This is a genomic window from Synechocystis sp. PCC 6714, from assembly GCF_000478825.2.
Classification (GTDB): domain Bacteria; phylum Cyanobacteriota; class Cyanobacteriia; order Cyanobacteriales; family Microcystaceae; genus Synechocystis.
In genome coordinates, this window is sequence record NZ_CP007542.1 from 1 (window position 1) to 461,373 (window position 461,373).

Annotated in this window: 414 protein-coding genes, 4 tRNA genes, 1 other RNA gene, 9 pseudogenes and 1 riboswitch (1 of these 429 only partly in view); of the genes and pseudogenes, 217 read left to right on the plus strand and 211 right to left on the minus strand. The window is 47.8% G+C overall.

Annotation, left to right across the window (positions count from 1 at the left end; genetic code table 11):
* The first annotated feature begins 37 nt into the window (after positions 1–37).
* From dnaA to clcA, 6 genes and pseudogenes are all read left to right on the plus strand, one after another.
* The gene (gene dnaA, locus D082_RS00005) at positions 38–1,381 is read left to right on the plus strand and encodes a chromosomal replication initiator protein DnaA (protein WP_028947521.1); all 1,344 of its coding nucleotides are present in this window, start codon (positions 38–40) and stop codon (positions 1,379–1,381) included.
* A 337-nt stretch (positions 1,382–1,718) separates the two neighbouring features.
* Positions 1,719–2,777 (plus strand): photosystem II D2 protein (photosystem q(a) protein), encoded by a 1,059-nt coding sequence (gene psbD, locus D082_RS00010; RefSeq protein WP_010872429.1) that lies wholly within the window; start codon positions 1,719–1,721, stop codon positions 2,775–2,777.
* Positions 2,761–4,143, plus strand: coding sequence for a photosystem II reaction center protein CP43 (gene psbC / locus D082_RS00015; protein WP_028946977.1), 1,383 nt, complete (start codon positions 2,761–2,763; stop codon positions 4,141–4,143). The genes psbD and psbC overlap by 17 nt, the downstream gene beginning before the upstream one ends.
* Positions 4,144–4,255: 112 nt before the next feature.
* A pseudogene (locus D082_RS00020) lies at positions 4,256–4,826 on the plus strand (phycobiliprotein lyase).
* Between the two features lie 35 nt (positions 4,827–4,861).
* Entirely contained in the window at positions 4,862–5,788 is a 927-nt protein-coding gene (locus D082_RS00025) for a serine hydrolase (protein WP_028946975.1), read from the plus strand.
* 9 nt (positions 5,789–5,797) lie between these two features.
* Positions 5,798–7,147: a H(+)/Cl(-) exchange transporter ClcA gene (clcA, locus tag D082_RS00030; RefSeq protein ID WP_028946974.1), complete on the plus strand. Its 1,350-nt coding sequence runs from the start codon at positions 5,798–5,800 to the stop codon at positions 7,145–7,147.
* Between the two features lie 165 nt (positions 7,148–7,312).
* Here clcA and D082_RS00035 read toward each other — a convergent pair.
* Both D082_RS00035 and shc read right to left on the minus strand, forming a co-directional pair.
* A tRNA-Pro gene (locus D082_RS00035) sits at positions 7,313–7,386 on the minus strand.
* Between the two features lie 80 nt (positions 7,387–7,466).
* Complete coding sequence (shc, locus tag D082_RS00040) at positions 7,467–9,410, minus strand: squalene--hopene cyclase (RefSeq protein ID WP_028946973.1); 1,944 nt, start codon at positions 9,408–9,410, stop codon at positions 7,467–7,469.
* A 184-nt stretch (positions 9,411–9,594) separates the two neighbouring features.
* Between shc and D082_RS00045 the strand changes: the two genes are divergently transcribed.
* The 7 genes from D082_RS00045 to D082_RS00075 all read left to right on the plus strand — a co-directional run bounded on the left by D082_RS00045 (position 9,595) and on the right by D082_RS00075 (position 21,498).
* The gene (locus tag D082_RS00045) at positions 9,595–11,568 is read left to right on the plus strand and encodes a bifunctional aldolase/short-chain dehydrogenase (protein WP_028946972.1); all 1,974 of its coding nucleotides are present in this window, start codon (positions 9,595–9,597) and stop codon (positions 11,566–11,568) included.
* A 13-nt stretch (positions 11,569–11,581) separates the two neighbouring features.
* Positions 11,582–12,757, plus strand: a complete 1,176-nt coding sequence (locus D082_RS00050; protein WP_028946971.1) for an MFS transporter — start codon at positions 11,582–11,584, stop codon at positions 12,755–12,757.
* Positions 12,750–16,025, plus strand: a complete 3,276-nt coding sequence (gene cobN / locus D082_RS00055) for a cobaltochelatase subunit CobN (protein ID WP_038529766.1) — start codon at positions 12,750–12,752, stop codon at positions 16,023–16,025. The genes D082_RS00050 and cobN overlap by 8 nt, the downstream gene beginning before the upstream one ends.
* 71 nt (positions 16,026–16,096) lie before the next feature.
* On the plus strand, positions 16,097–18,631 hold the full coding sequence (locus D082_RS00060; protein WP_028946969.1) for a PAS domain S-box protein: 2,535 nt from the start codon (positions 16,097–16,099) through the stop codon (positions 18,629–18,631).
* A gap of 48 nt (positions 18,632–18,679) precedes the next feature.
* The gene (locus tag D082_RS00065; RefSeq protein WP_028946968.1) at positions 18,680–19,405 is read left to right on the plus strand and encodes a response regulator transcription factor; all 726 of its coding nucleotides are present in this window, start codon (positions 18,680–18,682) and stop codon (positions 19,403–19,405) included.
* Between the two features lie 204 nt (positions 19,406–19,609).
* Positions 19,610–20,728 (plus strand): response regulator, encoded by a 1,119-nt coding sequence (locus tag D082_RS00070; protein ID WP_028946967.1) that lies wholly within the window; start codon positions 19,610–19,612, stop codon positions 20,726–20,728.
* 101 nt (positions 20,729–20,829) lie between these two features.
* The gene (locus tag D082_RS00075) at positions 20,830–21,498 is read left to right on the plus strand and encodes a hypothetical protein (RefSeq protein ID WP_028946966.1); all 669 of its coding nucleotides are present in this window, start codon (positions 20,830–20,832) and stop codon (positions 21,496–21,498) included.
* 265 nt (positions 21,499–21,763) lie between these two features.
* On the opposite strand, the gene aroQ is transcribed toward D082_RS00075, so the two are convergent.
* Positions 21,764–22,237 carry a type II 3-dehydroquinate dehydratase gene (gene aroQ / locus D082_RS00080; protein WP_028946965.1) on the minus strand — a complete coding sequence of 158 codons (474 nt, stop codon included), beginning with the start codon at positions 22,235–22,237 and terminating at the stop codon, positions 21,764–21,766.
* Between the two features lie 25 nt (positions 22,238–22,262).
* On the minus strand, positions 22,263–22,400 hold the full coding sequence (locus D082_RS18710) for a hypothetical protein (protein ID WP_193386670.1): 138 nt from the start codon (positions 22,398–22,400) through the stop codon (positions 22,263–22,265).
* Between the two features lie 351 nt (positions 22,401–22,751).
* On the opposite strand from D082_RS18710, the gene mgtE reads away from it, so the two are divergent.
* Positions 22,752–24,143 carry a magnesium transporter gene (gene mgtE, locus D082_RS00085; protein WP_028946964.1) on the plus strand — a complete coding sequence of 464 codons (1,392 nt, stop codon included), beginning with the start codon at positions 22,752–22,754 and terminating at the stop codon, positions 24,141–24,143.
* A gap of 99 nt (positions 24,144–24,242) precedes the next feature.
* On the opposite strand, the gene D082_RS00090 is transcribed toward mgtE, so the two are convergent.
* On the minus strand, positions 24,243–25,493 hold the full coding sequence (locus tag D082_RS00090) for a glycosyltransferase family 4 protein (protein ID WP_238546764.1): 1,251 nt from the start codon (positions 25,491–25,493) through the stop codon (positions 24,243–24,245).
* A 217-nt stretch (positions 25,494–25,710) separates the two neighbouring features.
* Here D082_RS00090 and D082_RS00095 point away from each other — a divergent pair, with 217 nt between their 5' ends.
* Complete coding sequence (locus D082_RS00095) at positions 25,711–26,487, plus strand: hypothetical protein (RefSeq protein ID WP_038529771.1); 777 nt, start codon at positions 25,711–25,713, stop codon at positions 26,485–26,487.
* A gap of 236 nt (positions 26,488–26,723) precedes the next feature.
* Entirely contained in the window at positions 26,724–27,005 is a 282-nt protein-coding gene (locus D082_RS00100; protein ID WP_238546765.1) for a hypothetical protein, read from the plus strand.
* A 1-nt stretch (position 27,006) separates the two neighbouring features.
* Here D082_RS00100 and D082_RS00105 read toward each other — a convergent pair whose 3' ends face one another.
* From D082_RS00105 to rlmD, 3 genes are all read right to left on the minus strand, one after another.
* Positions 27,007–27,633 (minus strand): triacylglycerol lipase, encoded by a 627-nt coding sequence (locus tag D082_RS00105; RefSeq protein WP_028946960.1) that lies wholly within the window; start codon positions 27,631–27,633, stop codon positions 27,007–27,009.
* Positions 27,634–27,642: 9 nt separating this feature from the next.
* Entirely contained in the window at positions 27,643–28,158 is a 516-nt protein-coding gene (locus D082_RS00110) for an anti-sigma regulatory factor (RefSeq protein WP_028946959.1), read from the minus strand.
* A gap of 119 nt (positions 28,159–28,277) precedes the next feature.
* Positions 28,278–29,669 carry a 23S rRNA (uracil(1939)-C(5))-methyltransferase RlmD gene (gene rlmD, locus D082_RS00115; RefSeq protein ID WP_028946958.1) on the minus strand — a complete coding sequence of 464 codons (1,392 nt, stop codon included), beginning with the start codon at positions 29,667–29,669 and terminating at the stop codon, positions 28,278–28,280.
* Between the two features lie 325 nt (positions 29,670–29,994).
* Between rlmD and D082_RS00120 the strand changes: the two genes are divergently transcribed.
* The 3 genes from D082_RS00120 to D082_RS00130 are packed head-to-tail and all read left to right on the plus strand — an operon-like array spanning position 29,995 to position 31,844.
* Positions 29,995–30,627 carry a hypothetical protein gene (locus D082_RS00120; protein ID WP_238546766.1) on the plus strand — a complete coding sequence of 211 codons (633 nt, stop codon included), beginning with the start codon at positions 29,995–29,997 and terminating at the stop codon, positions 30,625–30,627.
* On the plus strand, positions 30,608–31,087 hold the full coding sequence (locus tag D082_RS00125) for a hypothetical protein (protein ID WP_144428701.1): 480 nt from the start codon (positions 30,608–30,610) through the stop codon (positions 31,085–31,087). The genes D082_RS00120 and D082_RS00125 overlap by 20 nt, the downstream gene beginning before the upstream one ends.
* Position 31,088: 1 nt before the next feature.
* Positions 31,089–31,844 (plus strand): hypothetical protein, encoded by a 756-nt coding sequence (locus D082_RS00130; RefSeq protein ID WP_028946956.1) that lies wholly within the window; start codon positions 31,089–31,091, stop codon positions 31,842–31,844.
* A gap of 60 nt (positions 31,845–31,904) precedes the next feature.
* Here D082_RS00130 and D082_RS00135 read toward each other — a convergent pair whose 3' ends face one another.
* From D082_RS00135 to D082_RS00155, 5 genes are all read right to left on the minus strand, one after another.
* On the minus strand, positions 31,905–32,975 hold the full coding sequence (locus tag D082_RS00135) for a mannose-1-phosphate guanylyltransferase (RefSeq protein ID WP_028946955.1): 1,071 nt from the start codon (positions 32,973–32,975) through the stop codon (positions 31,905–31,907).
* 75 nt (positions 32,976–33,050) lie between these two features.
* Positions 33,051–34,346, minus strand: coding sequence for a D-alanyl-D-alanine carboxypeptidase/D-alanyl-D-alanine-endopeptidase (locus D082_RS00140; RefSeq protein ID WP_238546767.1), 1,296 nt, complete (start codon positions 34,344–34,346; stop codon positions 33,051–33,053).
* Positions 34,347–34,370: 24 nt separating this feature from the next.
* Positions 34,371–35,141 (minus strand): SDR family NAD(P)-dependent oxidoreductase, encoded by a 771-nt coding sequence (locus tag D082_RS00145; RefSeq protein ID WP_028946953.1) that lies wholly within the window; start codon positions 35,139–35,141, stop codon positions 34,371–34,373.
* Between the two features lie 116 nt (positions 35,142–35,257).
* Positions 35,258–37,102, minus strand: coding sequence for a signal peptide peptidase SppA (gene sppA / locus D082_RS00150; RefSeq protein WP_028946952.1), 1,845 nt, complete (start codon positions 37,100–37,102; stop codon positions 35,258–35,260).
* Positions 37,099–37,611 (minus strand): Ycf51 family protein, encoded by a 513-nt coding sequence (locus D082_RS00155; RefSeq protein WP_028946951.1) that lies wholly within the window; start codon positions 37,609–37,611, stop codon positions 37,099–37,101. Before D082_RS00155 ends, sppA begins: the two co-directional genes overlap by 4 nt.
* Positions 37,612–37,649: 38 nt before the next feature.
* Here D082_RS00155 and D082_RS00160 point away from each other — a divergent pair, with 38 nt between their 5' ends.
* The 3 genes from D082_RS00160 to D082_RS00170 all read left to right on the plus strand — a co-directional run bounded on the left by D082_RS00160 (position 37,650) and on the right by D082_RS00170 (position 40,876).
* Complete coding sequence (locus tag D082_RS00160; protein WP_028946950.1) at positions 37,650–38,435, plus strand: alpha/beta fold hydrolase; 786 nt, start codon at positions 37,650–37,652, stop codon at positions 38,433–38,435.
* 133 nt (positions 38,436–38,568) lie between these two features.
* A complete protein-coding gene (gene hemA / locus D082_RS00165) occupies positions 38,569–39,852 on the plus strand; it encodes a glutamyl-tRNA reductase (RefSeq protein WP_028946949.1) in 1,284 nt (427 codons plus the stop codon).
* Between the two features lie 196 nt (positions 39,853–40,048).
* A complete protein-coding gene (locus tag D082_RS00170; RefSeq protein WP_028946948.1) occupies positions 40,049–40,876 on the plus strand; it encodes a hypothetical protein in 828 nt (275 codons plus the stop codon).
* Here D082_RS00170 and D082_RS00175 read toward each other — a convergent pair.
* Both D082_RS00175 and D082_RS00180 read right to left on the minus strand, forming a co-directional pair.
* Positions 40,818–42,683 (minus strand): ABC transporter substrate-binding protein, encoded by a 1,866-nt coding sequence (locus tag D082_RS00175; RefSeq protein ID WP_028946947.1) that lies wholly within the window; start codon positions 42,681–42,683, stop codon positions 40,818–40,820. The genes D082_RS00170 and D082_RS00175 overlap by 59 nt on opposite strands.
* Positions 42,680–43,063: a hypothetical protein gene (locus D082_RS00180; RefSeq protein WP_028946946.1), complete on the minus strand. Its 384-nt coding sequence runs from the start codon at positions 43,061–43,063 to the stop codon at positions 42,680–42,682. Before D082_RS00180 ends, D082_RS00175 begins: the two co-directional genes overlap by 4 nt.
* Here D082_RS00180 and D082_RS00185 point away from each other — a divergent pair.
* Genes D082_RS00185 through D082_RS00200 form a run of 4 tightly spaced genes read left to right on the plus strand, consistent with a single transcriptional unit; the run spans position 43,062 to position 45,469 of the window.
* Positions 43,062–43,292, plus strand: a complete 231-nt coding sequence (locus D082_RS00185) for a hypothetical protein (protein ID WP_144428702.1) — start codon at positions 43,062–43,064, stop codon at positions 43,290–43,292. The two genes, D082_RS00180 and D082_RS00185, sit on opposite strands and share 2 nt — an antisense overlap.
* A gap of 15 nt (positions 43,293–43,307) precedes the next feature.
* Positions 43,308–43,949, plus strand: coding sequence for a response regulator transcription factor (locus tag D082_RS00190; RefSeq protein ID WP_028946944.1), 642 nt, complete (start codon positions 43,308–43,310; stop codon positions 43,947–43,949).
* 52 nt (positions 43,950–44,001) lie between these two features.
* Positions 44,002–45,018: an N-acetylmuramoyl-L-alanine amidase gene (locus tag D082_RS00195; RefSeq protein ID WP_028946943.1), complete on the plus strand. Its 1,017-nt coding sequence runs from the start codon at positions 44,002–44,004 to the stop codon at positions 45,016–45,018.
* Between the two features lie 22 nt (positions 45,019–45,040).
* Complete coding sequence (locus D082_RS00200) at positions 45,041–45,469, plus strand: hypothetical protein (RefSeq protein ID WP_028946942.1); 429 nt, start codon at positions 45,041–45,043, stop codon at positions 45,467–45,469.
* A gap of 18 nt (positions 45,470–45,487) precedes the next feature.
* On the opposite strand, the gene D082_RS00205 is transcribed toward D082_RS00200, so the two are convergent.
* Entirely contained in the window at positions 45,488–45,928 is a 441-nt protein-coding gene (locus tag D082_RS00205) for a DUF1036 domain-containing protein (protein ID WP_028946941.1), read from the minus strand.
* A gap of 267 nt (positions 45,929–46,195) precedes the next feature.
* On the opposite strand from D082_RS00205, the gene D082_RS00210 reads away from it, so the two are divergent.
* The 3 genes from D082_RS00210 to D082_RS00220 all read left to right on the plus strand — a co-directional run bounded on the left by D082_RS00210 (position 46,196) and on the right by D082_RS00220 (position 47,417).
* Positions 46,196–46,549 carry an STAS domain-containing protein gene (locus D082_RS00210; RefSeq protein WP_238546768.1) on the plus strand — a complete coding sequence of 118 codons (354 nt, stop codon included), beginning with the start codon at positions 46,196–46,198 and terminating at the stop codon, positions 46,547–46,549.
* 142 nt (positions 46,550–46,691) lie between these two features.
* Positions 46,692–47,045, plus strand: coding sequence for a hypothetical protein (locus D082_RS00215; protein ID WP_028946939.1), 354 nt, complete (start codon positions 46,692–46,694; stop codon positions 47,043–47,045).
* A gap of 15 nt (positions 47,046–47,060) precedes the next feature.
* Positions 47,061–47,417 (plus strand): hypothetical protein, encoded by a 357-nt coding sequence (locus D082_RS00220; RefSeq protein WP_028946938.1) that lies wholly within the window; start codon positions 47,061–47,063, stop codon positions 47,415–47,417.
* A gap of 24 nt (positions 47,418–47,441) precedes the next feature.
* Here D082_RS00220 and D082_RS00225 read toward each other — a convergent pair whose 3' ends face one another.
* On the minus strand, positions 47,442–48,146 hold the full coding sequence (locus D082_RS00225) for a CsgG/HfaB family protein (protein ID WP_238546769.1): 705 nt from the start codon (positions 48,144–48,146) through the stop codon (positions 47,442–47,444).
* Between the two features lie 214 nt (positions 48,147–48,360).
* Positions 48,361–48,762 (minus strand): membrane protein, encoded by a 402-nt coding sequence (locus D082_RS00230; protein ID WP_028946936.1) that lies wholly within the window; start codon positions 48,760–48,762, stop codon positions 48,361–48,363.
* Positions 48,763–48,776: 14 nt separating this feature from the next.
* On the opposite strand from D082_RS00230, the gene D082_RS00235 reads away from it, so the two are divergent.
* The 4 genes from D082_RS00235 to D082_RS00250 all read left to right on the plus strand — a co-directional run bounded on the left by D082_RS00235 (position 48,777) and on the right by D082_RS00250 (position 52,025).
* Positions 48,777–48,989 carry a hypothetical protein gene (locus D082_RS00235; RefSeq protein WP_028946935.1) on the plus strand — a complete coding sequence of 71 codons (213 nt, stop codon included), beginning with the start codon at positions 48,777–48,779 and terminating at the stop codon, positions 48,987–48,989.
* 308 nt (positions 48,990–49,297) lie between these two features.
* Positions 49,298–49,612, plus strand: coding sequence for a DUF1825 family protein (locus tag D082_RS00240; RefSeq protein WP_028946934.1), 315 nt, complete (start codon positions 49,298–49,300; stop codon positions 49,610–49,612).
* An 86-nt stretch (positions 49,613–49,698) separates the two neighbouring features.
* A complete protein-coding gene (locus D082_RS00245) occupies positions 49,699–50,550 on the plus strand; it encodes an alpha/beta fold hydrolase (RefSeq protein ID WP_028946933.1) in 852 nt (283 codons plus the stop codon).
* Between the two features lie 83 nt (positions 50,551–50,633).
* Positions 50,634–52,025: a TldD/PmbA family protein gene (locus tag D082_RS00250; protein ID WP_028946932.1), complete on the plus strand. Its 1,392-nt coding sequence runs from the start codon at positions 50,634–50,636 to the stop codon at positions 52,023–52,025.
* Here the strand turns inward: D082_RS00250 and mnmA are convergent.
* Entirely contained in the window at positions 52,022–53,098 is a 1,077-nt protein-coding gene (mnmA, locus tag D082_RS00255) for a tRNA 2-thiouridine(34) synthase MnmA (RefSeq protein ID WP_028946931.1), read from the minus strand. The two genes, D082_RS00250 and mnmA, sit on opposite strands and share 4 nt — an antisense overlap.
* Before the next feature lie 250 nt (positions 53,099–53,348).
* Between mnmA and D082_RS00260 the strand changes: the two genes are divergently transcribed.
* On the plus strand, positions 53,349–54,374 hold the full coding sequence (locus D082_RS00260; RefSeq protein WP_202963092.1) for a ParA family protein: 1,026 nt from the start codon (positions 53,349–53,351) through the stop codon (positions 54,372–54,374).
* Positions 54,375–54,504: 130 nt separating this feature from the next.
* Here D082_RS00260 and D082_RS00265 read toward each other — a convergent pair whose 3' ends face one another.
* Positions 54,505–55,965, minus strand: coding sequence for a glycoside hydrolase family 13 protein (locus tag D082_RS00265; RefSeq protein WP_038529781.1), 1,461 nt, complete (start codon positions 55,963–55,965; stop codon positions 54,505–54,507).
* A gap of 120 nt (positions 55,966–56,085) precedes the next feature.
* On the opposite strand from D082_RS00265, the gene D082_RS00270 reads away from it, so the two are divergent.
* The 5 genes from D082_RS00270 to D082_RS00285 all read left to right on the plus strand — a co-directional run bounded on the left by D082_RS00270 (position 56,086) and on the right by D082_RS00285 (position 61,019).
* Positions 56,086–57,810 carry an ABC-F family ATP-binding cassette domain-containing protein gene (locus tag D082_RS00270; protein WP_028946928.1) on the plus strand — a complete coding sequence of 575 codons (1,725 nt, stop codon included), beginning with the start codon at positions 56,086–56,088 and terminating at the stop codon, positions 57,808–57,810.
* A 538-nt stretch (positions 57,811–58,348) separates the two neighbouring features.
* Positions 58,349–59,143 carry a TIGR04255 family protein gene (locus tag D082_RS00275; RefSeq protein ID WP_028946927.1) on the plus strand — a complete coding sequence of 265 codons (795 nt, stop codon included), beginning with the start codon at positions 58,349–58,351 and terminating at the stop codon, positions 59,141–59,143.
* Complete coding sequence (locus tag D082_RS17465) at positions 59,127–59,498, plus strand: hypothetical protein (RefSeq protein WP_238546770.1); 372 nt, start codon at positions 59,127–59,129, stop codon at positions 59,496–59,498. The genes D082_RS00275 and D082_RS17465 overlap by 17 nt, the downstream gene beginning before the upstream one ends.
* Positions 59,499–59,518: 20 nt before the next feature.
* On the plus strand, positions 59,519–60,109 hold the full coding sequence (locus D082_RS00280) for a hypothetical protein (RefSeq protein WP_028946926.1): 591 nt from the start codon (positions 59,519–59,521) through the stop codon (positions 60,107–60,109).
* 334 nt (positions 60,110–60,443) lie between these two features.
* Positions 60,444–61,019 carry a Uma2 family endonuclease gene (locus tag D082_RS00285; protein WP_028946925.1) on the plus strand — a complete coding sequence of 192 codons (576 nt, stop codon included), beginning with the start codon at positions 60,444–60,446 and terminating at the stop codon, positions 61,017–61,019.
* 36 nt (positions 61,020–61,055) lie between these two features.
* Here the strand turns inward: D082_RS00285 and D082_RS00290 are convergent, their stop codons facing one another.
* The 7 genes and pseudogenes from D082_RS00290 to murA all read right to left on the minus strand — a co-directional run bounded on the left by D082_RS00290 (position 61,056) and on the right by murA (position 68,544).
* Complete coding sequence (locus D082_RS00290; RefSeq protein WP_028946924.1) at positions 61,056–62,708, minus strand: acetolactate synthase large subunit; 1,653 nt, start codon at positions 62,706–62,708, stop codon at positions 61,056–61,058.
* 136 nt (positions 62,709–62,844) lie between these two features.
* Positions 62,845–62,988: pseudogene (gene fumC, locus D082_RS17470) on the minus strand (class II fumarate hydratase); the annotation flags it as partial.
* 64 nt (positions 62,989–63,052) lie between these two features.
* Positions 63,053–63,238 carry a hypothetical protein gene (locus tag D082_RS00295; protein WP_202963093.1) on the minus strand — a complete coding sequence of 62 codons (186 nt, stop codon included), beginning with the start codon at positions 63,236–63,238 and terminating at the stop codon, positions 63,053–63,055.
* 434 nt (positions 63,239–63,672) lie between these two features.
* A complete protein-coding gene (locus D082_RS00305) occupies positions 63,673–64,341 on the minus strand; it encodes an NADPH-dependent F420 reductase (RefSeq protein WP_028946922.1) in 669 nt (222 codons plus the stop codon).
* Between the two features lie 454 nt (positions 64,342–64,795).
* Positions 64,796–65,623 (minus strand): Rpn family recombination-promoting nuclease/putative transposase, encoded by an 828-nt coding sequence (locus D082_RS00310; RefSeq protein ID WP_028946921.1) that lies wholly within the window; start codon positions 65,621–65,623, stop codon positions 64,796–64,798.
* Between the two features lie 96 nt (positions 65,624–65,719).
* Positions 65,720–67,120, minus strand: a complete 1,401-nt coding sequence (gene fumC, locus D082_RS00315; RefSeq protein WP_028946920.1) for a class II fumarate hydratase — start codon at positions 67,118–67,120, stop codon at positions 65,720–65,722.
* A 107-nt stretch (positions 67,121–67,227) separates the two neighbouring features.
* The gene (gene murA / locus D082_RS00320; RefSeq protein ID WP_028946919.1) at positions 67,228–68,544 is read right to left on the minus strand and encodes a UDP-N-acetylglucosamine 1-carboxyvinyltransferase; all 1,317 of its coding nucleotides are present in this window, start codon (positions 68,542–68,544) and stop codon (positions 67,228–67,230) included.
* A gap of 501 nt (positions 68,545–69,045) precedes the next feature.
* Here murA and D082_RS00325 point away from each other — a divergent pair.
* From D082_RS00325 to D082_RS00350, 6 genes are all read left to right on the plus strand, one after another.
* Positions 69,046–69,498 (plus strand): hypothetical protein, encoded by a 453-nt coding sequence (locus tag D082_RS00325; RefSeq protein ID WP_038529792.1) that lies wholly within the window; start codon positions 69,046–69,048, stop codon positions 69,496–69,498.
* Positions 69,499–69,574: 76 nt separating this feature from the next.
* Positions 69,575–70,858 carry a TldD/PmbA family protein gene (locus tag D082_RS00330; protein WP_028946917.1) on the plus strand — a complete coding sequence of 428 codons (1,284 nt, stop codon included), beginning with the start codon at positions 69,575–69,577 and terminating at the stop codon, positions 70,856–70,858.
* A 106-nt stretch (positions 70,859–70,964) separates the two neighbouring features.
* Positions 70,965–71,816: a bifunctional 2-polyprenyl-6-hydroxyphenol methylase/3-demethylubiquinol 3-O-methyltransferase UbiG gene (locus tag D082_RS00335; protein ID WP_028946916.1), complete on the plus strand. Its 852-nt coding sequence runs from the start codon at positions 70,965–70,967 to the stop codon at positions 71,814–71,816.
* A gap of 142 nt (positions 71,817–71,958) precedes the next feature.
* Positions 71,959–72,297 (plus strand): antibiotic biosynthesis monooxygenase, encoded by a 339-nt coding sequence (locus D082_RS00340; RefSeq protein ID WP_028946915.1) that lies wholly within the window; start codon positions 71,959–71,961, stop codon positions 72,295–72,297.
* 6 nt (positions 72,298–72,303) lie between these two features.
* Complete coding sequence (locus tag D082_RS00345; protein ID WP_028946914.1) at positions 72,304–73,176, plus strand: aldose epimerase; 873 nt, start codon at positions 72,304–72,306, stop codon at positions 73,174–73,176.
* Between the two features lie 113 nt (positions 73,177–73,289).
* Entirely contained in the window at positions 73,290–74,762 is a 1,473-nt protein-coding gene (locus D082_RS00350) for an apocarotenoid-15,15'-oxygenase (protein ID WP_028946913.1), read from the plus strand.
* Positions 74,763–74,806: 44 nt separating this feature from the next.
* Here the strand turns inward: D082_RS00350 and D082_RS00355 are convergent, their stop codons facing one another.
* Together D082_RS00355 and D082_RS00360 are read right to left on the minus strand one after the other, a co-directional pair.
* Positions 74,807–75,247 carry a hypothetical protein gene (locus D082_RS00355; RefSeq protein ID WP_028946912.1) on the minus strand — a complete coding sequence of 147 codons (441 nt, stop codon included), beginning with the start codon at positions 75,245–75,247 and terminating at the stop codon, positions 74,807–74,809.
* Positions 75,248–75,359: 112 nt separating this feature from the next.
* Positions 75,360–76,889, minus strand: a complete 1,530-nt coding sequence (locus D082_RS00360) for a CPBP family intramembrane glutamic endopeptidase (RefSeq protein WP_028946911.1) — start codon at positions 76,887–76,889, stop codon at positions 75,360–75,362.
* A 158-nt stretch (positions 76,890–77,047) separates the two neighbouring features.
* Here D082_RS00360 and D082_RS00365 point away from each other — a divergent pair, with 158 nt between their 5' ends.
* On the plus strand, positions 77,048–77,641 hold the full coding sequence (locus D082_RS00365) for a Maf family nucleotide pyrophosphatase (protein WP_028946910.1): 594 nt from the start codon (positions 77,048–77,050) through the stop codon (positions 77,639–77,641).
* A 76-nt stretch (positions 77,642–77,717) separates the two neighbouring features.
* Here the strand turns inward: D082_RS00365 and D082_RS00370 are convergent, their stop codons facing one another.
* The 3 genes from D082_RS00370 to D082_RS00375 form a co-directional block, all read right to left on the minus strand.
* On the minus strand, positions 77,718–78,287 hold the full coding sequence (locus D082_RS00370) for a DUF2335 domain-containing protein (protein WP_028946909.1): 570 nt from the start codon (positions 78,285–78,287) through the stop codon (positions 77,718–77,720).
* Between the two features lie 18 nt (positions 78,288–78,305).
* Positions 78,306–78,557 carry a hypothetical protein gene (locus tag D082_RS18195; RefSeq protein WP_144428704.1) on the minus strand — a complete coding sequence of 84 codons (252 nt, stop codon included), beginning with the start codon at positions 78,555–78,557 and terminating at the stop codon, positions 78,306–78,308.
* Positions 78,558–78,638: 81 nt separating this feature from the next.
* The gene (locus tag D082_RS00375) at positions 78,639–80,942 is read right to left on the minus strand and encodes a ribonucleoside-diphosphate reductase subunit alpha (RefSeq protein ID WP_028946908.1); all 2,304 of its coding nucleotides are present in this window, start codon (positions 80,940–80,942) and stop codon (positions 78,639–78,641) included.
* A gap of 301 nt (positions 80,943–81,243) precedes the next feature.
* Between D082_RS00375 and psb35 the strand changes: the two genes are divergently transcribed.
* Positions 81,244–81,552 (plus strand): photosystem II assembly protein Psb35, encoded by a 309-nt coding sequence (psb35, locus tag D082_RS00380; protein WP_238546771.1) that lies wholly within the window; start codon positions 81,244–81,246, stop codon positions 81,550–81,552.
* Positions 81,553–81,624: 72 nt separating this feature from the next.
* Here the strand turns inward: psb35 and D082_RS00385 are convergent, their stop codons facing one another.
* The 3 genes from D082_RS00385 to D082_RS00395 form a co-directional block, all read right to left on the minus strand.
* Positions 81,625–83,634: a c-type cytochrome gene (locus D082_RS00385; protein ID WP_028946907.1), complete on the minus strand. Its 2,010-nt coding sequence runs from the start codon at positions 83,632–83,634 to the stop codon at positions 81,625–81,627.
* 35 nt (positions 83,635–83,669) lie between these two features.
* Positions 83,670–84,848 carry a cupin domain-containing protein gene (locus tag D082_RS00390; protein ID WP_028946906.1) on the minus strand — a complete coding sequence of 393 codons (1,179 nt, stop codon included), beginning with the start codon at positions 84,846–84,848 and terminating at the stop codon, positions 83,670–83,672.
* 152 nt (positions 84,849–85,000) lie between these two features.
* Entirely contained in the window at positions 85,001–87,535 is a 2,535-nt protein-coding gene (locus tag D082_RS00395) for a glycogen/starch/alpha-glucan phosphorylase (RefSeq protein ID WP_028946905.1), read from the minus strand.
* 182 nt (positions 87,536–87,717) lie between these two features.
* Between D082_RS00395 and D082_RS00400 the strand changes: the two genes are divergently transcribed.
* Positions 87,718–87,978, plus strand: a complete 261-nt coding sequence (locus tag D082_RS00400) for a hypothetical protein (protein ID WP_051738618.1) — start codon at positions 87,718–87,720, stop codon at positions 87,976–87,978.
* A 129-nt stretch (positions 87,979–88,107) separates the two neighbouring features.
* Here the strand turns inward: D082_RS00400 and D082_RS18835 are convergent, their stop codons facing one another.
* The 9 genes from D082_RS18835 to D082_RS00440 all read right to left on the minus strand — a co-directional run bounded on the left by D082_RS18835 (position 88,108) and on the right by D082_RS00440 (position 94,354).
* Positions 88,108–88,515, minus strand: a complete 408-nt coding sequence (locus D082_RS18835) for a transposase (RefSeq protein WP_238546772.1) — start codon at positions 88,513–88,515, stop codon at positions 88,108–88,110.
* Between the two features lie 152 nt (positions 88,516–88,667).
* A complete protein-coding gene (locus tag D082_RS18840) occupies positions 88,668–89,027 on the minus strand; it encodes an IS630 transposase-related protein (RefSeq protein WP_038529801.1) in 360 nt (119 codons plus the stop codon).
* A gap of 290 nt (positions 89,028–89,317) precedes the next feature.
* Positions 89,318–89,707, minus strand: coding sequence for a phosphomannose isomerase type II C-terminal cupin domain (locus D082_RS00410; protein WP_028946904.1), 390 nt, complete (start codon positions 89,705–89,707; stop codon positions 89,318–89,320).
* A 193-nt stretch (positions 89,708–89,900) separates the two neighbouring features.
* Positions 89,901–90,461, minus strand: a complete 561-nt coding sequence (locus tag D082_RS00415; protein WP_028946903.1) for a cell division protein SepF — start codon at positions 90,459–90,461, stop codon at positions 89,901–89,903.
* Between the two features lie 412 nt (positions 90,462–90,873).
* A complete protein-coding gene (ilvA, locus tag D082_RS00420; protein WP_028946902.1) occupies positions 90,874–92,400 on the minus strand; it encodes a threonine ammonia-lyase, biosynthetic in 1,527 nt (508 codons plus the stop codon).
* Positions 92,401–92,489: 89 nt separating this feature from the next.
* Positions 92,490–92,993 carry a DUF177 domain-containing protein gene (locus D082_RS00425; RefSeq protein ID WP_028946901.1) on the minus strand — a complete coding sequence of 168 codons (504 nt, stop codon included), beginning with the start codon at positions 92,991–92,993 and terminating at the stop codon, positions 92,490–92,492.
* 58 nt (positions 92,994–93,051) lie between these two features.
* Positions 93,052–93,372 (minus strand): DUF3007 family protein, encoded by a 321-nt coding sequence (locus D082_RS00430; RefSeq protein ID WP_028946900.1) that lies wholly within the window; start codon positions 93,370–93,372, stop codon positions 93,052–93,054.
* A 105-nt stretch (positions 93,373–93,477) separates the two neighbouring features.
* Entirely contained in the window at positions 93,478–93,720 is a 243-nt protein-coding gene (gene ndhL, locus D082_RS00435) for an NAD(P)H-quinone oxidoreductase subunit L (RefSeq protein WP_028946899.1), read from the minus strand.
* An 85-nt stretch (positions 93,721–93,805) separates the two neighbouring features.
* Entirely contained in the window at positions 93,806–94,354 is a 549-nt protein-coding gene (locus D082_RS00440; protein ID WP_028946898.1) for an RDD family protein, read from the minus strand.
* Positions 94,355–94,868: 514 nt separating this feature from the next.
* On the opposite strand from D082_RS00440, the gene petF1 reads away from it, so the two are divergent.
* Entirely contained in the window at positions 94,869–95,162 is a 294-nt protein-coding gene (petF1, locus tag D082_RS00445; protein ID WP_028946897.1) for a ferredoxin PetF1, read from the plus strand.
* A 159-nt stretch (positions 95,163–95,321) separates the two neighbouring features.
* On the opposite strand, the gene lpxB is transcribed toward petF1, so the two are convergent.
* Both lpxB and D082_RS00455 read right to left on the minus strand, forming a co-directional pair.
* Positions 95,322–96,503 (minus strand): lipid-A-disaccharide synthase, encoded by a 1,182-nt coding sequence (gene lpxB / locus D082_RS00450; protein ID WP_028946896.1) that lies wholly within the window; start codon positions 96,501–96,503, stop codon positions 95,322–95,324.
* A gap of 14 nt (positions 96,504–96,517) precedes the next feature.
* Positions 96,518–97,045: a DUF4330 domain-containing protein gene (locus tag D082_RS00455; RefSeq protein WP_028946895.1), complete on the minus strand. Its 528-nt coding sequence runs from the start codon at positions 97,043–97,045 to the stop codon at positions 96,518–96,520.
* 190 nt (positions 97,046–97,235) lie between these two features.
* On the opposite strand from D082_RS00455, the gene D082_RS00460 reads away from it, so the two are divergent.
* Positions 97,236–98,468, plus strand: coding sequence for a bifunctional sterol desaturase/short chain dehydrogenase (locus D082_RS00460; RefSeq protein WP_028946894.1), 1,233 nt, complete (start codon positions 97,236–97,238; stop codon positions 98,466–98,468).
* 6 nt (positions 98,469–98,474) lie between these two features.
* On the opposite strand, the gene D082_RS00465 is transcribed toward D082_RS00460, so the two are convergent.
* Positions 98,475–99,428, minus strand: a complete 954-nt coding sequence (locus tag D082_RS00465) for a stage II sporulation protein M (protein WP_028946893.1) — start codon at positions 99,426–99,428, stop codon at positions 98,475–98,477.
* A 168-nt stretch (positions 99,429–99,596) separates the two neighbouring features.
* Here D082_RS00465 and D082_RS00470 point away from each other — a divergent pair, with 168 nt between their 5' ends.
* Entirely contained in the window at positions 99,597–101,036 is a 1,440-nt protein-coding gene (locus D082_RS00470; protein ID WP_028946892.1) for a glycosyltransferase family 2 protein, read from the plus strand.
* Positions 101,037–101,114: 78 nt separating this feature from the next.
* On the opposite strand, the gene D082_RS00475 is transcribed toward D082_RS00470, so the two are convergent.
* Entirely contained in the window at positions 101,115–101,630 is a 516-nt protein-coding gene (locus D082_RS00475) for a ComEA family DNA-binding protein (RefSeq protein WP_028946891.1), read from the minus strand.
* 156 nt (positions 101,631–101,786) lie between these two features.
* Here D082_RS00475 and D082_RS00480 point away from each other — a divergent pair, with 156 nt between their 5' ends.
* The 7 genes from D082_RS00480 (at position 101,787) to D082_RS00510 (ending at position 105,720) form a co-directional block, all read left to right on the plus strand.
* A complete protein-coding gene (locus tag D082_RS00480) occupies positions 101,787–102,413 on the plus strand; it encodes a precorrin-8X methylmutase (protein ID WP_028946890.1) in 627 nt (208 codons plus the stop codon).
* 56 nt (positions 102,414–102,469) lie between these two features.
* Positions 102,470–102,919, plus strand: coding sequence for an EVE domain-containing protein (locus D082_RS00485; protein ID WP_028946889.1), 450 nt, complete (start codon positions 102,470–102,472; stop codon positions 102,917–102,919).
* A 55-nt stretch (positions 102,920–102,974) separates the two neighbouring features.
* A complete protein-coding gene (gene rpmH, locus D082_RS00490) occupies positions 102,975–103,112 on the plus strand; it encodes a 50S ribosomal protein L34 (protein WP_010872863.1) in 138 nt (45 codons plus the stop codon).
* Positions 103,113–103,121: 9 nt separating this feature from the next.
* Positions 103,122–103,496 carry a ribonuclease P protein component gene (gene rnpA / locus D082_RS00495; protein WP_028946888.1) on the plus strand — a complete coding sequence of 125 codons (375 nt, stop codon included), beginning with the start codon at positions 103,122–103,124 and terminating at the stop codon, positions 103,494–103,496.
* Positions 103,468–103,863 carry a PH domain-containing protein gene (locus D082_RS00500; protein ID WP_028946887.1) on the plus strand — a complete coding sequence of 132 codons (396 nt, stop codon included), beginning with the start codon at positions 103,468–103,470 and terminating at the stop codon, positions 103,861–103,863. Before rnpA ends, D082_RS00500 begins: the two co-directional genes overlap by 29 nt.
* A 117-nt stretch (positions 103,864–103,980) precedes the next feature.
* Positions 103,981–105,135 (plus strand): membrane protein insertase YidC, encoded by a 1,155-nt coding sequence (gene yidC, locus D082_RS00505; protein WP_028946886.1) that lies wholly within the window; start codon positions 103,981–103,983, stop codon positions 105,133–105,135.
* A gap of 90 nt (positions 105,136–105,225) precedes the next feature.
* Entirely contained in the window at positions 105,226–105,720 is a 495-nt protein-coding gene (locus D082_RS00510) for a R3H domain-containing nucleic acid-binding protein (RefSeq protein ID WP_028946885.1), read from the plus strand.
* Positions 105,721–105,796: 76 nt separating this feature from the next.
* Here D082_RS00510 and D082_RS00515 read toward each other — a convergent pair whose 3' ends face one another.
* Positions 105,797–106,747 (minus strand): J domain-containing protein, encoded by a 951-nt coding sequence (locus D082_RS00515; RefSeq protein ID WP_028946884.1) that lies wholly within the window; start codon positions 106,745–106,747, stop codon positions 105,797–105,799.
* Positions 106,748–106,860: 113 nt separating this feature from the next.
* Between D082_RS00515 and D082_RS00520 the strand changes: the two genes are divergently transcribed.
* The 3 genes from D082_RS00520 to D082_RS00530 all read left to right on the plus strand — a co-directional run bounded on the left by D082_RS00520 (position 106,861) and on the right by D082_RS00530 (position 110,076).
* Positions 106,861–107,169 carry a hypothetical protein gene (locus D082_RS00520; RefSeq protein ID WP_028946883.1) on the plus strand — a complete coding sequence of 103 codons (309 nt, stop codon included), beginning with the start codon at positions 106,861–106,863 and terminating at the stop codon, positions 107,167–107,169.
* A 17-nt stretch (positions 107,170–107,186) separates the two neighbouring features.
* Complete coding sequence (locus D082_RS00525; RefSeq protein WP_038529814.1) at positions 107,187–108,176, plus strand: ABC transporter ATP-binding protein; 990 nt, start codon at positions 107,187–107,189, stop codon at positions 108,174–108,176.
* A gap of 130 nt (positions 108,177–108,306) precedes the next feature.
* Positions 108,307–110,076, plus strand: coding sequence for a hypothetical protein (locus tag D082_RS00530; RefSeq protein ID WP_028946881.1), 1,770 nt, complete (start codon positions 108,307–108,309; stop codon positions 110,074–110,076).
* A 28-nt stretch (positions 110,077–110,104) separates the two neighbouring features.
* Here the strand turns inward: D082_RS00530 and D082_RS00535 are convergent, their stop codons facing one another.
* On the minus strand, positions 110,105–110,671 hold the full coding sequence (locus D082_RS00535) for a hypothetical protein (protein ID WP_028946880.1): 567 nt from the start codon (positions 110,669–110,671) through the stop codon (positions 110,105–110,107).
* A gap of 293 nt (positions 110,672–110,964) precedes the next feature.
* Here D082_RS00535 and dnaG point away from each other — a divergent pair, with 293 nt between their 5' ends.
* A complete protein-coding gene (gene dnaG, locus D082_RS00540) occupies positions 110,965–112,869 on the plus strand; it encodes a DNA primase (protein ID WP_028946879.1) in 1,905 nt (634 codons plus the stop codon).
* A gap of 478 nt (positions 112,870–113,347) precedes the next feature.
* Here the strand turns inward: dnaG and D082_RS00545 are convergent, their stop codons facing one another.
* Entirely contained in the window at positions 113,348–114,265 is a 918-nt protein-coding gene (locus tag D082_RS00545) for a S1 RNA-binding domain-containing protein (RefSeq protein WP_028946878.1), read from the minus strand.
* Positions 114,266–114,415: 150 nt separating this feature from the next.
* Between D082_RS00545 and D082_RS00550 the strand changes: the two genes are divergently transcribed.
* Positions 114,416–115,486 carry an aromatic ring-hydroxylating dioxygenase subunit alpha gene (locus D082_RS00550; RefSeq protein WP_028946877.1) on the plus strand — a complete coding sequence of 357 codons (1,071 nt, stop codon included), beginning with the start codon at positions 114,416–114,418 and terminating at the stop codon, positions 115,484–115,486.
* Positions 115,483–116,163, plus strand: coding sequence for an ATP-binding cassette domain-containing protein (locus tag D082_RS00555; RefSeq protein ID WP_028946876.1), 681 nt, complete (start codon positions 115,483–115,485; stop codon positions 116,161–116,163). The genes D082_RS00550 and D082_RS00555 overlap by 4 nt, the downstream gene beginning before the upstream one ends.
* Here the strand turns inward: D082_RS00555 and D082_RS00560 are convergent.
* Both D082_RS00560 and D082_RS00565 read right to left on the minus strand, forming a co-directional pair.
* Positions 116,160–117,968, minus strand: coding sequence for a SpoIIE family protein phosphatase (locus D082_RS00560; RefSeq protein WP_038529819.1), 1,809 nt, complete (start codon positions 117,966–117,968; stop codon positions 116,160–116,162). The genes D082_RS00555 and D082_RS00560 overlap by 4 nt on opposite strands.
* Positions 117,969–118,250: 282 nt before the next feature.
* Complete coding sequence (locus D082_RS00565; RefSeq protein WP_028946874.1) at positions 118,251–118,634, minus strand: response regulator; 384 nt, start codon at positions 118,632–118,634, stop codon at positions 118,251–118,253.
* 199 nt (positions 118,635–118,833) lie between these two features.
* Here D082_RS00565 and D082_RS00570 point away from each other — a divergent pair, with 199 nt between their 5' ends.
* From D082_RS00570 to D082_RS00585, 3 genes are all read left to right on the plus strand, one after another.
* Positions 118,834–120,858 carry a hybrid sensor histidine kinase/response regulator gene (locus D082_RS00570; RefSeq protein ID WP_028946873.1) on the plus strand — a complete coding sequence of 675 codons (2,025 nt, stop codon included), beginning with the start codon at positions 118,834–118,836 and terminating at the stop codon, positions 120,856–120,858.
* Between the two features lie 200 nt (positions 120,859–121,058).
* The gene (locus D082_RS00580; protein WP_028946871.1) at positions 121,059–122,456 is read left to right on the plus strand and encodes an LCP family protein; all 1,398 of its coding nucleotides are present in this window, start codon (positions 121,059–121,061) and stop codon (positions 122,454–122,456) included.
* Positions 122,457–122,552: 96 nt separating this feature from the next.
* Entirely contained in the window at positions 122,553–122,918 is a 366-nt protein-coding gene (locus D082_RS00585; RefSeq protein ID WP_028946870.1) for a hypothetical protein, read from the plus strand.
* A 595-nt stretch (positions 122,919–123,513) separates the two neighbouring features.
* Here D082_RS00585 and D082_RS18200 read toward each other — a convergent pair.
* The 3 genes and pseudogenes from D082_RS18200 to D082_RS00600 form a co-directional block, all read right to left on the minus strand.
* Positions 123,514–123,670: pseudogene (locus D082_RS18200) on the minus strand (IS630 family transposase); the annotation flags it as partial.
* Positions 123,671–123,718: 48 nt separating this feature from the next.
* Positions 123,719–124,099 carry a cupin domain-containing protein gene (locus tag D082_RS00590; RefSeq protein ID WP_028946869.1) on the minus strand — a complete coding sequence of 127 codons (381 nt, stop codon included), beginning with the start codon at positions 124,097–124,099 and terminating at the stop codon, positions 123,719–123,721.
* Positions 124,100–124,491: 392 nt separating this feature from the next.
* Positions 124,492–125,403, minus strand: a complete 912-nt coding sequence (locus tag D082_RS00600) for a LysR family transcriptional regulator (RefSeq protein WP_028946867.1) — start codon at positions 125,401–125,403, stop codon at positions 124,492–124,494.
* 87 nt (positions 125,404–125,490) lie between these two features.
* Here D082_RS00600 and D082_RS00605 point away from each other — a divergent pair, with 87 nt between their 5' ends.
* Positions 125,491–126,240 (plus strand): SDR family oxidoreductase, encoded by a 750-nt coding sequence (locus D082_RS00605; RefSeq protein ID WP_028946866.1) that lies wholly within the window; start codon positions 125,491–125,493, stop codon positions 126,238–126,240.
* Between the two features lie 71 nt (positions 126,241–126,311).
* On the opposite strand, the gene D082_RS00610 is transcribed toward D082_RS00605, so the two are convergent.
* Complete coding sequence (locus D082_RS00610; protein WP_038529826.1) at positions 126,312–126,725, minus strand: heavy metal-responsive transcriptional regulator; 414 nt, start codon at positions 126,723–126,725, stop codon at positions 126,312–126,314.
* A gap of 183 nt (positions 126,726–126,908) precedes the next feature.
* Between D082_RS00610 and D082_RS00615 the strand changes: the two genes are divergently transcribed.
* Complete coding sequence (locus tag D082_RS00615; RefSeq protein WP_028946864.1) at positions 126,909–127,721, plus strand: MauE/DoxX family redox-associated membrane protein; 813 nt, start codon at positions 126,909–126,911, stop codon at positions 127,719–127,721.
* A 71-nt stretch (positions 127,722–127,792) separates the two neighbouring features.
* Here D082_RS00615 and D082_RS00620 read toward each other — a convergent pair whose 3' ends face one another.
* The 8 genes and pseudogenes from D082_RS00620 to D082_RS00655 form a co-directional block, all read right to left on the minus strand.
* Positions 127,793–128,272 (minus strand): hypothetical protein, encoded by a 480-nt coding sequence (locus D082_RS00620; protein ID WP_028946863.1) that lies wholly within the window; start codon positions 128,270–128,272, stop codon positions 127,793–127,795.
* Positions 128,273–128,287: 15 nt separating this feature from the next.
* Positions 128,288–131,431 (minus strand): CusA/CzcA family heavy metal efflux RND transporter, encoded by a 3,144-nt coding sequence (locus D082_RS00625; protein ID WP_028946862.1) that lies wholly within the window; start codon positions 131,429–131,431, stop codon positions 128,288–128,290.
* A 47-nt stretch (positions 131,432–131,478) separates the two neighbouring features.
* A complete protein-coding gene (locus D082_RS00630) occupies positions 131,479–133,116 on the minus strand; it encodes an efflux RND transporter periplasmic adaptor subunit (protein ID WP_028946861.1) in 1,638 nt (545 codons plus the stop codon).
* A gap of 427 nt (positions 133,117–133,543) precedes the next feature.
* A complete protein-coding gene (locus D082_RS18850) occupies positions 133,544–133,759 on the minus strand; it encodes a hypothetical protein (RefSeq protein WP_238546773.1) in 216 nt (71 codons plus the stop codon).
* 464 nt (positions 133,760–134,223) lie between these two features.
* Positions 134,224–134,391 (minus strand): annotated as a pseudogene (locus D082_RS17490) (Uma2 family endonuclease); the annotation flags it as partial.
* A gap of 20 nt (positions 134,392–134,411) precedes the next feature.
* Positions 134,412–135,839 carry an NADP-dependent isocitrate dehydrogenase gene (locus D082_RS00645; protein WP_028946859.1) on the minus strand — a complete coding sequence of 476 codons (1,428 nt, stop codon included), beginning with the start codon at positions 135,837–135,839 and terminating at the stop codon, positions 134,412–134,414.
* 503 nt (positions 135,840–136,342) lie between these two features.
* Entirely contained in the window at positions 136,343–136,678 is a 336-nt protein-coding gene (locus D082_RS00650) for a hypothetical protein (protein ID WP_238546774.1), read from the minus strand.
* A gap of 181 nt (positions 136,679–136,859) precedes the next feature.
* Positions 136,860–137,225: an MFS transporter gene (locus D082_RS00655; protein WP_028946857.1), complete on the minus strand. Its 366-nt coding sequence runs from the start codon at positions 137,223–137,225 to the stop codon at positions 136,860–136,862.
* A 265-nt stretch (positions 137,226–137,490) separates the two neighbouring features.
* Here D082_RS00655 and D082_RS00660 point away from each other — a divergent pair, with 265 nt between their 5' ends.
* The 4 genes and pseudogenes from D082_RS00660 to D082_RS18785 all read left to right on the plus strand — a co-directional run bounded on the left by D082_RS00660 (position 137,491) and on the right by D082_RS18785 (position 141,285).
* On the plus strand, positions 137,491–137,973 hold the full coding sequence (locus D082_RS00660; protein WP_238546775.1) for a cupin domain-containing protein: 483 nt from the start codon (positions 137,491–137,493) through the stop codon (positions 137,971–137,973).
* 204 nt (positions 137,974–138,177) lie between these two features.
* Positions 138,178–139,707, plus strand: coding sequence for a signal recognition particle-docking protein FtsY (ftsY, locus tag D082_RS00665; RefSeq protein ID WP_028946855.1), 1,530 nt, complete (start codon positions 138,178–138,180; stop codon positions 139,705–139,707).
* Between the two features lie 30 nt (positions 139,708–139,737).
* Positions 139,738–140,586: a lysophospholipid acyltransferase family protein gene (locus D082_RS00670; RefSeq protein WP_028946854.1), complete on the plus strand. Its 849-nt coding sequence runs from the start codon at positions 139,738–139,740 to the stop codon at positions 140,584–140,586.
* Positions 140,587–140,679: 93 nt separating this feature from the next.
* Positions 140,680–141,285, plus strand: a pseudogene (locus D082_RS18785) (Uma2 family endonuclease).
* A 209-nt stretch (positions 141,286–141,494) separates the two neighbouring features.
* Here D082_RS18785 and pstB read toward each other — a convergent pair.
* From pstB to acnB, 10 genes are all read right to left on the minus strand, one after another.
* Positions 141,495–142,310 carry a phosphate ABC transporter ATP-binding protein PstB gene (pstB, locus tag D082_RS00680; protein WP_051738624.1) on the minus strand — a complete coding sequence of 272 codons (816 nt, stop codon included), beginning with the start codon at positions 142,308–142,310 and terminating at the stop codon, positions 141,495–141,497.
* A gap of 39 nt (positions 142,311–142,349) precedes the next feature.
* Positions 142,350–143,216, minus strand: a complete 867-nt coding sequence (gene pstA / locus D082_RS00685) for a phosphate ABC transporter permease PstA (protein WP_028946852.1) — start codon at positions 143,214–143,216, stop codon at positions 142,350–142,352.
* 4 nt (positions 143,217–143,220) lie between these two features.
* A complete protein-coding gene (gene pstC, locus D082_RS00690; protein WP_028946851.1) occupies positions 143,221–144,207 on the minus strand; it encodes a phosphate ABC transporter permease subunit PstC in 987 nt (328 codons plus the stop codon).
* A 145-nt stretch (positions 144,208–144,352) separates the two neighbouring features.
* Complete coding sequence (pstS, locus tag D082_RS00695) at positions 144,353–145,354, minus strand: phosphate ABC transporter substrate-binding protein PstS (protein ID WP_028946850.1); 1,002 nt, start codon at positions 145,352–145,354, stop codon at positions 144,353–144,355.
* 846 nt (positions 145,355–146,200) lie between these two features.
* Positions 146,201–147,016, minus strand: coding sequence for a DNA adenine methylase (locus D082_RS00700; RefSeq protein ID WP_028946849.1), 816 nt, complete (start codon positions 147,014–147,016; stop codon positions 146,201–146,203).
* A 205-nt stretch (positions 147,017–147,221) separates the two neighbouring features.
* Complete coding sequence (locus D082_RS00705) at positions 147,222–148,196, minus strand: glutathione S-transferase family protein (protein ID WP_028946848.1); 975 nt, start codon at positions 148,194–148,196, stop codon at positions 147,222–147,224.
* 84 nt (positions 148,197–148,280) lie between these two features.
* A complete protein-coding gene (locus tag D082_RS00710; RefSeq protein ID WP_051738626.1) occupies positions 148,281–150,026 on the minus strand; it encodes an AIPR family protein in 1,746 nt (581 codons plus the stop codon).
* A 243-nt stretch (positions 150,027–150,269) separates the two neighbouring features.
* Positions 150,270–150,611, minus strand: coding sequence for a XisI protein (locus D082_RS00715; RefSeq protein ID WP_028946847.1), 342 nt, complete (start codon positions 150,609–150,611; stop codon positions 150,270–150,272).
* Positions 150,596–151,015, minus strand: a complete 420-nt coding sequence (locus D082_RS00720) for a XisH family protein (protein ID WP_028946846.1) — start codon at positions 151,013–151,015, stop codon at positions 150,596–150,598. Before D082_RS00720 ends, D082_RS00715 begins: the two co-directional genes overlap by 16 nt.
* A gap of 58 nt (positions 151,016–151,073) precedes the next feature.
* A complete protein-coding gene (gene acnB / locus D082_RS00725) occupies positions 151,074–153,680 on the minus strand; it encodes a bifunctional aconitate hydratase 2/2-methylisocitrate dehydratase (protein ID WP_028946845.1) in 2,607 nt (868 codons plus the stop codon).
* Positions 153,681–153,961: 281 nt separating this feature from the next.
* Between acnB and D082_RS00730 the strand changes: the two genes are divergently transcribed.
* From D082_RS00730 to D082_RS00740, 3 genes are all read left to right on the plus strand, one after another.
* The gene (locus D082_RS00730) at positions 153,962–154,708 is read left to right on the plus strand and encodes a cytochrome c biogenesis protein CcdA (RefSeq protein ID WP_028946844.1); all 747 of its coding nucleotides are present in this window, start codon (positions 153,962–153,964) and stop codon (positions 154,706–154,708) included.
* A gap of 98 nt (positions 154,709–154,806) precedes the next feature.
* The gene (nadA, locus tag D082_RS00735) at positions 154,807–155,763 is read left to right on the plus strand and encodes a quinolinate synthase NadA (RefSeq protein ID WP_028946843.1); all 957 of its coding nucleotides are present in this window, start codon (positions 154,807–154,809) and stop codon (positions 155,761–155,763) included.
* An 81-nt stretch (positions 155,764–155,844) separates the two neighbouring features.
* A complete protein-coding gene (locus D082_RS00740) occupies positions 155,845–156,618 on the plus strand; it encodes a hypothetical protein (RefSeq protein WP_238546776.1) in 774 nt (257 codons plus the stop codon).
* Between the two features lie 110 nt (positions 156,619–156,728).
* Here the strand turns inward: D082_RS00740 and speA are convergent, their stop codons facing one another.
* The 7 genes from speA to D082_RS00770 all read right to left on the minus strand — a co-directional run bounded on the left by speA (position 156,729) and on the right by D082_RS00770 (position 167,464).
* Positions 156,729–158,795, minus strand: coding sequence for a biosynthetic arginine decarboxylase (speA, locus tag D082_RS00745; RefSeq protein WP_369796125.1), 2,067 nt, complete (start codon positions 158,793–158,795; stop codon positions 156,729–156,731).
* Positions 158,796–159,070: 275 nt separating this feature from the next.
* Positions 159,071–159,238 carry a hypothetical protein gene (locus D082_RS18465; protein ID WP_158506478.1) on the minus strand — a complete coding sequence of 56 codons (168 nt, stop codon included), beginning with the start codon at positions 159,236–159,238 and terminating at the stop codon, positions 159,071–159,073.
* A 261-nt stretch (positions 159,239–159,499) separates the two neighbouring features.
* A complete protein-coding gene (gene gcvP, locus D082_RS00750; protein ID WP_028946840.1) occupies positions 159,500–162,454 on the minus strand; it encodes an aminomethyl-transferring glycine dehydrogenase in 2,955 nt (984 codons plus the stop codon).
* Between the two features lie 215 nt (positions 162,455–162,669).
* Positions 162,670–163,290 carry a 7-carboxy-7-deazaguanine synthase QueE gene (locus D082_RS00755; RefSeq protein WP_028946839.1) on the minus strand — a complete coding sequence of 207 codons (621 nt, stop codon included), beginning with the start codon at positions 163,288–163,290 and terminating at the stop codon, positions 162,670–162,672.
* A gap of 15 nt (positions 163,291–163,305) precedes the next feature.
* Positions 163,306–164,664 (minus strand): UDP-N-acetylmuramoyl-L-alanine--D-glutamate ligase, encoded by a 1,359-nt coding sequence (murD, locus tag D082_RS00760; RefSeq protein ID WP_028946838.1) that lies wholly within the window; start codon positions 164,662–164,664, stop codon positions 163,306–163,308.
* Positions 164,665–164,844: 180 nt separating this feature from the next.
* Positions 164,845–166,152 carry a pitrilysin family protein gene (locus D082_RS00765; protein ID WP_028946837.1) on the minus strand — a complete coding sequence of 436 codons (1,308 nt, stop codon included), beginning with the start codon at positions 166,150–166,152 and terminating at the stop codon, positions 164,845–164,847.
* Positions 166,153–166,171: 19 nt separating this feature from the next.
* Positions 166,172–167,464: a pitrilysin family protein gene (locus D082_RS00770; RefSeq protein WP_028946836.1), complete on the minus strand. Its 1,293-nt coding sequence runs from the start codon at positions 167,462–167,464 to the stop codon at positions 166,172–166,174.
* Positions 167,465–167,636: 172 nt separating this feature from the next.
* A riboswitch (cobalamin riboswitch) is annotated at positions 167,637–167,779 on the plus strand.
* Here D082_RS00770 and D082_RS00775 point away from each other — a divergent pair.
* Together D082_RS00775 and ispG are read left to right on the plus strand one after the other, a co-directional pair.
* The gene (locus tag D082_RS00775; RefSeq protein WP_038529838.1) at positions 167,753–168,406 is read left to right on the plus strand and encodes a HupE/UreJ family protein; all 654 of its coding nucleotides are present in this window, start codon (positions 167,753–167,755) and stop codon (positions 168,404–168,406) included. (Overlaps the previous riboswitch by 27 nt.)
* Before the next feature lie 56 nt (positions 168,407–168,462).
* Positions 168,463–169,674 (plus strand): (E)-4-hydroxy-3-methylbut-2-enyl-diphosphate synthase, encoded by a 1,212-nt coding sequence (gene ispG / locus D082_RS00780; RefSeq protein WP_028946834.1) that lies wholly within the window; start codon positions 168,463–168,465, stop codon positions 169,672–169,674.
* Positions 169,675–169,769: 95 nt separating this feature from the next.
* On the opposite strand, the gene gyrB is transcribed toward ispG, so the two are convergent.
* From gyrB to D082_RS00795, 3 genes are all read right to left on the minus strand, one after another.
* Positions 169,770–171,695 carry a DNA topoisomerase (ATP-hydrolyzing) subunit B gene (gene gyrB / locus D082_RS00785; protein WP_028946833.1) on the minus strand — a complete coding sequence of 642 codons (1,926 nt, stop codon included), beginning with the start codon at positions 171,693–171,695 and terminating at the stop codon, positions 169,770–169,772.
* Positions 171,696–171,829: 134 nt separating this feature from the next.
* On the minus strand, positions 171,830–172,087 hold the full coding sequence (locus D082_RS00790) for a chlororespiratory reduction protein 7 (protein ID WP_028946832.1): 258 nt from the start codon (positions 172,085–172,087) through the stop codon (positions 171,830–171,832).
* 218 nt (positions 172,088–172,305) lie between these two features.
* Complete coding sequence (locus D082_RS00795) at positions 172,306–172,425, minus strand: photosystem II protein Y (protein ID WP_010872352.1); 120 nt, start codon at positions 172,423–172,425, stop codon at positions 172,306–172,308.
* Between the two features lie 106 nt (positions 172,426–172,531).
* Between D082_RS00795 and D082_RS00800 the strand changes: the two genes are divergently transcribed.
* Entirely contained in the window at positions 172,532–173,539 is a 1,008-nt protein-coding gene (locus tag D082_RS00800; RefSeq protein ID WP_369796127.1) for a methylenetetrahydrofolate reductase, read from the plus strand.
* A gap of 17 nt (positions 173,540–173,556) precedes the next feature.
* Here the strand turns inward: D082_RS00800 and D082_RS00805 are convergent, their stop codons facing one another.
* Together D082_RS00805 and cobU are read right to left on the minus strand one after the other, a co-directional pair.
* On the minus strand, positions 173,557–173,979 hold the full coding sequence (locus D082_RS00805) for a hypothetical protein (protein ID WP_028946830.1): 423 nt from the start codon (positions 173,977–173,979) through the stop codon (positions 173,557–173,559).
* 125 nt (positions 173,980–174,104) lie between these two features.
* Positions 174,105–174,662: a bifunctional adenosylcobinamide kinase/adenosylcobinamide-phosphate guanylyltransferase gene (cobU, locus tag D082_RS00810; RefSeq protein WP_028946829.1), complete on the minus strand. Its 558-nt coding sequence runs from the start codon at positions 174,660–174,662 to the stop codon at positions 174,105–174,107.
* 107 nt (positions 174,663–174,769) lie between these two features.
* On the opposite strand from cobU, the gene D082_RS00815 reads away from it, so the two are divergent.
* Positions 174,770–175,744 carry an undecaprenyl-diphosphate phosphatase gene (locus D082_RS00815; protein ID WP_028946828.1) on the plus strand — a complete coding sequence of 325 codons (975 nt, stop codon included), beginning with the start codon at positions 174,770–174,772 and terminating at the stop codon, positions 175,742–175,744.
* 27 nt (positions 175,745–175,771) lie between these two features.
* Positions 175,772–175,895: pseudogene (locus D082_RS18205) on the plus strand (IS701 family transposase); the annotation flags it as partial.
* Positions 175,896–176,090: 195 nt separating this feature from the next.
* Here the strand turns inward: D082_RS18205 and plsY are convergent.
* Positions 176,091–176,759 carry a glycerol-3-phosphate 1-O-acyltransferase PlsY gene (gene plsY / locus D082_RS00820; RefSeq protein ID WP_028946827.1) on the minus strand — a complete coding sequence of 223 codons (669 nt, stop codon included), beginning with the start codon at positions 176,757–176,759 and terminating at the stop codon, positions 176,091–176,093.
* 174 nt (positions 176,760–176,933) lie between these two features.
* Here plsY and D082_RS00825 point away from each other — a divergent pair, with 174 nt between their 5' ends.
* Positions 176,934–178,745 (plus strand): Gldg family protein, encoded by a 1,812-nt coding sequence (locus D082_RS00825; RefSeq protein WP_028946826.1) that lies wholly within the window; start codon positions 176,934–176,936, stop codon positions 178,743–178,745.
* A 545-nt stretch (positions 178,746–179,290) separates the two neighbouring features.
* Here D082_RS00825 and D082_RS18790 read toward each other — a convergent pair.
* Together D082_RS18790 and D082_RS18795 are read right to left on the minus strand one after the other, a co-directional pair.
* Positions 179,291–179,539, minus strand: coding sequence for a hypothetical protein (locus D082_RS18790; protein ID WP_202963094.1), 249 nt, complete (start codon positions 179,537–179,539; stop codon positions 179,291–179,293).
* Positions 179,540–179,743: a hypothetical protein gene (locus D082_RS18795; protein ID WP_202963095.1), complete on the minus strand. Its 204-nt coding sequence runs from the start codon at positions 179,741–179,743 to the stop codon at positions 179,540–179,542.
* A 216-nt stretch (positions 179,744–179,959) separates the two neighbouring features.
* On the opposite strand from D082_RS18795, the gene D082_RS00835 reads away from it, so the two are divergent.
* Positions 179,960–180,415, plus strand: coding sequence for a hypothetical protein (locus D082_RS00835; protein WP_028946825.1), 456 nt, complete (start codon positions 179,960–179,962; stop codon positions 180,413–180,415).
* A gap of 1,226 nt (positions 180,416–181,641) precedes the next feature.
* Here D082_RS00835 and D082_RS00840 read toward each other — a convergent pair.
* From D082_RS00840 to D082_RS00860, 5 genes are all read right to left on the minus strand, one after another.
* A complete protein-coding gene (locus D082_RS00840) occupies positions 181,642–182,868 on the minus strand; it encodes a M23 family metallopeptidase (protein WP_238546777.1) in 1,227 nt (408 codons plus the stop codon).
* Positions 182,869–183,013: 145 nt separating this feature from the next.
* Positions 183,014–183,208, minus strand: a complete 195-nt coding sequence (locus D082_RS00845; RefSeq protein WP_028946823.1) for a heavy-metal-associated domain-containing protein — start codon at positions 183,206–183,208, stop codon at positions 183,014–183,016.
* A 31-nt stretch (positions 183,209–183,239) separates the two neighbouring features.
* Positions 183,240–184,241, minus strand: coding sequence for a hopanoid-associated sugar epimerase (hpnA, locus tag D082_RS00850; RefSeq protein WP_028946822.1), 1,002 nt, complete (start codon positions 184,239–184,241; stop codon positions 183,240–183,242).
* 77 nt (positions 184,242–184,318) lie between these two features.
* Positions 184,319–185,182, minus strand: coding sequence for an inositol monophosphatase family protein (locus D082_RS00855; RefSeq protein ID WP_028946821.1), 864 nt, complete (start codon positions 185,180–185,182; stop codon positions 184,319–184,321).
* A 79-nt stretch (positions 185,183–185,261) separates the two neighbouring features.
* Complete coding sequence (locus D082_RS00860; RefSeq protein WP_028946820.1) at positions 185,262–185,630, minus strand: 2Fe-2S iron-sulfur cluster-binding protein; 369 nt, start codon at positions 185,628–185,630, stop codon at positions 185,262–185,264.
* A gap of 71 nt (positions 185,631–185,701) precedes the next feature.
* Here D082_RS00860 and D082_RS00865 point away from each other — a divergent pair.
* From D082_RS00865 to D082_RS00870, 3 genes are all read left to right on the plus strand, one after another.
* Positions 185,702–185,788: transfer RNA gene (locus tag D082_RS00865), tRNA-Ser, on the plus strand.
* A gap of 145 nt (positions 185,789–185,933) precedes the next feature.
* An RNA gene (ffs, locus tag D082_RS17510) (signal recognition particle sRNA small type) lies at positions 185,934–186,030 on the plus strand.
* A 29-nt stretch (positions 186,031–186,059) separates the two neighbouring features.
* Positions 186,060–186,869 carry a C40 family peptidase gene (locus D082_RS00870; protein ID WP_028946819.1) on the plus strand — a complete coding sequence of 270 codons (810 nt, stop codon included), beginning with the start codon at positions 186,060–186,062 and terminating at the stop codon, positions 186,867–186,869.
* Position 186,870: 1 nt separating this feature from the next.
* Here the strand turns inward: D082_RS00870 and D082_RS00875 are convergent, their stop codons facing one another.
* The 3 genes from D082_RS00875 to D082_RS18855 form a co-directional block, all read right to left on the minus strand.
* Positions 186,871–187,284, minus strand: a complete 414-nt coding sequence (locus D082_RS00875; RefSeq protein ID WP_028946818.1) for a hypothetical protein — start codon at positions 187,282–187,284, stop codon at positions 186,871–186,873.
* Between the two features lie 91 nt (positions 187,285–187,375).
* A complete protein-coding gene (locus D082_RS00880; protein ID WP_028946817.1) occupies positions 187,376–188,020 on the minus strand; it encodes a GUN4 domain-containing protein in 645 nt (214 codons plus the stop codon).
* A 134-nt stretch (positions 188,021–188,154) separates the two neighbouring features.
* A complete protein-coding gene (locus tag D082_RS18855; protein WP_238546908.1) occupies positions 188,155–188,295 on the minus strand; it encodes a hypothetical protein in 141 nt (46 codons plus the stop codon).
* Here D082_RS18855 and D082_RS00885 point away from each other — a divergent pair.
* On the plus strand, positions 188,228–189,220 hold the full coding sequence (locus D082_RS00885) for an aspartate carbamoyltransferase catalytic subunit (RefSeq protein ID WP_028946816.1): 993 nt from the start codon (positions 188,228–188,230) through the stop codon (positions 189,218–189,220). The genes D082_RS18855 and D082_RS00885 overlap by 68 nt on opposite strands.
* Here the strand turns inward: D082_RS00885 and ylqF are convergent.
* Positions 189,217–190,056, minus strand: coding sequence for a ribosome biogenesis GTPase YlqF (gene ylqF / locus D082_RS00890; protein WP_028946815.1), 840 nt, complete (start codon positions 190,054–190,056; stop codon positions 189,217–189,219). The genes D082_RS00885 and ylqF overlap by 4 nt on opposite strands.
* Positions 190,057–190,475: 419 nt before the next feature.
* Between ylqF and D082_RS00895 the strand changes: the two genes are divergently transcribed.
* From D082_RS00895 to coaBC, 6 genes are all read left to right on the plus strand, one after another.
* Complete coding sequence (locus D082_RS00895; protein WP_028946814.1) at positions 190,476–191,504, plus strand: chlorophyll a/b binding light-harvesting protein; 1,029 nt, start codon at positions 190,476–190,478, stop codon at positions 191,502–191,504.
* 167 nt (positions 191,505–191,671) lie between these two features.
* Positions 191,672–191,851 (plus strand): hypothetical protein, encoded by a 180-nt coding sequence (locus tag D082_RS18215; protein ID WP_144428705.1) that lies wholly within the window; start codon positions 191,672–191,674, stop codon positions 191,849–191,851.
* A gap of 55 nt (positions 191,852–191,906) precedes the next feature.
* Complete coding sequence (gene fldA / locus D082_RS00900; RefSeq protein WP_028946813.1) at positions 191,907–192,419, plus strand: flavodoxin FldA; 513 nt, start codon at positions 191,907–191,909, stop codon at positions 192,417–192,419.
* A gap of 231 nt (positions 192,420–192,650) precedes the next feature.
* Positions 192,651–193,406 carry an alpha/beta fold hydrolase gene (locus D082_RS00905; protein WP_028946812.1) on the plus strand — a complete coding sequence of 252 codons (756 nt, stop codon included), beginning with the start codon at positions 192,651–192,653 and terminating at the stop codon, positions 193,404–193,406.
* Between the two features lie 66 nt (positions 193,407–193,472).
* Positions 193,473–193,724: a DUF2555 domain-containing protein gene (locus D082_RS00910; RefSeq protein WP_193386672.1), complete on the plus strand. Its 252-nt coding sequence runs from the start codon at positions 193,473–193,475 to the stop codon at positions 193,722–193,724.
* A 12-nt stretch (positions 193,725–193,736) separates the two neighbouring features.
* Entirely contained in the window at positions 193,737–194,954 is a 1,218-nt protein-coding gene (gene coaBC, locus D082_RS00915) for a bifunctional phosphopantothenoylcysteine decarboxylase/phosphopantothenate--cysteine ligase CoaBC (RefSeq protein ID WP_028946810.1), read from the plus strand.
* Positions 194,955–194,961: 7 nt separating this feature from the next.
* On the opposite strand, the gene proA is transcribed toward coaBC, so the two are convergent.
* The 5 genes from proA to D082_RS00940 form a co-directional block, all read right to left on the minus strand.
* A complete protein-coding gene (gene proA, locus D082_RS00920) occupies positions 194,962–196,263 on the minus strand; it encodes a glutamate-5-semialdehyde dehydrogenase (RefSeq protein WP_028946809.1) in 1,302 nt (433 codons plus the stop codon).
* Between the two features lie 128 nt (positions 196,264–196,391).
* Positions 196,392–196,988, minus strand: coding sequence for a DUF3177 family protein (locus D082_RS00925; RefSeq protein WP_028946808.1), 597 nt, complete (start codon positions 196,986–196,988; stop codon positions 196,392–196,394).
* 93 nt (positions 196,989–197,081) lie between these two features.
* Positions 197,082–198,275, minus strand: coding sequence for a glycosyltransferase (locus tag D082_RS00930; RefSeq protein WP_028946807.1), 1,194 nt, complete (start codon positions 198,273–198,275; stop codon positions 197,082–197,084).
* An 8-nt stretch (positions 198,276–198,283) separates the two neighbouring features.
* On the minus strand, positions 198,284–198,625 hold the full coding sequence (locus D082_RS00935; RefSeq protein WP_028946806.1) for an iron-sulfur cluster assembly accessory protein: 342 nt from the start codon (positions 198,623–198,625) through the stop codon (positions 198,284–198,286).
* Positions 198,626–198,753: 128 nt separating this feature from the next.
* Positions 198,754–201,813, minus strand: coding sequence for a CHAT domain-containing protein (locus tag D082_RS00940; RefSeq protein WP_238546778.1), 3,060 nt, complete (start codon positions 201,811–201,813; stop codon positions 198,754–198,756).
* 248 nt (positions 201,814–202,061) lie between these two features.
* On the opposite strand from D082_RS00940, the gene D082_RS00945 reads away from it, so the two are divergent.
* Positions 202,062–202,799, plus strand: a complete 738-nt coding sequence (locus tag D082_RS00945; RefSeq protein ID WP_028946804.1) for an ABC transporter ATP-binding protein — start codon at positions 202,062–202,064, stop codon at positions 202,797–202,799.
* Positions 202,800–202,933: 134 nt separating this feature from the next.
* Complete coding sequence (locus tag D082_RS00950; protein ID WP_028946803.1) at positions 202,934–203,722, plus strand: HAD family hydrolase; 789 nt, start codon at positions 202,934–202,936, stop codon at positions 203,720–203,722.
* A 136-nt stretch (positions 203,723–203,858) separates the two neighbouring features.
* Here the strand turns inward: D082_RS00950 and D082_RS00955 are convergent, their stop codons facing one another.
* The 4 genes from D082_RS00955 to D082_RS00970 form a co-directional block, all read right to left on the minus strand.
* Complete coding sequence (locus D082_RS00955; protein WP_028946802.1) at positions 203,859–204,113, minus strand: hypothetical protein; 255 nt, start codon at positions 204,111–204,113, stop codon at positions 203,859–203,861.
* A gap of 290 nt (positions 204,114–204,403) precedes the next feature.
* A complete protein-coding gene (locus D082_RS00960; protein WP_038529841.1) occupies positions 204,404–204,751 on the minus strand; it encodes a hypothetical protein in 348 nt (115 codons plus the stop codon).
* Between the two features lie 64 nt (positions 204,752–204,815).
* Entirely contained in the window at positions 204,816–205,100 is a 285-nt protein-coding gene (locus D082_RS00965) for an SH3 domain-containing protein (RefSeq protein ID WP_238546779.1), read from the minus strand.
* A 226-nt stretch (positions 205,101–205,326) separates the two neighbouring features.
* Positions 205,327–206,904 (minus strand): NAD(P)H-quinone oxidoreductase subunit 4, encoded by a 1,578-nt coding sequence (locus D082_RS00970; RefSeq protein WP_028946799.1) that lies wholly within the window; start codon positions 206,902–206,904, stop codon positions 205,327–205,329.
* Positions 206,905–207,283: 379 nt separating this feature from the next.
* Here D082_RS00970 and psaC point away from each other — a divergent pair, with 379 nt between their 5' ends.
* The 3 genes from psaC (at position 207,284) to D082_RS00985 (ending at position 208,486) form a co-directional block, all read left to right on the plus strand.
* Positions 207,284–207,529: a photosystem I iron-sulfur center protein PsaC gene (gene psaC, locus D082_RS00975; protein WP_002764973.1), complete on the plus strand. Its 246-nt coding sequence runs from the start codon at positions 207,284–207,286 to the stop codon at positions 207,527–207,529.
* Between the two features lie 266 nt (positions 207,530–207,795).
* Positions 207,796–208,065 (plus strand): helix-turn-helix transcriptional regulator, encoded by a 270-nt coding sequence (locus D082_RS00980; protein ID WP_028946798.1) that lies wholly within the window; start codon positions 207,796–207,798, stop codon positions 208,063–208,065.
* A 28-nt stretch (positions 208,066–208,093) separates the two neighbouring features.
* Positions 208,094–208,486 (plus strand): DUF1823 family protein, encoded by a 393-nt coding sequence (locus D082_RS00985; protein WP_028946797.1) that lies wholly within the window; start codon positions 208,094–208,096, stop codon positions 208,484–208,486.
* 46 nt (positions 208,487–208,532) lie between these two features.
* Here D082_RS00985 and D082_RS00990 read toward each other — a convergent pair whose 3' ends face one another.
* A complete protein-coding gene (locus tag D082_RS00990; protein WP_238546780.1) occupies positions 208,533–209,534 on the minus strand; it encodes an SGNH/GDSL hydrolase family protein in 1,002 nt (333 codons plus the stop codon).
* Positions 209,535–209,977: 443 nt separating this feature from the next.
* Between D082_RS00990 and acr3 the strand changes: the two genes are divergently transcribed.
* The 5 genes from acr3 to D082_RS01015 all read left to right on the plus strand — a co-directional run bounded on the left by acr3 (position 209,978) and on the right by D082_RS01015 (position 213,818).
* A complete protein-coding gene (acr3, locus tag D082_RS00995) occupies positions 209,978–211,132 on the plus strand; it encodes an arsenite efflux transporter Acr3 (protein WP_028946795.1) in 1,155 nt (384 codons plus the stop codon).
* A gap of 10 nt (positions 211,133–211,142) precedes the next feature.
* The gene (arsH, locus tag D082_RS01000; RefSeq protein ID WP_255356943.1) at positions 211,143–211,772 is read left to right on the plus strand and encodes an arsenical resistance protein ArsH; all 630 of its coding nucleotides are present in this window, start codon (positions 211,143–211,145) and stop codon (positions 211,770–211,772) included.
* Between the two features lie 91 nt (positions 211,773–211,863).
* Complete coding sequence (gene arsC / locus D082_RS01005; RefSeq protein ID WP_028946793.1) at positions 211,864–212,259, plus strand: arsenate reductase, glutathione/glutaredoxin type; 396 nt, start codon at positions 211,864–211,866, stop codon at positions 212,257–212,259.
* Between the two features lie 127 nt (positions 212,260–212,386).
* Positions 212,387–213,118: a response regulator transcription factor RpaB gene (rpaB, locus tag D082_RS01010; RefSeq protein WP_010873029.1), complete on the plus strand. Its 732-nt coding sequence runs from the start codon at positions 212,387–212,389 to the stop codon at positions 213,116–213,118.
* Between the two features lie 52 nt (positions 213,119–213,170).
* Complete coding sequence (locus D082_RS01015; RefSeq protein WP_028946792.1) at positions 213,171–213,818, plus strand: cofactor assembly of complex C subunit B; 648 nt, start codon at positions 213,171–213,173, stop codon at positions 213,816–213,818.
* 223 nt (positions 213,819–214,041) lie between these two features.
* Here D082_RS01015 and D082_RS01020 read toward each other — a convergent pair whose 3' ends face one another.
* Positions 214,042–215,952: an ABC-F family ATP-binding cassette domain-containing protein gene (locus tag D082_RS01020; RefSeq protein WP_028946791.1), complete on the minus strand. Its 1,911-nt coding sequence runs from the start codon at positions 215,950–215,952 to the stop codon at positions 214,042–214,044.
* Between the two features lie 685 nt (positions 215,953–216,637).
* On the opposite strand from D082_RS01020, the gene D082_RS01025 reads away from it, so the two are divergent.
* Complete coding sequence (locus tag D082_RS01025; protein WP_028946790.1) at positions 216,638–218,479, plus strand: hypothetical protein; 1,842 nt, start codon at positions 216,638–216,640, stop codon at positions 218,477–218,479.
* Positions 218,480–218,564: 85 nt separating this feature from the next.
* Here the strand turns inward: D082_RS01025 and D082_RS01030 are convergent, their stop codons facing one another.
* Entirely contained in the window at positions 218,565–220,064 is a 1,500-nt protein-coding gene (locus D082_RS01030; RefSeq protein ID WP_028946789.1) for a phospholipid carrier-dependent glycosyltransferase, read from the minus strand.
* A 266-nt stretch (positions 220,065–220,330) separates the two neighbouring features.
* On the opposite strand from D082_RS01030, the gene D082_RS18470 reads away from it, so the two are divergent.
* Entirely contained in the window at positions 220,331–220,477 is a 147-nt protein-coding gene (locus tag D082_RS18470; protein ID WP_158506479.1) for a hypothetical protein, read from the plus strand.
* A gap of 533 nt (positions 220,478–221,010) precedes the next feature.
* On the opposite strand, the gene D082_RS01035 is transcribed toward D082_RS18470, so the two are convergent.
* The 3 genes and pseudogenes from D082_RS01035 to D082_RS18860 all read right to left on the minus strand — a co-directional run.
* Entirely contained in the window at positions 221,011–221,193 is a 183-nt protein-coding gene (locus D082_RS01035; RefSeq protein WP_028946788.1) for a hypothetical protein, read from the minus strand.
* Positions 221,184–222,593, minus strand: a complete 1,410-nt coding sequence (locus D082_RS01040) for a hypothetical protein (protein ID WP_238546781.1) — start codon at positions 222,591–222,593, stop codon at positions 221,184–221,186. The genes D082_RS01035 and D082_RS01040 overlap by 10 nt, the downstream gene beginning before the upstream one ends.
* A gap of 103 nt (positions 222,594–222,696) precedes the next feature.
* Positions 222,697–223,357, minus strand: a pseudogene (locus tag D082_RS18860) (transposase); the annotation flags it as partial.
* Between the two features lie 155 nt (positions 223,358–223,512).
* Between D082_RS18860 and D082_RS01050 the strand changes: the two are divergent.
* Positions 223,513–224,097, plus strand: coding sequence for an HD domain-containing protein (locus D082_RS01050; protein WP_028946785.1), 585 nt, complete (start codon positions 223,513–223,515; stop codon positions 224,095–224,097).
* A gap of 132 nt (positions 224,098–224,229) precedes the next feature.
* On the opposite strand, the gene D082_RS01055 is transcribed toward D082_RS01050, so the two are convergent.
* From D082_RS01055 to D082_RS01060, 3 genes are all read right to left on the minus strand, one after another.
* A complete protein-coding gene (locus D082_RS01055; protein WP_028946784.1) occupies positions 224,230–225,018 on the minus strand; it encodes an ABC-2 family transporter protein in 789 nt (262 codons plus the stop codon).
* A 63-nt stretch (positions 225,019–225,081) separates the two neighbouring features.
* Complete coding sequence (locus tag D082_RS18715) at positions 225,082–225,258, minus strand: hypothetical protein (RefSeq protein WP_193386673.1); 177 nt, start codon at positions 225,256–225,258, stop codon at positions 225,082–225,084.
* A 30-nt stretch (positions 225,259–225,288) separates the two neighbouring features.
* The gene (locus D082_RS01060) at positions 225,289–226,680 is read right to left on the minus strand and encodes a DUF2330 domain-containing protein (protein ID WP_028946783.1); all 1,392 of its coding nucleotides are present in this window, start codon (positions 226,678–226,680) and stop codon (positions 225,289–225,291) included.
* A gap of 219 nt (positions 226,681–226,899) precedes the next feature.
* Between D082_RS01060 and D082_RS01065 the strand changes: the two genes are divergently transcribed.
* The 9 genes from D082_RS01065 (at position 226,900) to D082_RS01105 (ending at position 235,950) form a co-directional block, all read left to right on the plus strand.
* Positions 226,900–227,367 (plus strand): hypothetical protein, encoded by a 468-nt coding sequence (locus tag D082_RS01065; protein ID WP_028946782.1) that lies wholly within the window; start codon positions 226,900–226,902, stop codon positions 227,365–227,367.
* A gap of 147 nt (positions 227,368–227,514) precedes the next feature.
* The gene (locus tag D082_RS01070; RefSeq protein ID WP_028946781.1) at positions 227,515–229,056 is read left to right on the plus strand and encodes a sodium:solute symporter; all 1,542 of its coding nucleotides are present in this window, start codon (positions 227,515–227,517) and stop codon (positions 229,054–229,056) included.
* Between the two features lie 39 nt (positions 229,057–229,095).
* Positions 229,096–229,743, plus strand: a complete 648-nt coding sequence (locus D082_RS01075; protein WP_028946780.1) for a hypothetical protein — start codon at positions 229,096–229,098, stop codon at positions 229,741–229,743.
* A 35-nt stretch (positions 229,744–229,778) separates the two neighbouring features.
* Entirely contained in the window at positions 229,779–231,260 is a 1,482-nt protein-coding gene (gene cobQ, locus D082_RS01080; protein WP_028946779.1) for a cobyric acid synthase CobQ, read from the plus strand.
* A gap of 132 nt (positions 231,261–231,392) precedes the next feature.
* Positions 231,393–231,647, plus strand: a complete 255-nt coding sequence (locus D082_RS01085) for a 2TM domain-containing protein (protein WP_028946778.1) — start codon at positions 231,393–231,395, stop codon at positions 231,645–231,647.
* A gap of 41 nt (positions 231,648–231,688) precedes the next feature.
* Positions 231,689–233,398: an urease subunit alpha gene (gene ureC, locus D082_RS01090; protein ID WP_028946777.1), complete on the plus strand. Its 1,710-nt coding sequence runs from the start codon at positions 231,689–231,691 to the stop codon at positions 233,396–233,398.
* 113 nt (positions 233,399–233,511) lie between these two features.
* A complete protein-coding gene (locus D082_RS01095) occupies positions 233,512–233,847 on the plus strand; it encodes a hypothetical protein (RefSeq protein WP_028946776.1) in 336 nt (111 codons plus the stop codon).
* A gap of 45 nt (positions 233,848–233,892) precedes the next feature.
* Positions 233,893–234,669, plus strand: coding sequence for an HAD family hydrolase (locus tag D082_RS01100; protein ID WP_028946775.1), 777 nt, complete (start codon positions 233,893–233,895; stop codon positions 234,667–234,669).
* Between the two features lie 78 nt (positions 234,670–234,747).
* On the plus strand, positions 234,748–235,950 hold the full coding sequence (locus D082_RS01105; protein WP_028946774.1) for a class I SAM-dependent methyltransferase: 1,203 nt from the start codon (positions 234,748–234,750) through the stop codon (positions 235,948–235,950).
* A 211-nt stretch (positions 235,951–236,161) separates the two neighbouring features.
* On the opposite strand, the gene pcrA is transcribed toward D082_RS01105, so the two are convergent.
* A complete protein-coding gene (pcrA, locus tag D082_RS01110; protein WP_202963096.1) occupies positions 236,162–238,552 on the minus strand; it encodes a DNA helicase PcrA in 2,391 nt (796 codons plus the stop codon).
* A gap of 149 nt (positions 238,553–238,701) precedes the next feature.
* The gene (locus D082_RS01115; RefSeq protein ID WP_028946772.1) at positions 238,702–239,223 is read right to left on the minus strand and encodes a bifunctional nuclease family protein; all 522 of its coding nucleotides are present in this window, start codon (positions 239,221–239,223) and stop codon (positions 238,702–238,704) included.
* A gap of 168 nt (positions 239,224–239,391) precedes the next feature.
* Between D082_RS01115 and D082_RS01120 the strand changes: the two genes are divergently transcribed.
* Together D082_RS01120 and D082_RS01125 are read left to right on the plus strand one after the other, a co-directional pair.
* Entirely contained in the window at positions 239,392–240,315 is a 924-nt protein-coding gene (locus D082_RS01120; protein ID WP_028946771.1) for a TIGR01777 family oxidoreductase, read from the plus strand.
* Between the two features lie 230 nt (positions 240,316–240,545).
* A complete protein-coding gene (locus D082_RS01125; protein ID WP_028946770.1) occupies positions 240,546–241,772 on the plus strand; it encodes an ABC transporter ATP-binding protein in 1,227 nt (408 codons plus the stop codon).
* A 587-nt stretch (positions 241,773–242,359) separates the two neighbouring features.
* On the opposite strand, the gene D082_RS01130 is transcribed toward D082_RS01125, so the two are convergent.
* Positions 242,360–243,850 (minus strand): hypothetical protein, encoded by a 1,491-nt coding sequence (locus D082_RS01130; RefSeq protein WP_028946769.1) that lies wholly within the window; start codon positions 243,848–243,850, stop codon positions 242,360–242,362.
* A gap of 205 nt (positions 243,851–244,055) precedes the next feature.
* Between D082_RS01130 and D082_RS01135 the strand changes: the two genes are divergently transcribed.
* The 4 genes from D082_RS01135 (at position 244,056) to D082_RS01150 (ending at position 249,200) form a co-directional block, all read left to right on the plus strand.
* Entirely contained in the window at positions 244,056–245,174 is a 1,119-nt protein-coding gene (locus D082_RS01135) for an META domain-containing protein (RefSeq protein ID WP_238546782.1), read from the plus strand.
* Between the two features lie 381 nt (positions 245,175–245,555).
* Positions 245,556–246,770, plus strand: coding sequence for an EAL domain-containing protein (locus D082_RS01140; RefSeq protein WP_028946768.1), 1,215 nt, complete (start codon positions 245,556–245,558; stop codon positions 246,768–246,770).
* A gap of 234 nt (positions 246,771–247,004) precedes the next feature.
* Positions 247,005–248,684, plus strand: a complete 1,680-nt coding sequence (locus D082_RS01145) for an NAD(P)H-quinone oxidoreductase subunit 4 (protein WP_028946767.1) — start codon at positions 247,005–247,007, stop codon at positions 248,682–248,684.
* 258 nt (positions 248,685–248,942) lie between these two features.
* The gene (locus D082_RS01150) at positions 248,943–249,200 is read left to right on the plus strand and encodes a hypothetical protein (protein ID WP_028946766.1); all 258 of its coding nucleotides are present in this window, start codon (positions 248,943–248,945) and stop codon (positions 249,198–249,200) included.
* Here D082_RS01150 and D082_RS01155 read toward each other — a convergent pair.
* On the minus strand, positions 249,197–250,669 hold the full coding sequence (locus D082_RS01155; RefSeq protein ID WP_238546783.1) for a GAF domain-containing protein: 1,473 nt from the start codon (positions 250,667–250,669) through the stop codon (positions 249,197–249,199). The genes D082_RS01150 and D082_RS01155 overlap by 4 nt on opposite strands.
* A 254-nt stretch (positions 250,670–250,923) precedes the next feature.
* On the opposite strand from D082_RS01155, the gene D082_RS01160 reads away from it, so the two are divergent.
* Positions 250,924–251,790: an SWIM zinc finger family protein gene (locus D082_RS01160; protein WP_028946764.1), complete on the plus strand. Its 867-nt coding sequence runs from the start codon at positions 250,924–250,926 to the stop codon at positions 251,788–251,790.
* Positions 251,791–251,859: 69 nt separating this feature from the next.
* Here D082_RS01160 and D082_RS01165 read toward each other — a convergent pair.
* Together D082_RS01165 and D082_RS01170 are read right to left on the minus strand one after the other, a co-directional pair.
* Positions 251,860–251,945, minus strand: a tRNA-Leu gene (locus tag D082_RS01165).
* 91 nt (positions 251,946–252,036) lie between these two features.
* Positions 252,037–252,744 carry a hypothetical protein gene (locus tag D082_RS01170; protein ID WP_028946763.1) on the minus strand — a complete coding sequence of 236 codons (708 nt, stop codon included), beginning with the start codon at positions 252,742–252,744 and terminating at the stop codon, positions 252,037–252,039.
* A 194-nt stretch (positions 252,745–252,938) separates the two neighbouring features.
* Here D082_RS01170 and D082_RS01175 point away from each other — a divergent pair, with 194 nt between their 5' ends.
* Positions 252,939–254,366: a DUF3370 domain-containing protein gene (locus D082_RS01175; protein WP_028946762.1), complete on the plus strand. Its 1,428-nt coding sequence runs from the start codon at positions 252,939–252,941 to the stop codon at positions 254,364–254,366.
* Here D082_RS01175 and D082_RS01180 read toward each other — a convergent pair.
* On the minus strand, positions 254,359–255,111 hold the full coding sequence (locus D082_RS01180) for a response regulator transcription factor (RefSeq protein WP_028946761.1): 753 nt from the start codon (positions 255,109–255,111) through the stop codon (positions 254,359–254,361). The two genes, D082_RS01175 and D082_RS01180, sit on opposite strands and share 8 nt — an antisense overlap.
* A 1,299-nt stretch (positions 255,112–256,410) precedes the next feature.
* Here D082_RS01180 and D082_RS01185 point away from each other — a divergent pair.
* On the plus strand, positions 256,411–257,361 hold the full coding sequence (locus D082_RS01185) for a LysR family transcriptional regulator (protein ID WP_028946760.1): 951 nt from the start codon (positions 256,411–256,413) through the stop codon (positions 257,359–257,361).
* A 191-nt stretch (positions 257,362–257,552) separates the two neighbouring features.
* On the opposite strand, the gene D082_RS01190 is transcribed toward D082_RS01185, so the two are convergent.
* From D082_RS01190 to aqpZ, 5 genes are all read right to left on the minus strand, one after another.
* Positions 257,553–258,518: a DUF362 domain-containing protein gene (locus tag D082_RS01190; protein WP_028946759.1), complete on the minus strand. Its 966-nt coding sequence runs from the start codon at positions 258,516–258,518 to the stop codon at positions 257,553–257,555.
* Positions 258,519–258,694: 176 nt separating this feature from the next.
* Positions 258,695–260,086, minus strand: a complete 1,392-nt coding sequence (locus D082_RS01195) for a 1-acyl-sn-glycerol-3-phosphate acyltransferase (RefSeq protein ID WP_028946758.1) — start codon at positions 260,084–260,086, stop codon at positions 258,695–258,697.
* A 36-nt stretch (positions 260,087–260,122) separates the two neighbouring features.
* A complete protein-coding gene (locus D082_RS01200; protein WP_010872494.1) occupies positions 260,123–260,527 on the minus strand; it encodes an NIL domain-containing protein in 405 nt (134 codons plus the stop codon).
* 5 nt (positions 260,528–260,532) lie between these two features.
* Positions 260,533–263,244: a type I DNA topoisomerase gene (gene topA / locus D082_RS01205; RefSeq protein ID WP_028946757.1), complete on the minus strand. Its 2,712-nt coding sequence runs from the start codon at positions 263,242–263,244 to the stop codon at positions 260,533–260,535.
* A gap of 325 nt (positions 263,245–263,569) precedes the next feature.
* On the minus strand, positions 263,570–264,328 hold the full coding sequence (gene aqpZ / locus D082_RS01210; protein WP_028946756.1) for an aquaporin Z: 759 nt from the start codon (positions 264,326–264,328) through the stop codon (positions 263,570–263,572).
* Between the two features lie 372 nt (positions 264,329–264,700).
* Here aqpZ and D082_RS01215 point away from each other — a divergent pair, with 372 nt between their 5' ends.
* The 5 genes from D082_RS01215 to D082_RS01235 all read left to right on the plus strand — a co-directional run bounded on the left by D082_RS01215 (position 264,701) and on the right by D082_RS01235 (position 268,676).
* Positions 264,701–265,015, plus strand: coding sequence for a helix-turn-helix transcriptional regulator (locus D082_RS01215; protein ID WP_028946755.1), 315 nt, complete (start codon positions 264,701–264,703; stop codon positions 265,013–265,015).
* A gap of 110 nt (positions 265,016–265,125) precedes the next feature.
* Complete coding sequence (hisC, locus tag D082_RS01220; RefSeq protein WP_028946754.1) at positions 265,126–266,175, plus strand: histidinol-phosphate transaminase; 1,050 nt, start codon at positions 265,126–265,128, stop codon at positions 266,173–266,175.
* 2 nt (positions 266,176–266,177) lie between these two features.
* Complete coding sequence (hisN, locus tag D082_RS01225; RefSeq protein WP_038529845.1) at positions 266,178–266,984, plus strand: histidinol-phosphatase; 807 nt, start codon at positions 266,178–266,180, stop codon at positions 266,982–266,984.
* Between the two features lie 33 nt (positions 266,985–267,017).
* Positions 267,018–267,437, plus strand: a complete 420-nt coding sequence (locus tag D082_RS01230; RefSeq protein WP_028946752.1) for a hypothetical protein — start codon at positions 267,018–267,020, stop codon at positions 267,435–267,437.
* A gap of 72 nt (positions 267,438–267,509) precedes the next feature.
* Positions 267,510–268,676: a GntR family transcriptional regulator gene (locus D082_RS01235; protein WP_028946751.1), complete on the plus strand. Its 1,167-nt coding sequence runs from the start codon at positions 267,510–267,512 to the stop codon at positions 268,674–268,676.
* A gap of 27 nt (positions 268,677–268,703) precedes the next feature.
* On the opposite strand, the gene D082_RS01240 is transcribed toward D082_RS01235, so the two are convergent.
* The 7 genes from D082_RS01240 to D082_RS01270 form a co-directional block, all read right to left on the minus strand.
* Positions 268,704–270,116 carry a DUF3370 domain-containing protein gene (locus tag D082_RS01240; protein ID WP_028946750.1) on the minus strand — a complete coding sequence of 471 codons (1,413 nt, stop codon included), beginning with the start codon at positions 270,114–270,116 and terminating at the stop codon, positions 268,704–268,706.
* Positions 270,117–270,353: 237 nt separating this feature from the next.
* A complete protein-coding gene (locus D082_RS01245) occupies positions 270,354–271,826 on the minus strand; it encodes an NAD(P)/FAD-dependent oxidoreductase (RefSeq protein ID WP_028946749.1) in 1,473 nt (490 codons plus the stop codon).
* A 161-nt stretch (positions 271,827–271,987) separates the two neighbouring features.
* Positions 271,988–272,530, minus strand: a complete 543-nt coding sequence (locus D082_RS01250) for a fasciclin domain-containing protein (protein ID WP_028946748.1) — start codon at positions 272,528–272,530, stop codon at positions 271,988–271,990.
* Positions 272,531–272,638: 108 nt separating this feature from the next.
* Positions 272,639–273,790 carry an ABC transporter permease DevC gene (gene devC / locus D082_RS01255; RefSeq protein WP_028946747.1) on the minus strand — a complete coding sequence of 384 codons (1,152 nt, stop codon included), beginning with the start codon at positions 273,788–273,790 and terminating at the stop codon, positions 272,639–272,641.
* Positions 273,791–273,817: 27 nt separating this feature from the next.
* Positions 273,818–275,179, minus strand: a complete 1,362-nt coding sequence (locus D082_RS01260; RefSeq protein WP_028946746.1) for an HlyD family efflux transporter periplasmic adaptor subunit — start codon at positions 275,177–275,179, stop codon at positions 273,818–273,820.
* A 95-nt stretch (positions 275,180–275,274) separates the two neighbouring features.
* Complete coding sequence (gene pgl / locus D082_RS01265) at positions 275,275–276,039, minus strand: 6-phosphogluconolactonase (RefSeq protein WP_028946745.1); 765 nt, start codon at positions 276,037–276,039, stop codon at positions 275,275–275,277.
* A 56-nt stretch (positions 276,040–276,095) separates the two neighbouring features.
* Positions 276,096–278,582, minus strand: a complete 2,487-nt coding sequence (locus D082_RS01270) for a type II CAAX prenyl endopeptidase Rce1 family protein (protein WP_028946744.1) — start codon at positions 278,580–278,582, stop codon at positions 276,096–276,098.
* A 706-nt stretch (positions 278,583–279,288) separates the two neighbouring features.
* Between D082_RS01270 and D082_RS01280 the strand changes: the two genes are divergently transcribed.
* Positions 279,289–279,651 (plus strand): DUF1815 family protein, encoded by a 363-nt coding sequence (locus D082_RS01280; protein WP_028946742.1) that lies wholly within the window; start codon positions 279,289–279,291, stop codon positions 279,649–279,651.
* Positions 279,652–279,740: 89 nt separating this feature from the next.
* Here the strand turns inward: D082_RS01280 and D082_RS01285 are convergent, their stop codons facing one another.
* Positions 279,741–281,390 carry an ATP-dependent DNA helicase gene (locus tag D082_RS01285; RefSeq protein WP_028946741.1) on the minus strand — a complete coding sequence of 550 codons (1,650 nt, stop codon included), beginning with the start codon at positions 281,388–281,390 and terminating at the stop codon, positions 279,741–279,743.
* A 14-nt stretch (positions 281,391–281,404) separates the two neighbouring features.
* Here D082_RS01285 and psb28 point away from each other — a divergent pair, with 14 nt between their 5' ends.
* The 3 genes from psb28 to D082_RS01300 all read left to right on the plus strand — a co-directional run bounded on the left by psb28 (position 281,405) and on the right by D082_RS01300 (position 286,272).
* A complete protein-coding gene (gene psb28, locus D082_RS01290; RefSeq protein WP_028946740.1) occupies positions 281,405–281,740 on the plus strand; it encodes a photosystem II reaction center protein Psb28 in 336 nt (111 codons plus the stop codon).
* A gap of 21 nt (positions 281,741–281,761) precedes the next feature.
* A complete protein-coding gene (locus tag D082_RS01295) occupies positions 281,762–282,967 on the plus strand; it encodes a DUF4336 domain-containing protein (RefSeq protein ID WP_028946739.1) in 1,206 nt (401 codons plus the stop codon).
* Positions 282,968–283,080: 113 nt separating this feature from the next.
* Positions 283,081–286,272, plus strand: a complete 3,192-nt coding sequence (locus tag D082_RS01300) for a glycoside hydrolase family 9 protein (protein ID WP_028946738.1) — start codon at positions 283,081–283,083, stop codon at positions 286,270–286,272.
* Positions 286,273–286,711: 439 nt separating this feature from the next.
* Here D082_RS01300 and D082_RS01305 read toward each other — a convergent pair.
* From D082_RS01305 to fabG, 4 genes and pseudogenes are all read right to left on the minus strand, one after another.
* Positions 286,712–287,935, minus strand: a pseudogene (locus D082_RS01305) (ABC1 kinase family protein); the annotation flags it as partial.
* Positions 287,936–287,955: 20 nt separating this feature from the next.
* Complete coding sequence (locus D082_RS01310; protein WP_028946736.1) at positions 287,956–288,462, minus strand: hypothetical protein; 507 nt, start codon at positions 288,460–288,462, stop codon at positions 287,956–287,958.
* Between the two features lie 219 nt (positions 288,463–288,681).
* Positions 288,682–289,491 (minus strand): aminotransferase class IV, encoded by an 810-nt coding sequence (locus tag D082_RS01315; protein WP_028946735.1) that lies wholly within the window; start codon positions 289,489–289,491, stop codon positions 288,682–288,684.
* The gene (fabG, locus tag D082_RS01320; RefSeq protein WP_028946734.1) at positions 289,491–290,234 is read right to left on the minus strand and encodes a 3-oxoacyl-[acyl-carrier-protein] reductase; all 744 of its coding nucleotides are present in this window, start codon (positions 290,232–290,234) and stop codon (positions 289,491–289,493) included. The genes D082_RS01315 and fabG overlap by 1 nt, the downstream gene beginning before the upstream one ends.
* A 237-nt stretch (positions 290,235–290,471) precedes the next feature.
* Between fabG and tatC the strand changes: the two genes are divergently transcribed.
* Together tatC and D082_RS01330 are read left to right on the plus strand one after the other, a co-directional pair.
* The gene (gene tatC, locus D082_RS01325; RefSeq protein ID WP_028946733.1) at positions 290,472–291,236 is read left to right on the plus strand and encodes a twin-arginine translocase subunit TatC; all 765 of its coding nucleotides are present in this window, start codon (positions 290,472–290,474) and stop codon (positions 291,234–291,236) included.
* Between the two features lie 53 nt (positions 291,237–291,289).
* Complete coding sequence (locus D082_RS01330) at positions 291,290–291,934, plus strand: LON peptidase substrate-binding domain-containing protein (RefSeq protein WP_038529851.1); 645 nt, start codon at positions 291,290–291,292, stop codon at positions 291,932–291,934.
* Positions 291,935–292,235: 301 nt separating this feature from the next.
* On the opposite strand, the gene D082_RS01335 is transcribed toward D082_RS01330, so the two are convergent.
* Positions 292,236–292,610, minus strand: coding sequence for a hypothetical protein (locus D082_RS01335; RefSeq protein WP_028946731.1), 375 nt, complete (start codon positions 292,608–292,610; stop codon positions 292,236–292,238).
* Between the two features lie 585 nt (positions 292,611–293,195).
* Here D082_RS01335 and D082_RS01340 point away from each other — a divergent pair.
* From D082_RS01340 to D082_RS01350, 3 genes are all read left to right on the plus strand, one after another.
* On the plus strand, positions 293,196–294,488 hold the full coding sequence (locus D082_RS01340; RefSeq protein WP_028946730.1) for a type IV pilus twitching motility protein PilT: 1,293 nt from the start codon (positions 293,196–293,198) through the stop codon (positions 294,486–294,488).
* Positions 294,489–294,491: 3 nt separating this feature from the next.
* Positions 294,492–295,628: a glycosyltransferase gene (locus tag D082_RS01345; RefSeq protein ID WP_028946729.1), complete on the plus strand. Its 1,137-nt coding sequence runs from the start codon at positions 294,492–294,494 to the stop codon at positions 295,626–295,628.
* Positions 295,629–295,727: 99 nt separating this feature from the next.
* On the plus strand, positions 295,728–296,459 hold the full coding sequence (locus D082_RS01350) for a sugar transferase (protein ID WP_028946728.1): 732 nt from the start codon (positions 295,728–295,730) through the stop codon (positions 296,457–296,459).
* 106 nt (positions 296,460–296,565) lie between these two features.
* On the opposite strand, the gene D082_RS01355 is transcribed toward D082_RS01350, so the two are convergent.
* Both D082_RS01355 and D082_RS01360 read right to left on the minus strand, forming a co-directional pair.
* Positions 296,566–297,528 carry an RluA family pseudouridine synthase gene (locus D082_RS01355; RefSeq protein ID WP_028946727.1) on the minus strand — a complete coding sequence of 321 codons (963 nt, stop codon included), beginning with the start codon at positions 297,526–297,528 and terminating at the stop codon, positions 296,566–296,568.
* Complete coding sequence (locus tag D082_RS01360) at positions 297,529–297,930, minus strand: DUF2237 family protein (RefSeq protein WP_028946726.1); 402 nt, start codon at positions 297,928–297,930, stop codon at positions 297,529–297,531. It lies immediately after the preceding gene.
* 135 nt (positions 297,931–298,065) lie between these two features.
* On the opposite strand from D082_RS01360, the gene moeB reads away from it, so the two are divergent.
* The 5 genes from moeB (at position 298,066) to D082_RS18870 (ending at position 304,072) form a co-directional block, all read left to right on the plus strand.
* A complete protein-coding gene (gene moeB, locus D082_RS01365) occupies positions 298,066–299,238 on the plus strand; it encodes a molybdopterin-synthase adenylyltransferase MoeB (protein ID WP_028946725.1) in 1,173 nt (390 codons plus the stop codon).
* Positions 299,239–299,403: 165 nt separating this feature from the next.
* Positions 299,404–301,413, plus strand: a complete 2,010-nt coding sequence (locus tag D082_RS01370) for a M48 family metalloprotease (protein WP_028946724.1) — start codon at positions 299,404–299,406, stop codon at positions 301,411–301,413.
* 137 nt (positions 301,414–301,550) lie between these two features.
* Positions 301,551–302,954 (plus strand): hypothetical protein, encoded by a 1,404-nt coding sequence (locus D082_RS01375; protein ID WP_051738907.1) that lies wholly within the window; start codon positions 301,551–301,553, stop codon positions 302,952–302,954.
* 270 nt (positions 302,955–303,224) lie between these two features.
* The gene (locus D082_RS18865) at positions 303,225–303,584 is read left to right on the plus strand and encodes an IS630 transposase-related protein (RefSeq protein WP_038529857.1); all 360 of its coding nucleotides are present in this window, start codon (positions 303,225–303,227) and stop codon (positions 303,582–303,584) included.
* A gap of 77 nt (positions 303,585–303,661) precedes the next feature.
* On the plus strand, positions 303,662–304,072 hold the full coding sequence (locus D082_RS18870) for a transposase (protein WP_238546747.1): 411 nt from the start codon (positions 303,662–303,664) through the stop codon (positions 304,070–304,072).
* A 138-nt stretch (positions 304,073–304,210) separates the two neighbouring features.
* On the opposite strand, the gene cofH is transcribed toward D082_RS18870, so the two are convergent.
* On the minus strand, positions 304,211–305,392 hold the full coding sequence (gene cofH / locus D082_RS01385; RefSeq protein WP_038529862.1) for a 7,8-didemethyl-8-hydroxy-5-deazariboflavin synthase subunit CofH: 1,182 nt from the start codon (positions 305,390–305,392) through the stop codon (positions 304,211–304,213).
* A 126-nt stretch (positions 305,393–305,518) separates the two neighbouring features.
* Positions 305,519–305,890, minus strand: a complete 372-nt coding sequence (locus tag D082_RS01390) for a glyoxalase/bleomycin resistance/dioxygenase family protein (protein WP_028946714.1) — start codon at positions 305,888–305,890, stop codon at positions 305,519–305,521.
* A gap of 251 nt (positions 305,891–306,141) precedes the next feature.
* Here D082_RS01390 and D082_RS01395 point away from each other — a divergent pair, with 251 nt between their 5' ends.
* Complete coding sequence (locus tag D082_RS01395) at positions 306,142–308,055, plus strand: hypothetical protein (protein ID WP_028946713.1); 1,914 nt, start codon at positions 306,142–306,144, stop codon at positions 308,053–308,055.
* A gap of 167 nt (positions 308,056–308,222) precedes the next feature.
* Positions 308,223–309,290 (plus strand): hypothetical protein, encoded by a 1,068-nt coding sequence (locus tag D082_RS01400; protein ID WP_028946712.1) that lies wholly within the window; start codon positions 308,223–308,225, stop codon positions 309,288–309,290.
* Here D082_RS01400 and D082_RS01405 read toward each other — a convergent pair.
* The 3 genes from D082_RS01405 to D082_RS01415 form a co-directional block, all read right to left on the minus strand.
* On the minus strand, positions 309,241–309,828 hold the full coding sequence (locus D082_RS01405) for a DUF3611 family protein (protein WP_238546784.1): 588 nt from the start codon (positions 309,826–309,828) through the stop codon (positions 309,241–309,243). The two genes, D082_RS01400 and D082_RS01405, sit on opposite strands and share 50 nt — an antisense overlap.
* A 276-nt stretch (positions 309,829–310,104) precedes the next feature.
* Positions 310,105–310,638, minus strand: coding sequence for an AbfB domain-containing protein (locus tag D082_RS01410; RefSeq protein ID WP_028946710.1), 534 nt, complete (start codon positions 310,636–310,638; stop codon positions 310,105–310,107).
* 91 nt (positions 310,639–310,729) lie between these two features.
* Positions 310,730–311,272, minus strand: a complete 543-nt coding sequence (locus D082_RS01415; RefSeq protein WP_238546890.1) for an N-acetyltransferase — start codon at positions 311,270–311,272, stop codon at positions 310,730–310,732.
* 151 nt (positions 311,273–311,423) lie between these two features.
* Between D082_RS01415 and D082_RS01420 the strand changes: the two genes are divergently transcribed.
* Together D082_RS01420 and D082_RS01425 are read left to right on the plus strand one after the other, a co-directional pair.
* Positions 311,424–312,413: an ABC transporter substrate-binding protein gene (locus D082_RS01420; RefSeq protein ID WP_081857593.1), complete on the plus strand. Its 990-nt coding sequence runs from the start codon at positions 311,424–311,426 to the stop codon at positions 312,411–312,413.
* Between the two features lie 2 nt (positions 312,414–312,415).
* On the plus strand, positions 312,416–314,839 hold the full coding sequence (locus tag D082_RS01425; protein WP_028946708.1) for an ATP-binding protein: 2,424 nt from the start codon (positions 312,416–312,418) through the stop codon (positions 314,837–314,839).
* Here the strand turns inward: D082_RS01425 and D082_RS01430 are convergent.
* From D082_RS01430 to D082_RS01440, 3 genes are all read right to left on the minus strand, one after another.
* Positions 314,836–315,342, minus strand: coding sequence for a pentapeptide repeat-containing protein (locus D082_RS01430; protein WP_028946707.1), 507 nt, complete (start codon positions 315,340–315,342; stop codon positions 314,836–314,838). The genes D082_RS01425 and D082_RS01430 overlap by 4 nt on opposite strands.
* Positions 315,339–316,136, minus strand: a complete 798-nt coding sequence (locus tag D082_RS01435) for a hypothetical protein (protein ID WP_238546786.1) — start codon at positions 316,134–316,136, stop codon at positions 315,339–315,341. The genes D082_RS01430 and D082_RS01435 overlap by 4 nt, the downstream gene beginning before the upstream one ends.
* A 170-nt stretch (positions 316,137–316,306) precedes the next feature.
* Complete coding sequence (locus D082_RS01440; protein ID WP_028946706.1) at positions 316,307–317,347, minus strand: Fe(3+) ABC transporter substrate-binding protein; 1,041 nt, start codon at positions 317,345–317,347, stop codon at positions 316,307–316,309.
* Between the two features lie 220 nt (positions 317,348–317,567).
* On the opposite strand from D082_RS01440, the pseudogene D082_RS01445 reads away from it, so the two are divergent.
* The 7 genes and pseudogenes from D082_RS01445 to D082_RS01475 all read left to right on the plus strand — a co-directional run bounded on the left by D082_RS01445 (position 317,568) and on the right by D082_RS01475 (position 322,780).
* A pseudogene (locus D082_RS01445) lies at positions 317,568–318,333 on the plus strand (MotA/TolQ/ExbB proton channel family protein).
* Positions 318,334–318,336: 3 nt separating this feature from the next.
* Positions 318,337–318,780 carry a biopolymer transporter ExbD gene (locus D082_RS01450; RefSeq protein WP_028946705.1) on the plus strand — a complete coding sequence of 148 codons (444 nt, stop codon included), beginning with the start codon at positions 318,337–318,339 and terminating at the stop codon, positions 318,778–318,780.
* The gene (locus D082_RS01455) at positions 318,777–319,229 is read left to right on the plus strand and encodes a biopolymer transporter ExbD (RefSeq protein ID WP_028946704.1); all 453 of its coding nucleotides are present in this window, start codon (positions 318,777–318,779) and stop codon (positions 319,227–319,229) included. Before D082_RS01450 ends, D082_RS01455 begins: the two co-directional genes overlap by 4 nt.
* 89 nt (positions 319,230–319,318) lie before the next feature.
* Entirely contained in the window at positions 319,319–319,705 is a 387-nt protein-coding gene (locus D082_RS01460; RefSeq protein WP_028946703.1) for a RidA family protein, read from the plus strand.
* Positions 319,706–319,868: 163 nt separating this feature from the next.
* Positions 319,869–321,155, plus strand: coding sequence for an NADP-specific glutamate dehydrogenase (gdhA, locus tag D082_RS01465; RefSeq protein ID WP_028946702.1), 1,287 nt, complete (start codon positions 319,869–319,871; stop codon positions 321,153–321,155).
* A gap of 70 nt (positions 321,156–321,225) precedes the next feature.
* Positions 321,226–321,639, plus strand: coding sequence for a preQ(1) synthase (queF, locus tag D082_RS01470; protein ID WP_028946701.1), 414 nt, complete (start codon positions 321,226–321,228; stop codon positions 321,637–321,639).
* Positions 321,640–321,811: 172 nt separating this feature from the next.
* A complete protein-coding gene (locus D082_RS01475) occupies positions 321,812–322,780 on the plus strand; it encodes a lysylphosphatidylglycerol synthase domain-containing protein (RefSeq protein WP_028946700.1) in 969 nt (322 codons plus the stop codon).
* Positions 322,781–323,165: 385 nt separating this feature from the next.
* On the opposite strand, the gene D082_RS01480 is transcribed toward D082_RS01475, so the two are convergent.
* From D082_RS01480 to pdxA, 4 genes are all read right to left on the minus strand, one after another.
* A complete protein-coding gene (locus tag D082_RS01480; protein ID WP_081857594.1) occupies positions 323,166–323,567 on the minus strand; it encodes a ferredoxin in 402 nt (133 codons plus the stop codon).
* On the minus strand, positions 323,567–323,953 hold the full coding sequence (locus D082_RS01485) for a DUF1257 domain-containing protein (RefSeq protein WP_010873984.1): 387 nt from the start codon (positions 323,951–323,953) through the stop codon (positions 323,567–323,569). Before D082_RS01485 ends, D082_RS01480 begins: the two co-directional genes overlap by 1 nt.
* An 80-nt stretch (positions 323,954–324,033) precedes the next feature.
* On the minus strand, positions 324,034–324,261 hold the full coding sequence (locus tag D082_RS01490) for a DUF2997 domain-containing protein (RefSeq protein WP_028946698.1): 228 nt from the start codon (positions 324,259–324,261) through the stop codon (positions 324,034–324,036).
* A 286-nt stretch (positions 324,262–324,547) separates the two neighbouring features.
* On the minus strand, positions 324,548–325,633 hold the full coding sequence (gene pdxA / locus D082_RS01495; protein ID WP_051738631.1) for a 4-hydroxythreonine-4-phosphate dehydrogenase PdxA: 1,086 nt from the start codon (positions 325,631–325,633) through the stop codon (positions 324,548–324,550).
* Positions 325,634–325,734: 101 nt separating this feature from the next.
* Here pdxA and D082_RS01500 point away from each other — a divergent pair, with 101 nt between their 5' ends.
* From D082_RS01500 to D082_RS01520, 5 genes are all read left to right on the plus strand, one after another.
* Entirely contained in the window at positions 325,735–325,845 is a 111-nt protein-coding gene (locus D082_RS01500) for a PetM family cytochrome b6-f complex subunit 7 (protein WP_010873987.1), read from the plus strand.
* 82 nt (positions 325,846–325,927) lie between these two features.
* On the plus strand, positions 325,928–327,100 hold the full coding sequence (gene tgt / locus D082_RS01505; protein ID WP_081857595.1) for a tRNA guanosine(34) transglycosylase Tgt: 1,173 nt from the start codon (positions 325,928–325,930) through the stop codon (positions 327,098–327,100).
* A 440-nt stretch (positions 327,101–327,540) separates the two neighbouring features.
* Positions 327,541–327,795 (plus strand): hypothetical protein, encoded by a 255-nt coding sequence (locus D082_RS01510; RefSeq protein ID WP_038531201.1) that lies wholly within the window; start codon positions 327,541–327,543, stop codon positions 327,793–327,795.
* 192 nt (positions 327,796–327,987) lie between these two features.
* Complete coding sequence (locus D082_RS01515) at positions 327,988–329,880, plus strand: ABC transporter ATP-binding protein (RefSeq protein WP_028946697.1); 1,893 nt, start codon at positions 327,988–327,990, stop codon at positions 329,878–329,880.
* 80 nt (positions 329,881–329,960) lie between these two features.
* On the plus strand, positions 329,961–330,557 hold the full coding sequence (locus tag D082_RS01520) for a PAP/fibrillin family protein (protein ID WP_081857684.1): 597 nt from the start codon (positions 329,961–329,963) through the stop codon (positions 330,555–330,557).
* A 133-nt stretch (positions 330,558–330,690) separates the two neighbouring features.
* Here D082_RS01520 and D082_RS01525 read toward each other — a convergent pair whose 3' ends face one another.
* Positions 330,691–332,940 carry a PBP1A family penicillin-binding protein gene (locus tag D082_RS01525; RefSeq protein WP_028946695.1) on the minus strand — a complete coding sequence of 750 codons (2,250 nt, stop codon included), beginning with the start codon at positions 332,938–332,940 and terminating at the stop codon, positions 330,691–330,693.
* Positions 332,941–333,008: 68 nt separating this feature from the next.
* Here D082_RS01525 and D082_RS01530 point away from each other — a divergent pair, with 68 nt between their 5' ends.
* From D082_RS01530 to D082_RS01540, 3 genes are all read left to right on the plus strand, one after another.
* Entirely contained in the window at positions 333,009–333,713 is a 705-nt protein-coding gene (locus tag D082_RS01530) for a hypothetical protein (protein ID WP_238546787.1), read from the plus strand.
* Between the two features lie 100 nt (positions 333,714–333,813).
* Complete coding sequence (locus tag D082_RS01535) at positions 333,814–334,755, plus strand: hypothetical protein (protein WP_028946693.1); 942 nt, start codon at positions 333,814–333,816, stop codon at positions 334,753–334,755.
* A gap of 100 nt (positions 334,756–334,855) precedes the next feature.
* A complete protein-coding gene (locus tag D082_RS01540; protein WP_028946692.1) occupies positions 334,856–336,232 on the plus strand; it encodes an OB-fold nucleic acid binding domain-containing protein in 1,377 nt (458 codons plus the stop codon).
* A gap of 481 nt (positions 336,233–336,713) precedes the next feature.
* Here D082_RS01540 and D082_RS01545 read toward each other — a convergent pair whose 3' ends face one another.
* The 5 genes from D082_RS01545 to D082_RS01565 form a co-directional block, all read right to left on the minus strand.
* The gene (locus D082_RS01545) at positions 336,714–337,457 is read right to left on the minus strand and encodes a hypothetical protein (protein WP_028946691.1); all 744 of its coding nucleotides are present in this window, start codon (positions 337,455–337,457) and stop codon (positions 336,714–336,716) included.
* 5 nt (positions 337,458–337,462) lie between these two features.
* Positions 337,463–338,620 carry an AAA family ATPase gene (locus D082_RS01550; protein ID WP_028946690.1) on the minus strand — a complete coding sequence of 386 codons (1,158 nt, stop codon included), beginning with the start codon at positions 338,618–338,620 and terminating at the stop codon, positions 337,463–337,465.
* A gap of 177 nt (positions 338,621–338,797) precedes the next feature.
* The gene (gene pruA / locus D082_RS01555; RefSeq protein ID WP_051738633.1) at positions 338,798–341,770 is read right to left on the minus strand and encodes an L-glutamate gamma-semialdehyde dehydrogenase; all 2,973 of its coding nucleotides are present in this window, start codon (positions 341,768–341,770) and stop codon (positions 338,798–338,800) included.
* A gap of 141 nt (positions 341,771–341,911) precedes the next feature.
* A complete protein-coding gene (locus D082_RS01560) occupies positions 341,912–343,444 on the minus strand; it encodes a mechanosensitive ion channel domain-containing protein (protein ID WP_238546788.1) in 1,533 nt (510 codons plus the stop codon).
* A 51-nt stretch (positions 343,445–343,495) separates the two neighbouring features.
* Positions 343,496–344,113 carry a DedA family protein gene (locus D082_RS01565; protein ID WP_081857596.1) on the minus strand — a complete coding sequence of 206 codons (618 nt, stop codon included), beginning with the start codon at positions 344,111–344,113 and terminating at the stop codon, positions 343,496–343,498.
* Between the two features lie 142 nt (positions 344,114–344,255).
* On the opposite strand from D082_RS01565, the gene D082_RS01570 reads away from it, so the two are divergent.
* From D082_RS01570 to D082_RS01580, 3 genes are all read left to right on the plus strand, one after another.
* Entirely contained in the window at positions 344,256–345,494 is a 1,239-nt protein-coding gene (locus tag D082_RS01570) for an LL-diaminopimelate aminotransferase (RefSeq protein ID WP_028946686.1), read from the plus strand.
* Between the two features lie 67 nt (positions 345,495–345,561).
* Positions 345,562–346,029, plus strand: a complete 468-nt coding sequence (locus D082_RS01575) for a hypothetical protein (RefSeq protein WP_028946685.1) — start codon at positions 345,562–345,564, stop codon at positions 346,027–346,029.
* Positions 346,016–347,173, plus strand: coding sequence for a DUF2974 domain-containing protein (locus D082_RS01580; RefSeq protein WP_038529878.1), 1,158 nt, complete (start codon positions 346,016–346,018; stop codon positions 347,171–347,173). The genes D082_RS01575 and D082_RS01580 overlap by 14 nt, the downstream gene beginning before the upstream one ends.
* Positions 347,174–347,232: 59 nt before the next feature.
* Here D082_RS01580 and D082_RS01585 read toward each other — a convergent pair whose 3' ends face one another.
* The 5 genes from D082_RS01585 to D082_RS01605 form a co-directional block, all read right to left on the minus strand.
* Positions 347,233–348,201 carry a protochlorophyllide reductase gene (locus D082_RS01585; RefSeq protein ID WP_028946683.1) on the minus strand — a complete coding sequence of 323 codons (969 nt, stop codon included), beginning with the start codon at positions 348,199–348,201 and terminating at the stop codon, positions 347,233–347,235.
* 131 nt (positions 348,202–348,332) lie between these two features.
* Positions 348,333–348,905 (minus strand): TolB family protein, encoded by a 573-nt coding sequence (locus D082_RS01590; RefSeq protein WP_028946682.1) that lies wholly within the window; start codon positions 348,903–348,905, stop codon positions 348,333–348,335.
* A 9-nt stretch (positions 348,906–348,914) separates the two neighbouring features.
* Positions 348,915–349,931, minus strand: a complete 1,017-nt coding sequence (locus tag D082_RS01595; protein ID WP_028946681.1) for a Ycf66 family protein — start codon at positions 349,929–349,931, stop codon at positions 348,915–348,917.
* A gap of 62 nt (positions 349,932–349,993) precedes the next feature.
* The gene (gene cobW, locus D082_RS01600) at positions 349,994–351,052 is read right to left on the minus strand and encodes a cobalamin biosynthesis protein CobW (protein WP_028946680.1); all 1,059 of its coding nucleotides are present in this window, start codon (positions 351,050–351,052) and stop codon (positions 349,994–349,996) included.
* A 29-nt stretch (positions 351,053–351,081) separates the two neighbouring features.
* A complete protein-coding gene (locus tag D082_RS01605; RefSeq protein WP_028946679.1) occupies positions 351,082–352,353 on the minus strand; it encodes a lipid-A-disaccharide synthase-related protein in 1,272 nt (423 codons plus the stop codon).
* Between the two features lie 66 nt (positions 352,354–352,419).
* Here D082_RS01605 and D082_RS01610 point away from each other — a divergent pair, with 66 nt between their 5' ends.
* The 5 genes from D082_RS01610 to rsfS all read left to right on the plus strand — a co-directional run bounded on the left by D082_RS01610 (position 352,420) and on the right by rsfS (position 355,286).
* Positions 352,420–353,076: a DedA family protein gene (locus D082_RS01610; RefSeq protein ID WP_028946678.1), complete on the plus strand. Its 657-nt coding sequence runs from the start codon at positions 352,420–352,422 to the stop codon at positions 353,074–353,076.
* 40 nt (positions 353,077–353,116) lie between these two features.
* Positions 353,117–353,434 (plus strand): thioredoxin, encoded by a 318-nt coding sequence (gene trxA, locus D082_RS01615; protein WP_028946677.1) that lies wholly within the window; start codon positions 353,117–353,119, stop codon positions 353,432–353,434.
* 417 nt (positions 353,435–353,851) lie between these two features.
* Positions 353,852–354,019 (plus strand): hypothetical protein, encoded by a 168-nt coding sequence (locus D082_RS18720; protein ID WP_193386674.1) that lies wholly within the window; start codon positions 353,852–353,854, stop codon positions 354,017–354,019.
* A 135-nt stretch (positions 354,020–354,154) separates the two neighbouring features.
* Positions 354,155–354,733 carry a bis(5'-nucleosyl)-tetraphosphatase (symmetrical) YqeK gene (gene yqeK / locus D082_RS01620; RefSeq protein ID WP_028946676.1) on the plus strand — a complete coding sequence of 193 codons (579 nt, stop codon included), beginning with the start codon at positions 354,155–354,157 and terminating at the stop codon, positions 354,731–354,733.
* An 88-nt stretch (positions 354,734–354,821) separates the two neighbouring features.
* Positions 354,822–355,286 carry a ribosome silencing factor gene (gene rsfS, locus D082_RS01625; protein WP_028946675.1) on the plus strand — a complete coding sequence of 155 codons (465 nt, stop codon included), beginning with the start codon at positions 354,822–354,824 and terminating at the stop codon, positions 355,284–355,286.
* A gap of 22 nt (positions 355,287–355,308) precedes the next feature.
* Here rsfS and D082_RS01630 read toward each other — a convergent pair whose 3' ends face one another.
* The 3 genes from D082_RS01630 to D082_RS01640 form a co-directional block, all read right to left on the minus strand.
* Positions 355,309–356,094, minus strand: a complete 786-nt coding sequence (locus D082_RS01630; RefSeq protein ID WP_028946674.1) for an MBL fold metallo-hydrolase — start codon at positions 356,092–356,094, stop codon at positions 355,309–355,311.
* A 177-nt stretch (positions 356,095–356,271) separates the two neighbouring features.
* Entirely contained in the window at positions 356,272–356,610 is a 339-nt protein-coding gene (locus D082_RS01635) for a hypothetical protein (RefSeq protein ID WP_255356944.1), read from the minus strand.
* Between the two features lie 162 nt (positions 356,611–356,772).
* Positions 356,773–357,225 (minus strand): hypothetical protein, encoded by a 453-nt coding sequence (locus D082_RS01640; RefSeq protein WP_028946672.1) that lies wholly within the window; start codon positions 357,223–357,225, stop codon positions 356,773–356,775.
* A gap of 172 nt (positions 357,226–357,397) precedes the next feature.
* On the opposite strand from D082_RS01640, the gene D082_RS18725 reads away from it, so the two are divergent.
* Complete coding sequence (locus D082_RS18725) at positions 357,398–357,553, plus strand: ribbon-helix-helix protein, CopG family (protein WP_193386675.1); 156 nt, start codon at positions 357,398–357,400, stop codon at positions 357,551–357,553.
* Positions 357,554–357,634: 81 nt separating this feature from the next.
* Positions 357,635–357,871, plus strand: a complete 237-nt coding sequence (locus D082_RS01645; protein WP_028946671.1) for a DUF3134 domain-containing protein — start codon at positions 357,635–357,637, stop codon at positions 357,869–357,871.
* A gap of 61 nt (positions 357,872–357,932) precedes the next feature.
* Here D082_RS01645 and D082_RS01650 read toward each other — a convergent pair whose 3' ends face one another.
* From D082_RS01650 to D082_RS18730, 3 genes are all read right to left on the minus strand, one after another.
* Complete coding sequence (locus tag D082_RS01650; RefSeq protein ID WP_028946670.1) at positions 357,933–358,406, minus strand: low molecular weight protein-tyrosine-phosphatase; 474 nt, start codon at positions 358,404–358,406, stop codon at positions 357,933–357,935.
* 58 nt (positions 358,407–358,464) lie between these two features.
* Positions 358,465–360,084 carry an iron ABC transporter permease gene (locus tag D082_RS01655; protein ID WP_081857685.1) on the minus strand — a complete coding sequence of 540 codons (1,620 nt, stop codon included), beginning with the start codon at positions 360,082–360,084 and terminating at the stop codon, positions 358,465–358,467.
* Between the two features lie 128 nt (positions 360,085–360,212).
* Positions 360,213–360,482, minus strand: a complete 270-nt coding sequence (locus D082_RS18730; protein WP_028946668.1) for a hypothetical protein — start codon at positions 360,480–360,482, stop codon at positions 360,213–360,215.
* 198 nt (positions 360,483–360,680) lie between these two features.
* On the opposite strand from D082_RS18730, the gene ribE reads away from it, so the two are divergent.
* Both ribE and D082_RS01670 read left to right on the plus strand, forming a co-directional pair.
* On the plus strand, positions 360,681–361,361 hold the full coding sequence (gene ribE, locus D082_RS01665) for a riboflavin synthase (RefSeq protein ID WP_028946667.1): 681 nt from the start codon (positions 360,681–360,683) through the stop codon (positions 361,359–361,361).
* A gap of 121 nt (positions 361,362–361,482) precedes the next feature.
* Positions 361,483–361,992 (plus strand): pentapeptide repeat-containing protein, encoded by a 510-nt coding sequence (locus tag D082_RS01670; RefSeq protein WP_028946666.1) that lies wholly within the window; start codon positions 361,483–361,485, stop codon positions 361,990–361,992.
* Here D082_RS01670 and D082_RS01675 read toward each other — a convergent pair.
* From D082_RS01675 to D082_RS01685, 3 genes are all read right to left on the minus strand, one after another.
* A complete protein-coding gene (locus D082_RS01675) occupies positions 361,989–363,515 on the minus strand; it encodes a UDP-N-acetylmuramoyl-L-alanyl-D-glutamate--2,6-diaminopimelate ligase (protein WP_028946665.1) in 1,527 nt (508 codons plus the stop codon). The genes D082_RS01670 and D082_RS01675 overlap by 4 nt on opposite strands.
* 101 nt (positions 363,516–363,616) lie before the next feature.
* Positions 363,617–364,408 carry a 7-cyano-7-deazaguanine synthase QueC gene (gene queC, locus D082_RS01680; RefSeq protein WP_081857597.1) on the minus strand — a complete coding sequence of 264 codons (792 nt, stop codon included), beginning with the start codon at positions 364,406–364,408 and terminating at the stop codon, positions 363,617–363,619.
* A complete protein-coding gene (locus D082_RS01685; protein WP_028946663.1) occupies positions 364,356–366,200 on the minus strand; it encodes a mechanosensitive ion channel family protein in 1,845 nt (614 codons plus the stop codon). The genes queC and D082_RS01685 overlap by 53 nt, the downstream gene beginning before the upstream one ends.
* Positions 366,201–366,312: 112 nt before the next feature.
* Here D082_RS01685 and mraY point away from each other — a divergent pair, with 112 nt between their 5' ends.
* From mraY to D082_RS01705, 5 genes are read left to right on the plus strand one after another with little or no spacing between them, the layout of a single operon-like run.
* A complete protein-coding gene (mraY, locus tag D082_RS01690) occupies positions 366,313–367,416 on the plus strand; it encodes a phospho-N-acetylmuramoyl-pentapeptide-transferase (protein ID WP_028946662.1) in 1,104 nt (367 codons plus the stop codon).
* Between the two features lie 12 nt (positions 367,417–367,428).
* Positions 367,429–367,698 (plus strand): UPF0175 family protein, encoded by a 270-nt coding sequence (locus tag D082_RS01695; RefSeq protein ID WP_028946661.1) that lies wholly within the window; start codon positions 367,429–367,431, stop codon positions 367,696–367,698.
* Entirely contained in the window at positions 367,695–367,919 is a 225-nt protein-coding gene (locus tag D082_RS18875; protein WP_238546789.1) for a hypothetical protein, read from the plus strand. The genes D082_RS01695 and D082_RS18875 overlap by 4 nt, the downstream gene beginning before the upstream one ends.
* Positions 367,920–367,961: 42 nt before the next feature.
* A complete protein-coding gene (locus tag D082_RS18880) occupies positions 367,962–368,189 on the plus strand; it encodes a DUF3368 domain-containing protein (RefSeq protein WP_238546790.1) in 228 nt (75 codons plus the stop codon).
* Positions 368,190–368,204: 15 nt separating this feature from the next.
* Positions 368,205–369,776: an NAD(P)/FAD-dependent oxidoreductase gene (locus tag D082_RS01705; protein ID WP_028946660.1), complete on the plus strand. Its 1,572-nt coding sequence runs from the start codon at positions 368,205–368,207 to the stop codon at positions 369,774–369,776.
* 53 nt (positions 369,777–369,829) lie between these two features.
* On the opposite strand, the gene D082_RS01710 is transcribed toward D082_RS01705, so the two are convergent.
* On the minus strand, positions 369,830–371,530 hold the full coding sequence (locus D082_RS01710) for an MASE1 domain-containing protein (RefSeq protein ID WP_193386676.1): 1,701 nt from the start codon (positions 371,528–371,530) through the stop codon (positions 369,830–369,832).
* A 182-nt stretch (positions 371,531–371,712) separates the two neighbouring features.
* A tRNA-Thr gene (locus D082_RS01715) sits at positions 371,713–371,784 on the minus strand.
* 61 nt (positions 371,785–371,845) lie between these two features.
* On the opposite strand from D082_RS01715, the gene pheA reads away from it, so the two are divergent.
* Positions 371,846–372,745 carry a prephenate dehydratase gene (pheA, locus tag D082_RS01720; protein ID WP_028946659.1) on the plus strand — a complete coding sequence of 300 codons (900 nt, stop codon included), beginning with the start codon at positions 371,846–371,848 and terminating at the stop codon, positions 372,743–372,745.
* Positions 372,746–372,784: 39 nt separating this feature from the next.
* The gene (gene nblB, locus D082_RS01725; protein ID WP_028946658.1) at positions 372,785–373,447 is read left to right on the plus strand and encodes a phycobilisome degradation protein NblB; all 663 of its coding nucleotides are present in this window, start codon (positions 372,785–372,787) and stop codon (positions 373,445–373,447) included.
* Between the two features lie 12 nt (positions 373,448–373,459).
* Here nblB and D082_RS01730 read toward each other — a convergent pair whose 3' ends face one another.
* The 3 genes from D082_RS01730 to D082_RS01740 all read right to left on the minus strand — a co-directional run bounded on the left by D082_RS01730 (position 373,460) and on the right by D082_RS01740 (position 376,387).
* Entirely contained in the window at positions 373,460–375,130 is a 1,671-nt protein-coding gene (locus D082_RS01730; RefSeq protein WP_038529894.1) for an MBL fold metallo-hydrolase, read from the minus strand.
* Positions 375,131–375,201: 71 nt separating this feature from the next.
* Entirely contained in the window at positions 375,202–375,324 is a 123-nt protein-coding gene (locus tag D082_RS19270) for a membrane protein (protein WP_038531209.1), read from the minus strand.
* Positions 375,325–375,553: 229 nt separating this feature from the next.
* Positions 375,554–376,387, minus strand: coding sequence for a squalene/phytoene synthase family protein (locus D082_RS01740; RefSeq protein WP_202963097.1), 834 nt, complete (start codon positions 376,385–376,387; stop codon positions 375,554–375,556).
* 280 nt (positions 376,388–376,667) lie between these two features.
* Between D082_RS01740 and D082_RS01745 the strand changes: the two genes are divergently transcribed.
* Positions 376,668–377,786 carry a cell wall metabolism sensor histidine kinase WalK gene (locus D082_RS01745; RefSeq protein ID WP_028946655.1) on the plus strand — a complete coding sequence of 373 codons (1,119 nt, stop codon included), beginning with the start codon at positions 376,668–376,670 and terminating at the stop codon, positions 377,784–377,786.
* Positions 377,787–377,853: 67 nt separating this feature from the next.
* Positions 377,854–380,367: a transglycosylase SLT domain-containing protein gene (locus D082_RS01750; RefSeq protein ID WP_238546791.1), complete on the plus strand. Its 2,514-nt coding sequence runs from the start codon at positions 377,854–377,856 to the stop codon at positions 380,365–380,367.
* Between the two features lie 137 nt (positions 380,368–380,504).
* Here the strand turns inward: D082_RS01750 and D082_RS01755 are convergent, their stop codons facing one another.
* The gene (locus tag D082_RS01755) at positions 380,505–381,293 is read right to left on the minus strand and encodes a hypothetical protein (RefSeq protein WP_028946653.1); all 789 of its coding nucleotides are present in this window, start codon (positions 381,291–381,293) and stop codon (positions 380,505–380,507) included.
* A 79-nt stretch (positions 381,294–381,372) separates the two neighbouring features.
* On the opposite strand from D082_RS01755, the gene D082_RS01760 reads away from it, so the two are divergent.
* A complete protein-coding gene (locus D082_RS01760; RefSeq protein ID WP_028946652.1) occupies positions 381,373–382,179 on the plus strand; it encodes an inositol monophosphatase family protein in 807 nt (268 codons plus the stop codon).
* Between the two features lie 148 nt (positions 382,180–382,327).
* On the opposite strand, the gene D082_RS01765 is transcribed toward D082_RS01760, so the two are convergent.
* From D082_RS01765 to D082_RS19380, 6 genes are all read right to left on the minus strand, one after another.
* Positions 382,328–382,963 (minus strand): HAD family hydrolase, encoded by a 636-nt coding sequence (locus tag D082_RS01765; protein ID WP_028946651.1) that lies wholly within the window; start codon positions 382,961–382,963, stop codon positions 382,328–382,330.
* A gap of 172 nt (positions 382,964–383,135) precedes the next feature.
* Positions 383,136–384,032, minus strand: coding sequence for a tRNA pseudouridine(55) synthase TruB (gene truB, locus D082_RS01770; RefSeq protein ID WP_028946650.1), 897 nt, complete (start codon positions 384,030–384,032; stop codon positions 383,136–383,138).
* A gap of 422 nt (positions 384,033–384,454) precedes the next feature.
* Positions 384,455–385,573: a branched-chain amino acid ABC transporter permease gene (locus D082_RS01775; protein ID WP_028946649.1), complete on the minus strand. Its 1,119-nt coding sequence runs from the start codon at positions 385,571–385,573 to the stop codon at positions 384,455–384,457.
* Between the two features lie 94 nt (positions 385,574–385,667).
* A complete protein-coding gene (gene frr, locus D082_RS01780) occupies positions 385,668–386,216 on the minus strand; it encodes a ribosome recycling factor (RefSeq protein ID WP_028946648.1) in 549 nt (182 codons plus the stop codon).
* Positions 386,203–386,925, minus strand: coding sequence for a UMP kinase (pyrH, locus tag D082_RS01785; RefSeq protein ID WP_028946647.1), 723 nt, complete (start codon positions 386,923–386,925; stop codon positions 386,203–386,205). The genes frr and pyrH overlap by 14 nt, the downstream gene beginning before the upstream one ends.
* A 206-nt stretch (positions 386,926–387,131) precedes the next feature.
* On the minus strand, positions 387,132–387,329 hold the full coding sequence (locus D082_RS19380) for a type II toxin-antitoxin system PemK/MazF family toxin (protein WP_202963106.1): 198 nt from the start codon (positions 387,327–387,329) through the stop codon (positions 387,132–387,134).
* 577 nt (positions 387,330–387,906) lie between these two features.
* On the opposite strand from D082_RS19380, the gene clpB reads away from it, so the two are divergent.
* The 6 genes from clpB (at position 387,907) to mazG (ending at position 397,355) form a co-directional block, all read left to right on the plus strand.
* Positions 387,907–390,606: an ATP-dependent chaperone ClpB gene (gene clpB, locus D082_RS01790; protein WP_028946646.1), complete on the plus strand. Its 2,700-nt coding sequence runs from the start codon at positions 387,907–387,909 to the stop codon at positions 390,604–390,606.
* Between the two features lie 266 nt (positions 390,607–390,872).
* On the plus strand, positions 390,873–392,234 hold the full coding sequence (locus D082_RS01795; RefSeq protein ID WP_028946645.1) for a UDP-glucose/GDP-mannose dehydrogenase family protein: 1,362 nt from the start codon (positions 390,873–390,875) through the stop codon (positions 392,232–392,234).
* Positions 392,235–392,237: 3 nt separating this feature from the next.
* The gene (locus tag D082_RS01800; RefSeq protein WP_238546792.1) at positions 392,238–394,424 is read left to right on the plus strand and encodes an acylase; all 2,187 of its coding nucleotides are present in this window, start codon (positions 392,238–392,240) and stop codon (positions 394,422–394,424) included.
* Positions 394,425–394,441: 17 nt separating this feature from the next.
* Positions 394,442–395,080, plus strand: coding sequence for a dTMP kinase (gene tmk, locus D082_RS01805; RefSeq protein WP_028946643.1), 639 nt, complete (start codon positions 394,442–394,444; stop codon positions 395,078–395,080).
* A gap of 149 nt (positions 395,081–395,229) precedes the next feature.
* Positions 395,230–396,468 carry a CHAT domain-containing protein gene (locus D082_RS01810; protein WP_238546793.1) on the plus strand — a complete coding sequence of 413 codons (1,239 nt, stop codon included), beginning with the start codon at positions 395,230–395,232 and terminating at the stop codon, positions 396,466–396,468.
* 77 nt (positions 396,469–396,545) lie between these two features.
* Positions 396,546–397,355: a nucleoside triphosphate pyrophosphohydrolase gene (gene mazG, locus D082_RS01815; protein ID WP_028946641.1), complete on the plus strand. Its 810-nt coding sequence runs from the start codon at positions 396,546–396,548 to the stop codon at positions 397,353–397,355.
* A gap of 43 nt (positions 397,356–397,398) precedes the next feature.
* Here the strand turns inward: mazG and D082_RS18480 are convergent, their stop codons facing one another.
* A complete protein-coding gene (locus tag D082_RS18480; protein ID WP_158506483.1) occupies positions 397,399–397,539 on the minus strand; it encodes a hypothetical protein in 141 nt (46 codons plus the stop codon).
* Between D082_RS18480 and D082_RS01820 the strand changes: the two genes are divergently transcribed.
* The 4 genes from D082_RS01820 (at position 397,529) to speB (ending at position 401,449) form a co-directional block, all read left to right on the plus strand.
* Positions 397,529–398,608 carry a hypothetical protein gene (locus D082_RS01820; RefSeq protein ID WP_028946640.1) on the plus strand — a complete coding sequence of 360 codons (1,080 nt, stop codon included), beginning with the start codon at positions 397,529–397,531 and terminating at the stop codon, positions 398,606–398,608. The two genes, D082_RS18480 and D082_RS01820, sit on opposite strands and share 11 nt — an antisense overlap.
* Before the next feature lie 543 nt (positions 398,609–399,151).
* Positions 399,152–399,718 carry a photosystem I assembly protein Ycf4 gene (locus D082_RS01825; protein ID WP_028946639.1) on the plus strand — a complete coding sequence of 189 codons (567 nt, stop codon included), beginning with the start codon at positions 399,152–399,154 and terminating at the stop codon, positions 399,716–399,718.
* A gap of 60 nt (positions 399,719–399,778) precedes the next feature.
* Complete coding sequence (locus D082_RS01830) at positions 399,779–400,528, plus strand: peptidylprolyl isomerase (protein ID WP_028946638.1); 750 nt, start codon at positions 399,779–399,781, stop codon at positions 400,526–400,528.
* Entirely contained in the window at positions 400,529–401,449 is a 921-nt protein-coding gene (gene speB / locus D082_RS01835; RefSeq protein WP_028946637.1) for an agmatinase, read from the plus strand.
* 20 nt (positions 401,450–401,469) lie between these two features.
* Here speB and D082_RS01840 read toward each other — a convergent pair whose 3' ends face one another.
* Complete coding sequence (locus D082_RS01840; protein ID WP_028946636.1) at positions 401,470–402,384, minus strand: histone deacetylase; 915 nt, start codon at positions 402,382–402,384, stop codon at positions 401,470–401,472.
* 142 nt (positions 402,385–402,526) lie between these two features.
* Here D082_RS01840 and psbM point away from each other — a divergent pair, with 142 nt between their 5' ends.
* Positions 402,527–402,634, plus strand: a complete 108-nt coding sequence (psbM, locus tag D082_RS17540) for a photosystem II reaction center protein PsbM (RefSeq protein WP_010871338.1) — start codon at positions 402,527–402,529, stop codon at positions 402,632–402,634.
* A 114-nt stretch (positions 402,635–402,748) separates the two neighbouring features.
* On the opposite strand, the gene D082_RS01845 is transcribed toward psbM, so the two are convergent.
* Entirely contained in the window at positions 402,749–403,603 is an 855-nt protein-coding gene (locus D082_RS01845) for a universal stress protein (protein ID WP_028946635.1), read from the minus strand.
* Positions 403,604–403,861: 258 nt separating this feature from the next.
* Here D082_RS01845 and D082_RS01855 point away from each other — a divergent pair, with 258 nt between their 5' ends.
* The 3 genes from D082_RS01855 to D082_RS01865 all read left to right on the plus strand — a co-directional run bounded on the left by D082_RS01855 (position 403,862) and on the right by D082_RS01865 (position 405,586).
* Positions 403,862–404,167 (plus strand): MTH1187 family thiamine-binding protein, encoded by a 306-nt coding sequence (locus D082_RS01855; protein WP_028946633.1) that lies wholly within the window; start codon positions 403,862–403,864, stop codon positions 404,165–404,167.
* A 91-nt stretch (positions 404,168–404,258) separates the two neighbouring features.
* Positions 404,259–405,008, plus strand: a complete 750-nt coding sequence (locus tag D082_RS01860) for a pseudouridine synthase (RefSeq protein WP_028946632.1) — start codon at positions 404,259–404,261, stop codon at positions 405,006–405,008.
* Between the two features lie 53 nt (positions 405,009–405,061).
* Complete coding sequence (locus D082_RS01865; protein ID WP_028946631.1) at positions 405,062–405,586, plus strand: YqeG family HAD IIIA-type phosphatase; 525 nt, start codon at positions 405,062–405,064, stop codon at positions 405,584–405,586.
* A gap of 373 nt (positions 405,587–405,959) precedes the next feature.
* On the opposite strand, the gene D082_RS01870 is transcribed toward D082_RS01865, so the two are convergent.
* Both D082_RS01870 and D082_RS01875 read right to left on the minus strand, forming a co-directional pair.
* The gene (locus tag D082_RS01870; RefSeq protein WP_028946630.1) at positions 405,960–408,371 is read right to left on the minus strand and encodes a DUF3769 domain-containing protein; all 2,412 of its coding nucleotides are present in this window, start codon (positions 408,369–408,371) and stop codon (positions 405,960–405,962) included.
* A gap of 230 nt (positions 408,372–408,601) precedes the next feature.
* On the minus strand, positions 408,602–408,718 hold the full coding sequence (locus D082_RS01875; protein WP_010873313.1) for a photosystem II reaction center protein I: 117 nt from the start codon (positions 408,716–408,718) through the stop codon (positions 408,602–408,604).
* Positions 408,719–408,868: 150 nt separating this feature from the next.
* On the opposite strand from D082_RS01875, the gene D082_RS01880 reads away from it, so the two are divergent.
* The 5 genes from D082_RS01880 to D082_RS01900 all read left to right on the plus strand — a co-directional run bounded on the left by D082_RS01880 (position 408,869) and on the right by D082_RS01900 (position 431,973).
* Positions 408,869–409,444 carry a DUF721 domain-containing protein gene (locus tag D082_RS01880; RefSeq protein ID WP_238546794.1) on the plus strand — a complete coding sequence of 192 codons (576 nt, stop codon included), beginning with the start codon at positions 408,869–408,871 and terminating at the stop codon, positions 409,442–409,444.
* Positions 409,445–410,005: 561 nt separating this feature from the next.
* On the plus strand, positions 410,006–426,412 hold the full coding sequence (locus D082_RS01885) for a DUF4347 domain-containing protein (protein WP_051738641.1): 16,407 nt from the start codon (positions 410,006–410,008) through the stop codon (positions 426,410–426,412).
* 254 nt (positions 426,413–426,666) lie between these two features.
* Positions 426,667–429,918 (plus strand): efflux RND transporter permease subunit, encoded by a 3,252-nt coding sequence (locus D082_RS01890; protein WP_028948689.1) that lies wholly within the window; start codon positions 426,667–426,669, stop codon positions 429,916–429,918.
* A 100-nt stretch (positions 429,919–430,018) separates the two neighbouring features.
* Positions 430,019–431,383 (plus strand): NAD-dependent succinate-semialdehyde dehydrogenase, encoded by a 1,365-nt coding sequence (locus tag D082_RS01895; protein ID WP_028948688.1) that lies wholly within the window; start codon positions 430,019–430,021, stop codon positions 431,381–431,383.
* 233 nt (positions 431,384–431,616) lie between these two features.
* On the plus strand, positions 431,617–431,973 hold the full coding sequence (locus tag D082_RS01900) for a DUF1349 domain-containing protein (RefSeq protein WP_038529914.1): 357 nt from the start codon (positions 431,617–431,619) through the stop codon (positions 431,971–431,973).
* Here the strand turns inward: D082_RS01900 and D082_RS01905 are convergent.
* Positions 431,930–432,709: a class III extradiol ring-cleavage dioxygenase gene (locus tag D082_RS01905; protein WP_028948687.1), complete on the minus strand. Its 780-nt coding sequence runs from the start codon at positions 432,707–432,709 to the stop codon at positions 431,930–431,932. The genes D082_RS01900 and D082_RS01905 overlap by 44 nt on opposite strands.
* Positions 432,710–432,905: 196 nt before the next feature.
* On the opposite strand from D082_RS01905, the gene D082_RS01910 reads away from it, so the two are divergent.
* The 5 genes from D082_RS01910 (at position 432,906) to D082_RS18890 (ending at position 437,184) form a co-directional block, all read left to right on the plus strand.
* Positions 432,906–433,490, plus strand: a complete 585-nt coding sequence (locus tag D082_RS01910) for a GNAT family N-acetyltransferase (protein WP_028948686.1) — start codon at positions 432,906–432,908, stop codon at positions 433,488–433,490.
* Positions 433,490–433,924 (plus strand): hypothetical protein, encoded by a 435-nt coding sequence (locus tag D082_RS01915; protein WP_238546795.1) that lies wholly within the window; start codon positions 433,490–433,492, stop codon positions 433,922–433,924. Before D082_RS01910 ends, D082_RS01915 begins: the two co-directional genes overlap by 1 nt.
* Positions 433,925–434,509: 585 nt before the next feature.
* The gene (locus D082_RS01925; protein ID WP_028948683.1) at positions 434,510–436,291 is read left to right on the plus strand and encodes an iron uptake porin; all 1,782 of its coding nucleotides are present in this window, start codon (positions 434,510–434,512) and stop codon (positions 436,289–436,291) included.
* Between the two features lie 165 nt (positions 436,292–436,456).
* Positions 436,457–436,816: an IS630 transposase-related protein gene (locus D082_RS18885; protein WP_028948682.1), complete on the plus strand. Its 360-nt coding sequence runs from the start codon at positions 436,457–436,459 to the stop codon at positions 436,814–436,816.
* A gap of 77 nt (positions 436,817–436,893) precedes the next feature.
* Positions 436,894–437,184 carry a transposase gene (locus D082_RS18890; protein ID WP_238546796.1) on the plus strand — a complete coding sequence of 97 codons (291 nt, stop codon included), beginning with the start codon at positions 436,894–436,896 and terminating at the stop codon, positions 437,182–437,184.
* A 341-nt stretch (positions 437,185–437,525) separates the two neighbouring features.
* Here the strand turns inward: D082_RS18890 and apt are convergent, their stop codons facing one another.
* The 3 genes from apt to D082_RS01945 form a co-directional block, all read right to left on the minus strand.
* Positions 437,526–438,044: an adenine phosphoribosyltransferase gene (apt, locus tag D082_RS01935; RefSeq protein ID WP_028948681.1), complete on the minus strand. Its 519-nt coding sequence runs from the start codon at positions 438,042–438,044 to the stop codon at positions 437,526–437,528.
* 124 nt (positions 438,045–438,168) lie between these two features.
* A complete protein-coding gene (locus tag D082_RS01940) occupies positions 438,169–438,465 on the minus strand; it encodes a DUF2973 domain-containing protein (protein WP_028948680.1) in 297 nt (98 codons plus the stop codon).
* Between the two features lie 169 nt (positions 438,466–438,634).
* Positions 438,635–439,891: an MFS transporter gene (locus tag D082_RS01945; RefSeq protein ID WP_028948679.1), complete on the minus strand. Its 1,257-nt coding sequence runs from the start codon at positions 439,889–439,891 to the stop codon at positions 438,635–438,637.
* A 462-nt stretch (positions 439,892–440,353) separates the two neighbouring features.
* Between D082_RS01945 and D082_RS01950 the strand changes: the two genes are divergently transcribed.
* A complete protein-coding gene (locus D082_RS01950) occupies positions 440,354–441,055 on the plus strand; it encodes a GUN4 domain-containing protein (RefSeq protein ID WP_038529920.1) in 702 nt (233 codons plus the stop codon).
* A gap of 90 nt (positions 441,056–441,145) precedes the next feature.
* Here the strand turns inward: D082_RS01950 and D082_RS01955 are convergent, their stop codons facing one another.
* From D082_RS01955 to D082_RS01990, 8 genes are all read right to left on the minus strand, one after another.
* Positions 441,146–441,667, minus strand: a complete 522-nt coding sequence (locus D082_RS01955) for a hypothetical protein (protein ID WP_028948677.1) — start codon at positions 441,665–441,667, stop codon at positions 441,146–441,148.
* Positions 441,668–441,750: 83 nt separating this feature from the next.
* Positions 441,751–442,461, minus strand: a complete 711-nt coding sequence (locus D082_RS01960) for a pseudouridine synthase (protein ID WP_071880766.1) — start codon at positions 442,459–442,461, stop codon at positions 441,751–441,753.
* Between the two features lie 8 nt (positions 442,462–442,469).
* Entirely contained in the window at positions 442,470–443,441 is a 972-nt protein-coding gene (sds, locus tag D082_RS01965) for a solanesyl diphosphate synthase (protein WP_028948675.1), read from the minus strand.
* A 770-nt stretch (positions 443,442–444,211) separates the two neighbouring features.
* Positions 444,212–444,904: an ABC transporter permease gene (locus D082_RS01970; RefSeq protein WP_028948674.1), complete on the minus strand. Its 693-nt coding sequence runs from the start codon at positions 444,902–444,904 to the stop codon at positions 444,212–444,214.
* 229 nt (positions 444,905–445,133) lie between these two features.
* Positions 445,134–446,282 (minus strand): GTP-binding protein, encoded by a 1,149-nt coding sequence (locus D082_RS01975; protein WP_028948673.1) that lies wholly within the window; start codon positions 446,280–446,282, stop codon positions 445,134–445,136.
* 117 nt (positions 446,283–446,399) lie between these two features.
* Positions 446,400–447,047, minus strand: coding sequence for a bifunctional phosphoribosyl-AMP cyclohydrolase/phosphoribosyl-ATP diphosphatase HisIE (hisIE, locus tag D082_RS01980; RefSeq protein ID WP_028948672.1), 648 nt, complete (start codon positions 447,045–447,047; stop codon positions 446,400–446,402).
* Positions 447,048–447,195: 148 nt separating this feature from the next.
* Positions 447,196–447,585, minus strand: a complete 390-nt coding sequence (locus tag D082_RS01985) for a cyclic nucleotide-binding domain-containing protein (protein ID WP_028948671.1) — start codon at positions 447,583–447,585, stop codon at positions 447,196–447,198.
* A gap of 158 nt (positions 447,586–447,743) precedes the next feature.
* The gene (locus tag D082_RS01990) at positions 447,744–448,697 is read right to left on the minus strand and encodes a glycosyltransferase family 9 protein (RefSeq protein ID WP_028948670.1); all 954 of its coding nucleotides are present in this window, start codon (positions 448,695–448,697) and stop codon (positions 447,744–447,746) included.
* A 303-nt stretch (positions 448,698–449,000) separates the two neighbouring features.
* Here D082_RS01990 and D082_RS01995 point away from each other — a divergent pair, with 303 nt between their 5' ends.
* The 4 genes from D082_RS01995 (at position 449,001) to D082_RS02010 (ending at position 452,093) form a co-directional block, all read left to right on the plus strand.
* Entirely contained in the window at positions 449,001–449,540 is a 540-nt protein-coding gene (locus D082_RS01995; RefSeq protein WP_028948669.1) for a TRAP transporter small permease subunit, read from the plus strand.
* Positions 449,540–450,877, plus strand: a complete 1,338-nt coding sequence (locus D082_RS02000; protein ID WP_028948668.1) for a TRAP transporter large permease subunit — start codon at positions 449,540–449,542, stop codon at positions 450,875–450,877. Before D082_RS01995 ends, D082_RS02000 begins: the two co-directional genes overlap by 1 nt.
* Before the next feature lie 62 nt (positions 450,878–450,939).
* A complete protein-coding gene (locus D082_RS02005; RefSeq protein WP_081857600.1) occupies positions 450,940–451,758 on the plus strand; it encodes a transporter substrate-binding domain-containing protein in 819 nt (272 codons plus the stop codon).
* Between the two features lie 119 nt (positions 451,759–451,877).
* The gene (locus D082_RS02010; RefSeq protein WP_028948666.1) at positions 451,878–452,093 is read left to right on the plus strand and encodes a hypothetical protein; all 216 of its coding nucleotides are present in this window, start codon (positions 451,878–451,880) and stop codon (positions 452,091–452,093) included.
* 50 nt (positions 452,094–452,143) lie between these two features.
* Here the strand turns inward: D082_RS02010 and D082_RS02015 are convergent, their stop codons facing one another.
* On the minus strand, positions 452,144–453,133 hold the full coding sequence (locus D082_RS02015) for a pentapeptide repeat-containing protein (RefSeq protein ID WP_028948665.1): 990 nt from the start codon (positions 453,131–453,133) through the stop codon (positions 452,144–452,146).
* Between the two features lie 548 nt (positions 453,134–453,681).
* Here D082_RS02015 and D082_RS02020 point away from each other — a divergent pair.
* Entirely contained in the window at positions 453,682–454,017 is a 336-nt protein-coding gene (locus tag D082_RS02020; RefSeq protein WP_028948664.1) for a translation initiation factor, read from the plus strand.
* A 93-nt stretch (positions 454,018–454,110) separates the two neighbouring features.
* Complete coding sequence (locus D082_RS02025; protein ID WP_028948663.1) at positions 454,111–454,761, plus strand: hypothetical protein; 651 nt, start codon at positions 454,111–454,113, stop codon at positions 454,759–454,761.
* Between the two features lie 40 nt (positions 454,762–454,801).
* Here D082_RS02025 and D082_RS02030 read toward each other — a convergent pair whose 3' ends face one another.
* From D082_RS02030 to D082_RS02050, 5 genes are all read right to left on the minus strand, one after another.
* Positions 454,802–455,416, minus strand: coding sequence for a peroxiredoxin (locus D082_RS02030; protein ID WP_028948662.1), 615 nt, complete (start codon positions 455,414–455,416; stop codon positions 454,802–454,804).
* 133 nt (positions 455,417–455,549) lie between these two features.
* Complete coding sequence (gene rbfA, locus D082_RS02035; protein WP_028948661.1) at positions 455,550–455,957, minus strand: 30S ribosome-binding factor RbfA; 408 nt, start codon at positions 455,955–455,957, stop codon at positions 455,550–455,552.
* Positions 455,958–456,015: 58 nt separating this feature from the next.
* Positions 456,016–456,216, minus strand: a complete 201-nt coding sequence (locus D082_RS02040) for a DUF751 family protein (protein ID WP_028948660.1) — start codon at positions 456,214–456,216, stop codon at positions 456,016–456,018.
* A gap of 103 nt (positions 456,217–456,319) precedes the next feature.
* Positions 456,320–457,204, minus strand: coding sequence for a bifunctional methylenetetrahydrofolate dehydrogenase/methenyltetrahydrofolate cyclohydrolase FolD (gene folD / locus D082_RS02045; protein WP_028948659.1), 885 nt, complete (start codon positions 457,202–457,204; stop codon positions 456,320–456,322).
* A gap of 84 nt (positions 457,205–457,288) precedes the next feature.
* Positions 457,289–458,647 (minus strand): MlaD family protein, encoded by a 1,359-nt coding sequence (locus D082_RS02050; protein WP_028948658.1) that lies wholly within the window; start codon positions 458,645–458,647, stop codon positions 457,289–457,291.
* 176 nt (positions 458,648–458,823) lie between these two features.
* Between D082_RS02050 and D082_RS02055 the strand changes: the two genes are divergently transcribed.
* On the plus strand, positions 458,824–460,197 hold the full coding sequence (locus tag D082_RS02055; protein WP_028948657.1) for a flavin monoamine oxidase family protein: 1,374 nt from the start codon (positions 458,824–458,826) through the stop codon (positions 460,195–460,197).
* Between the two features lie 232 nt (positions 460,198–460,429).
* A protein-coding gene (gene recJ / locus D082_RS02060; protein WP_028948656.1) for a single-stranded-DNA-specific exonuclease RecJ crosses the window boundary here: on the plus strand, positions 460,430–461,373 show its 5' end (the start). It continues 1,336 nt past the right edge of the window; only the first 944 of its 2,280 coding nucleotides appear in the window; the start codon lies at positions 460,430–460,432; its stop codon lies off the right edge, out of view.

The following is a 461,373-nucleotide window of genomic DNA, read 5'->3' on the forward strand; positions in this document are numbered from 1 at the left end:
TCAGAAACGAGCTTTTCCCTATCCCTGAGCATCCCCAATGGTCCCCTGCGAAAATCTTTGGCAACAGGCCCTGGCCATCCTGGCAACCCAGTTAACGAAACCGGCCTTTGACACATGGATTAAAACATCAGTTTTAACTTCCCTGGTGGATGGGGTAGCCACCATTCAGGTAGAGAATGGCTTTGTGCTCAACCATTTACAGAAATGCTATGGGGCACTGTTAATGGAGGTACTGACGGATTTAACTGGCCAGGAGATTAGTGTTGAACTAATTACCGATGGATCGGAATCCCATAGCTTAATCCGCCGGGCTCCTTCATTGGCCATGGATACCAGTGCTAAAAACGCCACAACCCTAAATTCCAAATATACTTTTTCCCGTTTTGTGGTGGGGCCCACCAATCGCATGGCCCATGCTGCATCGTTAGCCGTAGCTGAATCCCCAGGCCGAGAATTTAACCCTCTTTTTCTCTGTGGCGGAGTCGGTTTAGGCAAAACCCACCTCATGCAGGCGATCGCCCATTACCGGCTGGAGATGTATCCCAATGCCAAAGTCTATTACGTATCCACGGAGCGGTTCACCAACGATTTAATCACCGCCATCCGCCAAGACAACATGGAGGATTTTCGTGCCCATTACCGCAGGGCAGACTTTTTACTGATTGACGATATTCAATTTATTAAAGGCAAAGAATACACCCAAGAGGAGTTTTTCCACACCTTCAACAGCCTCCACGAAGCGGGCAAACAGGTGGTAGTGGCTTCTGATCGCCCGCCCCAGCGTATTCCCGGCCTGCAAGACCGGCTCATTTCCCGTTTTTCCATGGGCTTAATTGCCGACATCCAGGTGCCGGATTTAGAGACCCGCATGGCTATTTTGCAAAAGAAGGCTGAGTATGAAAACATTCGTTTGCCCAAGGAAGTGATTGAGTACATTGCCTCCCACTACACTTCCAATATTCGGGAATTGGAGGGAGCCTTGATCCGGGCGATCGCCTACACGTCTCTATCAAGTGTGGCTATGACAGTGGAGAATATTGCCCCGGTGTTAAATCCCCCAGTGGAAAAGGTGGCGGCCGCCCCAGAAACTATTATTGGCATTGTGGCCCAACATTACCAGCTCAAAGTCGAAGAATTGTTGAGTAACTCTCGCCGCCGAGAAGTCAGCTTGGCCCGACAGGTGGGCATGTATCTGATGCGTCAACACACAGACCTAAGTCTGCCCCGCATTGGGGAAGCATTTGGAGGAAAAGACCACACCACTGTAATGTACAGCTGCGACAAAATTACCCAACTTCAGCAAAAGGATTGGGAAACTAGTCAAACTCTCACTAGCCTCAGCCATCGCATCAATATTGCTGGCCAAGCCCCTGAATCCTAGACCCCTGGCGATCGGCAATTATGAGAGTGAATATGTCAGAATGTTAAATATTTGCTAATAATATGTAGATGCGTTTCGGCAAGGAACGCTGACATCAGTGCAGGTTTGGCCCCTGCGGCCCGACTTGTCATGAATAAGAAAATGGCATCAGGAGAACAAATATTGTTCCACCGATAGGCCGCATTTGGGTTTTGCCCGACCGCTATAGTCCAGCGGTGTGGTTTCCAATCGTCTCGTCTTATTAGAGAATGGAGTCTAAATGGCATAACCCAAATTACAAAAGCCTCCTTTAGAAATTCTTGCCTTTGATGCTAGCTACGCAAGAGGATTTGCATTTATGACTATTGCAGTCGGACGCGCCCCGGTCGAAAGAGGATGGTTTGATGTCCTCGACGACTGGCTGAAGCGTGATCGTTTCGTATTTATTGGTTGGTCTGGTTTACTGCTTTTCCCCTGCGCCTTCATGGCCCTGGGGGGATGGCTAACCGGCACCACCTTCGTTACTTCCTGGTACACCCACGGTCTGGCTAGTTCCTACTTGGAAGGGGCTAACTTCCTCACCGTGGCGGTATCTTCCCCCGCCGATGCCTTCGGCCATTCCCTGCTGTTCCTCTGGGGTCCCGAAGCCCAGGGTAACCTGACCCGTTGGTTTCAAATCGGTGGTTTGTGGCCCTTTGTTGCCCTCCACGGTGCCTTTGGTCTGATCGGCTTTATGCTCCGTCAGTTTGAAATTTCCCGGCTGGTGGGTATTCGCCCCTACAACGCGATCGCCTTTTCTGGCCCCATTGCGGTGTTTGTCAGTGTCTTTTTGATGTACCCCTTGGGACAATCCAGTTGGTTCTTTGCCCCCAGCTTTGGGGTAGCGGGAATCTTCCGGTTCATTTTGTTCCTGCAAGGTTTCCACAACTGGACGTTGAACCCCTTCCACATGATGGGGGTTGCGGGGATTTTGGGCGGTGCACTGTTGTGTGCTATCCACGGTGCCACGGTGGAGAATACCCTGTTTGAAGATGGGGAAGATTCCAACACTTTCCGGGCCTTTGAACCCACCCAAGCGGAAGAAACCTACTCCATGGTGACCGCCAACCGTTTCTGGTCTCAGATTTTCGGCATTGCGTTCTCCAACAAACGGTGGTTGCACTTCTTCATGCTGTTTGTACCGGTAACGGGGTTGTGGATGAGTTCCGTGGGTATTGTTGGTTTGGCTCTGAACCTGCGGGCCTACGACTTCGTATCCCAGGAACTACGGGCCGCTGAAGACCCGGAATTTGAGACGTTTTATACGAAAAACATTTTGTTGAACGAAGGGATGCGCGCTTGGATGGCTCCCCAAGATCAACCCCATGAAAACTTTATCTTCCCTGAGGAGGTTCTCCCCCGTGGTAACGCTCTCTAATGCTTCGATGGTGGGGGGGCGTGACCTTCCCTCCACTGGTTTTGCCTGGTGGTCGGGGAATGCCCGACTGATCAATCTCTCCGGTAAATTGCTGGGAGCCCACGTGGCCCACGCCGGTTTGATCGTTTTCTGGGCTGGGGCCATGACCCTGTTTGAAGTGGCTCACTTCATCCCCGAAAAACCTATGTATGAGCAGGGTTTGATCCTTCTGCCTCACATTGCAACTTTGGGTTGGGGCGTTGGCCCTGCCGGGGAAGTGACCGACATTTTCCCATTCTTTGTGGTGGGGGTGTTGCACCTCATTTCTTCCGCCGTTCTAGGTTTGGGCGGTATTTACCACGCCCTCCGCGGACCAGAAGTCTTGGAAGAGTATTCCAGCTTCTTCGGCTATGACTGGAAAGATAAAAACCAGATGACCAATATCATTGGCTACCACTTGATCCTGTTGGGTTGTGGTGCTCTGTTACTGGTTTTCAAAGCCATGTTCTTCGGTGGTGTTTATGACACCTGGGCCCCCGGTGGTGGAGACGTACGGGTGATCACCAATCCGACCCTCAACCCGGCAATCATTTTCGGTTATCTGCTGAAGGCTCCTTTTGGGGGAGAAGGTTGGATCATCAGTGTCAACAACATGGAAGACATCATCGGTGGTCATATCTGGATCGGTTTGATCTGTATTTCCGGTGGTATCTGGCACATTCTTACCAAACCCTTTGGTTGGGCTCGCCGGGCTTTGATCTGGTCTGGGGAAGCTTATCTTTCCTACAGCCTAGGTGCTTTGTCCTTAATGGGCTTCATTGCTTCCGTTTTTGTTTGGTTCAACAACACTGCCTATCCCAGTGAATTCTATGGTCCCACTGGCATGGAAGCTTCCCAATCCCAAGCCTTCACCTTCCTGGTGCGGGACCAACGTTTGGGTGCCAACATTGCTTCTGCCCAAGGCCCCACTGGTTTGGGCAAATATCTGATGCGTTCTCCCTCTGGAGAAATCATCTTCGGTGGTGAAACCATGCGTTTCTGGGATTTCCGTGGTCCTTGGTTAGAACCTCTCCGGGGCCCCAATGGTTTAGACCTCGATAAACTCCGCAACGACATTCAGCCCTGGCAAGTACGTCGGGCCGCTGAATACATGACCCACGCTCCCCTTGGTTCTTTGAACTCTGTGGGTGGGGTTATTACCGACGTTAACTCCTTTAACTACGTATCTCCCCGGGCTTGGTTGGCCACTTCCCACTTTGTCCTTGGCTTCTTCTTCCTCGTTGGTCACCTCTGGCATGCTGGTCGTGCTCGGGCGGCGGCCGCTGGGTTTGAAAAAGGCATTGACCGGGAAACTGAACCTACGTTGTTCATGCCTGACCTCGACTAGGTTGGGACTGGTCTTTTACTAAAACGGTTTTGCTTTAGTTAAACTAAATTAATTATTGTCCTCCGCCAATTCGGTGGGGGATTTTTGTTTGGCGATCGCCTAATCGCCTAAAATGAAGCCTGTTGCCTCCGAGAAGCTTTTTCGTTATGCAGTTTTTGGAATTCATCGCCGCTTGGGAAGGAAAATGGCTTTCCCAACGCACTAACTATAATTTTGAGCAAAATGAAGCGGGCAATGACAAATCCGATGTGACGGTGCAAAGGTGGGATAGTCAAACGGAGCTAGGACGATCACTCCAGGAACGGGCTGGGTTTGAAAATCAAGGGGAGTTAATCCTATTGCAACTGAGTTGGGATAATTCCGTAGACTGGGGCAAGTCTAAACAAAAGGGCGCCATCTATTACGGCTTTCTACCAGATGCTGACCATGGTGATCGGGGCCAACTATGGCGGGGAAGTCTGGATTCGGGTATGGCTTTCCTTAAGGGGAATTACCATTTAGGTTCCGATGAATGTTTGACCCTCAATTTGGCGGATGGGGAGACTAAGTTAACGGAAAGGCATTGGTATGCTAGCCCTAATTTACGACTCCGCACCAGTTTAATTCAGCGGGGAGAAGGTTATAGTCATAGTGCGTTCTATTCAGATATCCGGCGTTTGCCTCCATCGGATAAGAACGACTAGCACTGGCTAAAACTTTTTCCTTTACTCGTTTTTCCATGGCATTTTTTAAACAAGATCCGGTCCTGGGGGAGATAGCCCAGGCCATCCTTGAAAGCACCTGGCAGACTTTCCCCACCTTGCAGCGGGACCAGATTGCTCTGACTTGGTTAGTGTACGATGCTCCAGTGGTGGTCAATACCGGAGGGGCGATCGCCGCCAATGAGTTTTGGCAATATCCGGTCCGGGGTTTTAGTTATCGGGGTATTGAGCGGATTTATCCTGCCAGTGTGGTGAAATTGTTTTACCTGGTGGCCATGGCGGAATGGCTAGAAGGGGGTATGGTAACCAACTCGCCGGAGTTGGAGCGGGCAGTGCGGGATATGATTGTGCACTCTAGCAACGATGCCACCAGTTTAGTTGTTGATCTACTCACCGGCACTAGCAGTGGCCCCCTGTTGCCGCCCGGCCCCTTTGAGACCTGGAAACAACAGCGCAATATTGTTAACCGTTACTTTCAATCCCTGGGCTGGAAGGAGTTAGAGAATATTAACGTCAATCAAAAAACCTGGGGCGATGGTTACTACGGTCGGGAAAGGGCTTTTGTAGGGGAACTGTATGAACAGCGCAATATGTTAACCACCAATGCCGTGGCCCGGTTGTTGCACAGTATTATTGGCGGTGTGGCGGTTTCCTCCAGTCGTTCCCAACAAATGATGCAATTACTCAAGCGGGATATGAACCCGTCCCTTTCATCTCCCGGGGAGGAAAATCAAATTACCGGTTTTCTCGGTGAAGCTCTGCCCAAAAACGCTCAAATTTGGTCTAAGGCGGGTTGGACCAGCCAGGTGCGCCATGATTGTGCTTACATCGAAATTCCTAACCAAAGCCCTTATCTGCTCGTAGTTTTTACTGAAAATCCCTCTCTGGCTGGCGATCGCCGCTTATTGCCATTTATTTCCCAAGCCTTTGCCAATGCCTGCTAAACCAGATCCATGGCTTCCAATTTTGAGAGCTCCCATCGACGCTGGTTAGATAAACTGCCCCAGAGTTTGACTGACAGTGCCCGTTCCCTCCATCCCCGCACCCTATTGGCGGCCATTGTGGTGGGGCTGATTACCGGGGCCGTGGGGGCTGGCTTTAAATCCGCTGTGAAAACTATCATTCTGTGGCGATCGCAATGGGCACAAATGCTTTCCCCTATACCTCCATTGGCTTGGCTGGTCACAGCTTTGATTAGTGGTGGCATGGTGGCCCTTAGCTTTTGGTTGATGAAACGCTTTGCCCCGGACACCAGCGGCAGTGGTATTCCCCAAATTGAAGGGCATTTGGAAGGGAAACTGCCTCTGATTTGGCAGAGGGTCTTGCCCATCAAACTGCTGGGGGGCTTTTTATCCCTAGGGGCTGGTATGTTGGCGGGGTTTGAAGGGCCGACGATTCAAATGGGAGGAAGCATTGGCCAGATGACCGGAGGCTGGTTCAAAGCCACTCAAGAGAATCAACGAATTTTAATTGCAGTGGGAGCAGGGGCCGGCTTAGCTACGGCTTTTAATGCCCCCTTAGCGGGGGTAGCTCTGATTGGGGAAGAAATGCATCCCCGCTTTCGTAATCAAACCCTGGCGTACCATAGTCTACTATTTGGCTGTGTGATGGCCACTATTATTCTCAGAATGATTCGGGGGCAGTCCGCCATCATCAGTTTGACTGAGTTTAAACGGGTTCCCCTAGATTCCCTCTGGATGTTCATCATTTTGGGAATTTTATTTGGCTTAATGGGCTGTGCTTTCAACCAAGGATTATTCAAATTATTGGACTGGTTTGATCGCCTCCCAGCTCTAGCAATTAAATGGAAAGGTTTTCTGCTCGGTTCCATCATTGGCATTTTATCGTTGCTACCCCTACCCCTCACCGATGGAGGGGATAATGCGGTGCTCTGGGCCTTTAACAGTCAATCCCACTTTTCTATCCTAATTTTGGTCTGTTGCGCCAGATTTTTACTCACTCTTGTCTGCTATGGTTCTGGGGCGATTGGTGGTATTTTTGCTCCTATGTTGGGTATTGCTTCCATTGCTAGCGTAGCTATGGCCCGACATTTTCATTTACTCTTTCCCAGTCAAATTCCTGAACCCGCCGTGATGGCGATCGCCGGCATGGGAGCTTTGGTGGCAGCTACGGTGCGGGCACCATTAACAGCGATTTTGCTCACCATTGAAATGACCGACAATTATTTTGTCATTTTGCCCCTCTTGGTTACGTGTCTGGTGGCCAGTGTGGTAGCGGAAGCCCTGGGGGGTAAACCCATTTATGCTGTGTTGCTGGAGAGAACTTTACAAAAACAAACATAAGCCCGATTTATCCTGTTCATTCTTTTACCTAAAAATGATTCGCTCCGCTCAGATTGAGTTGTTGGTCAAAATTCATCTCGCCGTTAAGCCCTCGGCTCTAATGGGAGTCCTCTTTTGATATTTAAATAGCCCAATATGAACAAGTTTGTAGTACTGAAAAGAGTATCGGGATGACAGGATTTGAACCTGCGACATCCTGCTCCCAAAGCAGGCGCGCTACCAAGCTGCGCTACATCCCGTGGCCTAGCCCCTCCAATCTTAGGATAGATTTCCCCCGATCGCCAGGGGTTGACCGGGCGGATATCATCACTAGGGTTTGTTAAAATGCCCGCAAATGGCTATAACGGGCGAGGGCAATGAGGGGAAAATATTGACGATAGTAATGGTAGCGGATATAAAAATGGCAGGGAAAACCGGTGCCGGTAAATTCCGCTTCCTCCCAGGTGCCCTTGGTGGTTTGTCCCGCAATTAGAAAAGCGACGCCCCGCTCGATCGCCGTCATTAGGTCGTTATCCTTTTGCAAATCCGGCAATTCTTTAGCCGCATCCAGTAATCCAATCAATGCCCAGGCTGTTTGGGAAGCAGTGCTGCTGCCTTTACCCTTTAATTGCTTATTTTTATAACTCTCACAGGTTTCCCCCCAGCCCCCGTCAGCATTTTGACAACTTAGTACCCAGGCGATCGCCATTTTAATTTGGGGAATAAAGCGTTGGGCATCGTAGATAGCTAGGGCAGACAGGGCTCCACTGGTGCCATAGAGATAATTCACCCCCCAGCGACCAAACCAACTGCCATCCTGCTCCTGCTCTTGGAGTAAATATGCTAAACCCCGTGCCACCCGTTGACGGTCCATGGTCAAGCCACAGGCCCCCAGCATTTCGATCACCCTGGCGGTAATGTCGGCGGTACTAGGGTCAATCATGGCCTTCAAATCCCCATAGGGCAATTGATTCAGCCAATCTTGATCATTGTCAATATCAAAGGCGGCCCAACCGCCAGTTTTGCATTGCATGGTGGCCACCCATTGCAAAGCTTTATCAATTGCTCCCTGTTTACGTTCTTCGTCAGGGAGGGTAATGCCCTGTAGGGCCATCATCACCACACAGGTGTCGTCAATGTCAGGGTAAAAATTATTGTCAAATTCAAACGCCCAGGCCCCCGGTTTACCCTGGGGATTTTTGATCTGCCAATCTCCATAGGTGAGAATTTGCTTATCCAGCAACCACTGCCCCGCTTTAACTAGGGCAGGATGATCCTTGCCCAGATCCGCCTCCGCCAAAGCCCGCACTACCCAGGCTGTGTCCCACACTGGGGAAACACAGGCTTGGATAGAGTAGGTATCTTCCGTTTCCACCGCAAAATTGTCGATCGCCGCTAGGCCTCTTTGCACATAGGGATCGTTAACGTCATAGCCCAACACTTTCAGCGCTAGCAGGGAATTGAGCATAGCGGGAATAATGCCGCCCCAATCGCCACTAACTTCTTGCCGTTCTAGAATCCATTTTTCCGCCAGGGCCAAACCCTGTTCCCGGAAGGGTACCACCTTGGCTTGTTCCTGTAACTTAAATAGGCTATCTAAACCGATGAAAATATCCCAAATAGTGCCACTTTCTGGCAATTTGTACTGGACATTTTCTACCCCTTCGGTATAGAGTTCATCCACCCGCAGGCCCTGGGCAATGTTGTACACCGGCTTTTGGTCACAAACAATCATCAGCGGCACCGTACTGGAGCGGGCCCAACTGGACATTTCGTAAATGTTAAAGAAAAAATTGTTGGGCAAAAGCATCACCCAGGGGGGAATGGAAGGAGTACCCCGCCAGTCGTAACAACCAATTAATGCCAGGTGCATTTTGGTGAAAATACGGGATTTGCTAATGCCGCCCCGGCCGACAATGAAGTTTTTTGCTTTGATCAGAGCTGGATCTGTGGCTGGAACGCCCAAAATTCGCAGGGCGGTGTAGGCTTCCACACTGGTGCTTAGTTCACCACCATCGCTGTAATACAATTCCCAGCCACCGTGCTCCCTTTGTTGTCGTAGGAGATAATTTTTTGCTTTCTCCAGAGGTCTTTGGCTGGCGGTGCCCCAAATTTTATGCAGTATGACCACTTCCGCTGTGATGGTGACGTTGGATTCCAACTCAGACCACCAGTAACCATCGGCGTATTGTTCCGACAGTAAAAAGTCCCTACTAGCGGCGATCGCCTGGCGCACTTCCTCAGTGCTGGGACAGGGAACGGAGGGGGAGGGGGCAATGACCATGGAGAAAGTTGTAAATTTTTCTTTACAAAGATAGCAGATGGATTGGAAAACACCGCATCTTGCCTTGGTTAGGGATCGACGACGGATGGACTAGAAAGTGGCGAAAATTGTTAGGCATAATCCCCCAGGCCCAAAGCGGGGATAATACCCTTGGCGAGACCTGAGAAATGTATCGGAGGGGTATATGCAAAGTTTATGGGATGACCGGGAAGCAAGCCAATATCAGGGGGATTTGGCCCAGCGGGTTTACTCTTCCCGTTTATTGGGTCGGGAGCCATCCTTGGTACTCCACGGGGGCGGTAATACGTCGGTAAAATGCCAGGTCACTAGTTTGGTGGGAGAAACGGAGTATATTCTTTACGTCAAAGGCAGTGGCTGGGATTTGGCCACCATCAAGGAAGCGGGGTTTGCGCCGGTGAGAATGCCCCATTTACTGAAACTGGCAAAATTACCGCAATTGTCCGATCACCAGATGGTCAATGAACTAAAAACCCAGATGACCTTAGCCAGCGCCCCTAGCCCCTCGGTGGAAACTATTCTCCATGCGATTTTGCCGTTTAAATATGTGGACCATACCCACGCCGATGCGGTGGTGACCATCACCAATACGGCCAACGGGGAAGATCGAATTCGGGAGATTTATGGCGATCGCCTAGTAATTATTCCCTATGTGATGCCGGGGTTTGACCTGGCTAGGGTCTGTGCTGAAAAATTCGCCGCCGAAGCCCATGGGGGAACAGTGGGCATGGTGTTGATGAACCATGGCATTTTTTCCTTTGGCAATACGGCCAAGGAGGCCTACGAAGCCATGATCAGCTTGGTCAATGAAGCGGAAGAATATTTAAAAACCCAGGGAGTTTGGCAGATTGACTATGATCAACCAAGAAAATCAACTACGGAAAATCGACTGACATTAGCCCAATTACGCCAGGAAGTTTGCAAAATTGCCGGTTTTCCCCTGATCATGCGGCATTACCAAGATGAAGCTAGTTTAAGCTTTGTGCAAAGGTCTGATATAGCCACCATTAGTCAGCAGGGCCCCGCGACCCCAGACCACGTTATTCGCACCAAACGTTTGCCCCAGTTAGGTCGAGACGTGGGGGATTACGCCCAAAAATATCAGCAATATTTCCAACGTAATGATGGTAAAACCGGGGAAGCGAAAACCATGCTTGACCCTGCCCCCCGCATTATCCTGGATCCGGAATTGGGCATGATGACCCTGGGAACCTCGGCTAAAAGTGCGGCGATCGCCGGCGATATCTATCGGCACACTATGGAAATTATCCAGCGGGCCGATGGCTTGGGGGGTTACCAAGCCCTGCCAGAGTCGGACATTTTTGCGGTGGAATACTGGGATTTAGAACAGGCTAAATTAAAACAGGCCGGCAACACGCCCATGTTTGCGGGGGAGGTAGCTTTGGTTACCGGCGGAGCTTCCGGCATTGGTAAAGCTTCCGTTGAGCAATTGCTAAAACAGGGGGCGGCGGTGATTGCATTGGACATTCAGCCTAGTATTGTTGATCTTTATCATCGCCCCGATTTCCTGGGAATTCAATGTGACCTCACCGATGGCAATGGGTTTAAACAAGCCCTAGAAAGGGGCATGGCCCAATTTGGTGGCCTAGATATTCTGGTGCTCAATGCGGGTATTTTTCCCGTGGCCCGGGCGATCGCCGAATTATCCACGTTGGAATGGCAAAAAGTTTTAAACATTAATTTAGATGCCAATTTAACCCTTCTGCGGGAATGCTATCCCCTATTGCAACTAGCTCCCAAGGGCGGTCGAGTGGTGGTGATTGGCTCCAAAAATGTGGCCGCTCCCGGGCCAGGCTTAGCGGCTTACTCTGCTTCTAAAGCGGCATTAAATCAATTAATGCGGGTGGCAAGTTTAGAGTGGGCTAAGGACAATATTCGCCTCAACACTATTCATCCCAATGGGGTTTTTGATACGGGCTTTTGGACAGAGGAAGTATTGGTAACTAGGGCCAAGCATTATGGTTTAACGGTGGAAGAATACAAAGCTAATAATCTGCTAAAAGTAGAAATTACTAGTCAAGATGTGGCCGCATTAGTGACAGTTATGGCCGGCCCCATATTTGGCAAAATCACTGGAGCACAGTTACCCTTGGATGGCGGTAATGATCGGGTTATCTAGGGGAAATTAACTAATGAATGAAACTTCTGCTGTTCTTTGGCGGCGAGTGTGGGCCATTGCCCTGGTACAAGGCTCCGTCACAATAATGTGGTTGATTTATCGACTTTATTTAGGAGATTTGTTTAAAAACTGGGGATTTTCAGAGGAGTTTGTGGTAGGACTATTAACCTTTGAGATGGTATTAGGTTTAATTATGGAGCCTTTGTTTGGGGCATTAAGTGACCGCCAACAACGGGCTTTAGGCACAAGATTTCCATTAATTGCCTTGGGGGTTATTTTATCAGCGGGTTCATTTCTGCTAATTCCATTGATATTTTTATTACCAATTTCCACAGCGGGAAAATTTATCTTGCCCTTAGTGGCGATCGCCTGGGCCTTGGCAATGACTTTATTTCGTAGTCCGACCATGGTGCTAATTGGGCAATGTGCCCCTGTCAATCAATTGCCTTTAGCCATGGGGGTTTTGAGCTTAGTTGGTGGAATAATTGCCGCATTTCGTAAACCCATCAGCAATTGGTTATTAAGTTTGGGAAGTTTGCCCTGTTTTTTGTTGGGTTCTTTAGTCTTAATTGGGGCTAGCTTATTTTTAAGTCGGGTTTTGCCTCCCATTCAAAAAAAGGAGAAAGTAAACGCTATTCGACCCAACTCTTTTCCTGGAATTGCCATGGTCAATATTGCCCTATTTGCCGTTACCACAACTTGGGGAATGAGGGTATTACTGCTAGTTTTAACCAAACAGTTAGAGGTCTTTAATAATGGTTTAATGGGGGTACAGATTCTACTGGCGCTAGTTGCTATTCCTGCGGGGTGGCTTATTCGTAAAACGGCTCAACCGGTGGCATTTTTAACCACAGCAATATTTCTTCTCGCCTTAACTTTATTTTGTTTACTAAATGGCTTTTGGTTACCTGCTCTGGCTCTATTTTGGGTATTGGGTTCCAGTATTTTGAACAACGGTTTAATTCCACTGTTGTTGGAAATATTAAAAGGTAATCACACCGGCGTTGGCATTGGTCTATATTTCGGCTCCGTTGGAGTTGCATCGGAAATATTTACACGGTATTGGTCAACCCAAAGCAATCAAATTCAAGGGGGCTTAGGACTAGCTATGTTAGTTATTGCTGCTTTACTTTGTGTTCAATATTTACCGAATCTGCCTCAAATGCGTATTTCTAAAATTGATGATTGACAGTAACACTAAAAATATTGCAATTATTTTCTACCGTTCCCATTATTTGGCCGGTAACACTGCCCCCATTGATGCCCTTTGTTTAGCCCTAGAAAAATTTGATTTAAAAACTATTGCTATCTATGTTTCTTCCCTCAGGGAACCCGATGTGCAAGCAGAAGTTTTATCTATTCTTAAAAATTTTAATCAACCTTTGGGAGCCATATTAAATACTACCAGTTTTTCCCTAGCTAAATCGGAGCGGCAAGTAGGCAGTGCCGAAACTATTCCCCTCTGGCAAATGCTAAATGTGCCTGTGCTTCAAGTCATTCTCAGTGGCGGCGATCGCCAACAGTGGCAGGAGGGAGTGCGGGGTTTAAGTCCCAGGGATTTGGCCATGAATGTAGCGTTACCGGAGGTAGACGGCAGAATTATTACTAGGGCAATTTCCTTTAAAGCGATGGAAGCCCGCCATCCACAACTGGAAACGGAAGTGATAATTTATGAGCCAGTACAAGATCGTATTGAGTGGGTTGCTGAGTTAACAAAGAATATTATTGATTGTGCCCAAACGGAGGTTAATAAGAGAAAAGTTGCTGTAATTCTAGCTAATTATCCCAACAAAGATGGTCGCCTAGCCAATGGAGTAGGGCTAGATACCCCTGCTAGTTGCCTGAAAGTTTTAAAAGCTTTTCAAGAAGCAGGCTATGACGTTTCAGCCATCCCCAATGATACCGAAGCTCTAATTAAGCAATTAACCCAGGGTGTAACTAATGACCAAGAATTAGCTCAATATAGAACTGTCAATCAAACCATTAGTACAAAAAAAGTTTGGAGTTTTTTTCACACTTTACCTGAATTTATACAACAGCAACTAACTCAGCGGTGGCAGATAAGGGAAGATTGGCATAATTTACCTGATTACTTTGCCATTAGCGGAATTCAGTTGGGCAATATTTTTGTCGGCATTCAACCAGCCCGGGGGTATGACCTTGACCCTAGCTTAAATTACCATGCTCCAGATTTAGAACCCACTCTCCATTACCTTGCTTTTTATCTTTGGTTGCGCCAGGAATTTTCTGCCCAAGCAATAATTCATTTAGGTAAACATGGTAATTTAGAATGGCTACCGGGCAAAAGTGTTGCTTTATCTGACCATTGTTATCCTGAAATTGCCCTAGGTTCATTACCTAACTTTTATCCTTTTATTGTCAATGATCCAGGGGAAGGAACTCAGGCAAAACGCCGTAGCCAAGCTTGTATTATTGATCATTTAACGCCTCCTTTGACTAGGGCAGAATTGTATGGCGATCTGGAAAAATTAGAAGCCTTAATTGATGAGTATTACGAAGCCCAAGCCCTTGACCCTAATCGTTTAAAAATTATTGGCGATCGCCTAAGAAAACTCTTTGAGCAAAGTCACCTCCAGAAAGATCTGGGATTACAGCCACCAGAGCTAAAGGATTTAAATCCCTTATTAATTTCAGCAGATAGTTACCTTTGTGAATTAAAAGAAGCCCAAATTCGGGATGGCCTACATATTTTAGGCCAAACTCCCACAGGGGAACAGTTACGGGATTTAATCGTTAGCATTGCCCGATCGCCAGCCTATCAAAGATTAGGTTTGACCCAGACGATTGCCCTGGATTTAGGGCTGGAATTCGATCCAATTTTGGATGATCCAAAGGAGCCGTGGCAGTTGTCATCAGCAATGGTAGATAGATTGAAAAAATGGACATTAATCCATCTGTTAGAACCTTTAAAAGCCTGTCGAATTGGCGGACAGGTAATTGAAGTCCTGGAAAAAATTGCCCAAGAATTGGTCGGAAATTTAATTGAAGAATTAATTGTCAATCAAGCAGTTAATTCATTTTTTCAAAAGCCCAGCAGCAAAACTCAATCTAATCTTGACTATATTAAGAATATCCTTCTACCATTATTACAACAAACTCCCCAGGAAATTGGTAACTTGTTGCGGGGGTTAAATGGGGAATATATTACCAGTGGCCCCGCGGGAGCTCCCAGTCGAGGCCGCCCTGATGTACTACCTACTGGGCGCAACTTTTATGCGGTGGATATTCGGGCTATTCCTACAGAAACCGCCTGGGACATTGGTCGCCGAGCCGCTCAAACCCTAATTGAACGCTACACCCAAGACCAGGGAGAATATCCCCAAACCCTTGCTATTTCTATCTGGGGCACTTCCACCATGCGTACTGGGGGAGATGACGTGGCCCAAGTACTGGCTCTGTTGGGAGTACAGCCAGTGTGGGACAGTCCTTCCCGTCGCATCATTGATTTTGAAATTTTACCCCTCACTGTACTCAATCGCCCCCGGGTAGATGTCACAGTGCGTATTTCTGGATTTTTCCGGGATAGTTTTCCCAACTTAGTGGAATTAATCTACCAGGCGATCGCCACAGTAGCAGAATTAGATGAACCAGTGGCAATGAATCCTCTGGCGGCAAAAGTTAAACAAGAAATGGCCCAATGGCAACAGCAAGGTCTAGAAAAAGAAGAAGCTAAAATTAAAGCAACTTACCGTATTTTTGGCTCTAAACCAGGGGCCTATGGGGCGGGACTACAGGGCTTAATCGAAGCACAAAATTGGCGGGATGATCAGGATTTAGCCAAAGCCTATCTCAATTGGAGTTGTTATGCTTACGATCACCAAGGCATTGGCCACAGTCAACCGGAAGTTTTTCAACAGCGATTAAAAAATTTGCAGATTGTTTTGCATAACCAGGATAATCGTGAACATGATTTGCTTGATTCCGATGATTATTATCAGTTTCAGGGCGGACTAACGGCGGCGGTGCGGTCTTTAACGGGGCAAAATCCCACCGTATATTTTGGCGATAATGCCAATCCTGCTCGACCAAAAGTAAAGTTATTAACGGAAGAAATTGCCAAAGTTTATCGTTCTCGGGTAGTCAATCCCAAATGGATTGCCGGAGTAATGCGCCATGGTTACAAAGGGGCTTTTGAAATGGCCGCTACCCTGGATTATTTATTTGCCTACGATGCCACCACCCATTGCGTTGAGGATTTTATGTACGAAGGAGTGGCCCAGGCTTATTTGCTAGATGAGAAAGTGCAAAATTTTATTCAACAGCATAATCCATGGGCCCTGCGGGATATGGCGGAAAGATTATTAGAAGCTCAACAAAGACAACTTTGGCGCAATGCTGATCCCAAACTATTGGATCAACTGCGGGCGATCGCCCATGGGGCAGAGGAAATCTTAGAAAATAGTCAAAGCTGCACGAAGAAGGAAAATATAGAATAGTGTCAATGGGCTAAATTGATTAAATATTAAATAATTCAGCCTATTCTGCCAATTTAACCAAAAGTACGCCTATGGTCATCACAGCATTTACCCTGGGGGATTTGTTTCAAGTCAATGGCTACCTACCCCACGGCCATTGTTACCTTTGGCAAACTCCCCTAGTTTGGCTCCACGTCACCTCTGATTTGCTGACGGCGATCGCCTACTATTCCATTCCCCTGACTTTGCTCTACTTTTTAAGGAAGCGGCAGGATATCCCTTTTCCTAATATTATCTTCCTTTTTAGTGCCTTTATTTTATGCTGCGGCACCAGTCATTTTTTCGACATTATTACTCTTTGGTATCCCATCTACTGGATATCTGGTGCCATTAAAGCTTCCATGGCGATCATTTCCATTATTACAGTATTTGAGTTAATTCGCATTATTCCCAACGCTCTTAATTTGAAATCTCCGACCGAATTGGCCGCCCTTAATCTCGCCCTTAACCAAGAAATTAAAGAACGGCAAACTGCGGAAGTAGCCCTCCAGGAACTGAACAACAACCTGGAAAAAAGAGTTGAGGCCAGAACTAACCAATTAGCAAAAATAAACCAGCAGCTAGAGCGAGAAATTCAAGACAAAACCCAAGCTAAGGAAGCTCTAGAAAAAAATAAAGACCAACTAGCACAATTAGCTGCCATTGTTGAATCTTCCCAGGATGCGATTATTAGTAAAACCCTTGATGGTGTAATTACCAGTTGGAATGAATCCGCTGAAAGATTGTTTGGCTATAAAGCAGAGGAAATGATTGGTGCCAACATCACCCAAATTATTCCCAAAGATTTAAGGTTGGAAGAAGATTTAATTTGTGAATGTATTCGTCAAGGCCAAAGACTGAATACCTATGAAACCCAAAGACAGCGTAAAGATGGCAGTAAACTTGATGTTGCTCTCACCATTTCCCCCATTCGAGATGAAAATGGCAATGTGGTGGGCGCTTCTAAAATTGCGCGGGATATTACCACCAGACTAGAGGTGGAAAAAGCTCTGCGGGAAAGCCAATATTTCATTGAAAAATTAGCCAATTATTCTCCTCAAATTCTCTATATTTTAGATCCCATTGCCTGGAAAAATCTTTACGTCAATCACCAATCCCTAGAAATCCTAGGTTACACCCCCGAAGAATTCAAAAATGGTGGCACCGAACTACTATTAAATATTCTCCATCCTGATGATTTGCCCAATCTCTATAGCAATAAGAATTTTTGGCAAACTGCCCAAGAAGGACAAGTTTTAACCACTGAGTATCGTATGCGCCGCAAAGATGGTGGTTGGCGCTGGCTACGTTCCCGGGAAGTGGTTTTTGCTAGGGATGATTACGGGCAAGTTACTAAGGTTTTGGGCACGGCCCAGGACATTAGTGATAGCAAAGAACAGGAACAAAGACTTTATGAACAAGGACGCCGAGAGTTATTATTAAGGGAAATCACCCAGCGTATCCGTCAGTCCTTAGATCTGCCAACTATTTTTGAAACAGTAGTGCAGGAAATTCGTCAGTTTTTGGAAGCAGATCGGGTAGTTATTTTTCAGTTTTCACCGGACTCTGACTTTTCCATTGGTAATATTGTGGCAGAGTCGGTATTAGCTCCATTCAAACCAATTCTTAATAGTACAATTGAAGAAAACTGTTTCAGTAACAACTATGCCCAAAAGTATCAGCAGGGCAGAATTCAGGTCATTGAGGATATTCACCAATCCCATCTTAAGCAATGCCACATTGACTTTCTTGCCAAGCTACAGGTCAGGGCAAACCTAGTGCTACCACTAATTAATGATGCTATTTTGTGGGGCTTATTGTGTATCCATCAATGTGACGGTTCCAGAGTTTGGGAACAGGCGGAAATTGATTTGCTCAAACAGATTACTAATCAGTTTGAAATTGCCATTCAACAGGCCACTTTGTATGAGCAGGCCCAACAGGAGTTGGCTTCTAAAAATCAACTTTTTGTTCAATTAACCAACGAATTGGAGCAAAAAAAAGTATTACTTAAGGAAATCCACCACCGAGTTAAAAACAATTTGCAAATCATGTCTAGTTTACTTTATTTGCAATTTAGTAAGGCCTCTCCAGCCATCCAGCAATTGAGTGATGAATATCAGAATCGTATTCAATCCATGGCCTTAATTCATGAGCAGTTATACCGGAGCGAGGATTTAGCAAATATTGATTTTAGTCAGTATCTACAAAATTTGACCCGCAATATCTGTCAAAGCTATGGTTTTAGCAGGGATAATATTAATATCAAACTGTTGGTGGACCAAGTTAAAGTTCCCCTCGAACAATCAATTCCTTTGGGGCTAATTATCCAAGAATTGGTTTCCAATGCTCTTAAACACGCCTTTCCCACAGCGGAAGGGGAAATTTCGATTAAATTCGCTTCAATGAACGGTCGCTATAGTTTACAGGTGCGGGACAATGGAGTCGGAATTCCCAGGGGAATAGATCTGGAAAATACAGATAGTTTGGGTATGCAACTCATCTACAGTCTCACTGAACAACTCCAGGGAGAATTGCACTATGAATATGCCGGCGGTGCTCAATTTGGTTTGGAATTTTCCCTTTAGATAGCTCCACCGGAAATTAACGGAAATCAACATTATTTGGCTGTGACTATGGCGACTAAAGTACTAATTGTAGAGGATGAGAGGCTAGTGGCCCAGCACATTGCCCAGCTACTCAAAAACAATGGTTATGAGGTTTGTGCGATCGCCAGTCAGGGGGATGGGGCCCTGAAAAAAATTGCAGAACTCTATCCTGATCTGGTGCTGTTGGATATTCGCATCAAAGGGGAAATCGATGGGGTGGAAGTGGCTGAGCGAATTAAATCCCTCTATTCGATCCCGATTGTTTACCTCACAGCTTTTTCCGATGGGGAGACCTTGGAAAGAGCCCAGAAAACCAATCCCCAGGGCTATGTGATCAAACCTTTTCGGCGAGAGCAGTTACTATCCACCGTGGCGATCGCCATAGCGAACCATCAAAAACAGGAAAAATCGGCAGCAACTTCTCTGCCCATGTCCGCCAACCATTACCGCCTGCAACCCACCCTAGACTATATCCAAAACCATTTAGACCAGGGCATCACCGTTGAGTTTCTAGCCGGGGCGATCGGCATGAGCACCGCTTACTTTTGTCGCTTTTTTCAAAAAGAAATTGGTTGTTCCCCTTACCAATTCATCATTCAACAGCGGGTAGAGCGGGCAAAAGAACTACTACTGGAAAGACATTTACCCATCAGTGAAGTAGCTTTGAGGTGTGGTTTTAGCTCCCACAGTCAACTCAATCACCATTTCCGCAATTTACTGGGTATTACCCCAAAGGAGTATCGCAGTCGTTAGATATTTTGGCATCCAATTTAGACATCCACGGAGCATAAGCAGAAAACTGAGGTCAAAAATCAACTACTTTGTCAAAAATCAGCCAGGACAAAACGGTGAATTCTCTCTAGGATGGGCTGGTGCTGGTGAATGGCCGCGCTGGGGACGGTTGCCATCGTTCCTTTGCCTTTAGCAGCTAATCCATTGCAACCCCAGGAGTTTTCCATGACCACCCTTATCACCAAGCAAGTCCCTAGTCAGTTTTTACAAACTTTAATTGCTGAGAATGCCACTGGTAGATTAATGGTGCACAACCCCATGGACGAGCTGGTCACCTGGCAGGTCTATCTTGGTAAGGGGAAAATTAACTTTGCCAACAGCGGTGTGGGCAGTATCCAAAGGGTTCAATATCTGCTGGGTAACTATCTCAACAAAAATAAAATTAGTCTGCCCCCGCAAATTACCGACGATTACAAATATATTTGTGAATTGTGGAAAAAAGAGGTGTTTTCCTTTCAGCAGACCCGTTCCATCCTTACCCAATTTACCCAGGAAGCATTAGTTCAGTTTTTAGCGCTTCCCAGCGCTGAATGCTCCTTTAATCAAGACGATAGTCTCAAGGATCTATTCCTCAACCTCGATCTCGATAAAACTATCCAATCCGTGGAGCACAAGATTCGGTACTGGGGAGAATTGCATCCCCACATCAGTTCCCCTTTCCAACGCCCCCTAGTGGAAAATTGGCAGGAAATAAAAGCAATGCTCAATTTAAGCCATCGCCGCAGTGAGCAATGGTGTGAGCAATTATTGGATGGGCTAAAAAATCTGTCTTGTTTATACGAATTGGCCCGTAAAACCAATAGCAGTGCTTTAGAACTAGCCTTATTTTTACATCCGCAAATCAAGTCGGGGGAAATTAAAATGTTGGCCTATCAGGAATTGTCTGTCGATAATTACAATCTGCCGGTGGTTATTTCCGTTAACAACCGTCCATCTGTACAAGAAGTTGTCCGGCAAACCTTAGGACAGCGGGGCTTTAAGGTGGTTTGCATTGACGATCCTTGCCATGCCCTGGCGGCGGCCATTAGCCACAATCCCCAGCTAATTTTAATTGACGCGGAAATGCCAGAAATTAGTGGTTATGAGCTTTGTCGTTTACTGCGTAAATCCTCCGCCGTGAGGGAAACACCAATTATTTTACTCAATCAAAACGATGGGGTAATGGAGCAAATCCAAGGCCGTTTAGCTAAGGCATCTGGGCAGATTAATAAACAGTTTTTGTCCCAACAGTTACTCCAGGTGCGGAAGGATTATTTAAACTCTCCCCCTGCCCTTTGTCTCTAGTTATGATTAATTCAACTGTAGTTTAAGATTCTTGGCGTAACAGTCTGGCGTGAATAAAGTCTCTTATCCAAGTTTTGCCGTTAACAGGGGGCATAAATCGCGTGGTTCTGAATCGTTTAGCCTTGGCTTGTCTGTGGCTGGCGTTAGTAGTATTTGCTTTTGGTTTTGCTCCCCCCAGCGATCCCCGGACCCTAACGTTAATCAAGGCCCTTTCCCTGGGGCAATGGCAGGACATTAATCCTGTGATTATTGCCCTATTTAATTTGATGGGCATCTGGCCCATGGCCTACGCAGCTATATTGATCGGCGATCGCCGGGGAAGAAAATTACCAGCCTGGCCCTTTGTGGCGGGCTCATTCTTTTTGGGTGCTTTTGCTCTTTTACCCTATCTAATTTTCTGGCCACCCCCGGAAGGGAATAATATCTCAATATCGAAGCTGGAACCGTCCATGGTGAATAGGTTTTGGCGTTCCCCCTGGTTGGGAAGGGTACTATTCTTCTTGGCGATCGCCTGTGTATCCGGTGCCGTGTTTATGGGGGATTGGGCTGATTACGGGCACCAGCTACAGACGAATCAATTCATTGCAGTGATGAGCAGTGATTTTCTCTGTCTAACCCTAGCTTTTCCGTTGCTATTAGCCCAGGATTTAAGGCACCGTCGAGTTTCCCATCCCTTTCTTCTCGCTCTGGGCAGTACCGTACCTTTGTTTGGTGCTTTGGCTTATTTGAGTATTCGTCCAAATTTTGACATCAAAGACCCAATATCCTAAGGCTGTGTTTGAAAAGCCCCCTGGCCCCAAATTCTGGGGATATAGTCGTTTCTAGTAAGACTGAGGCAGTCAAATTAGCCGAAAAGCTTGTCAAGAAAGACTTAAGCAGTCTCGAAATTATTTGAAATGACCATAAAAGTCCTCCAAGCCTACCGGAGCTTTAGTAAAGAGATTTAGGAATCCGATCATATGGTTGATTTAATTGAAAGTAAGACACCGACTAAAGCTAAAAGCATCTTTGGTAAAGACTTTAGTCATCTCAATCTTATTTGAATTGGCTATAACTATCAGCCTGACCGTTAAGATGGTCTACCAAGGCCCTCAACCCCAAACGATAACTGTTGAGGCCAAAACCACAGATCTGCCCGATCGCCACTGGGGCAATGTGGGAGACATGGCGGAATGATTCACGCCTATGAATGTTGCTTAGATGTACTTCTACACAGGGAAGGCTCACCGCGGCCAAAGCATCCCGCAGGGCAATGCTGGTATGGGTATAGGCCGCTGCATTGAAAACAATGCCATGGTATTTTCCTAGGGCGCTATGGATGGCACTGACCAATTCCCCTTCACCATTGGACTGGAAAGCAGTCACCTCCACTCCTAAATTGGCACCGTCTTGCCGTAGACAAGCATCAATTTCTCCTAGGGTCAGGGAGCCGTAAATACCCGGTTCTCGCTGGCCTAGCAAATTCAAATTCGGGCCATGGAGCACCAACACCTTCCACACCGTTGACATATCCGTTTAACTTGCTAAATCCCCCTCAGTGACGGGAACGGCGATCATTGACAGGAACAGGAATTAGTTCCGGCTCCGGTTCCCCCTGGGGACCAAGCAAGCCCTCAATCAACTTCTGGGCCAGCTCTCTGAGTTTATCGAGCAGTCTTTCTAAATAGTCCATTACCAAGGACGACTCCTGTGATGATGTCTAACTGAACCCCGACGGAATAACTAAAACCGAATCTGTCCAATAAAGTCACAGTCTAAAGTTCTAGCCACAACCCTTGGGGCAAAACCCCTGGTAGTGATTCAAGGTCAAACCTTATTCGACGAAGGCTCAGGATGTATGAGGGGGCTAGGGAAATTTGCTTTTAGCCCATGGGAACAGCCTAACACAATTTTTTCGGACAGAGATCCACCGGTTTTGGGTTCATCTCAAACATAAGTGCCCAATTTTTTCCCCAGCAAAAATGTTTGGAACAGCATGGAGATACCGTATATTGGGGGGTGTCGTTTCGCCCCGGGGGTTGCCATGACAGAGGTCACTACGACTGTTCGACTAAATCCTGACCGAGAGGAACTACAAGGATTAGTGCGGGCTCAGATTGAAACTCTGCTAGAAACCTCCCAATTCGATGCTGCTAAAACTATTCTTACCCCTGTGCAACCGGCGGATATTGCCGATGTGATCGAGTCTCTCCCCAGTCGTCTACAGGTGTTAGCATTTCGTTTACTTTCCAAAAATGAGGCGATCGATGTTTATGAGCATTTAGCTCCACCAGTGCAGGAATCCTTGCTGGAAGACTTCAAGCATCCTGATGTACTGGAAATTTTCAACCAGATGTCCCCCGATGACCGGGTCAGGCTATTGGATGAACTCCCTGCCAAAGTGGTGCGACAACTGTTTAAACACCTCAGCAACGAAGAACGGACCGCAACATCTCTACTGTTGGGCTATAAACCGGAAACCGCTGGCCGGATTATGACCACAGAATACGTTTCTCTCAAGGAGGATTACACTGCCAGCCAAGCCCTAGACCGCATCCGCCACATTGCCACCAGCTTTGAAACCATTTACGTTCTTTACGTCACTGATGAGTCCCGGCGCCTCACGGGAACCCTTTCCCTGCGTAACTTGGTCATGGCCAAGCCCGAGGAATATATTGGACAAATTATGGTGCCCGATGTGGTTTCCGTCCACACCAATACAGACCAGGAGGAAGTGGCCCGGACTATCCAGCACTACGATTTTTTGGCGGTGCCCGTGGTGGATTCAGAACAGAGATTGGTGGGCATTGTCACCGTGGACGATGTGATTGATATTTTGGAGGAGGAAGCCACCGAAGATATTTACACCGCCGGGGGGGTACAGTCCCAGGGGGATGACTATTTTAAAAGTAGTTTGATGACGGTGGCTCGCAAGCGGGTGGTATGGCTATTCATTCTCTTGCTCACTAATACCCTCACCAGTCAAGTAATTCATTCTCAGGAAGATGTGTTGCAAAAAACCATCGCCTTGGCTGCTTTCATTCCTTTGTTGATCGATGCAGGGGGCAATGTGGGGGCTCAGTCTTCCACCGTGGTGATCCGGGGTTTGAATACGGAGGATGTGCGACTCACCCAGGTCTTACCAGTTATTGCTAGGGAAGGAGGAGCCGGGGCTTTATTAGGATTGATGCTGGGGATTGTGGTGACGATTTGGGCTTATTTTCTCCAGGGGGATTGGTTAGTGGCCATCACTGTGGGCAGTAGCCTGTTCATCATTTCCCTTTTGGCGGCCTTTGCAGGGGGAGGTTTGCCGTTTTTGTTTAAGTCGATGAAGTTAGATCCGGCCTTGATGTCTGCTCCTTTTATCACTACGGCGGTGGATGTGTTGGGGGTAGCTATTTATCTACTCATTGCGCGGTCTTTATTAGGTATTTGATCTGGTGCTTTTATCTCTTTGCCCCAAGCTTGAGAGACCAGGAAAGCTTTTAAAAAGCTCTCTACAAATTACAATGAGCTAATATATTTAGTCTAGTTTTTACCACTCTACTGTTTGTCTTTCCCGCACCACCCGTTCGTAAATGGCAGCGGTCTCTTCTGCTAACTTAGACCAGTTAAAACGCACGCCTAAATCTTTGTAAGCGGCTTCCACTAACTGCTTGGCTAAGGAGGGATTAGAAAGAATTTCTAGGATTCCATAGGCCAGAGAATCGGGGTTATTGGTTTGGGTGACAATGCCCGTACTATGGTGACGCACTACCTCCGCCAGCCCACCGGTATTGGACACCACCACTGGCACCCGGGCGGCAAAGCTCTCTAGGGCCACAATGCCAAAGGGCTCGTACAAACTGGGAAAAACGGCGCAATCTGCAATGGTTTGGAATTTGTCTAAATCTTCGTCGGACATGAAGCCAGTGAAGAAACAGTGTTCCCAAATGCCCAGGTTCCATGCTAGTTGCTTAAGGCGATCGGTGTTGCCCCCACCGATGATAATAAATTTGACCTGATTACCCAATGCTTCCAACACCTGGGGAGCGGCGGTTAGTAAAACTGAAATGCCTTTTTCATAGGTCATACGACCGACATAGTAGACAATTTTTTCGCCATCTTCGGCAAATTTGCGGCGAAAATTACGGTAATCAAAGTCTGGACGACGATGCTTTTTTTCCGGACGGATGCCATTGTAGATCACGTCAATTTTGTCCCAAGGGGTGCCAAAGGCCCTTTCGAGTTCATGGCGCATGTAGTTGCTACAAACGATTATCCGCCAACCGTTGTAGATCAGAATTCCTTCTTTGCCGGCAATGTAGCGCTGGGTGTCGTTGTAAAGCCCATTATAGCGGCCGTATTCCGTGGCGTGGATGGTCACCACCAGGGGAATTTTGCCATGGTGCTTAAGGTTGATAGCCGCATCCCCCACCAGCCAATCGTGGGCATGGATAACATCAAATTTTTCCTGTTCCTGGAATAGGGCTTGCCCTCTATGCTCCATGGCCCGGTTCATGTTGTCTACCCAGTGGAAAAAGTCGCTACTGGGGGGCACTGACACTCGATAAATGTAGATGCCATCCACCATTTCCTGGGACGGACTTTCCTCTGTGGCCACGGTAATTAAATGAATCTCATAGCCCTGCTGAACTAATTCTGGGTAGAGTTCTGCCACATGGCGAGCAATACCACCGACAATGCGGGGCGGGAATTCCCAGGCTAGCACCAGAATTTTCATGGCTGTGACCAATTTTTGTGAGTGCATGGAGGGGAAGACGACGATCAGGGCTGCAGGTGTCATGGGCACTCCCAAACATTATCCACAATCGTGGCGTGGTCACACTGGCTAATTTTCCTTTGGAGTGGTCAACGGCTTGAGTTTTATGGGTAGATTGCTGGCCAATGCCACATTTTCAATTTCTTCAACCCGGCAAAGATTAGCGCTAAATGTCCAGAGGCTCCACCCAACCAGTAAACTTGCCATAGGAACTTTTTCAATCTGTGTCAGGGAGGCGAGTGTGGACGATACTTACCAAGGCTATATTAATCGGGTGGCGCCCCAAACCTTGGCGATCGCCTACGAGCAACAATTGGTTAATGCCCAGGGCTCGCCCAAGTTTGACCGGGGGAAGCCGGTGCCTTTTCCTGGCTTTAGTGTGGTGACTCCCATTGCTGCCGATGATCCAGTCAACCAGGGCTTTTATGGCCATTTGACCACTGTGCAGGGACAGGTGGAAGAAATTCTGGATGGGAGCTTTGTGGCAGTGCCCCCGGAAAGCTTACACCTCACCGTAGCGGATTTGATTTGGGACGGCCCCTACCAGGCTCTGCGCCGCCATAATCCTGACTTTGAAAAACAACTCTGTAGCTGCTTGCAACACTCCTTTGCAGACCACCAACATCAATCTGGGCCATACTCAGGTTGTCAATGGCAGGTGCTGGGGCTCCTGGTATTGCCCCGTTCCCTAGGGGTGGTGTTGGTACCTCGACGGGAGGCCGACTATGAGCCAGTGATTAAAATCCGACGGGCTATTTTCCAGAATCCTACTCTGATTGGTTTGGGTATTGAGCAACAGTATCGTTACACCGCCCACATTACCCTCGGGTACTTCGACCCGGCGATCGAAAAAATACCAGATCCGGTGCAAGTTGGTGAGCAGCTAGCCGCCATCAACGACCGTTGGATTGGCCACGACCCGGAGATTTTAGATATTCATAGCCTTGAACTACGCTATTTCAGCGATATGACCCAATTCAGCCGCCATGATCACTATCCTGTTTTGAGGGCTAGCTAGGTCCATGGGGCGATCGCCAAGTTACGGGTTTTCGGCCCATATCAAGATGATTCTCCCGTTAATACACAAACTCCTTTCTGTGGACATTGCAGTGTACAGGGCCGATTTGTGGCTTCTGCATAGGTTACAGCCGGGATTTCTGGGTTTAGATGGGAAAAGAGATATTTCGTTAATCTACAGAAGTATTTACCAAAATGTCCAAATTTTCTTCCAACAATTATTCAAAACCTTTTGGCTTGACTGTTCTGTTCGGGGTATTTGCCAGCTTGGCGATCGCCGTTCCAGTGGGAGCCCAGGGCCAAAATAGTTTTGAAAATTATCGTCAGCAATGTCTCCGTCGGGTGGAGCAGGTGGGCATTAAGGGGGCAGCGGCCCAGGAAATGTGTAACTGCACCATCAATAAATTCAAGCAAAAATATTCCCTGGCGGAATTCACTAAACTCGTTCAGCAATCGGAAACCAACCAGGCGATCGCCAGACAGTTGGCGGAAGTCGGCGAAGAATGTTTGTATGAATAGATTAAATTGACCGATCTTCCAGTTCAGCCAGGGGTTTAGCTAGGGCTGAGGCCACTTCCTCTAAACAACGGCTGTCCGACACCATCCAAGCATGGACCAGCACAGGCAGAATAACTTCTCTGCCTATTTCCAGACGGGAACTGCTCGGGGGCAAGATCATCAGGTCGAAGGGAGTCCAAATCACCGTTACCTGGAGCGACCCTAGTAACTGACAATAGTCCTGGTTTAAATCCTGTAAAAATTCACTCTGCCAGGCCATTTCCCTCACTCCCCGATAGGGCAAACTATAACCCAGGAGAGTACCTTGGTTTGGAGCAGAAATGGTGATGTAACGCTTGATTCGTTCTACTCCCCCCAGCCGTTGCAAATAATAACGGGTTACTAAACCACCCATGCTAAAGCCAATTAAATCCACCGGTTGCTGGGTCCCAAATTGTCCATCAATATATTGCTTCACTTGCTCTGCCAACAATGCTAGGGAAGCACTGCCATCATTGGGCACTAGATCTAAGCAGTGAACCGACCAGCCCTCCCTGGTTAAAAAATCGACCATTGGCCCAAACTTGGCCCTAGTATCGTAAATGCCATGGACTAAAACAACGGGATGACGGTTACAAACTTCTGGCACTACCGGGTTTCACAAACTCAAAAAACGATAACTTTCGCTGAAAAAACGCTTAATCACACTTTCCCCCGCTCCCCGGAGACGGCGATTAATTTTCTTGCTTAACCGTAGACGGGTACCATCTTCGTTCCAGTGGACTTGGTCAAAAATTTGCATCAAAATACCCAATCCCCGGCCATTCTCCGACTCATCGGGGGGAAACCAGGGGGTGACACAACTGGGGCAATCAAGGGGCACATGGGAACAAGGGCAAGGACGGTCAAACCCCATACCCTGGTCAGTGATAATCCAACAATAACCTTGGGGGGACTGGCGATATTCCACTGTAATTGATTTACTGGGATTGAGGGCGTTGCCGTGGGTGGCCGCATTGACCAGAGCTTCCTGTAGGCCCAACCTGACTTCGTTATGCAAGGGCTCAGGCACGGAATTAAGCAACAAGTCGAGGATGGGATAAAGGTAGAGAGTCGAAGAAAAACTAACTTTTTGCCAATGGGATTGCCTGTGGGGAAAATTAATATTCAGCAAGCGCTCCACCTCACACTGGACTAACAGCAATCTAACAGTACTGATGGGTACCATTATAGCCGATCGCCAGGGGGGGCTGAATGTGCCCAGCGCTACCATATCCCCGAGGAATTTTGAGGTTAACCATTGACTGCCTGGAGAATAACAGCGCACTCCACATGGGCAGTTTGGGGGAAAAAGTCGCAACCCTGGGCCCAGGTTAGTTGGTAGGAACCCTCAGCACAGAGAAATTTTAAGTCCCGGGCGAGGGTGGGGGGCTGACAACTGATGTAGGCAATTTTTGCTGGGCGCTGTCGAACAATTTCCCTTAGTACTTCTGGAGTACAACCTCTGCGGGGGGGGTCGAGGAGCAGAATATCGGGAACCTCTGACAGGGTGGGTAAAAGGGTTTCTACGGTACCGGCTAAAAAGTCCACGTTGGTAATCTGATTGATCTCGGCGTTGCGTTGTCCTTGGTGCACCGAATCTTGATTGACTTCAATGGCGATCGCCTGACGAACCTGGCGGGCTAGGGGTAAGGCGAAAGTGCCCACACCGGCATAGGCATCCACCAGGAATTCAGTACCTTGTAGACTTAATGCTTGCTGTAGCCGGGTTAATAGTAACTCCGCCGCCCCACTATTGACTTGGAAAAATGTATTCGCCCCCAGGCTAAAGCTCAAATCAGCAAACTTTTCCCGACAAATGCCCCGCCCTGCAATGACGATGGTCTCCTCGCCAAAAATGCGGTTGTTGGGTTCCGGTTGAATATTTAAACAAATACCGCCCAAATCGGGATAGCGCTCCAACCATTCCCCGGCCTGTTCCTCCAAATTTGGTAAACCCTTATGGGCCGAAATCAGGGTCAGCAACATTTCCCCGGTGCGTTGGCCAATGCGTAGGCTTAGATGGCGTAATTTGCCCTGTTTTTTATCTTCGTCATAGATGGACCAACCCCGATTTTCAATATCTTTCTTCACCTCTGTCAGCAATAAATTTAGGCGATCATCTTGGACAGGACATTGGTTGATATTGACTAGGCGATGGCTACCTTTGCGGTAATAGCCGGCCTGCACCTGTCCTGTTTTAGAGCGGGCCAGGGGATAGGTGGCTTTGTTGCGGTAACCCAAGCTAACGGGGGACTTTAACAAAGGTTCCAAGGGTAATGCGGTGAAACCACCGATGCGTTCCAGGGCATCAATAATTTGTTGCTGTTTATTTTCTATTTGGAATTGATAATCCAGATGTTGCCACTGACAACCGCCGCATTTATCCGCCACGATGCAAGCAGGCCGGGTGCGCTGGGGGGAGGGCTCTAAAATTTTGAGCAATTGGGCAATGGCATAATTTTTTTTCACCCGCATTAGTCTGACTTCCAGGCGATCGCCGGGGGCAGTGTCGGGCACAAACACCACCCGTCCATCAAAACGGCCAATGCCTTCTCCCCCGTGATTAAGGCCGGTAATGGTCAGTTCCACTATGGCCCCCTGTTGCCAAAGAAGACTGGTGGCGAAATTATTATCCTGGGTCATCAAAAATTAGTTCCAATACTTGCACAGCCTTAATCACAGCCATTGTATCTTGACACCAACTCTAAAACGAAATAGCAGGTTTTGTGGCTTTTAGGCACGCTAGACACCATATTAGTGACTATGTACTTTAGTTTACATAAGCTAGATTTGTTTTGAATTTGTAAAGATTTCTTGCTGATTAGCTGCTTTCAGATCCTAAAACAAAAAATAGAGTTATAGTAGCCCCATGTTACTTTTGTTTTCATTAGATCTAATTAAAAGTCTAATTGGCATCTAACTTAACCGGGCAGCTTTATGTATTTTTTTAGCAAAAAGCTAGAAGGTTATGGGTTTACTAAATATTTTCGGCAAAATTCTAGATCTAGACATAGATGGCATTTTAGAAAGGGAAAATGAATTTCCCGTTGATGCTAGTTCTATTAATAATTCTTCTCCGCAATCTCACTCTAGACTATACTCAGCAAAAAAAATGGAAATTAAACAAATTGAAGAAAGACTCAATATTTGTATTGAGAAAATCGGTCTAGATGGAAATCAAAAGCAAATACTACTTAAAAGTATCTATGATTTAATAGTTGAAATTGAAAATGACAATAAATTGTCTATTCTGTATGAATATGAAAAGCATTATCTAGAGCTTTTGCAACAGCACAAAGATGAAATAAAATTTGCTAACTCTATTCAAGAAGATCTAAGAAGAGAACGAGCCCAGTTTTTTACTTATGGATTGAGGGAAGTTTGTGAAACTTTAAAAAACTCTGGAGTTGATGATCAAATAGCATCAACCTGGATTCAAGAATTGGTTCACAGCTACACTAAAAGTCTTGACATTAGCTCAGATTTAGCCGCAAATCAAGTAATTGACAAAATTTCAGAATTGAAAGCTGATACCAAAAATGAATTAAGAAGATCAACTCAAAAAAAGATGCCTAGCCAAAATGACGATCAGCAGTTGTGAGCCAAATAACTTTCAAGTGATTTTGAACTTGCTTGAAATGATGCGCAAAAAACTCGTTGATGATTTTATCAACGAAGAGCCGAACATATATTTACCCTGCTTTAAATATGCAGAAGATCCACAATTAATGATTCTAGCTATTGAAAAATATTTCATCACTTGGCTTGATTCTTATTGGATTTTATTGGATGAATACAACTTAAATCCTGAAAACGAAGTCGATATTAGCTCATCTGTTTACCTAGAAATTTTTGTGATAGTTTTGGAGTCATGGAATCTAAGTCAAACAAGTAAAAAATCCTCTCCACTTTTGTTGGAGATATTGAAAATTAAAATAGACAGTCTATCAGAAATGCTAAAAATTGGAGATAAATCAAAAAAATCTTATAATAAATTACAATTGCAATACGAAAAAGACAAAATTTTATTTGAAAAAGAAATTCAAAAATTGAGAGGATAAAATGGGCTTTGCATCAAAAATTTTTGGAATGTTTGACAAGATTGATGACATTGTTTATGCACCTATTAAGCTAGCAACAGATTGGGCTAGTGAGCCGCTAAAGCGATGGGAGCACCAAAGAGAAATTGAAAAAATAAATATTGATTCAAACAACAAACAGAAAGAAAAAGAAAATGACCTTAATCTTGAGTTAAAAAAACAAGAAGCTGATACGAGCTTACGAATAAAGAAAGAGACAGAAATTATAAGGATAATTACTGAAATTGAAGAATGCAGAAAAGACTTTGAATTTAAAAGGATGGAAGCTGTTTCTGAGGCTATGATGAGACTACAGCGAGAGCTTACTCAGCTTAATGTTGATGCTATTAACATGATTGGTAACATTCAACTTGGCTTAAGAAAGCAAGCTCAAGATTTAGTTTATGAAAGAACGTTAAAATACAAGGAACTACAAGATTCTGCGATGCAGGAGGCAATGCGAGATTTGAAACGTATAGAAGAAGAGTTTGGGGATAACGAGTTATCAAAGACAATTTTGATCAATGCAGTCGATAAGCGATTAGCAAATATCATTAACACAGCACATAATTTTTTGTTAGAACTTAACTCTGACATCAAATTACTGAATCAAAACATAGATATTCTAACAAGTAGTGGGCAACAGTTTATTGAAAGACATTTATCACAGTTTCATTCTTTAGGATTTTCCAAAGAAGAAATCAAAAAACTGCGTAGTAGCGATACTGATAATTTTTGATTTATTGATAGGAGCTAAGTGAGATTTTTCATAAAATCAATATTTTAACGGTTTTTTGTTCTACAATAAATTTTCGTACTCCAGTTGGGATTGTAATTGTTTGAGCAAAGCTTTGATGTCTTGGGTATGATCTTTGGGTACTACCAGGGTGACATTGCCCTCCCGCACAATCACCACATCTTTTAGACCAATGGTGGCAATCACCTGGTCATCATCACTGGCGTAAACAATACAGCCTTGGCTGGCCAAACTGACATGGTTAGCCAGATCCACGTTAGTTTCTGCGTCGGGAAAAAGTCGCTCCAACGCATTCCAATCTCCCAAGTCATCCCAACCAAAATTGGCGGGCAAAACATAGGCTAATTGGGTTTTTTCCATTAACACATAGTCAATACTTTTCTTTTCCAGTTCTTGATAACCGGCTGCACCTTTGGTTTTCAACGTAGTTAGCAATTGGGGGGCATAGTTAGCGAACTCCCCTAGTACCACCCCGGCGCGGAAAATAAACATGCCACTATTCCAACTAAACTTGCCGCTCTCCAGAAAGGTTTGGGCCGTAGCTCGGTCAGGCTTTTCGGTAAAACGGGTCACTTGATACACCGGTAAACCTCCCATTTCTCCCTGTAATGCGCCCTGCTCTATGTAGCCATAGCCGGTAGCCGGGCCTTGGGGTTTAATACCGAGGGTGACAATGGCCTCCTTTTCCTGGGCAAAGGCGATCGCCGTTCTTAGGGTTTGTTCGTAGGCGGCTTGATTCCCAATCCAGTGATCTGCGGGGAAAAAACCGATGACGGCATCTTCCCCATAGCGTTGGGCAATTTCCAAGCTAGCCCAGGCCACGGCGGGGGCCGTATCTTTCCCTTCCGGTTCCACCAGGCAATTTTCCTTGGGCAATGACGGCAATTGCTCGAAAACACCCTGTGCAATGGGGGCCGCCGTGATCACCCACAAATTTTCCCAACCCCCAGCTAGGGCAAGCAATCTTTGGGCTGTGGCCTGCAATAGACTAACCCCGGAACCATCCAGAGACAAAAACTGTTTGGGCCGTTGCTTACGGCTGAGGGGCCAAAACCTTTCTCCCTTACCACCGGCAAGAATGACGGGAATGAAAACGGGGGATGATTTGGTCATAGTAAGCAAAATTAGCTAGCCGGGCATTTTCAACGCCTAGGATACAATGGCGGGTATCCCCCTAGGCTGGAATGGCTAAGATTCGGAGGATTGCGGCGTTAGGTTACGGGCCGGGTCCCCCAACAAAACTTTATCCATGGGGCCAGCATTTAAAGTTTCCGGTAACACCTGCCAGTGTTCGGCAATTTGTTGCAACAGCCGATCCTGCTCCACTCGCAAACGGTCGAAGTTAGGGCCATTGTTGATAATGGTAAACCAGACGATGCCCCGCTCTTGGGTGGGAATGATACCCGCTAGGGCACTAACTGTGTTTAAAGTGCCGGTTTTCACCGTTAATCCCTGGGGCATACTGCGCCACTCCAATGTCCCCCGGCGATCGCGCCCCATGACGGGAAAAATATCGTCAATGCCTAGGCCATGGGGTTGTAGTTGCTGCGCTAAAACTTGATACATTTTGGTAACCGCCCGGGGGGAAAGACGGTTATCTACCCCGAGACCAGATCCGTTTTGCAGTTGAATTTCCGCCGCTGGAATCACCCCCAAGCGGGAGGTGGTTTGGGCCACGATCGCCGCTCCGCCCATGGCCTGGGCTAACATCTCAGCCATATCATTATTGCTGTAGATATTCATTTGTTTGAGCAGGGCCGCCAGGGGTAGGGATTGATGCTCTAGTAGCGGTTCTAGGTTGGGGGGTAAAACGGCCTGGGCCTTGACTGCGCCGGCAATTTTTACGGCGGGTCGGGGAGTATCCGGGGGTAAATCCCTAAAGGCTTTGTCTACCATTGCCGACCATTGACTTGCATCCACCGCCTGTGTGAATAGGGCTCCGGCGATGGCGGGGTCAGCTTTAAAATTCATGGCAAAATTCCCCACCACTACTAAATCTCCGGTTACTTCCCGGATGCCCAGTCGATTGAGGGCATTACCAACGGCGATCGCCTCTTCCCAGACAAAGAGGGGATCATTATCCCCAGCGATAAATAAATTACCCTGTAAAACCCCGTTGCGGATGGGTCCATCGGTATAAAAACGGGTGATAAAACGATGGTTGGGCTCCCATTTATCTAACGCCGCCACACTGGTGGCAATTTTGGTTAGAGAAGCGGCGGGAAAAGCACTCTCTCCCTGGTTGTAGCCTAAATAGGCCCATTCCGACTGTAACCAAATACCCTGGCGCTGGCGCTCATAACCCAAAGATTCCAGGCGATCGAGGTAATTGTCAATAATTTTGTCGATGGTGGGATCCCCTTGGGTCGGCACCGCGAAAACTTTAGCTTCTTGCCAAGCCACTTCCTGACCCACTAAGGGTTCCCCAGTGCCCCCCCAGTTGAGTAGAGCTAAAATCGTAACACCAAAGATTTTTACCATCATTAGCAAGGTTAAGGATGGAATAGGTTACCAAGGCAACACGGTACCATCCCAGCTATAGAAAGTGCCAGTATCTTCCGGCTTGACCTGTAATAAAACTGCCATTAATTGTTGAACGGTGCGTTCCACTGTGAACAACTTTTCCGGAGGAACATTTTTTTGAAATGGCTGGGACAAGGGGGTATTCGTGGTACCGGGATGGAGCAAAATTACCGCACACTGGGGGGCGACCCGACGGTATTCAATGGCCGTATTTTTCATTAACATATTCAACGCTGTTTTAGAGGATCGATAACCATACCATCCCCCCAATTGATTATCACCAATGCTCCCCACTTTAGCGGAAATGGTGGCAAAAACACTGGGGGAAGAATGGCGGAAATGGGACAAAAAATGTTTAGCTAACAATACTGGACCAATGCTATTAACGGCGAAATATTGCTGTAATTGTGATGGCCGTAAATGTCGCAAACTTTTTTCCGGTGGGGTGCCATCAATGTGGAGAATGCCCACACAATTAATTAGCCAATTAACTTCGGTTTTGCCCAATTGCTGACTGAATTGCTCAATCTGACTTTCTTCGGTAATATCCAACGGCGCTAGGGTTAAACGATCTGGATTTTCCCTTGCTAAATCTTCCAACTCGGCGATCGCCTGACGGTAGGTGGCCCAAATTTTGACAGGGAAGGGTATTTGTTCTAAAAAGTAGCGGACAAAACCTAAACCAATGCCCCCCGATGCCCCGATAATCACCACCGTTTGCGGGTTATTTTTCTCCTGTAAATCACGGTTCGCCATATATTCTACCCATCAAACTTTAGTGTTGAAACTACTATTCATAATATTAAGGTTTATTCTTTGAAAGAATGAAAAACTAGCTTTATTCGAGAATATCTAACCTACTTAACCACTAATTAAGGATTGAGAGCATGGAGAAAGAATGGCAAGCGAGCATAAATTCCTTGGGGGTCATTAAACTGTGACAATTGCTCCAATTCCCGTTCTAGCTGTTGCCAATGGGTTTGCAAAAACGGAGGTAATGCTAGGGAGTTGACATCGTCTCCCTGGGCTAAACTCTGGCCTAAATTACTAAACAGAAGGGAGTTCAGTCCCCTAGGGGTGGGGTATTCTTGCACTTGCCATTGCTTGCCCAGCTCTGCCTTGGTTGCCGCCATGGTCACAGCCGTTTCTAATCCCCCCAATTGATCTACCAAGCCAACTTTTTGTGCTTCCAACCCTGTCCACACCCTTCCTTGGGCCACTGAATCCAAAGCGGCAGGGGTTAAATTACGGGCACTGCCAACCTTATCTAAAAAGACAGCGTAAACCTGGTCCACCGCCCTTTGGAAAATGGCTAACTCCAACTCCGTTTTAGGTTTCACACTGGAACCAACATTGGCCAATTGACCGGTGGTCACTTCATCCCAATTTAATCCTAGGCGATCGCCAAGATTTTCCACGTTAAAAAGAATGCTAAAAACCCCAATGGAACCGGTGATGGTGTTGGGTTGGGCAACAATTTTTTCCCCAGCGGTGGCAATCCAATAACCACCGGAGGCCGCCACATTACCCATGGAAATAATCACTGGTTTCTGGGCTTGTAAAAGTTCCACTTCCCGCCAGATAATATCCGCCGCACTGGCACTACCACCGGGACTATTAATCCTTAGCACCACAGCTTTAATATCGTCATCTTGGCGAATGGTTTGTAGGATTTCCCCATAGCGATCGCCACCAACACTTTCCCAGGTGCCCCTACCGTTGACAATGGAACCCTCTAGGTAAACAAGGGCTATTTTAGACTTGGATACTTGATACTGTTTTTTTTCTTTCTCCGTTTGTAAACGATGGTATTCAGTTAAGCTAATTTTTTTAAAATCTTTGTCATTGCCAGCCCCCATTTGATTGGCTTCATTGACCCAAACCCCCGCTTGTTTTAACTCTGCTAAAACCTGGTCCCAATAGGCCAGTTTGTCCACCAGTTTTTCTCTGAGGGCGGCATCAGCAAATAGGATACCCTGGTCATTGGCGATCGCCTGGAGTTGGGAAACAGTTAACTGACGATTTTCGGCTACGGTATCGAGATAAATTTGCCAAATTTGGTCTAACAATTGCTGTTGTTGTTGGCGGTTTTCCGGGCTGAGATTTTCCCTGGTATAGGCTTCCACTGCTCCTTTATAACTACCCACCCGGAGAACTTGCACCCCAATGCCCGCTTTGGCTAGGGCTCCGGTGAAGAAGATGGGCTGGGCTCCCAAGCCGTTAATTTCCAATCCCCCCATGGGATTAACTAAAATGGAGTCGGCGGTGGAAGCTAAATAGTAACCTGGCTCACTATAGTTGAGACCATAGGCAACAATCTTTTTGCCCGATTGCTTAAACTTGGCTAGGGCCTGTTGCACTTCGCTTAAATTACCGTAACCTTCTACTTGACTGCCACGGCGACCATCAATAAATATAGCCACAATGCGGTCATCTTCCGCTGCTTTTTCAATGGCATTAACCACCGTTCGTAGGGGAACTACTTCCTGTTGATTCCCCAGTAAACTTTGCCGCAGATTAATGGTGGGGCTAGTGTCCCGGATGGGAGTTGCTAGATCCAAAACCAGAGCCGTTTTTTCCTCCAACACCGGGTCTGCTTCCGTAGAAACTAGTATGAAGAGTAGCACCAGACCGCTGGCCCCCAGGCTTAGCAAAACCACAATGGCTACCAATGTTCCCAGGAAACTGGCCGCCATCTGTTGGAAAAACTTTTTCATGCTTGCTGGTTGCGTTCTAATTCCTGTAGAGCTTTACGGTCTAGTTTGATCTCAATTTGGTCGTTTTCCTTGGTGCCCAGGGCTCGGTAGGCAGACCCTAGATAGAGAGGTTTGGTTAGGCCTGGTTGGGGATGGATCAAAGTCCTAGCCCGTATAATCATTTGCTCGTTGCCATCGGTGGAAATGCGGCCTAGGGAAAAATAATTATTGGCGGCCTGCTTGAGGGTAGCCTCCACCGCTGTGGGGGATATGGTCACCGGGACACTAATTACGATCTGATTGGCCCCATTGTCGTACACTCGGTTGAACCGCACTGATCCCTCCACCGCTGGGCGGTCGAACATGCCCAATCCCAGGCCAAAAATGCCGACGGTCAGCACTGTCATAAAACTCGTAATCCCCACCAGGCGAAAGCGGAATCCCCAACGGAAAATAAACGCCACCACCATGAAGATGAAACTGGCGATTGTTACGTAGGCAGACCAACGGAGATAAATGGTAACGTCCATAGGTAGGGAGAGAATTACGTCAACAAATCTAACAGAAAATGCAGTTAGTTAACCTTCATCCCCCCGATCGCCGACGGCCAAGCTTGCTTTATTTGCCGGGGTTGGATGGTACGGGAAAATTATTTTATCGGCAACGGCCGGGGTTGGCCCATTACTTTAACCTGCTAGCCCTGCGTTTAACTCCGGGGCCTCTCCCTGACGATTGGTCGGCGATCGCCAGCGTCCTGCACCAATTAATTCAACAACAATGGGAATTAACCCGGCCCCTCTACCTCTGTGGGGAATCGTTTGGGGGTTGCCTAGCTTTGGTCTATAGCTGTTTATATCCCCAGGAGGTGGCCAAATTAATTCTGGTTAACCCCGCCACCGCCTTTGATCGTCGCCCTTGGTTACAGTGGGGCATTCCCTTACATCAATGGTTGCCTAACCCATTGCAAACGGTGACTACCCTCACGGGCCTACCCTTTTTAGCCGCCGTAGAACGGTTACAGCCCCAGGACCGCCGTCAATTGCTCAATGCCATGCGATCCATTCCCCCGGCGATCGTGGCCCAAAGACTGACCCTACTGCAAAATTTCAACCACCAGGGATTAGATCTCGGTACAATCAGCGCCCCCAGTTTAATTTTGGCCAGTCAACGGGATTTATTGCTCCCCTCCGTGGAAGAAGCCCATAAGTTGCAGGCCCATTTGCCCAAGGCCATGGTGAAAATATTGCCCCACAGCGGCCACGCCTGTTTGCTAGAAAAAGAGTTATCCCTGCAGAGAATTTTGCAAACGGCCCAATGGTTGCCGGAGCTAATTTTGCTTAACAAAAATTCATGAGCCCTGGTGGGATGGACCCTTGATTGTGGTCTGCCATTCGGACTACATTGCAAAGATTAGAGAAACTTGTTTAACAAAAAACGTCGTAATTTCTGCGACCACCACCCTATCAAAGAATCCTTTAGGAGAACCCATGAATATTGCCGTTGTGGGACTGAGCCATAAGACAGCCCCGGTGGAAATTCGCGAAAAACTCAGCATCCAAGAGGCTAAGTTAGAAGAGGCGCTGACCCATCTGCGGAGTTATCCCCACATCGAAGAAGTCACTGTCATTAGCACCTGTAACCGTCTAGAAATTTATGCAGTGGTGACGGACACGGAAAAGGGAGTGGTGGAAATTACCCAATTCCTTTCTGAAACTGGCAATATTCCCCTGGCAACCCTACGCCGTTATTTGTTTACCCTGCTCCATGAAGATGCCGTACGCCATTTGATGCGGGTGGCCGCTGGGCTGGAAAGCTTGGTGCTGGGGGAAGGGCAAATTCTCGCCCAGGTGCGTACCACCCATAAATTGGGACAAAAATATAAAGGGGTAGGTCGTCTGCTCGATCGCCTATTTAAACAAGCCATTACCGCCGGTCGTCGGGTGAGAACGGAAACGGATATCGGCACCGGGGCTGTGTCCATCAGTTCCGCGGCGGTGGAGTTGGTCCATCGTCAGGTGGATTTATCAAGCCAAAAAACCGTCATCATCGGGGCAGGAAAGATGGCCTGCTTACTGGTGAAACATCTGTTGGCCAAGGGAGCTACGGACATTACCATTGTTAACCGTTCCCAACGCCGTTCCCAGGACTTAGCGAATCAATTCCCCCAAGCCCAATTAACTCTCTGTCCCCTCACCGATATGTTTACGGCGATCGCCGCCGGGGATATTGTCTTTACCAGCACTGGGGCAACGGAACCGATTTTAAACTGTGAGAATTTGACTGGCTGTGTGGTCAACCGCAAAAGTTTAATGCTGGTGGATATTTCGGTACCCCGTAACGTGGCCGCCGATGTCCACGAAATGGAGCAGGTGCGGGCTTTTAACGTGGATGACCTCAAGGAAGTGGTGGCCCAGAACCAAGCCAGCCGCCGGCAAATGGCCAGGCAAGCAGAAGCATTACTCGAAGAGGAAATTGCCGCCTTTGACCTCTGGTGGCGATCGCTGGAAACGGTGCCCACCATCAGTTCCCTCCGTAATAAAGTGGAGGATATCCGGGAACAGGAGCTGGAAAAAGCCCTCTCCCGCCTGGGCAGTGAGTTTGCCGAAAAACACCAGGAAGTGATTGAAGCCCTCACCCGAGGCATTGTCAATAAAATTCTCCACGAACCCATGGTGCAACTGCGGGCCCAGCAGGACATTGAAGCCCGTAAACAATGCCTACGTTCATTGAAAATGCTGTTTGACCTGGAAGTGGAAGAACAGTTCGGCTAGAACTTATTTATTAATTCTCCCGATTCGCTGATTATGGGAGGCATCTAAGCTGAACCTTTTCCATCTTCTAGTTTTTAAGTACCAAAACATCGCCCCCCTGTTCTCCCCTGGAGTTTGGTCTCCTGTCCCAAAAGCTTAACCAAACTCCTAAGCTAGAATTGTCGAGGAAGACATTAGCGCCGAGGACAACTAGGCCATGGCATTGGTCCACAGCGGAGTAATTGAGAACTATATCCAACGGGTGACCGAGTTAAGTCAATCCACCCAACGTATTCCCACCAGTGCTGAACTCGAGGCGATCGCCGGGGAATTGGGCATTGAGCCGGAGGAGATCCAGGCGGCCCAAAAACAGGCCATTGACCACTTCACCAGGGCCCAGGGCTATATGCGTCTTGGATATTGGGACGATGCCATTGCAGAACTAGACGACGCCATTGCTTTTAACCCGGGGGAATCTAAGTTTTTGCTCTGTTCCGCTGAGGCTTACCTAGGCAAGTGGAAGGAATATCACCGTACCTCTGATGCGGACCAAATGCATTTGCGGGTGAGGCAATGTTTGTCCTTGGAGCCTAGTTGTGAAGAGGCCCTCAATTTACTGGGGGAATTTCGGCGGCGGCAGAGGCGCTATTTCCGCACTTTAATGGGGAGTCTGATTTTCGTGGGGGCTGTGCTCTGTGGGGGTGGGATTTACTATTTTCTCCAAGGGGGACTACCATTTGTCATCGAAGAAAAGGCTCGTTTGGAAGATTTACAGAACACCATCCAAAGCCAAAACGACACCATTGACCAATTGATTGGGGAGCAGAAAGCCCTACGGCGGGAATTTGAAGCTGCCCTAAACAACCAACTGCAAGAAAATCGTCAGAGTGGCGATCGCCTCAATAAACTTTATGCTCGCTTTAAATATCTAGAGGATAGGGTCAAAGAATATCAGAATCCCTCCACGGTGACACCGACCCCAGGCCCTACTCCCTCTCCGGCCCAGGGGAATTCGTCGCAGCCGGTGGATGGTCGCAAAAACTAATGGAAGGTAAATTCCAGAAAGCTCCCCCTAAGGCAGAGTATTCAATGCCACAGAAACGGTTCCGCACTGCTGAAAGGGAATAGGGACTTACCAAGTAGATAAAGGGTAAATATTCTTGCACTTCCATCTGCATTTGGTCGTACACTAGGCGCTGTTCTGGTCGCGGAATAATTTGCGAAGCTCTTAGGGCTAAATTGGCGATGTTTTGCTCCCAGGGAGCCACTATTTGTCCTTGTAAAGGCTGGGCGCCGGCCTGGGGATGCTGATTGAACATGTGTAAATTGCCCTTAACGTACCAAACATTGGGTATATGGGGATCGTTGCCGCCGGTTAGCCCCAAAACCACCGCATCCCACTCCAAACTGTTGCTTAATTTGTCCACCAACACGCCAAAACTGATGGGACTAAAATCTACCTGGATGCCCAATTTCCCTAAATCTTCTTGAATTTGGTTCCCCATGGCTTCCCGCACTTTATTGCCAGCATTGGTGTTGAGCACAAAGCGGACACGGTTACCCCGATCATCGAATAATTGCCGTTGATTGTTGTAGGTAAAGCCCCCGGCTTTCAGTAATGCTTGCGCCTTTTCTGGATCATAGTTATAAACTTTGACATCGGGATTAAAAAAGGGAGATTGCACAGGGATAAACGAATTTTGCTTTTCCCCCAGTCCCCGGTAAATGTTATTGACCATCCTTTCCCGGTCAATGCCATAGGCGATCGCCTGGCGGAAATTAAGATCATTAAACCAGCGGGATTTAATCGGATCTACTAGGGGTTTACCCTGGCGTTTACCTTGGTTGAGATTAAAGGTTAAATAGCTACTGGCGTAGGTGGGGCCGCCGTTATAGATGACAAAATTACCCCGTTCCTCTTCCTGTTTGAGTAGAGAAAAGGATTCCGGTTGCACAGCCAAGGAATCTAAACTGCCGGAACGAAATTGCAACAGAGAAGTATCGGTACTTTCCACAATGGCCCAGACTACCCGGGGAATGTAGGGTAAAGACTCACCGTTGGGGCCCTTTTCCCAGTAGTAAGGATTTTTACTAAAAATTACCCGTTGGCTGGTGACATAACTCTCTAACTTGTAAGGGCCATTGACGACAATTTGGTCGGGGGGAGTATTGGTACCCCAGGTACTCAAAAATAAAGGATTACCATTTTCATCGTTTTTCTCCACCGTTTCCCGGAGAATATGGGCTGGCAAAATAGGAAATTGGGCCGTGTCTAGAAAGGGAGCAAAGGGTTCTTGAATATTAAAGGCAACCTGGCGATCGCCAACTTTAGTAATCTTCGGTTCGGATTGACTTTCCCCTACCTTTAAACTGTCCCGATAATTGTTGGGAATTTTAGGATTTAAATAGAGATCGTTATAGGAAAATAGTACGTCATCTACGGTGAGGGGTTCTCCGTCAGACCAGCGTAAACCTTCCCTCAGGGTAAAGGTGATGGTCAAATTGTCCGGTGAAATTTGCCAACTTTCCGCCAGGGCTGGAGTTCTTTCCCCAGTCAGGGGATTTTCCCTAATCAGGCCCTCATAAATGTAGCCAAAAACATTGGGGGACTCCTGGGACAGCACCGCATTGAAGGTTTTTGGGTCACTCAACACAGAAAATACCACCTGGTTGCTCAATTCTGGCGAGAAACAGCCTCCTAGGGAAAAGGCAATGGCTAGGGAACAAAGCAATGGACTTAAGATGGTGATTAATTTTCGCCCCCAACGCCTATTCGAATCGTAATTTTGTTTCTGCTTCTGTTTTCCCTTGGCGATCGCCGATTTACCCCAGTCCATCCCAAATTTCTTCATTGTTCCTTACTGCTTTGTTTGCCCAATGCATAAACAGCCCCCGTGAACACCGTTAATACGCCCAAGCTAATGGACCAACTCCCCCCTAGCCCCCATTGGACGCCCCAATTACACAGGGTTCCCATGAAAAGAAAGGGCACAATGCTCATGACCGAAGCATAAAAGGCATTCTGGGCTTCCCGAGCTTCCCTGGTGCGCTCATATTCCTCCACGGAAGTGTAGAGGGAGCGTTCGGCAAAATTAAACCAGCGTTGCAATTGTTCGATCAACCAATTACGCCCACTGCCCCAGGTTAGATACAGTCCCAACGCCCAAAGGGTTGCACCGGCAATCATTGCCGTATTGATGGGAATATCGAAGGGAATCCAGTCTATGAGCATGGGGAGCGCTATTGAAGTTTTTAGGATTCTAACAAACTCCGAACTAATCTTTGCCCTAATGGAAACCACGGCGATCGCCCGTTGGGGTAAGGAAAATATCCATTGGCCCAAATATTGTTTGGGGCTTACCATTTGTCGGTTAGAATCGTTTAAACCATCTCCTGGCCAAAAAATTGGCAATAAAGCTCCATTTTGCCCCGATCGCCAAATTATAGGTGCGGCTGACTAACTCCAATTAATCACCATGAGCCAACCCAAGGAAAATCATCACTTACTGTTGGTGGACGACGATCCCAACCTGATCCTCTTGGTCAAAGATTATTTGGAGTATCAGGGTTACCAGGTCACCACCGCCGCCAACGGCCGCGAAGCCCTGGACATATTGGCAACAACGGTGCCCGATATGATTATTTGCGACGTTATGATGCCGGAAATGGACGGTTACGCCTTCATTGAGCAGGTGCGTCAAAATGCCAACATCAGTTGGATTCCAGTCATGTTTCTTTCCGCTAAGGGCCAAAGCCATAATCGAGTCAAAGGGCTAAACGTAGGGGCCGATGTATACATGGCCAAGCCCTTTGAGCCGGAGGAACTGGCCGCCCAAGTGCAATCTTCCCTCCGTCAAGCCGATCGCCTACTGCGGCATCAAAACCATTCCCTAGAGGACAATTCCCGGGTACAGGTGGCGAGGGATGTGGAACTAACCCCCACAGAGACTAGGGTGATTCAGTTGGTGGCCCAGGGCCTAGCCAATCGAGAAATCGCAGACCAGTTAAAAGTCAGTCAACGCACCATCGAAAGTCATGTCTCAAATATGTTAAACAAGACAGGACTCCATAACCGCACCGAGTTGGCCCGTTGGGCTATTCAAAAAAGTATTGCTTGAGATTTTGCCGCCGGTATGGCGGTGGGTTATAACAACGCAAAAAAAAATACCCATGACTGATATCCCCCCTTGCTTGAAAAAGAGTCTGGGCCTGATTTGTGCCAGCTTGCTCAGTTTACCTGGGTTGTCCGTGGCCGCCTGGGCGGGATCTTTGGAATATTGGAAATTCGATTTACGGGATAGTCGCCTAGACATTATCACCGATAAAGATGTAAGTCCCCAAGTGAACGTACTCCGGAATCCAACCCGGGTAGTGGTGGATTTACCGGGCATTGAGCACCGGGGCCCCACCGTTTATAAGCCCCTGACCCAATACGTGAGGGAAGCTAGGGTTGGTCGATGGAATAATAACTCCACCCGCATTGTCTTGGAGTTGACGGAACCCTTTACTGTCAAGCCTTGGGAAGTGCAAGTCCGGGGTCTGGCTCCCAACCGTTGGTATGCCCGCTTACCCACTATTCTCCAGCCCTCGGAGTATAGTTTGCCCCAGGATACGGTGGCGGTGAATGTGCCGGCCCCGGCTCCCCGGCCCCTACGACGTTTTACGGTGGTTTTGGATGCGGGCCATGGGGGCAGAGATCCAGGGGCGATCGGACAACGGGGCATACGGGAAAAAGATGTGGTGCTGGCCATCACTAGGGGAGTGGCCAGGGAGTTGGAAAAACAGGGCATTGGCGTGGTCATGACCCGTAACAATGATGTTTTTGTTTCTCTTCAGGGACGGGTACAAAGGGCTTCTGCGGCCCGGGGCGATATTTTTGTTAGCATCCATGCCAATTCAGTCGGCCTAGGACGGCCAGAAGTGAATGGGGTGGAAACCTATTATTTTCAAACGGGCAGGGCTTTAGCCCAGAGTATCCACCGCAGTATCCTACAACGGCTCAATGTCCGCGATCGCCGGGTGAGACAAGCTCGGTTCTATGTTTTACGCAACACTTCCATGCCCTCTACCCTAGTGGAGGTGGGTTTCGTTACGGGTAGTCAAGATAGCCAAAACCTCAGTAATCCCCGTTTTCAACAGCAAATGGCCGAGGCGATCGCCGCCGGTATCGTACAGTATTTGAAGTAAGTTTAGCTGCGATTGAAGGCGAATGTTTTCCCCCGACCCTGTGCTCCCCGACGATGGCCAGCATCCCTGGCGCTATCGACTAGACCAATTTACCAAGGAAGAACAAACTGCCTTAGCGGCCCTAGCCTGGGGCTTTTATCAGCAATGGCCAGAAAAAGAACAGTATTTAGGGTTAGACCTCCATCCCCAAGCCCATTTTATTAGCTGTGCCCCAGCGGCGATCGCCCAACTTAATGACCAGGTTAACGGCCGTATCCAAGAGATGGTGGGCATCTTAAATGGTTACGATCCCGCCACAGAAGTGGCCATTTTCGTCATTGGCCCCACCCAGTTTAAATTGCTCTTTTTCCAACCAATCCCCAGCCCTAGGGATTGTTTCTCCAAACTAGGCCTGACCATTGAAGATCTCAAAGACAAGCTGGAAAAAACTTTGCAAGAAAAACTTGTTTAATTGTTTAGTGGGAAGAAGTTAAAAACGACCAGTGGACCTAATTAGTTCCAGATTAGTACCTGGGTTGGTAAATACTTGGGTATTGCCCCCCGCATCGCGGCAAACAGAACCATTATCAGATTGAAAAACGGTAAAACGATCATTAACCTGGCACAACTTAATCGATTCACTGCCTGCCATTTCCTCCATAGCCTTGCGGTTGGGGGCGACTCCGTCCCGAATTTTAAAATAGGTAAAGGCATTGTCGGAGTAAACTACGCATTCTCCGGGTTCCAACACCCACCAGCCTTCACTCACCCAAACCCCATTCTGGTTTTCATAGCCCTGGGCCATGGACAAATTGGTATTGAGATAGTTACAGCTTTTCCCCGCCAGGGCTGGGGCCGGAGTGAAAATTGCGCCCACCAACGCCGTTCCTAAAGCCATTACCGTCGCAGACAACAATCCTTTACTAACCATAAAAACTCCTCAGACCACAAAAATTGTTAACGCCAATCTTACTAGAACTGGGTTGGCTTTGCCCACGCCAATCGTTGGGTTTCTCACACAGAAAAACAGTGTCTGTGCACTAAGCTGGGCGGGGCGTAACGGACAATACGGAAATTGTCGCCCCGAAAGTTGAAAATGGTCATGACATCGACATAATTAACGGCGATCGCCTAAATTACTAGAGTTAGGAGCGGCCTGGCCGTTGCGATTTTTTCTTTTGTGTGAGGAGTTAGGATTATGCCGTTTAACCCCCAGGTTGTGACCAGGGATGTTTTCCGTCCCCAGGGTACCTTGAGTGCCGCTGTCACCGCAGACTTTCAAGCCGATTTACAAAGCTGGTTAGCCGCCACCCCAAGTTCATTGCTGGTGATCGACTTTAGCCAAGTCGATTTCCTCGATAGTGCCATTTTGGTGGTCCTGATCAATGCCTACAAGGAACTCCAAAGCCAAAAGAGAACGCTGATGCTGAGTGGTGTTTCACCGGAACTGAAAATTATTTTTGAGTTGACCCAACTAAATCAAATTTTTTCCATCCACGGCAGTCCTGAAGCCGCCTTCACTAGTTTAGAAAATTTGTCCTTGGCTGCTTAGGTTGATCCGCACTGCATTGGTATCAATGGGAAACACTGATTCGCCAATCTCGGTCAATTCTTATCAGTTTTGATGGGGCTGAATGGACTTTGGGCACTAAAATCTAGGTAGTCTCCCTGGTTCATTGTCATTTTTTGCCATCGTGTCTTCCCCGAAAAGCAAAGCTATCACCGTTCGCCCAAATCCACCTCTGTCCCCTAGACTGGCCGCAGAGGAAAAGTTTAAGCAGGAGAAACTTCACGATACGGAGCTACTGTTGCAAAATATGTTTATCCGAGAGGAAGCCACTGTCAAATTAATTTTCGATTCCCTCTACGACATCGGCGCCATCAACATAATCAATAAAAAGTTTCCTTTCCCTCCCCTCAACCGCTTGCTCAAATCCATTGTGGGGGTACCAAAACCCATTGCCAAAATCCTGCTATTTCGTTGGTTTGTGGCCAATTGTCCTGGTCTACTCACCAATTGGCTCTACAGTAAAGTCCGTTTCAAGTAGGGAACAGGTTAAACCATGGCGGTTTCCCATAGATACCAGCGACAAAAGTTTAGACTTGGACAAAAGTATTCTGTCCTATGGCTTCTGGTTTGGGCCGCTACAGTTAATGTTTTCTCCCTGACCTCTGGTTTAGCCCAATCTCCGACCCTACCTCCCCCCGACGACATTCCCGAAGAAATCTTGCGTACGGAAATCATCCTCGAAGGGCGATCGCCTGTGGATGGGGAACCGCTAACGGCAACGGAGTATACAGAGTTAATGGAAGCCTTGGCAGAAAACCCCAATCCGCCCCAACTAAGCCCCAGAATTCGCCATCTGGTCTTTTTGCTGAAGGTAAGAAAATTTTTCCGGACTTTGCTTCCGTTCCTTTGATTTTTTGGTATCCCAAGGATAAAACTATTCCAAGAGTAGAGTGTCCTTAGTTTTTTCCCGACGCCTCTTTTCCTTATCTTGATACTCTTGGACGCAACCATCCTGCTCCACCATCACACAACTAAGGTAATCAGTAATCTCCACCAATCCAGCCCTCAAAGCCTTACCCACTGGGGCTTTTGCCTCACTTTGATTGTCTTGACCTGTATTGACGATACCTAAAATATTGACGTTGTTAGCAGAACTGGCGGCGGTGTCGGTGGCGCGACCCTCTACGGTTCTGGCATATACCACTTCCCCAGTGGTGCTATCAACTACCCGCAGATCAATGGCGACATAGGCTTCCTGTTTGGCTTGACGCTCGCTGTTGCCAATGCTGAAAAGTCCCAGGTTAAGTCCGAAGTTGTTGCCCCCAGACTCCGAACTTACGCCCTCTTGATAGGCGGTAACTCTGCCTAAGACGATGTATTGGGCCCCCGTTAATTGTCCTTTTTGGGCTGAAGTTTCTGGCCTGGTTAGTCCTAATTCTGCTAATTCTTGCTCCGACAGAACACTGCCCAAATTTTGCCTTTCTACCACTTGAAAATTACCAGTGGAGGTCAGTTCATTGCTGAGGGCATCGGCGAGTTCACGGGAAGTGTTACCAGTCCACCACCACCAACTCATGTTGGTATCATTTTTAAATTCCGGTACAGAAATAGTGGGCTTGCTCTGGGCTTGGGCAGTCAAGTTTCCGGAGCATATCCCCGTCAGTATCAACAAAAATGGTAGGGCCTTCGAGGCCAATGAAACCGCTAATCTGTCCACGTTTTGGGCTGCCATAGTATTTCTATCTGTCTTTTACCCAAGGCTACAGTAGTAGTGAGACACCAGTCAATAGGCGTTGCTGCCCTGGTTAACGCTAACTTTTGCGGGGCGATCGGACAAGTATTTCCCTGGGTATTTAGCCCAATAATTGCCGTCGTTTTTGCTCAAATTCATATTCCGTCAACAGCCCTTCTAGTCGCAACTGTTCCAACTCTCGCATTGCTTCGGCCATGGTGATTACCTGTTGGGATGGTTGTAGACTATGCCCACTCTGTTGCCAATTTCCCTCCAGTGCGTTGAATTGGCGATTAAATTCCTCCTCTCCCTGGACAAAGTACCAGACTGCATCGATGGCGCAAGCAATTCTGGGTATGGGAGTATTCCACAATAGCCAATAGACCCCCGCCCAAATCGGTTGGCCCAAGTAGAGTTTGTGTAATCCAGCGATGGGCCAGGGCAGTACCGCCGATATCACCGCCAAGGCGATCGCCCAGTAGCGACGTTTCGGCAAAGATAGGAGAGGACTTAGCAAGGACATAGTGGCAATTCTGAATGAATTCTGAAGACAGGTTAAATTTCAGTCCCAATCAATTACCCCATCGGTGGTCAGGCATCGTTAATTCCCTTTGGCTACAGGGCCAGGTGACCGATAATAGGGCTGGCGATCAGCTTAAAATTCGGAAAACCGTATTTTACCGGGGAAAAATAAACTTTTACAATGGGGATGGCGGCCGTGGTGCCAACAACGTTAGGAACAAAGAGTGAATTTACTCCCCTTTGGTTCCCCTGTAAACCAGCAATTACTCCGTTAGCCTAATTAACCTATTCGTTAGTTTTGGTTAGCTCAGACCTAACTCTAATTTAATTAAAATTTAGCTAGTCTGACTTTCCGCTTTTTATTTTGATTATTTTTAAATCTTCTTATGGATAATTTTGGATAATTTAAGTTGATTGTTGGTTGATTGCTTAGATGGGGGTTCAAACCATTGCCAAATCGATCATTTACTTACTGTCTAGCCTTTTTCTATGTCTAGCAGTAATACTCACCGATGTTTATTCCAGAGGTCACAACCATGAGTTTTTTTGATTCAGATATCATTCAACAGGAAGCCAAACAGTTGTTTGAAGACTATCAATCTTTGACCAAATTGGGCAGTGATTATGGCAAATTTGATCGGGACGGCAAAATAATTTTTATTGAGCAGATGGAAGCCCTAATGGACCGCTACAAAGTTTTTATGAAACGCTTCGAACTTTCTGACGATTTCATGGCTAAAATGACCGTGGAACAAATGAAAACCCAACTGGGGCAGTTTGGTATGTCACCCCAACAAATGTTCGACCAAATGAATTTCACCCTAGAAAGGATGAAGGCCGAAATTCGTTAGATCCTCCCCGCCCGAGTCACCTAGCCAGACGTTCCCCCCAATGTCAGAATGGTGAAAGTAGGTTCCCCGTAATAATTGCGAGAACTATGCCCACCCTGGATCTTTTGGGTTTTCCTCACCATTATCAGCAATCTGGCTTTGGCCAGCGGGGGTCTGGCCCCACCCTAGTTTTTGTCCATGGTTGGCTCCTCAGTCACCATTATTGGTTGCCCCTGATGGAACTGCTGTCTGGGCAATATTCCTGTGTAGGCTATGATCTGAGGGGCTTTGGTGCCTCCCAGAGTCCTGACCACTGCCGCCCAAACTACGATCTAGAAGCCTACGGCCGAGATTTGATCGATTTATTGGAGAAACTGAACATCGAGCAAGCCTGGTTAGTGGGCCATTCCCTTGGGGGCAGTGTGGCCATTTGGGCAGCTCACCTCTGTCCGGAGCGGGTTAAAGGAGTGATTTGTCTAAATGCAGGAGGCGGTATTTACCTCAAGGAAGAGTTTGAAAAGTTTCGCTCTGCCGGGGAAAAGTTGTTAGATTTTCGTCCCCCCTGGTTAGCCAAGTTACCCTTGCTAGATTTGGCTTTCGGCCGGTTCATGGTGCGTAAACCCCTGGGGAGGCAGTGGGGGCGGCAGAGATTATTGGATTTTCTGCGAGCTGATGATCGGGCAGCTAGAGGTTCGCTATTGGAAAGTACCACCGAAGCGGCGGTGCATTTATTGCCCAAATTGGTAGCGGAATTACCCCAGCCTATGTATTTTTTGGCGGGAAAAAATGACCGGGTAATGGAATTGCAATACGTCAAATATCTGGCCAGTTTCCATAGTTTGTTCGCTGAGCTGGGGAAAAATGTGGTGGAGATAGAAGACTGTGGTCATTTTGCCATGCTAGAACAGTTGCCATTGGTGGCAAATAAATTGCAGCAAATTGTAGGGACTACCTTGTGAATTTCAGCATTGTTAAAGGTATTGATAGCTGAACCAATGGCTGAAAAAGTATCATAGATGATCGTTACCCTAGTTTTTTGCCAATGAATTTAGCCATCATCAAAGCGACTCTGCCGGAATTAATTAGCCGTTACCAATCCCAAGCAGACTTTATCAGTATTCGCTTGGAGCAATCCGAGGGTACCCAAATTAGTCTACGGGGAGCGCAGGTGGAAACCCTTAGTGAAGGCATTGCCATGGGCGGCCAGGTGCGGGTTTGCCATCAAGGAGGTTGGGGCTTTGCTAGTTTCAATCGTTGGGAACAGTTACATCAAAGACTAGAAGAGGCGATCGCCGCCGCCAGATTAATTGGGGACGATGAAACCCTGTTGGCCCCCATTGATCCGATTCAACAAACATTCATTAATCCTTTGACAGGCAAGGATCCCCGCCAGATTGGTTTAGCTGATAAAAAAGCCCTCTGTGACCACTACAATGACCTGCTCCGGAGCACTAGCGACAAAATTACCACTACCCATGTGCGCTACAGCGATAGCCAGCAGACAGTGTTGCTAGCTACTTCGGAAGGCACTCTGTTGGAACAATGTTGGTGGGATTTGGAAATGCGTTTTGCGGCTACTGCTAAAGATGGTAACGGCGTTCAAGTGGGCAGGGAAACCACTGGCTCCCGCCGGGGCTACGGGGACTTGGAAAATTTAGACCAGGTGGTGCAGGGGGCAGCCAAACGGGCAGTGAAAGCATTAAATTTGCCCACAGTGCAGGGAAAAACTTATCCGGTGGTAATTGACCCCATTTTGACGGGGCTATTTGTCCATGAAGCCTTTGGCCATCTGTCCGAAGCGGATATGCTCTACGAAAATCCCGACTTTTTGGAAGTGATGAGTTTGGGTCGGCGCTTTGGGCCGCCGGAGTTACAGATTTTCGATGGAGCGGCTCCACCGGGGCACCGGGGCAGTTATGGTTTTGACGACGAAGGGGTGCCTGCTGGTACGACCCAGTTGATTAAAGATGGGCAATTGGTGGCCAGGCTCCATTCCAGGGAAACGGCGGGGAAATTGGGGGAACAGCCCACTGGAAACGCCCGCTGCTTGAACTACCACTATCCCCCCATTGTGCGGATGACCAATACGTGGATTGGCCGGGGAGAAACCCCGGTGGCCAATTTGTTCGATGGCATTGATGAAGGGGTGTACGCCAAAAATTGGCTGGGGGGTATGACCAATGGGGAAATGTTCACCTTTAGTGCGGGGGAAGCTTGGATGATTCGCAATGGCCGGCTAGCGGAACCGGTCAAGGATGTCACCCTCTCCGGGAATGTGTTTAAAACCCTGGCTAACATCGAGGCGATCGCCGACGACTTTTATTGGGATGAGTCCGGGGGTTGTGGCAAAGGGGGCCAAAATGGTTTAGCCGTGGGTTGTGGTGGCCCCAGTTTACGCATCCGGGACGTGGTGGTGGGGGGTGATGTCGCCTAGACCCCTGCTTTTTCCGACTTTTGGGGGCAGATGATGCCTCCCCCTAGCACCCGATCGCCATCGTAGAGCACTGCGGCCTGGCCGGGGGTGATGCCAAATTGGGGTTGATCAAATACCAGTTTCACCTGTTGATCATCCCAGGGAATAGCATTGACCGTCACCGGAGCAGAACGGTAACGCACCTGCACTTCACAACGAATGGGTGCTGTCGGCTCTGGAATGGAAACCCAATTGAGCCTTTGTACGTAGCATTCTCCACTGCCCGCACTCTGGCGATCGCCGACAATGACCCGATTCATCACCGGATCGAGCTTAACCACGTATAACGGTTCCGCGGCCGCAATGCCCAGTCCCTTCCGTTGGCCAATGGTGTAGTGATGAATGCCCTCATGGTGTCCCAACACCGCTCCGGACAGGTCAACAATTTCCCCCGCTTTGGGGGCAATGTATTTGTCCAAAAAGTCCCGCATGGAGCCATGGGCCTCAATCAGGCATAAATCCTGGCTATCTTTTTTTTCCGCCGTGCTGAGGTCAAATTCCGCCGCCAACTGTCTGGTCACAGTCTTCGTTTGCTCCCCCAGGGGGAAGAGGGTGGCCGCTAAAATTTCCTGGGACAGGTCATAGAGAAAGTAGGATTGATCCTTCTGGCGATCGACCGCCCTTAACAACTCATAGCGTTGACTTTCTTGGTTTAAGCAAATGCGGGCATAGTGCCCCGTGGCAATTTTATCGATGCCGAGGGACTGCTGAGCATATTGCAGCATGGGGCCAAATTTAACCGCCTTATTGCATTGGGAACAGGGTAATGGGGTCACTCCCTCGCCGTAGCCTTGCACCAGATAATCAATAATGTGATTTTGAAATAAATCCCTGGTGTCCACAATTTCGTGGGGTACCCCCAACTGCTCACAAATGGAAGCCGCATCCACTAGCCCTTCCGAACAGCATTGACCCTTACCCTTCATTAACCAGAGGGTCACCCCTACCACGGCATAACCCTGACGGTGCAACAGGGCCGCCGCCACCGAACTATCTACCCCACCGGATAGTCCCACCACTACTTTCTGCGTCATTGCTGATTTACTCTGCGCTCCAAATTGACAAGGGTTGCTCTAACAAATAGACCCTAACCCAGCTTAACCTAGAAAAACTACCGCTAAAAACCACAAAGACAAATAAAACTTAGGAACTTATGGCTGAAGGCGATCAATGCCACTGACAAGGTTTTTGGCGTTCTAATCATTAGGGAAAAAAGATTTTAGTCACAGCCCTTGCGACAGTATCCCATTGTAAGGTACACTGTGTACCAAATGTGACGGATATATGTCTATGCGGTCTTATGCTTTTTGGAACAATAAAGGTGGTACGGGAAAAACATCACTCATTTTCCAAACCATTCTCGCCTACGCAAAAATACACCCTGACAAACAAATACTGGTTCTTGACCTTTGTCCACAAGCAAATCTCTCTGAGCTGATGCTAGGAGGGCTTGTTGGTGGAGGGAGCCAAAGACTATTACAAATTCAAGGGCAAACACCTCGTGCAACAGTTGGTGGATACTTCCAAATGAGGCTTCCACAGCCATATTCACCACCAAATTTTAATCCGCTAGATTTTATTATTAGTCCGCAGACACTGAACTCAAATGTCGAAGTGAATGTTTCTTTACTGGCAGGAGATCCCTTACTTGAACTTCAAGCAACAGCAATTTCCACTTTAGCAAACACTCAAATTCCTGGATCAAATTCATGGCTGGCTGTAATTGATTGGCTAAGAGATTTTTTGTCACCAATTTCACAAACGTTTGATACTGTTTTTATTGATTGTAATCCTAGTTTTTCAATTTATACTCAGATTGCACTTTCGGTCGCTGATTATTTAATTTTGCCTGTTATGGCTGATGATTCATCTAGAAGAGCACTCCAAAATGCATTTTCACTAGTCTACGGTCTACGGCTCCCTTCACCCATTTATGCACAACATTCTTTTTCTGACAAACTTGAGAGAGCAGAAAGAGAATTACCCAAAATTCATACAATTGTAAAAAATAGACTCACTCAATATATGGGGCCAGCTTCAGCCTATTCTGCCGTACTTAATACAATTGATACACAAGTTAGCCAATTAATGGTTAGCAATCCCAGATTGTTTGAATTTAATTCAATCGGTGCAATGATAGAGGACATGAGAGATTTTGGAACAACCGGTGTAGTTGCATTTGCCCGTGGTCAGTCTTTCCAGGATTTAACAGCAGGACGCCACAACATTAGTGGTCGGCGTGTACAAGTCAGAGAATCATATAGGAAAGATGCCGTTGATGCGCTCCAAAAACTAGTTGTTCGAATTTGATTTGATCTTATCAATTTACTATTTATTATTGGAATTAACTTATGTTAAATAATTCCTGTAGTTGTACTTAATTAGGATTAAATAGTTGGTTAATTCTTTCACTTCCTCATCATCATTTTAAGGATAACAACTATACCGATAAACCTAAAATCATCCCCGATTGAGGGGAAAGATTTAAAAGCAAACCCGACGGATGACTTTGGAATTCTGTGGCAACGTTAATAGTAAAGACAGTTTCAATTAACTGTGAATCTAGAACTTCGAGAGGCAGAGAGATTGCCACATCCTTATCCCCTGGGTTAACTGCGACAATTAAGATTTCATCGCCATATTGTCGCTGAAAAACATAGCCCATACCTTCCATGGCGAGAATTTTGTAATCCCCCAGTTGTAAACATTGATAACGATGGCGCAGGGCAGTCAGTTGTTGATAGAATTCTCGGCAATTCAAATCCCAATCAGTTTTTGCAGGAAAAACACGGCGGCAATCGGGATCGGCTCCCCCTGCTAAGCCCACTTCGTCAGCGTAGTAAACACAGGGAGCCCCGGGAAAGGTAAACATCAACAGGAGGGCTAGGTCAACGCTCCGGCGATCACCATTGGCCAGGGTTAATAGTCGGGCCGTGTCATGGCTATTGAGCAAATTCAATTGGGTTAACTGGATTTCCCAGGGATGCCGTTGCAGCAGTTGGCTAATTTTTTCCCCATAGGCTTCGGCGGTTAAGGCCGGGTAGGGGCGGTATTCTTCCCCTCGTAGATACTCTTTTTGCAGGCGATCGCCAATGGTGAAAGCCACGGTAGGTTCGGTGAATCGATAATTCATCACGCCATCAAATTGGTCTCCACCTAACCAGGGGCTAGCATCGCGCCAAATTTCTCCGACAATGTAGGCTTCGGGATTAATGGCCTTGACCCGGCGGCGAAATTCCTGCCAAAATCCTGCCGCTTTGACACAATCGGGCACATCCAAGCGCCAACCATCAATGCCTTGGGCAATCCAATATTCCCCCACTCGCATAATATATTCCCGCACGTCGGGATTATCGTGGTTAAACTGCGGCAATGCCCGCAAATCTACCCAACCCCGGTAATTGGCCGGTAGGGAACCGTCGTAGGCTGATAGGGGCCAATCTTCGATGTAAAACCAATCTAACCAGGGAGAATGGGGACCATTTTCCAAAATATCGTTGAAAAAGAAGAAACCCCGGCTGGCATGGTTAAATACTCCATCCAGTACCACTTTCATCCCCCGGCCATGGGCGGCGGCCAGTAGGGCTTGGAGCGCTTCGTTGCCCCCCAGCAGGGGATCCACTTGGTAATAGTCATGGGTGTGGTAACGGTGGTTACAGGCGGACTGGAAAATGGGGGTCAAATACAGAGCAGTAATGCCCAAATCCTGCAGATAATCTAAATGTTCGATCACGCCCCAGAGGTTCCCCCCTTTATAGCCCTCCACCGTTGGTGGTGTATCCCATGGTTCTAGCTTTGGTTGTTGAGCGACGGCGATCGCCTGTTGTTGGCCGATGGCGAAACGATCCGGAAAAATTTGATAGAAAACAGCTTTTTTAACCCAATCCGGGGTAATAACCATGGTGATTCTAGTCCTTGTTAATAATTTGTTAATATTTCCGCTGATGTAATGGTGGGGAACAGGTTTTTAAAGTCAATTTTTCGATAAACTGGAAACTCAGTTTTCCCCCAGGCCATTCCTATGCTCCGACTCGAACACATCCGCAAAATTTATCCCACCGGCGAAGTTCTTAAAGATGTGAACTGGGAAGTTAAACCAGAGGAACGGGTAGGCCTGGTGGGGGTCAACGGGGCCGGAAAATCCACCCAACTCAAGATCATTATGGGGGAAGTGGAGGCCACTGCGGGGGAAATTATTCGCCCATCTGCCCTGAAAATTGCCCATTTAACCCAGGAATTTGACGTTACCCCCAGCCGTACTTTGCGGGAGGAAATGTGGACGGTATTCACTGAAGCGAACCAGGTTCAGGATGCCATGCACCATGTACATCAGCAAATGGAAGTGGCCGATGCGGAAACCCTTGAAGATTTAATTCACAAATTAGATAAATTACAGCGGCAATTTGAAGCCCTGGATGGTTACCGTTTAGAGTCGCAAATTGAGCGAATTTTGCCAGAAATTGGTTTTGAACCGGAGGACGGCGATCGCCTGGTGAGTTCTTTTAGTGGCGGTTGGCAGATGCGGATCAGTTTGGGCAAAATTCTACTGCAGGAGCCGGATTTATTACTGCTGGACGAACCAACAAATCATTTAGATTTGGAAACCATTGAATGGTTAGAAATTTATCTCAAGGGCTTAAAAACCCCCATGGTGATTATTTCCCATGACCGGGAATTTTTAGACCGCCTTTGTACCAAAATTGTGGAAACCGAACGGGGGATATCCACCACCTATTTGGGCAATTATTCCAGTTACCTAGTGCAAAAAGAGGAAGGTAACCTCGCCCTGGCCAGCGCCTACGAACATCAACAAAAGGCCCTGGCCAAACAACAGGCTTTTGTGGATAAATTCCGGGCCAGTGCCACCCGTAGCACCCAAGCTAAAAGCCGGGAAAAACAACTGGAAAAGATTGAACGGGTAGAAGCCCCTCTAGGTGGAGTAAAGACCCTTAAATTTCATTTTCCCTCCGCCCCCCGCAGTGGCCGGCAAGTGGCGTTAATTGAAGACATCTCCCATTCCTACAACGATAAGCTACTGTTTCTCGGTGCTAATTTAGAAATTGAACGGGGCGATCGCATTGCTTTTCTTGGCCCCAACGGTTGCGGTAAATCGACTTTATTACGGATGATTATGGGCATGGAATTGCCGGACGAAGGGCAGATTAAACTGGGGGACCATAACATTTTGCCCGGTTACTTTGAGCAAAACCAAGCGGAAGCTTTGGATTTACAAAAAACTGTTATGGAGACAATCCATGACGAAGTGCCTGATTGGAAAAATGAAGAAGTGCGGACTCTATTGGGACGATTTCTTTTTTCTGGGGAAACGGTGTTTAAAAAAGTGGCCGCCCTCAGTGGTGGAGAAAAGGCCCGTTTAGCCCTGGCAAAAATGTTGCTCACACCGGCCAACTTTTTAATCCTGGATGAGCCAACTAATCACTTAGATATTCCCGCCAAAGAAATGTTGGAGGAAGCATTACAAGAATATGAAGGCACCGTGGTGCTAGTTTCCCACGACCGTTATTTTATTTCCCGGGTGGCTAATAAAATAGTAGAAATTCGGGATGGAGAACTGGTGGTGTACAACGGTGATTATCACTACTATTTGGAAAAATTAGAAGCGGAAAAAGCGGAAGAAAAACGTCGCCTGGCCGCCGAACAAGCCGCTAAAAAACAGGCGGAAAAACGAGCTAAACAAGCCGGCAAAAAGGCAGAACAAAAAAGCAAAAAGGTCATTGCTCCTTAGCTTCTATTTGCAAAGTTTTAGTTCGCTTCTTAAATCACCCAATATTGGTAAACTTTTACTTAGCCTCCCCTCCCAAGAGAAACCCATTGGTCACTCCCAAATTGTTTAGGCTAATTCCCTGTTTTTTGGGAGAGGTTGATTCTATACAGTGCGGTAAGAGTAGTGCTTGAGGTGAATGGCTTCTCGCACTACATCCAATAGCTTTCGAGGGGGCATAGTTCATTTAAGGGTACGTTAATTGACATAACGCACCTTTCGGAATGATGTATGGAAAACTTCTGGCGATCGCTCTTTATCGCAGTGATATATGCAGATTTTCTTAAAAAAATGCGTATTTGGCCTGACATACGGAAATTTTTCGTATAATCCTTAGTTGTACCGCTTAAACTACGGACAGCAACTAAAAGTCTATTGGCAGGACAGCTATCTTTAAGATCATGATACTCAGCAAAAAGCAATTGAAGCTACTGGTAGAGAGGTAGCTTATTAATTTAAACTAGATCTATAGCAGTTATTTTAGGGCGTACAGCATATTTTGATGAACTTGCCTGAGTTTGAGCGTGTAATTTACAAGCACAACCCTCTTGTGGAGGTTGTGTGTCAATTGCGCTTTCCTACCATACTCAAAATTTCTCATCAAGAGCCAGTTGAGTTTCAAGATATGATTAGGTTTAAATACCCACTTTTTGAAACAACCAGAGCACAACTACCACCAGAGATCTCACAAGTTGTACAACAACTGGGACTACCTCTGCAAAGTGACACTGCATATAGCTTTAAATCAGAAGATCAGAGATGGAGCATTTCTATCACTAAAGATTTCATTGCTATAACTACTGTCTCATATGAGCGGTACGAGCAGTTCAAACAGCGCTTAGAGGAAGTTTTGGAGATTTTTGAAAGTATTTATAAACCATCTTTGTACACAAGAATTGGGCTCCGTTATCAAGATTTAATTATCCGCTCAAAACTTGGAATTGAAGATAAGGATTGGTCAGAATTAATTGCTAAGCATATCGCTTCGGAATTATATGAGCCAAATCTTTCCTCCTCAATTCAAACAATAGTGAAGAGTTTAGTTTTGAAAACAGAAGGTGGACAGATCAATTTAAATCATGGATTAGTTAATGTTAAAGAGCCACAAAAAAACAATGATGAGATCGCTTACTTGTTTGATTCTGATTTTTATACAGAACAAAAGATAGGGGGAAAGAGAGATGTCTGGAACGTACTCAATCAATTCAACCAGTCTGCCGGGAGGCTCTTTAGGTGGAGTATCACAGATACCCTCCACAATGCCATGCAACCTCAACCACTTGAATCAGAAGTATAGTCAAACTTCATCAGGTGCTGCCCTAAACAATGTAATTTTTGATAGAGAGAATGGTAAAGCTATTGTAATTCAGTATCCTTCTTTTGATTTGATGATGTCTGACTCATCTTTATCTTTTCGAACTGATTCATATCGTTTGTCACCAGACAAGTTAATGCTACTGCTAAAATGCTTGCTTCTTATTCAAACTCTGCCAGAAGCTGCTCTAGAAGAAGCTTCTGAGGAATTAGAAGGAATCTATCGCTTCTACAGCAATCGTCTTTCTCAAGTCAACCTACCTAAGATTCCTGCCATTAGTATCAGAGGTAAATTGAGATCTACACAAGTTAGACCACCTATTGTTTTAGAACCTTAAGTTGTTTGGTAAGTTACTGCATGGAAGAACGGGCTATCTACCAAGCATCAGATAAAGGCTCCTCTCTGAGACAGGGAGAAATTCTGACAGGCGTGATCCAATATAAACCTGTTGTTAATGAGCTGTTACAAGGGGAGCAGGAGTTATCTTTTGATGCCATTCTTCATCCTTATGCGATTGTAGTCACTCAAGACTGTGATCTTGATTGGGACTATAGAGCTAGGCAAGCTGAAAATAGTCAACCAGCTAAGCTCTTGAATTCCATCATTTTGTGTGAAATAGGAACAGCGGAATTAATTAGAACTACAGACGGAATCAATCGGAAGGAGTGGGAATTAGTTGTTGCCCATCGGCATGAAAGATTTTATTTTTTTGAAAAAATTCCCCCTGAATACGAGGTTGAGCAGGAAGGTTTGCCTGAAATTGCTGCTGATTTCAAAAGGGTTTTCGGCATAGATGCAGCAACTTTGTATCGTCAAATCGAACTTGGTATGGTCAAACGCAGAGCAATTTTAGCCAGCCCATATTTAGAACATTTTTCTAGGCGGTATTATAGCTTTCACGGTAGAGTTGCGCTGCCTTTTCAGTATGAAAGTGAACGTGAAGGGTGAGTGTGTAGACAACATGGTACAAAAGGAACGTTAGACAACCGCTAGATTTGGGTATTCTGTCACCGTAAACATCTTTTTGAGTTGCAGAGGTCAAGTATGATCATTAACTCCGGTGCTGTATGTCAAAAGTATTAAGTGCTCGGTTTAGTAGTAGGTTTTGTAAGTGTTTCTGAGGGATGTAGTAAGAGAATTGTCGTAGGCTTCTGCGTAAAAACTGCTTATTCTATCCAAATTGTTCAAAACGTTCTCTTATCTTTTTTAGGCGTTTCACCACATAGATAACACCAGCTAGAATGGAAGCCAACGTCACATCAATGCCTCTGGGGTAAAGCCAATGTCAGCCGCCCTAACCGTCAAACTTGACAGTCTATCCCTTTCCGATGAGCAGTTTTATCAACTCTGTTTAACCAATCGAGAGTTGCGATTTGAGCGTAATTCCAACGGAGATTTAGTGATCATGTCACCCACCGGAGGGGAAACTAGTAACCGTAATGGCATTTTGATACTACGGCTAGGTCTTTGGGCAGAACGGGATGGCACTGGAATTTTTTTTGATTCTTCCGGGGGCTTCAGGTTACCTAATGGCGCCGACCGATCGCCAGATGTGGCCTGGCTCAGACGGGAACGATGGGAAAGCTTAATCCCAGAACAACAACAGAGATTTGTTCCCCTCTGCCCGGATTTTGTTATTGAATTAAGATCGCCCAGTGATGACCTAAAACCCCTGCGGGAAAAAATGCAAGAGTATCAGGAAAATGGTGCTCGATTGGGTTGGTTAATTGATCGCCAAACTCGCACTGTGGAAATTTATCGTCCTAGTCAGGCTGTGGAAGTTGTGGAAAATCCTGAAAGCCTCAGTGGTGAGGCTGTATTGCCAGAATTTGTTTTAGAATTAGCGCCGATTTGGTAGATGTTTGTGGATCTTTATGATGTCGCTAAGGGTCAGTTATTCCCAAATTTCGCAGGCCAATTCCCCTGCTTTTTGGGAGAAGCGGATATTTTCCCGATAGTCCACTGGACAGTCAATGACGGTGGGTACTGGTTGGGCCAAAGCTTCCTTCAAAATGGGAATTAAATCTGCTGCCGCTTCCACCCGATAGCCTTTTAGCCCCATACTTTCGGCAAATTTCACAAAGTCCGGATTGCCAAATTTAATAAAGCTAGCTTCGCCAAACTGGTTAATTTGTTTCCACTCAATCAACCCATAGCCATTGTCGTTAAAAATTAGGGTGACAAAGGGCGTACCCACCCGCATAGCTGTTTCCAATTCTTGGCAGTTCATCATAAAACCGCCGTCCCCCGTCACCGCTACAATATTTCGGTCAGGATAGACTAACTTAGCGGCGATCGCCCCGGGAATGGCAATGCCCATGGCGGCAAAACCGTTAGAAATTAAACAGGTGTTGGGACTATCACAGTGATAATGGCGGGCCATCCACATTTTATGGGCCCCCACATCGGAAATCACCACATCATCGGGGCCCATCACCTGGCGTAGATCATAAATAATTTTCTGGGGCTTAACGGGAAAACCCGTGTCGTTGGCATAACATTCATACTCTGCCCGGATATCGGCCCGGAGAGAAGCCCCGTAGGGAGTCGGTTTACCCTGGCGATCGCACCGTTTGAGCAAATCCATCAGGGAATCGGTAATATCCCCCACCACTTCCACCTGGGGAATGTAACTGCTGTCAATTTCCGCCGGGGTACTGCCGATGTGAATAATGGGCAACTCGCCGCTGGGATTCCATTTTTTTGGGGAATACTCAATCAGGTCGTAGCCCACCGCAATCACAAGATCACTTTTTTCAAAGGCACAGGTAATGTGATCCCGTTGTTGTAGCCCCACCGTCCAGAGGGAAAGGGGATGGGTGTAGGGGATGGTGCCTTTGCCCATAAAGGTGTTGGCCACGGGAATATTTAAACTGGTGGCAAATTCCGTCAGGGCTTCACTGGCTTCGGCTCGGATAGTGCCATTGCCGGCCAGAATAATGGGGTTTTTGGCCTTAGAAATAGCGTTGGCCGCTGTGCCCAAAGTACGAAAGGCGGCATAAACTTTTTCCCGACTGTCCCGCCGTAGGGGTTTACCATCCACCGGCATAGCGGCAATATTTTCCGGTAAATCAATGTGGGTGGCTCCGGGCTTCTCACTCTGGGCCAATTTAAAGGCTTTACGGACCACTTCCGGGGTAATGCTGGGGCGGACAATTTGCCTGGTCCATTTAGTCACCGGGTCGAACATGGCCACCAGGTCTAAATATTGATGGGATTCGATGTGCATCCGGTCTGTGCCCACCTGTCCTGTGATGGCCACTAGGGGAGCACCGTCCAAATTGGCATCGGCTACCCCGGTCATCAGGTTAGTAGCTCCGGGCCCAAGGGTGGAAAGACAAACCCCTGCTTTACCAGTTAAACGACCGTAAACGTCGGCCATAAAAGCCGCTCCCTGTTCGTGGCGGGTGGTAATAAAGCGAATGGGCGAGTTTTTTAGCGCTTCGAGGATGTGGAGATTTTCTTCCCCTGGTACGCCAAAAATATATTCAACGTCTTCATTTTCCAGACATTGAACCAATAATTCTGCGGTGTTCATTTCCCCCATGGTGATGCCAATTCTCCTAGCTATTTAAGCTATTTGAAATAAAAGTACTTTTTTTGTCTCCCTCTAGCCTAACGAATCTAAGCAATTTTTGGCAGGAAACTTCTGGCTCTGCACCCATGGTTCCCTGGGCAATGGGCTAATTGGCGATCGGCGTAATCATTTGCTCAGGAACTACCCAAGCATCAAACTCGGCTGGGGTGAGCAAACCCAAATCCACAAGAGCTTGTTTAAGAGTAATACCTTTGGCAAAGGCGGTTTTTGCCACTTTGGCCACATTGTCACTCCAGAGTCAATAATGCCAAACAGATCGAGAATGCGTTGCTTATCCCATCCCTCCCTTGGCTTTAGGAGTTATGGTGTTGCTTTAAGATTTCCGCAAATTGCGCTACATCATCGCCATCATAGATTTTGGCCGCGGGCTGACTATCCAAGCGATCCATGAAAACCTCAAAGGCATCCTGATCTTCACGATGTTCCAAAACATATTGTTTTAGCTGTTTAATGGTCATTGCTTGAAACTTAGTTTTCATTGATGAACCTCCAGTTTCCATTGGAATAAATTTCGATAAGAGTCTCTTCGCCAGCAATAATGACAACATTCTCAGTTCTTTGATCAAAACGCACCAAGTCTATCGATAAATACATATTGGTTAGATTTTGGCAAAGTTGAAAACAGCGTAAAACTTGCTCTGGACTGGGCAATCAGATATCCTCATGTTGTTCATTTTTTCATCTTACCGACAAATATAGATACGGCCATAACAACAGGCGATCGCCTGCCAACCCCTAGTAAAATCCTGGTGATAGTTGGGAACTTCGTAGTTAGCCCTGCTGGTCTGTTTGATGGCGATCGGCTACGGATAAAATTTTCGTTCCTAACGTTCCGACTAAGCGGCTGCCAAGAACTTTTGCCACACCACCAACCAACTTTATTCAGTCCGCTCCAATCGGGTTGTTAGGCATTTTAGTATGTACCTTTACGACGTTCTCCAAATCTTGGTTCAGCACGAGGAGCTTCAATAAAACCTGGTGTTACCAAAGCGTTTCCAGTTGCAAACATGTATGTTCTCAGAATGTCTGCTTGTAGTTCCAGCAACCATGCATTGGACAACAAACCGAAATCGACTGGCTTAAGCCCAATATCGTTGAGTAATTCGACAACAATCTGTTTAGCCTTATCATCATCTCCAGCAATGAAGGCTTGTACACCTGCCTCTCTGAGTGCTGCGGCATCGCAGTTAAAAACCTCCATTGCTTGGTTATTTAATGCTTTCACGACTTTGGCAGAGGGAACATCTTTTTGAGTTGCTTCTGCTAGAGAATTGAGGAATTCTTCAGGCTTGTATTCACGAGGAAAATCTCGATTATTTAAATCTATGATTACTTTGCCTGCCAATGCTGAGGTTGATGTTAGGAAGCTGGAAGGCACAGCGCGTACAGAACTGACAATGACCTCACAAGATTCGGCAATCTCGTCGTTTGTTCCACCAATGGCACCTGTACCAATCTGCTCAGCTACGTCACCAGACTTTGCCGCATCGCGTGAACCAAAAACTACTTGATGCCCTGCTACTGACCAAGCACCTCCAAGTACTCGCGCCATGTTTCCACTGCCCCAAAAACCAATCTTCATTGTTGAATTTTCCAAGATACTCAGTTCTAGGTTAATCGATAACTTTGCGATGCCTAACTATTGATTATGCAGAAAATTTCCGTATAATACTCTCCACCGTGACAATATACAAAAAACTTTGGTATATCAAAACGTTTAGGCATGATCGCCAGAAAATTTCTGTCTATCATTCCCACAAATGTGTTGGCCAGATTTAGGATACGTCAAAAAGCGATAAAAACAATTATTTTTCAGTATCGATAAACGATGTTGCCAAGGATGTTAGCTTTAATTTTCTACTCCAGATCATTCCGTAACAAATATTAATGAAGCTATAGTTTAATCTGAGTGAATCCAGCGTTAAGTGATCGCCCCTACTTTATTCTGTTTTCGCCAATTCCAGGGCCGCTCTGCATTCGCACTTGACTAGACCCCGGATTTATTGGCGATCGCCTCTAAACCCATAACACAACTATTAATCTTGGGAGTCCGAGATATCTTTGAAAGCATCAGCACTTAATCCAGTTAAGCTCATAACCTCTGCAAGGGATAAACCTTTTTCCAGTAATTTTTGGGCCACCTCCAACTTCCCCTCCAATTTACCTTCCAACTTGCCTTTAATAAGCCCTTGTTGTTCCCCTTCTAGCTTTCCTTTAAGCAGTCCTCGTTGTTCTCCTTCCTGTAGGATTTCTTGATAAACGGTGGATTCCTTCATGATTTCGCTCCGTAAAATAGTTCTGATTAAGTCTGGCTTAACTAATAAGCCCCCAAACACAGCGGCGGCGGTGGTTAGGTTAGCTTTCGTGCTTTTGTCTTCAATTGTATCCAGAGCTAAGGCGACTTTCCGTAATCCTTCTGTGGCATTCTGACTCTGGGTCAGTACCGCTAGGGGTAAGAGTCCCGGATGGGTCAAAAATGGCTCTGGTGACTCTTCCCATAACCTGATTGCGCGATAACAATGGCGGGTTTCTCCTAACTGAAATGTATCCTGATAGACCAAAGATGATCCGGTTTCTTTTAAGTAAATAACCACCTGATGCATGGTTTTATGGGGAAATCGCCGATGTACCCGCACCCGGTAATTCAGCATCCGAAAGCCCATGGTTTCATCCGGTTCGGTCTGAAATTCGAGGTGCAACACTAGATCCTCGGATTGCTCCAAAATTAACGCGTCGGCCCGGATGGGTTCCAATGATAATTCCTTGGGACTGAGGGCAGTGAGGGTGACGGGTTTTCCGAGAAGCCAGGTGGCATAGTCCTGGGAAAAGGTCTCGGCGAGATATTTACAGACGTTGTCAAACATGACAGTAATTTATCATCGATCGCCAGCATGGAAATCCAGAGCCGCCCCATGACAATTTAGAACTTCAGGAAATTTTGAGTTAGATGAATGAATGGGCTAGTCGGCGATCGCCGTAATCATTTGCTCAGGAATTACCCAAGCGTCAAATTGTTCTGGGGTGAGCAAACCCAAATCCACCGCCGCTTGTTTGAGGGTAATGCCCTGGGTGAAGGCTGTTTTAGCCACTAGGGCCGCATTGTCGTAACCGATGTGGGGGTTGAGGGCAGTGACCAACATCAACGAGTTGTCCAAAAAGTCCTTAACTCTGCTTTTGTTTACCTCTAGCCCGGCCACCAAATTTTGGCGGAAACTATCACAGCCATCACTGAGTAAATGCAACGAATGGAGAAAATTATGGATGATCACCGGTTTAAACACATTCAATTCAAAATTACCTTGGCTAGCGGCAAAACCAATGGTGGCATCATTGCCCATCACCTGCACGCAAACCATGGTCAGAGCTTCGCATTGGGTGGGGTTAACTTTTCCCGGCATGATCGATGATCCCGGTTCATTGGCCGGCAGGATTAATTCCCCCAAACCACAACGGGGCCCCGAGCCCAACCAGCGCAGATCATTGGCAATTTTCATTAAAGAAGCGGCAATACTTTTCAGCACTCCACTGGTGAAGGCGATCGCCTCGTGGCCGGCTAGGGCGGCAAATTTATTGGGGGCGGAAACGAAGGGATAACCAGTTAATTGGGCAATTTCCTGGGCTACTTTTTCGGCAAATTGGGGATGACTATTTAACCCTGTACCCACAGCTGTTCCCCCTAGGGCCAACTCTAATAACCCTGGTAAACAATGCTGTAATTGGGCTAAGCCGTAGTCCAATTGGGCAACGTAGCCGGAAAATTCCTGACCCAACGTGAGGGGCACTGCGTCCATCAAATGGGTACGACCAATTTTGGTGATGCCAGCAAAATCATTGGCTTTTTCTTTGAGGCTATCCCGCAGGGCTTGGAGGCTGGGAATCAGTCTAGTGTGCAAACCCTCCACTGCGGCAATGTGCATGGCCGTGGGAAACGTATCATTGGACGACTGGGACATATTAACGTGATCATTGGGATGGATGGGGTTCTTACTACCCAACTCCCCCCCGAAAATGGCGATCGCCCGATTGGCAATCACTTCGTTGACGTTCATATTGGTTTGGGTGCCACTGCCCGTTTGCCAAATGCGTAAAGGGAAATGGTCTAGCCACTGCCCTACAATGATTTCGTCCGCCGCGGCAATAATTAACTCTGCCTTTTCCGCTGGTAATTTACCCAAATCCCGGTTAGTAATGGCCGCCGCCTTTTTGAGGATGGCAAAGGCCCGAATTAAATCCGGTGGCATCACATCAGCACCAATGTCGAAAAACATCAAAGAACGTTGGGTCTGGGCCCCCCAAAGGCGATCAATCGGTACTTCTAGGGAGCCCATACTGTCAGTTTCAAGGCGGTGAGGATTGACCATGGTGAAATTTGCAAATATTTTTCTAGCGGCAATGCTGTGACAAATCATCAACAAAAAGGACCAACAGGCGATCGCCCATTAGTCCCCCAAGCAAATCAACGGAATTTTTAAAGACTTACCGGCTGTTCAATCCTGGTCAACTTTGCTCCTAATTGACTCAGTTTGCCAACAATATCTTCATAACCCCGGTCTAAATGGTGCAAACCTTGGACAATGGTCTTACCTTCGGCTGCCAACCCGGCAATCACCAAAGCGGCCGAAGCTCGTAAATCCGTGGACATCACCGGCGCACCGGAGAGAAAAGGTACTCCTTGGATAAAGGCCGCATTGCCTTTGAGCTTGATATTGGCTCCCATCCGTTGCAACTCCGCCACGTGTTGAAGACGGTTTTCAAATACGGTTTCCGTAACCACACTGTTGCCTTCACTCACCGCCAATAGGGCCATGAATTGGGCTTGCATATCGGTGGGAAAGCCGGGGTAGGGCAAGGTTTCGATGTCTGTACCGCGCAAATCCCTGGGAATTAAACGCACCCGGTCCGGGGCATCGATCGCCACCTCAGGACCAATCTCCCGTAACTTGGCAATGGCGGAAGCCAGGTGGTCTGGCACCACAGGGAAAAGGCTAATTTCGGAATGGGTAATGGCCCCAGCACAGAGAAACGTGGCCGCTTCAATGCGGTCGGGAATAATGGGGAAGTCAGTGCTGTGGAGTTTTTCCACCCCGTTGATGACAATACGACTAGAACCATCCCCCCGGATTTGGGCCCCCATGGAACGACAGAAGTTGGCCAAGTCAACAATTTCCGGCTCTCGGGCGGCGTTATCAATAACTGTTTCTCCGTCGGCCAGGGTAGCGGCCATCAAAATAGTTTCCGTGGCTCCCACACTGGGATAGTCGAGGTAAATTTTTGCTCCGGTTAAACGACGGCGATTCCCCTTAACACTGGCGTTGACCACCCCATGTTCAATTTGCACGTCGGCGCCCATGGCCTGAAGCCCCCGCACATGGAGATCCACTGGTCGGGTGCCAATGGCACAGCCCCCGGGTAGAGGCACCTTAGTCATGCCTAAGCGGGATAGCAAGGGACCAATGACAAAAAAGCTGGCCCGCAACTGGGAAACCAATTCATAGGGGGCCGGTTCATGGCCCACACCGTTGGCATCCACCACTAGGCGATCGCCGTCCCGTTCTAACTTGACCCCGATGGCGGCTAAAATTTGGCACATTTTGTCAATATCCGCCAGGGCGGGCAGATTACTGAGGCGACAATCATCGGAGCAAAGAATGGTGCCGGCCATGATGGCCAAAGCCGAGTTCTTGGCCCCACTGATGCGAACTTCACCTTTTAGGGAGGCCCGGCCTTCGATTTCAATGACCGTCTGGGTTTCTTCGGTAGCAGTGGGAGTAGCAACTTGAAGCACTGGTTTTCACAACCTCCAACAAAAAGGGAAAAAATTAACGCAAGTCCTTTGGTTTCGCCATTGGGAGAATTGCCAACTGTTTGTTGCCCATACCCCACCAACGTCCACCTCAGGACAACCCAGACAAGATCAACAAACTTATGTTTATGAACCAATGTGTTTTTAGCATCGGATGGGGTTGTGCAGCAATAACTGTTAAAACCCATTGTCTAGGCAATTATGCTTAACATCCTATACCGGATAAGTCAATTTGTAACATTCGGTTTACAAATCGCCCAAGGGCAGGTTGCCAAGCTGGGCCTATAGATACATCAAGGGATAACAAAAGTTCCCTTCCCCCTTTTCTAATCCGACTTCTCCAACAATTAAATTCTTGGGCTCAAATTCTTAGGCTGTGTACCCCTAAACGATACTCACCCGTATAAAAGTTTTTATCATGGCGCCCCACTTAAATTGTGGTAACCTCCTACTCATAAACCATTATTCTCGCTCATTGAATCCATGAGTTGTCCAGAATTTACCGCCAATATAGCTTTTCTTTCGACCAGACAAGCTCGACACCGTAAAAGACCTAAACGCCGCCCTATCCACTGTCCTATCCATGGTTGTTACCTAGATAGCGTCAGCCAAAAATATGGGCTCTATGCTGATCAAGTGGCCCAACTGCGGAGTCGGGGCTATACTCACAAAAAAGCTAGTCTTGTGTTTGGCGATCGCCAAACCGTAAGTCTTACTGGGGAATGGTTAGAGCAGTTTTGGTGTCCGGAGTGTCAGAACAGACAATGGTACTATGTCCGCAAACAAGATAATATCTACGTTGTCATCCCTGCCCCCCATAGCCTTTGGCAGACCGCTAGTGGGGTAATTGATCCCCACGGAAACCCTTCGGTTAGTCAGTATACAAAAACTAACGCGAATCAACATCGTCTCAAATCTTCCAGGTTTAACTTTTAGAGTCAGGAGCGGCGATCGCCATCGATTTAGCAATGGGGGTTGATAATGGGGGAAGAATTGAGTTTGATTTTTTACCATGACCACCGATCTATCGGTTTACCTTGATCAAGCCCAACGAGCCGGAGCGGAAAGCGCTGAAGTTTATTACTCCCGTTCCTTTTCCCGACCAGTTTTTTTTGAAGCTAATCGGTTAAAGCAGTTGGAAAGTTCCGAATCGGAAGGGTTGGCCCTGCGATTGTGGAAAAATGGTCAATCGGGTTTAGCTGTTGCCTATGGCCCGGTAGAGCCGGATATATTGGTGGAAAAAGCCCTGGCCCTAGCGGCGTTGAATCCCCCCAATCCGCCCCGCTTCACTGCTCCCCGTCAGGATTATCGAGAAAGTTTGGGGGAAGATTTCTCCGTTGAACAACTAATCGATTGGGGTAAAACGGCGATCGCCGATATAAGGGATCAATTTCCAGAAGTGCTCTGTAACGGGGAATTGGCCTGTAGTACCGACAGCAGCCGTTTACTTAACAGTGAAGGGCTAGATTGCGCTTGGACAGAAAGAAGTTTGAGTTACTATTTCGGTGTGGAATGGATTCGGGGAGAAGATTTTTTAGCTATTTATGACGGGGAACAATGCCGGGAAAAAGCCAATATCAAACAAGTAATACAAAATTTACGGCAACGATTACTTTGGGCCGAGGAAAATCAACAAATCCAAGGGGGAAAAATGCCCATTCTCCTCACCAGTGGAGCAGCCAGTTTACTCTGGGATACGGTGGCGGAAGCCCTCAATGGTCAGCGGGTGGCGGAAGGCTCATCTCCCTGGGCGGATAAGTTAGGCCAATCAGTGGCTATTGAAGCATTGAATCTGAGTCAAGATCCCACTGCCATTCCCTTTGATTCTCCCTTTGATGATGAGGGAAGCCTAACGCAAACACTGGCTTTGATTCAAAACGGAGAAATTGCCCAATTTTATACTGACCATGAAACAGCGGAAAAATTAGGTACAACCACCACTGGCAATGGCTTTCGTCCTGGTCTGGGCAGTGCGCCCCAGCCGGGTTTGGTCAATATGTTAATTACTCCGGGAACCATTAGCTTTGACCAGTTACTTAAAGAATTGGGTAATGGTTTAATTATCGACCAGATTCTTGGGGGCGGGGCAGATATTTCCGGTGATTTTTCCATCAATGTTGATTTAGGTTACCGTGTACAAAATGGCCAAATTACCGGTCGGGTTAAAGATACCATGGTTTCCGGCAATGTTTATGAACTATTAAATCAGATCGTCACTTTGGGATCAGACCACCGTTGGCAGGGTTCCTGCTCCACCCCATCGGTCATTGTGAATGGAGCTTCGGTAACGGTTTAGGGCCAGAGGGAAAATTTTTAAGATTGGTTCTATGGCCATTGCCCAAGATTGGCCGGGGAAGTCGATAACTAGCTAGCTGTTTGGGTTCCCGTGGTAATGTATGCAAATGGATAATGTCACTCGCTATCAAAACGCCGCCCTTCAGTACTATCGAGATTTGACGGGTTCTTCCCATCTCCACTATGGTTATTGGCAACCAGTTCCAGAAACGGAAGCTGATCTAACCATGGCCCAACTGCGCCAGGCCCAGGAGCAATATACTCAGCATTTACTATCATTTTTGCCGCAGGGCATTAGCACTGTATTAGATGTAGGTTGTGGCAATGGAGATAATGCCAGCCAGCTAATTGACAAAGGCTTAGAAGTGGAAGGTTTGGCTCCGGATCCCATCCAAGAATCGAATTTTTTGCAAAAGACCCGGGGGAAAGCTCGCTTTAACAGTAATACTTTCCAGGGATTTATAGAAAATTTTCAACAAATTAAATCCACCAAAAATTACGATTTACTACTTTTTAGTGAAAGTACCCAATATATGTCTTCAGAAACCATTGCTAACGGGGCAAAATTGTTAGTGAAGCCAGAAGGATACGTATTATTGGCAGATATGTTGCGTAAAAATTCCGATTACCAGGAGGGAATGTTTTCCAATTGTTTGATTAAAAATGAATTGCAAGGGGCCATGGAAAAAGCTGGCTTTGTTCTGCTTACCAGTGATGACATTTCTCAACAAATTGTTCCTACTCTAGATCTTTGTGTACAAAATTTTCAAACCTTTGGTGTCTCAACTTTAACTTATTTGGCTAATTTGGTGAGGATTGCAGTGCCTCCCCTGTATAAAATTTTCGACTACTTTTTAGGTAAACAGGCCAAAGCCCTAGTGAAGGAGGGATTGCAGGCAGGGAATATTTTTCGAGATCATTTATGCTATGAAATTCAACTTTGGCAAAGGCTTGCTTAAATTTTCGGGGGCGATCGCCATGATTGTGATCGAAATTTACCCCGGCCAGGGCCACGTTAAGAAACGTGACTAACTTGTTGTTATCCCCAAAGCCGGGAAGTATAAGTAAGTTAAAGCCCCTTGAATGCTGGAGAAGAGCACCATGTCCGCCGAATTTTTTGACTGTCTACAACACAAGTGCGCCTACGTGGCGATCGGAGAATTTAAACCTGGTCGGTTTGCCGAAGCCCAACGGCTCTATGAGAAAGCAATTTCCACCTACAAACATGGTTTTAAAGGGGCGTTCTTACTGAGAAAACCGAACTCCGATGAGGGCATTGCTGTTATTCTTTGGAACACCATCGAGGACATGGAAGCCAATCAAACGGAAGTACACCGGAAAATTCTGGATGAAATGGGGCCCCTGTTCAATGTGCCCCCGGTCACCAATATCTATGAGGTGTGCAGTGAAGTGGAAGCCTATGGCAAAGTGCTTTGTTAATTAACTATGTACCAAATTAGTTTTAACCCCGATCGCCCGTTGACCTATCATCTGGAGGACGATCAAAGTTTGGCCCGTCTTGCTTTGGTGCCGGAGCGGGGTGGCTTGGTGACGGAATGGACAATCCAAGGTCAGCCGATTCTTTACTTTGATCGAGAAAGATTTCAGGACCCATCCCTGTCCGTGCGGGGGGGCATGCCCATTTTGTTTCCCATTTGCGGTAATTTACCCAATGACCAGTTCAATTACGAGGGTAAGACCTATCAGCTTAAGCAACATGGTTTCGCCCGGGATTTGCCCTGGGAAGTAATTGGTCAGCAAACCCAGAACAGTGCCCGACTGGACCTACGCTTGGGCCATTCTGATGCCACGCGGCAAGTTTTTCCCTTTGAGTTTGAGCTGGTCTTTAGCTATTATCTCCGGGGCCATAGCCTCCGCCTGGAACAACGCATTGCCAACCTTGGCGATCGCCCGATGCCTTTTTCCCTGGGGCTACATCCCTACTTCTTCTGCCGGGAGAAAAGTTCGATTGAATTATCTATCCCTGCCGATAGCTATCTAGACCAGAAAACTGGCCAAAGCCATATTTACAGAGGTCAACTAGACCTTACTGCCCCGGAATTGGATTTAGCTTTCACCACAATTGCCCAACCCCAAGCCCATTTTATTGACCCAGACCGCAAATTAAAAGTACAAGTCAGCTTTAGTGATTTATATCAGACCCTAGTGTTGTGGACTGTGGCGGGGAAAAATTACCTCTGTTTGGAACCCTGGAGCGGCCCCCGCAATGCCCTAAATAGCGGAGAACAATTGGCTTGGGTAGAACCCTATTCCTCCCGTTCCGCCTGGGTAAATTTTCAGGTCACCATTGAGCCGTAACACTCCGGCGGCTCGCAAACTTTGCCGTAAACTTTCTGGCTCAAGTTCAGTGGGTTCTTATGTCACAATGGAAAAAGTAAAGAAATGTAACAAACTTTTCCAGCGCATTCCCCATGGTTACTTCCTCCACCACCGGCCATCCATCTCAGCGTTCCTACAGTCCGCAGGATTGGTTAAGGGGTTACGAATCCCAACCCCAGGAGTGGGATTACTGGATTGAAGATATAGAAGGCACCGTTCCCCCAGACCTCCAAGGCACCCTCTACCGCAATGGGCCAGGGCTACTGGAAATTGGCGATCGCCCTTTGAAACATCCCTTTGACGGGGACGGATTGGTTACAGCATTTAAATTTCCGGGGGACGGTCGGGTACATTTCCAAAGTAGATTTGTCCGCACCCAAGGTTACGTGGAAGAGCAACAAGCAGGAAAAATGCTCTATCGGGGCGTGTTTGGCTCCCAACCAGGGGGCTGGCTAAAAAATATTTTTGATTTACGCCTCAAAAACATTGCCAACACCAACATTACCTACTGGGGCGATCGCCTGCTGGCCCTATGGGAAGGGGGGCAACCCCATCGGTTAGAACCCTCAAGTTTAGAAACCATTGGCTTAGATGACCTGGGGGGCATTCTTGCAGAAGGACAACCCCTATCAGCCCACCCCCGCGTTGATCCAGCCTGTGTTTTTGATGGGGAAAAACCTTGCTACGTCACTTTCTCGATTAAATCCGGCTTGAGCAGTACTCTAACTTTGTTGGAGCTAGATCCCCGGGGCAGACTGTTGCGGCAAAAAACTGAGACTTTTCCCGGTTTTGCCTTTATCCATGATTTTGCTATCACTCCCCATTACGCTATTTTTCTACAAAATAACGTTACCCTCAACCCTTTGCCCTACGTTTTCGGTTTGAAGGGAGCGGGGGAATGTGTGCAATTTCATCCGGATAAAGATTCACAAATTATTCTCGTTCCCCGAGCCGGTGGAGAAATAAAAAGAATTCCGGTGCAGGCGGGTTTTGTTTTTCACCATGCCAATGCCTTTGAAGTAGAGGGAAAAATAATTCTTGATTCCATTTGTTACAGTTCCCTACCCCAGGTGGGCCCTGATGTGGATTTTCGTAGTACGAATTTTGACGATTTAGATCCAGGTCAATTATGGCGTTTTACCATTGATCCAGAAGCAGAAACGGTGCAGAAGGATTTAATTGTTAGTCGTTGTTGTGAATTTCCTGTTATCCATCCCCAACAGGCTGGCCGTCCCTACCGTTACGTCTACATGGGGGCTGCCCACAACGATAGCGGCAACGCCCCTCTCCAGGCCATTCTTAAATTCGACCTAGGGTCCGGCGCTGAAACTCTCCGTTCCTTTGCGCCCCATGGCTTTGCGGGGGAGCCTATTTTTGTGCCCCGTCCCCAGGGCACCGCTGAAGATGATGGCTGGCTACTCTGTTTGGTTTACAACGCCGAACTGCACCGTTCCCAGTTAGTAATTCTCGACGCTCAGGACATTGTCCAACCGGCGATCGCCACTTTGAATTTAAAACACCATATCCCCTATCCTCTCCATGGCTCCTGGGCTAAGGCTGAATAATTTACTTAAAGGTTGTGGATATTGAATTCTGGCCTTGGTTCGGCTTACCAACGGTCAAATTCATAGTAGATATTGCCTAGGGTTTCGTAGGTAATGCCGGGAAGTTGACGTAATTTACCATCTAGGTAATCCATGGCTTCATCTTTAGTCATGTTAGTACGCTGCATGAAGGTCAGGACGCTTACTTTTCCCTGACTTTGCTTAACCAGCTTTTCAAAAATTACATCTACATCTTTTTTTAGATTGCGGAGATAAATATAAATGGTAAAAGCATAAATAAAGGAAAGAATTAGTCCCAAAATATGGAATACGGGCAGTCTAAATAGAGAATCAACAAAAACAAATTCAAAGATAGCAAAGAAGGCGAGGGTAGAAAAAAACACTGGCGTTGAACCAATGCGTTCCTGTTCTGTTCTCGATTTCAGACTAACTAAACGATAAACGTAAAAAATAGCTGTTAGGAATAAATAGAAAAGCCAGTCCATAAAAATTCACCAATTCACTGGCGACTAACCAAAGGTTAACGGGCTAAAGGAGAATTAACAATACAAACAATATTCTAAAATTCTACTTTCAAAATCAGACCATAATTGGGTTTCAACCGCCGCCTAAAATAAATAGACTGAGTAAAGTGCCGCTGTTCCATAGGCTATGGAGGATGATGGAAGATAAAAGGTTGCGGGAACGGGTATAAACCAAACCCAGAACTGACCCTAAGACGAATAAGGGTAAAATTTCCGAAACGTTTAAATGGGCGATGGCAAACAGTAAACTGCTGAGGATAATGGCAACGCTAACGGGAAAGTAGCGGGTTAAGGCCGGCAGAAGAAAACCCCGGAAGATAATTTCTTCAAACACTGGGGCTAGGACAGCGGCGGTGAAAAAGAAAATTGCTAGCACTAACCAATTTTGCGAGTCCAACGCTAAGGAAAGCAGAGGATTACTACCCCCTTGGCCCTGCCAAATTTCTTGATTTACCAGGGATACCACCACCACCAAGGGCAAAGCCACCAGGTAACCTCCCAAACCCCAAAGGAGCGCTTGCAGATTGGGTCGGAAGGTAAACCAATCCTGAGGCAAAGGGCGAAAATCCTTCAGGGAAAGGAACAACACCCCTAATCCCACCGTGGCGATCGCCCCATAGGTACCCAGCACATAAAAAGCCTTACCCAATAGAGATAAGTTCGCTAGGGGCAAAGGCAACACCCCCACCACTAGGGGTAAAACAATTTGGCTAGGGAAAAAGAAACCCACCACCAAGACTTGCCAAGTGGTTTCCCAATGCCAAGGCGTATTCCATTTTGTTGTGGCATTGGTGGCCAAAACGGCATTTTCCCGCCCTAAGGCCCATTGCAATAACAATCCAATCACCAACAAAACGCCCACACCACCACCCAACAGAGGCAAACTGTTGAGTAGGGCCAATTTTACCAAGGCCTGTTGACTTGCCCTTTCCACTTCTGCTTCTAAATCAACACAGGCGGGGGTTTGACAAACCTGATCGGGGGCTTGGACATTGCCTTGGCGACGATAAAGCTCGGCCAACGCTTGCCACCGAAACCATCCTTTTAACTGAGTATCAATAATCTTTTCCGCATCAGGGGAAATGGTTTCACCTTGCCCCAGGGCAATGAGCACTGCAGCGATTTTCTGCCCATTGGACTGGCCATGGGTTAATACCGATCGCCAAGTGTCTAGGGCTTGGTCCATCTGATTTTGCTGCTGCTGTAGCAGTCCTAAGTTAATTTTAATTTGGTCTAGGGTTATTTGATTTTTAGCAATAACCGTTTGCAGTGGCGACGACTGTCCATTGCTGGTGTCAGGCGATCCCAGAGTCGTGCTTTCAATTTTTAGCCGGTCTAAATAGGTGGTTAATTCCTGGGAGGCTGTTTCATACTGCTTTAACCCCGCTTGCTGGGGCTGACTTTCCAGAAGAGCCTTTTGCAATGTTTCTCCCCATGCCCCCGATGTTTCTTTCCCCTGCCAAGCAGAAGCTTGCAACAATAAATTAGTTTGGGAAAGTTGCAGTTGGGATTGTACTTGGGGTTCTTCCAAACTTCCCACCAAGGAAAGTAAAAAAGGTACGAGGGAAATAACCGTCAACAGGGCGAGGATAATTCGCTTCATTGAAAAAAATGGGTCTGAAACCCCGTCCTTGGCTGAGGGACGGCTGTGTTAATCAAGGTACCATAACCCATCGCCTCCTTTTGACTTGGTTGGCGATCGCCTTCAGTGGCCAATGGTCTTTATAGTACAGTGGAAGTCAATTTAATCATTGAACAATTATGCCCCCAACCTTTGTCCTTGCTTCCGCTTCCCCTGCCCGCAAACGTCTGCTGGAAATGGCCGGCATTTCCCCCGTGGTGGCTGTGAGCAATTTTGATGAATCTTCCCTCAACGCTGACAATACGGTGGAGTTGGTGGAAGCCCTAGCCAAAGCCAAAGCAGAAACGGTGGCTAGCAAATTTGCCGATGCCCTCATCCTCGGCTGTGATTCCCTATTATCGGTCAATGGCCAAACCTACGGTAAACCGGAGTCCCCCTCAGTGGCGATCGCCCGGTGGCAAGCAATGCGGGGTCAGGTGGGGGAACTGTACACGGGCCATGCGCTAATTGACCGCATCCAAAATCGTTGTCTTTGTCAAACGGGATTAACCAAAGTCCATTTTGCCGATGCCGATGACGCCACCATTCACGCCTATGTCCAAAGTGGGGAACCCCTGCAATGTGCCGGAGCTTTTGCCCTGGAAGGAAAGGGAGGAATGTTGGTCAACAAACTGGATGGTTGTTCCAGCAATGTCATTGGTTTGAGCTTGCCTATCCTGCGGTCATTACTACAACGGTTAGGTTACACCCTAGCGGACTTTTGGGAAAAATAAAGTCCACAGTTTTGTGAGTAATCATCATGAAAATTCTACATAAAATTCAGATGATTATTAATATTCTAACTCTAATTTAGTTGTCTTGATTTTCCTTTAAATCATTGTCTTTTGGGGACTGTTTTTTAATTATGGATTTACCACTAATAAAAACACTAACTAAGCTAACCAATGCAAATCCAGTCATACTTGCAGAAGCGACAGGCTTGTCTTTTATGCCCAAATAAATGGCACCGGACAATCCAAACATAGCAATCATAAAACCGGCAACTAAACCAAGATAGCTCAATGAAGCTTCGTTATTAATGAGCTTAGTCTCACTTTTAATGCTGTGGTCTAGCTGTTTATTTTCGGTCGCAATTCTGTGTTCGAGTTGCTTTTCCGTCATTTTTAGTATTCTATCTGCACTGCCTTGTACAACTTCTTCATATCCTCTAATTATTTCGGGCGGAGGGATAGGACCAGAATAAAATCTCCTTTCAATGCTTTTTATTTCAACTACTTCCTGTCTCAATATTTCTTTAAGTTCACTAACATCTTCAATTAGTTCCTGAATTATTTTTGAGTCTATTTGTTCAGTTATATTTGATTTATTAGATGCATTAGACACCTCTATTTGAGAAGGCATATCATTATCATCTGGCATGGTTTAAGCCTCACAAACTTAAATAGTTTGCCTATCTTTTTTATATTGATGAATGACCGACTTAAAATCATTACCAATGGCCTCAAAGTCGGAACGAATACTACGAGAATCCACTAAGTCAGGACGACGAGACAATAGGCGAGAACTCCTCAAATTTCCTGATTCTGAAATATACTTTCGACGGATAGGCGAAGTGGCAAAATAGACCCCGGAGATGTCGAGTGTCCGTGCCAGCCCATTCAAAAACGACTTGTCAATAATGTGTTTCATGGTGCTCTCCTTATAGAAGCACATGATAACACTTCGTATTTTCCCGTTCAATATTTAGATGATTGCCAGCAGATAAGCCGCTTAATTAGCACATGCTACGCAGCCATCGGAGGAATCTTTAAAATCATCCTTCTGTACTGTGCGGATATAGTAAATGGCTTTACAACCCGCTTCCCACGCCATAACTAGGGTGTCAAAAATATCCTTGGCATTAAGGCTTCTTTCCGGTTCCTCAGGAAAGTAGACCCCGGCATTGAGGTTAAATAGCAACTCCATGGAAATGCCCGTATCTGTCCATTGTTGGATGGCGGCAACGGCTTTTACTACCTTGCGCTGATCCATGGTTTTATTTTCGGGATAGAACCAGAAACAATTGCCAATGAAGGGGGGAGCAATGGGGACGGTACCCTTGGCCCATTTGTCGTAAAAGAAGCGGCTATAGACGGGCAAAATACTAGCGGTGCAACCCTGGACTAGGGAAGATGATGTGTTAGGGGCGATCGCTGTGATGTGGGAGTTGCGAATACCATGGGTTTGAATATCGTTGGCAAGCTTTTCCCACCGTTCCGGTTTAGCCGCATTGGCCTGGAACCAACTAACGGGCTTGGAGCCAATTAACAAGCCTTTTTGCCAATCACTACCGGGGAAAGCAGGATAAGCTCCCCGTTCCTTGGCTAATTCCATGGATGATTGGGTACACCAATAGCCAATTTCCTCGAACAAGCGATTAATGTCTGCTAACTGGTCGTAACTAAGGCGACGTTTAGCTAGCCAGTCAGCTAACCCCATGGCTCCCACCCCGATGGTGCGGTATTTATTGTTATGGCTTTTGGCATCGGCAAAGGGAGGGGCGGTTAACTCAATGGTGTTGTCCAGCATCCGCACTGCTATTTGGCTGACCCCAGCGATGTCCTGCAAGTCTAGGTTGGCAAGGTTGAGGGAAACAAGGTTGCAGCAATGGGCATCTTGACCGGGGGTAACGTTGGAGAATGATTCGCAACAAAGATTGGTACCGGGGATATAACCCAAATGCTTATTGGGATTAGCCTTATTGATGGTGTCTTTAAATGAAAGGTAGGGCATCCCTGTTTCCACCTGGGTACGCATTATCTGTTTAAACAATTCCCGGGCGTTAATGCGCTTGTAGAGCGTGATAGTTATATCTAGTTTGGATTCAATTTCCCGGTAAGCATTCTCAAATTGTTCACCCCAGAGTTCAGCTAATTCAATGCCCATTTTTTCCCTGACTTCGTAGGGGTCAAGCAACGTCCAATCTTCCTTGTTAATCACCCGTCGCATAAATTCATCAGGCAGGATCAACTGGGGGAAAATATCATAGGCTTTGCGCCGTTGATCGCCGTTTTCCGCCTGCATTTCCAAGAATTCCGGCACATCTAAGTGCCACACATCTAACCCCACGGTTACGGCTCCGGCCCTGCGTCCCCCCTGGTTGACGGCGATCGCCGTATCGTTAAGCAATTTCGTCCAGGGAATTACTCCCCCGGAAGCATTGGGTTTGCCCATTACCCAACTGCCGGTGGCCCGAATGCGGGAAACGTTTACCCCTACCCCGCCACCATTTTTGGAAATTCTAGCGGCATTGGTAATCTCACCAAAAATGCTTTCCAGGTTATCTTCCATGGCCACAATGAAACAGGAAGTAAGGGAACCTCCAGGAACCCGCAAATTGGCCAGGATGGGAGTAGCCAAAGAAATCCGGCGGGCGGCGATCGCCTCGTAAAATCTGCGGGCCCATTGCAAACGGCGATCGGGGGCTTCCACCGAAGCCAATAGCAACGCACAGGTCAATAGCGCTTCCTGGGGTAATTCGTTGGGTAATAGATAACGGCTAGTTAATAAAACTGCCCCCGCATAGTCATAGTCTGTGTCCCAGTCGGAATTAATCCAACAACCCGCTTCGTGTAGTTCCGCTTCACTGTAGGTCAAGATGCGGGAGTCATATTCCCCATTGGCCACTTTGGTTTGTACGGTGCGGAGATATTGACCATACTGATATCCCCGACGCACCAAGGTATCTTTCCACAGACTCCAAATGTGTAAGCGACCAGCAACATAACGCCAATCTGGTTCATTGGGGCTACACATTTCCAGGGCACAACTTATCAAATTATCCTGAATCTCCCTGGTGCTAATACCCTCCCTTAGCCGAGTCGTTAGCCCCGCTTCCAGGGCAATGGAATTTACTTCCAAGCCAAGGCAGGCCCAATCCACCACTGCCCGAATTTTGCCGATGTTGAGGGGGGTAGAGGAACCATCCCGACGGATCACTTGTATGCGATGTCCCTGGTGTGAACCCTGACTGATGGCAGTATTTGTATCGTTGGCGGCGGGGCGATCGGGAGCGCTGATGAGGGTGGGGTGCATAAAAAAAGACTGGCAGGGAGACTTCGTAGGGTAGCGGAACAAACCAGGGGGGTCAAGGGCCCAGGGTCAGAGATTCAGACAAATCCAGCCACAGATATGGTGTAGCCGACGTTAATCTTACTCCACATCTGGCACTTTATCATAGGTCACTCCCCCGGGAACCATATTGCTAAATTGGCTACCAAACGACAAAAATCTGCTATGGCAAGCTTGAAATCCCCCCAGAGTCAGCCATTACCCAGATAACAATTTTTGTTAAGATTGGGGTCGTTATCCCCCCCACGGTTATTTTCTTAAAAATATGTTTGTCCTATCCCTCCTGGCGGTTGCCGGCAAGTTTCCCACTTATTTTGTGGCAGTGTATGTTGTGGGGCTGGTAGCAGCGGTGTCCATTGGTTTGGTGGCCTGGTATAACTCCAAGCGGCCGGTGGGATGGGAACGTTCCAGAAGGCCCAGTTTTATTCCGAAAGTTAATACGGGGGATGACGGGGAACCGCCCCAGTTTACGCCGTCCGAAACTACAGTTGAGCCTGAGTCCCCATCAAAATCTGTAGAGGGAACAGAGGAGGAGGACTCTAAATCTGCCATGGCTGATGCTGCATCGGAATAATTGGGGATAGTGTCCTGGGAAACTTGGTCTTCAAGATCCTATGAGTTTGCTGTTTTTGATTTGATAGTTGTTTCAGTCTGGCCTAACCTGGGCGTCAATGTAGCTGGCTAAATCCCAAGCTTCTTGGTCAGTCAAAACCCCGTCAAATTGATAGGGCATATTGCCGTGAATGAATTCCGCCAACGTGCTAATTCTGGCCATCCCCGCCCTGCGGTTAAAAGAATGGTTCCCCCATAGGGCTGGCCGATAATAGGTGCCACTGCCATAGCGACCCTGTCCCGATGCACCATGGCAAAAGGCACATTTTTGCTCAAAGATCGCCTTGCCCTGATTTGGATTTCCCGTCAGTTTTGCAATGGGAGGATAGGGGGTTTTGGGTAAATCTATGTTCAGCACCTCCGCTTGTTCATCCAACCACTGCATATAGCTGATAAAAGCTTGGAAATTGGGACTATCAGCAGTGATGGGCAATGGTTTGCCGTTGAGGCTATGCTCGAAACAAAGATTGATCCGTTTTTGGAGATTTATGGTTTCTGGGTATTGATATTTTTTCATCATGCCAAACCAGGAAGATGCTTTTGGATTAGCTCCGGCACTGAGATGGCAACTGGCGCAATGGAGCTGGGCAGTGGGAACGAATTCTGGCATTTCCTCATAGGTTTGGGTTGCTAATTGGTAACCCCGCAGAATACTGTTCCAATGCTGATTATCCCAAGTAGTAATGGGTTGACTAGGAGGGGAAATGATTTGCGGATCAATTTGGGTTGGGAGGGCATCGGCAAAGGTAAAACTAAAATCCGCCGAGGCAAATTTTTTCACGTTGCTGCTCCGGGCAATGGAGTGACAGCCCATACAGGAGGAAGTTTCCTGAATATAGGTTTCCATGGTGGTATTACCCAGCAAAGCCGGCAGAACCTTAAACACAGTATCGGGGCTTTTATCCGTTGGCGGTTTAGGAGTGGCCCATTGGGCATTAATTAATTGGTAATGGCTCCAAACGGAATCCTCCAGTCCTCTTTGCACAAGGCGGTTGAGCTCGGCAATGTTATCCACCGCCCTAGTGGGTTGACTACAATCGGGGTCTTGGTCGGGGATGGGGATTCGGCGGGTAACTTGGTTGGGAATGCCAGGAACCGTTTGTTGGTTGGTCAAACAATTAACACACCGATCGCCATGGAAAGAAAAGACTGTATTGGGATAACCACTGTGGCTTAAACCGGGAACATTATCGACCTGCTCATAGGTGGACCAAATCCACTGGGGAGCGCTGGGGGTTTTATACATAATGTGAAAACCTACCAAACCCACCTGGCGCAGTTGATATTCCCCCGTAGTTAAATCCTGCACGTAGGCCGGTACATTGTGGAAACGACCGGATTCTTCGGGGTTAATTTCCCGCCAAGCGGCCTTGATCAAAATAGAGCCATCGGGGGCATCAATTTCAGGCAAAAGGGCCTGTTGTTCCGGGTTATAAAGTTTATTTTCCACCACATAATCAAATAAGACCTTATTCATGCGAATTTCGTAGCGCACAACATTGCCCCACTGATCGGTCAAAGTCCCTGGCAATGCCCCATCAGCTTTGGTGGGTTGAAAGTCGTCGTTGAGCACTTCGTCTACTTTGCTTTGGCGAAATAGAATTTTGGTTTTTCCATCCCCTTTTAAACTATTGGGTAACGATTCATTGTTATTCCATGGTTTTGGCACTGCACCATTGGGTAAGTAAACTTCGCTGGTTTCTTTCCAGGTTTCCCATACCCTTGGCCCGGGAGCATTGATAGTTAAATTTTTATCTGGGGCTCCCCGATCGCCGTCTAGGGCCGGCCAGTTCAGGGCAATGAATTCCTGCCAGGCAAAGCTATCCACCGCCCGTTGCACAACATTGAAATTAGTTTGTTTAAGTTCCCCTTCCACATCCTGCGGTAATTGCCAAGTCAGGGCCAGGGGAGATAATTTGGCATTGCAAACAGCGGGCAAACGAATAGTGCTAACGGTCTTAGCATTAACGGAAGTTAGAAAGGAAGAAAACACCACAAAAATAATAACAACCAGGGCATAGGCCATAATTTTTACTATTTTCACGGTGCTTTCCCTCTAGTATTGATAGGTAATTGTAGTTACTTTGACGGAGAAAAAATCACATCTTCAACCGGCAATTGCTGGGTTAATTGTGGTGAAATTTGGAAAGTATTACCCAGCACCGAATTGGGGTTACTGGTGATCCAACTATTTAAATCAATACTTTGGTAATCCCCATCATTAAAGACCACCAAAATGTCCACTGGTTTTTGAGAACCATTGCGGAGGGCGTGGCCATAACCCTTGGGCACATAACCCACATCCCCCTGTTGCAGACGACTAACGCTGGCTTTACCTTCCGAAGCAAAAACTGTTAAGTCCATTTCACCGTCGAGGACATATTGCCACTCGTCCGCATTGGGGTGCCAATGGAGTCGACGCATGGCCCCCGGTTCCAAATGAATTAAACCACCGGCCATATTAAAGCTGCCGGGGAATTCCTTGGCGCTGGCTAATCTCAATTCGTTGCCACCCACAGAAACTAGGGGTTGTTGCCCCAGTAGATTATGGGTGTGGGGCACTTCAATTTTGGCTGTTTGACCCCTGGGGGTCGCGCTGGCTAAGGGGCCAGAAGCCGGGCCGTAGGAGGAAATGTAAACCTGTTTTTTGGGCAATTGTGCCACCTGGGCCGCTGTCCAACCTAAATTTTCTTCCACCCAGGCGATCGGAGTGTGGGAAAGCCAATCGGTAACACTAAAAGTCGCCCCTTCGGAAAAAGTACCATCATTGAACACCAGCAAAAATTTGGCGGTACCGGGACCAATGCCCTCAATGCTGTGGCCCCAACCCCGGGGAAAATACCAAAGCCCTCCCTTATCCACGTCCGCAATTTCCACTTTTCCTTCGGGACTGGTGAGAGTAATGCGGGTTCTGCCTTCCATCACATAGGCCCATTCCGCAGCGTTGGCGTGCCAGTGTAGCTCCCGAATAGCCCCCGGTTCTAAACTCATATAAACCCCCGCCATACCCTTACTGACAGGAAAGTTATAGGTACCCACCTGCTTAGTGGTGCCACCGTCGTAAAGCACTAGGGGCGTTTTGCTAAAAGCATAGGTAAAAGCTGGTAAATCTTTACCCCAAACCACATTGGAAAGCGATCGCCATTGTTCACTTTGGGCGATGGTCGGAGTAAAAACTCCCAGAAAAGTTATCAGTAAAACACTCAATCCCACCAGTAAAAACCGCCGTCTCAACCATCCCATCATCGAGTTAACCATGGTGATACTGGAATGATCACAATCCAGTGATAAAAATTATCTTTATCTGAAAAATAAACGAGGATTGTGGGAGCGGTAACAACCCCTTAACAAAATGTAACTGATGGCAAGGGGAAGGGTTTTGACGATGAAATAGAGCTATGTTTAGGTAATTATTTATTAGGGGAAATTAACAAACATTGGCCATCGGGGCAGAGGTCTTCCAACTCAATTACTACTGGTTTAATGGACCAAATATCGTCTGCATATTCCCGGATGGTACGATCCGAGGAAAACTTACCCATGCGAGCCACATTTAGAATGGCCATGCGGGCCCAGTTTTCTTGGTCTTTGTAGGCTTCTCCCACTTGATTTTGGCAATCCACATAGGCTTGGAAATCGGCAAATACGAGGTAGGGATCATAACCCAACAGGGAATCCATTAAGGGGCGAAATAATGCCGTGTCGCCGTGGGAGAAAAAGCCTGAATTAATCAGATCTACCACCGCCTTTAAGTTGGCATTATTGTTATAGTATTCCCAAGGTTGATAGCCATCTGCTAAAGTTTTTTCCACTTCTGGAGTGGTGAGGCCAAAGAGAAAAAAGTTTTCTACCCCCACCTCTTCCCGAATTTCAATGTTAGCCCCGTCCAGCGTACCAATGGTTAAAGCTCCATTCATGGAAAATTTCATATTGCCGGTGCCGGAAGCTTCTTTACCAGCGGTGGAAATTTGTTCCGATAGGTCAGCGGCAGGATAGACCCGTTGGCCAAATTTAACGTTGTAGTCTGGTAGAAAGATTACTTTGAGGCGATCGCCAATGGTGGGGTCATTATTAACCACATCAGCCACGGAGTTGATCAGCTTAATGATTAACTTAGCGATGAAATAACCGGGGGCGGCTTTACCACCATAGATAAAAGTGCGGGGAGTGACATCAAGGTTGGGATTGTTTTTAATCTGCAAATAAAGATGGATAACATGAAGAATATTCAAATGTTGCCGTTTATATTCATGGATACGTTTTACTTGCACATCAAACAGGGAATCGGGATTAACAGTTAAATTATTTTTTTCCTGAATATAGCGGGCTAAATCCTGTTTTACTTCTCGTTTTACCCGCTGCCAATCCTGTCGGAATCCGGCCAAATCAGCGAAGGGTTCCAATTGTTTTAGCTCATCTAAATTTTTAATCCAGCCATCACCAATGCGGGAGGAAATTAAATTACTCAGGCGGGGATTACTGAGCACCATCCAGCGGCGGGGGGTAACTCCGTTGGTTTTATTGCTGAATTTTTCTGGCCAGAGTTCATAAAAATCCTTCAGAATGGTTTCTTTGACCAGTTCGCTGTGCAATGCCGCCACCCCGTTAATGGCATGGGAACCCACCGTGGCTAGATAGGCCATACGCACCGATTTTTCCCCGGCTTCGTCAATGATGGATAGTCGAGCTAGGCGATCGCCGTCGTTGGGATATTTCATCCGTACTTGGTCCAGGAAACGTCGGTTAATTTCGTAAATAATTTCTAAATGCCGGGGTAACATTTGCCCAAACAGGGGCAATGACCATTTTTCCAACGCCTCCGGTAGCAGAGTATGGTTAGTGAAACCAAAGGTGGCTTCGGTAATGACCCAAGCCCGTTGCCATTCATAGCGATGCTCATCCACCAACAGACGCATCAATTCCGCCACCGCAATGGAAGGATGGGTGTCATTCATCTGCATCGCAAAATGTTCATGGAAATTGTCAAGGCTGCCATTGTCCGAAAGGTGAATGCGAATCATATCCTGCAAAGAACAGGAAACAAAAAAGTATTGTTGCGCCAGCCGTAACTCTTTGCCCTGAATCTGTTCGTCGTTGGGATAGAGCACTTTGGTGAGATTTTCCGAGGACATTTTGTCCTGGACCGCTCCGTAGTAATCTCCCACGTTGAACCGTTGAAAATCAAAGGATTCCGCCGCTTCCGATTTCCACAGGCGTAAATTATTGGCGGTGCTAACTTTGTAGCCCAAAATGGGCGTGTCATAGGGAATGCCCTTGACTAAACTGCCGGCAATCCAGCGCACCCGGTAATTACCTTGGTCATCGGTGTAGGGTTCCGTATGGCCCCCCAGTTTGACTAGCACAGCGGATTCAGGGCGAGCAATTTCCCAAGGATTGCCCAGTTGTAGCCATTTATCGGTGATTTCCACCTGCCAACCGTCTTTAATTTCCTGGTCAAAAATGCCGAATTCGTAGCGGATACCGTAGCCGATCGCCGGAATTTCCAACGTAGCCAGGGAATCCATAAAGCAGGCGGCCAAACGACCTAAACCACCGTTGCCCAACCCCGGTTCTTCTTCAATGTTAATCAACTCCTCCAAGCTCAGCCCCGATTCTTCCACCGCCTGTTGCACCGGCTCCCATAGCCCTAAATTGATCAGGTTATTGCCCAAATGGGGCCCCAGCAAATATTCCGCCGACAGGTAACACACCACTCGATTGTCACAGTTGAGATAGGTTTGAAATGTATTTAGCCACCGTTGCAAGAGGCGATCGCGGATGGTGTAGGCCAGGGCCATATAAACATCGTGCTTGGTGGCAATGCCGGGAAACTTCCCCTGTAGATAAAACAGATTATCGGCCAAAGCCCGCTTGAGGGTTTCCACGCTTAGACCAGTGCGGTCGTCTTCCACCTGAATGAGGGGATTGGTGGTGTTAAAAGCCATGGGAAAGTGCTCCGTTGATGGTGTGCTTTTCCCTATAGTGTCGGGCCAGAATTAAAATTTGGTTAGCATCGTCAACTTTTGTATGACTTCTTAACAAAGCGTTAGGTTGAACAGATACACGTCCTGTCCCAAACAGTAATCTCTTAAAATTAAGGAATAGGCAGGATAAACCCTAAGTAACTATGGCGACAACAGCGGATGAAGTATGGCAATTCCTTGGTGAATTAGTCCAAGCCCAGAAGGAACAACGAGAGGAATCGGAGCGGATGCGTCAAGAAGCAGAGCGCCGTTCCCAGGAAATGGATCGCCGATTCCAGGCACAGCGGGAGGAGTCAGAGCGAAGATTTCGAGAAACAGAGCGTTTACTAAAGGAACAAAGTCAACGGGTAGATGAACAAATAGGAAAATTGGGCAACAGCCTCGGGGAATTTGTGGAATCCTAGGTGCGGCCAGCGGCGGTGCGATTATTTCGAGAACGGGGCATTGATGTCCAAGAAATTTCCTCTGATGTATAGCTAACTGAAATAAGAGTGGGGCGGACGGTATGTATAATGCTATATTATGAATAATGACTAAACTAATAAGCAACTCATGGCATACGATCTAGATTTACGACTATAGCTAGTTAAATTAAATATGGGACACCATGCTACACAGTAGTTACGAATAATTTCATCTATGCTTACATCTGGAGAGGCGTATGTTCTTGCTCTTTTCAATGCACTAAAATCATGCTCTATGTCATTAAGATCTGGCGAGTAGGTAGGTAAAAATAAAACTGTATGTCCTGCCTCTTCTACTATTTTTCTAATCCTACTCTTTCTATGAATAGGCGCATTATCCATAATTAATACCGATGGAATTGTTAATGCAGGTATCAGGTATAATTCAAGCCATCCTTCAAAACCTTCGGCATTTAAACTTCCACTAAATAGCATCGGTGCTATTAAATCTTTTTTATTCTTTCTTCTACCTGCCACAAGGTTTTCTTTCTTTCCTCTTTTTCCTTGCCTTTCCCCATATACTCTCTCTCCTCTTTTTGACTATCCGTACACTGAAGAGGCAAACTCCTCAAAACCAGCCTCATCTATGAATACAAGGCTTGCAACCCCATAAATTAGAATTAGCTCTTTCAGGATTTTTTGATATTCTGCTCTTTTTTCTTCATCTCTTTCTTTATATAGTAACTGTTTTTTTTTCTGGTAATTCCCATTTCTTTAAATCTATATGACAGTGCGCTAGCAGTTACACCGAATTTCTTTGCTCTCTCTTTCATCGGCATATCTGGATTTTCCATCACATCTTTCTCCAGCTCTTTTATATCTATCTTCCGACGCCGGTTCTTTACCTTCGTTGGTTCCAGATTTTCCCGGCTTAACCATCTATAAATTGTCTCTCTACCTACCTTAAATATTTTTGATGCCTTCGTTACACCATTCCCTTCTTCTAGAAAACTTATTACTCTTAGTCGTAAATCTAGATCGTATGCCATGAGTTGCTTATTAGTTTAGTCATTATTCATAATATAGCATTATACATACCGTCCGCCCCACTCTTATTTCAGTTGGCTATAATTTCGAAACTGCTTAAGTCTTTATTGACAAGCTTTTCAGTGAATTTGACTGCCTTAGTCTTACTAGAAATGAGTATATTTCAGACTTATTCTAACTGGCTATGTTCAATGAAACTGCTCTACGAAATATTCTTCAAGAAAAATTGTCAGCGATATGATAAAAAAGATTGGGACATTTTTCGGCAATACAAATCATCGAAAATTTTTATTTAGGACTTTGGCAGTTCTTCAGAAAAGCGGACAATATCATCATCCCCCAGATACTCGCCGTTTTGTACCTCAATCATCACCAAATCAATGACCCCTGGATTTTCCACTCGATGGGGCGTATTCATAGGCACATAGGTGGATTCCTTCTGATTTAGCAATTTTTCTTCACCGTTACAGGTAACCTTGGCCGTACCAGATACTACCACCCAATGTTCACTGCGGTGGTAATGCATTTGGGTGCTCATATGTTGTCCAGGTTTGACCACAATGCGATTAATCCGATAGCGGGGACCTTCTTCCAACATGGTAACCATGCCCCAGGGAGGAGTGCGGGTGGTTTCAGGATGGGGAGTGGGGCCTGGAGTAGGCACTTCGGGGGAGTCATTCATGGTGGGAATACTAAGCCAAACGGTGAAAAATACCAAGGACTTGCCCCAATTTTAAACTGCTGGGGAATTTGTCGAGAATTAAGGGACAAGAAAAAAGCCCCGATCGCCAAGGTCAGAGCTTTTAAATATTCAAATATCTGGCATGGCTGTTGAAACAACAATTGGCAACAGTGCAAAAATATTTGCCCAGTAATTATTGGGCCAAACGGCTAGACTCATAACCCCAGCTGGGAAAAGAATCGTTGGAATTAACGGGGGGAGCGTCATTGGTTTCCTGACTGCGGCCGGCCAAAGAACTGACCTTTACACAGTTGGGCGTAAATAGGAAAATACTCTCACCAATGCGCTCTTGGTGGCCATCCATGGCAAAAGTACCACCGGCCACAAAATCCACTGCCCGTTGGGCTTCATCGGGGTCCATCACATTTAGGTTTAAAACCACCGACTTCCGTTCCCGTAGGGTTTGAATGACCTGGGGCATTTCATCGAAGGAATGGGGTTCCACCACAACGACCTCTGCCACACTGTTGTTGATGCCGGGCATACCAATCACGTTATTTCTTACTCCTGTACCAATAGGGGTGTCATTATTTAAGCTTAGAGGCTCGCGGCTAATGCGAGGGTGGGGGGCAACTTCTTCGGTCGGCGGCGGAGAGGCCACCGATTGGGGTAACTCCATTTCTTCGTCATAATCTTCTTCGTACTCATCATGTTCACTGATGCCGACGAAGTCTTTTAACTTAGTCAAAATCATAGTTTACCGTCCGTATTTCCTGGGTAAAATGAAAGGGGTTAATGGGATGAACTATCGTTGCAGGCAAGACCAGGGCGAACATTGACCAGGGCTAGAGCAAACGGCATCACTCGCAAATATTCTTGCTAGATTGGCAAGTTCATCGGTTCAGGGAGGAAAGGAGCGGCAACTCAGTGGCGAGGAGCTACTAAGGTCAGGCCCTTTCTTTTTCAGTCAAAATGACCGAGTTTAAGTTTTCCTACCCCTGTCGTGACAATTTACCAAAATGTTCCTAACTTTTGTAGGCTTTCGCCGATATTTTACCGATAATTTCTCGCTGTTTCCCAGGCACAGGCCAGAGCCGTAACCGGAGACAGAAATTAAGGCAACTAGCAAATATACCTCCCATTACTAGCACGAATGGGGCAAAAAATTAGCGGAGAAAGAGACGATAAACGGGATTCTCACTTTCGTCCCAATAACGGTAGCCCAAATTAGCCAAAAATTGTTGCCATTGTGCCGTTTCTACTAAGGGAACTTGCATACCTACAATGATTCTGCCATAGTCGGCCCCGTGGTTACGGTAATGGAACAGACTAATATTCCAAGCGGGATCCATACAGCCTAAAAATTTCATTAATGCCCCTGGCCGTTCAGGAAATTCAAATCGGTAGAGCAATTCCCGCTGATTTTCCAATTGGGTTATCTGGGGAGGGCGCCCCCCCACCATATGGCGCAAATGAAGCTTAGTCAGTTCATCGTCGGTTAGATCTAAAGTTTTAAAACCTTGGTGGGTAAAGTTGACGGCTAGCTGGGATGCATCACTACGATTTTGGATCTGAATGCCAACAAAAATATGGGCATTAGGCCCTTCGGCAATGCGGTAGCTAAATTCAGTGATGTTATGTTTTCCTAACGCCTCACAAAAATTCTTCAAACTTCCCCGTTCTTCGGGGATAGTCACTGCGAAAATGGCTTCCCGCTGTTCTCCATACTCGGCCCGCTCCGCCACAAACCGCAACCGGTCAAAGTTCATATTGGCCCCACAGGCGATCGCCACTAGGGTTTTATTCTGGCAACCTTCCCTCTGCACATACTGTTTTAGCCCTGCAATGGCTAACGCCCCGGCCGGTTCCAAAATGGAGCGGGTGTCTTCAAAACAATCCTTAATGGCTGCACAGGTATCGTCGGTGTCCACCAGTAAAATTTCATCCACATACTGCTGACAGAGGGGAAAAGTTAAATCCCCCACTTCCCGCACCGCCACGCCATCGGCAAAGAGTCCCACTTGATCGAGCTTAATCCGCTTTCCCGCGGCCAAAGACTGACGCATGGCATCGGCATCCTTCGGTTCCACACCGATGATCTTAATTTCTGGGTAGAGCCGTTTCACATAGGCCGCTACCCCGGCAATTAGTCCGCCACCACCGATCGCCACAAAAATAGCATCAATGGGCTGTTGATACTGACGTAAAATCTCCATGCCAATGGTACCTTGCCCCGCAATTACATCGGGATCATTGAAAGGATGGATAAACGTTAGTCCTTTTTCTTGCTCCAATTGCCGTGCATGGCCGTAGGCATCGTCATAGGTTTCCCCATAGAGCACCACCACGCCCCCCCGAGCTTTGACTGCTTCCACCTTCACCTGGGGGGTAGTTTCCGGCATGACAATAATCGCTCTGGTGCCCAATTTAGAAGCCCCTAGGGCCACCCCCTGGGCATGGTTTCCCGCCGAAGCGGCAATTACGCCCCGCTGCAGCAACTCTGGTGACAACTGGGCCATTTTGTTATAGGCCCCCCGCAACTTAAACGAGAATACCGGCTGTAGGTCCTCCCGCTTAAAGTAAACCCGATTGCCCAGACGCTTCGATAAATTGGCAGCCAAATCCAACGGAGTTTCGATCGCCACATCGTAAACCCTGGCCTTAAGAATTCTTTCGAGGTAGTCGCTGGTCATGGAAAACGCAAGCAAAAACGGTAGCGGTTAAAATCAACCTTTCCAGTTTCCCACTGTTTGGCAGAGCCTTGTACCAGCTAGGCCAATGGTCAATTCAATTGTCGTTTTAAATCCGCCAACGCAGCCCAGCGGTGATCAAAGCCATTGTCGGCTCCATTGTTAGGCACTTCCGGGGCCTGGCAGTCTTTGCCGCACAAATTTTTCAGGGGCAAAGCCAAGTTAAATTGCTCATACAACCAAGTTTCCAGATCAAAGTGGCCATCGGGGGGCAACACTTCTGACAAGTCATCCCAACTTAATTCCCTTTCCGAAGCTAGGGCCGGATTTTCCCCCTGGCGGTCCAACCAAAGTATTTCCTGGGTGTCCAACTCCAGCTTTTGGTTATAGCCCTGGGCGCAACGGTCACAATGGAGGGTCACAATGGTTTCCGCTTGGGCCGTTACTTCCAAAAAAGTTCCCCCATGGCGCACCGTCACCGCTCCCCGCACCGGCGTTAAAGTGGCCAAGTCGGCGATCGCCTGGTCAACTTGAAAAACCTGGGTAGAGCGGGGTTGTTTAAGGAGATGGGGGAGATAAATGGGCTGTAGAACCATGGCAAAAATCGGCAAATATTATTTGGATCAACAACAAAATCCCGCACAGACAAAGATTCTAGGAATTAAGAGCATCCTTTTGCTTTTCTTCTGACACTTCCGCTTGGAGTTTTTCCCGTTCTTCTGGGGTCATATTTGCCCAGCGCAGTTCAATCATTTTATCTTCGTACTCCTTGATCTGTTGGTGATAGGTCATGTCATGGGTAAACACCCTGGTGACATAGGACAGCAACCAAATCAACAATCCTCCCACCAGCACCGCCTGGGTCCAAATACCCGCCTGTTGACCTTCAATGCCAAAGGCTTGCAAGCCAACATAGACCAATCCCCCCAAAAGGAAAAAACCTAGGGCAATGCCCAAAGCATCAATGCGTCGCATAGTGGAAATCTCCCTAGGTTAGCTAGTGGTGAAGGAGGGGAAAGTCGGAACTGTTAGTTATTGCTGGCCTAGAACAGACCCAAAACTTGGAGGGGAAATTGAGTCTTAAGCCGCTTGACGACGGGGCCGCAGATTCAACACTGGACTGAGGAGCAATAGCCCAGGGAAAAATAGGAAAACGAAAAAGTACATGATTAGTCGCTCCACAGAGCTAGCCACATACCAGCGCTTTTGTAAGTACAAATAAAGTAGGGCGGGAAAAACCAATAGATAAGCTAGGCTCAGGCCTAGGTAAATCATCGCCAACAAACCGGTTTCAGAAAGTAGCAAACCCAATAAGTCTTCCATAATCCTGGCGGGGGTTAAGGTTATAGGGCAATGGCCCAGTAAAACTTTAACTTAATTTCGCAAAATCAGGGTGTTCACCAAGTTCCTAACGCCTTCGTTGCCGATTATCCCATTGTTTTTTGAGGTCATACCAAAATCTTTTCAGCCTTAAATCGAGGGAAAAACCCCGCCGACTAGTCAGCACCACCGTCCCGGCAATGCGGTCATGGAAAGCTTGTCCCAAACTATCTTCGGCGATCGCCCAAATTAAATCTCCAAACAGGGGCGCCACCAGGAGCAAAAAGCTAACCCCATTGGTGAAGTTAATATCCAAACCCACCATGGCTAGGTAAGAAGCAGTGCCCAAAATTCCTTCCCGTTGGCTCAATTCCAAAATGCCCGGCAAACGCTTCATTTTCAGATGCACGACCCTGATGTCGAAGGCCCAGCCGCCCAAACTTTGCCCTTGGTTGGCAGATACAAGGACTACCCGGAGGGCAAACCAACCGATGATAAAAATTAGTAACCGCACCCAACCGGCGGCCAAACTACTAAATAACCAAATGACTACAAAGTCCAACAAGTAGCCATAGCCCCGCCGCTCCAATGGGGCCAAAGGTAAGCGGCGATCACGGGGTTGGTCGTCGTCGTACATAAATCAAGCTTTGCTGATGGGGCAAGGGGCAGTTTCATACCGGGGTCAAAACTATCAAAACCGGTACAATTGGGGACTGAGCCGTTGCAGTCCATTTTGGCATTTTGTTGAGCAAGCACCCACCCCAGCAATAATTTGGCTCTCCGGCGGGGGAAGCTCCCTGCCCCTAGTCAATGATTAGACAAGCTTATCGTCAAACCTGGGGAAGATTAATTCTTTCCATCTTTGCTTCCCTAGTCCTTAAAAGTCCCTTAACCACTAGGATTCTAGCTTTTGGTCATCGGTGCAATCCCCGGGTTAACGGGCAAAAATACTCTAGGGAAAAACATAAGTAGAGATTATCTAATTAAGGCCTAGCCATTTCATTGCTAATGCTTCCTTGTCAATTCAAGATTTTCCCGTAGTATCAGAACAGTTAAGTTTTCTGAAGTGGCTCGATCTGGATTTATAGTTGTCCCGATGGAGACTTCATGAGGCAATATCTCTACTGTTTTTTTGAGAAGAGGAAACATTTATGGCATCCTATACCGTTAAACTGATCACCCCCGATGGGGAAAATTCCATCGAATGCTCTGACGATACCTATATCCTCGACGCTGCGGAAGAAGCTGGCCTAGACCTGCCCTATTCTTGCCGTGCTGGGGCTTGCTCCACCTGTGCTGGTAAGATCACCGCCGGTAGTGTTGACCAATCTGATCAGTCTTTCTTGGATGACGACCAAATTGAAGCTGGTTATGTTCTGACCTGTGTGGCCTATCCCACTTCTGATTGCACCATTGAAACCCATAAAGAAGAAGACCTCTACTAAGGTTTAGTACGCTGGCCATGGGCTAGTGAATTTGATAGTTTCATAATTGTCCAAGGCGGGGTTTAGGCCCTGCTTTTTTTTGCCTTAGTTGATCTATTGAAAGTAAGACACTGACCAGAGCTAAAAGCCTCTTTGGTAAAGACTTTAGTCGTCTTAATCTTAATTTGATTGACTAGCCTCGGTGGCGAATTCCAATACAGCCCGGGCGGCCCGTTCACAAACCCCCGGCGCTCCTAAGGCTTCCCTCAATTCTCGATAATCCTGGGCAATTTTTGTCCGGCGATCGCCGTTTAGGAGTAATTCCAATCCAGCTTGGGCAATGTTACTGGGGATGGCCTGTTCCTGGAGTAGTTCTGGCATAATGCCCCGATTGAGCACAATATTAGTGGGGGAAACAAACGGTAAATCAAACTTAAAAATTCGCCGGGCGATCGCCATGGTCAAAGGACTAACCCGATAAAGAATGACCTGGGGCACATTTAATAAAGCAATTTCTAGGTTCACCGTTCCCGACTTCGTAATAGCCAAATCAGCGGCGGCGATCGCCGTTAGGGTTTCTTTCCCCATTAAGAGTTCAACATTGAGATTAAATTCCCCTAGGGTCTGTTCAATTTGTCCCCGGTAATCCTGCAGGGAAACGGGCAAAAGAAATTTGGCGTTCGGCAGTTTACTCTGCAATTGCTGGGCGGCCCCACAAATGGCTGGCAACAGGTAACGCAATTCCTGAATGCGGGAAGCGGGTAGGAGGGTAATCACCGTTTGAGCTTGGTCTATGCCCAACCGTTGGCGGGCCTCCTGTCGGCTGGGAGCTTCCTTGGCAATGCGGTCTAGTAGGGGATGTCCCACCCAGGTCACATCTAAACCCTGCTTTTGGAAAAATTCCGCTTCCCCTGGAAAAATAGCCAACAGGCGATCGGTTACTGCCATGATCTGGGCCGTTTCCCTTTTAGTGGGGGACCACACCCAGGCCTGGGGGGCAATATAGTACAAAATTGGCAGATTAGGATAGGTTTTCCGCAAGTAATTAGCAATGGTTAAATTAGGTCCCATGTAATCAATCAAAACCAACAAATCAATGGGATTAGTTTTTAAATAATGTTTAACCTTTTGTTGGATACGCCAAGTGGGGATAATAAACCGGAGGGACTCCGTTAAACCGACCGAACCGATCGCCGCCGTATTAGCCAGTAAGGTCAAACCTGCGGCCGCCATTTTTTCTCCCCCCAAACCCACCAGTTCTAGCTCCAAATTTTTCTCTTCGGCCTGCTGTTTTAATGCTTCAACCAACAGAGAACCCTGGAGATCCCCGGACACCTCTCCCGTACTAATAAAAATTCTCATAGGAATGACGGGTGCTAATTGGGTTGTTTGATGCCCACCACACTGGCATTAAAGTTATAGTTTTTACCTTCCAATTCCAAAACCGTGCCAATTTTCACCTTTTGTCCCCCTAACACCATACCGGTGGAGGTTAGATCCCCCCTACCTTTGAGGGTCAGGAGCATATCCCGGCTGTAGTTTGACTCCGGCCGAGGATCTGGCAATGATTTGACGGAACCATCGGGCTGGGGCACCGCCAAATTGCGAGGGAGTTCCTGCACATTAACCACTTCCACCTGGCCAGCCGGTTGATTACGGATGATGATGTTGGTTTTCTCTGCTTTAAATTCATCTAGCACCACTTGGGGATCGAGTACGTTTAAGCCCCGGACAATGGCAGTTAGCTCAATGGAGGCGGCATTGGCTTGGGCCAGAATGCTTTTCCCCGAACTACCCGGCAAAATGAAAATCCCCACGGCCACCATGAGAATGATCAAGGCGGCCCCCAGATCCAACAGGCTGACTATGCCGAAAATTCTGCCACGGGAATCAATGAGCTTCATGGGAAAATTACTAACTCTGGACTGGGACGGAAATCAATTGGAAAAAATCCCCGCAATTCTAACATGGAGCAAGGGAGCAAAATTTGCGGGAGTCTCTGAAAAAATCCGCTAGGGGAGGGAGCTACTCTGGGCCGTAAACCGTTACCATCGATAGAACAAAACTTAACACAGCAGTAAAAATTTTTAACATATGGCAATGGCTTGGTTAATGGGGTTGGGTTTAGCCTTAGCTTCGGTGGTCTGGGTCGAACTGGTGCGGGACTACTACCATGCCTTAGCCCATGTTTGGACGCCGTTGTACCGTCTCCATGGTTGGCATCATCGGGTATTTCGCTCGGATTTATCGGTGGTGAGCACAGAAATTTATCAGAAGGCCCACTGGTACAATGATGTGCCGGAAGCATTGGTGATGTTGACCTTGGGTATTTGGCCCCCACTGTTGACCTGGGTGTGGCAAGGCATTGACCATTGGCCCTTTATCCTAGCCGCCAGTGCTGGAATGATTTATACCCTAGGCTTTTTGCTGTCGGCGATCGCCAGGGGTTTAGGTATTCCCCAGGCAGATGAAATTACGGATTTGACCCACCGCCCTGGGCCATTTTTAGCGCCGCCGGCCCCTTGGAGGGTGAACCGGACTTACCATTGGCGACACCATTTTGACGATCCCAATGCCTACTTCTGTGGAACTTTAACTTTGGTAGATAAAATGTTGGGCACCGCTTTGTCCCTAAAAGGTAAAAAAATTGCAGTGACCGGGGCTTCTGGTGGTTTTGGCCAGGCCCTTTTGCAGGAACTCCATCAGCAAGGAGCTAAGGCGATCGCCATTACGTCCTGTGGCCAAGAAATCACTGTCGCCGGGGCAGGGCAAACCATTCCCATCAGAACGGAACAATGGTGCATTGGCCAGGAAGAACAACTCAAGGATTTGCTGGTGGAAATTGATATTTTAGTTATTAACCATGGGGTGAATGTTCATCAACGGCGGGACGGCCAAGCCATTCAAGAAGCCTACGAAGTTAATACTTTTTCCGCCCTGCGCCTGATGGAATTATTCCTAGCCACAGTGAAAACTAATCGGGACATTGCCACCAAGGAGATTTGGGTGAATACCTCCGAGGCGGAAGTAAATCCGGCCTTTAGCCCTTTGTATGAACTGAGTAAACGGGCGTTGGGGGATGTAATTACCCTCAAGCGCTTGGATTCTCCCTGTGTGATCCGTAAACTAATTTTGGGACCGTTCAAAAGCAAACTCAATCCGGTGGGTGTTATGGGTGCAGCGTGGGTTGCTCGCCAGGTGGTTAACGGCGTAAAACGGGATAGCCGCAATATCATCGTCACCATTAACCCCATCACATTTATCGCTTTTCCCATCAAGGAATTATTTGTCTCCCTTTATTTCCGTTGCTTCAGCAAAAAGTCTTAGTTGATGTTATGACCTTTGCCGGGATGCATAGCTGAGTAAAAGTAAAAAGAATGCGCTTCCCAAAAGGTATTTCAAGCCATCGGGAATCCAAGGGGCTGGGGAAATAAAACCTTCAATGATACCGGCGATGATTAACAGGGGCACAATTCCAAACACCAATTGAGCGGCGGCGATCGCCTGTTGTTTGATGGCGTAACTGCGGCGGTAGGGCCCAGGCCAAACGAGGCCCTTGGCAATGAGCAACCCCGCCGCCCCTGCCAGAAAAATTGCTGGTAATTCCAAGGAACCGTGGGGAAAAACAAAACCCCAAAAGGGAATTGCCAAATTGTGTTGGGCCACCAATGCCCCCACCGCCCCCAGCAGTAAACCGTTGAAAAACAGGGCGTAAATGGTCCATAGTCCCACCACAACTCCCCCGGCCACCATACCAAAGGCAACGGAAAGGTTGTTGATCATAATGCCACTGGCCGCCACTGGCTTCATGGTTAAAATTGATCCCATCCAGAGCTGACCTTCGTCCCGGACAGTCCTAATTAAATCCCCCGGTACCACCAATTCCCAAAAAGCGGGGTCGTTCCAGCTATACCACCAGGCAATGCCACTGGCCAGGCCAAAAATGCCAAAGGCCGCCATAGTGTAACTCCCCGTTTGTCGCAAAACCAACGGCAACTGCCACAGGTAAAATTCCTTGACTTTGCCCCATTCCTGTCGGCGATCGCCTTGGTAGATCTGGCTGTAGGCCCTAGTAATTAAAGCTTGTAGATTTTGCCTCAGGCGGGGATTGAGGTTATGGGTTTTGGCCCGGGCCAGGTCAGCGGAAGTGGCTCGATATAATCCGGCCAGCCGTTGGATTTCCTCGGTGGAAAGGGCCTTGATACCCTCGGTTTCCATGCGGGTCAAAATTTGGTCAAGGGTCTGCCAATCTTGGTCACGGCGGGCAATCCAGCGACGAAAGTCCATGGGAAAAAATCTAAAGAATAAACCATATTTTGCAACGACTCTGAACCCTAGATATTCAAATTGAGGACGGAAATTTTCTCCGGTTGGATACCCCTAGCCAAAAATATTGCAAGCAATGGCTAGAATGGAGGGCAATGTCTAGTTTTCCTGACCACATCCTAGGTACCTATGCCCCAATTTCCGTGGAAAGATAACGATGCCGATTTGTCCCCCCTAGAAGCCTTCCTAGCCGAATGGGATGATCCTGAAGCGGAGGAGGAGGATTTTCGTAACGATTTTTTCCGGGGAACGGAGGGGCGGCGCAAAAAAGCGGCGGTAACGCTCATGGCCATTTGGACCATTGTTATCACCCTCCACTACTGGGCCTGGGGGAGTTGGCTGGTGTGGGCCCTGACCGGTGCCCTCTCTTTGCAAGCTCTCAGGTTAATGAAAGCAATCCCAGAAGAAGCCCCCCCCATGGTCACTGGGGATGTATCGACAGCGGATTATCCCCGGGTTTGCCTAATGGTGGCCGCCAAAAATGAGGAAGCGGTAATTAGCAAAATTGTGCGGCAGTTATGCTCTTTGGACTATCCTGGCGATCGCCATGAAGTTTGGATTGTGGACGACAACAGTACCGACCGGACTCCAGCCATCTTGGAGCAACTCCGTCAGCAATATCCCCAGCTAAAAGTTTTGCGGAGGGGCGCTGGGGCCAGTGGAGGTAAATCGGGGGCCTTAAATGAAGTGTTAGCCCAAACCCAGGGGGAAATCATTGGCGTATTTGACGCCGATGCCGATGTGCCTAAAGATTTATTGCGGCGGGTGGTGCCCTATTTTGCTTCCCCCACCTTTGGGGCTCTACAGGTACGCAAGGCGATCGCCAACGAAGATGTGAATTTTTGGACCAGGGGCCAGGGGGCAGAAATGGCCTTAGATGCCTATTTTCAACAGCAGAGGATTGTCACCGGCGGCATTGGGGAGCTGCGGGGCAATGGGCAGTTTGTGGCCCGTCAAGCGTTAGATGCGGTGGGCGGTTGGAACGAACAGACTATCACCGATGATTTGGACTTAACCATTCGCCTACACCTCCATCAGTGGAAAGTGGGCATTTTGCTCAATCCCCCGGTGGAAGAAGAAGGGGTCACCACGGCGATCGCCCTTTGGCATCAACGCAATCGCTGGGCGGAGGGCGGTTACCAACGTTACCTCGATTATTGGCGCTGGATTTGTACCCAACCCATGGGCTGGAAGAAAAAGTTGGATTTGTTTTCGTTCCTATTAATGCAATACTTGTTGCCCACCGCCGCGGTACCAGATCTGCTCATGGCCCTGTGGCAACGGCGTTTCCCTCTGCTAACTCCCCTCAGTTATTTGGCGATCGGTTTTTCCTGCTGGGGCATGTACCATGGACTGCGGCGTTTAACCCCTAGTGAGGGCAAGCCTCCTTGGCAAGAAATACCGTCCCTGCTGGCCCGCACCATTGGTGGCACCATTTATATGTTCCATTGGCTGATCATTATGCCCTCGGTCACCGCCCGCATGGCCTTTCGCCCCAAACGACTCAAGTGGGTGAAAACAGTCCACGGCACAGCTACGGAAGAATCCCTAGAGTTGAAGCAAAGTTAAAAATCAAGCAAACTTTTAGTCAATTTCATCTGATTGATTTTGTCTGGCAAAGTAAAAGCTAGAACAACTGAATGCAACTTAAAACTCCAGGTAGTGGAGCAGTTGGCTGATCAATGGCACTGGTAATCCCAGACGCTTTTGCAAATCTCCGAGATTGTGGTAATTGCCCCCACTGTCTCTTTCTTGGACTAGGTCCGTGGCGATCGCCGGGGTGAGGTGCGGTATGCCGAGCAATTGTTCGACGGTAGCTTGGTTAACGGAAACTTTGGGGGGAGCTAATAGGCTATCCGGGTCCCAATAAGCAAAGGAAAGTATGGGTTCCCAGGGCTTAATTTGCTGCACAGTCACATTCAGAGCCGCGGCCAAATCCTCTAGGGCTAAAAACTGTATTCCCATGGTGCTCAACTCTTTCAATTGTCGGGCTTGGTGGATGGATAACCCTGGCAAACGTAGCCATTCGTCCACTGTGGCTTGATTCACTTCGATGCGTAGCCCCAACTCCCCGGCGATCATCAATTCCTCCCAAGATTGAAAGCGGTAATAGGGATCGCTTTGCAGACGGCGTTGGAGAGCCCGACGACGAAAATTAAGCATGGGCAAGGGAAGGAAATGGACTTTGTCTCACAATTTTAATGGCGCTCCAGGGCAAAGAATGCCCCAACTTGTAATCCCAGCGCCTTGGAGTTCTAGAAATGGGGGAAGATGGTATTGGAGAAGAGGAAATTCTTGCCCCTACAATCCCCCAGACCCATGAATTGGCATATCAGCGACGCCCAAAATCTGACTACCATCGACCGTGAAATCGGCGACCATGGCCATAGTCCAGCCCAGTATGAAATTTTGCGCCGGGTTATCTATGCCACGGGGGATTTTGAGTACCTTAACCTATTGCACTTTTCAGAACGGGTCTTGACCATTGGGGCCGCAGCTTTAGCTTCCCGCACCACAATTTTAGTCGATGTGCCCATGGTGCAAGTCGGCATTGTTCCCACTCTCCAAAAAACCTTTGCTAACCCGGTTTACTGTGCCACCCAGAGCATCACTAGGCCCCAAAGGGAGAGAACAGAGGAAGCCTGGGGTATGCTCAACCTTGCCCACCGTTACCCAGACGGGATTTTTGTTGTCGGCCAGGCTCAAACCGCCCTGGATGCCCTAATGGAATTGGCCCAAGTCCAACGCATTCAACCGGCGATGGTCATTGCCACGGCCACCAATTTTGGCGATCGCCAGGATAGGGCCCTGGATTTGCAAAAAACTAACATTCCGCACATTATTGTCCAGGACAGAAAAGGGGGGACGGAGGTGGCGGTGGCCATCATCACTGCTTTGGTAGATTTAGCTTGGCAGGCCTATGAGCAAAGGGCCCATGCCAATTAATTGCGATTCAATTCTTTGGCCTAATTTCTCTAAACTTTTCTGTGACCCCTAAAACTATGGCTTTTTGGTTAATCAAATCTGAACCCGTCACCTACGGTATCCACCATCTCAAGGAAGAAGGAGAAACCCTGTGGGATGGGGTGAGAAATTACCAAGCCCGCAACTTTTTACAAGCTATGGCCGTGGGGGATCAGGCTTTTTTTTACCATTCCAACTGCAAGCCCCCAGGCATTGTGGGGCTAATGACCGTCACCGCTGTGCAAGTAGTAGATCCGAGCCAGTTTGACCCCGGTAGCCCCTACTTTGATCCCAAAGCAACCATCACCAAGCCCCGTTGGTTCACCGTTAAAGCCCAGTTTACCGAGGAGTTTTCCCAGATGATTACCCTACCAACCCTCAAAGCCCATTTCCAACCAGACGAATTGGCAGTGCTCAAAAAGGGTAACCGTCTTTCGGTGTTGCCGGTATCAACGGCGATCGCCAAGCGGATTTTGGACTTAGCTTAATCGATGAGCAATGATACAATTGAAGACTGTGTCTTTTTTTGTGGAGTAACGGGCCATGACCCAACGAACCCTCGGCGGAACTAACCGCAAACAAAAACGTACTTCCGGTTTCCGGGCCAGAATGCGTACCCATAACGGCCGGAAAGTTATTCAGGCTCGCCGGAGCAAGGGTCGCCATCGCTTGGCCGTATAATTCATTTCTGTGGGACTACCCAAATCGCTGCGCCTAAAACACTGGCAAGATTTCCAGACCGTTTATCAACAAGGTAGGCGGTATCGCCACAGCAACTTACTAATGCGGGTCCTAGGCGATCGCCCGGGGGACCAGAGCCGCTTTGGCATCACCGTTAGCCAAAAAGTCAGTAAGAAGGCCACGGCCAGAAATCGCCTTAAACGTAAGATCCGCGCCGTCATCCACCATCTCCGGCCCCAAATTCAGCCGGGCTTCGATGTGGTGATCATCGTCTTGCCCCAAGGCATTGGGTGCAATTATGAACGTTTTTTGCGAGAATTAGAGCAGTTATTTAGCCAAGCCGGGATCATTAACCATGGGCATTCGAGAAACCACCTACTATGAGGGCGGCCCCCACATCGGGGACCTAATAGTTAACATCCTATTAGGGTTCACCGTCATCTTTCTCCCTTTGACCATCGGGGCGATCGTCCGGGCTATCTGGCTCCGCTACAAAATTACCGATCGCCGTATTTCCGTCACCGGCGGTTGGATGGGGAAAGACCGCACCGACATCGTTTACGGTGAAGTAGCCAAAATGATTAAAATGCCCAGGGGCATCGGCATTTGGGGAGACATTGTTGTTACCCTCAATGACCGTTCCCGGTTGGAACTGCGGGCTATGCCCAACTTCCGCGAGGTATACGACTATATGGCAGAACGGGTTGCCGACAAAACCGGCCGTCCCCTGGAAGCAATCACCCAGCAGTAGTACCAGAGGTACTGAAATTTATCTGGTCATCGATGGTATTGATGGCTGTCTGGGGCTGCAAAACACCCTAGTCTTCCCGCTAAACTTGGCAATATTTATCTAGAGAGCTTGTTAGCAATGGATTTTGGTATCGGTTTTATTTCGACAAATATCATGCTGCCGATCCTAGATTTTTTCTTTGGGATTGTGCACAGCTATGGTTTTGCTATTATTGCCCTCACATTGGTAATTCGTTTAGCACTTTATCCCCTCAGCGCGGGCCAAATTCGCAATATGCGGAAAATGCGAATCACCCAACCTTTGATGAAAGAGCGCCAGGAAGAAATCCAAAAACGCTACAAAGACGATCCAGCCAAACAGCAGGAAGAAATGGCCAAAGTTATGAAGGAATTTGGCAACCCCCTGGCTGGGTGTCTGCCTCTGCTCCTGCAAATGCCCATTTTGTTTGCCCTCTTTGCTACCCTACGGGGCTCACCCTTTTCCGACATTAACTACACCGTTGACCTGCAAATATTGCCCCAAGAACAGGTGGAGCGCATCGTTCCCCAAACTTTCTCCACCAAGCCCCAAAATATCTACGTCGATGAAGCCCTCCATTACCCCATTGCTGTTTTTCTCCCCGGAGGTAAAATGCTTGGGGTAGGGGAAAAAGCCCAGTTGGAAATCCAAAGCACCGAAGGCAAAACCTTTAGTCAAGTAATTCCGGAAAAAAATAGCCAAGTTTTAAATCCTACCTATAGCGTTACTAAAGGCGAAGACCGCGTTAGCGTTAACCCCGATGGCACCATTGAAGCCCTCGTACCTGGTGATGCCACCGTTCAAGTAACTATCCCCGGCATTGCTGCCCGTACCGGTTTTCTCTTCATCAAAGCCCTGGGCCAGGTAGGGGTAACGGGTGAAAACGGAGAGGTCAACTGGGATATCTTGGGCATGATTATTTTCTTTGGTTTCAGCATTTACCTGAACCAGGAATTATCCGGTGCCTCCGGGGGAGGGGCCGCCAACGCCCAGGCCCAACAGCAACAGACCATCAACAAAATTACCCCCATTTTGTTCAGTGGAATGTTTCTGTTCTTCCCCTTGCCCGCTGGAGTTTTAATGTACATTGTCATGGCCAATGTTTTCCAGACAGTGCAAACCCTCATTTTGATGCGGGAGCCGTTACCGGAAAATTTGCAAAAATTGTTGGATGAACAGCAAAAGGCTAACCAGGGTCGGGAGTCCTTACCTTTTGAGAAAAAAAGCAGCAAAAAGAAGGAAAAAACATCTTAAATTTTCCTAGGGTAGACATTGCCTAGGGGGGGAGAGACGGTACTGTTGTTGGTTATTGTGGAAACTCAATTGCGATTTGACATTTAGACGATGGAAAAGATAGTCACCCAAGCTCAGGTCTGGCTCGAACAACTACTCAATTTGATGGGCTTTCCCAGTTCCGTTGCCATAGCGGCGGGTAAGGAAAATACCTTAACCATGGGTCCTTGGTTGGTGATTGACGAAAAAGGTCTATCTCCCGAGCAGATTGAGCGATTGCTGGCAGAGAATGGCTTGGCCCTTGACGCCATCCAGTATCTACTCAATGCTTCCCTGCGCCCCGCTGTGGTGGAAAGTAGTGTGAACTTCACCCCCATTACGGTGGAGCTGGCGGAATTTAGATCCCGCCGACAGTTGGAGCTGATTTCCCTGTCAGAAACGGCCGCCCAGAGGGTGAGGGAAACCCATGAGCCAGTGGAAATGGCTGATATGACTGCGGCCGATCGCCGTCAGGTGCATAGCTTTTTCGAAGGTTCCCAGGATTTGGAAACGGAGAGTCAAGGTTACGAACCCCATCGCCGGTTAGTGATTCGTCCCCGGCGTTAATGGCTGGCTGGGGTTGAGCAAAACCCCTCCACCTGTCAACACTTGACTACCATTTAGTTCAGGTCAGTCGGTTCGATTATTTCTTCTTGCCGCCGAATAAACCACCGAATAAACCGCCTTGGCTTGACTTAGCGCCCCCTTGACTACCGCCGACACTGGTGTGCTTAGCCAATTCTTTTTTAGCCGCCATAACTTTGGGGTCATCGGGGGCTAGCTTGACCGCTGAACCAATGTGTACCTTGGCCATGGTCATCATATTATTTTTTAGATAAGCCATGCCCAGTAAACAATGGGCCTGGGCATTTTTCGGGTCGGTTTTTAGGGCCGATTTCAACTCAGCAATGGCTTTGTCATACTGACGGCGATCGAAGTTCTCCTGGGCCCGCCGTAAACTTTTTTCAAAGGGGGAGATGGCTTCCGGGGGGGAGGCTGTGGCATTTGGAGCTGAACCAATATTCTGGGCCTGGGGTGATCGTTCCAACGCCACGGGGGTCAATGTTTCTTTGGGGGAAACACTTTTTTGATAGACCGGTGGGGAAGAGCCGATTTCTCCTTTGACCATTAAAAAAATTAGATTATATTCACTCAGTTGGGCAATCTTGGGAAAAACCGTTTTGAAATCTCCGTAAAGCCCCTTGCCCAAAGGGGTAACTACTTTACGATAAACCAGCTCCAAATTTTGTTTTGCCCCCCGGAGTTGCTGGGACTCCCCACTGCTAAAAGTTGGCTCCCCTATGCCAGCAAGGTTGCTCACGGTCTGCTGAAGAACGAGTAAATGTTCTTTGCGGTCATTGTCCCTGGTCAGAACTTCGTAGGCAGGATTAACAAATTTGGAAAAAAGTTTGGCTGCCAAGGCCCGCTCTTCGTCATTGCTTGCCTTTGATGTGTCAGGATGTAATTGAAAGGCGATATTGAGGTAACTTTTACGAATTTCCTGGGGGGTCGCATCTAGAGGACAGCCCAGAATGGCGTGGTGGTCAACTACGTCATAACTAAACAGGCCTTGCTTGATGGGAAATAGACTCATAAAGGTAAAAGTTGCGGGAGGGCGGGATTTTTCTCCTCTTTTACTCCATTATTCCTCAGAAAGAAAAAAATACTTGTAAATTGTTAGAAACGTTCACCAAAGTTTGACTTGTTGTGGCAATTGCTAACCGAGACTCTCATTCCCGCAATGATAAATCAACCGGGGTTTGTCCTTGGGGGTCTATCTATCAATTTCAGCCCATTCCTATCGTTTCAGTTCAGTCATGGGACAATTTGGTGCGAAAATCTGATTTTGAGGGATGCTTGCAAGTCAAAAGATCGGCACAGCTTCTATCCAACTGCAAATATATTGGATATTTGTTGCTCGAAAAAGAAAATTTAAAACCCCATCCTCCGGGACAGTTAAACGAGGTCAAAATCGAATTAACTGTGAATATTGGCCGAATGGCTAAAATTGATTGAATTTTTCAAGTATCCCCATGGAATTAGCACCGGAAATCAAGGCCGCTGTGGTTACCCAAGGTTTGACTAAACACTTCGATCGCCAGGGGGCGGTGACCAATGTGGATTTAACCATTCCAGAGGGGGCGGTGTACGGGTTGATTGGCCCCAACGGTGCGGGTAAAACCACCCTCATTCGTATGTTAGCTACGGCGGAGGAACCCACTAGGGGAGAAATTTATTTGTTTGGCGATCGCCTGATGGCAGGGTCGGACAACCTGAGAATTAAGCAATATTTGGGTTATTTACCGGACGATTATCCCCTTTACGAAGACCTGAGCGTAGAGGATTATTTGGACTATTTTGCCCGGCTCTATCACCTCAAAAATCCTAGCCGTCGTCGCCGCATTCAGGAAGTGTTGGAGTTGGTGCAACTGACCAGCAAACGCCACAGTCGCATTGACAGCCTTTCCCGGGGCATGAAACAACGGCTGAGTTTAGCCCGCACCATCATCCATGAACCGATTTTACTGCTTCTGGATGAACCGGTTTCTGGGCTCGATCCCCTGGCTCGCCAACAATTCCGGGACATTATTCGGGTACTGCAATCGGCGGGTATGACCATTCTCATTTCTTCCCATGTGCTCAGCGATTTAGCGGAACTCTGCACGGCGATCGGAGTAATGGAACTGGGTTGTTTGGTGGAAAGCACTACCCTGGAAGACTTATACAGCCGCCTGGGACAACGTACCATCACTATTACGTTACTAGGGGGCACAGAACAATTGCAGGATTGCCTCCGCAGTCAACCCGGTGTGGAGGATTGGCAGATAAACTATGACCAGGGAGAGCAGGCAAAGTCTAGCCAAGGCATTCACTGTTCAGTTATTTTTTCCGGTTCCCCCCAAGAGAGTGCTAATCTGCTCAAAAACTTGGTTTATGCTGGTTGTCAAGTGAGCCAATTCCATTGCCAACAGGAGGATTTGGAGAGTATTTTCCTCAAACTAGGACATCAACAGGTTTCTTGACCATTACCATTGCTATCACTGGATTTTAATACTTTTCAATTTTATTACTCTTTTATTACTGTCAACGACTAATTTGCCCATGCTTTAACAGTTAATTTCGACATTGATTCCTCCCCTTTTTTACGCCGCCATGATTAACTTTTTCTCCGCCTATGTCGATCGCCTGGGGGATTGGAATCCCCAACTTTATCGGGAACTTAAAAGCCGTTTTACTGCCCCTAGGGTGCGCTGGTTACTGTTGGCAAGTTTTATTTGCCAGGCAATGGTGTTATTTTTCCGTGGGGGGGAAATTCCGGTACTGGATCCCCTTACTCCCATCGGTCAGCAGTATAATCGCTACTGCTTGGGCACCCCGCCCAATGGGGAATATAGTCGAGCCACTTTTGTTTGTACCCAGGATATGCTGGGGCAGTTGCAGATTAATTGGCGACTTTGGTGGCTGGATGGCTTTACTTTCTTGACCATCGCAGGATTAACTCTGTTGCTAGTGGTGGGTGTTTATTTGCTAGTGGCGGATTTGCAGAAGGAATGTCAACGGGGCACGTTAAATTTTATTCGCCTTAGTCCCCAAGGGGAGGGAAGTTTTATCTGGGGCAAAATGCTGGGGGTTCCTAGTTTACTCTATGGATTTTTGCTTACTCTTTTACCCCTACATGGGATGGCCGCTGGGGGGGCTGGTATTCCCCTGACCCTATTGGCAGGTTACTACGGGGTGGTACTGGCGGGGGCAATTTTCTTTTTTCACATTGCCCTTTGGATTGGTTTGAGTAGTAGTGCCAAAAGTTATTCCTTGTCTAAAAGTGCGGCGATCGCCGGTTTATTTGTGTTGGGTATATTGGTTTTAACTTCATTGACTTTGCAGAATAATAGTTGGGAGCCAGTTTTTCTGTCTTGGTTTACTCTGTTTTACCCTGCTAAAGCATTGATTTACTTGGCCCGTTCCACCTTTTTACCCACCAGCACTGTCGGCTACCTGGGCCCCAATGAGCTAGACCAATTGCGCTGGTATGGCTGGGATTTATTTCGCTCTGCGCCCCTGGGCTTGGGTTTTATGGCGGCTAACTTTGCGGTGGGCACCTATTGGATTCAACAGGTATTGTGCCGTCGTTTCCGTCGTCCCTTCAGCACTGCCTGGAGCAAAGGCCAAAGCCTGGGGGTTACCTTGTCCCTAGTGGTGATCGCCAATGGCTTTTTGTTACAGAACTATGGAGGACGGGACCACTGGGATTTTCTGCTCTTAAACTTGGGTAGCTGGCAGTTGACCCTTTGTTGCTTCTTTTTGGGGTTAACCCTTGCCCTCTGTCCTCAAATTAACTATTTACGGGACTGGAGCCGTTACCGTCACGAGTCTCCCCGGCAATACCGCACCTGGGGTTGGCAAAATCTAGTGGCTGATGATAGTCCTCCCCAAGGGACGATCGCCATTAATCTTGCTTTTACTGCCCTTTTGACTTTACCCATGGTGTTATTGATGCCCTGGGTGGCCCCAGTACCTCCAGGCATTGGTATTCCCCTAGGAAGCATAGTAACGGCTTTGGCCATGGGTCTGCTGTGGAGTTTTACCCTCACGACCCTGATGCAGTGGGGTCTTGTGCGGATGGGTTTCCCCCGCCTATTAGTGTTAATTCTGGCCCTAATGTTAATGGTGGTTCTTCCTTTGGCGATCGCCATCGGTGCTGGGATCAAAGAAAGTACGGTTATGTGGTTCACCCCCATGCCGGCCATTGCCCTGGTGGAAGCGGCCCATTGGCAAACTCCCCTCTTTTTCCTGGCGCTCATCAGTCAAACCCTGGCCATTGGATTGGCAAGCTGGCAATTTAACAGGTACATTGACCGATTAGGGCGATCGGAGAGCCAACAATATCTTGCCCAAGAATCTCTAAAATTGAAGCAAAGTTAAAAGCCCGGACTCACTAACCTAGCCCCTATCAAGGGGCATCCTGCCATTCTGGGCTTAGGGTAATAAAATCGAAAACGTTAGCTCCGGGGTGACAGGTAATGCAGGTGTTGCTAGTTACTTCCTCCGGCATTGGCACCCTGGGATGGAGAGCTCTGAAAAAGCGAGACTTCTCTGCATAAAGAGGCACTGGATTGTTGGGCGGTAAGGGGCGAGAGAAAGTGCTGACATAGTCCCAAATTAATAACTGGGTCAGACGATTGATGTTGGGAATACTAACCCCATAATGGACATCCGGGCGGCGCAGAATTTCCTGCCAAGAATCCAGGGGCAACACCTCTGGCGGCAAAGCAATGTGACAGCCTGTACAAGTTTCAATGTAGGATTCAAAGCCGGGATAATAGCGGGTGGGAATTGGGTCAACGGAACGGGAATTTTCAGGGATAGCCGGAGGCAAGTTTTGGGGAATATTTGCCTGGGCTATCAAACTAGATGTCGGTTGACCATGGGACGCCAACGTCTGGGCCATGACCCCACCGCCACTAAAGGAAAGAAAAATGATTGCTAGCCCCGTCAGAACCACTGGCAAAATTCGCATGGTCGTTTCCAATTACACCAATTCCATCACAGGATAGCTTGTCCGGGGGAATCTCCCAAAGATACCCCAGTTTTGACACTCGTTTAACAGTCCACTATCAGAGCCTGTTTGCAAAGTTTTGGCTTGCCCTCTAAATTTCCCCACTAAGGCGACCACAATACTGGGGGACCTATCTGACTTATTCTATGGTTCTCCCCAACCTTGGGGAGCTAAAACACTGTCTCAATGCCGATGGTTCTATGTAACCTTTGATTGTCTTAGAATCAATGCCCGTGCTTTCTTCTTTTGCTGCCATGGATAACCCCCGCCTCCACCCAGATACCATCCAAGAAATTAAGCAAAAAATAGATATTGTTGAAATCATCGGCGATTATGTGGTGCTCAAGAAAAGAGGGCGGGATTACATTGGTCTGTGTCCTTTCCACGACGAAAAATCCCCCAGCTTTAGTGTGAGTCCAGCCAAGCAAATGTATTACTGTTTTGGCTGCGGGGCCGGGGGCAATGCATTCAACTTTCTGATGGAATTGGGCAAACGCTCTTTTACGGATGTAGCTCTGGATTTAGCCCGCCGGTATCAAGTTCCGATTCAAACCCTGGAGCCGGAGCAAAAACAAGAACTGCAACGACAACTATCTTTGCGGGAACAACTTTACGAAATTATGGCGGTGGCCGCTGGTTTTTATCACCATACTCTTTTTCAACCCCAAGGCCAGGAAGCATTGGATTATTTACACCAAAAACGTCATTTATCGCCAGCGACAATTCAGCAATTTCAGTTGGGTTATGCCCCCGATAGCTGGGAAACCCTTTACCGTTATTTAGTCGAACAAAAACGTTACCCCGTAGCAGCGGTGGAGCAGGCGGGATTAATTAAGGTTAGGCAATCTGGCACTGGATATTATGATCAATTTCGCCACCGTTTAATGATTCCCATTCGGGACGTCCAGGGAAGAGCCATTGCTTTTGGTAGCAGAACCTTGGGCAACGATGAGCCAAAATATCTCAACTCTCCTGAAACACCCCTATTCCATAAAAGCAAAAATTTGTTTGGTTTAGACCAAGCTAAAAGTGCAATTCAGAAAGTCGATGAAGCGATTTTAGTGGAAGGTTATTTTGACGTTATTGCTCTGCACGAAAGCGGTATTAAACAAACTGTGGCGGCCCTGGGCACAGCCCTAAGTCGAGACCAGATACAAAGCCTGATGAGGTTTAGTCAATCTAAGCAAATTATTTTTAATTTTGATGCGGATAAAGCAGGAGTTAATGCTACCCAGAGGGCAATCCAGGAGATTGAACCGTTAGTGTACAGCGGCCAAGTTAATTTGCGTATCTTGAATTTGCCGGCGGGAAAAGATGCGGATGAATTTATCCATAGTAGCCCTGAAAACAGAGAAATTTACCAAACTTTAGTCAAAGAAGCTCCCCTGTGGATAGATTGGCAAATTCAACAATTGACTAAACAAAAAAAACTGAAAAATCCCCTAGACTTTGAACAAGTAGCGAGGGGGATGGTGGCCATTTTAAAGCGCTTAACTGATCAAAATAAACGGGCTTATTATCTACAGTTTTGTGGAGAAATTTTGAGCCAGGGGAACAGCCAATTGATCAGTTTACAAGTTAATAATTTGTTGAGCCAGCTAAAGTATGGTGATGCTTCTGATCAGAGCAAACCGAGAAATTGGCAAGTTAAAGATCCCGCTAGCAGTTTATTGGAAAAAGCAGAGGCTCTCCTGTTAAGAATTTATCTCCACTGTCCCCAAGAACGGGTAACTATTGATCAAATTCTGTTAGAAAATGATCTCCTGTTTAGTTTTGCTCACCACCGTCTACTCTGGCAAAAAATTGACCAGGTGCGGGAGCATTTCAATCTGGCCACTGACCCTGATAACCAATTGCCCCTGTTGGTTCAGCTAGCTTATCTGGAACAGGAGGAAAACTTTACTGGGGTTGAGTCTCTTTTTCAACTGACGGAAACCAGTGCGGAAGAATTATTTCGGGCTAACGTCCGCATCCCAGAGGCGATCGCCATTATGGAAAAGGCTCCTTGGGAAACCTACCAGCAACATTGCTTTAGCAAATTACAGCAATTGGATCCCCGCACCCAGGCGGAAGATTTTCGTTACTACCAACAACAGTGGCAAAGAGCTCGTCAAGAAATCCAACGGCTAGATAGTCAAAGGCTCAATCAACCGGATTAATGGGCCCAAAATCTAGCGAACAAAACCGGTTATTTAAGGGACTGGAGAAATTTTCACAGCACTCCAACATAAGAGATTTTCGCCAAAAAAGAAACCGTAGCTGGGTAAACCTTTATTTTTTGTTACAAAAATCGTGTTCCATGTTACAATTTTTGATATAGAAATCAAGGACTGCGCGAGTTGGGAAACCGCCACTGAGATTTCCTCAAGCAACAACAACATTTGGTGGGGTCAGGGAGTGTTTCTCTGACTCTTTTTGGTTTTTGGACCCCCAGCCCAAGTTTGGAAAATACCAGCGGATTAACCCCTCAAATGTAGTAGTGGGGAGCTTGCCTCCGCAATCTAGGTCATTGTCCAAACTTGAGAAAATTGTTTGAAATTACAGTTGATTTAATTGAAAGTAAGACACTGACCAGGGCTAAAAGCGTCTTTGGGAAAGACTTTAGTCGTCTCAATCTTACTGTGATTGACTATACCCTTAGTTTTTCTCCAACTGCTCCTGTTTATCGCTGAGATTTTGCTTAGACTGCACCAGGGGTAACCGATTGGGGGCATCGGCCATCATTTCATCAAATTTTTCCACCAATTCCCCTGGATAGGTTTCCAAAATACGGGTGGAAAGGGAAATGCGGTTTTTGTACTCATCAATTTCTTGGACATAGACACTAATGGTTTGGCCAAAGGTGAAGAGAGTGTTAAGGTAATCAACCCTGGTGCCGCTCACTTGGCTGACATGGAGTAAACCCGTTACCCCTTCGATTTCCACAAACACTCCATAGGGTTGGATTTTAGCCACTTTGCCCTCGTAGATATTGCCCGCCGCAATTTTGCCCATGGACTCCGCCTGTTGAATACGCCGCTGAGTCAGCACCAATTTATTGTTATCCTGGTTGGCCTCAAGGATGTGGGCTTTTAGCACTTGTCCCACCAAAGCTTCCATGTCATCTTTGTGTATTAGGTGCGATCGGGGAATGAAGCCCCGCAGTCCTTCCACGTCGCCGACTACGCCCCCTTTATTGGTGCCGGTGACCACCATTTCCAGGGTTTTGCCAGTGTCTTCGAGCTCCGCTATGTTTTCCCAGGATTGCTGAATTTGTAATTGACGACGGGAAAGCCGCACCTGACCTTCGTCGTTCTGATCACTGGTGACGAGAAAATCCCAGGCACTTTCGAGGGGGAAGCTTTCTTCAATTTCTGCGTGGGGCCGTAAGCCTAATTCCTGCACAGGGACAAAGCCGGGGGATTTACCGCCGAAATCCACATAAACACCTTCATTGGCATGCTGACAGACCTTGCCGTGGACGGTTTGGCCCTTTTCAGCATGGTAATCGTGTTTATCTAGGGCCTTAGCAAATTCATCGAGGGAAAAGGCCGCACTGTTGGGGGGAGAAGGCATACGAAGACAGATTGAAAAATCAGTTTGAATGCCTTATTCTAGCAGGATTGCTTAGGACTTTTGTGACCGGCTAGTTTCAGCTTTGGGCGCCCCTAGCGAGGATAGGATTAGTTTTTTCCCTTTACCTTTACCACCGTTGTTGGCTTGCCAATGAGCGTTATTTCCCCCCATAGCCAAGCATTATCTCTGCTTCGTACTATCCCGATCAATTTGAACCATTGGTATGTGGTAGCCCAGACCCAGGAATTAGGGCAGAAACCCCTCGGAATTACTTTATGGGAGCAACCGATCGCCATTTATCGGGACCAGGTAGGTAAGGTGCAGGCGGTGGAAGATCGCTGTCCCCATCGTCAGGTGAAACTGAGTGAAGGTCGGGTGTTGGGCAACAACTTGGAGTGTGCTTACCACGGTTGGCAATTTGATGCCCAGGGCTTTTGCGCGAAAATTCCCTATTTTAATGATTCGCAAAAACTTCCCCCCTGCCGTTTGCGTACTTACCCTGTGCAGGAAAAAGATGGTTTTATCTGGCTTTACCCAGGGGATTTGGATTATCTCGCTACCCACAAACCTCAACCCTTGGCTTTACCAGAATGGCATCATTTGAACTACATTGGTAGTTTTGCCCCCTTTGATTGTCCCGGACATTTTTCCTATTTAATTGAAAATTTAATGGATATGTACCATGGACATTTGCATGATAATTACCAGGCTTGGGCTTCCGCTTCCCTAAGGGAAATTGAAGTCAATGGCGATCGGGTGGTGGTGGATTATGATGCCCAAAGCTATTACAAAATTGATAAAATTTGGTCTATTTCCCAGCTATTTTTTCCTGCTCTACGGCGTTTGCATCCAGAAAACTTACGGGTGAGTTATATCTATCCCCATTGGTCTTCCAGATTGGGGGAGGATTTTAGGATTTACTGTTTATTTTGTCCCGTTTCCCCCACTAAAACCAAAGCCTACTTGGTTCATTTTACTTCCTTGGAAGCCTTTCCTAAATTGCATAAATTACCCATTGCTTTCAGAAGTTTTTTAAAAAATTGGTTATCGGGAACAGCCCGGCCTTTACTAGAAGGTTTAATTGCACAAGATGTTCGCATGATTGCCCAGGAGCAGGAAGCTTTTGAGCAAAATTCTGAGCGCCAAAATGTGGAAGTAAATCCCGCCCTAGCTAAGGTACAACAATTAATCCGTCAACAGGGGTTGAATAGTCAGCCATGACGTCTCTCATTAAATTAATCGGAGTCAGCACCACCGATATAACTGGATCCACTGTTTTATTAAATAATATTTCTCTCCACATTGACCATGGGCAAACTATTGGCCTCCAAGGGCGATCGGGGGCAGGAAAAAGCACCCTTTTACGGCTACTCAATCGGCTTCAGGAAGTTAGCGGAGGCAATATTTTCTATGACAAACAAGCCCTTAGTAAATATCCAATTCAGCAACTGCGACAGGAAATCGTGTTGGTTCCCCAAGAGCCAAAATTATTAGGTATGACGGTGGAAGAAAGCTTAGTTTATCCCTTGGAATTACAAAAAGTTGGTAAAACAGAATGTCAACGGCGGCGGATTCGGGCCTGTGACATTTGGGAAATCCCCAGTGATTGGCTAGACCGCAATGAGCTACAGCTTTCCGTCGGCCAACGGCAACTGGTCACCCTGGTGCGGGCAATGATGCTAAGTCCCCGGGTGCTGCTTTTGGATGAACCCACGTCTGCCCTCGATCCGGCCCTAGCTCAAAGGGTTTTAGCTCAGTTGAAATTAATCAATCGAGAAAATGGCACTACCATGGTGATGGTCAACCATACACCGGAATACCTAGAAGATTTTTGCCAACGTATTTTTACCCTTTGCGAAGGAGAATTGACACGGGAAATTACCCTAGAAAAAAATTAGTTTGCTTGGAACTTGACTGCTAATAAAGTGATGTCATCAAACTGCTCCGCTTCCCCCATATGTTCTGCGAGGGAAGTTTTTAGATCACCCATGAGTTGCTCAACTGAGTTGAAATTATTGCCCAAAGCTTCTAATAATTTTTCTTTGCCGAAAAATTTACCTGTGGGGGACTTGGCCTCCGTTACTCCATCGGTATAGGAGAGGAGTAAATCCCCTGGTTGTAAAATAATTTCTCCCACTTTAAAATCCAAATCCGGCAGCATTCCCACCGCTGGCCCTGTAGAGGTTAGCTTGCTTTTTAGTTGGTGGTTGCTATCAACAATAAAAACCGGCTCATGGCCACCATTAATGTAGGATAATTTTCCCGTACTAGGTTCTAAAATGCCAAAGAAAATTGTGGCAAACATACTTGCTTCGCCGTGGTTGATGGCCACATAGTTATTAATTAATTTAATGGACTCCAATGGTTCAAAATTAATCCCATTGACGAGGTCATCCAATTCAATTTCTGAATCTTGGCGATCGCCGGGTAAATTAAGGGAAGGATTAATCAGTCCATCTAATGCTGCTTGGCCAGAAAAGATACGAATTAAACTACGAAATAGTCCCATAAATAATGCCGCCCCCACCCCCTTATCACAAACATCGGCCACCACTAGCCCGAGGCGATCGCCGGGAAGTTCAAAGAGGTCATAAAAATCCCCAGCTAATTGTCGAGCGGGGCTAAAATAGGCAGAAAATTCCCAACCAGCCCTGGTTAGTAAACGGGCAGGCAAAAAGTTCTTTTGCATTTGTCTCCCCTTTTCCAACTCTTTAGCCATCATTTCTGAAAGAGCTTCCACCTGCTGGGTATATAACTTTTCTTGGTCCCGTAAACGCTTTTTTTCTAAAGAAGAACCGATGCGAGCTTTGAGCAGGACTGGATCGAAGGGTTTGGGCAAAAAGTCCTCCGCTCCGATTTCAATGCAACGAATAATACTCTCAAATTCATCCAGAGCTGAAACAATAATTACTGGAATGTGCTGAAATTCTGAACTAGTTTTTAAATATTCTAGAAACTGGTCTCCATTAGTTTCCGGCATGAGGAGATCTAATAAAATCAGATCATAGCTTTGATTTTTAAGCAGAACCAGGGCATCTTTAGCACTTAAGCTAGTGGTAACAGTATGACCTTTTCGGGTTAAATGCTGAAAGAACAAATCCAAGTTACTGGGATTATCGTCTACCACTAAAATATTGCCGGTTAACAATTCTCTTCGGTCGATGCGATTAGTCCGAATATTACTAAGAATAATTTCAGTCTGATCGGAAGAAGATTCCGGTGATGTATCCACGGATGGATCGGATTGTAAATTAAGATTCAAAGAATCTAAGAAATTAGTAAAAATTGATTCAATATTATTTACTAATCCCTGCAATCGCAGACCGGCTAGTCTGATTTTCTTAATATCCTCAATGATTTCAACCCTATCCGTACATTCTTTTGCCACAAGCAAGTCATCGCAGGCAATAATAATCTTAGTAATGGAAGGGTTAGTGGTGTGGGTAATAGCAGAAAAAAGCTTCTGAAAATCAGAGGCATCTTCTCCGTCGGAATATTTGACAAATAAATTAATAGTTTCTAATAACTTTTTGGCCTCCACCAACAGGATATCCACTTTTGTCAGCAGGGGAGAATCCTCTGCATCTAATTCTTCCTGGACCATTTCCCCGTAGCCTACGATGGCATTAATGGGAGTTCTCAGCTCATGGCGAATAAAAGCAGTGGCGTTTTCTATATCAACTGATTTGACTGAATTATTCATTGATGAATTATTAATGGTTGAATACTTTGCTAGTCGAATTTGTTGAAATTTTAAAAAAATAATCTGACGGTCAATTTTTACTGATTGTCACATCAAAATATCATTAGCTTAAACTAGATTTAAGGCATATTTAAACTATATTAAAGTAAAGTTTTGATGGCTATTAACTGTTTTTATTGTCTATTTTTTCAGCTTTTTTCTCCAGAAACGACATAACCTTTTTCTAAAAATCTTTAAAAAAGTGTGCCCCAGCAGTGGGATTAACAACCTAAGAAACTATCATCAGTTTTGGGATGAACCAGTCTGGTTGACCAATGCCTCAATTTTTTCCAATAGACGTTTAATCTCGATTGGCTTGGTATCATAATCGTCGCAACCCGCGGCGATCGCCTTTTCCCGATCACTGGCCATGGCATGGGCGGTCAAAGCAATAATAGGAATGTTAGCCCCCAGGGGATTGCTTTTAATCTCCTTAGTGGCAGTCCAGCCATCCATAACTGGCAAGCTCATATCCATGAGGATTAATTGGGGGCATTCTGAGATGGCCATTGCCACCGCTTCTTGGCCGTCCACCGCAATGGTTACCTCATACCCTTTGCGGATCAAGCGACGCGACAACATGTCACGGTTCATTTCGTTATCTTCAACTAGGAGAATCTTAGTCATCTATCTGGCGTCGGACAATTGTTAGAATTATAACAATATTACAGCATTGTTTTTATTCCCCACTAAACCGAATCTTTGCCTAAATGTGTATCTGCATCGAGAAAAATCCCTGGTTAATTTAACCGATGGAGGATAGTTAGACACCATTCTTACAAAATCTTCAATAGTAGTTAGTTATTGCAAATTAGTAAATTTAACTATGATTTCAATTGTAAAATCAGTACGAAAAAGTCTACTGCTAAAAATTGTCCTCTCCTACTTCTGTCTTTCTAGTATGGTAGTGGCATCAATTTTTTTAGTTGCAAATTATAGAGCTTCTAAGGGGATAGAAGGTCAAACATTTAATCGGTTAACCATTTCTAATAATCTCAAAGAATATCAACTAGAGCAATGGATGGAAAGTCAGAAAGACATACTTTTTTTGCTGAGTGATATCAACAGTATTCAAAGGGGAGCTGAAATGTTAAAAAAATTATCTCCCAGTGATATTGGATATAAAAATGAGCAGAGAGTATTAATTGATGAATTGCAAGAAATTGATCTTTTTCTTCCCCATATTGAAACCATCAATATTCTCAATACTGGTGGCATTGTAGTGGCTTCCACTAATCCGGAAGAAATTGGTATCTATAAGGGTATTGGCAATCAAACCACTTATTTTGCAGATGTTAAATCAGACTTAAAAATAGTGCCAAATTTTTATTTTTCTAAGATTTATAATCGGCCAAGTATGACGTTCGCCACCAGCATCAGACATGATACTACCAATGAAAGACTTGGTTATTTAAGCATAGATATTAACTTGAATGCCATTGACAACTTAATCCGCAAGCGTACGGGATTGGGCAATACAGGGGAAACATTTTTAGTGGGAAAAATAGATAGTAAAGTTTCGTTCATTTCAGCAGATGGAAATAAAAATGATTCCAACAAGAATTCTAAGGTTAATTTTAATACCTTGGGAATAAATTCAGTGATGGCTGGCAATAGTGGCCAAGGCAGCTATATTAATTATGCTGGCACACCGGTGCTGGGGGTTTATCAATGGATAGAAAAATATAATTTAGCCCTAATTACTGAAATTGGTAAAGATGAAGCCCTAGAATCTGCTCGGAGATTTACCCATATGTTAGTTTTGGTGGGGCTGTTGAGCACAGCTCTGCTTTTAATTGCAGTTTATTTATTATCCATCAAAATAACTAAGCCAATTTTGCTTATTACCCAGGCAGCCATCGATATATCTTCCGGCGATCGGGATACAAGGGCTCCAGTGTTGGGGGAAGATGAATTAGGGATTCTAGCCAAATCATTTAATATGATGACCACTGAGTTACGGGAATCCTATTCTAGTTTACAGAAAAAAAACCAAGAATTGGAGTTAACCCAAAAACAATTGGCAGAGGCTAATTCTTGTCTGGAAGAAAAAGTACAGCAGAGAACCGAAGAGTTGGAAAATACAATTAAGGCTTTGGAGTTGGCCCGGTCGGAAGCTGAAACCGCCAATGCGACCAAGAGTATATTCCTTGCCAATATGAGCCATGAACTAAGGACTCCCTTAAATGCGATTATTGGCTACAGTGAAATGTTGATTGAAGAATCGGAAGATTTAGAGTCGGAAGAATTTGTCCCAGATCTAGATAAAATTTTGCGTTCTGGCAAAGCCTTGTTGGCATTAATTAATGACTTATTAGATCTTTCCAAAATTGAAGCAGGCAAAATGGAGCTTTACTTGGAAACTTTTAATATTAATGAGTTGATTACAGGAATTTTAGATACCATCGATCCCTTAATTAAAAATAACCATAATCAATTACAGGTGGAAATTTCCTTGAAATCGGAGCAGATGCATGCAGATTTGACAAAGGTGAGACAGGGGATACTCAATCTACTCAGTAATGCTAGTAAATTCACTAAGCAAGGGACTATTAGTTTGCTGGTTAAAGAGTTTGAAGTGGAGCAAAAACCCTGGCTTTCTTTTCAAGTTAAAGATACAGGCATTGGTATGACTGAAGAACAAATGGCGAAATTATTTCAACCATTTACCCAGGCCGATTCCTCCACTACCCGCAAATATGGTGGTACTGGCTTAGGTTTGGCTATCACCCGGAAATTTTGCCAGATGATGGGGGGAGATATTCTCCTGACCAGTGAAATTGGTATGGGTTCTACTTTTACCATTAAGTTACCCAAATATGTTGAAGTGAGTTCTGCGGAAATAACTTAATATTGTTTAGCATTTTGATTAGTTTGTTTACTTATTAATGGCTGTAGTGGTAAGCAAAGAAAATTTCTCTTGCCAATATCACTGCCAATTTGCTAGTATCCAAGCCAATTACCTTATTTACCTTGGGATCCACGAAAGAGCACCAAAGGACATTCCACAAGCTGGAGAAAAATATCAATGGTTAGTTTGGGGTCAGGATGGTGACGGCAAAAAATTCTAAAAATAAGGGGATGGGCGGCCATGGCGGCAGAAAATCCCCCCGCAAAAAGAAGTTCCAAGGTGGGAAATGGCTATTAACTGGCTTTGCATTGACGGCGATCGCCGCAGTATCGGCGGGGGCAGGGTCTTTGTTAGCCATGTATTCAACCCCGTTGGGACAAAATAAGCTTACTCCAGAACAGGCGGCGGTATTTGGTCAAGAAAAGGCCATTTCCTACAAAAATCTCAATATTCCCCAACTGAGTCGGCCCATTAACGTGCTGGTGTTGGGCACGAAGGTGTTAACTTCCGAAGAGCCGGATCCCAGTCAACCGAACCCCGGCTACCATGCCCTGGTCAATTCGGTGGAAGGTCTCACCGACACGATGGTATTAATCCGCCTTGATCCCAGAGAAAAATCCCTCGTGGTGCTATCTATCCCCCGGGATACGAGGGTGGAGATTCCCGGTTACAGTGGCGCAAGAAAAATTAATCAGGCCAATGCCTTGGGGGGGCCGGCGTTGGCAGCTATGACGGTGACGGATTTGCTGGGGAATGTTCCCATTGACCGTTATATGCGCGTTAACGTGCAGGGGGTGGAAAAGTTAATTGATGCCCTGGGAGGAGTGGATGTCTATGTACCCCGGGACATGAAATATCAGGATGACAGCCAACGTTTATACATTAACCTCAAGGAAGGACAACAGCGTTTAGATGGAGAAAAAGCCCTGCAAATGTTGCGGTTCCGCCAGGATGCCCTGGGAGATATTGGTCGTATTCAACGACAACAATTGGTTATGCGGGCGGTGGTGGAGCAAGCTCTCAAACCCCAAACCATTCTTAGAATTCCTGACATTGTCAAAATTCTCCAGTCCAACATCGACACTAACCTCAATATGGAAGAGCTAGTGGCGATCGCCGGATTTTCGGCCCAAATACCGAGGGAAGACGTCAAAATGATGATGTTACCGGGAGATTTCAATGGCACCGGCCGCACCAGCATCAGTTACTGGTTGCCCCACCAACGCAAAATTCAGGAAATGACGGAGGAATATTTCGGGGCGATCGCCCGTAACTCCTGGTTATGGGACATGGAAATGGAAGAAGAAGAAGCCAGCCTGGACCCCTATGCCCTCCGCATTGCCATCCAAGACAGTACCGATCGCCCCCAGGCGGTGAAGGCCTTGGTTGAAGATTTGCAAACCGCCGGTTACAGTCGCATTAACGTAGTGAACGCCCTTTCCCAACCCTTACAAACCACCAGGGTCATTGCCCAGCAAGGCGATCGTTCCGGGGCTCGGCAGGTGCGGAATAGTATTGGTTTAGGGGAAGTTTTAGTCGACAGCAATGGCTATTTAATCTCCGACGTTACCATCCAAATTGGAGCCGATTGGCAATAGAAAATTCCCGCCCCCCATTTTTGTTAAAATTTCAGTCACAATCAGTTTGTGCAAAATTCACCATAAAATTCCCATCAATTAGGAGAACCCCATTAAATGTTAAAAAAACTGTTTGGTGCTAAAAAAGAATTTTACGTTCAGTTAGACGAAACCCAAGCCCCGGCAAAGGTGGAGGAAGTCGATGTGGCGGAGGTGCAAGCAGAAGTAGCCCCGGTGGAAACCTCTGCTCCTGCCCCTACCAAGAAAACTTCCATTAAGAAAAAATCCGTCAAAAAAGCTGAAACCCCATTGGAAAGCCCTGCTCCTGTAGCTGTGGCTCCTGCGCCCAAAGCCAAAGTTGATCCCAGCCAAGTGGCCTTCGCCAGTGGCGACCCCATTCCCCAAAACGTAGCCCGCCGCACCCCAGGCCCCAGTTTGAATCGTTTCAAAGAAATGGCCCGTCAAGTTAAGGTTAAACGCTAACAATCCTACTGATTTTCCTTGGGTATAGCCATTTTTAGCAATGGCATCCCTCTCCACTGCCTGTAACGTTAATCATAGGCAGTTTTTTTGTGTGCGTTGGTGATTGGTAATTACATATGGCAAAGACCATATATAGTCATTTCAAATAATTTCGAGACTGCTTAAGTCTTTATTGACAAGCTTTTCGGTGAATTTGACTGCCTCAGTCTTACTAGAAATGACTATATATTAGAACATGATATAGAAGTGAGGAAAAAGTTATGCCAGCTCCCTACAGTAAAGATCCCAGGGAAAAAGCGGTGAGTGCGGTAGAGAAAGGAGAGAAGAAAAGCCATGGGTGTCGGACGCTAAATATTGGTCGTAACACAACTGTAATGCCAAAGTAGTATGTAACTGGATAGAGAAAATGTTATTGCCAGGGTTAATACCAGGTCAGATATTAATCATCCATATTCACCGGACTTGAACAAAATTGAGAAATTCTGGGCAAGACTAAAACGGTATATTTATCAGTTGATTAGCAATGGAGAATCGCTTATTTCTGCATTGAATATAGCATTGAGGGAGCCGTCCTAACTTACTCACCCTCTACTATACGACGAATAGCTGCATTATCCATGATTAATACTGATTTGATTTTTAGCTCTGGCAGTAAATAGTACTTTGGTTATCTCTCAAATCTCTCTGCATTTAGGCTTCCGCTAAATAGCATTGGAGCAATTAAATCTTTTGTTTTTTCTTCTTCCTGAAACTTTAATTAATTAAATTAACTATATGTGCAGAGGAAGATACAGTTTTTGCTAGGTATTTTGTGAATTGCCTATTTTATTTGGGAAAGACACTTCAAGGACTATACATCCGTACTCTGTTTTAAAAGGACCATGAATTTCGCCAGGTGGTCTGCTTGCATAATGGCCTGTTTCTAACCACATTTCAAAAGCATAGTCATATAGGCGACCGCTCACTATAAATATCTCTTCAGGATATTCATGACTTTTGCTTCCAAAGGGTGTTGTGTCAGCTTTTGGAAAAAAGCGGGTTAAGCGGGTATATTCGCCTGATTCAGAATCAATACTAAGTGTCAGTTCTTCGGCCATTCCTTCAAGACCTTCAATTGAATGCCACTTGTCTTGATTGTTCGAATTTAATGGGTTCCAGTAAGTGACAGTTGATTTAGCCATTTTTGTAAATCTCTTATTGTCTAACTAGTAGATATACTGCAAATTCATAGTGTGATACCAAGTCTAAATTTTACATTTTGGTGTGACAATCTTGCAGAGATTATCTTTGGCGATCGCCTGTAAACCCCTAGTAATTTTTGCTTTATTATCTGTTTGTCCAAAGCATATTAGTATTAAATATAGACTCCACGGAAAGCCTGGCTTTAGCCCGGGGAGACTTTCCTACCCTAGCAAAAATTTTTGCTATAATCCGTTGGATAAATTACCCTTTGCCATTGGATAAAATCCTGTTTTTGCTGGACAAATGCCGTAAATGTCTAGTGATTTTTCTAACGCTCTTATTGTACAAATCGGACAATTGTTCCTTTGTTTTTGGATAGCACTGAATTGGACTATCGAGAAATCGCTTTGATTAAGTCGCGTAACCAACGATTGGCTTCATCTCGGTCATTCAAGGTACTCCACAGCATAGAAACCATCCAGGGTTTTGTTTTAACTGGCAGTTCAAAAACTGTCAAATTGCAGATAGTTGCTAAATGTAGGGCAATGCGTCGGGGAATTGCCGCAACTAAATCACTGGAGGCGATCGCAAAAGGTAAAACCATCATATGGGGGGTAGTGAATGCCACTCGACGCTCTAAGTTTTGCTCATTCAACACCTTGTCTATGGCACCTGTTGTATCTCGACGTAGTGTGGTGAGAGCGTGGGGAAGCTGAGCAAAGTCTTTTATACTTATCTTTCCGTGCTGGACAGCCGGATGTCCCCGACGGGCAATTCCCACAAATTGTTCTTCAAAGATAGGTTCCCATTGCGTTTGTCGGGGTGGATTAGGAAAAACCCCCAATGCCACATCAATTTCTCCTTGTTCGAGCAAATCCCCAACCCTGTCTTTCTCAAACTCAATCATTTGAATGTTGATGGCGGGAGCGTTTTGCAAACTAAACCCCAGTAATGGGGGCATTACGACAAAGCTTGTGTAGTCTGAACTACCGATTGTAAAGGTGCGGTTACTGACCGATGGTTCAAAAGTTTGGTTGACGGTAACGGCTTGGCGGATCTGTTGTAATGCGGCCAGAACACCTGGGGCGATCGCCTGGGCCTTGAGCGTCGGTTGCATCTGTCGTCCTAACCGGACAAACAATTCATCTTCAAAGAGAATCCGTAAACGTTTGAGGGCTGAACTCATGGCAGGCTGACCCATCTGCAGTTGCTGGGCCGCCTTTGTCACACTGCGTTGTTCTAACAGGGCTTCAAAAGCAACCAACAGGTTTAAATCGATCGCCGCCAAATTTATCGATTTCATTGATAGTAAGTATCTGAAATATTTTCTTTCTCAATATCTTAGGGATTGTTAATCTAGGGGGACAGCTAGTTAACTCAGAAAAACCCTATGAGCTTGACCCAGAAAATTGCCGTAATCACAGGTAGCCACAAAGGATTGGGGTATGCGATCGCCCGTCAATTGGCACGGCAAGGAACCATTCGAGTGGTGCTGACCAGTCGTAGTGAGCAGGATGGTCTTGGGGCTCAACAGCGGCTATCCCAGGAAAACCTCCAAGTAGATTTTCATCCTTTAGATGTTACCAGCGATGCCAGTGTGCAACGATTTACAGCCTGGGTACAGCAGACCTACGGCAGAGTCGATATTCTGGTCAATAATGCGGGGGTCAATCCCACCATGCACACCGAAGAATCTAGCCTGCTCACGGCTCAAATAGAAACGATGCTGGCAACTTTGACCACCAATGTTTTAGCTGTAGCTCGCATCACTCAGGCGCTCATGCCCTTGATGAAAGCGCAAAACTATGGGCGGATTGTTAACGTGTCGACTGAAATGGCTTCCCTGACTTCAATGGGTAGCGATTACTATCCCTTAGCTCCGTCCTATCGCTTGTCTAAAGTTGGATTAAATGGACTGACGGCACTCTGGGCAAAGGAACTTCAGGGCACCAATATTTTGATCAATGCCTACTCTCCGGGTTGGATGCAAACGGATATGGGGGGCTCTAATGCACCGTTCACTGCCGATGAGGGCGCCGAAACCGCTGTCTACCTGGCAACATTGCCAGAGGGGGGGGCACAGGGCAAGTTTTTTGCAGAAATGCGGAAGTTTGGGGGGGCAGTGGCACTCGCCTGGTAATTCAACGAATCCCAACAACTAATAACTAATCAACTTTATCCACACCCAAAGGGCGATCGCCAAAAATTTGACTATCTTTCAACGGATGCAATGAGGGGACAAAGGGCATCTATTTTATTATCTTCAGATATAGCTGACCATTGTTCAGAGTATCTTTCTAACTCTGATTTGAATGTCATCATATCCTTAATTTTAAGATTAAGTTCTTTTATTTTATGAGCTAATAATGTTTTTACCAAATCGCAGGGCGGTTCCCCATGATCTGTAACCTCTAAGATCTGCCTAATTTCTTCTAAGGAGAAACCTAAAGATTGAGCTTTCTTAATAAATCCAACTTGCTGAATAGTATTGTTGTCATAGTAACGATAGCGGTTATCTCCCCGTTCTTCAGGAAAGATTAGCTGGAGTGTTTCGTAATATCTTAGAGTACCTACGGAAACCCCAGTCTGTTTGGCTATATCACCAATTTTTAAGAGACTGACCATAATTTTAACTCTCCTTAAAATCCACTGATTTATCCACTATAAACTCTCTAGTTAGCTAGAGGGTCAAGTCTTTTGACCAGGAAAAAATTTGAAAAATAATGCTCGTAATGCTTGACTCTACAGTCAACTAGAGGCTCTAGAGTGAGCTTATTAACCTGCAATATGTTTTTTGAGGTGATCCCAATGACAATTACCCATGAGCACCTGACTGACACCACAGTTCTGAAACTGTATCGCATGTCTACTCCAGATCATAACTGTCCTTGGGGACTAAAAGCCATCAATTTGTTACAGGAGCAAGGCATTCCTTTCGAGGATATTAAATTAACATCTCAGGATGAAGTTGCTTCGTTTAAGATGAAATATCAGGTAGCAACCACTCCTCAAATCTTTCGAGGAGAGACGATGATCGGCGGTTATACTGACCTGGCTAAAATGTTGGCAGTTGAGCCAGAAAAAGCGGATTACTCCTATACCCCAGTAATTGCTTTATTTTCCACTGCTGGATTGATTACATTGTCAACATCCCTAGGATTAACTGGGTTAATGGGTATTTCTCTATCAATGCTTGCTTCGCTCAAGTTAATGGATATTGAGTCCTTTGCTAATAGCTTTGAAAAATATGACTTAATCACCAAAAAATGCAAAGCTTATGGTAGAGTCTATCCTTTTATTGAATTAATTCTAGGTTTGGGTTATTTGTCGGGAATAGCACCATTGGCCACTGGCATTGTTTCTTTTTTAGTTGGCATTAGTGGCACAGCGTCCGTTTTTAAGGCTGTTTACATTGATAAACTTTCTCTGAATTGCGCCTGTATTGGAGGAAATTCAAAAGCTCCCTTAGGAATTATTAGTTTTTCCGAGAATGCAATTATGGCTCTGATGGGAGTTAGTTTGCTATTCTCTTCTTTTGGTAAACCATCATTAAATACTGGAGAGATTAATGATTCACTAATGTCCTATAGGATAGAAGCAGTGACATTAAAAGCCAATTAGTTTTTGTTAATTGGATAATTTCAGAATTTTATGGGCTATGGGCAGTGATTAATTCATTGTCTATAGCTTTTTTAATATTTAAAATTAAACCTACCGTTAACTTTTTCACCGTTGATGTCACTTAAAATTGCAAGTTTATAATCCCCGGCTACTTGAGTAGAAAGAATAGCGGTATAATGCTTGTCTTGATCGCTATATTTAAAGTCAATTTCTTGTTGAGTGCCATCGGGTAACTGAATTTTACCGGTCACAGTGGCATCGGGAAGAGGATTATGTTCAACTCCCTTTTGCAGGTAAAAATCTAGATGGAAACCACCAGCTTCTTTAACGGCAAGTAGTTCCAAATGGTAATCGCCTATTTCAATTACTTGTCCACCTTTACCCCCATGGGATTCGGTTTTATTTTCCTCAACATTTTCTGTGGGGGCAATGCTAGGAGTTGGGGTTGGAGTAACGTAATTATCTGTTGAGGGGGTTTGATTGCCACAGGCATTGAGGATTAGGACGGTGGCTAAAATGGTGATGGGTTGGGCTAGGATTCGGTATTTCATAAATAAGTTAATAATTTAAACCTTAGTTAGGCTTTGGGAATGAACGGCTTTCACAGTAGATGAAGTAGCAATAGATGGGCGCAAAAATCGGCCAAATTGGGCGTATAAAGCAGGTAATACCAGTAGGGTTAAAGCGGTGGAGGTAAAGAGTCCGCCTAAAATAACGATCGCCAGGGGTTGGAGAATTTCCTTACCGGCTCCGGTTCCAATGGCCAGGGGAAGCATACCCAGGGCGGAAGTGAGGGCAGTCATCAAAATGGCGACTAATCTTTCCTTGGAACCTTCATGGATAACCTGGGCCAGAGGCAATGCTAAGGCAAACTTTTGATTGTAGTTATCTACCAGCAATAAGCCATTACGGACAGCAACGCCGAATAGGGTAATAAAACCCACCAAAGAAGCAACGGAAATAACTCCCCCCGTCACGGCGATCGCCAAAATACCTCCTGCTAGAGCTAGGGGAAGATTGACCATAATCATCAAAGTTGCGGGCAAAGATTTAACGGCGAAATACATCAAAATAGTGATGACAATTATCGCCAATAAACCAAAAACCAAAAGATTTTGACTGGCCCGTTCCTCCGATTCAAATTGGCCGCCATACTGGATGAAATAACCGGTGGGGAGAGAAACTTCTGATTTAACTTGACTTTGAATATCGTTAACAACGGAACGGAGATCTCGACCCTTAACATTGGCGGAGACGACGATCAACCGGGAAACATTTTCTCGATTGATGGTGTTGGGGCCATTACCATAACTAATTTGAGCCACTTGGGCCAGGGGAATTTTAGTGCCGCTGGGGGTGTCTACCAGTAAATTACTAATCGTTTCTAAATTATTGCGGGCATCTGCTTTCAGCCAAACCAGCAGATCAAATAATTGTTGATCCTGCAAAACTTGGGAGGCTACTCTACCATTCAATGCTGTTTCTACCAACTCAGAAAGTTGACCAACGGTTAACCCATAACGCCCGGCCGCTAGGCGATCAAACTGAATTTGTACCTGACGCACAGGGACTTGGGGTTCTAGTTGTAAATCCACCAGCCCAGGAATTTCCGCCATGGCTGTTTCCACTGATTTCCCGAGGGTGCGGAGTTGTTCTAAGTCAGGGCCAAAAATTTTAACGGCGATCGCACTTCTTACTCCCGATAACACTTCATCCATGCGGTGGGAAATAAAACCGCCAATGTTAGGAGCCACCCCAGGTATTTTGTCAAACTCAGCCCGTAGGGTTTCGATACTCCCTTCTCGGTCGGCCATCCCTGCGTCACTGAGTTCTACGTCCAAATGTCCTAAATTAACCCCACCGGCATCGGCATCCCCTGGGGCCCGGCCAGAACGTAATTGTACGGAGCTAAAGCGGGAGTCTTCTTTGAGGGCATCCTGGAGGGCAAAACCGACCCGATTGGTGGCTTCTAGGGAACTTCCGGGATAGAGAAGTAGGGCATTAACCAAAGATTGTTCTTGGAATTCCGGCAGAAAAACCCGCCCCATACTCGGTACTAGACTAAGGGAAAAGATAAAAAAGGCGATCGCCGCCCCAATAATCCAGCGGGGATGGTGGGTACTGAACTTTAATAAGGGTTGGTAGATCCTCTGGCTAATGCGAGCTAACCAAGTTTCATTACTGGGCAAACGACAGGGGGCTAATAGGAGGGCACAGAGGGCTGGGGAAAGGGTCATGGCCACTAGGGTCGAAGCCAAAATGGACAATAAATAGGCCACCCCCATGGGGGCAAAAATCCGCCCTTCTACCCCCGTCAGACTAAAAATCGGGGCAAAGACAACAACGATGATCACTGTAGAAAAAATCACACTGGTACGAACTTCCACAGAGGTGTCGTAAACCACTTGGAAAGGATGCTTGGGATTGCCCAAAGCTTGATTTTGGCGCAGACCCCGGTAGCAATTTTCCATGTCCACAATGGAGTCGTCCACCACAGAACCGATCGCCACCGCTAAGCCCCCTAGGGTCATGGCATTAATACCCTGGCCAAACCAACCCAAAATCATCATGCCAATGAGAATGGAAAGGGGAATGGCACTGAGGGTAATAATCGCAGTGCGCCAATTCATCAGAAACATCACCATCACCACAGCGACGATGATAATGCCATCCCGCAAAGAGTCCCGCACATTGGCGATCGCCGCTTCGATAAAACTTTCTTGGCGAAACGTGACTTGGAGATTAACCCCGGTGGGGAGGGCTGCTTTCACCTCTGCCATAGCTTTTTCCACCGCCTTACTCACCGTGGGGGTATCGGCTTGGGGTTGTTTATCAATCACCAGCACCACTGCCCGTTGGCCATCCACACTACCATCTCCCCTAGTCAAGGCAGGGCCAATGGTCACATCTGCCACATCTCGGAGCAGAATGGGTTTACCGTCCCTGGCCGTCACCACAGAATCCGCCAATTGGGAGATATTTTCGATGCGCCCCAAACCTCGAATCACGTCTTCTTGGTCGGCGGTCAATAAAAATCCCCCCGCCGCATTGACATTGGCTTCTTCCACCGCCTCTGTCACCTGTTGTAGGGAAATATTAAAAGCTTTGAGGCGGGCCGGATCAACCAGAACTTGATATTGCTTAACATCCCCCCCATAGGCCACCACTTGGGAAACCCCCGATACTGCCAAGATTTGATTGGTAATCTCCCGATCCACCCGTCGTCGTATTTCCATTAGGTTTACTTCAGACGGCTCAGCTGACTGATCCACCGTCAAGGCATACATTAAAATTGTACTAATAGGTGAAGAAACCGGGGAAATTTGCGGTTCCTCAGTCCCGGCAGGTAATTTACTCCGGGCGGATTGTAGCCGTTCCGTCACCAATTGTCTGGCTCGGTAAATGTCTGTGTTATCGGCAAAAATGGCCTTAACCACGGAAATGCCCACCGCTGAGGAAGACCGCACCATTTCTACTCCTGGGGTGCCATTCACCGCACTTTCGATAGGCAGAGTGATTAACGTTTCCACTTCCTCCGGCGCTAAACCGGGAGCCTCGGTTTGGATTTCCACCTGGGGCGGTGCAAAGGGGGGAAACACATCCAACGGCATCTGGGTGAGGTTGTAGGTTCCTAAAATAGCCACCAAAATGGCTCCAATAACCACTAGCCAACGTTGGGCGATCGACCATTTGAGGATGGCATTAAGCATTTTCTAGGTAAATAGGGTTGATGGATAGCTTCGATGGGACAGGAAATTTAAGAAAAGTCTTGGTGGGAGGAAGTTTCAACTAGCACCTTTTCAGCTTGTATAGATGGCTCATCCTGGTTTGGGGTCAAAGTCTGCTCTGATAATGCTTGGCTTCGTTGTCGTTTCCCCCAGAGACTACCGGCCCAAAATAGTCCAGCGGCAACTACAGTTCCCACCAGAGGTAAAAGCCACCCTGATGATGTGGGCAGAGCCAAGGTAGATTCTGTTGTTTCCAATAATTCTTCGGTCTCTTCCGTCTCTTCAGGGGGTTTTGCTCGTAGGGACTGGGCATAAAGTTGACTGGCCCGTTGGTTAACTACTAAATCCCCTGCAAATAAGCCTTCTTTTATTTCTACCCAGTCCCCAGAAACTTGTCCTAGGGTCACAGAAACAGGTTCAAAAATATTGCCATTCTGCACAAAAACCAGATTTTGTTGATCGTTGGTTTTGACAATGGCCGATTGCGGTACCGCTAACACCGGGGTAGAGGTACGGTCGGTTAGCACTTCCAATTCCACAAATAGACCGGGTTTCAATTGACCATCGGGATTATCCAATGTTGCTTTCACAGAAACGATACGATTTTCCCCTTCCACCACGGAGCCGATTTGATTAATCCGTCCCGTAAAGGTTTGTTGGGGGGAACTGCTAACCCAGCCCCGAATTGCTTGGCCCTGGCGAATTTTGTTCAGATCCTTTTCGTAAATACTGGCTGAAACTTGAACTTGCTGACTATTGATAATGGTAAAAATAGCTTCCCCTGCATCTTCTCGGGATTCTCCGACCTTGATTTCATGCTCTGGGGTACTGGCTGGGTCAATGACTATGCCAGCAATGGGGGCTGTAATGACAATAGTGCCGTCGGGGCGGGCATTGGTTCCCAGTTGTTGCAAACGGGTCTGATAGGTTTCTTCACTTAATTTGACCTGTTTTTGGGCAACATTCAAGGCGGTTTGGGCCCGCTTAATTTGGGCTTGGGCTTCACTTACGGGTAAACGGCTTTGGACTTTGACTAAATCAGCATTGGCTGTGGCTAAGGCAACTTCCGACTCCAAAAGCTGACGACGGGGTAAGGCCCCATTGGCTTCGAGTTCTTGGTCACGGTTGTAACGCTCCTGGGCAAAAGCTTTGGCAATGCGGGCTTCTTCGATTTCACTGTTAACTAACCGTTGTTGTTGCCGATAATTTTCCTGGGCTAGTTGTAGGTCTGCTTGGGCTTGTTCCACAGCGGCGATCGCCAAGCTACGACGGTCTTGGGCAGTGGTGCGGAGTTCAGCTAATTCGGCACTGGTCATAATGGCGACGGCTTGACCCGCCTTAACAGTTTCCCCTGGATTAACTAATAGTTGGAGTAATTTTCCTCCCACGGGGGTTGTGACCTCAACCCGTTGTTGCGGCAGGGTTTCAATCTGGCCCGTTGTTCTAACGCCGGTATCTAGATAACGAGGTTGTAAAGGTTCTACTTGAATATCCAAACGACGAATGGTGTCCCCATCAAGGGCAATGCCCTGGGCAGATTGAGCTGATTCACTTTGGTGAAATTCATCGCCATGGCCCGCATGCGCCAGGGTTGCCTTGGGAGACAATACCAGCACTCCCAATACCAGGGAGATAGCCCAGCCCTGGGCAATCGCTCGATTTTGCATAGGATTCTGACAGCGCAACCCTTTCAGTCTTTCATAGGAATATGAAACCAAGATGAAATGAGCTCTAAGGGACGGAGGAAAGAAGCAAATGGAGAGCAATTCCACTCTTTCTCTGAGATGGCGCCAGGGGCCAGAACCGGCTGTTTTTCTGGTGCTTACCGTTGTTCCATCTTTAAGGGCTGGGGTTTGCCTTTTTGCCCGAGGTTGCGGCCTAGGCTAAACTTAGCCTTCCGCTGCATTTGATTTGTTATGGGGCATCCTCAATTACCTTGTATCTACTTTGCACTAAGCCGTTTTCAAACTGCCGTGTTTCAAGATGATGTAATCTGACATCATGAAGAAGCGAACCAAAAAGTGGAATCCCCGTGCCGATAAGAACTGGCACTTTAGTAATAATTAATTGCTTAATTAAGCCTTCACTCAAAAACTATTGAATTGTCTTTCCGCCATCAATGTATAAATGCTGAAATCCACGCTCTGATAGACGGCAAATTATTTCCCGTGGAGCCGCGCCCATGGACTCGACTGTTTTTGCAATGTCTTCAGGGATGTCAATTTTCTGACTACTTAGAACAAATACTGGCTTTTCACCATAGGGCCATGAATCGAAGGACAATGCTAACTCATAGGTATTGCGCCCCATGACAAGCGCATCAACTGAATCAATGAATTCCTAATATCCGTAGTCTTCACTACCCTCTAAATCTCCCCCACTAGGTAGCCAATCAATATCACCATTGTTACGTGCGATGAAACCATCAATGCTTGTTGCGATGTACACAGTAGCTTTCATGTCTTTCTCAATAATGCTATTGCCCCATAACCATTAACTATAAGGAGACTTTATTCATAACACTCTCCACAGTAACTATATGTGGAAACCTTCGGCATATCACCCCTAAAAGCATATTAGGTAGATTCTGACAAGGTAAGACGTACTAATAATAATTAGCCTTTCAATCTTGACGGACGATATTGCCTTGAAAATAAAAATTTGACAATAGGAATTCTTCCAGGTATTTCCGCCGGGTCAGGTCTGCATATATATCAAGGAAATTAGAACCCTCCTGAAGGACGGGGTTTAAAACCCTTTTTGTCTTTTGTCGACAAATTTGATAGATGGACGCTAATAATACTGTGGTTTTTACTGCCGCCACCCATGGCATAGAGCCGCCCGTCCAAATATTTGTACTTCTCCCTCTGCCGTTCTTCCCATCGCAAATATTCACTGGGACTAAGTTTTGGGAATGGGGCAGGTTGGGAGTGAGCAAGCATGGCGGGTTATCTATTGGGAATTAATCATCGAAATGATTGACAATTGCCTGGGCAAATTCGGAACATTTTAGGGGTTTATCCACCTTGGGTTCCATTAGCCGGGCCAAATCGTAGGTAACTTCCCGATTGGCGATCGCCGCCCCAATACCTTTTTTAATCAGGTCAGCGGCCTCCTGCCAGCCCATAAATTCCAGCATCATCACCCCGGAAAGAATTACGGAACCAGGATTAATTCGGTCTAAACCAGCGTGTTTGGGGGCAGTGCCGTGGGTGGCTTCAAAAATGGCTGCACTATCACCAATGTTAGCTCCGGGGCCCATGCCTAACCCCCCGACCACAGCGGCGGCCGCATCGGAAAGATAGTCCCCATTCAAATTCATGGTTGCCAGGATGGAATACTCATCGGGGCGGGTTTGAATTTGTTGGAAAATACTATCGGCAATGCGGTCATTGACCATTACTTTTTCCTTCCATTGACCGTTACCATGGGATTCCCAAATGGAATTTAAAACCTGCTCCACCTCTTGTTTAATTACCGCTTGTTTTTCCTCGGTCAAGGTGTCATAACCGGGGTCAATCATGCGGGCATTGGCTTCAATGGTCAGATCGGGACTACTTTCTTTATTGCCCAAAATCCAAGATTCCCTTTCCGTGACGCATTCCGCCCGAAACTCCGTCGTAGCCAATTCGTAACCCCAATCCCGGAAAGCCCCTTCGGTGAACTTCATAATGTTGCCCTTATGGACCAACGTCACCATCTGTTTTTCCTTCGGTAAGCGCAGAGCATGGAGAATGGCCCGGCGCACTAAACGTTGGGAGCCAGTTTTACTGATTGGTTTAATGCCAATGCCGGAATCGAGGCGAATTTGTTTTTTACCCAAAGCTGGGGTAGCGGGAATTAGTTCATCGTTGAGATAGGCTATTAACCTTTTCGCCCCCTCCGTACCTTCCGCCCATTCAATGCCTAGGTAAATATCCTCCGTATTTTCCCGATAAACAATAATGTCCAATTTTTCCGGGGTTTTATGGGGGGAGGGGGTGCCGGGATAGTAACGACAGGGCCGCACACAGGTGTAAAGATCAAAAATTTGTCTCAGGGCCACGTTCAAAGAACGGATGCCACCGCCGACTGGGGTTGTTAAAGGCCCTTTAATGGCTACCCCATACTCCTTAATTGCCGTTAGGGTATCTTCTGGTAAATACTGATAGGTGCCATACAGTTCACAGGCTTCGTCCCCAGCATAAACTTTAAACCAGTTGATTTTCCTCTCGCCGCCATAGGCCTTGGCGATCGCCCCATTGATGACTAATTCGGTGGCGGGCCAAATATCAACCCCGGTGCCGTCCCCCCGGATGTAGGGAATAATGGGATCGTTGGGCACAACAGGCTTACCTTCGGAAAAGGTGATTTTTGACCCAACAGTGGGGGGCTGAAGTTTTTCGTACATAGAAAATTGTCATTGAAAAAACGGCACGGAGCAGATCATAATCCTTTCTGGAGGCTTTGATTGCATTAGCCGTTACGAAATTCCTATCGAGAAATCAGGGTTTAAAACCACGTACTTCAAGACGACTTCAATTACATTGCATACTGACGTCCTAATCTACTATTTTTCCCCGGAGCACCCCTCATGGGTGTAAGTAAAATTGGCATAGGGTTTTAACTAAAAAAAATGGGAATTTCCCTTCCTCGCAGCCAAGTTTACTGGGACGAGCAGGAAGAGCGATTTATCTAGTCGCCAAGTTAAATAAGTCACGTGAACTACAGCAAATCAGTGGAAGATCCCGCACAGCCTGCCTGCTTAATGATCCCTCGGCGATCGCCCCATAACCATAGTTGTCAATAATAAGACTGAGACACTGATAACCTCTGTAAAGTCTGTAAAAGAGGCATTTCTGTTCGCCACAGTGCCTCGTTGTTAATTGAGATAGCTAGATTTTTCAATCTTCCCTAAGCCAAGGATGGTTCAAGCTCCAACTCACAGGCTTTGACCTGCTGGCGTGACATGATTCTTATTTCGTGGGGATAGCGCGGCCGTGGATCCCCCACCAACCAAATGGGGGGTACCATACAGGCTTCGTAACAATCGATTTGATATGTCACCCCTGGTTGGGCATTGAGTTCCACCATTGTTCCGGGCAAATACTCAAACATTTCATCCCAGTCAATGGGAGATTGGGCATTGATCATAAATCCTCCGTATTGCTGACAAGGGTTTATGCCTCCCCTTACTCCAGACCAACTAGGGCTGAATTGATAATGTTGGGCCACCCAGTGGACAGGCACTTATTGACACAAAACTGATACAGTCCACGGTAACTTCCCGGTCTTGTCTTATTTCAGACAAGGTTGAGGGGGACAAAAAGAATAATTTCTGTATCGACTTTAACAAAACTTCGTAATGTCAGCATGATCTGCCCTAATAAGTTCACAAATTGTGACATTACTGCAAAAATTGCGGGTCGGATCAGGAAAGTGAATTTGCCGTTTTAGGCTTTTCATGCCCAAAAAGAGGGATAGCGGCGATCGCCACCATTGATATTTGAATTACGGGCCAGCGACCAAAGCGATCGGACAAAATGCCGTAGAACAACGCAGCCAGAGCATAGGACAACATATAGGCGGGAACAATGAAACCGATTTCCTGGGCAGACACGTCGAAAATTTCTGCCAAACGGGGAATTAAAGGCGCAATCATATATCCCTGGAGAAAGATTAGCCCTGCGGCCATGGCCAACAATAGAAATAGGCGATCGTGCTGTTGCATTCTTAGGGTACGATTGGCTTCCTCCCAGTGGGAAACACCGACTCTGTCAGGTTCAGGCTTAGACATTGCAAATACAAAAACGGTTATACGGTGGTCAGGCGGCAGGCTTCAGGCCGTGACCATGGAATGGTGAATCTTCGTAAAAGATAGCAAACTGTCTAATTGGATACAAAAATTAATCTCAGATATTGCCCTTGCTCACTATCAGGCCTTACTCAGTACCTACGCCCATCACTCCTCAACCCAAAGGTAATAGTGACTTTCTGCAACAATCATCAAAAATTCAGTGCCGAAGAATACTGCGAACGGAAAAATTTGCCCTTAAATTGTGATGAATAGCACAAAATTGGTTAATAACAGCAAAATTAAACCCTTAGTAACGATGAAATTTATTTCCGGCTTCTTTGCCCTAGCCACAGTTATCGTTTGTCAGCCCGCCGTTTTTGCTTTTGAGCCAGCGGAGGCAATTAAAGTCAAAACTATTCTTAAAACTGAAACAAGTTGGGACGGTCAACCTTTGGTTTACCCGGAAGGGCAAGCGGAAATCACGGGCATGATGATCGAAATTGCTCCCGGTGCGGAAACGGGTTGGCATTCCCATCCAGTACCCTCCTTTGGCATTTTGCTGGAAGGGGAATTGGAAGTTACCCTGGCTGATGGCCAAAAAAAGCTAATTAAAACCGGGGAAGCCATCGCAGAGGTAGTTAATACGGTGCACAATGGCCGCAACGTGGGGCAAGGCCCCGTTAAAATTCTGGTGTTCTATGCTGGAGCAACCGACGTCCCTATCACCGTGAAGGAACAGGCTCGGTGAATCCCTGTTTTAAGGTCGAATTACATACTGGAAAAGTTTAGAAAATCTGCCTTGGCTTTTTCTGATTAATCGCCGTCGGGGCGAAAAAAACCGATACACTGGGCAGAGTGGTGATTTGGCAACCGCTAGGTCTGTTAGATTTCTGTTCCAAGGCGATCGCCGAGAATCTGGACCCTGGCCCTGCTTCGTATTTTTTGCAAATGTATGTTTAATTGGTTCCGTCGTCAGTTTGGCAAAGATAACACTGCCCCCGAGTCTGCTCCCCCAGAAGGGGCGGAGGTTAGTCCTGAATTGGCATCGGAGGTAATCCAGGAAGAATCTGAACCTCCTAGCGAAGAAGATTCCCCGGAAAAGGAATTAGGTACTCCAATCTCAGAGGCCTCAGAGGAACCAAACAAAGTAACGGCGAACCCAGAGGATTATCTCCAATGGGCTAAAGCAGCGTACCAAAATATTCAGGCTCGTAAAGCGGAAACTGTCAGCCCTCCGGAATCTCCTACAGAGATAATGGTTGAGGCAGAAAAAGAAGAAACAGCAGAAGTAACATCTGTTTCCCCAGAATCCGACCAACTATCGGCAACGCCAACAAAGGAAGATCTCCCCACGGCTGCAACGGAGGCAACAACAGGTCCCGCTTGGCTGCAAAAATCCGATCGCCTAGAGGTATTAAAAGAAACGGCGGTGGAAGAAGCCACAGTGGCCGGAACCCTGACTGCTGAATCCATGGCCATGGATGATGATTTCATCTGGTCAGCGAAAGTTCTGGCAGCCCAAGGGCGATCGGCGGCGGACGTGTCAGCGGAAGAAATTGATTGGCTGAGGAAACTACGCCAGGGGTTGAGCAAAACCAGAGTTAACCTAGTTAACCAACTCAAATCCATTGTCGGCCAGGGACCCCTCAACGAGGCGGCCGTGGAGGAAATTGAAGCGATTCTGCTCCAGGCCGATGTAGGTGTTGAAGCCACCGATTACATTATCACCACCCTGCAGGAAAAGTTAAGGGAAGAAGCCCTACCCCCGGAACAAGCCATTGAATTTCTGAAAGAAATTTTACGTTCTATCCTCGATCGCCCTTTGTTATCCCTGCCCAATCCTGAGTTTGCCCCGGAAGCGGAAGGGTTGAATATCTGGCTATTGACGGGGGTTAATGGAGCCGGCAAAACCACCACCATCGGTAAATTAGCCTTTATGGCCAAGCAATCGGGCTATGAATGTGTGATTGCGGCGGCGGATACTTTTCGAGCAGCGGCGGTGGAACAGGTAAAAGTGTGGGGGGAAAGAAGTGGCGTTCCCGTCATTGCTAATCCTGGGCAAAACACTGACCCGGCGGCGGTGGTCTATGACGGCATTAGCGCAGCCCAATCCCGCAATGTTAATTTGCTTTTAGTGGATACGGCGGGACGGTTACAAAATAAGAAAAATTTGATGGATGAGCTGGCTAAAATCCGCCGCATTATTGATAAAAAAGCCCCCAACGCGACAGTGGAATCCCTGCTTGTGTTGGATGCCACCCTGGGGCAAAACGGTTTACGCCAAGCGGAAGTATTTGCGGAGGCCGCTAAATTGAGTGGGGTGGTGCTGACTAAATTGGATGGCAGTGCCAAGGGGGGGGTGGCCCTGGCGGTGGCCCAGCAGTTAAATTTGCCCATTCGTTTTATCGGTGCCGGGGAAGGCATTGAAGATTTGCGCCCCTTCTCTAGCTACGAATTTGTAGAAGCTCTATTAAACGGTTAATGTTCTTGACTCATAGTGAAAAGTAATAGTTTGCCGTTTTTTACTGCCAACCCGAGCCTCGACGGTTGGTCCTTGACGGGGCGGGATCCCCAAACCATCAAACAACTAATGCCCTTTTGGGAGTGGTTTTACAAATACTACTTCCGGGTGAAAACCAGTGGCTGGGAAAATTTACCGCAGGAACAGGTTTTGATTGTCGGTTCCCATAACGGCGGCCTTTCTTCCCCGGATATGGTGATGATGATTTACGATTGGTTTCGCCATCAGGGTTTGCAGCGACCGGTTTATGGTTTAATGCATCCCACAGTTTGGAAAATGAGCCGTCCCCTAGCGGAGTTGGCCGTTAAAGTCGGGGCTGTGCAGGCCCATCCCAAAATGGCGATCGCCGCTTTGCAATCCGGAGCCAGCGTGTTGGTCTATCCCGGTGGTGCCCAGGATGTATTTCGCCCCTTTGGGCAAAGACATCAGGTTTATTTTGCCGGCCGTAAAGGTTTTATCAAACTTGCCCTACGACAGGGTATTCCTATTGTGCCGGCGATCGCCGTCGGTTCCCACGAAACTCTTTTTGTAATGGGGGATTGCTACGACCAGGTCAAATATCTCCATGATCTTGGCATGCCCTGGTTGCTGGACGTTGATCCGGTGGTATTTCCCATTTATTTAGGTTTACCCTGGGGGCTGGCTTTGGGCCCCCTTCCCCATCTGCCCTTGCCGTTAACCATGCACACCCGCATTTGTCCGCCGATTTATTTTGAGCGCTATGGTAATGATGCGGCTAAGGACAAAGATTATATAGATGAATGCTATCAGTTGATAATCACAACAATGCAAAGGGAACTAGATGCCCTAGCGGAAACCGCTGATATTTTGCCTTGGTAAATATGGGAAGAAAACACTGTACGAAAATATTGAGTACTGCATTGCCCGGCTTTGTAATTTAAAATTAAATAGAGACAATCAGAAAATGAAACCATGTTCGTGGTTCCGAATCGCGCCCCCAAATTAACACCCATCGAATATTTTGCTTGGGAAGAGCAACAACTCCACCGCCATGAATATATCAAAGGCGAAGTCTATGCCATGGGTGGTGGCACTCAAAACCATAGCCGGATTAGCTTAAAAGTAGCCGCTTTACTTGATAGCCACTTGTCCAACGGCCCTTGTCGGGTATTTATAGTCAATCAAAGTAGAATTGAGATGGCTAAGGTCTTTACCAAAGAGGCTTTTAGCTACGTTCAGTGTCTTACTTTGAATTAAATCAACTATAACTCCGATTGCCGGATTAATCTTCTGCACACCCAAGACTATACCTATCCCGATGCTAGTATTACCTGCGATCCTAGGGATAAGAAAACGACACAGTACATTACCTATCCTTGCTTAATTGTTGAAATCTTATCCAAGAGCACCGAAGCCTATGACCGTGGGAATAAATTCTTTCGCTATCGTCAAAACCCACAATTGCAAGATTATGTATTAGTTAATTTCGAAGCCATTGCCATCGATCTCTATCGCAAAAACGAAACTGGACGGTGGGAAATCATCAATTATCGAACGGGTGACATTGTCGAATTATAGTCATTTCAAATAATTTCGAGACTGCTTAAGTCTTTATTGACAAGCTTTTTGGTGAATTTGACTGCCTCAGTCTTACTAGAAACTACTATACAATCCATCGATTTGAGTTTCTCCATCGAGCAAATCTATCTTGGAATTGACTTTTCAGGAAATACCATTGAGATTCCCCCATTCTTGCCATCTTGATTGAAAGTCCCTGAAATGGACTTTTAGCCAAAGCGACCGGCCACATAATCCCTAGTTTGCACTTCCTGGGGACTGGAAAAAATATTTTGCGTTGTGTCGAATTCCACTAACTGACCAATGCGACTTTCATCGGTATTGAAAAACGCAGTGTAATCGGACACCCTCAGGGCCTGTTGCATATTGTGGGTGACGATGGTGATGGTCACATTTTCCCGCAGACTTTTAATCAATTCCTCAATTTTCAGCGTAGAAATGGGATCGAGAGCAGAACAGGGTTCATCCATTAATAAAACTTTGGGATTAACCGCCAATGCCCGGGCAATACATAGTCGTTGTTGCTGACCCCCCGATAGGCCCAAAGCGGATTTTTTCAAACTATCTTTAACTTCATCCCATAGCACCGCCCTAGTGAGGGAACGTTCCACTATTTCGTCTAGTTCTCCACGACTGGCACGGCCACAGAGTTTGACCCCATAGACAATATTTTCGTAAACACTGGTGGGAAAAGGGTTAGGCCGCTGAAAAACCATGCCAATTTCCCGACGCAGGCTGTTGATATTTACCCTTTGATCGTAAATATCTTGCCCAAAAAATTCTATTTTCCCAGTCACTTGCACCCGTCCTTCCAATTCGGCAATGCGATTGAGGGCTTTGAGTAAAGTTGATTTGCCACAGCCAGAAGGGCCAATCATGGCGGTAACTTTACCTGTGGGAATGGCCATGGTGACCCCCTCCAACACTTTTTTGCTACCGTAATGGAATCCCAAACCATCAACTTTCAGCGCTGGCGGTAAACCTTCTTCGATGGGATTTGCCATGGGAATATGTAAATTAGCCATAGATATAAATGCAGAAATCGACTAGGGGAGAGGGGTAAGCTAGACATTCCGACGAATGAGCAAGCGCGAAAGCAAATTAATGGCCAAAACCAGCATGAGCAATACTAGGGAAGCAGTCCAAGCGATGGCATTCTGCTCTTCAAAAGGGGAACTGGCATAGTTATAAATTAGTACGGGCAGGGATGGTGTCGGCGCCATCAATCCTTCCTGCCAAAACTGACTAAACAAAGCTGTAAACATTAAGGGCGCAGTTTCCCCGGCGGCCCTCGCTACGGCCAACAATACCCCGGTGGTAATGGCGGGGATGGCACAGGGAATAACAGTTTTAACAGTGGTTTCCCACTTACTGGCCCCCAGGGCGGCGGAACCTAGACGATAATGAACCGGGACCAATTTCAATGCCTCCTCTGTGGTTAAGGCAATAATCGGCGTCATAATTACCCCCAAAGCCAGACCTCCGGCATAGGCAGAAAATTGTTTAGTGGTGATGACCAATACCCCATAGGCAAATACCCCCACAATCACCGAGGGCACACTGCTCAGGATAACGGTGGTAAACCGCACTCCATTGGCGATCGCCGAACCGGCCGCAAATTCTGCCAAAAATACTCCGGTCATCACTCCCAGGGGAATACTGAATAAAGCGCCTAAACCCACCATGGTCAGGGTTCCCACAATGGCATTGGCAAAACCGTTGGGTTCTCCCTCCATCCCCACCGGGGCCGGTAGATGGATAAACACTTCCCAGGAAAGGGTGGGCAGACCCCGTTTAATAATGGCGGCCAGAATAGCTAGCAAAGGCAAAAGGGCCAGAATGGTCAGGGTAAAAGCCAAACCGCCCATCACCCAGGTAAAACCATTGCGAAAAAGTGAAAGGGGCGATTTTAGATTGCTAGGGGGTTGCATGGCGTTAATTGCTCTCCCCTTGGCGACGAATGGTTTCCACCATCAACACCGCCAGACTATTAATGCCCAGGGTGATAACAAACAGGATCAACGCTAAATACATCAAAGCGCCGATGTGCAGTTCATCCACCGCCTCAGCAAATTGATTGGCTAGCACAGAGGGGATGGTATATCCCGGTGCCAAGAGGGAAGCAGAGATGATGTTAGAGTTACCGATGACCATAGTTACTGCCATTGTTTCTCCGAGGGCCCTACCCAGGGCCAGAATAGTGGCACCAATAATGCCAGAGCTAGCCGACGGTAAAATAATCAAACAAATGGTTTCCCAACGGGTTGCCCCCAGGGCCATGGAAGCACTACGGAGGCTTGGGGGCACAGAAAGCAAGATATCTCGGCTGATGGAAGCGATGGTGGGAATAATCATCACCGCCAGCACCAGCCCGGCCACAAGCATGCTGGGGCCAAAGGGTTCCGTGCCAAAAATAGGTAGCCAGCCAAAATATTCAAACAGTGCCACCTGGAAAGGCATAAGCACGGGAATAAAGACAAAAATTCCCCACAGTCCCACAATCACACTGGGAATCGAAGCAATTAGTTCCACTAAAAAAGCAATGGGAACCCGTACTACAGATGGCAGAAGATTTTCACTGGTCATAATCGCCACCGCTAGCCCCAATGGCAGAGCAAACACCAGGCCAATGAGGGAACTCACCACCGAACCCAAAATGTAGGGTAAGCCCCCAAACACTTGCTCGCCACTGTCCCACTCTTGGTTAATGACAAATTCCCAACCAAATTTGGCGATCGCCGGTCGGGCATCGGCAAAGACCACCCAGGCAATCCAGCCGAGAATTATCACCACTCCCAGGGAACAGAGACGGGTCAACTGTTTAAAGCCCCAGTCCAAACCAGTAGTGAGGGAATTTCCTTGGGTAATATCCCCTCCCTGAGCCAGGGTAAATTCTGAACGATGCGAAAAACCTTCCACCATAACTATAACTATCGCCTTTGTTTTAAAGCTTGTTTGCAAAGTTTTAGTTTGCCCCCTAAATCTCCCAATAGTGGGGGAATTTTATCTATCTTTCCCCGAAACTTGGGGGGCAAGGGGGCTTTTAAAACCAGAGCATTGATTTGATTTATTTGACCTTATCAACCGCCGCAATTACCCGTTGGGCCACCGCCGGAGGGATTTTGGTATATTCCAACTGGGTGTTATGGTTTTGGCCAGTGGTCAAAATCCAGCGTACTAAAGCTTTGATATCTTTAGCAACGGTGGCATTTTTATTGTTTTGATACACCAGCAACCAAGTCAAACCAACAATAGGATAACCGGAAGCGGGATCATTAATTTCAGCGACAAAGTTAGCGTCAAACTTAGCTCCACTAATGGCTTTGTTGGCCTCCGCCAAGCTGGGCTCCACATATTGGCCCGCTTTGTTTTGAATTTTGGCCGTCTGGAGATTGGGGCCTTCATTGCGACGGGCAAAGGTGTCCTGTACATAACCGATCGCCCCGGAAGTTTGCTTAACCGTGGCCGCTACCCCGTCATTTTTGGGCCCTTTGAGTACTTGAAAACCCCAGTTGGGATCTTGGCTAGCGCCAATTTTGCTTCTAAAGGTGCTACTGATGGCGCTGAGATGACTTGTGAAAATATCCGTGGTACCACTACCGTCAGCCCGCACCACAACCCGAATGGGAGTTTTGGGCAGTTTAGAATCTACTTGGTTCCAAGTTTTTAGTTCTCCAGTGAAAATTTTGCCCAGGGCCACTCGGGAAAGTTGTACTTTTTTGCCTGGTAAATTGTAAACTACCGCCACTGCGCCCCCGGCGGTGGGAACCATGACCACTCCCCGTTTCATCTGCTGACGCTGGGCAGAAGTTGGTACTGCATCGGTGGCACCAAAATCTACTGTTTCACCAATGAATTGGCGGATACCAGCGCCACTACCGACGGAGTTGTAATTAACAGTATTGCCGGTGGCTTTTTTATACTCAGCAAAATAGCGTTGGTAGAGTGGAGCCGGAAAACTAGCTCCTGCCCCATTGAGGGTACCGGCAATGGCCTGACCAATGCCACCAAAACCGACGATAACGCTGACTACGGAGAAAGTAGCAACTTTTTGAAGTGAACTAAGCATAGGACGTTGAAATAGGAATAGGTGCAGTTGAAAAAGTTAGCCCTGCTTTACTGATGGGGTTTCCATTGGCATATCTATCGACCGGGAAAACGGCAAGAATCTATGGTTAGACGGGCCGTTTGCTGTCAATAAACCCAGAAACCTTACTGGGCCGTTCTAGCTAACAATATTAGTTGCATTTTGTTAATTTACAACACCAAAAAAAATTATTTTTAATGCATAAACTCCTCAAAAAGTCGATTAACTTTTGGTTAACTATGACCGTTTTTTGACCAAATTTGACTATGACCTATCCATTGATTAAGCCTGGATTAAGGAAGTGTTAAGAATAGATTAAAACAATCAAAATTTTGTCCAGATCTAGATATTGTTAATATTCTCAGAGCTAATTCCTGCCGCAAATTCTTCATCTCAGTGGACAAGCTGAACTCAGTGAGCAATATAGTCTGAGGTGGGAAAAACTAATTCCCCTCCCCCAGACAAAAGCTTTTGTATTGAATCTAGACGTATGGGTCTGAAAAAGGTCAACTATCGCGATTTTCAGACATATAAGGTATAAGAAAACTCTTTTAAATCAAGCATTACAAGCTTTTATGACTTATCTGACTAGGGAGAAAATTACTATATCCTTCATTATTTTTCGATAAGTATACTCGTTTCTAATAAGACTGAGGCAGTCAAATTCACCAAAAAGCTTGTCAATAAAGACTTAAGCAGTCTCGAAGTCATTTGAAATGATTATAATAACTAAGCACGAAATTTTGACCTTGAAATCGAGTCTTTTTAGAAAAAATGGAATTAAAACGTTGCTCGTTATTTAAATAATCAAGATCTATTTACTATTTATTACCCAATAAAGTAGTTGCTAATAAATAGTTCTTTCCCTTTCTTCGCACTACTTTGTTTGTAATTATTCATTCCGTATTGCAATTCCCATTCATAAATATAGGCGAAAGAAAAATTATCGCGAATTTCCTGGCAATCATCGTATGTTATTAGCCATTTATGAGTACATTTTTCCATTTCTTGGGCAAATTTGACATGATCAAAATCAATATGTAAATTGCCTTTTTTTCCGTACAATCTAGATTGGGTTTTGCTTAAATAAGGTGGATCTAGAAAAATAAATACGTCTTTCCCTGCTTCATTTAATAAAAGACTATAATCTAGGTTGGAAACTTTAACATCGGCAAACGTATTTTCTAAGTCTAACAATCTCTGTATTGAAGATTTAGTAAAGCGACTATGAAATGAAGCTTCTGAGTATCCTCCACTTTCGATCGTTCCCGAAAAAGTAATTCTATTTAGCACAAAAAAACGTGTTGCCCTTTCCAAGTCCGTCATTTTTTGCGTATCTGCTTGAGCCAGTTGGTTAAAAAGTTTACGTCCATCAGTTTCAATATTTTTTATAAAAGATACAGCTTCCACTAATTCTTTGGGATTCTCTTTCAATATTTTCCAAAAAAAATATAGTTCTGGATTGAGATCGTTTATCCAGAAATTATTACACTCAAAATTACTTTTAACATAAAGAAAAACAGATCCCCCCCCTACAAACGGCTCTCTGAATTCACTGATTTTCATGGGTAGATATTTCTCTATTTTCGACAGTGCTTTTTGTTTGCCACCCGGATACCTGAGAGGACTTTTTAGCTTATTCATTATGTCGGATATTCTCAATATTTATAGTTGATTTAATTAAAAGTAAGACACTGACCAGAGCTAAAAGCGTCTTTGGTAAAGACTTTAGTTGTCTCAATCTTACTTTGATTGACTATAACTGATTGTCTTTGGCTAATCTGATCGCTAGTCCAGTAAAATAATTTAGGCAATACTAACTAATACCGTGAGATTGGCGATCGCCCCATTACAGGGGGAATATTGCTGGGGCAAATAAATCCAACACTGGCCCCATTGGTACAATTCCCGTGGGGTTAATGGTTAAATGACTTTCATAGTAATGGCCCTTGATGTGCTGAAAATTAACTGTTTCAGCAACGCCCGGTTGTTGGTATAAATCCCGCAGATAACGCCATAGGTTAGGATAATCCTGAATCCGCCGCAAATTACATTTGAAATGCCCCACGTAGACCGCATCAAAACGAATCAAAGTAGTAAATAAACGCCAATCCGCTTCCGTAATTTGATCTCCCGTTAAATATTGATGATCCTCCAAAATTCCCTCTAACCAATCTAAGCTCTCAAACAAGGGGGCGATCGCTTCTTCATAGGCCGTTTGGGTTGTGGCGAATCCACATTTGTAAACGCCATTATTAATAGTGTGATAAATTCGCTCGTTGAGGGCATCAATTTGGGGACGGAGAGCTTCAGGATAATAATCCCCAGCCTTTGCCCCCAGTCCGTCAAACGCGCTGTTAAAGATTCTAATAATTTCCGAGGATTCGTTATTAACAATGGTCTGGGTCTGTTTATCCCACAGAATCGGCACTGTCACCCGGCCACTATATTGGGAGTCTGCCTTGGTATAAATTTGGTAAGCATATTCCGCCTTAAATAACGGATCTGGCACTACCCCGGGGCCAGGGGTAAACGTCCATCCCTTTTCCCGCATTAACCAATGGACGACCGAAACATCAATCATCCCTTCTAGCCCCTTAAGCTTACGGAAAATCAGGGTGCGGTGCGCCCAAGGACAGGCCAGGGAAATGTAAAGGTGGTAACGTCCTGCTTCGGCTTTGAACCCTGCGTTACCCGTGGGCCCCGCCGATCCATCGGGGGTAATCCAATGGCGAAATTGGGCATCTTGCCGCACAAATCGCCCCCCGGTACTTTTGGTGTCGTACCACTGATCCTGCCAAATGCCGTTGACGAGTAAGCCCATAATGTCTTTTCACTAAAGATTGCCGTTGTCTAATTATGAAAGTTGCCGCCTGTTTTGGGCAATATCACTGGCGATCGAATTGGATTACATTGATTGATTATCAATTTTCTCTGCAATATTGGTGACTGGACTGTTGATAATCTCTGAAAATGTTTCAACTCGTCTACGACTCACCATTTTAAGATACGAAGACAAAATTGATTTGGATAGATCATTGATTTTTGAAATGTTTTTAAATTCCGTTTTAAAGTCATAAGAATCTCCACCTTTTTCATTAAATTCAGCATTTAAATCGATAATTAAATCTTCCAAAATTCTCCTCATTGCTTCATTTGTTTTTTTCTCCTTCCCAGTGTTTTGATAATATTTTTCGGGAGATTTACAAAAATCTTTTCCTAAATCATCCTTTTCAAGTACTTGACGTAGTAGATATAAGAGTAAAAACTTAGTAATTTGATATCGACCAAACAAAGGAGGAGTGACTTTGCTTACAAGTTCTTCAACTATCTTGTAAATATTGAATAGTGATATTATCCTGTGTCCATTAACTTCTGGCCGAGCAAAAATTTCTTGATGCCAATCATCAAATATTCGACCAGGCCTTTGAACCCGAGATGGCTCTTTCAAATCAAAAGCTAGCATGATTTGACCAACAAGGGTATTATCAAGAATGACTTTATTGGAAATACTAACTGTCTTCTTATTCTCCCCTGTTTTAATTTGGTATATATAATTGGGGTAGTTAGATTTAATTTCTTGTTGCAACCTTACTTGTGTAGCTGTATTTGAGCGAAAATCTCTTGCTTTAATTCCATTTTGATTATTACTATTGTATGTGATTTTAGGAATTAGTTCTGATTCTGAAGGTACTTGAATCAGTCGGGCCAAAATTCTTAAATCACTGGAAATATTATCTCTATTATCATAAAGACAAGAAATACTTTGGCAACCATTAACAATGGAATAGTTTTTAATTTTTATTCTGTCTCTTTCGTCTGTATTTACAGTACCGCAAATAACTGTTATTCCGTTGTGATAAAGTAAAAAATTTAGATGTTCGCTAGTATCTTTAATGCTAGCAGTAATATCTTTGTTGACTTTTGTTTTATTACTACCTAATGATTTTCGGAGATTTAATTCAAAAATTTGCTGTGTATCAATCCCTTCCATTTTCACTAAATCTGTTGCTGCCAGAGGAGCAATAACTACCTTGACTGAATTGTTTACATCAAACTCAGCATAGTCAAAACCAAATACATCAAAATAAAGCTCTTCGGTCTCGGGAATATCCTTTTCTCCTGACACATAAGCTCTTATGATGGTGTCTTTATCCCATACTATTAAGGGAGAGCTTGATAGTGTTTTAAGTAAATTGTCTGCATTAGTGTCTTTTACTGCATTCGCTACAAATACACCTCGAATTTCATAATCATCAGAAAGTAAGAACTCCTTATTTTGTTCTAATAAGCTTCTGAGTTGAATATTACCAGTAGATTGAATAAGTCCGTTTAAATCAGAATCATTGTCAAGTTGCTTTAAGCTACCAATAAATTCTTTGATTTGAGAATCTCCTAGCGTTTTAGCTGCATTTTTAACTATTTTTGACTGAAAAACATCAATTAGACCTTCGTTATGATTAATATACATTGCATCTATTCCTTTATCTCCATGTCCATCACATATGCTATCGTCTGCTTCCATTTCATCTAATCTGTAGATATTTACCAAAAACCAGTGTAAAAACGCAGTAGACTCCGTTCTATCTGAAGTTTTATAAGGAGATATTAGATCTACAAGATTAGTGTAGTTAAGATCAATAGTAGGTTTCATGAATTTTGATATTTTTTAGATTTACTGGGTTTATCAACAAAATGCTAGTCTGATTTACAATTGTTAGGCTGTAATGACAAAATGTAAACTTTTTAATAACTTAATAATACCAAATTTATACTCCAGTTGTCGATTATCCAACCAACGTTAAAAATTGACCATTAAAGCCACATCTCCCAGGGAGTTCCTTAAATATGTGACTACTATATTGCTCTTCACATAAGATATCACCTTTTTTCCCTTCTAAGCTATAGCAAATTCAGTAAATTTACGAATTTCTGGAGCTTGGAAAGCCAGAACAATATCTTTTTTCGGTACACCCTCTTTTAATAACTCATTAGCAATGCCTTCCTCTGTCCAATCTTCCTCAATGTAAATTTTTTCGTTTTTAATGCGAACATGAACATGGGTTGATTTTTTGCGTTTATCATCTTGCCAATCAACCGTTAACCAAAGATAGTGATCATGATTTTCATCAAATACTAGACAAGTTTCAGTGTTATAATCTGGGGATTGATGAACTAATTGGTCATAGTCGGTTAGAATTTTTTTAATCAATGCTTGATATTTTATGACTTTATCCATGAGGTGATTTCCTCTTTTTTATCATTGAAAGTAACAAAATTAACTTGATGATGTTTGATCACGGCCTGAATTGATTTTCTCTGAAAGAATGTATCAAATATTGAAGTTTTTACTGCTAAATAAAGCTGGTAGTCTTTATGGGAAAACTGAAGAAAATCACGATACAAAAGATATTGGCCCAAAGCATTTTGGAAATCATTCATTGGCGAAGGGCTAATAAAGCTTTTAATTTCGACAACAATGATTCGTTCTTGTCGTTTGGGTAACGAAGTCTTTTCAGCCAATAAATCAGCATAAAGATTATCACCCTCATATTCAACTGTATAAGGATCAGCGAGTATTACCCACCCGTCCTTAGTTAAGGCATTTTTAACCGTATCGTGATAAATATCTTTGGCAGGCATTCTCCCCCTTATTCGAGTTATGAGGTGAGTCAAGAAAGACCCACCCTAATTTTACGACTTACTTAGCGCCCACTGGCATGCCTAAAATGTCCTCAATTTTGGGCATTTGGTCTAGGGGAATTACCCGGCCAAAGTCTTCAAAATTGTCAATCTCATTGAAATTGAGGTAACGGTAAAGATCATCTTTAAAGGGATCGACCTTTTCAGAGACGATCGCCAGATATTCTTCCACAGTGGGGATTTTACCTAGGAGCGCGCAAACGGCGGCCAACTCAGCGGAACCGAGATAAACTTGGGCCCCTTTGCCCATACGGTTATTGAAATTGCGGGTAGAAGTGGAAAACACCGTTACCCCATCTTCCACTCGGGCTTGGTTACCCATGCAGAGGGAACAACCGGGCATTTCTGTGCGGGCTCCGGCGGCGGCAAAAATACCGTACATACCTTCATCCCGTAACTGTTGTTCATCCATGCGGGTGGGGGGACAAATCCAGACGCGACCTTTGACGGTTCCGGCTCCTTCGAGGATTTTAGCGGCGGCCCGGTAATGGCCAATGTTAGTCATACAGGAACCAATGAACACTTCATGGATGACATCTCCGGCACATTCCGACATTAATTTGACGTTATCAGGATCGTTGGGGGCGGCCACAATCGGTTCCTTGATTTCCGAGAGGTTGACCTCAATCACGTCGGCGTACTCCGCATCGGGGTCAGCACTCATCAAACTGGGATTGGCTAACCATTCCTCCATTTTGGCAATGCGACGTAACAGGGTTCGGGCATCCTGATAACCCCGGGCAATCATATTTTTCATCAGCACCACATTGGAATGGAGGTATTCCGCCACGGTTTCCTCACTGAGCTTGATGGTGGAACCGGAACAGGAACGTTCCGCTGTGGCATCGGTCAACTCAAACGCTTGTTCAACTTTGAGGTCCGGTAGCCCTTCCATCTCCATAATGCGGCCGTTGAAAACATTGATTTTGTTCTCCTTGCCTACGGTCAACTTACCCTGTTGCATGGCCACCCAGGGAATGGCATTGACGATATCCCGTAGCGTTACCCCCGGTTGCAGTTCCCCGCTAAATTTCACCAACACCGATTCCGGCATATCCAAAGGCATTGCCCCCAGAGCGGCGGCAAAAGCTACTAGACCAGAACCAGCAGGGAAGGAAATGCCCAGGGGAAAGCGGGTGTGGGAATCCCCTCCGGTGCCCACCGTATCGGGCAGTAACATGCGATTGAGCCAGGAGTGAATGATGCCATCCCCTGGCCGCAGAGCTACTCCGCCCCGGGTAGCAAAAAAGTCCGGTAAATCCTTATGGGTTTTAATGTCAACGGGTTTGGGGTAGGCGGCGGTGTGACAGAAGGTTTGCAAAGTTAGATCGGCGTTAAATCCTAAGCAGGCTAATTCTTTTAACTCATCTCTGGTCATGGGGCCCGTGGTGTCCTGGGAACCCACCGTGGTCATAATTGGCTCGCAGGAAGTGCCGGGACGAATGCCAACTACGCCACAGCCTTTACCCACCATTTTTTGCGCTAGGGTGAACCCTTTGCCCGTATCTACTGGGGCTGTGGGACGAACAAAGAGCGTGGAGGGGGATAATCCTAACGCTTCCCGGGTTTTGTCAGTCAAAGCGCGACCGATTAAGAGGGGGATTCGTCCACCGGCCCGTACCTCGTCCAAAATGGTTTCTGGTTTGAGTTGAAAAGTGCTGAGGCTTTCCCCGGCTTCGTTGGTGATTTTTCCTGCCCTAGGGTGAATGGTAATCACGTCCCCGGTGTTAAGTTGGGCCACGTCACATTCAATGGGCAGAGCACCGGAATCTTCAGCGGTGTTGAAAAAGATGGGGGCAATTTTCCCCCCCAAAATGTAACCCCCGGCCCGTTTGTTGGGTACAAAGGGAATGTCGTCGCCAATATGCCAAAGGACGGAGTTGATTGCCGATTTACGGGAAGATCCTGTTCCCACCACATCTCCCACATAGGCAACGGGATGGCCCTTTTTCTTCAACTCGGCAATGGTTGCTAACCCTTCTGGCATTTTTGATTCCAGCATGGCCAGGGCATGGAGGGGAATATCGGGCCTGGTGGTGGCGTGGGGAGCGGGGGATAAATCGTCGGTGTTGGTTTCCCCCGGCACTTTAAACACGGTCACGGTAATGCTTTCGGGTACTTCCGGTTTATTGATGAACCAGGCTCCTTCCGCCCAGGCATCAATTACTTGTTTGGCATAGGGATTACTGTCGCTGAGGTGTAGTACATCGTTAAAGGCATCGAACACCAGTAGAGTTTTACTAAGGGCAATGGCGGCGGCGCTGGCAATGTTGCTGTTTTTAGCTTTCAATAGTTCCACCAGCGACTGCACGTTATAACCACCGATCATGGTGCCAAGTAGTTCCACCGCCCCTTGGGCGCTGATCAGAGGACAGGTCACTTCCCCCTTGGCGATCGCCGTGAGAAATCCTGCTTTGACATAGGCTGCTTCATCGACTCCGGGGGGAATCCGGTCCCGCAACAACATCATCAATTCTTCCTTTTCCGCTTCCGGGGGATTTTTCAGCAGTTCACATAGCTCGGTGGTCTGCTCCGCATTGAGGGGAAGGGGGGGAATGCCTAATTTTTGGCGATCGGCGACGTGTTGGCGGTAAGCTTGCAACATAGGAAGGTTCTCTCTCCGGCAATATTTGATCATGATCAACGGTGAATATTCTATTTTATGCAGGGGGACAGGATAAGTTACCGGCAAACGGTTTGGGGCATGGCGGCAGAAGGATGATTATCTTTGGCGAGATGGCGGGGAATTGCTTAGCATTGTTGAACAAGTGCCAATTTTTCCTCGGTTTAATCTTTTCTCTGGTTAAACTCCGCCAATAAACCAGGAACCAAATGGCAACCAGCAAATTTCAAGCTTAATTTTTCGGCTTTTTGGACAATTGTGTAATGTGGCAATCTCTGCAAAATCAGCTTTATTTTCTCCAGCAATGGGCCGATCGCCTGGTGGTGGAACAACTGGGACAACTGACTCCCCTTAGTTTGCTTATCATTCTGCTGGCGGGGCTGGTCACTAGTTTGACCCCCTGTTTACTTTCCCTTTTACCTTTAACCATTGCCTACATTGGCGGTACCGCCGACGGCGATCGCCTGCAATCCTTCAAACAATCCCTCTGGTTTGCCCTGGGGTTGGCCATTACCCTAGCTAGCTTGGGGCTGGGGGCGGCGGCCCTGGGAAAAATTTATGGCCAAATCGGCCTAGGCCTACCCATTTTGGTGAGTGTCATAGCCATTTTAATGGGATTAAACCTGTTGGAATTATTGCCCCTGCGGTTTCCCAGTTTGGGGGCAACGGATTGGATCAAAGACGATTTTCCCCCAGCATTGAGGGCCCTATTGGCGGGGCTGACCTTTGGGCTAATTGCCTCTCCTTGTAGCACCCCAGTCCTTGCCAGCCTGCTGGCTTGGGTGGCCAGTCGTCAGGATCTCTTGCTAGGCAGTGGGCTACTGTTGGCTTATACCATCGGTTACGTCACCCCGCTCATTTTAGTTGGCTTGTTCACCGGCAGTTTGAAACGGCTGTTGCAACTACGGCAATGGTCCGGCTGGCTCAATCCCCTCAGCGGGACAATTTTGCTTGGCTTTGGCGTAATTACCCTACTATCCCGACTACCCCTTGGTCAGTGGTTGCCCTAGCATAGTCCAGTGGAAGCGCTAACCCATGCCCCACTGAATTTCTGTGATAAAATATTTATGGTAGTTTTAACTATAAATATCCCAGGAGCCAAAACATAGTGTTCACCGCCGTTGCCCCGCCCCAAGAAACCCTGCCCCGTGACTTAGTGGGAGCGATTCAGAGTCTGAAAAAGGAGTTGAATGCGGTAATTTTGGCCCATTATTACCAAGAGGCGGCCATCCAAGACATTGCCGATTATTTAGGGGACTCCCTGGGGCTATCCCAACAGGCGGCCAGCACCGATGCCGATGTAATCGTTTTTGCCGGGGTACATTTCATGGCGGAAACAGCTAAAATTCTCAATCCCCATAAGTTGGTACTTTTGCCCGATTTATCAGCGGGCTGTTCTTTAGCGGATAGTTGCCCTCCCCGGGAATTTGCCCGATTTAAACAACAGTATCCTGATCATTTAGTCATTAGTTACATCAACTGCACAGCGGAAATTAAAGCCCTGAGCGATATAATTTGCACCAGTTCCAATGCGGTGAAAATTGTTCAACAATTGCCGGAGGACCAAAAAATAATTTTTGCCCCAGACCGCAATTTAGGCCGTTATGTGATGGAGCAAACCGGGCGACAAATGGTGCTGTGGCAGGGCAGTTGCATTGTCCATGAAACTTTCTCGGAACGGCGTTTGCTGGAGCTAAAAGCTAAATATCCCCAGGCAGAAATCATTGCCCACCCTGAATGTGAAGAAGCCATTCTGCGCTATGCGGACTTCATCGGTTCCACCACGGCGTTACTCAATTATTCCCATCAATCTCCGGGTAAAGAATTTATTGTCGGCACCGAGCCGGGCATCATTCACCAAATGCAAAAACTTTCCCCCTCTAAGCAATTTATTCCCCTGCCTAATAACAGTAACTGCGACTGTAATGAGTGCCCCTATATGCGTTTGAACACCCTCGAAAAACTGTACTGGGCTATGAAACGGCGATCGCCGCAGATTACCTTACCGGAGGAGACCATGGTGGGGGCCCTGAAACCGATCCAAAGAATGCTGGCCATGTCTTAGTTGTGGCATAGCAACGCCCCAGGAGTATCGGCAAGATAGGCTAGTATGATGGTCGAGAAGCTAATGATTGTGAGGGCGACGATGACTGCCAAGTTATCCTGGGTGGGCCGAAAACTGTTCTTTCCCCTGTTCCTGAGCGGCTGGATGGTGAGTTGTAGCCCCCTCAATCCCTTCGGTCTGGCCCAGGAGTATTTGGACATTGCAAAACTAGAGGAAATTTCCAATCAGCGCACAGTCAACGTCCAGGGCATTGTGGTCAATGTGGCTCCGTTTTTAGAAGGGGGTGCTTACCAAATCCAAGATAAAACCGGACGGGTGTGGGTGAAAACCGATCGCCAGTTGCCCCGTAAAGGCACAGTGCTCAGTATTCGCGGAGAAGTGGCCTTTGAACCCATTTTCATCGGCCCGGAAAAGTTGGGGGAATCCTACCTAGTGGAAACCACCGCCCCCAATCCCCAAGCCACCGCTAGCAATGACGGTCCCGATACCAGTGTCCCCGCCGAGGAAACTCCCACGGCGATCGCCCCAACGGAAAACACTACGGACATTGCCGTTATTCAAGAAACAACAACAGAGCAAACGGAACCGACAGGGACAACGGAAGCAACGGAGGTAACGGCAGAAGTGGCAGAGGAAGTAACCGCTACGGAAACCCCAGTGTCTCCAGTGTCTTCTGATACTGCCGCCAATCTCATGCCTCCTACCAGTTCTAGTGATAATTCATCCACTAGAATTCCAGTGGCCAATCCCGAAGCCCCCCGCCCGATCGCCGATTCCGCCTCCCCCCAGCCCCCCAGTCAGACCAAACCAAATTTTGACAACCAGTTCCTGCCCCATAAACGCCTCAGTAAATAGGCACAAGGGCACACTTTTCCCTTAGATCGGGATGCCATTGAGATACCGGGAATTTGATGTGTAGATGTTTAGCCAGCCTTAATTCCCGCCGTCAATTTGATTAGTTGGAATTAGTTTGGTTGGATGCCAGAGGTAGGCTTGAGGTAGGTATATTGCAATAAACTGCGCTCATAATTTTCCAGCAGTAATTGGGACTCTTCCAAGCTCATGTGTTTATCTCCCATGGCCTGCTCACAGTAGCGGCGCATATTTTCTAGTAAATCCTCAGGATCGTACTGCACATAACCCAACACTTCCGCAATGGTGTCCCCTCGGACTAAATGTTCAATTTGGTAGCCTTTGGGATTCATTTGGATATGCACCACATTAATATCCCCAAATAAATTATGTAGGTTACCCATAATTTCTTGATAGGCTCCCACCAGAAACATGCCTAGATAATAGGGTTCTACCTTAGGGGGGGTATCTTCTTGTTCTACTTCGAGCAACGGGTGAAGTTCCAACACTGACTTAACATCCCGTAGATCGATAAATTGGTCTATTTTGCCGTCACTGTCGCAGGTAATGTCCGCTAAAATCCCCCTTTCTGTGGGTTCTTCGTCTAAGCGATGGATGGGCATAATGGGAAAAAGCTGGTCGATCGCCCAGGAATCGGGGGCTGATTGAAACACAGACATGTTGGCATAGTAAATGGAAGCCAAATTAACTTCTAAATTTTCCAAATCATCGGGGACATATTCCTGCTGACGACAAATTTGTAAAATCTTGCGGCAACAGGCCCAATAAAGTTCCTCTGCTTTGGCCCTTTCCTTCAGGCCTAAATAACCAAAGTTAAATAAACTAATGGCCTCGGTTTTAAATTGTTCCACATCATGGTACGCTTCCTGGTAATTATCCACCGTAATGGTTTCCCAGGTTTCCATCAAATTGCGTAAAATTGCATGGTCTTTGCCCTTTACTTTCGGCAATGGGGGATTGATATCGTTGGTGGCCACAATGTCGAAAATTAGCACCGATTGATGGCTGGCGATCGCCCGGCCACTTTCACTAATCAGCACAGGACAGGGTACTTCAGCGGCCACACAGGCATCTTGTACTGCTGAAATCACATCGTTAACATAATTCTGGATGTTGTAATTCTTGGAAGCGTAAAAATTGGTTTTGGAGCCGTCATAATCTACCCCTAAACCTCCCCCCACATCCAGATAGCGCATATTAGCCCCCAGCTTGGACAACTGGACAAAAATTTGGCTGGCTTCCGTCATCGCTTCTTTGATGACAGAAATAGAGGAAATTTGGGAGCCAATGTGGAAATGGAGTAACTGTAAACTATCCAACATATCCGCGTCCCGCAGTTGCCCGATCGCCGTCAACATTTCGGGAATGGTCAAACCAAATTTAGCCCGATCGCCGGTGGAAATGCCCCAACGGCCCATACCTTGGGTACTAAGTTTGGCCCGCACCCCCAAAATTGGTTTAATGCCAAGGTTGCGGGAAATTTCGATGGCCAAAGATACTTCCGCCACCTGTTCCACCACAATAATGGGTCGATGGCCGAGACGACGGGCTAGTAAAGCAGTTTCGATATATTCCCGGTCTTTGTAGCCATTACAAATCAGTAAAGGTTGATTTTGCTGATCCGGCTCCGGGTTTTCCTGGGGTTGCAACATAGCCAGGGCAATCATCAACTCCGGCTTAGAACCCGCTTCCAAACCAAAATTGTAAGGAGTGCCATAGCGCACCAGGGATTCGACAATGTGACGGTGTTGGTTACATTTAATTGGATATACTCCCCGGTAGGTGTTGGGGTAACGGTACCGGGCAATACCCCTAGCAAAGGCTGCATTGAGACGATTAATGCGATCAGCTAGAATATCCGAGAAGCGCAGTAGTAAAGGTAAGCCAATGTTCCTTTGTCTTAAACCATTAACTAACTCATACAAATCCAGCGCGCCCCCGTGGTCGGCCTGGGGAGAAACGGTCACATGGCCCGCTGCATTGATGGAAAAATAGGGTTCCCCCCAACCAGCAATGCGATATAAATTCTCACTATCGTCAATGGTCCAACGACGGGGCTCGGCGATCGCCTGGGGAAGAGATTGACTTTCCCCCGAAGACGCTAGGGAGACCTCAGTGCCGTCGGCTTGCTCCGCCATTGCCATGATATTCAGTTCCATTAACTCCCCTTCCATGGCCTATCCCAGCAATAAAATTAACTGCTTTGATTGTGACATTCCCACAACAAAACTGGCCAACAATCTTCGCACTGTTGGGCCGACAAAGGACGGGCATAGGAAGTCGAAAAGTTAAGTTATTCTGCTCTTAAGTGAAGACCTACAACTTGTCGGCACAGATGCCCCCCAATCAAGGAAAAATTAAAGTCAGGGGGCAGAAAAGAAAAGGGCCAACCACAGCTAGTCACGATGTCCATCCAGCTAGAGCTAGGACTAGACTATTCTTCATCAGCACCATTGACTAGAATTTCACCTTCAAAAGGTTGAACACCAACGACGGGGTATTCATCATCGGACGGGCCAAAAACCCGAGCAAATGCTTCGGTGAAATACTGCATGAGATCCTGTAGCACTTGGTTCAATTTCATCATAACCTCCGTCCCCATCGGGGAAGCTCAACAGTTGTCTTGTAGGCAAGTCTGAGAAAATCGGGAGGTTACGGGCCTCTGGTGTGATCGACCAGGACTAGGTGTTGTTTTACTTATTTCCCTGCCCCCTGGCTTTCCTCTTGCTTTAATTATCCAATTAAAAAGAGACTATATGAGGATTTCTTAACATATTTTCAAAATTGAGCATTGATTTGCGGCGCATTGACGTGTAATTTCGCCCAGCCCCATTACTTCTCAATCTTCAACATTAGAAATTAATTAGCCCTTGTAGGCCTCCATGCCTTCGCAGGAACAAACCAGATGGCGATCGCCGTAGGTGTTATTAATGCGGCCAACGGCGGGCCAGAATTTAAATTGTTTAGTCCAGGGGGCGGGGTAAGCGGCCTGTTCTTGGCCATAGGAATGATTCCATTCACCACAAATTAGGGATTGGGCCGTGTGGGGCGCATTTTTCAGGGGGTTATCGCTGGGATCAATTTTGCCATTGGCGATCATTTGGGCTTCCTGGTAAATGGCAATCATGGCCTCGCAAAAACGGTCTAATTCTGCAAGGGATTCACTTTCCGTTGGTTCCACCATCATGGTTCCCAGCACTGGCCAAGACACGGTGGGGGCATGGAAACCAAAATCCATTAACCGTTTGGCCACATCATCTACTTCGATTGCTGCTTGTTTTTTCAGGGGCCGCAAATCGAGAATACATTCATGGGCCACCAGACCTTGATTGCCCTTGAACAAGATGGGGTAATAGTTTTCCAGCCGTTTAGCGGTGTAATTGGCATTGAGAATAGCCACCGCCGTTGCTTTGGTTAGGCCCTCAGCACCCATCATGGCAATGTACATCCAAGAGATAACAAGAATGCTGGCACTGCCGTAGGGAGCAGCGGAAATCAAACCAATGGATTGATTGGTGTCGGAATTTTCAGCGGCAAAATTTAAGCTTGTGGAAGGCAAAAAGCCCCCAAGATGGGCCTTAACCCCGATGGGCCCCATACCCGGGCCACCGCCCCCGTGGGGAATACAAAAGGTTTTATGTAAATTGAGATGACAAACATCTGCCCCAAAATCCGCCGGACGGCATAACCCCACCTGGGCATTCATGTTAGCCCCGTCCATATAAACCTGGCCACCAAAACGGTGTATAATTTCGCAAATTTCGACAATGGTGGCTTCAAACACCCCATGGGTAGAAGGATAGGTCACCATCAAAGCCGCCAGGCGATCGCCGTACTTTTGCGCTTTATTTACCAAATCTGTCACGTCAATGTTGCCATCCCCATCGCATTTAACGGCAATGACTTCCATGCCGCACATCACTGCACTGGCGGGGTTAGTACCATGGGCCGATTCAGGAATTAAACAAACGGTGCGCTTTTCTTCCCCTCGACTGAGATGATATTGACGAATCACCTGTAACCCAGCATATTCCCCCTGGGAGCCGGCATTGGGTTGCAAAGAAATGGCATCAAAACCGGTGATTTCCCCTAACCAAGCTTCCAATTGCTCAAATAAAATCTGATAGCCTTCCGTTTGGCCAGCGGGGGCGAAGGGATGAATTTTGCCAAACTCTGGCCAAGTGACGGGGACCATTTCCGCTGTGGCGTTAAGTTTCATGGTGCAGGAACCCAACGGAATCATGGAAGTATTTAAAGCTAAATCTTTGCTTTCCAATTGGTGCAAGTAACGCAATAACTCAGTTTCAGAATGGTATTGGTTAAACACCGGCTCCTGTAAATACTCACTCTGGCGGGCTAAATCGGCGGCAAAACCCGTTTTAATTTCTGGCCAAAGTTCTTCTGGAGTAAAAGGCAAATCATCTTTGCCCGCAAACACTTGCCACAGATCGAGCAAATCCTGGACTGTAACCGTTTCATCTAAACTTATGCCCACTTCCCCCGGGGCCAATAAGCGCAGATTAATGCTCCGCTTTTCCGCCGCTTTCAAGATAGCTGGGGCACTCTGTTCGCCTACCCCCACCCGCAAAGTATCAAAGAAAGAATCATTATTGAGGCTGTAATTAAGCCGTTTTAAACCTGCTGCCAATAATGCTGTCAACTGATGAATCCGCAGAGCAATATTTTTCAACCCCGTGGGGCCGTGGTACACCCCATACATGGAAGCCATAACGGCAAGGAGGACTTGGGCAGTACAAATGTTACTAGTGGCCTTGTCCCGGCGGATATGTTGCTCCCTGGTCTGCAACGCTAAACGGAGGGCTGGATTGCCATGGACATCTTTGGAAATCCCGACAATGCGGCCGGGAATTTTCCTTTGATACTCCGCTTTAGTGGCAAAGTAGGCGGCGTGGGGTCCACCGTAGCCTAAAGGTATGCCAAAACGCTGGGTACTGCCCACGGCAATGTCCGCTCCCAGCTCACCAGGGGGAGTTAGCAGGGTCAAACTGAGGAGATCAGCAGCCAAGGTAACTAGGGCTTGATGTGCATGGGCCTGGTTAATGAAACTACGGTAATCGTACACTTCCCCATCGGTGGCAGGGTATTGCAACAGAGCACCAAAGATGGGAGTACTAAAATCGAAGCTTTGATGGTTGCCCACAATCACTTCAATGCCCAAGGGGTTGGCCCGGGTTTTAATCACCTCAATGGTTTGGGGATGGCAGTCCTGGGCTACAAAAAAAGCATTGGCTTTACTTTTGCTAACTCCGTAACTCAGGGCCATGGCCTCAGCGGCGGCGGTGCCTTCGTCCAACAAAGAAGCATTGGCAATTTCCAACCCGGTTAAATCCATTACCATGGTCTGGAAATTCAGTAGGGCTTCCAACCGGCCCTGGGCAATTTCCGCTTGGTAAGGAGTATAGGCAGTGTACCAACCGGGATTTTCCAAAATGTTGCGTTGAATCACCGGCGGAGTAATCGTGTCGTAATACCCCATGCCAATGTAGGAGCGGAAAACTTGATTTTTGGATGCAATGGACTTCAACTGGGCGATCGCCCCATATTCCCCCTGGGGAGACGGCAGTTTGAGGGAACCATGGAGGCGAATGGCCTGGGGCACAGCTTGATCAATTAATTCCCCTAGGGATTGAAAGCCTAACTCCTGGAGCATCTGCTGTTGTTCCCCTTCACCCGGGCCCAGATGACGATCCACAAATGCCTCTGCTGGGGCTAACTTCTCCTCCAGCTTGTTGAGATCCGCTAGGTGCTGTGGGGATTGGGACAGGGGAGCAACAACGGAAGACTCTAAGTTGGGCATAGTGGCGGAGTGGGGAAGGGGTGAACGCCTAGACTGGATCTGTGAAAAAATGTTACGGGTTAATGGGAATTAGATACAAAGCTTAACAAATTTTTGGAAAGTAGGGATCGGAAACTAACCACTGACAATCCTGACGGATGAATCCGGGGATGTTCCCGCGCCATAAATTTTGATCATTGATTTAGTTTGTGGAGTACTGAACAGGGCGAATTTGCTCAACGAACCCCCAGGTATTTATGGGTCTGGAGGCCCAAGCGCCATTGGGGATGGGTGAGGACATAGGCAAAAATCCTTGCATTCATTGCTTCTGTTTCCCATTCAGCCTGTAAATAAAGACGAGTCCCGCGGCTAACTTTAGTTGCCTCTATTTCTGCCCAGCTAAAATCTTTGTCCTGGCTGATAATCACTTTTAATTCGTTAGCCAGGGGATAAATTTCTGCTTGGGGGAGCCTATAGGGTTTAGGGGACAGAGTAATCCAGTCAAATTGACCAGTTAGTGGGTAAACCCCAGAAGTTTCCAAGTGGAGACGTAAACCCTGGTTTTTCAGGGCTTGACATAGGGGGTTGAGGTCGTGCATGAGTGGTTCTCCCCCTGTAATCACCACAAAGCCAGGTTTAGCTTGCACCGCCCGTTGCACCAGTTCTATTACCGTTTGTCGGGGATGGTGTTGGGTCGGCCAGGTTTCCTTTTGATCACACCAAGGACAATGAACATCACAACCCCCGAGGCGAATGAAAAAAGCATTACTGCCAGCCCAGGCGCCCTCCCCCTGTAGGGAATGGAAAGTTTCCGCAATTGGGTAAGTAAAAGTTAAAGGTTCAGAGATGGTGGCCATATTTCACAAAGGTTTCTAACCCAATGCTAAACAACAGGCACGGAAGTCATCTCCCCGTTCCTCAAAGCTATTATATTGGTCAAAACTGGCACAGGCCGGGGAAAGTAGGACCGCAGTGGCATTGTTTTTACTAGCTAACTCCAATCCGCGCTGAACGGCATTGGCCATAGTTTCCACTATTTCGTAATTTTCGTAGCCCACTGCCTTTAGCCTGGTCGCAAACCTGGGGGCCGCATCGCCAATTAGTAAAACCGCTACCGCCTTTTGTTGAATTTGCGCCAACCAAGCTTGATCATCTCCTTCTTTGGCTTCTCCCCCAGCGATCAAGATGGTGGGCCCTTTCATGGAGGATAGGCCTACTTCTGCCGCATCATAGTTGGTTGCCTTGCTATCGTTAATAAACTGCACTCCGTTGACCGTACAAATGGGTTCTAAACGGTGGGGCACTCCAGTAAAAGTTAATAAGGTTTCTGTGATTGCTTTTTTATCAATGCCCGCTAAACGGGCGGCGGCGATCGCCATTAATAAATTTTGCCGGTTATGTTGCCCGGGCATTTTGAACAGGTTAATGGGGGCAATTAATTCCCCAAAGGCATTAACCCAATTATCCTGGAGGTAAACCCCTTGTTTAGCCTCACAAAGGCTCTGTAGATGGTCGCTGCCTTGGGTGCTAGTCCAATGGGCTTGGGGGTAGAGGTGGGGGCCATGGCCATGGAGATGGGCGTCGTCACCGTTGAGCACCTGGATGGCAGAGCGGGAAAGCAAACTGGCTTTGATGTTGAAATAATTCTCTAGGCTTTTGTGGCGACTGAGATGATCTGGCGTGAATGTTGTCCAAAGACCAATTTGGGGAGATAGAGTTGGGGAAGATTCAATTTGATAACTGCTAATTTCCGCCACAATCCAATCATAATTTTGGTTTTGCAAGACCAGCTCACAGGCTGCATAGCCAATGTTGCCGCAGGCCGGAGCATTCAGCCCAGCCTTCTGAAAAATCGCTTGTACTAAGGATGTGGTGGTGGTTTTTCCGTTGGTGCCCGTAATGCCCACCCAAGGTACGGCATGGAGATACTGCCAAGCTAATTCCAATTCCCCCATCACGTCTACTCCCTTTTCCCGGGCCGCAACTAACAGAGGAATATCCCAGGGGACTCCCGGGCTGACCACAATGCGTTCTGGCCAAGCTTCTCTAATTGGATCTAGGCGATCGCCGAGTTTAAGGGTGATTCCTTCTTGAACCAAGGATTGTCCCATGGCCCGGAGTTGGTCGTTATCTGCCTGGTCCAACACCATTACGTCCCAGCCATCCCGATGCAACACTCGAGCCGCGGCCATGCCGGAACGTCCTAACCCAATTACACAAGCCTGGGGCATATGATTTGACTTTACTGTTAAAAACTATTGAAAGTTGGGGGCAAAAAGGGAGCCCCCCTGGCATCGATGTCGCACCATTTTAGCTTTGAGGGGGATCACCGCCAACTAACCAAAACCTCCCCAGGGATAAAGTCGGGAAATTTTGGCTCATTTTAGGATTTTTTGTCCCTTGATTGGGCCCTAGATCAAAGCAGAAGATACTTGGCCCTGTCCTTCCGCCACTAGGTCAAAATATTTCGCCAAACCTTCCTCTGGCCCGACCACGGAGAGATAGGGTTCGGCTAAATAGGTTTGGGCCACCCGTTGGGCATCGGCCTCCGTTACCTTCTGCACCTGTTCCTGAAATTCACTGTCAAAGGCTATACCCAAGCCCAAGGTTTCGTACCAGCCAAATAAATGGGCGATTTCCCCGTTGGTTTGTTTGCCCAGGGCATATTGCCCCAATAGTTTATTTTGTGCCGCTTTAATTTCCCCTTCCTCCAATCTTTCTTCACATAATCGGTCCGTTTCTGCCCGCAATCCCGCAATGGCGATCGCCGTGTTTTCGGGAGCGGTGCCCATGTAGGTGACAAACTGGGAAGAACCCAAACGGGTGGGATAAAAAGCCGACACGTCGTAGGCCAAACCGCGTTTTTCCCTCAGTTCCACAAACAGACGGCTGGAGAGGCCATTACCCAGATAGGTACTGAGCAATTTCAACGGCGCATAATCCTCATGTTTAACCCCCACCCCTAGATAACCCAAAAGCACCACTGATTGCTGCGTGGCCTGGGGGGTGAGCTGTTCCTTTGGACGGGGATTCAAGGGAGTCAGAATCGGGCAAACAATGGATTGTTCAGGGATAGCCCAGTCACCAAAACTGTTTTCCACCCAATCCCTAGCCTGGGCTAGGGTCAGCCGTCCCGCCAAGCTGATCACTAAATTATCGGGGCGAAAATAGGCCTGGTGATATTCCCAGAGATCCTGGGCGGTAAAATGGGGCACCACCTCTTCACTACCCAAAATGGAATAACCATAGGGGTGGTTGGGATACATGGATTGGCGCAGTTGGTGGAAGGCCACGTTAAAGGGCTGTTCCCGTTGGGATTGGATGGCCTGGATAATCAAACGCTTTTCCAGTTCAATTTCCCCCCCATCAAAGCTGGGGTAACGGAGAATCTCCGCTGCTAAATCGAGAATGACCGGAAAGTCCGTGGTGACGGTTTTTAAACTCAAAGCCCAGTAATCGCTGGCCGCATCCGCCCCTAGATTAGCCCCCAGACATTCCACAAATTCAGCAATATCCAAAGCCGATCGCCGTTTGGTGCCCTTGGTGATCACCGTGGCCATCAGATGGGAAAGCCCCACTTTTTGGGGAGAGTCCCAGCAAGCTCCCGCCTGTTTCAGAAAAATCCGTCCCGCCACCAGATCCGCCGCCGGATTTTCCGCACAAATGAGAGTAATGCCGTTATCGAGAACGAGACGCTGGATAGATTGATGATTACGCATAGATTGCAGATTGCCAGGGCTAGGATTCGGCCGCTTCTAGGAGTACCAGGGCATAGGCCTCGGTGGACAGGTAACGCTGGGCCAAGATTTGCAAAGCCTGGGGTTCGTATTGTCTAACAATTTGGGGATAGGCGATCGCCAACTCAGCGGTGGCCAGGGTTTGGTAGTAACCGTACAGACCCGCTAGTTGGGCCGGGGTTTCCGTGGAAAAAATAAAGTCGTTACAGAGTAGCCGTTGGGCCCGGGCCAGTTCTGCTCCACTGATGGGAATGGTTTGCAACGTTTGAATGGCGGCACAAATTTCCGCCTCTACCCTTTCTACCTGGTCTGAATTTAGGTAGGCGTTGATGGTGAACAGACTGGCTTCTTTTTGCAAAGAAAAACAACTCTGGATGTCGAATACCAACCCCAGTTCCTCCCGCAGCCGTTGCACTAACCGCGCACAGTGGCTCCCTGCCAGTACAACAGCTAGTAAATCTAAACCAATGTTGTCTTGGAGACGGTCAATGCCGGGGCCATTCCAACCCATGGTTAGCCGACTGGGGCCCAGTTCCGGTATCCGTAGGGTTTCCCGTTTGATGGTTTGGACGGGATGATTGGGCAATCTGGTGGTAGGGGGACATTCCGACCGCACACCAAAATGGTCAAAAATTTCTTCCATATAGGCGATCGCCGCTGTTTCCCGGATATCCCCCACCATAACTACGGTCATATTTTCCGGTTGGTAATGGGTGCGGTGGAAACAACGCAATTGATTGGCGGTGTAATTTTGTACGGCGGCGGCATCCCCCAACACAGAGCGGCCATAGGCATGCTGGGGATGGAGTAACTGACAGAGAGCTTGAAATCCCAACCAATCGGGGTCATCTTCACTACCGCGGATTTCCTCTAGCACCACTTCCCGTTCATAAAAAAGACATTCTTCGGGCACTTCCGCCTGCAAAAGAATTTCCGCCAAGTAGGGCAATGTGCGGGGTAAATAGTCCGCCGCTGTGGTCAGGTAAAAATGGGCATAATCATGGCTGGTGGCGGCGTTGGCCATGCCCCCGTTGTATTCAATGACCTGGTCGAATGCCCCCGGTGGTACCCGTTTGGTACCCTTAAAAATCATGTGCTCCAACAGGTGAGCTACCCCCGGCCACGCATCCGGCTCGGCGATCGCCCCGGCCCGCACCCACACATCTACCACCGCCACGGGAACCGTGGGCACATCCTGATGGATCAGGGTCAACCCCCGGTCGAAGGTAAAAATTTTGGCCGGAAAATCCGGTTTTGTCGGGCATAGTTGCACAGACACAAAGCTCATATCCATTGGGGTCTATGCCTTCTATCCTAGGCGATCGCCGCCTTAACCGCCGGTTAACCCCCCGGAGTTTATGTTTTTTTCGTGACAAGGTGGGCGGGACCCAGTTTTTGCCATTGCACAAAAATTAACTTTGTTCCATTATCCCGACAACAAAAGGGAGGAAAATCCATGCTAGGGTTGGGAACTGCGTTGAGTTGGTTCCATTGGGTAACAGCCAGTGGAGGTAACGGGGAAAAGCTGGTGCAAAGCCAATACTGTCCCGCAACTGTGATGGGCCCAGCGCCCTAAGTCAGGATGCCCGCCAACCATTACCCCATTCTTTATAATCAAATCTGCGAGGTACAGATTGTGGATATTACAGGTTTATCTAATTTACTGACTTCCCCCCCACTCCTGGCGCACCATCCTTTTGGGGGGACTACTCCGGATAATTTCTTCGAAGGTTTGCTTTCCGGGTTGGGACACCCCGTCATCGGCCTAGACCACCTTGCCTTTGTCATTGCCGTTGGCCTCATTGCCGCTAGGTTACGCCATGGTTGGCTGATGCCCCTCATTTTTATCACCATGGCGATCGCCGGCACCGGTTTGCATTTAATCGGGGCTGATCTGCCCCAGCCGGAACTGGTCATTGCCGGTTCTGTGGTTTTGTTCGGCATATTTTTAGCACTGGGACGGTCCCTACCACCAATTCTGGTCATGGTTTTGGCGGCCATTGCTGGAGTCTTCCATGGCTATGCCTACGGAGAAGCCGTCATCGGAGCCGAAATGAATCCCCTAGTGGCCTATCTGCTAGGTTTTTCCCTCATTCAACTGGCGATCGCCATGGGGGCCTACGCTTTGGCCCGGTTCTGGGAGGAAAAACAAGAAGCCTTGCTCAACCTAAGATTCGTGGGCTTTCTCGTAGCCGGGGCAGGCATTGTCTTCACCGCCAGTGCCCTGGGGGGGTAATTGGTTATGGGATAATCAGGTTGGCTACAGTTTTTTGCTAAAAACTCAACTTTCCCATGGTAACTGCTTCCTTGCCGACCCCTGTCCAGAACGAGTTCGATACCACTATCCACCGCCGCAAAACCCGCCCTGTGCCCGTGGGGCCCATCACCATTGGTGGTGGCAATCCAGTGGTAGTGCAGTCCATGATCAACGAAGATACCCTGGATGTGGACGGTTCCGTCGCTGGCATTCGTCGCCTCCATGAAATTGGTTGTGAAATTGTCCGGGTAACGGTGCCTAGCATGGCCCACGCCAAAGCCCTAGCGGATATTAAACAGAAACTGCAAAGTACTTACCAAAATGTGCCCCTGGTGGCCGATGTCCACCATAACGGCATGAAGATTGCCTTGGAAGTGGCCAAACATGTGGATAAGGTACGCATTAACCCAGGGCTATACGTGTTTGAAAAGCCTGATGCCCAACGGGAAGGCTACAGCGACCAGGAATTTGCCGAAATCGGCGACAAAATTCGTCAAACCCTAGAACCCCTGGTGGTTTCCCTACGGGATCAGGGTAAATCCATGCGGATCGGCGTTAACCATGGTTCCCTCTCTGAAAGAATGCTTTTTACCTATGGGGACACCCCCGAAGGCATGGTGCAATCGGCCTTGGAATTCATCAAAATTTGTGAATCCTTAGATTTCCGCAATCTAGTCATTTCCATGAAAGCGTCTCGGGTGCCAGTAATGTTGGCAGCCTATCGCCTGATGGTAAAACGGATGGACGAGCTGGGTATGGATTATCCTCTCCATCTAGGGGTTACTGAAGCCGGGGATGGGGAATATGGCCGCATCAAATCCACCGCTGGCATTGCTACCCTTTTGGCCGATGGCATTGGCGACACCATCCGGGTTTCCCTCACCGAGGCCCCTGAAAAGGAAATTCCCGTTTGCTACAGCATCCTCCAAGCTCTGGGTTTACGGAAAACCATGGTGGAATATGTAGCCTGTCCCTCCTGTGGCCGCACGTTGTTCAACTTGGAAGATGTGTTGCATGAAGTCCGGGAGGCGACTAAACATTTAACGGGTTTAGACATTGCTGTGATGGGCTGTATTGTTAACGGTCCTGGGGAAATGGCCGATGCCGACTATGGCTATGTGGGTAAGCAAGCTGGTTACATTGCTCTCTACCGTGGTCGAGAGGAAATTAAACGGGTTCCCGAAGCCGACGGAGTGCAGGAATTAATTAACTTGATCAAAGCCGATGGCCGTTGGGTAGACCCCTAGATCTTCCCCCAAGCTATCCCCGAAAACAGTTGAGCAAGGCCAGTAAGTACCGACCTTGCTTTTTTTTATTGCTGTTGGCCCATTGGCAAAGATGCTTAGATATCCAAGTCGGTGAGATTCAATTTTGTGCCATAGGTTTCGATGAATTCCCGCCGAGGGGCAACCCGATCGCCCATCAACACCGTAAAAATGCGATCGGCTTCAGCGGCATCTTCAATGTGGACTCTTTTCATGGTGCGGGTTTCCGGATTCATGGTGGTGTCCCACAGTTGTTGGGGCATCATTTCCCCTAACCCTTTGAAACGCTGGATGGTGTAATTAGCATTGGGGGGAAACTGACTGATTTGCTCCTGCAATTCCCGGTCGGAATAACAGTAGAAATGGTTTTTGCCCCGCTCCAATTTGTACAACGGCGGACAGGCGATATAAATGTAACCTTGGTCTACTAAATCCCGCTGATAACGGTAGAAGAAAGTTAGCAAAAGAGTACGTATGTGCGCGCCGTCCACATCAGCATCGGTCATAATTACTACTCTATGATAACGTAGAGAAGAAATATCAAAATCATCACCCTTAATTCCTAGTCCTAATGCTGTAATCAAGGCTTGAATTTCAGTGTTTTTATAAATCTTGGCATCGTCAGTTTTTTCAATATTTAAAATCTTGCCCCGCAGAGGCAAAATTGCTTGGAAACGGCGATCACGGCCTTGCTTGGCCGACCCGCCAGCAGAGTCCCCTTCCACGATGAAAATTTCCGATTCCGAGGGATCTTTGGAGCTACAATCTGCTAGTTTGCCAGGCAAAGTTGAAGATTCTAAAACTGATTTACGTCGTACTAATTCCCTGGCTCGACGGGCCGCTTCCGCCGCCTTAAAGGCCTGCACTGCTTTTTCAATAATGGAGTCAGCAACCCCAGGATTAAATTCTAAAAATTCCGTTAGGGCTTCCCCCACTAGGGTATCTACAATACCCCGGACTTCGGTGTTGCCCAATTTGGTTTTTGTTTGTCCTTCAAATTCCGGGTCAGGCACTTTAACGGAAATTACCCCGGTTAAGCCTTCACGGATATTTTCGCCGCCTAAATTACTATCTCCCTCTTTTAATTTGTTGCGTTTGCGGGCAATGGAGTTGAGAGTACGGGTTAAAACTGCTTTTAAACCTTCTAAATGGGTGCCACCATCAATAGTACGGATATTGTTGGCAAACCCCAACAGGGTATCACTGTAGGCATCCACACACCATTGCAGGGCAACTTCCACCTGCACATCGTTCTTTTCGCCGGACGTATAAATAATCTCTTCATGGAGTGGCGTTTTGTCCGTGGTCATATAGGTGACATATTCCCTAATGCCCCCTTCATAATAGAATTGTTCCTCTTTGAGGGAATTCGGACGGCGATCGCCAAAGGTAATACGTACCCCGGCATTGAGGTAGGCCAACTCCTTGAGGCGACTAGCTAGGGTATGGTAATCAAACTCGATGCCATCTTTGAAAATTTGGGTATCCGGCAAAAAAGAAACCTGAGTTCCTGTGGAGTGCTCCCCGTTGGGAGTGGCTTCCAAACTGCCGATGGGATTTCCCCGCTCAAACCTTTGGAAGTGTTCCTTGCCCTGGCGCCAAACCTTCACTTCTACCCACTCGGACAGGGCGTTAACTACGGAAACGCCAACCCCGTGTAAACCGCCGGATACCTTATAGCCACCGCCCCCAAACTTGCCCCCAGCATGGAGCACCGTTAAGACCGTTTCCAGAGCTGAGCGCCCGGTGGTAGGGTGAATATCCGTGGGAATGCCTCTGCCATTGTCCACCACGGTGACGGAACCATCGGCGTTAATATCAATTTCAATATGGGTGCAATAGCCCGCCAAAGCTTCGTCAATGGCATTGTCAACCACTTCATACACCAGGTGATGGAGGCCCTTGGGCCCCGTGGAGCCGATATACATCCCTGGGCGCTTACGGACTGGTTCCAACCCTTCCAAGACTTGAATTTGATCGGCACCGTAGTTCGTGGTCGTCATGGTCACTCCAAAATCAGGCTAGACTTAGGCATCTTTGTTGTAGGATGACAAAAGCCCTCAAAATCTTAGCACAAAAGGGTTAAAGCCTTTAATAGTGGGGAATGGGAACTGATTTGAAGTAGGGATCGATCAAGCTATTTTTCTAGGCGCACAGCATACCATTGCCAAGTACTGCCGTCCCCCCGGTCGAGATCGCAGTAGTTATCCCGTAAATGTTCCGCTTTTGCCGCCAATGTGGGGAGTTTAGCCAGGGCTTTCGGCAGAGGCAGATCGTAATCAGTCAAAATTTCCATTAATCTAGCGGTCATCTCCTCTGGGGTTAAAAACGTTTCCGCCCCCCGATCGCCCAGGAGCACAAACATTTCTTCTTGGTACATGATGGGATCGACCATGGCGATTGTTGAAGAGCTTTATTCAGAGAGATTGTTGGAATCGGTGCCAAGTCTGTTAAGACTATCTCCTTTGATCACCTTTGATTACTAACGGAGGAAGAACTGGATAAGATAACTTAACTAAAAAACAAAAGATCAACCCTCCCTGTAGAGTGTCAGGAAGGGCCGTTGCACAATACTTTATCGTTTCATCGGCGATCGCCAGGGGGAGTTATGGCCTAGGCTTCCCGACCTAAAACATCCTGTAACTGCCGGATTGCAGCGGCACCAATATTGATGGCGGCCCAGGTTGCGGCGATCAGAAGGGGGCTAACAACTACAATTACACGCCAATCCATTGCTCTACCTCGTTTTGTTAAAAGAATATAAATTTTTTGAACACCTTTAATCTTATATCCTAATCCTGACCCCTTGGGAATGGAAACCGGGCCACAGGTCTAGGCAATGGCTGAGCCGGCAAACAGGAAAAACTCTGTTAAGATCTCCTGTCAGAGCGGCAATCCCTGCTTGGAGTTGGAACCAAACTTGTCACCATTGGATGCAATGACCATTAGCCAGTTTCGTCGGGCGGCTGAGGCAAAGAAATTTTTGATCACGGCTGAAGTTACTCCCCCCAAAGGCGGCAATCCAGAGCGGATGTTGGCGGTGGCGGCCAAACTGCGGGGCCGGGTCCACGGGGTAAATGTCACCGATGGCAGTCGAGCGGTGTTGCGGATGTCTTCCATTGCAGCCTGTGTGTTGTTGCAACAGCAAGGCATTGAAGCTATTTGTCAGATGACCTGCCGCGATCGCAATTTGATTGGGCTCCAGGGGGATTTAATGGGGGCCTATGCCCTGGGTTTACGTAATGTTCTAGCCCTAACTGGCGATCCCCTCAAAGCAGGGGACCACCCCAAAGCCAGACCTGTATATGATTTGGAGTCTGTAAGGCTTTTAAGTTTGATCCGCTCCCTCAACCAAGGGCTAGATTTTAACCAAGCTCCTTTGCTGGACGGACGCTTAGATTTATTTCCTGGGGCGGCGGTGGACCCCCAGCTAAAAAGTTGGTCTGGTTTACAAAGTCGCTTTGAAAGGAAATTAACGGCGGGGGCCCAGTTTTTCCAGAGTCAATTAATTACGGATTTTGAGCGCCTGGATAAATTTATGAGCCAGGTGGCGGCGGGGTGTGGCAAACCAATTTTGGCCGGCATCTTTCTCTTCAAATCGGCTAAAAATGCTGCTTTTATCAGACGGGTGGTGCCTGGGGTCAATATTCCCGATGCTTTAATCGATCGCCTAGCCCAGGCCGAAGATCCCCTCATGGAAGGGGTGGCGATCGCCGCAGAACAGGTGAAACTAGCCAAAGAGCTATGCCAGGGTGTGCATTTAATGGCCATTAAAAAAGAAGAATTAATTCCCGAAATACTAGACCGGGCCGGTATCAAGCCCTTCGGAGAGTCCGGCAATGGGTAAGTTCAGTTAGTCGAAAGTCAGTCCAGTTCTTCTTGTAATATCAATCTTTCTTGGATTTTCCTCAGCGTACAGGCCCCATTAACTGGTAGACGAGGCAAGGGCAATTCCAAATTAGGCCAGGATTCCAATTCGACACAAGGACAAAGACAACTTGGGATTTGATGGCGAGGCAGGGGGACGGGCAAAGCGCAGCGGGCGCAGCCGACAATTTCCCAGGCGTTAGTCAAGAGGTTTTGTAAAGTTTCTTCTGTGCCTTCCAAATAACAATCATCCCGGCTGGTGAGAATGCGTTGCCAACAATCCTCAAACGCAGAGGAAAAAACCTGACCAGCAAAAATGGGATTAGGCAAGACTATTTCATTACTTTTGGGAAAAACAATGCCCCGGCCAAGCTGAAACCAATGACCTAAATAGTTTTTAACTTCGGTGGCATCTGCCATTTTCAAATTATGCTTCTGAAAAATCCAGAAGTTCTCCCTGCTGTCGGCTGGCCTCCATGTTAACGATTTCTGAGTGGGAAACGGTATTTGTTTACAGGAACTTAACGATCGCCTCGGTTGAGATATCATTGACTTGATGGGGGCAAAGGTTCTCCCCACCGGCGTAAATCCAGCGCGTAGCCCCCGGTAACCAAATAAACCTGACCACACAATCCCCCCAATTGCCTAGTCAAAGCCCCTAGACGATCTCGAAAAATACGTCCTAGGGCATAGGCCGGAATCACTCCCCAGCCCGTTTCTTCGGCAACAAAAATAATTAATCCCGGCCCCGGTTGCAGTTCTTGAACAAAGTTAATCAATGTCCGTTGCTGGGTCTGCCATTGCTCTGGGGATAATTCCAGGGTATTGGCCACCCAACCCCCCAGGGAGTCTACTAAAGCACAGGTTGCTGACGGCAAAGTTGTTAGGGTGTCAGTTAAATTCTGATCTACACATACCGTTTTCCAGTGGGACGGACGGCGGTTTCGGTGTTGTTGAATGCGGTTTTGCCAATCTGCATCAGCGGCATTTTCCTTGCCAGTGGCAATGTAGATGACTGGTTGATGGCTTTTGCTGGCAAGATGTTCAGCCCATTCGCTTTTACCTGAACGGCTTGGGCCAGTGACGAGAATGGGAAGGGGCATGGAAAGACAGGGCAAAACAGAGGAGGGATTCTAGGGCATAGCTGCCCAAAAAACGGCCCTGCCACTATAGGCTAGGATCTTTGAGTCCAGATTATCACCCACAGTGAATGTATCCCCGCCGATTAAATTTTCTCAGTGCCTTCAGTCTCAGTGTGGCGATCGCCGTTGTCTATCATCAACTCTTGGGGGTTGGAGTGGCCCAACCCATTCTTCCCGGCGAGGCAGTGGAAACAGGGGTAATATCTACCGGCATATCCATTAATCTTTTCCAAGCCTTTGTGTTGGGCTTTGTTCAGGGGGCAACGGAATTTCTGCCCATTAGTAGTACAGCTCATTTGAAAGCGGTGCCCATGGCTTTGGGCTGGGGAGATCCAGGGGTGGCGTTCACCGCCGTTATCCAATTAGGAAGCATTGGAGCAGTGTTTTGGTACTTTTGGGAGGATTTAACCGGCATTGCTAAGGGGATTATCAAAGCTCTACAAACTCGTCAATACGATTCCCTCGAATTTAAATTAGGTCTAGGCATTGGTTTGGGGACCATTCCCATTGTTTTCTTTGGACTATTAATGAAACTCTTGGTGCAGGACTTGGACAATTCCCTCTTCCGCAGTTTAAACACCATTGCGATCGCCTCTATTGTCATGGCTCTATTGTTGGCACTGGCGGAAAAATTAGGAACCCATCGCCGTCCCTTTGAAAAATTACGCTGGCAGGATGGGTTAATTATGGGCACTGCCCAAGCCCTAGCCCTCATTCCCGGAGTATCCCGCTCCGGATCCACCTTAACTGCTGGCTTATTTATCAATCTAGAGCGGGCCGCCGCTGCCCGTTTTTCTTTTTTGCTGGGCATCCCAGCCATTACCATCGCTGGTCTAGTGGAATTAAAGGGTTTACTGGACAAAAATCTCAGTAACGATGCTATTCTTCCCCTCATTGTTGGCACCATTTCCTCTGCTGTTTTTTCCTACCTGGCGATCGCCTGGCTGATTAAATTTTTGCAAAAACGCAGCACTTGGATTTTTGTTTGGTATCGCCTCATCTTTGGAGCGGTAATCTTAATTGCTTTATCGATGGGGCTGTGAACATATAACCTAAGCTCTTTCATAGAATATCAAAAACTAGGCAACTTATATGGAACAAGAAACTCGATAGAGTATGGATTAAAGCAAATCAAGAATAAATTTAGGATGGGCAGATTTTAGAATGATGGATTACTCGCGAATAAAGAAATATTGTCGTTTCTAGTAAGACTGAGGCAGTCAGCATTTCTTTATCGAGCAGATTGTTAACGGGTGCTTAAGTTGCTCCAAAGTCTTCTCGGAAATGAATGGGATAGGGGGGAAGACTGAATTAGTTCTAGGCATATATGGCTCATAGAAATAATTTTGTGCTAAATAATTATCCAGATTGTTGATCCCGGAATAATACCTAAGCAACTCCTTTTCTTTCCGGTAAAGAAGACACCTTTTCCCCCAGTTTTGGTTCTGTGCCCTGTAATATTCTTTCGATATTGCTCCGATGGCGGACAATCACATATATTCCTGCTAGTAGGGTAAAGGAAAGGTAGGGTAAGGGGAGTTGGAGGGCTAACGCAATACCATTAACGGCGATCGCCGCCACAATGGAACTAAGGGAAACGATGCGGGTAAAGGAAATTACTGCCAAAAAAGTTGCTAGGGTACCCAGGGCCAACCAAATATTGAGCATGAATAGTACTCCCAAGCTAGTGGCAACGGATTTCCCCCCGGAGAAGTTGAGAAAAATAGATTTACTGTGCCCCAGCACCACCGCCACTGCAACCCCCACGGTTAACCAACTTTGCCAGCCCAGTGGTAGGGCCGGTAGCCAACCATTGGCGTAAATGCTCTGTACCAAGGCTACCGCCATTGCTCCCTTGGCGATGTCAATGGCCAACACGGCGATCGCCGCTGGTTTTCCCAAAGTACGAAACACATTGGTGGCCCCGGTGGACTTGGAACCATGGTCTCGGATATCAATACCCAACAATAACTTGCCAGCCAGATAGCCTGTGGGAAGGGAGCCCATTAAGTAGGTGACGAGCAATAAGGAAAGACAAAGCAAAGGGGCGGTGGTCATGGCAGTGGAGCAACAATGGTCAGCATTGGCGGAGCTAACACCAATTATTTGCTGATCTGTGCCCAATGTCACCCAGTTAAAACATTTTGGTTGAACTAACAAGGGCCAAGAGAGCATTGGTGGACAACCCCTTTCGGTAAGATACGATACGGAGGATTCACCATCAGACAACCTATGGCTAGGCTTACTGCTCTATTTCGGACTTACGGGAAATACGCCTTTTTACTGGCGATCGCCTTTGGGGTAGCCGGGGCCATTGCCCTGGGGGTGACTGGGGTTATGAGTAAGCTTTACCTAAGTTTATTGGGGTTGGCCGTTATTTTTCTGCTCCTTTGGGGGGGCTGGCTCTGGCAAAGATCCCCAGGTTTTTTCGGCCGACGATCGACCCAATCCGGTGCCAATGTCATTGCTTCTACCCTGGCAGTGTTGGTGATTTTAACCCTAATTAATTACATCGCCTTTCGTTATCCGGTGTCGTGGGATTTAACGGAAAATCAACGGTTCACCCTAGCGCCCCAAAGCCAAAGTTTAGTCAGTGCCCTGGAGGAACCCCTCAAAGTTTGGATTTTTGATGACGCCCCCAGCGACCAGGACCGTAAATTATTGCAAAATTACCAGCGTTTCAGCGATCAATTCAGCTTTGAATTTGTCCATCCCGATCGCCGTCCCCAATTAGTACAAAAGTTTAATGTGCAAAATAAAGGGGATGTCTTCATTGAATATGGGGATAAAAATCAATTAGTACAGAATTTGCTTAGTTTCCAGCAACGGCAAGCCCTATCGGAAATTCAACTAACCAACGCCATTGCCAATGTCCAGCGCCAGGAAACCCCCCACATTTATCTGGTGCAGGGCCATGGGGAGTTATCCCTCAACAATGAACCGGGGGGCATCTCGGAAGGGGCAGCGGCCCTGGAAAATCTTGGCTTTGTAGTGCAACCCCTCAATTTAGTCACCGATGGAGGGATACCCACAGACGCTGATGCAGTGATTATCGCCGGCCCTACCCGTAAGTTTTTACCCCCAGAGGTGGAAACACTACAGCAATATACTGATCAAGGGGGGAACTTGCTGGTGATGATGGCTCCAGATGCAGATGCGGGTTTGGAAGATGTACTGGAGCCCTGGGGCGTGAGCTTTGACCCTCGTTTGGTAATTGATCTGTCCGGGGCGGGTAGTGTGTTTGGACTTGACCCCACCGTGCCCATTTTTAATCGTTACGGGAACCATCCCATCACGGAAAAACTCCAAGGGGCGATCGCCATTTTTCCCTTGGTGCAACCCGTAGCCACAACTGAAAAACCCCAGATTGAAGCCACAACCCTAGTGGAAGCATCAGATTTGATGTATGCCACCCAATTGATCAGTGAAGATCTCCAACCCAACCCAGAAACGGATTTGTTAGGGCCTTTCGATGTGGCGGTGGCCCTGACTAGGCAAGGAAAAGAAGCTGATTCAGTCAATGGAACAGAGACGCAAAATGAGAGTGATTCCAGTTCCGATAACCCCAGCGAAGAAATTATTCCCTCCCCTAGTCCAGCAATTTCTCCCACTCTTTCCCCTAGCCATAGTACCAATCAACCAAAGATAACGGATCAGGAAGGGGCTAATCCCAATGAAGGGAAAGAAGAATCCCCCACCGATGATGCAGCGGAAAATGGGAACAATGAAAATGACCAAGCTAAAACTGAGTCAAAGAGTTACACCCCGGAACTTCCCCCAGCCAAAATGGTAGTGGTGGGCACTACGGCTTTCGCTACCAATGCTTGGTTTAACGAAGCGGTTAATGGTGATATTTTCCTTAATAGTGTGCAATGGCTTGCGGAAAATGTGGACCAACCCCTAAGCCTAAGGGCTAAGGACCCCACAGATCGTCGTATTAACTTGGGAGTACGTCGGGCCATGGTTTTAGGCTGGCTGACCTGGGTAATTGTTCCCCTGATTGGCATCGGGCTGGCGGTGTTTACTTGGTGGCGACAAAGATAACCATGTTGTGCTCCGCTATGTTTTATAGCCAATCAAAGTAAGATTGAGACGACTAAAATCTTTACCAAAGACGCTTTTAGCTCTGGTCAGTGTCTTACTTTCAATTAAATCAACTATAACCTCCTTTTCTCACCCTTGGCCAACACAATTAACATGGAGATCATCATAATTTCGCTGTTGAGAAATTTATGGTTTTTCAGCCGTTTGCCAATGCTGGAAACTATTTTCATCAAGGATTTTGATTTGCCCTATCAACCGTTCATCTAGAGCTTTAATTTCCCCTTTTATTTCTGCCTAGGAAACCTTAAGTTCGTTGAGTTTTTTTAAATGCTAACTAAAATGTCCTCTAGCTCAATTTTAACCATGGGGTTAGGCACAGAGGGAAACCATATTGCCTAGCTAGCATACCAGTCGTTTCGGTTTGATGATTATGAGCTAAATCACCGAATGGGTAAAGTCATATTCTGGCCAAAGAAATGCCCTAAATATCTTGGCAAAGCTGACAAGTTAATCATTCCTGGGAAATTATCAGTGGCAGAGTTGGATTAAATTCCGCCCAACTGCAAACCCACTCCAAAAATAACAAATAAAACTGATAGGGTTGTGATACCAATAATGTGAAGAGCTAAATCATTAAGCCTATCAGCTTCCAGCTTAGGAATTAGCCTTAGTCTAGCATCCAGAGCGAGAATAATTGTCAATGTTAATAAACCTAATTTGATTTCAATACCCCTGGCAATGGGATTATGATAATCAAGCCATTCTGACCAGTCCGGCAAAAATAACGATGCCAATCACAAACCAGAAATAATTTGTCCAGCCAATGCGATCAGACCAAGGGTCTCAAATCTTTCTTCAAATTGTTCAACAATGGCAATGTCCTTTTTCTTTAGGGCATCGGGCAGAAATCGGAGGGCAAGGATAAGATGCCCCCCAGTCCAAATTGTTGCTCCTAAAACATGAACGATTATCAGTAGCAATAACATTAGATGGGTCATAGACTTAAGTTTACCCGGCGATCGTCTAGAAACTCCCTATTGAAGGTGAATAGTTATAGTAGTTTCTAGTAAGGCTGAGGCAGTCAAATTCATCAAAAAGCTTGTCAATAAAGACTTAAGCAGTCTAGAAATTATTTGAAGTGACTATAACATAGGTAGAAGATGATTGTTAAAATCAGCCCTGGATAATGCTAAAAAATTACGGAGATTAGCTCAGTGGATAATTGGGTTCGAGTCAAAGGAGTTGTTAAGGCTGGCTATGGAGTGGCATCAGGTTGCTCCGGCAATCAGCGCTTTCCCAAAGGCACTCTGGCAATGCAAAAACCTTTTTTTGAGAAGTGTGGTTTAAATTTAGATGATTATTATTTAGGAACAATTAATTTAAGCATTGCTCCGCATCAATATAAAATAAGGCAAGCTAGATATACCTTTAGGCAAGTTAAGTGGTCAATTAAGGACCAAGCGGAAGATTTTTCTTTTTTTGATTGTCGCATTATTACTACTAATGCAACAATTATTAATGGATTAATTTATTATCCTCATCCTGAAACCAAACCTGAACATTATCAACCGCCGGATATCCTAGAGATTATGACAAATTTTATCCCCAATTTACACTACGATGATGAATTAATCCTTGAAGTTTGTTCCCACCAAATTGAAATTAGTTAAGTGTTTTAATTCACTGAATCTGTGTGCATAATTCGATAATATACAGAAGCAAACTTTAATGGTGTACTTTCTTCTTGGGAAAATGTCTCTAAGATGGCTTATTCATAAGTGAATTAGGCTTTGCCTTCAGAAAATTACCATCTCTAGGAAAGAAAAAGGCATGGTGATTATTAGTACAAAGCAATCAATCTTAGCCCTGAATACTAAAACCTCAACTTTGGCGATCGGGGTTAGCTTTGTCCGGCTACCCTATGCTTTTTTCCCAATGCATATCCCGAGCAACTCTACATTCAAGTGTGGGCTATTCATCAAGAAATTAACAAGCAAAACTTAGATAACGGCATCGGTTTTTCGTCTTTTAATGGGTTGTCCAGCTAGCAGGAGATCTACCTAGGCGAGGTATTTTCATCAGGCCATAGCCCATAACTATAGTCAGATAACCCCTACTGACAAGATTAGGAAAGAATTATAGTCATTTCAAATAATTTCTAGACTGCTTAAGTCTTTATTGACAAGCCTTTCGGTGAATTTGACTGCCTCAGTCTTACTAGAAACGACTATATCCCTCTTCCGTCGATCTCGGAAACAAATTTAAACTTGAATCGCTGAGGCTCTTACCAGGTATGTCTCTCAGGATTATTTGAAGAGAAAAAATAGGAGATGGAATTTTTATTGGGTACGATCCCTAAAACCTATGCTATCAAAGAGTTTTGGTGATTTGGTCTGAAATTTCCTGCTCAGACTGACGAAAGAGGGATATTTGGAGATGCCACAATCCAGGAAGATTGACCGTTAGTTAATGAAGAAGTTTCTAGCCAAATTATCCAAAGTAATCACAACTGGAAAGCAGATAATTTATGATGCTACCAATGCCCAAAAATCCTGGCATAATCAATTGTTTGAGTCGTTTTACCAATCTAAATATTATTGGTTAACAACTGCAAAAACCACTAGAAGTTTGCTATGGCATTGAGGGAGCTGTCTTAACCATTTCGCTCCTTGCCATAGGGCAAAAACTGAATTTTCTGTTGGTTTGTCCGACGATGCAGTACTGGAAAAGCTTTTTTCTTTAGCAGTATTGCAAAGAAAGTATTTTGTATAACTGAACTTGTTTGATGTTGGTCAAGCAATGATCCCAAAAGAGGTTGCTGTGCCCAAAGGACCCCCAGTTAAGAGAATCTGGGGGACTCATAAAAAGTTGTCGATTGATTCTGCTTGCTTAAGATTTAACTCTGGGGCTGGGAGTTAGCTTGGGATTGGGCATACTTTTGAGCTGCCATCAAATTAGCTAAGGCTGCTTCTAAATGGGGGCCGGCATCCACGGCAACCCAGCCATCATTGGTCAGGTGTCGCCATTCAAAGTGTAAGTGCGGGCCAGTGGAGAAACCGGTGCTACCAACTCGGCCGATTACCTCTCCCCTTACTACTTCCTGCCCAGCTTGCACAAAAGTTTCGGACAAGTGAGCATAACGGGATTCCTGGGTACCATCCAGGTGACGCAGGGTAACCATCAAGCCATAGCCCCCGGACCATTGGGCCGCTGCTACTATGCCGTCGTAGGCCGCTAGCACTGGAGTTCCCATGGGAGCGCCAATATCAGTGCCGTTGTGCATACGTCCCTGGCCGCTGATGGGATGAATACGCCAACCAAAGGCGGAGGTAATGGGATTAACACCGGCAACGGGGAAAATCATATCCGTGCCCTGCCCCGGTTGCCCTTGGGGAGAGTACAATCCTGTGGCTCGGCTATACTCCGGCAACGGAGCTAAAGCAATTTCAATCCCCCGATTGGCCATGGGATCAAGGCTGAAAACTTGATTGGCTCCCACCGGTTGCCCGATCGCCAGAGAACTGACTCTGGGCTGAATATTGAGGGGATTGAGGGGAGAAACGGGACTGGTGGGGGAAGTGTTGCGGGCATTGATCCTTTGCCGACGGGGAGCGATCGCCGTGGGGGGATTGACCGGGGTAGACTGCTGACGGGCCAAGGGGGCACGGTTAATAGTACTGCGATTGGCGGCGGGATAACGGGTATTGAGGGGAGCTTGTTGGCCAGAGCGAGGAACGAATTCCACCTCTGTCCGGGTGGGTAAATTGGGGGCTGCCGCTGTGCCCTGGGGAGCCGCATCGATGTAACTATTTTTTTGCAAACCCTGGCGTATTTGGGCTGGTTGGCTAGAAACCGGAGCAATGGCAGGGGCAGATAATTTAGGCGCTGCTGGCTTGGGGGCAGAGGGAGCAGGAGCCGCTTGAACCTGGACTGGGGCTGTGGCCTTCACGGGAGCGGGGGGAGCGGCCGGGGCGATGGGAGCAGGGGCAGATTGCTCAATTTCCAAATTGCCAGTGGTGCTACCGGGTAAAGACCAAACCAAACCACCGAGAATAATCAGCCCGCCCAAAGATAGATTGTAGAGATTGGCACCTTGACCAGGCTTACGTTTCAGGTCTTTCATCTTCGATTGGGACTGCATTGTTCAGAGCCTCACACACACATACGGGTTGCAAAATACTCCCTCGATTGTAGAGGGTCGGGTTAGAAATGCAAACCAAGCAATGGCCGGAAGTAAAAATCGTCACTGTCGGGTTACCCCAAAAAGCTTATTCAACTTCGTGGCCCGCCGAGGCGATCGCCGTCCGTAGTTGTTCTTCCCCCACAGCACTGGTGATGGTGACTTTTTTGCTGGCTACATCCACTTGGACCGTTGCTTGGGCATCCTCATTTTGCACAGCTTTGGTTACTGCTTCGGCACAGGCTTCACAGGCAATGGTGGGGACAGTCAATTCAATAGTCATAGGAGTTGGGGAAACTGAAAATAAAGTCAGACTAGCTAGCATAGCCATGATCTTGGAACCAATGCACCGCATCGGCCAAAGCTTTCTCAATGGGAGACTGGGGTAAATTCAATTCCCGTACTGCCCTACCAGCATCGTAATACATTTCTTGGGCCGACATTTTAACCCCATCCATGGGCACCGAAGGCGATCGCCCCAGGGGAGCAAGAACCCTTTCTTCCACCCAGGCAACGGCCAAGGGTAACCAAAGGGGGACAGTATTTTGGGGAGCAGGGAACCCTGTAATGGCGGATAGGTGAGCCAAAATACCCTGGAGGCTGATATTTTCGTGGCCCAAAATATAACGATCGCCTCTGGTCAAAGCAGTTTTCCCTTTTTTCCATGCCAGAAGATGCCCCGCCGCCACATCCCGCACATCGATTAAATTCAAGCCTGTGTTGACGTAGGCTGGCATTTTTCGCCTCAGAAAGCGCAAAATTATTTCCCCGGTAGGGGTTGGCTTCACATCCCAAGGACCAATGGGGGTGCTGGGATTGACAATGACAATATCCTGTCCCCGCTGGGCCGCCGTTAATGCCTCCTGTTCCGCCCAATACTTTGACTGTTTATAGGCTCCAATTAACTTTTCCACTGGACTTTGGTAAGTTTCATCCGCCCTTTGTCCATTCCCCTTGACCCCGATCGCCGCCACGGAACTGGTATAAACAGTGCGTTCAATGCCCGCCTTTTGGGCACAAGCCAGAATGTTTCTCGTGCCTAAAACGTTACTTTGATAGAGGGCTTCACGGTCCTTTTGCCAGAGGGAATAGTGGGCCGCCACATGGAACAGTCCCCGACATCCCTGCATTTGTCGGTGAAGTTCCCCATCATTTAAATCCCCCATGACCCAATCTATGGGCAAATTTTGCAAATTATCGGGGCGACTGGAAGGTCGGACTAGGGCTCGCACTTGATGCCCCTGTTCCAACAGGTGTCGGATTAAATTGGCGCCGACAAAGCCCGTTCCCCCGGTGACAAAAAAACAATCAGCCATGGTAAATGTATTCTGTGATTTGAATCAATCCAATTTCCCTCAGCATTGGGAACCAGAGGCCCATTGCAAACACCCCCTCAGATTGTTTCTGCCCTGGCGGCGGCGTACTGGTGAAACCACTGGGGAGTTTCCGCTAGAGCTTGACTGAGTTCCCGGTGAATTTTGCCATTGGTGGCAAGGATGCGGCCAGTGCTTAACTCCAGGGGAGAACCGTCATAGGCGGAAACTGTTCCCCCTGCTTCTTGGACAATCACAATGCCAGCGGCCATATCCCAGGGATTGATGCCCCGTTCCCAGTAGCCGTCCAAACGGCCACAGGCCACATCAATGAGATCGATCGCCGCCGAGCCACTGCGCCGTACCCCCTGGGTGAGATGGGTGAGATGGCAAAATTCAGGGTAGTTGTTATCCAAGGTTTTAACTCGGTCGTAGGCAAAGCCGGTGACCAATAAGCTCTTAGCCAGGACCGTGGTGGTTGAGACTCTAATCGGCTGACGATTTAATGTGGCTCCCAAACCGGTGGCGGCCCGAAATAATTCTTGGCGAAAGGGATTGTAAACTACCCCCACAGTGGGAATGCCTTGGATCAGTAAACCAATGGAAACACAGGATACGGGGTAACTATGGGCAAAGTTAGTGGTGCCATCGAGGGGGTCAATGGCCCAACAAAAAGGGTTATCAACCTGGCCCAACTGTCCCGACTCTTCGGCCAAAATGGCATGGTCTGGGCAACGGCGTTTAATGATTTCCAAAATAATCGCTTCCGCTTGTCGATCAGCTTCTGTGACCAAATCTCCGGCCCGGCCTTTTTCCTGTACCTGTTGCACCTTGCCCCAGAGGGATAAAATTTCTGCCCCCGCCGCCAGCGCTGCCTCCGTTGCAATTTCTAACCAAGTTTGCAGATCCGATGGAGAAAAAACGGGGTTTGGGGCAGAAGTCATCACAAAAAGTTGCTAAATTTCTCAAAACTCTCAAAACATTGAAGGGTCAAAACTGAGCCAATGGGGTTCCCATCCAACCCTAGTCGTCATCTAGGGGCAAACCTAGGCGTACTCGCCCACCGTCAAAGTAGCGGCCAAACTGCAACTCATAAACCTCGTCCTCGTCCTGGGTTTCCACTTCCAAATCCGATTGGGCATAGCTGACACAAAGGAGGGCGTAACCTTGCCGTTGCAACTCCGGTGATAGCCCCATGGCTTCCGGTTGGTGAATTTGTCCAGAAATAACCCGCACCGCACAGGCCGTACAGGCCCCATTGCGACAGGAAAAAGGTAATTCGTACCCCTGGTCTTCCGCCTGGTGGAGAATGTAACGGTCGTCGGAGACAATTACGTTGTAGTCTTTTCTATTTTGGCGATCGTGGATTAGAACTCGGTGGGAACGGGACATTATGGGCCGGTTTGAATCGAAATTAGGTTTGTGTCTTCCGCTATTGTATAATCATTTCTTGTGACCAAATTGGAGAGGTGGCCGAGCGGTTGAAGGCGCAGCACTGGAAATGCTGTTTGGGGGTAACTTCAACGAGGGTTCGAATCCCTCCCTCTCCGTTACAGGTGATCAAGGCCAGATAGGGAAATGGGGTTAACGCACCGCTACCTTGTCTGGTTTTGTCGTTCCAGGGCTGGGGGAATCAAGCCAAGGCGGAGGTAGTCCCCGGATCAACTGCGGTGAAAAGTATGATAGTTTAGAAGTGGCTCGGACTCATGCGATTACAACGCCCAAATCTTGTCAGGACCGGAAGGTAGCAGCAATAAGGGATGCTTGTGGTAGGCGTGAACTCCGGGCTTCCGGCTTTTCTGGGGGAAAATAGGCGAGTATATGGCGAGTGGAAATAAGTTTAAATTGACATTGCCGGTATCCCCCACAGGACAATTCATTTGCCAACGGGATTTAAACCTTTACGACAGCCCCGATCGCCAAGAATTGGCCACTCAGGCCGCCCAGGGGCGTTACCTAAAATTAACCAGCAACATCGAAGCATCGGTAATTCTGGTGGAACAATCCGAAGATGGTTACCAAGGTTGGTTGGCGTGGGAGGATTTAGGCAGTTTATGCCCGGCCACTGTTCCCTATCAGGCAATAGATGTTACCAGGGAAGAAATTGAACAACGTATTCCCCAGGTAATTGAATATTTATTCAAAGCAAAAGCAACGGAAAATTATTATCTTTGGGGCGGCAACATTGGCCCCAATTATGATTGCTCTGGTTTAATGCAGGCCGCCTTTGCCAGTCAGGGTATTTGGTTACCGAGGGATTCGTACCAACAGGCCGCCTTTTGCCAGGAAATGTTTGATGCGCGGCCCCAACGGCGATCGGGAAAATTAAGCCCAGCAATGGTAGGGGAAGTCATCCAGGAATTTTTACCGGGGGATTTAATCTTTTTTGGTAATCAACGGGTGGATCACGTGGGGCTATATCTAGGGGAAGGAAAATATATCCACAGTTCCGGTAAAACCCATGGGCGCCATGGCATTGGCATTGATTCCCTGACGGATTTAACTGACCCCATTAGCCATAAATATTTTCAAAAATGGTGGTTCTGTGGACGGGTTATGAAAAGTTTCAATCCCGTTGAAGATTCGTTGGCTAACACGGATATTGCAGTTGATACCAAATCACTAAAATAGCTCACCCCGCAGGCTGTTCTGGATTTTTGATTCTCTGTTCCAGTTCATCGATGGTTTTCAGTAGCAACCTTTTAGCCTGTAATTTCCAGCCCCACTGTTGAATTTTGACCGCCACAGGTAAGGCGATCGCCGGGGCAAGAAAATCCAACGGCTGTTGCAAGGAAATACCGAATAGTAAACCTAAACCGGCAATCCCCCAAAAAGGCAGAGCCGCCGTTTGCCGATTGTCTTCCACTAAACGGGGTAAAAAGCCTTGGGGCATAATGGCCAACAATTCAGCTTTTAACTCCTGTTGTTGTTTGTAGTTGAGAGACAGAGCCATTTTACGGCGAATTTTCTCAATTTTGCGGGCTTCACTGCTATATTCCGTCAGTTCATCCTCCGCCATCCGTACATAGGTTTTAAGATTGGCCATGGGCTTAGTTACTACCTTTTTTCGTCAGTTGCTCAGAATTTGTCGATGGGGAAGTTGTTCTAACTTTATCCCGATATTTCCTAAATATTCCCTAGGAGCCAAAGGGGGTAAATTTCACTGGAGCAGTGGGTACTTGCCCTGGTTGACAGGCTTGGAAGCGACCCATTAGAGCGGTGTATTCTAAACGACCGCCATTAATCTGGTACTCATCCCTGGGGCTGGGCAGATGACCCACCGGGGCGTTGATGGTGAAGTCCAAGTTTTTCTTGAAAATGACCCACTGGTTATCCTGGCGCCATCCAATGCGATCGCCAAATTGGTCGTAGGATTCTGGGGACATCAACCGTCCAGGACGATTTCCCGTGGCGATAAAAGCTTCAAACTGGGGGGTAAAGCCAAAGCGGTTGTTGGAATTTTTTAACCACAACTGGTCAATTTTTTTAAGATCGTCGCAGGGAATTTGCTCAATGGTGTCGGTGGTCAACCAGCCCTGTCGGCTCCGATTGGCGGCGGCCAACAAAAGGCGGCGGGTAATTTCATTAGCTTGATCAAATCGCTGGGCCACCAAAGCCGTTTCCAAAGGCTGAAAATCTAGTTCCACCTTGGGTATGGGTTTTGTACTATTTCCCTGGGGAGCCGGGTTAGCAAACTGGGCCCTAACCAGTGGGGCCGTTGTCACCAAGCTTCCTAATAGAACTGTCGCAGCAAGTTTCAGCAAATGGGTTGCAGTGGTCATATTCAAGGGCAGTCAGATTAGGTTAGAGCTAAAAAACACCGTCGGCGCATTTCAGGATACCACGGGGTTTTGTTGAAACACACGGGGAGCATTACCCTGAGCTACCCCCCAGTTTAGCGGGGAAAAGACTTGCATTAACCGGCGATCGCCGCCAAGATGGATCGCTGGGGAGCACCGCCTGCCCCATCCCCATTTAAGGCAATGACCATGGTGGCCAGTTGGACTCGAAACCACATCTTAGACCTGACCGATTGGCGGGGCGAAGAATTAGACATTGTGCTACAGACCGCCACCACTTTCCAGCAGATATTGAGTGGCCAGACTAAAAAAGTGCCCGCCCTCCAGGGCCAAGTGGTTACTAATCTCTTTTTTGAGCCATCCACCCGCACCCGCAGTAGCTTCGAGTTGGCCGCTAAGCGTCTCTCGGCCGATGTGATGAATTTTGCCCCCGGTAGTTCTTCCCTCACTAAGGGGGAAACTATTTTGGACACGGCCAAAACCTACCTCGCCATGGGCTCAGACATTTTTGTGATCCGTCATCAACAGGCGGGGGTGCCCCATTTTATTGCCTCCCAAATGGACCGGCTCCAAGCCGGGGTTAAGGTGCTTAATGCCGGGGACGGCCAACATGAACATCCCTCCCAGGGATTATTAGACCTATTTACCATCTGCTCCCAATTTGCGCCGGATAACCCATCTATCCAATGCCTCCAGGGAAAAAAGATTGCTGTGGTGGGGGATATTTTGCATTCCCGCGTAGCTCGTTCTAACCTTTGGAGCTTGACCACCGCTGGGGCTGACGTCCATTTGGCCGGGCCTCCCACTTTGTTGCCCAAGGAGTTTGAACAATTAGCCCTAGCTCCCGGGGCTGGTAAACTTCATTGCCATTGGCAGTTGGAACCGGCCCTGGCCGGGGCAGATATGGTTATGACCTTGCGCTTACAAAAGGAACGGATGACAGCCCATCTTTTACCCAGTTTGCGGGAATATCACCATTACTTTGGTATTACCCACGATCGCCTGAAGGTTTGTCAGCCGGGGGTGAAGGTGTTACACCCAGGGCCGGTGAACCGGGGGGTGGAAATTAGCTCCGAATTGATGGACGACCCGGAAATTAGTTTGATCCAAGACCAGGTAACCAGTGGTGTGGCCATCCGCATGGCCCTACTTTATCTACTGGGCACAGTTCAGGAAAATTAGACCTCCGGGGGGAGTTCCAACGGCAGAGGGCCCAGTAATCCTTTGCGGAAATCGTTCAGTAATTGCACCGCCGCCCTTTCCCGATCGCCATTATGGCGGGCTTCAGCCAGGGCAATTAAATACAAATCCCCATTCATGGTTGCCGGGGCGACTTGGTAACGTTGCTCTAATGCTGACCCCAGGGATAAATCAAGTAACAAATCCACCATGGCGATCGCCACCGCCTGATTTTCATAGGCCGCCTCACCAATATCCTCACAAATGGCAAGTTTGAGGGCATTGGCCTGATTTTCCAACTTGAGGGGAATCACCCCGGGGGAGTCGAGCAATTCCAAACTGTCGGAAATGCGAATCCACCGTAACTGCCTGGTTACCCCTGCTCGCCGGGCACTTTCCACCACCTTACGCCCCAACAATCGGTTGATCAATGCCGACTTACCCACATTGGGGAAACCCATTACCACCGCCCGCACTGGCCGAGGTTGCATACCCCGCCGTTGCCTCCTTTCATTAACTGCTTTCCCTGCTTGCTGGGCCGCTTTGCTAATGGCCTTCACCCCGGTGCCCTGCTTAGCGTTGGCGTAATACACCGTTTGATTTTGCTGGCGGAACCAGGTTAACCACTGTTCCTGCAACTCCGGTGTGATCATATCCACCCGGTTGAGAATAATTAATTTGGGCTTTTCCCCCACCCAGAGGGGCACATCGGGATGCTGGGAAGCCAGGGGAATGCGGGCATCAATTACCTCCAGCACCACATCAACCTTATTTAACTGCTCCCGGAGTTGTCTTTCCGCTTTGGCAATGTGCCCTGGATACCACTGGATTAAGGCCATGAGTTGTTCACTTTTTTTACTGAGCAAGAGCTTCTTAGGACCAAGCTCCCACCCATAACAGCTTGCCACATCCCCGGTGGAAGTTACGCCGCCAAAGGCGATCGCCAGACCCCAAATCCCAGCCCAGAGCCATATTCAACCAGACTTAATATTTCTTAACACTTTTAGTTGCTATAAATTCTCATTTATGCCCCTATAATAATTCGGGAGTAAGTGCTAAAGATTCTCAACTATCTGACGATGGTTTGAGCTTAGCCCTAGGAAATTATTGGCGATCGCCAGTGTGAATGGAGGCAGAATTGTCTCGGGTGGACAGAGAACGCTTTATTGCCCACATCCATGGCGGTCTGCCAACCTAGGACTTTTGGCATTTATTGCTATTAATTATTAATTATCGTCTAAATTGAGGAGGTAATTCTGTGCAAACCTATGGCAAAGACACCGTTCAATATGAATGGTGGGCCGGCAATGCCCGTTTCGCTGATCAATCGGGGCTATTCATAGCAGCCCATGTGGCCCAGGCGGCCTTAACAGCATTTTGGGCCGGAGCCTTCACCCTGTTTGAAATTTCCCGCTTTGACCCCACCCAGGCCATGGGGGACCAGGGGTTAATCCTACTGCCCCATTTAGCTACCCTTGGTTGGGGCGTGGGCGATGGCGGACAAATTGTGGACACCTATCCCTACTTTGTCATCGGCAGTATCCACCTGATCGCCTCGGCCGTACTCGGGGCCGGAGCTTTATTTCATACCCTGCGGGCCCCCGCTGACCTAAGTACCCTCCAGGGCCAGGGCAAAAAATTCCATTTCACCTGGGAAAACCCCCAACAACTGGGGATAATTTTGGGTCATCATCTCCTGTTTCTGGGGGCCGGAGCTCTTCTGTTGGCGGGCAAAGCCATGTATTGGGGTGGCCTGTACGATGCCACCAGCCAAACTGTACGCCTAGTCAGCTCACCAACATTAGACCCTTTGGTTATCTATGGTTATCAAACCCATTTTGCCAGCATCAGTAGCCTGGAAGATCTGGTGGGGGGACATATTTTTGTTGGTTTTCTGCTCATTGGTGGAGGTATTTGGCACATTCTGGTGCCACCTCTCGGTTGGGCCAAAAAGGTTTTGCTCTTTTCTGGAGAAGCCATTTTATCCTACTCCCTGGGGGGCATTGCCCTAGCGGGATTTGTAGCGGCCTACTTCTGTGCCGTTAACACCCTGGCCTATCCGCCGGAATTTTATGGTCCGCCTTTGGCAATTAAATTGGGAATTTTTCCCTATTTTGCCGACACAGTGGAACTGCCCATGCATGCCCACACCAGCAGGGCTTGGTTAGCCAATGCTCACTTTTTCCTGGCCTTTTTCTTCCTCCAAGGTCATCTCTGGCACGCACTACGGGCTTTGGGTTTTGACTTCAAACGGGTCGAACAAGCGTTTGATTCCCTGCAAGCCTAGTTATTAGCCATTAGCTTTTCCTCTCTTAAGCAAGCATCGGGGTTTACTTTGCCTAGCCATGCCAGCTTTAAATTAAGACTCCATTGCTGGGTAATAGTAAACCTCTTTTATTCTTAATTCCCTTGCCTAAGTTAGTTAACGTATCTTTTCCCATTGCCTAAAAAATTATGGGTCATCCTCACACTTGTTTGTGCTGTTCCCACTGTCTTTTGCGGCATTTACATCAAGGAAATTTAGTTTGGTATTGCTGTCAGTGTCGCCAGATGCAGGCGATCGCCAACAATAGCACTAGCCCTCTTTCTTTCAACACCTCGGAACTGCTAAACCAAGCTCTACTTAACAGTTAACAGTTTCTCCGGATTATTTCCACAAACAATTAAGCTGACTAACTCTCCAGTAACCATGACAAAAATTGGACTTTTTTACGGTACTCAAACCGGCAACACTGAAACCATCGCTGAACTCATTCAAAAAGAAATGGGCGGTGACAGTGTAGTGGATATGATGGACATTTCCCAAGCTGATGTTGATGATTTTAAACAATATAATTGCCTCATTATTGGCTGTCCCACCTGGAATGTGGGGGAACTCCAGAGTGATTGGGAAGGCTTTTATGATCAACTAGATGAAATTGATTTTAATGGCAAAAAGGTAGCCTACTTCGGTGCGGGCGATCAGGTTGGTTATGCCGACAATTTTCAAGACGCCATGGGCATCTTAGAGAAAAAAATCAGTGGGTTAGGGGCAACTACAGTGGGATTTTGGCCTACCACTGGCTATGATTTTGATGATTCAAAAGCGATAAAAAATGGGCAATTTGTTGGCTTAGCCCTGGACGAAGACAATCAACCAGAGTTAACCGAAGGCCGGGTGAAGAAATGGGTTAGTGAAATTAAACCTATTTTGCAGTCCTAGAAACTTTAAAGTCAATTTATTATGGCCATCAATACCCCAATGTTTTACTGATTCCACCAATAATTAGTGTTGCTTGGACTTGTCTTAAAAATCTGATCGCTCGTCACAGCCATGTTGAGCTTGAGTCAATTTTAATCAACCAGTAAATAACCCTAAATCGACTAAGTTATTTTTTACTCCTCACCTCATCTAAATCATTGCCAACCTTTTATGTCTAGCCGGACTCCTACCATGACAAGCCAAAATATTCACCCCCAAAGCCCCATTATTTGGCTCAACTTTAGCCCTGCATTGAGGCGTTTTGATCGTCCTTTGTTACGTCAATTAAGCAAAAGTCAGGCTATTTTGCAATGGGATTATCATCAAACTTCTGACGAACCCAATTGTTTAACAGTGGGATTAGATTTAATCGGAGAATACCTAGAAAATTTTCACCAACCTGTCCATTTAATTGGTCATAGCACCAGTGGCTTGTTAGCTTTATTATACGCTCGACAATGTCCCGAAAAAGTCCGTTCTCTCTCCCTACTTTCTGTAGGAGTGTATCCTGCCCTCGACTGGCAAGCCCATTATTACAATCAGTTTGATGCCATGCGTTACAGCCGTCATTTGCTCCTTTGCCAAATGGCTCACCATTTATTTAATTGTCGTTCCCTACGCCAAACCCAAACCATTGTTAATATTTTGGAAAATGATCTATTGACTTCCATTTCTCCCCACAGTTTGTACAAACAATTAGTGATTTTACCTAATCATATTTCTGTCCCTCTCTTGGTGGCAGTAGGGGAAGCAGACGGCATCATCGACACCAGTTTGTTCAATGGTTGGCAACGGTGGAAAAAACCTGGCGATCGCCTTTGGCTATGTCCTGAAGGGAAATACTTTTTTCAGTTTGAGCATCCAGAAATAACGGCATTGCAACTGCAACAATTTTGGCGATCAATCCAGGGCCAAGAACTGCCGGCTTCCACCTCTTTGCTAGCCTAGATTGGAATGATTTACCCTGAGCTCCAATTATTCCCTTGGTTGCAACCAACGCAGAGAATATAAAATGTGAGGTGCCGACGGTTGTCAACTTCAGGAGTATTGTCTATGTCCGTCCAAAACCTGAGTAAACAAGATGTAGCTGCACTCACTGCCGAGGATGTGGCCCAATTGGCCCAACGGTTGGAAAATGATGATTACACCGACGCTTTTGAAGGGCTGAAGGATTGGCATCTCCTGCGGGCGATCGCCTTCCAGCGGGAAGACTTGGCTGAACCGTATCTTTACCTGCTGGACAATGAAACCTATGACGAAGCTTAGGGTTAGGAACCCATGGTGAAGGGGAAACGCATCCTAATTGGGGTGGGGGGCGGCATTGCCGCCTACAAAATTTGTGAAGTGGTGTCCCAACTATTCCAGCAAGGGGCGGAGGTGCGGGTAATCCTCACCGCTGAGGGGGAGAGATTTGTTACTCCCTTGACCTTTACCACCCTGGCTCGCCATCCCGCCTACTGCGACGCCGATTTTTGGCAACCGATACATCACCGTCCCCTCCATATTGATTTGGGGGAATGGGCAGATATTTTCCTGATTGCTCCCCTCACAGCTCACACACTGGCCAAATTGAGCCAAGGTTTTGCCGACGATTTACTCAGCAATACAGTGTTAGCTTCCCGCTGTCCGGTGCTATTGGCCCCCGCCATGAATACGGATATGTGGGAACAGGAAGCGGTGCAAAGGAATTTACGACAATTACTAGGCGATCGCCGTTATCATTTGTTGGCCCCCAATGGGGGATTGTTGGCCTGTGACCGTCGAGGGATGGGGCGTTTGGCGGAACCGGCGCAAATTATGCATCGACTGCAAGCACTTTTGTTCACCGGAGGCCAGGAAGATTTACGGGGTAAAAGGATTTTGATTACCGCCGGAGGCACCCAGGAATATCTAGATGCAGTGCGTTTTATTGGTAATCCTTCCACCGGCAAAATGGGTTTGGCCCTAGCTCAATCGGCGGTTGATCGGGGGGCAACGGTGACTCTTATCCATGGATCCATAGGGGATTTGCCCATACCCATGGGAGTAACCAGTATTGCGGTGGTTAACGCTGGGCAAATGCAAAAAGCCCTCCTCGAACAGGCTCCCTCAGCGGATTGGATTGTGATGGCCGCCGCTGTGGCCGATGTTAAACCAGCCCAAACGTTGACTGGCAAAATAGCTAAACGGGATTTACCCGAAAGCTTGCCTTTGGCTCCAGTGCCGGATTTGATCGCCCAGGTTGGTGAACAAAAACAGCCTCATCAATTACTGGTGGGTTTTGCTGCCCAAGCAGGAGATATTATTACCCCCGCCCAAGAAAAGTTGCAGAGGAAAAATCTAGATGTGATTATTGCCAATCCCATTGACCAACCCCAGGCAGGCTTTGGCACCGACAGTAATCAGGCTGTAATTATTGACCGCCACGGTTCCCAAACGGCGATCGCCCCCTGTTCTAAGCTGGCCATGGCCCATTGGATTTGGCAATATCTGTTAGAACATGGATCTGGGGTTTAAAGAACAGCTAAAGATCAAGGTGGGAAAATGGTTTTGCCCCATGCCCCGTATAGGTCGCCGCAATTTGTCCCTGGCCCCAGAGTTGGTATTTATAAGTAACTAGACCCTCTAACCCCACAGGGCCTCGGGGGGGCATTTTTTGGGTGCTGATGCCCACCTCTGCGCCAAAACCATAACGGAAACCGTCGGCAAAGCGGGTACTGCAATTGTGGTAAACCCCCGCTGAATCCACCCGCTGACAAAACTGTTCTGCAGCGCTCAAATTTTCAGTGATAATGCCATCGGTGTGCTTGGAACCATACTGGTTAATATGCTCGATCGCCGCTTCTAGGGAATCAACAATTTTGATTGAAAGGATGAGATCACTGTACTCCGTGTGCCAATCCGCTTCGGTGGCCGGTTCACAGTCAATTAATCTTTGGGTTTCACTATCCCCCCGGAGAATAACGTCTTTCTGCCTTAGGGCTTGGGCCAAGGGTGGTAAAAATTCAGCGGCGATCGCCCCGTGCACCAACAGAGTTTCAATGGCATTGCAAGCGGCGGGGTATTGGGTTTTTGCGTCCACTGTTACGGGAATGGCCTTAGCCAAATCCGCCTGGGCATCTAGGTAAAGGTGACAAATACCGTCGGCGTGGCCCAACACAGGAATGTGGGTGTTCTGCTGAATATACTGAACAAACTCGTTAGAACCCCGGGGAATAATTAAATCCACATACTGGTTCAGACCCAATAATTCCCGAATTTCCTCCCTCGTAGTGAGCAAGTTAACAGCTTCGGGACTGACAGCGGTCTTAGCCAAGGCTGTTTGGATCACTGCGGTTAAAACTTGACAGGAACGGGTAGCTTCCCGACCTCCTTTAAGAATTACGGCATTACCAGACTTGATGGCCAGGCTACTAATTTGGATCAGGGCCTCCGGGCGGGCTTCAAAAATCACCCCCAATACCCCCAGGGGACAGCCGACTCTTTTTAAAACCAAACCCTCGTCCAGTTGTCGGTGGAGGGTAACCTGCCCCAAAGGATCCGGCAAATGCTCCACATCCTTTACCCCAACAATAGTGCTTTTGAGCTTACTTTCCCCCAGTAGCAGACGATTGTAAAGGGGTTTCGCTATCCCCGCCGCTTCAGCTTCAGCACAATCTTCCCGGTTAGCAGCTAAAATTTCTGGCATCGCGGCCGTTAGACCATCCGCCATGGCGGCGATCGCCCGATTACGTTCAATGGTGGTTAGGGTGCCCAAGTGCAGGGCCGCTTGACGGGCGTTGTGGGCAAGGGTGTGGAGGGAAGAAGCACTGGTGGAAAGAACCATAGATTAGCAATGGACAATGGAGTAATGGGAATTATTCTTCAGAACGGGGCAACCCTAGGGAGCCAAGGACAAAGTGTTATGGGCTTTATTTATCCATGTTGAGACTTAGCTGAGATTTGGCCAGCCAGCTAGTGATCCAGAGCCGATCGCCCTTGACGACCCAGACGAAAAATGAGGAAAGAGAGAAAATAAATCACGTATGCCACCAAGCCAACAATGCCCAAAAAACCAAGAAAACCGGTGTTGGAGTTAGCGTGGAACCAAGCTTTGTAGTGCAGAGGCGGTTGCAACCAAACTTGACAGAAACTTTCTGCTCCCCCAGTACCGTTCAACCCACAGGAGAGGAAAGGAATATTCACCAAGATGGCAAAGCAGGAAAAAATAGTGATAGCCCAACGCCAAGTAGTAGTGGCTAGTTTTAAGGGAGAAGGGGGCAGGTCCTTGATTTCATCATTGAGGTCAACCCAGAACCATAAACTGATGGGAATTAAACAGCGGGCGGCAAAGCCAGTGAAGAAAGCCAGCGACCAACCGGGAATGAGCAAATAAACCGTCACCATTAACAAACTGGCCACCCGCCAATAGATGATCAATAAACGGTTAATGGCATCCACCCGTTTAAGGGCCGACCAAATAATCAGCACCAGGGGAATAAGCACAGAGACAATGACCGCCAAGCGATAATCTAACCAGATCAACCGTAACCAAACACCGTCTACTTCCATGGCACCATCGAAAAATTGGACGAGACAACATTAGGGGAGATACTCACAGGATTGACAATCCCCGGCTTTGCTAGGCTACCAAATTTTCAACCATTAATTTCCTGTGGGGGGCACATAAACCCGTCCTTTCCAACCGCCGCCCCGACCCCGCCAATGTTGCCAAGCGGAATCCAAGGTCATGAGGCTATACAACAGAGCAATGAATGGCAGGGCCAATCCCCACCACTGAGATCTGCCGTAAAGTTTTAGTGTTGGGCCATAGGCGATCGCCATTAAAATCCAGGTGAAGCCGGCCAAGAAAGCTAGGGTTGGATTCCCCCCAATGATCGCCAATATTAGGGCAACGGGGGCAGTGAGATAGACCAAGGCCATGCCCAATAGGGTGCCAATTAACAATAGGGGATTGTAAGAAAGCTGGGTGTAGGCAGTACGACTGACCATCTGCCAAATGGTCTCCAGGCGATCGTAGGGGCGCAGACTCCAATTTTCCCGGGTTAAACCTAGCCAAATGGGTAGTTCTGCAGCTTTTACCTTTTGAGCTAGGGTGCAGTCGTCAATTAAAGCTTCTTTAAGGGCTGAAATGCCACCAATGGTTTGCAAGGCTGATCGTTGAATGAGGATACAACCCCCAGCCGCCGCCGCTGTTTTACTTTGGGCATTGTTGACTAAAGGGAAGGGATAGAGTTTTTGGAAAAAGAAAATGAAGGCTGGAATAAGTAATTTTTCCCATACACTCTGACAGCGCAACATCACCATGAGGGATACCAGGGCCAATTTTTCCCGGTGGGCTTTTTCCACCAAGATTTTGATTGTTTGGGGGCCGTGGGCAATGTCCGCATCGGTGAGAAAAATGTAATCCGGCCGGGAATCTGAGCTGAAATTATTAGATTGTACTGTTTGCCAACCCTGTTCCACCGCCCATAATTTACCTGACCACCCAGAAGGTAACGGTTGCCCTACCACCACCTCTAGGCGATCGCCTTGGCCCAGATCAGTCGCTATACTTTGGGCCACAGCGGCAGTGCCATCATCGCTTTGGTCGTCTACCAAAATAATCCTTAATCCCCCTGGGTAATGCTGTTGCAATAGAGTGGGTAGACTTTTCCCCAACACCGTTGCTTCATCCCGGGCTGGGACAATAGCGGTCACTGGGGGGTAATCATTTAAGGACAATGAATTATTCAAATCTAGGATCTGATCGCAACGCCAGAAATTCCCCCAACCCACCAAAAGAAAGCACCAAATTAGACAAGAGATTGCCGTAGATATCAAAAAAAAGGTGACCATTTGCCAACCTACAGACTCCCTTCCAAGCTAGGGGCAAAGGATAAACTGCAACTACACACTTGGGCCGCATTGGGATTGGTGAAGCGAAACCCTCCCCCCATGAGGTCCTCGGCATAGTCCAATTTAAGGTTGTGGAGGTAGCCCGCACTCTGGCTATCTACCAGCACTGTCACCCCGCCACTTTCATACTCCAAATCATCGACGGTTATTTCCGCCACAAAGTCCAGATGGTATAACCAACCAGCGCAGCCTCCAGGTTTGACGGCCAAACGGAAATGGTGGTGGGTCAGTTGCCGACTTTGTTGTAAACGTTTAATTTCCTGGGCGGCACTGGGGGTCAGTTGCAGCATATGCTAACGGGATGGATCGAAAAATTAAAAATTTAAGTTGAAAAATTAGGCACAAAGCTCCACTTGCCATACTACCAGGGCGATCGCCGGTGGATGGTGAATTTGGGATTAATTGGATTTATTGGACGTCAATCCGCTTCGCCAATGAGGGTAAAAGCCCCCCAATAATAGGGTTCAGGATATTCCTGCTTGAGTTTGAGCATGGCCTGACGTAGGGCGGCGGCTTTGCCCAATCCCTGCTGTTGCCATTCCTGGTAAAACTGGGTCATGAGCTTTTCGGTGGAAGCATCGTCCACGCTCCAGAGGCTAACCAAAATACTGGGTACCCCCGCCGCAATGAGGGAACGGGAAAGGCCGATTACCCCATCCCCGGTAATTTCCCCTTGCCCCGTGTCGCAGGCACTAAGAATGGCAATGTTGGCATGGAGAGGATTCGTTTCAAAATGGTGAAAAATTTCCGCCGCTGTGATCCGCCCCGGGGTATTCAATAGGTCGTTGTTGTTTTGTCCTGCTTCCGCTGTGAGGTAGATGGCGCTTTCCAGACCATTTTGCTCGTCAAAGCTGGCATGGGTGGCAAAATGCAGAACCTCCGCTTGGGGCATTTGGGCTAATACTGTCTCCTCCCTCGCCTGCTTACCAATGAGGGGTTGCACCCCCAACAATTGACCGATTTGTTTGGCTTCATTGGCCGCGTTTTCCAGGTTATCAAGGTTGTCGGGATAGGGGTAGGGATTGCCCACCACCAACGCTGGGCTAAGATTAGAGGCCCTTTGCTGGAGGCGTTGCTTTTGTTGGGCTGTCTGGGCCAACACTTGTATGGAGGGGGCTGTGAGGATGGTGTGTTTGTCAATTAAATATTGACCATCACTGTCTTGGAGAGCGGGGAAGGGAATCCCAAACAGCGCTCCTTGGGGAATAAAAATAACTGGGGCATTGGCATTTTTGGGCAACAGGTCAGCAATGGGATCGATCAAAATTTGATGGAGCTGTTGTAGAGAAGCACTGACTTCCTGGGCGGTGCGGCGGGCAATGATATCGGAGGGCGATCGCCGGGTGACAGACTGTCTGGTGGTTTGGAGTAGTTCAACAAAATCCACGTCTTTGAGGTCCTGGTTAAAATCCATTTGCCGGAATTCCATGGTGCCGCTGGGGGAAATGACATAGACGTACAGCTTTAGGGGAGCCGATAAATCCTGGGTTGGAATAAGGGCGTAGGTGACTAGGGTGCTCTGGCGATCGCCAGCAATTTTCTTCAGGGCAGCAATGGTGGGTTTTTCGCTGGGGATAAAATTAGCGTCCTGGGCAAAACGTTTATTGAGTAATTCCACTAAGGCTCTGGCCCGGCCCCGTTCGGCAATTTCCAAAGCTAAGGCGGGCTGATTTTGGGCAATTAAACTTTCCTGCAGACGAAAGTAATTGTACAGATAGGTATCGAAGTAGGAAACTTTCAATTCGTCACTCAAATCTTCGCTGTTGATTGATTCGAATAAATCGATAGCTTGGGTTAAAAATAAAGTGGATTTATCATATTTTCTTTGGTCAAATTCCACATAACCAATATTGCTGAGAATGGTTGCTTCTAACCCCACATTTTTAACCGCTCGACTGAGGGCAAGGGCTTGTTCATAGTAATTCAACGCCTGGGTATAATCCTGGCGAGCATAGTAGATGGTGCCAATATTATTTAAAGTTAAACCTTCTCCATCCCGGTCTTTGATCTCCCGTCGGAGTACCAAAGCTTGCTGATAATAATCCATTGCTTGATCCATTTGTCCCAAGCCGTCGTAAACATAGCCAATGTTGCTTAAAATTGCTCCCTCCACCAGGCGATCGCCGGTTTCCCTAGTTAATTTGAGGGCTTGTTTATAGTAGTCTAAGGCTTGATCTTTTTCGCCAATGCTGTCGTAAAGTAGGGCAATGTTATTTAACCTTATTCCCTCCCCGGAACGATCCCCCACCAATCGGGCTAGGGCTAAGGCCTGTTGATAATATTCTAGGGCCTGGGCTTTTTGTCCCAGTCCGTCTAGGACCAAAGCAACATTACTGATGACAGACCCCTGGAGAGATTGATCCCCCACTGCTTCTGCAATGATTAAAGATTGAATGTAATACTCCAAAGCCTTATCCTTTTCCCCAAAACCATCGTATATCAACGCAATGTTATTTAATCGTACCGCTTCCCCCTGGCGATCGCCCACAGAACGGGATAGGATTAGGGCCTCTTGGTAATATTCCAATGCTTTGTCCCTTTCTCCCAAATTGTTATAAGCCAAGCCAATATTACTAAGGCTAGTGCCCATCATCTCCATATCATTTAAGCTTTTTCCTAGGGCAAGAGCTTCGGCGTAATATTGCAAAGCTTTTTCACTTTCTCCCAAGTTATCGTAGGCCACACCCAAATTATTAATGGTGGTCATTTCCTCGGTTTTGTCGCCAGCTTTACGGACTAAAGCCAGAGCCCGTTGGTAATAATTAATGGCAGTTTGTCTATCCCCTAAAGCATTGTAAATACTGCCAATATTATTGAAGGTAGCCCCTTCCAAGGCATTGTCTTGCAACTGTTGGGCAAGGGGGACAGCCTGTTCATAATAAGCTAAAGCTTGGGAATTTTCACCAAAGTTAGAATAGATTGTACCTAAACGATTGAGGGCAAATATCGTTTCCCGATTAATAATATTTATTTGCCCATAAAAAGCTAAACCCTGTTTAAATAATTCAATGGCCTGGAGCAAAGATTCTTTTGAACCTTCCTTCATTGTTGCTTCAGCTTGGATCAGGGATTGATGCCCCTGAATTTCAATTAATTGACTAGCATTAGGTAGAATAATTTGCAGTTTATATTCCCCCGTTACCCCTGGTTTGTTACTGGTAACTATCACCCCATAGCCCTGGGGGTCTATTTGATTAATTAAAATACTTGCATCGGTGTCGTATAAATCGTCATTTTCGTCCAGTTTATTACCTTCTGCATCCATCAAGATCAAATAGGGATCAAAATCTTGGCTTTCTAGATAAATTAACACGGGCTGATCCGCCGTTAATTCTAGGGGATAGAGGTCAAAAATTACGCCATTGTCCGAGCTCAAGTCCCCCGATTCTAATTCCCCAGTGACACTATCAATAATTTCTACTTGTTCTTCCCCGTGGGCAGGACAGGAAAGAAAAAAAAACTGAGTATTAGTAGCCAAGTGAAGCGCATGGAGTTTGCTCCCAGCAAAAATTAAAATTTACAGTGGCGGGTGGAGGACAATTACCTAGGGCTAACAACTATTCTTTATTAATTACTATTAATCAGTAATAATCGATTGTTCCTGCCATTATCTCTCCCCTCCCAAAATTCTAGAACATCACAGCCGCTATGATGATAAACACAACCGAGATACCTGGTAATTTCTGTTTGCTTTAGATAATCTACATGCTCAATCCCAACCCATTAATGACCCTTTCCCCAACCGCCAACGGCGATCGCCAGGATTCTTCCCAGACCGATGTGCTACTGCGTCTAGAGGAAGTAGCGAAAATTTATGGGGAGGGGGAAACGGAAGTCAAAGCTTTGGCCAATGTCAGTTTGGCAATCAAACGGGGGAGTTATTGCGCCATTATGGGGGCCTCCGGTTCGGGAAAATCTACCATGATGAATATCATTGGCTGCTTGGACCGTCCCAGCCTAGGCCATTATTTCCTCGACGGGGAAGACGTATCGGGTTTGAGTGCTGATCAGTTGGCCAAAATTCGTAACCGCAAAATCGGCTTTGTTTTTCAGCAGTTCTATCTGTTGCCCCAAATGACAGCCTTGGAAAATGTCATGTTGCCGATGATTTATGCAGGCATACCGCCGGAAATGAGAAAAGAAAAAGCCATCGCCGCTTTGGTAAGAGTGGGTTTAAGCCAAAGGTTACATAACCGCCCCAATCAACTATCCGGGGGGCAACAACAACGGGTGGCGATCGCCAGGGCCATTGTCAACGAACCATTGCTACTATTGGCGGACGAACCCACCGGGGCTTTAGATTCCCACACCACCGAGGAAGTATTGGCCATTTTTGAGCAGTTACATAGTAGCGGCATTACCATTGTGGTAGTAACCCACGAAGCAGATGTGGCTAGTCACAGTGAACGAATTATTTCCTTTCAGGATGGCAAAATTGTCCGGGATCATGTCATTAAAAGTTAATCAAAAATCCATTGCGGGGAAACGTTCATTACAATACCGACCAACCCATTCTGATTCGAATAATAGCGATCGCCTAATTGCTGAAAAATACCCTTACCTTGCGGAGATAAAACTATTCTCTTTCTCTTAAATCTATGGAAAAACTACCCCGTTTGCTAATCCTAGATTTTGACGGTGTTATCTGTAACGGCTTGCAGGAATATTTCCAGAGTAGTCGTCAAGTTTGTCGGCAAATTTGGCCGGATTTACCGGGGGAAAAACTAGATTGCCAAAGGGAAAATTTTTATCGCCTCAGACCGGTGATTGAAACAGGTTGGGAAATGCCCCTATTACTCAAAGCCTTGGCCACAAATGTAGATCCAGGGGCGATCATAGCAGACTGGCCGAATATTGCTCAGACTTTACAGAACCAAGAACAAATTAGCAAAGCCCAACTAGCTCCAGCGTTGGATAAAGTGCGAGACAATTACATTAATAATGATTTGGAATATTGGCTAGGACTGCACAGTTTTTATCCGGGCGTAATTGAGCAATTAAATCAGTGGCTACACTCTTCTTGTCCCCAATCGCTCTACATTGTCACCACCAAGGAAGGCCGGTTTGTGCAACATTTACTCCAAAATCAGACAGTAGATTTTCCCCTAGGACAAATTATTGGCAAGGAAATTAAGCAACCCAAATTTAAAACCCTGGAACAGTTATTAGTTAAACATCAATGCGCTGGCGATCAACTTTGGTTTGTGGAGGATATGCTAGCCACCCTAAAGACTGTTGCTAAACAACCTTCCCTAGAACAAACCAGTTTATTTCTAGCAGATTGGGGTTACAACACAACAACCGACAGAGAGCTAGCTAAACAACAAAACAATTTTCATTTACTCTCCCTAAAGCAATTTTCTAGTCCTTTTTCCCAATGGTTTTAGATAAAGCAAAGAAGACACCCCAGCATTACCTGAGCTTTACTGGGGTTAACTCAAGGGAAAAAGTAAAGTTTGGCCAACGGGCTTTTAAACAAAGGGAGAATCAGTCGCTCTTATTCTTATAAAAAGCTTTGCAACCCTACTGCTCCACTTCGATAATTTCCGTATATTCGTTGCCTTCCTCATCTTCCACAATGGTTACTTGATTGCCTTCTTCATCCGTAACACTGACGGCGGTATTACCATCATCATCAACGCAAACCGCAACCCCCATGCCATCTTCTTCATAGGCTTCACATTCCACTTCCTGGGCAATACCTGGCATAGCCCCACCAAAAAGAGCAAAAGAACTAACTATCAAGCTACCACCAACCATTGCGGGGAAGTTTTTCATAGGTTTAGGTTTGTTGTGAAGGGGTCCAAAAAATTTGGAAAACTTGCTGAAAACGCTTAACTAATCTCCGCCCAGCTTAACACAAACTTGATTGAATGAGTGCAAACGCAAAAGCGCCATAGATAAGAAAAATAAGAGTAGGCAATGCTCTTGACAGTCAGTTATATTTTCTTTGCATATGAGAATTCTCAATATAGTTCGAAGGTACGTATTGCCGAGACTGGCAAAACCTAACTGTACTAAGCTGGAAACAGTCGAGTTTTAAAATTTTTCCATACAATTAATGGATTCTAGTCTTCTTTGACAGTGCAAATACCATTGGCACCTCTTTTACCTGTATAACTAACAATTACCGTATCATCCTCATTGATAGCCACCGAAATTACAACGTCAGAATTAGCACCTTGGGCTAATTTAGCCTCATAGTATTTAGGGTTTTTAACGATTAATTGAGCTTTTTTACCATTGATAAAAATAGGTCCGCCCTGATCAGCATGAACCTCAATTTTTCCGGGGCAAGTGGCATTAAATAGGGGAATAGCGGCAAAACCTGGTAGACCCCAGGCGATCGCCCCTGATACGGATAGGATAAGTACAGAAAAAGTTTTAGAAATAAAAGTTTTAGAAAATTTTTTCATTGTTGTTTTACAACATAGAACTTTGTGAATTATGGAAAATGTTTAAGGTATATTTTCGGTGACGCTATTCGCCCCCGTCGGCAAAAATAATAAAGTCACTGCGTATCCAACCGACAGCTTTCGATTTAACGAATTTAACTTCACACCAATTCAAATCACTATTTTTAGTGTCCTTATCCTGAACACATTTGATCACCTCAACTTTGTCACCGGGTAGCCCATACTGGGGAGCACTGGACTTGATAGTGGGCTGAGTTCTTACATTAATACGAGTATTGGGATCCGCTGCTTTGAGGGTAGAAATACCCCGGGCAAAGACGGGAGTGCCCAAGCTTGCCAAAGCAGCCAAAGCAAAAGTACTTAGCAAAAAGGCTGATCTAAGCTTGTCCAAAGTCATTGGATATAGGTTGATGGTTAATGACTTTTCAAAGATAACAGTATTTATTTTTACGACGAGTTATCTTAATAAAATCTTAATTAGCCCCAATGGGAGACAAATTCAATTAGAAGAGGGTAGATAAATACCAACAATTAAGTGAGTTAACTGTGTTTAACTACCCTTTTTCCTGGTCGACCTAAAAACCAATGGTGGGAGCTCGTAAAGCGGTCACTTCTAGGGGGGAAATACCGGCTTGTTGGGCCAAACTGGGCACCGATCGCCGGGCGGTTTGTACTAGTTGATCGATGGTGGGGTCATAAATCTGGGTAATCAGCTTGGGATAGAAACCAATGCCAATAATGGGCACGAGCAGACAACCAATAATGAAAACTTCCCGAGGCTCCACATCCACCAGATTGGTATGGCTGACTAACTCTTCATTCTCGGGGCCGTAGAGCATTTCCCGGAGCATGGAGAGCAGATAAATGGGGGTCAAAATTACCCCAACTCCCATGAGAATGACCACAATGGTGCGAAAGACTAAGTTATAGGCATCGCTGGTGGCAAAACCCACAAATATCATTAATTCCGCTACAAATCCACTCATACCTGGTAGGGCTAGGGAAGCAAGGGAACAGGCTGTCCACATGGCAAAACCCTTTTTCATTTTTTGCCCAATGCCTCCCATTTCGTCCAACATCAACGTGTGGGTCCGGTCATAGGTGGCTCCCACCATGAAGAACAAACTGGCCCCGATCAAACCGTGGGAAATCATTTGCAGCATGGCCCCACTCATGCCCAGGTCCGTGAAGGAAGCCAAACCAATCAGGACAAAACCCATGTGGGAAATAGAAGAATAGGCAATTTTTCGTTTCAGATTTCGTTGGGCAAAGGAGGTAAAGGCGGCATAGATGATATTCACCACCCCCAGAATCACCAATACCGGAGCAAACACCGCATGGGCATCGGGCAACATGCCCACATTCATCCGCAGCAGAGCGTAACCTCCCATTTTCAACAGAATTCCCGCCAGCAACATGTGGGCCGGCGCAGTGGCTTCCCCGTGGGCATCGGGCAACCAAGTATGGAGGGGAAAGATGGGCAACTTAACGCCGTAGGCAATTAAAAAACCAGCGTATAGCAACAATTGCAGGTTGACGGGAATGTCTTTAGCGGCGATCGCCGACATATCAAAGGTATTGACATCGCCGTAGAAAGCTAGGGTCAGTCCTGCTAACAGAATAAATAAAGACCCCCCCGCAGTGTAGAGAATAAACTTCGTTGCGGCGTAGAGGCGTTTTTTGCCGCCCCAAATGGAAAGAATTAGGTAAACCGGCACCAACTCCAATTCCCAGACTAGGAAAAAGAGCAAAATGTCCTGGACCGCAAACACGGCAATTTGCCCACCGTACATGAGCAACATCAGGAAATAGAACAGCTTTGGCTTCAGGGTCACCGGCCAGGCGGCCATGGTGGCTAGGGTGGTGATAAAACCCGTGAGGATAATCAACGGCATGGATAGGCCATCGGCCCCCACTGACCACTTGAGATCAATCTGGGGTAGCCAGGTGTAGCTTTCCACCAATTGCAGTCCCGGTTCGCTTAGGTCAAAACCGCTGTAGAAGGCATAAACGATTAGGGCGAAATCAACCAGCCCCACCGCTAGGGAATACCATCTAACGGTTTTACCGTCCTTGTCGGGGATGATGGGAATGAATAGGGCCGCCACAATCGGCAAAAGGATAATTGTGGTCAGCCAGGGAAAAGTGCTCATACTACCCAGATAGTCTTTACAGACAATAATCTAGCAGGGATTTTTCCGGCCGGGCCCGCAGAAAAGATTAATTTTTCCTAACTTTTTCTAAGTTACTTCTAAGTTACGGGCAGGCAAATGGCGATCGCCGCCGGTCTGACTTTTGTTCACACCCAGGTTTTTTTCTATGGTTTAGATTCGATTTACTTTTGGTTTGAGCCCTGTTGGAGCGGTTTTCCCTGGTTATAGGGTCAAAGTTACTCCAAAGATGTAACAGAATTTAAAGTTATGGCGTTTTTTCCGAAAGGAAATTCAGGTCTGGGGTAAACTAGCCCATAATCCTGACAATATTATTTTTTTCGACTTTACGGAGAACCCTCGGTTAAGGAGCCGATAGTCAATGTCCCATAGTGTAAAAATTTACGATACCTGTATTGGCTGTACCCAATGCGTCCGGGCTTGCCCCCTCGATGTTCTAGAAATGGTGCCCTGGGATGGCTGTAAAGCTGCTCAGATCGCCTCTTCCCCTAGAACCGAGGATTGCGTTGGTTGCAAACGTTGTGAAACCGCCTGTCCCACGGATTTTTTAAGTATCCGAGTCTATTTGGGTGCCGAAACCACCCGCAGTATGGGTTTAGCCTACTAGATCAACTAGATCCAGTGGCTAGCCCCGCCCTTATTCCGATTTTTGATCCACTTTTGACAGCTTCTACGCTGGGAAGGCCCCTGGGGTCTTCTTTTTTATTTGTTTGTTTACCAAAATTCAATCCAAATCTGTTCACCCGCACGGAACAATCCGAAAGTTAATATTTTTACCGGAGCGGTGATTTTCGGCTAAAGCTAGGCTTGACGGAGGGATTACCATAGAATGTAGTCTACCAACTGAGTAAATATACCTGAGGATAATCACCCATGCTGGCTGGGAACTATCAACCCCCTGCGTCCCTATCGGATCGTGAACTGGAAATTTTAGATCTAGTGGCGATCGGCCTGACCAACCAGGAAGTGTCAGAGCGTTTGGAGATCAGTAAAAGAACGGTGGATAATCACGTCAGTAATATTCTGACCAAAACCAATACAGAAAATCGAGTAGAGTTGGTGCGCTGGGCCCTGCAATGGGGCAAGGTTTGTCTCAATGATGTTAACTGCTGTGTGTTGCCGAGCAACGCAACCGAGTCCTAGGTCGGAATTCTCAGCTTTTTGCCGCACTATGGCTGAAATTACAGAAAACAGTCTTCCCCCCCTGAATAAAGCTACGCTCTGGGGTATTATCCGACAGGAAATCAGTGATGAGGTGGTCAACGCCCTAATAGCTTACTATCTCGGTTATCGATGCAATGGCGATCGCCAAGGATGGGATCTGAGCTCAGTGGAGCCGAGTTGGGCCCAGGAGTATCCAGAGCCGCCCAATTTCATTGAAAACCGTCCCCCCACAGTTAAGCTGACTCGGTCCATTCCGGCAGAAAATAAACAATTACTCAAAGAACAGTTAGGCTTTACTGGTTATAGGATTGGCGAGTTTACCCCCCGTCATACCCGCAGAGCCACAGCGGTTAACTGGTTGCTCAGTTATATGGTCATCCATGGCATTCCATTGACTTAGCTTCAGCTTTGAACAGCATTGGAGCTTTAGCGGGAATCTGCCCCCATCACATTTTTGCTAAATTTTCTAAAAGACAATTGGTCAGGTTTTGATAGCCCAAATCGTTAAAGTGAGCGTCGTGCTTATGGTACATTTGCCTGCTCCAGTTGCATACCTCCAACAAAGGAACATATTCCAATCCTATTTGCTTGATATCATCCCCAATTTCCAGGGAGTACTTATTATTAAACGTTTCTCCTTTTTCAGGAATGTGGACGACACGAATAACTGCGTTGGGAAAGCTATTTTTAATCTTTCTTAAAGTAGCTAATCCATTTTGATATAGCTCATTTTTGTCATACTTATTAGCCTGATTAAATTTAAGATGAGGACAAAAATTGATGAGTGGAGCTTGATTTTTACCTAAGCTATAGAGGTCACAGAGCAAATTATATAGTCTCAGCCTTTGCAGTAAATTAAGCTTAGTTTGATCTGTGCTATTTTTTGCTTGATATAATTGATTAGCCCGGTCAATCAATTCTTTTTGACTGGCATTCTGGTCGGCAATGTAAATAACTGGGGGATAATTTTCTACACAGTCCTTAGTATTTTCTTGCTGGCAAAACCAGAGAGCTTGGTCTTGAATGAACGGATACCATAAAGAACGAAAGAAATCATTGCCAATGACCATGATGTTGATTTCATCGAAATGGGCCATGTCCTTAACACTTTCTAGTAAAAGCTGAAAATGTTGGATGCCAGTGCCCGTTACGCCAAAATTGTACAACTCTGTGTTTGATTGCCCCAACTCTTGCCGCAGTTGACTAACCCAGGGCTGTTCACCCCCATCCCCCGCAGTGAAAGAATCGCCAACGAACACAACTTTTTTTGTTGTTGCAGCACTAAAGTCATAATCTACGTTATCAACAAAGCCTAGGTTATTGGTGCCATAAACAATGTCATAATCTACTTCATCTCCATAGATGGCAATACTTCTGATCTTGGTTTTGGGCTCATATTTAACCGTTTGATTTTTCCCCTGGACCAGGGAGGGCTTGGTGAAAAACAAAATTCGATTATAGAGACTATATTTGCCTATATTTGTTAATCTTAAAGCAACTTCAGCTATCACCAAGCTAAATGTAATTGAAGCAAGAATTAGAACTGTATTTTGACCGATTTTAATAATTTTTTCTGAAGGCATTGTTTTGTTTAAACGATGGGAGTAATAGGACCTTCACAAAAATAGTTTATTTTGCTGCTTTTCCAACGGACGACATAGCAATGGCAAGAAAACAGCTTTCATTTGTATCCCCTATTCTAGTCGTTTTCGCAATGATTTAATTGTGGCAGACCACGGGACTCGGCCATTGGGTTTCGTGCCCACAGTTAATGCCTAGCAAGAAGCCGAAAATCTTCTTTGCTCCAATGGTGAAGCCGTGATCGACAGGGTTGACATATCAAGTTTTTTTGATGTACAGTCATCTCATCAAGTTTTTTTGATGGGTTACCATGGTCAATCGCATTAACCCCAAAGCCATCAAGGCCGGGGGAACGCTCAATTTATTTGAAAAATACCTCACCCTCTGGGTTGCCCTCTGTATTTTCGTCGGCATTGTCCTGGGTAAGTTATTGCCTACGGTGGCCCAAACGTTGGATTCCTGGAGTATTTACAACGTTTCCATTCCCATTGCCATCTGCCTATTTTTCATGATGTACCCCATCATGGTGAAAATTGATTTTTCCCAAGCCCAGCAAGCGTTTAAAGCTCCTAAGCCGGTGATGTTGACCCTGGTGGTGAATTGGCTCATCAAGCCCTTTACCATGGTAGTTTTTGCCCAATTCTTTTTGGGTTATCTATTTGCCCCATTGTTAACGGCAACAGAAATAATCCGAGGGCAGGAAGTCACCTTGGCCAATTCCTACATTGCCGGTTGCATTTTGCTTGGTATTGCCCCCTGTACCGCCATGGTGTTGATGTGGGGCTATCTTTCCTATAGCAATCAGGGTTTGACATTGGTAATGGTGGCAGTTAATTCCCTGGCCATGCTTTTTCTCTACGCTCCTTTGGGTAAATGGCTGTTATCGGCCAGTAATTTGACGGTGCCTTGGCAAACCATTGTTTTATCGGTGTTAATCTACGTGGGTTTGCCCCTCGCCGCCGGTATTTACAGTCGTTACTGGATTTTGAAACATAAAGGACGGCAATGGTTTGAGAGTCAGTTTTTGCAGTACCTCAGCCCGATCGCCATTGTGGCTTTGTTGTTAACGTTAATTTTGCTCTTTGCTTTTAAGGGGGAATTAATTGTTAATAATCCTCTGCACATTTTGCTGATTGCAGTACCCTTATTTATCCAAACCAATTTCATTTTTGTAATTACCTACGTTCTGGGATTAAAACTCAAACTGAGTTACGAAGATGCCGCCCCCGCCGCCCTGATTGGTGCCAGTAATCATTTTGAAGTGGCGATCGCCACCGCTGTGATGTTGTTTGGTCTTAATTCTGGTGCTGCTTTGGCCACCGTGGTGGGGGTATTAATCGAAGTGCCGGTGATGCTAATGCTGGTGGAAGTCTGTAAAAAAACCGCCTTTTGGTTCCCCAGGGATCCGGAAAAAGCCACTTTGCTAGACCCCCGTTGTATTAATTCCCAATTAGGTTGCAACTGATTATTCAAATATCCCCCCAATGACAAATTTTGACCATCCTCCCCGCATCCTCTTTCTCTATGGTTCCCTCCGGGAGCGTTCCTATAGCCGTTTACTAGCCGAGGAAGCCGCCCGCATCATTACGGCCATGGGGGCCGAAACCAAATTTTTTGACCCGAGGGAATTACCCCTACGGGGCCAAGTTCCGGACAGCCACCCCAAGGTTCAAGAATTACTGGAACTAAGCCAATGGTCCGAAGGACAGGTCTGGTCTTCCCCGGAAATGCACGGCAACATCACCGGCATCCTCAAAAACCAACTTGATTGGATTCCCCTAGAAGTTGGTTCCATCCGACCCACCCAGGGGCGAACCCTCGCCCTTATGCAGGTTAGTGGCGGCTCCCAATCCTTCAACGCCGTCAACACCATGCGGATTCTTGGTCGTTGGATGCGGATGTTTACCATTCCCAACCAGTCGTCCGTGGCCAAGGCGTATCAGGAATTCCATGAAGACGGCACCATGAAAGATTCCCCCTATCGGGACCGGGTGGTGGACGTGATGGAAGAACTGTACAAATTCACCCTACTTTTGCGGGACAAGGTGGATGATTTGACCGATCGCCATAGTGAAAGAAAAGCCCGGGCCAACGCCAATGGTTGATGGGCCCGACTCTCCACTGCCACTAACTCTGACTCACTCTAACTGTCCAACTAATTTAATCAATTACCCCATTCAAATGGAGGCCTGAACTGTGAAAAAAGTCATGTTCGTTTGTAAGCGTAATTCCTGTCGCTCCCAGATGGCAGAGGGCTTTGCTAAAACCCTAGGGGCGGGCAAAATATCCGTCACCAGTTGTGGGTTGGAATCTTCCCGAGTTCATCCCACCGCCATTGCAATGATGGAAGAAGTGGGCATAGACATCACCGATCAGACCTCCGATCCCATCGGAAACTTTAACGCTGACGATTACGACGTGGTAATTTCCCTCTGTGGCTGTGGAGTTAATCTGCCGCCGGAGTGGGTCAGCCAAGAAATTTTTGAGGACTGGCAACTGGAAGACCCCGATGGTCAATCGTTGGAAGTTTTTCGCACAGTGCGGGGGCAAGTCAAAGAACGGGTGGAAGAACTGATCGCTAAAATTGGCTGATCTGTCCGATCCCCATGGATACCAACGATACCAAACCCTCAATTTGGCTATATGCTTAGGGAAATGGCTTTTTGCCACGAAACTTCACTAATCGTTATACAAGTTAACCAAAGGAGGGTTGTGGATCTTGGAAACCAATAAAGAAAGAATATTGGTGGTCGATGACGAGGCCAGCATCCGACGCATATTAGAAACCCGTTTATCCATGATTGGCTATGAAGTGGTGACGGCGGCCGACGGTGAAGAGGCGATCGCCACTTTCCATGAGAGCGACCCCGATTTGGTGGTGTTGGATGTGATGATGCCCAAGCTGGACGGCTACGGCGTTTGTCAGGAATTACGCAAGGAATCGGATATTCCCATTATTATGCTCACGGCCCTGGGGGATGTGGCGGACCGCATTACCGGGCTGGAACTGGGGGCCGATGACTATGTGGTCAAACCCTTTTCCCCCAAGGAATTGGAAGCTAGAATTCGTTCTGTGCTGCGGCGGGTGGATAAAAACGGTATGCCCGGCATTCCCAGTTCGGGGGTGTTACAGATTGCCACCATTCGCATTGATACCAACAAGCGGCAAGTCTATAAAGGGGATGAGCGCATCCGGTTGACGGGGATGGAATTTAGCCTGTTGGAACTATTGGTGAGCCGCTCCGGTGAACCCTTTTCCCGTTCGGAAATTTTGCAGGAAGTGTGGGGTTATACCCCCGAACGCCATGTGGACACCAGGGTGGTGGATGTGCATATTTCCCGCCTGCGGGCCAAGCTGGAGGAAGACCCCAGCAATCCCGAATTAATTCTCACTGCCCGGGGCACCGGTTATCTTTTCCAACGCATTCTGGAACCGGGGGAAGAGCCGTAATTCCTAGGGGTTCACCGAGGAATTTTTAGCCCATTGCCAGTTGATTGCCGTCATGAGTGCAGATCCTAATCGTATTCTTCGTTTATTACCTCTGGGGGCAGGCAGTCTCGGGGGAATATTGTTGCTGATTAACCGCCTTTCCACCCCCGTATTAAACCCTTCCCAGGCCCGTTCCGATGTGGTGGGGGTAATTCTAGCAGGGATGCTGGTGTGTGTCTGGCTAATTTGGCAACGAATTCAGCCCAAATCACCGGAAGCGGTGGTGCTAGAAGGCAAAGAAGGCTTTGATTTATTAGAAAGTCTGCCCCAGGACTTGCAAACAGAGTTAGCCTGGGCTTCCCATTTGCTCTTGACCAATACTGTTACCCAAACCATGGTGGTCTATTACGATCGCCAGGTGTTGTTGCGGCGGGGCATTTTGAGTGGACAAAAAGAAGTGAAACCGGGGCCCATTGTAGAACGGGTGATGCAGACCCAAAAACCAGTCTATTTAGTTAATCTCCCCCTTTACCCCGGTCGGGTAGAGTTTGATTATTTACCAGCCAACACCCAGGGGTTAATTTGTCAGCCCCTCGGCGATCGGGGCGTGATGATTTTGGGAGCCAATATTCCCCGCAGTTACACCAAGCAGGATGAAAATTGGGTAACGGGCATTGCCGATAAAATTGCCCATAGTTTAGGCACAGTTATCAATGTTTAACGAAGTTTAACGGGCATTAAGCCAGGCAAAAATTTCCGCCGTGGTTAAGTTCAGATTTATAGTCAATCAAAGTAAGATTGAGACGGCTAAGCTCTTTACCAAAGACGGTTTTGGCTCTGGTCAGTGTCTTACTCTCAATTAAATCAACTATAAGTCAGTGAGCAACTGTAGAGACTTTTGATCATTGTTCATTTCTAGGGTTTGAACACTAGAAAAAATTACTTCAAATTCTCTCAGCTAGACTCAACCACCGTTCTGTTTTTTGGTCAATACTTTCACTTAAATTAGCTAGGCGTTCCGTCAGGTTTTGCAACTCGGAAAAGTTCCCATTGGGACTCTGGTAAAGTTGCGCTTCTAATTGGGCCTTTTCCGCCTCCAATTGGGGAATTTGTTGTTCTAGTTGTTCGTATTCCCGCTTTTCCTTATAGGAAAGTTTTTTCGCCCCGCTATCTTGGCTAACCTTAGTCGTAATAGAAGCAATCGGCTGAGATTTTTTTAACTCAGTTTCTTCTTGGTTAGCTCTAACCTGTTCTGCTTTTTTATACTCTAAATACAAACTATAATTACCGGGATATTGACGCAACTTTCCTTCTTCTTCAAAGGCAAAAATTGTTTCCACTGTCCGGTCAAGGAAATAGCGGTCGTGGGAAACCACAATTACACAGCCGTTAAAGTCTTCTAAATAATCTTCCAACACCGCCAAAGTTTGGACATCTAAATCGTTGGTGGGCTCATCCAAAATTAAAACGTTGGGGGCTTGCATCAATACCCGGAGCAAAAATAAACGACGTTTTTCCCCCCCAGATAATTTGGCAATCGGGGCAAACTGCTGATTAGGGGGAAACAAAAATCTTTCTAGCATTTGTCCCGCCGTAATTACTTCCCCATCGGTGGTTTTCACCAATTCTGCCACACTTTTAAGGTAATCGATCACCCGTTGGTTAGGGTTCAAACTAAGATCATCGGAATGTTGATCAAAGTAACCAAAATGAATGGTACTACCAATATCCACCTTGCCCTGATCCGGTTCCAGTCTACCCGTAATCATATTCATTAAAGTGGATTTACCTACACCATTTTTGCCCACAATGCCCACTCGATCAACGGGGGTAAAAATATAGGAAAAATCCTTAATTAATTGGCGATCGCCAAAGCCTTTGCTAACATTTTCCAGCTCTACTACTTTTTTACCAATGCGCCGCCCCGCCGTAGCAATATCCACTTTGCCAGGCCCAGTTTTAAAGCTGGTTTCCTGCATATCCCGAATACGATCAATGCGGGCTTTTTGCTTGGTGCTCCGGGCTTTAGGACCACGCTTTAACCATTCCAATTCCCGCCGCAATACCCCTTGGTGTTTTCTTTGACTGCTTTGTTCTGAGTCCTCTGCTTCCGCTTTTTTGGTCAGATAATAACCATAGTTGCCGTTGTAGCTGTACAGTTCCCCCTGATCAATTTCCAAAATACGGTTCGTCACCCGGTCCAAGAAATAACGGTCGTGGGTAATAAGTAACAATGCGCCCCGGAACCTTTGTAGGTAACTTTGTAGCCATTCCACCGAAAAAGCATCCAAATGGTTAGTGGGCTCGTCCATCAGCAACACATCCGGTTGGGACAATAATGCAGCGGCGATCGCCACCCGTTTGCGGTAACCGCCGGAGAGGTCGCCTATTTTGGCATCCAGCCGATCAACCCCCAACTGGGTCAGGATAATTTTTGCTTGGGTTTCCAGTTCCCAAGCGCCACTGGTTTCCATCTGGGCCGATAGGGCTGAGAGTTGATTGAGCAATTGCTCGTTACTACCCTGGTGGGCCAACTTGTCCGACAGCAGTTCATATTGTTTGACCAATTCCCACTGCTCCCCACTGTCCACAAATACCTGCTCCAATACGGTGCGATCGCCGTCCATCTCTGGTTGTTGGGGCAAATAAACCACTTTGGCACTGCTGTTACACCAATATTCACCACCGTCAAAGGTTTCTAACCCCGCAATCATTTTCAATAGGGTGGATTTCCCAGAACCGTTGACCCCAATCAGCCCTACTCGATCGCCCGGTTCAATGTTGAAAGTAGCGTCCCGCAGAATTTCCTTAATACCAAAATCTTTACGGAGGGACTGAACGGTGATGAGGGCCATACGGGGGAATTTATCAGGGGAAGGAAATCAGCAGGCATTGTTTGGCACCCATTTTATCTGAATACTGGTTGGGGAAGACTGACAAACTGCTTAAGAGCTATGCTCTGGCAATATGGAGTACTTTGTCTGGTCTCCAGCCAAACCTGGGAACCGATAGGTTAACCTTTTCTTAGTCTTAACTTTAAGTAATCTTTAAATATTCTTTAAAAAGTCTTTAAATTTGTCATCACAAGGGAGGCTGCACTGTCGCTGTCCGATTAATACCAGCCATTCCCTTAACTTAACTTTGGGCCAATAACGCAGTACGTTTAGGTTTAATTGTTGACCCAATCTATCCCCCATCGGGGCATCCACTATTCGGCATAATCTCCTTTCCGACAAGGGTCTCAGCTACTTACCCTGATATGTTTTTTGCCAATATGCTATTATCCCAGCTCCATTTGGGTAAGTTACATTTGTGACTTATCGTAGTGGTTATGGGGCTGTGATCCAGATCACATACATGGGTCAACTGGGACAATAAAATATATTCTAGCAAAGCAAAATTTGATGCAGGAAATTTGGCTCAACACCGGGAAAATAATCTAAATCCAGTCATTTTGATCTGATTTCCTTGTCCGTCTTCTGTCACTGATTTATTTCCTATTTAGACTGTTTTATTTTTATTTACGGCTGAAGGTTCATTATGAATACCCGTTTTTTCCTCAATTTGCTCACTGCTTCCAAACGTAACGCCGGTTTTGCTATGCCCATGGTGATTATGGGTGGTTTAGTGATTACGGTGGCAGCGGCGGCGATCGCCATGAAGGGGATGAATGATCAAAATCAGGTCACAGCTAAGGCTCAGTCCCAGCAAGCAGAAGCTCTAGCGGAAGCTGGTGCGGCCCAGTATATAGATTTTCTTAATACACATCCCAAGCTTTTAACTCCGGGTTTAGGTAATCCACACTCAGGACTTTGGACTGAGGCCAACTGGCAAACAGCTTGGAATGGCTCCTATGCTAGCAGTAGTAGCAGTAGCAGTAGTAGTGCCGGAACACCGCCTCCCCAGTCGGGAACCACCTGTCAGACCACCACGTATAACAGTGCTGGGAATCCTACCAATCCTAATGCTGGGGGAACGTCATCTATTCCATCAAATCAAGTTTCTAATTGGATTACTCCTCAAACAGAGAGACCTATTAACAATGGCAATGGTAAAGTTAAGTTGGTGGGCTACTCCTACGACAGTATTAGGAATGTGGGAGCGATCTCCGTGCAGGGTATAGTTGACGATAATCAAGCCGCATCCCAAATTCAGTATGCTTTCAGAGTTCGACCTGAAATGCCAACCTTTAATAACACCCCTATTGTGCCCCAAATAGGTAGTGGGGGCGGAGGTGCAGGACTTTGGGCAAGGAATTTTCAGGGCAGGGCTGACGAAGCTACAGTCTACGGCAATATACTAGATAGCTCTGGGTGTGAAAATGGAACAACGCCAAGTGACGGAAATACAGACGAATTGCCTGCCGGAATCTTTACACTTGGAAATGGCAGTTCCTGGGAACCTCCACTTAGTGGCATACAGGGAACCTACACTAACCAGGATATTCCTTTTCCTCCTTTACCTAATTATCCCACATCTTCAGAATTCACAGCTTTAATAAGCAACAATCGTTTAAATTCAACAACTTGCAGCGCTTCTGGCCGTACTCAATTTCCTCAGACAAATGACTATGCAACTGACGGGACACAGTATAATGCAAGTTCACCGCCAACAACACCTAAAGTCTACAGATATAGAATCACCTCTGCTTGTAATAAGGAGAACATGACGTTTGGAGATACTGGTGGTGGAACTGTAATGATGTATGTTGATGGGGATGCGAACATTGGAGGTAATACAACCATTGGAGGCACTTCAGCAACTAAGGTCATTTGGTTGATTAATGGAGACCTTACTCTAGGTGGTGGTGCATCGTTTGGTGGAGCAAATACAATTAAAAATTGGGCATTCTTTGTCTATGGTGATGATCTTCGTCAGCGAGGTAACGCAGACACTTATGGCTTCTTATTTGCTCCAAATGCAACTTTAGATGTGAATGGTACTGGTAAATTTGCCGGTGCTGTTTGGGTGGATACAATTACTCAAGGAAATGCTCAGTCAAAAATATTCCAGGCTCTAAATCAAAGTGAAATTAACGAGATCTTCACTACGGCTTACACTGCTTCTGGCAACAGTACAGATGCTACCTATGCAAGTTCTTCTGGTCCGCCAACACCTGCCAAAATTGAATTAATTGGTAATTACACGACTCAATCGACAGATACTACATCCGTCTCTATCCCCTCTGGTTTAGATTACTCCGCAGCCTACGCTTCCAGTTCTAGTTCTCAGACTTCCAGTGCAAGTTCTCAGGCTTCTAGTGCAAGTTCTCAGGCTTCTAGTTCTAGTAGTTCTACTCCTCTTCTTAGTTCAATTACTAATCGCCTTGCTTGTATTGCCGCTGGTGGTCGTTGGAATAACGGACAGGGAACTTGTCGCTAGAATTTAGCAATGATTTTCTCGAATAAAACCATATAGCAACAGTATAAAAATATTTTTGGCACATCCGCGCGGTGTGCCTTTTTTATTATTTATAAAATCCTTTTCTTTCACAATTAACACACCGTAAATCCCACAAAGGAAAAATCATGCGTTGGCGGAACTGTTCATCATTTAAAGGTTGGTAATAGGTTAATGGACCGTAAAAACGATAAGAGACCAAAATCGCCGCTGATAATACAGCTAGAATTAGAATTTTATATCTAGTAGTTAATAGCAAATTTCCTATTTGCCTTGCTTCTTCTACCAAAATAGCAAACAAGCAAAAACTAAATAGCAGTGCCGGGAAGTAGTGATATAAATACATAACCCTTCCCAATTGGCTAATGATAACCATATAACTCCAGTAAAGAAGCAAAAAAGTAGCAACTAGGAATCTATTTTTAAGCGGCTCCCGTAAAGGAAAAAAGATATAAACAAAAATTAATGCCGTTGTTCCCAACACTCCACTGAGTCCCAAAAACCAGATCACTGGATTAGCTTGTAGGTATAGGTATTTGTAGAAAATACCATCAGCGGTTTCCCAGCGATAATTAATTGCTCTAGCTCCCAGCGGCCAAAACAAACTTGGACTACCATTTTCATCCGGCTTACTTAAATCTAATTTAGGCACCCCTTTTTGATAATTTTTTACATGATTAAAATGCTCCTGAATTCTGAGGGGAAATGACCAAATTTCACTTTGTCTATTACCATCAATCAATTCCGCGTACTCTGTAGAAATATTAAAATAACCGCCATTATCTAAACTTGGATTAACATTTTTAGTAATGGAAAAATGAATCTGCCAAACCATGATAAACGTCAGGATAAAACCAATTAAAAACAGTCCCAATGATAAAGTTATTTTAGGCCAATCAGGAAATAACTTGGAAAATAAAAGTGGAATTAATAATAAAATAATTAGACCAGTTACCTTTGTGGTCGCCACCAAACCAACACTAATTCCTAAGCCAATTGAAGCAATAGCTAAGCGCTCACTATGTTTTTTGTTTTTTAAAGCCAGCAGAAAAAAGAGGATTGAAAGGCCAATAAATAACATCAATGGAGCATCTAGCATTGCCGCCCGAAAATGGACAATCATTGCATTGTCAAATAAAATTAGAAAGCTCAGCAAAAAAGCAATGATATTATTACCCACCAAGTTCAGGGCAATATAAAAGAATATTATCGGCAATAACCAAGCACAAATTGTTGGTACCAAACGATAACCAGCAAAGGAAAAATCAGCGGGAAAATCCTTCGCATAATAAACATCATTAAATTGATTAAATAAATTATTAGGATGAACCAATGATTCTCCTAATGCAATCAACATTGGCCCCAGTGGAGGATGCTCATACATAAAAAAAGTATGATTTAGATATTTCTGAGCCGCAGGAATATGATAATTTTCGTCCCAAAAAACTGCCTGAGGATTATTATACTTATGAAAGTAAGTATAATAAGAAATAATCAATATAGTAATAGCAAGTAAAATATTTTGAACCCTTCGTCCACCTAATTTTTCATAAATTTGTACTTTCATAATTTAGTAACCTATAAAGATTCTTAATTAGATTTATGGCCATTATCTCAGAACTATATCCAAGCAATTTGCCTTTTTTCTTGCCCATCTTTTCTGAACTATTTCAGTTCTACCATTTATGACTATTACTATTTTTTGCGACCTGAATTGAGATAATATATGGTAATTTAGATTTGATTAGGGTAATCAAATTGACAATGGCGATTAAATTTAAGTTTGGTTGTTTAGAATAGTCATAGAGTGATTAAGTAATGAGGAGGTAATTCATGATTCAATCCATTGAAGCAATCATTGATTCGGAAGGCAATGTCTACTTACTAGAGCCAGTTAAACTTGCTAACTCAAAAAAGGCGATCGTCACTATTCTTGAAGAGAATGTAATGGACTCTATTCTGGAAACAGCGCTGAGCTGAGGAGGAGCAAACAAGAATTAGGTCAGCAGAACAAGAAGCTCGCCAAACTCCAATGGGAACTCGATACCGCATTGTACTCCACTAAATATCAACTCGAACCCAACGATTTCCACCACCAACAATTAAGGGATATCCTTGCCTCGCCCCAATAATACTAAAATACTCCTTAATATTCTTAATATGCCCCAGCGTTTTACCTTTGGACGTACCTCTGATTCTAGGTAGAAATTCCAAAACGCTAATTTTACCAATTGTTTACCGTATCTCCAAACTTCTTAAACACGCTTTAACACTGTACTTTCTGGCGAAGGACAATCAATAAAGAGTAATTATGTCACTGTAGTTCAAATAATGATTCGATTGAACAAATTATTTGTCTGTCTTGCTTGGGAGGAACATTGAACAGAATAGATAAACATTCACTCCAACCAACATCTGGGATTGATTTACTGGCCCTACTTTTAGCCAAACTTTTTACATTCAAATCCTCAAAACCAATCAAATTATACTTATTGACCAATTTAATTACAGTTTTATGGTGGGAGTTTTTGCAACTCTTCTCGGCGACTATAGACTAAACCAAAACTACTTCTAAGATTGATAGCATCTGAGACACTGAGATTTTGAACAATGCCAATTAAGTCGCCATCCACCAAAATACCCAAGACATTCGGTAGTCCTTGAGAACTTTTTATCTCTTGTAATTTTAGTTCCATTTCAACTGATAAATGGAATTGGTATCGCGATCTGAAATATATAGTTCGCGAGATTTATTGGGATTAAATGCCAGCCCTGAAATACTTTTAAGCTTTGACTGATATTTCCATTGCAATTTTGCAGTTTTCAAATCGAAAGCAGCAATCCACCCAGAGTTGTAGTCGGCAACGAAAAGAGATTTGCCATCGCTAGCAAGTCCCGAAGGCTTGTCCAGCCAACTTTCTGAAATAAAAGTTTCTTGCGGGACATCGTAAACGTAAGAATATTCTGCAAGAACTTCCATAGGGGCAATCCAAGCTTGGCCAAGTTCCGCTATCTTAGCAAGGTCTCCATGGGTTTTTATCCAGTTACTAATAGCCCCTGGTTCATCTCCATCCATTGAGACACCTTTAACATCTTCCCAGCTAATTACTCCGGTGCCAACTTGTCCTTTATCGTATTGATCTGACCAGCTTTTGACAACGATTTGGATATTTCCTGCTGTAGTGGCTATTCTCTGAACTTTACCCATACCAGTATTGGAAAAGTAGAGCCAGCCATCTAGCACCAACATTCCGCTAGGTATATCTTTGTCACGCTTGAAATCAATTTCTGGGTAACGCCAAACAATGCCATCCCCATGAAAACCATTACCCTCCTGGTGATCCCGGTTAAAGTCGTAGCGCATTAGATGTCCATTACCCAAGCACTGCCCATTGCTATCTCGACTACCACAGCCATCTAGCAGGAAATAGGCATTATCCTTGTCATGGGCAATTCCCATGGCTAGCGGACTTTCGTGCAACATATCTAAGTGGCTCCCTTCACGTGGCCAGTGACATTGCTGAACGCTAGAATTCCAATAAGTTAGGGGACATCCTTGGGACAGGGTCAAATCGCGGTCTGGATCGTGTCCGTTCCCGGGTTGAGGCCAATCTTCTAGATATTTCTTACTTTGTCCGGCTAAAGCATAGGTGGTTGCCGAGAACAAAGTAGGCCCCATGAAATGGTTGTTAACAAAATTTTTATTTCGCTCAGGATTTTTGATGAAATTCATCCCCCGTAATTCGTTGATCGAGTCATTTGAGACTGCGAACGTGTCATCATAACCAAATGCAATACCAGTTGGTTTGGCTAGAAAATGCTCGGCGTAGGCATCAGTTTTAACCGATACTTCTAGGTTAGACTCTCCAACATTTGTTAAAGTTGCGATTGAGTCATTGCCATGATTGACCACCCACAGTTGGTTGGATTGATTAGGTCTAAATGCCATTCCTGCAGGCTCAGATAATTTGTCTTCTAGAGGAATCTTTGAAAGCGTCATCTTCGGCTGTGCAGACAATTGCTGTAGTCCGCTCACCATTCCCAAAAGTAGGAATAGTGACACTATAAGAATTTGGACAAAACGAAGTTGCTTCATGAATATCTTGTGCATAAGAATATATGTAACTACTCAGGTCAAACAGAACTAAACAAAAAAAGATCTACCAGAGAGTGCTCTAGATTTTGTGTAAAGAGAAAAATTAAAGTGAAAAGCGTTCAGGAAAAGGAATAGCAAAATGGGAAGCGGCGGCTCGCCAATCCCGGATGGGACGTTGCCATTTCTTAGGGATACACTTCATTGCTAAATACAATAGCTTAAAAACGTAATCTTCATCCGGAAAAACAGCTTTTGTTTTAATAATTTTGCAAAAAGAGTGATTTAAGGACTCAATCGCATTGGTAGTGTAGATAACGCGACGAATCTCCATGGGATAGCCAAAAATCGGGATGAAATGCTCCCAATGAGGTAACCATATTTGGCTAATGGTGGGGTAAAGCTCATCCGATTTCTGAGAAAAAGCATCCAGAGCGGTTGCGGCTTCCTCCATAGTGGCAGCCTGATAAATCGGCTTTAAATCCGCTGCCACAGCCTTTTTATTCTGATTTATTCTGACCGAGCACATGATCAAAGTAATTACACACTAAATGGACAATGGATAGTTGGACTCGGGTCTTAGGACAAATTACCCTAATTGCCTGGAGAAAGCCGGTCAAGCTATCGCAACAGGGAATAAGGATATCCTTAAGTTTTTAATTCTTCATTTTTGTTAGGATACGCAGCCTGAATTTAGCACCCTCGGCTTCCCCAATCCAAAAACCCGGTAATTGTTTGTCTCTCTCCTGGTTAACGTTTAATAGAATAACTGTGGGATAGATCTGATGGAAATTCATTTTCACAGCAGAGTTAGTAAGCGGCTAACCAACAGGAAATCTTTGGGGTGTCCCAACGAATCTCACTGCATACCTTTTAAGATTGCTGGGAGAGGACGTTAATCAGATTGGCATTGATAAGCTTTATGAATTCATCAAATCCTATTTCCCTTACGTCCCGTTTTGGTGATGCCCTCGTCCTGGCTAACCAATTGCATGCCCATCAATTTCGTAAAGGCTCCCCAGTTCCCTACATCAGCCATTTACTAGGGGTAACGGCCTTGGTGCTAGAGATGGGAGGTAATGAAGACGAGGCGATCGCCGCTCTGCTCCATGATGCAGTGGAGGATCAAGGCGGGATGGAGACTTTGGCCATAATTGAGAGTAAGTTTGGTCAGACAGTGGCCGCCCTGGTTATGGCCTGTTCCGATAGCACTACGATGCCCAAACCCCCTTGGGAACAGCGCAAACAAAAACATCTCCAAAAAATGCGTCAGGTCTGTCTCTCGGTGCTGAAAATTTCCCTAGCGGATACTCTCCATAATGCCCGCACCATTGAGATAGATTTGCGTCGCCATGGGGAGGAAATTTGGCAAAAATTCAATCGGGGTAAATCTGGCATTGTCTGGTATTACCAATCTCTCTGGGACATTTACCAAGACCGTAATCCCAATGCCTGGTCTAATGAATTGATTGAGATCATCGACGATTGGCGTTATGGCAAGCTTTGAAAATCTTGGGCGAACAGCCATAGTCCACGTACTCTTGCGTTTTGCTTTGCACCATTGGGCCAAGCTTAAGTCCATAGTTGATTAATACTAATTATCCCGATTGTTTCCGATCAAGATGGCGATCGCCAAAATTTAAGCTCCCATGCCGGAATATTGTTTTAAACCCTGACGCCAAAGCCAACGGTTGAGCAGGGCAAATATACCAGTCCAAACACCGATAATTAATAAACTCTTGAAAAAAGGTAAAGGTAAACCCACCAAAGCGGCGGCGGGAAAATAAACCCCGTAGGGAAAAGGGGTTAGTAAAACAATTTGCCTTACTGTTTCGGGAAAGGTCTCTAGGGGAGCAATAACACCGGAGAGAAAAATATAGAACAAAAACCAAAGATCCTGGAGAGCGCTGGCCCGTTCCGTCCAAAAGGCACAGAGGGCGAAGGTGTACTGGATTAAAAAATAGAGGGTAAAGGAACAGACAATGCCAATTAGCCCTTGGAGAAAATGCCAGGGCTCTGGTAGCCAAAAGGCTTCAGGATAGAGGGAGAAAAAGAGAATGGTCAAAATAGCCACAATAGGCAGGCGGGTCATTTTTTCGGCCCAGTGGCGGGCAATGTGATGCCACACCGGATCTAGGGGTTGCAGTAAACGGAAGGATAAAACCCCTTCCAACACTTCCTTTTCAAATTCCCAAATTACCCAGATGGTGGTCAACTGACGTACTACGAACACAGCAAAAAAGTACCTGGCTACCTGGATAGCGTCAAGGGTAAAGTCTCCACTCTCCGCCGCTTTCACCCAGACCCCCATCAATATTAGAGGCAAGGAACCGGACAAAATCCAAAAGAAAATTTCTGCCCGGTACTCCACCATTTGAGCAAAGTAAACGCTCAACAGTACCCGCAGTTTGTGGGGAAAATGACCCATAAAGTTTTAGTCAAATACAACTCGTCCATCATTCCCAGCAAAGGTTTGAGGCGAGTTTTCACTTTAACCTGCTTCTTCTTCGACGGGAAAGGGTAACACCGGCAGGCGATCGCCTCGGAACACCTCTTCGGAAAGTTTACCCAGGGCCTCACTGCGTTGACCAAGGCAACGGGCCAAACCTAGAGCTGAAAGAACGGGCAAGATGGTGGCACTTAAAATGACACTGGTCAAGGAATCCATGGTGATCAAGATGTAGAAATTATTTCAACTTTAGCGGGGCCAGAGTTTGCGCCACCAGGGAATAGAATCCCGGGGGCCTTCCAGATAGCTAATTTTGTCCTCAATTTCCCCCAGGGGCCAACCGGTCAAGTTGGCGAGGGTTTTCGCTTCTTCCCGTTGGCGTTTTTGCACCGTTTGACGATAGGTGTTGGCGGCGGTGCAATTCATTTCCCCCCGATAGGGACGCCGCAGGACATAACGCCCTTGGAACAATTCCTGGTTAGCGGTGTTTTGAAAACGTAAATCCTCCGGGAATTTGTCAGGAGTGTAGCGCAAATGTAAACGGGTGATGAACACATTGCTATTGCCAGGGAAAGGCATACCCCGGAAGGAAGGATTGGGGCTCGCACTGGGTTGGTCTAACCAAAATACTCCGGCTTCTTGCAGTTCTTGGGGGGAAAGGGGGTCCGCCGAACAGGGATCACAACTGCCCATGTCCCAGGCATATTCCAGAAAAGCAACATTTTTACCGGAACGTTGGTAGGCGGTGTCGAACATCGCGCCATAGAACTGGCCAAATTTCCCCTGGACAAATTCGGGTAACTCCAGATTGGAGGGAATTTTTTCGGTGCGATAGTTAGTAACTTCTACTGCTCCCCGGGGAGATAACAGATAAACAATTAATTCCTGGGGACCATCTGCATTGACCATGCCTAAACGGATGGGGAGCATAAACCGCGGGGATTCATAAGCCATCATCAGCGGCCTCAAGGCTTGAAATCCTTGGCGATCGAATTCTTTCAGGTTAACCTTAGCGACAAAAAACTTTAGCCCTTGTTTGATATATGCTCCTAGCACATCGGTGGCCCCAGGGGGAATGCGGTAATTATTTTGGTTTAACCAAGTTTCTAGGCCATTGGACTCCTTGGCACTGAGGATGAGAATGTCATATTCCCCCACGGAAAACTGATTTTCGATGGTTACCCCCAGCGCTTCATTGCTCATTTTTTCTTGCAATCCCCGGGTCATGCTGGGGGCCGCTGGCATTGCATCCATAAATTGACGGCCACCGTAGGTTTCACAGGGATTATCGTCAAAATATTCCACCAAACGGGGAGCACTAAAATTATCTAAACGCTCAATTATTTTTCTTTCTGCCACATTGACCTGGTCTTCCTGTAAGACCACCGGCACCGGCACTACGAGGGCAAAATCCTGCACGTCCCCTTGGTAATCGTTGGCCATGGTCAGCACAGTTCGATCGCCATCTTTGGCGATAATCACCTGGGATGCATGGTTATAAAGACTGGTGTCCGCCTGGGCGACGTAAAAGCCACAGAATGCTAGGGCCGGGGGAGTGGATAACAGTAAACCGAGGAAAAAACAGACCAGAATGGGTACCGGACGGAAGTAGGCAAACATTTTCCGGATGGCTTCGTGCACTAGTTTGGCCCCACTAAATCAAACCTGAATAAATCAGCAAACACAAGCTATTGCCTGCAATATAGTCTGCATTATCGGCGATCGCCATCGGCAAATTAATAAAACTTTGTTAATTTTTGGATCATCATGCCATTGGGGGAAGTTCAGTCTTTGGATAGATTGTTAAGTTAGATAGGAATGGCTGAGCCATTCACCTACTCCTCCCACCTATCCAAAATTATGTTACTTTTCCTACTTCCAGGCAGCGGCGATCGCCTGGCAAAATTTTCCGCCGCAGCTTTAAGTTTCCTCTTTTTAGGATTGGGCAATTTAATAACACCATTGGCTGTGGCTGCCCAGAATAGTCCCCTACGGCAAGGTATTCATTTCTACGGCGAGTCTGCCCAACCAGGGGTAGTGGGACAGGAATATTTTATTTTTCAGGTGCGGGGTGACCAGATTAGGGGAGCTTTCTTTGCCTACCATTCTGAGTTTGCTTGCACCCATGGCACCATCTCTGCCCAAGCGTTGGATTTGGTGGTGGAAGATCCCTATGGCGAACAACCCCCCAGCCGTTTTGCCCTGAACCTAGTCCCCCAATCACCGGTGGCCCGCAGCGGCAACAACATTGACCTAACGTTGCAGGGACTAGAGGAAATTAAAACCATTGGCGCAACGGAACAGGACATTTTGGCGGCATGTTTGTAGCTAAAACCAATTAAACTCCCTCCTCTTGCCGAAAAAGACAAACTTTTTTGCCTCCCTTCCCTGTGGTTGGGATCAATCTGACGGTGCTCTACGTCCCAAAACCTGTAGGGTGGAATATTGCCACATTGCCAAGGAGTTTGATTTTTCATGGCTATGATTGACTGGGCCATTGTGCTGGCCTATTCGGCGATCGTTATTGTCATTGGGGCGATCGCCAGTCGAAAACAGGATAACACTGATGAATATTTCCGGGGTGCTAAACAAATTCCCTGGTGGGCCCTAGGTTTTTCCATCATTGCCACCTCTTTTTCCGCCGCTTCCCTGTTGGGGGGCCCTGGGGAGGGTTATGGCCACGGCTTCTTATATTTGCAATTGCAATTGGGGGATCTGATTGGCTATGGCCTGGTAATTGTCGTCTTTTTGCCATTTTTTGTCCGGCTCAACCTCACCACGGCCTACGAATATCTGGAAAAACGTTTCGATGCCAAAACCCGTTCCCTGGGTTCCCTCTGTTTCCTCCTCTTCGTCATTGCCCGCTTAGGGGGGTTATTGTACGCTGCGGCCCTGGTGTTATCGATTCTCACCGGCATTAGTACGAATACCGCTATTTTGATGGTGGGGGTGGTTTCCATCATTTACACCGTTGCCGGGGGCATCACCGCGGTAGTTTGGACAGACGTGTTGCAATTTGGCATGATTTTTGTCGGCTTGGGGGCCGGCATTTGGGCCGCTGTCACCGCTGTGCCAGGGGGATTTGGGGAACTGTGGCGCATTGCTGGGGAAAACGGCAAGTTGGTGGTGTTTAATTTCGACTGGGATCCCGCTTCCATTCGTTCTCTGCCCACAGCTTTGATTGCCTATGGCATTTTGGCTTTTGCGGTGGCGGGGACTAACCAGCAGTCTGTCCAGCGCTATGTCTCCTGTGCCGATGAGCCATCTGCCCGCAAAGCTATTTTTTTGGGTTGGTTTTCCGGGGTTTTGGGGGTAGGAGCCACTCTGCTGCTGGGGATTTTATTATTCAGCTTTTACCAGTTGCAGGGGGGTCTACCGGAGGAGATTAAGCCCGATGAAATTCTTTCCTATTTCATTGTCAACCAAGTACCCCCAGGGGCATCGGGTTTTCTGGTGGCGGCTATTTTTGCGGCGGCCATGTCTTCCATTGATTCGGCTTTGCACTCTTTGGCCACTTGCATGACGGTGGATTTTTACGACCGTTACATCAATGTCCAAGCCAGTGAAATGCGCTCAGTCCGGGTGGCCCAGGGGTTAATTATTGTCTGGGGCGTAGTAGCAATCTTTTCTGCCATTTACGCCGCTTCCACCGGGCAGGATCTACTAGAATTTTTGGTGTCCTATACCACTATGTTTTTGGGCCCCCTCTTGGGAATTTTTCTGATGGGGGTATTGTTTCCGCGCATTAATGCCCTGGGCGCTTTTTACGGCACCGTGGCGGCGGTTTTACTGGTAATTGTAGCTTCCAATGCAGGTTGGCTTACTTTCCCTGGCATTTGGCGATCGGCGGTCACTGCTCCCCTAGCTGTTCTCCTAGGCTTGGTTATTTCTCTGTTTGCCAGTGCTCCAAACCCTAAGCATTTATTTGGTTTAACCATTTGGCATCCGGTGATGGACGCTCCGGTAACCAGTACCACAACCAAGCCAGGATCCGAAGACCAGGATTTAGAGGTTTAAACTAACTGTTTAAGTTTTGTTAAATTGAAAGGCTTTTCTATGAAATACTTACCATTTGTTGCCACGGTGATCACGGCTGTTGTCGGGGAAGTCATCCTGTTTCCATCCCAGGTTATGGCCCAATCCCCCAACCAAAATTTGCGGAGTTTTTTTGAAACGGGCCGCCCCCAATCCCAGGACACTCTTCGGTTCCAACGTCCCCCCAGCGGTGTGCCCCCTATCCGCAGCAATGCTAACAATTGGCAGTTAATTGTTTTCAGTCAGGGCAATGTTTCTTTTTGGATGCCCCCAGGAATTTTGGCCCAGGATAACGTTACCATTCCAACTGCGGCGGGGAATTTAAATTTTCAAACCCTAACTAGCACCGATGATCAGTACCGTTATGTGGCAGCCTACGCCACCGGCTTAACTCCCCAACAAATCAGTGATCCTATGGTTTTGTTTACGGCGATGCGAGCCAGGGTAGCCCCCGAGGAAACTTTTTCCCTAATGAATGAGCGTCCGGTTAGTTTAGGTAACTATCAAGGCTCGGAATTTACCTTTGAAAGTGATGTGGAAAGGGTAACTTTTCGTACCTATTTAGTGGGAGATAAAATCTATGCCATGGGGGTTATACAGCCACTGAACAGTACTAGAGATAACGCCAGCCGTGCTTTTCTCAATGCATTGCAGCTCATTGATGGTTAGAGAATGTGTATGACCCACACAGGGGCCACAGACCGATGAAAGCAATTATGGTGGTGGGTACCACATCCCACGCAGGTAAATCATTTTTGACCACCGCTTTGTGTCGCCTGCTCCACCGTCGAGGCCATCGGGTAACGCCTTTCAAAGGTCAGAATATGGCCCTTAATGCCTTTGTTACTGTGGATGGATGGGAAATGGGCCATGCCCAAGCAGTGCAGGCCTGGGCCGCCCAAACGGTTCCCCAAGTGACAATGAATCCCATTCTGCTCAAGCCCCAGGGGGATATGACTTCCCAGGTAATCATGTTGGGCCAAGTGGTAGGCATAACCCGGGCCCAGGAATATTATCAGCACTACTTTAACCGGGGTTGGCAGGCGATCGCCGACTCGTTGGAGACCCTAGGGCAGCAATTTGATGTAGTGGTGTGCGAAGGGGCCGGCAGTCCAGCGGAAATTAACCTCAAACACCGGGATCTAACTAATATGCGGGTGGCCAAGCATCTCCAAGCGGCCACCATTCTGATTGCCGACATCGACCGGGGTGGCGTCTTTGCCCATGTCGTGGGCACGTTGCAACTATTGGAACCCGAAGAAAGGGCTTTGATTAAAGGCATTGTCATCAACAAATTTCGGGGCCAGCGTTCCCTGTTGGACAGCGGTGTTAGTTGGCTGGAGGAATATACGGGCATTCCCGTATTGGGAGTGATTCCCTATGGGCAAAATCTTTTCTCTGCGGAAGATTCCCTTGATTTACTAGAAAGAAGTCGTCGTCCCAGCCAAGGGGATATTCGCATAGTGGTGCTCCGCTTGCCCCGCATTGCCAACTTCACTGATTTTGAACCCTTGGAAGTAGAAACCGGTGTTTATGTCGATTATCTCCCCCTGGAAAAAAATCTTGGTCAGCCCGATGTAGTTATCATTCCCGGCACCAAAACTACGATCGCCGATCTGCAAGCCTTACAACACAGTGGCATGGGGGCGCAAATTAAGGCCTACGCCCAAGCCGGGGGCATGGTAATGGGCATTTGTGGCGGTTACCAAATTTTGGGGCACACCATTAGCGATCCGGAGGCAGTGGAAGGCGATATCGGCAGTTACCCTGGTTTGGGACTCTTACCCATAGAAACTTTAATTACCTCCCCAAAAATTACCCGTCAATGTGTGACAACAGCCCATTTTCCCCAATGGGGTTTACCCATTACAGGTTATGAAATACACCAAGGCCGCAGTCAATGGTTAGGCCCAAGCCAAGATTTCCTGGCCATGTTTGACCAAGAAGATTTGGGCATGGTCAATCAAGCACAAAACCTTTGGGGATGCTACCTCCACGGCTTATTTGATAACGGTGCCTGGCGGCGGAGTTGGCTAAATAATGTACGCCAGAGAAAGGGTTTAGAGCCATTAACAACTCACATTGGCAACTATCAGCAACAACGGGAAGAGATGTTAGATTCATTGGCGGATTTTGTCGAAACCCATGTCAACCTCGATCCCATTTTTGGGCTTCTTCGGACATGATTTTGCTAGAAAAAATCTGCTCCCATTATCCCCATTGAAATACAGCAAATTATATTATCTTGGCAATTGAATGCCGGCGGGATTGCTTTTCTCCGTTAAAATTGGGGCTAGTGAAATTTTGTCTAGTAATCTATGCCCCCCCGTTGGCCCCGTAAACCCGACCGTAATGATCCCTCCTTTCGTCGTTTGGACGACCGCATGAACTTCGCTGTCCACGTGGCCATTTTCTTAGCTATCAATTCCGGTTTGTGGTTTTTCCACAATTTAAACCGGGCCGAATGGCCTTGGTTAACCCCCCTTTCCGCCATTTGGTTAGGGGTTTTGCTTATGCATCTGTTGTATATTGCCTTCATTGCCGATTATTCCCCTTCCACCAGTAAGAGTTAGACAATTTAACCCCCTCAGCATTAACAAAGGAAATTATTGCCATGAGCTATCGGATGGACCGCCACAGCTACGCCCACACCTTTGGCCCGACGGTGGGGGATAAAGTCCGGTTAGCCGATACAGAATTATTTATCGAGGTGGAACAGGACTATACCACCTATGGTGATGAGGTCAAGTTTGGCGGCGGTAAGGTGGTGCGGGATGGCATGGGACAATCTCCCTTAAGCCGGGCGGAGGGGGCGGTGGATGTGGTAATTACCAACGCCCTAATTCTCGATTGGTGGGGCATCGTCAAAGCCGATGTGGGCATTAAAGATGGGCGCATCTGTGCCATTGGCAAAGCGGGAAATCCCCATATTCAAGACAAGGTTTCCATCATCATTGGCCCCAGCACCGAGGCGATCGCTGGAGAGGGCATGATCCTAACAGCGGGAGGCATTGACGCCCATGTGCATTTTATTTGCCCCCAGCAAATTGAAACGGCCATAGCTTCGGGGATTACCACCCTAGTGGGGGGGGGCACTGGGCCAACGACGGGCACCAATGCCACCACTTGTACTCCCGGGGCATGGAATATTCACCGTATGTTACAGGCGGCCGATGCTTTCCCCGTTAACCTCGGTTTTTTGGGTAAAGGCAATGGCAGTCAGCCAGCGGCCTTAGCAGAACAAATCAGGGCCGGGGCGATCGGTCTCAAACTCCATGAGGATTGGGGCACCACCCCGGCAACCATCGATACCTGTTTGAGCGTAGCGGAAGATTATGACGTTCAAGTGGCGATCCACACCGACACCCTCAATGAAGCAGGGTTTGTGGAAACCACCATTGCCGCCCTGAAAAATCGTGTCATTCACACCTACCACACCGAAGGGGCCGGTGGTGGCCACGCGCCGGACATCATCAAAATTTGTGGAGAGTTGAACGTCCTTCCCTCCTCCACCAATCCCACCCGGCCCTACACGGTCAATACCCTGGAAGAACACCTAGACATGTTGATGCATTGTCACCACCTCGATCCCGATATTGCAGAAGATGTGGCCTTTGCTGAATCCCGTATCCGGAGGGAAACCATTGCGGCGGAAGATATTTTGCACGATTTGGGAGCTTTCAGCATTATTTCCTCCGATTCCCAAGCCATGGGGCGGGTGGGGGAAGTGGTCTGTCGCACCTGGCAAACGGCCCACAAAATGAAGGTGCAACGGGGCTCTCTAATTGGTGAAAGGGGAAATAACGATAATCTCCGGGCTAAGCGGTACGTGGCCAAGTACACCATCAACCCTGCCATTACCCACGGCATTGCTGAGGAAATTGGTTCGGTGGAAGTGGGCAAATTGGCAGACCTGTGCCTTTGGAATCCAGCCTTTTTTGGAGTTAAACCGGAATTAGTCATTAAGGGGGGCATGGTGGCCTACGCCCAGATGGGGGATGCCAATGCTAGTATTCCCTCCCCTCAGCCGGTGCATATGCAACCCATGTTTGCCAGTTATGGCGGGGCGATCGCCGCTACGAGTGTCACCTTTGTGTCCCAGAAAGCGGCCAAAAAAGATATTGGGGAAAGGTTGGGACTGCAAAAACCAGTGGTGGCGGTGAAAAATATTCGTCAGTTAACGAAACGGGATTTAAAACTAAACGATTATTTGCCCCACATTGAGGTGGATCCGGAAACCTACGAGGTGCGGGCCGATGGGGAATTACTCACCTGTGAACCGGCCATAGTGCTACCCATGGCCCAACGCTATTTTCTGTTTTAGCCAAACTTTCAAACTTATCTTTTGGCGATCGGGCAATCTGCTAGGATGGCTGTGAATTGCCCACCTTTGCCCAATGTTGCCTCAACGTTTGTAAACTAAAGTGTCCTGAAGCCATGGCCGTTGAACCCATTCCCCCCATCACCTTGCCCCCAATCCAAGATCCCGCTCAAGAAGGAACTTGGTTGAAGGAGGGACTACAACAGTGGTTGAACCAGGAGTTTATCCCGGAAAGGATTAACGACACCATTGCAGAACGGGCGGCCCAAATTTTTGTACGCCAAAGGTTGGAAGGGGAAAATGATCTTGGTTCCCTGGTGATTGCCATTGTGACAGAAATGCAGGCTTTTGATTTTCGGGAAAGTTTTTTTAGCGAATTTGCCGTGGCCAACGCCGTCAGTGATCTAATTTTGGCGAGTTTGGGTTACGAAACCTGTTGTGGCCAGTCTTAAAGTAGTACAAGCTTAGGTGATCGCTACTTGTTTGTAGGAGTTAATTTGGTCAGCATCACCGTTCAAGGCAAAACCTTTACCCATATCCAAGCCCTCATTTTCGATAAGGACGGTACCCTAGAGAATTCCAAAGTGTATCTGGAAAAACTCACCGTGGCTCGGTTAGCGTTATTGGAGCAAGAAATACCAAAACCCAATTTTGGCGATCGCCTGGCGGGGGCCTTTGGTTTTGACCGTAGCAATGAACAATTGGATCCGGGGGGATTGATGGCGGTGGGCAGTCGCCGGGATAACATTATTGCCGCCGCTAGCTACATTGCCGAACAGGGCTATGGCTGGTTTGAAAGTTTAGATATGGCCAATAGTTGTTTTGATGAGGCCGACCGCCAAATTATTGCCAATGGCGACACCTGTCCCATGTTCCCCGGGGTGGAAAAAAGTCTTCAATTTTGGCAAAGCCAAGGGGTCAAAGTTGCTATCCTTTCCGCTGCCCGCCAATGGAGTGTGGAACGATTTATTCGTGATCATAAATTGGAAAGTCTGGTGGATGTGGCCAAGGGTTCTGACCAGGGATTAAGTAAGCCCGATCCAGCTCTGTACCTTTTAACTTGCCAGGAATTGAACGTTACACCAGAGCAAACCCTAATGATTGGGGATGCCCAGGGGGATATCACCATGGCCAAGGGGGCCGGGGCCCAGGGGGCGATCGCCATTCATTGGCCCGGCTACGCCATGGGGAACCTGTTAGGGGCCGATGCCACTATCACCAATTTGCAAGAAATTCGGCCCCAAGTCTTGATTAGCTCAATTCCTTCCCCCTAGCTTGAGCCAAAACGACAAACGTGGGAAGATAGCCCTGTCTTGCCCATAGACCTGGTTTTTATTTTTTGGTTAGCCCCTATGCAGTGCCGTGTTTGCGATTCTACCCGTCTGGATTTGGCGATCGATTTGGGAGAACAACCCTGGTGCAACCATTTTCTCACCCCGGCGGAAGTAGGCCAGGAACCCTACTATCCCCTGAGAGTGTTATATTGCCAGGACTGCGGCACCGTGCAGTTGGACTATACCGTTAAAAAAGAAATTATGTTCGGGGACCACACCTATCTATCCGGTGTGACCAAATCCCTCAGTGATCACTTTGCCAAAGTGGCCCAGGAGGTGGACGAACGCTTTTTTGCCGATACCCCTGGAAAATCAGTGCTGGACATTGGTTCCAACGACGGTACCCAGTTAAAGCATTTCCAAGCCCTGGGCTATGACGTGTTGGGGGTAGAGTCCTCCAAAACCACCGCCAAAATTGCCAATGATGCCGGCGTTCCCACCCTCAATGATTTTTTCAATCTTGATGTGGTAGAAAAGTTGGGGCGTAAGTTTTCTGCCATTAATGCGGCGGGGGTATTTTTCCATCTGGAAGAACTCCATTCCGTCACGGAAGGAATCCGGGAAGCGTTGGCGGAAGACGGAGTGTTTGTGGTGCAGTTTCTTTATATGAAACGCATTGTGGAAAACCTGGCTTTTGACCAGATTTACCATGAGCATTTGTTGTACTATAATCTCCAAACCATTGAAGTGCTGCTCAATCGCCATGGGCTATCCATGTTCGACGCTTACTTGGCCCCCATTCACGGTGGTTCCATTGTCGGTTTTGTCACCCACCAGGGCAAACGGCAACCTACGGAACGTTTACAGGCAATGCGTCAAGCGGAGATCGATGAAAAAAGTAATGATTACCAAACCTATCTTGATTTTGCCCAACGCATTGAAACTATGAAGGCGGAAAACCTTGCCTATTTGGACCAAGCCAAGCAGGCGGGTAAAACCATTTGGGGCTTTGGCGCTCCGGTGAAAGGGAATACATTGCTCAATTATTTTGGCATTGGTACTCAATATTTAGACTATTTGGTGGAAAAAAATGAGTTACGGCGGGGATTAGTTTCCCCGGGCATGCACATTCCCCTACTAATTGAAAAAGAGCTGACCAGTTTACCGGACATCTACTACGTCCTAGCATGGAACTTCAAAAGGGAAATTTTGGCCAATAACCAACATTTAATCGACCAAGGAGTGGAATTTTTCTTCCCCGTTAACCCCTCTGATGCGTAATTTTATGCCATGGGTTGAGATATTGGGCGGGACTGTCGGATCTCAACTGCCCCAGGAAGATTCAGGGCAATTTCTTCAGCCTATGGCGCACACCTACCCCGATTATTATAGTCATTTCAAATAATTTCGAGACTGCTTAAGTCTTTATTGATAAGCTTTTCGATGAATTTGACTGCCTCAGTCTTACTAGAAACGACTATATCAAGCATATTTAAGGACGCTGGAGGGGAGCAAAACTAGGGTCAATGATTTTTACTCCGATGCCGGGGAATTTGATCCCTAAATTGCCTTTGTGGCCCTTGCCTAAGATGTGGGTCACCACCCCTTCACCAAAATTTTTGTGTATTACCCGATCGCCAACGTTCCAGACCAGACTTGAAGCGGGCGGGGGTGCCTTAGTCGACTGGGAACCAGCCTTGTTCCGGGCTTGTTTTTGGGCAATGGAAGGTCCCCTAGGGTCAGACTGGAATTTACTGGAGGAAGTTTTGCGACCCATGGAGCCATCGGCAAGTAAGTCCGGCGGTAATTCCTGTAGGAATTGGGAGGGGATTTTAGTTTCCAAAGACCCCCAGACATAACGCATGCGGGCATAGGTTAAAAAGAGATTTTCCTGGGCCCGGGTAATGCCCACGTAACATAAACGGCGTTCCTCCTCCAGATCTAAAGGATCATTTAAACTGCGGGCGTGGGGACAAGTGCCCTGTTCTAAACCCACCAAAAATACCACCGGAAATTCCAAACCTTTGGCGGAGTGGAGGGTCATGAGGGAAACTTCATCCCCGGATTCCTCGAGATCATCAAGGTCAGAGGTGAGGGATGCTGAAGCCAAAAATTCCACTAGGCTGGGGTCCTCACTTTCCGCTTCAAACTGTCGTACCGCATTGTCCAATTCCCCCAGATTCGCTAGACGGTTATCCGCTTCTTCGGTACCTTTTTGTTTCAAATCTTCCACATAGTTAGACTTTTCCAACACCAAATTGAGGGCTTCCGATGCGGAAAGGTCGCCAATCTGACCTTGGATCTCCTGGAGCATGCGGGCAAATTGGAGGGTTTTCTTGGCCGATCGCCCGGCTAGGGTATTCACAGAGGTTTCATCGGTGATAATTTCCCACAGGGGAATGTCTAACTCCTTGGAGGCATTAACAAAACCTTCAATGGTGGATTTGCCGATGCCCCGCCGGGGAGTATTGATAATACGTAAAAGACTAACGGTATCCGCGGGATTAACCAACACCCGGAGGTAAGCAATGGCATCCTTAATTTCCTGGCGATCGTAAAAGCGAAAACCACCGACAATGTTGTAGCGAATATTATTATTTAATAACTGTTCCTCAAAGGCACGGGATTGGGCATTGGTGCGATACAAAATGGCAAAATCACCAAAACTTAATTCGGGATTATTTTTCTTTAGGGTCAGAATTTTATTAATCACAAAACGAGACTCATCCCTTTCGTCATCCGCTTGGTAAAGAATAATGTCATCCCCGCCGCTCCGGGTTGGTTTTAGGACCTTGTCGATCCGTTGGCTATTATGCTCAATTAAATGGTTCGCTGCCTCTAGGATATTTTCCCGGGAACGGTAATTTTCCTCCAGTTTGACCATGGTGGCCGTTTCCCCATCCCCCAGGCGATCGCCAAAATCCTCTTGGAAATTGAGCAAAATGGTAAAGTCTGCCATCCGGAAGCTGTAAATGGACTGGTCCGCATCCCCTACAACAAAAGTGGAACGCCCCCGCCAATCCCACTCCGACCGTCGGTCTTCTCCGTTGGTGCTGAGCAAACGAATTAGATCATACTGGATACGGTTGGTATCTTGATATTCATCCACCAAAATATGATTAAATTTTCGGTGCCAGTAGCCTAAAATGCTCTCATTTTGTTGAAATAAACGGGTCGGCACAAGGATTAAATCATCAAAATCTAGGGCATTATTGGCCGCCAATTGATTTTGGTAAGCCTGGTAAACTTCGGCAATAACTCTACCTTTATAACTGTGATTTTCCCGTAGATAGTCACTCGGAGACTGGCCAAGGTTTTTGGCATTGCTCACCTGGTAACGGATACTTTTAGGGTTGAATTGCTTTTCGTCCAAATCCATATCCTTAGTAACAATGGTCTTGAACAAACTTTGCACGTCATTTTCATCAAAAATAGAAAATTTTTTCGTCCAAGTACGACCACTTTCGTCCCGATATTTATCAATGTCATAGCGGAGAATGCGGGAACAGAGACTGTGGAAAGTGCCGATCCACAAAGGTTTAGTAACTTTTTTATATACTTTGGAAAGCAATTGTTTTTGTTCGTATTCCCCCAGTAATTCCCACCGTTGGTTAAACTCCTGTTGGGCCCAAGCCTGGGCAAAAATTTTCTCCAAGCGTTCTTTCATTTCTTTGGCGGCCTTATTGGTGAAGGTTACCGCCAAAATATTTTCTGGATTGATATGATGCTGGCGAATTAGATGGGCAATGCGGTAGGTTAAGGCCCTAGTTTTCCCTGACCCGGCCCCGGCCACCACTAAAAGGGGGCCACAAAAGTGCTCCACTGCCCGCCGTTGGGAAGGGTTGAGGTGGGCGAGGTAGTCAGGGACAACAGTCATGGGCAAACACAAGCTAAATTTCTAGTCAACAATTAAGTTTAACAATCAACCTAGAAAAATTATTTCTTTACTACCCCTGGTTTCCATTGCTTCCTGTTGTTAGAGCCAAGTAACAACTTGCCTAACGGAAATATCACTCAAAAGTACTAACGAGTTTAACTATCGGATTCTGCTTCAAAGCTGTCGGAACTGAGGCGAGCCTGCTTAATTAAAGTCTCTGGACTAACATTGTCAAGAAAATCACGGAAAGCTTGTCTTTCCTCCTCGTCCGCATCCCGGTCCACCGGAATGGAAGCATCGGCCAACACTTCTTCCATCACCCAAATGGGACTGTCCATCCTCAAGGCGAGGGAAATGGCATCACTGGGACGACAATCAATTTCTTTAACTTGATCCCCCTGGGCACAGGACAACACAGCATAAAAGGTATTGTCTTGCAGGGAATGGATGATAATTTTTTTTAGTTCCACTTCCCAGGCGGTGAGCAAATTCACCATTAAATCGTGGGTAAGGGGACGGCTCGGTTTTTGATTTTCTATGGCCGCAATGATTGACCGGGCTTGGTCTTGGCTGATGTAGATGGGCAAGGCCCGCCGTTCAGATCCATCCTTGAGCAATACGATGGGACTGCGACTCACCGCATCGAGGGCAATGCCAGCTACTCTCATCTCAATCATTGGGTAGATCCTCTGGGGAACATTGACAATACAATGCAGGCTTTCATTTTAACCCACTCCTTCTCCCCCCAGGATTTTGACGCTGGGTTGGTCAGTGCGGGCAGTTCCCCCTAAGATGGGAAAGATTGGCGGTGGCCCATTACCCCTGGTGTTAGGAGGTGTACATTAATGAAAATTATTTTGACTGGAGCGACGGGTTTTGTGGGGCGTGCTTTGGTGCCCATGCTACATCAACAGGGCCATGGGCTAACTTTATTGGTGCGGAGTGTGGCCAAGGCCCAACGGCTATTTCCCCCCTCAAGCTTTCCCAACCTAACGGCGATCGCCTATGAAGCGACTAAAACCGGAGACTGGCAAAAGGCCGTTGATGGCCAAGATGCGGTGATTAATTTAGCGGGGGAACCCATTTCGGAACGGTGGACGGAGAGTTATAAAACAGCGATTTTTGACAGTAGAAAACTGGGTACGGAAAAGTTGGTGGAGGCGATCGCCAAAGCGGAACGGAAGCCCCAGGTAATGATTTCCGGGTCAGCCATTGGTTACTACGGCACCAGCGAGACAGAGACTTTTGCTGAAAATAGTACTGCCGGGGATGATTTTCTGGCGGAGGTTTGTCAGGCGTGGGAAAATGCTGCCCAGCAAGTAGAGAAATTGGGGATTAGGTTAGTAATTTTTCGCATTGGTATTGTGCTGGGGGCCGATGGGGGAGCATTGGGCAAAATGTTGCCACCATTCAAACTCTTTGCCGGCGGGCCTTTGGGCAGTGGAGAGCAGTGGTTTTCCTGGATTGATCGCCGGGACTTAATTGCTTTGATAGATAAGGCTTTAACGGACTCAACTTTACGAGGAGCATACAATGCCACTGCGCCTAATCCAGTCAAAATGAAGGATTTTTGCCACACCTTGGGCAAAGTGTTAGCCCGTCCTTCCTGGTTGCCGGTGCCGGATATTGCGTTGGAATTATTGCTGGGGGAAGGGGCTAAATTAGTACTGGAAGGTCAACGGGTTCTGCCGGAGGCGATCGCCAAAACCAGGTTTCAATTCCAGGCTCCAGATTTAGAAACCAGTTTGCGGCAAACTTTGGGGAGTTAAATTCAAGTCTATTTTGGGAACTTCGGTTTTTTGTCCCCCACCCCCGAAACTTGGGGAAAGTTTTCAGCCTATTAAAGTTCAAAGTCCTCCAGAATTGGGGGATTTAAAGGGCAATGCTCAAAACTGTGGGTTTCGAGTTACACGGAGTTTAGCAGATCAATTTTAATCCCAAGAATAGCCCCGGTGAAGATGCTAGGATGCCTTGATGTACATTGATTTCGGTTTCCGCTGTGGCCCAGGTAATTGTCGAAAATCTCTACAAAAGTTTCCCCACCCAAGGCAAAAATAAAGCTAAAGACGGCGGAACAGTGAATGTGCTTAAGGCCATTAACCTGGAAGTTGCCGACGGGGAGTTTATGGTTCTGGTGGGGCCGTCCGGTTGTGGCAAAAGTACTCTCCTCCGGTTAATTGCGGGGCTGGAAACCGTTACGGGGGGACAGATTTACATTGGCGATCGCCGGGTGAACGATTTACCGCCCAAGGCCCGGGACATTGCCATGGTGTTCCAGAACTATGCCCTCTATCCCCACCTAAGTGTTTACGACAACATTGCCTTTGGTTTACGGCGCATGCCCGATCGGGAAAATAGTCAAACTGAGGATAAATTACCCCGTTGGGTAGGGGACAGTTTGCGGGGAATCACCAAACCCTTACCAAAATCTTTGCACTACCTTTCTACCCAGGAAAAACTTCTGGGACAACGGGTCAACCAAGTGGCCCAACAATTGCAAATTGACCATTTGCTAGACCGACTGCCCAAACAATTATCCGGTGGCCAAAAGCAACGGGTGGCCCTCGGTCGGGCGATCGCCAGGAATCCCCAGGTTTTTTTAATGGATGAACCCCTGTCCAACCTGGATGCGAAGCTAAGGGCGGAAACCCGCAGTCAGATTGTGCAAATTCAGCGACAACTGGGCATTACCACCATTTACGTCACCCACGACCAAACCGAAGCCATGACCATGGGCGATCGCATCGCGGTGCTCAACCAAGGGGTAATACAACAAATTGCTTCCCCGTTAACCCTGTATAACCAACCGGCGAACCGTTTTGTGGCCGAATTTATTGGTTCCCCGCCGATGAACTTTTTTACCCTCAAAGTAGTTTCCGCTAACCTGTTGCAACATCCGGCCTTTGCCCTCAATTTGCCAGAATCCTGGCAGGGTTTAGTGGCCCCCTACGTCGGTCGTTCCTTAATTTTAGGAGTACGGCCAGAAAGTTTTACCCCCAGCACCGAAGGCTCCGAAGCATTTCCCATCAAGGTAAATTTGGTAGAAGCCCTTGGGAACGATACTTTCATCTATGCCCATTTAGTTACCGAACCGGAACTGACCCTCCAGGCCCGCATTGCCCCCGATCATCCACTCCAGGTTGGAGAACAACTCTGGTTGGCGATCAACCCCCACAAAATCCATCTTTTTGACGCTAAAACCGAGCAGGCAATCAATCAACGTTGACCAAGAAAAAAGAAATACAAGTCCCGTCATTTCTGGCGGTTGGAGCCTGTCAATGAGCTGGAGGATGGGCAAGGGCAATAACTTTCAATTACTTGTATTCTCGCATTATTTAATATAGTCAATTCAAATAAGATTGAGATGATAAAAGTCTTTACCAAAGACGCTTTTAGCTCTAGTCGGTGTCTTACTTTCAATTAAATCAACTATATTTTAGATTGAGCAGTTGATGTTATTGACGGCCGATCAAAACTCAAAACATTGTGGGCATGTAGTGCCTTACCGTTGCAGAGACACACAATGGAAATACGCGATGCCGGAGTATAGTCGATCAAAGTAAGATTAAGACGACTAAAGCCTTTACCAAAGAGCCTTTTAGCTCCGGTCAGTGTCTTACTTTCAATTAAATCAACTATAATTGGCAAAAAAGTTTTCCGCCAAGGTACCCGAAATTTTCAAGGCCATATCTCGGTCAGGGGTGAGCATCTCAATCTTGATATTTGAATTAGGTATCGGAAACGGAAGGCTGCCCATTGGATGTCTGCATAATGCACCACAATAGATTCTCGTCATCGCCGGCTTCCTCAATACTAACTAGCTGTGTTTCCTAAAATGAGTTCAATATCAGCCTCAGAAAGTTTTTGCAGATAATTAATTTTAAACTCTTCAAGAAAATCAATTAATAATTCCTCGATGTCCTCTAGATAATGTTGTTGATTAAGTTCTAAATTGAGTTCAGTTGTAAGCTTAGTCAACAAATTTTCCCACAGTCGATCAAATTCCGTATCCTTTTCCAAGAAGCTCTGTAAAATAATCAGTGTACGTTGGTAAAAAATTGCGATCATATTAGCCATCATTTCCCGTTGCATATTCTTAACCCCAGGCAAATTTTGCAATTGACTGTAGCCATAAATTTGATCTAGGGAAGACTGCATGTTATACAGCATAAAATCCTGAACTTCTGGCTCCACTTCCGGCAACACTTTCTGCAACAAGACCTGGGAAATAATTCTAATAATTTCCACTAATTCGTTACGATTATTAATGTTAATATATTGGGTAGTTTTCGCTCGGTCTAAAAGTTTTCGCAGAGCTCCCTCCCTGACTAATTGCTGCATTTGCTCCACTAGCCGCACTACGATCACTTCTGTCATATCTTCGGCAATAATAGCCACAAAGCCCTGGGTAGCTTGTCCCTTGACTTTATTTAAATCCATTAATTTGGCTTTATCTAGCCTTACGGTTAGGGGAATAATACGCAACCAACGGAAAAATGGTAAAAACAAAAAGAAATCATACCAACGCCATAGCATGGCATCAACCCAACTGACCCCCCGGTAACGCAGACTAATTAAGCGGGTGCGGCCCAAAAAATCTACCAGAAAAATAACAAAGAAAGGAAAGTCAATTAAACCAAAATTATCAATGGGCTGGCCATTTTCGCCGATTTCACGAAAATAATTGGTGGCCATCAGCGGTCTAATCTCCCGGTCAAAAAAGAGCAGTTGGCTAGTTAAACCATTTTTTAAGAGATACTCCTTAGACCAAAAAGTCTCAAACGATTGGGTGGCAGAGGCATCGGTGGAACCAAAAACATGAACCCGCATACGATTTTTAATCCGCTCAAATGTGCCGGTTTTGTTGGCAATCTGAAAGGGATTTTCCACAATCATTTGGGCACTTTCTTGACGTAGTTCGTCTAAAATATTGTCGATTTCTTCTGCCTGTTGTATGTTGCCGGAGCCATCGAGGGCTTGCTCATCTAGTTTATTGTTTAGCTTATCTACTAATTCTAAATAGGCAGTGGTGGAACGGTAGGGTTCAATGCCCTTAACCCAATCGTAATAAGGAGTAATGTCGAACGGAAAAATCCGCACTGGTTGCTTGGGGAATGCCCGCTGGAAGGGGCCAACCTTGATAGATAGCTGCATCGTCCCCTGTAACCAAAAATCCCTAAGGGGAATATAGGTCAAGTCAAATAGGACTAGGCCATAGTTAGCCAGCAAAATTAAAGCTAGTATACGTTCATACCAAAGGGGTACTGCGAGGCGTTTTTTTGATCGATCAAAGGGACGGGGCATGGGCAAAAATGACTGAATGCTTCAACAAAGACCGTTAACCAGGATTTAACTGCCGGGAAAACAGTTGGGGAACTGTTCCGCCCCAATTCTAGGCAAAAATTGTCAATGGTAAAATTAGGGTATGTAGATATGTTCTTTTCCAGTTAATTGCAAAACTGTCATCATGCGCTTGAACTTTTCTCGGACTTTGTTTTTTGCTGCCATTATGGGCGGATTGGCATTGGCCCCTGTGGGTAAGACCCAACTTTTTTTCCCCATCAATTCTGTTCAGGCCATGGAAACAGCTACGCCCCAACAACTCCAGGATACTACTTGGTATATTAGCGACTGGCCTAGCTCTCCAGTGCCGGGCAGTGCTCCCATTACGTTGCAATTCATCGGCGATCGCCTGAGTGGGACGGGGGGCTGTAACAATTTTAACGGTAGCTACACCGGTGATGGCGGCAGTTTAACCATTGGCCCAGCTTTGGCCACAACTAGAAAAGCCTGCGCGGAAGAGGTTATGGCCCAAGAACAAAAGTTTTTACAACTGCTCAGCCAGGTTACAGCCTACAACATTGGCAACAATGGACAACTGACACTAACTTACCTTGGGGATGGCAAAGAGGGCACTATTACTTTTATTCCCGCCAGTCAGTACAGCGTTCTCCACAACACCCAATGGCAACTGGTGACCATGGCCGGTGTGGAACCTCTTACCAACGAAGCCACAGCAAGAATGCCCCAGCTTGAGTTCCTTGGCGATCGCCTGGCGGGCACAGGGGGCTGTAATCGGTTGATGGGGCAATTCACCATTGATGGAGAAATTTTGACCGTAGATGACCGCATGGCTTCCACCATGATGGCCTGCTCCGAACCTTTAATGGAACAGGAACAGCAATTTATCCAAGCCTTAGTTAATGCCCAGAAATATGAAATTTTGACTAGCGGAGAATTGGTCATTGAGTATCTCAATGATGGAGAAACGAAGCAGTTAGTTTTTAAAGCTCTAACGGTGGACGGGTCAACCCAGGAAAACAAGAACGATCAAGATGTTTCTTCCTACGGGCAATCTGGACAAACGGACGGGGTGGAAAAAATTATTTTTGTTGCCCCTGCCAAAGTTGCTTGTACCGGCGTTGCCCCGATGGAATGCTTACAGATCAAAGAAGGGAACCCTGACCAGAGTTGGAAATTCCATTATGGTTCCATCGTTGGTTTTGAGTATGAACCAGGCTATTACTATCAACTTCGGGTTCTAGAAACTACAGTGCCCAATCCCCCCGCAGACGCCAGTGCTAAAACCTGGACTTTGGTAGCGGTGGAGAGCAAAAATCCCCAGTAATTTAAGAATTAAGCAAATAGTTTATGGGGATGGCAACCAAGTCAGTCCATGTGGAAGGCAAACCACACTGACCAAACGAGGATTCCGACAAAGAGAACTGTTCCCAACACAAAGGCGGCATTATGGAGGCTGTTGGTGTCGATGAGCGTCATACAATCAAGGAGGTGTTAGGGTTTAGGGCCTTTGGCGCCGATTAAATCCGTTAACCTTTAACCATGGAGGCAAAGCAACAAGCCCTCCAAGTTTAGCCTCTGTTTGCCCAGGAATATTAACTGGAGAGAGGAACAGTCACAATTTTTGACAATTGCACCGTCGGAAGGCGTTAATTTAGCTTGATTGCTGATTAATCCCACCATTTCATCGCAAAATCCCATCACCGCCATGAATCCCTCCAATGCCCAACTTACTGCTCGTCATTACCGGGCTGGTGATCCCATTTTCAGTGAAGGAGATCAGGGTAATTTTGCCTATATCGTCGAAGAAGGGCAGGTGGAAATTTGGACAGAACTCCATGGCGATCGCCGGGTGCTGAATGTATTGCCACCGGGTAGTTTATTTGGGGAATTGGCACTGGTGGATGCCAAACCCCGTTCTGCTTCAGCTTCCGCCCTAACGGATTGCATTCTTTCTCTGGTCACCCCAGATCAAGTTAACCAACGCATCGACACGGCCGACCCCATTTTACGCCTGCTATTGTTGGTGGTGATAGGACATTTTCGTTCTGAAAGCAATAATTTTCGTGGTACCAGTGAGCCGACTTTAGCCTTGGATGCAGCCCTGACTAAAGCTAAACTTTCCCTCAAAGAACGCATCACTGATGCAGTGGATATGATCCGTTTAGAAGGGGAAATGAAAGAGGCGATCGCCAAGGAACAATTCCATCTGGTATACCAGCCCATTGTTTTCATGGATGACCTACGCATCGAAGGGTTTGAAGCTCTAATCCGTTGGCAAAGTCCTAAACGGGGCTTCGTACGCCCTGATCGTTTTATCCAGGTGGCGGAGGCAACAGACTTAATTATTCCCATTGGTCAATGGGTAATTGAACAAGGATTGAAAGATTTAAAAACTTTACAGACAAAATTTAACCCGGATCTGTTGATGAGTTTCAATATTGTTGGTCGGCAAACCAACAGTGAAGATTTTATTCCCTGGCTACTAGAAAAGGTAGACCACTATGGGCTAACCCCCGATAAGGTAAAGCTAGAGATCATCGAACGCACCCTTTTTAGCGGCGAAAGCTCTGCTCCCTGGATTGAAAATTGCCGTTCCCAAGGTTTTGCGTTAGTGTTGGACGATTTTGGTACAGGTTATTCCAGCTTACAATACCTGAATGAGTACAAAATTGATCGGGTAAAAATTGATAAATCCTTTGTGGATGGCTTGGGCACCAATCAAAACAGTGAAAGTATTTGCTCTGCCATTTTGCAACTCTCCCACGCCTTGGGCATGACAGTAGTAGCCGAAGGCATTGAAACCCAAGCACAACTAGAGATTTTGCAATCCCTTGGTTGCGACTACGGCCAGGGTTATTTATTTTCTCGACCCCTACCTTTTGGTCAAGTAATGGCCCTGGCTCAAGATACTTTCCGTTAGAGAGAAATTTTTAACCCTGACAAAAAAGTCCGTTACTCCATTCCCACAATGATGGTAGAGGGATAGCAGGAGTTTAATAAAGTTGGGCTGGGAAAAGCTTAAGTTAAAAACTTGTTCAATATTGATAGAGCTCAGTCTCTGACTGTTATAGGGAAAATCTCAAAAAAAGTTCTCAAAAGTTTACAAAGTTTAATATAATCGGAGGAAGATCACTAGGTATTTATTCTCATCACCATGTTGGAACACTTCCCCTGGCTGACAACGATCATTGCCCTGCCGTTAGTCGCCGCCCTCTTCATTCCGTTAATTCCCGACAAAGATGGCAAACAAGTCCGCTGGTATGCCCTAGGTGTAGGTCTAGCGGATTTTGTTTTGATGAGCTACGTTTTTTGGACTAACTACGACATCAGCAATAACGGTTTTCAGCTCCAGGAAAAATTTAGCTGGATTCCCCAATTTGGGCTCAGCTGGAGTGTTTCCGTGGATGGCATCTCCATGCCCCTAGTGTTATTGGCCGGATTGGTTACCACCCTTTCAATTTTTGCCGCCTGGCAAGTGAACCATAAGCCCCGCCTGTTCTACTTTTTAATGCTGGTGCTCTATGCAGCCCAGATAGGCGTTTTTGTCGCCCAGGATATGCTCCTACTATTCATCATGTGGGAACTGGAATTGGTGCCAGTTTACCTTCTCGTTTGTATCTGGGGTGGCCAAAGACGGCAGTATGCAGCCATGAAATTTTTGCTCTACACCGCTGCCGCTTCCATCTTCATTCTTGTTGCCGCCCTGGGCTTAGCCTTCTATGGTGATGTGACCACCTTTGACATTGCCGAACTTGGTCTAAAAAATTATCCGATCGCCTTGGAAATCTTTTTATACGCCGGCCTACTGATTGCCTTTGGCGTTAAATTAGCCATTTTCCCCTTCCATACCTGGTTGCCCGATGCCCACGGAGAAGCCTCTGCCCCTGTCTCCATGATTCTGGCCGGAGTACTGCTAAAAATGGGTGGTTATGGCCTAATCCGTTTGAACCTTGGCCTATTGGAAGATGCCCACGTTTACTTTGCGCCCATCCTAGTCATCCTTGGGGTAGTTAACATCATCTACGGTGGTTTTTCCTCCTTTGCCCAGGACAACATGAAGCGCCGCTTGGCCTACTCCTCCGTTTCCCACATGGGCTTTGTGCTACTGGGCATTGCTTCATTTACTGACTTGGGTATCAGTGGGGCCATGTTGCAGATGCTCTCCCACGGTTTAATTGCCGCCGTACTCTTTTTCCTTGCCGGTGTCACCTATGACCGGACCCACACCCTTTCCTTGGCCCAGATGGGGAACATTGGCAAAGTAATGCCCACGGTTTTTGCCCTGTTCACCATGGGAGCTATGGCATCCCTAGCCCTCCCCGGCATGAGCGGTTTTGTCAGTGAATTAGCTGTATTCGTTGGGGTCAGCTCCAGTGATATTTACAGCACCCCCTTTAAAACGGTGACCGTGTTCCTCGCTGCGGTGGGTCTAGTGCTGACTCCTATTTACCTACTATCGATGTTGCGCCAACTCTTCTACGGTAACAACATCCCCCCTTCTTGTAACCTAGAGCAGGATAGTCTCTCCCCCAATTCTGACCAAGAAGCTGTTTGCTTTGGCACCAATTGTGTACTGCCCGGCAATGCCATCTATGACGATGCCCGGCCCCGGGAAATTTTCATTGCGGCTTGCTTCCTGCTACCGATTATCGGGGTGGGTCTTTATCCTAAAATAGCTACCCAAGTTTACGATGCGACCACAGTAGCCGTGAACAATCAAGTCCGCCAATCCTACGTACAGATTGCGGAAACCAATCCCCGGGTCTATGCGGAAGCTTTAACTGCTCCCCACATTCCCACCACGGACTTTGCCACTGTCAAAGTTCAACCCTAGTGGTCTAGTCTTTTGAGCAAACCTCCTGTCTATCAGAGGTTTATGAACCCCTTCGTTTGCGGAAGGGAGGATGTCAAAAAGGGGAGCCTTAAGGACGAGCAGAGCGTTAAAATGGGGATAGCTAGGTACGGCACCATTGCATAGCCTTCCTAGAGCTGGCTTTTAAGGTGCGATGACAGCTCCCCGGCTTTCGCACCCTCTGCTCCCATCCTGACCCCAAGCCGTCCTAAAGGACGGGGCTTAAGCCCCGTTTTTACCATGAACGTAGAACTTCCTAATCCGCAGCAATTGACCCCAGAAGAAACCCAAGAGTTGGACTACCTGCGTACTTTAATAGAACAGGCGGTGGCCAATGGTGTAGTTACCAAGGAAGAAGAATCCAACATCAAGTCCTGGGCGCTACATTGCAAGCCTCGTTATGAACTGCTTTCCCAGGAACTGGCCATGTACCGGGAATTGGTCACCAATAAAATCAATGCTGGTTTACTCAAGGGAGAGAGCTTTTCTGACCTCTAAATAGGCAAGGGTGTGGAGGGCGAAAATTTTTCTCTACCATGGTTTGTACTTATTTGAGATGATATGGCGGGCCATTGTACCAAGTAGTAATAACCAGTGGTGTCGCTGCCCTGCAGAAAAATTTTTCCTTGATGACTTTTGATGAAATAAAAACTGAGGATTAGGGCTAAAATCCGTTGGCAATGGTGGCCCTGATTTTCCTGACTATGGCCCTGTAGTTTGAGGGCTAAGTGTTCCAAAGTTAATGGTACAATCACTTCTCCCTGATTTTCTTCTGGGTGTTCTTGCAGGGGCCCACCATGGGATGTGCCCGGGATTAGTAGATCCTGTAGAGCTATCTGGGGATAGTCGGCCCAGACAGAGAAATGCAAGTATTCTCGGTCCGAAGAAGCCTGGATGCGTAATGTGCCATTGGTTATCCCCTCCCCCAATAAACTGAGGAGAAGATAGTATATTCCTTGCCTAACTTTGACCCTGTCCAGGGGCCAATATTTCAAGCCTGACTCTAAGGAAAGGTTAAAGTTCAATTGATTTTGGCTAAGTATGGTTGCCATTTTATCGCGCCAATATTCCCCCAATAATTCTAAATTGACATTGCTGATCCTTAGACCCTGGCGATCGGGCCTGATTCGCTCCATTTCTAGGATTTCTTCGATAGCTTGACCGATCCTTTGTCCACTCTGGTGAATAATTTCTAGATATTGTTTTTGCTTCTCATTTAATTCCCCAAAAACTCCACTGTTGACCACACTGGCCATGCCAATTATTGACGTTAAATCCCGTTGAATACGGCTGAGGTGATAGGGGACTAATTGTAGTTTGACCGCCTCTGGGGAATGGTATGACTCCTCCTTTGGATAAAACTTCTCTTCGCTGACAGATGCAGACTGATGATTAGCGACGGCGATCGGACTCAACTGAGCAGAACTATTGTCTGATTGATGAATATTGCTATTATTACCGTTGAGATGGGCTTGACATTCAATTTCCCCCATACACCAACGGGCAGTCATATTGAGCAGAGCTAAATCCTGTTCCGTAAATCGATGGGGAGAAAAGCCCAACACTGCCAAAGCCCCAAGACAAATACCGTCCCTCGTTAACAGGGGAGTTCCTAAGTAAGCCCTAATGCCATAATGCTGGCATAATTCTCCCTCAGCAAAAAATGGTTCCGTCAGGGCATCGGTAACCATTAGTGGCATGGCACTATCCACCACCAGGGTGCAGTAAGCATCACTGCGACTGATCCGCCGGGAAAACACAACCGAGTTGGCTAAACCCAGACTACACATTCCCACCGCAGAATTAATTAGGATTTCGTCTTCTACCATCAAACTAGCTAAGCAAATGGGGAGCCCCAGATTGCGGGCAATGATTTGGGTGGCTTCCTCAAAAAAGGTGCTGTTCCCATTGGCCAATAAACCCAACTCCAATAGCTTTTTTTGCCGTTGGGCATTTCTTTTGACCATTGATAACCCGTCTAGGGTACAACTCAATCCATGGCTGTATCCCTGTTGATTACTGAACATGTTGTGGTGTTAATACTCAATTCTTATTCAGAACTTATTTTCTATAACCATAATGGTGTGTCCATAGTTGGTTGACAATCCCCCGGGTTGGGGTAAACCCCATAACAATCTGATCGAGTCGCTGGACGAAAATCGCTACAATACTGGCGGTGATTTTTATCAAAAGCTTTTAGCTAGCAGGGTTGGAGCCGACTATGACAGAGGTTCAAATTGAGCAACGGCAATGGTGGGTGGATCGATGGCTGGAACTATTGGATTCCTACCGTTTTAAGAAGCGTCTGGAACGGGCCAGAAATTATGCCAGGGAAGGCAATGTGCTCAGTTTGCAGTTTGTTGAGAGTCAATTAACTGCTCTAGTGCAGGGCACTGAGGTGGAGCCTTATCAGGTTACCCTGGGTTTGGATTGCTTCAGTGATGAGGATTGGCATTATGTGGTGGCAACCCTAGCGCAACAAGCCCTGTACGCGGCCCAATTACTAAGTGGGGCGATGCCTCCAAGTATTGAACAGGTATTTGTTCAGAATGGTTTAAATTTATTTCCCTTTACCCTGGGGGAAATCCACTCCCGTTGTACCTGTCCAGATCAGGCTAACCCCTGTAAGCATATCGGTGCGGTGTACTATCAGCTAGCGGATCATTTCCAAGAAGATCCTTTTGTCATTTTCCGTTTACGGGGCAAAAGTCGTACTGAGTTACTGGAGCAGCTAAGTTGTTATCGACGGCTCAATCCGGAACTACTGGCCAACTATGATCAGAGCCTTTTAGTAGACTGCATGGCGATCGCCGTGGATGCGAAGGAAGACACTGCAACGCCAAAGCCCCAAAAACAAACTAAAGCGGAGCAACAAGATACCATCAGCAGATTTTGGCAGTACAGGACTGATTTATCCGCTACATTGCCGGCGATCGCCCCGCCAGATAATCCCTTGCAACAGATTGAACGTCTTGGGGATCTGCCGTTAAACTACGAAGTCGCAAAGGAAATCAAACAGACATTGACGCAAATCTACCTAACGGCCAGCCAGGGTACCCTAGTTCAAATGATGGGTGCCGGGGAGTGAGCGGGGGTTGGGATAAACCTGGACGACCCCTTTGGGGATGCGAGGAAAAAACAATAAAGTTTATTTGGATGGGGGTGGAGAGACTCGAACTCTCACGAGCTTATAAGGCTCAACGGATTTTAAATCCGCAGCGTCTACCATTCCGCCACACCCCCAGCAATTGGGAGACTACCGCTTCGTCAGCGATTAAGCATCATACCACAGAAAGTTTACTCCACTGCTTCCCTACGATTTTCGTGAAATCATCTAGCGCTGTTGGGGTTGCCATTCCAAATAAACACCAAAACGACTCTCCCGGTAGGCGGGGGAATTTTGCCGCTGTAAATCCGTGGCAATGCGCCATTGAGGAGTCAGAGCATAGCCCACGGAAAGAGTGCTAATGCCTACTTCCGCTGTGCCTCCAGGGGCAACAAAATTTTGGCTGAAGCTGATGTCCGCTGCTCCGGTGCGGGAAAGTGCTAGCATCACTTTACCCCCCACATTAACCCCTTCACTGTGGTAGTCATTCTGGGCGATCGCCCGGTAACCGACTAGGGGAGTAACGTTGACGTACCAACCGAGGGGCAAAAGGTAATATTGGAGGTTGGCACCGCCCCCCTGTTGTCCGGCAAAATTAGTGTAGTAGTCACCGCTGACACTTAAAGGGGATTGACCAATGAATAAATCTTCCACCCCGATCGCCGCCCCACTGGGTTGATCATCGTCGGGAAAATAGTTGTAACCCAACCGCACCCGAGTCAAGAATGCCGGATCATTGCTATTTTGCTCAAATAAATCTGGAGTTTCGTGCCACCACCGTTGCAAAGTTGGACTGTTCTCCACCACAGCCGGATCCAAATCCAGCGGATTTTCCACTTCCGGAACCTGGGCCTCTCCCCTGGCACTGGCGATCGCCAAAAATATAACCAAGCTAAAAGGCAAAAAACTCAGCCAACCACGAAAAATCACAGCCATAATCCCACCATTAATGGTTTTTGCCCCGGAATCCGGTCATTGACCCCTGGAAGATCTCAAAATTTTCTCCCCGGAAAGTCAAATAGTCCGAGACGGTAACTTGACAAGACAAGTTCCAAATAGCACTCTAAGTAAAAGTTAATTTTGCTTGACCCCCAACAGCCTTCCTAATTCTTCATTTCAGCGGACAAATTATGCTCCCACTGCTTTCCCCCATGATGTTGGCTCAAATAGTTACTGCCCCCATCCAGCCAATCGAAGCAGATTATATTGTTCAGCCGCAGGAAATAAGACCTTTGCCGGGGCAACTTGACCAGATTCCCGTTTTTAACAGTAATAGTCCAGAAGTGGTGGAGGGGGAAGGAATTCTACTCTCCACCTTTCCCACCGACCGCAAATATTACCCCAACGCCCACCTCAACAAGGCCCTCAACGGTCGTTTTGACTTTTTCTCCCACCATATCGCCCGGCCAAGGGATTCCCGCACCCTTTACCAAGGAGTGTTAATGGGCAACCCCACCGACAGAACCATCACTGTCCGGATTCTCCAGGGCGGTAGTTACCTCACTGGGCCCGATGCCCCCTTTATTAACTTAGCCCCCACCGTAGAAGACCCCCACGGACAGTTCTATTCTGGCCCTGGCTCTAAACTCATGAGTCAATTATTACGGGGCAACACCCAAGCTGGCTTTCCCAGTCAAGTTATTATTCCTCCGGGGCAAACCCGACTGCTATTTTCCCTACCCATTAACCGGAGCAGTGCCCGTTCCACCTATCTCCGACTCCAGAGCGACGGCCCCATTTACATGGCGAACCTTGCTATGTACGCTGTGCCGGAATATACCCCAGTGGTAGATACTGCCAGCGCTGGTGCCAATCTACCTACCCCTTCAGTGACCTACCGGGCCCCCAATTTAGACAACTGGCAAGCAATGCTATATCGGGGTTATTTGGCTTACCCCAGGGACTTAGCCCCCACCCCCCCAGATCAAATCCGGCCTGGAGCCCCCAGAACCCCCATTTATGGACGGGTGGCCGGCATTTCCCAGGGCGCATCCTGGCAGGCAACTCTATTGGATGGCCCCAGAGCCCAGTTCCTGAGCATTCCCCAACGGGGTAGAGCTTTTTCCTATCCCCTCAGCACCGTCAGCGTTGGCACCTACGCTACCCAACAGGTACAAAGTGCTCCCATGCTTGCTCGCTATCCCGATACAGCTTACCTTGCCCACGGAAACTACGGCGTTCATTACCAGTTGAAACTGCCACTCAAAAATGTGACCAATAATAGACAGAGCGTTTCCCTGACCCTGCAAACCCCCATCAAACAGGATCAGTACAATGATCGCTTATTTTTCATGCGCCAACCTAGTGGCCAGGTCTTCTTTCGGGGGACAGTGCGGGTTAGCTATGTGGATAATCAAAACCAACTGCAACAAAGATTTTTCCACCTCACCCAACGACGGGGAGAAATGAGTAATCCCCTCATTACCCTCAATATGCAACCAGGGGAACAACGGGAAGTGACGGTGGACTTGATGTATCCCCCCGATGCCACCCCGCCTCAGGTGCTAACGGTGAAAACAGAGGAGCTTTACTACGGCAGTTTATCCTCCCCTAGGTAAGGACAGACATTTCAGTGGATTTCAGGGACAACGTTTTTTCCTCCACCGGTTTTTTTTCTTCCAGAATAGAGGAATTGAAACGATAACCCACGTTGCGTACTGTCTGAATTAAACTCGGCTGGCGTGGATCAGTTTCGATTTTTTTCCGCAGGGAAAGGACATGGGTGTCGATGGTGCGGGGATTGTCGATCGCCTCGGGCCAGGCCCGGCGGAGCAATTCAGTACGGCTGAGGGCGCTACCTTCGGCTTGGGTGAGCACGTAAAGCAGACTAAACTCCTGGGGGGTGAGGTCAACAAAATTGCCTTGATATTCCACCCGCCGTTGTACCAGGTCAATTTTTAATACCCCATAGTCCAACAGCAAAGGGGCCGCCACTGTGCGGACACGACGGATCAAGCACTCTATTCTGGCTAAAAACTCCTGCATGCCAAAAGGCTTAGTCAGATAATCGTCAGCCCCGGCCTTGAGCCCATAGACAATATCTTTTTCTGTATCCTTGGCGGAAAGAATAAAAATCATCGACTGGTGCTGTTGATATAGCCAACGACAAAGTTCAATGCCATCTCCGTCGGTGAGGTCAGAATCAATCACCGCCAGGGTGGGCAATTGATTGTTAAATGCCTGGCGAGCTTGGTGAAAACCGCTACATTGTTGGACAAGGTAGCCGCTCTGCTGCAGATGCCAGCTTAATAGAGAGCGGAGATGGGGATTACCCTCTACGACTGATATGTAAACTGGACTCACCGATCTAGACCCCTGACTGAAAGTTCCTTGCTAATCTAACAAAGTCAATGTCAAGGCTTTGTAACAACAGTTACCTAGGTAGAGGGCCAAATCTGCAAAAAATATAAAGAATTGGCCAGTCATAATGTTTAGTTATTTCCACCTTCACAATTGGTAAACCCCCAATCTGGAACACTTGATATTTTGTGCCCAATACAATATACCCAGAGGGCTTTAAAATACGTTTGTTCAGAATCATAAAACCACAGAAAGAAAAATTCTAAAGTTATAGTCAATTCAAATAAGATTGAGATGACTAAAGTCTTTACCAAACACGCTTTTAGCTTTAGTCGGTGTCTTACTTTCAATTAAATCAACTATAAGTGTGGTGGGCTAAGTTTTGCTTTTACTCAGAATTAGTGGCAATTTTGGTACTATCAAAAATAGGACAAACTCTAACGTATAGACTTTCTGGATAACCATTGGGTAAAGAAGTTTAATGCCGTCGGACACAGCCAGCCCCAGTCCTTATCCTTGCTAACGTATCAATGGCCACCCTATTCCTCTTCTCGGCGTTCAAATTGCAGATGATAACCGGGAAAACCTTGGGCACTAAAAATTAACTGAAATTGGGCTCCTTCTTTGGGTTCTAGGCCAAGACGGGCTTTAACCAGTTAAGTCAAAATAGAATCTGCTCCCGCCACAAAAAGCTCTGCACCAAAGCCCAACTTCCGGCGCATCGAAAACCCAGGTGTGCCCCAACCAGTAAGGTTGAATGGTAAATAGGCCATTTTTCATGGGATTCTACCAGTTAACTAATAAAGCTGAACAAATGATCGAAATGAAGCAAATGCCTATTAAGAGTTACCCTTGCTTTAACCGATCCGTATTTTCAGAATAGGCAAAATCCTTTCTTGGAGATATGGACAAGGTCCGTCATTCACCTGGAAACGGCCTGGAAATTCCCCTATCCCTCAGGAGCAGAATGCCCCAACTCTCTAACCTGAGAATTCTCGAATAAGGCTCCTTGCTATGTAAAGAATTGGGAATTTAGCTGCCACAGGCCAAATGGAGCTTGTCAAAACCATTGGCTTTATTCTATCATTGGTTATCTAATAACAATCCCGAGTCTATGAAAGTGCAAATCATGGCTTTCAGTCTATGTCAATTATTTGTGCCAAAGTATTCTGGGGCCAGGGATGGCCAAGGCTAACAAGTCAACATCACTAAAACTTCAGTTCCAGTTCAGTGTGGGTTTGAAAAATTTAATCCGCCGCCTCAATTCTTCCACCCATCTAACCACCATCTCCATACAAGGTCATGCAAGCAACCTTACACCAATTGAAAGTTTTTGAAGCCACCGCCAGACATGGTAGTTTTACCCGGGCAGCAGAGGAGCTTTATATCACCCAACCGACAGTTTCGAGTCAGATTAAACAATTGTCCAAAGCGGTAGGTCTTCCTCTGTTCGAGCAAATTGGTAAACGACTTTACCTGACAGAAGCAGGGCAAGAGTTATTGGTAACCTGCCAGGATATTTTTCGGCGGTTGGATAACTTTGCCATGAAGGTGGCGGACATTAAAGGCACGAAGCAAGGACGTTTACGCTTGGCGGTAATTACGACAGCCAAATATTTTATTCCTCGTTTGCTAGGGGAATTTACCCAAAAGTATCCAGGCATTGAAGTGTCTTTGAAGGTAACTAACCATGAGCAGATTCGTCACCGTATGCAAAACAATGAAGATGATTTGTACATTGTCAGTGAACCACCGGAGGAAATTGACCTCAACTTCCAACCTTTCTTAGATAATCCTTTGGTGGTTATTGCCCGTCGGGATCATCCCCTGGCGGGAAAAAGTAATATTCCCATCACTGCTTTGAATGATGAGGCATTCATTATGCGGGAAAAGGGTTCTGGTACCCGTTTAGCGGTACAAAATTTATTTCATCGTCATTATGTTGATGTGCGGGTGCGGCTGGAACTGGGGAGCAATGAGGCCATTAAACAGGCGATCGCCGGTGGCATGGGAATTTCTGTATTATCCCAGCATACCTTGGTGTCAGAGGGGGCCCGCAGTGAGTTGACTATTTTAGACATAGATGGATTCCCCATCCAACGTCGTTGGTACGTGGCTAACCTAGCGGGGAAACAACTGTCAGTCATCACCCAGACCTTTTTGGACTATCTCATTTCTGTTACCAAAAACATGCCGCCCCCGTTTGCGGAACAGTTAATTGCTGCCAAAAAGCCAGTGGAATTGGCGCCCTAGGGCAGGATGGGGAGTTGTACTCTTGCTGGGTCAAAGACATCCTAAATCCTAAAATCCCAAAAAGAAAGCCGCCACTGAAGCAACGGGCGACCTCTAGCAATCGGAGGGTGATATTGACTTTATGTCTTATTCCTAGGTTAAGGCCGGATCGGCGGGGTTTATGTAGTCTATTTGACGAAAAGTTCCCTTAGTTAGGCCTTGCCAGTGTAGAGATGTAATGGTTCCTTGACAAACCGAATGTAAAAGTGCTTAAAAGTGGAGCGCAATACCCGGGGCAAGCCAAAATCGATGGGCATTAATACTTCCGGTAATTTCCAGTTTTCCACCAATAAATCCCGGGGATGGGCCAGGGGAAAATCTAGTTCGGCAACGGTGGGATTGAGCCCCAAACGATCTTGGGCGGCCATGGTAGGAATGGTGGTAGGGTCGAGTTGCAAAATGTCGGTGATGACAAAATCCAGGGCAAACACATCAGGGCTAGCGGCCAATAAACCCACTTCTCGGGGGTCACCGTGCATGGGGCCATTACCCTCGTGGGCAATAATGCCGTCTAAAATTGTCAAGTCCGGGGCGATCGCCTTGGCGGTTTCCACCAGCATTTCTCCAAAGCGGTTAGCATCTTTTCCGGCTTCCATATGCCACCAGGCTTTCATTTTGCCGGGGACACAACCAAATAGGTTTTTAACCCCCATGGTCATGGTCAATTGGGAGTGGGATTTGAGTTTGGGTAGATTGATTACTACGTCCGCATCCATCGCTTCCTTGGATAACCGCAGATGGTTGAAATTATCGCTGTTAGTTTCGTAGCGCCCCCCCCGGAATTCCACAATGGGAATGTTTAAGGCTTCCAGCAGAGGCAAATAACCGTTGTTTTCCGCCACTCCCCGGGCTGAACCAAAGGCGGGGCTGTCCCCCATAAAGGGTTTTCCCCCAGCTTCCTGCACCAGTTGAGCCACACAGGCCACTAATTCGGGACGAGTGATACATTCTCTACCAGGACGATTTCCGGTCAATAAATTAGGCTTGAGCAAAACCCGATCGCCTGGTTTGACGAATTTGGCCATGCCCCCCAGGGGTTCTAGTAGGGTTTTTAGGGCGGCAAGTAAACTGGCGGCTTCGTAGGATTGGGCAGAGAGTAGACTAACGGGTTTGACCATGGTGACAGAGGGCAATTGTAAACAAATACAAAGATGGGCTCACCCTCTGATTCTAGTTGTATCAGTCTAGGAATGCCAGGGATCAGTGACTCTGGTTTTACTGGCTGAGTGGCGAATAGTTCCATCGGTAAATGGCCGCTAATTCGCTATTTAGTTCCCCTATTTGCCTGATTTCGCTAACAAATTAAGTTTGTTAATCGTTCTTGTAGAATCTCAGTCACATTGGCGATCGCCAGTTTGCGGTTAGCTTTGTAATCTTCATAATAATCGTCCACCAGAATGGGCTGACCAATGGTTAATTGAACCCGCTGACGACCTAAAATAGGGCGATTGTTCAAGTTTCCCCCCTTCATGCGGGTAATCACATTCCAAAGTAATAAAAGGGTGTCGGCAAACCGTTCCACCGTTGGTTTTTCTTTGACGTAATGCCCCGTCACTGCGACAAAATTTTCCACCAGACGCATATGCCACATCCTTAAATCCGCCTCTTCCGCAATGCGATCTGCTAGACCCTTTTTAACTGGAAATAAAGCCTGTTCGTCCCGTAAATCTTCACGATAGATATAATCCCAGCCCGCCTGCTCCAGTCTGCGGCAACGCTCCGGGAGATTACCCTTGGGACTAATTTGAAAATATTCTTCCCCCACTGTTAGGGCGGCATGGAGCAAATTTTGTAGGCGGGAAGCAAGTAATTGATTAGGATCGGTTTCTAAACTGTTGAAATTGTCCTGCAAACTTTTAGCTAAATCCGCCACCACCGGCAAATTTTGTTGGTAAAACTGGCGGTAAAAATTCTCCATCAGATCCAACATCACTTCCCCTAGGTTATAAAGGCGTTTGTATAATCTTGCTTCGCCCAAACTATGGTCAGCGGTGGGAGCAATGCCGCAGTCATTTTCCAGTTGAGAGAGTAAATTTTCAATCTCTCGCCAAGGGGGCGTGAGGTAAAAATATTGGATACCTACGGGCAAAATTATTACCTGTTCTTGCCTTTGGGCTTTGCATAAATCCTCTGCACACCAAAATCCTAGTTGGGCAATGCCGGGTTCCAAGGGGGAAATAATTTCGTTATGACCGTTGGTGGCTCCTTCCGGGGCAGCGGATAGGGGATATACACCATTGAGCATTAAATCCCTAGCGGATCGTAAACCCGGTCGATCTAGTTTGCCCCGTTGGATGGAAGTGCCCCCCAGGCGGGGAAATAACCACTGTAAAAAGCTTCCTCCCCAGAGGGGAATACCCCGGTCGTACATGAAATGGGAACTATAGGGCGGTGACACTTTCTTTTTATCGATCGCCTGGGGTAATAAATTCCAGAACAGATAGCCCATGCAGAGGGGATCGTTAATGCTGGGATGGCGGAATGCGAGTAATAAACGATTTTTTCCCTGGCTAAATTCGCCGTAAATCTGGGCGAGAACATCTAGGTTTTCCGCTTCAATTTTGGCGATCGCCGTTTGGGAGCGGATCCACCAGGGCAAAATCAGGGGGCCTAGTTGGAGTAACCAGGGCTTGAGGTTGGGGGCTAAAAAATCCAGGGGCGGTTGGGCTTGGATGGGTGATTCCATGGAGATAATTGACCATTGATGGAGTCTGGAAAGAGCCTAGAAATTAGTGGCGATCGCCTGGACTGGACAGGAAGGAATACATTGCTCACAGACCACACAACGGGAACGACGGAACATCAGACGAAAACTATCCGGGTCCAAACTCAGGGCCTCCGTGGGACAAACCCCCGTGCATAGGCCACAATCCACACAGCTTTGGTCATCAATGACAATTTCCCGACTAGCGAGGGAAACCTCAATGCTTTGGGAGCGCATCCACTCCAAAGACGCTTCTAATTGGTCAATGTCCCCGGACAATTCCAACACCACTTTTCCCACCTGGTTGGGGGCCACCTGGGCCCGGATAATGTTGGCGGCAATATTGAAGTCCTTGGCCAAACGGTAGGTGACGGGCATTTGCACCGCACTGCGGGGAAAAGTCAGGGTTACACGTTTTTTCATTGGCTTTAACTGGCCTCACTGGACTGATCCGCTTTACTGGCAGATGTTTTCCGAGTGGTGGTGCGTTTGGTGGTGGTCTTCTTGGCCGCACCGGTGCCACTGGTTTTTTTGGTAGTTTTAGTAGTAGTTTTTTTCGTACCCTTAACAGTGCTGGTAGTGGCCTTTTTCCGAGTTGTTTTCTTGGTGCCCGCTTTATCCGCTAGCAAAGGTAAAGCCTTTTCCAGGGTAATGGTTTCTTCCGTTTCCCCCTCCGGCAGACTGGCATTGACTTTGCCATGTTTGATGTAAACTCCATAGGGGCCTTTGAATAAATTCACCGGTTCTTGATCTTCAGGGTGTAAACCCAATTCCTTCAAGGGAGTACGGCTACCCCGGCCCCGTTTAGGTTCCGCCAGCAATGCCAAAGCCCGTTCTAGGGTAATGGTCAACACGTCGTCATCCCCTTTGAGGGAGCGGTAATCTTTGCCGTCCTTACCTTGATCATGGACTACGTAGGGGCCAAAGCGACCTAGGCTGGCTTTGATATTTTTGCCCGATTCGGGATGTTCCCCCAGGTTACGGGGCAAGGCCAATAATCCCACCGCCATTTCCAAAGTGACATCCTCCGGTTTAACCCCTTTGGGCAGGGAAGTTCGTTTCGGTTTTTTATTTTCCTCCGTGGCTTCCCCCAGTTGGACATAGGGTCCATAGGCGCCAATGAGTATAAATATGGGCTCTCCGGTTTCAGGGTGGGTGCCCACCTTATCTGGGCCTTCGGTTTTTTGCTTCAGTAAAACCGCTACCTGGTCTGGGTTAAGGTCCGCTGGGGTTAAATCATGGGGAATGGAAGCAGTGATAATTTCTTCCCCCTGGGGAATTTCAATATAGGGGCCAAATTTGCCAATTTTTACTTTGGCAGCCAGATTTTCCAACTCAATGGCTTTGGCGATCGCCGGATCGATTTGGTCTTGGCGCACTTTGACTTGATTTTCTAGCCCCGATTCCCCCAGAAAAAAGCCCTGGAGATAGGGGAGCCACTGGGTTTTACCGATGGCAATTTCGTCTAGCTTTTGCTCCATGCGGGAAGTGAAGCCTGTATCCACCAAATCGGGGAAATGGGCTTCCAGTAAACTGACCACCGCAAAGGCTGTGAACGTGGGGGTTAAGGCTTTGCCCCGCATTTGCACGTAACCCCGGTCAATGATGGTGCCAATGATACTGGCGTAGGTACTAGGACGACCCACCCCTTCACTTTCCAAGGTTTTTACCAACGAAGCTTCCGTATAGCGGGCGGGAGGTTGGGTTTCGTGGCTCATCGGCTCGATTTCTCGACAATTAGGGCGATCGCCAACTTTGAGGGGGGGAAGAATCACCTCTTGATTTTCCAAAGCGGCATCGGGGTCGTCGGAACCTTCCACATAGGCCCGGAAATAACCGGGGAAATCGATCCGTTTACCCCCAGCCCGAAATTCCGCATCTTCCACCCTCAACGTCACGCTAAGTTGGGTAATGCGGGCGTCGGCCATCTGGCAGGCCACGGTCCGTTTCCAGATCAGTTCATATAGGGCTAATTCCCGCTCCTTCAACCCCGTTTGGTTGGGAATGCGAAACTCTGTCCCGGCGGGGCGAATGGCTTCGTGGGCTTCCTGGGCCCCTTTACTTTTGGTGGTGTATTGCTTGGGCTGAGGACTCAAGTATTCTTTGCCATACATTTGTTGTACGCAACTCCGGGCCGCCGTCACCGCCTGGTCGGAAAGATGCACCGAATCCGTCCGCATATAGGTGATGTAGCCCTCTTCATATAATTTCTGGGCCACCCGCATGGTATCCCGGGCAGAAATGCCCAATTTTCGGTTTGCTTCCTGTTGCAGGGTGGAAGTGGTAAAGGGGGGCGCCGGTTTCCGTACACTGGGTTTTTCCTCTGTATTAATCACTTCCCAGGGCTTGTCCGTCAAACAATCCTTTAAGGCGATCGCCTGGGCTTCATCCAGCACCACCACCTGTTTATTGGGCAACAAAGCGCCGCTATTGGGGTCAAAATCGCTCCCATTGGCTAATTTTGTGCCCCCCAAGGTCATCAACTTGGCCTGAAAAGGATTTTTATGCTGTTCCAGTTCCGCTTTCAAGTCCCAGTACCCAGCGGTCTTAAAGGCCCGGCGGGCCCGTTCCCGTTGCACAATTAACCGCACCGCCACCGATTGCACCCGGCCAGCGGACAGACCCCAAGCAATTTTCTTCCAGAGCAGGGGAGAAAGGGTGTAACCTACCAAGCGGTCTAAAATCCGCCGGGTTTCCTGGGCATGAACCAAATTTTCGTCAATTTCCCGGCAATTGTCCAATGCATGGCGAATAGCCTCCTGGGTAATTTCGTGGAACACCATCCGTTTAATGGGCACCTTGGGCTGGAGCAATTGCAACAAATGCCAGCTAATACTTTCCCCTTCCCGGTCTTCGTCCGTGGCCAGAATCACCTCGTCGGCATTTTTCAGGGCAGTCTGTAATTCCTTAACTATTTTCTTTTTGCTTTTGGGGATCACATAAAGGGGACTGAAATGATCTTCAACGTTGACCCCCAGGTTAGCCCAGCTTTTATCTTTGTAAGCCGCTGGTACTTCCTCCGCCGAAGCCGGTAAATCCCGGACATGGCCCATGGACGCTTCCACCCGATAATCCTGGGGCAGGTAGTTGCGAATGGTGCGGGCTTTAGTGGGGGATTCAACGATAACGAGTTTGGACATAGGGAGGGGGAAACGGGGAAAGAAGCTAAATTGCTAGATTTAAGGGAAGGTGATGGAAGTCAGGCAGATTTGATAATCCTGGCTAATAAGCACATAACCAATACTTATCCTAATCTTTCCAGAAGATCAAACCCCACTTTATTGAATGATAAAGACCAAAAGTTGATTTTTGCCAAGCTCTGTTTCTATTAGAGGGAGTTGGGTTAAAGCAAAAACTTTCCAAAAAAATCTCCCCAAGCTTAACCTGAACCATCAGGTATCCGGGGAGTGAAAACATCAACAGAGTCAGGATAACGTAACCCTGAAAATGTGGGCATTTCCTTTACTATGCTTCAGGCTCGGGACTAACTTCAGGACGGCTCAGGTCTTCCAGCACATTGTGGTAAACAAAACCTGCCAATAGCGCTCCGGCGATCGGGGCCAACCAGAATAGCCAAAGTTGACCGATCAAAGCAGGGTTACCACAGAAAAGGGCAACTCCCGTACTCCGGGCTGGGTTGACGGAAGTGTTGGTGATGGGAATGCTGACCAGGTGAATCAAGGTTAACGCTAAACCAATGGCAGCGGGGGCAAAACCAGCAGGGGCGAGCTTATCCGTTACCCCAAGGATGACCAACAGGAACATAAAAGTCAGCACAAACTCGATTAACAGAGCGGACATAAAGCCATAGCCCTGGGGGGAATGGTCACCAAAACCATTGGTGGCCAAAGGATTAGATTGGGCGGGGTCGAGGACGAAATTGGGATTCCCCTGGGCAACAATCAAGATAAATAAGCCCGCAAGGATTGCCCCTAGCACTTGGGAGCCGATGTAGGGCGCTAATTGGGAACCGGGGAATCTCTTACCCATCCAGAGTCCAAAGGAAACAGCGGGGTTGAAATGGCCACCGGAAATGTGCCCCAAACCATAGGCTCCGGTGAAGACGGTCAGACCAAAAGCGAGGGAAACCCCCAGATAGCCCAAACCAAATTCGTTAGTGTTCTCACCGCCAGGAACGGAAATAAAAGCGGCAAACACTGCACTCCCACAACCGCCAAGCACCAGCCAGAAAGTGCCGATAAATTCAGCAATGTACTTTTTCATTTGCGTTTTAAAAGGGTGAAAAAGAGTTTATTTCTTGTTAGGCTCAATTTAGGCCTAGGTTTAATCAACTAGTTTGGATCAAAAATATCCACCACGAAAGGTAGCATTGTTTTGTCAAATTTTGTACAAAATCAACGAAAATTTTACTTTTTGGAGGCAAGAATTTGGCTAAATTCCCCCACCATCTGATTCACTCCCTAGTTTTGGACTAAATCTTTGCCCAATCAGCCTGCACAGTGGGGTAATGTCGTAGCTAGATGCGGGATGAATGGGATCAATTTGCACCATAATGCCCCCAGAGCTTTTCGGTGGTTGTCCGCAAGAAAATCGCATAAATTATCTCTAACGTCCTCATATCTTTCTACAATTGTCGTGAAAACAACGGAAAAAGACTTAATTGGTGCTGGATTTCAAGCTTTGTCTGACCCTATTCGCCTCCAGGTGCTAACTTTGCTGGAAAATCAAGAACAGTGCGTCTGTGACCTTTGCGACCAACTGAACATTAGTCAATCCAAGTTATCTTTCCATCTCAAACGTTTGCGGGATGCGGAATTAGTGCATACTCGCCAGGACGGGCGTTGGATTTATTATCGTCTTAACCCCGAACAATTTCATCATCTGCGCCATTATCTGGAATCCTATGGCCAAGCGAGTCAAGCCTATGTGCCCCGCCATTGCCATAGTTGAAAGTTACTAATCAAAAGCCACCTTTACAGGGGCAACGATGTCGGAGTATGGTCTGTAATGGGAGAAGCTTTGAACAAAGGGATTTTTGCCCCTTTGACCGTAATTGCGTAATGGTATCCATCCGTCTGTCCGTCCGCCAAACCCCTGCCTATGTGCCTGGGGAACAGCCCCAAACTAACGATTTCGTTAAGCTCAATACCAATGAAAATCCCTATGCTCCCCCAGCTCAGGTGTTGGAAGCAGTGGCGGCGGAATTGCCGAAGGTGCGGCTCTACCCTGATCCGGTTTCTACCCAGTTGCGCCGGACGGCGGCGAGTTTGTATGGGGTGCAATTAAATCAAGTTTTGGCCGGCAATGGCTCCGACGACATTCTCAATATTGTGGTGCGTACCTTTGTTGATCCGGGGGAAACCGTTGCTTTTTTAGATCTAACCTACTCTTTATATGAAACAATCGCTTCGGTTCATGGAGCCAAAGTGCAAAAGATTGCCACCGATGACAATTTTGATTTAACCGGGCCGGTGATTTGTCCAGAGGCAAAATTGATTTTTCTCGCTTCCCCCAATCCCCCTAAAGGCAAACATTTAAACCGGGAATTTCTTTGGCAAACTTGCGCCCAGGCCCAGGGAGTAGTGGTTATTGACGAAGCCTACGGGGATTTTTCCGACGAGGACCATTGGGATTTTCTGAAAGAATTTGACAACGTGATTATTTCCCGCACCCTTTCTAAAAGTTATAGTCTGGCGGGAATGCGGGTGGGATTGGCGATCGCCGCTCCGGCCTTGATTGAGGAGATGGATAAAGTGCGGGATTCCTACAACTTGGATCGTTTAGCCCAGGCTTTAGGCACTGCGGCGTTACAGGCCCAGGCTGAGTTTGTGCCCCTCTGGCAAATGGTACGCAATACCCGCATCCGTTTGATGGAGCAATTGGCAAAAATGGATTTTCAAGTCTGCGAGTCCGATGCCAATTTTGTCTTTGCCGCTCCCCGCTGGATTGCCGCCGCTGAGTTATATCAGGTGCTAAAAGAAAGAAAAATTTTAGTGCGTTACTTTAACCATCCCCGCATCACCAATTATCTCCGCATTACCGTGGGCACCGACGGGGAAATTGACCAACTACTGTCGGCGATCGCCAGTGTGAAGCAGTCTTTGGAATAGGGATGATGTTGCCAGAAATTGAACCAAGACTTGCCATTGCCCAGCAATTGGCCACCATTTCCGGGGAAATACTCAGCCAATATTTTCGCCGCTCCCATTTACAGAGTGGGACGAAAACAGACCTGGTTTCCGCCATTGTTACCCAAGCCGATGAAGAAGCGGAACAGGCTATGGTAAATTTTCTCCAGGCAAAGTTGCCCCAGGATGGCGTAATTCGGGAGGAAGGGGAGAATATTACCGGCCAATCCGGCTATACCTGGGTGTTAGACCCCATTGATGGTACTTCCTCCTTTGTGCGGGGATTACCAATCTTTGCTACCCTGATCGGTTTAGTTGATGCAGATATGTGCCCGGTGCTGGGCATTGCCCACCAGCCCATCAGCGGCGATCGATGGCAGGGGGTACAGGGGGAACCAAGCAATGTTAACGGCATCCCCCTAGTTAATCCTTACGCAGAGAGTGAGGTTAACTTAACTTCTGCTTGTATTGCCTCTACTACACCGTTAATGTTTACTGCCCCGGCGCAACGGCAGAAAATGGCAAATATCTATGACCAATGCCAGCGCACTGCCTTTGGGGGAGATTGTTTCAATTACCTCAGCGCCGCCAGTGGTTGGACTGCTATGCCTTTGGTGGTAGTGGAAGCGGATTTGAATTTTTATGATTTTTGTGCGCTAATACCCATCCTAGGGGGGGTCAATTATTGCTTTACCGATTGGCAAGGTAAAGAATTAACCCCAGAGTCCACCGAGGTTGTAGCTAGCCCCAACCCCAAATTGCACAGTGAAATTTTAGCTTTACTGCAATAATTGATCGGTGCTTGATTCTGGTGGGGGTGACGGGTGCAATTAAGTTTTCAGGAACGTTTGGAGTCCGTTAAGGCCGGTTGCCTGGGGGCGATCGCCTTTGGCCTGGTTTATGCTCTGGCCTGGCTGGGCAACAGCTACTTTAGCTTACTGACAGCACCGAATTTAGACTGGTTGACCCTGGCTTTGAATGGGGGCAGTGGTTTACTGAGCGGGTTTTTATTTGCTGTCACCTACCGTTACATCATCCGCCAGGATAACAATGCCCATCTAAGGGACGGAGCCGTCTTAGCTTTTACCTTGGTGCGGAGCGGTGGACTGATCGAATTACCCACCACCGAAGATCCCCTGGCGATCGCCATTTTGATGGGGGAAAGTCTGATTAGCTTTGCCGTGGTGCGTTCCACTCTAGATTGGGCCATGGCCAGGGGATGGCTCCGGCCCTTTAACGGCTGATGGGAATTTTGAGAGTTTTATAGTCAACGAAAATTGATGGGGGTGTGTTGGAAAACTTTGTTGGCAATAATGGTGATGACCTGGGCAAATTTACCAATGGCTATCAAGATCAAGTCCTCAATGAACCTTTCTCCAGTTGAGGCCGTCTTTAGACCTGGGATGAAATCCGGACTGAATCTGCCTACTCCTCGTTTACCCTTCCCTAAAATGTTACAGTTCCAAATTCAAAACGACAGCGAAATTCCCGCTTCTAAGCAGTTATTTGACCAAATCCGTTTTGCGATCGCCTCCCGCCAGTATCATCCGGGGCACCGTTTACCTAGCACCAGACAACTGGCCATGATGACGGGTCTACACCGCAACACCATCAGTAAGGTTTACCAAAATTTGGAAGATGCGGGTTTGGTGGAATCCATCGCCGGTTCTGGAATTTACGTCAAAGCCCCCAGCACCGAGGAGGGTATTATCCTCGACGGCCCCCTATTCCGGGAATATCCTGAAGCTAGTCAACTAATCCAAAAAACCATTGACGAGCTGCTCAGCCAGGGGTTAAACCTCTCCCAAGTCAAAGAACTTTGTTTAGAAACCATCGATTGGCGACTGCGGAGCACCGCTAGGGTCTTGGTCACTGTACCCCAAAGGGACATTGGGGCTGGGCAGCTAATTCTCAACGAGTTGGAACAGGCATTGGTAATTCCGGTGCAATTGGTGCCCATGGAAACCCTGAAACAAACCCTATCCGAATTGCCTTCCGGCACAGTGGTTACCAGTCGCTACTTCCTGGCTGAAGCGGAGTCCATTGCCACTCCCTACGATGTGCGGGTGATTCCGGTGGATATTTACGACTACAGTAAAGAACTAGGGTTAATCAAAGCCCTACCGGAAAATTCTTGCCTAGGCATTGTCAGCCTTAGCCCCGGCATTCTCACCATTGCGGAAATTCTCATCCACAGCCTACGGGGGGAATCCCTCTTTTTAAAATCTGCCCTGGTCAGCGATCGCCAGAAGTTGCGATCCCTAGTCCGCACTGCCCGCACCATTATCACCGATCCTGCCAGTGAACCCATTGTGCGGCAAGCCATTGAAGCAGAACGCCACGATCTAATCCGGATGCCGGAAATCATTTGCTCCGAGCACTACATTGGCGAAAAATCCATCGCTATCCTCAAGCGGGAATTGGGTTTGGGGGAAGAGGAAACGGAGGAGGAAGCAAAGTTTCCTAAAGTGGCCACTGCCTAGAATCAACAGAAAACTACAGAGTCGAGCCTAGCGAGTCCTCACCGTCAAAAGTTGGGGAGGGGTGGCATCGGGGGGATAAAGCAGATCCACCTGCACAGTTCTTTCTTCCCCTGGCTTGAGGTCGAGGGTGACCAAATTTTCCCCTTTTTGACCCCGCCGTTGTACCAAATGGTAGTAACGATTATTAGTTTGGCCCCGGCGATCGGTATAACTAAAGCGCACTGTGCCCCGGAAAAAGACATTGACCGCAGGAGGCACCAAAAAAGTTAGCTGGTTATTGGGCCCATCATTGAACTTGAGAGGCGTTTCCACCGTCAAGTCAACGGTCTGATTGCGGTTAGTGTTGTTCACCAAGGGTAAGCTCAAGCTATATTGCACCCCATAATTACCGTGGGACTCATAGGCTGTGTCCGGGTAACGTACCGCCATGGGAGCAGACTGATTTTGCCCGGTGCCCATGCGACCTCCTTCCAAAGCACTAATGGGATAGGAAAAACCCTGCCCCGGTTCGGGAATGGCTAGCTTTTGGCTGTTGTCATCGGTGATGGTGGCCTGCCACTGGGAGCCAATGGAAACCCCCGCCACCCGACTATAGATACGACGTTGGGTATTGCGGGGAATGCGGTCCCTGGGTTGCATCAGGTTAGCGGTTTTGAGCAAATTTTCCCAATCCGCCAAACGAGGAACCTGTTCTGCGCCAAAGCCATCCTGGGGAGCGTACATGGCCATACTGGCCGCATGAATCGGGACGTTGGTGTTGAGACGTAAATAGGCGGAAAAACCATTGCGGGGTAGTCGAATCGGCGGCGGTTGACCCGGCACGGGGGTATAGTTCACCGGCAAAGGCTGATTAATTAACATGCGACTTTGGCCAGCGGGAATGATGAATTTGTCTGGGTAATCCGTCTGTCTTTTGCCTCGCAGTACATCATTGGTGACTCGACTACCCGGGCCGGCAAATACATTTCCGTCATTGTTTTCCACCACCGGCGGCAGGTCGATGAATAGAGCGTCGGGGGAAGTAAGGGAACTAGCCCCCTGGAGAATTTCCACCGTGGCATCCTGCCGACTGCCATTGAACAGTAACACTCCCAAATATAAAGTTCTACCCTCGGGAGAAGCCTGGACAACGTGGTGGGCAAAGACATCAAACCTACCTCGGAAAGGATGGTTCAAGTGGGCGTAGGGATGGCCCATGCCAATGGAAGGCAACGTTGAAAGAATAATGCCTTCGTTGAAAATTAGCTCCGGACTGTTGCTGTTAAAAACGGGAATTTGGTCTAGTTGCCCTGGCAAGGGACGCACTGGCTGCACTATTTTTAGTTCCTGGGGAGTGCCGCCGGCGTTGGGGGCTGGCTGGATGATCACCGGTGGTGGACTGATGGGAATGGCGATCGAATTGGCCTGGGCAAGAACTAAAGGGGCAAGCAGGGAAAACATGGATGATGAAGCAGGGCAAAAAACGGGCAATGCAAATCAGGACGGCCAGATGCATCGAAAAGTGTCGTTTTCATTGCCAATTGTAGTTCTTCGGTCAGCGTTGAAAAATAGCTGGGGGCACTTAGATAATTTGCACTGTCCTTTGGGCATTGACTAACATGGATTCAACCCAACTAAAATCCCTAAAGCCGTTTTGCCTCTTGCAACAATGTCTGGAAATTTAACTTGGCTGCATAGCTACTGGTTGATGCTGGGGCTGGGTTGGGGTACGAACGGAGCCCGTTCCCTTTGCGGTGTTTTGAAGCCAAGGTATAGCAGGACGATAAAAATTAGGGGGGCAATGATGGCGATCGCCTTGATGCCTTGATATTCCCGCCGTTGGGCTGGGGTCATGGCGGCCCATTTAAGTTCCTGGGCACTGGGGGCGTGGGGGCGATGGAAACGGTCAATGGTTTCTTCCGCTAGCCATTGGGTGGTGGATTTGAAGTTATGCAAAGGAGTGGGCAATAGCTCCAGATAGGTGGCGTTCCGCAGTAGGTCCCCCGCTTTGCCCTGGATGCGTACCCGGTCAAATAAATTGGCCACCCCATTGTTCAAACCCAGTTTCATCAACGTGCCCCGTAGTTGGGGATCGGGGCTAACTAAGGGTTTACCATTCTGTACCGCCATCAAATTTTTGGCGATCGCCGCCCCCTGTTGGTAGGCAATCTGGGCCAGGGCGGGTTTGGGATTATCTTTTACCGTCACACAGTCCCCGGCGGCAAATACCTGGGGAAAACTAGGCAATTGCAAGGTACTGGTTACTAAGGGTTGCCCATGGCGATCGAGTTCCTCGGCGGGAATTTGTTCCTTAAGGGTTTTGAGTAGGGGATTAACCGCTGTGCCGGCGGTCCAAATGGTGGTGCCGGTGGCTAAATGGCGCAGTTCCTCTTCCCCAGTTTCCACAAATTGCAGACTATCGGGGGTAACGCTTTTGACCCCCACCCCCAACTTCAGTGTTACTGGTATCGCCCTTGCTTGCAATTCTTCTAGGGCACATCGTTTTAGACCGCTATTCGCATCCCCGGCCAAAATTGCCGGTGCGTGGTTGACCAAGTAAATCTTTAAATCATTGATGTTGCCCCCCATGGGCACGTACCAACTGGGCAGTAAATCCGCCAGCGTGGCCGCCATTTCCACCCCGGCCGGCCCAGCCCCGACGATCGCCACCGTCAATAACTTTTCTTTTTCTGCTTGATCTTCGGTGGTTAGGGACTTTTCTAAACAGGTTTTGAGATGCTCCCGCAGGGCGATCGCCTCGGTTTGGGAACGGAAAGCAAAGGCATATTCTTCGGCTCCCTTAGCCCCCAAATAACCCTGCACTGACCCCACCGCCAGCACCAAATAGTCATAGTGTTGTTCTTGGCCGGCATCGAGCACTAACGTTTTTTCTGCCAATTGCACATCGGTTACCCGGGCTTGGACTATATCAATGCCGCTATTGGCCAACAAATGTTCATAGCTGGGACAAACCACTGACTCTGGCAACTCTTCGGTGAGTAGTTCATAGAGCATGGGCTTAAAGACAAAATTTTCCTGGGGTTCCACCAGGACGATTGGGCCGGCGTGCTGATGATGGCGCAAATGCAAAGCAGTAAATAGCCCCACAAAACCGCCACCAACAATAACTGTTGTTACTGACGTTGCCGAATCCGACGAATTAATGGCCACAGTTTTCTATCCCACTGCCGAACAAGTTTCACTATGCCCGGAGGCACTTCCCCTGTAAAGGTAGCATGCAAGCAAAAAGTGGGGCCAATTTCCCAGAAACTGGAACCCCACCCAACAAAATTTAGGCCAAGGATTTTAGATCATTAGACCAGTTAGACCAATTACATAGGAGGCAGAATTACTTGGTCAATGACATGGATTACACCATTACTGGCATCCACATCGGCGGAAATGACAGTGGCTTTATTGACTTTGACTTTGCCATCTTTAACTTTGAAGGTGATGGGTTCACCAGCCAGAGATTCCACTTGACCGGATTGAACTTGGGCCGCGGTGATTTTACCGGGGATAACGTGGTAGGTGAGAACTTTCACCAATTTATCTTTGTTTTCGGGTAGCAACAGACTTTCCACTGTACCAGCGGGCAGGGCGGCAAAGGCATCGTTAGTGGGGGCGAAAACAGTAAAGGGCCCCTCAGCGGACAAGGCTTCCACTAAATCAGCGGCCTCGACCGCAGCGACTAAAGTAGTAAAAGCTTCATTGCCAGCGGCAACTTCCACAATGGTCATGCTGGTTTCCGCGGCGGCCTGGCTGACTACTGCGGGCTTTTCTGTGGTCTCAATTTCTGCCATGGCAACGGTGGGAGCACCGAGGGCGAATCCAGATAAAGCGGTGACAGCGGCAATTTTAGCGGCAAATTTCATAATTAATGATTCCTTGTGAGAAGATTATCCACCGCTATTATGACAAACTATAAATTTTTGTGAAGAGATGTTAAGGCAAAATTATCATTGGCACAACACAGAGGGAAATTAGAAAATATCTGCTGGATCAGCGGCTCGCAAACGACCCACGGCGATCGCCCCGGAAATGCAACACATGGCAATGGTCATAATCAATACAGTTAACGCCCTAGCGGTGGTCATAATTAGCGGTAAACCGGTGGCCCGGGCGGTGTTAGTGTAGAGTATCAATCCCAAACCAAAGCTAGGCAAAAAGCCAATCACCGCCAACAATAAGGCTTCCTGGAACACGACCCCCAAAAGATAACGATCGCCGTAACCGATGGCTTTGAGGGTGGCATATTCCGGCAAATGGTCAGAAACATCGGTGTAAAGAATTTGATAGACAATTACGGTACCGACGATGAAACCCATAGCGGTGCCCAAACCGAAGACAAAACCGATGGTGGTGCGGGTTTGCCAATAATTTAATTCGTATTGGACTAACTTTTCCTTGGTAAAAATCTGGACATCACCCCCGGTGAGATCCTTGCGAATTTCTTCGGCCACCCGTTCCGGATCGGCGCCGGGTTTGAGTTGCAAAATGGCCACATCGATGGAAGTACGGTCCCGGTCGGGAAAAAGACGAAAGAAATTCAAATCACTGGTGATTAAAGTGCCGTCCGCCCCAAAGGAGGAGCCGAGGGTAAATAGCCCTTGCACTTGGATGCGACGATTACCCACCTCTGTGAAAACAGGGCCATCAGCTGCTAACAGTGCGGGCACCGGGCCAAATTCTTCCCTAGAGTCCTGGTCAAATAGGAATACGTCGGGGCGCTTGATCAAGTCTAAATTTTCCCCCACCCCCGGCAGATTGATGGGATTGTTAACGGGGTTAAAACCCATAATGTAAATTTGTCGACTGGCCTTGGTTTCTGGATTTTTCCAACGGTTGATGTCAATGTAGAGGCTACTGCCATCGTTGACAGCCTTGTTGCCCATGGCTTGGTATAAACGACGGGCCGCAAAGGGGGTGGGATTAACAAAGGTATCCGTTTGGGTACTGAGGATAAATAGGTCCCCCTGTAAACTTTCAGGAATGCGAATTGCACTGTCAAATAGGGCATTCTTGAACCCCAGTTGCATAAAAATCAACACATCGGCAAAGGCAATGCCGGCGATCGCCGCCAGGAGTCGCATCCTTTCATGGAAAAGCTGGTGCCAGGCAAGGGGAATTTTCATTATGGGGTAATGGCTAAAGGCTTAAACTTAATTGCGGGGGGGCGCAGTGATGGAATCCGGTTCAATTTTCACCACCACTTTGGCGTTGCTTAAACCGGCCACGGTTTTGCTCGCGCTGGGACTGAGGGCAATTTTCACTTCCACCACCCTGGCATCAATGTCGGCGGCTGGGTCGGAGTTGAGCACATCATTTTTGCCAATTTTTAAGCCAATATCAGTAACTCGACCTTCCAAGTCCCCGCTAAAGCTGTCATTTTCACTGGTGATCCAAGCAGTCTGCCCCGGTTTAACCCGGCCGATGTCATTTTCATACACTTCCGCCACCACAATCATTTGGGAGGTAATGCCGAGGTCGAGGATGCCATTGTCATCGCTAACTTTTTCCCCCGGGCGAGTATAAATTTTTAATACCTGGGAATCCATCGGTGCCCGCACCACCGCAGTGTCTAACTCAGCTCGGGCTTCCTGGAAACGGGCCATGGCCAGGTTCAACTCCGCCTGGGCCTTTTGCACATCCACCTGGCGAATTTCCGCAATTTGGGACAGGGTGGCCCGGGCCGACTCCCTTTCCAGCAGCATAGTTTGGGCGTCCTTATCCCGGATTGATTGCTGTTCCCGGATTTGTTCTTCCAAAGTGGCCTCGGTTTTCATTAACCGAGCCTGAGCTTCTCGCAATCGCTGGTTGCTGGTTTCCAAATTCAAACGCCGCTGCTCCCAGTCCGCCATGGCGATCGCCCCATTCTCCGCCAAACTGCGATAGCGGCGGTCATCGTTGGCCGCTTGATTTACCTCCGCCCGTAGGCGATCAATGGTAGCCTGTTGCTCTAGCTTTTCCCCTTCCAACTGTTTGATTAAATTGGCCAAAGCAGCTTGGTTAACGGCAAAATTCTGTTCTAATTCCGCCTGAGCTTTACGAACCTGGGACTCCTGGGCGGCTATTTCCCCCCGTTTAGCCCCTGCCTCGATGATGGCCAAATCTGCCTGGGCCACCCGCACCGACTCCTGGGCGGAAACCACAGCGGCGGCTTTTTGTTCGTAGGAATCCAGCACCGCCACCACCTGGCCTTCTTTTACTTTGTCCCCTTCCCTGACTAAAACTCTGGCTACTTTCGCTCCGCCAAAGGACCCCGGTGAAGCAGAAAGCTTAATAATTTCCCCCAGGGGAGCAATGCGTCCCAGGGCCGCCACCGGTTGATCTGCCAAAGACTGGCCTGGGGAGGGGGGCGCGATGGAACTGGAAGCGTTATCTTCCCCTTGGTTGACCCCGGAACGGAGACTGTAAAAAATTATGCCCCCAGTGAATAAAACCCCCACCACCATGGCCAAAATAATCCAGCGGAGGCTATGGTCAGGGGAGGCAAGTTGTCCAGTCCTAGTCGATTCACCCATAAGGTAAAAGAGGTCAATAGCCTGAAAATGCTAAATGAATTGTAACATTTCGATACGGGAGGATTCAGGGCAGGAGGACACAGTTATTGCGCCTTTCAAGGACGGAGATTATCCCCCGCTGACTGGTCTAAAAGCCAAAGAAGTTCCCCCTGGGGCTGAATAAACCGGGCAGGGTATTGATGGGGATCGGCCTCTGCTGCAAAAATTTCCTTTAACGCTTCTTGTTTACTGGCCCCCGCTACGAGGAAAACCACCGAACGGGCTTGGTTAATCAGGGGAATGGTGAAGGTTAACCGCGGTTGGCCGTCTTTATTGCCCACCGTAATTAGGCGATCGCCAACGGTCAGGGCAGGGGTATGGGGAAAAAGGGAAGCGGTGTGGCCGTCGTCCCCCAAACCTAAAAGAATTAAATCAAAGGCGGGAAAATGTCCTGCTTCCACCTGGAAAAAAGTAGCCAACTCATTTTCATAGGTCTGGGCGTCCTGTTCTGCATTGCCGGCAGTGGTAGGCATGGGATGAATATTGGCTTCCGGAATATCCACCTGGTCTAACCAAGCTAACCGGGCCATGCGCTGGTTGCTGTCGGGATGGTCTGCGGGAACATAACGTTCATCCCCCCAAAAAACGTGGATCTTTTCCCAGGGTAGGGCTTGGCGGGCGAGGGCTTCATATAAGGGTTTAGGGGTACTGCCCCCCGATAGGGCAATGGTGCCTTGACCCCGCTCGGCGATCGCCTTGGTAATGCGGGTGGTGACACAGACCAGGGCCCGTTCAATCAAAATTTGTTTATTTGCCAACACATCCACTTGGGGTGCCATGGAAACCTCTGGGGAATGGATAATCTTGTTTTTCCCCTCCATCTTGGGGGTGTTTCCCCTTTAGGTAAAGGAATTGTGGAATTTCTTCATTTTTGGAGCTAATGATGGGCCAATTTGCCGTAACCGCCCAATGCCATTAGCCACGTTACCACCACCAACCAATGGAAAATGGCAATTAACCAAAGGGAGCCACTATGCCAATAAATTGCTGTGGTTGCCACGGCTAATAATCCAGTAAGACCGAGGAAAATAGGTTGGAAAAACACATTTCTCCCCCTGGGGTAAAACAGCAGGGCGTTGAGGGGATGGTAGAGCAAAAACAGCACTAAACTCAGCACCATGGCCCCCAACGTTGGCCAGAAAAGATTTAGTTCCGTGGGATAGGGCAACAGCATAACCCGAAACACCAATTCCTCCCCCAGCGCCGGCAGAAAAAATAGGGCCAGGATCAATTTCCCACTACCAGCAAGGGATTGGCCCCACCATTGCCATTGCAAAAAGCCAAATTTAAAGCCCAAGGTCATGGCGATCGCCCCATAAACAATGATGGTGATGGCTAAAAACCACCAATCCTGGGGCCGGGGTAAAAACACTATCGCGGCCAAAATGCGCCGAGCTAAAGCCGACAGAACAGGCACATCGCCAAAAATACCGGTGGGGGCCAGGGGTAAAATTTCTGGCATCGATCCCCCCACTTGGTTGGACCGCATGAACCAAAGCTGGGCCCCCTGTTCCAGGAAAATTTCGTTGAGAATATCCTGATTCAACCGGGGCAACATGGACTGCCAAGTGAGCAGGGCATTGGCCAGGGTATTTTCCTGGATGAAATCGTATTGATTGGTGGGATTATCTGGATCTAAACCGGCTAGGGTGGCGGCATTGTTTTGCCAATCTTCCCTGGTAATCCCCCTGGGTTTTAACATCGTCAGCAGGCGATCGCCTAATTGGTGTAGCCGTTGAAAACGTTGGGTTTCCGGAGAATTAGGATGCTGGGCTAACCAGGTCAAAATTTCCGGGTTACCCTCCACCTGCCGTTGTAAAGTAATGATGGCTAAGTACAGAGCTTGGTTAGAATCCTGCACGCAGGAAGCCGCGGGACTGACCCCTGCATAGCCAGTGCCATCGCCGGTGCGGTAGCGGGCCATCATAATTTGCAACTGTTTTTGCAACTCATCCAGGGGAGAAAGTATGGAGCCGCCGAAGTTATAGTCCTCCAGCACATCCAGCTTGACCACCACATCTGAAAAAGGACGACTCTGAATCCAGCCCCGTTGTAAATTTCCGGCATAGTTTTCCCAGGTTTGGGAACCAGCGACAATGCCCTGGGGGTTATGGGCATAGACCTGGTAGTAGGGGATTTCCCACTGCAACTCGTCCGTAAAAGGATCCCGGACAACTTTTGGCAAGCTAAAGGAAAAATGCCCCGTCACTGTGCCCAACATGATCTTTTCCCCTAATTTCCCCCCAATGCCCCCAAATAGATGCATTCCCAACAGGCGATCGCCCTCCTGCCATTGGCCTAGGGCTACCTCGGGGGAATCACTGCGGGGATCAACTAAAACCTTTTGGGCCGTACCTTTTCTTTCGGGGGTATGGTACCAATTGCCATGGTGGATGTAGTTGCGACCGGGGCCAAGGCGGAAAATTTGTTCATCGGGTTGCAGTTGCACCAAAGAGCGGGGTTTGAGGGACTGCACGGTAAATATGCCATCTTTACCCTGGGCGCCATAGACGTACCAACCCGCCCGACCCACTGGGGAGGTAGCCAAATCCCTGGGGGTAGAAATAAAACGATCGCCGTTTAAGCGGGGTTGTTGGGGAATGCGAATGGTTTCTTGGGGGCCGTCAAACTGTTTACTGCCAGGGTTGTAATGTTGCACCAGCATCAAATCCGCTGGGCAGGGTTTAGTTCCAGGGCAATCCTGCGCTATGGCACTGGCGGGAGCATTGGGAGCAGGGCCGATAATTTTAACCAAGGCTTGATAGCGTCCCGTGACCATTTCCGGCATGGTCGCCAACTTAATTTCGGCCTGGTTGCCCATGGGGATATTAACTTCGGCTTGGTCAAACCGCACCAGCACATCGTCCACTGGCCTAGCCCCAGCCAAAGATTGCAAAGGTCCCACCTGTGATCGCCCATTTAAACGGTTGGGCAATAAATTTCCCGCCCGTTCACTCTCCACAGCATCAGGGCTGAAATTCACGTCGGTGGTAACTAGTTTTAAATACCTTTCCAAACCTGCATTGGCTTGCCAGGTGAGCCGGAGTTTTTGGCCCACTAGTCCCTGTTGCGTGGGGGGAGCTTGGTACAGTTCCAGCCAAACCCAATCCCCCGCAGTGGCTTTGGTTGCTTCCACCGTGGGCAAAATTAAACGCCCCAACCAAGTACCTAGGGGTCGATAATACCTACTGTTTAAACTCTGTTGCAGGGGATAGTAATCCACCTGATTGGCGGGCAACTGACTGCTAATTTGATAATCTGGTATGCGGTCGGGGGTATCCTGGGATCGAAACAGCGTAGCTAGGGAAATTACCACCAGAGCGGCGATCGCCACCAATACTATCCGCCAGCGCCATTGCTTCATCTGTGGACTGCCCTAAAAATTGCCATAAAAAAACACCTGGGGCGTCTTTCCTTGTTTCGACTCCAGATGTTTTTCTAATTTCCTCACACCTGTCCCAAGTATAAATCACTAACGCAGATTGTCAAGGCTTCCACCAGTCAAAAAAGCCGATTTTCAAGAAATGCTAACTTAAAGTTGAACCCCAAATCCTTTTCCTGCGTCCTCCAGCCTAGATTGTGAAATTTTCCTAAAATTCTTCAACTAGCACAATCCCTAGCCCAGTAAGGTTCTCGGCTTCTAATAAAATCCAGTCAATCTTTTCTAACGGCTCCCAGCCTAACGAAGTTAAGAGTTGTACAGAAGCCATCCCCCTTTCGATAACCACGCTAAGATTACGGAGGATTGGCTGAAAGCCCAGGTTTAGAGGTGAGTTCCGTATTTGTGTCCGACAAACATCACCTCTGAAAGAGTGTTTTAAAAGCCCCCCCTGCCCCCAAGTTTGGGGGAAAACTAAGACTTGCAAACACGCTCTGAGTGGTTTTTCCCTCTCTAATCTGACCCTGTAATTGGTTCTTGCATCGTCCATTTAGGCAACCCTGGTTAACCGCCATTGGTTTCCTAGTCAGGGTCCCCGGACCGTCATTAATTAGCCTTTCCGGACAAGGCCTCTGTGAAAATCTTAAAAAAGTATTAAGATTTTAAAAGCTAGCTTATTTTCGGAGGAAATGTGTTTACTCGACTTGCCCAGCAACACCGCGATTTCGTTAAGGATTTAGTCATGAGCCTGAGGGCCCTAGCCACTGTGCTCGAAAATCGGGGCTTCATTGCTTCTTGCTACACCTGTGGTGACCAACTCAACAGTGCTTCCTTCATGGTGAGCCTGGGGGAAAATCATCTCATTCGCTTTTTGGTATCGGACTATGGCATTACCTGGACAGAAATGCGGGATGACAGGGAATTGATGAAGTTAGAAGGCGCCGAGGCGATCGCCCAATTGGAAGAGTTGGCCAACGTAGTCAAATACTCCCTAGCCGATGCTCCCAAAAACAGCCGTAAAAAGCGGAAAAATGCCCAGCTACAATTGGTCTAGAAGCGGGGGATGGACCCCTTTACCCCATCCATAATTGCTGACTAGCCTAGTTGTGGTTGGATAATGACTAAACGGTAATTAGACGGTAATTAGTTGGTGGCTGAATGCACCCCATTGATGACCTTGGGCAAATGGTGGGGATCAAAATAGTTAGTTTTGCCGTAGGGCGCTAGGGCTTTGAGTACCTCCCGGCCGTAACTGCGGGAATTAACCCGGTCGTCAAGGATCGCCAACCATCCGCCGGATTCCCTGAGGGGTAACACTGCCTGTTGTAAATCCTTTAACGCTACCGGTAGTAGATAATCCCGGAACCAGTCTTGATGATGGCGTTTGTGGTGCTGTACCCGTTTAGCTACTAAGGGATTCTCCAAAGAAGGAATGGGCAAAGTGCCCAAAATGAGCAAGGCCGGCGGGGGAAACTGTTCCCGTTGAGCACACCAGTATTGCCAACCTGCCACCAAAATGCCTGGAGCTAAGCTAGGAGAGGGTTCCACTTTCACTCCGGAACCAAATTTAGCCGCTAATTGACTGCCTAGTTGGGCTTTTAAGGGTAAATCATCAAGCAAAATCACCACAAACGTGTCCGGTTGCACCGCCATAATTTCCGTCAAAATCCGTTCGATTTCCGTCAGCAAAGTGGTTTGGAAAGCGGGGGTGTTGGGCAAAGGGAGGCGATCGGGCTGGTAAATAGTCAATCCGTCTTGCAGGCGGTGGGGCGAAAATTTTAGACAAAGTAAATCCCCTAGACCCAGGGTTTTGCAATAGGTGGGGGCGGTTTTTTCCGCGTCTAAAAAACTACCAATGAGCACAAAAGCCGCCTGGTTTTCCCCAACGAAATCCCCTTGCCCTTGATCGGAATTTTGCCAAATGTTTGCCAGCCAGGGTTGTACGTTAACTGGGCTGACGTGGAGACTAATTTTCCCCTGTTGTCGATTCACCTCTGCCCAAAGGAGGTGATTGTCTGTTTGTTCTTGCCAAAATTGCCAAAACCGCTGAATTTTCCGAATATTTTCTTGCTTAATAGCATTTTCACCTTGACTAATCGTTAACTGTTCCGTTACAGCCTGATTCAAATCCTGTAGTTCTTCCCCATCCAGGGGATAAAAACCGTGGGGATTGACGGGGCGGGCAAAAAGGGACTGACTGAGCCGACTCCAATGGGTCAGCGCTTTATCTTGACTCTGGGGCGTTTGGGCAAATAGGGGTTGGAGGGTGCCCCAATCTAAATGGTGGGAAAGAAAATCCCTCGTCCAATCCTCTAGATATTCCACCTGCTCGATCGCCGTGAGGGCAGGGGATGGCTGGCAAGCTCGGGCTAAACTTTCCCGTAACCATTGGGCCGGGGTGATAATAGCGGGCCAGATAATACGCAATTTAGGATCATTGCCCTTTAGATCCTTTTCTAAGGCCGGGAGAATGGTATGCTCCAAATCCTGCTTACGCTTGGCGGTGGTGACCAAACGGATGGGCTGATCACTGAGCAGACAGGGCAACAGGTAACTGGGGCCATAGGTGGGGGGCAAACAACCAGTCTGAATCAAGGCCGATCGCCGCAGTCGCAGGGCCCGGGACACCAAACGGCCCATGGTCAACGCATGGGGCCAGGGGGGGATGGCTTGTTGGCGCTGTTGGGCTTTGAGCAGATGGTGAACTTGGGTTTCGAGTAGTCCCATGGGGGTGTTTTTTCGGCCACTACCGGGATCTATGCCATGATGGAAAGTTAACGCAATTAATGTCATTAAGGTAAAAAAGCATGGCTGAAATTCAGTTTTCCAAAGGAGTTGCAGAAACCGTTGTCCCAGAAGTTCGCCTCAGCAAGTCTAAAAATGGACAATCTGGCATGGCTAAATTTTATTTCTTGGAACCGACAATTCTAGCGAAAGAAAGCACCGATGATATTACGGGCATGTATTTAATCGACGATGAAGGGGAAATTATCACCAGGGAAGTGAAGGGCAAATTTATCAATGGCCGCCCCACGGCGATCGAGGCCACGGTGATTCTCAACACCCAACCGGAATGGGACCGCTTTATGCGCTTTATGGAACGCTACGGCGAGGAAAATGGCTTAGGTTTCTCCAAATCTTAAATAATTTCCTGATTATTTCCGGTGGCGATGCGGCATTCCTTCTCCCAAGCTTCCCAGCCTAGCCAGACGTGGCCTTACTGGTATCTGGTGCCCATTTATCCCTACCGCCAAAGGCGGACTTTACTACGGGAAGTGGTGCCGGACACCATTTGGGTACTGGAACAGGTACAGGGAATTTTCTACGTAGTGGTGCCCATCCGCATGACAGTGGTGCGCTTAAATACAGGGGGATTATTAATTTACTCTCCCATTGCCCCGACGGAGGAATGTGTAAAACTGCTGGGGCAATTAACGGCGAAGTATGGCCCGGTTAAGTATATTATTTTGCCCACCATTTCCGGGCTAGAACATAAGGCTAATGTGGCTCCCCTAGCCCGCCGCTTTCCAGAGGCAACGGTGTATGTGGCCCCAGGGCAATGGAGTTTTCCCCTTAATTTACCCCTGAGTTGGCTAGGCTTTCCCGGCGATCGTACTAAAGTTTTACCTGCTGACAGTGCCGAAACTCCCTTTGCTGGGGAATTTGATTACGCTTACCTCGGGCCATTGGATTTACGGCTGGGAAAATTTGGTGAAGTGGCCTTTTTCCATTGGCCTAGCCATAGTTTGTTGGTGACAGATACTCTGCTGGTGTTATCGGAAAATCCGCCCTCGGTGTTGGAGTTAGACCCTACTCCCCTGCTGTTCCATGCTAGGGATAATGCCACAGATAAAGTGGAAAATACTTTGGTTAATCGGGCCAAGGGTTGGCAACGAATTTGTTTATTTTCCCTCTATTTCCAAGCTAGTACCCTGGAAGTGCCCCAATGGGGACAGGTGTGGCAAGAAGCACAGCAAGTCAGCGATCGCCGTCGGGAAAATTATTTTGGTTTGTATCCATTCCGTTGGCGCGGGGATTGGCAGAACACATTTCAAACCCTGTGGGGAGATGGAAAAGTTCAGGTAGCACCCATTTTGCAAGAGTTAATTCTCAATCGAGAACCAGAAACAGTTTGGCAATGGGGGGAAAAAATCACAAGTTGGCCGATAGAAAAATTAATCCCTTGTCACTTTTCTGCCCCAGTGATTACCAATGGCGAACAAATACTTCAGGCCTTTAGTTTTTTGCAAAAATCCTCCTCCCCCAATGATTTATTGCCCCAAGAGGATCGACGAATTCTACAACGGATTGATCAATTCCTAGTGCGCTGGCGCATCACTCCTCCCCGGGCGGGCAAAAGTTTGCATTAAAAAACTAAGCAATGGGGCACTGCACTGGATGTAAAAAACCCTCCACTTGAAGGGTTTAGATTTCCGAAAATTGTTGCTTAAGTTGTAAAAGTTCCCTTTAAACGCCCCTCGCCATGAACAGTATCCTATCCCCCCTTAGTGTTACAGTCGGTGGTTCCCTCTGGTGGAACGGTTTCACCGCCGACCTGACCATTACCAATACCTCCAGTAGTGCCCTCAGCAATTGGACCTATACCTTCGACACGGCCCATAAAATTTCCGGTAATCCCTGGGGGGCTACCTTTACCAGCGTGGATTTAGGCAATGGCATTACCCGCTACACCCTCACCGGGGCCGGTTGGGCTTCAAGCATTCCCCCCGGCGGTTCTGTCACCATCGGCTTTAACGGCTCCCAAGGAACGGCGATCGGTAACAGTGGCTCTTTAACCTCTGCCCTACTATTCACTAACGCTGGGGGCAATACCGGGGGCACTGGGGGAGAACATCACCATCCCGATCCTGATCCAGTTGTCGATCCAGATCCTATAACGCCCACGGATCCAGTGGTGGAACCTAATCCTGGCATCGGTAGGGTATTTGCCATTAATCCTGCGGCCGCCGATATTATCGGTTTTAATCCTGCGCTGGATAGATTAGATTTTGGCGATGTGTCGGTCCATAACCTGATCGTCGGTAAAACGAGCACAGGGGAAGTGGCCATAATTAATCCCTGGGCCTGGACTCCTGAGTTTCAGATTATCCGGGGAGTTAGCTTTGATGATCTGACGGCGGCCAATTTTGGCATTGTGCAAAACGAGCATCTGCGCCAGGATGTTGGCGGGGTACTGAGTTGGGAATTAGGATTGGGGCCCAGAAATAGTAATACGGTTTATGTCCGTTCCCATGAGTATGGGGTGCAGGAAAGGATTGAAAATTTTAACCCCGCCACCATGAAGTTAAGCTTTCTCTACTACGGTACTAGGGAAAGACTGACCGTCAGCGATACGGCGGAAGGTTTATTGATTTCCACCCAACCCACGGGGCAAAGTTTATTGTTGGTGGGGGTGACCCGCAGCCAATTAATCCCGGCTAACTTGGAATTTCACCATGACCAGGTGGTGGAAGACCGATTGGAAGACGCTTTTGGGGTCACTGTCGCTCAAGTTACCATCGTCAGTCGTAATGGTTTAGCTACTCCCCAGGGGCCAGCGGGGCAAATTACCGATGGGCATCAGAGTCGGCCGGGTAACGGCTTAACCCTCATTGGTGGTGGGGAATTTAGCGGCGGGGCCGGGGGTCATGGCAGTGGCGATGATCACGGTCACCATGACCACGGTGGAGGTATGGGGGGAGGTACTACCGATCCTCCTGTTACCGATCCGGATCCAGTTACTCCACCCCCCACTGATCCCGTTTCTCCGACTAGTCCTTTTACCGTCACTGTAGGGGGCAATCGTTGGTGGAATGGTTTTACGGCGGAATTAACTGTCACCAATATTTCCAATACACGCCTCAATAGTTGGAGTTTTACCTTCGATACGGTCCATAAAATTTCCGGTAGTCCCTGGGGAGCGACTGTTCAGGGTACAGACTTAAGTGGAGGCATTACCCGTTATGTGGTCACTGGCAGTGAATGGGCGGCGGCCATTGCCCCCGGGGATTTTGTCAAAGTTGGCTTTAATGGTACCCAAGGAACGGCGATCGCCAATGAGGGAGCATTAACTGCTGATCTGCTTTTCCTTGGTGGTGGTATTGTCGGCCAACCCGGTGCTGGTGGTAATACCGGGGGCACTCCCACTAATCCTAATCCCCCCACTGACCCGATTAACCCTGACCCCGATCCCGTTGATCCGCCGGCGATCACCAATGGGGACCACAATTACGGCGAAGCGTTACAAAAATCCTTCCTGTTTTACGAAGCAAACCGTTCTGGGAATTTGGATGAAGCCACTAAACGGATTGACTGGCGGGGGGATTCCGGTTTGAGGGACGGCCGAGATGGCATCTATTTTGGTGGGCAAAACAGCGGTAATTTGCAAACAGGTCTAAGCCTGGATTTAACCGGCGGCTACCACGATGCGGGGGACCACGGCAAATTTGGCTTGCCCCTCGCTTCTACTTTGGCTACCCTGGCCTGGGGCGGCGTGGAATTCAGCAACGGTTATCAAACCAGTGGCCAAATGGATGATCTTCTCGCAACCATACGGTGGGGGACAGATTATTTGCTCAAAGCCCATGTCACTAACGCCAATGGGGAAACCGTATTTTTTGTCGCCCAGGTGGGTAATGCGTCGGCGGATCATTCCCTCTGGAGTGCCCCGGAAACTCAAACCATTGCTCGGCCCGCCATGGCGGTTACCCCCAACAAACCCGGCTCCGATGTAGCGGCGGGATCGGCGGCGGCCCTGGCAGCGGCCTCCATTCTCTTTCGGGAGGCGGGGGATTTTGCCTATGCCGATGAATTATTAGTTAATGCCCAATCCCTCTACCGTTTTGCGGACACCTACCGGGGTAAATATTCCGACTCCATTCCCGAAGTGCGGAACTATTACAATTCCTGGAGTGGCTATGAAGATGAGTTGGCTTACGGGGCGGCATGGTTATCCCGGGCGGTCAACAGTGCGGGGGGCGACGGCTCTGCTTACCTCCAAAAAGCCCTAAATATTTACAACAGTGACATCGGCGGTCTGAGTCGGGGGTGGACCCACAATTGGGACGATGCCTCCTATGGTGTGGCCGTGATGTTAGCCCAAGACACCGGCAACCAAGCCATTAAGCAGGATGTTACCCGTTGGCTAGATGCGTGGGTCAATGGCACCGATGGCGTGCAAATTACCGATGGTGGTTTGCGGTTTATTAGCCAATGGGGTTCTCTCCGCTATGCGGCCAATACGGCCATGTTGGCGGCGGTCTATTCAGACGGTCTAACCGATCCCACCGGTAAGTATGCCCAGTTAGCCCAGGATACGGTGGACTACATTTTGGGCAGTAATCCCCGCAATGCCAGTTATATGGTGGGCTATGGCAATGATTCTCCCCAACAACCCCACCATCGGGCCGCTTCTGGAGTCGGCTGGGACGGGTTCCGCAACGGTTTACCCAATGAGCATATTTTATTCGGTGCTTTGGTGGGGGGCCCTACTTCTGCCAATGATTTTAGTTATAACGATCGCCGGGATGATTACGTTAGCAATGAAGTGGCGATCGACTACAACGCCGGTTTGACTGGGGCTTTGGCTTGGTCCGTGGAACAGTTTGGTGGTAATCCCCTCACAGCGGCCCAATTAAATGCCCTACCAGGAATCTCTGTCCCCCAAGGGAACTAGCAGACCGAGTTGGCAATCATTTCAACCTTCCCGATCGCAGAATGCTAATTACCAACCAAAAGCCAATGACCGTAGCGGCGACAAAAAGGATATTGGCAATCAGGGTTAACTGCTGATCATTGCCGGTGGAAAGGATTGCCGCCCCCATAATTAAAGAACCCAAAACAACGCTAAAAGAGAGACGGTTGGCGGATTTATCAATGGTGCGACGTAGGGGCTCTAACCCTTCGATGCGGACATTCCATTGCAGGGTTTCCGTGGTCAGGCGATCGAGCAAAACGTCCATCTGCCTGGGGGTTTTGAGGGACACAGCTTTAAGATCTAACACTGTTCTTAATGCTGTTTGTAAGGGGTTAGTGCCAAACAGTTGTCGACGGAAAAGATCGGTAATGAGGGGATTAATCTCGGTGAATAAATTTAACTCCGGATTAAATTGCCTTCCTGCTCCTTCTAAGTTAGCTAAACATTTGGCATACAGCCCTAAACAGGCCGGTACTTTGAGTTTATTAACCCTAGCAATGCGGAGAAATTCATAGACTACTTCACTAAAGTTGAATTCCGACAAACTCAAGTCGTAATATTTCCGCAACATCCGCTCATAATCCACTTCCAACCGTTGCATATTAATATGGCCCACCGATTCCGACAGTTCCACGGTTAATTGGGCACAACGTTTGGCATCTAAATCGACGATCGCCAACAGCATTTCCGTTAACAATTGCCGGGTGCGGGGGTCAAGACGGCCCACCATGCCACAATCAATCAGAGCTAAACGGCCATCTGCTAAGTAAAAAATGTTGCCGGGGTGGGGATCGGCGTGGAAAAAACCGTCCAGGTAAAGTTGCTGAAAAAAGGCCCGGAATAAAAGGGTGGTAATCTCTTTTTTTCGTTCGGTAATATCTTTGCCATTGGCAGGCTGACTCAAATCAGCGGCCAAAATTGGCACCCCATCGAGCCATTCCAACACGAGAAATTTTTGGTTAGTTAACTCCCAATAAACCTTCGGAATTACTAATTGATTGGGATCAAACCAGGTGGTTTTAGCCAGATTTTTCCGCAAAATATCGGTGTATGCCGCTTCAGTGTCGAAATTTAATTCTGCTTTAACGGTTTGGGTAAATTCATCGGCAAGTTTAACAATGTCGTAATTCTGACCAAATTCCGTCAGGGCCAATAATTCGGCCACATCTTTGATTAGCAAACTATCCTGCTCCACAATCACATCAATGCCGGGCCGCTTAACTTTAATGGCAACGGTTTCTCCGCTTTGCAAAACTGCTCGATGGATTTGACCAATGGAACCAGCGGCAATGGGAGCCGGTTGAATTTCTTGAAACGTTTCCCCCAGAGGTTGGGGAAATTCCCTTTGCAACAAATCTTCGATCGCCGACCAGGGCAGGGGAGGCACATTGGATTGAAGGGCGGTGAGGGCGTTGATGTAGCGGGGGGGTAAAAGATCCGGGCGGGTACTGAGCAATTGCCCCAGCTTGATATAAAACGGCCCCAACTCGACGAGGATTTTAGTGAGAACTTCCGGTGTCGGAATTTGTGGTTCTCCTACTTTCCCCAGGGTTAAGAGGCCGTTCATGTAGTCCCAGCCATTGCTGAGTAGAATTTTGATGATCTCGCCACGGCGATCGCCGGCTTGAGGTAGGGCAAACATTAAGATCCACTAAAAGTTGGTCAATGGCGCACTGCTCCCTGGTAAGACCAGCGTAGGAGAGTTAGTCCCAGCGCCAATTTAACCAATTCTAGCCCCCAATAGAGCCAGTGGAGGGGCATCATGGTCGCAGGCATTTCCCCGGTGCTGGTAAAACTCGCCATATCAAAGCCCAAATCGGTGATGGCTGGAGTCAGAATATAGGTGTAAGCAATGGCGATCGCCAACAGAATAATGGCTAAAATTCGACTAAATCGTTGTCCTGGAGGGGAGAAAAATCCCTGTTGATGAAGTAAAAAGCAACCGGACACCACTAGGCCCGCAAATAATAGTTCTAAGTGGTTAAAAATGGAAAATAGCAAATGTCCAGCACTGATAAAGCCCGGTTCGGCCATCATACCAGCGGCCGAAAGACTAGGGACTACCAGTAAATCCACCACTAAGCTGCCGGTGAGCCACATGGCCAAACTGCCCATAACCAGCAGGGGCCAATCCACCATGGGGATAGTTAATTTAGCGGTACGGTTCATAAATCACCTCACTCTGTTTTCAGAGCTAAATTTGAATCGAATTAATGCAATCAGGTAAAACTAAAATAATTAGGCAAAAATTGCCCGAAAAATAATTGCTGATATCTTCATTATTGGCAGGCTATTCAGCCTCTAGGAAATAATTGAGATGGATCTTTACAGAATCGGAGTGAATGGCCACTTTTTGTAATTTTTGTTTACGTTAGCTGGGCCAAAGGTTCACCGTTGGATTGTCCAATAACTAGCCAATAATTCATACTCCAGACTCTGGGCGGAAGCAAAATTTAACCATGGTTGCCCTTCCTCCCCCACCTGCTTGATGGGAACAACCTCTACTCCGCTGTTGCTGTAGGCTAAACCCTGAAAAGTTTTTACTAAACTCTTTGACCAACGATCGCCGTGGATGGTCAAACCCTTCTCCTCCAACCATGTCCTTAAATGCTGGAGGGTAATGCCCGGTAATTGTTGTCCTGTTAAAGGGGGCGTAAAAAATTCTCCATCCCGCCAGCCCCAGAGGTTACCTGTGGCCGTTTCCAACCAATGGCCGTTAATATCGGTCAAAATCGCTTCCTGGGCGCTATTTTCCTGGGCAATACGTTGGGCCAACCAAGGGGCCAAATAATTCCCTGTTTTCAATTCTGCTAGGGAGCGTTGGTAACGACCAGGGGGCATCAGCCAAGCATTAATACCTAATTGTTGTCTTTGTTGCAAATCCTCAGCCAATTCCCGCCCCGTAATTAACACCTGACCCGAAGGAAAACAGGTAATGCGTAAAACTGGGCTTTTTCTGCCCAACTCCCTAGCTGCTGACTCGACTTGTTGCCAATGCGGTGTTGGCCAATGGAGAGATTGCAAACTTTGCCGGAGGCGATCGCCATGGTCGGCCCAGTGGGTGAGGGGATGGTCAAGGCACTGTTGGTAAACCCGCAAAGTGGTAAACACCGTGGCTCCATACAGTAACCCCGGCTCATTAATCGGTAATTGGATTATCTCCTGCTCAAACCATTGCCCGTCCCACCAGTACACCATTAGAACATCACCATCCCGCCGTCTACATTGAAGGTTTGCCCAGTAATATAAGCCGCCGCCGGGTCCGTAGCCAAAAAGCGAATGGTACCAGCCACCTCCTCCGGTTGGCCGTAGCGAGCCAAGGGAATAAATTGCAGAATTGGCTCTGCATTCAGGTTTTCGGTCATATCTGTGGCGATAAAGCCCGGGGCTACAGCATTGACAGTTACCCCCCGACTGGCCAATTCCTTGGCAACGGTTTTAGTAAAACCAATTACCCCCGCCTTAGCGGCGCTGTAGTTAGCCTGCCCTGGATTACCCATCATCCCTGCCACAGAAGTGATGTTGATAATGCGGCCACTTTTTTGTTTGAGCATTAACTTGGATACCGCTTTAGTGCAGAGGAAGACCCCCGTTAAATTCAGGTCAATGACCGCCTGCCAATCTTCCAGCTTCATCCGTAACAGGAGGGTATCCCTGGTAATCCCCGCATTGTTTATCAACACATCAATGCGGCCAAATTTGTCCAGGGTGGCTTTCACCAGTTGATCCACTTCATCACTGTTAGCCACATTGGCCTGCACGGCGATCGCCTCTCCCCCCTTATCAACAATTTCCGCCACCACAGCATCGGCGGCCGTACTGGATTGGGCATAATTTACCACCACTTTCATCCCCGTGGCGGCCAGGGCCAAAGCCGTCGCTTTACCAATGCCCCGGGAAGCTCCCGTTACCAATGCCACCTGTTCCGTCAATGCCGTCATAAATTGTTCTCCTATGGGACATAATCAAAAGCCCATTAGAGCCTATTTCTCAAGAAAAAGTAAAGAAAACACAATGGAGCAATTATGGTAGGACACAAGACCGAAGAGGGCAAGAAACCTCGGATCAAAAGTGGGGAGAGCATCAACAGCCGAGTCTCCGAATCAACTCCCATTCCTCGCAATCAGTGCCGGGAGAATGTCAGAATAGGGGCAACTTGTTTTCCATGACCTGAAACCATGTCGACCCAGCTAGACAACATTGCCCCTCCGGAAGCTTCCCCTGATTATTTGGACGAAGTACCCAATGACATGGAAATGTCTTTGTTCGATCACCTTGACGAACTGAGAACCCGCATTTTTTTGTCTTTGGGGGCAGTATTAATTGGGGTGGTGGCATGCTTCATCTTTGTTAAACCCCTAGTGCAATGGCTCCAGGTGCCAGCAGGTACAGTCAAGTTTCTGCAACTCTCCCCAGGGGAATTCTTTTTCGTCTCCGTCAAAGTAGCAGGCTACAGCGGTATTTTAGTGGTAAGTCCCTTCATTCTTTACCAAATTATCCAATTTGTTCTGCCTGGTTTAACCCGTCGGGAGCGGCGACTTTTAGGCCCTGTGGTGCTGGGGTCGAGTGTGCTTTTTTTCACCGGATTAGGCTTTGCCTACTATGCCCTCATCCCCGCCGCCCTTAAGTTTTTTGTCAGCTATGGGGCAGATGTGGTCGAACAACTGTGGTCCATAGATAAATATTTCGAGTTTGTGCTCCTACTAATGTTCAGCACGGGGCTAGCTTTTCAAATTCCCATTATTCAAATCGTTCTCGGTTTTTTAGGCATTGTCTCCTCTGAGCAGATGTTTAAGGGATGGCGGTTTGTCATTTTGGGGGCGATGGTGCTGGGGGCAGTTCTTACTCCTTCCACTGATCCCCTGACCCAATCTCTGTTAGCGGGAGCAGTTCTAGGGCTTTACTTTGGCGGCATCGGTTGCGTCCGCTTACTGGGTAAATAGCTCCCAATCCTTTATGATTTGAAGTACGTTGCTTAACATTACGAAATATTAAGATGACATCCTCCGTTGCGATTAGGGAACTTCCTATTTTTCCACTGCCTGAAGTTGTGCTCTTTCCTGGGCGACCTTTGCCCCTGCACATCTTTGAGTACCGCTATCGGATGATGATGAATACCATCTTGGAAGATGACCGCCGTTTTGGGGTGTTGATGATCGATCCCAGTACCGGGGAAATTTCCGACGTGGGTTGCTGTGCGGAAGTGTTGCGCTACCAACGGTTACCGGATGACCGCATGAAGGTTTTAACCCTAGGGCAACAAAGGTTTCGGGTGCTGGAATATGTGCGGGAAAAACCGTATCGGGTCGGTTTAGTGGAATGGATTGACGATAAGTATACAGGGCAAGACCTCCATGGTTTGGCCAAGGAAGTCGATCGCCTGTTGCATGACGTGGTTAATCTATCAGCTAAGTTGACGGATCAAAACTTGGAATTGCCCGATGATTTGCCCGTGCTACCGGTGGAACTATCCTATTGGGTAGCAGGCAATCTCTATGGTGTGGCTAGTGAGCAACAGAGCTTGCTGGAATTACAGGATACCGCTGAACGATTGCAACGGGAAGCAGAAATTCTCATGTCCACCCGTAATCATCTCGCTGCCCGTACAGCCCTCAAGGATGTTTTGGGCACAGAAAGTTGAACCATCCTAGGAATTTGGACATTGATTTTTTTATGTCAGAAAATTTAATGACAAATCCGTTTTTGATGGCATCATCAAGGGGACATTGAGGACAATGTATAGACATCTTTGTAAAAGTTCATTAGCCAATATTTTCTATAATTTCATATCACTATCTAATTGAAACCCTCAAATAACTAACCCCGACTTGGGCATGGGTGGCTTCAGACGGGGTTGATAAGAACAGGCAAGAGTTAAACAAAAGCGTTTTGGCTTTGGAAAAGCTGAGAATTAGATTAAACAAAAGATCGGCAAAAACTAATCACTGAATGAGACTGCAGGTTAATGGGCAGGATGCAAACATGGGTTTATGAATTAAATTAGTCTCCCCATGGAGCCAACTCAGCCAACGTACTTCTTGGGGATGAATCCCTTTGAGGGTTAGGGTTGCGGCCCCGGACAGCACCAACAAAATAGTCCCCCCCAGCAGACTACTAGCCACTAGTAGAACGGCACTCATGGGCAAAACTGACTGTAACACCACCGTTGCCAAAACCCCCACAGTGGCAACTACAAAGACCAGCGGGAAACCAACTACCAATAGGCAAACTAACAAGGTGAAAGTCCACACGGAAAAACTCTTCATTAGGACGAGCATATAGCTCATTCCTACTCCTTCCCTTGACGAAAGCTCCATAACTATTAACTCCAACAACAACAATCGGGTGAGGCAGACCCTAACCAGCGGTGCCCAAATCCAAGGCTCCTCCTGAGGGGGCTGTTGAGTCCAGTATAGGCAATCGTCCAGAGAAACTGAGATTTCTTTATAATTATTTACATTCAATCGTTGATATTTAGCGATTATTTTTACAGGCGATCGCCGGCTGTTGAACTGTAAATATCTGTCTTAACTGCTTTTATCTAGGTTTAAGGGCTGATTCCATAGTGAATTTCCCATTTAACTCTGATCCCCAAATTTCTGTTTTTGGTAGAGCAAAGCAAATGGAAAAGCTGATTAATAGCAGACTCAGTTAATTTTACATTTGTTAATAATTTGTCCCTTGAATCTCATTAACGACCCAGGGGCAAACTTGGGAAACGAATGCGTCGTTTTGTTAAACAACTGACGAAAAATAGAAAAAAGTCTTTAACCTATTAGGTAATATCCCCATTGAATTTGACCGGTTATATTCGTTGCTGCAGGCTGTATTCTCTCTATCTGCATCAAAGGTTTACCGGGGGTTAGCTGTGCCACAAGTGCAAAATCCGGTGAAAAAATCCCATGAACCAACCTCCCCGCCCCTCTGTCCCCCCATTGCCTCCGCTCCCTAATAATCCCGCCGGGCGACCTGCGCCTTCCATCCGCCAGGAGAGTATGGCCCCAGAAACGCAGTTTATCCCCGCCCCCCCCAGCATTGGCCAGCCCCAACCGCAACATCGTCCCCCTACGACCACTAGTAATTTACCCACCAGTCCACCAGCGCCAAGCCATGCCAACCTAGGGCGATCGCCAGGGCAACCAAGTCTGGAGGAGTTGATTCGCAATGCCTTTGACCAAGGTTTTTCCGACGTTCATTTGGGGATAGGGGAAGTGCCTCGCATGCGGGATCGGGGAGAAATGGTGCCCCTCCGCTATGAACCAACGGACCAGCAAACCTTTATGAGTTGGCTACGGGAAATTCTCACTGAGGATGAAATCCAACGGTTCAAACGGGAACTCGAATTTGACGGAGCAAAACAGTACGATTTTGCCAGGATTCGGATTAATGTGTTGGAGAGCTTGTTAGGCTCCGCCATGGTGCTGAGGTTAATTCCCCTAAAGATTTTGACCCTGGAACAGTTACGGTTGCCGGACATTCTCCGGACGGTGTCCAATTCCCACAAAGGATTAATTCTGGTAACGGGGCCCACCGGTTCCGGTAAATCCACCACTATGGCTGCCATGGTGGACTACATCAACAAGGAGCACGCCAAACACATTATTTCCATTGAGGATCCGATTGAATTTGTGCACCAAAGTCGCCGATCATTGATTCGCCAAAGGGAAGTGGGCATGCACACCCTGGAATTTGATAACGCCCTCAAAGCTTCTTTACGGGAAGACCCGGACATCATCCTGATCGGGGAAATGCGGGACCGGAGCACGGTCAATACTGCCCTCAAAGCCGCCCAAACCGGTCACTTAGTCATGGGCACTCTCCACACCAACAGCGCCATTAAAACCCTGGAAAGGATTTTGACCCTCTACACGGCGGAGGAACAACCGGCCATGCGGACGGCGATCGCCGAATCGTTAGTTGCCATCATCGCCCAAGGTTTGTGTCGTACTACTGATGGGAAACGGGCCGGCTTCCATGACATTCTCATCAATACAGAAACGGTGAAGGATTACATTCGCCAAGGAAAGTACGATGAAATTGCTGAATTGATGGAAGATGGGGAGTACGACGGTATGATAACTGCAAACCAATCCTTGTTTAACCTTTATCAGGAGGGGCGTATCACCGAGGAAGTAGCGTTGGAAATGGCTCCGGTACGAAATGAAATGGCCATGCGACTGCGGGGCAGAACCTAAGAGATGAAGTACGCTTTGGTCCATGAGTGGTTGACCCCAAAGGCCACGGGGGGCTCGGAATTGGTGGTGCAGGAGATTTTGCGCCATGTAACGGCGGATCTCTATGCGCTGATTGATTTCGAGTCCACTAATCCCGACAGCTACCTCTATGGCCGTTCCATCGGTACCACCTTTTTGCAACATTTTCCCCAGGCGAAACAGGGAGTGCAAAAATATTTGCCCCTTTTGCCCCTGGCGATCGAGCAATTGGACTTGGGGCAGTATGATGTCATCCTTTCCTCTTCCCATGCGGTGGCTAAGGGTGTGTTGACGGCTCCCCACCAAGTTCATATCTGTTATTGCCATACCCCCATGCGCTATGCCTGGGATTTAACCTTCGATTATTTAAAAGAAAGCAACATGGGTAGGGGACTGCCGGGGATGTTAACCCGTTACCTGCTCCATCAACTGCGGCAATGGGATGTGATTTCCGCCAATCGAGTGGATTACTTTTTGGCCAATTCCCAGCACACGGCCCGGCGTATTTGGCGTTGTTACCGGCGATCGGCCGATGTGGTCTATCCTCCGGTGAATTTAGACCGTTTTACCTACCAAGAAAAAAAAGATGATTTTTTCCTGACAGTCTGCCGTTTGGTCAGCTATAAGCAGGTAAAACTAATTGTTCAGGCTTTTAACAAGTTGCAATTGCCCTTGGTGGTGATTGGTGAAGGTCCTGATTTACCGCTCCTGCAGGAATTAGCCAAACCTAACGTGCAAATCCTCGGCTCCCAACCCAATGCAGTGGTGGAGGATTATATGGCCCGGGCTAAGGCCTTTGTTTACGGAGCCTGTGAAGATTTTGGCATTGCTTTGGTGGAAGCCCAGGCCTGTGGCACCCCAGTAATTGCCTTTGGCCGTGGGGGAGCATTGGAAACCGTAGTGGATTACAAAAAAAATCCCCAAACTGCCACCGGGCTTTGGTTTGATCAACAAACGGTGGAGTGTTTGGTGCAAGCGGTGGAAACTTTTTCTAACCTTAGCCATCACATAAGTCCAGAGAACTGTTTCCTGCAAGCAAACCGTTTTTCTTCTAGAATATTTCAAACGTCATATCTGGCGTTGCTGGAAAAATACTGTCATCAGGTTCCTCATCGGACTTAGTGGCGGTGGGAGTCCTCAGTTATTTAGCAAAGAATCGTAACAATTGTCGATTCAGGCTTTATGATTAGGACGATATGGTGTGATGTGTGATGGAGTACGATGACTGCTAATAGCTCACCGATCTCTGTAAAAGCCCTCCGTGCTTTGATGAGACGCGGATTTTATCCAACGGTCTCTCCGAGAAGGTATCAAGGTTCCCGCTCCAGTTCCCTCACCGGAACCGTGGCCAAAAGGGTATTCGATATCTGTTTCTCCCTGTCGGTACTGGTTCTCTGTTCCCCCCTCTATCTGGCGATCGCCCTAATGATTGCGGTCAGTTCCCCGGGGCCTATTTTCTACGTCCAAGAAAGGGTGGGGCGCAAGTTTAAAAGATTTAAATGCATCAAATTTCGCACCATGGTTACCAATGCCGACGAGGTATTGGAAAAGCTCATGGCGGGCTGTCCCCAAACCCGGGAAGAATTTGAGAAGAACTTCAAACTCCGCAATGATCCCCGCATCACCTGGATTGGCAAGTTTTTGCGCCTGACCAGTCTGGATGAGTTTCCTCAGTTTTGGAACGTGCTCAAGGGCGATATGAGCTTAGTTGGTCCCCGCCCCCTGGTGCCGGATGAGTTGCACAAGTACGGACGACAGATTAACCAAGTTTTGAGCATTAAGCCGGGGCTGACTGGGCTGTGGCAGGTTTCTGGCCGCAACGATATTCCCTACCCTGAGCGGGTGCAAATTGATGTTTATTACGTCTATTACCGCACCATGACACTGGATTTGCTCATCATCGCTAAAACCCTGGGCGTGATGCTGTTTCCCAATAACAACGGGGCTTATTAGTTTGCCACCCAAAAGATCTAGCTCTAATAATGCCTGGGATTTCGAGGGCTAGTTTGGGATGTTACTTTCGGCCCGGGCTGGATGCAATGCCACTGTCCTTAACACGTCAAGGCATTCTCTGTCGCAGATAGGTCAATAACTTTTCAAAATGGGCTGGCATGGGGGCGATCGCCGTAATTGTTTCCCCGCTCACCGGATGAATGAGGGAAAGCTGGTGGGCATGGAGCGCCTGGCCGGGAAGATTGACATTGAGACTGCCGGGGGAAGTATAGAGATTATCTCCCACCAAAGGATGACCCATTTGTTTGCTGTGTACCCGAATTTGATGGGTGCGGCCCGTTTCTAACTGAAATTCTAACCAACTGTGGTTACCAATCCGCTCCAAGAGTTGCCAATGGGTGACTGCTTCCCGCCCCCCTTTTTCCAAGGGGACAATGCCCATTTTCTGGCGATCGCCGGGGTGACGACCAATGGGTAAATTGACTGTGCCCTGCAACTCTTTCGGTGCGCCGTAAACAACTCCCCAATAAAGACGGCGGGCGGTTTTGGCTTTTAATTGGGCCTGTAAACTTTGCAGAGCCAACTCTGTTTTGGCCACGACCATAGCTCCAGTGGTATCTTTGTCCAAACGGTGGACAATGCCCGGCCTTTGCACGCCGCCAATGCCGGCTAAATCGGGACAATGGGCCAACAAAGCATTAACCACTGTGCCGTCGGGATGACCAGGGCCAGGATGCACCACCAGCCCCGCCGGTTTGTTGATAATAATTAGTTGCTCATCTTCATACAAAATATCCAACGGAATGGCCTGGGCCACCACATCCAGAGGAACCAACTCAGGAATATTGACCACCAGGCGATCGCCAGTTTTGAGGATTAACTTTTTATCCTGACAAACTAACCCGTTCCTTTGCACCTGTCCCGACTCAATTAATTTCTGACAGCGGGAACGGGAAAACTCTGGTAACTGTTCCGCCAACCATTTATCCAGGCGATCGCCATTGTCATTAACAATCAACCCCTGATAGGGATCCAAATCCGTAACCTCTTCAATAATTTGCTCAACCATTTATTCTTCCGGGGTAAATTGTCCGGGCAACGCATGGGGAATCAACGCATCCAAGCTGATCACTTCCAAGGCAGAAACATGGGTGGCATTCAAATCCACCAACGGAGCCATACCCGCATCCTTTGCTTCCTGCCAGCGGGCCGCACATAAACACCATTTGTCCCCTGGTTTTAACCCCGGAAATTGGTAGGCCGGTTGGGGCGTGGAAAGATCGTTGCCCCGGGCCTTGGAAAACTGCAAAAATTCCGCCGTCACCTGGGCACAAACCACATGGCGGCCGAAATCCGTTGGCCCCGTTTGGCAATAACCATTGCGGTAAAACCCCGTCAAAGGCGACTTACAGCAACATTTAAGGTCACCGCCCAACACGTTCTTATCCCGGGAATCCTGGAGAGTAGTCATCTTGTTTAAGCAAAAATAAGAATTCCATTTAACAATCTTCACACCAAAACCATGGTAGCGCCGCCGCCAAAAAGACTAAAATGATAGGTTCGTTGCGGCAATAGTCCCGACGATGATTTTCCGTGAACAACAGCAATGCTTAACCCAAACCTAGCAGAGATTGAACTCTCCCAAGACGATTACCAAAGGTATTCCCGCCACATTATTCTGCCGGAGGTGGGTCTCGATGGCCAAAAACGCATCAAGGCCGCCAGTGTACTCTGCATTGGTTCCGGGGGTCTAGGTTCCCCACTGCTACTCTATCTAGCGGCGGCGGGGGTAGGACGCATCGGTTTGGTGGATTTTGATATTGTTGACACTTCCAACCTGCAACGGCAGATTATCCACAGTACTTCCTGGGTGGGCAAGCCCAAAATCGAGTCGGCCAAGCACAGCATTCTGGAAATTAATCCTTTCTGTCAGGTGGATCTCTACGAAACCCAGATTTCTTCTGCCAATGCGTTGGAGATTATTGAACCCTACGACATTGTTATTGACGGTACGGACAATTTTCCCACCCGTTATCTAACCAACGATGCCTGTGTGCTGTTGAATAAACCCAACGTTTACGGCTCCATTTTCCGTTTTGAAGGGCAAGCCACAGTATTTAATTATCAGGGCGGTCCCAACTATCGAGATCTGTATCCCGAACCCCCGCCGCCGGGTATGGTTCCTTCCTGTGCTGAAGGGGGAGTTCTCGGTGTTTTGCCGGGCATTGTCGGCACGATCCAAGCAACGGAAGCATTGAAGATTATTTTGGGAGCCCCCAACACCCTCAGCGGTCGTCTGCTGCTGTTCAACGCTTGGGAAATGAAATTCCGGGAATTGAAACTGCGCCCTAATCCTGAGAGGCCGGTCATTGAAAAGTTAATTGATTATGACCAATTCTGCGGTATTCCCCAAGCTAAAGCCGCGGAAGCTGCCGATGCCCAAGCTTTGCCGGAAATGAGTGTTACCGAGCTAAAAGCTTTACTGGATAGTGATGCCAATGATTACGTTCTGATTGATGTCCGCAATCCCAATGAGTATGATATTGCCCGCATTCCAGGGGCAGTGTTAATTCCCTTACCGGACATTGAAGAAGGCCCCGGGGTGGAGAAAGTGCGGGAATTGGTCAACGGTCACCGCCTCATTGCCCATTGTAAACTGGGGGGACGTTCTGCTAAGGCACTGACTATCCTCAAGCAAGCTGGCATTGAAGGCATCAATGTTAAGGGGGGTATCACTGCTTGGAGTCGGGAAGTGGATCCCAGCGTGACCGAATACTAGGTCTATTTTGCTGTATTTGCAGCCGAAAGGGGGATAAAGCAAAGAGTTGAAACGAAAATTGAGCAAAATGGTCTTCCATAGCTCATATTGGGGGTGGGACAAAACAAATTTTGCCCACATAACCGATGTTGGCTTCTCTGTTCTCGTTTCTCCGCTTTTGACCCCATGAATCCCCATGAAATTGCCCTTACCCTACAAAAAGGACTCAAGGCCCTACAAAATCAGCAATATGAACTGGCGATCGAAGCTCTAGAAATGGTTTGTCGCCAGGTGCCTAACCAGAAATCACCGGAATTTCTCAAAGCCCAAATGGCGCTGGTCCGTGCTTACCGAGCTTTAGGTAAATTTAACCAATCTCGGGAATTATGCGAATACTTAACCCAGCATCCCAACCTAGAGGTACAAAATTGGGCCAAGACAATGATGCTGATGCTCCTTAAACAGGAAAATGGGAGTGAAGGGGAAGCGGATGAGGATGTGCTCTCCACTGATTTAAAGGCCGGCCGGGCGGAAAATAATCGGGTTAAGGTGGCCCTACCTAGGGTTGCGGATAGTTTGCCATTTATTTTTGGGACTGGTTTATTTATTCCTCTATTGACCACATCTGTGCTCTTTATCCCCTTAGTGTGGTGGTTAGTGGGGCAACCATGGCAAAACATTTTGCTAATCAGTCTAGGGCTGGGGATTTTGGTCAATTGTCTGGCCTTGTTTTACAGCACCCCTGTCATAGATTTAATTAATCGACGTATTTACGGCACTGAATGGGTAAACCTAGGGGCAGTGCAGAAGTACAGTCCGGAGGCGGGGGAACTGATGTTGCGGGTGGCCCGAGCTCAAACTTTCCCCATTCCCAAATTAGGCATTATTCCCGATAATCGTCCGGTTATGTTTACCTACGGCGTGCAGCAAAAAAACACACGCATTGTAATTAGCCAGGGAATTTTTCGTTACCTAAGTGCGGAGGAGATTGCCACCCTGTTTGGCCATGAGTTAGCCCATATTGTTCGTTGGGATTGTGCCCTGTTGACCTGTATGGCGGGATGGGGTCAATTGTTCTATTGGTGGTACTGTGAATTGCAAACACTCCGGAGCTCTTGGCCGGCGATCGCCAAAATTTTGATTGCTCCCTTGGTTTGGGTTTGTTTGGCCGTGTTTCGTTTTAATCAGATGGCCAACCGTTACTTAGCTAGAACCAGGGAATATTACGCCGACCATTTTGCCGTCAACTACACGGGTAATCCCAATGCCTTAATCCGAGCTTTAGTTAAAATGACCAGGGCCTTAGTGAAGCAGGAAAGACAAGCGGAGAGACCGGCTTTGTTTTTAGAGGGCATGCGTAATTTTGCCAACTACGATGCCTATACTGCGGCGGCTTGTGAACGGGGAGAAAGATTTGACCCAAGGATGGTGGGCAATTTGCTCCTCTGGGATTGGGGTAGTCCCTGGCGGGGCATTATTACGGGCTGTAGTTCCCATCCCCTTTTGGGCAAACGACTCCAGGTATTGAGCCATTATGCTGAACAGCTAGACCTGGATACGGAATATAATCTTGTGCTCAGCCGTCGGCAAATTTCCCTGGAAGAAGCAAAAAAAAGAACTTTCTCGTTTTACTTGGAAGTGTTTATTTGGCTATTGCCCATCTGGTGTGCTTTGGCGTTAGGGTGGTGGACTCAACAGGAAAACCCTATTTTTAAACTACATCTGCACCAAGCCATATTGATAGGCCTAGGGGCAGGCATTTTACTCCGCACCACCTGGCAGAGTTTGGGGCAAAGAAAAGTGGCCGCCCCCACCGTGCTGAGTCTGCTTAGCGATCCCAATTTAAGCCCTATTTGGGGAACTCAAGTAAATTGGCAAGGCAAGTTGCGTTTGGTGCAGGCCAGCATTTGGAGAGCTCCCAGATTATATTTCCATGACCGCACTGGGGTAATTCCGGTACGCTACCCTGGCTGGACTCGATTGTTACCGCCCTTCCGTTCCCTCCGGATCCGCCTAGAGGCGATCGCCTTGGGACCAGTAAAAGTCAGCGGCATGGTGGTGCGGGGTTTATCGCCTCAATTGCAAATTGTCACTGTAACCAATGAAGGGGACGAAATGTTGATTGGCTATCCCCTATTTCTGTCCTGGACAGGGGGGGGACTATTGCTTTTACTGGGTATTCTGCTCAAGGGTTAAACCCCATTGTGGGCTTTGGCCAATGGCGAGAACGGAACTAACCCCTAACCATCCCCAGTCAAGGGAACTGATTCGGTTGGCATTGGATCCTGTGTCACAGTTTCCAGTTAGTTTTTGCATTGCAAGGAGAAATTAAGTTGCGTTTTGCTTCCATTTTGGCCCTGGCTCTCCCCCTTAATCTAGTGGCCACTGCCCTTACTGCTGCCCCTTTAACTAATGGGGAATGTTTACTTTTGGCCCAGGCAAGTCAACGGAGAAATATTGGTTCCGTCGGCGCACCGGGCGCTAGGGGTCAAGACGGCCAGGATGGAACCGACACCGACAACCTGACAGTTTTTAGCGATGGTTCTCCCATGACCTTGAATTTAGCTGGTAGGGATGGGGCACCAGGAACTCCGGGTGGAGAGGGTTCCCCAGCTAATTGCCCTGCCCTGGACACTAGTCAAAGGCAAGATATACAAATGGCCAATGGCAGTGACGGTGGGGATGGGGGCAATGGTGGCAATGGTGGTAATGGCGGCTCCATCACCATTTACACCCGTAATCTCAATAGCCTGAATCAAATTTTTGTCGGGGCCGCTGGGGGTAAAGGGGGGACTCCTGGGGTGGGGGGAGCTGGGGGCAAAGCCTGCCAATGTAGCCAACCCTATTGGACAGTGGAAAATTGTTCGGGTCGTCCGGGGGATAGTGGTTACCGTTGCTCCACTGAAGAATTCCGTTGTTTCAATGGTCTGAATGGCCGAGAAGGGCGATCGGGCATTGCCGGGCAAGATGGTTTACCTGGACGTTTGACGGTGCTCAATTTAGACCGGCCTTTGGAACCGGATCGTCCCGGCACCGCGGTCAGCTTAGATGTACTGAAAAATCAGGGCTTCAATCTTTCTAAAAACATTTGGGAAACCCGCACTGGAGCGGCTCAGTTGTTAGCGCCTGGTTCCGTCATTGCCGATGAATATTTAGTTTTGTTAGACCGCATAGAAAGATCTTTTCTGGTGGTGTGGAATGCGCCCCAACCCTTTGAGCGTTTTGCCAACACCAATGTGAGTTTAACTTTAACGGAAGATAACCAAATTGCGGCGGAATTACCGAGCAATTTATGGCTAGAAGGCACTACTCAACAGAGAAATAATGTTACCGAATTTGTTGTTTATAATGCTATGTGGGAAGGGGATGCCACCAGTTTAGGGCGCTTAACGTTGTCGGGCAGTGGTGATAATTTACAACTTTCTTTGGTGGATGAAGCTAACCAATCCAATTTAATGGCCACTAAATTCAAATTAAGGTATAGAATTACCAACGAAGATCCTCGTTTTCGTCCTCCTTCCACTTACAGTTTGCGCTATGAAGGTGAAATTGAGGACGATTTAGTAACCATTAACGGCAATGAATTTACAATTAATATTGGTCAATTGCCTATTCCTCCCAAGGATTTACAGCCAGGCACAGGGGTAGAAATTGAATTGATGGCAGAAAGAACTTTTTCTGGCAATACCGCTGAGCAAAAGTTAACTATCCGGGATTTAATTCGGGGCAGAAATTAAGAGGGTGTCTGCGAAGTTTTAGTTTTCCCTAAAGCGACAGCGATAACGGGGGATTTTGGGGATTCCCCCCCAAGTTGGGGAGAACAAATAAAAATTTATCAATATCACTAGGGTGTACTCATTTAACGCAAACGAGATCTAAAGAAAATTGTATTGGTTACACTAAACCTTTCTCTGCTATAGTTGATTTATAGCCAACTGAAATAAGAGTGGGGCGGAAAGTGTGTATAATGCTATATTATAAATAATGACTAAACTAATAAGCAACTTATGGCATACGATCTAGATTTACGACTAAGAGTAATAAGTTTTCTAGAAGAAGGGAATGGTGTAACGAAGGCATCAAAAATATTTAAGGTAGGTAGAGAGACAATTTATAGATGGTTAAGCCGGGAAAATCTGGCACCAACGAAGGTAAAGAACCGGCGTCGGAAGATAGATATAAAAGAGCTGGAGAAAGATGTGATGGAAAATCCAGATATGCCGATGAAAGAGAGAGCAAAGAAATTCGGTGTAACTGCTAGCGCACTGTCATATAGATTTAAAGAAATGGGAATTACGAGAAAAAAAAACAGTTACTATATAAAGAAAGAGATGAAGAAAAAAGAGCAGAATATCAAAAAATCCTGAAAGAGCTAATTCTAATTTATGGGGTTGCAAGCCTTGTATTCATAGATGAAGCTGGTTTTGAGGAGTTTGCCTCTTCAGTGTACGGATGGTCAAAAAGAGGAGAGAGAGTATATGGGGAAAGGCAAGGAAAAAGAGGAAAGAAAGAAAACCTTGTGGCAGGTAGAAGAAAAAACAAAAAAGACCTGATAGCACCGATGCTATTTAGTGGAAGTTTAAACGCCGAAGGTTTTGAAGGATGGCTTGAATTATACCTGATACCTGCATTAACAATTCCATCGGTATTAATTATGGATAATGCGCCTATTCATAGAAAGAGTAGGATTAGAAAAATAGTAGAAGAGGCAGGACATACAGTTTTGTTTTTACCTACCTACTCGCCAGATCTTAATGACATAGAGCATGATTTTAGTGCATTGAAAAGAGCAAGAACATACGCCTCTCCAGGTGTAAGCATAGATGAAATTATTCGTAACTACTGTGTAGCATAGTGTCACATAGTTAATTTAACTAGCTATAATTGAAAGTAAGACTCTGATCAGGGCTAAAAGCGTCTTTGGTAAAGACTTTGGTCGTCTCAATCTTACTTTGATTGACTATAAGCTAGTGCCAACCAAGGTGATTTTGTCTCAGACAATAATCTTTTCCTGTACTGTATTTTTTGGAACAGGCTGATAAAGGGTGGTGCGCTGTTGATGGGGACGACCGGCGGCAATGATAGCATCTTGAAGTTGATCCACTGTCAAGCAGGTTCCTCCCTTGGCACCGGCCATGGTGGTGATATGTTCTTCCATCAGGGTTCCACCCAGATCGTTACAGCCCCAGTTCAACGCAGTGGTGGCCCCCTCTAATCCTAGTTTGACCCAGCTTGGTTGATGATTAACAATCCATTGGCCGAGATATAGCCTGGCGATCGCCGTAATTTGTAGAGCTTGGTTTAAATCTGGTTGGTCCCGGCCTACTCGTTTTCTTAGGCTAGGGGGCGCATTTTCCCCGACAAAGGGCAGAAGAATAAATTCGGTGATACGGGCGGGATAACCTTGGTCCAGACTTGCCTGCTGCCGTTGCCGTAGGCGATCGAGGTGGATGATGATGTCCTCTGGGGTTTCAACGTGGCCGGCCATGAGGGTGCTGGTGGTGGGCAAACCGTGACTGTGGGCTAAACCAACAATGTCCAACCAAGTTTGACTGTCAATTTTTTCGGGACAAATGATGCGCCGCACCGGATCTACTAATACTTCTGCTGCTGTACCGGGTAAAGAATCTAACCCCGCAGATTTCAGCCTGGTCAGAACTTCGCCATAGGTCAACCCATCTTGGCGGGCCATAAATTGGATTTCCTGGGGGGAAAAGCCGTGCAGATGGAGTTGGGAACATTGTCCTTTAATGGTTTCCACCAAATTGACATAGTAGGCCACACTAGAACCGTTAATTTTGGCCTGGGGATTTAGTCCTCCCTGGAGACAAATTTCCGTTGCTCCCTGGGCGATCGCCGCTTTGGTTTTACTGACAATTTCAGATTCGTTGAGCCAGTAGGCTCCCGTTTGTCCGTCATCCCGACGGAAGGCGCAAAAATTGCAATGTTGCTCGCAGATATTGGTGAAGTTAATGTTGCGATTGACTACATAGGTGACCGTTTGCCCCACCAATTGACGTCGTAGGCGATCGCCGTATTGCCGGATTACCTCCCAACCTTCGGGATCGTCACATTGCAAAAGAGTTAAACCCTGCTGGGGGGTCAAATCTTGCAAGGCCAAGGCTTGGGCGGCCAGATCTTCAATCAAGTTAAGGTGAACGGCGGATGAAACCATTGGCCCGTGGGGGGTGGGGGAATTTGGCAATCCTACCCAGTGTAACCCCAGTTTTACCCGATGCCCTTTTTAAAAATTGGCGATCGCCTGGTTAAGTTCAACTTCAAGCTATTTTCTAAACAGGCCCTAGCAACTTTCGTGGAGAATAAGGCGGTTTCCTGCTGGGTCATAAAGATAAATTTCCCTGCCATGGCTGGCATCGATAATGCTGTTTTTAAGAATACTGGGATGGAACTCAGCAATGTTGGCGATCGCCGTGGTTAAATCAGCTACTTCTAAACAAAGGCTAAAGCCACTGGGGTCAGAGCAGGAAAATTCTTGGACGTGGTCTGAGTGGGGAGAAAAAATAGCCAAAGCCATCCCCGGCAAGTGAAACTCAGCATAATGTACAGGGGCGTAGGGATGGGGTTGTTGCTCCAAAAGGCATTGGTAAAAGGCCACCACTTCAGCAAAGTGAACGGTGCCGATGGTTAGAAAAGCTTTTTTGCAGAAAACCATGGCTCTTTGCTCCATTGTCACCATTGCGAATATGGTCAACTTTGACCGGATTTCCACCGCAGAAACAAGTGGGAGAAAGCAGTCTGACCCTAGCCTAGCGCTATCTCTGGGTTAAAATCCTTCCAGGTCAAGTAATGTTAAGATTGACCAGAAAAAATGTGGCTCTAGTTCAGTAACTCAGTTTTGTGTGAACCCGGTTGGCGATCGCCTAGATGGCCAAGGCTAACTAGCTTTCTCCCCTGTAATTGCAGATGAATAAGACCTTTAACTTCCCCGTTGCCCGCTATTTTCAATCTGGCTTGCCACTGCAACGGTTGCCCCTACAGTTTTGGGCTATCTTTCTGATTTTGATGTCGGGGGCGATTGGTTTAGCTTCCACCAATTGGTTGCTGGTATTACCGAAGAGCCCCCAGTGCTCTAGGGTTTTTTGGCCAGTGGCTTCAGCTTCCATGCGGCTTTACTGTGCCCAGTTATCCGCCGAGGAAAAAACCGTTGATGGTCTACTGCGGGCGATTAATCTGTTGGCGGCTTTGCCTAAGGATCATCCCCTGGCGGTGGAGGTGAACCGTAACATTGAAACCTGGGCGACGGAGTTATTAGACTTAGCAGAAGATTATTTTCAGAAAGGACTGTTGGAAGAGGCGATCGCCGCGGCAGAAAAAATTCCCGACCATGTGCAGGCCTATGACTTGGTGGAGGAAAGGATTGCCGCTTGGCGAGGCCTTTGGCAGGAAGGGGAAACCATCTATGCTGAAGTAGAAAATGATCTGCGGAATTCCCGTTGGAACAGTGCCTTTCGCAATGCAGTGCGCCTGTTGAACCTGGATAACACTTTTTGGTCTACCACTAAGTATGACCAAGCCATCCGCAATATTCAAATTGCCCAGGAAGAAAGCAGCAAATTGGATAACGCCTACCGCATTTTGCGCCGGGGAGGTACGGATAATTGGCTCAAGGCGATCGAGGATGCGTCCAAAATTCCCAAAGACAGTTACGCCTACCAAGAGGCCCAGAAATTGATCGCTGAAGCGGTGGACAAACTAACTGGTTCCATAGAAACCATGATTGAGCGCCGGGACTGGCAGACCCTGGGTACTACCTTGGGTCGTTTGCCAGAATCCTATTTTCCTGCCCAGGATTTGAATGATTGGCAAATTCTCGCCACGGCGGGGCAGGAGTCGCAAATGGGGACAGTGGATGGTTTGGGCCTAGCTATCACCACGGCAGAAAAGTTGACGGATAGTAGCCGTCCCTATTACGCTCTGGCCCAGGAGTTAGTCAAGGATTGGCGGCGGGAAGAAACCGCCCTACAACAGTTGGCCCGGGCCCGAAATACTGCCGAAATTGGCACCATTAGCGCCCTCAATGAGGCGATCGCCCAAGCCAAATTAATTACCCCGGATAACCCCCGTCATCAAGAAGCGGCCCGGGACATTGCCAACTGGACAGAGCGAGTACAAGTAGATGAAGATCGCCCCATTCTCCGGCAAGCTAGGCAATTGGCCAGTGCCGGTAACTTGGAACAAGCCATTCAACAAGCTGAACAGATTGCCCCCGGTCGAGCTTTATATTCCGAAGCCCGTCAAAGCATTAACCAATGGCAAGCCACTATCCAGCGCCGCATTGACCAACCTATCCTCGACCAGGCGATCGCCTTGGCCAATGCCCAAAACTATGAGGCGGCCATCAGCACCGCGCGACAGATCGAGGCAAACCGAGCCCTGTCTGGGGAAGCCCGCGGCCAAATCAGCCGTTGGCAAGGGGAAATTAACGCCCAAAATAACCTAAGGCGGGCCCAGGAATTGGCCTCTTCCCGCACCGTTGACTCCCTCAACCAGGCTTTGCAATTGATTAGTCAAGTGCCCCGTAGTACCGATGCCGGCGGCCAACGTTTACAACTAGTTAACAATTGGAGTTACCAGATTTTATCCCTAGCCCAGGAACAGGCCAGGGTGGGTAATTATCAACGGGCCATTAATGCCCTTGAGCAAATCCCCTCCGAGAGTGCGGCCTATGGCAGTGCCCAAAGCTTTTTGCAGGAATGGCGCAGTTTAAGTCAACCATCCCCTGGGCCCATCAGTCCCGTAACGTCCCCCACCCCCCGGGTTGAATCTCCTTTGCCAGCGGAACCGGAATTTCCCCCATTGGCAAGTCCACAAAACTAATCCAAATCAACCTCGGTGATTTTCCACTGCTCCAACTCCATTGTTACCCGACCGCAACGGTAATCCTTCCCCCTTGTGATAGGTTGGTAAGGCTCTGGCAAAATTCCTTGCCTTTAGGCCATTACGTTGCGTTCCCCAAATATTAAACAGACAAAAAGATTAGCTCTATGGTTGACCTTGCGCCTTCCCCCGAAGCCATCACCGCCGCGCTGGAAATTCCCGCTGACATTAACTTCGAATTGCCGGATCCCGCTGACGAGGACATCCAAGAGCATGAATTTCAGCAACAGTTGGAGGATTTTTGGCGACTGTGTGAGCGCTTTGATCTGCAAACCGAAATTTGGCGCGGTCGCATTCTCCGGGCGGTGCGGGACCGGGAAAAAATTGGCGGGGATGGCCGGGGCACTGGTTTTTTAAATTGGCTCAAGCAACGGGAAATTTCTAAAACCCAAGCCTATGCCCTCATTCAATTGGCCAATAGCGCTGACACTTTAATCGCTGAGGGGCAACTAGATCCCGGCTCCATTAACAATTTCAGCAAACGGGCCTTTGTAGAAACGGCCAAAGCTGATCCAGAGGTACAAAAGCTAATCAGTGATGCGGCCCATAACGGCGATCGCATTACCCGGCGGGAAGTAAAACAATTGGCCGATGAATGGACCGCCATGAGTTCGGAACTCTTGCCCGATGTGCTCAAGGAAAAGGCCACCGACGGCACCGTCTCCCCCCGTCACTTGGCCCCTTTGGTAAAGGAACTAGAAAAAGTACCAGCAACCCATTTGCAAGCCCTACAGGAAGAGGCGATCGCCTCCCCCGATGTGGACACTGTCAAATATCTCACCACTTCCGCCCGTAATTTGTCTAAATATTTGGATGCGGCGGCCAAGGTACAAACCCTGAAAGCTTTCCCATTGGATATGGAACTGGCCTTACAGGAAGCTCTACGGTTGGATTGTCTCAACACAGCGGCGGATCTGCTCAAGCAGGCCACCCAATTGGAACAGTCCGTGGGTAAACTGTTCACCACTTGGAAACGTTTGGCCACTCTGTCCGATCGCCTCTATGTGGACACCGGCGCCAGCACTCCCAATTTACGTTCCCTGTTAACGGCCATTGAAGGACTCACCCAGGAAGTGATTGAAGTGCCCCTGGATGAAGAGGGCAACAACACAGTGCGCCTGAGAATTACTTGTTCAGACGATCCAACAGCCAGAGGGACGACAATAAACCAGTGAAATGGGCGATGATGGTGTTGATGTTGGCCTGAATGGCCAGCAAATCCGTCGATTGAACGAAACGATTGGGGTCAGCGGCGGACGCAAAGGTTCCCGGAGGCACACTCAGGGCTTTGCCCAACACAATGCCACTCATGGCGGCCCCACCGATGATAGCGGTGCCCATGCCCACTAGGTTAATGATCAAGCCAATGCGAATCAGTTTGATAATATCTGCCCGCCGGGGATGTTTAGTGGCCTCCGAGTCCTTAAGGTTACGCCCCAAACGACGGTAGCGGGTGGAAAAGAAAATGCCAAAACCTAATAGCACAATGGAAATAAAGGCGGAAAGAATGCCCGCTTCAATACCTGTGGTGCGATTGGGCCCACTCAAACTAAAACCAGCAAACAGAAACGTAACTACGGAAAAAGCGCCAAGGACAATTTGTACCCAAAAGCCGATGTTGCCCCAGGTGGTTAAATCCACGGAGGCCCGCAAGGCAGCCTGGGGAATGGGGTTGGCCAATTCGGTGTCGCGTCGGTTCATGGTGGGGGACATAGGCGTTAACTTGTCCGTATTTTAGCTGTTATCCGCCCTGATCTTGACATTCCTACCCCAGGCATTCTTTTTGAATTTAATTAACAAAGCTATTTCCATTTCTTGTTTATGGTCCAAAATTTATTTCCTTGGGTCGTTTCCTGCACAACCCACCACTGCCGGAGTATTTTGTGCAGGATTTCGCTTTATTTGGTTACCTCAAGGCATTTTCCCAAACTATGGGAGACATGAAATAACGCTACATACCCTAAATTAGGTTAAAAATTGAGAACTATTTTAAGGCACGTCCCTTTGAGTAAAAGTAGCGTCATCTCTGAAAATTGTGCTTTCTGTAAATCCGCTAAATTTATCGAGCCAGAGTTCAAAATTTCGATGTCGAATATAATGCCCCGGATAATTGTTTGATTCAAATGATACTCCCCCTTGGGAATTTAACCCGTTCCTCGGACAGAAAGTTGCATCTTGCCTAAAAAGATCACTGTTTTCATTGGCAGATAAAATTATGCGATAGTTTCTGTGTCTTAGAAAGTAATTTGGAAAGTTTCTAGATTCTAAAGAGATGCAATTGGGATTTGCTAATCCTGTTGTGATGCGAAAACTAGAATCCAATTCATCCAAGCTTGTATTGATAGGTTCAACATAGCCAAGATAGTTCCTATGACGGATAAATCGTTGGGGGGAATTGACTGATTCATAACGAACATAGGGAGTTTGGGCTTGGATTTGCCGAGATCCACCCAAAATAGCTATGGAAGGAATCGCTAAGGTTACTGTCAGTCCAAATATGGAAAGAAAGTGTAAAAGTTTCATTTTATTTACCTTCCATTTAATCTGACAATCTAGGCTAGTTAATTAATACTTAAACCATTTTTTGTGAACCTATTTCCCAGATATATCTCAATTATATCAAGTTTTTTTGCATTACCAAAGCATGGGGAGTAAAACCAAATTTTTCATATAATTTCATTGCCCCTTGGTTATGGGTAAAAACCTGCAAAGCTAATTGCCGATCGCCTCTTTTTTGGCCCCATTGTTGGGCCTGTTGCATCAGAGCGGTGGCAATACCCCGACGGCGGTGGGCCGGCTCCACATAGAGCATAAAAATATGGCCGTGGCGATCGCCTGTTACTTGGTCAATGGCATTCCCTAACCAGAGCCCCGCAATGGGCTGGCAATGAACAATTTTTTTTGTCTGTTCCCCTTGATTTGCCCCAGGTTCTGTTGGGCAAGCCAGATTAATTTGGTCCATCAGTCCCAATGGATCTTCAGTGGTAGAAAAAAGACTATCATGGCTTCCAGGGCTGGAATTTCCTTGGGGCGTTTCCGGTACAACCCACCACAATGGCGATCGCCAAGAAAAATAACTTTCCACCGTTTGGGCCAGATGGCGGAACTCTTCCATCTCCGGAAAAATAGACTGGTAAGTGCGTTTCAAAAAATCCACCAATAACCGTCGGTCTCTGGTCGTCCCCTTATAAAGGCAATAGCCCGGGGGGCTCAACAATGATCTTTCCATAGTTACTGAATAATATTAATTAAATTAACCCCCCATCAAGCAGAATTTGTCGATTTACCCCCATGTGTTCTAGGCCGCTATGAATTATTTTTCTAAAAAATTATTGGGATGTGGATTCATTCTCATCCTAACGGCGATCTGCCTGGTCAGCTTGTACCCAAAACATGGGCTGCAACCCCTCACAGTAGGAATGAACGACTGGCCTGGCTACAACATTATTATCTATGCTGAAGCCAAGGGTTTATTTACCGAAAAAGGCTTGGACGTGGAAATAGTTCATTTTGAAGAACAAAACGATAATTTTCGCGCCACCATGCGGGGCTACCAAGATGCGAGTTTCATCTCCCTTCCCCAGGTGATGCAAATTGACTTTCCCCAAACATCCCCGGAATTTGTTTTAGTTTCTGATGTTTCCGCCGGTTCCGACGGTATCGTGGCCAGGCCAGACTTGAATTTCATCGCTGAAATGACTGGCAAAAAGATTAGTGCCCGATTCGGTAGTCTTTCCCACGTCATCCTACTGGAAGCCCTGTGGGCCAACGGTATAAAGTCGAACGAGGTGGAGATAGTTGATCTAGCCAATGAGGAGGGCCTTGAACAGCTTAAGGAAGGAACCATCGATGCCGCAGTACTCTGGGAACCCGCGTTACACCAGATAGCGAAAGAGATCGGCGGTAATGTTATCTACACCACGGCGGAATTGGACAGCATTATTGTGGATGGTTTAGTGGTTCCATCGGAAATTGCGGAGACCAAGCGAGAGGAATTAATCCGCTTTATTCAGGTCTGGTTCCAAGTCATGGAGGCAGTGGAAACTAATCCCCAAGAAGTTTTTACCGTCGTGGCGGAAAAATTGGATATACCGGTGGAAGTTTTTGCCCGGGGTTTCGAGGGCATGATCCATGGCGATAGAATTTTGAACGAAGAAATGCTGGTTCAAGGACGTTTAAAATCCGTTGTGGGAAGAATTCGCCAACTATTATTAGAAAGTTGCCGTCACGGATTAATTCTCCGCGAAAATGTGCTTGTCAATTCACAACTTTTTTCCCGTGCTGTGCAAAGGTCATAACCATGATTTGGGCCAAATTTTCCGTTAATCAAACCCTGCGCTACCAATTGTTATTGGGTTGTGGGATAGTGCTTTTATTAACCAGCTTAATTACTGCGTTTTTTACTCAAAAAAATCTGCAGAGGGAATCGGAAATAAATAGTATACGCCGGGCCCAAAGATTGACGGAGGGAATCGAATTTGCAGCGGAAGGTTTAATCGAAACTAATGATGTTTATCGACTCAATCGCTTAGTGCAAAACTATGCCGCTTGGCCCCGGGTGGAAGATGTGTCAATTATTGATCCCAATGGCATTATTATTGCCCATAGTAGCGATTTTGGTTCGGTGCGAGGACAAAAATATAGAGAGATTAGTCCCTACTTTTTCCCCCTATTTGAACAGGTTTCCACCAGTGGCATTCCCCAATCTATTAGCACAACCATTGACGGCTATAGCGTAGTTGCCTATGCTTTGCCATTCAGTACCTATTCCTTCCCCCAGGAAACGGAGACCCCCTTAAGTCTCCATAACCGCCGTCGGGGGGTGGCGATCGCCGTTTTAGAACAACGGGAATTGAATCAGGAGGTTAATCGGGCTCTTTTAATCGTGATAATTCCCCTAGTTATAGGTGCTGTGGTAATTCTCCTTTTGGTGAGCTTACTAATACAACACTTTGTTCTATCTCCCCTAGGTAAATTGCGCCTGGCCTTGGTTAATTATGACAATTTTAAGCAGCTTAATTTACCCCCCCTAAGCAATAATGAAATTGGTTTCTTAGGTCATACCTTGGTGCAAACCTTCGATCAATTGGAATTTTATCAGAAGGAAGCCCTGGAAATTGCAGAGCGTAAATATGTGGAAATTGCCCAGCGCTATGAGTTAGCGTCCCAAGCCACCAGAGTTTGGGTATGGGAATATCAACCCCAATTTAACTACCTAGAAGTAGACCCCAAATTAGTTATCTGGTTAGGCTTTGATCCTGCCCCTGACCAGGCAGGAAGGGATTTTTTTATCTATCCTGGCGATCGCCCTTTATTTTGGCAAACCATTGAGCAAAGTTTAATCAATCCAGAGATGGAACTATCGGGAGAACTACGTCTGCAAGCGGCCAATGACGAAATTTATTACTGCCTATTCCGTGGGCAAATTCATCAAGAAGAAGGGGTAGAATTAGTAAGAACTATTGGAACCATTGCTGATATTACAAATATCAAAAAAGCGGAAGAAAAATTAAAGCTTTCCAACATAATTTTGGCTAAAGCTACCCAGCTCAAGGATGAATTTTTGGCCAATATGAGCCACGAATTACGCACTCCCTTGAATTCTATTTTAGGTATGGTGGAAGCCCTGCAAAATCAAATCCATGGCCCATTAAATGACAAGCAAGCCTATTGTTTAGAAGTAGTCAAAAGAAGCGGTACTCATCTACTGTCATTGATCAACGATATTCTCGATCTTTCTAAGATTGAAGCAGGAAAGATGGACCTAGATATAGAATCTACCAATCTAAGTTCCTTGGCTAATCAAAGCCTGAGTTTCGTACAACAGTTTGCTTTACAAAAACAAATTGATTTAGTTTGTAAAATTTCCCCAGATCTGCCCAATGCGATGGTAGATAAACGACGCATTTGTCAAGTTTTAATTAACTTACTTAGTAATGCAATTAAATTCACTCCAGAAGGAGGAAAAGTAACCATAGAAATTAGCCCAGGAGCGGAAAAAAACGAGCAAAATTTCTCTTCTTCCCCTAGCCATTTCCGCATGGTAATTGCAGACACTGGCATTGGCATTCCTCCGGAAAAGTTAGACACTATTTTCGAGCCATTCGTGCAAATCGACGGTACCCTCAATCGTCATTATGATGGCACTGGATTAGGTTTATCTTTGGTAAAAAAAATTGTTGAGCTCCATGGAGGAACGGTGAGCGTCCTCAGTGAGATAGACCGGGGCAGCCAGTTTCTTGTGGTTATTCCGTGCATTTTCGAGGATGGCGGTGAGCAATCCTCCCAAAGCGAGTTCCTAAATGCTCCTAGCCTTAAAACCCTAGTTCGAGCTAGGGTAACTTTATGCAGTGCAAATTCTGCCTATGCCACCACCCTCAGTAGTTATTTTCGGGCGAGGGGCTACCAATTGGAATGGCTCAATTGTCTCTGTCCTACGGAGGTCGAATTAATGCAATTAAGACAATTAACAAATCACTATTGCCATTTATTAGTGATGGATTTGCCCCGGGCTGGGGCAGTGGCGGTGGATAGTTTTGATGACATACGTCGTTTCTTGGGAACAGAGTCTGTGAAAATTATTGTCCTGATCGATCCCATGGATCATGCTGATGGCCGGAGTGTCCAGATGGAAATTGCCGCCGATCGGTTTTTAATTAAGCCAGTGCATTTCCATCGCTTAATGGAAATCATCCGGGAAGAGACTCTGCCCGTTCTCAACTAACGACGGGAGCCATCGGGCATGGTTGTTTCGTCGAATTCTGCCTCTTCCAAATCGGCATCGGTCAAGTTCGCCGCCGTTAAATTGGCCCGGGTCAGGTTGGCTCCCTTCAGGTTCGCTCCGGTTAAATCCACATCCCGCAGAAAACTCCGTTCCAAATTAGCGCCGCTCAAATCTGCCCCGGCCAGATTAGCTTCAGTTAACGCTGCTTCGGTTAAATCCGTTTCACTCAAATTTGCCCCCGCCAGGTTGGCCCGGTCCAACAACGCCCGCCGTAAATTCACCCCGGATAAATTTGCCCCTGACAAATCGGAACGATTCAAGCGAACGTTTTCCAAATCAAACTCCCGCAAATCCGCCCCCGCCAGATTGCAATCAAGACATTCCCCTTTCTCCCGCAATTGTGATAACGGATCAATTTCTTTTCTGGGCTGATTACAAGCCGTCAGAGCCAAGATTCCCAGCAATGGTAATGGTAGGGTTAGGCTGAGTTTTTTGTTATTCATGGCGATCTAAGTTCTTCTAAGGTTTTTTGTTCGGGGGAGAGAAGATAAAACGCATCCCGTCCCGCATTATCACTGACGATGTGGAGAAATTGGGGTGGTTTATCTTGCCGATAGACTTTGTATACCCGCAGTCCTGTATCTCGATAACTCTCACTCAGGCTGAAGCCTTCTGCCTCCAAACGGGCCTGGAGGTCTTGGGTAACGGCTCGGACCGTAGCCCCTGCCAGAAAATGACAGTCGTCTGAGCCATAGCATCCCGATTGAGCTCCTTCTAGGTGAGCAATGCCAGCGATAAGTTCTCTCTTGGGCTTTAGGACGGGGGAGGGTTCAATAGTTTTAACCTCACTCTCAACCTCCTGTCCTTGGTCAGGGCTGGGTTCTGGAACTGATGCAGGCTCAATCCCATTGTCCTCCTGCTTTGGATTCGGCTGGTTCTGGGGTGCTCTTACGGCTTTGGGGGAGGCTTTCGATGGGGCAGTGGTTTGGGGGCGGAATGGTGGCGGTGCTACAACTTCAGGCGCTACTTCGGGAACAGATTGAGGCGCAGGAGGGAGAGACGCTAAAGCTTGGGGAGATTTCCTTGGCGGAGGTTCGGCCCTGGGGGCCGGTGTCACTAGGTCGGCGAGGGGAACTGTGGCGATCGCCTCGGAAGCAGAATCCTTCGATGGGGGGGGGAGAGGCTCCAACTCCGCTGCTGGGGGAGGTAAGGGCAACCATAATAACCCTCCATGGATGACAGACGCACAGACAAAGGCTAGGGGAAATTGTAACTGATGCCAGGAGGGTAGCCACATGGAGTCCAAAAAGGGGAAGAAACAATGACCGGCAACAAAAACACCGCACCCTTAATGGTTTGAGCACGGCGTTCGATCCTGCCAAAACAATATCGTGTTCTGACACCTATATGCAATTTATATGCAATAACTGGAGAAAAAATTTGGGCAATTGTCCAATTTTCTTTGCATTACTGCCAGCCAACTTCATTCATCAAACGAGCTGAATCGGGTTGGTAACGTCCCAGGTTAGCAACATTGAGGGGGTCTCCTTTTAGTTGGCCATGGCTGGCGAGCACAGGATCAATGGGTACTCCCGGAATCACTGGATACTCATTGTTGCCCTCGGCAAAATAACGTTGGGCATCATCGCTGGCCAGATATTCCAGGAAGGCGATCGCCGCGTCCCGATTAGGAGCATTTTTCAGCACCCCAGCCCCACTGACATTGACATGGGTTCCCCGCTCTCCCGGGCCAGTGTTAGGGAAGAAAAGGCTGACTTTTTCCACCACTTCTTGATCGGCGGGATCGGTGGATTTTTGCAGGCGGATATAGTAGTAGCTGTTGGCGATCGCCACATCTCCAATCCCAGCGGCAATAGCGCGAATTTGTGCTGTGTCATTACCCTCCGGTTGCCGAGCAAAGTTACCCACCAAGCCTTGTAACCAGCGGCGGGTTTCTGGCTCCCCATGGATGGCAATGCGGGAAGCGGTTAGGGAAAGGTTATACACATTACTAGAGGGACGTACCAGGATTTTTCCCCGCCATTGGGGATCCGCCAAGGCCTCGTAGGTGGAGAGATCCGCTGGATTGACCCGGTCGCGACTGTAATACAACACCCGGGCTCTCTGGGTGAAGCCATACCATAGCCCATCGGGATGGCGCAGATTTTCGGGAATGCGCTCATTCAGCTTGGCGCTACGCACCGGTTGGAAAAGTCCCGCCTGTTCCGCCCGCCATAACATACCGGCATCTACAGTGAATAAAATATCCCCCGGACTATTAGCCCCTTCACTTTGGATGCGCTCAATCAGTTCTTCGGCACTGGCCTCGATTAGGTTAACCTCTCCAAAGGCATCATAGAGTGCATCATCGGTGTTGTAATGCCGTGAAGAATAGAGGTTAATGGTGCGGGACTGGGCAGAAGCCCGCCGGGGCAAATTCGCTACCACTAGGGCGGTGAGGGCCGTGCCTCCCACAAAAAAGGTCCGCCGGGAAATCTTAGTTGTCATCGAAGTCTAGGGCAATGGATAGTGGGCAATTTAAAATGAAAGTAATAAATAATGCAGGCTCAATCCAGTTCCATTAACCTGAACTAGGCCCCATGTCTGGGCTCATTTGGCTAGTTATAGGCAGCCCGACGGGCATCTGGAGTGGATCGGCTTCAGATTATCTGAGTTATCGATTTTATTGCAAATTAAATGCAATAATTCATAAATTATTGAAGCACTTGTGCTGGATAATTGCAAGAGATTACTATTTAGAAAATTTCCCCTATTTTCTGTCCATGCCCCCATTCCCCCTGTTTTTGACTCAAACCCCGCGACTACTCGATGAGTTTCTTAAGGGGGGGGCAGTGATGTTTCCTTTGTTACTGCTGTCCATCCTTGCCCTCACCACTGCCCTAGAAAGAGGTTGGTTTTGGAGTCGCTTACTTATTCAAGAAGACCGGGTTGTGCGGGACGTCCTCGATGCGGCGGTTGAGGATTTGGCAAAAGCTCGGAAAATCGCTGAATATGCCCAACATTTAGCTATTGGCCGTTTTCTTCTGGCCCCCTTAAAGCTCCGTCACCCCAGTCCAGAAACTTTCCGTTTGGCCATGGAAGCCACCGCCGATAAAGAATTTGCCCGAATGCGACGGGGCGATAAACTCCTGGAAACCATTATTGCCTTAGCCCCCCTCCTGGGCTTATTGGGCACCGTAACGGGCTTAATTCGTACTTTCAACAATCTCAATATCGGAGGTGGAGGCTCCAGTGCGGAGGCCACCCAGGCCGCCTCGGGTATTGGAGAAGCACTGATTACCACCGCAGCGGGGATGATGGTGGCGATTTTTGCCCTATTAGTATTTAGGGTTTTGGTCAGTTTACAATCCCAACAAATGGATTATTTTGCCGCAGTGGGCAGTGAATTAGAACTTATTTACCGTGAAGTCTGGTACGAACCCCATCACCCAATGCCCAATTTATTAAAGACGGCTAGAATTGCTGAGCCATAACCAATGAAAAGTCGAGTCAGGGGGGGGAGGACTCCAGGGATTAATTTAGTACCGATGATTGATGTTTTGATGTCGGTATTAACTTTTTTTGTAATTTTAACCATGTCTTTGACTGGTAGAGTTATTGCTGATCTGGAACCACCGGAGAGCGCAGGCGGTTTGGCCAAAGAAGGGGAATCATCTCCCCAAACAAAGATTATGGCCCCTGGTTTAGATGTGGGCTTAAATCGTCAGGGTGACGTTTTGATAGGAGGTAATATTGTCGAAAGAGATAAATTGTTAGCGACGATCGCCACCTTTTTGGCGGCCCATCCCCAGGGTGAGGTGAGGTTAACAGTGGACGGACAGTTGAATTATCGTCAAGTGGATGATTTGTTAGTTCAAATGGTGGAAATTGGCGGCGATCGGGTCCTCTTGGTAGTCCGTAAATCAGACCCAGGGCTATGAAATTTAGACACCGACAAGACTGGGACAAATTACCAGAACTAGAAATCACCCCGATGCTCAATGTGATGTTGGTGGTGCTGGCCTTTTTTGTAGCCGTTGCCGCTAACCTAGCGGAAGAGGGGGCGTCTTTGCTAGTTCGTTTACCCCAAGGCTCTGAAACTGCGGAGGTTCAACCTGCCGAGGTGCCATTGGATAAATCGGAAGAGGTGGAATTTCTTCAAGTGGTGTTACACCAAGGGGGAAAACTCTCGGTGAATGATCGCCCTGTGGAAAAAGCTCAACTTCTACAGCAGTTACCCAGCTATTTACAACATTCCCCCCAGCGTTACGTTTATCTGCGGGTGTCAGGGGACGTTCCCTATCAAAGTGCCATCGAAATTCTCTCTAGCCTGAGGGAAGTTGGTGGCGATCGGGTTTCCCTCTTAATTGGTGCTGGGGCCACGCCTTGAACATCGATGGAGGCAATGATCAATATCAGTCGACATTAATGGTTGAATGGGACATAAAGTCCCCGTAGCTAATTGCCCACAACTAAGCAATGCAAATTATTAACACTGCCCAAGCTCCCGCCCCCGTTGGCCCCTATAATCAGGCGATCGCCGCCAATGGTTTTCTTTTTACCGCCGGCCAAATTGCCCTGGATCCTCAAACCATGACAGTTATGGGAACGGGAGATGTAGAAGCCCAAGCCCAACAGGTAATGACCAATTTAGAAGCAGTGCTGAAGGAGGCAGGTTGTGGTTGGGAAAATGTGGTTAAAACTACGGTATTTATCAAAGATATGAACGATTTCGCCAAAGTTAACGCCATCTATGGCCAATATTTTAATGAGGCTACGGCCCCAGCCCGTAGTTGCGTGGAAGTAGCTCGCCTACCGAAAGATGTATTAGTGGAAATCGATTGTGTCGCTGTGTTACCAACCTAGGGCAATGCCCGCTATGGCCCCAGGCTCCATGCTCTAATGGAACTATTGATCAAACAAAGATCAAATCACAATCAAATAAATTCGTTGACCGTCAGGGCTAGCCTATGGCAAATGTTGCCCAACGCCAGTGGCGGCCCACCCCCATGTTCCAGGAGTAGTAATTATGGCTGGATCCCTCTTTACCGATGCTAGTAAGCGTCTAGAAAAGGCCCTGAAATATGTGGCCATTTCCGATGATGCCGGGGAAAGGCTGAAATATCCCAAAACCAGCCTCAGTGTTTCCATTCCAGTGCGGATGGACGATGGTTCCCTAAAGATTTTTCCTGGTTACCGGGTACGCTACGACGACACCAGGGGCCCCGGCAAAGGGGGTGTGCGCTATCACCCCAACGTCACCATGGACGAGGTGCAATCCCTGGCCTTTTGGATGACCTTTAAATGTGCCCTGTTAAACCTGCCCTTCGGAGGAGCTAAGGGGGGCATCACCCTCAATCCCAAAGAACTCAGCCGAGCGGAATTGGAGCGTTTAAGTCGGGGTTACATTGAGGCAATCGCCGATTTTATTGGGCCGGACATCGACATTTTGGCCCCGGACGTTTACACCAACGAAATGATGATGGGCTGGATGATGGACCAATACAGCATCATTCGCCGCAAAATTAGTCCCGCCGTTGTCACCGGCAAACCCGTCACCATGGGGGGAAGCCAGGGTCGCAACACCGCCACCGGTACTGGAGCTTTTTACATCATGCAGGGTATGCTGCCCAAGTTTGACCAATATCCCGAAAATACCACCGTCGCCGTCCAGGGTTTTGGTAATGCGGGTATGGTTGTGGCAGAATGTTTATACCAAGATGGTTACAAAGTGGTGGCGATCAGTGATTCCCAAGGGGGTATCTATAACGAACAGGGCATCGATATTCCTGCTGTCATCGACTATAAACAACGGCACCGCACTTTGGCGGGTATGTACTGTGACCAAGCCATCTGTAATTTGGGGGAAAATCAACAACTAAGTAATGCTGAGTTATTGGCCCTGGATGTGGACGTGCTAATTCCCGCCGCCTTGGAAAATCAAATTACCAGCGACAATGCAGACCGGGTCAGGGCCCGCTACATTTTTGAAGTTGCCAATGGCCCCACCACCACTGCCGCCGATGATATTTTGGCCAGCAAAGGCATATACGTTTTTCCCGATATTTTAGTTAATGCTGGGGGAGTGACGGTGAGCTACTTTGAATGGGTGCAAAACCGCAGTGGGCTTTATTGGAGTGCTAAAGAAGTGAACGATCGCCTCAAGGAAAAAATGGTGGAGGAAGCGGAAAAAGTTTGGCAGATCACCCAAGACTTGGAAGTGAATGTACGGACTGCGGCCTATATCCACGCCCTCAACCGTTTGAGCGAAGCCATGGATGCCAAAGGAACTAGAGACTATTACCAGGACAGCTAGAAAAATCTGAAATAATAGGAATACTGTTTTTCTTCTACTTCCTAATCCCGTCCATTTTTTACTGTTCACTATGGCCGACACTGCAATTACCACCAGCGACAACATTGAAAAATATGGCGAGCGCGAAATTCGGGATGCCCAACTGATCACTTTCCCCAATCCCCGTCCCGGCCGTCGTTACGATGTGCACATCACCCTACCGGAATTTACCTGTAAATGTCCCTTTTCCGGTTACCCGGATTTTGCCACCCTGTATTTAACCTATTGCCCTGACCAGAAGGTGGTAGAACTAAAATCCATTAAGCTTTACATTAACAGTTACCGCGATCGCCATATTCCCCACGAAGAAGTAACCAATCAGATTTTGGATGATTTTGTGGCGGTGGCCAATCCTTTGTACGCTAGACTAAAAGCTGATTTTAACCCCCGGGGCAATGTCCATACGGTGATTGAAGTGGAATATCACCAGGAAAAAGATAGTTAAAAATAACTAATTCTAGTCCCTGCGAGTGTGTTTGAAAAAAACCTGCCCCCCAAGTTTGGGGGAAATTGGGTCAAAGTTCCCCAGTATTGGGAGATTTAGGAGGCAAAATCAGATTTTACGAACAGATTCTAAGCCAGCTTGGAAGAATATTCCGATTTTATGAGGTGAGGCCATGACCGCCTGGCAAAAGGTACAAAAAATTGCCCCGGCGGCGATCGGGGCTTGCCTATTCGTGCTGTCCATTGGCGCTATCCATTCAGAACTGCATCACTACGGTTGGCAAAATGTGCTGACCAGTTTCCAAAGCATCGTCAAAACTCGTTTGGCCGGAGCCTTTGCGCTCATGCTGATCAATTACATAATTTTGACTGGCTATGACACCCTGGCCATGTTTTATCTGGGCCAATCCCTACCCCTAGCTAAAACTAGCTTTGTGGGCTTTGTCAGTTATGCCATCAGTAACAGCGTCGGCTTAGCTTTGCTCAGTGGCAGTGCCATCCGTTACCGCCTCTATCAATCCTGGCAGGTGCCGCCCCCGATCATTGCCCAGGCGATCGCCTTTTGTAACCTCAGTTTTTGGGTGGGTTTATTAACGGTGGGGGGCATAACTTTTGTGGTGGATCCTCTGCAATTGCCTGCCTTTCTTCATTTACCTTTTCTTTCCGTTCATCCCATTGGCTTTATTTTCCTGTCTATTATTGGCGTTTATCTGCTGGTGACGGGCAATTTAATTAAGCCATTTAAAATTGGCCAATGGCAAACCCCAAAAATTCCCTTTGCTGTATCTTTAGCCCAAATTGGTTTGACAGCGGTGGATTGGATTCTCGCTTCGGGCATTTTATATGTCTTGTTACCGGGGCACCATCACCTTAGTTTTCCTGGCTTTTTTGGTATTTATCTCCTAGCTCAGGTGGCGGGCATTATCAGTAATGTCCCAGGGGGATTGGGGGTATTTGAGACAGTGGTGTTATTCCTATTGACTCCCAAATATTCCTCCGTGGAGGTGTTGGGGGCATTGTTAGCTTACCGAGTAATTTACTTTTGGATTCCCCTCGGTGCTGCCAGCCTTAGCTTGGCAGGGTTTGAACTTTTAGAACATCGACGGGAAAGAAGACAAAAATCCAGTTCCGGATCTGAGTAAGTGATTTAGTCAACCTTATCTATCCATGGGATTTTAGACGTTACGTGAACTACTCCTCCGTGCTAAAGCGAGGAAGGAGCTCCCTACCCAAAGAACTGCCCTCTATTCCGAAAACCAGCAAGTCTTACATTCTGGCGATAGGCGGAAAACCCTCGTTCCGAAGGCCAGAAGGCCACAAGTTTTTTCTTGCAACACTCCCGTTTGGCTTGGTTTTCGCTTAGGGAGACGTGCTCAAGACTGTTCTATCCCAGCAGAAGTCAGACTCGCTTTTATCCCCTCCCTGCTCATCGCCGTAAGCCTGAGTGCGAGAAAGGGAAATTCCCGCCCGTATCAGTTAAATTGGTTTGACCTTTGTATTCGTGTATTCGTTGATCACATCGGCAAATCACATATGGGGGTTGATTTGCGGGTAACCGAGGGGACGAATTTGTTGGTGCTTTCTTTTTTCTTCCAACTGTTTCAGCTCGTCGTAGGGCACCCAATGGATACAGTCCACCGGACAGGTATCGATCGCCTCTTGGATGACCGCCTCATCGTCGCCATTTTGGCTAAAGGCCCGGGAGCGGCCATGTTCCTGCTCAATGGTGAAAGTATTGGGAGCTACGTGGGCACAGTTTTTGCAACCAATGCAGGTCACCTCGTCCACATAGACTCCCCTCTCCCGCAACTCTCCGCCCAATTCCGGCTCCAAACCAGAACGGTCATCGAAGTTACGCCAATCTCCTCCCAACTCCGGCTCTAGTCCAGAACGGCGATCGGGAAGAAAATTTAGATCAGCCATCACCATCAGGCACTCCAGCGTTGCACCACCAACCGCACTGATCCGTCTTCATTTTTTTGTTGTTCCGTCACCGCAAAACCTTGTTTGGCAGACTCATTGAGTACGGTTTCCAGGGCGTAACCCTGGGTGATTTTTTGTAGAAATCCTTCCACCGAAAGGGGTTGTTGCCAGTACTGTAAATCCGTTACCAGCTCATACTCCTGACCATTCCAGCTAAAACCCAGGTCGTAATCATTGCTCTGTTCAATAACCACTGCGGCTTTGGCAGTCAAACCCTGGTAACCCCGCACGGTGGCCGGCCCCTCCTTCCAGTCCAAACCCAAATTGGTGAGGGTGGTTTTCAACACATCAAGGTTACGAATCTTGGTTTTGATATTGCTAAAGTGAGACATAGGAAGCGATAAAAAAATTGGAAGAATGAATTAGACAGGTTCTTAAAACTTTTAAACAAGGATTCTCGTACAGAGGAAATTTAGGTTCCCCCAGACCAACGGGAAAAGCTCTGGGACTGCTGGACCGATTGCTCCACCGGATTAGTTTGGGTAAAAAATTCCGCGGTGGCCTGTTGGGTCAACACAACCCCCAGTTCCGCTTCGATCGCCGCTGTCACTTCCTGACAAGAGCGGCCCACAATGCCGGTTACCGTTTCTTTTACCCGGCCGTCGGGATAGATGACGAATTCCAGAGTTTCTAGATTCACGGTTAATCCTCAATGGGGGATCAAGGTTAAAAGTCACCACCTGGGTGACGGTCAAAGTTTTCCGGTCACTAATCCAGGGCCACGGAGCCGGACAAACAAAGAGCTATTCTAGTTTTGGCCCAACTAGCCAGGAAACTGGCATAAATTGTAGCAAAAATTAACATTTGCTGGGGCCGTAAACTCCTATGGACACCATAGGGAAACAGTTAGTTTCAAAGGAACTTTGCCTGTTCCTGGTGCCAAAAGAAAATTAGATTGATAGGAAATTTGACCCGGTTTGCCGCAGTCATCGAATTTGATTAATTTCCGAGGAAGAAGCTCTGTTTCCTGCCAATGGGCGACATCTTTGCTCCACTAACTCAACGGCTAGTTTAATAGCGGCAATGAGACTATCTGCCCTGGCAATGCCTTGCCCAGCAATGTCAAAAGCAGTGCCGTGGTCAGGGGAAGTGCGGACAAAGGGCAAACCGATGGTGGTGTTAATGGCTTGATCAAAAGCCAGCAGTTTGACGGGAATTAAGCCTTGGTCATGGTACAAAGCCAGGTAAGCATGGGGGACTTTAGCTTGACCATCGGTTAACCAAGCCCTGCCCGGGCCGACCCACATGGTATCCGGGGGAATGGGGCCAACTAGTTCGGCCTGGGGATATTTTTGCCGAGCCTGCTCCAACCAAGGAATTAACCATTCCTGCTCTTCGTTGCCTAATTTTCCTTCTTCGCCACTGTGGGGATTCAAGCCGGCGATCGCCACGGAGGGTTCGTCAATGCCAAAATCCTGAGCTAGACAACTGAGCAATAAATCTAGTTTGTTGTCCATTAACTCTGGGGTTAATGCTTGGGGGACATCTTTCAAAGGAATATGGGTCGTGGCTAGCAACGTGCGTAAAGTCCAACCAGTAAAGGGCGATCGCCCTACAAACATCATGGCAAAGCGTTCCACCCCAGCCCGATGGGCCAAAACTTCCGTTTGCCCTGGATAATTATGGCCAGCGGCCTGCCAAGCAGATTTGGCGATCGGGGCAGTGACAATGGCATCAAATTCCCCCGCCAAAGTTCTGGTAATAGCTTCATCTAAATAAGCAAAACTAATGGCGCCACTAACGGCATCTCCCCGACCAACGTTTATTTTTCCCACATTGGACAGATCCACTTCTAGCAAATTAATTTTTTCCGGATCTGCTAGGTTTAAGCCCGAATTTTGGCCCAACAGTTGCTCGTAGGTTTGGGCCAACGGCGATCGGGAACCAATTACCGTTAACTGACAAATTTTCGCCAACCCGTCTCCAGCCAAAGCTTTGAGTACCACTTCGGGGCCAATTCCCGCTGGATCTCCCAGGGTCAAAATTAAACGGGGTAAACTCATACAATCCATACTCAATCGGGTTTAACGGTAGATTCCTATGGGATAATGAACCACCGACAACAAAGACTTTTTCATCTCCTATTATTCATCCCCCCATTGAGGAATTAACTATGACCGCTGAAAGCATGTTGGCCAATGGCGCTTTTATCATGATTGGCTTGACCTTGTTAGGATTAGCCTGGGGCTTCGTGATCATCAAGCTCCAAGGTAGCGAAGAATAGAAATCCGTCGGCCAAGGCGGTTTAATCCCTCCTGGTTCGGGAAAAATTGTTGAAGTTATGCCAGGGTGATTGACTGCCCATTGTGCCATTGCCTAGTGTGAATTTTACTTATCAGTGCCAAGCCCGGTGTTCCCATAGCCAAGTCCGGGCTGGAATTTTTCAGACTCCCCATGGGCCGGTGGAAACTCCCCGTTTTATGCCCGTGGGCACCCTTGCTACGGTTAAAGGCATTACCCCCGCCCAGCTGGCTGACACCCAAGCCCAAATGGTGCTGGCCAACACCTACCATTTGCATTTGCAACCGGGGGAAAAGATCATTGCGGCCGCTGGGGGAGTACACAAATTTATGGGCTGGCCAGGCCCCATGTTGACGGATTCCGGTGGATTCCAGGTTTTTAGTCTCAGTCAATTACGCACCATTGATGAAAGGGGAGTGACATTTCGATCGCCGAGGGATGGCCGCTTGATTGACATGACCCCGGAGAATTCCATCCGCATCCAGAATGCTTTGGGAGCAGACGTAATCATGGCGTTTGATGAATGCCCCCCTGGCCAGGGCGATCGCCCCATGGTGGAACGGGCCACAGCCCGCACCTACCGCTGGCTAGAAAGGTGTATTGAAGCCCATCAAAGACCCCAGGATCAAGCCCTGTTTGCCATTGTCCAGGGAGGGACCTTTTTAGATTTGCGTTCCCAAGCAGTGGAAAAATTACTTGCTTTGGATTTACCGGGTTACGCCATTGGCGGAGTGAGCGTTGGGGAAGCACCAGCACTGATTGATAAAGTAGTGCAACACACTGCCCCATTATTACCAGCGCATAAACCTCGCTATCTGATGGGTGTGGGCACCTACCGGGAAATGGCCAGGGCAATTTTTGCTGGCATTGATTTATTCGATTGTGTTATTCCCACCCGTTTTGGTCGCCATGGGACAGCCCTAGTACAGGGAGAACGATGGAATTTAAAAAACGCCACTTTCCGCGAAGATCATCGCCCCTTGGATGAAAACTGCCCTTGCTACACTTGTCAAACTTTTTCCCGCGCTTACCTAAACCATTTGATACGCTCCAGGGAAATGTTGGGCTACATTCTGCTTTCTTTGCACAATATTACGGAATTAATCCGCTTCACCCAAAGCATCCGCCAAGCAATTTTAAATGATACGTTCACCCAAGATTTTGCCCATTGGCTAACTCCACCAGGGCAACTTGAGGAAAAATCTGGACAATTACCGATCTTTTGTGGAGACCCATAGAAAGCCATGATTCTATGGTTAAAAAAACAATATCAAAGCAAAAGGGTTGAATTTATTGTTGAAAGATAATCAATTTACCTGCAACTTATTGTTATTTCTTGTTCCATCAAGGTAGGGATTTTTTTGTCTTTTACCAAGCCTCGGGCTTGAAATTTGCCGCCGCTCAACTCCGTTAGAGGGTCTTGTTACCCCTGCACACATGTTTGCAAGCATTGGTCAGCGTTAACATTGCCTCCATTCTCCATTGCTGTAACTGTTCTGGAGCTACCCTGGCGATCGCCATCTAAATTTCCTTGAATTTCCTTGGTCTACCCAAACTGGGGGCAACCCCGTCTCAAAACTTAATATCAAGGAAGAAAATATCCTTTAGAATTTTGGCCAACTGCCGCTTTGACCGCCGGTCAAGGTTTCCCCGTACACAACAGAGGATTCTTCAAATTATGGAAAGAGACTTACCCAAATATCGCATGGTCTGTACCCTATCCTTTGGGGATATTTATGGCCAAATTATTGTCTGGCTGATCGTCATTTTCCTCTCCTTGGCTTCGGCCCTAGCCCTAGCTAGCAGTACCAGGCCGGTTTATGCCCTAGCCACAGTGGGTTTGGTGCTGGTGCTTTCGTTGCCGTTTTTGCTGTTCAGCTTTGTCACCACCCTATTTAACCATTTGGATTTTGTTCCGGTGGAGTCGGATTGAAGATCAATTGGTGCCCATGGAATGGGGAAATTAGTCGCGGCCGTGGCTTTTGCGGTTCTGTTTGCTAGAGTTTGAGTGGCAAATCTTGGGACACATTTCATTTGCTCGGTTTGCTCTGCCGATGCTCCCTAGTGATTTGCAAAAACCCTGTCAACATCTGCTATTAGCGACTTTTCCCCTCCCCAGAGATCTATGAATGACCCGATTTTGGCTGTGCGTCAACTGGAAATTGCTTTCCCCGATGCCGACACCAAGGAAAAACTATTGGCGGTCAAAGGCATTGATTTTGTTTTGCAAAGGGGGGAAATTCTCGGCATTGTGGGGGAATCGGGCTCCGGCAAATCCGTCACTTCCTTGGGCATCATAGGTTTGGTGCCGAAACCGGGTTGGGTGGAATCCAGCAGTGAAATTGATTTTTTTGCCCAGGCCCAAGGTTCTCCTGTCAATCTAGTTGCTTTACCGGAGGGGGAAAAGCGTCAGTACCGGGGCGGCAAAATTGCCATGATTTTCCAGGAGCCGATGAGTTCCCTCAATCCGGTCTATACCATTGGCTTTCAAATTATCGAGGCCATTCGACTACACCAAAATGTCACCCAGGAACAGGCCCAACAACAGGCGATCGCCCTTTTGCAGGAGGTGAGGGTTTTACCCAGGGATGAAGTGCTGGAGGAAGAATTTTTAGCCCAAGAACAGGCTCAGCCGTCGGTGCAGATCAGCCGTTTAGGTTCTGCCCTTGTACCTACCCCCAGGGTTAGCCAAAGTTTAGCCAGCTATATCCAAAAACGGAAAAGGGATTTTCTCAAACGCTATCCCCACGAACTATCCGGCGGCCAACTGCAACGGGTGATGATTGCCATGGCGATTTCCGCTAATCCCCGGCTACTGATTGCCGATGAACCCACCACCGCTTTGGATGTGACAGTACAGGCGGAAATTTTGCGACTTCTGCGGGATTTATGCAAACAGCACCAGGAAATGTCGTTAATTTTCATTTCCCATGATCTGGGGGTAATTAACGAAATCGCCGACCGGGTAGCGGTGATGTACCGGGGGGAAATTGTTGAGCAGGGGCTAAAGGAACAGATTTTGCACAATCCCCAACATCCCTACACCAAGGGTCTATTGGCCTGTCGTCCCCGGCTGGAAATGCAATTGGATCATTTGCCCACTGTGGGGGATTTTCTCAATGTCGATGGCCCTGCTCCCAGTTATCAGGTGATTACTCCAGCCCAGGAAGGCGATCGCCTAGCTCAGTTGCAAACTAAACCACCGTTATTGGAAGTACAAAATTTGACTGTGAGCTATGGCCAGGGGGGCTTTTGGGGTAAAAGATCTGCGTTCACAGCGGTTAACGATGTCTCCTTTACCGTTTACCCAGGGGAAACGTTGGGGCTAGTGGGGGAATCCGGTTGTGGTAAGTCCACCCTAGCCAGGGCTTTACTGCGACTGACTCCGATTGAAAAGGGCAAAATCATATTTGATGGGCGAAATATAGTCTCCCTGCCAGCTAAGTCCCAACAATGGCGAAGGTTACGGCGGGAAATGCAAATTATTTTCCAAAATCCCTACAATTCCCTTAATCCCCGCATGACCATCGGCCGGGCTATCCAAGAACCGCTGATTATTCATCAACCAAAACAACCAGCCAAACAACAACGGGAACGGGTGGCGGAATTGTTGGAACGGGTAGGCATTAGCCCCCAATGGTTTAATCGCTATCCCCACGAATTGTCTGGGGGCCAACGGCAACGGATTTGCATTGCCCGGGCTTTAGCGCTCAATCCCCGTTTTATCATTTGTGACGAGTCCGTTTCTGCGTTGGACGTATCGGTGCAAGCCCAGGTATTAAATCTGCTCAAGGAATTACAACGGGATCTACAACTGACCTATATTTTTATTTCCCATGATTTGAGCGTGGTGCGGTTTATGGGCGATCGCATTATGGTGATGAACCGGGGGCAACTGGCGGAACCGATCAACACGGCCCAGGAAATCATTGAAAATCCCCAGAGTGCCTACACCCAAAAGTTAATTCAATCCATTCCCCGTTTTCCCGAAACCCTCAATTGGTTGCAATCCGCTTAGGTTATTCCCCCGATCGCCGGTCCCGACCAACATGGGATAATTTAGCTAACTAACCAATGGAATTGTCAACTAAGTTATCTGTGGCTAATAGTATGGATGCAAAAACCAACCTCCTAGAGGCGATCGCCGGCAAAAATCGGGGGCTATTGGCATCGGATCGGGACCGGGTGGCCATCCTTTCCGCGGTGGAAAAATTAGAAGACTATAATCCCCATCCCAAACCGCTCCAGGAAAAAAATTTGCTGGATGGCAATTGGCGACTCCTCTACACCAGCAGTCAGAGTATTTTAGGACTGAACCGTTTACCCCTTTTACAATTGGGGCAAATTTATCAATACATAGATGTGACGGAGTCAAAGGTGGTAAATTTGGCGGAAATTGAGGGCATTCCCTTTTTTGAAAGTTTAGTGTCCGTGGTGGCTTCCTTTCTGCCCGTTTCCGATAAACGCATTGAGGTCAAATTCGAGCGTTCCATTCTCGGCCTACAAAAAATCCTCAATTATCAATCCCCTCTGAAATTTATCCAACAAATTTCCATGGGCAAACGCTTTCTGCCAGCGGATTTTAACCTACCCAGTCGGGACAGCGCCGCTTGGTTGGAAATCACCTATTTAGACGAAGATTTACGCATCAGCCGGGGCAATGAAGGCAATGTTTTCATCCTGGCTAAGGTTTAGAACGTGTTTTCAAAGCCCCCCTAGCCCCCCAACTCTGGGGGGAACAGTGTTCAAATTCCCCCAAACTTGCCGGAGGAGATCTAGGGGGCGGATCATGACTTTTTAAGCAAGCTTTTTGATAAACCCAGCCTAACTATAACGAGGCGATCTGGCGCATATATTGACCCCAAAGGCTGGCCGCTAAACCACTACTACCTTGGGTAGGACTACTGTCGTCATTGCCTAGCCAAATGCCAGTGACTAGATTTTTTTGCGGTAAAAAGCCAATAAACCATAAATCCACTGCTTTATCGGTGGTGCCGGTTTTGCCTGCGGTGCCGTAGCCAATGTCCGCAGCTTTGCCTGTGCCATTGCTAACAGCGGCCTGTAACAGTTGGGTCATGGTGGCGGCGATCGCCGGGGAAACCACCTGTTTTTGCCCCCGGCCATCCTGGCTGACTTGATAAATTTCCCGACAGCTTTTTAATTGTTCTGGGTCAGGACAATCCCCCCCATCCCGAATATTAACAATGCCGTGGGGCCGGTTCCAGATGCCCCCATTGGCGATCGCCCCGTAGGCTCCGGTCATTTCCAGTACCCTAGCTTCACTCTGTCCCAAAATCAAACCCGGTTCTTTCACCAGGGAAGAGTTGACGCCAAAATCCTTAGCCAGGGCAATAATTTCGTCTAAGCCCACTGTTTGGGCTACCCGCAGAGCCACCACATTTTCCGATTGGGCAAAACCTTCCGTAAAGGTAATAGCCGGGGCCGCCCCGCTCCGTTCACAGGGCTTGTAGTTTTGACCCTGCCAGGTCAGAGGGCCACACTCAAAAGCCTGATTAGTTCCCACTCCCTTGGCGATCGCCGCTGTGTAGGCAAAAAGCTTAAACGTGGAACCCGGTTGCCTTTGGGCTTGGCTCGCCCGATTAAATTGACTTTCCCGGTAACTTTTGCCCCCCACCATCGCCAAAACAGCCCCAGTGCGACTGTCTAGGGTGACCAATGCCCCCTGGGAAACCGCATATTTTTTTCCCTCCGTGGTGAGGAAATTCTGTAAACTCTTTTCTGCTAGGGCCTGCATTTTTAAGTTAAGGCTAGTTTCTACGACGAAATTACCTTCTTTGGCCACATCTTCCCCAAGCAAATGGTTTAATTCCCCAAAAATGTAGCCATAAAAATAGGGCGCCTGCCGTTGGGAAAGGGTTTGGGTGGCTTTGGGACTGACCTGAATGCGCGATCGCCGAGCCCGGTTGGCTTCCTGTTCGTCAATCATGCCCAGCATCGCCATACGCTCAATGACCCGATTCCGCAACTGCACGGAGGTTTGATAATCCTGCACGGGGTTGTAAAGATTGGGAGCTGGCAACATAGCCACTAGGGTGGCCGCTTCCCCCACATCCAAATCCTGGGCAGACTTGTCGAAATAAAACTGGGCCGCATCTTCAAAGCCGTAATTGCCCGCTCCTAGGTAAACCCGATTTAAATAGGCTTTTAAAATTTCATCTTTGCTGTACACCGCCTCTAACTTGAGGGCCACAAACATTTCCCGTATTTTGCGCCCCGCCGTATTTTCCCGCCCCACTTCGCTGAATAAACTGCGGGCCAACTGTTGGGTCAGGGTGCTGGCCCCCTGTTTCACGTCCCGATCCTGGAGGTTAATATAGATAGCCCGGCCTAAACCGTAGGGATCAACGCCAAAATGCCAATAAAAACGAGTATCTTCCGAAGCAATAACCGCCTGGGGCAAATAAGGGGAAAAATCACTTAAATTATCAAATTCTCGGTGAATTTCCTGTTTAATCGGGTTGATTTCCGTGCTCCCATCCCCCGCATACACTTTGACTGGCCCGGTCACGCCGCTGGGCATCGGTTTGACGGGAATTTTGCTCCACTGCCAGGCGATCGCCCCGGTGATGATGAGAAAAAATAGAATCCCGGTGGAAAAAAAAGTCCGCATTCCCTTTAACCACAATGGCGGCGGGTTTAAGTAAACTAATTTGGGCACATCCACCAATTCCGGTGGCCCCAGGGTAATTTCATCACCATGGTGGAGACGATAGCTTTTCAAGCGACGGCGTTGGAGATAAATGCCATTGCTAGAGCCCTCATCCCGAATGAAAAATTGGTTAGGATGGTCCGGGTCCCGTCGGAGAGAACAATGGGTTTGACTCACCAGGGGATTTTGCAGTTGAATATCGCAACTGGAACTGCGGCCGAGGAAATAACGATCGCCAAGGAGGGGAAATACACGCCGGGACTGGGGATTTTTGCCCGATTCCTGCAAAAGGATTTTAGCCACCCTAGATCCTTTTCTGAGGGCCACCTTTTGGCTGTTGCCGCCCTGGGAAAGGTTAGTTTGACTTTTTTTGGGGGCAGAGGGGGCTTTGCGGGAACGGGTGGCCATGGCAAATTAGGGCAAAAGCAGTCCAATTTTAGATCGATACAGTGGTGAAATCAGAATCAGGTATTTCTATGCAGACGCATTCATTGCCTAAAAAGGTTGCCTCTTGGGTAGCTAGCTTCGGCCTAGCGGGGCTTTCCATTCTAGCCCTAAACCCTTTGGCCAGCCGGGCCGACAGTCCTTTGACTTCCACCGATTTAGCTAGTGCTTATGAAGACATTGCTGTGGTGCAATGGGCTCAGCAGTATCGGCTCATGTCCCCCATCATTGTAGATTTTCTCCTTGGCGATCGCCCCTTGGGGGAAAAGGCGGCGGTGATCAATGCCCTGGGCTGGAATATAGATGGTAGCAACAACGCTGAACAATTTTTGGTGGCCCTGGCCCGGGAGCGACGCAAGCCCGCCACCCACCTAGATTTGGGGGATTTAACCCCAGAAGAATTATTTATGGTCGGTTATCTCCTTGCCCTGGACGATTATCAAAATTTAGGGCCCCTCAGTGCCCAAGGCGGCAATGACCTCTGGCGATCGAACCCGGTGCAACTGTTGTCCAAGGCGGCCTATGCCCTGCCGGACGATTTCACGGTGCAATTTGTCCGTTCCCTGGTGACGGGGCAAGCTTGGTTTAGTGCTTCCTGGTGTGCCCTTTATCTGGAACCAGCCAATGTTTTGGCTAAATTTCCCCCAGGACAACGGAATTTACGCCCCCAAGCGGTGCAAAATGCCATGGAGTATCTCAATCTCTACGAATCCTATTGTTTAGATGGGGATATTTAAATTTGGGCTAAATTAACAGCATTTTTGGCCAGATTTTTCAGACTTTTTAGGCGATCGGGGTAGAATCCAAGCAAGAACTCCCTGTATTTTGCTTTCCCCTATGTCTAACCAACCTTCCCCCGGTGGCCTAATTAAGCTCAGCGTCGGTGATGTGGTTTCCGGCGGCCTCAGGGTTTACCGCGACCATTTCAAGTCCTATCTCTGGCTGGCGGGGCAAGCCTACCTCTGGCTCTTAATTCCCTTTGCCATAACTGGGTTAGTGATGTTAATCATAGCTGGGCTAGCTGCGGTGATGGAACCGATCGCCGTGGGAGGAATAATAGTTTTGGCGATCGCCGTTTTGTTGGTGCCCTGGGGCTATTGCCTGGGTAAATTATTGGCAATCCAGGGAGTGTTGGCCAGGCTAGTGTTCTTTGAAGTGGGGGAACAACCGGAAACCGTCGCGGCGGCAAAAATCCAACTGATGCCAAGATTTTGGCGCTTTCTCTGGGTTAGTCTACTGAGCTCCTTAGTGTTTTTGCTCTTTTTTATCCCGATTCTATTGGGCTATGGCGTTATCGTTGGCCTATTCACCTTTATTTTCATGGGGGATGACCCCGACGTAGTAACCATTTTATTGTCCGTATTGCTGACCATTGTTTGGACTTTGGTTTCCCTTTACGTTTACATTTGGATTTTTGCCCGTTTAGCCTTGGTGGATGTGTGTTTAGCGTTAGAACCAACCCTGAGCCCCATTAATGCCATTGGTCGTAGTTGGTCTTTAACCAAGGGTTACGTATTGAGTTTACAGCTAATTTTCTTCCTAGCCTTTTTGATCACTTTGCCCCTTTCTACGTTTACCAATATTGGTTCCCTCACCACCATTATTCTTGATGTTGAACCGATCTGGGGCTCTGTAATTGATATCCCTTTGGGAATAATTGTTAGTATTGTAATCGTACCTTTTTGGCAAGCTATTAAAGCCATCGTCTATTATGATCTGAGGATCCGTAAAGAAGGATTGAATTTATCCTTAGATTTACCAACCATGGATAGTTTTTAATCATATTTGTTAACATTAATTTAGCAAATTTAATTAGGACTAAAAAATAATTCCCAGGTTTCGATATTTTCGATATTAACGAGTATTAATATAATTTTCTATGGTTAAAGTTGTTCGCCGTCGTTCCCTAGGAATGCACAGGGTATTTGACATTGGTCTCGCCCAAGACCACAACTTTCTACTAGCCAATGGGGCGATCGCCGCCAATTGTTTTAACAAATCCCATTCCACTGCCTACGCCTATGTCACTTACCAAACAGCCTATCTAAAAGCTAACTATCCAGTGGAGTATATGGCGGCCCTGCTCACCGCCAGCAGTGATAGTCAGGAAAAGGTGGAGAAATATCGGGAAAATTGCCAAAAAATGGGCATCACTGTCGAGCCCCCCGACATTAACCGTTCCCAACGCCATTTTACCCCCCTAGGAGAATCGATTTTATTTGGTCTTTCCGCCGTGAGAAATTTGGGCGAAGGGGCGATCGAGCAAATTATTACCGCCCGAGATAATTCTGAAGAAAAACGTTTCAAATCCCTGGCAGATTTTTGCACCCAAGTGGATTTAAGGGTCGTTAACCGTCGGGCGATCGAAACGTTGATTATGGCAGGGGGCTTTGATGGTGTCCAAGCTAATCGCAACCAACTTTTACATGATCTGGAATTGGTCATTGCTTGGGCCCAAAAGCGAGCAAAGGAGAAAGAAACCGGACAACTAAATATTTTTGATAGCCTAGCTGGTGGAGAATCCATTAAAGCGAAAGAAGCCGCAAACAATGGCTTTGAGCAGGAACCCTCTGCTCCTCCAGTGGCGGAATTTTCCCTGCAAGAAAAGCTACAACTAGAAAAAGAACATTTAGGTTTTTACGTCTCAGAACATCCCCTCAAATCGGTGCAACGTTCTGCCCGCTTATTATCTCCCATTAACCTGGTGGATTTAGACCAGTATAAAGTGCGTCAAAAAGTCAGTGCGGTGGCTATTTTGGTAGCAGTAAAAAAGATTATTACCAAAAAAACTGGCCAACCCATGGCTTTTTTAACCCTAGAAGATATGTCGGGCCAATCGGAAGCGGTGGTTTTTCCCTCCAACTATGAGCGTCTGCAGGACATTTTGCTGGAAGGTAGTCAACAAATGATTTGGGGCAAAGTTGATCGTCGGGATGACCAATACCAACTAATTGTGGAAGATTTGGAGCCGGTGGAAGAAGTAAAAATGGTTATGTTAGACCTAATGCCCCAGGACATTATTAATACGAGCACCCAAGCCCAACTGAAGCAAATTTTGCAGAACCATGCGTCCCAAAGGGAGCAAACCAAAATACCGGTAGTAGCGTGCATTAATGAAGGGGCAACCAAACACTTCATCCGTTTTGGGGAAAACTACTGGGTGAATGACCATGGTGCTACGGTGGCATCTCTGCAGAAATTAGGTTTTCGGGCCAGGTTAGAACCATTGTTACCCCAAAATTGTAGCGCCAACTAGATGTGAATTGACAATCGACTAATAAGGTGACTCCGACTTAAAAAAATGGGCATTCTAGAAAAGTCGAAAATCAACATGAATATCCAAATAAGTAAAAAAACAAGACAAAAATTTACAATCAAATAAAAACCAGAGGATGTACAATTCCTCATCATGGCACAGTTGGTAATTTGAGATATAGTCGTTTCTAGTAAGACTGAGGCAGTCGAATTCACCGAAAAGCTTGTCAATAAAGACTTAAGCAGTCTCGAAATTATTTGAAATGACTATATTCTAGTCAGCTATAATTTCTTATCTGATATTTTCAAAGATCGCCTTGGCTTTATTTTGACTGGCGAACTGAGCATTAATAGTATCTAAAAAACTCGGTGGAGTAAACTTTAGGATTAGTGTGACAAGCTCCCCATTTGTGAGACTTTTTATGTACTTTTTTATCTTCTTTGTTAATTCAGGTGTTTTTATGTTAATGCCTGTCGTATTTTCAAGAGTTCCTTAAAAGCTTTAATTTTTCCCATATATCAAATAAATGTTTCAAACTTGATAAATGGTTAGTTGATGAGCATCGCTTTATTAAAGCATCTAAAAATTCTTGACTTTGAATAATTCTTGGCTGCTTTTTACTGTAAGAAAAACCGAACTCTTTCAAGTACTCTTTTAGATATTTTTCATGAAACTTTGCTTGGGTTGAAAAGGAATAGTTCGGAGGAAAATATGGTATTTGCTCTGGATCGTCAATCAAAATGTCATAGTATTTTTGTAATTGAACAAAATCTTGTGAAATATTCTTGCGAGGGTAATAACTTGGAAGACATGCATTACCTAAAGCCCAAGTTTCGATACAGCGATGTTGAACAATGATATAAAACTCTGTTCCTTGAAATTGCTCCATACCAAGCTTGATTTTGAAATTTTCAAGTCTTGAAGTAATGTCATTAAATCGATCTCGATAGGTTTCTTCCTCTGAGTCAACACATACAAAAAAATAATCTATATTATTGAAATTTTTTATATCAAGCAAGCAGGCTTCTAAACGAGACTTTTCTCCACTTAATTTAGGAGTGCTAACCATATTCGGATAACCATTTCCTGGTACAATTCGACATGAATTAGTTGTTATTTCTTCAGGCTTACTTACAAAATTTAAATGAGGAAATAAATGGGACAACCAGGACTTGTAAACTTTTGGTTCTGTTCTTTTTCCTTCAACTAAGAACATAAGATTCATTCAGATTAATCCTCATCTGCAAGAAAATCAATTAATTGAGTGAACTTATCCAAACTTGATGCTGTATCAAGTTCGGGAATATTTCGTGCTTTAGTAGAACGAATTCGGCTGTCAATCCTACTGACAACTTGCCAGGTTTTCCATGGAATATTGTTAATAATATAGGGATGATGACTCGTAAGTATAAATTGCAATTCAGATGACTTGTCCAAGATGAATTCTGTCAAATCAGGCATACAGTTAATACCTAGACTATTTTCAAATTCATCAATAACAATAACTGACTCGTTTGGGGCGGCTAAAATTTCCACCAAAAAGGTAAGTGTGCGATACATACCCGACGACATTAGCTGTTGAGAAATCCAATTATCTACTCCATTTTCTTTTATTTCAAAAAGAAGATAGTATTCATTAATAGACTCTTTGCGGACAGTAATCCTAATATCTTGAATATTAGGGAAAATGCCATAATAATACTCTTTTATCTCCTCAAACACCTCCGGAAAATATTGTTGAAGAAAATATGCTTTTAATACTGGTGGAGTATCAACGGAGCTTTCCTTGAATTTTTTTATGTCGATTAATTTATGAGCTTGTGAATTGGAATTTGATGATAATGTCAGATCGCGAGGATCAAAGCGAATAGTTAAAAGACCCCTTTGTGGAACTTCATTAAAAATAAATCTTTTAAATGCTTCAGCTATAGGAGCAATTGAATCTTCTTCCTCAAGTAAAGTGATTAAACTTTCAGTCCTTTTGAGTTTTGGAAGATCACCGTGACTCCATTTAGACTCATTTTTATCCCTTTGGAGAATTATTGTCTTGTTATTATCGATAATCTCTGTTATTTTTTCATACAAAATCTCTGCTTGTCCTGGTTCAATTGAAAAAGCTTCATTAATAGAATTTGATGTTTTCAACTCCCACATATAATTTTTTCCCAAATGGGAAAAGTTAATCGTCCATTCCACATCATCTAATTTTTGTGTTCTGTCTTTCGCTATTCTGTCTTTTGCCACATCACAAATTAAATCTAATGCGCGAAGTATTCTCGTTTTTCCAACGCCAGAAACCCCAACGAGTAAGTTTAAATCGTCAAAGAAAATTTCATCAATATGCCAGTGTTGCTTCTCACTGCTAAATTTAAAGCTTTTTATTTTCATATTTTCAGTCCTGTAAAGTTTAACTCCTATTGCCAATGTAAGTTTCCAGAGTTAGAAACTTTGCAATATTTAAGTGTTGGCATGTTAAAGGCTATCCTCTATAGAATAAACGTATGAAACTTTGTTAATCTAAGCTTGGATGGGGGAGATAAACATCTCCCCTAACTTGTCAATTTACTACTGATCTGCTCCTTCAATGGGTGCAAAGCCTTGGCGTTGAATGTTTTCCGTTACATGGCGGGGTTCTAAAAACTGTAATAAATAATCTGGGCCACCCGCTTTGGAGCCTACCCCAGACATTTTGAAACCGCCGAAGGGTTGGCGGGAAACGATCGCCCCAGTGATGGTGCGGTTAATGTAAAGATTGCCCACCTCAAATTCCTTGGCGGCCTGATCAATGTGTTCCGGGGTGCGGGAATAAAGCCCGCCGGTGAGAGCGTAGTCTGTACCATTGGCAACTTCCAACGCTTCGTCAAAATTACTGGCTCGGATAATCGCCACTACGGGGCCAAAAATTTCTTCCTGGGCAATGGTGGCATGGGGAGAAACATTCTTAAAGACGGTGGGACCGACAAAATAACCTTCTGTGGGGGCTTCCCGTTCAATGGCCAATTCACATTCCGCTTTACCCTGTTCGATATATTCCTTAATGCGGGCTTGGGCTTTACCGTCAATCACTGGCCCCACTTGGGTGCTGGGGTGATCCGTATCACCAATGTTGAGGGAACGGGTGGCCTCGACAAAACGTTCCACAAAGGCATCATGGACAGGGGCTAAGACCACAATGCGAGAACAGGCAGAACATTTTTGCCCGGTGTAACCAAAGGCGGAATACACTGCTCCGGCCACAGCCTGGTCTAGATCAGCACTTTCGTCGACAATGATGGCGTTTTTACCCCCCATTTCTGCAATTACCCGCTTAAGGTGTTTTTGCCCCGGTTGTACTAGGGCGGCATCGGCATAAATGCGACAACCCACTTCCCGAGAGCCGGTGAAGGCAATTAAATGAACGTCGGGATGATTAACTAAATGGGAACCCACTACGGAACCCTTACCGGGAATAAATTGAAAAACGCCCTTTGGAACGCCGGCTTCGATGAGAATTTCAGTAATCTTTGCCGCAATGACGGTGGAAGTTTCCGCTGGTTTGAGCAAAGTACAATTGCCCGCCACCAATGCCGCTACGGTCATGCCAACGGCGATCGCCATGGGGAAATTCCAGGGAGAAATTACCAGGGCAATGCCCCGGGGTTGGTAAAGGTAACGATTGGTTTCGCCGGGAATGTCTAGATTTACGCCCTGATCCAACCGCTCCATTTCATCAGCGTAGTAACGACAAAAATCGATCGCCTCGGACACTTCCGCATCTGCTTGGGGAATAATTTTGCCCACTTCTAAGCAAATCCAAGCATTGAGCTCATGGCGACGACTTTCCATAATGTCCGCCGCTTTCCGCAAAATGCCACACCGTTCCCGCACAGGGGTTTTTTTCCAACCGGGGAAAGCCTCTTTGGCCATTTCAATAGCGTGATCCGCCTGTTCAATATTGATCAGGCCAACTTTGCCAATAATTTCCGATGGACGACAGGGATTAACCGATTCAATGATGGTTTCCGTTTGGACGTATTCACCATTGATGTAGGGTAAATAGGTTTTACTTAACTGTTGTTTAACTCGGGTCAGAGATTGGAACGCTTTTTGGCGTAAATCGGCATCGGCATAGTCTGTATCGGGGGCGTTGGGATAACCCTTATTGGGCAGTTCGTTGACCCCCTTCACCTGGGGCGCACCAATTAATTCTTCCACGGGGCGTTCTTCCAAATTTTGCCGCAGGAAGGAACTATTGGCCGTATTTTCCAGCAATCGTCGGATTAAATAAGCCATACCCGGCAGTAGCTTGCCGTAGGGAGCATAAACCCGTACTCGATGACCCCGTTTAACAATGGCCCGGGCTAAGGGTTCCCCCATGCCGTAAAGAATTTGCATTTCATAACGACGTTTAGGAATATTTAACTCTTCGGCGATGGCACAGGCCAAAGCCTGGGAACGAACATTATGGCTACCAATGGCGGCGTATAAATATTCGTGGTTTTCCAACAGTAACCGGGTCATCCGTTCATAATTGGCATCGGTTTGAGCTTTTTCCACGTAAACCGGAATTGACCAGTGATTTTGTTGGGCTTTAATGGTTTCTTGATCCCAATAGGCCCCTTTGACTAAGCGCACTGTAACCGGATAACCCCGATGTTTAGCCCAAGGAATTAAGTCTTCTAAATCCTCCGCAGAATCCCGTAAATAGGCCTGCATGGTGATGCCCACATCGGTGCGGGAACGAAATTCTTCTTCTACTAAAAGTTCCTTGAGAATATTTAAAATTAGATTTTTATAATGATATTGCTCCATGTCAAAATGGACAGCCACATTCAATTCCTTAGCTTGGCGCAATAGTTCCCGAATCCGTTCACAAACCTTGGCTTTACTTCCTTCCGGATCCAGGGGGTCAAACTGGGAATAAAAGGCGGTTAATTTAACTGAAACTTGTACTTGGGGCAACATTTCCCCATCCGCCTGATCAATCTGAGGCACCGTTGACCAAGATTTTGCTTGCTGGGAAAGTTGAGCCATCAAATCTAAATAATTCTGCCAATAGGCTGACGCTTCCGTTTCCGTTATGACCGCTTCCCCCAATAAGTCGATGGTGAAGCCCATTTTTTCCTTGCGTAACTTTTCTACCGCTTTAATCACCTGGGCAATGGTTTCCCCAGCAATGTATTTAAAGGCTAAAGTTTCCGTTGCTTTGCTAATGGTGGCCGCTGCCAACTGGGCCGGGGGAGATTGAGCATCGGCAAAATTAAGCAACTTTTTCAATGCTTCCGGCAATTCCACATCTTCTTCCCCCATATACTGCTGGAGATGATGGGCAATTTCCGTATTACTTTGCAGGGCAGGCAGACAATCAATAAATTTAAACAATTGCACCCGTAAACCAGGGTGGGCCATGGCCCAGTCGAGCAATTTGTCATCTAAGCGAAAATTATCACTGAGCTTGTTCCAAAGAGAACGCTTTTCCCTGGTTTCTGCCAATAATTCTCTGGCGATCGCCTGGGTGGCCTGTTCATACTGCTGTTGTGACTCGATTTGTGCAACCATGGCTTATCTTCTTGGCGATCGATTCTGTGAGGTGTGTTCAAGGCCTAATTTTACCGCAGTTATCAATCCCGACAGTGCCCGCATCAAGCTTTGCGGATTTTGCACAGACTCTGCTGATCGAATGCCTTTGATAAGCTGTAGCTAAAGAGATAAAGACTTTTGGCTAATATCAAAAATTTTATTAATTCTTTGCCGAATCCACTCCACCGGATTTTTCAGGTCAGCCTCAACCAGTAAACCCATTTCTTTGAGTTTTTGTTGATATTGCTGCAGAGCATCCTGGCGTTTGGCTAATTCCTCTGCCACTCGATCTGATAGTTGGGGGTGGGCGGATAGAAGCTGGTGAAAACAATCTTTACCAATTAAGAAAAGGGCTGTTTCCTCAGCGGCAATCATCGTTGTGGGATAGGGCACTTCCAGCATTAAAGGTAACTCACCAAAAAATTCTCCTTGGGTGAAGGTGAACATACGGTTACTAATTTTTTCATTTTCATAAATTGCATTGATTGCTCCGATGAGCACCACACAAAAATAACTGTGGTACTGATTTTGTCTGACTAGGATCTCCCCTGGTTGTAGATAGATTCGCTCACCAGATTCAATCACATTTCTAAGGTCTAAATCATTGAGATTTTCAAAGCAAAAATTTTTCTTCAATAGTTGGGTAAGGGTCGGAGACTTATCCAAATTTTTTCTATCCTTGACAATATCTATGGACTGCTCACCAATAGTAGAGGAAATGCTCTCTGGATTTCTCAGCCATAAATCCCTTTGGGGAAAAGGCATATTGATACCCCGGCGAGAACAATTGTATTGAATAATGTGATTGAGGGAGCTAAAAATGATGAATCTTTGATCAATGCGTTCAGTCCAAACCCATAATTCAAAATTGAGGGCGTTCTCTCCAAATCCGAGAAAAACGACTTTGGGAGGAGGATTGCTGACAATATTTTTTTCCATTGAGGCTGATTCCAACAACATTTCTGTGACTAAAACCAGGTCACTGCCATACTCCACACTGACGGGAATTTCTAGACGACCACTGCAATTTTCGTAATTCCAATTAACAACTAAATTACTGGTTAAATCTGTGTTAGGAACCACTAAGTCACTACCTTTGAAGGTACGAATAATCGTGGATCGAATGGAAATTTCCTTAATGTAACCAATATGATTATTGAACTCGATTAGGTCCCCAACTTTCAGCTTGTTTTCGCCAAAAATTGTTAACCCACTGACTAAGTTTCTAGTTAATTCCTGTAAACCAAAGCCAATGCCAATACCTAAACCACCCATGATTACCGCAAAGCTAGCTAATTCCAAGCCCATTGCCTGCAGTACAATGATAAAACCTAATACCGCGACCCCTAAACTGGTCAGTGTCCCAAGTACTTCTCGATTGCCTTCACTGAATCCAAGTTTGAGCAGCAAAAATTTCTTGAGAAATTGTTTGGTTCCTTTCGCACATATTCCTACCAATATAAGTAGGAAAAAAGATTGAACAATCCACCATAGGGTAATGTTCTGGGCCCCCAGTTTAAAAATGGGGGTGGTTAGGCTTTCAATGAACCAAATTTGGACAAAATGCCATTGTTCAGGCAAATTGGCGATCGCCTGGGAGAAATTTCCCTGGTGCTGTTGTGGATTTAGTTGTGCATCAATCTGTGCAACCACGGTATGTTTCCCTGGGATCAAGTTGGTTAAATCAATGTTGTTGCCTCAAAGTTAGGCTTTGCGCTGTAGCTGTTTACGAACAAGGGACAGCGTAATGATAGTAATCACAGCTATGACAACAATTTTAGAGACGGGACTTAGGTATTGCTCCACCAGTTCGTAGTGATCCCCTAGTTTGTAGCCTGCACTAGCTAAAAAAGTTACCCAGAGAGATATGCCTCCCAAGCTGTAGAGAGTAAAGGAAATCAAACCCATGGCATTGACGCCTGCGGGCAAGGAAACAATGGTGCGGATGCCTGGCACCAAACGCCCAAAAAAGACAGATTGATGGCCATGGTGATTAAACCAATTGTTGGCTTTATGGATATCCGATGCATTGATTCCCATCCATTTTCCGTAACGATTGGCAAAACTCTCCAGCCGTTCTTCACTAATCCATTTACCCATGTAGTACCAAGGATAGGAACCTAGAATAGTGCCGATAACGCCAGCAATAATTGTTGGGAACAATTCCAATTTACCCTGGGCGGCGGAGAAACCAGCTAAAGGCATGATCAACTCAGAAGGGATGGGGGGAAATAAATTTTCCAAAAACATCAAAAGACTGATTCCCACATAGCCCAACTGATTCATTACTTGGGGAATCCATTCTGTAATCCACTGGGACATAGATATTGGGTAAGGATGGGAGGATAGATGGCAGAAGAAATTTGCTCCATGGAGCGATATGCATTAGCAAGGATAGGGTCAATGGGCAGAGCGGGGGGAACGTTAACTTTTATAATGGCGATCGCCCTTTAATGACCCAGCCATGGCCAGTATCAACGACAATTATCTCAAACTGAAAGCCGGTTATCTTTTTCCTGAAATTGCTCGACGGGTAAATGCTTTCACTACCGCCAATCCTAACGCCCAGGTAATCAAACTTGGTATTGGGGATGTGACGGAGCCCCTACCCCTTGCCTGTCGCCAGGCCATGGCCAAAGCCATTGACGACATGGGCGATCGCCAAACCTTCAAAGGATACGGCCCGGAACAGGGTTACGCTTGGTTGCGGGAAACAATTGCCCAGCACGATTTCCAAGCAAGGGGCTGTGAGATTAGCGCCGAAGAAATTTTTATTTCCGACGGTTCCAAATGTGACACCGGCAATATCCTCGACATTTTCGGCAAAGACAACGTCATTGCTGTCACCGACCCTGTTTATCCCGTTTATGTGGACACCAATGTGATGGCAGGCCACACCGGCGATGCCAATGAAAAAGGGGAATACGGTGGTTTAGTCTATCTCCCCATTTCGGCCGAAAATGACTTTGTCGCGGCCATACCGAGCCAAAAAGTAGATTTAATTTATCTCTGTTTTCCCAACAACCCCACCGGAGCCACTGCCACTAAAGAGTATTTAAAACAATGGGTGGACTACGCCAAAGCCCACAGTTCCATCATCTTTTTTGATGCGGCCTACGAAGCATTTATCACCGATCCCACTCTGCCCCACTCCATTTACGAAATTGAGGGAGCGAGGGACTGTGCCATTGAGTTTCGCTCTTTTTCCAAAAATGCTGGTTTCACCGGTACCCGTTGTGCGTTAACCGTTGTGCCCAAAACCTTAACCGCCAAAGCGGCCGACGGCAGCGACGTGGAGCTGTGGAAACTCTGGAATCGACGTCAATCCACCAAGTTTAATGGCGTTTCCTACATCATCCAACGGGGGGCAGAAGCCGTCTATTCCCCCGAAGGTCAAGCCCAGGTCAAAGAGTTAATTAGTTTTTATTTAGAAAATGCTCGCATCATTCGGGAGAAATTAGCTGCCGCTGGTTTGCAGGTTTATGGTGGCATTAACGCTCCCTATGTTTGGGTAAAAACCCCCCATGGCCTGAGCAGTTGGGACTTTTTCGATAAGTTGTTGCACACAGTCAACGTAGTGGGCACCCCTGGCTCTGGCTTTGGAGCGGCGGGGGAAGGCTATTTCCGCATTTCCGCTTTCAACAGTCGGGCCAATGTGGAGGAGGCCATGGAACGAATTACTTCCACCCTCAAATTGGGTTAGAATCGCTCCCAAAGGTGGCCATTGGGTCTTTCCCATCTGGCATTGCCAGTTTGAAAACTTTGAAAACATAGTGCAGTCATCCGTCGAACTTTGGCAAAAAAATCTGCACCGGGGCAAGCAGGCTAGGGATTTAGTTTTCGATTACGCATTGGGCACCAGTTTAATTACCCTGTTGCCGATCGCCGGTTACTATTCCCTCCGCTTGCTGGTGGTGTTATTGCTACTGGTGAAAATGTGCCGGGACATTGGTAAAATCTGGCAATTTCCCCGGGGTCAGGATCTGCTGGCGATCGCCGGTAATATTTTTGGGGCCATGGGCGCAGTGGTTACCGCCTCCGTAGTCTGGATCACCCTACTGGCGATCGGGATTTGGGTGCCCTATTTCGACAGTTTTAAAGGTTTTGCGGGACTGTTTACCCTGACTTGGATGTTGGGTCAAAGCACCAACCAATATTATGCCAACGGAGCTCTGCGGCATCCTTCCCATCAACCAGTCCAGCCCGATCAGGAGAGTATCAACCATGGGCATCTTTAACCGCCGAAGACTATTGCTGGGGGGAGTCGCCCTGGGGGGAGCATTCACCATAGGCCGAGAGGAACGCCATCGCCAGGAAATCACAGCATTACAGACATTAGCGAAAGCCCAAGCAGCCAACACTGACAAAACGAGTTTGTTGAGTGCCGCCTTTGAAGCCGATGCGGAAAAAATTTACCGGGGCGAGGAAATTATCAACAGTGTTAGGCTTACCTCCCCTATCCTGCCCTACGATCGCCAAATTTCCCGACTCCTAATCCGTTGCAGTAAAATTGCCACCCAGCAGTACCTAACAGGGAAAACCATCCCTAGCTACGACGGTAATATTCGACAGTTACCAGCCTATAGCTCCGACCTGGACGAGTATCGACAGATTGCCTCTTTTCGGGGCAAGGAAGCCAAAGTGTCAGAATCCGTTGCCGTCCAAATTCCCCTGGATAACACCGGTGACCCCCTCGACCGAACCTGGGACCAAGCGGAGGATTCCCTGGGGGAAACCATTCGTCAGGTGGTCAAAGTAACCAAAGAAATCCCTGTTTACCTCGGTTTTGTCCTCAGTTCCCCCCGCCATAACTTAATTGTTTTTCGGGGTACCCAAACCACCATGGAATGGGTTAACAATCTGCGGGCCCAACAAATTCCCTTCACCGATCGCCAATCCGGGCAATACTTCGGCAAAATTCACCAGGGCTTTATCGAAAATTATCTGCGTATTGTCAGTCCCATTCCTAGGGAAATCGCCCGGCAGTTAGACCCATCTGTGCCCTGTTACGTCACTGGCCATAGTTTGGGAGCTTCCCTCGCAGTGTTGGCGGCCCTGGATCTAGCCGTTAACCTGCCTAAACTACGGCCGCAGATTCAACTCTATAGCTATGCCTGCCCCAGGGTTGGGGATGTCACCTTTGCCCAGCTCCATTCCCGCCAAGTTCCCAACAGTTATCGCATTGTCAATTTAGCAGACGTGATTCCCCTCCTGCCCCCCACCACGGGACTGGGCACCTATGTCCATGTGGGCCAGAGTTGGAGTTTTCTCAGCCAGGGTCAGGACATTTTACCCAACCATGTGGTGGACACCTACCAAGGAGCAGTGGACAGGGAAGTGGAAACGGATCAACCTAGGAATTACCCCATCGCCGCTGTTTGAGCTTTGTCTGAATTGTCCCCCTGACCCCCAATGCTGGGTTTGTAGGGGGAACCAAAGAACTAAGCCAGGCCCACTAACTTTTCGCTTAAATCCCACATGCGCTGGGCTTTTTGGGCATCGCTACCCTGTTCGGAAAGTTCCTGTACAAAAGCTTCCCGCCCCGCTTGTTGACGGTTGCCCCAGCTCCAATGCACACCGGACTCTTGAAATTTGTCATCGGCCACTACCATGGCTACCCGTTCTCCCGCTAGCTCCTGGCTAACATAGCCTTTGGTAACGTTTTTTTGGAACCAGGGAAAAATGGTTCGGAACAGGGAATAGTGGTTGCGGAACAGGGGAGTATCGGCCACGCAGCCGGGATAGAGGGAATTAAAAATAATGCCCGTTTCTTGATGGAAGCGACGGTGTAATTCCCGAGTAGTAAGCATATTGCAGAGCTTACTGTCCTTATATGCCTTACCGGATTTGAATTTTTTGTTATTAATCATGGCAATGGGTTTTTTAAAGCCCGCTTCAAACCCTTCAAAGTTGCCCAAATCCGGCGGGGCAGGAATGGGAATTTTTCCCCCCAGTTCTTTGCTGTTGGCAGTGACGGTGCCCAAAATAATCAAACGTTTATCTGCATCGGGACAGGCTTTTAAATCTTCCAGCAATAGATTGCAGAGCAAAAAATGCCCCAGGTGGTTAGTGGCCACAGAAAGTTCATAGTCATCCGCTGACCAGAGGGGTTCATCCAGTAAAGGGAAGTAAACCGCCGCATTACAAACCAAGGCTTTGAGGGGACGACCCAATGCCCGGAACTGGGTGACAAAGCGGCGCACACTGTCTAGATAACCCAAATCCAGTTTGATAATGGTGTAATCTTCCTTGGGAAAACCCAATTCATCGGCTATTTTTTGGGTTTTGTCCAAATTGCGGCAGGCCATAATCACATGCCAACCTTTGTCGATTAAAGCTTTAGCTCCGTATAATCCCACCCCGGAGGAGGCTCCGGTGATGATCACCGTTGGTTTCATCGGCTGTTCCATGGATTTATAAATTTTTAATTTTTTTAATTAATTGTTTAGTGGTTAAACTCTGCCACTCTTTAGAATCGCACAATGTTGAAGCCGCTTTTGTGAAGGAGCTTTAAGCAAAATTCAGTTTTACCAATGGTTAATCATGGGGCTGTGGGGGGATTTTCCACCGGAGCACCCTCGGTAATATCTAATTCAATTTGGGGGCCCCGGTCGAGGATTTCAATGTCCCATTGCCCTCTTTTGGCGGTTTCAAAAACGATGTAGCGGCCGTCGGGGCTAATCTTGGGATTGCGTACCCATTGGCGATAATTGAGGGTCAAAAGTTCTGTTTTTTTGGTCAGGCGATCGTAGAGGGCGATGTCGGGCCGCCCTTGAATACTCGATAGATAAACCAGATAACGGCCAGTGCGGCTCAGACTCGGACTTTCAGCAATGGTGTTGGCTTGGTTCAGTCCTGGTAGACTAATCAATTGGTTATTGCGTAGGTCATAAACCAGTATTTCCCTGGCGCCATTACGGTTCGAAACTAGGGCCAACCAACGACCGTCCCCGCTCAAGCTGGGCTGTTCGTCGTTAAAGCGGCTATTTAAACTCTGATCCAATGGCGATCGCCTGACATTATTGCAACTACTGAGTACTAGGGGTATTAGTACGATTGCCAGCCATAACCATGGAGTCTGCCTTAAACTACCCCGAATTTTCGCCCTGTTCACTGGGAAAAACTAATAATCAAACCGTTCTTGGTCATCGGCTCCGGTGAAGCGCTCTTCCCCATCGACGGGGGGACGGCTAGGGCTTTGATTGCGGGGGTTAACACTCCGGTTCTGTTCCCGGTCCCTATCTGTAGAGTCCTCGGGAGTGGTGGGGCGAGGGGCTAAGTCTGCTTCGTCAATGGGTTGGTAGTCCACATAGGCCGCAGGGGGCTCATCTTCGTAGGGGCGGGCATTGCGGGGGGCGTTCCTTTCTGGGCGATCTCCAAAGGAATCATCGATCGGGCCGTTACTGGGTCGGGGTCGGCGGTTGTTGGGACGACGGGAAGAACCGGGCTCATTGCCAGCTTCAGGACGGGGACGACGGGTAGGAGGCCGACGGTTAGGGGTGGGATCATCCCAAACATCATTGCCACTGCTGTCCCAACCGGAATAGTCATCCCTATAGCCGTAGCTATCACTGTAACCAGGGGTGGGCCGTTGGGGGGCACTGCGGCCACTGGGGGGACGGGGTCGAGTTGGTCTGGGGTTAGATGGAGGGGCACTGCGGCCAGAAGAACGGGGCTTGGGCCGGGCATCCGCTTCCCCGTAGCCATCGGGGCGGCCACTACGGGCATCATCGTCATAACCCCTTAAGCGACGGTCATTGCGGGCCAATGGCTCATCTTCCGGTTCCAGTTGGTCCAATTCCGCTTCGGTATAAACTCTGGTTTTACTCACCCGGCGATCGTCGGCGTAGGGAGCACTGCGCCGGGCCTGCTCGGTGGTGATGCCCCGCAAACGAATGGTTTCAGTGGCAAAAAATACGGTGGAGCCACTGAGTAGTAATTGCCCAAACTGTAAAATCGGATCAAGCCGCCAACCTTGGAACAGTAGAATTAGCCCGCACAGTAGGCCCACAGCAGAAAAAAAGATGTCGTAATCCCGAGACACCTCCGGCCGTACGGAGCGCAGAAAATAGAGCCCCGCCCCGGCCACTGCGAGAAAAATACCAAGGATGCTAGCTGAATTGAGCCCGAAATTTACCATTACCCTGAAAGCTAATGTTTCTCTGCTCCATGGTAGCTGATTCCGTTGATAGCGGAAGGGCCCTAGATGCTGGCGATCGCCGTTTTGATTTGTTCTGGATCTAAACCTTGACCAATGACCACCAAGCGGGTCTGTCGAAGTTCTTCTCCAGTCCAGAGACGATCATAGAAATAATCAAACCGTTGCCCCACTCCTTGGAATACTAGACGCATGGCTTTTTGAGGAACCGCTACAAAACCCTTAATACGATAAATTTCGTTGCTTGCCACTAATTTTGTTAAACCTTGAGCCAATTGCGCCGGCTCAAATTCCCGGTTAAGGGCCACATACACCGCATTGATATCCTCATCGTGGTCGTGGTCTTCTTCATGGTCATGGTGACTGGGGCGACTGTCGAGGTTTTCTTCCACCGCTGCATTGAAGCCGAGGAGAATGTCTGGGCTAATTTCTCCTTGATGGCAGGGCACCACCTTGACCCCCGCTGGCAACTGACTGCCTAACCAATTTTCCAACCTTTGCTGGTCTTCCATTGCCAACAAATCGGTTTTTGTTAACAACACCATATCTGCACAGGCTAACTGGTCTTCAAATAACTCTTCAATGGGAGTTTCATGATCTAAGCTTTCATCGGCCCGCCTTTGGGCTTCCAGGGCATCCAAATCCCCCACTATGGCCCCCCTGGCCAACGCATCCCCATCTACTACGGTAATAACCCCATCCACGGTGGCTGCGGTACGAATTTCCGGCCAACGAAAAGCTTGGATCAAGGGTTTGGGTAGAGCTAAGCCCGAAGTTTCCACGACAATGCAGTCAATTTCTTCGCGCCGTTCCAGCAAAGCCTGCATCGTAGGCAAAAATTCCTCCTGCACAGTGCAACAGAGACAACCGTTGGCCAATTCAACAATTTGGGGAGCACCATTGGTGCCAGGGGCAATCTCGTTTCCTTTTTCATCGCATACCCGGCAACTGCGGAGAATATCCCCATCAATGCCCACTTCCCCAAATTCATTGACCAGTACCGCAATACGCCGTCCCTGGTTATTTTGCAATAGGTTCCTAACCAAGGTAGTTTTGCCAGAGCCGAGGAAGCCGGTGACTACGGTAACGGGTATTTTATGCATAGATTTTGGAGAAACTTATGAAAATCTATCTAACACCATTTTTGGTGCAGAACTTCCGCAATGAGACGGGCCGCCCCAGTTTCTCCCAATCGTTCCCGACCATTACGGGCGATCGCCTTTAGTCGATCAATATTGTGCAGCACTTGATGTAGGGCCGCACCGGCCTGATCAGGACTATCCAGCAAAATTAAAGACTCCCCCAGTAACCAGGTTTGACGACGGGCAAAGTAGGGGGTGTATTGGGGGCCATCGCCGGGAAAACTAATCACGGGTTTACCTAGGCCGACAAATTGCTCTGTGGCAGTACCGGCCATGGCGATCGCCCCTTGGGAATGGTGTAAACAATCAACAAACTGTTGTTGGCTAAAAATTAGCTGGCCCTGGTCTTTTCGGAAAATAGTGCCCTTGATAATGGCAGCAATGTTATTGGCTAAAACTTCTGGGCTGTTATCTGCAACTCTGTGCCAACCTTGGTTTTCCACTGCAGCCATCAATGGTTTCAAGGGGAGGGAGGGGGCGATCGCCGCGAGAAAAGTTATGGGGGAATCGGGAAAATGGGTTAACACACTGGTTAAACTTTCCACAATCAAGGCCCAATTGCGTTCCATTTCTGGCGATCGGGAACCGGGTAAAAGGGTAATGGTCAAACCCTGGCCCGGTTGTAACGGTTGGGGCTGGTAGTCTTCTTGGTTTAAACCGTCCATCATTGGATTACCGACCGGATAACTGGCAATGCCCTGGCTGAGTAATTTGTTGTGGGTAGGGCGATCGCGGGGAAAGACCGCTACGCAATTTTTCCTAGCCATCAACCATCGTTCCCAGGGATAGTAGGCGGAACCCAGCCATTTTTCCCAAGATTTGGTAGTGGTTAACCATTCCCCAACAGGTGAGCGGAGATAATATTCCGACTTAGCTGTGCCCACAAAAGCGTATTCGGCCCGACCCAACCAAGCCAGGGCCAGGGGAACTATGTCCCCCACCGCCAGAACTTTCCCTCCCTGGGCTGTCCATTGCTTCAAGTTGTCTAACTGAGCTTTAGTTAACCCCCAAAGACCGCCCCTCATATCCCGCCACAATTCCTTGGCATCCATATTGTTAAAACCACCGGAAGGCATGGTTTTCACCGGGCCAATGAGGGGAATGTTTAACCGTCGATAATTATTGCCTTCTCCCACCAGAGGCAAGCCCACTAATATCTCCCTGGGCTCCATCTTTGCCAACTCACTCCAGGCCTGGCCAATGGTCACGGCGATCGCATCCTCTCCATGGCCATTGCTGAGCAGTAAAATCTTCGGCAACATCCAACACTCCCATCAGCTACACTAAAAAATAAGTAAAGTATTAAGAATTATTAAATAAGCATTGCCATGGGTTGGGAATTTTTTTCGCTGGAGACCTTGCAGGAATTGGCCCGCCAGTATGGTTACGGAGCCGTCTTCTTTGGCATTGCCTTGGAAAATGCGGGTATCCCCATCCCTGGAGAAACCATAACCCTGTTGGGTGGCTTTTTGGCCGGTAGTGGTGATTTAAGTTACGGTGGTGTGCTCGTTGCGGCGATCGCCGGAGCAGTGTTGGGGGACAGTTGTGGCTACTGGGCCGGACGATGGGGCGGCTGGCCCTTACTGACCGGGGCCGCCAAATTATTTAAGATTCCCCAGGATAAATTAGACCAAGCTCGCCATAAATTTAGTCAAAATGGAGCGGCGGCGGTATTTTTTGGCCGCTTTGTCACTTTACTGAGAATTTTTGCGGGGCCCATGGCTGGCATTGTTCGCATGCCCTACGGCAAATTTTTGTTGTATAACATCGGCGGTGCTTCCGTCTGGGCCACCATTACCGTCAGTTTGGCGTATTTTTTAGGGCGGGTGGTTACCATTGAACAAATCATTGCCTGGACAACCCAATTCAGTTGGTTTGCTTTGGCCGCAGTGCTGGGGATGGTAGGCATTTATTTTGTGTTCCACCTGTTGCAAAAACGTTTTGATCAAACCATTGAATCCGCCATGGGCGATCGCCCCCGATAATTGCTAGAACTGGATTAACCATTTCTGGGAGAAAAATGCCATGGCCGTCAAAAAACAGTTTGCCAGTTTTGCCGAAATGTTAGCCGGTTCCCCTAAGCCGGTGCTAGTGGACTTTTATGCTACCTGGTGCGGCCCCTGTCAAATGATGGCCCCCATTCTCGAACAAGTGGGTAGTCATCTCCGTCAGCAACTCCAAGTGGTGAAAATTGACACCGATAAATATCCGGCGATCGCAACCCAGTACCAAATCCAATCTTTGCCAACCTTGGTTTTATTCAAACAGGGCCAACCAGTCCATCGCATTGAAGGGGTGCAACAGGCCGCCCAATTAATCCAACAGTTGCAAATTTTTGTGTAAAAAAAGAATGAGTGTATTGTTTTACTGGAATAGCAAATCCCAAAAGTAACCTTGGGATGCCATGCCAGCTCCGTACTCGCTGGGTTGACCCTCGCCGCTCTGAAGGACAGAGATTTGTGTTCACAGACCCAACTTGTGCTGACGGGATTACCCTGGACAAAATAGAGGAGGGCGAGGCTTGTACCCCATTTTTCTTAGTCGTGTTGAATAGGGTCGGTCCGCTTCCAACCTTATCTAGCATCGATTGCAGCTTTGCCGACGGATTCCAACAATTTGGGAAAACAGGAGCCGTGTTAAGATCGAATTCGGGATGAGCCTCCGCGGCCTAATATTTCCTGTGCAGACTTCCCGTAGCACAAACTTCAGCAACCGGACTCGGCAAGTGGTCTGTAAACTATATTTCATGAGGAACAAACAATGGCAAAACGTCGTAATTTAAAAAAGGAAAAAGCTGAACGTAATCGTGCTTACGCCCGTCAGTTTCGCTCCGCTAGTCGTACCCAAAACCGTCGCTATTCCGGTGGCCAAAGACAACAGGGTGATGCCAGTGGCTCCAGCAATAACGGTGCCGCCAGCGACGTTTAACCTTTTCTTGAGTCCCCAAACGGTGGCTAAAGTCCTAAATAAGAAATGGTGATCGGTGGGCTTTGGCCCGCCGCTTGTCTTCTCTGGGGCGCGATTGATTAAATCCCACAATTGTTTTGCAAGCCTTTTTGGCCCATGGTTGAGTTGGACCGGAGCAGGGTAATCCATTGGCTCCAAGAAAATGTTTCTCCCCAGCGGTTAGACCATATTTTGGGGGTTGAGCAAACAGCGGTGCAATGGGCTCCCTACCATGGCATTGATGCTGGCAAAGCGGGACAAGCGGGGCTGCTGCATGATTTAGCTAAGTTTTTCCCTCCCTCCAAACTGCTGGCGATCGCCGAGGCACAGGAGCTACCCCTCGACCCGATTTTGTCGGCTAGTCCCCATTTAATCCATGCTGATGTGAGTGCCGTTATTGCTGCCGAAGAATTTGGCGTTGATGATCCGGACATTTTGACCGCCATCCGTTGCCATACCCTGGGGGCGGTGCCCATGGATCCTTTGGCCTGTCTGATTTTTGTGGCTGATGCGTTGGAGCCAACTAGGGGTAACAGTTTAGAATTAGAGAAACTACGCCAGGTGGCCCAACACAACCTTTATCAAGCCGTACGCCTCACCTGTGAGCAAACCTTGACCTATTTGATTAAGCAGCACAAAATCATCCATCCCCAGGTGATTTTGACCCGTAATTGGGCCTTAAAAATGGCAAAGTGAGCACAATATTAGCGGTGGTTCTGGCTACACTAGAAGATATCGTTCTTAAACCCTGATTAATTCATTTTTGGAGTTGACAAAATCTTACATGACTGAAATTTCCCGCTTCGATGCCTATCCCCCCACCTTGACCGTCAATCCCACTGTCCCCGCCGATGCCCCCGCCACTGAGCATTTGGTGTGGACCATTGCCCAGGCCGCTGAAGAACGCAAAGCAGGGGATTTAGTCATTCTCAAGGTTACGGATGTCTCATATCTGGCGGATTATTTTGTCATCTCCACCGGTTTTTCCCGCACCCAAGTCCGGGCGATCGCCGACAACATTGAAAAACAAGTGGAATTGGTGCATGGCCAGTTACCTACCCACACGGAAGGGAATAATGAAAGCATCTGGGTGTTGCAGGATTTTGGCGATGTGTTAGTCCATACCTTCATGCCGGAGGAGCGGGAATTTTATAAGTTGGAAGCCTTTTGGGGTCATGCCCAGGAACAAACTCTGGCTGACATTGCCACTGTGCTCGGTATTGCCTACAATCCAACCACCTCTGCTTAAGGTTTGTAGGGTTTGTAGTGGTCTAGGCTAACAATCCCTGTTCGTTGAAGATACGCACGAGTGTTCCTTCTGTGGGCAAATTACTGGGCTGAATAGTTAACCGATTACTATTGATGCGCTGGATATTCATCCCTTGCACCAAGTCCAAAAAGGGTTGCAGGGTTTGCAGCTCGCAGGTTGCACGGTCAGCGGCGGGGGTAGCGTACTGAGTTGGCACCATAATGCGGGGATTGAGGACTCCCATGGCAGCCTTCGCTTCGGCAGCATCGTAATTTTTGGGGCCACCTCCCACGGGGATTAAGGCTAGGTCAGGACTGCCCAACAAAATTTTCTGTTCTTCAGTGATGGGAGAAGCCGCTCCCCCCATGTGAACGACTCGAATTCCCCCCTGACTCCAACGCCACACCACGTTTTGACCAAATCTTCTTCCCCCTAGGCGATCGTGGGGCGCACTGATGCCCTGAAACTGAATGCCACCAATGTTATAACTGCCGGGCTCAAATAAAATTCTTGGGTTGCCCGGTAGGTTCTCCGCTGCGCCTTCGTCCCATAATTGGGAGCTAATCAGTACCAAATCCGCCTGCACCCTAGGCAAACGAAATTTCTGAGTGCAACCAATGGCCCGGAAAGGATTGGCCAAAATGCGGAAACCATTGGCGGAAAAGAGAAAAGCGCTATGTCCTAACCATTCCACCTGCAAACCAGGGCTTGCTTGAGCTATGGCTGGCTTCCGGCGATCGCCAATTTGCACTCCAGCAACCGCCAGCAACCCGAATCCGGCAGTACGAATGATTTGTCGTCGTTTCATCAGAAAAATGGGTCCGAAACCCCGTCCCCTAGGATGGCTTTACATTGGAATTATAGTGGTTGGCCTGCCCGCCCCCCAAGTTAAATTGGCCACAAAAAAAAGGGCAACAGGAAATGACTCCTGCTCCCCCCGCAATGGGCTATGGGAATAGCCAAACTAGATTGGCTTAGGCCGGCACTAGAATTGTTTCTTGATCTGCTCAAAAGTATTGGCCAACTCACTCCAACTTTTTTCCAAACCGGCCTGTAACTCATCCCAGGCCGCCTCTCCAGATTGCTGGAGGTCCTGCCATTTGCCCATCAGTGCATCCCGTTGAGCCTGGAGTTCTTTCATTGTCCGTTGATAGTTGATATTGGCATCCGCCGTTTTTTCCCTAGCTTCAGCGGACATTTGGTCAATGTGGGCGTTCAGTTGGTCAATTTTAGCCTTGACTTTTTCTTTATAGGCTTCCTTTTCTTGGGCACTCATAGTGGTTGGGTTGGACATGGAATTTATCCTCTGTTGATTTACTTTGATGTCTTTTGAGGTTGTCTAGAAAAACTCGGTCAATGGAAGTTCATACCAAGCTAAAAAGTGAGTGGACAATGCTTACAGTGGCGTCAGCACTGACGATCTTTTCAGGGTCAGGGGGGAATTAATTGCTTTTTGGTAAGCCCAATTCTCTTAGCTGATAAAGCTCTAAAATTTGCCGGTAATAACCAAGGCCAACACAATTAACCCCAGGGTCAGATTGGCGGCTAATCCAAAGCCAATTAAATTTCGTCTGAACTGTTTTTGGGAGTGTGGATCAACTTTGGACACCGGTGGAGAAACAGGATAGGCGTTGATCAAGCCGGAATCTGTAACTCGGTAAGCCGGCTCTACATTGGGAGAAGAGGGGACATTTCCTCGGTTTCCACGCTCTTGCATTTCCGATTCTGGAGTCAAAGGAGTTTCCCTCTCCATCAACCCTTTGGCCGCAACCTCAGAGGGAATTAGCTCACTCCCATCACTGCCATGGCGCCCAAGATTATTCTCCTTAGACTGGACTGACTTACCGGTGGGTGCTTCTTTGTCCAGGGTTGTGTTTTGGTTATCCATTGATAACCCTCCATCTAACAACAGCAAGTATTTACCTTGCAACAATGCCATTGTAATTTTATGTCGTGCTTTTGTCAACCAAAAGTAATCTATTTTTAATTACTTTATCATGGTTATATTATTGCATTGTTATTACAAAAAAAGGAGTCGAGACCTGAATCGGCAGCATTATGGCCCGCGGAAAATTGCTATGCTGAGATTATGGAAATGTTAAGGGAGGGCAATGGTCAGAACGAAACCGAAATCCGATAAAGTGCTCACAATTCGCTTGCCAGAAAAGGATTTAGTACATTTGGAGAAGTATTGCACAGCGGAGGGAAGAACTAAAACAGAGGTGTTGCGCCAACTGATCCAAAGTCTGCCCGTGGTGTCTGACTAGGGGAGGATTTTGCTACAATGGTGGGCTGGTCAAAGTAGATAACTTAGACAGTCCGCGTTAGGCAATTTAAGCAGAAGCACTATGTACAATCCTTCCCTCCGTCGAGAAGCCCGTTATGAACCAGCGGCGGTTTTGCCCGTTACCCGTGAGCAGTCCTTGATTGACTGGTTAGAAAGTAATAATCGTCTGATTTACCGGGAGATTGAAGAAGGGACCACCAGTAATATCAGCGATGAAGATGTGGATATTGCCGAGCTGATGGACGGGGATGACAATCTTTATGGTGATGATGGCGCTGACGATATGGAGGAAGAATAGCATTGACCCCTGAGGCAAGATTTTTCGGTATTGTCCCGACCAGGGGTATCCGGTTCCTGTCTTAGGGGGTCCTATTTTTGCCGATGCTGGTGAGTAAATTGGCGCAGGCATCTTCGAGTAAGTCAATCACATGTTCGAATCCCGCCTGGCCGCCGTAGTAGGGGTCGGGCACTTCCCGATCGCCAAACTTTTCGGCATAATCACAGATCATCTTTACTTTATGGTGATGTTGTCCTGCCGGATCCTGGGCAAGAATATTACGGTAGTTATCCCGGTCCATGGCTAGAATCAGGTCAAAGGAATGGAAATCTGTGGGGAGAAATTGTCTTGCCCTTCCCTGTACTCGGTAACCCCGTTTTTTCAAACTTGCTGTCATGCGGCGATCGGGGGGGTCTCCCACATGGTAACCGGAAGTCCCGGCGGAGTCGCAAAGGATTTCTGCCCCCAAGCCAGCCTGTTCAATTTGGGCATTCATGATATTTTCCGCCGCTGGCGATCGGCAAATATTTCCTAAACAGACAAACAATAATTTCATCTTTAAATCTAAAGGTCTAGGATCGATGGGTTAAAACTGAATGTGTATAAATTTCCCACTAACTTTGTAGATCGTTGGGGCGGGAGCGGGCAATTTGCACACTGAGGAAAATCACGGGCAACATTCCCGCCAGAATAATGGTCAGTGCTGGGGCTGCCGCCTCAATGAGCCGTTCGTCGGAGGCGTATTGATAAACCCGGATGGCTAAGGTATCGAAGTTAAAAGGACGGATTACCAACGTTGCTGGCAATTCTTTCATTACGTCGACAAACACCAACATCACAGCGGTGAGTAGGCCTCCGGTCATTAGGGGAGCATGGACTTGCCAGAGAATTTGGCTGGGGCTTTTGCCTAAACTGCGGGCCGCATCGTCCAAACTGGGTTTAATTTTGCCTAAACTACCTTCAAGGGAGCCCAGGGCCACGGCCAAAAACCTGACCAGATAGGCATAGACCAGAATGGCAATGGTGCCACTCAGCAGAAGACCCATTTTTACGCCCCAAATATTTTCCCACCAATCAGCCAGCCAATTGTCAAAGTTTCCCGCTGGAATGAGCACCCCCACGGCAATGACGGAACCGGGGATGGCATAGCCCATGGAAGTGACTTTGACTGCGAAGGAGGTTAGGGGTTGGCGGCTCAACCTTTGGCCATAGACCAGGATTAAACCAATCCCTAGGGCGATCGCCGCGGTGAGGCAGGCCAGGATTAAACTGTGGGAGGCCAATTGGAAGAAGTTATTGTTACTGACTTCCTGGGCGTAGGAGAGAGTAAGGTAAAGCAAATAGCTGGCGGGTATTAAAAAGCCGAGCAAGAAGGGAAAAAGACAAAAAACTAAGGCCCCGATCGCCCTTAGGCCCCGGAGTTGATAACGGGGTAAATGCTGTTGGGGACTACTGGATTGATAAAATTTTGCCTGACGGCGGGACCAGCGTTCCAAGATAACCAGGAGGAAAATAAAAATCATTAAAAAGGCCGCCAGTTGGGTGGCCCCTTGCCTTTCCCCAAAGCCGAACCAGGTGGAATAGATACCTGTGGTGAAAGTATTGACGCCAAAATATTGCACAGTGCCAAAATCATTCAGGGTTTCCATCATTACCAACGCTAAACCAGCGGCGATCGCCGGCCGAGCTAGGGGCAGTGCCACCCGACCAAAACTTTGCCAGGGGTTACAACCAAGGGAACGACTGGCTTCTAGGGTGCAAATTCCCTGTTCTAAAAAGGCAATGCGAGTTAGGAGATAAACGTAGGGATAGGAGACCAAAGCCAAAATGGCGATCGCCCCCCAAAGGGAACGGATATTGGGAAACCAATACTCAGGGGCTGACTGCCAACCGAAGATAGGACGCAGTAGTCCTTGGACGGGACCGTAGTAGTCCAAAAGGTTGCTATAGCCGTAGGCCAATAAGTAGGCCGGGGAAGACAGGGGTAATAACAAAGCCCATTCCAACCAGCGGGAGCCGGGAAAACGGCACATGGTCACTAGCCAAGCGGTACCCACCCCCAAAACCAAAACCCCCGCTCCCACTCCCACCATAAGAGCTAGGGAGTTACGAATGTATTCTCCCAAAACCGTCTCCCAGAGGTGTTGAAAAATTTCCCCCTGCCAGGAAAAAATACCCAGAAAAACAAAGACCACCGGCACTGCAATCCAAGCGGCGATCAGTAAACTGACCATAACCCAAACATTGAGGGAAACTTTACTGAAGGGGGAAAACGCAATGGAGAAATTAAACACGGCAGATCGGACGCAGTGACAAGGCTGGGTTACTATCGGTTACTGATGCTAAATGACTATGGAATGGATCAGCTAGTGGGGGGCTCGTCTGTTTTAAAAGGATTTTGCCCGATGCCCAATTCTTTTTTGCTCTCCTTAAGGCTCTTCCATAGTTTTTTGATTCTCTCATAGGCTTCCACTGTTTCAATTTTGCCTGCGGTCTCTAAATTGCAAATCACACTCACTTTCTGGGCGAATTCCTGTAGATTTGCATTAAAAACCAACTTTTCCGGCTTGAAATCCCCATAATATTTACTTTTGGGATACATAAATGCGTCTTTTTCCGGATTATCAGTCATATTATCTCTTCAGCGGACAAGAACACTAACCATTGTAGGCGCATTGACCATTTCCGGGGGGTTGGGTCGGGTAAAAATAACCCTGCTCAGACCATGGCTTCTAAGGGTTTTTGTCAATTACCGCAGTAACCCAACCCAAGCTGGGACAATGGTGGTGGTTATTCCAGACCGTCCCCATCTTCCCCTATTTCTTCCATTGTGTTTACCGGCATTATCCAATCCCTCGGTTACCTTTCTGCCCAGCGGGCCGACCGCCTGGAAATTACCCTCGCTCCTCCTGATGCCCAAAGGGTCCTGGGAGATATGGCTTTGGGGGATAGCATTGCAGTGGATGGAGTTTGCCTCACCGTAGAGGCGATCGCCCACCATGGGTTTCTAGCGGATATTTCCCCGGAAACTTTGCAGCGCACCACCCTCGGCCGAGCCAAGGAACGACGCACAGCGGTCAATATTGAAACTTCCCTCCGGGTAGGGGGAAAAGTGGGAGGACATTTTGTCTCCGGCCATGTGGACGGAGTGGGGCAATTGTTGAGCAACGAACAAACTGACAATGCTTGGCTACTAAGCTTTGGTCCGGTGGGGAATCTGCAGGGACAATGGTATCAGTATCTAGCGCCCTACCTCGTGCCTAAGGGCAGTATCGCCGTCAATGGCATTAGTTTGACGGTGGCGGACTGTGGAGAGAATTGGTTTAATGTGGCAGTAATTCCCCACACCTACAGCGAAACTAATTTGCAACTGTTACAACCGGGGGACTGGGTTAATTTGGAGGGGGATATTTTGGGTAAATATGCGGCCCGATTTTTGTCCCGGGGTCAAGCAACAGAAAGGGCTAAAGATATTGACCTAGCGTTTTTGTCCGAACATGGCTACGGCTAGCATGATGCCACCGGTAAGCATAGTTAGCCACAGTTAATTTCAGGTTTCAACGGGTAGAAATTGCCTTTGCTCCACTGGATTGTTTTGCTAGGCTGGAGGGAGATCCCGAGAAATTAGTTCTATGTTTTCTTTGCTCCTTTCTGGCTGGCAGCGGTGGCTACAAATACTTATCTTGGCGATCGCCTTGGTGTTGCTCTGGGCGCCATCGGCATTGGCCCAAGCCAATACGGTGAACTACACCTATGGGGATTTAGCTCGGTCAGATTTTTCCCATCAGGACTTAACCAAAGCGGTGTTTGCGGCGGCGGATTTACGGGAAAGCAATTTTGAGGGGAGTGATCTAACCTTTTCCATTTTGACCGATGCGGTTTTCCTCCATGCCAATCTCCGGGGTGCTAACCTGAGTGGCTCCCTGGTGGACCGGGTTACCCTGGATTTTGCTGATTTGCGGGACACCATTTTCACCGAGGCGATCGCCACCCGCACCCGTTTTTACGACACCGATATTACGGGGGCAGATTTTAGTGATGCGGTGCTTGATGCTTACCAAGTCAAACTGATGTGTGAACGGGCGGCAGGGGTTAATCCAGTCACTGGGGTAGCCACCAGAGAAAGTTTAGGTTGTCGTTAATGGTGACCGTTGTAACGCAGAGTCAACGCTTCCCTGGCCTGTTCCCGGTCATCAAAGTGGATCTTTTCCGTCCCGAGAATCTGGTAGTCTTCATGACCTTTACCGGCAATTAACACCCCATCCCCTGGTTGCGCTTCGCGGATTGCTTTTTGGATGGCAGTGGCCCGATCGCCAATAATCCAGGGCTTGGCATCTGGGGCAATACCCTGTACCACATCGGCCAAAATTTGTTCCGGATCTTCGGTACGGGGATTATCGGAAGTAACCACCGCTAGGTCGGATAACTGGGCGGCAATATTGCCCATTAAAGGGCGTTTAGTGCGGTCACGATCGCCACCACAACCGAATACGCAAATCAAACGGCCGGGGATGAAGGGTCGAGCAGCCTTGAGAGCATTTTCCAAACTATCAGGGGTGTGGGCATAGTCCACCATGACAGAAATGTCCTGATCCGGGCGGATTTTGACTTGCTCCATGCGCCCTGGTACCCCAGGAAAATTGAGCAAATCCTTGACCATAGTGGCTAAATCTAAACCAAAATGCACTCCACTGGCGATCGCCGCTAACACATTAGCTAAGTTAAATTGCCCTACTAGCGGAGACTGGAATGGTAATGATCCCTGGGGCGTGACCAAAATCCCCTGCACACCGGTAGGTTGATAGTCTAAATCTTTGGTGTAAAAATCCGCTGTGCTCCCATTGACACTGTAGGTATAAACTTGCTCCGACGGCAGGCGATCGATTAATTTTTGCCCGTAAACGTCATCTTGGTTAATCACTGCCCGACCCTTTAAATATTGCCCTTCAAACAGCAGGGCTTTGGCGGCAAAATAATTGTCCATAGTGCCGTGGAAATCCAAGTGATCCTGGGTCAGGTTGGTGAAAACAGCACAGGCAAAGTCACATTGCAAGACCCGCCCCTGGGCCAAGGCGTGGGAACTGACTTCCATCACTGCGTACTGATTGCCTGCTTGAAGAGCTTCCGCCAATTGTTTCTGCAAATCCGTAGCAAAAGGGGTAGTGTGGGTAGCGTTTTTTTGATAGCCGGGCCAACGGGTGTAGAGGGTACCTAATAAAGCGCTGGGCCGTTGCTGTTGGTTAAGAAAATATTCAATTAGATGGCTGGTGGTGGTTTTCCCATTGGTGCCTGTTACCCCGGTCAACTGTAAAGTTTGGGCCGGATGTTGATAAAAAGCGGCGGCAATATCAGCACAAACCTTGACCAAATCCGGCACGGCAATGACACATTCTCCATTTTGGGCCGGAAACTTTTGCAATGCGCTCTCACTCACCACGGCGGCGATCGCCCCGCCACTGAGGGCCCCAGACCAAAATTCGCCCCCATCGACCCTAGTGCCTGGCATACCAATGAATAATGTGCCGGGGGAACAAGCGTGGGAATTGGTGGACAAACCCTCCACTACTTCTCCTAGGGCGGGGTAACGCTCAGGTTCCTGGGTTAACCAAGGGGCGGCGGCTACCACTGCTGGAACCGATGCTAATAAATGCCCTAACTTAACCATGGTCGTTTTTCCCCAATCAAATTTGCCGTAATTGAAGGTCAATATACCTGAGATGTTCCAAGTGGGGTTAGCCCCTGGTGTACTGGTTGCCAAGGTTTTACCTAGCTTTGACCCACGTCCTCTCTCCGGTGACGACCTTGGACACTGGCCAGTTCAGGGTGACCTGCTTCGATCAAGGCCTGATCCCGCAAACGGCAGGAATCACAGCGGCCACAGGGTTGCTCTCCCCCGGCATAGCAAGACCAGGTTTCGGCAATGGGCACCCCCAACTCCAAGGCTTTATGGACAATGTCGACTTTGCTGAGTGTAATCAGGGGCGCAATTAATTGGATTGGTCGCCCTTCCACTCCCACTTTGGAAGATAGGGCTGCTAATTGTTGATACACCGCTAAATATTCGGGGCGACAGTCAGGATAGCCGGAATAATCAATGGCGTTAATACCTAAAAATACCGCTTCGGCTCCCTGGGCTTCAGCCAAAGATAAACCCAGAGCAATAAAAACAGTGTTACGCCCCGGCACATAGGTGGAAGGAATAATATCCGGCTCCACTCCCCCTTGGGGCAGGATTTGTTGGCGATCGGTTAGGGAAGATCCTCCCCATTGGGCCAAGTCCAAATCAACGGTGAAATGGTGCTCGATCGCCAGGGCTTGAACAATGGCTTGGGCTGCCTGGAGCTCCCGGTCATGGCGTTGGCCATAGTTAAAGGACAGGGCAATCACTTGGTACCCTTCCTCTTTGGCGATCGCCGCTACAGTGGCGGAATCTAGTCCCCCTGATAAAAGAACAACAGCAGTTTTGGTCATCACAACTTCAACGATTTTCTTGATCAAATTAACTCTAAATTTCTCCAGTGGACTCAATGGCACTAAAGGGGAGAGTACTGGCTCCATTGGTGGTATATATTCGGCGGGGAACACCAATTTCAATGTTATTTTCCGTTAGGGCCTGACGTACTCGAAACCGCAGCTCCCGTCCCACGGACCATTGCTGAGCCGGTGCTGTTTGAATCCAGATGGTGATGGTCATGCCCTCATGGGTGAGACTGTCGATGCCCAACACATCGGGAACCGCTAGCATTTTGTCGCGCCATTCCGGGTCATCGTACAGATTTTCCCCCACCTGACGCAACACATTGATGGCCTTGGCGGGGTCGGTGTCGTAGGCCACATTGATACTCACATTAGCCCTGGACCAAGAACGGGTCAGATTCTTCACTTGGGTAATGGCACTGTTGGGAATGGTTACCAATTCCCCTCCGGCGCTTCGTAGCTGGGTAACCCGCAAATTCAAATTTTCCACTCCTCCGGCGGCAAAGCCAACATCAATCACATCACCGATGGCGTACTGATCCTCCGCCAACACCAGGAATCCATCGACTAAATCCTTGACTAAACTTTGGGAACCAAAGGAAATGGCCAGGGCCACCAAACCTCCGATGGCAACCACAGACCCGGTGGGAATACCGAGGATGGTCAAGGCGGTCAATAGCCCGCTGGTGGTAATAACCACTGTCACCACACCTTTGATAGCCCCGGCGATGGTGGAAATGCGGAGATCTCGTCTTTGGTTATCCCCCAAATTGATAAATTTATTGAGGCTTATGTAGCTAGTGTTTTGCCAATTATCTTTTAATAGTTCGATAATGCGGTGACCGATGCGGATGGCTAGGCCGACAAAAAACCACAGCAGTAATAATTGCAAAGGCCGGCCCAGAATGGCACCACTGAGGGTCGCTAAGCCGGGAATTTCTCGGAATATGGCGAATAGTCCGAAGTACCAACCAAGGATGATCACCCAGAACAAAAGCCACTGAATAAACTGCCAAAAGCCAATTTTTCGTTCGATGTTAAGTATTTGGGGCAATCTTTGCCAAAATATTCGTTGCCGTTGCCCTAGGATTTTCGGCACAGGATAGCGGGCTTCTATGGGGTCGGGGTGGTTTTCAGCAAAGACCTCCGACTCCGCTTGTTGTTCTTGTTCGGCGGCGATCGCCTGTTTACGCTTTAGGAGCAGTTGACGATAACGGAAAATTAGATATTTGATGCCGGCAATGACAGCCGTTGCCACCAATAGGGCAGCAGATATTTGCAAAGCCTTTTTAAAGGATTGCTCCAAGGCTTCTGGGGTGGTGCTGGCCTGGCCCCGACGAATTTCTTCATCTAGTTTTTTTCGCCATCGCTCTGCCAAAACATCGATGGTTTGACCGTTGAAATCCGCATCATTTTCCGTCACGGAAGCCAGAACAAGGGGTAGGGGATAATCATCATTGCTGACGGTAACCACCACCACATTATTGAGGCGAGATGTTTCCACCCTTAGGTCATCGGGGTTCATATCCCGCCCAAAAATGGCCAGTTCCAGTTTGCTTTTAATATCTTGGGCCCTTTGCTCCACAGGAACCCCGTCGTTGTCCCCCTGGCGGTCATAAACGGTGGGGGATGCCACATTGAATAGAAAACTGTTATCAATGGGCGATCGGACGGGGGCCACTTCGATGGGACCGTACCGGGAAACCTCTGGGGGTTTGTAGCCACGGCTCTGGCCACTAAATCCTTGGGGCATGACAAATTGAGCTTGGCTGGGGTGGGGAATAGTCAGTAGTAGGGCTAGAACGATGCAGCCGAGCCAGAAGAAACGTTGATATTTTCGTCGATATTTTTTCAGTTTGGTAATTAAGGGCATGGTTCTTGATGTTCAAATCTGTCAGCAAAATCGACAGCCAAAGGCCAGCAACCTTGATGGTAGTCTGATGGAGAAAACGTCATTGATCAACCCCTGAACTAATTTTTTGACTATGGCCAACGCAAAATCCTCATCCCTTCCCAGTTGGAAGAATCCCAGCGGTAAAACCTTGCTAATTCTGCTCTGGGCCCTGGCTTTAGCCCTGATGGCTCTGTTGGGTAATTGGGCAGGTGTGCCATGGTTAGGCAATGTAAAATTACTTATTGCCCTTGGTTTTACGGCCCTAATCACCGCCTTGATTGGCATGGCGGTAGTACCAATGTTCGTAAACCTCAAAGCGAGCCAAGTAATCCAGTCCGATGGCCCCCAAAGTCATCTGAAAAAGGCCGGCACCCCCACCATGGGAGGCATTTTCTTTGTGCCGGTGGCAGTGGCGATCGCCGTGGTAGGGACTCAGTTCAACCCTGATGTCATGGTGGTAGGCCTGGTAACTTTGGGTTACATGGCGATCGGTTGGGTGGATGACTGGCAAATTTTAAAATACAAATCCAATAAAGGGTTAACCCCCAAACAAAAATTATTTTTACAGGTGGCGATCGCCGTTATTTTTTGCACTTGGTTATTTTTTTATGGGCCGGTGGAAATTACCAACATTCGCATTTTGCAATTTGTTTTACCCCTGGGTCTGCTTTTTTGGGGGGTAGCAATATTTGCCCTTGTGGCAGAAAGTAACGCCACTAACTTAACCGATGGGGTGGATGGTTTAGCCGCGGGCACCGGGGCGATCGCCTTTGTGGGGTTAGGTTTACTGGTGGTGACGGAAAATCCAGCGTTGGCCTTTTTTTGCTCTGCCATGGCCGGTGGCTGTATTGGTTTTGTGCACCATAACCATAATCCTGCCCGGGTATTTATGGGGGATACGGGTTCCTTAGCCCTAGGGGGAAGTTTAGCGGCGGTGGGCATCATGACCGGCAACCTCTGGGGTTTATTACTGATCAGTGGCATTTTCCTAGTGGAATCCCTCTCCGTCATTGCCCAAGTCAGTTACTACAAAGCCACCAAAGGCCCCGATGGGGTAGGTAAAAGACTATTAAAAATGGCTCCCGTTCACCATCATTTGGAATTAAGCGGTTGGACTGAAACCCAGATTGTGGGCTCTTTCTATCTCATTAATACCCTTTTGGTGATCGTGGCTATGGCAACAGCGTCAGACTAGAATCAGGGGGTAATGGTTAGTGGTAGTCCAATGCAAATCACCTTAAACTTACCTGATAGCCTCGGTCAGACAATAAACTTTGATCAGAATGATTGGCTCCGGGAAATTGCCATTGCCCTATTTGCACAGGAACGCATTTCCCTTAGCCGTGCCAGTAAAATTTCCTCCATGGAAGTTATGGAATTTCAAAAACTTCTGTCGGAGCGGGAAATTTGTGTTCACTACGACGTAGATGAATTTGAACAGGACATTGAGCAACTGCAAAATCGTGGCTGGTTATGATTGTCATTAGTGACACTTCAGCCCTTGCCAATCTCGCCGTTGTCGATCATCTTTGGCTCCTAGAAGTAATTTACGAAAAGTTAATTATTCCGGAGTCCGTTGCCAGGGAAATTACCATGGCCACTAACCCCCAAATTTCGGCAATTGTGCAGTTAGATTGGATTCAAACCCGCTGTCTTAGTACCAATGGCTATCACCTAGCACGACAACTACAGAGGTAACGGGGCCTTGATTTGGGGGAAGCCCAAGCCATAGCCCTGGCCATGGACTTACAAGCTAACGATCTATTAATTGATGAGCGTTTAGGAAGAAGAGAAGCCTCCCGTTTGGGACTTTCTATAATTGGAATTTTGGGAATTCTTCTTGTTGCCAAACAGAGGAGCCTTATTACTCAGGTGAAACCAATTATTGACAATTTGGTTAGCCAAGCCGGCTTTAGGGTTAGCCCCCAACTGTACCAACGTGTCTTAATTATTGCCCAAGAAATTTAACAAAAAATTGCCCCCATGGACTCTGCCACCAGAACTAACACTTTTTTAGACTCCAAACTTAATTCTGTGCCCGGGGATGCCCTGGGTTATCTACGGCGTTTAGATCAGCGTTGGCAAGCCCTCTGTCAGGGAAAAATTCTCCCCATCCCTGAGGTAGCCCAAAAAGTTAATGGTAAATTAGGAGAAACGGATTTTGACGCGGTGATTTGTGGCGGCACCTTGGGAATTTTATTGGCCCCTAGTTTACAAATAAAAGGTTGGCGTGTTGCCGTCATTGAACGGGGGAAATTACAGGGTCGCGTCCAGGAATGGAATATTTCCCGTCAAGAATTACAAACCTTTGTGGAATTAGATTTACTCACCCCAGAGGAGTTGGAAACGGCGATCGCCAGTGAATATAATCCCGGTCGCATTGCTTTCCATGGGGGGCAAGAATTTTGGATAAATAATGTTTTAAATGTGGGGGTAGACCCGGTTTATTTACTGGAAGCATTGAAGCAAAAATTTCTCCAAGCTGGAGGAATATTATTGGAATACACTGCCTTTCAAAAAACAACTATTCACCCCGATGGAGTTGAAATTAGTTATCAACAAAATGGGGCAGATTCGGTTGATTCCAAAATTACTAGCCGCTTGTTGATTGATGCCATGGGCCATGGTTCTCCCTTAGTAAATCAAGCCCGTCAGGGGAAAATTCCTGATGGAGTTTGCCTTGTAGTTGGTAGTTGCGCCCAGGTTTATCCTGACAACAAAACTGGAGACTTAATTGCCACCACCACAGGAATTACTAATAATTGCCAATATTTTTGGGAAGCTTTTCCAGCCCGGGATGGCCGCACCACCTATCTATTTACCTATGTAGATGTGCATCCTGACCGTATCGGTTTGGAGTTTCTCTTTGAGGAATATTTTCGACTGTTGCCCAGTTACCAAAAAGTTAATCTAGACCAACTACAATGGCAACGATTTTTATCTGGTTTTTTCCCTGCCTATAAATCCAGTCCCCTCCATTTTCCCTGGAGTAGAGTACTAGCCGTGGGAGATAGTGCCGGTAGTCAATCCCCTGTTAGTTTCGGCGGTTTTGGTGCCATAGTACGGCATTTACAACGATTAACCACCGCCATTGGCGAAGCCCTCGAGGGGAATTATTTAACCGCAGCGGATCTGGCTCTTTTACAACCCTACCAGCCCAATATTGGTGTTACTTGGTTATTTCAACAAACTATGGGGGTTAGAATTGGTCAGAAGGCCGATCCAGATCAAATTAATCATCTGATGAATACTGTTTTTGCCATCATGGACCAACAGGGGGAAAAAGTAATGCAACCTTTTCTACAGGACGTCATTCAATGGTCTGGTTTGACTCAAACTTTGCCCAGGGTAAATCCCTTGATAGTATTACCTTTGTTGCCCCAAATTGGTCTTCCAGCCTTGGTAGATTGGTTGGGTCACTATGCTAATTTAGCTGGCTATAGTCTGGCCTATCCTCTGTTTAAAAATATCTTGTTTACCAAACCTAACTTTGAGCAAAAACGTTGTTTAGAAGCTTGGTATTATGGCTCCGGATTTGATTTTCACCGTGACTAAAACATTACCCCGATCGCCCAAATATCCATGGATTTGGACTAATTACCTGGGCTTTAATCCGGTGGACCGACGATATTAACTTCTGTCTCACAATCACTAAAGAGGACGTACTGATTTCTCCCTGCCTGCTTTGCTAAATAAAGGGCTTGGTCTGCCTGCTTGAGTAATGTTTCGCTGTCACCTTCAAACCCAGAACAGGCCACAGCAATGCCAATACTACATGTAACATTGCCTCCATTACCTGTTGCCAGATGCGGAATCGCCTCCGCCTGCAGAGTAATTTTAATTCTTTGGGCAATGGCGATCGCCTCCAGGCGGCCGACTTCGGGCAGAACCAGAATAAATTCCTCCCCCCCATAACGGGCAATGAAATCAGATCCTGGCTGACGAATACAACTTTGCAATATTTGGGCGATCTCCGTTAAGCAAATATCCCCTTGGCCATGGCCATAATGATCGTTATAGAGCTTGAAATAATCCACATCCACCATCATCACAGTAAGATTATTGCCTCTCTGGAGAAAGGCTTCCCATTCCCGGGGAAATTGTTGTTCAAAATAGCGACGGTTAGGAACATGGGTTAATCCATCAATGTGAGCTAGCTTATTCAGTTCAATATTGGCTATTTCTAAGGATTTTTTTGCGGCGGTTAATCTCTCCGTTCTTCTTTTAACTTCATTTTCCAGGTTTCTTACTGCCTGGGCAAGGGATTGTTGGGCAATTTTCTTTTCTTCAATAACGGCAGAAAAAAACAGGGCTGTCATGGAAATTACCCCCGTAAACATCTGTAGAAATATCACTGAATTATTGCCGGAATCATGAATAAATATACCTTGGCCCTGGGCGGTGGTGAAAATAGCAAAAAAAGCAAAAAAAGCAACGAAAACACTAGCAAAAAATTCGCCAAAATGAAAGACCACAAATAGAATTAGTGGCAAAAACATATAGGCGACTGGATAGGATTTATAAAAAGAAAGAAACCAAATTAAAACAGTTAAAGCAATGGACAGAATTAACTTAACATCAGTCAGATGATGACGGCGAAATTGGTAGAAGCGGACAGTAATTAGTACAGGCGAAAAAACAATAATTGCCAAAAAACTATTAGACCACCAAGTGATCCAAGAGTAGAAAAATTTTTCCCAGGTGACAATTCCTAAAAATAATAAGGTGCTAACACCAATAACTGCGGATAAGAACGGACCGATTAATGCCCCCTGGACGAAAGCAATGGTAGTAGAAAGTCTTTGGAAGGGATTGAGAATTGCCAATGGCTCCCTGATACTATCACTATCATTAATAATTGGTACCGATTCCCTTTGGGCTACTAACTTCAGTTTATTTTTTAGCCAGAGGTCTCCCACAAAAGGCTGAATAGTATTGGCAAAGGCAAAGGCAGTTTCTAGGACAAGAAATTGGGTAATACTAGGGGGCGGATCAAACGTAGAAAGTACTGAAATTAAGCCCAACACCGAGCCGAGAATGATACCTGGGGTGACCCAATGACCAAAGTGGAAAAACACGCCAAAGGTTAGGGCGGAGGGAAACCAAACGGGGGCAATTCTCCCCGGTAGTAGTGTGCTAACTAATTGGTCGCTGAGTTTAATTCCTACGACATAAAACAGAGCTACCAAAAGGTTTAAAAGAATATTATGCAGGAGGGGACTTTGCAAAAAAAATGAAGTTTTACTGCCTCCAAGCCAACGAACTAACCCATGGCGATGGATTGGAGCCCAGTGCTCTTGTCTGGCCATAATTACCCTTCTCCCTCAACTTTACAATTACCCGACACTTTACTGTGGCAATTTGTCGAGAGCTTTGCGGTATAGCGCCCGACATTAGAGTTAAGTATAGGCTTAATTGTCTAGGTCTTTGACCAATGGGAAAGGGGCTAGGGAAGAACTAGGGAAGCGATAAACCATAACTCTGAAACCTAAGCCGAAGATGGGATTTGAACCCACGACCAACTGATTACGAATCAGCTACTCTACCACTGAGCTACTTCGGCACGACTTAATTCCACTGCAAAATGATAACATTTCCTGTACCAGCTTTCCTGGGGAGAATTTATGCCACCATTGGTTGTTGCACATTTGGGGCCAAGGGGAACCAATACGGAAACCGTTGCCTTGGTTTATGGGGAACAGCACCAGGAGCGCACTGGACAATTTGTAGAGTTCTTGCCCTGTCCCAGCATCGGCAAAACCCTAGAGGCGGCTGCCCAAGGCCTGGTGGACGTGGCGATCGTGCCGGTGGAGAACTCAACGGAGGGGGGCATTGCTATTACCTTGGATTGTCTGTGGTCGGCGGATAATCTCAAAATACAGCAGGAATTGGTGCTCCCCATCACCCATGTTTTGCTCAGTCGGGGCCAATCTTTAGCCAATCTAAATCGCGTTGTGTCCCATCCCCAAGCCCTGGGGCAATGTCAGAAATGGTTGACCGCCCATCTTCCCCAGGTCAGTTTAGTACCCGCCAATTCCACCACCGAAGCGATTCAAATTATCGGTGACGATCCCACCTCAGCGGCGATCGCCTCTCCCCGGGCTGCCACCCTGTTTGATCTTCCTGTACTACAAACTAATATCCAGGATTACCCCGACAACTGCACGCGCTTTTGGGCAGTCAGTTCAGAGGGCCATCTAAATGGCAGTCACACCACCCTCGCCTTTAGTGTCCCCCGCAATGTGCCCGGAGCCTTAGTTAGCCCTTTACAACTGTTGGCCCAGAGGAACATTAACCTAAGTCGCATTGAATCCCGCCCCACCAAACGGTCATTGGGAGAATATGTCTTTTTTATGGACTTAGAGGCAAGCCAAACAGAACCCCGACTGCGGGAAGCCCTTGGACAGTTAAAACAATACACAGAAGTGCTGAAAATTTTTGGCAGTTACCCCACAAAAGTTCTACAATTGGCTGACCTCCAGCATTTCCATCCACCGGGTTGGCCTGCAAGTTATTCCCCGTGACCCCCTACCATTGCCTTTGACCTTCCCGATCAAGTTTTTATGAGTGACCTCCTCAGCCAGATCCAAACATTGCTCAGCTCAGAAGATTTTAGCGATAAAGTCCGGGGTTTAAATCAACTGCGAGTCCTGGAGCCGGCCGAGGCATTCCCCCTGCTCAAGCCCCTGGTCAAAGATGCCAATCCTCGCATTCGTTATGCAGCAGTCAGTCAGTTGGACCCTGTGGGCAATGCGGATCTGGAGCAAGCCCTCGAACTACTGCGAGATCGCCTCTTCAACGATCCTGAAATTGATGTGCAATCGGTGGCGGCGGATGTGATCGGCGGCCTAAAACTGACAGCGGCCTACCCTGATTTGCAAAGGGCCTATGAAGAAACTCCAGAATGGTTATTGCAGATGAGTATCGTGGCCACCCTGGGGGAAATGGGCGACAGCCGGGGCTTTGACTTACTCAAAATTGCCTTGAGTTCCGAAAATAGTTTAATTAGAACCGCGGCTATCAGTGCCCTGGGGGAACTGGGTAACCCTGAAGCATTTCCCCTGTTGGTGCCCCTGGCCCAGGACGAAGACTGGCAAGTACGGTACCGCTTGGCCTTGGCAGTGGGTCATTTAAACCATCCCGATCGCCAGAATTTACTGCAACAGTTAGCCCAAGACAGGGCGGAGCAGGTGGCCAGCACTGCCCGGGAGTTGTTGGGCATCTAGGTCAAGTTGGCTTTAGGACTGGACATTGTCGGCCGATCTAAACACAGGGCAGTGGCCATCCCCCCTTACCTGTAGACCCATGAGGGGGGACTCGGGATTACGGCAATGGTAATGCTGAAAATATAGGCAATTGGTGCAACAATCACCGTCGGCCAGCCCCCTAATGGTTTGGGATTGCCTCAGCAATTCCCTTTGGCTAATGCCCCTTAAAATCAATTCTTCCCCTTGCCAACGGGCTTGTACAATGCCAGTTTCACCAAACTTGGCCCAACGGGAATTTTCCATAATTTGTCCGTCCAGGTGAATAGCTACTTCCCCCAGGTGATGGACATTTTTGTCGGGCTCCAATTCATGGATTTCCCCCTCATAAATTTGTGGTAGGGGTGGTGTGGGCTGGACAAATCGATCGCCAATGGGTAGGGCTACCCAGTTGCCAGCGGCGGGGGAATGGAGTTGGTAGCGGCTTTGTAACTCCTCCAGGCTAGTGAGGTCTTCGATGTTCGAGCGTTCTCCATGGACAAAGACCAAATGTTGGGGGCGGAGATTGTGGATTAACTGGGTTGTATTGCGCCCATCACTGTGGTCCGCTAAGAGATAATCTGCCAATTCGTATTGGGGAAACTGTCCCAGATTTTCCCAGGCAAAATTGACTAAACAATCCGGTAATTCCACCAACCGGGGCAAAAATACCGTCCACAATCCTGGCAGGGCCGGTGGGCTAGGCCAAGCTCCAGGCCAACTTTCTGTCACGACTAAAGAAGGGGAGGATAATGACAATTTTCCTTGGGGGCCATCAAGGGGACGGAGATGGGGATAGACTTTATCGTCCCAAAACAGGGGTTGATGTTGGGCAAAATTGCGGACATTGTCCGGCAGATAGGCCAAAATTTCTTGGTAAGCATCACAGCCCCCAGCTACCCCCTTCCCGGCCCAAAGATTGACCTGACGGCCTGTAAATTGGTGATGAGTCCGCAGCAGCTTAAGAATTTCCTGGGCTAAGCCCAAGGGGGGCACCGGCAGGAGAATATTTCTCCCCTTCGCTAGTACCGCTTCGATCGCCTGGATGAATTGTTTTTCCTGTTGGCGACGGTGGGGTAAACGGCGACTGCCATACTGTCCTTCGAGGATTAGCACATCAGGCCTTAAGCCCCGCAATTGGGCTAGGGCTAGGCCATCCACCAACTGCAAATGGGACAGACAATAATCCCCGGTATAGACCACTCGGTAAAGGCGATCGCCGTTGTGGTACTCCAGCAAAACCAACGCCGCTCCGGGGAGATGACCTGCGGGCATTAATTCCACTTTTAAATTGGGCAAAATCTCCTGGGGCGATCGCCAGGGCAGAACTTGGGAAAATACAGGCACGTCAACGCCGAGCCAATTTAGGGGCAATAACCTTTGGGTAACCCCACTGGTCAAAATGGGAATGTGGGGAAATTGTTGATGTAACTGCCACAATCCCAGGGCATGGTCCCCATGGGCATGGCTACACACAACCAGATCTATGGCCCCAGGATCTCTTTTCCGTAGGGGGGTCAAATCCGCCAAGCCACAGTCCAACAGGATCCTGTAGGGTCCCAAATTCAACTCTAGGCAAACTCCCCCATCCCGGTGACCTACTCCATAGGGGAAAAAAGATATATCAGCCAACGGTTTTCCCTGGGTCGGCACGGAAAAAGTCATGGAACCCTGGCGATCGGCCCCGGGGGCAAAGCAACATCAATCACAATCAACGGCCCCTGGCGCATGGGGCACTAATGGGCGGAACCGTTACCATCGTACTTATCCGTGTCGTAATAACCATTTTTGGTACCGAAAAAGAGACAGGCTAGGGTAAACACCGCCGTTAGACCAATGAGAATCAATTTAACGTCCATAAAGTTGCATCGAAAACAAAGCAAGGTCGCCCCCATCGTAACTTGTTTCCCCAGGGGGAGTGAAATTTTGCCGCCAATTTCTCCCCCAGGTCAAGGGAAAACCATCTTTGAGCGCCGCCACCGTGAATTAGTGGTCAAATCGATTTACCCCATGCCAATTTTCAAGGCGTGGTAGAGGGGGAAATTACCCACACCGATGACATCGAATAAGCACTAATAGTTGAAATCACTAACTGGCAATGACCCGATTGACCAAAGCCATCACATCGCTGCGGCTCAATTTTTCCTTGCCCAGGGCCAACACATCCAATGTGCCATAGGCCAAGGTTAGGGGGATTTTACAAAAATTTAGGGCCGGGCCGTGGGGCAATGATTTCGTATATTGGTCCGCTAAAGCTAAGTTATATCGGGCATACTTATGCATATCTGCCAGTTCCCAGCCCTGGGGAAAAAAGCTCACCCCCCGTTGGCGATCTTCCTTGTAGTTACGGACAATGTTAACCGCCTGGAGTCCCCGACCAAAACCAATGGCATGGGAACGGTTCGTTTGGGTGCCATCGTGCCAAGCCCATAAATCCGATAGCAGTAGACCAACGGCCCCCGCCACACTGAAGGTGTATTGGTCTAACTCATTTTCTGTTTTGATTTGCCAGTTATGGATGGCCCAAAAAGCCATGCGGTCGGACATGGCCGCGGTGGCATCCCACACCCTGGGGGCAATGCTTTCGGGGGCTAACAGAGCCCATTCCCCCACCCGCAAAGTTACCTCCGGCAATAAATTTTTGTAGGAGTCTAATCCCCGGAGAAAATCCTCACTTTGGGAATGTTCCGTAGCACTCTGGAGATTGAGGCTAATTTGGTTGAGAATTCTTGCCTTAGTCTCCGCATCCAGGTCAGGGTGGTCTTCCACTTCATCGATCGCCCGCATGCAAAGATAGGCAGAGGCCACTGCATCGAGAAGCTGATCAGGCAAAATGCTAATGGGAATGTAGAATGTCCGACTGGTTTCTTTCAAAACCTTAAGGGCATTGCGACGTAGGCTCATGCAATCAACTCCTGACACCAAAAATTTAAGCGGACTCTCAACTTACCTATTCAGGTCTGTAATGCTGGGTAATAGGTTCCGGTGGTGTTAGGGGAAATTTTTTCCTGCTCCATCACCCCAAGGATTCTACTATCTTTGACTGCCAATGCCCTGACCCAGGTAAATTGAGCAAAACAATCTCCCCATTCTATTACGGCTTTGCGGGTGCGCCACAGACAAATCAGGGCCAGGGGCTACAAACCATTGCTTTCCCTCAATGATCCCCGGTTTTTAGCCATCCGCCGTCAATCCAAACCCTATGGCTAAGCTCAGTCTCGGTTCCCGTCTTTTCCTGTCCCACATGCTGGTAATGCTAGTGGGGCTAGGCAGTTTCGTTTCCATGGCAAAGATCTCTTCCCCCCGCATGTTCATCCTGCGCCTAGAAGAATTGGAAAGTCAAGGATTTATCACTGTCCGCTCCGCCAAAACCTATCTGATTCGGGGCTTTGAAACGGCCTGGAACCGCAGTTCCCTCTGGGCAATTATTTTTGGTGCCAGCGCCGCCGGGGGGTTAAGCTTCCTAGCCGCAGACCGGATTATGCAACCCCTCGATCGCCTAAAATTAGCTACGAAAAATTTGGCAGAGGGGGATTTACAATCCCGGATGCTCCCCAGTGATATTCCCGAATTGGATGAGTTGGGACAGAGTTTTAACCGGATGGCGGATAGCTTGGAAAATGTGGAACAACAAAGGCGGGAACTGGTAAGCGACTTAACCCATGAGCTTAGATCACCTTTAACGGTGGTGCGGGGTTATCTGGAAGAGTTGGCAGAAGGCAGAATTACAGCGGACCCGGAATTGTATCAACGGTTGGTGGGAGAAACCCGACGCTTGGAACGACTGACGGTGGATTTACAGGAATTGTCCAAAGTGGAAGCGGGTTATTTATCCATTCAACGGCAACCCTTGGATCTTTATCCGCTATTGGTAAAACTACAGCAACGGTTTGCGGATCAGTTATTGGAGGATGGCCCGGAATTAATACTCATTGCCGAACCTTCTCTCCCAACAGCGTTAGCGGATCCTGACCGCACGGAGCAAATTTTGGTTAATTTAATTGGTAATGCAGTGCGCTATACCCCCAGCGGCTCCATCCTCATCAATGCTCATCTTGGTAAGGATAGGAAGAATAAAGAAAAGGGAAATTTACTCTGGGTGACCGTTGCTGACACGGGCATTGGCATCGCCGAGGAGGATTTGCCCTACATTTTCGAGCGGTTTTGGCGGGCGGATAAATCCCGTTCCCGTTACTCCGGAGGCACTGGCCTGGGGCTGGCGATCGCCAAACGATTGGTGGAGTTACAGGGGGGCAGTTTGATTGTCACAAGCACCTTGGGGGAAGGGAGTGAGTTTAGCTTTTCCCTGCCTTTGGTTTGAATTCTATGTTCCCTAAACCCCTTGGCAAAGGTAATGTAGAGTGGTGGTTTGGCATTACTCCAATATTATGCACAAGAAATCAAAAGCCCAATTGCAGGATTATCTCAAAGATTTAACTGCACTGGGGGACGCTTCATCAGAGCCAATGGAGGCCAACCATGGCGGCCCCCAAGGGAAAAAGGAGGAAGAAGCAGAAACAAATTCTTCCCCAAGAAAAAGGCTGTCCTTGCCCAATTTATCTAGTCCTTCCTTGGGAGCAGAAGCGGAAAATTCAGACGGTGTGGAGCAACCGGAATCCACCTATCTATCGGTCCCATTGGGCCGAAGTAATCAGACCAATGTAGCCATCGCCCCACTAAACTCGGATTACATTGCCCCAGAGGAATTGGACGATCAACCCAGGGGCTTTTTGGGCAGTAAACGCTGGCTCTGGTTGGGAGGTATATTGATACTGTTGATAGGCGGCACCGCCATTACTTTGCCCAAAGCACTGCAAATGGTGAACAGCTGGCGACAGGAAGCCCAACTTAAGGCCTACGAGCAGGAACAACATCAGGACTCGGAGGTGTTGCGTTTGGCCTTGTTATCTCCAACGGAACGGCGGGCTAGGCTGGAGGCGATCGCCAACCAAGAGGAATTATCCCTGGAAAGAAGTCGGGCTCGGTTTTTGTTAGCAGGGGATTTATTAACGGAATTTGAAGGGGGCCCTGCCATCCGCATGCTGGAAGGATTGGAAGTGCAATATCCAGTGTTAGCGCCCTACATTTTGCTGATGCGGGGCCGGGGTTATCAACTAAGCAATGAAAATGACCAAGCCCAGGCCACCTGGCAAAGTATTTTGGATAAATACCCCGATTCCCCCGTGGTGGTTAACGCCCTGGAAAATTTGGGTAGTTTGAATGAAGTCTATTGGCAACAGGCGATCGCCGACCATCCCGGCCATCCCCGCACCCTGGCTATTCTCCACCAGCAACTGGAAACTGACCCCAATGCTTTGGAAATTCAACGGCAAATTTTGCAAAACCATCCCACCGATGGCCGCACCGCCGCAGTCATTAGCAATTTATTGGCTAATCATCCAGGGGAATTGACCCCGGAAGATTGGCAAGCCGTGGGGGATAATTTTTGGCACCGCCGCATCTACAATCAGGCGATCGCCCCCTATGAAAAGGCCCCGGCCAATGCCCGTAATCTTTATCGCCTAGCCCGGGCCCAACAGATTAGTAAGCTGGACAATGAAGCGAAGGAAAATTATCGTCAATTAATTGCCACCTATCCCGACAGCGAAGAAACAGCGTTAGCTCTGCGACGTTTAGCCGAACTGGTTCCCCCCCCCGAAGGGGTGCAATATTTGGAACAGTTGGAGCAACAATTTCCCGACCAGGGGGCCTCTGCCTTAGCGGCCCGCATAGATCTATTGGCAAAATTTGACACCAACCAAGCCCAACAGGCCCGCCAAATTCTGCTGCAAAAATACTCCAACTCCGATGCAGCGGCCAATTATCGGTGGCGCCAGGCCCAGGAGTTTGCTAAAGCGGGCAATTACAGCGAAGCTTGGCGTTGGGCCAAGGAAATTGCCAACCAAAATCCCCAAAGTGACATTACCCCCAAAGCTATTTTTTGGATCGGTAAATGGGCCCAACAACTGGGGCGATCGGCTGATTCTAAGGCCGCATTTGAAACGGTGTTGGCTAAATATCCCCAGTCCTACTATGCTTGGCGATCGGCAGTCTTACTAGGTTGGCAGGTGGGGGACTTTAACTCGGTGCGTTTCCTCAATCCCCCGGTCACCGTGCCGGATCAACGGCCTTTACCCCCGGCCGGTTCCCCCACTTTTCGAGAACTATACCGTTTAGCCCAGGATCAAGAGGCGATCGAACTGTTCAATGCGGAAATTCGGGCCCGGGTGGAAGAGAAAGCCACACCGGAGCTAACGGTCAATGAAGGTTTTACGGAAGCTTTGCTCAAACTGACCCAACAGGAGTATTTACAGGGCATTAACCAAGTCTTGAATTTGCGGAATCCTGAGAACCCGGAGCAGAGGAAACAATGGGAGGAATTGCGTGCCACCAGAGAATATTGGCAGACTCTTTTTCCCTTTCCTTACCAACAACTAATTTTTGAGTGGTCAGAAAAACGTCAGGTCAATCCCTTTTTGGTCACAGCCTTAATTCGTCAGGAATCCCGCTTTGAAAAGGATATTCAATCCCCTGTGGGGGCAACAGGGTTAATGCAGATAATGCCGGCCACAGCGGCATGGATTGCACCCCAAATTGGTCTGCAGCAATATTCCCTCACTGATCCCACCGATAACGTCAACATGGGCACTTGGTATTTTGACCACACCCATAAAACCTATAACAATAATTCTGCCTTGGCGGTGGCTAGCTATAACGCCGGGCCGGGCAATGTGGCCAAATGGCTACAGGAATTCAATAACGCTGACCCTGATCTATTTGTGGAACGCATTCCCTTTGCGGAAACCAAGGGTTATGTGGAGTCCGTATTTGGTAATTATTGGAATTATTTACGCATTTATGACCCGGATGTGGAGAAGTTGATGGGACAATTGGGTCGTTGACAAGGACTGCAATTTGCAAAAGGCTATCAAAAACTATTGAGAAAATTGAAAAACTCAGCTTTAGAAAACCATTGGAGCTGGTTTAAGCAGTTCGTTGGAGCCTGGGCAAACTAAAAATCTAAAAATCGACCAAGGGTTCAAAAATCTTCCTGGGCGATCTTTTGCCGTTGTCTCTGCTGTTGGGGAATGGATAGGGGTTCCCTATGGCCCGAGAAGCCATGGCACTGCTGGAGCAAATACAAAGCAGACTTTTGTAAAGATGACTCCTGTTTCACTTCCAGAAAAGCTTGCAGATATAGTACTAATTCCCTCTGCTCATTGGGGGTCAAAGCTTGCCGAGCCTGCCATTGCTGTAGGTGCCGCAGGGCAATGAGTTTCTGCAGGCGATCGCCATGGGCCAGGTAATGTAAACAATGGTCAAAATCGGAGATGGGGACAGTTAATAACTTAGGGGAGGAAAGTTTTTGCCGTTGCCACAGTAAAAGCCCCACCGTGGCGAGGGAACCTAAGCCTTGCAAAATAATCCCCGTCGCCAACCAAGGATTTTCCACCTCCGACCAAACCATGGTGGCCATATAGCTGCCCACAGCGGTTAATCCGCCACTGCCACCGGCCAAAATCAATGAACTTTGAGGCCCTGAGAAAAGCTCCCGCCAATGCTTAGCCTGAATTTCCTGGCGATGGGTCAACAACCAATAAACCAAGCGCATACTGCCAATACCTAACCCTGTGGCGAGAATCAGCCGCCATTCCGTTGCCCACAGCATAGTAAGTAAAAAGGCACCGCCACTCCAGGGGCCCCAACGATAGAGCAAACGCTGGTACGATCTTCCCCTGCCCAGGGCTTTAACTTCTGTGAGCAAAAACTGACCGGCAGATTTCACCGTCGTAGCCGAATTTTTGGGGGGAAACCAAACCTGGGTCACAGCAAATTCCTGCGATATGTGATGATGGCCATATTGCCCTTGTCAGGCAGTCTATTTACTATATCAATCAAGATTCGACATGGAGACTTTTTGGCCAGAGGTTTTGGGCTTCTGTCAGTCCGCCACAAAGGCGATCGCCACAGAGCTAGTGGCCCAATCCGCAAAAATACCTGCCCAGCGCAAAGCCGATGGTAGTTTAGTCACCGCCGCCGATCAATGGTCAGACCGGGAGTTGCGCCAACGCATTGCCGCCCAATTTCCAGACCATGGGGTGCTAACGGAGGAAACTGCCCATATTTTCCCTGCCAATGATTGGTGCTGGATTGTCGATCCCATTGATGGCACGACCAATTTCACCCGAGGTATTCCCATTTGGGGCATTTCCCTCGGTTTACTGTATCGGGGGACGCCGGTGTTTGGCTTTCTCCATTTTCCTCTGCTAAACCAATCCTTTTGGGGTTATTGGCTCAAAAATTCTGGACTAACGGGCCCCCACGGAGCTTTTCTCAACGGGGAACCCATCCAGGTAAGTGATGCGGAACCAAGCCAAAATCATCTGTTCAATCTCTGTGCCCGGAGCTCCGCCCTTTTGACCAATCCCTTTCCCTGTAAATTGAGATTAATTGGGGTTAGTAGCTACAACATTGCCCTTGTGGCCCTGGGGGCGGCCCTGGGGGGAACGGAAAAAACACCGAAAATTTGGGACATTGCCGGAGCTTGGCCTATTCTGCTGGCCGCTGGGGGGGAATTTCTCTGCCTCCGCCCCGAACCATTGTTTCCCCTAATCCCTGGACAAGATTATGGCGATCGCCCCTATCCCTGCATTACTGCTAGCTGTGGGGAGCTAATGCAACAATTTAAGGGTTTGGTTTTGGCAGTTGGGTAAAATATTGCTTAATATCACCCCATATTGCTCAATTTTTTCATACTCTCTATGCCAGCTCCCAAAAAGCTAGTTATCCTTTTTTTCCGCCACAATCCTGTTAAAAACTTTTCGATATTTTCACCTAGTCAGTTAGAAACTAAAACCAGGGCTAAGTGGCGATCGCCAAAATGTCTGCCAATTGAGTCAACCGATAATCCACTGGCAAATCCGCTGGGAGGGAACCATAGCCATACTCGGCAAAAATGCTCACAGCACCACAGGCCTGGCCCATACGAATGCCCACCTCTGCATCTTCCACATGCAGAAGAGTTTGATAATCATAGGGAGCCAATAATTCCTGCAAGTAACGGGGATCGGGCTTTGCAAATTGGGAATCATCAGCAGCGTGCATTCCTTCAATGGCTGACCATAAGCCCACTCCTTTTAGGGCGGCTGTTTGGGTACGACGATCGCCAGAAGTACAAGCTAGAATTCGATAACCCCGTTGTTTTAAACTTTGTAAAACAGTTGCTGCCTGGGGCATAGGCGCAGCTAGTCTAGGCAAATTTTCAATGTAAAAAGGTTGGACAAAATCTCGAAAAATACGTGCCCCTTCTTCCGCTGGACAGCCCAATTTTTCCAGCATCAGGGAAGCTTTAAGGCCCACTAGGGAAATTAATGTTTGGCGATCGGGTTTGGGCAAACCCAATTGTTCAATGCCATAGGCAAAGGCCTGATAGTTAGCTTCTTCCGAGTCGATCAACACTCCATCTAGGTCAAAAACAATGATTTTTGTGCTGGCCATAATGATCAATTAAATAAAGAATATTAGATATAGTCATTTCAAATAATTGCGAGACTGCTTAAGTCTTTATTGACAAGCTTTTCGGTGAATTTGAATGTCTCAGTCTTACTAAAAACGACTATACTTTGTGGACTTAGATTATGCAAAGAAATAATTCTCACTAGGGATAGTTTCAATCACCATTGAAGACAACTTTAGGACGCAATACGGTGCCATGGTCTTCTGGGGTAACAATGGCAACGCCTAAGCATTTTACTGGGGGTAACTCCGTAGTGATCAGCACTGGTCCAATGGGCAAATCCGGTAGCGGTAGTCTTTGGCCATGGAACCACCTTTTTGCCAATTCAGTATCCAATTGAACTGTGGGTAAATGATTTAGTGCCTGTTGAGGAGATAGCAGCGGAATATTTCTCCCTTCAGCAACTAATTCTTCCAGCCCCCCTAGGGTCACACTATTAGCTAAATTCAGGCCGCCACTTTGTTGCCGCACTAAACCTGCCAACGTGGCCCCCACCCCTAGGCGATCGCCGAGATCTCTAGCTAAAGCACGGATATAGGTGCCTTCTCCACAGGTAACTTGTAAATCCAATTCTGGCTGATCTCCCGATCGCCAATCGAGTACTTGCAAATTACTGATTTCTACTATGCGACTGGGCACATCTTGGGTAATGCCAGCCCGGGCTAATTCGTACAATCGTTTTCCATTAATCTGAATCGCACTGTATTGGGGCGGTATCTGCTCAATGTTACCCAGAAAAGTTGGTAAAACTCGTTCTATATCGGTTAGGGTCAAATCTTGGACAATGTTATTTTCTAATATCTGCCCAGCTAAATCGTCACTGTCAGTGCGTATTCCAAAACGAATAATGGCCTGATATTGCTTTTCCCTCGGCAAATAGGGCAATAACCGGGTAGCTTGTCCCACCGCCATGGGCAATACTCCTTCAGCTAAAGGATCTAAGGTACCTCCATGACCCACCCGTTTTTCCCTCAATAGACGGCGCACTTTAGCCACACAGTCATGGGAAGTAAGTTGCAAAGGTTTATGGAAATTGAGGAAACCAAACATAAAAATAATCGTTGCTGAGGTTAGGAGTTGAACTAGTGGCCAGCAAAAACCTTAGTAGTTCTTCGTAGGATTGTAATCATAGCCATTTTTACTAAACATCAACTATTTAAAGCAAAATAATATTGTCTTCTATAACGATTATCAAAAATTTGCAGTTATAGTCAATCAAAGTAAGATTGAGACAACCAAAGTCTTTACCAAAGAAGCTTTTAGCTCTGGTCAGTGTCTTACTTTTAATTATACTCAATTCAAATAAGATTGAGACGACTAAAGTCTTTACCAAAGACGCTTTTAGCTTTAGTCGGTGTCTTACTTTCAGTTAAATCAACTATAAATCAACTATAGTTTATGGGTAGGATTGGTGGGCCGAGTAAATGCTAAAGTCTGTCCTTTAAGCGCATCGAATAAACCTGTTAATTTTATCAACGTCCTAGGGTTAGCTCTTCTTTTTTGCCCAAAATACCTTGGGGTCGCCATACCATCAATACCATTAAAATTAGACCGATGATCATAACCCGTAAAGCCCCGGTCTGACTTTGGTCTAAAAACGCAATTTGGGGTAGGTAAAAACGAGTGAGGGAGTCATAGGCCCAAAAAATAATTGTTCCCAACAGGGTACCTGCATTACTGCCGGCTCCCCCTAGCACCACAATAATCCAAGCGTTAAAAGTCAATAAGGTATCGAAATTATTAGGGTAGATACTGGTCAATTGCCAGGCAAATAATGCCCCAGCTAAACCGGCGATCGCCCCACCGGCCATGAAAGCCTGTAACTTATACCAAAAAACATTTTTGCCCAGGGCCCGGGGAATTTCTTCATCTTCCCGGATGGCTTTGAGAATTCGCCCCCAAGGGGAATGCACCCAAAATTCCAGGGCGGCATAGGTAATGGCCAAGAGGGTTAAAGCTAACAGCATTAAGCCTGCTTTACCAGAGTAGTTGTATAGGGAAATAACACCAGGAATATAAGCGATTAAGATCAAAATGCTGGCAATACCTCCCCAAATGAGCAAAGCTAAAGGCTTGCGGGGCTGATAACTCTTATCTTGAATTTTTTTGCCTTCTTTCCATTGTCTTAACAGATTTTTAATCAAAATACCTTCTGCATAGATAGCGAGAATCGTTAGCCAAAGAACAAAAACAATCCGGCTCAATAGGGTGGGGTTAAAATCCATCGGCCAGGGGAAACTTTGCACCCCAAAAGTTCCCTGGGTTAACCATTCTTCATTATTGGCAATAAGGCGAATAAGTTCAGAAACGCCAATGGTGACGATCGCCAGATAATCTTCCCTCAACCGCAGGGTAGAGGTGCCAATGAGCAGGCCCAATGCCATGGCTAATCCCATCCCCACCAACACCGCCAGGGGAATGGGCCAACCCCGTAAACTGAGTAAAGTGGTGGCGTAGGCTCCCAGGGTCATAAAGGCCACATGGCCAAAATTAATCAGTCCAGCAAAGCCCCATTGCAAATTCAAGCCCAGGGCAAAAATGCCGTAGGTGGCGGCGGAAGTGATCAAAAAAATCAGATAGCCAAAATTCATAGGATTCAAGGGAGCAATGATTTTCGGCCAAGATGTCTAGTTTGGTTTTGACCACCACTGAGGGCCGGTTGGTTCCTTTGGTTAGGTTCAGTCGCTAAACCGTCGTAATGTCCTTCTCCTTAGCCGCCAATAATTCATCGATGCGCTTAGTGGATTGATCGGTTAATTTTTGGATTTCTTCTTGCAGATCCCTGGCTTCATCCTCGGAAATTTCCGAATTTTTTTCTTGTTTTCTCACTTCATCCACCGCTTCCCGACGGATATTGCGGATGGCCACCTTGCCTTCTTCGGCCAACTTACCGGCCACTTTAACCAATTCTTTACGCCGCTCCGCCGTTAGAGGGGGAATATTCAAACGAATTACTTTGCCATCATTGTTGGGGGTCAAACCAAGATCGGAAAGGGAAATGGCCTTTTCGATGGTACCAATGCTACCCATGTCAAAGGGTTGGATAACAATGGTGCTGGCGTCGGGGGTGCCAATGGTAGCCAAGGATTTTAGGGGAGTTTCTGCGCCGTAATATTCCACGGTAATCCGGTCCAGCAGGGAGGCGTTGGCCCGGCCGGTGCGGATGGTATTGAAGGATCTCTGGGTCGCTTCAACACTTTTTTGCATGTGGTCTTTGAGTTCAGCTAACTTCACAATTTTCTCCAACTAACGTACCGACTGCTTCGCCTTTGATGGCCCGTACAATGTTGCCGGGAACCCCCAGGTCGAAGATCATAATGGGAATATTATTATCTTTGCATAAGGCGATCGCCGTGCTGTCCATGACTTTGAGATCTTCGGCCAACACGTGGCTGTAGGTCAGAGTGGTAAAGCGACGGGCGTTGGGATTGGTTTTGGGGTCAGAGTCGTAGACCCCATCCACTTTAGTAGCTTTAAAAACTACTTCGGCATCAATTTCAGCTGCCCGGAGAGCGGCGGTGGTATCTGTTGTGAAAAAAGGATTACCGGAACCGGCCCCAAAGATTACCACTCGACCCTTTTCCAAATGACGGATGGCCCGGCGGCGAATATAGGGTTCCGCCACTTCCTGCATGGCGATCGCCGTTAGCACCCTGGTGGGAATGCCCATCTGTTCGAGGGCGTCCTGGAGAGTCATGGCGTTCATCACCGTGGCGATCATACCGATGTAGTCAGCGGTGGCCCGGTCCATACCGGCGGCGGAGGCTTTCACTCCCCGGAAAATATTGCCTCCTCCCACCACAATGGCCAACTGTACCCCAGCCTGGAGAACATCCTTAATTTCTTGGGCGATCGTCCCCACCACAGCGGGATCAATGCCATAGCCCAGGTCTCCCATGAGGGCTTCCCCGCTCAATTTCAACAAAACTCGCTGGTAACTCATGCCGCCATCACCATTGATATAAAGACAAGGAATGAGGGTTAAACGCAAAATTCCCCCCATACCATAGCACCCAAGGGGAACCTGCAACGATTTTCAAAAATACCCAGTCCTGCCCTGGCAAGGGATAAGCTATTGACTCCCCCAGAAAAATACCCGCAACTTAGTGGTGATTTAGTGGCGATCGCCATCTCGTCGAAAAGCAATACTTAATCAGCGAAAATCCAAGTGGATAGATTCTTTGTAACTTTCTCCAATCTGTCGGGGGAAATTTCGCCTACTTTGCCAAGTAATATACTTTTTGAGACCACAGCTAAGCGAGAAACTCTGATAACACTTTCTGACTTTAAACCTGTTTGTTTAAAATCAGGATCATTGGGAGTAATAATTTCATCCAGACTAGGTATTTATTGACCCGTTTTAGTGGAGATCATGCAAACAAGCCAATCATCATAGCCATTGCATACAAATTTGATCAAAAGAGCAAGACGCAACTTTCCCACAACAAGATCCGTTTGGGGAAACTTAAACAATACTATTTGCCCTGCTATTGCCATTTCTCAATCAGATCAGCTTCGGTGTATTTAGGTAAATCATCATTTTCCAGGTTTCTCATAGATTGTTCCAGGGAAAATTGATTCTACTGTTCATTCGCTTCTAGTTCTTGCGTAATGAGTGAAGCTAGTACTTCTTGTTGTTCTGAGGATAAATTCTTGATTTTTGCAATCACCCCTTCAAGTAGTTCTGTCATAATAAAAAGCCTCAAGCTATTGTTGATGTAACCATTTTAATGTATTTAATATGGTTTTATTTCTCAATAAACTAGGTGAATAATTTCGTAGATTACCATGCTTTTTATTATAGGGGCATTGCTTATTTGAAATTTCACTTAAAAATTGTCAAATCTCTGGGCAACTAGGAAAATGATTCAGTCCCCCTTACAATGGATGAGCAGTTTTGCCCATATCCCTAAAGCTAGTCTGAATGCAACCTACTGATCCAACCAAATTTACTGAACAAGCCTGGGACGCCATTGTTAAATCCCAAGAAGTGGCCCGTCGTTATAAGAACACAAATTTGGAAGTGGAACATATTCTGCTGGCGTTGTTGGAGCAGGATAAGGGCTTAGCCGCAAGGATTTTCCAGCGCGCCGGGGTGGATGGCGAGGGTCTGAGGCAACAGTTGGAAATTTTCACCAATCGACAACCCAAACAGGCTTATGTAGAACAGCTTTACCTTGGACGTAGCTTAGATGTGATGCTAGACCGGGCCGATGCCGCCCGCAGTAGTTGGGAAGATAAATTCATTTCTGTTGAACATCTATTGATGGGTTTTGCAGAGGATGACCGGATGGGTCGTAAAACCTTACGTACATTTAACCTTGACCCCCAGGATTTGGAACTGGCCATCAAAGCGATCCGGGGTTCCCAAAAGGTGACGGAGCCCAACCAGGAAGAAAAATATGAAGCGTTGGACAAATACGGGCGAGATTTAACAGAACAGGCTCGCCAAGGTAAATTAGATCCTGTTATTGGTCGGGATGAGGAAATCCGGCGAGTAATTCAAGTCCTGTCCCGGCGTTCCAAAAATAATCCCGTGTTAATTGGAGAACCGGGGGTGGGCAAAACGGCGATCGCCGAAGGGCTGGCCCAAAGGATTATCAATGGCGACGTACCAGAATCATTAAAAAATCGGCAGTTAATTTCCCTGGATATGGGTAGTTTAATTGCCGGGGCGAAATATCGGGGGGAATTTGAAGAAAGACTGCGGTCAGTGATGAAGGAAGTGACCAATTCCGACGGCCAAATCATTCTTTTCATCGATGAAGTCCATACCGTAGTGGGGGCTGGCGGTCGCGAAGGTTCCGGTTCCATGGATGCAGGCAATTTGCTCAAACCCATGTTGGCCCGGGGTGAACTGCGCTGTATTGGCGCCACTACGTTGGATGAATACCGCAAAAATATTGAGAAAGATCCTGCTTTAGAAAGAAGATTTCAACAGGTTTATGTTAAACAACCCAGTGTTGAAGATACCATTTCCATTTTGCGGGGATTAAAAGAAAAATATGAAGTACACCATGGCGTAAAAATTACCGATTCTGCCCTGGTGGCGGCGGCTACCCTTTCCCATCGTTATATTCAAGACAGATTTTTGCCTGATAAAGCCATTGATTTAGTCGATGAAGCGGCCGCTCGCTTAAAAATGGAAATTACTTCTAAGCCTGTGGAATTGGAGGATATTGATCGCCGGCTAATGCAACTACAAATGGAAAAATTGTCCCTGGAAGGGGAAGAAAAACGTCCCGGTTTAGGGGCCGACAAATCATCCAAAGAAAGACTAGAAAAAATTCAACAGGAAATTACTGAATTAGAGGGTCAGCAGCAAGAATTATCAGGACAATGGCTTTCCGAAAAGCAAATGTTAGAGGAAATTAATATCCTCAAGGAAAAGGAGCAGGAACTAAGGCTACAGGTGGAAAAAGCCGAGCGGGCCACCGATTGGGAAAAGGCGGCCAAAATTAAATATGGAGAATTGGAAGTCCTCCAACATGACATCGAAGAAAAGGAAAGTAAGTTGCTGGAAATCCAAGGATCCGGCAATACCCTTTTGCGGGAACAGGTAACAGAGTCGGACATTGCCGAAATTGTCGCCGGTTGGACGGGCATCCCCATGAATCGTCTGATGGAAACGGAACGGCAAAAGCTATTGCAATTGGAAGGACATTTACACCAACGGGTGATTGGACAAACGGAAGCGGTGGCGGCGGTATCTGCGGCCATTCGCCGGGCCAGGGCAGGCATGAAAGATCCCAGTCGTCCCATCGGTTCTTTTCTGTTTATGGGGCCCACCGGAGTAGGCAAAACGGAATTAGCCAGGGCCTTGGCCGGATTTTTGTTTGACAGCGAAGAAGCCATGGTGCGCATTGACATGTCCGAATATATGGAAAAACATGCCGTTTCCCGTTTGATTGGTGCTCCTCCTGGTTATGTGGGGTACGAAGAAGGGGGGCAATTGTCGGAAGCTGTGCGCCGTCGCCCCTATTCTGTGGTGCTTTTAGATGAAGTAGAAAAAGCCCATTTAGATGTGTTCAATATTCTTTTGCAAGTGTTGGATGACGGCCGCATCACCGATTCCCAAGGGCGGGTAGTGGATTTCCGCAACACCATTATTGTGATGACTAGTAATATTGGCAGTGACCATATTCTCAATCTTTCCGCCGACGATGCCGATTACGACAAGATGCAGAAACAGGTGATGCAATCTTTGCGGAAACATTTCCGTCCAGAATTTCTGAACCGCATCGATGATTTAATCATTTTCCATACGTTAAAACGGGATGAACTACGTCGCATTGTCGTCCTACAAATTAAACGCATTGAGAAGTTATTGGATGAACAAAAAATTACTTTGTCCCTATCAGATTCAGCGTTGGATCACATCGTCAGTGCTGGCTACGATCCCACCTACGGGGCAAGACCGTTAAAACGAGCCATTCAGCGACAGCTGGAAAATCCCATTGCCACCAAAATTTTAGAGAATGTATTTGTGGCCGGGGATAAAATTCTGATTGATTGTCTAGATAATCAATTGAGCTTCGACAAAGAAAAAGAGCCAGAACCACCATCAGAGGGGCCAGGAGAAAACCTTACGACAATGGAACATCAACAAGAGATCAAATGTTAATAGAACTTTAATACTTTGATAAACCTTGCTTAAAGACTTTTTCTTCGGAAATGAGCCTTCAGTGTTTCCACTCATTAACTCACCTATTAGATTCCGTATTAACCTCTAATTTGTTTGGGAAATATCGCGGGAAAATGCCGCAAACCTCTCCAAAATCGATTGACAGTAAGGGGGGTATCCCCTACGCTTATGCTTATTTTCCGGCCTCCGGTCAAGCGGGTCAGCCTCAGCAATTGATCAACAATCCATTTATTTAGAACAAATCAATGCGTGTTTGTGTTATCGGAACGGGGTATGTGGGTTTAGTCACCGGGGTTTGCCTGGCCCACATTGGTCATCAAGTTATTTGCGTTGATAACAACGAGGAAAAGGTCAAGCTGATGCGGGCCGGCCAGTCTCCCATCTACGAGCCGGGACTATCGGAGTTGATGGTGGCCAATATGGGCAATGGCCGTTTAATATTCACCACAGATTTGGGCAAAGGGGTCCGGGAAAGCGAAATTCTTTTCATTGCCGTGGGTACCCCCGCCTTGGCGGACGGTTCCAGCGATACCCGTTATGTGGAAGCGGTGGCCCGCAGTATTGGGGAGCATTTAGACAGCAAGTACCGGGTGATTGTCAATAAATCCACGGTGCCCATTGGTTCTGGGGATTGGGTGCGTATGATTGTTACTGAAGGCAATGAAACCCATCAACAACAAACGGGCCAGGCGATCGCCATTAACTTTGATGTGGTCAGTAACCCGGAATTTTTGCGAGAAGGGTCGGCGGTTTACGATACGTTTAACCCGGACAGAATTGTGCTAGGGGGCAATAATCCCCAGGCGTTGGCGTTGATGCGGGAACTTTACACCCCTCTGATCGAACGCAAAGTGGGCGAAAATCCTGACCTGCCGCCGGTACCGGTGGTGATGACGGATCTTAGTTCGGCGGAAATGATCAAATATGCGGCCAATGCTTTTCTAGCGACAAAAATTAGCTTTATTAATGAGGTGGCCAACATCTGTGACCGGGTAGGGGCAGATGTGACCCAGGTGGCCCAGGGCATTGGTTTAGATTCCCGCATCGGTAGCAAATTTCTCAGTGCGGGCATTGGTTGGGGGGGGTCCTGTTTTCCCAAAGATGTCTCTGCCTTAATTCACACTGCCAAAGACTACGGTTACACCACTTCAATTTTGAATGCGGTGGTGGAAGTAAACCAAGTGCAACGGCTGATTGTGGTGGAAAAGCTACAGCAGGAGTTAAAAATTCTCAAAGGTAAGGTGATTGGCCTGTTGGGGCTGACCTTTAAGCCGGATACCGATGATATGCGGGATGCTCCGGCTTTGAATATCATTCAACAACTGAACCGTTTGGGGGCCAAAGTTAAGGCTTATGATCCCATTGTCTCCCAGTCTGGGGTGAGCCACGGTTTATCGGGGGTGCAAATTGAGTCGACCCCAATCATGTTGGCGGATCAGTGTGATGCGTTAATTTTGGTGACGGAATGGCAGGAATTTTTGAAGCTAGATTTTCTTGCCCTGGCCGGCCGTATGCACCAAGCTGTAATCATTGACGGTCGTAATTTCCTCGATAAACAGGCCTTACAACGGGCCGGATTCCGTTACCTGGGTATTGGCCGTAGTTAAGCAGTGGGCATTCCAGCGATCGCCAAATCGCCAAATCCTCTAGAATTAAACCGCCAACGGAGATTTTGGGGACAAATGCTGGTGGGAATGGGACGTAAGCTACGGCGGAGCATTGGTGGGATTCTACTATTCCTCCTAGCTTTGGGGTTGGGATTAACTAATCCGGTGTGGGCTAATGATAAAACGGAAATTTTGTGGGATAGCTGGGGCATTCCCCATATTTTTGCCCCCAATGAAACCCAACTGATGGAGGCGTTCGGCTGGGCCCAAGCCCAGAACCATGGGGATTTACTGCTCACTTTATACGGAGAAGCTAGGGGTAAAGCGGCGGAGTATTGGGGCATTGATTACCTTGATAATGACCAGTATGTGCAAACTATGGATATTCCCCGGCGATCGGAGGGGTGGTTAAATGCCCAAACGCCGGCCATGCGTAGTGATCTGGAAAGTTTTGCCCAGGGTATAAACAACTATTTTCAGCAACATCCCGACTTCAGTAATGGAAGTTTGCGCCAAGTGTTACCCATCACCGCCCAGGATGTGGTGGCCCATGTGCAGAGGTTATTGTTATTTGAATTTGTCACCAGTCCCCAAACCATTGCTAGCCTAGCCCGGCAAATACCAGAAGCTAACGTACCCATTGCGTCTAATGCCTGGGCGATCGCCCCCAAAAAATCCCAGTCGGGTCATACCTTATTGCTGACCAATCCCCATTTACCTTGGAGTGGTCAGTTTCGTCTCACCGAAGCGCAATTGGTGGCCTCGGGCCTGGATTTAACCGGAGCAGCTTTTGTGGGGACCCCTGTGCCGGCTATGGGTTTTAACAATGATTTGGGTTGGAGCTTAACGGTCAACTATCCCCATAACGTGGGCAAATATGCCCTTACTTTGGCCGAAGGAGGCTATGAATGGGATGGAGAAATTAAACCCTTCGATCGCCGTATTAATCAGGTCAAAATTCTCCAGGGCAATGGCAGTTACCAAACCTTGCAATGGGAAACCCTAGAAAGTGTGGCGGGGATTGTGGTGGCCCAGCGGGGAGGCAATGCTTACACCATAAAAATTCCTGGTTTAGACCGCAGTGGTACCATCGGCCAATTTTTGCAAATGGGTAAAGCCGAAACCCTGGAACAATTCGAGGCCGCTTGGCAAGGGCAACAAATTCCTATGTTTAACGTGCTTTACGGCGATCGCCAGGGGAATATTTTTTATTTGTACAATGCTTTAACCCCCGTCCGGGAAGGTAATTGGCAAGATTGGGAGCGTTTGCAGCCTATTAAGGGCAGTAAGGATTTAAATACTGATTATTATCCCTATGAACAATTGCCGAAGCTAACTAACCCCGCCAGTGGTTGGCTACAAAATACCAACGATCCCCCTTGGACTAGCACTTTTCCCCCGGAGTTAGATCCGGCGGATTATCCCCCTAGCTTGGCCGCGCCAGATTTGGGTTTTGCTCCTTCCCTCCTCCGGACCCAGAGGTCAATTAAATTATTGGAAAATACCGCTTCCCTAACTTTTGAGCAATTTAAGCAAAAAGTGCTTAACAGCCAGATGGAACTAGGTGATCGCATTGTGCCCCTGTTGGTGTCGGCCGCTAAAGCCCTGGCTAATCCCATCGGCATTGAAGCGGCGGAAGTGCTCCAAGCTTGGGACAAACAAGCTAACCCCGACAGTCGAGGAGCGGTGCTGTTTATGCTTTGGGCTCTCACCATTGGGGCTGATAACGTGCTGGGGGGAACTTGGAATCCCGCGGATCCCCTCCATAGCCCCAGCGGTATGGCGGACATTAACAAGTTCATGGCCGTGCTGGAAGGGGTAGCGGCCCAGGTGAAATTTCTCTACGATGATTTGGCGGTCAGTTGGGGAGAAGTGGTGCAAATGCAAGCCGGCAATTTTACTGCCCCTGCCAACGGAGCCCCCAGTAACTTGGGCAGTTTTCGGGTCTTGACCCTCAGCACCATTGCCAACCAAAGATTCCAAGCGGTGGCCGGAGACACTTACCTAAGCTTAGTGGAATTTGCCGATCGCCCTGGGGCCCAAAGCATTTTGGTTTATGGCAATGCCAGCCAGCCCGATTCCCCCCATAACGGCGACCAGTTAGAGCTTTACAGTAAAAATCAACTGCGCCCAGTGTGGCGATCGCCAAAGGAGATCAGGGCCCATCTGGAAAAGGAAGAAATTCTCTAAAACTGGGAAAAACAATCATGGCGGCATTATTTATTGTCCTAGAAGGCATTGATGGGTCAGGAAAAACTACCCAAGGCGATCGTTTATTGGCCTATTTTCACAACAAAGAAATTCCAGCAGTGCTTAGCCCAGAACCCACCAATGGGCCGGTGGGCAGCTTAATTCGCCAAGCTTTACAGGGAAATTTATTTGCCTACAATGATCCCCAACAGTTTGAAGCCCAGATGGGTTATCTATTCGCCGCCGATCGCCATTACCATCTCTACAATCCGGTGGACGGGGTACGAGCAAAATTGGCCCAGCAATGCCACGTGATCACTACCCGTTACTATTTTTCTTCCCTCGCCTATAATTGCCACACAGAAGCGGATTGGCAATTTGTCCAAAGGTTAAATGAATCCTTTCCCCAGCCGGACTGTGTAATCTATCTAGACCTCCCCGTGGATTTGGCCCTACAACGCCTTGGCGATCGCCAACAATTGAGCAACCAAGCTCCCAGAGAGTGTTACGAACAACGGGAAAAATTAATCAATGTCCACCGCAATTACGGCAGAATTTTTGACCATTACCAGGGCCAACTTTGTCGTCTGGATGCCAGCCTGTCAGTGGAGCAACTACACCAAGCCATTATCACCAAAGTTGAGGAAATGCTGTGAGTAGATTTCGCCCTAGGTTCCGGTTTACCTTTAGCCCATCATTTTCACGGTGGGGACGGCTAGTGTCAGGAATAATCCTCGGCCTACTGCTTTTCATCGCATTGGCCCCCTGGGTGCAAGCTCAAATAAAATTTCCCCGACCAACTCTGGTGAGTTTACAGCCCCGTAGTGCCCTCAATGTCCAACAGGTAAATGAGCTAACCACCGACCTTGAAAGTAAATGGGCGGGAATTTACGAAAACTATTTCCAAGAAGATTTTTCCAGTTTAGGCTTGACCACGGAGCAAATTGGCCAAAAATTAGCCTCCCTTCAACAAGAAACAGGGAAAAAAGCGGCAATTTTCTGGATTAATCCCGAAGAAGACGGCGTTTCCATTTGTCTGTTGACCGGCGATCGCCCCACGGTGGGGGTAAAAGTGCTAGATACGGACGACCAAAGCCTGATGGCCACTGTGGAAATGTTTTCCCTACAGGTGAGTGATCCCCGCAACCAGGATTATCGGCAAACGGGCAAAAAACTATACGATTGGCTGATTGCCCCGGTAGCAGAGCAACTCGTAGCCAACAACATTGACACCATAATTTTTTGTGTGGGCCCTCGACTGCGTTCCCTGCCCTTTGCGGCCCTGTACGACGGGGAAAAGTTTTTAGCAGAGAAATATGCCATCAGCCGCATTCCTGGTTTTAATCTGACGGAGTGGGAGTCCACCGACCTCAGCGAAGCAAAAATTCTGGCCATGGGTTCTTCAGAATTTATTGATGCGGAACCATTACCAGGGGTAGCGCTGGAAATTGCTAACATCACCCCCCAACCTTGGCCCGGGGTTACCATGCTTAACCAGGAATTTACAGTGCAAAATCTCCAATCGGCCCGCCAACGGCAAGGGTTTCCCTTGGTGCATCTGGCCACCCATGCGGAATTCAATGCCGGTTCCCCCGCTGATTCCTACATTCAATTTATCAACAGTCGTTTAAATCTCAAGGAAATTAGGAGCTTGCAATGGCAAGATCCCCCCGTTGATCTTTTGGTGCTCAGTGCTTGCACCACGGCCTTGGGTAATCCCCAGGCGGAATTGGGTTTTGTCGGCTTGGCCCTACAATCGGGAGTCAAATCAGCCCTGGGCAGTTTATGGCGGGTGAGCGACCTGGGCACCATGGCCTTGATGAGTGAATTTTATTGGCAATTAAAAGCTAAATCCTTCAAGGCCCAAGCTCTGCAACAGGCCCAAATCAGGATGATCAATGGGGAAATTAACCTCGATGCTGGAGAATTGCACACTTCCCGGGGGGCGATCGCCGTGGAGGACGAATTATTAACTTTGAGAAATCCCGAACTTTCCCATCCCTACTATTGGGCCAGTTTTTCCCTCATTGGTAATCCTTTTTAGAAGCTCCGGGTCAAAGGTTTAATGTCCTTCTGTTTGACTGGGTTAAGTGTTACTAGTTCCTACTAATTCCTAATTCTATGACCGCCACTGCCCCCATTCTTCAAGCCCTAGAAAAATTAATTGCCGTGGTGGCCCAACTTAGATCGCCGGAGGGGGGATGCCCTTGGGATTTGGCCCAAACCCAGCAAAGTTTGATTCCCTACGTGGTGGAAGAGGCCTACGAAGTGGTCCATGCTCTGCAAAGCCAGGACCAAACGGCGATCGCCGAAGAATTGGGGGATTTACTGCTCCAGGTGGTACTACAAGCCCAGGTGGCCCGGGATTTGGGCCATTTCGATTTGCAACGGGTGGCAGAAGGCATCACCGAAAAATTAATCCGTCGCCATCCCCATGTTTTTGCTGGGGTGACAGTGGCCAATGCGGAGGAAGTCAGGGCCAATTGGCAAGTGATTAAAGCTGAAGAAAAAGGGCTAAATGCTAACCAATCGGAACTTTTAAGTACAAAACTGGAACGCTATAACAGTACCTATCCCCCCCTGATGGCCAGTGCTAAAATTTCGCGTCAAGCAGCAGCAGTGGGTTTTGAATGGCCCGACATAGATGGAGTATGGGCTAAATTTAGCGAGGAGTTGGATGAGTTTAAACAGGCTTTGATCACGGAAGATAAGGAGCATCAACAAGCAGAATTGGGGGACTTACTGTTCACCCTAATTAACCTGGCCCGTTGGTACAACTTGGACGCTTCCCTAGCTCTCCACGGCACTAATCAAAGATTTATTCAACGGTTACAATTGATGGAGCAATTTGCCGATCGCCCCTTGGATGAATACGATCTAGGGGAGTTGGAACTGCTCTGGCAGAGGGCAAAAAAACAACTTAACCAATAAATTGACCAGATTGACCAAGTTGGTTGGGTTAATTTTTCTGGAATTAATTGCCCCTTATCTCCCCGTCGTCAATTTTCTCCAATTCCAGAATTGCCCTGTTGCCCCCCTGACCCTGGCGATCGCCTGTTACGGTAGAAAGTTCAATGGTGAGAAATTGAGGGGAATTTTTAAAGATGGATATCACCGAAGCAGACCTAATGTGGGCTGTGGAACAAGAATATTTATCCGCCGAGCAGGCACAGCAATTGTGGCAGGCCTGGACAAAGTACAAGGGTCTGCCTGCCACAGAAGGGGAAAGTACGGTTAATGACTCTCCACCCTTACAATTCGACTTTGCCAACGTGGCTTTCTACTTTGGCGCCCTGATTGTCATTGTGGCCATGGTTTTTCTCGGCACCTTAGTCTGGGACGCCCTCGGGGGATTTGGTCTGTTCACTGTGGCGGTGTTATATGCCGGGGTTTTGACTGTAGTGGGTCACTGGCTTTATTTCCGGCAAAAATTAACCGTCCCCGGTGGTTTATTAATTACCATTGCTGTCTGGATGACTCCCCTCGCCATTTATGGGTTGCAACAGGGCTTTGGCTTAATTTCCCTCGAAGACCCCTCTGTTTACCGCAATTTACCCACTTGGTTAATGAGCGGTCGTTTTCCCCTGGCCATGGGTACCATTATTGTCAGTTTATTAGCTTTACGATTCATTCACTTTCCCTTCCTCACCTTTCCCCTTGCCTTCTGTCTCTGGTTTCTCTCCATCGATATTCCTCCCCTAATTTATGGCGATGCCGTTAGTTTTATCACTGCGGCCCGCATCACCCTTGGCTTTGGCATTGTCTGTTTGGCGATCGCCTATGGGGTGGATTTGCGCTGGCGACGGAGTCAAGGAGATTACAGCTTTTGGCTTTATCTTTTTGGACTGATCAGTTTTTGGTTTAGCCTTTTGGCCACAGGGGAAGACACGGAATGGTACCGACTACTCTTTTGCTTAATTAATCTGGGCTTAATGGCTTTGTCAATTTTGCTCAAACGACGGCTGTTTATGGTGTTTGGCGTAATGGGGGTATTCGGTTACATCAGTTATTTAGCTTTCCAAGTTTTTGCCGATTCCATCTTGTTCCCCTTTGCCCTGTCTGCCCTTGGTTTAGCCATTATTGCCGTTGGTGTGCTTTATCAAAAACACTACCGCTCTGTGGAAGCATATTTTGACGACCTACTGCCTCCCTACTGGCGCAATTTTCTTCCCCGGGAACGTTAATTTCGCCATGGGATATTTATTTCTATCTGAAGATTCAGTTAAATTCTTAACATTCATAAACTCTTTGTCGATAGTGTTACCGCCCTTTCATCAGTCTAGGTGGTAAAACGAAGATAATTACGACAAAAAACTTGGTCTCCTCAGGCAATTATCATCCCCTTAAGCTTGTTAAATAAACAACAGAAATCCCTCAATAGCTGAGGACTGCAAATCACAGTCAGCCAACGCTTTGACTATCTTTGCCGCTGGCCTAGCGGTGTCAGTCTGCGGAGCAACCTTAAGACCCAAACAGAGTAGATCTGCGGAGGCAGGTGCTATGGAGCAGAAACCTAAATCGTGAGGTTTAGGAATTCTCTGGTTAAAGCCAGAGTGAGGATGTCAATTAGTGTCTATGTTATTGATGTAGAGTTCCTCAATTACAGCACCATAGGCACTCGAAGGATCTAATCGACGGGTAACCTAGAGCCAGGTTTTGGAGCACTGCGGCGAATCTTGGTAGAATTCAGAGGTTAGTTTCGCTGTAATCATCAATTAGAGAAATACATGGGTGGACAGACGCTCGCAGAATCTTCCCAAATTTTGCGCCAAGAGGTATTGGGAGCCCGTCGCTTCAGCAACGTTTTCTGGGCTGGAATTTCCAGCATTGGTGGTGTGGGCTTTCTTCTGGCCGGTCTTTCGAGCTACCTTGGTCAGAATCTTTTGATTGTTAGTGACACCAGTGGGATACAGTTCATTCCCCAGGGAGTCGCTCTGCTCTTCTATGGCGTAGCGGGTAGCATCGTCGCAGGTTATCTCTGGTTGACCATGGCCCTGAACGTGGGCAGTGGCTACAATGAATTCAACAAACAGTCTGGTAAGGTAACGATTTTTCGTTGGGGCTTCCCCGGCAAAAATCGCCGCATCGAATTGGTCAATGAAATTGCCGATGTCCAGGCAGTCAAAGCGGAAATCAAAGAGGGAGTCAACCCTAAACGGTCCTTATATCTCAAAGTTAAACAGCGGCGGGACATTCCCCTCACCAGGGCCGGACAACCCATTTCCCTTTCCCAGTTGGAAAATCAGGGGGCCGAGCTAGCTCGCTTTCTGGAAGTTCCCCTGGAAGGTTTGTAGGTAACTTTGGGATAAAGCCCCCACCAGCGATCACGGAGATTATCGGGAGATTAGACTTTTATGCGGATTTTAGCCAATATTAACCGAGCCACTTGGTTTGTGGGTGTTTTTTTTGTAGTCAATATTCTACTCACTGCCTGTAACCAACCTTCTGCCAATTCTTCGGCCCAACCTTCCCCTACGGAAACCGGTAGTCCAGCGGCCCAATTGGCCATGGATAATTACAAGGACTACAAACCCCGCCTGAATGGCAAAGCTACCGTGGAAATGATGGTTAACGGCAAGCCGATCATCGTTGAAGTGGATGGGGAAAATGCTCCCGTGACTGCTGGCAATTTTGTTGATTTGGTGGAACAGGGTTTCTACAACGGTTTAGTTTTCCATCGGGTGGTGGATGGCTTTGTGGCCCAGGGGGGAGACCCCAAAGGTGACGGCACGGGGGGTTATGTGGATAAAAATACCCAACGTCCCCGCAATATTCCTTTGGAAATTAAAATTGACCCGTCAGTGGAAAATGCTCCGGAAGAACCGCTGTACGGTCAGCCGGTGGGGCAGCAGGGCGGTTATAGCAGTCCCCCGGTGGTGCTTCCCCATAAAACCGGCGCAGTGGCCATGGCCCGTTCCCAAATGCCTGATTCTGCTTCTTCCCAGTTTTATTTCACCCTCTCTGACGAAACGAGCTTCCTAGATGGCGACTATGCCGTATTTGGTTACGTCACCCAGGGCATGGACGTGGTACTAAATATTAAACAGGGCGATAAAATCCAATCGGCCAAAGTGATTGAAGGACAAAATAATTTACAGAGATAGATGGATAGTTTCACCGCATTTTCCTCTGGGCCCAAACAATTTCTAGAGTCCGAGGCCACTACCCCCTACGCTGATGCCGCTGTGGTGGTGGTGCCCATTCCCTACGAGGCCACCACGTCCTACCGTAAGGGCTGTCAGTATGGCCCAGGGGCGGTGCTGGAAGCCTCAGACCAGTTGGAAGCCTACGATGAAGAGTTGGCCACTTCCCCTTGCCATGATTTGGGCATTTACACCTGTGTGCCTTTGGCGGATAGCAATAAACATCCTGCCCTGGAAGGGGAAGCCATGTTGAGCGAAGTTTGTGATGGCATTGTGCCTTTTTTGCGGGATGGTAAATTTGTTGTGGCGATCGGTGGGGAACACGCTATCACCACTGGGGTAGTGCAAGCGATGCAAAAGGTTAATTCAGATCCGTTTACGGTGGTGCAGATTGATGCCCATGGGGATATGCGCTATGAGTTTGAGGGGTCCCGTCATAACCATGCTTGCGTGATGCGCCGGGTACTGGAGTTGGGTTTGCCTACTCTGCCGATCGCCATCCGGGCCATTTGCCAGGAAGAGGCGGAGTTAATTAAGGAAAAAAATATTCCTGTGTTTTGGGCTAGGGAAATGGCCGATAATCCCCACTGGATTGACCAGGCGATCGCCAGCATTGCCACGGATAAGGTTTTCCTCACCATTGATATGGACGGTTTTGATCCAGGTTTCCTGCCGGGGGTAGGTACCCCAGAACCCGGGGGGCTGGGTTGGTATGATGGGTTGAAATTTTTCCGTCGTCTTTTTCAAACTAAGCAGGTGATTGGTTGTGACTTGATGGAACTGGCCCCGGTGCAAGGCTCGGTTGTATCAGAATTTTCCACTGCTAAATTGGCCTATAAATTAATGGGGTATTGGGGAGAATCCCAACGAAGAAAGTCTTAAGTCTGTACTCAATACATAAATCAGGACAACAGGGGCTTAATGGTTTCCGTCACCGATTGGGCCAAGCTTGGCAAATGGTAGCCTCCCTCTAGACCCAACAGCAGATAGGGACAGATTTCCAGCAGATGGCGGCTCATCATGGCGTAGTCTTTAGGGGTCAAATTCATGTAGGCCAGGGGATCAGCCTGATTGGCATCATAACCCGCACTAACCAGCAATAAATCTGGTTTAACCTGCCGTAAAAAAGGTAACACCTGGTCTGCAAAGGCCCGTTGGTAAACTTTGCCGCCACCGCCGGGGGCGAGGGGAAGATTGAGCACATTATTATATTTGCCCCGATCGCCGGCCTGACCCGTACCGGGGTAACAGGGAAACTGGTGTAGGGAACAATAGAAAATTTGGGGGTTATTTTCCACTAATGCTTCAGTGCCATTGCCGTGGTGTACGTCCCAATCCAAAATCGCCACCCGGTTTATTCCTGGCTTAGTCAAAGCGTAATGGGCGGCGATCGCCGCATTGTTGAGCAGACAAAAGCCCATGCCCCGGTCCCTTTCCGCATGGTGCCCTGGGGGACGGGCCAGCACAAAGGCCGATTCCCGCTGATTTAAGCAATGGTCAACCCCATCTAGCCAAGCCTGCACTGCCAAGCGAGCCACATCATAGCTCTGGGGAGAAACAGGAGTATCAGCATCAAGGGAACCACCACCACTCTGGGCTAATTTTGCCAACTCGCTTAAATACCCCTGGCTATGGCATTGGAGAATGTACTGGTCTAACCCCGGCTGGTCGAGGGAAGGTCTTTGCCAATGGAGATAATTGGCCCCTGGCATTTGACGCAACGCACTGGCGATCGCCGTCAGCCGGGCAGGACACTCCGGGTGAGTGGGGCCGGTGTCGTGGTGTAAAAACTCTGCGCTGTAAATAATGGCAACCATGGTGGGAGGAGGGTGAAATGGAGCGGAGAAAGCAGGGCAAAAAGTTTGGTAAACCCCTCAGCCATTGCCCCAGGGCCATAACCCACCAATGCTATTCTAGGTAGAGTATTGAGCCAAATTTAAGATCGAGGCAGTTTAGGCTATGCAAGTTAATAATCTCGGCTTTATAGCAAGTATTTTATTCGTGTTGGTGCCAACGGTTTTCCTGTTGATCCTGTTTATTCAAACTGGTAAGCAAAGCGAAAGCTAGGGCCCAGTTAACCATTGCCAAACGGAACAGAGTCTGGGGCGGAATTGATCCAGCCCCTTTTTTCTGTGCCAATTTTCCTCTGAATTTCGGCAAATACTCACTTTAAAGTCGGACTTAAATTCCCTCTTTGCGGGCCAGGAGCACTGGACAGGGAGCATTAACCCGAATGTAATCCGACAGGGAAGTGCCCAACAGTCGGTCTAAATCCGGCAAGCTCTTGGCAATGGAAGGTCGGCGATCGGGCGAACCCAACAGCATCAGATCAACGTTGTAATCCTCCGCCAATTCACACAGCTTTTCCCCTGGTTTACCCCCCGTTACCGTAGAACGATAGGCAATGCCCAAACGTTTCGCCTTGGCGATCGCCGGGGCCAGTACGGGATTTTCTTCAATTTCCTGGCGGGAAAGGGGCAATAAATCCGGTTTGAGATCAGGGTTTACCCGGGCAAGGATTAATTCTCCTTCGGGGTAGTCCCGCAAAAGAGCCAGGGCTAGATCCAGCGCATATTCCGCCGCCGCCGATTTATCCAGAGCCACCATGACCCGTTTAATCCGTTTAACGTAAACATCATCCTTCACCAACAGCATGGGGTGATTGGTCAGTTGAAACACATACTGACTAACGGAATTTTCCAAAATGGCTTCCAATCGTTTCAGGCCCCGGGAACCCATAATGATCAAATCCGCATCGATTTCATTGGCCACGTCACACACCACTCCCTTGGGATCCCCCTGGCGCAACATGGTGGAAACTTTACTGGGGTCAATGGCCACCTCCTGCATCAGATCCGCCAGAATTTTGCCCCCCTCAGCCCATTTTTCCGTGAACGCCTCTGTGGTTATTTGGGGCGGCACCACGTGCAAAATTGTGATGGATGCCTTTTGCACCGCTGGAAAATCCATCATGGCCTTGAGCATTTCTTGGGTTTGGCTGGTGCCGGAGTCTGCGTATAAAATTTTTCTAAGCATGATAATTGAGTTCCTTGAATCGGTTCAGGGAGAGCCCCACCGTGCCGTGGAAAATGGTAATGGTAAGCTCTCCTCGGTTAAGCCTTATCCCTTCAGAATAAGGCCAATGCAAGCGGAGAAATTTAACGACTTGTTGCGGACTTTCTCAGCCTTGGCAGACTTTGATTTCAAGGCGATCGCCAACGTAATGCCAACGGGGGCCACTATAATCGAGGACAATTCAAGATTGTCGCCAGCCGTTTCCGACCACTTAAAACCATGAACGTCATCGTAGATTTATGCGTAGTACCCTTAGGTGTAGGGGTTTCCGTCGGTCAGTATGTGGCCGCCTGCCAAAAAGTATTAATTGAAGCGGGACTGAAACATACCATGCACGCCTACGGCACCAACATCGAGGGGGATTGGGACGAAGTTTTTGCGGCCGTTAAAGCCTGCCATGAAGCAGTACACGCCCTGGGAGCCCCCCGCATCACATCCAGTATGCGTTTCGGCACCCGTACCGATCGCCCCCAGACCATGGAAGAAAAGGTCCAAAGCGTGGAAAACTGGCTGGAAAATTCCTAAGCTCTGGTTTCGCAACTTTTAGCCGGTGCTTAGGGCAACCAATGTTTCTGGCCGTAACACAGGCCCTCGGGGCCATCAAATCCAATAAATTATGGCTGAACGTATTCAAAAATTACTCTCCCAGTGGGGCATTGCCTCCCGTCGCCATGCGGAGGAAATGATTCTGGCGGGGCGGGTCAGTGTCAATGGCAAAGTGGCAAAGCTGGGGGATAAAGCCGATCCCCAACGGGATTTTCTAGCTGTAGATGGAAAACAAATTAAGGCTGATAATCGCCCCCGGGACATTTACTTACTGATCAACAAACCGAGAGATGTGCTGTCCACCTGTGATGATCCCCAGGGCCGGAAAACGGTGCTAGATCTACTTCCCCAGGATTTACAGCGGGGCAAAGGTTTGCATCCCGTCGGTCGGTTAGACCGCAATTCCACCGGCGCTCTCCTCCTTACCAACGATGGAGAGTTAACCCTACGGCTGACCCATCCCCGCTACCATTTGCCCAAAACCTATGACGTGTGGTTAGAGGGCAATCCCAGTGACGAAGATTTAGAACAATGGCGATCGGGCATGGTGCTGGATGGCAAAAAAACTTTACCGGCCACCTTGGAAGTAATTTCCGAGACCAAAGACCGGATTCACCTATTAGTTACCCTAACGGAGGGACGCAACCGCCAAATTCGTCGCCTGGCCGAAGAGTTGGGGCTCACCGTGTTAAAGCTCCATCGTCGCACCATCGGTCCCCTACAGTTAAATACCAGGGGAAAAGTGTTGGGCAGTGGACAATTTCGTTTTCTTAGCCCCGCGGAAATTCGACTATTGAAAAAACAAGTTAATCTCCGGTAGGCTCCGCACAATTGTATTATTATTGTTGTTGAGTTCCCCTATTTTTCCCCACTATGACCCGTGCCAAATTATTGCAACCAGACCTAGTCTTGGGCAAAACCATTGTGGAGCTGTCGCCGGCCATTCTCGATCGCCATGGACTGAGGGGGCTAGTGTTGGATGTGGATGAAACCCTGGTGCCTTTTCGGGGGGATCGGGTTTCCGAGGAGCTCCAGGCCTGGATTGATCCCATTAAGGCCAAGCTGCCCATTTGGTTAGTGAGCAACAATATGAGCGAGTCTCGCATTGGGGGAGTGGCCCAAACCCTGGATTTACCTTTTCTTTATGGGGCGGCCAAACCGTCTCGCCGTAAACTGCGCCAAGCCATTGCAGAAATGCAGTTGCCGGTGGAATCCGTTGCCATGGTGGGCGATCGCCTCTTTACCGATGTGCTAGCGGGGAATCGCTTGGGCATGTTCACCATTTTGGTGGAGCCAATGGAGTTACCCGGTAAACCCCTCTACCCCTGGTCGATCAGAAACATAGAGGTTTGGCTGTCGCAAAAATTAGGGGTTACTTTAAAGGGTATTTTCGAATGAGTTGCCCCACCGCTAAGGGGAACAAAATCTGATTGCCAGTGGTTTTTGGCGTCAACCCCCCTCGGTTATAACCTTGTTACAAAACTTAATCAGAAATAATTATGAGAATTATAAAGAGAATCTTAAATATAGCGGCGATCGCCTGGGGATCAGCCATAATTGATCCAACGAAATAACAAGGGGTCACCTTTATAAAGACCCTTAACATAATAAAAACGATGGGGATCAGGTCATTTTGGCTTGATCCCTTTAAAATTGCGCCAATTTAGCTGAAGAATTATTCTTTGGATTTTCTTCCACTGGCCAGCCCAAAAATGTCAAGAAAAGCAAATAAAGTTGGGGAACAATTGTCAGCCATAATCCACGGTCAACGCTAGCGGATTATCCCTTGGGTGACGGGGCGAATATCACTACCATCGAAGGTGCCGGGGTTACCGCTCCAGTTGAAGTCACTGATGCGGAGGTTGATCGAGCCCACCTGGAGTTGGGGGTTGTAGCGCAGTTGAATGTTGTAGGTACGGCGGCTATATTCCAATACGTAATCGGTGCTGATTTCTTCGTTGGCAGTCAGACTATAGGCACCCTGCACCCCAAACCGCAGTGGGCCGTAAATCTGTTGGGTTAGCCCAAAGCTAACTATCTCCGTGTCAGCAAAACGGTCGAAGAAAAATGGTGATGCATCGCCCCGAATACCCTGGGAATAGGCAATGTTAAAGCCGGTGTAGTCAAAATAGGGTTTGGAGAAATTGCCAAATTGTCCGGAAAAACCGACGGTGCCGGTGAGGGAAGGTTGGGTACTGCCATCGCCGTAATAACTGCCTACGCCGGTAATGCCAGTGTTAAAAACCACATAGGGCACCACCACATTGGGGGTATAGCGCAGACCTTCCTCCGCAGTGGGGGGGAGAGCTTCTCCGGCCCAAAGCACGAAGTATTTAGTCAGGGAAGCCGCTCCCTGTAAACGCATCAGAGTAACTAGGTTGTTGCCGCTGGCAGGGTTAATTAATTCCTGGCGATCGGTGCTGGCTTCCACACTTTGGATCGAGGCTTGGTAGTTGAGGGCGAAGCTAGGGTCTTCAAAGGGATAGATGGTGGGCGAAACCATAATGGCCCCCACACTACTTTGCACTGTTTGGAAGCCGAGGGAGCCATTGTATAAACGCTCACGGTAGTTATATTCAAACCTTAGATCGTAAGGATTAGCTAAATCCCCCAGCTTATTTTGCACCGCCAATTTAGCTCGCAGGGAATCGTCAATGGCGTCTAAATTAAGGTTGGAGAAGTTGAGGGTATTAAGTAAATTAACCCGTTCGTTAAAGTTGACATTCAGCTCCGTGATTAAACCAAAGGCGGCGGGACATAGGGCACAAACCTCCGCATCACTCTGGTTAGCTAGGGGAAAAGCGTCGGGGAAAAAGACTTTTTGCACCAGGTATTGGGGTTTGACCTGAAAAGTGACATTTTCCGTGTCGATGGGGGTGAAATTCCCCTGGACGTATAAGCCACCCCGGTCTTCCCCGTCATAACCAATGCTGATCAATCCCGGTTGGCGGTCACGGCGATCGATGGTGAGGCGGTCTTGGAACGGCAAGGATGTTTTTTGATCTAGCAGCACCCGGGAACCGGTCAGTTTTAATTCATCTACTTCCGGGGCCACATTGTAGTAATCAGCGGTTTCCGCCTGCACCTCCAATTCAGGGGGATTAAAGGGATCATTGGTGATGCGGACTTTTTTGGCCCGCCAACCATCGGCGTCGAAGTCTACTTGCTCTGCTTGGAAACGGAGGCGATTGACTTGGCCACCGGTATCCGTTTGACTGGCACTCTGGGCCCCCGGGGTACTCGCTCCAATGCCGGCCCGAAAGCCTTCTTGTCCCACCACATTGGTGACTGGTTGGTTGATGGCTAGGCGATCGTTCAAGCTTTGGTTGGAGACAATGGGGTTGCCAAAGTCGACGGGGACGGTTTGGGCAAAATCCCGGCCGGTGCTGGGCTGGTAGATTTCGCCGTTGGCATCGTAAATCACCCCTTGGTTAAGGACAAAGAAGTATTCAAATCTTTGCCCCTGGAGAATTTGTTCCCCCCGTTTCAAGGTGACATTCCCCTCAGCTACCGCAAACCGATCAGGCAAATTAACCCGCAGGCGATCGGCTAGGAGTAGTCCATTGGCAAAACGCATGGTGACGTTGCCGGTGGCGGTGACCACTTCCCGGTTGCTATCAAATTCCTGGTGATCGGAAATTAACTCGATTACTTCTGGAGCAATACTTACTTCATCTTGCTCGGTGGCTGGAATGGGGGAGCTATCCAGGAATTGATTTTGCTCTGGATTATTCTCCGTGACTGCCGGGGCAGGAGATGGTTCTGGCTCAATTTCGAGAATTTCACCGATCGCCTCTTGCCCAGCTTCAATGTCAATTTCCTCTGTGCTGGTGGGCCCTGTGATCACCTCTAATTCTGATTCACTGGGGGCGGTGATGGTGTATTCACGAATTTCTCCGTCCCGAGACTGGCTGATAATTTTTTTTGCCGTACCAATGGGAACCCCCACTGATTGGCCTCCAACTGTGGTGCTTGTGGCAATGGGGGGACTTCCCAGGATAAAACTGGAATTGGGGTTGGGGTAAAGATCCTTAGCCGATGCCTGGGCGATCGCCGGGTCTGCCAAGGGAGGGGTGGACGAGGAGGAAGGCGCCCCGTCAGTTGCCAGCATTTCTTCAGTCTCCCTCGGACTGATCACTTCAATGGGTACCGGAGGAGGGGGAGGGGAAACAATAGGGGGCATTTAAATCGACGAGCTAAACGCCAACGCTAACATTTGCTTTGGGTGGACTGAGATAAAGCTAAAGCTAACTGGGCTTGGTTAACAAGGGGGACGATCAATTGCCAGAAATCGTTTCGTCTGTGGCCCCAGTGACAAAAAACTCTCCGGTGGAGGAGAGCAGTCAGGTTCCAATCTACCCTTGGGGTAAAAATTAGTCCAGGGAAAGAAAGGGAAATTTTTTTAACCAGAGTTTATTCAAAATCTTTGCGGCCAGGGTTCCGGGTGGGGTCACTGGAGAGGAAGCCAAAGATGAACAGGGAAATAAACAGGCCGACAACGATATAAACAGCAATTTTAAGGGTTAACATAAATTCTCCTTGTTAAATGCAAAGGCGTGACAAAGCTCAACTGACAAAAAATTTTGGCGCAAAAATCATTATACCTTGCCTACTCTACCCCATTTCGGTCTAGGCTTTGGGAGAATGGCAGGGCAATTTTTGCCACTGACGAGGCTAACCATGGGCTTTAACAATCTTGATCATTTATTAGCTCTTCTCGGGCGATCGCCCGAGTGGGAAAAACTGCGTCGCTATCAATTAGTGCAGAAAGCTTGGCAAAAAGTAGTTGATCCCCGCCTGTGGGAATGTACCAAGCCCCTGGGCATTCAACGGGGGGTGCTGACAGTGGCGGTCATTTCCCCGGCCCTGGCCCAAAATCTCCAACTCCAGCGCACTAATCTTCTGGCCAAACTGAATCGGGAGTTGCCAGAACCGCTGACTGATCTGCGGCTTTCCCCCCTCCATTGGCATCAACAACATCCGGGTCGACAACCGGAAGCCTCCGCCCCCATGGGCCGTCCTGTCCCTCCTGCCATTGGCGATCGTCCGCAGAAGCCCACCAACGCTGAGCAAGCTCTGGAGCAATGGCTCACAACACTGAAAAAACGGGCCCAAGTTTTGCGGGAATGTCCCCAATGTCACAGTGCAGTTAATCCGGGAGAAGTAGAGCGTTGGGGACGTTGTCGTGCCTGCGCTAGGCAACCCTGGCAGGAAATTCTTTCCCAGTCTCGACCGGAAAAGGATGGGCGCCATTAGCTTGCTTCATGGCTGGAAAACTAGTCTAAAAATATTGCTATTTTTAATCTATAGGTCTAGAACATCTTAATCTAACATTTTGATTTCCTTCATCACAAAGTCAATTCTGCCCAATCCCTTAGTTATTAGGTTAGACACTGCGGGGTTTATATCTAAGTAATAATCCTATCCTGATTGGACTCCTTTGTTTAGATCCCAGAGGTTGATCTAAATATTCTTACGAGTTTTCCCCTTTATAGATTGCCAATGCTTATAGAACGGCAGTTTTTGTGAAAATCAAAAATTTCCACCATTTGACATTTTTGCAGATATCAGTGAATACTTTGAATTTTTTTTGGGTAGAATGGTAGAAGTGTCGGTAAACACGGAGAGATGATAATTACCCTTAAGGGATTAGCCCTGGGTATTTTGGCTTATTTTCTGAGCCCGTCGTCCTAATTACGTTTAATAGCTTAATTAAATTTTCCTGGGGTTTTCCTGCCTCAATAAGCTTCCATTGTATTCACCGCCGCTTGAATCCTAAATAATTGCCCAATTTTTTCGAGTCTCTCAATTCCCAATATGCATAACTCGACTTTGTTCGTCCTGGACTCCCGTGTATTCCATGGGGGTCTACTTCGGGCGGCGGTTAAGCCAGAAATTACGACCATAACTCTGGATTTCAACCAAGATGGTCTCCGGCAGATTAGCCAAGCCCTGGGAGAACAGAGCAGTATTAATTCTTTGCATATTCTTTGCCATGGTTCCCCTGGTTGTCTTCACTTAGGTAATGGTCATCTAGGTTTGGATAATTTGGCCCACCGCAGTGAGGAACTAAGGGAATGGTTTGCTGGGGTTGAGTGTCCCCAAATATTTCTCTATGGCTGCAATGTGGCCGCCGGTGATGCCGGTACGGAATTTGTCGAAAAGTTAGCTGGGTTAACTGGGGCTGGTGTTTCCGCTTCCACCACGGCGATCGGGCACCAGGCTCTAGGTGGTGATTGGTATTTAGATTTTCAAACGGGTGATATTATCATGGAAAATATTTTCTCTGCTTCTGAATTAGCGGCTTATCCTGGGGTGTTGGACGGCAACGGGAAATGGTCTTTATTTGACCTAGTAGATTTCTCTGGTATTTACACCGAGCGACTCGATGCCCTGCAATTACTAGTACAAGAACAACTTTCCAGCTTTTTTGCCCAATCCGACTATCTCACGCAGTTAGCCATTCCTTTTAGTGCCACCGCTGGTGATGGCTGGATGGGTAATGCAGAGTCTTTGCGTTCTACCATTTTGGATGGAAATTACCAGATCCGTTTGGAAGTGCGATCGGGCGCTGAATTACAGGGGGCATTGGGAGCCTACAGCGCGGCTGGAACCACTGGTACCCCGACCATTTATTTGAATAGCGATTGGTTTGCCACTGCCAACCAAGAGCAAATTGTTGCTGTTTTGCTCGAAGAAATTGGCCATGATTTCGACCAAATTTTAAATAATGGAGCTGATAGCCGAGGCGATGAAGGGGAAATATTTTCCAATTTAGTGTTGGGTAATGAGTTTGATTTGGGGGGACTTCAGCAAGAGGGCGATCGCAAGGTTCTTACTATTGATGGGCGATCGGTAGTGGTAGAAACTGCCCTTCCTGCCGTTGGCTCTATAGGTCTTGCGGCAAATACTTGGCAAAACCTCAAAGCAGGAAATGACCCAAATAAAGCTTCTGATGGAAGTTGGACTGCTAATTCCGCCGATCTTGTCGGTTCAGCTGCAGAACCCTATATTCAAATTAAATACGATGCTGACGAGGTAGCCTTTAAGATCAGAGCGGAACCCCAGTCCGGCTCATTCAAAGCCCTGATAGGTGTTTTTATTGACATAGATGGTGACGGCTCCCCTGATTTTACCGTTGAGTTAAATGTTGATAACTCTAATCAAGCTCCTTCCGGATACACAGTTGGCGCTTTTAATTTTATTCCCATCACCGTCGGCACAGGTCCTACTGCTAATACCAGTCCTAGTACTACAGTTATTCCTGCAGCCAATACAAATACTTACTTTGCCTTAAATACAAGCAATGTTGTTGCTGGAGTGTTTGGTTCTGGTGCCGCCGCCGGTATACCGGTTGATGTAGACAATGACTCTACTAATGAAAACTACTACGTTTTTAAATTTAGTCTTGCTGATCTTAACACTTTCATTAATGGCCTATCCACAGCGTATAAAAAACCGACAATTCTCAACCCTTCTCAATGGAATGCAGCGGCGTTAACTGCCTCCAACAGTTTAAATTCCATCAATGGAGATGTCGGTGGTGGCGCTTTCACTCAAAACACTCTGTGGACAGATATTTTTGGTATAAATAGTGGCCCCGTCCTTTCAATACCCAGTACCCTCAACTATACAGAAAACCAGACTGGAACAGCAATAAACACGAGCATCACTGTTGCTGACTCGAATAACACAACTTTAAGCAGTGCCACGGTATCTATTACCAGCAATTTCCAATCAGGACAAGACACCCTAGCCTTTACCAACAATAATTCCACCACTTTTGGTAATATTTCTGCCATTTATGATTCTTCAACTGGGGTTCTAACCCTAACATCTGCTGGCTCCACTGCGACTCTAGCTCAATGGCAATCAGCCCTTCGAGCAGTAACCTACAGCAACAATAGTGAAGCACCCAGTACTTCTGCGAGAACCATCTCTTATCAGATTAATGACGGCCAAAATAATAACAATCTCAGCAACATAATCACCAGTACGGTCAATGTAACAGCCGTTAATGATGCGCCGGTCAATACCCTGCCGGCAACGTTCAGCGTAAATGAGGACACAAACTTAACCTTGACCGGTTTGTCCATCAGCGATGTAGATGCTGGAACGGGCGATGTAACCGTAACACTGTCGGTCAATTCAGGGACTTTATCTGCATCGTCATCAGGAAATGTCACAGTAAATAACTCTGGGACTAGTTCTATTGTCCTCACTGGTACAGTTGCCAATATCAATACATTCCTTACTGGCTTTGCCCCTGTTTTTGCTCCCAGCGCTAACTTCAACGGTGCTGTTACCCTCACCATGGTCACCAATGATGGCGGTAATACAGGAGGTGCAGCACTATCTGATACTGACACCTCAACTATTACCGTCAATTCCGTCAACGATGCGCCAATCAATACCCTGCCAGGCACGTTCAGTGTAAATGAAGACACTAACCTAACCTTGACCGGTTTGTCCATCAGCGATGTAGATGCTGGAACAGGCGATGTAATCGTAACACTGTCGGTCAATTCAGGGACTTTATCTGCATCATCATCAGGAAATGTCACAGTAAATAACTCTGGGACTAGCTCTATTGTCTTAACTGGCACAGTTGCCAATATTAATACATTCCTTACTGGCTCTGCCCCTGTTTTTGCTCCCAGCGCTAACTTCAACGGTGCTGTTACCCTCACCATGGTCACCAATGATGGCGGTAATACAGGAGGTGCAGCACTATCTGATACTGACACCTCAACTATTACCGTCAATTCCGTCAACGATGCGCCAATCAATACCCTGCCAGGCACGTTCAGTGTAAATGAAGACACTAACCTAACCTTGACCGGTTTGTCCATCAGCGATGTAGATGCTGGAACAGGCGATGTAATCGTAACACTGTCGGTCAATTCAGGGACTTTATCTGCATCATCATCAGGAAATGTCACAGTAAATAACTCTGGGACTAGCTCTATTGTCTTAACTGGCACAGTTGCCAATATTAATACATTCCTTACTGGCTCTGCCCCTGTTTTTGCTCCCAGCGCTAACTTCAACGGTGCTGTTACCCTCACCATGGTCACCAATGATGGCGGTAATACAGGAGGTGCAGCACTATCTGATACTGACACCTCAACTATTACCGTCAATTCCGTCAACGATGCGCCAATCAATACCCTGCCAGGCACGTTCAGTGTAAATGAAGACACTAACCTAACCTTGACCGGTTTGTCCATCAGCGATGTAGATGCTGGAACGGGCGATGTAACCGTAACACTGTCGGTCAATTCAGGGACTTTATCTGCATCATCATCAGGAAATGTCACAGTAACTGGTTCTGGAAACAGCTCTATTGTCTTAACTGGCACAGTTGCCAATATCAATACATTCCTTACTGGCTCTGCCCCTGTTTTTGCTCCCAGCGCTAACTTCAACGGTGCTGTTACCCTCACCATGGTCACCAGTGATCAAGGTAATACCGGCTCAGGGGGCTCACAATCCGATACTGATACCTCAACTATCACTGTCAATGCCGTCAATGATGCTCCCTCTGGTGCTGACAAGACGGTCAACACCACAATAGGTAACACCTACACATTTACGGTTGCAGATTTTGGATTTAGTGATTCTAATGATAATCCTGCCAATAACTTCCAATCCGTAATTATCACAAATGTTCCCCAAGGTTTAACTTGGAATAATGGAACAAATGACATTGCCGTAACAGAAGCACAAGAAATTAACTTTGCTGATATAACAGGCGGAAAATTAAAGTTCACATCCAATACTGTTTCAACGCCATTGTTCTTCTTCCAAGTCAAAGACGACGGCGGTATCTCTAATGGTGGACAGAATACCGATCAAAGTCCTAACACTATGACAATAAGTGTGGCGAGTTCTGACACAACCCTTCCCACTGTTATCAGTATCCTCCGTAACAACCCAACCTCAGAGATAACCAATGCTGACTCGTTAACCTTTCAAGTTACGTTCTCTGAAAATGTTCAAAATGTTGATGCAAGTGACTTTACCCTTAGTGGAACCGGTATAACTGGCGCCACCATTAGCAATGTTTCTGGTAGTGGAAGTGTTTACACCGTAACCGTCACAGATATTGCCAATAATAATGGAACCGTCAATCTTGACTTTGCCGGTGGACAAAATATAGAAGACATCGCCAACAATGCTCTGATCAATACTGTTCCTACAACTGATGAGCAATACACTTTAGACAACACCGCACCGAGTGCCCCAGTTGTAACGATTACGGAAGATGCCAACAATGATGGGTTCATCAATGGTGGGGAATTGAATGGGCTAGTAGATGTATCGGTGGCGCTACCAGGAAATGCCGTAGCCGGGGATAGCCTGACCATCACCGATGGCACCACCCCCCAGACCATAGTCTTAACCGCCGCCCAAATCAGTGCTGGGGTAGTAACCACCCAGGTAGCAGTACCCGCCGAAGGTGCCACCCTGACGGTGAGCGCCTTTGTGACGAATATTGCCGGCAACCAAGGAGCCAATGGTAGCGATAGTGCCGTACTAGATACCACCGCACCGAGTGCCCCAGTTGTAACGATTACGGAAGATGCCAACAATGATGGGTTCATCAATGGTGGGGAATTGAATGGGCTAGTAGATGTATCGGTGGCGCTACCAGGAAATGCCGTAGCCGGGGATAGCCTAACCATCACCGATGGCACCACCCCCCAGACCATAGTCTTAACCGCCGCCCAAATCAGTGCTGGGGTAGTAACCACCCAGGTAGCAGTACCCGCCGAAGGTGCCACCCTGACGGTGAGCGCCTTTGTGACGGATATTGCCGGCAACCAAGGAGCCAATGGTAGTGATAGTGCCGTACTAGATACCACCGCACCGAGTGCCCCAGTTGTAACGATTACGGAAGATGCCAACAATGATGGGTTCATCAATGGTGGGGAATTGAATGGGCTAGTAGATGTATCGGTGGCGCTACCAGGAAATGCCGTAGCCGGGGATAGCCTAACCATCACCGATGGCACCACCCCCCAGACCATAGTCTTAACCGCCGCCCAAATCAGTGCTGGGGTAGTAACCACCCAGGTAGCAGTACCCGCCGAAGGTGCCACCCTGACGGCGAGCGCCTTTGTGACGAATATTGCCGGCAACCAAGGAGCCAATGGTAGTGATAGTGCCGTACTAGATACCACCGCACCGAGTGCCCCAGTTGTAACGATTACGGAAGATGCCAACAATGATGGGTTCATCAATGGTGGGGAATTGAATGGGCTAGTAGATGTATCGGTGGCGCTACCAGGAAATGCCGTAGCCGGGGATAGCCTAACCATCACCGATGGCACCACCCCCCAGACCATAGTCTTAACCGCCGCCCAAATCAGTGCTGGGGTAGTAACCACCCAGGTAGCAGTACCCGCCGAAGGTGCCACCCTGACGGTGAGCGCCTTTGTGACGGATATTGCCGGCAACCAAGGAGCCAATGGTAGCGATAGTGCCGTACTAGATACCACCGCACCGAGTGCCCCAGTTGTAACGATTACGGAAGATGCCAACAATGATGGGTTCATCAATGGTGGGGAATTGAATGGGCTAGTAGATGTATCGGTGGCGCTACCAGGAAATGCCGTAGCCGGGGATAGCCTGACCATCACCGATGGCACCACCCCCCAGACCATAGTCTTAACCGCCGCCCAAATCAGTGCTGGGGTAGTAACCACCCAGGTAGCAGTACCCGCCGAAGGTGCCACCCTGACGGTGAGCGCCTTTGTGACGAATATTGCCGGCAACCAAGGAGCCAATGGTAGCGATAGTGCCGTACTAGATACCACCGCACCGAGTGCCCCAGTTGTAACGATTACGGAAGATGCCAACAATGATGGGTTCATCAATGGTGGGGAATTGAATGGGCTAGTAGATGTATCGGTGGCGCTACCAGGAAATGCCGTAGCCGGGGATAGCCTAACCATCACCGATGGCACCACCCCCCAGACCATAGTCTTAACCGCCGCCCAAATCAGTGCTGGGGTAGTAACCACCCAGGTAGCAGTACCCGCCGAAGGTGCCACCCTGACGGTGAGCGCCTTTGTGACGGATATTGCCGGCAACCAAGGAGCCAATGGTAGTGATAGTGCCGTACTAGATACCACCGCACCGAGTGCCCCAGTTGTAACGATTACGGAAGATGCCAACAATGATGGGTTCATCAATGGTGGGGAATTGAATGGGCTAGTAGATGTATCGGTGGCGCTACCAGGAAATGCCGTAGCCGGGGATAGCCTAACCATCACCGATGGCACCACCCCCCAGACCATAGTCTTAACCGCCGCCCAAATCAGTGCTGGGGTAGTAACCACCCAGGTAGCAGTACCCGCCGAAGGTGCCACCCTGACGGTGAGCGCCTTTGTGACGAATATTGCCGGCAACCAAGGAGCCAATGGTAGCGATAGTGCCGTACTAGATACCACCGCACCGAGTGCCCCAGTTGTAACGATTACGGAAGATGCCAACAATGATGGGTTCATCAATGGTGGGGAATTGAATGGGCTAGTAGATGTATCGGTGGCGCTACCAGGAAATGCCGTAGCCGGGGATAGCCTGACCATCACCGATGGCACCACCCCCCAGACCATAGTCTTAACCGCCGCCCAAATCAGTGCTGGGGTAGTAACCACCCAGGTAGCAGTACCCGCCGAAGGTGCCACCCTGACGGTGAGCGCCTTTGTGACGGATATTGCCGGCAACCAAGGAGCCAATGGTAGTGATAGTGCCGTACTAGATACCACCGCACCGAGTGCCCCAGTTGTAACGATTACGGAAGATGCCAACAATGATGGGTTCATCAATGGTGGGGAATTGAATGGGCTAGTAGATGTATCGGTGGCGCTACCAGGAAATGCCGTAGCCGGGGATAGCCTGACCATCACCGATGGCACCACCCCCCAGACCATAGTCTTAACCGCCGCCCAAATCAGTGCTGGGGTAGTAACCACCCAGGTAGCAGTACCCGCCGAAGGTGCCACCCTGACGGTGAGCGCCTTTGTGACGGATATTGCCGGCAACCAAGGAGCCAATGGTAGTGATAGTGCCGTACTAGATACCACCGCACCGAGTGCCCCAGTTGTAACGATTACGGAAGATGCCAACAATGATGGGTTCATCAATGGTGGGGAATTGAATGGGCTAGTAGATGTATCGGTGGCGCTACCAGGAAATGCCGTAGCCGGGGATAGCCTGACCATCACCGATGGCACCACCCCCCAGACCATAGTCTTAACCGCCGCCCAAATCAGTGCTGGGGTAGTAACCACCCAGGTAGCAGTACCCGCCGAAGGTGCCACCCTGACGGTGAGCGCCTTTGTGACGGATATTGCCGGCAACCAAGGAGCCAATGGTAGTGATAGTGCCGTACTAGATACCACCGCACCGAGTGCCCCAGTTGTAACGATTACGGAAGATGCCAACAATGATGGGTTCATCAATGGTGGGGAATTGAATGGGCTAGTAGATGTATCGGTGGCGCTACCAGGAAATGCCGTAGCCGGGGATAGCCTAACCATCACCGATGGCACCACCCCCCAGACCATAGTCTTAACCGCCGCCCAAATCAGTGCTGGGGTAGTAACCACCCAGGTAGCAGTACCCGCCGAAGGTGCCACCCTGACGGTGAGCGCCTTTGTGACGGATATTGCCGGCAACCAAGGAGCCAATGGTAGTGATAGTGCCGTACTAGATACCACCGCACCGAGTGCCCCAGTTGTAACGATTACGGAAGATGCCAACAATGATGGGTTCATCAATGGTGGGGAATTGAATGGGCTAGTAGATGTATCGGTGGCGCTACCAGGAAATGCCGTAGCCGGGGATAGCCTGACCATCACCGATGGCACCACCCCCCAGACCATAGTCTTAACCGCCGCCCAAATCAGTGCTGGGGTAGTAACCACCCAGGTAGCAGTACCCGCCGAAGGTGCCACCCTGACGGTGAGCGCCTTTGTGACGGATATTGCCGGCAACCAAGGAGCCAATGGTAGTGATAGTGCCGTACTAGATACCACCGCACCGAGTGCCCCAGTTGTAACGATTACGGAAGATGCCAACAATGATGGGTTCATCAATGGTGGGGAATTGAATGGGCTAGTAGATGTATCGGTGGCGCTACCAGGAAATGCCGTAGCCGGGGATAGCCTAACCATCACCGATGGCACCACCCCCCAGACCATAGTCTTAACCGCCGCCCAAATCAGTGCTGGGGTAGTAACCACCCAGGTAGCAGTACCCGCCGAAGGTGCCACCCTGACGGTGAGCGCCTTTGTGACGAATATTGCCGGCAACCAAGGAGCCAATGGTAGTGATAGTGCCGTACTAGATACCACCGCACCGAGTGCCCCAGTTGTAACGATTACGGAAGATGCCAACAATGATGGGTTCATCAGTGGTGGGGAATTGAATGGGCTAGTAGATGTATCGGTGGCGCTACCAGGAAATGCCGTAGCCGGGGATAGCCTAACCATCACCGATGGCACCACCCCCCAGACCATAGTCTTAACCGCCGCCCAAATCAGTGCTGGGGTAGTAACCACCCAGGTAGCAGTACCCGCCGAAGGTGCCACCCTGACGGTGAGCGCCTTTGTGACGAATATTGCCGGCAACCAAGGAGCCAATGGTAGTGATAGTGCCGTACTAGATACCACCGCACCGAGTGCCCCAGTTGTAACGATTACGGAAGATGCCAACAATGATGGGTTCATCAATGGTGGGGAATTGAATGGGCTAGTAGATGTATCGGTGGCGCTACCAGGAAATGCCGTAGCCGGGGATAGCCTAACCATCACCGATGGCACCACCCCCCAGACCATAGTCTTAACCGCCGCCCAAATCAGTGCTGGGGTAGTAACCACCCAGGTAGCAGTACCCGCCGAAGGTGCCACCCTGACGGTGAGCGCCTTTGTGACGAATATTGCCGGCAACCAAGGAGCCAATGGTAGTGATAGTGCCGTACTAGATACCACCGCACCGAGTGCCCCAGTTGTAACGATTACGGAAGATGCCAACAATGATGGGTTCATCAATGGTGGGGAATTGAATGGGCTAGTAGATGTATCGGTGGCGCTACCAGGAAATGCCGTAGCCGGGGATAGCCTGACCATCACCGATGGCACCACCCCCCAGACCATAGTCTTAACCGCCGCCCAAATCAGTGCTGGGGTAGTAACCACCCAGGTAGCAGTACCCGCCGAAGGTGCCACCCTGACGGTGAGCGCCTTTGTGACGAATATTGCCGGCAACCAAGGAGCCAATGGTAGCGATAGTGCCGTACTAGATACCACCGCACCGAGTGCCCCAGTTGTAACGATTACGGAAGATGCCAACAATGATGGGTTCATCAGTGGTGGGGAATTGAATGGGCTAGTAGATGTATCGGTGGCGCTACCAGGAAATGCCGTAGCCGGGGATAGCCTGACCATCACCGATGGCACCACCCCCCAGACCATAGTCTTAACCGCCGCCCAAATCAGTGCTGGGGTAGTAACCACCCAGGTAGCAGTACCCGCCGAAGGTGCCACCCTGACGGTGAGCGCCTTTGTGACGGATATTGCCGGCAACCAAGGAGCCAATGGTAGTGATAGTGCCGTACTAGATACCACCGCACCGAGTGCCCCAGTTGTAACGATTACGGAAGATGCCAACAATGATGGGTTCATCAATGGTGGGGAATTGAATGGGCTAGTAGATGTATCGGTGGCGCTACCAGGAAATGCCGTAGCCGGGGATAGCCTAACCATCACCGATGGCACCACCCCCCAGACCATAGTCTTAACCGCCGCCCAAATCAGTGCTGGGGTAGTAACCACCCAGGTAGCAGTACCCGCCGAAGGTGCCACCCTGACGGTGAGCGCCTTTGTGACGAATATTGCCGGCAACCAAGGAGCCAATGGTAGTGATAGTGCCGTACTAGATACCACCGCACCGAGTGCCCCAGTTGTAACGATTACGGAAGATGCCAACAATGATGGGTTCATCAGTGGTGGGGAATTGAATGGGCTAGTAGATGTATCGGTGGCGCTACCAGGAAATGCCGTAGCCGGGGATAGCCTAACCATCACCGATGGCACCACCCCCCAGACCATAGTCTTAACCGCCGCCCAAATCAGTGCTGGGGTAGTAACCACCCAGGTAGCAGTACCCGCCGAAGGTGCCACCCTGACGGTGAGCGCCTTTGTGACGAATATTGCCGGCAACCAAGGAGCCAATGGTAGTGATAGTGCCGTACTAGATACCACCGCACCGAGTGCCCCAGTTGTAACGATTACGGAAGATGCCAACAATGATGGGTTCATCAATGGTGGGGAATTGAATGGGCTAGTAGATGTATCGGTGGCGCTACCAGGAAATGCCGTAGCCGGGGATAGCCTAACCATCACCGATGGCACCACCCCCCAGACCATAGTCTTAACCGCCGCCCAAATCAGTGCTGGGGTAGTAACCACCCAGGTAGCAGTACCCGCCGAAGGTGCCACCCTGACGGTGAGCGCCTTTGTGACGAATATTGCCGGCAACCAAGGAGCCAATGGTAGTGATAGTGCCGTACTAGATACCACCGCACCGAGTGCCCCAGTTGTAACGATTACGGAAGATGCCAACAATGATGGGTTCATCAATGGTGGGGAATTGAATGGGCTAGTAGATGTATCGGTGGCGCTACCAGGAAATGCCGTAGCCGGGGATAGCCTGACCATCACCGATGGCACCACCCCCCAGACCATAGTCTTAACCGCCGCCCAAATCAGTGCTGGGGTAGTAACCACCCAGGTAGCAGTACCCGCCGAAGGTGCCACCCTGACGGTGAGCGCCTTTGTGACGAATATTGCCGGCAACCAAGGAGCCAATGGTAGCGATAGTGCCGTACTAGATACCACCGCACCGAGTGCCCCAGTTGTAACGATTACGGAAGATGCCAACAATGATGGGTTCATCAATGGTGGGGAATTGAATGGGCTAGTAGATGTATCGGTGGCGCTACCAGGAAATGCCGTAGCCGGGGATAGCCTGACCATCACCGATGGCACCACCCCCCAGACCATAGTCTTAACCGCCGCCCAAATCAGTGCTGGGGTAGTAACCACCCAGGTAGCAGTACCCGCCGAAGGTGCCACCCTGACGGTGAGCGCCTTTGTGACGAATATTGCCGGCAACCAAGGAGCCAATGGTAGCGATAGTGCCGTACTAGATACCACCGCACCGAGTGCCCCAGTTGTAACGATTACGGAAGATGCCAACAATGATGGGTTCATCAATGGTGGGGAATTGAATGGGCTAGTAGATGTATCGGTGGCGCTACCAGGAAATGCCGTAGCCGGGGATAGCCTGACCATCACCGATGGCACCACCCCCCAGACCATAGTCTTAACCGCCGCCCAAATCAGTGCTGGGGTAGTAACCACCCAGGTAGCAGTACCCGCCGAAGGTGCCACCCTGACGGTGAGCGCCTTTGTGACGGATATTGCCGGCAACCAAGGAGCCAATGGTAGTGATAGTGCCGTACTAGATACCACGCCCACCGATGTTGTGCCCCTGGACATCACCAATGAAACTGACACCGGGGCCGATGACCTATTAACTAATAATGGCAACCCGGAACTGACTTTCACCGGTGAGCCGGGATTAGAGATTATTCTCAGGGGTCCTGACGGTAACCCCGTTAACCCAGATGCTTACGAAGTAGTAGAAACCCCCGGCGCGAATCCCGGTGATCCTTCTACCTACACCGTTAAATTGATTGACGCTGACCCGTCTGACCCAGATAGTGATCCGTTTGGGGACTTTTTCAATGGCGCTACAACAGGCAATGGGGCAAATACCGGTGATGGCATTTACACCATCACAGCAACGGATAGCGCGGGCAACAGTTCTGATGTGGGTCAATTTGAGATTGACACTAATGCTCCTAGTTCTCCCGGTGGTGGTGGCAATGGCTCATTAGACATCGGTGCCCCGACAGATAGTGGAGCCGATGACCTATTAACCAATAATGGCAACCCAGAACTGACTTTCACCGGCGAGCCGGGATTAGAGATTATTCTCAGGGGTCCTGACGGTAACCCCGTTAACCCAGATGCTTACGAAGTAGTAGAAAACCCCGGTGCCAATCCCGGTGATCCTTCCACCTACACCGTTAAATTGATTGACGCTGACCCGTCTGACCCAGATAGTGATCCGTTTGGGGACTTTTTCAATGGCGCTACAACAGGTAATGGGGCAAATACCGGTGATGGCATTTACACCATCACAGCAACGGATAGCGCGGGCAACAGTTCTGATGTGGGTCAATTTGAGATTGACACTAATGCTCCTAGTTCTCCCGGTGGTGGTGGCAATGGCTCATTAGACATCGGTGCCCCGACAGATAGTGGAGCCGATGACCTATTAACTAATAATGGCAACCCGGAACTGACTTTCACCGGTGAGCCGGGATTAGAGATTATTCTCAGGGGTCCTGACGGTAACCCCGTTGACCCAGATGCTTATGAAGTAGTGGAAACCCCCGGCGCCAATCCCGGTGATCCTTCCACCTACACCGTTGAATTGATTGACGCTGACCCGTCTGACCCAGATAGTGATCCGTTTGGGGACTTTTTCAATGGCGCTACAACAGGTAATGGGGCAAATACCGGTGATGGCATTTACACCATCACAGCAACGGATAGCGCGGGCAACAGTTCTGATGTGGGTCAATTTGAGATTGACACTAATGCTCCTAGTTCTCCCGGTGGTGGTGACAATGGCTCATTAGACATCGGTGCCCCGACAGATAGTGGAGCCGATGACCTATTAACCAATAATGGCAACCCGGAACTGACTTTCACCGGTGAGCCGGGATTAGAGATTATTCTCAGGGGTCCTGACGGTAACCCCGTTGACCCAGATGCTTACGAAGTAGTGGAAACCCCCGGCGCGAATCCCGGTGATCCTTCTACCTACACCGTTAAATTGATTGACGCTGACCCGTCTGACCCAGATAGTGATCCGTTTGGGGACTTTTTCAATGGCGCTACAACAGGTAATGGGGCAAATACCGGTGATGGCATTTACACCATTACGGCAACGGATACTGCGGGCAACAGTTCTGATGTGGATCAATTTGAGATTGACACTAATGCTCCTAGTTCTCCCGGTGGTGGTGGCAATGGCTCATTAGACATCGGTGCCCCGACAGATAGTGGAGCCGATGACCTATTAACTAATAATGGCAACCCGGAACTGACTTTCACCGGTGAGCCGGGATTAGAGATTATTCTCAGGGGTCCTGACGGTAACCCCGTTGACCCAGATGCTTACGAAGTAGTGGAAACCCCCGGCGCGAATCCCGGTGATCCTTCCACCTACACCGTTAAATTGATTGACGCTGACCCGTCTGACCCAGATAGTGATCCGTTTGGGGACTTTTTCAACGGCGCTACAACAGGCAATGGGGCAAATACCGGTGATGGCATTTACACCATCACAGCAACGGATAGCGCGGGCAACAGTTCTGATGTGGGTCAATTTGAGATTGACACTAATGCTCCTAGTTCTCCCGGTGGTGGTGGCAATGGCTCATTAGACATCGGTGCCCCGACAGATAGTGGAGCCGATGACCTATTAACCAATAATGGCAACCCAGAACTGACTTTCACCGGCGAGCCGGGATTAGAGATTATTCTCAGGGGTCCTGACGGTAACCCCGTTAACCCAGATGCTTACGAAGTAGTAGAAAACCCCGGTGCCAATCCCGGTGATCCTTCCACCTACACCGTTAAATTGATTGACGCTGACCCGTCTGACCCAGATAGTGATCCGTTTGGGGACTTTTTCAACGGCGCTACAACAGGCAATGGGGCAAATACCGGTGATGGCATTTACACCATTACGGCAACGGATACTGCGGGTAACACGTCCGAAGTGGGTCAATTTGAGATTGACACTAATGCCCCTAGTTCTCCCGTTGTTGGTGGCGCCGAACTTTTGGCGGTTAATGACCAAGCAACCGTAGTCATTGGCGATCTGGGCTTTGGCTCTGTCAATATCAACGTCTTAACCAATGACCGAGGAACTGGCATCCGCATTACTGATCTCACCCAACCCCTTAAGGGCACAGCGGTGCTGCGGGATAATGGCACTCCTAACAATGGCAGTGACGACTTTGTTGTCTATCACATCCATGAGGAATTGCTAGATTTACGCTCGGCCACAGGCCCTGTACGCGTAGATATCAGCGATATCTTCAGCAGTGCCAGCTATAACAATTCTGTCGGTTTTTACCAAGTTTTGGATCATTACGGCACCATTCTTGATCCAACTTCTGGGCGACTTCTAACCCCGGCGGATCCGGAATACAGAAATGTAGCCCTGGCTAGTGCTGTTCCTGGACTACAAATCAGTAAGAACAACCCCGTTCAGTCCATCGAACTACCCGGAGGCGCTATTTATGCTCCGTTCCTGACTTCTGACCAAGGCAACGGCCAAGTGAATCACTTCTTCTCCCTCATTGACGCTAATGTCGGTCAGGTTGACTATGTTCGTTTTGCCAATGGCACCTATAGCTTTGAAGACAGTTCCTTTGGCGATCGGGATTTCAATGATCTGCGATTTGACATTAACATTGCTCCCCAAGACAATTTTAGCTCTCCAAACCTTGGCATCGGTAGTAACGGAGGTGTTTTCTCTCCCGGAGGACTCCTAGATCAGTTTTCCTACACCATTACGGACGTTAATGGGGCAAGGCAGACGGCCAACGTTGCCATTGACCATCGAGAAAATCTCAAATTCACCATGATGGAAGTGGATGGAGATTTCAAAAATGAGGTGGTTATTTTCAAGGTGGATGATGCCCAGGGAATTATCAACGGCATTGCCCCCGGAGAATCAGGTTATTTAGAAGCCGCATTGCAAAATGGCCAGGTAATATTCACCGGCGTGAGTAATCGGACCCAGCTTTTTGACCAACCTTTGACCCGCATTATGGATGAATCTGAAGTCGGCGATAATTTTGGCTTCCTGTTAATCCAGAATAATTCCCTTGATATGGTGCTCAGGGAGCAAACCACCGGTGCCATATCCACGCCGATTTTCTTCAGTCAGGCGATCGCCAATGGCAATCAAATCCAACAAATCTTGAGTAGTGATGGGCAGGGGATAATTGTTGCCTGGGAAGACATGGGCCAGGGGGGAGACGGTGACTTCAACGACTTTGTTTTTAAGGTGGAACTAACCGATCAACCATTGCCCTTAGGCGCAACCTACCAAGGCGGTTCCCAAGCTGAAATCTTTTTCAATGGGAACAACCAAAGTATTCAAATGGGTATGGAGATTCAGGCAAATAGTGCCTTCCAAAATACCGTTGGCTTCTATGTGGTTGAAAATGCCCAGGGCAGCATTCTGGATTACAGCACTGGTCAACGTCTCAACCCTGGGGATGCCGACTATGCCCAGGTGGCAGTGCAACAACGGCTAGCCCTCGCTTCCAACGGCCAACCCATCGGATTGGAACTAAGTCCAGGGCAAATCATTGCTCCGTTCCTGATCGCCAATGCTACGGAAAATCAGTTTCTGACCGCTAATCCCAATAATGTTGCCATTGATGGATTGCCAGTGGCATTTTTCCCCTACATCAACGCCAATGGCGACAAAATAGACCATTTCCGGTTACTAGCAGACAATACCTTTGGGGTGGAAGATTCCCTGGGCGGCGGCGATTTTGACTATAACGACGTGTTGATCAAAATCAATCAAACACCGTTTAACCAAGAATTACTGGATCTCCGTTCCCAGAATGGCCCGGTAAGTATTGGGCTGACAGAAATCACCAGCGATGCTTCATTTGGTCTCTCCATTGGTTTTTACCGGGTGGAAAATCAGTTTGGTGCCATCACCGATCCCCTAACGGGACAAATTCTTAATCCCACTGATAGCAACTATCAAAGCGTAGCACTGCAAAACAGCGCCGCTCAATTCACCGTCACCGCCGGCACCACCACCCAGCTATTACAACTGGTCGGAGGAAGCTTATTTGCTCCTTACTTCACCGTCAGTCAGTCCGACGGCAATGTGTTTAATTACTTCTCCTTCCTGGGGGCTAACCCGGATCAAGCTGACCATATCCGCTTCTTGGACAATACCTTCCAGTTTGAAGATACTTTTGGGGGAGGGGATATGGACTTCAATGACCTCCAGTTCCGAATTAACGTCCAATAGTCATTAGTCAGTAGACAAAGGAAAGATTAGCCCTGGATTTTCTGCTTAGGCGGATCCGGGGCTAGGCTGATTTTGGCAAATTTGAAGAAACTATGGGGATTGGCTCCATTCTCCAAAAAAAACCTTAAGATGATTGGGATCTTTGACGTTTTGGGTATTCCCATCCCCGGCGATCGCCATTGGGGAAGCTTTTTGGGATTTTACCGTCAGTGAGTTCGTAAGTCCGGTTTGCCTTTCCGTAGCCCCCCAGGTTTATGTTGCTGAGTATCTCCAACGTTTTCATCAAAAACCCCGTGCTGACCACGGTGTGCACCATCGTTATCATCCTCATCGGGGCGATCGCCTTACCTCTGTTGCCCCTGGCCAAATTACCGGACATGGCCCCCAAACAGGTGCAGGTGACCACCAACTATGTGGGTTCCGATGCCCAAACCGCGGTGGATAACGTCACCACGGTACTAGAACGACAGATTAACGGTACGGAGCAGGTCATCTACATGAACTCCTACACCGACAACACCGGCACCAGCACCATCAACGTCTATTTTCCGGTGGAAATGGACCGCAACATTGCCCAGGTCTTGGTGCAAAACAACGTCTCCATTGCCGCGTCCAGCTTGCCGGAAGTTGTTAACCGCCAGGGGGTAACAACCCAGACCCAGTCCCCCTCCGTCACCATTGCCTATGGGGTTTATTCCGAAAATGATGACCAAGGAAAACCCATCTACGACGATGTTTTTGTCAGCAACTTTGTGGACCGGGTGCTACTGGACGAAATTAAACGGATTGAGGGGGTAGGCTCCGCCGCCATCATTGGAGCGTCCGAATATGCGATGCGGTTTTGGTTAGACCCCGACGCCCTAGCCGCTAGGGATTTAACCGCCTCAGACGTCCTTGATGCCATCCGTAACCAAAACGTCCAAGTGGGGGTAGGGGGGGTTAACCTACCACCGGTGACGGACCAACAACGTTTCCAGATTAATGCCCGGGCCCTAAGCCGTTTTACCACCCCCGAAGAGGCGGAACAAATTGTGGTCAAAGTAGGGGAGGACGGTGGTCTCATCCGCATTAAAGATGTGGGAAGGGCCACCATCGGTACCCAAAACTATATTCAGACCGCCCTATTTAACAATGCCCCAGCAGTGGCTTTTGTTATCTACCAATTACCCGGCACTAACGCCCTAGACACCGCCAACATGGTCAAGGAAAAAATGGCCGAGTTGCAACCCATGTTTCCGCCGGGGTTAAACGCGGATGTGGCTTTGGATAACACTTTGTTTGTAACTGCTTCCCTAGAGGAGGCGGTGATGACCCTAGTGGAAGCCATTTTGCTGGTAATTCTGGTAATTTTTATCTTTCTGCAAAACTGGCGCACCACTTTGATTCCTGCCCTAGCCATCCCCGTTTCCCTCATTGGGGCCATGGCCTTTGCTTTGGCTTTCGGTTTTAGCTTGAACCAATTAACCCTCTTTGGGGTCATCCTGGCCACAGGGCTAGTGGTGGATGACGGCATTCTGGTGGTGGAGGCGATCGAAGTTAAATTAGACCAGGGCATGAAACCGTTTCAAGCAGCCCTGGATGCCATGGGGGAACTGACGGGGGCAGTAATTTCCACTTCCTTGGTGTTGATGGCGGTGTTCATTCCCGTCACCTTTTTCCCCGGCACCACCGGCATTGTCTATAAGCAATTTGCCGTCATTATGGCTTCAGCTGTGGCCGTTTCCACCTTTAATGCCATTAGCTTTTCCCCCAGTATGTCCGCCATTCTCATGCGTCGTAAACAGGCGTCCCATGGGCCCCTTGCTTGGTTTTTCAATTTGTTTAACCGAGGGTTCGACTGGATGAAAGAGCGGTACGGGGACGTCATCGCCATGGTATTGAAGGTGAGACTGTTAGCCATTCCCATCTACATCGCCAGCATTGCCCTCACTGCCTTTGTTTACAACATGACCCCCACTGGATTTATCCCAGAAGAAGACCAAGGCTACTTCTTCATGCTAGGCAATTCTCCGGCGGGGGTTTCCATTGAATACACCAAGGATGTGATTTCCCAAGCCACCGAGATTGTGGCTGCCCGGGAGGAAGTGGAACACGTGCTGGGTATGGGGGGGTTCAGTTTTCTGGGTAATGACAGCAGCAAATCCCTCTTTTTCGTCAAGCTAAAAAATTGGGATGAGCGTCCGGGGCAAAAGGGTTCTGTCTTCGGTCTTTTAGCCCAAATTAATCGGGAATTAGCCCAAAAAATCCCCGATGCCCAGGTATTTGCGGTTAACGCTCCCCCGGTGGATGGCTTAAGTAGCACCGGAGGCCTTGATTTTTATATTCAAAATCGGGGTGGTATTCCCCTGGGCAACTTCTTGGATTACGTCCAGCAATATATGGAGAAATTGCGCCAGGAGCCAGCCCTAGATCCCCGGACGGTTTTCACTCAATTTACGTTTAATGCTCCCCTGTTGGAAATTGGGGTGGACCGGGAGAAAGCCAACGCCCAAAATGTCGATATTTCCGAAGTTTTCAGCACCATTGGCACTTATATGGGGTCGAACTATATTAACCAGTTTGTTTTGGAAGGACGACTCTACCAAGTCTATGCCATGGCCGATGGGCAGTTCCGTTCCAATCCCCGGGACATTGGCCGCCTTTATGTCCGTTCCCGCACTGGTGCTTTGGTGCAATTGAGTAATCTGATCGATGTTAAGCAAACCACCCACCCACCCATTCTGACCCACTTCAATATTTACCCCGCTGTGGATGTGCAGGCATCCCCCGCCGCCGGTTACAGTACGGGCCAAGCGATGGAGGCCATGGAACGTTTATCCCGGGAATTATTCCCGGAATCCATTGGTTATGCTTGGTATGGCACAGGCTACGAAGAACTGCAATCGGCTGGGGCGGCACCGATTATTTTCGGTCTAGCTTTCATTATGGTGTTTCTGGTACTATCTGCTCAGTACGAGAGCTATGTGGATCCGGCCATTATTATGATGACGGTGCCCCTTGCCATCTTGGGGGCCATGGGGGCCATTCTCCTGCGGGCCAATTTCATGGTGGCTACTAAGATGGTGTGGCCAGCGGTGAACAATAACGTCTATGCCCAGGTGGCATTGGTGATGTTGATTGGTCTAGCCAGTAAAAATGCCATTTTGATTGTGGAATTTGCCAACCAAGCCATGGACTTGGGCATGAAGATTCCCCAGGCGGCGGCCTTTGCTGCGAAAGAAAGGATGCGACCTATTTTGATGACGGCCATTTCCGGGTTAGTGGGTTTTTGGCCGTTGGTGATTGCTTCTGGGGCTGGGGCCATGAGTCGTTGGTCTTTGGGCACAGCTATTTTTGGAGGGTTCTTAATTTCCACAGTGCTGAGTTTGTTCCTAGTGCCTGTGCTCTATACCCTTGTTAAAGAGGCTGAAGCTCGCTTTTTGAAGGGGGAAAAGGGGGAAGATGGTTCTAATCCGCCTCCTTCCTCCGGGGAAGATAATGGGGAGCCTGTCACTAACCCCAGCTAGCAAGATCAGGGGCCAGCAACCTAGACTAGAAAGTAAAGCCAATGGCTTTGGGGCAACTTAAATTATGGAATTTTCTAGCTTGAGGGGGAGGCATTAACCTATGGCGATCGCCACTATTAATCCGGCCACGGGCCAAACGGTGCAGACTTTCAGCGCCCATGGTCCGGCAGAAGTAAATGCCAAACTGGATTTGGCCCAGGAAACATTCCAAAGTTTTCGTCATTTATCCTTTGCCCAACGGGGTCAATGGTTACGGCAGGCGGCGGATATCCTCGAACAACGGCAGGAACAATGGGCTGCCCTAATGACGTTGGAAATGGGTAAACCAATCCAACAGGCGATCGCCGAGGTGAAGAAATGTGCGCTGGTCTGTCGTTTTTATGCCGATCAGGCCGAGGAATTCCTGGCCGATGAAATGGTACCCACCGATGCCAGTCAGAGTTTTATTGCCTACCAACCCCTGGGGGTGATTTTGGCGGTGATGCCCTGGAATTTTCCTTTTTGGCAAGTGTTTCGTTTTGCGGCCCCCGCTCTGATGGCCGGTAATGTGGCCCTGCTCAAACACGCTTCCAACGTTCCCCAATGTGCTCTGGCGATCGCCGAAATTTTCCAAACCGCAGGCTTTCCCGAGGGAGCTTTTCAGACTTTATTAATTGGAGGAAAGGCGGCCAGCGAGTTAATGGCCGACGACCGCATCCAAGCAGGAACCTTAACGGGCAGTGAACCGGCCGGAGCTAGTTTCGCCAGCGCCGCCGCAGGGCAAATTAAAAAAACTGTGTTGGAATTGGGCGGTTCCGACCCCTTCATCGTCCTCGAAGATGCCAACCTGGAGGAAGCCATCAAAACAGCGGTGCCAGCCCGGATGCAAAATAATGGTCAATCCTGCATTGCCGCCAAAAGATTCATTGTCCAAGCCAGTATTGCCCAGGAATTTTTTCAGCGTTTAACGGAGAAATTTCAAGCTCTCCAAGTGGGCGATCCGAACCTAACAACCACTGATATTGGTCCCCTAGCCACCCCGGACATTCTGGCCGACATAGTTGAGCAAGTAGACCAGACCATTACCGCTGGGGCCCGATGCTGGTGTGGAGGTAAGCCCTTAGACCAGCCTGGAAACTTTTACCCCCCCACTTTGCTCACCAATATTCCCCTCCATGCCCCCACCTATCGCCAAGAGTTTTTTGGTCCCGTCGCTCTAGGATTTACCGTCAATAATTTAGAGGAGGCGATCGCCCTAGCCAATGACATTCCCTTTGGTTTAGGGGCCAGTGCGTGGACAAGTAACCCGGAAAATCAACAAAAACTAATCCGGGGCATAGAAGCCGGGGCTGTATTTATTAACGGTATGACCAAATCCGATCCCCGCATTCCCTTTGGCGGCATTAAACGTTCCGGCTTTGGGCGGGAACTGGGACGCATGGGCATTTTAGAGTTTGTCAACGCCAAAACTGTTTGGATTGCTTAGTCCACCACCACTTTCAAATCGCTACCAAAATAGCATCGTTTTGTTGATGAAAAATCCCTTTTAGCATGGTGAATCTAAATCATTTAGTTCAAATATAGTCAATCAAAATAACATTGAGACGACTAAAGTCTTTACCAAAGACGCTTTTAGCTCTGGTCAGTGTCTTACTTTCAATTAAGTCAACTATAAATTTCACCACCACTTGAGCGAATGGAGTTGATACCAATAGGAAGATGACTCTGATGCAATGGCTGAATGTCCCCTCCAACTGGAAACAATTAGGCGATCGCTTAATCGTTAAAACCGCTCCCAAAAAAGATTTCTGGTGTATTACCCACTATGGATTTATCCGTGACAATGGCCACTTTTATTTCGATACTGTGAGCACCGACTTTGTTGTGGAGGTTAAAATTCGTGGCAGCTACCAGGATCTATACGACCAGGCGGGCATTATGCTCCGGGTCGATGAGAAGCACTGGATTAAAACTGGCAAAGACTTCCATGAGATGGGCCAGGCTAAAATCATTCCGATTAGTCTATTCTTTCTTATTCCCACTGAAAAGCCGCCATGGATAATGTGCCATAGGTAAATCCCCGGTGAATTCTTTGACCTTGAGGTTGAGAAGCGGCTCCCATCGCTACAAATAGGGGCAAAAAATGTTCCGGAGTCGGATGGTTCCGCTGGGCTTCGGGGGCAGTTTGTTCATAATTAAGCAGGGTTTGGCGATCGCCGTTTTCAATGGCGTCCACTAACCATTGGTCAAAACTGAGCGTATAGTCCAAGGGGGCGGAATCTTTGCCATAACGGCGAAATCCATACAAGTCATGGGTCGCACTGCCGCTGCCCAGGATAAGAACACCTTTTTGCCTCAATTTTTGCAAAGCCTGGCCAATTTTCCAGTGATACTCTGCATTTTGACTTGGTTGAAGCGATAGCTGAATCACCGGAATATTAGCTTCTGGATACATTAACTTTAGGGGAACCCAAACTCCGTGATCAAAGCCCCGGCTGGGATGCAACTGGGCCGGAAAACCAGCATTTGTCAAAGCGGCGATCGCCTGATTCGTAAAAATCTCAGAACCAGTGGCGGGATAATTTAATTGATAAAGTGCTTCAGGAAAGCCAAAGAAATCATAAATCGTTTGACGTTGGGGATTAAATGTCACCAATGGTTCCGGGGTTTCCCAGTGGGCAGAAATGCAAATAATGCCCTTGGGTTGAGGAATTTGTTGGCCCAATGCCATGAAAAATTCCGTAGTCTCATCCTTTTCTAAAATCAAACTTGGCGCACCATGGGAAATAAATATGGTTGGAAGTAAGGCCATAGGGTATCGAGAATAAATTCCCAGCAAGGAACATGGAAGAGCTGATGAGGGCAATTAATTTTGCCCCATTTAGATATTTTACCGCCGGAATATTTGATCCCAGCCCTTCGGCAACCTGGAAATGGAGCACAGTCTCCTCGGAGTAAAAAATTTTTGTATAATTCCGGGAACGGTATTATTTCCTTACCCCGCCTGAATGGTTAAGTCCGCATCTACTCCTCTCCTATCCATTGCAATTCGTGCGGCCACAGTGGAAGACATCCCGCCCCTGGCTAATCTATTGCTCAAAAGTTTCCATCCACCCCAAAATTGGCTAATGTGGAGCTATCCCTTCTTGCGGTTGGGCATCAGTGAAGATTTGCGACTACGGATGCGGAATGGGGACAGTGCTTACCACTGTTTGATCGCAGTCAACTCCGACAATGGAGAAATCATCGGCACTGCGGAAGTTTCCCTCAAGCACTGGTTTACCCGGCCCAAAACCACCGCCTACATCTCCAACCTGGCCGTTAGTCCCCAACACCGTCGCCTGGGCATCGCTAAGCAGTTAATTCAAAAATGTGAAGCCATCGCCGATCAATGGCAATGCGGCCGCCTTAGTCTCCATGTGATGGAAAATAACCTAGGGGCCCAAAATCTCTATCAAACCCTGGGATTTATCTACCAAGAGGCGGAATGGAGTTGGCGGGCCTGGCTATGGCAAAAACCCCGGCGTTTACTATGGGAAAAAATTCTCACTACGGAAGTTCTTTGTCCCACCCCCATTCACCAAAGCCCCTGATGACTCCCGCCGAGGCACTGTTGGGGCATCTGCAAAATAAGCAATGCCTGGTGATCAATCCCCGTCGCCGCAATGGGGTCATTTTGATCAAGCCCTACCACGCTGAATTTGCCGGCCCTGGCGCTTTTGTCGGGGGAGATTTAGACGAGGATGTAACCCTCTGTTATCCGGTAGGCAATCTCTCTTGGTTGCCCTCTGCTTCCCCCACCGAACAAATTAAGGCCTATCTAATCCGTCGACAATGGACTGTACTACTCAAACAAATTGTCGATAATCCCATTCCCATGGAAAGGGCCCAAGTAATTCTCAATCAGTTAGAAAATTGGTTCGATGACCGCACCGTTGCTTTTCTACCGGATTCCGCCGTGGCTTCCCTAGTGGGGGTTCTTCCTTCTACGGTAAGGGGCGCTCGTCCCAATGCCACAGTTTTTTAGGCGCAGGTCAAGGGGCAACTTTAGCCACTGACAAACATGGCAATGAAAATAATTATTGTTATCATCAATGGTGCCATAGAGCCGCGCTCTACCTCCGAATTTGAGGGGTTTTAGTGGATCTTTTGGACTGTAAATGTGATCGAACCAGTAATTTTTCCGGGGAGAAAATATAGTTTTCAGCCGAATAATTTTGCTTCAATAACCTGAAGTTAATTGGAGGTTAAGGTTCTGTTAAGCAAAGCTTAAGGGGCAGATGACACTTATAAACATGTTTTATGAATAAGCTATTGGCGCATAAGTCCGGAGTGGATTTGGGTGAAAACTCTAGGGGACAGCAAGCAATTGGTGGCGAAATTGCTAGGCAAAAAGCTTTTCCCACAAGGATTATACGTTTTTTGCATCGCTCTATACACAGCACCCTTGGAATTGTTTGGGATAGATGCTAAAATCCCGGGTGAGGAATTTTTTGGTCTTTACTTGATCAAGAAAAAGGTTAATAAACTAAGTTTCAACTACGATTGAATTTATCAATTTGTCAGTTGTGACTAGCTTGATTACTGTCATCGGTGTGAGGATCCCCTTGTTATGAATAAGTTAACCAGTCATTTACTGAAGCTGTTTCCGTTGGCCCTAGGTAGCTCCTTGGCCGTTGTTCCTGGCGCCATGGCCCAGTCCACAGGTGAGTTGGCTACCCCTGGAGATTTCCCCAAAATTAATTATCAGGGTGACAGTCTGGAACTGATGCGTCGTCGTCAGAATGCCGGCACCTTCAATGCGGCTACCCCAGATATCACCGATATGTCCCAGGTGACCAGTGTGTCCGAGTTGCGGGATGTGCAACCCACCGCCTGGGCCTATGAAGCATTGAAAAGTTTGGTAGAACGCTACGGTTGTATTGTCGGTTACCCCGACCGGACTTTCCGGGGTGATCGGGCTCTATCCCGTTGGGAATTTGCCGCTGGTTTAAACGCCTGTATGAACGTAATGGAGCGTTTAATCCAGGAGAACGTGGCGGTTTTACGGGAAGACATTGATAAACTCAAGCGCTTAATGCAAGAGTTTGAAGCTGAATTGGCCGCCCTCGGCGCCCGCATTGATAACCTGGAAACTCGTACTTCCTTCCTAGAAGATCACCAATTTTCCACCACCACCAAGCTGAATGGGGTCGCCGTTTTTGCTTTGGTTGACCAGTGGGGTGGGGACAAAGCTGTGGATTGGCGGCAACAGGACAATATTGACAACTTTGGGGCGGCGGCCCCCGCTCCCGTGGAAGAAAATGCGACCCTCTCCAGTCGGGTTCGTTTAAACTTCGACACCAGCTTTACCGGTAAAGACTTACTGCGTACCCGTTTGCAGGCTGGCAGTGTACCCAACTTGTCTGGTCCCACCGGTACCAACATGGCCCGTCTTGCCTTTGACGGTTCCAGCCCGGACAATAACGTTGACATCAACAAATTGTTCTATCGCTTTCCCATGGGCAACCTGACCACCTGGATTGGGGGTGTGGGATTAGCGTTGGATGACGTATTTAAAACCTACAATCCCTATCTGGAAAGTGGAGACAGCGGTGCATTGAGCCGCTTTAGCCGCTATAATCCCTTCGTAAACCGGGGTCCTGAGGGAACTGGTGGGGCGTTGCGCTATAAATTCAATGACATTTTCACCGTCAGTGCCGCTTACTTGGCTGACACCGCCCAATCCAGCAACCCCTCCGATGATGTTTTTGAGAGCCCCAATGGAAGAAACACTTTCAAAAGTGGTAATGGCTTCTTGAATGGTAGCTATAGCACAGGGGTTCAGTTTGATATCAAACCAGTTGATAACTTCAGCTTTGGTATTTCTTACTTGCACAAGTACTACAGCCAAGGTGATGTTAACTTGACCGGTAGCACCGGTAGCCGCATTGCCAGTAATCCCTTCTACCAGGCGGCCACTACCATGGATACCTATAACCTCCAAGCTACCTGGCAGATCACCGACAAGTTTAATCTTTCCGGTTGGTTTGGTTACGCCAATGCCACAGCCCAAGGTTTCAACACCGGCAATAATCCCCAAAATCGTGATGGTTTAGGCGCTGACCTCTGGACCTGGAATGCTGCCCTTTCTGTCATTGATGTGTTCAAAGAGGGTGCGGTATTGTCCTTGAGTGGTGGTTTGATGCCCTATGCTCCCTACGTTGGTAGTCTGAACGGCGATCGCATCAGCAATGACCGTAACTCCCCTTATATCATCGAGGCCCAGTATCAGTTCCCTGTGAACAAAAATATCCAAATTACCCCTGGTGCCTACGTAATTCTCAACCCTGAAGCCAACAGCAACAATAGTGCCATCTGGGTTGGGGTTCTTCGCACCACCTTCAAGTTCTAGAAACTTTGTAAGGGTAAAAACGAAAACTCACACCAGAACATAACTTCCAAACTTCGGACCCCCGCCTTGTTGGTGGGGGTTTTTTATAGCTAACTGAAATAAGAGTGGGGCGGACGGTGTGTATAATGCTATATTATAAATAATGACTAAACTAATAAGCAATTTATGGCATACGATCTAGATTTACGACTAAGAGTAATAAGTTTTCTAGAAGAAGGGAATGGTGTAACGAAGGCATCAAAAATATTTAAGGTAGGTAGAGAGACAATTTATAGATGGTTAAGCCGGGAAAATCTGGAACCAACGAAGGTAAAGAACCGGCGTCGGAAGATAGATATAAAAGAGCTGGAGAAAGATGTGATGGAAAATCCGGATATGCCGATGAAAGAGAGAGCAAAGAAATTCGGTGTAACTCCTAGTGCACTGTCATATAGATTTAAAGAAATGGGAATTACGAGAAAAAAAAACAGTTACTATATAAAGAAAGAGATGAAGAAAAAAGAGCAGAATATCAAAAAATCCTGAAAGAGCTAATTCTAATTTATGGGGTTGCAAGCCTTGTATTCATAGATGAGGCTGGTTTTGAGGAGTTTGCCTCTTCAGTGTACGGATGGTCAAAAAGAGGAGAGAGAGTATATGGGGAAAGGCAAGGAAAAAGAGGAAAGAAAGAAAACCTTGTGGCAGGTAGAAGAAAAAACAAAAAAGAGCTGATAGCACCGATGCTATTTAGTGGAAGTTTAAACGCCGAAGGTTTTGAAGGATGGCTTGAATTATACCTGATACCTGCATTAACAATTCCATCGGTATTAATTATGGGTAATGCGCCTATTCATAGAAAGAGTAGGATTAGAAAAATAGTGGAAGAGGCAGGACATACAGTTTTGTTTTTATAGTTGATTTAATTGAAAGTAAGACACTGACCGGAGCTAAAAGCGTCTTTGGTAAAGACTTTTGTCATCTCAATCTTATTTGAATTGACTATACCTACCTACTCGCCAGATCTTAATGACATAGAGCATGATTTTAGTGCATTGAAAAGAGCAAGAACATACGCCTCTCCAGGTGTAAGCATAGATGAAATTATTCGTAACTACTGTGTAGCATAGTGTCCTATATTTAATTTAACTAGCTATACCTAAGATTTTTGTGGTTTGTTTACCCCCCCCCAACCTCTCACCATCGGCAAGGTGAAATGTGGTTAGTCTTGACCAGGCCCTGACCTGTACTGAAAGAGCTAATATTCTACTAGGGAGATAATTGGTAAATCGGGTAAGCATTGACGGCCATTCAAGGCCAAAAGCTCGATGATAAAAGCGAAGCCTAACACCTCGCAGCCAATCTGATTCAACAATTCTGCGGTGGCCTTGGCAGTACCCCCTGTGGCCATTAAATCATCCACAATTAATACCCGATGATGAGAGGCTAGGGCATCTTGGTGAATTTCCAGCGAATCTTTGCCATATTCCAATTCATACTCCACCCTATGTACGGGGGCCGGCAATTTACCCGGTTTCCGCACTGGGACAAAGCCTGCATTCATTTGATAGGAGAGGGGCATCCCAAAAAGAAAGCCCCGAGATTCTATCCCCACCACATAGTCCGGCGCAAGACCTTGGGCTTGGCACCTTTCCACTAGAGAGTCTATGGTATAGCGCAGTCCCTCTGGGCTATTGAGCAAGGTGGTAATATCCCGGAACATAACGCCTGGTTTGGGGAAGTCCGGTATATTGCGAATCAAAGCTTTTAAATCCATAAGGCAATAGTCCAACGTCTTTGCAGCGAAAGGTTTAGGCTACAGTGTACCGTTAACCACAGCCACGGGAATAATAGGAAGACAACTTTAATCATTGCCTTGGAAACCAGACCCTATCCCACGGTTATTTTTCTTCCTCCTCTTCCTGGAGGGTAACACTGGGGGAAGCGTCAAAAATAGCGTTTAATTTTTCTCTGGCATCATCTACATTAACGGAGCGCATTACTAACAGAGGTTCACTAATGGGCATCCCCTGGTCATCGAACAATTCCGGATGGCTACTCTGGCCAAAGCGACGGGAAAAGCTGTTGGGGGCAGTACGTTGACTACCCATGCTGACGGAAATCAGACTCCGAATCAGGTTGCTGACGGCAAGAAAGGCAATCACTGTAAAGGCCAAAATGTAGATGAGATGCAACACTGAAATTTTCCCCAATTTTGCGATGGCTATCCTGCTGAGCGCCATGGTGGAAATTCCCTTTTGGCATGGAACCGGGCAGGAAAAAGTTTAGGATAGACCGCCTAAGTCCCCCTCTAGCTTAACAAGATTTTTCGCCGTTGACAGGAATTATGCCGTCCTGATCTTTCCACTACTGGGGCATGGCGTAGAGGTCCCGACTGCGACCAAGGCAAAACTTGAGGGAACGGCCGATGGTGGGGTTAGAAAAGGTAGCAAAAACGATCACCGCCGCTAGGGCCAGGCCACCGCTAAGCCAAAAGACGTGGCGATAACCAAACATCTCATTTAATATCCCCATAATCGGTGCGGCAATGGCAATGCCTCCGTCAAAACCACTCATGCAGAGGGCAAAAACCCTACCCCTTTCCTGAAGAGAAGAGCGATCTGAAATGAGAGCAATGGTAGTGGGCAGTAAAATGCCGCTACCGGCCCCTTCCAAGGCAGCAGCGGTTAACAATTCCCAGGAATTATCAGTTTCGGCCAAGCAGACCATGGATAACAAATAGCAAATCAGGCTACTGGCAATGAACAGCCCCCGGCCGTAGCTATCGGCCAACGGGCCCAGAAATACCCGGGGCACGAAACTGGCGATCGCCGCTACACTGTAGAAAACTCCGGCATAGGTGGCCAAGTCAATTTCCCTCACAAACAGGGGTAGAAACGTGGCCAAGTTACCAAATAAAAGTCCGATCAGTAGCAATACCAGAGTTGGCACGGCCATGGAACGACTGGTGAGTAGTTTGCCGATGGACCGGGGAGTGGAATTTTGCTCAAAAATTTGTCCTTCCGCGGTTTTAGCTAGAACCCGATTTTCTTTTACCTGGAGAGCCAGAATAAGGGAGAGAAAACCTAAAAGGGAAGAGATGATGAATAAAAGTTCATAGCCGATCTCTTGGGAAACGTATGCTCCCATCGCTGGGCCAAAACCCATGCCAATGGGCACCGCCAAGCTCATATAACCAATGATTTCCCCCCGTTGTTGAGGCGGAGATAAATCCACTACTAGAGCGTTATAGCCAGTGGTGTAGGCCGCTAGGCAAATACCATGGAAGGCCCGAATCACCATCAAAGCACCGACGCTAGCGGTGAATAGATAGCCTAAAGGAGCAACGGCCACCACCAACGCACCAATAAGAATGGCAATTTTTCTCCCCCGGCGATCGACCAACTGGCCAATCCAAAGACGGGAACCCAACAAGCCCAGGGCAAAACTCCCCATAATCCAACCCACTTGTTGTTTGGTAGCCCCCACGTCCTGGGCATACATGGGAAGGGTCGGTAGGAGAGATGTCAGGCTGAGCCAAAACATCAGCACTGAGGCGAACAACAGAGCAAAGGTCTTCTGAGTGGAAGGAGATAATTGGCGGAGGGTCTGGAAAGAACTCACGGAAAATTAGCTGGAAGGAAAGGTGGCGGAGGACAACTGCTTAAAGTTTCTTTACAGTTCGCCTTTCCATGATAAACCCAAATCCCCTGGCTAGACTGCTTGGTTTCTTTGTACGCAAAATCACCAAAAACCTTACAGGGCATAATACCATTTCTACTTTTCGCCCCTCTGCCTAGCACTAAACTTTAGCCCAAATGGGTACAGTCCATTCATTGCCACAATTCCAAACCCGTAGCGGTGGCCGGTCTGTTCATGGCAGGAATTTTGTGTTGAAAAGGTAAGCAGGGAGATTTTAAGGCATTAGAGTTAACGGCAAAAAGTGACTGGTTGATCTTATGTTTAAACCTTGGTCGGGGCTCCGCAGTTATGGGATCTTCTATCCAATAGAAAAATTTTGACGGTGTGTTCGCCGCGCTCATGGCAGATAATGGGGTTTGAAGGCTGATTAATCCCGCTGTTTCTATGTCTGATACTTTGACTGAACTTTCCCAACAACTCCATGATGCTTCAGAAAAAAAACAGTTAACGGCGATCGCCGCTTTGGCAGAAATGGGGGAAGCAGGCCAGCAGACATTGCTCGATTATTTGGCCAAAAACGTCCCGCTGGAAAAACCATTGTTGGCGGTGGGTAACGCCTATCAAACCCTGAGGAATTTGGAACGAGAAAGTGTGACTCAGCAGTTGCAACAACGTTACCCCAAGGGAATTTTCCCTTTGGATTCGACCCAGGGCATTGACTATCAGCCCCTACAATCAGCTCTGGCGCAACAGGATTTTGAAACCGCTGACGAAATTACCCGGGACAAATTGTGTGAATTGGCCGGGCCTGGCGCCAGCCAAAGACAATGGCTCTATTTCACCGAGGTAGAAAAATTTCCTGCCCTAGATTTACACACCATTAATGCCCTCTGGTGGCTCCACTCCAACGGTAATTTCGGCTTTTCGGTGCAACGGCGACTTTGGTTAGCCTCCGGGAAAGAATTTACTAAGCTTTGGCCGAAAATTGGCTGGAAAAGCGGTAACGTTTGGACCCGTTGGCCCAAGGGATTCACCTGGGACTTGTCGGCCCCCCAGGGTCATTTGCCATTGTTAAATCAATTGCGGGGGGTTAGGGTAGCAGAATCCCTTTACAATCATCCCGTTTGGTCCCAGTACGGTTGGTAAGTTGATCAGTCTGTCTAATCTAATCTGCAATAGATTTTCTTTACTGTTCGATTCACCCATGGAGAGCTTAGCTATTTAGATGGAGTCCTCTTACACCAACGCTTCATCCGGTGCAGTGTAACCTTGCAGATATTCAGGATTAAGGGGACGGAGCAAATCGGTTGCCCGTTGTTTTTGTAGCTCACCACCGGCCACCACTACCAAATATTTGCCCGCCTGGAGTAGATTGCGATAGGGTAGGCTATCCCCACTGCCAAAGCTTAGGCCAACACCACCACCAACAAAGAAACTGCCCATGGCCCCACCGATCGCCCCTAGCAGGCCCCCAACAATATGGTTGCCGGGGTTTCCAGCCCAATCTAATGTATCTAAACCAGTGATGAGGTTAAAACAATAACCCGCAGCAAAACCAAAGGGAACTAGCCAAATGGCCATTAGTTTTGCCCTTTTGATAGCTTGCTTTTTGGGGTCCACTAGGCCAAATTCGTCAGCGGTTTTATAGCCGGTGCCAATGATGGTCAAATTCTTTTGGGCAAATCCTGCCTGTTCCAGGGTTGTATAGGCTTCTTCGGCGGCGATACGGTTGGCCACAACGGCGATCAGATAGGACATAAACGGAATAATTTAATGGTTCGGCTTGATGGGTAACTTGGCTATTCTCTCCATTTTAATGCCCTGGGTCGAGAGATCTCTGCTCAACGGCGATCGCCAAATTTTCTCTGCCAAGGAGCGTTGGAGCTTCCCGCTAAAAGTTGCTGGCAAAAGTTTTCTTCCCAGGGGGTCAGGGGCCGCCATTGTCCTGGCTGTAAATTTTCTAGGTCCAAGCGCCAAGTTGCCCCGGATTTACGGAGTTGGGGGGAGCGGCCAGTCACCGTGAGTTCCACCCGTACCAATCGCAATGTGGGAAAACCCACCGCCGCTGTCATCCGTCGTACCTGGCGATTACGCCCTTCTGTCAAAGTTAAGCTCAACCAAGTGGTGGGAATGCTGGCCCGATAACGAATGGGGGGATTCCTGGGCGGAAAATTTGGTTCGGCAATGATGTTGGCGCTCGCCGGTCTGGTGTGATAATCCCCCAGGGTTATGCCCCGTCGCAGGGGTTCTAGATCTGCGTCCGTTGGTGCTCCTTCTACTTGGACAAAATAGGTACGTTGGTGGGCAAACTCCCGGTGAGCCAAACGATTTTGCAATTTCCCGTTGCTGGTGAGCAATAATAAACCTTCGCTGTCTTGATCCAAACGTCCCACAGGATATAGTCCTGGCAAATTAATATAATCCTTTAAAGTCCGCCGGGGATTAGCAGAATTATCCGTAAATTGGCAGAGAACTCCGTAGGGTTTGTAAAAAACAATGGTTTGGGGAGTTTTATTCAACGTAGCGCTAAAGGTCGCTGGGGAAAAGTCCATGGGAAAACTTAATGCAGACGACCAAGGACATAATCCACCAATTCCAAAAGGGATTCCCTCGGGGCGGATATTTCCAGCGCATTGAGATGTTGTCGGGCCAGTTGAGCTTGGCTAGCGGCCAACTCCCTTGATCGCCGGATACCGTCTCCCCGTTCCACCAATTCCAAAGCTTGTTCTAAATCCCCTGCTTGGGAAAATTCTCGTTCAATCAATTTCCCTAGTAAAGGATGTTTTTCCATGGCAAAGAGGGCCGGAGCAGTGATATTACCACTGACCAAATCCGACCCCGCCGGCTTGCCTAAAACCTCGGTGGGGGAAGTAAAATCCAAAATATCGTCGACAATTTGGAACGCTAGTCCTAAGTGCCTACCATAATGATAAAGATGGTCGCACACATCCCGGGGGGCGTCACTGAGTACCCCCGCCGCCTTAGCACTGTTGGCAATCAGAGAAGCGGTTTTAAAATAACTTTTCTCCAGATAGGTTTCCAAATTGGTATCGATGTCAAAGCGATTAATACTTTGTAGAATTTCTCCCTCCGCAAAGTCCCGAATTACCTCCGATAACAATTTCACCACTTCCAAATTATCCAAGTTGGCCAAATACCAAGAGGATTGGGCAAAAAGAAAATCCCCCGCCAAAACCGCCACTCGATTATCAAATAAACTATTTACCGTGGGCACATTCCGCCGCAGATCCGCCTCATCCACCACGTCGTCGTGGACCAAGCTAGCGGTGTGGATCATTTCAGTGATTTCCGCCAAACGTCGATGGCGAGCTGTTAACTCCTGATCCAACAGGGTTGCCCTGGATACCAGAAGCACAATGGCCGGCCGCACTCGCTTTCCCCCGGCCTCAAATAAATGTTCCGCTGCCGCCCCAAGGATAGGATGCCGAGCACCCACAAGCCGCTTGAGGTTATCCGTTAACAAACGGAGGTCTTGGTCAACGGGGGCAAACAGGGAAGTAGTGGAGATCATCGGCTGGCCAGACTTGGCAGATGTGTTTACGAAAGTTTACATATCTTGACGCTTATTTTAAGATAACCCCTTGTGAACGAAAAATGTCGATTCTGGATTTTTGGGGCGATCGCCGCCCTTAACTCGAGTTTGTTCTACTTTTGGGTTGCTGCCAGAGCGAAAAAAATCCCCGGACTCCGGCTAGCTGTGTTAGGCTAGGGATAAGGATTTGCAATCAATTACGGATAGCTCTCCAGGGTCTAGGCTTTGTCTGATCCCCGGTTCTTCTGTGCACCATTGTACTGAATTGTACTATGTCTGGAGCTACGGCGATCGGGGCGGTGGGAGATTCTAGGAAAAAATAATACTGATTCCAGGGTATGGAGCAAGACAAAGGGATTACGGAGTCCCCGGAGTATTGCCCCTGGGTCTGGAAGCAAGGGGTTTTACTTCCCTGGGAGTGGGTCTGGGACGGTAGGGCAGATCACCACAGCTAAATTAATCACAGTAGTTAATGTTTTTGGGGGACATTATGGTTTTGAAGATATTGTTGATAGCATCGGTGTATATTCTGACAATTTATGGGGGTTTGTTACTCCTTAAATATGTCATTGATCAGCAAACAAATAAGTTACAGCCCTAGTTAGATTTGCCCATCAAATTTAAAGTTAACGGGGTAAAAGTTAGTTGTTAATGGCCAGGGCAATGGTTTTCGTTTCCGTTTTTTGTAGATGTGAACATTGCTCTGCCGATGCTGATCTTTGTCTGTCTAAACCTAATTTTTGCCCCACTCAACTAGAGGCACTGGTGTAAAATCTGAGGGCGAACTGCCAAAAGTAATGGGAAAGGGTCAATAGGGCAATCGCTAACCCGGCCGTTGCCAGTAACCAAATGGGGTCAAGGCGGCCCAACATGGCTTCTGCGGGCACTGTGGTTAAAAAAGCGATGGGGATAATGAAAGTGAAAAAAATACGGTAAATGGCGGGATAGGCCACCATGGGATAACGCCCTGCTTCGAGAAACCCCTTCAGCACTTCGGTGACGTTATAGATTTTGACAAACCAAATGCTGGTAGCTCCCAACATAAACCAAAGACTGTAAAGGATTACGCAACCCAACCCCAACAAAACAATGCCCAGCAGTAAATCCCATCCCTTGAGATTTAAGCTCAATCCCGCATAAATGATTAACCCCAGGCCAAAACAAATATCCGGTACGCCCCAGGGCGAAAGTTGCCGCAGGGAAAGCCAAAATTGACTGCTGATGGGTTTCAAAAGTACAAAATCTAGGGTTCCCTGTTCTACATAACGGACAATGCGGTTCAAGTTGGGAATAAATAGGGTGGCGGCCAAACCCTGGAGAATGGTGAACATGCCCAGCACCACCAGGGCTGACTGCCAGTTCCACCCCGCAAAACTATACCCAGTGCGGTAAAACAAAAATAAACTAAATAAACTTCCCCCTAAATTAACGACACTGCCCACGCTGGCGATAACAAAATTAAGACGATACTCTAATTCTGCGGCGATCGCCGTTTGCCAAAACAATCCTAAAACCCGGCGGTAGGTGGAAAAATTAGTCAAGGGTCAAGTTAATCAGTTCAATTGTTTTTTGTCAGAGGGTGTTTTAAATACCGCCCTGATCCCCAAGCTTGAGGTGAAAACTAGATAATAAAAATTCCCCAGTATTGCTGGAGCTTTATAGTTTGTCTAGTTAACCTTTGCCGAAACCTTTGCCTTTATTTTCCGCTGGCAAGCTCAAGCAATGGTTGAGTTGTTCACGAATTTTATCGTGGTCTAGGCCTTGGCCAATCACCACTAACTGATTGGACTTTTCCCCTGTCCATTGGTCATCTTCCAAGCTAAAACGCTTACCGCTGAGATGAAAAATATGTCGCTTTGGACTTTCGTTAAACCAAAGAATTCCTTTGGCCCGGAAGATATTGGGAGTTAACTGGTTATCAAGAAAATACTGGAACTTACGGATGGAAAAAGGCTGATCGCTACGGAAAGAAAGGGATGTGAAGCCATCCATTTCCAGATGGTCACTGCTGTATTTTTTCCCGTGGCTATGGTGATGATCGTGGTTATAGTGGTGGCCATCGTGACTGTGGTTATGGGTGGGATCTTGGCAATCGGGGGCACAATCGTGGTCATGGTGATGATCATGATCATGGCTATGGCCGTGTTCTGGGGTGGCAATGTATTTATCGGATTCAAACAGTCCCACACTGAGAATCAGAGGCAAAGGAACTTCGGCTTTTTTGCTCCGTAGAATCCTTGCCCCTGTTTTTAAATCCCGCAAACGGACTTCCAGTGCATCCACATTCGCTTCGTCCACTAAATCGGTTTTATTGAGAACAATAATGTCCCCATAGGTAATTTGGCTTTGGGCCGCCTGGCTATTGAACAGATCCAAGCTGAAATTTTCACAGTCCACCATAGTGACAATGGAATCCAGCCTGGTCATGTCCCGCAGTTCCGTACCCAGAAAGGTTAGAGCAACGGGTAATGGATCCGCCAAGCCAGTGGTTTCCACCACTAAATAATCAACTTTTTGTTCCCGCTCTAAAACTTTATAAACTGCTTCAATTAGGTCTTCGTTAATGGTGCAACAGACACAACCGTTGCTCAATTCCACCATGTTGTCATCACTAGCAATGACTAATTCATTATCAATGCCAATTTCCCCGAACTCATTGACTAAAACAGCGGTTTTCAGCCCCTGTTGATTGCTGAGAATATAGTTTAAAAGCGTGGTTTTGCCACTGCCCAAAAAGCCAGTGATGATGGTTACCGGCAATCCCTGTTTGGGAACGGCCATTGCTTCTAGGACTTGGGGGACATTGTCAACGGTGGACATATTAGTTCTGCAAACGGAGGAATGTTGGAGCAAGGTAAAGGCGAGGAAAATGGGGACTTTCCCAACCAGTTTTTCAATGGTACCACGGCCCTTTTAGCTAACTTGGTTGCGCCTCTGTTAACGACGACGATCGCCAAGTTTGCGGTAAACGGCCCGAAGATCAACGTTATGGTGGGCTAGGGCCACGAGGGTGTGGTAAAACAAATCGGCTACCTCTCCAGCGATGGCTTCCGGGTCATTGTCTTTACAAGCCATAACCACTTCGGCGCTTTCTTCCCCAATTTTTTTAAGAATTTTATTGTCTCCCCCCGCCAACAGTTTGCAGGTATAGGATTCGGGGGTGGGATGATCCCGGCGATCGCCAATGACCCTGGCTAATTCCGTTAACATATCCGCTGGGGGAGGAGATTTATGGCCGTCCAATTGATGGAAACAACTCCGTTCCCCGGTGTGGCAAGCAATATCCCCTTTTTGCTCAATGGTCAGCAACAACGCATCGCTGTCACAGTCGTAGCGGATGGCTAAGAGTTTCTGGAAATGACCAGAAGTTGCTCCCTTATGCCACAGTGCTTGACGGGAACGACTCCAGTACCAGACTTGCCCCGTAGCCAGGGTTTTAGTCAGGGCTTCTTGGTTCATCCAGGCCAACATCAACACCGTGCCGTCCAAATAATCCTGGGCGATCGCCGGCACCAATCCCTGGTCGTTATAGCGGATTTTGTCGAGGGGGACAGCATTGCCCAAAGGCAAATCAGAGTGGCTCATCAAAGGAATAGTGGGGAATTCCGCCCCGCAGAACGGCTTGACATTTCTCTCTCTAGCCTATCACTGGCCGTATTCCTGCAGGAAGTTGGGCAAGTTCCTTCCTTCCGCCCTGCCCCCATGACCGCTTAAACCCAAGTGGGCTTTGGTTCTATTCAGTGATCGCCTTTTCGTAAACTGCTTTGAGACTCCGGTAGCGGTCTGAATAGTTCTGGATCACTTCCAGGGCAAACATGGGGGTTTCGTGTACCACAAAGAGAAAATGTTCCCGGTCCATGGCCACCAACGTGCAATCGGTTTTGGCGATCGCCGTGGAAGCCCTTTGGTGATCGCTGTGGACAATGGCTCCTATGCCGAAAATCCCTCCGGCCCCAATGGTTTCAATGAACTTGCCTTGCAAAGTCATCTCCACTTCGCCTTCCAACACCCCAAACATACACAACTCCACTGCTCCTTCATGGAAAATCACTTCCCCGGCTTTGTAGTTTTTTTCCACCGTCTTACCATACGCTTGCACGGTATTCATCATAATGCTAGTCATAACAAATTTCTTCCAAAGTTAAGAAAAGGTTAAAGAAAATTGGCTCTGGCCCAAGCAATTAGGCTACCAAGTTTTTCACCTATCCTATCAGTGAAAGAGACAATGGTAGCCTTTAACGATTCTTTAAAGTTTTCCTAAATTGTTCGGAAATTGGTTGTTTAGCGCCAAATTTTTTTCAATACTAGGGCTGGTTTCACATCCGCTTCCCTGCCACTGGGCACCTGTAAACCAATAAATTTTTCTTGATCCGGAGGAATAATGCGGGCGGCGGGGGTTTTACCCAAAATGGCAACGGTGTAGGTACCCACGGCGATCGCCAAATGCATGGGAATTCCTTCCGTACAAACCACTAAATTGGCCCCAGCCAGTAGGGCGGCCATTTTCCCCACATCCCCAGGTCTTACTACTGTTACCCCGGGATGTCGGCTCTGCATAGCCTGCACCCAGCCCGTATCCTCCGCCGGAGGAATCAACACAATTTTCAAGCCTGGCTGTTTTTGACGAATATCTTCCATAATTTCATGCCACTGGGCAATGGGATAGGGAAAATCCCCCGTGTCTAGTTGACGCACAGCTCCGCCATTGAGCACAACATAACCATTACCCCCCAGATCTAACTTCTTTTGGGTTGCTTCCATCCATTCAATATCCGCCCTGGGTAGGGTAACTTGCAATGGAGGACAGGGTTTATCAATGCCAAAGCCTTTGGTTAGATCATGGAATAAAAAAGGCACATACTGATCTGGTTTAAAGGGCACCGTCGCCGACAAAAAGAGACTACCTTTTCCCTGGTAACCCACCCGCAGGGGAATGCCATTGAGCCAGAGCAGCAACTCAAGGGTCCATTGGCGAGCCACTGTCATCACCGCCTCGTATTCCCGGTCACGAATGACCCCCAGCAGATTGAGAAAGTCCGCCAAGCCGTTGCGGTCGCGATAGTCGAAGGCCAGCACCTCATTCACCTGGGCACAAATTCTGTAGGCTGACTTTGCCCTGGGCTCCACAATGACGTCAATCGTTGCTTGGGGATATTGCGCCTTGAGGGTGGCAAGGGTTGGAAAAAAAAGGATTTGCTCAGAGATTCCACCGGGGACAAGGGCTAGGACGCGCATTATTCAAAACCTGGAACAGCAGCAAAGGGCGTTTTAATCAGATTCACTATAGCAACTTTTTCGCCAATGCCAGCCCCGGAAGTTTCAGCACCATCTAGGATAATCAATGACCCCATGGACCAGTACAAAAAAAATGAATCGGTTCGCACTTTGGCAACCTCAAACTGAGCCAAGACATTTCAGGAGTAAGAGGCCTGACCATTAAGCAAGAAACTTGCTGTCCTGGGTTGTAGTCTGAACATCTAGCTAGAATTTGCTCTATTTTTATGGCAATTTGCTTTGGCTCAGGGAGGCCGTTGCTCAGTGGACAAATTATTGAAAATTGCCCAGCTCATTGATCGATGTTTAGCTGGAATTGGTAAATTTACCGCCTGGCTAGTACTGGCAATGGTACTAATTGGCGGTTGGAATGTGGTGGGGCGTTATCTGGGACGATTGGTGGGACAAAATTTAGCGTCCAATGGTCTGCTGGAGGCCCAATGGTATTTGTTTGATTTGGTTTTTCTCCTCGGTGCCGCCTACACCCTCCAAACCAATGACCATGTGCGGGTAGATATTTTCTACAAATCCCTCGGCGATCGCCAGCGGGCCTGGGTTAATTTACTGGGCACTTGTTTATTTTTATTTCCCTTTTGTGGACTGGTGATTTTTTACTCCTGGGAATCGGTGCTTAATTCCTGGCACATTTGGGAAACTTCTCCTGATCCGGGCGGTTTGCCCCGTTACCCAATCAAAACAATGATTATTGTTGGCTTTGTTCTACTCATTTTCCAAGGTATTGCGGAAGTAATTAAAAATCTGGCGATCGCCATTGGCTACGCAGAAACAGAGGTGAGGGATTAATGGAAAACTATGATTGGTTGGGGCCAATGATGTTTGTGGGAGCCTTGGTATTCCTTGGCTTTGGTTATCCCGTTGCTTTTTCCCTGGGGGGAGTCGCGATCTTATTTGCCATCATCGGAGCTGCGTTAGGTTCTTTTGACCCCATTTTTTTATCTGCCATGCCCCAAAGAATTTTTGGCATCATGGCCAATGGCACTCTCCTAGCCATTCCCTTCTTTATTTTCTTAGGATCAATGCTGGAGCGGTCTGGCATTGCCGAGCAATTGTTAGAAACCATGGGTATTATCCTGGGGCATTTGCGGGGAGGCCTAGCCCTGGCAGTAATTCTGGTGGGTACTATGCTCGCGGCGACTACCGGGGTTGTGGCAGCCACTGTGGTGGCCATGGGGTTAATTTCCTTGCCTATCATGTTGCGCTATGGGTACAGCAAAGAGCTAGCTTCTGGGGTAATTGTTGCTTCCGGCACCCTAGGACAAATTATTCCCCCTAGCGTGGTTTTGATCGTTCTAGCTGACCAATTGGGGGTTTCAGTGGGGGATTTATTCATTGGTTCCCTCCTGCCGGGGTTGATGATGGCTGGTAGTTTTGCCCTCTACGTCCTCATCATTGCCTGGCTCAAACCAACCTTAGCCCCAGCTTTGCCAATGGAGGTGAGAAATATCGGCGGCCAGGAATTACGCAGGCGCATTGTTACGGTTATGCTCCCCCCCCTAATTTTAATTCTGCTGGTATTGGGGAGTATTTTCTTCGGCATTGCTAGCCCCACGGAAGCGGGAGCTGTGGGCTCCATCGGGGCGATCGCCCTGGCTTATTTTAATCAACGTCTGAACTGGAAATCCCTCTGGCAGGTGTGTGACGCCACCCTCCGCATCACTAGCATGGTCATGCTAATTCTCTTGGGATCCACCGCGTTTAGCTTAGTATTCCGGGGACTAGAAGGCGATCGATTTATGTTTGATCTTTTGGCTAATGTACCCGGTGGCCAAATCGGATTTTTAGCCATTAGCATGTTGACCATTTTTATATTGGGATTCTTCATTGACTTTTTTGAAATTGCCTTTATTGTTTTACCCTTATTCAAGCCTGTGGCGGAAGCACTAAACCTCGATTTAGTTTGGTACGGCGTCATTGTGGGGGCTAATTTGCAAACTTCTTTCCTCACGCCGCCCTTTGGTTTTGCGCTATTTTATCTGCGGGGAGTGGCACCGGCTAGCTTGACCACTGGGCAGATTTACCGAGGAGCCGTACCATTTATTGGCTTACAAATTTTAGTGTTATTGTTGATTATTGTTTTCCCTGCCTTGGTCAACTGGCTACCTTCTTTAAGCGTTCAATAAAACATTTAGTTCTTTCCCTATCTGGGAAATTTTTCTGCTTTTTTATCTATACTACTCATTCCATGCGTGGCACCATTTTAGCTAGTTGCGTACTATCCTTAACTCTTGGTTTTAGCGCCAATGTGACAGCCCAAACCATGGCGGTTGAGATAAATGGAATGGCAATGGCCAGTCGAGAAGCCAGCTTAGAAACCATTCGGCAACGGGGGAAATTAAGGGTGGGGATTAAGGATAATTTGCGGCCATTGGGTTTTCGGGATGGGCAAGGACAATTAGTTGGCTTAGAAATTGCCCTGGCCCATCGTCTAGCTCTAGCTTTACTGGGGGATGAAAAAGCAGTGGAGTTAATTCCGGTGCAAAATCAAGACCGGTTACCCTTACTACTCAATGGTGACGTGGATTTCATCATCGCCCAAATGGGCCAAAATCCCGCCCGAGATCGCCTGGTGGACTTTTCCCCTCCCTATTACCTCGATGGGGTGGGTTTAATTAGCAAAAATCAGCAATTGACCAACTTGGAGCGGCAACAGCCCCATACCATTGCGGTGCTTAATAATAGTGGCACCATCCCCGTTATTAAACAGGCGTTTCCCCAGGCTACCCTCGTAGGGGTCGATTCCTACGATCAAGCTTATAGAGCATTAGAACAGGGGCAAGCTATGGCCTTTGCCGGGGACAACTCTGTGCTGAGCGGCTGGGTGCAATCCCAACCTGATTATTACCATTGGCCATTGCAATTAACAGTCAACCCGTTGGCGATCGCCATGGCCAAAGGACTACAACACCAAGCTTTGCAACGGGAAGTTAACCAAACCCTATTGGAGTTGCGTGCTTCCGGTTGGCTCCGGCAACAATGGAAAATGTGGGGACTCCCCTTTTGATGCTTTGGACTGACTCAGAAAAGACCACGTTAGTCAACAACACTTAACAAAGGTTTACAATCTCCCTAGGTTTTGTTAATCTAGGCTTATCGAAGTTGGTTTACTTGGAGAAATCAAACATGCAATCCTCACAGACCTGGGCGATGTCCTCCACAGGCGTAGTCACGAAACAAACCAACTGGCTCTCCCTCCTGTTTTTCCTCATGGGAGCCATGAATGTTTACATCTTTTTTCGCCATCAACGGGATTGGCTACAGCAACAAGGACTTCGTCTGGTCAAAGTTGCCCTAGCGTCCTTTGGTTGTGCTGCCTTGCTAGAAACACTAATTTTCTAGGTTTATCTAGTGGCACAGATTATCCTTGAGCTGAATTAGGACTGCAATTTTCAGCCGGCATAGGCCGCCTTTAGCCCCCCGAAACAGTTAATGTTTATTCCCTGGCGTCCCTGATGGCTGTTATGGTTATCCTGAAGATATCCAAGTCCCACCACCCCTTCCCGTAACATTGCCGGATCGGCGATCGCCTCCTGCCAATGATCCCTTTGCGCCACGGTACTATTCCAAATCACCTGGGAAAGATTGGCTCCCGTTAGGTCCGCTCCAGTGAGGTCTGCGCCGGTAAAATTAGCTCCCGTTAGGTCAGTCCCCCGTAAGTTAGCTCCCCGCAAACTAGAGCGACGACAGTCAGCTCCCCGTAGACAACTGCCTGTTAACTTAGCGCCGTCCATGGCCAGACCTTGGAGGCAAATATTACTCAGATCCATTTCTTTCATAAAAGCCCGGCGTAAATCTGCTTCCCATAACTTAGCTCCATTGAGATTGGCCAAACTAAGGCGGGACTCCTGCAAATTAGCCCAGGACAAATCTGCACCTTGCAAATTGGCCTCCCGCAAATTAACGGCAAAAACATTAGCCCCGGCTAGATTGGCTCCCGCTAGATTTGCTCCCCGGAGATTGGCATGGCCTAAGGTTGCCCCGGTCAGCTTAGCCCCCTGGAAATTGGTTTTGACGGCGAAAGCTCCGTAGAGGCTGGCTTTAGTCAAGTCGGCGCAAGTTAAATCTGCTTGGTTCAATTTAGCGTAAGTCAAATCCGCCCAGTTCATTTGGCAATGGTCCAAACGGGCTTTAGTCAGAAAAGTGCGCTGCAAATTACAGCCAATCAGGTTAGCTCGCTCGAAATCGACCGAGATCAAAGTAAACCCCGATAGATCGGCATTTTGCAAATTTTCCCGGGGGAAGTGGCGCACACCGTGCTCATAGGCCCGCAGGAGAGGATTAATGTTCATAGACAAGGAAGCTCCATGTCGAGAATGGTAACTGTTGCCCCTCTTTGTCCAGCGCGTTTGGGCGGTGGCAATCCTGATCAGTGGAAGCACAACAGCGACGTTTACTAGATATTTCCCCAGAAAAATCCTTGCGTCTGTAATGGATTTTACCTAAAACAATCTATTTGGCTACACTTTTTAGCTGAGCTGACACAATTCTTAATTGTTTATTAAGAATAAAATAATCTATGCCTTAAGGTGGATATGATAATCTGTGTTCCTTATTGGGTAGGGCTTTGCTGAAAATATTTTTTGGCAAAAATCACATATCTGCTCCAGGTGATTGTTAACCTTTTGTATTCAAGCTATAAATTCATTAACAAATAATTTCAATAAGTTTTATGAATTTAACTGTGCCTCTAGAATTGCTAAAAATCCTTTGCCCAAGTCAATTTAGGATGCCCATGGGGCAGAAGGGGCTGTGAACTTCCACAGAGGCAAGGAATTGAGAAAAACTTTACAAAGCAAGCAAGGAGCAAGAATTAATCTTGTTAATCTTGGACGATGTGCCAAGGTGGAAGAGTATGATCAAAGGGGTGCAAACTAAAAACTTAACATCCCAGTCCCCCTTCTCCTAAGCCACAATTTTTTCCAGTTCCATGGCCCGTTCCCAACCCCCAGCCCGCATTGTCTACCAAGAATTTGGCCCCCTAGCAGAGCCAGCATCGGAGGAAGTTGTTGATTTGCCTCCCCAACAGCAAAATGTCCGCATCCAGGCCACCCGCTCCGGCCGCAAAGGAAAAACGGTAACGGTGCTGACAGGTTTACAGTTATCAACCCAGGGACGGCAAACTCTACTTAAGGCCCTAAAGAACATCTGCGGCAGTGGGGGAACACTCAAGGACGATTGCCTGGAAATTCAGGGCGATCAACGGGAAAAAATTCTCGCTTATTTGTTAAAACAGGGCTACAGGGCTAAAATTAGTGGCGGTTAAGGTAGTAAAGTTAAATTATGCTTTGTTAAGTCTTTTTTCTCGCCTTCAGGGTCTTTTTCGCTGACTCTGAACCGTTTCTCCTTATCCGTCACCATGGCAACCAACCAAAAGCCCATCGGTATTATTCTTCAGGAAGCTAAATTAATTACTCCTGGGCAATTGGAAGTGGCCTTATATGAACAGAAACAATTTGAGATGTTATTGGGGGAGATTCTTTCCCACCATGGCTGGATTTCCCAGGAAACGGCGGATTTTTTCGTTGATTTATGGCCCACAATGGTGGGGCAACCCTTACAGGGACCCATTGGCTATTATCTGAAAATGGCCCATCTGCTGGATGAAGACCAAATCGAACGTATTCTACAAGAACAACAGCGATTGGGCATACGCTTTGGCTCGGTGGCGGTACTCAAGGGCTGGTTGAAGGAAGAAACCATTAACTTTTTTGTCAAAAACATTGCTAGCACGGCCAAAGATCCCCCTCCCCCGACGGCTTTGGTGCTGCCTGTTCCCCAGCTCAACGTTCTCCCCAGGCGATCGCCAAGGTCCATCGAAGCCCAGGATAAGGAAACCTATTATGAGAGCTATCACGGGGAGCCATTACCGGGCACGGAAATAGAAGAAGTGAATATTATCACCCCAGCTATACCGAGGCAGCGCTGTGACTCTCCCCGACAGGCCGCGGAAACACTAATTTTATTTGATGAACAGACAGGGTTAAATGCCCAGGGACACAACGAATGAGTTCACTGTTCTTTGGGGTTTAGGGTTTGGGTCAGCTAATCTAGGCCTGAACTTCCGCTTCCGCCACCGCATCAAAATAGGTTTTAGCCTTTTCCGGATCGGGAATCATGGTTTTGTCTCCCTCTTGCCAATCCACTGGGCAAACTTCATTGGGATGGGACTGCACATGGCGAATGGCCTTCAGCACCCGGAGGGTTTCGTCCACACTGCGGCCAAAGGAAAGATTATTGACAGTGACATATTGCAAAATGCCTTCCCGGTCAATGATAAAGAGTCCCCGCAGGGCAATGCCGACATCGGGTTCGAGCACGTTATAGGCTTGGCTAATTTCTTTTTTTAGATCTGATACTAGGGGATAGTTAATGTCGCCGATGCCCCCCAGTTTCCGTTCCGTTTGGATCCAGGCCAGGTGGGAAAATTCGCTGTCCACAGAGATGCCTAAAATTTCCGCATCCAGGGCGGTGAATTCGCTGTGGCGATCGCTAAAGGCAATGATTTCCGTGGGACAAACAAAGGTAAAGTCCAGGGGGTAAAAGAATAGCACCAGATATTTACCCCGGTAGCTGCTGAGTTTAACGGTCTGGAAGCTTTGATCAACGATCGCCGTGGCGGTGAAATCCGGTGCTGGCTGTCCTACCCTTAATACCTCTGTCATTGCTGTCCACTTGATTTAATAGTTCGAGTAAATGGTGAATTGATTGGTCTACCGACAAGGCTGGGATACTTTGAGTTCTCGCTGATTGTCGCAACTCCCCTGCCTGTCAAACCTGTTGGAGGAATTCATTAAACTAATCCAGGGCCACACCGGCATCTTGATCTGCCCAGTCTTTATCTTCCGTGGCGATCGCCGGGGGCAAATTATTAAGCAGATTGAGAATTTTATCGCCCCGTTCCAGAGATCGGTCTTCCAAAAAGGAAACTTCGGGGGTGCGCCGTAAACGCATCCGTTGCCCCAATTCCCGACGGACAAACGGGGCCGCGGAATGTAAGCCGGCCATGGTGGCAGCTTTTGCTTCGGGGGAGCCGTAAATACTGACGAAAATTTTGGCGTGCTGTAAATCGCCGGAAACCTCCACTTCCGTCACGCTAACCATGCCTGTGCCCACCCGGTCATCTTTAATTTCGTGGAGAAGCATTTGACTAACTTCCCGCTTAATTAGGGATGACACCCGGGAAACTCGACGACTGGTGGCCATAGCCCTGCTCCTCGGCAACAACAAAGTCTGGACTTGGGCAAATCTACCCAAACTCCCTCTACACGGTCAATCCTAACATGGCCCGCAGGGTGAAATAGAGAAAAATGAATCCGCTCACTAAAAGACCAATCAGGGCGATCGCCCCCACGCGATTTTTCAACAGGGGTTGGAGCCAGGTAAAAACGGAGAAAAATATCCCCAGGGTAAAAGTGATTAAATACCGGGGGTAGCGGGAAACGTTGGCTAAAAAATCACCCATGGTTATCGGTGTAATGGAATGCAACAGTCGGAGTTAACAGACTTGATTACCCCAACGATGGGGATTTTCTAAGTCCGCCCCCAGTGTAGCAATAGACCTACCTTCAAAGGCCCAACCGTTGTCGATAACTAGCCACAGTGTTAGCTAACAATAGGGTCACTGTCATGGGGCCAATGCCGCCGGGCACGGGGGTGAGGTAACTGGCTATGGGGGCAACCCCGGCAAAATCCACGTCCCCCACCAGTTTCGATTTTCCTTCCCCTAAATCCAGACGGTTAATGCCCACATCCACCACGATCGCCCCCGGTTTGACCATGTCGGCGGTGACAAATTCCGGCTTACCGATCGCCGCTACGAGAATGTCTGCTTGGCGGGTAATGTCGGCCAAGTTTTGGGTGCGAGAATGGGCAATGGTGACGGTGCAATTTTTCTCTAGCAACATCAGGGCCAGGGGTTTACCCACCAAAATACTCCGCCCCAACACCACTGCATTTTTGCCGGTCAAATCAAGGTTATATTCCGCCAACAAAGCCATCACCCCCGCTGGGGTACAACTCCTCAAGCCTGTTTCGCCCCGCACCAAATGTCCCAAATTAACGGGGTGTAACCCGTCTGCATCTTTACCGGGATCAATGGTGTGCAATAGTTTGACTGCATCAAGGTGATCCGGTAGGGGCAACTGTACCAAAATGCCGTCCACCCGTTCGTCTTCATTCAAGCTAGCGATCGCCGCTGTCAATGTTTCCTGGTCCGTATCAGCGGGGAAATGTTTACCAAAGGAAACCATGCTCAATTTTTCACAGGCTCTTTCCTTATTGCGGACGTACACTGCGCTGGCCGGATTGTCCCCCACCATCAACACTGCCAACCCCGGCGATCGATGCCCCTGGGCCACCAGTTGGGCAATGTCCCGTTGTAATTCCCCTTGCATTTTCTGGGCTAGGGCTTTACCGTCAAGAATTTGGCAGGATGGGGGTACAGCAGTCATGGGCAAAGGTAGTTGAATTTTAAATGATTTGAAATTAACTATTTGGGCAATGGGGAAGACTCGATGGCTAATTTTAGGAGTTCCCTAGGGCTTTGGAACAGCTTTTTTCCGTCCGGGGGAAATCACAGTGGGGGTTTGCAACTCTTGAGCCCGGGCCACCAGGGCCAAATCTTCGGAAAGTTGGTCGAGGTGCTGGGCATATTGCACCTGTTTTTGGATATGCTCCGTAGTGGAAACGAGATTGCTCAGCCCCTGAATGAGGCGAATTAACTGCTCCCGTAAAGCTGGATTGCCGGTGATTTGGTCCACGTCGGAAGTGATTTTTTCCAAGTTTTGGGTAGCGGCCCGGGCGGACTCCAACAACTGCTGTAACAAAATGATCGTCTGGGGATCATTGAGGCGATCGGCAAATTGATTCAGATTCCCGGTCAATTGATTAGCATTGTCCGCCACCGCTTTGAGATCGGCCAATGCCTGGTTGAGATTAGCCACGGTATTCTGGTCGTTGACCTGGGTCAACAATTGCACCAAAGGCGGCTCCAGATTTTTAACACTGATCTGTAACTGGTCGCTGGTGCCCTGGAGACTGGTGAGGGTGGCCCCCAACCGTTGATTATTAATTTCTAAAAAAGCTTGGATTTGCTCCGCCGCTGATCCCACAGACCGCAAGCTGCGGTTAATTTCCGGAATAGTTCCCCCTTGGTTGAGGGCACGGACGGTGCCAGTGGCTTCCCGGCTCAAAACCGATAAGTCCTGGGCAGTTTGATCCACAGAAGCCAGGGTGCGACGAATATTTTTTACTCCCCCATCCTGGTTAATTTCCCGCAATAGGGTAGCCGCTTCATTACTAAACTGGCTAATATCCTTCAACGCTTCCGGAGTTTGGGTCGCCAGGGCCCGAATGGCTTCATTGATTTGCGGTTCACTGAAAAAGTCAGAAATACGCATCATGGCTCGAATTAGGGCATTAACATCCAGTGCATCCTGCCCCATTAAAATCGAACCGTTGCAAATAATCACTTCAGGATTACAGTCCTTATCCAAGGGTTTATAGTCCACTTCCTGGGGTAAAACCACTTCACTGGGAATGATGTTAATGGAAGTTTCCCCAATTAACCCCGACTGGCGTGCTTGGATTCCCGCACGACTAGAAATTAGGCGATCGGTGGGACTAATTTCCACTTCCACTGCTACCCCTTCCGGTTGGGGGGTGACGCTGACCACCTGACCAACCCTAACCCCGCGATAGTCAACCCTGGTGCCCACTAACATGCCCGCCGCATCACTAAAAAGCACTGTGGCTCGGTAGGAACGGGAACCAAAACGGATATTTTTTAGCCACAGGGTGCTGAATGCCAAAAGGATCAGAGCAGTCAGGATCAACAGGCCGATACTACTCTGTAACAATACGGGCGATAGGCGCTGGTTTCGTCCTGCTGTCATTGGGGTAATTCAGAAAATTTTGCTCGGGGCGCTCACAAGACTATTAAACTGCATTCCCCCAACCAATGTTCCATACAGGCTGGATATTTCGCGTAAAACTAAAAATATTTACGAGTATACGAATATATGATTTACGGTGTTACGATCATGCGAGGGAAATTTAAATCGGCGCTGTAATGTCTTCATTATCTTGGGATTGCATAATTGTCGGTTCAGGATTGTCGGGGTTGATAGCTGCCCGTAATTTATCTCGGGCTAACCATTCTGTCTTGGTTATTGAAGCCCAGGAGAGATTGGGGGGGAGAATGTATGGAGAATATTTGCCATCGGGACAATGGATTGACCGGGGAGGCCAATGGGTAGGCCCCACCCAGGATCGTTTTCTGGCGTTGCTTGATGAATATAATGTGGGACGTTTTCCCAGTCCCTCCGACGGCTTGAAGGTACTGTTATTTAATGGGAAGCGTTACGAGTTTGATGGTTTTTTTCAAGGGGTGTTCCAAGGGGAAGTCCCGAAAATAAGTTCTGATGAATGGAATGATGCCATGGCGGCCTGGGAAAAATTCGACACCCTTGCCCAGGGTTTGGACGAGCAACATCCCAAGGCTACGGCGGAAAATAAAAAATTAGATAGTCAAACCTTTGCCGATTGGATTAAAGAAAACACCCAGACGGAATTTGGTCATTGGTATTTTGCCTATATGTGCCGTGCTGTGGGATTTTTGGGCCCTGCCGAGCCGTCCCAGGTATCCTTGTTGCACGTTTTGTGGGGCCATAAATCTGCCTCCCAAGGGGAAAATCCTGAAGCTGAACTGTTACACGGTGGGGCAGGGCAAATCCCTCAAAAAATTGCCGCTGAATTGGGTGATTCTATTCTGTTGGGAGAGCCGGTTATACATATTAGCCAAGACAACCGGGGGATAGAGATAACTACTACGAAAGGAAAATACCAAGGAAAATTTGCCATTGTGGCAACCCCACCCCATTTGGCCGGAAGAATTACCTATAGTCCCCCCATGCCTCCTCTCCGTCAGCAACTCACCCAAAGAGTACCCATGGGAACCTGTTGTAAACTCTTAATTTCCTACGATCGCCCTTTTTGGCGGGAGAGAGGGTTAGCGGGCATTGGCTTGGGCAACACCACCTGGATCGAATTATGTGCCGATAGTTCTGACCCCACCACGGGGGTTGGGGTAATTGCTTCCTTTGTAGTCGGCGATCGTTATGCAAAATGGATTGCCATGGGTGCAGAGGAACGTCGCCAAGGAGTGTTGTCAGATTTGGCCCTGTATTTTGGGGAAGAAGCCTTATCCCCTGTCACCTACGATGAAGTTGATTGGCCTAGCGAACAATGGGTTGGGGGAGGATATGCTGCCTTTATGCCCCCCGGAGTCTGGACAAGTTTTGGGCAAGCCTTGAGTGCTCCGGTGGGTCGTGTTCACTGGGCAGGAACAGAAATAGCCCCCCGTTGGGCCGGTTTTTTTGATGGTGCAGTCCGCACGGGGGAATCGTCATCCGAAGCTATCGTTAGTCTGCTCAAAAAAAGCTGAGCTGAAACCTTGTTTCTAAGCAAAGATGCAACCATATCCGGGTCAACTATAAAATTCAAGTAGTTAAATATTGTTCTTCTATTAGTTATAGTCAATCAAAGTAAGATTGAGACGACTAAGGTCTTTACCAATGACGCTTTTAGCCCTGGTACGTGTCTTACTCTCAATTAAATTGACTATAACTTTGATAAGCTTCAAGACTAGGTTGACATTATTCCCAATTAGTTAGTCCATGGCCCAATTTCGCTGGCAATTGATCCCCCCTGTTACGCCCCCGGCCATTTTTGTCGAACAGGTGCGTCATTATTGTGATCAATCCAGCGGTAAATTTGCCGCCCAATTGTTATGGCAAAGGGGCATTCAGTCGGCGGCTCAGTTGGCCGGATTTCTCTCGCCGGAATGTTACACCCCCACCAGCGCTTGGGAATTCGGCCAGGAAATGAAATGGGCCGTACAAAGGTTAGGCCAAGCTATGGCCAAAGGAGAAAAGGTCACTATTTGGGGCGATTTTGACGCTGATGGCATTACTTCCACCGCTGTTTTATGGGAGGGTTTGGGGCAGTTTCTTGCCCAAGGTTCCCAGTTGACCTATACCATTCCTAATCGTTTGCGGGAGTCCCATGGCCTCAATCGACCGGGCTTAGAATGCTTGGCCGCCCAAGGCACTAAGCTGATTGTCACCTGCGACACTGGTAGTACGAATTTAGAAGAAATTCTCTATGCCCGCGGGTTAGGAATGGATGTCATTGTCACCGATCACCATACTTTGCCGGACGATCGCCCGGAAGTAGTGGCCATCATTAACCCCCGCTACTTTGCCGATGACCATCCTTTGTTTAACCTTTCCGGGGTGGCAGTAGCGTTTAAGTTGGTGGAAGCCCTATATGAGCAATACCCTACGGTGCCCCAACAACCTTTGGAGCAATTACTGGATTTAGTGGCGATTGGTTTAATTGCCGATTTGGTTACCCTCCAAGGGGATTGTCGTTACCTGGCCCAACGGGGGATTGCCCAACTACGTAGCCAAAAAGATCCTGGCACCACCACCCGTCCTGGTATTCATGCTCTCCTTAATCTCTGTAAGCGCAACGGCGATCGGCCCACAGACATTGGTTTTGGCATTGGCCCCCGCATCAACGCCATCAGTCGTATTAAGGGGGATGCCCGCTTTGGGGT

Bases quoted from the DNA above. Each gene is read 5' to 3' on its own strand.
- dnaA (WP_028947521.1), top strand. From the start codon at position 38: ATGGTCCCCTGCGAAAATCTTTGGCAACAGGCCCTGGCCATCCTGGCA.
- psbD (WP_010872429.1), top strand. From the start codon at position 1,719: ATGACTATTGCAGTCGGACGCGCCCCGGTCGAAAGAGGATGGTTTGAT.
- D082_RS00025 (WP_028946975.1), top strand. From the start codon at position 4,862: ATGGCATTTTTTAAACAAGATCCGGTCCTGGGGGAGATAGCCCAGGCC.
- clcA (WP_028946974.1), top strand. From the start codon at position 5,798: ATGGCTTCCAATTTTGAGAGCTCCCATCGACGCTGGTTAGATAAACTG.
- shc (WP_028946973.1), bottom strand. From the start codon at position 9,410: ATGGTCATTGCCCCCTCCCCCTCCGTTCCCTGTCCCAGCACTGAGGAA.
- D082_RS00045 (WP_028946972.1), top strand. From the start codon at position 9,595: ATGCAAAGTTTATGGGATGACCGGGAAGCAAGCCAATATCAGGGGGAT.
- D082_RS00050 (WP_028946971.1), top strand. From the start codon at position 11,582: ATGAATGAAACTTCTGCTGTTCTTTGGCGGCGAGTGTGGGCCATTGCC.
- cobN (WP_038529766.1), top strand. From the start codon at position 12,750: ATGATTGACAGTAACACTAAAAATATTGCAATTATTTTCTACCGTTCC.
- D082_RS00060 (WP_028946969.1), top strand. From the start codon at position 16,097: ATGGTCATCACAGCATTTACCCTGGGGGATTTGTTTCAAGTCAATGGC.
- D082_RS00065 (WP_028946968.1), top strand. From the start codon at position 18,680: ATGGCGACTAAAGTACTAATTGTAGAGGATGAGAGGCTAGTGGCCCAG.
- D082_RS00070 (WP_028946967.1), top strand. From the start codon at position 19,610: ATGACCACCCTTATCACCAAGCAAGTCCCTAGTCAGTTTTTACAAACT.
- aroQ (WP_028946965.1), bottom strand. From the start codon at position 22,237: ATGTCAACGGTGTGGAAGGTGTTGGTGCTCCATGGCCCGAATTTGAAT.
- D082_RS18710 (WP_193386670.1), bottom strand. From the start codon at position 22,400: ATGGACTATTTAGAAAGACTGCTCGATAAACTCAGAGAGCTGGCCCAG.
- mgtE (WP_028946964.1), top strand. From the start codon at position 22,752: ATGACAGAGGTCACTACGACTGTTCGACTAAATCCTGACCGAGAGGAA.
- D082_RS00090 (WP_238546764.1), bottom strand. From the start codon at position 25,493: ATGACACCTGCAGCCCTGATCGTCGTCTTCCCCTCCATGCACTCACAA.
- rlmD (WP_028946958.1), bottom strand. From the start codon at position 29,669: ATGACCCAGGATAATAATTTCGCCACCAGTCTTCTTTGGCAACAGGGG.
- D082_RS00120 (WP_238546766.1), top strand. From the start codon at position 29,995: ATGGGTTTACTAAATATTTTCGGCAAAATTCTAGATCTAGACATAGAT.
- D082_RS00125 (WP_144428701.1), top strand. From the start codon at position 30,608: ATGACGATCAGCAGTTGTGAGCCAAATAACTTTCAAGTGATTTTGAAC.
- D082_RS00130 (WP_028946956.1), top strand. From the start codon at position 31,089: ATGGGCTTTGCATCAAAAATTTTTGGAATGTTTGACAAGATTGATGAC.
- D082_RS00135 (WP_028946955.1), bottom strand. From the start codon at position 32,975: ATGACCAAATCATCCCCCGTTTTCATTCCCGTCATTCTTGCCGGTGGT.
- D082_RS00140 (WP_238546767.1), bottom strand. From the start codon at position 34,346: ATGATGGTAAAAATCTTTGGTGTTACGATTTTAGCTCTACTCAACTGG.
- D082_RS00145 (WP_028946953.1), bottom strand. From the start codon at position 35,141: ATGGCGAACCGTGATTTACAGGAGAAAAATAACCCGCAAACGGTGGTG.
- sppA (WP_028946952.1), bottom strand. From the start codon at position 37,102: ATGAAAAAGTTTTTCCAACAGATGGCGGCCAGTTTCCTGGGAACATTG.
- D082_RS00155 (WP_028946951.1), bottom strand. From the start codon at position 37,611: ATGGACGTTACCATTTATCTCCGTTGGTCTGCCTACGTAACAATCGCC.
- D082_RS00160 (WP_028946950.1), top strand. From the start codon at position 37,650: ATGCAGTTAGTTAACCTTCATCCCCCCGATCGCCGACGGCCAAGCTTG.
- hemA (WP_028946949.1), top strand. From the start codon at position 38,569: ATGAATATTGCCGTTGTGGGACTGAGCCATAAGACAGCCCCGGTGGAA.
- D082_RS00170 (WP_028946948.1), top strand. From the start codon at position 40,049: ATGGCATTGGTCCACAGCGGAGTAATTGAGAACTATATCCAACGGGTG.
- D082_RS00175 (WP_028946947.1), bottom strand. From the start codon at position 42,683: ATGAAGAAATTTGGGATGGACTGGGGTAAATCGGCGATCGCCAAGGGA.
- D082_RS00185 (WP_144428702.1), top strand. From the start codon at position 43,062: ATGGGGAGCGCTATTGAAGTTTTTAGGATTCTAACAAACTCCGAACTA.
- D082_RS00180 (WP_028946946.1), bottom strand. From the start codon at position 43,063: ATGCTCATAGACTGGATTCCCTTCGATATTCCCATCAATACGGCAATG.
- D082_RS00190 (WP_028946944.1), top strand. From the start codon at position 43,308: ATGAGCCAACCCAAGGAAAATCATCACTTACTGTTGGTGGACGACGAT.
- D082_RS00195 (WP_028946943.1), top strand. From the start codon at position 44,002: ATGACTGATATCCCCCCTTGCTTGAAAAAGAGTCTGGGCCTGATTTGT.
- D082_RS00200 (WP_028946942.1), top strand. From the start codon at position 45,041: ATGTTTTCCCCCGACCCTGTGCTCCCCGACGATGGCCAGCATCCCTGG.
- D082_RS00205 (WP_028946941.1), bottom strand. From the start codon at position 45,928: ATGGTTAGTAAAGGATTGTTGTCTGCGACGGTAATGGCTTTAGGAACG.
- D082_RS00210 (WP_238546768.1), top strand. From the start codon at position 46,196: ATGCCGTTTAACCCCCAGGTTGTGACCAGGGATGTTTTCCGTCCCCAG.
- D082_RS00220 (WP_028946938.1), top strand. From the start codon at position 47,061: ATGGCGGTTTCCCATAGATACCAGCGACAAAAGTTTAGACTTGGACAA.
- D082_RS00230 (WP_028946936.1), bottom strand. From the start codon at position 48,762: ATGTCCTTGCTAAGTCCTCTCCTATCTTTGCCGAAACGTCGCTACTGG.
- D082_RS00235 (WP_028946935.1), top strand. From the start codon at position 48,777: ATGAATTCTGAAGACAGGTTAAATTTCAGTCCCAATCAATTACCCCAT.
- D082_RS00240 (WP_028946934.1), top strand. From the start codon at position 49,298: ATGAGTTTTTTTGATTCAGATATCATTCAACAGGAAGCCAAACAGTTG.
- D082_RS00245 (WP_028946933.1), top strand. From the start codon at position 49,699: ATGCCCACCCTGGATCTTTTGGGTTTTCCTCACCATTATCAGCAATCT.
- D082_RS00250 (WP_028946932.1), top strand. From the start codon at position 50,634: ATGAATTTAGCCATCATCAAAGCGACTCTGCCGGAATTAATTAGCCGT.
- mnmA (WP_028946931.1), bottom strand. From the start codon at position 53,098: ATGACGCAGAAAGTAGTGGTGGGACTATCCGGTGGGGTAGATAGTTCG.
- D082_RS00260 (WP_202963092.1), top strand. From the start codon at position 53,349: ATGTCTATGCGGTCTTATGCTTTTTGGAACAATAAAGGTGGTACGGGA.
- D082_RS00265 (WP_038529781.1), bottom strand. From the start codon at position 55,965: ATGGTTATTACCCCGGATTGGGTTAAAAAAGCTGTTTTCTATCAAATT.
- D082_RS00270 (WP_028946928.1), top strand. From the start codon at position 56,086: ATGCTCCGACTCGAACACATCCGCAAAATTTATCCCACCGGCGAAGTT.
- D082_RS00275 (WP_028946927.1), top strand. From the start codon at position 58,349: ATGAACTTGCCTGAGTTTGAGCGTGTAATTTACAAGCACAACCCTCTT.
- D082_RS00280 (WP_028946926.1), top strand. From the start codon at position 59,519: ATGGAAGAACGGGCTATCTACCAAGCATCAGATAAAGGCTCCTCTCTG.
- D082_RS00285 (WP_028946925.1), top strand. From the start codon at position 60,444: ATGTCAGCCGCCCTAACCGTCAAACTTGACAGTCTATCCCTTTCCGAT.
- D082_RS00290 (WP_028946924.1), bottom strand. From the start codon at position 62,708: ATGGGGGAAATGAACACCGCAGAATTATTGGTTCAATGTCTGGAAAAT.
- D082_RS00295 (WP_202963093.1), bottom strand. From the start codon at position 63,238: ATGAAAACTAAGTTTCAAGCAATGACCATTAAACAGCTAAAACAATAT.
- D082_RS00305 (WP_028946922.1), bottom strand. From the start codon at position 64,341: ATGAAGATTGGTTTTTGGGGCAGTGGAAACATGGCGCGAGTACTTGGA.
- D082_RS00310 (WP_028946921.1), bottom strand. From the start codon at position 65,623: ATGTTTGACAACGTCTGTAAATATCTCGCCGAGACCTTTTCCCAGGAC.
- fumC (WP_028946920.1), bottom strand. From the start codon at position 67,120: ATGGTCAATCCTCACCGCCTTGAAACTGACAGTATGGGCTCCCTAGAA.
- D082_RS00325 (WP_038529792.1), top strand. From the start codon at position 69,046: ATGAGTTGTCCAGAATTTACCGCCAATATAGCTTTTCTTTCGACCAGA.
- D082_RS00330 (WP_028946917.1), top strand. From the start codon at position 69,575: ATGACCACCGATCTATCGGTTTACCTTGATCAAGCCCAACGAGCCGGA.
- D082_RS00335 (WP_028946916.1), top strand. From the start codon at position 70,965: ATGGATAATGTCACTCGCTATCAAAACGCCGCCCTTCAGTACTATCGA.
- D082_RS00340 (WP_028946915.1), top strand. From the start codon at position 71,959: ATGTCCGCCGAATTTTTTGACTGTCTACAACACAAGTGCGCCTACGTG.
- D082_RS00345 (WP_028946914.1), top strand. From the start codon at position 72,304: ATGTACCAAATTAGTTTTAACCCCGATCGCCCGTTGACCTATCATCTG.
- D082_RS00350 (WP_028946913.1), top strand. From the start codon at position 73,290: ATGGTTACTTCCTCCACCACCGGCCATCCATCTCAGCGTTCCTACAGT.
- D082_RS00355 (WP_028946912.1), bottom strand. From the start codon at position 75,247: ATGGACTGGCTTTTCTATTTATTCCTAACAGCTATTTTTTACGTTTAT.
- D082_RS00360 (WP_028946911.1), bottom strand. From the start codon at position 76,889: ATGAAGCGAATTATCCTCGCCCTGTTGACGGTTATTTCCCTCGTACCT.
- D082_RS00365 (WP_028946910.1), top strand. From the start codon at position 77,048: ATGCCCCCAACCTTTGTCCTTGCTTCCGCTTCCCCTGCCCGCAAACGT.
- D082_RS00370 (WP_028946909.1), bottom strand. From the start codon at position 78,287: ATGCCAGATGATAATGATATGCCTTCTCAAATAGAGGTGTCTAATGCA.
- D082_RS18195 (WP_144428704.1), bottom strand. From the start codon at position 78,557: ATGAAACACATTATTGACAAGTCGTTTTTGAATGGGCTGGCACGGACA.
- D082_RS00375 (WP_028946908.1), bottom strand. From the start codon at position 80,942: ATGCACCCCACCCTCATCAGCGCTCCCGATCGCCCCGCCGCCAACGAT.
- psb35 (WP_238546771.1), top strand. From the start codon at position 81,244: ATGTTTGTCCTATCCCTCCTGGCGGTTGCCGGCAAGTTTCCCACTTAT.
- D082_RS00390 (WP_028946906.1), bottom strand. From the start codon at position 84,848: ATGGTTAACTCGATGATGGGATGGTTGAGACGGCGGTTTTTACTGGTG.
- D082_RS00395 (WP_028946905.1), bottom strand. From the start codon at position 87,535: ATGGCTTTTAACACCACCAATCCCCTCATTCAGGTGGAAGACGACCGC.
- D082_RS00400 (WP_051738618.1), top strand. From the start codon at position 87,718: ATGGCGACAACAGCGGATGAAGTATGGCAATTCCTTGGTGAATTAGTC.
- D082_RS18840 (WP_038529801.1), bottom strand. From the start codon at position 89,027: ATGGCATACGATCTAGATTTACGACTAAGAGTAATAAGTTTTCTAGAA.
- D082_RS00410 (WP_028946904.1), bottom strand. From the start codon at position 89,707: ATGAATGACTCCCCCGAAGTGCCTACTCCAGGCCCCACTCCCCATCCT.
- D082_RS00415 (WP_028946903.1), bottom strand. From the start codon at position 90,461: ATGATTTTGACTAAGTTAAAAGACTTCGTCGGCATCAGTGAACATGAT.
- ilvA (WP_028946902.1), bottom strand. From the start codon at position 92,400: ATGACCAGCGACTACCTCGAAAGAATTCTTAAGGCCAGGGTTTACGAT.
- D082_RS00425 (WP_028946901.1), bottom strand. From the start codon at position 92,993: ATGGTTCTACAGCCCATTTATCTCCCCCATCTCCTTAAACAACCCCGC.
- D082_RS00430 (WP_028946900.1), bottom strand. From the start codon at position 93,372: ATGCGACGCATTGATGCTTTGGGCATTGCCCTAGGTTTTTTCCTTTTG.
- ndhL (WP_028946899.1), bottom strand. From the start codon at position 93,720: ATGGAAGACTTATTGGGTTTGCTACTTTCTGAAACCGGTTTGTTGGCG.
- D082_RS00440 (WP_028946898.1), bottom strand. From the start codon at position 94,354: ATGTACGACGACGACCAACCCCGTGATCGCCGCTTACCTTTGGCCCCA.
- petF1 (WP_028946897.1), top strand. From the start codon at position 94,869: ATGGCATCCTATACCGTTAAACTGATCACCCCCGATGGGGAAAATTCC.
- lpxB (WP_028946896.1), bottom strand. From the start codon at position 96,503: ATGAGAATTTTTATTAGTACGGGAGAGGTGTCCGGGGATCTCCAGGGT.
- D082_RS00455 (WP_028946895.1), bottom strand. From the start codon at position 97,045: ATGAAGCTCATTGATTCCCGTGGCAGAATTTTCGGCATAGTCAGCCTG.
- D082_RS00460 (WP_028946894.1), top strand. From the start codon at position 97,236: ATGGCAATGGCTTGGTTAATGGGGTTGGGTTTAGCCTTAGCTTCGGTG.
- D082_RS00465 (WP_028946893.1), bottom strand. From the start codon at position 99,428: ATGGACTTTCGTCGCTGGATTGCCCGCCGTGACCAAGATTGGCAGACC.
- D082_RS00470 (WP_028946892.1), top strand. From the start codon at position 99,597: ATGCCCCAATTTCCGTGGAAAGATAACGATGCCGATTTGTCCCCCCTA.
- D082_RS00475 (WP_028946891.1), bottom strand. From the start codon at position 101,630: ATGCTTAATTTTCGTCGTCGGGCTCTCCAACGCCGTCTGCAAAGCGAT.
- D082_RS00480 (WP_028946890.1), top strand. From the start codon at position 101,787: ATGAATTGGCATATCAGCGACGCCCAAAATCTGACTACCATCGACCGT.
- D082_RS00485 (WP_028946889.1), top strand. From the start codon at position 102,470: ATGGCTTTTTGGTTAATCAAATCTGAACCCGTCACCTACGGTATCCAC.
- rpmH (WP_010872863.1), top strand. From the start codon at position 102,975: ATGACCCAACGAACCCTCGGCGGAACTAACCGCAAACAAAAACGTACT.
- D082_RS00500 (WP_028946887.1), top strand. From the start codon at position 103,468: ATGGGCATTCGAGAAACCACCTACTATGAGGGCGGCCCCCACATCGGG.
- yidC (WP_028946886.1), top strand. From the start codon at position 103,981: ATGGATTTTGGTATCGGTTTTATTTCGACAAATATCATGCTGCCGATC.
- D082_RS00510 (WP_028946885.1), top strand. From the start codon at position 105,226: ATGGAAAAGATAGTCACCCAAGCTCAGGTCTGGCTCGAACAACTACTC.
- D082_RS00515 (WP_028946884.1), bottom strand. From the start codon at position 106,747: ATGAGTCTATTTCCCATCAAGCAAGGCCTGTTTAGTTATGACGTAGTT.
- D082_RS00525 (WP_038529814.1), top strand. From the start codon at position 107,187: ATGGAATTAGCACCGGAAATCAAGGCCGCTGTGGTTACCCAAGGTTTG.
- D082_RS00530 (WP_028946881.1), top strand. From the start codon at position 108,307: ATGATTAACTTTTTCTCCGCCTATGTCGATCGCCTGGGGGATTGGAAT.
- D082_RS00535 (WP_028946880.1), bottom strand. From the start codon at position 110,671: ATGCGAATTTTGCCAGTGGTTCTGACGGGGCTAGCAATCATTTTTCTT.
- dnaG (WP_028946879.1), top strand. From the start codon at position 110,965: ATGGATAACCCCCGCCTCCACCCAGATACCATCCAAGAAATTAAGCAA.
- D082_RS00545 (WP_028946878.1), bottom strand. From the start codon at position 114,265: ATGCCTTCTCCCCCCAACAGTGCGGCCTTTTCCCTCGATGAATTTGCT.
- D082_RS00550 (WP_028946877.1), top strand. From the start codon at position 114,416: ATGAGCGTTATTTCCCCCCATAGCCAAGCATTATCTCTGCTTCGTACT.
- D082_RS00555 (WP_028946876.1), top strand. From the start codon at position 115,483: ATGACGTCTCTCATTAAATTAATCGGAGTCAGCACCACCGATATAACT.
- D082_RS00560 (WP_038529819.1), bottom strand. From the start codon at position 117,968: ATGAATAATTCAGTCAAATCAGTTGATATAGAAAACGCCACTGCTTTT.
- D082_RS00565 (WP_028946874.1), bottom strand. From the start codon at position 118,634: ATGACTAAGATTCTCCTAGTTGAAGATAACGAAATGAACCGTGACATG.
- D082_RS00570 (WP_028946873.1), top strand. From the start codon at position 118,834: ATGATTTCAATTGTAAAATCAGTACGAAAAAGTCTACTGCTAAAAATT.
- D082_RS00585 (WP_028946870.1), top strand. From the start codon at position 122,553: ATGTTAAAAAAACTGTTTGGTGCTAAAAAAGAATTTTACGTTCAGTTA.
- D082_RS00590 (WP_028946869.1), bottom strand. From the start codon at position 124,099: ATGGCTAAATCAACTGTCACTTACTGGAACCCATTAAATTCGAACAAT.
- D082_RS00600 (WP_028946867.1), bottom strand. From the start codon at position 125,403: ATGAAATCGATAAATTTGGCGGCGATCGATTTAAACCTGTTGGTTGCT.
- D082_RS00605 (WP_028946866.1), top strand. From the start codon at position 125,491: ATGAGCTTGACCCAGAAAATTGCCGTAATCACAGGTAGCCACAAAGGA.
- D082_RS00610 (WP_038529826.1), bottom strand. From the start codon at position 126,725: ATGGTCAGTCTCTTAAAAATTGGTGATATAGCCAAACAGACTGGGGTT.
- D082_RS00615 (WP_028946864.1), top strand. From the start codon at position 126,909: ATGACAATTACCCATGAGCACCTGACTGACACCACAGTTCTGAAACTG.
- D082_RS00620 (WP_028946863.1), bottom strand. From the start codon at position 128,272: ATGAAATACCGAATCCTAGCCCAACCCATCACCATTTTAGCCACCGTC.
- D082_RS00625 (WP_028946862.1), bottom strand. From the start codon at position 131,431: ATGCTTAATGCCATCCTCAAATGGTCGATCGCCCAACGTTGGCTAGTG.
- D082_RS00630 (WP_028946861.1), bottom strand. From the start codon at position 133,116: ATGCAAAATCGAGCGATTGCCCAGGGCTGGGCTATCTCCCTGGTATTG.
- D082_RS18850 (WP_238546773.1), bottom strand. From the start codon at position 133,759: ATGGGGCGCAATACCTATGAGTTAGCATTGTCCTTCGATTCATGGCCC.
- D082_RS00645 (WP_028946859.1), bottom strand. From the start codon at position 135,839: ATGTACGAAAAACTTCAGCCCCCCACTGTTGGGTCAAAAATCACCTTT.
- D082_RS00655 (WP_028946857.1), bottom strand. From the start codon at position 137,225: ATGTCTAAGCCTGAACCTGACAGAGTCGGTGTTTCCCACTGGGAGGAA.
- D082_RS00660 (WP_238546775.1), top strand. From the start codon at position 137,491: ATGAATAGCACAAAATTGGTTAATAACAGCAAAATTAAACCCTTAGTA.
- ftsY (WP_028946855.1), top strand. From the start codon at position 138,178: ATGTTTAATTGGTTCCGTCGTCAGTTTGGCAAAGATAACACTGCCCCC.
- pstB (WP_051738624.1), bottom strand. From the start codon at position 142,310: ATGGCTAATTTACATATTCCCATGGCAAATCCCATCGAAGAAGGTTTA.
- pstA (WP_028946852.1), bottom strand. From the start codon at position 143,216: ATGCAACCCCCTAGCAATCTAAAATCGCCCCTTTCACTTTTTCGCAAT.
- pstC (WP_028946851.1), bottom strand. From the start codon at position 144,207: ATGGTGGAAGGTTTTTCGCATCGTTCAGAATTTACCCTGGCTCAGGGA.
- pstS (WP_028946850.1), bottom strand. From the start codon at position 145,354: ATGCTTAGTTCACTTCAAAAAGTTGCTACTTTCTCCGTAGTCAGCGTT.
- D082_RS00700 (WP_028946849.1), bottom strand. From the start codon at position 147,016: ATGAATAAGCTAAAAAGTCCTCTCAGGTATCCGGGTGGCAAACAAAAA.
- D082_RS00705 (WP_028946848.1), bottom strand. From the start codon at position 148,196: ATGGGCTTACTCGTCAACGGCATTTGGCAGGATCAGTGGTACGACACC.
- D082_RS00710 (WP_051738626.1), bottom strand. From the start codon at position 150,026: ATGAAACCTACTATTGATCTTAACTACACTAATCTTGTAGATCTAATA.
- D082_RS00715 (WP_028946847.1), bottom strand. From the start codon at position 150,611: ATGGATAAAGTCATAAAATATCAAGCATTGATTAAAAAAATTCTAACC.
- D082_RS00720 (WP_028946846.1), bottom strand. From the start codon at position 151,015: ATGCCTGCCAAAGATATTTATCACGATACGGTTAAAAATGCCTTAACT.
- acnB (WP_028946845.1), bottom strand. From the start codon at position 153,680: ATGTTGCAAGCTTACCGCCAACACGTCGCCGATCGCCAAAAATTAGGC.
- D082_RS00730 (WP_028946844.1), top strand. From the start codon at position 153,962: ATGTGGCAATCTCTGCAAAATCAGCTTTATTTTCTCCAGCAATGGGCC.
- D082_RS00740 (WP_238546776.1), top strand. From the start codon at position 155,845: ATGACTGCCAAGTTATCCTGGGTGGGCCGAAAACTGTTCTTTCCCCTG.
- speA (WP_369796125.1), bottom strand. From the start codon at position 158,795: ATGGAACTGAATATCATGGCAATGGCGGAGCAAGCCGACGGCACTGAG.
- D082_RS18465 (WP_158506478.1), bottom strand. From the start codon at position 159,238: ATGGGGACGGAGGTTATGATGAAATTGAACCAAGTGCTACAGGATCTC.
- gcvP (WP_028946840.1), bottom strand. From the start codon at position 162,454: ATGCCCAACTTAGAGTCTTCCGTTGTTGCTCCCCTGTCCCAATCCCCA.
- D082_RS00755 (WP_028946839.1), bottom strand. From the start codon at position 163,290: ATGGCCACCATCTCTGAACCTTTAACTTTTACTTACCCAATTGCGGAA.
- murD (WP_028946838.1), bottom strand. From the start codon at position 164,664: ATGCCCCAGGCTTGTGTAATTGGGTTAGGACGTTCCGGCATGGCCGCG.
- D082_RS00765 (WP_028946837.1), bottom strand. From the start codon at position 166,152: ATGCGTAATCATCAATCTATCCAGCGTCTCGTTCTCGATAACGGCATT.
- D082_RS00770 (WP_028946836.1), bottom strand. From the start codon at position 167,464: ATGGATATGAGCTTTGTGTCTGTGCAACTATGCCCGACAAAACCGGAT.
- D082_RS00775 (WP_038529838.1), top strand. From the start codon at position 167,753: ATGCCCGCCAACCATTACCCCATTCTTTATAATCAAATCTGCGAGGTA.
- ispG (WP_028946834.1), top strand. From the start codon at position 168,463: ATGGTAACTGCTTCCTTGCCGACCCCTGTCCAGAACGAGTTCGATACC.
- gyrB (WP_028946833.1), bottom strand. From the start codon at position 171,695: ATGACGACCACGAACTACGGTGCCGATCAAATTCAAGTCTTGGAAGGG.
- D082_RS00790 (WP_028946832.1), bottom strand. From the start codon at position 172,087: ATGGTCGATCCCATCATGTACCAAGAAGAAATGTTTGTGCTCCTGGGC.
- D082_RS00795 (WP_010872352.1), bottom strand. From the start codon at position 172,425: ATGGATTGGCGTGTAATTGTAGTTGTTAGCCCCCTTCTGATCGCCGCA.
- D082_RS00800 (WP_369796127.1), top strand. From the start codon at position 172,532: ATGGCTGAGCCGGCAAACAGGAAAAACTCTGTTAAGATCTCCTGTCAG.
- D082_RS00805 (WP_028946830.1), bottom strand. From the start codon at position 173,979: ATGGCAGATGCCACCGAAGTTAAAAACTATTTAGGTCATTGGTTTCAG.
- cobU (WP_028946829.1), bottom strand. From the start codon at position 174,662: ATGCCCCTTCCCATTCTCGTCACTGGCCCAAGCCGTTCAGGTAAAAGC.
- D082_RS00815 (WP_028946828.1), top strand. From the start codon at position 174,770: ATGTATCCCCGCCGATTAAATTTTCTCAGTGCCTTCAGTCTCAGTGTG.
- plsY (WP_028946827.1), bottom strand. From the start codon at position 176,759: ATGACCACCGCCCCTTTGCTTTGTCTTTCCTTATTGCTCGTCACCTAC.
- D082_RS00825 (WP_028946826.1), top strand. From the start codon at position 176,934: ATGGCTAGGCTTACTGCTCTATTTCGGACTTACGGGAAATACGCCTTT.
- D082_RS18795 (WP_202963095.1), bottom strand. From the start codon at position 179,743: ATGACCCATCTAATGTTATTGCTACTGATAATCGTTCATGTTTTAGGA.
- D082_RS00840 (WP_238546777.1), bottom strand. From the start codon at position 182,868: ATGAAAGACCTGAAACGTAAGCCTGGTCAAGGTGCCAATCTCTACAAT.
- D082_RS00845 (WP_028946823.1), bottom strand. From the start codon at position 183,208: ATGACTATTGAATTGACTGTCCCCACCATTGCCTGTGAAGCCTGTGCC.
- hpnA (WP_028946822.1), bottom strand. From the start codon at position 184,241: ATGGCTGATTGTTTTTTTGTCACCGGGGGAACGGGCTTTGTCGGCGCC.
- D082_RS00855 (WP_028946821.1), bottom strand. From the start codon at position 185,182: ATGACTTCTGCCCCAAACCCCGTTTTTTCTCCATCGGATCTGCAAACT.
- D082_RS00860 (WP_028946820.1), bottom strand. From the start codon at position 185,630: ATGTCCCGTTCCCACCGAGTTCTAATCCACGATCGCCAAAATAGAAAA.
- D082_RS00870 (WP_028946819.1), top strand. From the start codon at position 186,060: ATGGCGAGTGGAAATAAGTTTAAATTGACATTGCCGGTATCCCCCACA.
- D082_RS00875 (WP_028946818.1), bottom strand. From the start codon at position 187,284: ATGGCCAATCTTAAAACCTATGTACGGATGGCGGAGGATGAACTGACG.
- D082_RS00880 (WP_028946817.1), bottom strand. From the start codon at position 188,020: ATGACCACTGCAACCCATTTGCTGAAACTTGCTGCGACAGTTCTATTA.
- D082_RS00885 (WP_028946816.1), top strand. From the start codon at position 188,228: ATGGTGGCCAGTTGGACTCGAAACCACATCTTAGACCTGACCGATTGG.
- D082_RS18855 (WP_238546908.1), bottom strand. From the start codon at position 188,295: ATGTCTAATTCTTCGCCCCGCCAATCGGTCAGGTCTAAGATGTGGTTT.
- ylqF (WP_028946815.1), bottom strand. From the start codon at position 190,056: ATGGCCTTAATCCAGTGGTATCCAGGGCACATTGCCAAAGCGGAAAGA.
- D082_RS18215 (WP_144428705.1), top strand. From the start codon at position 191,672: ATGGGTCATCCTCACACTTGTTTGTGCTGTTCCCACTGTCTTTTGCGG.
- fldA (WP_028946813.1), top strand. From the start codon at position 191,907: ATGACAAAAATTGGACTTTTTTACGGTACTCAAACCGGCAACACTGAA.
- D082_RS00905 (WP_028946812.1), top strand. From the start codon at position 192,651: ATGACAAGCCAAAATATTCACCCCCAAAGCCCCATTATTTGGCTCAAC.
- coaBC (WP_028946810.1), top strand. From the start codon at position 193,737: ATGGTGAAGGGGAAACGCATCCTAATTGGGGTGGGGGGCGGCATTGCC.
- proA (WP_028946809.1), bottom strand. From the start codon at position 196,263: ATGGTTCTTTCCACCAGTGCTTCTTCCCTCCACACCCTTGCCCACAAC.
- D082_RS00925 (WP_028946808.1), bottom strand. From the start codon at position 196,988: ATGGAAGTAGACGGTGTTTGGTTACGGTTGATCTGGTTAGATTATCGC.
- D082_RS00930 (WP_028946807.1), bottom strand. From the start codon at position 198,275: ATGGTCACCTTTTTTTTGATATCTACGGCAATCTCTTGTCTAATTTGG.
- D082_RS00935 (WP_028946806.1), bottom strand. From the start codon at position 198,625: ATGCTGCAACTGACCCCCAGTGCCGCCCAGGAAATTAAACGTTTACAA.
- D082_RS00945 (WP_028946804.1), top strand. From the start codon at position 202,062: ATGACCCTTTCCCCAACCGCCAACGGCGATCGCCAGGATTCTTCCCAG.
- D082_RS00950 (WP_028946803.1), top strand. From the start codon at position 202,934: ATGGAAAAACTACCCCGTTTGCTAATCCTAGATTTTGACGGTGTTATC.
- D082_RS00955 (WP_028946802.1), bottom strand. From the start codon at position 204,113: ATGAAAAACTTCCCCGCAATGGTTGGTGGTAGCTTGATAGTTAGTTCT.
- D082_RS00960 (WP_038529841.1), bottom strand. From the start codon at position 204,751: ATGAAAAAATTTTCTAAAACTTTTATTTCTAAAACTTTTTCTGTACTT.
- D082_RS00970 (WP_028946799.1), bottom strand. From the start codon at position 206,904: ATGAGCACTTTTCCCTGGCTGACCACAATTATCCTTTTGCCGATTGTG.
- psaC (WP_002764973.1), top strand. From the start codon at position 207,284: ATGTCCCATAGTGTAAAAATTTACGATACCTGTATTGGCTGTACCCAA.
- D082_RS00980 (WP_028946798.1), top strand. From the start codon at position 207,796: ATGCTGGCTGGGAACTATCAACCCCCTGCGTCCCTATCGGATCGTGAA.
- D082_RS00985 (WP_028946797.1), top strand. From the start codon at position 208,094: ATGGCTGAAATTACAGAAAACAGTCTTCCCCCCCTGAATAAAGCTACG.
- acr3 (WP_028946795.1), top strand. From the start codon at position 209,978: ATGGTCAATCGCATTAACCCCAAAGCCATCAAGGCCGGGGGAACGCTC.
- D082_RS01015 (WP_028946792.1), top strand. From the start codon at position 213,171: ATGAGTGCAGATCCTAATCGTATTCTTCGTTTATTACCTCTGGGGGCA.
- D082_RS01020 (WP_028946791.1), bottom strand. From the start codon at position 215,952: ATGGCCCTCATCACCGTTCAGTCCCTCCGTAAAGATTTTGGTATTAAG.
- D082_RS01025 (WP_028946790.1), top strand. From the start codon at position 216,638: ATGAATACCCGTTTTTTCCTCAATTTGCTCACTGCTTCCAAACGTAAC.
- D082_RS01030 (WP_028946789.1), bottom strand. From the start codon at position 220,064: ATGAAAGTACAAATTTATGAAAAATTAGGTGGACGAAGGGTTCAAAAT.
- D082_RS18470 (WP_158506479.1), top strand. From the start codon at position 220,331: ATGATTCAATCCATTGAAGCAATCATTGATTCGGAAGGCAATGTCTAC.
- D082_RS01035 (WP_028946788.1), bottom strand. From the start codon at position 221,193: ATGGAACTAAAATTACAAGAGATAAAAAGTTCTCAAGGACTACCGAAT.
- D082_RS01040 (WP_238546781.1), bottom strand. From the start codon at position 222,593: ATGAAGCAACTTCGTTTTGTCCAAATTCTTATAGTGTCACTATTCCTA.
- D082_RS01050 (WP_028946785.1), top strand. From the start codon at position 223,513: ATGAATTCATCAAATCCTATTTCCCTTACGTCCCGTTTTGGTGATGCC.
- D082_RS01055 (WP_028946784.1), bottom strand. From the start codon at position 225,018: ATGGGTCATTTTCCCCACAAACTGCGGGTACTGTTGAGCGTTTACTTT.
- D082_RS18715 (WP_193386673.1), bottom strand. From the start codon at position 225,258: ATGGATTCCTTGACCAGTGTCATTTTAAGTGCCACCATCTTGCCCGTT.
- D082_RS01065 (WP_028946782.1), top strand. From the start codon at position 226,900: ATGTTACTTTTCCTACTTCCAGGCAGCGGCGATCGCCTGGCAAAATTT.
- D082_RS01070 (WP_028946781.1), top strand. From the start codon at position 227,515: ATGGCTATGATTGACTGGGCCATTGTGCTGGCCTATTCGGCGATCGTT.
- D082_RS01075 (WP_028946780.1), top strand. From the start codon at position 229,096: ATGAAATACTTACCATTTGTTGCCACGGTGATCACGGCTGTTGTCGGG.
- cobQ (WP_028946779.1), top strand. From the start codon at position 229,779: ATGAAAGCAATTATGGTGGTGGGTACCACATCCCACGCAGGTAAATCA.
- D082_RS01085 (WP_028946778.1), top strand. From the start codon at position 231,393: ATGCCCCCCCGTTGGCCCCGTAAACCCGACCGTAATGATCCCTCCTTT.
- ureC (WP_028946777.1), top strand. From the start codon at position 231,689: ATGAGCTATCGGATGGACCGCCACAGCTACGCCCACACCTTTGGCCCG.
- D082_RS01095 (WP_028946776.1), top strand. From the start codon at position 233,512: ATGGCCGTTGAACCCATTCCCCCCATCACCTTGCCCCCAATCCAAGAT.
- D082_RS01105 (WP_028946774.1), top strand. From the start codon at position 234,748: ATGCAGTGCCGTGTTTGCGATTCTACCCGTCTGGATTTGGCGATCGAT.
- D082_RS01115 (WP_028946772.1), bottom strand. From the start codon at position 239,223: ATGATTGAGATGAGAGTAGCTGGCATTGCCCTCGATGCGGTGAGTCGC.
- D082_RS01120 (WP_028946771.1), top strand. From the start codon at position 239,392: ATGAAAATTATTTTGACTGGAGCGACGGGTTTTGTGGGGCGTGCTTTG.
- D082_RS01130 (WP_028946769.1), bottom strand. From the start codon at position 243,850: ATGCCCCGTCCCTTTGATCGATCAAAAAAACGCCTCGCAGTACCCCTT.
- D082_RS01135 (WP_238546782.1), top strand. From the start codon at position 244,056: ATGGGCGGATTGGCATTGGCCCCTGTGGGTAAGACCCAACTTTTTTTC.
- D082_RS01140 (WP_028946768.1), top strand. From the start codon at position 245,556: ATGAATCCCTCCAATGCCCAACTTACTGCTCGTCATTACCGGGCTGGT.
- D082_RS01145 (WP_028946767.1), top strand. From the start codon at position 247,005: ATGTTGGAACACTTCCCCTGGCTGACAACGATCATTGCCCTGCCGTTA.
- D082_RS01150 (WP_028946766.1), top strand. From the start codon at position 248,943: ATGAACGTAGAACTTCCTAATCCGCAGCAATTGACCCCAGAAGAAACC.
- D082_RS01155 (WP_238546783.1), bottom strand. From the start codon at position 250,669: ATGGTCAAAAGAAATGCCCAACGGCAAAAAAAGCTATTGGAGTTGGGT.
- D082_RS01160 (WP_028946764.1), top strand. From the start codon at position 250,924: ATGACAGAGGTTCAAATTGAGCAACGGCAATGGTGGGTGGATCGATGG.
- D082_RS01170 (WP_028946763.1), bottom strand. From the start codon at position 252,744: ATGGCTGTGATTTTTCGTGGTTGGCTGAGTTTTTTGCCTTTTAGCTTG.
- D082_RS01175 (WP_028946762.1), top strand. From the start codon at position 252,939: ATGCTCCCACTGCTTTCCCCCATGATGTTGGCTCAAATAGTTACTGCC.
- D082_RS01185 (WP_028946760.1), top strand. From the start codon at position 256,411: ATGCAAGCAACCTTACACCAATTGAAAGTTTTTGAAGCCACCGCCAGA.
- D082_RS01190 (WP_028946759.1), bottom strand. From the start codon at position 258,518: ATGGTCAAACCCGTTAGTCTACTCTCTGCCCAATCCTACGAAGCCGCC.
- D082_RS01195 (WP_028946758.1), bottom strand. From the start codon at position 260,086: ATGGAATCACCCATCCAAGCCCAACCGCCCCTGGATTTTTTAGCCCCC.
- D082_RS01200 (WP_010872494.1), bottom strand. From the start codon at position 260,527: ATGAAAAAACGTGTAACCCTGACTTTTCCCCGCAGTGCGGTGCAAATG.
- topA (WP_028946757.1), bottom strand. From the start codon at position 263,244: ATGTCCAAACTCGTTATCGTTGAATCCCCCACTAAAGCCCGCACCATT.
- aqpZ (WP_028946756.1), bottom strand. From the start codon at position 264,328: ATGAAAAAGTACATTGCTGAATTTATCGGCACTTTCTGGCTGGTGCTT.
- hisC (WP_028946754.1), top strand. From the start codon at position 265,126: ATGGTATCCATCCGTCTGTCCGTCCGCCAAACCCCTGCCTATGTGCCT.
- hisN (WP_038529845.1), top strand. From the start codon at position 266,178: ATGATGTTGCCAGAAATTGAACCAAGACTTGCCATTGCCCAGCAATTG.
- D082_RS01240 (WP_028946750.1), bottom strand. From the start codon at position 270,116: ATGTTTTCCCTGCTTGCCCCTTTAGTTCTTGCCCAGGCCAATTCGATC.
- D082_RS01250 (WP_028946748.1), bottom strand. From the start codon at position 272,530: ATGAAATTTGCCGCTAAAATTGCCGCTGTCACCGCTTTATCTGGATTC.
- devC (WP_028946747.1), bottom strand. From the start codon at position 273,790: ATGAAAATTCCCCTTGCCTGGCACCAGCTTTTCCATGAAAGGATGCGA.
- D082_RS01260 (WP_028946746.1), bottom strand. From the start codon at position 275,179: ATGGGTGAATCGACTAGGACTGGACAACTTGCCTCCCCTGACCATAGC.
- pgl (WP_028946745.1), bottom strand. From the start codon at position 276,039: ATGGAGGGGAAAAACAAGATTATCCATTCCCCAGAGGTTTCCATGGCA.
- D082_RS01270 (WP_028946744.1), bottom strand. From the start codon at position 278,582: ATGAAGCAATGGCGCTGGCGGATAGTATTGGTGGCGATCGCCGCTCTG.
- D082_RS01285 (WP_028946741.1), bottom strand. From the start codon at position 281,390: ATGACATTAATTGCGTTAACTTTCCATCATGGCATAGATCCCGGTAGT.
- psb28 (WP_028946740.1), top strand. From the start codon at position 281,405: ATGGCTGAAATTCAGTTTTCCAAAGGAGTTGCAGAAACCGTTGTCCCA.
- D082_RS01300 (WP_028946738.1), top strand. From the start codon at position 283,081: ATGAACAGTATCCTATCCCCCCTTAGTGTTACAGTCGGTGGTTCCCTC.
- D082_RS01310 (WP_028946736.1), bottom strand. From the start codon at position 288,462: ATGAACCGTACCGCTAAATTAACTATCCCCATGGTGGATTGGCCCCTG.
- D082_RS01315 (WP_028946735.1), bottom strand. From the start codon at position 289,491: ATGGTGTACTGGTGGGACGGGCAATGGTTTGAGCAGGAGATAATCCAA.
- fabG (WP_028946734.1), bottom strand. From the start codon at position 290,234: ATGACGGCATTGACGGAACAGGTGGCATTGGTAACGGGAGCTTCCCGG.
- tatC (WP_028946733.1), top strand. From the start codon at position 290,472: ATGTCGACCCAGCTAGACAACATTGCCCCTCCGGAAGCTTCCCCTGAT.
- D082_RS01330 (WP_038529851.1), top strand. From the start codon at position 291,290: ATGACATCCTCCGTTGCGATTAGGGAACTTCCTATTTTTCCACTGCCT.
- D082_RS01335 (WP_028946731.1), bottom strand. From the start codon at position 292,610: ATGGAGCTTTCGTCAAGGGAAGGAGTAGGAATGAGCTATATGCTCGTC.
- D082_RS01340 (WP_028946730.1), top strand. From the start codon at position 293,196: ATGAACCAACCTCCCCGCCCCTCTGTCCCCCCATTGCCTCCGCTCCCT.
- D082_RS01345 (WP_028946729.1), top strand. From the start codon at position 294,492: ATGAAGTACGCTTTGGTCCATGAGTGGTTGACCCCAAAGGCCACGGGG.
- D082_RS01350 (WP_028946728.1), top strand. From the start codon at position 295,728: ATGACTGCTAATAGCTCACCGATCTCTGTAAAAGCCCTCCGTGCTTTG.
- D082_RS01355 (WP_028946727.1), bottom strand. From the start codon at position 297,528: ATGGTTGAGCAAATTATTGAAGAGGTTACGGATTTGGATCCCTATCAG.
- D082_RS01360 (WP_028946726.1), bottom strand. From the start codon at position 297,930: ATGACTACTCTCCAGGATTCCCGGGATAAGAACGTGTTGGGCGGTGAC.
- moeB (WP_028946725.1), top strand. From the start codon at position 298,066: ATGCTTAACCCAAACCTAGCAGAGATTGAACTCTCCCAAGACGATTAC.
- D082_RS01370 (WP_028946724.1), top strand. From the start codon at position 299,404: ATGAATCCCCATGAAATTGCCCTTACCCTACAAAAAGGACTCAAGGCC.
- D082_RS18865 (WP_038529857.1), top strand. From the start codon at position 303,225: ATGGCATACGATCTAGATTTACGACTAAGAGTAATAAGTTTTCTAGAA.
- cofH (WP_038529862.1), bottom strand. From the start codon at position 305,392: ATGGTTTCATCCGCCGTTCACCTTAACTTGATTGAAGATCTGGCCGCC.
- D082_RS01390 (WP_028946714.1), bottom strand. From the start codon at position 305,890: ATGGTTTTCTGCAAAAAAGCTTTTCTAACCATCGGCACCGTTCACTTT.
- D082_RS01395 (WP_028946713.1), top strand. From the start codon at position 306,142: ATGAATAAGACCTTTAACTTCCCCGTTGCCCGCTATTTTCAATCTGGC.
- D082_RS01400 (WP_028946712.1), top strand. From the start codon at position 308,223: ATGGTTGACCTTGCGCCTTCCCCCGAAGCCATCACCGCCGCGCTGGAA.
- D082_RS01405 (WP_238546784.1), bottom strand. From the start codon at position 309,828: ATGTCCCCCACCATGAACCGACGCGACACCGAATTGGCCAACCCCATT.
- D082_RS01410 (WP_028946710.1), bottom strand. From the start codon at position 310,638: ATGAAACTTTTACACTTTCTTTCCATATTTGGACTGACAGTAACCTTA.
- D082_RS01420 (WP_081857593.1), top strand. From the start codon at position 311,424: ATGAATTATTTTTCTAAAAAATTATTGGGATGTGGATTCATTCTCATC.
- D082_RS01425 (WP_028946708.1), top strand. From the start codon at position 312,416: ATGATTTGGGCCAAATTTTCCGTTAATCAAACCCTGCGCTACCAATTG.
- D082_RS01430 (WP_028946707.1), bottom strand. From the start codon at position 315,342: ATGAATAACAAAAAACTCAGCCTAACCCTACCATTACCATTGCTGGGA.
- D082_RS01435 (WP_238546786.1), bottom strand. From the start codon at position 316,136: ATGTGGCTACCCTCCTGGCATCAGTTACAATTTCCCCTAGCCTTTGTC.
- D082_RS01440 (WP_028946706.1), bottom strand. From the start codon at position 317,347: ATGACAACTAAGATTTCCCGGCGGACCTTTTTTGTGGGAGGCACGGCC.
- D082_RS01450 (WP_028946705.1), top strand. From the start codon at position 318,337: ATGAAAAGTCGAGTCAGGGGGGGGAGGACTCCAGGGATTAATTTAGTA.
- D082_RS01455 (WP_028946704.1), top strand. From the start codon at position 318,777: ATGAAATTTAGACACCGACAAGACTGGGACAAATTACCAGAACTAGAA.
- D082_RS01460 (WP_028946703.1), top strand. From the start codon at position 319,319: ATGCAAATTATTAACACTGCCCAAGCTCCCGCCCCCGTTGGCCCCTAT.
- gdhA (WP_028946702.1), top strand. From the start codon at position 319,869: ATGGCTGGATCCCTCTTTACCGATGCTAGTAAGCGTCTAGAAAAGGCC.
- queF (WP_028946701.1), top strand. From the start codon at position 321,226: ATGGCCGACACTGCAATTACCACCAGCGACAACATTGAAAAATATGGC.
- D082_RS01475 (WP_028946700.1), top strand. From the start codon at position 321,812: ATGACCGCCTGGCAAAAGGTACAAAAAATTGCCCCGGCGGCGATCGGG.
- D082_RS01480 (WP_081857594.1), bottom strand. From the start codon at position 323,567: ATGGTGATGGCTGATCTAAATTTTCTTCCCGATCGCCGTTCTGGACTA.
- D082_RS01485 (WP_010873984.1), bottom strand. From the start codon at position 323,953: ATGTCTCACTTTAGCAATATCAAAACCAAGATTCGTAACCTTGATGTG.
- pdxA (WP_051738631.1), bottom strand. From the start codon at position 325,633: ATGGATTGTATGAGTTTACCCCGTTTAATTTTGACCCTGGGAGATCCA.
- D082_RS01500 (WP_010873987.1), top strand. From the start codon at position 325,735: ATGACCGCTGAAAGCATGTTGGCCAATGGCGCTTTTATCATGATTGGC.
- D082_RS01510 (WP_038531201.1), top strand. From the start codon at position 327,541: ATGGAAAGAGACTTACCCAAATATCGCATGGTCTGTACCCTATCCTTT.
- D082_RS01515 (WP_028946697.1), top strand. From the start codon at position 327,988: ATGAATGACCCGATTTTGGCTGTGCGTCAACTGGAAATTGCTTTCCCC.
- D082_RS01525 (WP_028946695.1), bottom strand. From the start codon at position 332,940: ATGGCCACCCGTTCCCGCAAAGCCCCCTCTGCCCCCAAAAAAAGTCAA.
- D082_RS01530 (WP_238546787.1), top strand. From the start codon at position 333,009: ATGCAGACGCATTCATTGCCTAAAAAGGTTGCCTCTTGGGTAGCTAGC.
- D082_RS01535 (WP_028946693.1), top strand. From the start codon at position 333,814: ATGTCTAACCAACCTTCCCCCGGTGGCCTAATTAAGCTCAGCGTCGGT.
- D082_RS01540 (WP_028946692.1), top strand. From the start codon at position 334,856: ATGGTTAAAGTTGTTCGCCGTCGTTCCCTAGGAATGCACAGGGTATTT.
- D082_RS01545 (WP_028946691.1), bottom strand. From the start codon at position 337,457: ATGAATCTTATGTTCTTAGTTGAAGGAAAAAGAACAGAACCAAAAGTT.
- D082_RS01550 (WP_028946690.1), bottom strand. From the start codon at position 338,620: ATGAAAATAAAAAGCTTTAAATTTAGCAGTGAGAAGCAACACTGGCAT.
- pruA (WP_051738633.1), bottom strand. From the start codon at position 341,770: ATGGTTGCACAAATCGAGTCACAACAGCAGTATGAACAGGCCACCCAG.
- D082_RS01565 (WP_081857596.1), bottom strand. From the start codon at position 344,113: ATGTCCCAGTGGATTACAGAATGGATTCCCCAAGTAATGAATCAGTTG.
- D082_RS01570 (WP_028946686.1), top strand. From the start codon at position 344,256: ATGGCCAGTATCAACGACAATTATCTCAAACTGAAAGCCGGTTATCTT.
- D082_RS01580 (WP_038529878.1), top strand. From the start codon at position 346,016: ATGGGCATCTTTAACCGCCGAAGACTATTGCTGGGGGGAGTCGCCCTG.
- D082_RS01585 (WP_028946683.1), bottom strand. From the start codon at position 348,201: ATGGAACAGCCGATGAAACCAACGGTGATCATCACCGGAGCCTCCTCC.
- D082_RS01595 (WP_028946681.1), bottom strand. From the start codon at position 349,931: ATGGTAAATTTCGGGCTCAATTCAGCTAGCATCCTTGGTATTTTTCTC.
- cobW (WP_028946680.1), bottom strand. From the start codon at position 351,052: ATGCATAAAATACCCGTTACCGTAGTCACCGGCTTCCTCGGCTCTGGC.
- D082_RS01605 (WP_028946679.1), bottom strand. From the start codon at position 352,353: ATGTTGCCGAAGATTTTACTGCTCAGCAATGGCCATGGAGAGGATGCG.
- D082_RS01610 (WP_028946678.1), top strand. From the start codon at position 352,420: ATGGGTTGGGAATTTTTTTCGCTGGAGACCTTGCAGGAATTGGCCCGC.
- trxA (WP_028946677.1), top strand. From the start codon at position 353,117: ATGGCCGTCAAAAAACAGTTTGCCAGTTTTGCCGAAATGTTAGCCGGT.
- D082_RS18720 (WP_193386674.1), top strand. From the start codon at position 353,852: ATGGCAAAACGTCGTAATTTAAAAAAGGAAAAAGCTGAACGTAATCGT.
- yqeK (WP_028946676.1), top strand. From the start codon at position 354,155: ATGGTTGAGTTGGACCGGAGCAGGGTAATCCATTGGCTCCAAGAAAAT.
- rsfS (WP_028946675.1), top strand. From the start codon at position 354,822: ATGACTGAAATTTCCCGCTTCGATGCCTATCCCCCCACCTTGACCGTC.
- D082_RS01630 (WP_028946674.1), bottom strand. From the start codon at position 356,094: ATGAAACGACGACAAATCATTCGTACTGCCGGATTCGGGTTGCTGGCG.
- D082_RS01640 (WP_028946672.1), bottom strand. From the start codon at position 357,225: ATGGCATTGTTGCAAGGTAAATACTTGCTGTTGTTAGATGGAGGGTTA.
- D082_RS18725 (WP_193386675.1), top strand. From the start codon at position 357,398: ATGGTCAGAACGAAACCGAAATCCGATAAAGTGCTCACAATTCGCTTG.
- D082_RS01645 (WP_028946671.1), top strand. From the start codon at position 357,635: ATGTACAATCCTTCCCTCCGTCGAGAAGCCCGTTATGAACCAGCGGCG.
- D082_RS01650 (WP_028946670.1), bottom strand. From the start codon at position 358,406: ATGAAATTATTGTTTGTCTGTTTAGGAAATATTTGCCGATCGCCAGCG.
- D082_RS01655 (WP_081857685.1), bottom strand. From the start codon at position 360,084: ATGGTCAGTTTACTGATCGCCGCTTGGATTGCAGTGCCGGTGGTCTTT.
- D082_RS18730 (WP_028946668.1), bottom strand. From the start codon at position 360,482: ATGACTGATAATCCGGAAAAAGACGCATTTATGTATCCCAAAAGTAAA.
- D082_RS01670 (WP_028946666.1), top strand. From the start codon at position 361,483: ATGTTTTCTTTGCTCCTTTCTGGCTGGCAGCGGTGGCTACAAATACTT.
- D082_RS01675 (WP_028946665.1), bottom strand. From the start codon at position 363,515: ATGGTTAAGTTAGGGCATTTATTAGCATCGGTTCCAGCAGTGGTAGCC.
- queC (WP_081857597.1), bottom strand. From the start codon at position 364,408: ATGGAGCCAGTACTCTCCCCTTTAGTGCCATTGAGTCCACTGGAGAAA.
- D082_RS01685 (WP_028946663.1), bottom strand. From the start codon at position 366,200: ATGCCCTTAATTACCAAACTGAAAAAATATCGACGAAAATATCAACGT.
- mraY (WP_028946662.1), top strand. From the start codon at position 366,313: ATGGCCAACGCAAAATCCTCATCCCTTCCCAGTTGGAAGAATCCCAGC.
- D082_RS01695 (WP_028946661.1), top strand. From the start codon at position 367,429: ATGGTTAGTGGTAGTCCAATGCAAATCACCTTAAACTTACCTGATAGC.
- D082_RS18875 (WP_238546789.1), top strand. From the start codon at position 367,695: ATGATTGTCATTAGTGACACTTCAGCCCTTGCCAATCTCGCCGTTGTC.
- D082_RS18880 (WP_238546790.1), top strand. From the start codon at position 367,962: ATGGACTTACAAGCTAACGATCTATTAATTGATGAGCGTTTAGGAAGA.
- D082_RS01705 (WP_028946660.1), top strand. From the start codon at position 368,205: ATGGACTCTGCCACCAGAACTAACACTTTTTTAGACTCCAAACTTAAT.
- D082_RS01710 (WP_193386676.1), bottom strand. From the start codon at position 371,530: ATGGCCAGACAAGAGCACTGGGCTCCAATCCATCGCCATGGGTTAGTT.
- pheA (WP_028946659.1), top strand. From the start codon at position 371,846: ATGCCACCATTGGTTGTTGCACATTTGGGGCCAAGGGGAACCAATACG.
- nblB (WP_028946658.1), top strand. From the start codon at position 372,785: ATGAGTGACCTCCTCAGCCAGATCCAAACATTGCTCAGCTCAGAAGAT.
- D082_RS01730 (WP_038529894.1), bottom strand. From the start codon at position 375,130: ATGACTTTTTCCGTGCCGACCCAGGGAAAACCGTTGGCTGATATATCT.
- D082_RS19270 (WP_038531209.1), bottom strand. From the start codon at position 375,324: ATGGACGTTAAATTGATTCTCATTGGTCTAACGGCGGTGTTTACCCTA.
- D082_RS01745 (WP_028946655.1), top strand. From the start codon at position 376,668: ATGGCTAAGCTCAGTCTCGGTTCCCGTCTTTTCCTGTCCCACATGCTG.
- D082_RS01750 (WP_238546791.1), top strand. From the start codon at position 377,854: ATGCACAAGAAATCAAAAGCCCAATTGCAGGATTATCTCAAAGATTTA.
- D082_RS01760 (WP_028946652.1), top strand. From the start codon at position 381,373: ATGGAGACTTTTTGGCCAGAGGTTTTGGGCTTCTGTCAGTCCGCCACA.
- D082_RS01765 (WP_028946651.1), bottom strand. From the start codon at position 382,963: ATGGCCAGCACAAAAATCATTGTTTTTGACCTAGATGGAGTGTTGATC.
- truB (WP_028946650.1), bottom strand. From the start codon at position 384,032: ATGTTTGGTTTCCTCAATTTCCATAAACCTTTGCAACTTACTTCCCAT.
- D082_RS01775 (WP_028946649.1), bottom strand. From the start codon at position 385,573: ATGAATTTTGGCTATCTGATTTTTTTGATCACTTCCGCCGCCACCTAC.
- pyrH (WP_028946647.1), bottom strand. From the start codon at position 386,925: ATGAGTTACCAGCGAGTTTTGTTGAAATTGAGCGGGGAAGCCCTCATG.
- clpB (WP_028946646.1), top strand. From the start codon at position 387,907: ATGCAACCTACTGATCCAACCAAATTTACTGAACAAGCCTGGGACGCC.
- D082_RS01795 (WP_028946645.1), top strand. From the start codon at position 390,873: ATGCGTGTTTGTGTTATCGGAACGGGGTATGTGGGTTTAGTCACCGGG.
- tmk (WP_028946643.1), top strand. From the start codon at position 394,442: ATGGCGGCATTATTTATTGTCCTAGAAGGCATTGATGGGTCAGGAAAA.
- mazG (WP_028946641.1), top strand. From the start codon at position 396,546: ATGACCGCCACTGCCCCCATTCTTCAAGCCCTAGAAAAATTAATTGCC.
- D082_RS01820 (WP_028946640.1), top strand. From the start codon at position 397,529: ATGGATATCACCGAAGCAGACCTAATGTGGGCTGTGGAACAAGAATAT.
- D082_RS01825 (WP_028946639.1), top strand. From the start codon at position 399,152: ATGGGTGGACAGACGCTCGCAGAATCTTCCCAAATTTTGCGCCAAGAG.
- D082_RS01830 (WP_028946638.1), top strand. From the start codon at position 399,779: ATGCGGATTTTAGCCAATATTAACCGAGCCACTTGGTTTGTGGGTGTT.
- speB (WP_028946637.1), top strand. From the start codon at position 400,529: ATGGATAGTTTCACCGCATTTTCCTCTGGGCCCAAACAATTTCTAGAG.
- D082_RS01840 (WP_028946636.1), bottom strand. From the start codon at position 402,384: ATGGTTGCCATTATTTACAGCGCAGAGTTTTTACACCACGACACCGGC.
- psbM (WP_010871338.1), top strand. From the start codon at position 402,527: ATGCAAGTTAATAATCTCGGCTTTATAGCAAGTATTTTATTCGTGTTG.
- D082_RS01845 (WP_028946635.1), bottom strand. From the start codon at position 403,603: ATGCTTAGAAAAATTTTATACGCAGACTCCGGCACCAGCCAAACCCAA.
- D082_RS01855 (WP_028946633.1), top strand. From the start codon at position 403,862: ATGAACGTCATCGTAGATTTATGCGTAGTACCCTTAGGTGTAGGGGTT.
- D082_RS01860 (WP_028946632.1), top strand. From the start codon at position 404,259: ATGGCTGAACGTATTCAAAAATTACTCTCCCAGTGGGGCATTGCCTCC.
- D082_RS01865 (WP_028946631.1), top strand. From the start codon at position 405,062: ATGACCCGTGCCAAATTATTGCAACCAGACCTAGTCTTGGGCAAAACC.
- D082_RS01870 (WP_028946630.1), bottom strand. From the start codon at position 408,371: ATGCCCCCTATTGTTTCCCCTCCCCCTCCTCCGGTACCCATTGAAGTG.
- D082_RS01875 (WP_010873313.1), bottom strand. From the start codon at position 408,718: ATGTTAACCCTTAAAATTGCTGTTTATATCGTTGTCGGCCTGTTTATT.
- D082_RS01880 (WP_238546794.1), top strand. From the start codon at position 408,869: ATGGGCTTTAACAATCTTGATCATTTATTAGCTCTTCTCGGGCGATCG.
- D082_RS01885 (WP_051738641.1), top strand. From the start codon at position 410,006: ATGCATAACTCGACTTTGTTCGTCCTGGACTCCCGTGTATTCCATGGG.
- D082_RS01890 (WP_028948689.1), top strand. From the start codon at position 426,667: ATGTTGCTGAGTATCTCCAACGTTTTCATCAAAAACCCCGTGCTGACC.
- D082_RS01895 (WP_028948688.1), top strand. From the start codon at position 430,019: ATGGCGATCGCCACTATTAATCCGGCCACGGGCCAAACGGTGCAGACT.
- D082_RS01900 (WP_038529914.1), top strand. From the start codon at position 431,617: ATGACTCTGATGCAATGGCTGAATGTCCCCTCCAACTGGAAACAATTA.
- D082_RS01905 (WP_028948687.1), bottom strand. From the start codon at position 432,709: ATGGCCTTACTTCCAACCATATTTATTTCCCATGGTGCGCCAAGTTTG.
- D082_RS01910 (WP_028948686.1), top strand. From the start codon at position 432,906: ATGGTTAAGTCCGCATCTACTCCTCTCCTATCCATTGCAATTCGTGCG.
- D082_RS01915 (WP_238546795.1), top strand. From the start codon at position 433,490: ATGACTCCCGCCGAGGCACTGTTGGGGCATCTGCAAAATAAGCAATGC.
- D082_RS01925 (WP_028948683.1), top strand. From the start codon at position 434,510: ATGAATAAGTTAACCAGTCATTTACTGAAGCTGTTTCCGTTGGCCCTA.
- D082_RS18885 (WP_028948682.1), top strand. From the start codon at position 436,457: ATGGCATACGATCTAGATTTACGACTAAGAGTAATAAGTTTTCTAGAA.
- apt (WP_028948681.1), bottom strand. From the start codon at position 438,044: ATGGATTTAAAAGCTTTGATTCGCAATATACCGGACTTCCCCAAACCA.
- D082_RS01950 (WP_038529920.1), top strand. From the start codon at position 440,354: ATGTCTGATACTTTGACTGAACTTTCCCAACAACTCCATGATGCTTCA.
- D082_RS01955 (WP_028948677.1), bottom strand. From the start codon at position 441,667: ATGTCCTATCTGATCGCCGTTGTGGCCAACCGTATCGCCGCCGAAGAA.
- D082_RS01960 (WP_071880766.1), bottom strand. From the start codon at position 442,461: ATGGACTTTTCCCCAGCGACCTTTAGCGCTACGTTGAATAAAACTCCC.
- sds (WP_028948675.1), bottom strand. From the start codon at position 443,441: ATGATCTCCACTACTTCCCTGTTTGCCCCCGTTGACCAAGACCTCCGT.
- D082_RS01975 (WP_028948673.1), bottom strand. From the start codon at position 446,282: ATGTCCACCGTTGACAATGTCCCCCAAGTCCTAGAAGCAATGGCCGTT.
- hisIE (WP_028948672.1), bottom strand. From the start codon at position 447,047: ATGAGCCACTCTGATTTGCCTTTGGGCAATGCTGTCCCCCTCGACAAA.
- D082_RS01985 (WP_028948671.1), bottom strand. From the start codon at position 447,585: ATGACTAGCATTATGATGAATACCGTGCAAGCGTATGGTAAGACGGTG.
- D082_RS01990 (WP_028948670.1), bottom strand. From the start codon at position 448,697: ATGCGCGTCCTAGCCCTTGTCCCCGGTGGAATCTCTGAGCAAATCCTT.
- D082_RS02000 (WP_028948668.1), top strand. From the start codon at position 449,540: ATGGAAAACTATGATTGGTTGGGGCCAATGATGTTTGTGGGAGCCTTG.
- D082_RS02005 (WP_081857600.1), top strand. From the start codon at position 450,940: ATGCGTGGCACCATTTTAGCTAGTTGCGTACTATCCTTAACTCTTGGT.
- D082_RS02010 (WP_028948666.1), top strand. From the start codon at position 451,878: ATGCAATCCTCACAGACCTGGGCGATGTCCTCCACAGGCGTAGTCACG.
- D082_RS02020 (WP_028948664.1), top strand. From the start codon at position 453,682: ATGGCCCGTTCCCAACCCCCAGCCCGCATTGTCTACCAAGAATTTGGC.
- D082_RS02025 (WP_028948663.1), top strand. From the start codon at position 454,111: ATGGCAACCAACCAAAAGCCCATCGGTATTATTCTTCAGGAAGCTAAA.
- D082_RS02030 (WP_028948662.1), bottom strand. From the start codon at position 455,416: ATGACAGAGGTATTAAGGGTAGGACAGCCAGCACCGGATTTCACCGCC.
- rbfA (WP_028948661.1), bottom strand. From the start codon at position 455,957: ATGGCCACCAGTCGTCGAGTTTCCCGGGTGTCATCCCTAATTAAGCGG.
- D082_RS02040 (WP_028948660.1), bottom strand. From the start codon at position 456,216: ATGGGTGATTTTTTAGCCAACGTTTCCCGCTACCCCCGGTATTTAATC.
- folD (WP_028948659.1), bottom strand. From the start codon at position 457,204: ATGACTGCTGTACCCCCATCCTGCCAAATTCTTGACGGTAAAGCCCTA.
- D082_RS02050 (WP_028948658.1), bottom strand. From the start codon at position 458,647: ATGACAGCAGGACGAAACCAGCGCCTATCGCCCGTATTGTTACAGAGT.
- D082_RS02055 (WP_028948657.1), top strand. From the start codon at position 458,824: ATGTCTTCATTATCTTGGGATTGCATAATTGTCGGTTCAGGATTGTCG.